The sequence below is a fragment of the Pseudomonas sp. DSV-1 genome (assembly GCF_035830915.1).
Taxonomy (GTDB): Bacteria; Pseudomonadota; Gammaproteobacteria; order Pseudomonadales; family Pseudomonadaceae; genus Aquipseudomonas.
In genome coordinates, this window is the sequence record NZ_JAYMYG010000001.1 from 3300692 (window position 1) to 3762064 (window position 461373).

Annotated in this window: 421 protein-coding genes, 5 tRNA genes, 3 rRNA genes and 15 pseudogenes (2 of these 444 only partly in view); 167 read left to right on the plus strand and 277 right to left on the minus strand. The window is 57.4% G+C overall.

Annotation, left to right across the window (positions count from 1 at the left end):
* Together VSQ83_RS15445 and aroC are read right to left on the minus strand one after the other, a co-directional pair.
* Window positions 1-277, minus strand: the 5' end (the start) of a protein-coding gene (locus VSQ83_RS15445; RefSeq protein WP_219261038.1) for an MFS transporter. It extends 872 nt beyond the left edge of the window; 277 of the gene's 1149 nt are visible here — the first part of the coding sequence; its start codon is at window positions 275-277; its stop codon lies beyond the left edge, outside the window.
* Between the two features lie 34 nt (window positions 278-311).
* A complete protein-coding gene (aroC, locus tag VSQ83_RS15450; protein ID WP_019826578.1) occupies window positions 312-1403 on the minus strand; it encodes a chorismate synthase in 1092 nt (363 codons plus the stop codon).
* A gap of 193 nt (window positions 1404-1596) precedes the next feature.
* Here aroC and VSQ83_RS15455 point away from each other — a divergent pair, with 193 nt between their 5' ends.
* On the plus strand, window positions 1597-2601 hold the full coding sequence (locus VSQ83_RS15455) for an alpha/beta hydrolase (protein ID WP_133076075.1): 1005 nt from the start codon (window positions 1597-1599) through the stop codon (window positions 2599-2601).
* 59 nt (window positions 2602-2660) lie between these two features.
* Window positions 2661-3452 carry a hypothetical protein gene (locus VSQ83_RS15460; RefSeq protein WP_326427167.1) on the plus strand — a complete coding sequence of 264 codons (792 nt, stop codon included), beginning with the start codon at window positions 2661-2663 and terminating at the stop codon, window positions 3450-3452.
* Window positions 3453-3508: 56 nt separating this feature from the next.
* On the opposite strand, the gene prmB is transcribed toward VSQ83_RS15460, so the two are convergent.
* Window positions 3509-4417 carry a 50S ribosomal protein L3 N(5)-glutamine methyltransferase gene (gene prmB, locus VSQ83_RS15465; protein ID WP_326427168.1) on the minus strand — a complete coding sequence of 303 codons (909 nt, stop codon included), beginning with the start codon at window positions 4415-4417 and terminating at the stop codon, window positions 3509-3511.
* Window positions 4418-4690: 273 nt separating this feature from the next.
* Between prmB and VSQ83_RS15470 the strand changes: the two genes are divergently transcribed.
* The 8 genes and pseudogenes from VSQ83_RS15470 (at window position 4691) to VSQ83_RS15505 (ending at window position 9020) form a co-directional block, all read left to right on the plus strand.
* The gene (locus tag VSQ83_RS15470) at window positions 4691-5281 is read left to right on the plus strand and encodes a cysteine hydrolase family protein (protein ID WP_133076072.1); all 591 of its coding nucleotides are present in this window, start codon (window positions 4691-4693) and stop codon (window positions 5279-5281) included.
* A gap of 146 nt (window positions 5282-5427) precedes the next feature.
* Window positions 5428-5748: a hypothetical protein gene (locus VSQ83_RS15475; RefSeq protein ID WP_219261037.1), complete on the plus strand. Its 321-nt coding sequence runs from the start codon at window positions 5428-5430 to the stop codon at window positions 5746-5748.
* 63 nt (window positions 5749-5811) lie between these two features.
* Window positions 5812-6369: a Smr/MutS family protein gene (locus VSQ83_RS15480; protein ID WP_133076070.1), complete on the plus strand. Its 558-nt coding sequence runs from the start codon at window positions 5812-5814 to the stop codon at window positions 6367-6369.
* A gap of 245 nt (window positions 6370-6614) precedes the next feature.
* Window positions 6615-7373, plus strand: a complete 759-nt coding sequence (locus VSQ83_RS15485; RefSeq protein WP_326397667.1) for a response regulator transcription factor — start codon at window positions 6615-6617, stop codon at window positions 7371-7373.
* 4 nt (window positions 7374-7377) lie between these two features.
* On the plus strand, window positions 7378-7638 hold the full coding sequence (locus tag VSQ83_RS15490) for a hypothetical protein (protein WP_133076068.1): 261 nt from the start codon (window positions 7378-7380) through the stop codon (window positions 7636-7638).
* Between the two features lie 123 nt (window positions 7639-7761).
* Window positions 7762-7980: pseudogene (locus tag VSQ83_RS15495) on the plus strand (site-specific integrase); the annotation flags it as partial.
* Window positions 7981-8002: 22 nt separating this feature from the next.
* Window positions 8003-8548 (plus strand): GTP cyclohydrolase I FolE, encoded by a 546-nt coding sequence (gene folE, locus VSQ83_RS15500; RefSeq protein WP_019826593.1) that lies wholly within the window; start codon window positions 8003-8005, stop codon window positions 8546-8548.
* A gap of 100 nt (window positions 8549-8648) precedes the next feature.
* Complete coding sequence (locus VSQ83_RS15505; protein ID WP_133076067.1) at window positions 8649-9020, plus strand: glutathione S-transferase N-terminal domain-containing protein; 372 nt, start codon at window positions 8649-8651, stop codon at window positions 9018-9020.
* A 65-nt stretch (window positions 9021-9085) separates the two neighbouring features.
* Here VSQ83_RS15505 and VSQ83_RS15510 read toward each other — a convergent pair whose 3' ends face one another.
* Window positions 9086-9688: a glutathione S-transferase family protein gene (locus tag VSQ83_RS15510; protein ID WP_133076066.1), complete on the minus strand. Its 603-nt coding sequence runs from the start codon at window positions 9686-9688 to the stop codon at window positions 9086-9088.
* A gap of 10 nt (window positions 9689-9698) precedes the next feature.
* On the minus strand, window positions 9699-10865 hold the full coding sequence (locus tag VSQ83_RS15515; RefSeq protein ID WP_133076065.1) for an aminotransferase-like domain-containing protein: 1167 nt from the start codon (window positions 10863-10865) through the stop codon (window positions 9699-9701).
* 82 nt (window positions 10866-10947) lie between these two features.
* On the opposite strand from VSQ83_RS15515, the gene VSQ83_RS15520 reads away from it, so the two are divergent.
* The 3 genes from VSQ83_RS15520 (at window position 10948) to VSQ83_RS15530 (ending at window position 13622) form a co-directional block, all read left to right on the plus strand.
* Window positions 10948-11388 carry a MarR family winged helix-turn-helix transcriptional regulator gene (locus VSQ83_RS15520; protein WP_019826601.1) on the plus strand — a complete coding sequence of 147 codons (441 nt, stop codon included), beginning with the start codon at window positions 10948-10950 and terminating at the stop codon, window positions 11386-11388.
* A 196-nt stretch (window positions 11389-11584) separates the two neighbouring features.
* Complete coding sequence (locus VSQ83_RS15525) at window positions 11585-12934, plus strand: NCS2 family permease (protein ID WP_219261035.1); 1350 nt, start codon at window positions 11585-11587, stop codon at window positions 12932-12934.
* 61 nt (window positions 12935-12995) lie between these two features.
* A complete protein-coding gene (locus VSQ83_RS15530; protein WP_326427169.1) occupies window positions 12996-13622 on the plus strand; it encodes a LysE family translocator in 627 nt (208 codons plus the stop codon).
* 175 nt (window positions 13623-13797) lie between these two features.
* Here VSQ83_RS15530 and uraH read toward each other — a convergent pair whose 3' ends face one another.
* The gene (gene uraH, locus VSQ83_RS15535) at window positions 13798-14151 is read right to left on the minus strand and encodes a hydroxyisourate hydrolase (protein ID WP_133076062.1); all 354 of its coding nucleotides are present in this window, start codon (window positions 14149-14151) and stop codon (window positions 13798-13800) included.
* A 374-nt stretch (window positions 14152-14525) separates the two neighbouring features.
* On the opposite strand from uraH, the gene puuE reads away from it, so the two are divergent.
* From puuE to VSQ83_RS15575, 8 genes are all read left to right on the plus strand, one after another.
* Window positions 14526-15455, plus strand: coding sequence for an allantoinase PuuE (gene puuE / locus VSQ83_RS15540; protein ID WP_133076061.1), 930 nt, complete (start codon window positions 14526-14528; stop codon window positions 15453-15455).
* Window positions 15452-15967: a 2-oxo-4-hydroxy-4-carboxy-5-ureidoimidazoline decarboxylase gene (gene uraD / locus VSQ83_RS15545; protein ID WP_133076060.1), complete on the plus strand. Its 516-nt coding sequence runs from the start codon at window positions 15452-15454 to the stop codon at window positions 15965-15967. The genes puuE and uraD overlap by 4 nt, the downstream gene beginning before the upstream one ends.
* Window positions 15968-16028: 61 nt before the next feature.
* The gene (alc, locus tag VSQ83_RS15550; RefSeq protein ID WP_019826615.1) at window positions 16029-17024 is read left to right on the plus strand and encodes an allantoicase; all 996 of its coding nucleotides are present in this window, start codon (window positions 16029-16031) and stop codon (window positions 17022-17024) included.
* Between the two features lie 130 nt (window positions 17025-17154).
* Entirely contained in the window at window positions 17155-17658 is a 504-nt protein-coding gene (locus VSQ83_RS15555; RefSeq protein ID WP_326427170.1) for an ureidoglycolate lyase, read from the plus strand.
* A gap of 48 nt (window positions 17659-17706) precedes the next feature.
* On the plus strand, window positions 17707-18996 hold the full coding sequence (locus VSQ83_RS15560) for a urate hydroxylase PuuD (RefSeq protein ID WP_133076058.1): 1290 nt from the start codon (window positions 17707-17709) through the stop codon (window positions 18994-18996).
* Window positions 18997-19081: 85 nt separating this feature from the next.
* On the plus strand, window positions 19082-20446 hold the full coding sequence (locus VSQ83_RS15565; protein WP_133076057.1) for a nucleobase:cation symporter-2 family protein: 1365 nt from the start codon (window positions 19082-19084) through the stop codon (window positions 20444-20446).
* A gap of 135 nt (window positions 20447-20581) precedes the next feature.
* A complete protein-coding gene (locus VSQ83_RS15570) occupies window positions 20582-21367 on the plus strand; it encodes an outer membrane protein OmpK (protein ID WP_133076056.1) in 786 nt (261 codons plus the stop codon).
* A 247-nt stretch (window positions 21368-21614) separates the two neighbouring features.
* Entirely contained in the window at window positions 21615-22400 is a 786-nt protein-coding gene (locus VSQ83_RS15575) for an outer membrane protein OmpK (protein WP_133076055.1), read from the plus strand.
* Window positions 22401-22419: 19 nt separating this feature from the next.
* Here the strand turns inward: VSQ83_RS15575 and VSQ83_RS15580 are convergent, their stop codons facing one another.
* On the minus strand, window positions 22420-23022 hold the full coding sequence (locus tag VSQ83_RS15580) for a TetR/AcrR family transcriptional regulator (protein WP_133076054.1): 603 nt from the start codon (window positions 23020-23022) through the stop codon (window positions 22420-22422).
* Window positions 23023-23254: 232 nt separating this feature from the next.
* Between VSQ83_RS15580 and VSQ83_RS15585 the strand changes: the two genes are divergently transcribed.
* Entirely contained in the window at window positions 23255-24457 is a 1203-nt protein-coding gene (locus VSQ83_RS15585) for an MFS transporter (RefSeq protein WP_133076053.1), read from the plus strand.
* Here VSQ83_RS15585 and VSQ83_RS15590 read toward each other — a convergent pair.
* A complete protein-coding gene (locus tag VSQ83_RS15590) occupies window positions 24454-25395 on the minus strand; it encodes a DUF808 domain-containing protein (protein WP_326427171.1) in 942 nt (313 codons plus the stop codon). The two genes, VSQ83_RS15585 and VSQ83_RS15590, sit on opposite strands and share 4 nt — an antisense overlap.
* 132 nt (window positions 25396-25527) lie before the next feature.
* Here VSQ83_RS15590 and VSQ83_RS15595 point away from each other — a divergent pair, with 132 nt between their 5' ends.
* Entirely contained in the window at window positions 25528-26133 is a 606-nt protein-coding gene (locus tag VSQ83_RS15595) for a TetR/AcrR family transcriptional regulator (protein WP_219261031.1), read from the plus strand.
* Between the two features lie 140 nt (window positions 26134-26273).
* On the opposite strand, the gene VSQ83_RS15600 is transcribed toward VSQ83_RS15595, so the two are convergent.
* Window positions 26274-26714 carry a GlcG/HbpS family heme-binding protein gene (locus VSQ83_RS15600; protein ID WP_048360808.1) on the minus strand — a complete coding sequence of 147 codons (441 nt, stop codon included), beginning with the start codon at window positions 26712-26714 and terminating at the stop codon, window positions 26274-26276.
* A gap of 267 nt (window positions 26715-26981) precedes the next feature.
* On the opposite strand from VSQ83_RS15600, the gene gcl reads away from it, so the two are divergent.
* From gcl to VSQ83_RS15635, 7 genes are all read left to right on the plus strand, one after another.
* Entirely contained in the window at window positions 26982-28757 is a 1776-nt protein-coding gene (gcl, locus tag VSQ83_RS15605; protein WP_326397663.1) for a glyoxylate carboligase, read from the plus strand.
* A gap of 53 nt (window positions 28758-28810) precedes the next feature.
* Window positions 28811-29593: a hydroxypyruvate isomerase gene (hyi, locus tag VSQ83_RS15610; protein ID WP_133076049.1), complete on the plus strand. Its 783-nt coding sequence runs from the start codon at window positions 28811-28813 to the stop codon at window positions 29591-29593.
* Between the two features lie 129 nt (window positions 29594-29722).
* Window positions 29723-30613 carry a 2-hydroxy-3-oxopropionate reductase gene (locus tag VSQ83_RS15615; RefSeq protein WP_219261028.1) on the plus strand — a complete coding sequence of 297 codons (891 nt, stop codon included), beginning with the start codon at window positions 29723-29725 and terminating at the stop codon, window positions 30611-30613.
* Between the two features lie 144 nt (window positions 30614-30757).
* On the plus strand, window positions 30758-31657 hold the full coding sequence (locus tag VSQ83_RS15620; protein WP_326397661.1) for an urea transporter: 900 nt from the start codon (window positions 30758-30760) through the stop codon (window positions 31655-31657).
* Window positions 31658-31696: 39 nt separating this feature from the next.
* Complete coding sequence (locus VSQ83_RS15625) at window positions 31697-32518, plus strand: ion transporter (protein ID WP_326427172.1); 822 nt, start codon at window positions 31697-31699, stop codon at window positions 32516-32518.
* Window positions 32519-32611: 93 nt separating this feature from the next.
* Window positions 32612-33619, plus strand: coding sequence for a sulfate ABC transporter substrate-binding protein (locus VSQ83_RS15630; RefSeq protein ID WP_133076045.1), 1008 nt, complete (start codon window positions 32612-32614; stop codon window positions 33617-33619).
* A gap of 141 nt (window positions 33620-33760) precedes the next feature.
* Window positions 33761-35698, plus strand: a complete 1938-nt coding sequence (locus VSQ83_RS15635) for a DNA topoisomerase III (RefSeq protein WP_326427173.1) — start codon at window positions 33761-33763, stop codon at window positions 35696-35698.
* 3 nt (window positions 35699-35701) lie between these two features.
* Here VSQ83_RS15635 and VSQ83_RS15640 read toward each other — a convergent pair whose 3' ends face one another.
* The 13 genes from VSQ83_RS15640 to ccmA all read right to left on the minus strand — a co-directional run bounded on the left by VSQ83_RS15640 (window position 35702) and on the right by ccmA (window position 46230).
* A complete protein-coding gene (locus VSQ83_RS15640; protein ID WP_133076043.1) occupies window positions 35702-36544 on the minus strand; it encodes a PhzF family phenazine biosynthesis protein in 843 nt (280 codons plus the stop codon).
* Window positions 36545-36688: 144 nt separating this feature from the next.
* Entirely contained in the window at window positions 36689-36820 is a 132-nt protein-coding gene (locus VSQ83_RS15645) for a putative transporter small subunit (RefSeq protein WP_326397658.1), read from the minus strand.
* Complete coding sequence (locus tag VSQ83_RS15650; RefSeq protein ID WP_133076042.1) at window positions 36802-38469, minus strand: sodium:solute symporter family protein; 1668 nt, start codon at window positions 38467-38469, stop codon at window positions 36802-36804. The genes VSQ83_RS15645 and VSQ83_RS15650 overlap by 19 nt, the downstream gene beginning before the upstream one ends.
* 371 nt (window positions 38470-38840) lie before the next feature.
* On the minus strand, window positions 38841-39236 hold the full coding sequence (locus tag VSQ83_RS15655) for a hypothetical protein (protein ID WP_133076041.1): 396 nt from the start codon (window positions 39234-39236) through the stop codon (window positions 38841-38843).
* An 87-nt stretch (window positions 39237-39323) separates the two neighbouring features.
* A complete protein-coding gene (ccmI, locus tag VSQ83_RS15660; RefSeq protein ID WP_326427174.1) occupies window positions 39324-40526 on the minus strand; it encodes a c-type cytochrome biogenesis protein CcmI in 1203 nt (400 codons plus the stop codon).
* A complete protein-coding gene (locus tag VSQ83_RS15665; protein ID WP_326427175.1) occupies window positions 40519-40995 on the minus strand; it encodes a cytochrome c-type biogenesis protein in 477 nt (158 codons plus the stop codon). Before VSQ83_RS15665 ends, ccmI begins: the two co-directional genes overlap by 8 nt.
* Window positions 40992-41528 (minus strand): DsbE family thiol:disulfide interchange protein, encoded by a 537-nt coding sequence (locus tag VSQ83_RS15670; protein WP_133076038.1) that lies wholly within the window; start codon window positions 41526-41528, stop codon window positions 40992-40994. Before VSQ83_RS15670 ends, VSQ83_RS15665 begins: the two co-directional genes overlap by 4 nt.
* Window positions 41525-43510 carry a heme lyase CcmF/NrfE family subunit gene (locus tag VSQ83_RS15675; protein WP_219261021.1) on the minus strand — a complete coding sequence of 662 codons (1986 nt, stop codon included), beginning with the start codon at window positions 43508-43510 and terminating at the stop codon, window positions 41525-41527. Before VSQ83_RS15675 ends, VSQ83_RS15670 begins: the two co-directional genes overlap by 4 nt.
* Window positions 43510-43971 carry a cytochrome c maturation protein CcmE gene (gene ccmE / locus VSQ83_RS15680; RefSeq protein WP_133076036.1) on the minus strand — a complete coding sequence of 154 codons (462 nt, stop codon included), beginning with the start codon at window positions 43969-43971 and terminating at the stop codon, window positions 43510-43512. Before ccmE ends, VSQ83_RS15675 begins: the two co-directional genes overlap by 1 nt.
* Window positions 43968-44144, minus strand: a complete 177-nt coding sequence (ccmD, locus tag VSQ83_RS15685) for a heme exporter protein CcmD (protein ID WP_133076035.1) — start codon at window positions 44142-44144, stop codon at window positions 43968-43970. Before ccmD ends, ccmE begins: the two co-directional genes overlap by 4 nt.
* On the minus strand, window positions 44141-44899 hold the full coding sequence (locus tag VSQ83_RS15690) for a heme ABC transporter permease (RefSeq protein ID WP_219261020.1): 759 nt from the start codon (window positions 44897-44899) through the stop codon (window positions 44141-44143). Before VSQ83_RS15690 ends, ccmD begins: the two co-directional genes overlap by 4 nt.
* A gap of 84 nt (window positions 44900-44983) precedes the next feature.
* Window positions 44984-45652, minus strand: a complete 669-nt coding sequence (gene ccmB / locus VSQ83_RS15695; protein ID WP_133076033.1) for a heme exporter protein CcmB — start codon at window positions 45650-45652, stop codon at window positions 44984-44986.
* Entirely contained in the window at window positions 45649-46230 is a 582-nt protein-coding gene (ccmA, locus tag VSQ83_RS15700; RefSeq protein ID WP_405046756.1) for a cytochrome c biogenesis heme-transporting ATPase CcmA, read from the minus strand. Before ccmA ends, ccmB begins: the two co-directional genes overlap by 4 nt.
* Before the next feature lie 245 nt (window positions 46231-46475).
* On the opposite strand from ccmA, the gene fliK reads away from it, so the two are divergent.
* Window positions 46476-48047, plus strand: a complete 1572-nt coding sequence (gene fliK / locus VSQ83_RS15705) for a flagellar hook-length control protein FliK (RefSeq protein WP_326427176.1) — start codon at window positions 46476-46478, stop codon at window positions 48045-48047.
* Window positions 48044-48358: an EscU/YscU/HrcU family type III secretion system export apparatus switch protein gene (locus VSQ83_RS15710; protein WP_326427177.1), complete on the plus strand. Its 315-nt coding sequence runs from the start codon at window positions 48044-48046 to the stop codon at window positions 48356-48358. The genes fliK and VSQ83_RS15710 overlap by 4 nt, the downstream gene beginning before the upstream one ends.
* Before the next feature lie 128 nt (window positions 48359-48486).
* Here the strand turns inward: VSQ83_RS15710 and VSQ83_RS15715 are convergent, their stop codons facing one another.
* Together VSQ83_RS15715 and VSQ83_RS15720 are read right to left on the minus strand one after the other, a co-directional pair.
* Window positions 48487-49764: an amidase gene (locus tag VSQ83_RS15715; protein ID WP_326427178.1), complete on the minus strand. Its 1278-nt coding sequence runs from the start codon at window positions 49762-49764 to the stop codon at window positions 48487-48489.
* A gap of 29 nt (window positions 49765-49793) precedes the next feature.
* Window positions 49794-50207 carry a VOC family protein gene (locus tag VSQ83_RS15720; protein WP_219261016.1) on the minus strand — a complete coding sequence of 138 codons (414 nt, stop codon included), beginning with the start codon at window positions 50205-50207 and terminating at the stop codon, window positions 49794-49796.
* A gap of 108 nt (window positions 50208-50315) precedes the next feature.
* Here VSQ83_RS15720 and VSQ83_RS15725 point away from each other — a divergent pair, with 108 nt between their 5' ends.
* Window positions 50316-51182: a LysR family transcriptional regulator gene (locus tag VSQ83_RS15725; protein WP_326427179.1), complete on the plus strand. Its 867-nt coding sequence runs from the start codon at window positions 50316-50318 to the stop codon at window positions 51180-51182.
* 26 nt (window positions 51183-51208) lie between these two features.
* Here VSQ83_RS15725 and VSQ83_RS15730 read toward each other — a convergent pair whose 3' ends face one another.
* The 58 genes and pseudogenes from VSQ83_RS15730 to VSQ83_RS16015 all read right to left on the minus strand — a co-directional run bounded on the left by VSQ83_RS15730 (window position 51209) and on the right by VSQ83_RS16015 (window position 108232).
* Window positions 51209-51601 (minus strand): DUF2802 domain-containing protein, encoded by a 393-nt coding sequence (locus tag VSQ83_RS15730; RefSeq protein WP_133076027.1) that lies wholly within the window; start codon window positions 51599-51601, stop codon window positions 51209-51211.
* Window positions 51602-52084 (minus strand): chemotaxis protein CheW, encoded by a 483-nt coding sequence (locus VSQ83_RS15735; protein ID WP_133076026.1) that lies wholly within the window; start codon window positions 52082-52084, stop codon window positions 51602-51604.
* A 38-nt stretch (window positions 52085-52122) separates the two neighbouring features.
* Window positions 52123-52845 carry a CheW domain-containing protein gene (locus tag VSQ83_RS15740; RefSeq protein ID WP_133076025.1) on the minus strand — a complete coding sequence of 241 codons (723 nt, stop codon included), beginning with the start codon at window positions 52843-52845 and terminating at the stop codon, window positions 52123-52125.
* Window positions 52846-52929: 84 nt separating this feature from the next.
* Window positions 52930-53718, minus strand: a complete 789-nt coding sequence (locus VSQ83_RS15745; RefSeq protein ID WP_133076024.1) for a ParA family protein — start codon at window positions 53716-53718, stop codon at window positions 52930-52932.
* A 38-nt stretch (window positions 53719-53756) separates the two neighbouring features.
* Complete coding sequence (gene motD / locus VSQ83_RS15750) at window positions 53757-54647, minus strand: flagellar motor protein MotD (protein ID WP_219261014.1); 891 nt, start codon at window positions 54645-54647, stop codon at window positions 53757-53759.
* Between the two features lie 2 nt (window positions 54648-54649).
* Window positions 54650-55390 (minus strand): flagellar motor protein, encoded by a 741-nt coding sequence (locus VSQ83_RS15755; protein WP_133076022.1) that lies wholly within the window; start codon window positions 55388-55390, stop codon window positions 54650-54652.
* Complete coding sequence (locus tag VSQ83_RS15760; RefSeq protein WP_326427180.1) at window positions 55390-56535, minus strand: protein-glutamate methylesterase/protein-glutamine glutaminase; 1146 nt, start codon at window positions 56533-56535, stop codon at window positions 55390-55392. The genes VSQ83_RS15755 and VSQ83_RS15760 overlap by 1 nt, the downstream gene beginning before the upstream one ends.
* A gap of 49 nt (window positions 56536-56584) precedes the next feature.
* Window positions 56585-58747, minus strand: coding sequence for a chemotaxis protein CheA (locus tag VSQ83_RS15765; RefSeq protein ID WP_326427181.1), 2163 nt, complete (start codon window positions 58745-58747; stop codon window positions 56585-56587).
* A 62-nt stretch (window positions 58748-58809) separates the two neighbouring features.
* Complete coding sequence (locus VSQ83_RS15770) at window positions 58810-59598, minus strand: protein phosphatase CheZ (RefSeq protein ID WP_133076019.1); 789 nt, start codon at window positions 59596-59598, stop codon at window positions 58810-58812.
* A gap of 20 nt (window positions 59599-59618) precedes the next feature.
* Window positions 59619-59990: a chemotaxis response regulator CheY gene (locus tag VSQ83_RS15775; protein WP_019828845.1), complete on the minus strand. Its 372-nt coding sequence runs from the start codon at window positions 59988-59990 to the stop codon at window positions 59619-59621.
* 202 nt (window positions 59991-60192) lie between these two features.
* Window positions 60193-60933, minus strand: a complete 741-nt coding sequence (fliA, locus tag VSQ83_RS15780) for an RNA polymerase sigma factor FliA (RefSeq protein WP_019828842.1) — start codon at window positions 60931-60933, stop codon at window positions 60193-60195.
* Window positions 60933-61760, minus strand: coding sequence for a flagellar synthesis regulator FleN (gene fleN / locus VSQ83_RS15785; protein ID WP_095028721.1), 828 nt, complete (start codon window positions 61758-61760; stop codon window positions 60933-60935). The genes fliA and fleN overlap by 1 nt, the downstream gene beginning before the upstream one ends.
* A 119-nt stretch (window positions 61761-61879) precedes the next feature.
* A complete protein-coding gene (flhF, locus tag VSQ83_RS15790) occupies window positions 61880-63196 on the minus strand; it encodes a flagellar biosynthesis protein FlhF (protein WP_095021423.1) in 1317 nt (438 codons plus the stop codon).
* A gap of 11 nt (window positions 63197-63207) precedes the next feature.
* On the minus strand, window positions 63208-65337 hold the full coding sequence (flhA, locus tag VSQ83_RS15795; protein ID WP_133076257.1) for a flagellar biosynthesis protein FlhA: 2130 nt from the start codon (window positions 65335-65337) through the stop codon (window positions 63208-63210).
* A 127-nt stretch (window positions 65338-65464) separates the two neighbouring features.
* The gene (locus VSQ83_RS15800; RefSeq protein ID WP_326427182.1) at window positions 65465-66409 is read right to left on the minus strand and encodes a fimbrial protein; all 945 of its coding nucleotides are present in this window, start codon (window positions 66407-66409) and stop codon (window positions 65465-65467) included.
* Window positions 66410-66520: 111 nt separating this feature from the next.
* Window positions 66521-66640: pseudogene (locus VSQ83_RS26775) on the minus strand (hypothetical protein); the annotation flags it as partial.
* Window positions 66641-66767: 127 nt separating this feature from the next.
* Entirely contained in the window at window positions 66768-67706 is a 939-nt protein-coding gene (locus VSQ83_RS15810) for a fimbrial protein (RefSeq protein WP_326427184.1), read from the minus strand.
* A gap of 43 nt (window positions 67707-67749) precedes the next feature.
* Complete coding sequence (locus VSQ83_RS15815; RefSeq protein WP_326427185.1) at window positions 67750-68304, minus strand: fimbrial protein; 555 nt, start codon at window positions 68302-68304, stop codon at window positions 67750-67752.
* Between the two features lie 13 nt (window positions 68305-68317).
* Window positions 68318-68797: a fimbrial protein gene (locus tag VSQ83_RS15820; RefSeq protein WP_133076016.1), complete on the minus strand. Its 480-nt coding sequence runs from the start codon at window positions 68795-68797 to the stop codon at window positions 68318-68320.
* 13 nt (window positions 68798-68810) lie between these two features.
* Window positions 68811-69305 (minus strand): fimbrial protein, encoded by a 495-nt coding sequence (locus VSQ83_RS15825; protein WP_326427186.1) that lies wholly within the window; start codon window positions 69303-69305, stop codon window positions 68811-68813.
* A 9-nt stretch (window positions 69306-69314) separates the two neighbouring features.
* Window positions 69315-69911 (minus strand): fimbrial protein, encoded by a 597-nt coding sequence (locus tag VSQ83_RS15830; protein WP_442800234.1) that lies wholly within the window; start codon window positions 69909-69911, stop codon window positions 69315-69317.
* The gene (locus VSQ83_RS15835; RefSeq protein ID WP_326397645.1) at window positions 69904-70665 is read right to left on the minus strand and encodes a fimbria/pilus periplasmic chaperone; all 762 of its coding nucleotides are present in this window, start codon (window positions 70663-70665) and stop codon (window positions 69904-69906) included. Before VSQ83_RS15835 ends, VSQ83_RS15830 begins: the two co-directional genes overlap by 8 nt.
* On the minus strand, window positions 70662-73223 hold the full coding sequence (locus tag VSQ83_RS15840; RefSeq protein WP_326427187.1) for an outer membrane usher protein: 2562 nt from the start codon (window positions 73221-73223) through the stop codon (window positions 70662-70664). Before VSQ83_RS15840 ends, VSQ83_RS15835 begins: the two co-directional genes overlap by 4 nt.
* A gap of 1 nt (window position 73224) precedes the next feature.
* A complete protein-coding gene (locus tag VSQ83_RS15845; RefSeq protein ID WP_326427188.1) occupies window positions 73225-73791 on the minus strand; it encodes a fimbrial protein in 567 nt (188 codons plus the stop codon).
* 57 nt (window positions 73792-73848) lie between these two features.
* Entirely contained in the window at window positions 73849-74382 is a 534-nt protein-coding gene (locus VSQ83_RS15850; RefSeq protein ID WP_219262986.1) for a fimbrial protein, read from the minus strand.
* A gap of 422 nt (window positions 74383-74804) precedes the next feature.
* On the minus strand, window positions 74805-75941 hold the full coding sequence (flhB, locus tag VSQ83_RS15855; RefSeq protein ID WP_133076011.1) for a flagellar biosynthesis protein FlhB: 1137 nt from the start codon (window positions 75939-75941) through the stop codon (window positions 74805-74807).
* Between the two features lie 6 nt (window positions 75942-75947).
* Window positions 75948-76730, minus strand: coding sequence for a flagellar biosynthetic protein FliR (gene fliR, locus VSQ83_RS15860; RefSeq protein WP_133076010.1), 783 nt, complete (start codon window positions 76728-76730; stop codon window positions 75948-75950).
* Entirely contained in the window at window positions 76731-77000 is a 270-nt protein-coding gene (fliQ, locus tag VSQ83_RS15865) for a flagellar biosynthesis protein FliQ (RefSeq protein WP_019828826.1), read from the minus strand.
* A 3-nt stretch (window positions 77001-77003) separates the two neighbouring features.
* Entirely contained in the window at window positions 77004-77747 is a 744-nt protein-coding gene (fliP, locus tag VSQ83_RS15870) for a flagellar type III secretion system pore protein FliP (protein ID WP_133076009.1), read from the minus strand.
* Window positions 77747-78181, minus strand: coding sequence for a flagellar biosynthetic protein FliO (gene fliO, locus VSQ83_RS15875; RefSeq protein ID WP_326427189.1), 435 nt, complete (start codon window positions 78179-78181; stop codon window positions 77747-77749). Before fliO ends, fliP begins: the two co-directional genes overlap by 1 nt.
* Entirely contained in the window at window positions 78182-78646 is a 465-nt protein-coding gene (fliN, locus tag VSQ83_RS15880; protein ID WP_133076007.1) for a flagellar motor switch protein FliN, read from the minus strand.
* Window positions 78647-78693: 47 nt separating this feature from the next.
* Window positions 78694-79662: a flagellar motor switch protein FliM gene (gene fliM / locus VSQ83_RS15885; RefSeq protein WP_019828822.1), complete on the minus strand. Its 969-nt coding sequence runs from the start codon at window positions 79660-79662 to the stop codon at window positions 78694-78696.
* A gap of 9 nt (window positions 79663-79671) precedes the next feature.
* Window positions 79672-80163, minus strand: a complete 492-nt coding sequence (gene fliL / locus VSQ83_RS15890) for a flagellar basal body-associated protein FliL (protein WP_133076006.1) — start codon at window positions 80161-80163, stop codon at window positions 79672-79674.
* Window positions 80164-80346: 183 nt separating this feature from the next.
* The gene (locus VSQ83_RS15895) at window positions 80347-81549 is read right to left on the minus strand and encodes a flagellar hook-length control protein FliK (RefSeq protein ID WP_326427190.1); all 1203 of its coding nucleotides are present in this window, start codon (window positions 81547-81549) and stop codon (window positions 80347-80349) included.
* 76 nt (window positions 81550-81625) lie between these two features.
* Window positions 81626-81988, minus strand: a complete 363-nt coding sequence (locus VSQ83_RS15900) for an Hpt domain-containing protein (RefSeq protein WP_133076004.1) — start codon at window positions 81986-81988, stop codon at window positions 81626-81628.
* A gap of 30 nt (window positions 81989-82018) precedes the next feature.
* A pseudogene (locus VSQ83_RS15905) lies at window positions 82019-83356 on the minus strand (ATP-binding SpoIIE family protein phosphatase); the annotation flags it as partial.
* Window positions 83357-83358: 2 nt separating this feature from the next.
* Window positions 83359-83664, minus strand: a complete 306-nt coding sequence (locus VSQ83_RS15910) for an STAS domain-containing protein (protein WP_133076002.1) — start codon at window positions 83662-83664, stop codon at window positions 83359-83361.
* Window positions 83665-83716: 52 nt separating this feature from the next.
* The gene (fliJ, locus tag VSQ83_RS15915; RefSeq protein ID WP_133076001.1) at window positions 83717-84169 is read right to left on the minus strand and encodes a flagellar export protein FliJ; all 453 of its coding nucleotides are present in this window, start codon (window positions 84167-84169) and stop codon (window positions 83717-83719) included.
* Window positions 84170-84175: 6 nt separating this feature from the next.
* Window positions 84176-85534 (minus strand): flagellar protein export ATPase FliI, encoded by a 1359-nt coding sequence (gene fliI, locus VSQ83_RS15920; RefSeq protein WP_133076000.1) that lies wholly within the window; start codon window positions 85532-85534, stop codon window positions 84176-84178.
* A complete protein-coding gene (gene fliH / locus VSQ83_RS15925) occupies window positions 85524-86282 on the minus strand; it encodes a flagellar assembly protein FliH (protein ID WP_326427191.1) in 759 nt (252 codons plus the stop codon). The genes fliI and fliH overlap by 11 nt, the downstream gene beginning before the upstream one ends.
* On the minus strand, window positions 86283-87305 hold the full coding sequence (fliG, locus tag VSQ83_RS15930; protein ID WP_133075998.1) for a flagellar motor switch protein FliG: 1023 nt from the start codon (window positions 87303-87305) through the stop codon (window positions 86283-86285).
* The gene (gene fliF / locus VSQ83_RS15935; RefSeq protein WP_133075997.1) at window positions 87298-89085 is read right to left on the minus strand and encodes a flagellar basal-body MS-ring/collar protein FliF; all 1788 of its coding nucleotides are present in this window, start codon (window positions 89083-89085) and stop codon (window positions 87298-87300) included. The genes fliG and fliF overlap by 8 nt, the downstream gene beginning before the upstream one ends.
* Window positions 89086-89100: 15 nt before the next feature.
* Complete coding sequence (gene fliE / locus VSQ83_RS15940; RefSeq protein ID WP_019828811.1) at window positions 89101-89433, minus strand: flagellar hook-basal body complex protein FliE; 333 nt, start codon at window positions 89431-89433, stop codon at window positions 89101-89103.
* Window positions 89434-89676: 243 nt separating this feature from the next.
* On the minus strand, window positions 89677-91050 hold the full coding sequence (locus VSQ83_RS15945) for a sigma-54-dependent transcriptional regulator (protein WP_326427727.1): 1374 nt from the start codon (window positions 91048-91050) through the stop codon (window positions 89677-89679).
* A gap of 5 nt (window positions 91051-91055) precedes the next feature.
* Window positions 91056-92174 (minus strand): sensor histidine kinase, encoded by a 1119-nt coding sequence (locus VSQ83_RS15950; protein ID WP_219262977.1) that lies wholly within the window; start codon window positions 92172-92174, stop codon window positions 91056-91058.
* 207 nt (window positions 92175-92381) lie between these two features.
* Window positions 92382-93863, minus strand: a complete 1482-nt coding sequence (locus tag VSQ83_RS15955) for a sigma-54 dependent transcriptional regulator (protein WP_133075994.1) — start codon at window positions 93861-93863, stop codon at window positions 92382-92384.
* Window positions 93864-94043: 180 nt separating this feature from the next.
* Window positions 94044-94337, minus strand: a complete 294-nt coding sequence (locus tag VSQ83_RS15960; protein ID WP_019828807.1) for a hypothetical protein — start codon at window positions 94335-94337, stop codon at window positions 94044-94046.
* 16 nt (window positions 94338-94353) lie between these two features.
* The gene (gene fliS, locus VSQ83_RS15965; protein ID WP_133075993.1) at window positions 94354-94743 is read right to left on the minus strand and encodes a flagellar export chaperone FliS; all 390 of its coding nucleotides are present in this window, start codon (window positions 94741-94743) and stop codon (window positions 94354-94356) included.
* A 96-nt stretch (window positions 94744-94839) separates the two neighbouring features.
* Window positions 94840-96201 carry a flagellar filament capping protein FliD gene (fliD, locus tag VSQ83_RS15970; RefSeq protein WP_326427192.1) on the minus strand — a complete coding sequence of 454 codons (1362 nt, stop codon included), beginning with the start codon at window positions 96199-96201 and terminating at the stop codon, window positions 94840-94842.
* 155 nt (window positions 96202-96356) lie between these two features.
* Window positions 96357-98213 carry a flagellin N-terminal helical domain-containing protein gene (locus VSQ83_RS15975; RefSeq protein ID WP_326427193.1) on the minus strand — a complete coding sequence of 619 codons (1857 nt, stop codon included), beginning with the start codon at window positions 98211-98213 and terminating at the stop codon, window positions 96357-96359.
* A 358-nt stretch (window positions 98214-98571) separates the two neighbouring features.
* Window positions 98572-99498: a ketoacyl-ACP synthase III gene (locus VSQ83_RS15980; RefSeq protein ID WP_326427194.1), complete on the minus strand. Its 927-nt coding sequence runs from the start codon at window positions 99496-99498 to the stop codon at window positions 98572-98574.
* A 418-nt stretch (window positions 99499-99916) separates the two neighbouring features.
* Complete coding sequence (locus tag VSQ83_RS15985; RefSeq protein WP_326427195.1) at window positions 99917-101500, minus strand: flagellar hook-associated protein 3; 1584 nt, start codon at window positions 101498-101500, stop codon at window positions 99917-99919.
* Window positions 101501-101514: 14 nt separating this feature from the next.
* Window positions 101515-103536 carry a flagellar hook-associated protein FlgK gene (gene flgK / locus VSQ83_RS15990; protein ID WP_326427196.1) on the minus strand — a complete coding sequence of 674 codons (2022 nt, stop codon included), beginning with the start codon at window positions 103534-103536 and terminating at the stop codon, window positions 101515-101517.
* A 10-nt stretch (window positions 103537-103546) separates the two neighbouring features.
* A complete protein-coding gene (flgJ, locus tag VSQ83_RS15995; RefSeq protein ID WP_326427197.1) occupies window positions 103547-104806 on the minus strand; it encodes a flagellar assembly peptidoglycan hydrolase FlgJ in 1260 nt (419 codons plus the stop codon).
* A gap of 10 nt (window positions 104807-104816) precedes the next feature.
* The gene (locus VSQ83_RS16000) at window positions 104817-105926 is read right to left on the minus strand and encodes a flagellar basal body P-ring protein FlgI (protein ID WP_133075988.1); all 1110 of its coding nucleotides are present in this window, start codon (window positions 105924-105926) and stop codon (window positions 104817-104819) included.
* Between the two features lie 14 nt (window positions 105927-105940).
* Entirely contained in the window at window positions 105941-106636 is a 696-nt protein-coding gene (gene flgH / locus VSQ83_RS16005) for a flagellar basal body L-ring protein FlgH (RefSeq protein ID WP_133075987.1), read from the minus strand.
* A 24-nt stretch (window positions 106637-106660) separates the two neighbouring features.
* Window positions 106661-107446 (minus strand): flagellar basal-body rod protein FlgG, encoded by a 786-nt coding sequence (gene flgG, locus VSQ83_RS16010; protein WP_133075986.1) that lies wholly within the window; start codon window positions 107444-107446, stop codon window positions 106661-106663.
* A gap of 45 nt (window positions 107447-107491) precedes the next feature.
* Window positions 107492-108232 carry a flagellar basal body rod protein FlgF gene (locus VSQ83_RS16015; RefSeq protein ID WP_019828794.1) on the minus strand — a complete coding sequence of 247 codons (741 nt, stop codon included), beginning with the start codon at window positions 108230-108232 and terminating at the stop codon, window positions 107492-107494.
* A gap of 646 nt (window positions 108233-108878) precedes the next feature.
* On the opposite strand from VSQ83_RS16015, the gene VSQ83_RS16020 reads away from it, so the two are divergent.
* Genes VSQ83_RS16020 through VSQ83_RS16030 form a run of 3 tightly spaced genes read left to right on the plus strand, consistent with a single transcriptional unit; the run spans window position 108879 to window position 112482 of the window.
* Complete coding sequence (locus VSQ83_RS16020; RefSeq protein WP_219262966.1) at window positions 108879-109400, plus strand: DUF3304 domain-containing protein; 522 nt, start codon at window positions 108879-108881, stop codon at window positions 109398-109400.
* A complete protein-coding gene (locus tag VSQ83_RS16025; protein ID WP_219262965.1) occupies window positions 109385-109918 on the plus strand; it encodes a DUF3304 domain-containing protein in 534 nt (177 codons plus the stop codon). Before VSQ83_RS16020 ends, VSQ83_RS16025 begins: the two co-directional genes overlap by 16 nt.
* The gene (locus VSQ83_RS16030) at window positions 109903-112482 is read left to right on the plus strand and encodes a T6SS phospholipase effector Tle1-like catalytic domain-containing protein (RefSeq protein ID WP_326427198.1); all 2580 of its coding nucleotides are present in this window, start codon (window positions 109903-109905) and stop codon (window positions 112480-112482) included. The genes VSQ83_RS16025 and VSQ83_RS16030 overlap by 16 nt, the downstream gene beginning before the upstream one ends.
* Before the next feature lie 34 nt (window positions 112483-112516).
* Here VSQ83_RS16030 and VSQ83_RS16035 read toward each other — a convergent pair whose 3' ends face one another.
* Complete coding sequence (locus VSQ83_RS16035; protein WP_133079024.1) at window positions 112517-114073, minus strand: sigma-54-dependent transcriptional regulator; 1557 nt, start codon at window positions 114071-114073, stop codon at window positions 112517-112519.
* 362 nt (window positions 114074-114435) lie between these two features.
* Between VSQ83_RS16035 and phhA the strand changes: the two genes are divergently transcribed.
* The 6 genes from phhA (at window position 114436) to VSQ83_RS16065 (ending at window position 118680) form a co-directional block, all read left to right on the plus strand.
* Window positions 114436-115227 (plus strand): phenylalanine 4-monooxygenase, encoded by a 792-nt coding sequence (gene phhA / locus VSQ83_RS16040; protein ID WP_133079023.1) that lies wholly within the window; start codon window positions 114436-114438, stop codon window positions 115225-115227.
* Window positions 115228-115272: 45 nt separating this feature from the next.
* Window positions 115273-115629 carry a 4a-hydroxytetrahydrobiopterin dehydratase gene (locus VSQ83_RS16045; protein ID WP_048360736.1) on the plus strand — a complete coding sequence of 119 codons (357 nt, stop codon included), beginning with the start codon at window positions 115273-115275 and terminating at the stop codon, window positions 115627-115629.
* Window positions 115629-116825: an amino acid aminotransferase gene (locus tag VSQ83_RS16050; protein ID WP_257623041.1), complete on the plus strand. Its 1197-nt coding sequence runs from the start codon at window positions 115629-115631 to the stop codon at window positions 116823-116825. Before VSQ83_RS16045 ends, VSQ83_RS16050 begins: the two co-directional genes overlap by 1 nt.
* A 239-nt stretch (window positions 116826-117064) precedes the next feature.
* Window positions 117065-117196 carry a hypothetical protein gene (locus tag VSQ83_RS16055; RefSeq protein ID WP_257623040.1) on the plus strand — a complete coding sequence of 44 codons (132 nt, stop codon included), beginning with the start codon at window positions 117065-117067 and terminating at the stop codon, window positions 117194-117196.
* Window positions 117197-117283: 87 nt separating this feature from the next.
* Entirely contained in the window at window positions 117284-117460 is a 177-nt protein-coding gene (locus VSQ83_RS16060) for a hypothetical protein (RefSeq protein ID WP_326427199.1), read from the plus strand.
* Window positions 117461-117495: 35 nt separating this feature from the next.
* Window positions 117496-118680 (plus strand): MFS transporter, encoded by a 1185-nt coding sequence (locus VSQ83_RS16065; RefSeq protein WP_326397625.1) that lies wholly within the window; start codon window positions 117496-117498, stop codon window positions 118678-118680.
* Between the two features lie 5 nt (window positions 118681-118685).
* On the opposite strand, the gene arfB is transcribed toward VSQ83_RS16065, so the two are convergent.
* The 8 genes from arfB to VSQ83_RS16105 all read right to left on the minus strand — a co-directional run bounded on the left by arfB (window position 118686) and on the right by VSQ83_RS16105 (window position 126154).
* Window positions 118686-119099, minus strand: a complete 414-nt coding sequence (gene arfB, locus VSQ83_RS16070; protein ID WP_019828782.1) for an alternative ribosome rescue aminoacyl-tRNA hydrolase ArfB — start codon at window positions 119097-119099, stop codon at window positions 118686-118688.
* Window positions 119100-119189: 90 nt separating this feature from the next.
* Window positions 119190-120608: an amino acid permease gene (locus VSQ83_RS16075; protein ID WP_133079020.1), complete on the minus strand. Its 1419-nt coding sequence runs from the start codon at window positions 120606-120608 to the stop codon at window positions 119190-119192.
* A gap of 561 nt (window positions 120609-121169) precedes the next feature.
* Window positions 121170-122366 carry a 23S rRNA pseudouridine(2605) synthase RluB gene (rluB, locus tag VSQ83_RS16080; protein WP_133079019.1) on the minus strand — a complete coding sequence of 399 codons (1197 nt, stop codon included), beginning with the start codon at window positions 122364-122366 and terminating at the stop codon, window positions 121170-121172.
* Window positions 122367-122510: 144 nt separating this feature from the next.
* Window positions 122511-122702: a DUF1289 domain-containing protein gene (locus VSQ83_RS16085; protein ID WP_133079018.1), complete on the minus strand. Its 192-nt coding sequence runs from the start codon at window positions 122700-122702 to the stop codon at window positions 122511-122513.
* Window positions 122703-122818: 116 nt separating this feature from the next.
* Entirely contained in the window at window positions 122819-123805 is a 987-nt protein-coding gene (gene scpB / locus VSQ83_RS16090) for an SMC-Scp complex subunit ScpB (protein ID WP_326427200.1), read from the minus strand.
* Window positions 123806-123817: 12 nt separating this feature from the next.
* Window positions 123818-124516: a segregation and condensation protein A gene (locus VSQ83_RS16095; protein WP_162207958.1), complete on the minus strand. Its 699-nt coding sequence runs from the start codon at window positions 124514-124516 to the stop codon at window positions 123818-123820.
* A gap of 128 nt (window positions 124517-124644) precedes the next feature.
* The gene (locus VSQ83_RS16100) at window positions 124645-125277 is read right to left on the minus strand and encodes an L-threonylcarbamoyladenylate synthase (RefSeq protein ID WP_133079015.1); all 633 of its coding nucleotides are present in this window, start codon (window positions 125275-125277) and stop codon (window positions 124645-124647) included.
* A 13-nt stretch (window positions 125278-125290) separates the two neighbouring features.
* A complete protein-coding gene (locus VSQ83_RS16105; protein ID WP_133079014.1) occupies window positions 125291-126154 on the minus strand; it encodes a PHP domain-containing protein in 864 nt (287 codons plus the stop codon).
* Between the two features lie 84 nt (window positions 126155-126238).
* Here VSQ83_RS16105 and VSQ83_RS16110 point away from each other — a divergent pair, with 84 nt between their 5' ends.
* The 5 genes from VSQ83_RS16110 (at window position 126239) to VSQ83_RS16130 (ending at window position 129872) form a co-directional block, all read left to right on the plus strand.
* Window positions 126239-126835 (plus strand): septation protein A, encoded by a 597-nt coding sequence (locus tag VSQ83_RS16110; RefSeq protein WP_133079013.1) that lies wholly within the window; start codon window positions 126239-126241, stop codon window positions 126833-126835.
* Between the two features lies 1 nt (window position 126836).
* On the plus strand, window positions 126837-127136 hold the full coding sequence (locus tag VSQ83_RS16115; RefSeq protein ID WP_326427201.1) for a YciI family protein: 300 nt from the start codon (window positions 126837-126839) through the stop codon (window positions 127134-127136).
* Between the two features lie 71 nt (window positions 127137-127207).
* Window positions 127208-127885 carry a response regulator transcription factor gene (locus tag VSQ83_RS16120; protein ID WP_133079011.1) on the plus strand — a complete coding sequence of 226 codons (678 nt, stop codon included), beginning with the start codon at window positions 127208-127210 and terminating at the stop codon, window positions 127883-127885.
* 142 nt (window positions 127886-128027) lie between these two features.
* On the plus strand, window positions 128028-128459 hold the full coding sequence (locus VSQ83_RS16125) for a Spy/CpxP family protein refolding chaperone (protein ID WP_133079010.1): 432 nt from the start codon (window positions 128028-128030) through the stop codon (window positions 128457-128459).
* A 78-nt stretch (window positions 128460-128537) separates the two neighbouring features.
* The gene (locus VSQ83_RS16130) at window positions 128538-129872 is read left to right on the plus strand and encodes a HAMP domain-containing sensor histidine kinase (protein ID WP_133079009.1); all 1335 of its coding nucleotides are present in this window, start codon (window positions 128538-128540) and stop codon (window positions 129870-129872) included.
* 130 nt (window positions 129873-130002) lie between these two features.
* Here VSQ83_RS16130 and VSQ83_RS16135 read toward each other — a convergent pair whose 3' ends face one another.
* The gene (locus tag VSQ83_RS16135) at window positions 130003-130566 is read right to left on the minus strand and encodes an NAD(P)H nitroreductase (protein ID WP_219262955.1); all 564 of its coding nucleotides are present in this window, start codon (window positions 130564-130566) and stop codon (window positions 130003-130005) included.
* Window positions 130567-130685: 119 nt separating this feature from the next.
* Here VSQ83_RS16135 and VSQ83_RS16140 point away from each other — a divergent pair, with 119 nt between their 5' ends.
* From VSQ83_RS16140 to VSQ83_RS16150, 3 genes are all read left to right on the plus strand, one after another.
* Window positions 130686-132140: a TrkH family potassium uptake protein gene (locus VSQ83_RS16140; protein ID WP_326397619.1), complete on the plus strand. Its 1455-nt coding sequence runs from the start codon at window positions 130686-130688 to the stop codon at window positions 132138-132140.
* Window positions 132141-132158: 18 nt separating this feature from the next.
* Entirely contained in the window at window positions 132159-132917 is a 759-nt protein-coding gene (locus tag VSQ83_RS16145; RefSeq protein ID WP_133079006.1) for a helix-turn-helix transcriptional regulator, read from the plus strand.
* Window positions 132918-132994: 77 nt separating this feature from the next.
* A complete protein-coding gene (locus tag VSQ83_RS16150; protein WP_133079005.1) occupies window positions 132995-133885 on the plus strand; it encodes a DMT family transporter in 891 nt (296 codons plus the stop codon).
* Here the strand turns inward: VSQ83_RS16150 and VSQ83_RS16155 are convergent.
* Complete coding sequence (locus VSQ83_RS16155) at window positions 133879-134166, minus strand: SelT/SelW/SelH family protein (protein ID WP_133079029.1); 288 nt, start codon at window positions 134164-134166, stop codon at window positions 133879-133881. The genes VSQ83_RS16150 and VSQ83_RS16155 overlap by 7 nt on opposite strands.
* 70 nt (window positions 134167-134236) lie before the next feature.
* Between VSQ83_RS16155 and VSQ83_RS16160 the strand changes: the two genes are divergently transcribed.
* Complete coding sequence (locus VSQ83_RS16160; protein WP_133079004.1) at window positions 134237-136420, plus strand: patatin-like phospholipase family protein; 2184 nt, start codon at window positions 134237-134239, stop codon at window positions 136418-136420.
* A 133-nt stretch (window positions 136421-136553) separates the two neighbouring features.
* On the opposite strand, the gene VSQ83_RS16165 is transcribed toward VSQ83_RS16160, so the two are convergent.
* Entirely contained in the window at window positions 136554-136988 is a 435-nt protein-coding gene (locus VSQ83_RS16165; protein ID WP_133079003.1) for a MarR family transcriptional regulator, read from the minus strand.
* A 119-nt stretch (window positions 136989-137107) separates the two neighbouring features.
* A complete protein-coding gene (recQ, locus tag VSQ83_RS16170; RefSeq protein WP_133079002.1) occupies window positions 137108-139237 on the minus strand; it encodes a DNA helicase RecQ in 2130 nt (709 codons plus the stop codon).
* Window positions 139238-139506: 269 nt separating this feature from the next.
* On the opposite strand from recQ, the gene VSQ83_RS16175 reads away from it, so the two are divergent.
* On the plus strand, window positions 139507-140094 hold the full coding sequence (locus tag VSQ83_RS16175) for a UPF0149 family protein (RefSeq protein WP_095002653.1): 588 nt from the start codon (window positions 139507-139509) through the stop codon (window positions 140092-140094).
* Between the two features lie 4 nt (window positions 140095-140098).
* Window positions 140099-140497 carry a YbaN family protein gene (locus tag VSQ83_RS16180; RefSeq protein WP_219262953.1) on the plus strand — a complete coding sequence of 133 codons (399 nt, stop codon included), beginning with the start codon at window positions 140099-140101 and terminating at the stop codon, window positions 140495-140497.
* Between the two features lie 95 nt (window positions 140498-140592).
* Here the strand turns inward: VSQ83_RS16180 and VSQ83_RS16185 are convergent, their stop codons facing one another.
* Complete coding sequence (locus tag VSQ83_RS16185) at window positions 140593-141198, minus strand: tRNA-uridine aminocarboxypropyltransferase (RefSeq protein ID WP_133079001.1); 606 nt, start codon at window positions 141196-141198, stop codon at window positions 140593-140595.
* A 17-nt stretch (window positions 141199-141215) separates the two neighbouring features.
* Window positions 141216-142109 (minus strand): LysR family transcriptional regulator, encoded by an 894-nt coding sequence (locus VSQ83_RS16190; RefSeq protein WP_219262951.1) that lies wholly within the window; start codon window positions 142107-142109, stop codon window positions 141216-141218.
* Between the two features lie 183 nt (window positions 142110-142292).
* Between VSQ83_RS16190 and speB the strand changes: the two genes are divergently transcribed.
* The 3 genes from speB (at window position 142293) to VSQ83_RS16205 (ending at window position 145403) form a co-directional block, all read left to right on the plus strand.
* Window positions 142293-143243 carry an agmatinase gene (gene speB, locus VSQ83_RS16195; RefSeq protein ID WP_219262950.1) on the plus strand — a complete coding sequence of 317 codons (951 nt, stop codon included), beginning with the start codon at window positions 142293-142295 and terminating at the stop codon, window positions 143241-143243.
* Between the two features lie 95 nt (window positions 143244-143338).
* Entirely contained in the window at window positions 143339-144718 is a 1380-nt protein-coding gene (locus VSQ83_RS16200; RefSeq protein ID WP_326427202.1) for a sodium:solute symporter, read from the plus strand.
* Between the two features lie 202 nt (window positions 144719-144920).
* Window positions 144921-145403, plus strand: a complete 483-nt coding sequence (locus VSQ83_RS16205) for a hypothetical protein (RefSeq protein ID WP_326427203.1) — start codon at window positions 144921-144923, stop codon at window positions 145401-145403.
* Window positions 145404-145525: 122 nt separating this feature from the next.
* Here the strand turns inward: VSQ83_RS16205 and VSQ83_RS16210 are convergent, their stop codons facing one another.
* Window positions 145526-145651, minus strand: a complete 126-nt coding sequence (locus tag VSQ83_RS16210; protein WP_019828748.1) for a PA1414 family protein — start codon at window positions 145649-145651, stop codon at window positions 145526-145528.
* Window positions 145652-145778: 127 nt separating this feature from the next.
* The gene (ptrR, locus tag VSQ83_RS16215) at window positions 145779-146681 is read right to left on the minus strand and encodes a putrescine utilization regulator PtrR (RefSeq protein WP_133078996.1); all 903 of its coding nucleotides are present in this window, start codon (window positions 146679-146681) and stop codon (window positions 145779-145781) included.
* 103 nt (window positions 146682-146784) lie between these two features.
* Here ptrR and VSQ83_RS16220 point away from each other — a divergent pair, with 103 nt between their 5' ends.
* Complete coding sequence (locus VSQ83_RS16220) at window positions 146785-147966, plus strand: MFS transporter (protein ID WP_326427204.1); 1182 nt, start codon at window positions 146785-146787, stop codon at window positions 147964-147966.
* Here VSQ83_RS16220 and VSQ83_RS16225 read toward each other — a convergent pair.
* The 3 genes from VSQ83_RS16225 to VSQ83_RS16235 all read right to left on the minus strand — a co-directional run bounded on the left by VSQ83_RS16225 (window position 147914) and on the right by VSQ83_RS16235 (window position 150180).
* Entirely contained in the window at window positions 147914-148843 is a 930-nt protein-coding gene (locus tag VSQ83_RS16225; RefSeq protein WP_133078994.1) for a DMT family transporter, read from the minus strand. The genes VSQ83_RS16220 and VSQ83_RS16225 overlap by 53 nt on opposite strands.
* Window positions 148844-148915: 72 nt before the next feature.
* Window positions 148916-149320 (minus strand): DUF2177 family protein, encoded by a 405-nt coding sequence (locus VSQ83_RS16230; protein WP_133078993.1) that lies wholly within the window; start codon window positions 149318-149320, stop codon window positions 148916-148918.
* A 23-nt stretch (window positions 149321-149343) separates the two neighbouring features.
* Window positions 149344-150180: a CvfB family protein gene (locus VSQ83_RS16235; RefSeq protein ID WP_219262941.1), complete on the minus strand. Its 837-nt coding sequence runs from the start codon at window positions 150178-150180 to the stop codon at window positions 149344-149346.
* A gap of 358 nt (window positions 150181-150538) precedes the next feature.
* Here VSQ83_RS16235 and VSQ83_RS16240 point away from each other — a divergent pair, with 358 nt between their 5' ends.
* Together VSQ83_RS16240 and VSQ83_RS16245 are read left to right on the plus strand one after the other, a co-directional pair.
* Window positions 150539-150718 carry a hypothetical protein gene (locus VSQ83_RS16240; protein ID WP_003441690.1) on the plus strand — a complete coding sequence of 60 codons (180 nt, stop codon included), beginning with the start codon at window positions 150539-150541 and terminating at the stop codon, window positions 150716-150718.
* Window positions 150719-150908: 190 nt separating this feature from the next.
* Entirely contained in the window at window positions 150909-151631 is a 723-nt protein-coding gene (locus VSQ83_RS16245; protein ID WP_219262940.1) for a TorF family putative porin, read from the plus strand.
* A gap of 129 nt (window positions 151632-151760) precedes the next feature.
* Here VSQ83_RS16245 and VSQ83_RS16250 read toward each other — a convergent pair whose 3' ends face one another.
* A complete protein-coding gene (locus tag VSQ83_RS16250; protein ID WP_133078990.1) occupies window positions 151761-153107 on the minus strand; it encodes a DEAD/DEAH box helicase in 1347 nt (448 codons plus the stop codon).
* 192 nt (window positions 153108-153299) lie between these two features.
* On the opposite strand from VSQ83_RS16250, the gene VSQ83_RS16255 reads away from it, so the two are divergent.
* Window positions 153300-154586, plus strand: coding sequence for a mechanosensitive ion channel family protein (locus VSQ83_RS16255; protein WP_133078989.1), 1287 nt, complete (start codon window positions 153300-153302; stop codon window positions 154584-154586).
* Between the two features lie 85 nt (window positions 154587-154671).
* Here VSQ83_RS16255 and VSQ83_RS16260 read toward each other — a convergent pair whose 3' ends face one another.
* The 3 genes from VSQ83_RS16260 to VSQ83_RS16270 all read right to left on the minus strand — a co-directional run bounded on the left by VSQ83_RS16260 (window position 154672) and on the right by VSQ83_RS16270 (window position 156995).
* A complete protein-coding gene (locus tag VSQ83_RS16260; protein ID WP_133078988.1) occupies window positions 154672-155232 on the minus strand; it encodes an RBBP9/YdeN family alpha/beta hydrolase in 561 nt (186 codons plus the stop codon).
* Between the two features lie 41 nt (window positions 155233-155273).
* Window positions 155274-156134, minus strand: coding sequence for a carboxylate/amino acid/amine transporter (locus VSQ83_RS16265; RefSeq protein WP_133079027.1), 861 nt, complete (start codon window positions 156132-156134; stop codon window positions 155274-155276).
* Window positions 156135-156395: 261 nt separating this feature from the next.
* Window positions 156396-156995: an FMN-dependent NADH-azoreductase gene (locus tag VSQ83_RS16270; RefSeq protein WP_133078987.1), complete on the minus strand. Its 600-nt coding sequence runs from the start codon at window positions 156993-156995 to the stop codon at window positions 156396-156398.
* Window positions 156996-157150: 155 nt separating this feature from the next.
* On the opposite strand from VSQ83_RS16270, the gene VSQ83_RS16275 reads away from it, so the two are divergent.
* The 4 genes from VSQ83_RS16275 to aqpZ all read left to right on the plus strand — a co-directional run bounded on the left by VSQ83_RS16275 (window position 157151) and on the right by aqpZ (window position 161664).
* A complete protein-coding gene (locus VSQ83_RS16275) occupies window positions 157151-158074 on the plus strand; it encodes a LysR family transcriptional regulator (RefSeq protein ID WP_133078986.1) in 924 nt (307 codons plus the stop codon).
* A gap of 162 nt (window positions 158075-158236) precedes the next feature.
* The gene (locus VSQ83_RS16280; RefSeq protein WP_019828735.1) at window positions 158237-158800 is read left to right on the plus strand and encodes a peptidylprolyl isomerase A; all 564 of its coding nucleotides are present in this window, start codon (window positions 158237-158239) and stop codon (window positions 158798-158800) included.
* Between the two features lie 129 nt (window positions 158801-158929).
* Window positions 158930-160762: an ABC transporter ATP-binding protein gene (locus tag VSQ83_RS16285; protein WP_133078985.1), complete on the plus strand. Its 1833-nt coding sequence runs from the start codon at window positions 158930-158932 to the stop codon at window positions 160760-160762.
* A 200-nt stretch (window positions 160763-160962) separates the two neighbouring features.
* Window positions 160963-161664: an aquaporin Z gene (aqpZ, locus tag VSQ83_RS16290; protein WP_133078984.1), complete on the plus strand. Its 702-nt coding sequence runs from the start codon at window positions 160963-160965 to the stop codon at window positions 161662-161664.
* A gap of 18 nt (window positions 161665-161682) precedes the next feature.
* Here the strand turns inward: aqpZ and VSQ83_RS16295 are convergent, their stop codons facing one another.
* Complete coding sequence (locus tag VSQ83_RS16295; protein ID WP_326427205.1) at window positions 161683-162807, minus strand: GNAT family N-acetyltransferase; 1125 nt, start codon at window positions 162805-162807, stop codon at window positions 161683-161685.
* A gap of 323 nt (window positions 162808-163130) precedes the next feature.
* On the opposite strand from VSQ83_RS16295, the gene VSQ83_RS16300 reads away from it, so the two are divergent.
* A complete protein-coding gene (locus VSQ83_RS16300; protein WP_219262936.1) occupies window positions 163131-164423 on the plus strand; it encodes a putative porin in 1293 nt (430 codons plus the stop codon).
* Window positions 164424-164544: 121 nt separating this feature from the next.
* Here VSQ83_RS16300 and VSQ83_RS16305 read toward each other — a convergent pair whose 3' ends face one another.
* From VSQ83_RS16305 to hrpA, 4 genes are all read right to left on the minus strand, one after another.
* Window positions 164545-164772, minus strand: coding sequence for an anti-sigma factor family protein (locus VSQ83_RS16305; protein WP_133078982.1), 228 nt, complete (start codon window positions 164770-164772; stop codon window positions 164545-164547).
* Window positions 164766-165377 carry an RNA polymerase sigma factor gene (locus VSQ83_RS16310; protein WP_133078981.1) on the minus strand — a complete coding sequence of 204 codons (612 nt, stop codon included), beginning with the start codon at window positions 165375-165377 and terminating at the stop codon, window positions 164766-164768. The genes VSQ83_RS16305 and VSQ83_RS16310 overlap by 7 nt, the downstream gene beginning before the upstream one ends.
* Before the next feature lie 30 nt (window positions 165378-165407).
* The gene (locus tag VSQ83_RS16315) at window positions 165408-166529 is read right to left on the minus strand and encodes a beta-ketoacyl-ACP synthase III (protein ID WP_133078980.1); all 1122 of its coding nucleotides are present in this window, start codon (window positions 166527-166529) and stop codon (window positions 165408-165410) included.
* A 159-nt stretch (window positions 166530-166688) separates the two neighbouring features.
* On the minus strand, window positions 166689-170600 hold the full coding sequence (gene hrpA / locus VSQ83_RS16320) for an ATP-dependent RNA helicase HrpA (protein ID WP_133078979.1): 3912 nt from the start codon (window positions 170598-170600) through the stop codon (window positions 166689-166691).
* A gap of 166 nt (window positions 170601-170766) precedes the next feature.
* Here hrpA and VSQ83_RS16325 point away from each other — a divergent pair, with 166 nt between their 5' ends.
* Entirely contained in the window at window positions 170767-171636 is an 870-nt protein-coding gene (locus VSQ83_RS16325) for a DMT family transporter (protein WP_257623075.1), read from the plus strand.
* A gap of 40 nt (window positions 171637-171676) precedes the next feature.
* Here VSQ83_RS16325 and VSQ83_RS16330 read toward each other — a convergent pair whose 3' ends face one another.
* The 3 genes from VSQ83_RS16330 to cysK form a co-directional block, all read right to left on the minus strand.
* The gene (locus VSQ83_RS16330) at window positions 171677-172540 is read right to left on the minus strand and encodes a DMT family transporter (protein ID WP_219263223.1); all 864 of its coding nucleotides are present in this window, start codon (window positions 172538-172540) and stop codon (window positions 171677-171679) included.
* Between the two features lie 976 nt (window positions 172541-173516).
* On the minus strand, window positions 173517-174455 hold the full coding sequence (locus VSQ83_RS16335) for an aspartyl/asparaginyl beta-hydroxylase domain-containing protein (protein WP_133078975.1): 939 nt from the start codon (window positions 174453-174455) through the stop codon (window positions 173517-173519).
* Window positions 174456-174679: 224 nt separating this feature from the next.
* Window positions 174680-175654, minus strand: coding sequence for a cysteine synthase A (cysK, locus tag VSQ83_RS16340; RefSeq protein ID WP_133078974.1), 975 nt, complete (start codon window positions 175652-175654; stop codon window positions 174680-174682).
* A 205-nt stretch (window positions 175655-175859) separates the two neighbouring features.
* Here cysK and VSQ83_RS16345 point away from each other — a divergent pair, with 205 nt between their 5' ends.
* Both VSQ83_RS16345 and VSQ83_RS16350 read left to right on the plus strand, forming a co-directional pair.
* Window positions 175860-176705 carry an AAA family ATPase gene (locus VSQ83_RS16345; RefSeq protein WP_095021285.1) on the plus strand — a complete coding sequence of 282 codons (846 nt, stop codon included), beginning with the start codon at window positions 175860-175862 and terminating at the stop codon, window positions 176703-176705.
* Window positions 176706-176726: 21 nt separating this feature from the next.
* On the plus strand, window positions 176727-177905 hold the full coding sequence (locus VSQ83_RS16350) for a vWA domain-containing protein (protein ID WP_133078973.1): 1179 nt from the start codon (window positions 176727-176729) through the stop codon (window positions 177903-177905).
* Window positions 177906-178011: 106 nt separating this feature from the next.
* Here VSQ83_RS16350 and VSQ83_RS16355 read toward each other — a convergent pair whose 3' ends face one another.
* From VSQ83_RS16355 to VSQ83_RS16380, 6 genes are all read right to left on the minus strand, one after another.
* Window positions 178012-178932 carry a biotin-dependent carboxyltransferase family protein gene (locus VSQ83_RS16355; protein ID WP_133078972.1) on the minus strand — a complete coding sequence of 307 codons (921 nt, stop codon included), beginning with the start codon at window positions 178930-178932 and terminating at the stop codon, window positions 178012-178014.
* Entirely contained in the window at window positions 178929-179633 is a 705-nt protein-coding gene (locus VSQ83_RS16360; protein WP_133078971.1) for a 5-oxoprolinase subunit B family protein, read from the minus strand. Before VSQ83_RS16360 ends, VSQ83_RS16355 begins: the two co-directional genes overlap by 4 nt.
* A complete protein-coding gene (locus VSQ83_RS16365; RefSeq protein ID WP_219263220.1) occupies window positions 179630-180382 on the minus strand; it encodes a 5-oxoprolinase subunit PxpA in 753 nt (250 codons plus the stop codon). Before VSQ83_RS16365 ends, VSQ83_RS16360 begins: the two co-directional genes overlap by 4 nt.
* Before the next feature lie 145 nt (window positions 180383-180527).
* The gene (locus VSQ83_RS16370; protein ID WP_133078969.1) at window positions 180528-181061 is read right to left on the minus strand and encodes a DUF2937 family protein; all 534 of its coding nucleotides are present in this window, start codon (window positions 181059-181061) and stop codon (window positions 180528-180530) included.
* Between the two features lie 12 nt (window positions 181062-181073).
* Window positions 181074-181850: a class II glutamine amidotransferase gene (locus tag VSQ83_RS16375; protein WP_133078968.1), complete on the minus strand. Its 777-nt coding sequence runs from the start codon at window positions 181848-181850 to the stop codon at window positions 181074-181076.
* A gap of 36 nt (window positions 181851-181886) precedes the next feature.
* Window positions 181887-182381, minus strand: coding sequence for an MFS transporter (locus VSQ83_RS16380; protein WP_133078967.1), 495 nt, complete (start codon window positions 182379-182381; stop codon window positions 181887-181889).
* Window positions 182382-182481: 100 nt separating this feature from the next.
* Here VSQ83_RS16380 and VSQ83_RS16385 point away from each other — a divergent pair, with 100 nt between their 5' ends.
* Window positions 182482-184530, plus strand: coding sequence for a S9 family peptidase (locus tag VSQ83_RS16385; protein ID WP_133078966.1), 2049 nt, complete (start codon window positions 182482-182484; stop codon window positions 184528-184530).
* Window positions 184531-184581: 51 nt separating this feature from the next.
* On the opposite strand, the gene VSQ83_RS16390 is transcribed toward VSQ83_RS16385, so the two are convergent.
* Window positions 184582-184875, minus strand: coding sequence for a hypothetical protein (locus VSQ83_RS16390; protein WP_133078965.1), 294 nt, complete (start codon window positions 184873-184875; stop codon window positions 184582-184584).
* An 82-nt stretch (window positions 184876-184957) separates the two neighbouring features.
* Between VSQ83_RS16390 and VSQ83_RS16395 the strand changes: the two genes are divergently transcribed.
* The 3 genes from VSQ83_RS16395 (at window position 184958) to VSQ83_RS16405 (ending at window position 186706) form a co-directional block, all read left to right on the plus strand.
* The gene (locus tag VSQ83_RS16395; RefSeq protein ID WP_010656469.1) at window positions 184958-185644 is read left to right on the plus strand and encodes a spermidine synthase; all 687 of its coding nucleotides are present in this window, start codon (window positions 184958-184960) and stop codon (window positions 185642-185644) included.
* Window positions 185645-185696: 52 nt separating this feature from the next.
* Entirely contained in the window at window positions 185697-186071 is a 375-nt protein-coding gene (locus VSQ83_RS16400) for a YajD family HNH nuclease (protein WP_019828707.1), read from the plus strand.
* Between the two features lie 164 nt (window positions 186072-186235).
* Window positions 186236-186706: an RNA methyltransferase gene (locus tag VSQ83_RS16405; protein WP_133078964.1), complete on the plus strand. Its 471-nt coding sequence runs from the start codon at window positions 186236-186238 to the stop codon at window positions 186704-186706.
* Here VSQ83_RS16405 and VSQ83_RS16410 read toward each other — a convergent pair.
* The 8 genes from VSQ83_RS16410 to VSQ83_RS16445 all read right to left on the minus strand — a co-directional run bounded on the left by VSQ83_RS16410 (window position 186703) and on the right by VSQ83_RS16445 (window position 192962).
* Window positions 186703-187752 (minus strand): AI-2E family transporter, encoded by a 1050-nt coding sequence (locus VSQ83_RS16410; protein ID WP_133078963.1) that lies wholly within the window; start codon window positions 187750-187752, stop codon window positions 186703-186705. The genes VSQ83_RS16405 and VSQ83_RS16410 overlap by 4 nt on opposite strands.
* A gap of 74 nt (window positions 187753-187826) precedes the next feature.
* Window positions 187827-188645, minus strand: a complete 819-nt coding sequence (locus VSQ83_RS16415; RefSeq protein ID WP_133078962.1) for a DUF4892 domain-containing protein — start codon at window positions 188643-188645, stop codon at window positions 187827-187829.
* Between the two features lie 145 nt (window positions 188646-188790).
* The gene (locus VSQ83_RS16420) at window positions 188791-189645 is read right to left on the minus strand and encodes an alpha/beta hydrolase (RefSeq protein ID WP_326427206.1); all 855 of its coding nucleotides are present in this window, start codon (window positions 189643-189645) and stop codon (window positions 188791-188793) included.
* A 12-nt stretch (window positions 189646-189657) separates the two neighbouring features.
* On the minus strand, window positions 189658-190458 hold the full coding sequence (locus VSQ83_RS16425) for an alpha/beta fold hydrolase (protein WP_133078960.1): 801 nt from the start codon (window positions 190456-190458) through the stop codon (window positions 189658-189660).
* 112 nt (window positions 190459-190570) lie between these two features.
* The gene (locus VSQ83_RS16430) at window positions 190571-191014 is read right to left on the minus strand and encodes a hotdog fold thioesterase (RefSeq protein ID WP_326397599.1); all 444 of its coding nucleotides are present in this window, start codon (window positions 191012-191014) and stop codon (window positions 190571-190573) included.
* 125 nt (window positions 191015-191139) lie between these two features.
* Window positions 191140-191589 (minus strand): phosphohistidine phosphatase SixA, encoded by a 450-nt coding sequence (gene sixA, locus VSQ83_RS16435; protein ID WP_133078958.1) that lies wholly within the window; start codon window positions 191587-191589, stop codon window positions 191140-191142.
* Complete coding sequence (locus VSQ83_RS16440; protein ID WP_133078957.1) at window positions 191586-191918, minus strand: DUF4389 domain-containing protein; 333 nt, start codon at window positions 191916-191918, stop codon at window positions 191586-191588. Before VSQ83_RS16440 ends, sixA begins: the two co-directional genes overlap by 4 nt.
* An 18-nt stretch (window positions 191919-191936) precedes the next feature.
* On the minus strand, window positions 191937-192962 hold the full coding sequence (locus VSQ83_RS16445; RefSeq protein WP_133078956.1) for an NAD(P)H-dependent glycerol-3-phosphate dehydrogenase: 1026 nt from the start codon (window positions 192960-192962) through the stop codon (window positions 191937-191939).
* A 251-nt stretch (window positions 192963-193213) separates the two neighbouring features.
* Between VSQ83_RS16445 and VSQ83_RS16450 the strand changes: the two genes are divergently transcribed.
* The 5 genes from VSQ83_RS16450 (at window position 193214) to VSQ83_RS16470 (ending at window position 198594) form a co-directional block, all read left to right on the plus strand.
* On the plus strand, window positions 193214-195112 hold the full coding sequence (locus VSQ83_RS16450; RefSeq protein ID WP_219263217.1) for an ATP-binding protein: 1899 nt from the start codon (window positions 193214-193216) through the stop codon (window positions 195110-195112).
* 249 nt (window positions 195113-195361) lie between these two features.
* On the plus strand, window positions 195362-195877 hold the full coding sequence (gene fabA / locus VSQ83_RS16455; protein WP_003210552.1) for a 3-hydroxyacyl-[acyl-carrier-protein] dehydratase FabA: 516 nt from the start codon (window positions 195362-195364) through the stop codon (window positions 195875-195877).
* 11 nt (window positions 195878-195888) lie between these two features.
* The gene (fabB, locus tag VSQ83_RS16460; protein WP_016781684.1) at window positions 195889-197109 is read left to right on the plus strand and encodes a beta-ketoacyl-ACP synthase I; all 1221 of its coding nucleotides are present in this window, start codon (window positions 195889-195891) and stop codon (window positions 197107-197109) included.
* Between the two features lie 134 nt (window positions 197110-197243).
* Window positions 197244-197660: an OsmC family protein gene (locus VSQ83_RS16465; RefSeq protein ID WP_133078954.1), complete on the plus strand. Its 417-nt coding sequence runs from the start codon at window positions 197244-197246 to the stop codon at window positions 197658-197660.
* Window positions 197661-197733: 73 nt separating this feature from the next.
* Window positions 197734-198594 (plus strand): pirin family protein, encoded by an 861-nt coding sequence (locus VSQ83_RS16470; RefSeq protein ID WP_133078953.1) that lies wholly within the window; start codon window positions 197734-197736, stop codon window positions 198592-198594.
* Between the two features lie 19 nt (window positions 198595-198613).
* On the opposite strand, the gene VSQ83_RS16475 is transcribed toward VSQ83_RS16470, so the two are convergent.
* Window positions 198614-199933: a Na+/H+ antiporter family protein gene (locus VSQ83_RS16475; RefSeq protein WP_133078952.1), complete on the minus strand. Its 1320-nt coding sequence runs from the start codon at window positions 199931-199933 to the stop codon at window positions 198614-198616.
* Between the two features lie 535 nt (window positions 199934-200468).
* Here VSQ83_RS16475 and VSQ83_RS26780 point away from each other — a divergent pair.
* Both VSQ83_RS26780 and VSQ83_RS26785 read left to right on the plus strand, forming a co-directional pair.
* Window positions 200469-201539: pseudogene (locus VSQ83_RS26780) on the plus strand (HAMP domain-containing protein); the annotation flags it as partial.
* 345 nt (window positions 201540-201884) lie between these two features.
* Window positions 201885-202397: pseudogene (locus VSQ83_RS26785) on the plus strand (methyl-accepting chemotaxis protein); the annotation flags it as partial.
* Between the two features lie 20 nt (window positions 202398-202417).
* On the opposite strand, the gene VSQ83_RS16485 reads toward VSQ83_RS26785, so the two are convergent.
* Genes VSQ83_RS16485 through VSQ83_RS16495 form a run of 3 tightly spaced genes read right to left on the minus strand, consistent with a single transcriptional unit; the run spans window position 202418 to window position 204731 of the window.
* Window positions 202418-203752, minus strand: a complete 1335-nt coding sequence (locus tag VSQ83_RS16485; RefSeq protein WP_326427208.1) for an ATP-binding protein — start codon at window positions 203750-203752, stop codon at window positions 202418-202420.
* Window positions 203749-204417, minus strand: coding sequence for a response regulator transcription factor (locus tag VSQ83_RS16490; protein ID WP_133078949.1), 669 nt, complete (start codon window positions 204415-204417; stop codon window positions 203749-203751). The genes VSQ83_RS16485 and VSQ83_RS16490 overlap by 4 nt, the downstream gene beginning before the upstream one ends.
* A complete protein-coding gene (locus VSQ83_RS16495; protein WP_133078948.1) occupies window positions 204417-204731 on the minus strand; it encodes a PepSY domain-containing protein in 315 nt (104 codons plus the stop codon). Before VSQ83_RS16495 ends, VSQ83_RS16490 begins: the two co-directional genes overlap by 1 nt.
* A gap of 205 nt (window positions 204732-204936) precedes the next feature.
* Here VSQ83_RS16495 and queD point away from each other — a divergent pair, with 205 nt between their 5' ends.
* The gene (gene queD, locus VSQ83_RS16500; RefSeq protein WP_019410510.1) at window positions 204937-205293 is read left to right on the plus strand and encodes a 6-carboxytetrahydropterin synthase QueD; all 357 of its coding nucleotides are present in this window, start codon (window positions 204937-204939) and stop codon (window positions 205291-205293) included.
* Between the two features lie 155 nt (window positions 205294-205448).
* On the opposite strand, the gene rrf is transcribed toward queD, so the two are convergent.
* The 3 genes from rrf to VSQ83_RS16515 form a co-directional block, all read right to left on the minus strand.
* Window positions 205449-205564 (minus strand): 5S ribosomal RNA (rrf, locus tag VSQ83_RS16505).
* 151 nt (window positions 205565-205715) lie between these two features.
* Window positions 205716-208607, minus strand: a 23S ribosomal RNA gene (locus tag VSQ83_RS16510).
* 325 nt (window positions 208608-208932) lie between these two features.
* Window positions 208933-210469, minus strand: a 16S ribosomal RNA gene (locus tag VSQ83_RS16515).
* The 16S, 23S and 5S rRNA genes sit together here, the layout of an rRNA operon.
* Window positions 210470-211066: 597 nt before the next feature.
* Here VSQ83_RS16515 and rhtA point away from each other — a divergent pair.
* Together rhtA and VSQ83_RS16525 are read left to right on the plus strand one after the other, a co-directional pair.
* The gene (gene rhtA, locus VSQ83_RS16520) at window positions 211067-211966 is read left to right on the plus strand and encodes a threonine/homoserine exporter RhtA (RefSeq protein ID WP_326427209.1); all 900 of its coding nucleotides are present in this window, start codon (window positions 211067-211069) and stop codon (window positions 211964-211966) included.
* Window positions 211967-212118: 152 nt separating this feature from the next.
* Window positions 212119-212400 carry a hypothetical protein gene (locus VSQ83_RS16525; protein ID WP_133077888.1) on the plus strand — a complete coding sequence of 94 codons (282 nt, stop codon included), beginning with the start codon at window positions 212119-212121 and terminating at the stop codon, window positions 212398-212400.
* Between the two features lie 49 nt (window positions 212401-212449).
* Here the strand turns inward: VSQ83_RS16525 and VSQ83_RS16530 are convergent, their stop codons facing one another.
* Window positions 212450-214270, minus strand: coding sequence for an aminopeptidase P family protein (locus VSQ83_RS16530; RefSeq protein WP_219262112.1), 1821 nt, complete (start codon window positions 214268-214270; stop codon window positions 212450-212452).
* 59 nt (window positions 214271-214329) lie between these two features.
* Window positions 214330-215499: a cysteine desulfurase family protein gene (locus tag VSQ83_RS16535; RefSeq protein WP_326427210.1), complete on the minus strand. Its 1170-nt coding sequence runs from the start codon at window positions 215497-215499 to the stop codon at window positions 214330-214332.
* A gap of 330 nt (window positions 215500-215829) precedes the next feature.
* On the opposite strand from VSQ83_RS16535, the gene VSQ83_RS16540 reads away from it, so the two are divergent.
* Together VSQ83_RS16540 and VSQ83_RS16545 are read left to right on the plus strand one after the other, a co-directional pair.
* Window positions 215830-216915: a sigma-54 interaction domain-containing protein gene (locus VSQ83_RS16540; RefSeq protein ID WP_219262111.1), complete on the plus strand. Its 1086-nt coding sequence runs from the start codon at window positions 215830-215832 to the stop codon at window positions 216913-216915.
* 199 nt (window positions 216916-217114) lie between these two features.
* Complete coding sequence (locus tag VSQ83_RS16545; protein WP_219262110.1) at window positions 217115-217894, plus strand: TSUP family transporter; 780 nt, start codon at window positions 217115-217117, stop codon at window positions 217892-217894.
* Here the strand turns inward: VSQ83_RS16545 and nudC are convergent.
* The 5 genes from nudC to gnd form a co-directional block, all read right to left on the minus strand.
* On the minus strand, window positions 217862-218692 hold the full coding sequence (gene nudC, locus VSQ83_RS16550) for an NAD(+) diphosphatase (protein ID WP_133077893.1): 831 nt from the start codon (window positions 218690-218692) through the stop codon (window positions 217862-217864). The two genes, VSQ83_RS16545 and nudC, sit on opposite strands and share 33 nt — an antisense overlap.
* Before the next feature lie 30 nt (window positions 218693-218722).
* The gene (locus tag VSQ83_RS16555; protein ID WP_326427211.1) at window positions 218723-219535 is read right to left on the minus strand and encodes a crotonase/enoyl-CoA hydratase family protein; all 813 of its coding nucleotides are present in this window, start codon (window positions 219533-219535) and stop codon (window positions 218723-218725) included.
* 124 nt (window positions 219536-219659) lie between these two features.
* Window positions 219660-220478, minus strand: coding sequence for an HAD family hydrolase (locus tag VSQ83_RS16560; protein ID WP_326427212.1), 819 nt, complete (start codon window positions 220476-220478; stop codon window positions 219660-219662).
* Window positions 220475-221998 (minus strand): glucose-6-phosphate dehydrogenase, encoded by a 1524-nt coding sequence (zwf, locus tag VSQ83_RS16565; protein WP_326427213.1) that lies wholly within the window; start codon window positions 221996-221998, stop codon window positions 220475-220477. The genes VSQ83_RS16560 and zwf overlap by 4 nt, the downstream gene beginning before the upstream one ends.
* Window positions 221995-222975 (minus strand): phosphogluconate dehydrogenase (NAD(+)-dependent, decarboxylating), encoded by a 981-nt coding sequence (gene gnd, locus VSQ83_RS16570; RefSeq protein ID WP_133077897.1) that lies wholly within the window; start codon window positions 222973-222975, stop codon window positions 221995-221997. The genes zwf and gnd overlap by 4 nt, the downstream gene beginning before the upstream one ends.
* 364 nt (window positions 222976-223339) lie before the next feature.
* On the opposite strand from gnd, the gene VSQ83_RS16575 reads away from it, so the two are divergent.
* Together VSQ83_RS16575 and VSQ83_RS16580 are read left to right on the plus strand one after the other, a co-directional pair.
* Complete coding sequence (locus VSQ83_RS16575; RefSeq protein WP_133077898.1) at window positions 223340-225082, plus strand: phosphoethanolamine transferase CptA; 1743 nt, start codon at window positions 223340-223342, stop codon at window positions 225080-225082.
* Between the two features lie 141 nt (window positions 225083-225223).
* Window positions 225224-227467 carry a TonB-dependent siderophore receptor gene (locus VSQ83_RS16580; RefSeq protein ID WP_326427214.1) on the plus strand — a complete coding sequence of 748 codons (2244 nt, stop codon included), beginning with the start codon at window positions 225224-225226 and terminating at the stop codon, window positions 227465-227467.
* A 130-nt stretch (window positions 227468-227597) separates the two neighbouring features.
* Here the strand turns inward: VSQ83_RS16580 and VSQ83_RS16585 are convergent, their stop codons facing one another.
* From VSQ83_RS16585 to VSQ83_RS16615, 7 genes are all read right to left on the minus strand, one after another.
* Complete coding sequence (locus tag VSQ83_RS16585; protein ID WP_133077989.1) at window positions 227598-228083, minus strand: GNAT family N-acetyltransferase; 486 nt, start codon at window positions 228081-228083, stop codon at window positions 227598-227600.
* Between the two features lie 86 nt (window positions 228084-228169).
* A complete protein-coding gene (locus VSQ83_RS16590; RefSeq protein ID WP_257622913.1) occupies window positions 228170-228517 on the minus strand; it encodes a hypothetical protein in 348 nt (115 codons plus the stop codon).
* Window positions 228510-231770, minus strand: a complete 3261-nt coding sequence (locus VSQ83_RS16595) for an ATP-binding protein (protein WP_326427215.1) — start codon at window positions 231768-231770, stop codon at window positions 228510-228512. The genes VSQ83_RS16590 and VSQ83_RS16595 overlap by 8 nt, the downstream gene beginning before the upstream one ends.
* Entirely contained in the window at window positions 231771-232394 is a 624-nt protein-coding gene (locus tag VSQ83_RS16600) for a response regulator transcription factor (RefSeq protein WP_133077901.1), read from the minus strand.
* Between the two features lie 330 nt (window positions 232395-232724).
* The gene (gene mgtA / locus VSQ83_RS16605) at window positions 232725-235487 is read right to left on the minus strand and encodes a magnesium-translocating P-type ATPase (RefSeq protein WP_326427216.1); all 2763 of its coding nucleotides are present in this window, start codon (window positions 235485-235487) and stop codon (window positions 232725-232727) included.
* A 165-nt stretch (window positions 235488-235652) separates the two neighbouring features.
* Window positions 235653-241130, minus strand: a complete 5478-nt coding sequence (locus tag VSQ83_RS16610) for a dermonecrotic toxin domain-containing protein (protein WP_326427217.1) — start codon at window positions 241128-241130, stop codon at window positions 235653-235655.
* Window positions 241131-241219: 89 nt separating this feature from the next.
* Window positions 241220-241699 (minus strand): sigma-70 family RNA polymerase sigma factor, encoded by a 480-nt coding sequence (locus tag VSQ83_RS16615; protein ID WP_219262102.1) that lies wholly within the window; start codon window positions 241697-241699, stop codon window positions 241220-241222.
* Window positions 241700-242002: 303 nt separating this feature from the next.
* Between VSQ83_RS16615 and VSQ83_RS16620 the strand changes: the two genes are divergently transcribed.
* Genes VSQ83_RS16620 through VSQ83_RS16630 form a run of 3 tightly spaced genes read left to right on the plus strand, consistent with a single transcriptional unit; the run spans window position 242003 to window position 246563 of the window.
* A complete protein-coding gene (locus VSQ83_RS16620) occupies window positions 242003-243169 on the plus strand; it encodes an efflux RND transporter periplasmic adaptor subunit (protein ID WP_326427218.1) in 1167 nt (388 codons plus the stop codon).
* Window positions 243170-245140: a MacB family efflux pump subunit gene (locus VSQ83_RS16625; RefSeq protein ID WP_133077907.1), complete on the plus strand. Its 1971-nt coding sequence runs from the start codon at window positions 243170-243172 to the stop codon at window positions 245138-245140.
* Window positions 245141-245147: 7 nt separating this feature from the next.
* A complete protein-coding gene (locus VSQ83_RS16630) occupies window positions 245148-246563 on the plus strand; it encodes an efflux transporter outer membrane subunit (protein ID WP_133077908.1) in 1416 nt (471 codons plus the stop codon).
* A 26-nt stretch (window positions 246564-246589) separates the two neighbouring features.
* Here the strand turns inward: VSQ83_RS16630 and zapE are convergent, their stop codons facing one another.
* The gene (gene zapE / locus VSQ83_RS16635; protein WP_219262098.1) at window positions 246590-247705 is read right to left on the minus strand and encodes a cell division protein ZapE; all 1116 of its coding nucleotides are present in this window, start codon (window positions 247703-247705) and stop codon (window positions 246590-246592) included.
* A 302-nt stretch (window positions 247706-248007) separates the two neighbouring features.
* Here zapE and VSQ83_RS16640 point away from each other — a divergent pair, with 302 nt between their 5' ends.
* The 3 genes from VSQ83_RS16640 (at window position 248008) to VSQ83_RS16650 (ending at window position 249478) form a co-directional block, all read left to right on the plus strand.
* Window positions 248008-248262: a DUF2790 domain-containing protein gene (locus VSQ83_RS16640; RefSeq protein ID WP_133077910.1), complete on the plus strand. Its 255-nt coding sequence runs from the start codon at window positions 248008-248010 to the stop codon at window positions 248260-248262.
* A gap of 289 nt (window positions 248263-248551) precedes the next feature.
* Window positions 248552-248809: a DUF2790 domain-containing protein gene (locus VSQ83_RS16645; RefSeq protein ID WP_133077911.1), complete on the plus strand. Its 258-nt coding sequence runs from the start codon at window positions 248552-248554 to the stop codon at window positions 248807-248809.
* A gap of 111 nt (window positions 248810-248920) precedes the next feature.
* A complete protein-coding gene (locus VSQ83_RS16650) occupies window positions 248921-249478 on the plus strand; it encodes a GNAT family N-acetyltransferase (protein WP_219262097.1) in 558 nt (185 codons plus the stop codon).
* Window positions 249479-249568: 90 nt separating this feature from the next.
* Here VSQ83_RS16650 and VSQ83_RS16655 read toward each other — a convergent pair whose 3' ends face one another.
* Complete coding sequence (locus VSQ83_RS16655) at window positions 249569-249844, minus strand: PepSY domain-containing protein (protein WP_016782369.1); 276 nt, start codon at window positions 249842-249844, stop codon at window positions 249569-249571.
* Between the two features lie 164 nt (window positions 249845-250008).
* On the opposite strand from VSQ83_RS16655, the gene VSQ83_RS16660 reads away from it, so the two are divergent.
* Entirely contained in the window at window positions 250009-251004 is a 996-nt protein-coding gene (locus VSQ83_RS16660) for a FecR family protein (RefSeq protein ID WP_326427219.1), read from the plus strand.
* A gap of 212 nt (window positions 251005-251216) precedes the next feature.
* A complete protein-coding gene (locus tag VSQ83_RS16665) occupies window positions 251217-251603 on the plus strand; it encodes a fe2+ zn2+ uptake regulation protein (RefSeq protein ID WP_326397578.1) in 387 nt (128 codons plus the stop codon).
* On the opposite strand, the gene VSQ83_RS16670 is transcribed toward VSQ83_RS16665, so the two are convergent.
* The gene (locus tag VSQ83_RS16670) at window positions 251600-251788 is read right to left on the minus strand and encodes a hypothetical protein (RefSeq protein ID WP_019828355.1); all 189 of its coding nucleotides are present in this window, start codon (window positions 251786-251788) and stop codon (window positions 251600-251602) included. The genes VSQ83_RS16665 and VSQ83_RS16670 overlap by 4 nt on opposite strands.
* Window positions 251789-251936: 148 nt before the next feature.
* On the opposite strand from VSQ83_RS16670, the gene VSQ83_RS16675 reads away from it, so the two are divergent.
* Entirely contained in the window at window positions 251937-252074 is a 138-nt protein-coding gene (locus VSQ83_RS16675) for a hypothetical protein (protein ID WP_219262096.1), read from the plus strand.
* A gap of 72 nt (window positions 252075-252146) precedes the next feature.
* Here the strand turns inward: VSQ83_RS16675 and VSQ83_RS16680 are convergent, their stop codons facing one another.
* The 3 genes from VSQ83_RS16680 to VSQ83_RS16690 all read right to left on the minus strand — a co-directional run bounded on the left by VSQ83_RS16680 (window position 252147) and on the right by VSQ83_RS16690 (window position 258260).
* On the minus strand, window positions 252147-255821 hold the full coding sequence (locus VSQ83_RS16680; RefSeq protein WP_326427220.1) for a translocation/assembly module TamB domain-containing protein: 3675 nt from the start codon (window positions 255819-255821) through the stop codon (window positions 252147-252149).
* Entirely contained in the window at window positions 255818-257545 is a 1728-nt protein-coding gene (locus VSQ83_RS16685) for an autotransporter assembly complex protein TamA (protein WP_133077916.1), read from the minus strand. The genes VSQ83_RS16680 and VSQ83_RS16685 overlap by 4 nt, the downstream gene beginning before the upstream one ends.
* Before the next feature lie 64 nt (window positions 257546-257609).
* Window positions 257610-258260, minus strand: coding sequence for a GNAT family N-acetyltransferase (locus VSQ83_RS16690; RefSeq protein WP_133077917.1), 651 nt, complete (start codon window positions 258258-258260; stop codon window positions 257610-257612).
* A 167-nt stretch (window positions 258261-258427) separates the two neighbouring features.
* Between VSQ83_RS16690 and xthA the strand changes: the two genes are divergently transcribed.
* Together xthA and VSQ83_RS16700 are read left to right on the plus strand one after the other, a co-directional pair.
* Window positions 258428-259240: an exodeoxyribonuclease III gene (xthA, locus tag VSQ83_RS16695; protein ID WP_219262094.1), complete on the plus strand. Its 813-nt coding sequence runs from the start codon at window positions 258428-258430 to the stop codon at window positions 259238-259240.
* Window positions 259241-259329: 89 nt separating this feature from the next.
* Window positions 259330-260637 (plus strand): substrate-binding domain-containing protein, encoded by a 1308-nt coding sequence (locus VSQ83_RS16700; RefSeq protein ID WP_442800235.1) that lies wholly within the window; start codon window positions 259330-259332, stop codon window positions 260635-260637.
* A gap of 26 nt (window positions 260638-260663) precedes the next feature.
* Here the strand turns inward: VSQ83_RS16700 and VSQ83_RS16705 are convergent, their stop codons facing one another.
* The gene (locus VSQ83_RS16705; protein ID WP_133077920.1) at window positions 260664-261863 is read right to left on the minus strand and encodes an acyl-CoA dehydrogenase; all 1200 of its coding nucleotides are present in this window, start codon (window positions 261861-261863) and stop codon (window positions 260664-260666) included.
* A 155-nt stretch (window positions 261864-262018) separates the two neighbouring features.
* Here VSQ83_RS16705 and VSQ83_RS16710 point away from each other — a divergent pair, with 155 nt between their 5' ends.
* The 3 genes from VSQ83_RS16710 (at window position 262019) to VSQ83_RS16720 (ending at window position 264421) form a co-directional block, all read left to right on the plus strand.
* Window positions 262019-262984 carry a LysR family transcriptional regulator gene (locus VSQ83_RS16710; protein WP_133077921.1) on the plus strand — a complete coding sequence of 322 codons (966 nt, stop codon included), beginning with the start codon at window positions 262019-262021 and terminating at the stop codon, window positions 262982-262984.
* 26 nt (window positions 262985-263010) lie between these two features.
* Window positions 263011-263409 (plus strand): MerR family transcriptional regulator, encoded by a 399-nt coding sequence (locus VSQ83_RS16715; protein WP_326427221.1) that lies wholly within the window; start codon window positions 263011-263013, stop codon window positions 263407-263409.
* A 115-nt stretch (window positions 263410-263524) separates the two neighbouring features.
* On the plus strand, window positions 263525-264421 hold the full coding sequence (locus VSQ83_RS16720) for a hydroxymethylglutaryl-CoA lyase (RefSeq protein WP_219262092.1): 897 nt from the start codon (window positions 263525-263527) through the stop codon (window positions 264419-264421).
* A gap of 613 nt (window positions 264422-265034) precedes the next feature.
* Here the strand turns inward: VSQ83_RS16720 and VSQ83_RS16725 are convergent.
* On the minus strand, window positions 265035-266720 hold the full coding sequence (locus tag VSQ83_RS16725; protein WP_326427222.1) for an AMP-binding protein: 1686 nt from the start codon (window positions 266718-266720) through the stop codon (window positions 265035-265037).
* Window positions 266721-266924: 204 nt separating this feature from the next.
* Here VSQ83_RS16725 and VSQ83_RS16730 point away from each other — a divergent pair, with 204 nt between their 5' ends.
* Genes VSQ83_RS16730 through VSQ83_RS16745 form a run of 4 tightly spaced genes read left to right on the plus strand, consistent with a single transcriptional unit; the run spans window position 266925 to window position 272488 of the window.
* Complete coding sequence (locus VSQ83_RS16730) at window positions 266925-268088, plus strand: isovaleryl-CoA dehydrogenase (protein WP_133077925.1); 1164 nt, start codon at window positions 266925-266927, stop codon at window positions 268086-268088.
* Window positions 268089-268099: 11 nt separating this feature from the next.
* Window positions 268100-269707, plus strand: a complete 1608-nt coding sequence (locus VSQ83_RS16735; RefSeq protein WP_133077926.1) for a carboxyl transferase domain-containing protein — start codon at window positions 268100-268102, stop codon at window positions 269705-269707.
* A 28-nt stretch (window positions 269708-269735) separates the two neighbouring features.
* Window positions 269736-270554, plus strand: a complete 819-nt coding sequence (locus tag VSQ83_RS16740) for a gamma-carboxygeranoyl-CoA hydratase (protein ID WP_133077927.1) — start codon at window positions 269736-269738, stop codon at window positions 270552-270554.
* Window positions 270551-272488 carry an acetyl/propionyl/methylcrotonyl-CoA carboxylase subunit alpha gene (locus VSQ83_RS16745; protein ID WP_133077928.1) on the plus strand — a complete coding sequence of 646 codons (1938 nt, stop codon included), beginning with the start codon at window positions 270551-270553 and terminating at the stop codon, window positions 272486-272488. Before VSQ83_RS16740 ends, VSQ83_RS16745 begins: the two co-directional genes overlap by 4 nt.
* Before the next feature lie 57 nt (window positions 272489-272545).
* Here the strand turns inward: VSQ83_RS16745 and VSQ83_RS16750 are convergent, their stop codons facing one another.
* The gene (locus tag VSQ83_RS16750; protein WP_133077929.1) at window positions 272546-273208 is read right to left on the minus strand and encodes a LexA family protein; all 663 of its coding nucleotides are present in this window, start codon (window positions 273206-273208) and stop codon (window positions 272546-272548) included.
* 266 nt (window positions 273209-273474) lie between these two features.
* Here VSQ83_RS16750 and VSQ83_RS16755 point away from each other — a divergent pair, with 266 nt between their 5' ends.
* Window positions 273475-273684 carry a DUF6124 family protein gene (locus VSQ83_RS16755; protein WP_326427223.1) on the plus strand — a complete coding sequence of 70 codons (210 nt, stop codon included), beginning with the start codon at window positions 273475-273477 and terminating at the stop codon, window positions 273682-273684.
* A 48-nt stretch (window positions 273685-273732) separates the two neighbouring features.
* Here the strand turns inward: VSQ83_RS16755 and VSQ83_RS16760 are convergent, their stop codons facing one another.
* A complete protein-coding gene (locus VSQ83_RS16760) occupies window positions 273733-274785 on the minus strand; it encodes a Glu/Leu/Phe/Val dehydrogenase dimerization domain-containing protein (RefSeq protein ID WP_133077931.1) in 1053 nt (350 codons plus the stop codon).
* 183 nt (window positions 274786-274968) lie between these two features.
* Between VSQ83_RS16760 and VSQ83_RS16765 the strand changes: the two genes are divergently transcribed.
* Both VSQ83_RS16765 and VSQ83_RS16770 read left to right on the plus strand, forming a co-directional pair.
* Complete coding sequence (locus VSQ83_RS16765) at window positions 274969-275442, plus strand: Lrp/AsnC family transcriptional regulator (protein WP_326427224.1); 474 nt, start codon at window positions 274969-274971, stop codon at window positions 275440-275442.
* A gap of 532 nt (window positions 275443-275974) precedes the next feature.
* On the plus strand, window positions 275975-277126 hold the full coding sequence (locus VSQ83_RS16770; RefSeq protein WP_326427226.1) for a M14 family metallopeptidase: 1152 nt from the start codon (window positions 275975-275977) through the stop codon (window positions 277124-277126).
* Here VSQ83_RS16770 and VSQ83_RS16775 read toward each other — a convergent pair.
* The 3 pseudogenes from VSQ83_RS16775 to VSQ83_RS16780 all read right to left on the minus strand — a co-directional run.
* A pseudogene (locus VSQ83_RS16775) lies at window positions 277123-277415 on the minus strand (hypothetical protein); the annotation flags it as partial. The gene VSQ83_RS16770 and the pseudogene VSQ83_RS16775 overlap by 4 nt on opposite strands.
* A 19-nt stretch (window positions 277416-277434) precedes the next feature.
* Window positions 277435-277581 (minus strand): annotated as a pseudogene (locus VSQ83_RS26790) (Csu type fimbrial protein); the annotation flags it as partial.
* Window positions 277568-277738 (minus strand): annotated as a pseudogene (locus VSQ83_RS16780) (spore coat protein U domain-containing protein); the annotation flags it as partial. The pseudogenes VSQ83_RS16780 and VSQ83_RS26790, both read right to left, overlap by 14 nt.
* 159 nt (window positions 277739-277897) lie before the next feature.
* Here VSQ83_RS16780 and VSQ83_RS16785 point away from each other — a divergent pair.
* Complete coding sequence (locus VSQ83_RS16785) at window positions 277898-279208, plus strand: protein kinase (protein ID WP_326427227.1); 1311 nt, start codon at window positions 277898-277900, stop codon at window positions 279206-279208.
* A 111-nt stretch (window positions 279209-279319) separates the two neighbouring features.
* Here the strand turns inward: VSQ83_RS16785 and VSQ83_RS16790 are convergent, their stop codons facing one another.
* Window positions 279320-280024 carry a YebC/PmpR family DNA-binding transcriptional regulator gene (locus tag VSQ83_RS16790; RefSeq protein WP_219262088.1) on the minus strand — a complete coding sequence of 235 codons (705 nt, stop codon included), beginning with the start codon at window positions 280022-280024 and terminating at the stop codon, window positions 279320-279322.
* Window positions 280025-280131: 107 nt separating this feature from the next.
* Complete coding sequence (locus VSQ83_RS16795) at window positions 280132-280992, minus strand: LysR substrate-binding domain-containing protein (RefSeq protein ID WP_133077936.1); 861 nt, start codon at window positions 280990-280992, stop codon at window positions 280132-280134.
* Between the two features lie 113 nt (window positions 280993-281105).
* On the opposite strand from VSQ83_RS16795, the gene VSQ83_RS16800 reads away from it, so the two are divergent.
* Both VSQ83_RS16800 and phnX read left to right on the plus strand, forming a co-directional pair.
* A complete protein-coding gene (locus VSQ83_RS16800) occupies window positions 281106-282215 on the plus strand; it encodes a 2-aminoethylphosphonate--pyruvate transaminase (protein WP_326427228.1) in 1110 nt (369 codons plus the stop codon).
* Between the two features lie 71 nt (window positions 282216-282286).
* Window positions 282287-283114, plus strand: a complete 828-nt coding sequence (gene phnX, locus VSQ83_RS16805) for a phosphonoacetaldehyde hydrolase (protein ID WP_326427229.1) — start codon at window positions 282287-282289, stop codon at window positions 283112-283114.
* 60 nt (window positions 283115-283174) lie between these two features.
* On the opposite strand, the gene VSQ83_RS16810 is transcribed toward phnX, so the two are convergent.
* Window positions 283175-283735 (minus strand): NADPH-dependent FMN reductase, encoded by a 561-nt coding sequence (locus VSQ83_RS16810; protein WP_133077939.1) that lies wholly within the window; start codon window positions 283733-283735, stop codon window positions 283175-283177.
* Window positions 283736-283931: 196 nt separating this feature from the next.
* Between VSQ83_RS16810 and VSQ83_RS16815 the strand changes: the two genes are divergently transcribed.
* Together VSQ83_RS16815 and VSQ83_RS16820 are read left to right on the plus strand one after the other, a co-directional pair.
* Window positions 283932-284153, plus strand: coding sequence for a hypothetical protein (locus tag VSQ83_RS16815; protein WP_133077940.1), 222 nt, complete (start codon window positions 283932-283934; stop codon window positions 284151-284153).
* A 95-nt stretch (window positions 284154-284248) separates the two neighbouring features.
* Window positions 284249-285160, plus strand: a complete 912-nt coding sequence (locus tag VSQ83_RS16820) for a LysR family transcriptional regulator (protein WP_219262085.1) — start codon at window positions 284249-284251, stop codon at window positions 285158-285160.
* Window positions 285161-285178: 18 nt separating this feature from the next.
* Here the strand turns inward: VSQ83_RS16820 and VSQ83_RS16825 are convergent, their stop codons facing one another.
* The 4 genes from VSQ83_RS16825 to VSQ83_RS16840 form a co-directional block, all read right to left on the minus strand.
* On the minus strand, window positions 285179-285760 hold the full coding sequence (locus tag VSQ83_RS16825) for a GNAT family N-acetyltransferase (protein WP_219262084.1): 582 nt from the start codon (window positions 285758-285760) through the stop codon (window positions 285179-285181).
* A gap of 92 nt (window positions 285761-285852) precedes the next feature.
* The gene (dnaQ, locus tag VSQ83_RS16830) at window positions 285853-286611 is read right to left on the minus strand and encodes a DNA polymerase III subunit epsilon (protein WP_133077943.1); all 759 of its coding nucleotides are present in this window, start codon (window positions 286609-286611) and stop codon (window positions 285853-285855) included.
* Window positions 286604-287056, minus strand: a complete 453-nt coding sequence (gene rnhA / locus VSQ83_RS16835; RefSeq protein ID WP_133077944.1) for a ribonuclease HI — start codon at window positions 287054-287056, stop codon at window positions 286604-286606. Before rnhA ends, dnaQ begins: the two co-directional genes overlap by 8 nt.
* Before the next feature lie 85 nt (window positions 287057-287141).
* Window positions 287142-287900 carry a class I SAM-dependent methyltransferase gene (locus tag VSQ83_RS16840; protein WP_133077945.1) on the minus strand — a complete coding sequence of 253 codons (759 nt, stop codon included), beginning with the start codon at window positions 287898-287900 and terminating at the stop codon, window positions 287142-287144.
* Window positions 287901-287973: 73 nt separating this feature from the next.
* On the opposite strand from VSQ83_RS16840, the gene gloB reads away from it, so the two are divergent.
* The 8 genes from gloB to fabI all read left to right on the plus strand — a co-directional run bounded on the left by gloB (window position 287974) and on the right by fabI (window position 298597).
* Window positions 287974-288753, plus strand: a complete 780-nt coding sequence (gloB, locus tag VSQ83_RS16845) for a hydroxyacylglutathione hydrolase (protein ID WP_326397566.1) — start codon at window positions 287974-287976, stop codon at window positions 288751-288753.
* A gap of 99 nt (window positions 288754-288852) precedes the next feature.
* Window positions 288853-290253, plus strand: coding sequence for a lytic transglycosylase domain-containing protein (locus VSQ83_RS16850; RefSeq protein WP_219262082.1), 1401 nt, complete (start codon window positions 288853-288855; stop codon window positions 290251-290253).
* Window positions 290254-290408: 155 nt separating this feature from the next.
* Entirely contained in the window at window positions 290409-292238 is a 1830-nt protein-coding gene (locus tag VSQ83_RS16855; protein ID WP_133077948.1) for an extracellular solute-binding protein, read from the plus strand.
* Window positions 292235-294076 carry an extracellular solute-binding protein gene (locus tag VSQ83_RS16860; RefSeq protein WP_133077949.1) on the plus strand — a complete coding sequence of 614 codons (1842 nt, stop codon included), beginning with the start codon at window positions 292235-292237 and terminating at the stop codon, window positions 294074-294076. The genes VSQ83_RS16855 and VSQ83_RS16860 overlap by 4 nt, the downstream gene beginning before the upstream one ends.
* Window positions 294077-295150, plus strand: coding sequence for a microcin C ABC transporter permease YejB (locus VSQ83_RS16865; protein ID WP_133077950.1), 1074 nt, complete (start codon window positions 294077-294079; stop codon window positions 295148-295150).
* A gap of 1 nt (window position 295151) precedes the next feature.
* Window positions 295152-296171: an ABC transporter permease gene (locus VSQ83_RS16870; RefSeq protein ID WP_133077951.1), complete on the plus strand. Its 1020-nt coding sequence runs from the start codon at window positions 295152-295154 to the stop codon at window positions 296169-296171.
* Window position 296172: 1 nt separating this feature from the next.
* Window positions 296173-297783: an ABC transporter ATP-binding protein gene (locus VSQ83_RS16875; RefSeq protein WP_133077952.1), complete on the plus strand. Its 1611-nt coding sequence runs from the start codon at window positions 296173-296175 to the stop codon at window positions 297781-297783.
* A gap of 19 nt (window positions 297784-297802) precedes the next feature.
* A complete protein-coding gene (gene fabI / locus VSQ83_RS16880) occupies window positions 297803-298597 on the plus strand; it encodes an enoyl-ACP reductase FabI (RefSeq protein ID WP_016782317.1) in 795 nt (264 codons plus the stop codon).
* A 224-nt stretch (window positions 298598-298821) separates the two neighbouring features.
* Here the strand turns inward: fabI and VSQ83_RS16885 are convergent, their stop codons facing one another.
* The 10 genes from VSQ83_RS16885 to VSQ83_RS16930 form a co-directional block, all read right to left on the minus strand.
* Window positions 298822-300693, minus strand: a complete 1872-nt coding sequence (locus tag VSQ83_RS16885; protein WP_326427230.1) for a SurA N-terminal domain-containing protein — start codon at window positions 300691-300693, stop codon at window positions 298822-298824.
* A gap of 229 nt (window positions 300694-300922) precedes the next feature.
* On the minus strand, window positions 300923-301195 hold the full coding sequence (locus tag VSQ83_RS16890; RefSeq protein WP_016782315.1) for an HU family DNA-binding protein: 273 nt from the start codon (window positions 301193-301195) through the stop codon (window positions 300923-300925).
* A 148-nt stretch (window positions 301196-301343) separates the two neighbouring features.
* Window positions 301344-303740 (minus strand): endopeptidase La, encoded by a 2397-nt coding sequence (gene lon / locus VSQ83_RS16895; protein ID WP_133077954.1) that lies wholly within the window; start codon window positions 303738-303740, stop codon window positions 301344-301346.
* Between the two features lie 163 nt (window positions 303741-303903).
* Window positions 303904-305187: an ATP-dependent Clp protease ATP-binding subunit ClpX gene (gene clpX, locus VSQ83_RS16900; RefSeq protein WP_046809721.1), complete on the minus strand. Its 1284-nt coding sequence runs from the start codon at window positions 305185-305187 to the stop codon at window positions 303904-303906.
* A gap of 106 nt (window positions 305188-305293) precedes the next feature.
* On the minus strand, window positions 305294-305935 hold the full coding sequence (gene clpP / locus VSQ83_RS16905) for an ATP-dependent Clp endopeptidase proteolytic subunit ClpP (protein WP_016782312.1): 642 nt from the start codon (window positions 305933-305935) through the stop codon (window positions 305294-305296).
* A 90-nt stretch (window positions 305936-306025) separates the two neighbouring features.
* The gene (tig, locus tag VSQ83_RS16910; RefSeq protein ID WP_326427231.1) at window positions 306026-307336 is read right to left on the minus strand and encodes a trigger factor; all 1311 of its coding nucleotides are present in this window, start codon (window positions 307334-307336) and stop codon (window positions 306026-306028) included.
* Window positions 307337-307695: 359 nt separating this feature from the next.
* Window positions 307696-307771, minus strand: a tRNA-His gene (locus tag VSQ83_RS16915).
* 87 nt (window positions 307772-307858) lie between these two features.
* Window positions 307859-307943: transfer RNA gene (locus VSQ83_RS16920), tRNA-Leu, on the minus strand.
* Between the two features lie 56 nt (window positions 307944-307999).
* A tRNA-His gene (locus tag VSQ83_RS16925) sits at window positions 308000-308075 on the minus strand.
* 40 nt (window positions 308076-308115) lie between these two features.
* Window positions 308116-308192, minus strand: a tRNA-Arg gene (locus tag VSQ83_RS16930).
* Between the two features lie 280 nt (window positions 308193-308472).
* Here VSQ83_RS16930 and folD point away from each other — a divergent pair.
* Complete coding sequence (gene folD, locus VSQ83_RS16935; RefSeq protein WP_235574359.1) at window positions 308473-309327, plus strand: bifunctional methylenetetrahydrofolate dehydrogenase/methenyltetrahydrofolate cyclohydrolase FolD; 855 nt, start codon at window positions 308473-308475, stop codon at window positions 309325-309327.
* 117 nt (window positions 309328-309444) lie between these two features.
* On the opposite strand, the gene cysS is transcribed toward folD, so the two are convergent.
* Window positions 309445-310827 (minus strand): cysteine--tRNA ligase, encoded by a 1383-nt coding sequence (gene cysS / locus VSQ83_RS16940; RefSeq protein WP_133077957.1) that lies wholly within the window; start codon window positions 310825-310827, stop codon window positions 309445-309447.
* A gap of 22 nt (window positions 310828-310849) precedes the next feature.
* Complete coding sequence (locus VSQ83_RS16945) at window positions 310850-312547, minus strand: glutamine--tRNA ligase/YqeY domain fusion protein (RefSeq protein ID WP_133077958.1); 1698 nt, start codon at window positions 312545-312547, stop codon at window positions 310850-310852.
* A 277-nt stretch (window positions 312548-312824) separates the two neighbouring features.
* On the opposite strand from VSQ83_RS16945, the gene VSQ83_RS16950 reads away from it, so the two are divergent.
* Together VSQ83_RS16950 and lpxH are read left to right on the plus strand one after the other, a co-directional pair.
* Window positions 312825-313328 (plus strand): peptidylprolyl isomerase, encoded by a 504-nt coding sequence (locus VSQ83_RS16950; RefSeq protein ID WP_019823171.1) that lies wholly within the window; start codon window positions 312825-312827, stop codon window positions 313326-313328.
* Window positions 313325-314053 carry a UDP-2,3-diacylglucosamine diphosphatase gene (gene lpxH, locus VSQ83_RS16955; RefSeq protein WP_133077959.1) on the plus strand — a complete coding sequence of 243 codons (729 nt, stop codon included), beginning with the start codon at window positions 313325-313327 and terminating at the stop codon, window positions 314051-314053. The genes VSQ83_RS16950 and lpxH overlap by 4 nt, the downstream gene beginning before the upstream one ends.
* 55 nt (window positions 314054-314108) lie before the next feature.
* Here lpxH and VSQ83_RS16960 read toward each other — a convergent pair whose 3' ends face one another.
* The 5 genes from VSQ83_RS16960 to VSQ83_RS16980 all read right to left on the minus strand — a co-directional run bounded on the left by VSQ83_RS16960 (window position 314109) and on the right by VSQ83_RS16980 (window position 319736).
* The gene (locus VSQ83_RS16960) at window positions 314109-315638 is read right to left on the minus strand and encodes a DHA2 family efflux MFS transporter permease subunit (protein WP_133077960.1); all 1530 of its coding nucleotides are present in this window, start codon (window positions 315636-315638) and stop codon (window positions 314109-314111) included.
* 63 nt (window positions 315639-315701) lie between these two features.
* Window positions 315702-316907, minus strand: coding sequence for an efflux RND transporter periplasmic adaptor subunit (locus tag VSQ83_RS16965; RefSeq protein WP_133077961.1), 1206 nt, complete (start codon window positions 316905-316907; stop codon window positions 315702-315704).
* Between the two features lie 9 nt (window positions 316908-316916).
* Window positions 316917-318392, minus strand: a complete 1476-nt coding sequence (locus VSQ83_RS16970; RefSeq protein WP_326427232.1) for an efflux transporter outer membrane subunit — start codon at window positions 318390-318392, stop codon at window positions 316917-316919.
* Window positions 318389-318862 (minus strand): MarR family winged helix-turn-helix transcriptional regulator, encoded by a 474-nt coding sequence (locus tag VSQ83_RS16975; protein WP_133077963.1) that lies wholly within the window; start codon window positions 318860-318862, stop codon window positions 318389-318391. The genes VSQ83_RS16970 and VSQ83_RS16975 overlap by 4 nt, the downstream gene beginning before the upstream one ends.
* 265 nt (window positions 318863-319127) lie before the next feature.
* Complete coding sequence (locus VSQ83_RS16980) at window positions 319128-319736, minus strand: tRNA-(ms[2]io[6]A)-hydroxylase (protein WP_133077964.1); 609 nt, start codon at window positions 319734-319736, stop codon at window positions 319128-319130.
* Window positions 319737-319956: 220 nt separating this feature from the next.
* Here VSQ83_RS16980 and VSQ83_RS16985 point away from each other — a divergent pair, with 220 nt between their 5' ends.
* Window positions 319957-320820, plus strand: coding sequence for a universal stress protein (locus VSQ83_RS16985; protein ID WP_133077965.1), 864 nt, complete (start codon window positions 319957-319959; stop codon window positions 320818-320820).
* Between the two features lie 12 nt (window positions 320821-320832).
* On the opposite strand, the gene VSQ83_RS16990 is transcribed toward VSQ83_RS16985, so the two are convergent.
* Window positions 320833-321303, minus strand: a complete 471-nt coding sequence (locus VSQ83_RS16990) for a DUF1289 domain-containing protein (protein WP_019823181.1) — start codon at window positions 321301-321303, stop codon at window positions 320833-320835.
* Window positions 321304-321710: 407 nt separating this feature from the next.
* Between VSQ83_RS16990 and acnB the strand changes: the two genes are divergently transcribed.
* Window positions 321711-324311 carry a bifunctional aconitate hydratase 2/2-methylisocitrate dehydratase gene (acnB, locus tag VSQ83_RS16995; protein WP_133077991.1) on the plus strand — a complete coding sequence of 867 codons (2601 nt, stop codon included), beginning with the start codon at window positions 321711-321713 and terminating at the stop codon, window positions 324309-324311.
* A gap of 73 nt (window positions 324312-324384) precedes the next feature.
* On the opposite strand, the gene VSQ83_RS17000 is transcribed toward acnB, so the two are convergent.
* A complete protein-coding gene (locus tag VSQ83_RS17000) occupies window positions 324385-325455 on the minus strand; it encodes an AI-2E family transporter (protein ID WP_133077966.1) in 1071 nt (356 codons plus the stop codon).
* 21 nt (window positions 325456-325476) lie between these two features.
* Window positions 325477-325716, minus strand: a complete 240-nt coding sequence (locus VSQ83_RS17005; protein WP_133077967.1) for a sulfurtransferase TusA family protein — start codon at window positions 325714-325716, stop codon at window positions 325477-325479.
* Between the two features lie 120 nt (window positions 325717-325836).
* On the opposite strand from VSQ83_RS17005, the gene VSQ83_RS17010 reads away from it, so the two are divergent.
* Entirely contained in the window at window positions 325837-327267 is a 1431-nt protein-coding gene (locus VSQ83_RS17010; RefSeq protein ID WP_133077968.1) for a M48 family metalloprotease, read from the plus strand.
* Window positions 327268-327388: 121 nt separating this feature from the next.
* On the opposite strand, the gene nadA is transcribed toward VSQ83_RS17010, so the two are convergent.
* From nadA to VSQ83_RS17075, 13 genes are all read right to left on the minus strand, one after another.
* Complete coding sequence (gene nadA / locus VSQ83_RS17015) at window positions 327389-328447, minus strand: quinolinate synthase NadA (protein WP_016782293.1); 1059 nt, start codon at window positions 328445-328447, stop codon at window positions 327389-327391.
* A gap of 223 nt (window positions 328448-328670) precedes the next feature.
* A complete protein-coding gene (locus VSQ83_RS17020; RefSeq protein ID WP_326427233.1) occupies window positions 328671-329633 on the minus strand; it encodes a type II secretion system F family protein in 963 nt (320 codons plus the stop codon).
* 27 nt (window positions 329634-329660) lie between these two features.
* Complete coding sequence (locus VSQ83_RS17025) at window positions 329661-330647, minus strand: type II secretion system F family protein (protein WP_133077970.1); 987 nt, start codon at window positions 330645-330647, stop codon at window positions 329661-329663.
* 2 nt (window positions 330648-330649) lie between these two features.
* A complete protein-coding gene (locus VSQ83_RS17030; protein ID WP_133077971.1) occupies window positions 330650-332083 on the minus strand; it encodes a CpaF family protein in 1434 nt (477 codons plus the stop codon).
* Between the two features lie 3 nt (window positions 332084-332086).
* Entirely contained in the window at window positions 332087-333304 is a 1218-nt protein-coding gene (locus VSQ83_RS17035; protein WP_219262075.1) for an AAA family ATPase, read from the minus strand.
* Window positions 333298-333801: a TadE/TadG family type IV pilus assembly protein gene (locus VSQ83_RS17040; protein WP_133077973.1), complete on the minus strand. Its 504-nt coding sequence runs from the start codon at window positions 333799-333801 to the stop codon at window positions 333298-333300. The genes VSQ83_RS17035 and VSQ83_RS17040 overlap by 7 nt, the downstream gene beginning before the upstream one ends.
* A complete protein-coding gene (locus tag VSQ83_RS17045; protein WP_133077974.1) occupies window positions 333801-334271 on the minus strand; it encodes a TadE/TadG family type IV pilus assembly protein in 471 nt (156 codons plus the stop codon). The genes VSQ83_RS17040 and VSQ83_RS17045 overlap by 1 nt, the downstream gene beginning before the upstream one ends.
* An 8-nt stretch (window positions 334272-334279) precedes the next feature.
* Window positions 334280-335620: a TadE/TadG family type IV pilus assembly protein gene (locus VSQ83_RS17050; protein ID WP_326427730.1), complete on the minus strand. Its 1341-nt coding sequence runs from the start codon at window positions 335618-335620 to the stop codon at window positions 334280-334282.
* Window positions 335621-335659: 39 nt separating this feature from the next.
* Window positions 335660-336466, minus strand: a complete 807-nt coding sequence (gene cpaB, locus VSQ83_RS17055; protein WP_219262074.1) for a Flp pilus assembly protein CpaB — start codon at window positions 336464-336466, stop codon at window positions 335660-335662.
* A 12-nt stretch (window positions 336467-336478) separates the two neighbouring features.
* The gene (locus tag VSQ83_RS17060) at window positions 336479-337801 is read right to left on the minus strand and encodes an AAA family ATPase (RefSeq protein ID WP_133077977.1); all 1323 of its coding nucleotides are present in this window, start codon (window positions 337799-337801) and stop codon (window positions 336479-336481) included.
* Window positions 337802-337815: 14 nt separating this feature from the next.
* Window positions 337816-338334 carry an A24 family peptidase gene (locus tag VSQ83_RS17065; protein WP_133077978.1) on the minus strand — a complete coding sequence of 173 codons (519 nt, stop codon included), beginning with the start codon at window positions 338332-338334 and terminating at the stop codon, window positions 337816-337818.
* Between the two features lie 27 nt (window positions 338335-338361).
* Entirely contained in the window at window positions 338362-338553 is a 192-nt protein-coding gene (locus VSQ83_RS17070; protein ID WP_133077979.1) for a Flp family type IVb pilin, read from the minus strand.
* A 413-nt stretch (window positions 338554-338966) separates the two neighbouring features.
* Complete coding sequence (locus VSQ83_RS17075) at window positions 338967-339158, minus strand: Flp family type IVb pilin (protein ID WP_133077980.1); 192 nt, start codon at window positions 339156-339158, stop codon at window positions 338967-338969.
* Window positions 339159-339399: 241 nt separating this feature from the next.
* Between VSQ83_RS17075 and VSQ83_RS17080 the strand changes: the two genes are divergently transcribed.
* Window positions 339400-340263 (plus strand): response regulator transcription factor, encoded by an 864-nt coding sequence (locus VSQ83_RS17080; protein ID WP_133077981.1) that lies wholly within the window; start codon window positions 339400-339402, stop codon window positions 340261-340263.
* A gap of 8 nt (window positions 340264-340271) precedes the next feature.
* Here the strand turns inward: VSQ83_RS17080 and VSQ83_RS17085 are convergent, their stop codons facing one another.
* Both VSQ83_RS17085 and VSQ83_RS17090 read right to left on the minus strand, forming a co-directional pair.
* Window positions 340272-340874: an FMN-dependent NADH-azoreductase gene (locus VSQ83_RS17085; protein WP_219262073.1), complete on the minus strand. Its 603-nt coding sequence runs from the start codon at window positions 340872-340874 to the stop codon at window positions 340272-340274.
* Window positions 340871-341314: a GNAT family N-acetyltransferase gene (locus VSQ83_RS17090; protein ID WP_133077983.1), complete on the minus strand. Its 444-nt coding sequence runs from the start codon at window positions 341312-341314 to the stop codon at window positions 340871-340873. Before VSQ83_RS17090 ends, VSQ83_RS17085 begins: the two co-directional genes overlap by 4 nt.
* A gap of 268 nt (window positions 341315-341582) precedes the next feature.
* On the opposite strand from VSQ83_RS17090, the gene VSQ83_RS17095 reads away from it, so the two are divergent.
* On the plus strand, window positions 341583-342089 hold the full coding sequence (locus tag VSQ83_RS17095; RefSeq protein ID WP_133077984.1) for a C40 family peptidase: 507 nt from the start codon (window positions 341583-341585) through the stop codon (window positions 342087-342089).
* Between the two features lie 108 nt (window positions 342090-342197).
* On the opposite strand, the gene VSQ83_RS17100 is transcribed toward VSQ83_RS17095, so the two are convergent.
* Window positions 342198-343517: an LLM class flavin-dependent oxidoreductase gene (locus tag VSQ83_RS17100; RefSeq protein WP_133077985.1), complete on the minus strand. Its 1320-nt coding sequence runs from the start codon at window positions 343515-343517 to the stop codon at window positions 342198-342200.
* Window positions 343518-343534: 17 nt separating this feature from the next.
* A complete protein-coding gene (locus tag VSQ83_RS17105) occupies window positions 343535-344458 on the minus strand; it encodes an ABC transporter substrate-binding protein (RefSeq protein WP_219262072.1) in 924 nt (307 codons plus the stop codon).
* A gap of 313 nt (window positions 344459-344771) precedes the next feature.
* Here VSQ83_RS17105 and VSQ83_RS17110 point away from each other — a divergent pair, with 313 nt between their 5' ends.
* Window positions 344772-346010, plus strand: coding sequence for an acyl-CoA dehydrogenase family protein (locus tag VSQ83_RS17110; RefSeq protein ID WP_133077987.1), 1239 nt, complete (start codon window positions 344772-344774; stop codon window positions 346008-346010).
* Between the two features lie 73 nt (window positions 346011-346083).
* Here VSQ83_RS17110 and VSQ83_RS17115 read toward each other — a convergent pair whose 3' ends face one another.
* Both VSQ83_RS17115 and VSQ83_RS17120 read right to left on the minus strand, forming a co-directional pair.
* The gene (locus VSQ83_RS17115; RefSeq protein ID WP_326427234.1) at window positions 346084-346533 is read right to left on the minus strand and encodes a hypothetical protein; all 450 of its coding nucleotides are present in this window, start codon (window positions 346531-346533) and stop codon (window positions 346084-346086) included.
* 295 nt (window positions 346534-346828) lie between these two features.
* A pseudogene (locus VSQ83_RS17120) lies at window positions 346829-347308 on the minus strand (zinc-binding dehydrogenase); the annotation flags it as partial.
* Window positions 347309-347361: 53 nt separating this feature from the next.
* On the opposite strand from VSQ83_RS17120, the pseudogene VSQ83_RS17125 reads away from it, so the two are divergent.
* A pseudogene (locus tag VSQ83_RS17125) lies at window positions 347362-347517 on the plus strand (LysR family transcriptional regulator); the annotation flags it as partial.
* A 174-nt stretch (window positions 347518-347691) separates the two neighbouring features.
* On the opposite strand, the pseudogene VSQ83_RS17130 reads toward VSQ83_RS17125, so the two are convergent.
* Window positions 347692-348654 (minus strand): annotated as a pseudogene (locus VSQ83_RS17130) (DUF4113 domain-containing protein); the annotation flags it as partial.
* A gap of 341 nt (window positions 348655-348995) precedes the next feature.
* The gene (locus VSQ83_RS17135; RefSeq protein WP_442800252.1) at window positions 348996-349535 is read right to left on the minus strand and encodes a helix-turn-helix domain-containing protein; all 540 of its coding nucleotides are present in this window, start codon (window positions 349533-349535) and stop codon (window positions 348996-348998) included.
* Between the two features lie 112 nt (window positions 349536-349647).
* Between VSQ83_RS17135 and VSQ83_RS17140 the strand changes: the two genes are divergently transcribed.
* The gene (locus VSQ83_RS17140; protein ID WP_326427235.1) at window positions 349648-350082 is read left to right on the plus strand and encodes a hypothetical protein; all 435 of its coding nucleotides are present in this window, start codon (window positions 349648-349650) and stop codon (window positions 350080-350082) included.
* A 909-nt stretch (window positions 350083-350991) separates the two neighbouring features.
* Window positions 350992-351290, plus strand: a pseudogene (locus tag VSQ83_RS17145) (transposase domain-containing protein); the annotation flags it as partial.
* 644 nt (window positions 351291-351934) lie between these two features.
* Here VSQ83_RS17145 and VSQ83_RS17150 read toward each other — a convergent pair.
* From VSQ83_RS17150 to VSQ83_RS17160, 3 genes are all read right to left on the minus strand, one after another.
* Window positions 351935-352378: a reverse transcriptase domain-containing protein gene (locus VSQ83_RS17150; protein WP_326427236.1), complete on the minus strand. Its 444-nt coding sequence runs from the start codon at window positions 352376-352378 to the stop codon at window positions 351935-351937.
* 306 nt (window positions 352379-352684) lie between these two features.
* Window positions 352685-353572, minus strand: a complete 888-nt coding sequence (locus tag VSQ83_RS17155; RefSeq protein ID WP_326427237.1) for a reverse transcriptase family protein — start codon at window positions 353570-353572, stop codon at window positions 352685-352687.
* Between the two features lie 568 nt (window positions 353573-354140).
* Complete coding sequence (locus VSQ83_RS17160; protein ID WP_326427238.1) at window positions 354141-354995, minus strand: phosphoribosyltransferase-like protein; 855 nt, start codon at window positions 354993-354995, stop codon at window positions 354141-354143.
* A 224-nt stretch (window positions 354996-355219) separates the two neighbouring features.
* On the opposite strand from VSQ83_RS17160, the pseudogene VSQ83_RS17165 reads away from it, so the two are divergent.
* Together VSQ83_RS17165 and VSQ83_RS17170 are read left to right on the plus strand one after the other, a co-directional pair.
* Window positions 355220-355980, plus strand: a pseudogene (locus VSQ83_RS17165) (IS630 family transposase); the annotation flags it as partial.
* 1121 nt (window positions 355981-357101) lie between these two features.
* The gene (locus VSQ83_RS17170) at window positions 357102-358355 is read left to right on the plus strand and encodes a reverse transcriptase domain-containing protein (protein WP_326427239.1); all 1254 of its coding nucleotides are present in this window, start codon (window positions 357102-357104) and stop codon (window positions 358353-358355) included.
* A gap of 356 nt (window positions 358356-358711) precedes the next feature.
* Here the strand turns inward: VSQ83_RS17170 and VSQ83_RS17175 are convergent, their stop codons facing one another.
* The 11 genes and pseudogenes from VSQ83_RS17175 to VSQ83_RS17225 all read right to left on the minus strand — a co-directional run bounded on the left by VSQ83_RS17175 (window position 358712) and on the right by VSQ83_RS17225 (window position 374259).
* Entirely contained in the window at window positions 358712-361477 is a 2766-nt protein-coding gene (locus VSQ83_RS17175) for an AAA family ATPase (protein ID WP_326427240.1), read from the minus strand.
* Window positions 361470-362039 (minus strand): hypothetical protein, encoded by a 570-nt coding sequence (locus tag VSQ83_RS17180; RefSeq protein WP_326427241.1) that lies wholly within the window; start codon window positions 362037-362039, stop codon window positions 361470-361472. Before VSQ83_RS17180 ends, VSQ83_RS17175 begins: the two co-directional genes overlap by 8 nt.
* Complete coding sequence (locus VSQ83_RS17185; protein ID WP_326427242.1) at window positions 362029-364413, minus strand: ABC-three component system protein; 2385 nt, start codon at window positions 364411-364413, stop codon at window positions 362029-362031. The genes VSQ83_RS17180 and VSQ83_RS17185 overlap by 11 nt, the downstream gene beginning before the upstream one ends.
* A 1309-nt stretch (window positions 364414-365722) precedes the next feature.
* Window positions 365723-367000: a Y-family DNA polymerase gene (locus VSQ83_RS17190; protein ID WP_326427243.1), complete on the minus strand. Its 1278-nt coding sequence runs from the start codon at window positions 366998-367000 to the stop codon at window positions 365723-365725.
* Window positions 366990-367418, minus strand: a complete 429-nt coding sequence (locus VSQ83_RS17195) for a LexA family protein (RefSeq protein ID WP_326427244.1) — start codon at window positions 367416-367418, stop codon at window positions 366990-366992. The genes VSQ83_RS17190 and VSQ83_RS17195 overlap by 11 nt, the downstream gene beginning before the upstream one ends.
* Window positions 367419-367620: 202 nt before the next feature.
* Window positions 367621-368067, minus strand: a complete 447-nt coding sequence (locus VSQ83_RS17200) for a hypothetical protein (protein ID WP_326427245.1) — start codon at window positions 368065-368067, stop codon at window positions 367621-367623.
* Entirely contained in the window at window positions 368057-370078 is a 2022-nt protein-coding gene (locus VSQ83_RS17205) for a hypothetical protein (RefSeq protein ID WP_326427246.1), read from the minus strand. Before VSQ83_RS17205 ends, VSQ83_RS17200 begins: the two co-directional genes overlap by 11 nt.
* Complete coding sequence (locus tag VSQ83_RS17210) at window positions 370075-371811, minus strand: site-specific integrase (protein ID WP_326427247.1); 1737 nt, start codon at window positions 371809-371811, stop codon at window positions 370075-370077. Before VSQ83_RS17210 ends, VSQ83_RS17205 begins: the two co-directional genes overlap by 4 nt.
* Complete coding sequence (locus VSQ83_RS17215; protein WP_326427248.1) at window positions 371804-373117, minus strand: site-specific integrase; 1314 nt, start codon at window positions 373115-373117, stop codon at window positions 371804-371806. The genes VSQ83_RS17210 and VSQ83_RS17215 overlap by 8 nt, the downstream gene beginning before the upstream one ends.
* 58 nt (window positions 373118-373175) lie before the next feature.
* Window positions 373176-373499, minus strand: a pseudogene (locus VSQ83_RS17220) (Y-family DNA polymerase); the annotation flags it as partial.
* Window positions 373500-373890: 391 nt separating this feature from the next.
* Entirely contained in the window at window positions 373891-374259 is a 369-nt protein-coding gene (locus tag VSQ83_RS17225) for a hypothetical protein (RefSeq protein ID WP_326427249.1), read from the minus strand.
* Window positions 374260-374837: 578 nt separating this feature from the next.
* Between VSQ83_RS17225 and VSQ83_RS17230 the strand changes: the two genes are divergently transcribed.
* Window positions 374838-376739 carry an acyltransferase family protein gene (locus VSQ83_RS17230; RefSeq protein WP_326399016.1) on the plus strand — a complete coding sequence of 634 codons (1902 nt, stop codon included), beginning with the start codon at window positions 374838-374840 and terminating at the stop codon, window positions 376737-376739.
* A gap of 642 nt (window positions 376740-377381) precedes the next feature.
* On the opposite strand, the gene VSQ83_RS17235 is transcribed toward VSQ83_RS17230, so the two are convergent.
* From VSQ83_RS17235 to VSQ83_RS17315, 17 genes are all read right to left on the minus strand, one after another.
* Window positions 377382-377457, minus strand: a tRNA-Lys gene (locus VSQ83_RS17235).
* Between the two features lie 74 nt (window positions 377458-377531).
* Entirely contained in the window at window positions 377532-378224 is a 693-nt protein-coding gene (queC, locus tag VSQ83_RS17240) for a 7-cyano-7-deazaguanine synthase QueC (RefSeq protein ID WP_133077402.1), read from the minus strand.
* 1 nt (window position 378225) lies between these two features.
* Window positions 378226-378873: a 7-carboxy-7-deazaguanine synthase QueE gene (gene queE, locus VSQ83_RS17245; RefSeq protein ID WP_133077401.1), complete on the minus strand. Its 648-nt coding sequence runs from the start codon at window positions 378871-378873 to the stop codon at window positions 378226-378228.
* A gap of 163 nt (window positions 378874-379036) precedes the next feature.
* On the minus strand, window positions 379037-379855 hold the full coding sequence (gene ybgF / locus VSQ83_RS17250; RefSeq protein WP_133077400.1) for a tol-pal system protein YbgF: 819 nt from the start codon (window positions 379853-379855) through the stop codon (window positions 379037-379039).
* Window positions 379856-379861: 6 nt separating this feature from the next.
* Window positions 379862-380362, minus strand: coding sequence for a peptidoglycan-associated lipoprotein Pal (pal, locus tag VSQ83_RS17255; protein ID WP_003441254.1), 501 nt, complete (start codon window positions 380360-380362; stop codon window positions 379862-379864).
* A gap of 51 nt (window positions 380363-380413) precedes the next feature.
* The gene (gene tolB / locus VSQ83_RS17260) at window positions 380414-381664 is read right to left on the minus strand and encodes a Tol-Pal system beta propeller repeat protein TolB (protein ID WP_016782234.1); all 1251 of its coding nucleotides are present in this window, start codon (window positions 381662-381664) and stop codon (window positions 380414-380416) included.
* A gap of 47 nt (window positions 381665-381711) precedes the next feature.
* Window positions 381712-382806 carry a cell envelope integrity protein TolA gene (tolA, locus tag VSQ83_RS17265; protein ID WP_133077399.1) on the minus strand — a complete coding sequence of 365 codons (1095 nt, stop codon included), beginning with the start codon at window positions 382804-382806 and terminating at the stop codon, window positions 381712-381714.
* Complete coding sequence (tolR, locus tag VSQ83_RS17270; RefSeq protein WP_162200692.1) at window positions 382806-383258, minus strand: protein TolR; 453 nt, start codon at window positions 383256-383258, stop codon at window positions 382806-382808. The genes tolA and tolR overlap by 1 nt, the downstream gene beginning before the upstream one ends.
* 23 nt (window positions 383259-383281) lie before the next feature.
* Window positions 383282-383977 (minus strand): protein TolQ, encoded by a 696-nt coding sequence (tolQ, locus tag VSQ83_RS17275; protein ID WP_016782231.1) that lies wholly within the window; start codon window positions 383975-383977, stop codon window positions 383282-383284.
* Window positions 383967-384434 carry a tol-pal system-associated acyl-CoA thioesterase gene (gene ybgC / locus VSQ83_RS17280; protein WP_133077398.1) on the minus strand — a complete coding sequence of 156 codons (468 nt, stop codon included), beginning with the start codon at window positions 384432-384434 and terminating at the stop codon, window positions 383967-383969. The genes tolQ and ybgC overlap by 11 nt, the downstream gene beginning before the upstream one ends.
* A gap of 137 nt (window positions 384435-384571) precedes the next feature.
* A complete protein-coding gene (ruvB, locus tag VSQ83_RS17285) occupies window positions 384572-385630 on the minus strand; it encodes a Holliday junction branch migration DNA helicase RuvB (RefSeq protein ID WP_019823257.1) in 1059 nt (352 codons plus the stop codon).
* Window positions 385631-386239 (minus strand): Holliday junction branch migration protein RuvA, encoded by a 609-nt coding sequence (gene ruvA, locus VSQ83_RS17290; RefSeq protein ID WP_133077397.1) that lies wholly within the window; start codon window positions 386237-386239, stop codon window positions 385631-385633.
* 111 nt (window positions 386240-386350) lie between these two features.
* A complete protein-coding gene (gene ruvC, locus VSQ83_RS17295) occupies window positions 386351-386875 on the minus strand; it encodes a crossover junction endodeoxyribonuclease RuvC (RefSeq protein ID WP_133077396.1) in 525 nt (174 codons plus the stop codon).
* A gap of 132 nt (window positions 386876-387007) precedes the next feature.
* Window positions 387008-387754 carry a YebC/PmpR family DNA-binding transcriptional regulator gene (locus VSQ83_RS17300; RefSeq protein ID WP_019823260.1) on the minus strand — a complete coding sequence of 249 codons (747 nt, stop codon included), beginning with the start codon at window positions 387752-387754 and terminating at the stop codon, window positions 387008-387010.
* A gap of 109 nt (window positions 387755-387863) precedes the next feature.
* Window positions 387864-389639 (minus strand): aspartate--tRNA ligase, encoded by a 1776-nt coding sequence (gene aspS, locus VSQ83_RS17305; RefSeq protein WP_019823262.1) that lies wholly within the window; start codon window positions 389637-389639, stop codon window positions 387864-387866.
* A gap of 109 nt (window positions 389640-389748) precedes the next feature.
* Complete coding sequence (locus VSQ83_RS17310; RefSeq protein WP_019823263.1) at window positions 389749-389970, minus strand: FmdB family zinc ribbon protein; 222 nt, start codon at window positions 389968-389970, stop codon at window positions 389749-389751.
* Between the two features lie 181 nt (window positions 389971-390151).
* Window positions 390152-390514 carry a ribbon-helix-helix domain-containing protein gene (locus VSQ83_RS17315; protein ID WP_133077395.1) on the minus strand — a complete coding sequence of 121 codons (363 nt, stop codon included), beginning with the start codon at window positions 390512-390514 and terminating at the stop codon, window positions 390152-390154.
* An 850-nt stretch (window positions 390515-391364) separates the two neighbouring features.
* On the opposite strand from VSQ83_RS17315, the gene VSQ83_RS17320 reads away from it, so the two are divergent.
* Window positions 391365-391967 (plus strand): cold-shock protein, encoded by a 603-nt coding sequence (locus tag VSQ83_RS17320; RefSeq protein WP_133077394.1) that lies wholly within the window; start codon window positions 391365-391367, stop codon window positions 391965-391967.
* A 66-nt stretch (window positions 391968-392033) separates the two neighbouring features.
* Here VSQ83_RS17320 and VSQ83_RS17325 read toward each other — a convergent pair whose 3' ends face one another.
* From VSQ83_RS17325 to VSQ83_RS17335, 3 genes are all read right to left on the minus strand, one after another.
* A complete protein-coding gene (locus VSQ83_RS17325; RefSeq protein WP_133077393.1) occupies window positions 392034-392240 on the minus strand; it encodes a SlyX family protein in 207 nt (68 codons plus the stop codon).
* A gap of 2 nt (window positions 392241-392242) precedes the next feature.
* A complete protein-coding gene (locus VSQ83_RS17330; RefSeq protein WP_219262066.1) occupies window positions 392243-392668 on the minus strand; it encodes an HIT family protein in 426 nt (141 codons plus the stop codon).
* A 374-nt stretch (window positions 392669-393042) separates the two neighbouring features.
* A complete protein-coding gene (locus tag VSQ83_RS17335) occupies window positions 393043-393180 on the minus strand; it encodes a hypothetical protein (protein ID WP_219262065.1) in 138 nt (45 codons plus the stop codon).
* A gap of 268 nt (window positions 393181-393448) precedes the next feature.
* On the opposite strand from VSQ83_RS17335, the gene VSQ83_RS17340 reads away from it, so the two are divergent.
* Window positions 393449-394732, plus strand: a complete 1284-nt coding sequence (locus VSQ83_RS17340; RefSeq protein WP_133077391.1) for an OprD family porin — start codon at window positions 393449-393451, stop codon at window positions 394730-394732.
* A 266-nt stretch (window positions 394733-394998) separates the two neighbouring features.
* Here VSQ83_RS17340 and VSQ83_RS17345 read toward each other — a convergent pair whose 3' ends face one another.
* Together VSQ83_RS17345 and VSQ83_RS17350 are read right to left on the minus strand one after the other, a co-directional pair.
* The gene (locus tag VSQ83_RS17345) at window positions 394999-395841 is read right to left on the minus strand and encodes a mechanosensitive ion channel family protein (protein WP_019823275.1); all 843 of its coding nucleotides are present in this window, start codon (window positions 395839-395841) and stop codon (window positions 394999-395001) included.
* Between the two features lie 138 nt (window positions 395842-395979).
* On the minus strand, window positions 395980-396465 hold the full coding sequence (locus tag VSQ83_RS17350) for a YajQ family cyclic di-GMP-binding protein (protein ID WP_019823277.1): 486 nt from the start codon (window positions 396463-396465) through the stop codon (window positions 395980-395982).
* Between the two features lie 116 nt (window positions 396466-396581).
* On the opposite strand from VSQ83_RS17350, the gene VSQ83_RS17355 reads away from it, so the two are divergent.
* The 3 genes from VSQ83_RS17355 to VSQ83_RS17365 are packed head-to-tail and all read left to right on the plus strand — an operon-like array spanning window position 396582 to window position 400214.
* Window positions 396582-397547, plus strand: a complete 966-nt coding sequence (locus VSQ83_RS17355) for a putative 2-dehydropantoate 2-reductase (RefSeq protein ID WP_326427250.1) — start codon at window positions 396582-396584, stop codon at window positions 397545-397547.
* A gap of 46 nt (window positions 397548-397593) precedes the next feature.
* Window positions 397594-399630, plus strand: coding sequence for a sensor histidine kinase (locus tag VSQ83_RS17360; protein ID WP_326427251.1), 2037 nt, complete (start codon window positions 397594-397596; stop codon window positions 399628-399630).
* A gap of 2 nt (window positions 399631-399632) precedes the next feature.
* Complete coding sequence (locus VSQ83_RS17365) at window positions 399633-400214, plus strand: cob(I)yrinic acid a,c-diamide adenosyltransferase (protein WP_133077388.1); 582 nt, start codon at window positions 399633-399635, stop codon at window positions 400212-400214.
* Window positions 400215-400277: 63 nt separating this feature from the next.
* On the opposite strand, the gene VSQ83_RS17370 is transcribed toward VSQ83_RS17365, so the two are convergent.
* The 4 genes from VSQ83_RS17370 to secA all read right to left on the minus strand — a co-directional run bounded on the left by VSQ83_RS17370 (window position 400278) and on the right by secA (window position 406030).
* Entirely contained in the window at window positions 400278-401222 is a 945-nt protein-coding gene (locus tag VSQ83_RS17370; protein WP_326427252.1) for a Nudix family hydrolase, read from the minus strand.
* Window positions 401219-401851: a glutathione S-transferase gene (locus VSQ83_RS17375; protein ID WP_133077386.1), complete on the minus strand. Its 633-nt coding sequence runs from the start codon at window positions 401849-401851 to the stop codon at window positions 401219-401221. Before VSQ83_RS17375 ends, VSQ83_RS17370 begins: the two co-directional genes overlap by 4 nt.
* Before the next feature lie 97 nt (window positions 401852-401948).
* Entirely contained in the window at window positions 401949-403166 is a 1218-nt protein-coding gene (argJ, locus tag VSQ83_RS17380; protein ID WP_133077385.1) for a bifunctional glutamate N-acetyltransferase/amino-acid acetyltransferase ArgJ, read from the minus strand.
* A gap of 116 nt (window positions 403167-403282) precedes the next feature.
* Entirely contained in the window at window positions 403283-406030 is a 2748-nt protein-coding gene (secA, locus tag VSQ83_RS17385; protein WP_133077384.1) for a preprotein translocase subunit SecA, read from the minus strand.
* Between the two features lie 308 nt (window positions 406031-406338).
* On the opposite strand from secA, the gene VSQ83_RS17390 reads away from it, so the two are divergent.
* Window positions 406339-406794, plus strand: coding sequence for a DUF721 domain-containing protein (locus tag VSQ83_RS17390; RefSeq protein WP_133077383.1), 456 nt, complete (start codon window positions 406339-406341; stop codon window positions 406792-406794).
* A 15-nt stretch (window positions 406795-406809) separates the two neighbouring features.
* On the opposite strand, the gene VSQ83_RS17395 is transcribed toward VSQ83_RS17390, so the two are convergent.
* On the minus strand, window positions 406810-408294 hold the full coding sequence (locus VSQ83_RS17395; protein ID WP_326427253.1) for a helicase HerA-like domain-containing protein: 1485 nt from the start codon (window positions 408292-408294) through the stop codon (window positions 406810-406812).
* 195 nt (window positions 408295-408489) lie between these two features.
* Here VSQ83_RS17395 and VSQ83_RS26795 point away from each other — a divergent pair.
* Window positions 408490-409521, plus strand: a pseudogene (locus VSQ83_RS26795) (HAMP domain-containing protein); the annotation flags it as partial.
* A gap of 93 nt (window positions 409522-409614) precedes the next feature.
* Window positions 409615-410379 carry a methyl-accepting chemotaxis protein gene (locus VSQ83_RS26800; RefSeq protein ID WP_374105705.1) on the plus strand — a complete coding sequence of 255 codons (765 nt, stop codon included), beginning with the start codon at window positions 409615-409617 and terminating at the stop codon, window positions 410377-410379.
* Here the strand turns inward: VSQ83_RS26800 and VSQ83_RS17405 are convergent.
* Both VSQ83_RS17405 and purU read right to left on the minus strand, forming a co-directional pair.
* The gene (locus VSQ83_RS17405; protein ID WP_133077380.1) at window positions 410302-410562 is read right to left on the minus strand and encodes a hypothetical protein; all 261 of its coding nucleotides are present in this window, start codon (window positions 410560-410562) and stop codon (window positions 410302-410304) included. The two genes, VSQ83_RS26800 and VSQ83_RS17405, sit on opposite strands and share 78 nt — an antisense overlap.
* Window positions 410563-410694: 132 nt before the next feature.
* Entirely contained in the window at window positions 410695-411543 is an 849-nt protein-coding gene (purU, locus tag VSQ83_RS17410; protein ID WP_016782207.1) for a formyltetrahydrofolate deformylase, read from the minus strand.
* A 351-nt stretch (window positions 411544-411894) separates the two neighbouring features.
* On the opposite strand from purU, the gene mvaT reads away from it, so the two are divergent.
* Window positions 411895-412272, plus strand: coding sequence for a histone-like nucleoid-structuring protein MvaT (gene mvaT, locus VSQ83_RS17415; RefSeq protein WP_133077379.1), 378 nt, complete (start codon window positions 411895-411897; stop codon window positions 412270-412272).
* A 76-nt stretch (window positions 412273-412348) separates the two neighbouring features.
* Here the strand turns inward: mvaT and sbcB are convergent, their stop codons facing one another.
* From sbcB to VSQ83_RS17430, 3 genes are all read right to left on the minus strand, one after another.
* Window positions 412349-413800, minus strand: coding sequence for an exodeoxyribonuclease I (gene sbcB / locus VSQ83_RS17420; protein ID WP_326427254.1), 1452 nt, complete (start codon window positions 413798-413800; stop codon window positions 412349-412351).
* A 67-nt stretch (window positions 413801-413867) separates the two neighbouring features.
* Window positions 413868-414227, minus strand: a complete 360-nt coding sequence (locus tag VSQ83_RS17425) for a PilZ domain-containing protein (RefSeq protein WP_133077377.1) — start codon at window positions 414225-414227, stop codon at window positions 413868-413870.
* A gap of 180 nt (window positions 414228-414407) precedes the next feature.
* Complete coding sequence (locus VSQ83_RS17430) at window positions 414408-414788, minus strand: tetratricopeptide repeat protein (RefSeq protein WP_133077376.1); 381 nt, start codon at window positions 414786-414788, stop codon at window positions 414408-414410.
* A gap of 161 nt (window positions 414789-414949) precedes the next feature.
* On the opposite strand from VSQ83_RS17430, the gene pyk reads away from it, so the two are divergent.
* Window positions 414950-416401 carry a pyruvate kinase gene (gene pyk / locus VSQ83_RS17435; protein WP_133077375.1) on the plus strand — a complete coding sequence of 484 codons (1452 nt, stop codon included), beginning with the start codon at window positions 414950-414952 and terminating at the stop codon, window positions 416399-416401.
* A 68-nt stretch (window positions 416402-416469) separates the two neighbouring features.
* Here pyk and VSQ83_RS17440 read toward each other — a convergent pair whose 3' ends face one another.
* Window positions 416470-417408, minus strand: a complete 939-nt coding sequence (locus tag VSQ83_RS17440; protein WP_133077374.1) for an iron-sulfur-binding ferredoxin reductase — start codon at window positions 417406-417408, stop codon at window positions 416470-416472.
* 333 nt (window positions 417409-417741) lie between these two features.
* On the opposite strand from VSQ83_RS17440, the gene VSQ83_RS17445 reads away from it, so the two are divergent.
* Window positions 417742-419265: a fumarate hydratase gene (locus tag VSQ83_RS17445; protein WP_133077373.1), complete on the plus strand. Its 1524-nt coding sequence runs from the start codon at window positions 417742-417744 to the stop codon at window positions 419263-419265.
* 75 nt (window positions 419266-419340) lie between these two features.
* Here the strand turns inward: VSQ83_RS17445 and yiaY are convergent, their stop codons facing one another.
* Window positions 419341-420489 (minus strand): L-threonine dehydrogenase, encoded by a 1149-nt coding sequence (gene yiaY, locus VSQ83_RS17450; RefSeq protein ID WP_133077372.1) that lies wholly within the window; start codon window positions 420487-420489, stop codon window positions 419341-419343.
* Window positions 420490-420627: 138 nt separating this feature from the next.
* On the opposite strand from yiaY, the gene VSQ83_RS17455 reads away from it, so the two are divergent.
* Window positions 420628-421653, plus strand: coding sequence for a DUF4917 family protein (locus tag VSQ83_RS17455; protein ID WP_326427255.1), 1026 nt, complete (start codon window positions 420628-420630; stop codon window positions 421651-421653).
* A gap of 15 nt (window positions 421654-421668) precedes the next feature.
* On the opposite strand, the gene VSQ83_RS17460 is transcribed toward VSQ83_RS17455, so the two are convergent.
* Window positions 421669-422001 carry a YegP family protein gene (locus VSQ83_RS17460; protein ID WP_133077370.1) on the minus strand — a complete coding sequence of 111 codons (333 nt, stop codon included), beginning with the start codon at window positions 421999-422001 and terminating at the stop codon, window positions 421669-421671.
* A gap of 172 nt (window positions 422002-422173) precedes the next feature.
* Between VSQ83_RS17460 and VSQ83_RS17465 the strand changes: the two genes are divergently transcribed.
* From VSQ83_RS17465 to VSQ83_RS17475, 3 genes are all read left to right on the plus strand, one after another.
* A complete protein-coding gene (locus tag VSQ83_RS17465) occupies window positions 422174-422713 on the plus strand; it encodes an RNA polymerase sigma factor (RefSeq protein WP_133077369.1) in 540 nt (179 codons plus the stop codon).
* A complete protein-coding gene (locus tag VSQ83_RS17470; RefSeq protein ID WP_219262060.1) occupies window positions 422710-423651 on the plus strand; it encodes a FecR family protein in 942 nt (313 codons plus the stop codon). The genes VSQ83_RS17465 and VSQ83_RS17470 overlap by 4 nt, the downstream gene beginning before the upstream one ends.
* A 120-nt stretch (window positions 423652-423771) precedes the next feature.
* Window positions 423772-426324: a TonB-dependent receptor gene (locus VSQ83_RS17475; protein ID WP_326427257.1), complete on the plus strand. Its 2553-nt coding sequence runs from the start codon at window positions 423772-423774 to the stop codon at window positions 426322-426324.
* Between the two features lie 138 nt (window positions 426325-426462).
* On the opposite strand, the gene VSQ83_RS17480 is transcribed toward VSQ83_RS17475, so the two are convergent.
* The 6 genes from VSQ83_RS17480 to VSQ83_RS17505 form a co-directional block, all read right to left on the minus strand.
* Window positions 426463-426783 carry a ribbon-helix-helix domain-containing protein gene (locus VSQ83_RS17480; protein WP_133077366.1) on the minus strand — a complete coding sequence of 107 codons (321 nt, stop codon included), beginning with the start codon at window positions 426781-426783 and terminating at the stop codon, window positions 426463-426465.
* Window positions 426784-426798: 15 nt separating this feature from the next.
* Window positions 426799-427380, minus strand: coding sequence for a DJ-1/PfpI family protein (locus VSQ83_RS17485; protein WP_133077365.1), 582 nt, complete (start codon window positions 427378-427380; stop codon window positions 426799-426801).
* A 116-nt stretch (window positions 427381-427496) separates the two neighbouring features.
* Window positions 427497-428714, minus strand: coding sequence for a class I SAM-dependent methyltransferase (locus tag VSQ83_RS17490; protein ID WP_326427258.1), 1218 nt, complete (start codon window positions 428712-428714; stop codon window positions 427497-427499).
* Window positions 428715-428820: 106 nt separating this feature from the next.
* Window positions 428821-429435: a TPM domain-containing protein gene (locus VSQ83_RS17495; RefSeq protein WP_326427259.1), complete on the minus strand. Its 615-nt coding sequence runs from the start codon at window positions 429433-429435 to the stop codon at window positions 428821-428823.
* A gap of 27 nt (window positions 429436-429462) precedes the next feature.
* Window positions 429463-430203, minus strand: a complete 741-nt coding sequence (locus tag VSQ83_RS17500) for a TPM domain-containing protein (protein WP_219262058.1) — start codon at window positions 430201-430203, stop codon at window positions 429463-429465.
* Window positions 430204-430340: 137 nt separating this feature from the next.
* A complete protein-coding gene (locus VSQ83_RS17505) occupies window positions 430341-430949 on the minus strand; it encodes a LemA family protein (RefSeq protein WP_326427260.1) in 609 nt (202 codons plus the stop codon).
* 242 nt (window positions 430950-431191) lie between these two features.
* Here VSQ83_RS17505 and bglX point away from each other — a divergent pair, with 242 nt between their 5' ends.
* From bglX to codA, 3 genes are all read left to right on the plus strand, one after another.
* Window positions 431192-433483 (plus strand): beta-glucosidase BglX, encoded by a 2292-nt coding sequence (bglX, locus tag VSQ83_RS17510; protein WP_326427261.1) that lies wholly within the window; start codon window positions 431192-431194, stop codon window positions 433481-433483.
* A gap of 693 nt (window positions 433484-434176) precedes the next feature.
* Window positions 434177-437050, plus strand: a complete 2874-nt coding sequence (locus VSQ83_RS17515) for a ribonucleoside-diphosphate reductase subunit alpha (RefSeq protein WP_326427262.1) — start codon at window positions 434177-434179, stop codon at window positions 437048-437050.
* Window positions 437051-437220: 170 nt separating this feature from the next.
* Window positions 437221-438456, plus strand: a complete 1236-nt coding sequence (gene codA, locus VSQ83_RS17520) for a cytosine deaminase (RefSeq protein WP_326427263.1) — start codon at window positions 437221-437223, stop codon at window positions 438454-438456.
* Between the two features lie 133 nt (window positions 438457-438589).
* Here codA and flgE read toward each other — a convergent pair whose 3' ends face one another.
* The 6 genes from flgE to VSQ83_RS17550 all read right to left on the minus strand — a co-directional run bounded on the left by flgE (window position 438590) and on the right by VSQ83_RS17550 (window position 443639).
* Entirely contained in the window at window positions 438590-439909 is a 1320-nt protein-coding gene (flgE, locus tag VSQ83_RS17525; RefSeq protein ID WP_133077357.1) for a flagellar hook protein FlgE, read from the minus strand.
* Window positions 439910-439938: 29 nt separating this feature from the next.
* Window positions 439939-440664, minus strand: a complete 726-nt coding sequence (locus VSQ83_RS17530) for a flagellar hook assembly protein FlgD (protein WP_219262054.1) — start codon at window positions 440662-440664, stop codon at window positions 439939-439941.
* A gap of 15 nt (window positions 440665-440679) precedes the next feature.
* Window positions 440680-441123 (minus strand): flagellar basal body rod protein FlgC, encoded by a 444-nt coding sequence (flgC, locus tag VSQ83_RS17535; RefSeq protein WP_133077355.1) that lies wholly within the window; start codon window positions 441121-441123, stop codon window positions 440680-440682.
* Window positions 441124-441126: 3 nt separating this feature from the next.
* On the minus strand, window positions 441127-441534 hold the full coding sequence (flgB, locus tag VSQ83_RS17540; RefSeq protein ID WP_133077354.1) for a flagellar basal body rod protein FlgB: 408 nt from the start codon (window positions 441532-441534) through the stop codon (window positions 441127-441129).
* A gap of 302 nt (window positions 441535-441836) precedes the next feature.
* Entirely contained in the window at window positions 441837-442664 is an 828-nt protein-coding gene (gene cheR / locus VSQ83_RS17545; RefSeq protein WP_219262053.1) for a protein-glutamate O-methyltransferase CheR, read from the minus strand.
* Between the two features lie 12 nt (window positions 442665-442676).
* Window positions 442677-443639, minus strand: coding sequence for a chemotaxis protein CheV (locus VSQ83_RS17550; protein WP_133077352.1), 963 nt, complete (start codon window positions 443637-443639; stop codon window positions 442677-442679).
* 78 nt (window positions 443640-443717) lie between these two features.
* Here VSQ83_RS17550 and flgA point away from each other — a divergent pair, with 78 nt between their 5' ends.
* The 4 genes from flgA (at window position 443718) to VSQ83_RS17570 (ending at window position 446322) form a co-directional block, all read left to right on the plus strand.
* A complete protein-coding gene (flgA, locus tag VSQ83_RS17555) occupies window positions 443718-444488 on the plus strand; it encodes a flagellar basal body P-ring formation chaperone FlgA (protein WP_326427264.1) in 771 nt (256 codons plus the stop codon).
* Between the two features lie 151 nt (window positions 444489-444639).
* Window positions 444640-444966, plus strand: a complete 327-nt coding sequence (gene flgM / locus VSQ83_RS17560; RefSeq protein ID WP_326397514.1) for a flagellar biosynthesis anti-sigma factor FlgM — start codon at window positions 444640-444642, stop codon at window positions 444964-444966.
* A 51-nt stretch (window positions 444967-445017) separates the two neighbouring features.
* Window positions 445018-445485 carry a flagella synthesis protein FlgN gene (locus VSQ83_RS17565; RefSeq protein ID WP_133077350.1) on the plus strand — a complete coding sequence of 156 codons (468 nt, stop codon included), beginning with the start codon at window positions 445018-445020 and terminating at the stop codon, window positions 445483-445485.
* A 96-nt stretch (window positions 445486-445581) separates the two neighbouring features.
* Complete coding sequence (locus VSQ83_RS17570; RefSeq protein ID WP_133077349.1) at window positions 445582-446322, plus strand: flagellar brake protein; 741 nt, start codon at window positions 445582-445584, stop codon at window positions 446320-446322.
* Between the two features lie 70 nt (window positions 446323-446392).
* Here VSQ83_RS17570 and VSQ83_RS17575 read toward each other — a convergent pair whose 3' ends face one another.
* On the minus strand, window positions 446393-447691 hold the full coding sequence (locus VSQ83_RS17575; RefSeq protein ID WP_326427265.1) for an MFS transporter: 1299 nt from the start codon (window positions 447689-447691) through the stop codon (window positions 446393-446395).
* A 64-nt stretch (window positions 447692-447755) separates the two neighbouring features.
* Window positions 447756-448997, minus strand: a complete 1242-nt coding sequence (locus tag VSQ83_RS17580) for a glutamine synthetase family protein (RefSeq protein ID WP_326427733.1) — start codon at window positions 448995-448997, stop codon at window positions 447756-447758.
* A 374-nt stretch (window positions 448998-449371) separates the two neighbouring features.
* Between VSQ83_RS17580 and VSQ83_RS17585 the strand changes: the two genes are divergently transcribed.
* Window positions 449372-450670 carry a histidine-type phosphatase gene (locus VSQ83_RS17585; protein ID WP_326427266.1) on the plus strand — a complete coding sequence of 433 codons (1299 nt, stop codon included), beginning with the start codon at window positions 449372-449374 and terminating at the stop codon, window positions 450668-450670.
* On the opposite strand, the gene VSQ83_RS17590 is transcribed toward VSQ83_RS17585, so the two are convergent.
* A complete protein-coding gene (locus tag VSQ83_RS17590; protein WP_326427267.1) occupies window positions 450625-451902 on the minus strand; it encodes an EAL domain-containing response regulator in 1278 nt (425 codons plus the stop codon). The two genes, VSQ83_RS17585 and VSQ83_RS17590, sit on opposite strands and share 46 nt — an antisense overlap.
* A 121-nt stretch (window positions 451903-452023) precedes the next feature.
* Entirely contained in the window at window positions 452024-452785 is a 762-nt protein-coding gene (locus VSQ83_RS17595; protein ID WP_326427268.1) for a FadR/GntR family transcriptional regulator, read from the minus strand.
* Window positions 452786-453026: 241 nt separating this feature from the next.
* On the opposite strand from VSQ83_RS17595, the gene VSQ83_RS17600 reads away from it, so the two are divergent.
* From VSQ83_RS17600 to VSQ83_RS17640, 9 genes are all read left to right on the plus strand, one after another.
* A complete protein-coding gene (locus tag VSQ83_RS17600) occupies window positions 453027-453767 on the plus strand; it encodes an SDR family oxidoreductase (protein ID WP_133077343.1) in 741 nt (246 codons plus the stop codon).
* A gap of 82 nt (window positions 453768-453849) precedes the next feature.
* Window positions 453850-454698, plus strand: coding sequence for a fumarylacetoacetate hydrolase family protein (locus VSQ83_RS17605; RefSeq protein WP_326427269.1), 849 nt, complete (start codon window positions 453850-453852; stop codon window positions 454696-454698).
* A gap of 14 nt (window positions 454699-454712) precedes the next feature.
* Complete coding sequence (locus VSQ83_RS17610) at window positions 454713-455990, plus strand: L-fuconate dehydratase (RefSeq protein WP_133077341.1); 1278 nt, start codon at window positions 454713-454715, stop codon at window positions 455988-455990.
* Between the two features lie 24 nt (window positions 455991-456014).
* Window positions 456015-456860, plus strand: a complete 846-nt coding sequence (locus VSQ83_RS17615; RefSeq protein WP_326427270.1) for an amidohydrolase family protein — start codon at window positions 456015-456017, stop codon at window positions 456858-456860.
* Window positions 456857-457633 (plus strand): SDR family oxidoreductase, encoded by a 777-nt coding sequence (locus VSQ83_RS17620; RefSeq protein ID WP_219262047.1) that lies wholly within the window; start codon window positions 456857-456859, stop codon window positions 457631-457633. The genes VSQ83_RS17615 and VSQ83_RS17620 overlap by 4 nt, the downstream gene beginning before the upstream one ends.
* Window positions 457630-457971, plus strand: coding sequence for an L-rhamnose mutarotase (locus VSQ83_RS17625; RefSeq protein WP_326427271.1), 342 nt, complete (start codon window positions 457630-457632; stop codon window positions 457969-457971). The genes VSQ83_RS17620 and VSQ83_RS17625 overlap by 4 nt, the downstream gene beginning before the upstream one ends.
* Before the next feature lie 56 nt (window positions 457972-458027).
* Window positions 458028-459263, plus strand: a complete 1236-nt coding sequence (gene fucP, locus VSQ83_RS17630) for an L-fucose:H+ symporter permease (protein WP_133077337.1) — start codon at window positions 458028-458030, stop codon at window positions 459261-459263.
* Window positions 459264-459303: 40 nt separating this feature from the next.
* Complete coding sequence (locus tag VSQ83_RS17635) at window positions 459304-460626, plus strand: MFS transporter (RefSeq protein WP_326427272.1); 1323 nt, start codon at window positions 459304-459306, stop codon at window positions 460624-460626.
* Window positions 460627-460721: 95 nt separating this feature from the next.
* Complete coding sequence (locus tag VSQ83_RS17640; RefSeq protein WP_133077335.1) at window positions 460722-460973, plus strand: hypothetical protein; 252 nt, start codon at window positions 460722-460724, stop codon at window positions 460971-460973.
* 120 nt (window positions 460974-461093) lie between these two features.
* Here VSQ83_RS17640 and VSQ83_RS17645 read toward each other — a convergent pair whose 3' ends face one another.
* On the minus strand, window positions 461094-461373 hold the final stretch of the coding sequence (locus VSQ83_RS17645; protein WP_133077334.1) for an MFS transporter. 989 nt of this gene lie beyond the right edge of the window; only the last 280 of its 1269 coding nucleotides appear in the window; its start codon lies off the right edge, out of view; it ends in the stop codon at window positions 461094-461096.

Here is a 461373-nt window from a genome sequence, read left to right on the forward strand (position 1 = left end):
AACTCTGGCTGACGAAAATCAGGGCAAAGCTGAGCAAGGTGCAGAGCGCGCCAAGCCGCACAATCAACAGCCGCTGGCCGGTGTAGTCGCCAAGCCAGCCCCACAGATTGGGGGCCACGCAGCGCATCAACATCGGGATGGCCACCAGTTCGCCTATGCGCGCACTGGAGAAGCCGAGGTGATGAAAGTACAGCGCCAGAAACGGCGCTGTCGCGCCGAGCAAGGCGAAATAGAAAAGATAGAACCCGGACAGGCGCCAGTAAGGAAGTGTCGCCACGGTCGTCAGACCGTGGCGCCCAGCAACCCTTGCATTACAGCTGGCCCAGCACAGGCGTGCTTACACGCACGTCGGCATTTTGCCCACGATGACGCAGCAGGTGGTCCATCAGCACGATGGCCATCATGGCTTCGGCAATCGGGGTGGCACGAATGCCTACACACGGGTCATGACGGCCCTTGGTGATCACGTCCACCGGATTGCCATGCACGTCGATCGAGCGGCCCGGGGTGGTGATGCTCGATGTTGGCTTGAGGGCCAAGTGTGCAACGATCGGCTGGCCGGACGAAATCCCGCCCAGAATGCCGCCCGCGTTGTTGCTGAGGAAGCCTTCGGGAGTCATCTCGTCGCGGTGCTCGGTGCCACGCTGGGCAACGCTGGCAAAGCCGGCGCCAATCTCGATGCCCTTGACCGCGTTGATGCTCATCAGCGCATGGGCCAATTCAGCGTCCAGGCGGTCGAAAATCGGCTCGCCCAGACCCGGAATCACACCTTCGGCGACCACGGTGATTTTGGCACCGACCGAGTCCTGATCACGACGCAGTTGATCCATGTAGGCCTCAAGCTCCGGCACTTTGTCTGGATCAGGGCTGAAAAAGGCGTTTTCTTCAACCGAGTCCCAGGTCTTGAACGGGATTTCGATCGGGCCCAGCTGGCTCATGTAGCCGCGAATCACAATGCCCTGGGTTGCCAGGTACTTTTTGGCAATGGCACCTGCGGCCACACGCATCGCCGTTTCACGGGCCGAACTGCGACCGCCACCGCGGTAATCCCGCTCGCCGTATTTGTGGTGGTAGGTGTAATCGGCGTGGGCCGGACGAAACAGATCCTTGATCGCCGAGTAGTCCTTGGACTTCTGGTCGGTGTTGCGGATCAATAGGCCGATGGCGCAACCGGTGGTGCGACCTTCAAACACCCCGGAAAGGATTTCGACTTCGTCGGCTTCCTGGCGCTGGGTGGTATGACGGCTGGTGCCGGGCTTGCGTCGATCCAGATCACGTTGCAGGTCTTCAAGGGACAGCTCCAGCCCTGGCGGGCAGCCATCAACAATGGCGACCAACGCCGGACCATGGCTTTCGCCAGCGGTGGTGACAGTGAACAGCTTGCCGTAGGTATTGCCGGACATGCAGGGCGCTCCGCGAAAATCAGCCGATAAAGTTCAGCCCGAAATCGGTTCAAGTTGTGTTGCAGCCACAACAGAAGTTGAACAGATCCCAGATAACCAAATGCGCCAGTATACGCAGGCTACCTCCGTAGTTCATCCTCGAACCTTACTCATCCGGGTTTGTCCAACCGGCACACTAGACAATGATGGCGCTATGATGCTGCGAATACTCTTCTTTGCACTGACCTTGCTTGGCTTTGGCTCCCAGGCCCTGGCAGCCCCCCCTTCCAATGTCTTGCTGCGGCCCATTGAGCTGGATACCGGCTCCGGCACGCTGTATGGCTCGCTGGTATTGCCCAAGAGCGACAAGCCCGTACCTGTGGTGCTGATCATTGCGGGTTCCGGCCCGACCGACCGCGACGGCAACAACCCCATGGGAGGGCGCAATGATGCCCTGAAAAAGCTGGCATGGCGCCTGGCCCAGAGCAATATCGCCAGCGTGCGTTTCGACAAGCGCGGCATTGCCCAAAGCCGGCCTGCCGGGCCTGATGAGCGACAGTTGAACCTGGATCAATATGTCACCGACGCGGTGGCCTGGGGCGAGAAGCTCAAAAGCGACCCGCGCTTTGGCAAGGTGTTTGTGCTCGGACACAGTGAAGGCGCATTGATCGCAAGCCTCGCAGCGCCCAGGATTGGCGCCGCCGGGGTGATTTCCATTGCCGGGACGGGACGTCCGGTGGGCGTCTTGTTGCGCGAACAATTGCAACGCAATCATCTGCCACCGGCACTGCTCAAACGCAGCTTCGAGCTGATCAGCACCCTCGAGGCCGGTCGCACCGACGATAACGTGCCTGACGACCTGCAACTGGTGTTCCGTCCCAGCGTGCAGCCTTACATGATCAGCCTTCTGCGCTACAACCCTGCTACCGCCTTTGCTGCGCTGAAAATGCCGGCGCTGATCATTCAGGGCACTCATGACATCCAGGTTGAGGTCAAGGATGCGCGCCTGCTCAAGGCAGCCAAGCCCGATGCCGTTCTGACGCTGATCAATGGCATGAACCACGTCATGCGGATCGTGCCAATGGACATGAAGCGCCAGATACAGTCCTACAACGACCCCAATCAGCGTCTGGCGGGAGAGCTGGGCGATCGAACTGTGCGCTTTATCACGAAAGTGAACGCCGGCCAGCCCTACAGTCCTGCGCATAACGGCCGATAAACCGGTGTCGGCCGCCTTTGCTTTGCTGACATTTCGGGCTAGCACAGGATTGAGCCGCTATGAGCGACACCCCATCACAACCCGCCGGGACTGAGGCACCGGCAGCGCCCGAGGCGCCGCCCCTGCCTTGGGCTGACGTGCAGCCCGAGCATTTCAGAATGCTGCGCCTCGCCCCTCTGCAGACAGACCGCAGCACCGGGGCACGCCCCCTGCGGTTTGTGCAGTTCGGGTATGCCGAACGCAACAGCAAGGAACTCAGCCTGCTGCGACTGGCTGTCTCCTTGCCTGGCCAGCGGATACGCGAGGAGCAAAATCATCTCGATGTGTGGGTCGACCACCTGACTCACCGCGTGCGCTTGAGCCCTGAGCGCGGCCTGCAGATTGAACCCCTGAACCGCGGAATAGGCCGCTTCTTACTGGCTCAAGCTGCAAAATGGGTGCAAAAAAGGTGGGCTCAGTACCGCATTGACGGGATCGATCTGCACAGCAGGGACGCCCTGAACGAAGACAGCCGCCTGCGCCGCGACCATTTTTTGCGCGTGCACGGGTTTGATGTGGTGTATGCCGATGCCCAGTTTCTGAAAGCACGGCTGGAAGACGTACAGGCAGGCGAATTACTGGACAGCTGGAACGTCGAGAAACTTCAGATCCTGGAGATTCTTGATGCCGCGCAAATGCTCCAGCAGGCTGAGCAGAACCTGCAGGAGCAAGATGTGAAGCTGCGGGACAAGGAAGAAAAACTCAGCAGGCACCGGCGCGAAGAGACCGGCTTGCGTTTTACCATCACCTGCCTGGTGGCCTTTTCAGTGTTCCAGGCAGGCTTGTTGATCTGGATTGCGACACACCGCTGAAGCAGGTCGCAATCCGTAGCAGCCTTCGTTCCTCGGCAGCTGCTACTCACCTGCCATCAAACCCGCGAAGCGAACAGCGCCTGATGCTCTCGGCACTGCTCGGCGGTCAGCATGAACACTCCGTGACCACCACGCTCGAAATCAAGCCAGGCAAAGTCGACTTCCGGGTACAGCGACTCGACGTGAACCTGGCTGTTGCCCACTTCAACAATCAGCAGGCCTTTTTCGGTCAGATGGTCAGCCGCCTCGGCCAGCATCCGGCGTACCAGGTTCAGACCATCATCGCCGCAAGCCAGGCCCAACTCCGGTTCATGCTGGTACTCGGCAGGCATGTCGGCAAAATCTTCAGCATCGACATACGGCGGGTTGGACACGATCAAGTCGAAGCGCTGCCCCGGCAAACCATCAAAGCCATCGCCTTGAACGGTGTATACGCGCTCGTCAACGCCGTGACGCTCAATATTCTGGTTAGCCACTTCAAGGGCTTCAAACGACAGGTCGGCCAGCACCACTTCGGCGTTCTGGAACTCATAGGCACACGCAATACCGATGCAGCCCGAACCGGTGCACAGATCTAGAATGCGCGCCGGCTCAGTCCCCAGCCACGGCTCAAAACGTTTTTCGATCAGCTCACCAATGGGTGAGCGCGGAATCAGTACGCGCTCATCAACAATAAACGACATCCCGCAGAACCACGCTTCGCCCAGCAGATAGGCTGTTGGTACCCGCTCTTCGATGCGGCGCTTGAGCAAATGCTGCAGGTTGACCAGTTCATCGTCTTCAAGGCGGCAATCGAGATAACTGTCCGCGATTTCCCACGGCAGGTTCAGTGCACCCAACACCAGTTGACGGGCTTCGTCCCAAGCGTTGTCGGTGCCATGACCAAAGAACAGCTCTTCCCCATGAAAGTGGCTAACGGCCCAGCGAATATGGTCGCGCAAAGTGCGCAGGCGGGAAGTGATCAATGGTCTTACTCCTCAAAATCGATTGGCGATTCTAACAGCCAAACCTCGACGCGCCAAAGGCAGGCCACCGGTCTACACACCCCGCTGTTTTAAAACGTCAGAACACGTCCATGAAAAACCTGAAATCGCTCCAATTTGTACATTTTTACCTTTCTGCGTTACTCCTTGACATCGCTACAGGCCAGCAACCACACCGCTTGCACGACAGGCCATTCACATAAACGCTCCGCCAGTGGAGAATGTCTCAAAAGCCCCATTCAAAGGAGCCCCCGAATGCCCGCTTTAAAGACGATGTTTCAACTCACTGGACGTGGTTATGCCGCGGCCAATCTGAGCAATGCCAGCCTGCTGATCATCGATGCGCAAAACGAATATCTGAACGGGCCCCTGGCCTTGTCCGGCATGGACGCTGCCACTGCCAACATCGCCCTTTTGCTGGAGGCTGCCCGCAAGGCCAAGCGCCCGGTGATCCATATCCGTCACCTGGGCACCGTTGGCGGCATGTTCGACCCGCAGGGCGAACGAGGCGCGTTCATCAAAGGCCTTGAACCCCAGGGCGATGAGCTGATTATCGAAAAACGCATGCCCAACGCCTTCAATGACACAGGCTTGCAAAAAGCACTGGAGAACCTGGGTTCCCTGGATGTGATCGTCTGCGGCTTCATGAGCCACTCCAGCGTCAGCACCACCGTACGCGCAGCCAAAGACTATGGCCTGCGCTGCACCTTGGTCGAAGATGCCTGCGCCACCCGAGACTTGCCTACCCCGGACGGCATTATCAGCGCAGAGCAGGTTCAGAAAGCCGAGATGGCGATCATGAACGACAACTTCGCCACCCTGACCCTGACTAAAAACCTGATTTGATCTGAATCGGCTTCTGACGGGCGGCCTGCGCAACCGCCCATCAATAAAGACCGTCCACCTGCACGCAGCTTCCTGTTTCCCCCCTCCCAGGAACAACCTGCCCAATTCCCTGTCGAAGGGCCGATACCCTTTAAGGAAAGATCGGAATGAAGATCTCCGATGGTTTTGATGCTCGACGCTTACGCCCCAAGGCACACCGTGACTGGCGCTCACGCCTGGTACTGGTGTTTGCCGCGCTGATTGCGCTTGTGGGCGCGCTGTTACTGGTGGCAGGTGCCGCCAGCCTGATTGGCCGCCCCGGCGCCCTGGGTGAGCTCAATGCCAGCCCGGCGGGTGCAACACTGGTACTGGTGCTTGGCATACTGGTCTGCTGGCTGGGCGTCTGGATGTGGCGTCGTCGCCGTCGCCTGATGCGCCAGCCACTGGGCCTGAACATGGCCCCGCACCTGATGAAAAAACAAGACTGACGCACATCCGCCGCCCGATTGTCGTCGACTTGGGTAAACTAGCCGCCCTTCACGGAGGCTGACATGCAAGACGACGATTTTTCCCTGTTCAAAAACGAGATTCGCGGCGTTAAACCGATCAAGCATGATCGGGCGGACACCGGCAAACCCAAAGCTGACCGTGCACAGCTGGCAAAACTGCGTCAGTCAGCCACTGTGCGCACCAATGCGACCATCATCGACGGCCTGTCAGACCAATTCGTGATCGATGTTGGCCCCGAAGATCAACTGAGCTGGGCCCGTGATGGCGTGCAAGAAAGCCAGATGCGCAAGCTCAAGCTGGGCCAGATCAGCTTCGAAGGCAGCCTTGATCTGCATGGCATGACCGTCGAAAAAGCCCGCGAAACCCTTTGGGAATTCCTCAGCGAAGCTACCCGGCTTGAAGTGCGCTGCGTGCGCGTCACCCACGGCAAGGCCGTACGCCTGGACGGCAAGCGTCCAATGATCAAGAGTCACGTCAATACCTGGCTGCGCCAGCACTCACAGGTACTGGGCTTCTGCTCCTGCCAGGCCAAACATGGCGGTGCCGGCGCGGTGTATGTGATGCTCAAGCGCACCATGATGGAAGGTCGAGACGAATAACACGCTCTGCAAGGATTTAAACCCGCTTGCCTCAGGCAAATCGGTCAAGTCGAGCAGTTATCCACTAACTGCTCAATAAATGCATACTTCATCCGCCCTCTCCAATCCTGACGACTCGCTAAACTTCGCCCCCCCATTAAACTATCTAACTATGCAAAAAGTATGGCTACCCTCGCCTATTAACCTGCTGGATAATACGGGGTAATCGGCGCTTATTTAGCCCTCCACAAATGGATAACCTTTTTGTGACCCCACACCCTCCCAAAACACGCATATTAGTTGTCGACGACCAACCGCTTATCGTTGAAGAGATGTGTGAATTTCTTGAGAGTAACGGGTTCACCTGCATTCCCAGTTACAGTAGCCGCCAGGCCATTGACCTATTCAACGAAGACCCGTCGATCGCCCTGGTGGTGTGCGACTTGCTGATGCCCGGTTTCGACGGCATAGAACTCATCCAGAGGCTCAAGCAATACTCCAAGAAGCATCGCGTCTTCGATGCCGTCCTGCTAAGCGCCCAGGGCGAAAAAAAGGATCTGGTCCGTGCTCTGCGCGAAGGTTTCTCCGACTACCACCAAAAGCCTGTCAACCCCGACTCGCTGCTTCAGACGCTGAAGAAACTCGAAGAAAAGCAAACAGACAGCGCAGCACACAATCAGAGCACCGAGGCCTTGAGCAGGCGTTTGCAAGGCCTGATAAATTCCATAAGCGACATACATTCAGATATTAGAAAAGCCCATCCGCCCCGTACAAGAAATACCAGCAGCCCATCGGACACCGAACAAACGGACTATAAGGAATTTTTATTCAGCAAGTTATCACCTCGCCAACTGCAAGCGGCACAACTTGTCAGCGAAGGTAAAACAAACTACGAAATCGCCAGCGACATGGGCATTACGCCAAATACAGTAAAACTCTATATTTCACAAATACTGAACTTGACGGGCGCCTCCAATAGAACACAGTTAGCGCTCGCTTTAAAATCACATGGATTGAGTCTATAAAGCGATGAACATACGCTACAGCAAAGGGGTTGGCTCCTTTATCACTATTTGTATGCCGGACGCGGTGAGGGTCGGTTTACACCGTCAACTGAATGCAATTAAGAGCGCCAGGAACAGCCTGCAGGTACGCCTGGCCAGTGAGCGCGCAGAGGGCTTTAGTGAAGCACTCAAGACCCTCGATGTATTAACCTGTGAAGATATGGCCAGTGTCTCCCAGGTGATACACGCCGTGGTTCAAGCCAGAACCCAGGCGCTGACACTGTAACCGGGCCATGCACCAAAAAACTCACGGGCCAGGCTGGCGGTGGTCACGATGATTGGTTGAGCGCGCGCCTGGTCGAGTCGGGCTTATTTTCAAGAAGCGCCATCAAATGTGGCCCTCAAAGTGCGCCGACAATACAACTGTCGCCATACCTACGCTACCATGTGCCTCATGGCAGGCATGAACCCTGCGTTTATCGCCAATCAGCTTGGCCACGGCGTGCAGATATTGCTCTCGACTTACGCTAGGTGGCTCAATTCCAGCACAGACTGGAGCGAGCTCGGGAAACTCGAAAACAGCATGATTGGTACAAAATTGGCACGACCCGACGAGGTGCCACTATGAAACCCGCATGGAATATAGCCCTGTGACATTGGAACAAAACTACACCGCGATCCTCGGTCAACTCGGCGAAGACGTTTCCCGTGAAGGCCTTCTGGATACGCCAAAGCGTGCAGCCAAAGCCATGCAGTACCTTTGCCGTGGCTATGAACAAACCCTGGAAGAAGTCACCAACGGTGCCTTGTTCAGCTCTGACAACAGCGAAATGGTGCTGGTTAAAGACATCGAGTTGTACTCGCTGTGCGAACACCACCTGCTGCCGTTTATCGGCAAAGCCCACGTGGCTTACATTCCGAGCGGCAAAGTGCTGGGCCTGTCTAAAGTGGCGCGAATTGTCGACATGTACGCCCGCCGCTTGCAGATCCAGGAAAACCTGAGCCGCCAGATCGCCGACGCAGTGATGCAAGTCACCGGCGCCCTGGGCGTTGCCGTGGTGATTGAAGCCAAGCACATGTGCATGATGATGCGCGGTGTCGAGAAGCAAAATTCGTCGATGATTACATCGGTGATGCTGGGTGAGTTCCGCGAAAACGCCGCCACCCGTAGCGAGTTTCTCAGCTTGATCAAGTAATTGGCGACCCGAAAAAGGCCGGCGTTTATCGCCGGTTTTTTTCGCCTGCCTGTTTTCAGGTAAGCTGCGCCCCTTCTTAGTTGCCCATGAGGCTTTTACTGTGTTTATCAAAGCGCTTCGCGTAGGCCTGGGTCAGCTCATCATCGCTGGCGATTTTGTTACCCGGCCCAGCAAAAAGCAGCGCCCGGCAGCCGCTCAGGCGCTGGTCGATCAAGCTGCAAAAAGCCTGACCCTGTACCAGTTCCACGCGTGCCCGTTCTGCGTGAAAACCCGCCGCACGTTGCGCCGCCTGAATGTGCCGGTAGCCCTGCGGGATGCGAAAAACAACGAGCAGGACCGTCAAACCCTGCTGGAGCAAGGCGGCAAGATCAAAGTGCCTTGCCTGCGCATTGAAGAAGACGGCAAGACCACCTGGATGTACGACTCCAAGGTGATCATTGAGTACCTGAACCAGCGCTTTGCCAACGTTTAAAGATCACGCCCCTCCCGCCCATAAAAAAACCGGCTCAAGGCCGGTTTTTTTTATGGGCGATCAGCTCAATCGAGCATCCCCACATGCCGCGGATGGCTGGCCACTCTTTGCAGCCAGGCCTGGATGCCAGGATAGCCGCTGAGATCAAAGCCGCCCTGATCGGCCACATGGGTGTAGGCGTACAACGTCACGTCAGCAATCGAATACTGCTCACCCACCAGGTACGGGGTGCGATTGAGCTGTTGCTCCATCACATCCAGCGCCTTGTAGCCGCGCTTTTGCAGTGTGCGGTACTCCTCCAGACGCTCTTGCGGCAACCCCAGGTAAAACTGGATAAACCTTGCCACCGCAATGTAAGGCTCATGGCTGTACTGTTCGAAAAACTGCCATTGAAGCACCTGGGTGCGCAAACGCGGCTCAGCTGGCAAAAACTCGCTGCCGTCGGCCAGGTAGTTGAGAATCGCGTTGGACTCCCACAGGCACGTGCCGTCTTCCAGCTCCAGCACTGGCACTTTGCCGTTCGGGTTTTTCGCCAGGAAATCCGGGGTTTGTGTTTCGCCCTTGAGGATATCCACCGCGAACCACTGATACTCAATGCCCAGCAAATGCAGCATCAGCTTGATCTTGTAGCAGTTGCCCGAATTGTAATCGCCATAAACCTTGAGCATCGTGCCTCCTTTAGGCCGCTTGAGCGGCCTGAGCCTGACGAATAACGTTAGCCAGGCGCTTGAGGCCTTCGTGCAGACGCGCCGGGTCGATGTGGCTGAAGTTCAGGCGCAGGCTGCCTACGTTCTGGTCCGGGTTGGCGAAGAACGGTTCACCCGGCATGAATGCCACGTTCTGCTCCAGCGCAGGCTTGAGCAACGTACGGGTGTCGAACGGCTGCTTTAGGGTCAACCAGAAGAACAGGCCGCCCTGTGGCACATGCCAGTCCGCCAGGTCCGAGAAGTGCTCTTCCAGCGCCAGCTGAAAACCGTCACGGCGTACGCGGTAGAAGTCACGCAACTCGGCCAGGTGGTTGGTCATTTTCTCGGTGCCGATCCACTGCAAAGCCTGCCATTGGCCAACACGGTTGGTGTGCAGGTCAGCCGATTGCTTGAGGCGCAGCAAATGGGGGAACAGATCAGGGCTGGCAATCAGGAAGCCAACGCGCAAGCCCGGCAACAGGGTCTTGGACACGGTGCCGGTGTAGATCCAGCTGGCTTTTTTCAGGCGGCTGACAATCGGCGTTGCACTGCCACCGTCAAAGTTCAGTTCGCGGTACGGCTCATCTTCAATCAGGGTGACGCCGAACTCGTCGAGCAAGGCCGCTACCGCGTCGCGCTTGGTTTCGCTGTAACGCACGGCAGACGGGTTCTGGAACGTCGGAATCAGGTAGATGAAGGCCGGGCTGTGTTTTTCCAGCTGCACACGCAAGGCGGCCAGGTCCGGGCCGTCGGCTTGCAGCGGGAACGTCAGGCACTCGGCACCGAACAGCTGGAAGATTTGCAGCGCCGCCAGATAGGTCGGCGCTTCGAGCATGATTTCAGTGCCTTTGTCGATGTACAGCTTGGCTGCCAGGTCCAGCGCCTGCTGCGAACCGCTAAGCACCATGACCTGGCTCGCATCGCAATCAACGCCCAATGCGCGGGCCTCTGCGGCCAGTACTTCACGCAGTGCCGGCTCGCCTTCACTCATGCCGTATTGACCCATCGAGGCCGGCATGTCGGTCCAGTCGACCTTGGGCAGCATGGCTTCAGCCGGTAGCCCGCCAGCGAAAGACATGACTTCCGGGCGTTGGGCCGCAGCCAGAATTTCACGAATCAAAGAGCTTTTCAGGCGGGAAACACGTTCGGAGAAGGCCATACAGATCACCGGTAGCGGAAGTAATTGGAAATAAGTCAAACTGGTTGACCGAAACTACGCCGCGAAGCCTAGATACGTCAATATGCTTGACCTTAAAAATCCGACCACTCAGCGTGCCGCCATGGAAGCCTTCTTCTTTGGCTATCAAGCGTTTACTGCCAAGGCAGACGAAATGCTGGCGCGCCGTGGGCTGAGCCGGGTGCATCAGCGCATCGTTTTTTTTATCGCCCACCATCCCGGTGTAAGCGTCAAGGAACTGCTGACGCTGCTGGGCGTAAGCAAACAAGCCCTCAATACGCCATTACGCCAGCTGATCGAAATGGATCTGGTGCGCAGCGTCGCGCCCGAGACCGACAAGCGCAAACGCCTGCTGGAGCTGACTGCTGACGGCGTCACCTTCGAGAAAAACCTGCGCCGCGAGCAGGTCAAACTGCTGCAACGGGTGTTCGCCCAGGCCGGTGACGACGCCGTCAATGGCTGGCTGGCAATCAATCATGCCCTGGGCCAAAGCCGCCAGCCCTAGCCTGGATACTGGAGCAGGGCTCCCACAACAAGCCCACTTCCACCCATCACTTTCGGCCACAATCCAGAAAACATTATTTGCTTTTTTTGTATACAAAAGCATAATTCATCTCGCCTGCATTCTTGACCAAAAAGTCAGAAAAATGCTGCGCGCCTCACCAGTGCCCTTAAAAACAATAAAAGCCTGAGGAAAAACCGTGGACAGCCAAAAGTCAGAAGTACCCGCCGTTGAACTTTCTCCCCCCTCCTCCCGCGGCTGGCTGGAGCGCCTGTTCAAACTGTCGCTGCATGGCACCACGGTCAGGACCGAGCTGATCGCCGGGCTGACCACCTTTATCACCATGGCCTACATCATCTTCGTCAACCCCAACATCATGGCCGACGCAGGCATTGATCACGGCGCAGCCTTTGTGGCGACCTGCATCGCCGCTGCCCTGGGCAGTCTGTTAATGGGGCTCTACGCCAACTGGCCAGTAGGCCTGGCGCCAGGCATGGGCCTGAATGCGTTCTTCACCTACACGGTGGTCGGGACGATGGGCTACAGCTGGGAGACCGCCCTGGGCGCGGTCTTTGTCTCTGGCGTACTGTTTCTGATTCTGACCCTGTCACGGGTGCGCGAATGGCTGCTCAACAGCATTCCTGCCAGCCTGCGTTATGCAATGGGTGCGGGGGTCGGTTTGTTTCTGGGGATCATCGGCCTGAAAACCTCGGGCATCATCGTCGATAGCCCGGCCACCCTGATCAAGCTCGGCTCCCTGCGCGACCCGGCGCCGCTGCTGGCCGCCGTGTGCTTTTTGATGATTGCGATTCTTAGCTACCACCGCGTGTTCGGCGCGATCCTGATCAGCATTATCGCCGTCACTCTCGCGGGCTGGGGCCTGGATCTGGTGCACTACAACGGCATCATGTCTGCGCCGCCAAGCCTGGCTCCGACCTGGATGGCGATGGACCTCAAGGGTGTGTTCAATATCAGCATGATCAGCGTGGTGCTGGCCTTCCTGTTTGTACACATGTTCGACACTGCCGGCACCTTGATGGGCGTGGCCCAGCGTGCCGGCCTGGTCAAGGCTGACGGCAAGATCGAAAACCTGTCCAGGGCACTCAAGGCTGACAGCGCCTCAAGCGTGTTCGGCGCCGTGGTTGGCGTGCCACCCGTGACCAGCTATGTCGAAAGCGCCGCAGGGGTCGCGGCAGGCGGTCGGACCGGGCTCACCGCCGTCACCGTGGGCGTGCTGTTTGTTGCCGCGATGTTCTTCGCCCCCCTGGCTGGCATGATCCCCGCTTATGCCACAGCAGGCGCCCTGATTTACGTCGCGATGCTGATGATGGGCGGCATGCAGCACATCAACTGGGACGAACCCACCGACTGCATCCCGGCCATTGTGACCATGATCATGATGCCAATGACCTTCTCGGTCGCCGACGGGATTGCCCTGGGCTTTATCAGCTATGTCGCACTCAAGGCAGGCACCGGTAAATACCGCGAAATTTCTGTCAGCCTGTGGGTGCTCTGCGCTATTTTCATCGCCAAGTTTATTTACCTGTAAACCGGGCGATATCAACCGGCCCCGCCAATGACGCGGGGTCTTTGTGCTATGGGAGGAAGTGATGAGTCTGGAAACCTGGCTGCTGTTCAGCAGCGCGGCATTGGTGGTAATCCTGATTCCGGGGCCTTTGTCGTTATTGATGATCAGCAACAGTTTGAACTACGGCTTGCGCCGTTCTTACCCGGCATTTCTGGGGGGTGTATTTGCCTCGATTTGCCTGCTCAGTGCTTCGGCACTGGGTTTGGGGGCTTTGTTGCTGGCCTCGGAAAAACTCTTCAGCGCCCTGAAAATCGTCGGCGCGCTGTATCTGTTTTATCTGGCCTGGCAAAGCTGGAAACAATCGCGCCAGCCGGCCACAGTCACCAACATGCCTGAAGCCGCACCAAAACCGCGCTTCAGCGCCCTGTTCGGGCGCGCGTTTGTACTGGGCGCCAGCAATCCGAAAGACATTTTGTTCTTTGCTGCCTTCCTTCCGCAGTTCCTCAACCCCGACCTGCCCTTCCTCAACCAGTTGCTGGTGATGATCGCCACCTGGACCGTACTCGACCTGCTGTGCAAGCTGGCCTACGGCCTTGGCGCCCATGGTGCGGCGGGTTATCTGCGCAGCGGCAAGGGCCAGAGCTGGTTCAACCGCATCAGCGCCGGGTTGTTTGGTGTAGCGGGAACGGCGTCACTGCTAAGCCGCTGATACAGCACCGCCTGTGTGGGAGCGGGCTTGCTCGCGATACAAGCGCCGCCGTGTTTCTGGATGAACGCGTCGATGCCATCGCGAGCAAGCCCGCCCCCACAAGTCATGTGTAGACAGGCAAAAAAAAGCCCGCAGTGTGAGCGGGCAAATAACCACATGCGCAGATCGATACCTTCTAGCTACCGCGATAGGTCGAGTAGCTGTACGGCGAAATCAGTAGCGGTACATGGTAGTGATCCTGCTCGGAACTGATCCCGAAACGCAGTACCACCACGTCCAGAAACGCCGGCTCCGGCAATTTCACACCCCGCGCGCGGTAGTAATCACCGGCACTGAACTGCACCTGGTAAACCCCCGAGCGGTACGTATCCCCCTCCAGCAACGGCGCGTCGCAGCGGCCATCGCTATTGGTCAGCGCTGTAGCGACCAACTCCAGCCCCGAACCTTCAACCCGATACAACTCGACCTTGATCGAGCTGCCCGGACAGCCATGTGCGGCATCCAAAACGTGCGTAGTCAAACGTCCCATAGATTGTGCGACCTCCCGAGTCGGTGAAAAAAATGGCCACTGCACCCCTTTGGCGCACCAAAAGCATCAGCGAGAACACGATTAAGACATTTATCAAAAAAATTGTACACAATTAAAAAGCACAATTTCAGCCAGCCCTTGAGCCGCACCGCCTGCACGGTATTTCCTGTCAAAGCCGCAGGGTTAGCAGACTTCTTATCCATAAGCTGACCAATCAGGCAGGTTTCTTGCAAGTACCTTTCAGGCGCGAAGCATGGTAGAAATAGAAAAAATCAGGGTTACAAATAGATTATAAAGTTGTATACAATCAAGCCATCGCAGTGACGCCAGGTCTGGCCAATCGACTGTTAACACAAACAATAAGGAAGACTGTAGTGAGCGCTGACTACCCACGCGACCTGATTGGTTACGGTCCAAACCCTCCGCACCCGCATTGGCCGGACAACGCCCGTATCGCCCTGTCTTTCGTACTCAACTACGAAGAAGGCGGCGAGCGCAACATTCTGCACGGCGACAAGGAATCTGAAGCGTTCCTGTCCGAAATGGTCTCGGCGCAGCCGTTGCAAGGCGAGCGCAACATGAGCATGGAGTCCTTGTACGAGTACGGCAGCCGCGCAGGCGTGTGGCGTGTACTCAAACTGTTTCGCGAGTTCGACATCCCGCTGACCATATTTGCCGTGGCGATGGCCGCCCAGCGCCACCCGGACGTGATCCGCGCCATGGTTGCTGCCGGGCATGAGATTTGCAGCCACGGGTATCGCTGGATCGACTACCAGTACATGGATGAAGCCCTTGAGCGTGAACACATGCTCGAAGCCATCCGCATCCTCACCGAAATCAGCGGTGAACGCCCCCTGGGCTGGTACACCGGCCGCACCGGCCCCAATACCCGGCGCCTGGTGATGGAAGAAGGCGGTTTCCTGTACGACTGCGACACCTATGACGACGACCTGCCCTACTGGGAGCCCAACAACCCTACCGGCAAGCCGCATCTGGTGATCCCTTACACCCTGGACACCAATGACATGCGCTTCACCCAGGTGCAGGGTTTCAATACCGGCGAGCAATTTTTCCAGTACCTCAAGGATGCTTTCGATGTGCTGTACGCCGAAGGCGCAGAGTCGCCGAAAATGCTATCCATCGGCCTGCATTGCCGCCTCATTGGCCGCCCTGCGCGTCTCGCCGCCCTCAAGCGTTTCATTGAATACGCCAAGGGTCATGAACAGGTCTGGTTCACCCGCCGCGTGGACATCGCCCGCCACTGGCACGCCACCCACCCTTTTGTTGCAGAGACCGCCAAATGAGCGCCTTCAAGACCCTCAAGCCTTCACAACTGAGCCGTGAAGCGTTCGTGGCAGCCTTTGCCGATATCTACGAGCACTCGCCCTGGGTCGCCGAAAAAGCCTGCGACCTGGGCCTGGACAGCAGCGTCGACACCATCGAAACCCTGCACCAGCGCATGAGTGACATTTTGTTGAGCGCCGATCACGCCAGCCAGCTGGCATTGATCAATGCTCACCCGGACCTGGCCGGCAAAGCAGCCGTCCAGGGCCAACTCACCGAAGCCAGCACCCATGAACAAGCTGGCGCCGGTATTCACCAATGCACGGCCGAAGAGTTTCAACGCTTCACCGAGCTGAACGAGGCCTATAAAGCCAAGTTCAAGTTTCCCTTCATCATGGCGGTAAAAGGCAGCGACCGGCACCAGATCCTCGCCGCGTTCGAGACCCGCATCCATAACCCGGCAGACGTCGAGTTCAAATGCGCGTTGGCAGAAATCAACAAGATTGCCCTGTTCCGATTACTCCAGCTCTAAGCCGAACCGGCACGTGCCGGTGACGCATCTCCAGCCACTTAATTAAAGGCAGACAAGAAGAATGAAAGCTTACGCCGTACCTTTCGAGAAGTTCGTCAACCTGGCCGATGCCCGCCTGGGCACCAAAATCGTTTCGGTCACCGATGACTGGTTCGCCGACGCCAACCGCCTGTTCCAGCCGACCCCGGCCGTATGGAAGGAGGGCGTTTTCGATGACAACGGCAAGTGGATGGACGGCTGGGAGTCCCGCCGCAAGCGCTTCGAAGGCTATGACAGCGCAGTGATCCGCCTGGGCGTTCCGGGCTCGATCAAGGGTGTGGACATCGACACCTCATTCTTCACCGGCAACTTTCCGCCGTCTGCCTCGCTGGAAGCCTGTTTCCTGGCCTCGGGCGAACCCAACGAAAACACCCAGTGGGTTGAAGTACTGTCGGCTGTCGAGCTGCAAGGCAACAGCCATCACTACCACGAAATCAGCAATGACCAGGCCTTCAGCCACCTGCGCTTCAACATCTACCCGGATGGCGGCGTAGCGCGTCTGCGCGTGTATGGCGTGCCGTTCCGTGACTGGTCGGCAGTGGGTGACAACGAGCAGATCGACCTGGCAGCCGCCCTCAACGGTGGCCGCGCCCTCGCCTGCTCCGACGAGCACTTCGGCCGCATGAGCAACATCCTCAACCCGGGCCGCGGCATCAACATGGGCGACGGTTGGGAAACCGCACGCCGCCGTACTCCGGGCAATGACTGGGTCATCGTGGCGCTGGGCCATGCAGGCGAGATTGAAAAAATCATCGTCGACACCCTGCACTTCAAAGGCAACTACCCCGACAGCTGCTCGATCCAGGGCGCGTTCGTCAAGGGCGGTACCGACAGCCAGATCGAAACCCAGTCGCTGTTCTGGCGTGAGCTGCTGCCGAGTCAAAAAATGGAAATGCACGCTGAGCACACCTACAGCGAGCAACTCAAAAACCTCGGCCCGATTACCCATATTCGCCTGAACCTGTTCCCGGACGGTGGTGTAAGCCGCATTCGCGTACTGGGCAAAGTAGCGAAGTAATGCTGAGCCTGTAGTCGCTGCCGCAGGCTGCGAAGGGTTGCGGAGCAACCCGTTATCTCACTCGCAGCCTGCGGCAGCGACAACAAAAGCAACACAATGACCTGACAGAAACCCGAATAAGAAGACCACCATGCGCACATTGATGATTGAACCGCTGACCAAAGAAGCCTTCGCCCCTTTCGGCGATGTGATTGAAAGCGATGGCAGCGACCACTTCATGATCAATAACGGTTCGACCATGCGCTTTCACCGTCTGGCAGAAGTCGAAACGGCTACGCCAGAAGACAAGGCGATCATCAGCATTTTCCGCGCCGAGGCGCAGGACATGCCATTTACCGTTCGCATGCTGGAGCGCCATCCGCTGGGCAGCCAGGCGTTTATACCGCTGCTCGGCAACCCCTTTCTGATCGTGGTCGCGCCACTTGGCGATGAACCTGTATCAGGCTTGGTCCGCGCCTTTGTCAGTAATGGCAGGCAGGGCATTAATTACCATCGCGGCGTTTGGCACCATCCGGTGCTGACGATCGAAAAGCGGGATGACTTCCTGGTGGTTGATCGCAGTGGCACAGGCAATAACTGCGATGAGCATTTCTTTAAAGAGGATCAGTTGCTGTTCCTCGCCCCCCACCAATAAGAGAAGGTCCAACACTCATAAAAGAGTGACGGGCAAGAGGTAAAGACTGTGGAAGCACATCTAATGGAATGGCTGAATCTGAGCGTGCGCTGGATTCATATGATCACTGGTGTGGCCTGGATCGGCGCATCGTTTTATTTCGTCTGGCTGGAGAACAATCTCAACCGTGCCAACCCCAAGGATGGCCTGGCAGGCGATCTATGGGCGATTCACGGCGGCGGCATTTACCACCTCGAAAAATACAAGCTGGCCCCACCCACCATGCCGGAAAACCTGCACTGGTTTAAATGGGAAGCCTATTTCACCTGGATGTCAGGCATCGCCCTGCTCTGCCTGGTCTTCTACTTCAACCCCGCGCTGTACCTGATTGCTCCCGGTAGCAGCCTGAGCGGTCCCGAAGCAGTGGCCATCGGGATCGGTTCGCTGATCGCCGGCTGGTTCGTTTACGACTTTCTCTGCGACTCCGCCCTGGGCAAGCGCCCGGCGTTGCTCGGTTTCGTCCTGTTTGTGTTGCTGGTTGCGGCAGCGTTCGGCCTGAGCAAGGTGTTCAGCGGGCGCGGTGCTTACCTGCATGTGGGCGCCATTATCGGCACCATCATGGTCGGTAACGTGTTCCGCACCATCATGCCCGCACAACGCGCTCTGGTAGCCGCGATCAAGGAAGGCCGCAGCCCCGATCCAGCCCTTCCGGCCAAAGGACTGCTGCGTTCGCGACACAACAACTACTTCACCTTGCCGGTGCTGTTCATCATGATCAGCAACCACTTCCCGAGCACCTATGGCAGCCAGTACAACTGGCTGATCCTGGCCGGGATTGCGGTGCTGGCGGTGTTGGTGCGTCATTACTTCAACACCCGTCACGACAGCCACAAATATGCCTGGACCTTGCCTGTGGCAGCGTTAGGCATGATCTGCCTGGCTTACGTCACCGGTCCAAAACCGGTATCGACCGCGCCCGAAACGGCCAAGGTCATCAAGTACCAGCCGCTTCCTGAAACCGCGCTGGGCGGCGTCAAAGCCGCGGATGCTCCGGCCCCGGTCACCGCACCCGCTGCCCCGGCAGCACCGGTGGCCACCGTCGATTTCGAGAAGGTCCATTCGGTGATCCAGGAACGCTGCACGGTCTGTCATTCCGCCACGCCTACCAGCCCGCTGTTCAGTGCAGCCCCGGCAGGCGTGATGTTCGACACCGCGCAGCAGATCAAGCTCATGGCTCCACGTATTCAGGCCCAGGCCGTCGCCACCCCGATCATGCCGCTGGGCAACATCACCCAGATGACCCAGCAGGAACGTGACCTGATTGGCGCCTGGATCAGTGCGGGAGCCCAGACCAACTGATGCACATACTTTGCGGGCGCAGCCTGGCTGAGCCCGCAAGTACACACCACTAGCTCACAACAATAAAAAATGACCGAGGTGTTGCATGTCCGATTTAACCGAACCGCGCATACCCGCCATAACCGCGCCGCCCCCGCTGGCGCGGCTACCCATGCTGCAACTGATCCTGGTCGGTTTGCAGCATGTGCTGCTGATGTATGGCGGCGCCGTGGCCGTGCCGCTGATCATCGGACAGGCCGCAGGCCTGAGTCGGGAAGAAATCGCCTTTTTGATCAACGCCGACCTGCTGGTGGCGGGTGTCGCCACCATCGTGCAATCGTTGGGGATCGGCCCCATGGGCATTCGCATGCCGGTCATGATGGGGGCCAGCTTTGCGGCCGTCGGCAGCATGGTGGCAATGGCCGGGATGCCGGGCATCGGCCTGACCGGGATCTTCGGCGCGACCATCGCCGCAGGCTTTTTCGGGATGATCATTGCGCCGTTCATGTCCAAGGTGGTTCGCTTCTTTCCACCCCTGGTCACCGGCACCGTGATTACATCGATCGGCCTGTCCCTGTTCCCCGTTGCGGTCAACTGGGCCGGTGGCGGCAGTGCTGCTGCGCAGTTCGGTTCCCCGACGTACCTGGCCATTGCGGCACTGGTGCTGGGAACCATCCTGCTGATCAACCGCTTCATGCGTGGCTTCTGGGTCAACATTTCGGTATTGATCGGCATGGCCCTGGGCTATGTCCTGTCAGGCGCCATTGGCATGGTCGACCTCTCCGGCCTGGACAACACCCCCTGGCTTCAGGTCGTCACGCCGCTGCACTTCGGCATGCCGGAATTTCATCTGGCCCCGATCCTCTCGATGTGCCTGGTGGTGGTGATCATTTTTGTCGAGTCCACCGGGATGTTCCTGGCACTGGGCAAAATCACCGACCAGGAAGTCACTCCACGCATGCTGCGTCGCGGCTTGCTGTGTGATGCCGGGGCGTCGTTCATTGCAGGTTTCTTCAACACCTTTACCCACTCCTCATTCGCCCAGAACATTGGTCTGGTACAGATGACCGGCGTGCGTTGCCGCTCGGTGACGATCATGGCCGGTGTCTTTCTGATCACCCTGAGCCTGCTGCCCAAGGCGGCGTATCTGGTGGCCTCGATTCCGCCTGCAGTTTTGGGTGGCGCCGCCATCGCCATGTTCGGCATGGTCGCGGCCACAGGCATCAAGATCCTCCAGGAAGCCGACATTGCCGACCGCCGCAATCAATTGCTGGTGGCCGTCAGCATCGGCATGGGCCTGATCCCGGTGGTACGCCCCGAGTTCTTCGCCCACCTGCCACTGTGGATGGACCCCATCACCCACAGCGGCATCGCCATGGCCGCCGTCAGCGCGGTATGCCTGAACCTGATGTTCAACGTACTGGGCGGCGCCGAGCGCGCAGCCATGAGCGGGCACGTGCATCAGCACTGACCTGTGGGAGCGGGCTTGCTCGCGATCGGATCACCGCGGTTTACCTGAACAACCGCAGTGCCTGAGTCGCGAGCAACCCCGCTCCCACAGATTTGCCAGCATCTGACACAAAACAATAATAAAAGGGAGTTATCCATGAACTGCAAACACTGGGGCGTCACGCTCGCGGGTGGGTTTCTGGCTGCCAGCCAGGCAATGGCGGGGGATCTGTTTCTGTGGCAAACCAACAGCCTGACTTACCTGTACGGCAAGAATTTCGCGATCAACCCTTCGATCCAGCAAACCGTCACTTTCGAACATGCCGACAAATGGAAATACGGCGACAACTTCCTGTTTGTCGACCGCATTTTCTACAACGGCAAGGATGACCCCAACAAAGGCCCGCACACCTACTACGGCGAGTTCAGCCCACGCCTGTCGTTCGGCAAGATCTTCGACCGCACGCTTGAGTACGGCCCGATCAAGGACGTGCTGCTGGCCATGACCTATGAGTACGGCGAAGGCGACAGCGAGGCGTATCTGATCGGCCCCGGCTTTGATCTGGCGGTGCCGGGCTTTAACTACTTCACCCTTAATTTCTATCGTCGTCATACCGAAGGGCCGCGCCCTGGTACCGGGGTTTGGCAGATCACCCCGTCGTTTTCCTACACCATCCCCATGGGCCGTTCCAACCTGCTGATCGACGGCTACATGGACTGGGTGGTGGACAATGACCAGAACTCACGCGGCACCTATCACGCCAACCTGCATTTCAACCCCCAGATCAAATATGACCTGGGCAAGGCCCTGAACCTGGGTGAAAAACAGCTGTATGTCGGTATTGAATACAGCTACTGGAAGGACAAGTACGGCATCGAAAGCAGCAGTCGCCTGGACACCAACCAGAACACCGCCAGCGCCCTGATCAAAGTCCACTTTTAAGTTAAAGACAGTGCACGCTCTGTTGTCCCTCACCCAGGGTGATAACAGAGCGCTTGAGTGCAAACGCCTGAGCCAGTATTCTCCGCGCCCGCTCGAACGCCAGTAATATTTAAAGTTGACTCAAGAGGCAACTTTAAACCTTTAAATCAAAGGCTTACTGACTGTTTTAAAGCACGGACCAAGGCGCCAATACAGAGCGCCACGTTCTCACTACTGCACGACTTTTTACTTTTTTGGAGCTAACCGAATGAAGCGCACTCTTACCAGCCTGATGCTTGCGGGGAGCATGTTGGGCGGGGCTCCGGCAGTCGCCGGCGACCTGCTGCAATGGCAAACCAACAGCCTGACTTACTTGTATGGCAAGGACTTCCAGGTCAATCCAAAGATTCAGCAAACCCTCACCTTCGAGCATGCTGACAGCTGGAAGTACGGCGATAACTTCTTCTTCCTCGACCGCATTTTCTACAACGGCAAAGAAGACGGTAACGTTGGCCCGAACACCTATTACGGCGAGTTCACGCCTCGTTTGTCGTTCGGCAAAATCTTCGACCAGAAGTTTGAATTTGGCCCGATCAAAGACGTGCTGCTGGCCATGACTTACGAGTTTGGCGAAGGCGACACCGAGGCCTACCTGATCGGCCCGGGTTTCGACCTGAACGTGCCGGGCTTTGACTACTTCCAGTTGAACTTCTACCAGCGCTTCCCTGAAGGCAACCGTGCTGGCAAAGGCGTCTGGCAGATCACCCCGGTGTGGTCCTACACCCTGCCCCTGGGCAATTCCGATGTGCTGATCGACGGCTACATGGACTGGGTGGTGGACAACGACCAGAACTCACGCGGCACCTACCACGCCAACCTGCACTTCAACCCGCAGATCAAATATGACCTGGGCAAGGCATTGAGCTGGGGCGCCAAGCAGTTGTACGTCGGCGTTGAATACGACTACTGGAAAAACAAGTACGGCATCGAAGACAGCGGTTCATTCAAAACCAACCAGGACACTGCGAGCCTGCTGGTCAAGTACCACTTCTGATGCGCGAGCCCTGGGCGCCTTATCGCGCCTGGGGCACCTGCAACAAACCCCGCAGCATAAGGTCCAGACTGTCCAGCGCAGCCGCCAGACGCTGCGGCGGGTTGTCGGCCTCGGCAATCCAGAACGACGCATCCATCAAGCCGCCCTGAATCAGGCGCGCCAACGCCTCGGGGTCGGTGCGTTGAATCACGTGTGTATCCATCAAGCCCTGCAGCATCGCCGCCATCGACAGACAGCACACTGACTGAGTGTTCTGCACGTATTGCGAGCCCAGCACCGAAGGCGCATCCCGCAACAAAATACGCTGCACTTCGATTTGCAGAGCCATCTCCAGATACAGCCGGCACTGATCCTGAAACCCTTGCCACTGGCTGTCGGCTTGCTCAAGAACTTGAGCCAGTTGCGCATCCAGCTCGGCATCGATTTGCTGGGCCACCGCCTGAAACAAACCCTTCTTGTCACCGAAATGGTGATACAGCGCGCCGCGCGTCAAGCCCACCGAAGCCGTCAACTCATCCATCGAGGTCTGGGCGTAGCCCACCGAACCAAAGGCCAGCCGTGCAGCTTCAAGCAGCTTGCCACGGGTTTCTTCGATCATTTGCGACCGCGCTTTGGGCGCCATGCCTGCCACCTTTAATTTTGGATACACGACGTATGTTAATTGACATACGCCATGTATGCGTATATTTCTACATACGCCGCGTATGTAGCATTCACGAAAATATGTAGTCGCTGCCGCAGGCTGCGAAGGGAGCCGCGGAGCGTTTTGGAAAACGGGTTGCAGAGCAACCCTTCGCAGCCTGCGGCAGCGACTACAGAATCAAAGTGTGTCCACCCAATGTTCCGGAGCTTGTATGGCTAACCCTTATCGCGAGATTTTCAGCGCCCCCGGCACCAAGGCTTTCAGCGGCGCGGGCCTGATCGCACGGATGCCGATATCCATGGTCGGCATCGGTATCATCACCATGCTTGCACAGTTGCAGGGCTCCTATTGGCTGGCCGGTGGCGTGGCCGCCACCTTTGCCCTGGCCACTGCCCTGCTGGCACCGCAGATCTCACGCTGGGTCGACCGCTACGGCCAGAGCCGTATCCTGCCAGGCGTCACCGCCATTGGCGTCAGCGGCCTGCTGGCCCTGCTGCTGTGCAGCCACTTTGGCGCGCCGGACTGGACGCTGTTTGTGTTCGCCGCACTGTCGGGCTGCATGCCCAGCATGTCGGCGATGGTCCGGGCACGCTGGACCGAGCTGTACCGCGGCTCGCCCAAATTGCACACCGCGTTTTCATTCGAGTCGGTACTCGATGAGGTCAGCTTCATTATCGGCCCGCCGATTTCCGTAGGCCTGAGCGTCGCCCTGTTCCCCCAGGCCGGGCCACTGGCGGCAGCCATCCTGCTGGCCATTGGCGTCAGCGTGTTTGTGCTGCAACGCAAAACCGAACCGCCGGTACATCCGCGCAGCAACGAACACGGTGGCAGCGTACTGCGCCAGGGCGCCGTGGTGATCCTGCTGCTGGCCTTGCTTGGGCTGGGGACGATTGTGGGCACAGTGGACGTGGTCAGCGTGGCCTTTGCCCAGCAACAGGGCCAGCCTGCGGCTGCCAGCATCGTACTGTCGATGTACGCCTTCGGTTCCTGTGTCGCCGGGCTGATCTTCGGCACGCTCAAACTGAACATGCCGCTGCCCAAACTGTTTGTGCTGGGGGCACTGGCCACATCGGTCACGATGGTGCCACTGATGTGGGTCGACAGCGTCGCCACGCTGGCCGTGGGGATGCTGGTCGCCGGGCTGTTTTTTGCGCCAACCCTGATCACCGCCATGGGCCTGGTGGAAAACATCGTACCGCCCGCCAAACTGACCGAGGGCCTGACCTGGATGATTACCGGCCTGGGCATGGGGGTTGCCCTTGGCGCCGTCCTGGGTGGCTGGGTGGTGGACGCTTACGGCGCCCAGGCGGGCTTTACCGTGTCCCTGGCTGCCGGTGGCGTGATGGTGCTGTTCGCCGTGCTCGGCTACCGCCTGCTGCAGGACAGCACCGTACCCCGCGCCATAGCGGCCTAGCCTTTGACCGTGCGCCAGACCTTGCTCACACCAGACACCACCGCCAGCACCACTGCGCCGGCAATAATGCCGGCCACGGCGTTGAGCAAGGTCGGCACGATTGCCGAGACCACGCCCAGCCATTGCGCGCTGCCTTGCGCCACGCCTTCAACCCAGTGATGCAGCGCCGGCACGCCATGGGTCAGGATGCCGCCGCCGACCATAAACATCGCCGCCGTGCCGATCACTGTCAGGCTTTTCATCATGTAAGGCGCAGCGCTCAACACGCCGCGGCCAAAACTGCGCTGGAACCGTGGCCATGCACCGTCGCCGGTTTTTTTGCTCAAGTACAAGCCACCATCGTCGAGCTTGACGATACCGCCCACCACGCCATAGACGCCGATCGTCATCACAATCGCGATCCCCGACAACACCACCACTTGCTGCATCAGCGGTGACTCGGAGACGATTCCCAGGGTGATGGCAATGATTTCGGCCGACAGAATGAAGTCCGTGCGCACTGCGCCCTTGACCTTGTCCTTTTCAAACGCCGCCAGGTCGACTTCAGCGCCGGCCATCGACTCTTGCAATGCCTGGCGCTGGTTTTGGGCGTCAGCCTTGCTGTGTGTGAGGCTATGGGCAACCTTCTCAAAACCCTCAAAACACAGATATGCACCGCCCACCATCAACAACGGTGTCACCGCCCACGGCGCAAATGCGCTGATGGCCAGTGCTGCGGGCACCAGGATCAGCTTATTGCGAAACGAGCCCTTGGCCACGGCCCACACCACCGGCAACTCCCGGTCGGCCCGCACGCCCGAGACCTGCTGGGCGTTGAGTGCCAGATCGTCGCCCAGCACCCCGGCGGTTTTTTTGGCGGCCACTTTAGTCATCAGTGCGACGTCATCGAGCACGGCGGCAATATCGTCGAGCAACATCAGCAAGCTACTGCCAGCCATAGAAAAACGTCCTTTGGGATTGAATGGCCACAAGCATAGCGCGTGACAGCCCGAAAGCTGCAATCTTGAGCCACTTACAAGCCCGGTGCTACCATGCCCGACCGCCCCAGAAGGCAAGGACATATCGGGTTTATGAGCAGTATCCGCGAGCGTAATAAAGAACTGATTTTGCGTGCCGCCAGCGAAGAGTTCGCTGACAAGGGTTTCGCCGCCAGCAAAACCAGCGACATCGCGGCCAAGGCAGGCGTGCCCAAGCCCAACGTCTACTACTACTTCAAATCCAAGGAAAACCTCTATCGCGAGGTACTTGAGAGCATTATCGACCCGATTCTGCGGGCTTCGACACCGTTCAATGCCGATGGCGAACCGAACGAAGTGCTGAGCAATTACATCCGCTCAAAAATCCTCATTTCCCGCGACTTGCCGTTTGCCTCCAAGGTGTTTGCCAGCGAGATCATGCACGGCGCCCCGCACCTGAGCGAAAAACAGGTCGAACAGCTCAACGTCCAGGCCAAGCACAACATCGACTGCATCCAGATCTGGATCGACCGTGGCCAGATAGCCCCGATCGACCCCCATCACCTGATGTTCAGCATCTGGGCGGCGACCCAGACCTACGCCGATTTTGACTGGCAGATCACCGCCATCACCGGCAAGGCCAAACTCGAAGACAGCGACTACGAAGCCGCGACCCAGACCATCATCCGGCTGGTGCTCAAGGGTTGTACTCCAGACTGAGCCCCTCTTAGAAACCTGTGGGAGCGGGCTTGCTCGCGATGGCATCACCGCGCACTCCTGAGGGACCGCGCCGTTTGCATCGCGAGCAAGCCCGCTCCCACAAGGCCCGCCCCGCCCCCCCCTCAATACGGTCTCTGCGTTTAGACCACCACCCCCGCATCCGCCCGCAAGCCCAGCGCTTCCACTGCACTGATCGCGCACTGCTCGTCGATATCCGAGGTGTCGCCGCTGATGCCGATCGCGCCGACCACTTGCCCCGATTGATCACGGATCAACACCCCACCAGGCGCCGGTACGACGTCGCTCTGCCCCATCCCGTTAAGGGCGGCATAAAACGCCGGGCGCTGCTGTGCGTCCAGCGCCAGCAAACGCGAACCCTTGCCCAGGGCAATCGCGCCCCAGGCTTTGCCAATCGCGATGCTGGGACGCAACAGGCTGGCGCCATCCTCGCGCTGCAGCGCCAACAGATGTCCGCCACTGTCGAGCACCGCCACCGTTAACGGTGCCGCGCTGATCTGGCGCCCCGTGCTCAAGGCCTGAGCAGTAAGGTCTAAAGCGACTTTCAAGGTTAAAGCACTCATGGTTGCCGTCCTTATCTTGTTATGGAAAGCCTTTCGCGCGCCGTTTCAAGGCGCATTCAATGCAGACAATAGAACACAATATAAAATTGTTTTGTATACAATTTTAATGAGCCATTCATTTAAAAAATACCGGCAGTGCCTGAATACAGGGACTGGGACTCATCAGTCACAGATTCAACAAAAGCCATTGACCTGCACCGCGGAGGATGAATACACTCGCTCAACAGCCACTTGTATACAATTACAAAACGTAAGAGGCACAAAACAATGAGCAAAATGAGAGCAATCGAAGCCGCCGTTCTGGTGATGCGTCGCGAAGGTGTCGATACCGCGTTCGGTATCCCGGGTGCCGCAATCAACCCGTTGTACTCGGCCCTGCAAAAGGTCGGTGGCATCGATCACGTCCTTGCTCGCCACGTGGAAGGCGCCTCGCACATGGCCGAGGGCTACACCCGTACCAAGGCCGGCAATATCGGCGTGTGCATCGGCACTTCGGGCCCGGCAGGCACCGACATGGTGACGGGCCTTTACAGCGCTTCGGCCGACTCGATCCCGATTCTGTGCATCACCGGCCAGGCACCACGGGCGCGGATGCATAAAGAAGACTTCCAGGCAGTCGATATCACCACCATCGTCAAACCCGTCACCAAGTGGTCGACCACCGTGATGGAACCTGGCCAGGTGCCTTACGCCTTCCAGAAAGCCTTTTACGAAATGCGCTCCGGGCGTCCAGGCCCGGTGCTGATCGACCTGCCGTTCGATGTACAAATGGCCGAGATCGAATTCGACATCGATGCCTACGAACCGCTGCCACTGGCCAAGCCGTCGGCGACCCGGTTGCAGGCTGAAAAAGTCCTGGCCCTGCTCGATCAGGCCGAACGCCCGCTGCTGGTCAGTGGCGGGGGCGTCATCAACGCCGACGCCAGTGAGTTGCTGGTGGAATTCGCCGAGTTGACCGGCATCCCGGTCATCCCGACCCTGATGGGCTGGGGCACGATTGCCGACGATCACCCGCTGATGGTGGGCATGGTCGGCCTGCAGACGTCCCACCGCTACGGCAACGCCACCCTGCTCAAGTCCGACGTGGTACTGGGCATCGGCAACCGTTGGGCCAACCGTCATACCGGTTCGGTTGACGTTTACACCGAGGGTCGCAAGTTCATACACGTTGATATCGAGCCAACTCAGATCGGCCGCGTGTTCAACCCGGATCTGGGCATCGTTTCCGACGCAGGTTCCGCGCTCAAGGTATTCCTCGAAGTGGCCCGCGAATGGAAGGCCGCCGGCAAGCTGAAAAACCGCAGCGCCTGGCTGCAAGACTGCCAGCAACGCAAGGCCACGCTGCACCGCAAGACTCACTTCGACAACGTGCCGGTCAAACCCCAGCGCGTGTACGAAGAGATGAACCAGGTATTCGGCAAAGACACGTGCTACGTCAGCACCATCGGTTTGTCGCAGATTGCCGGTGCGCAGTTCCTGCACGTTTACAAGCCGCGTCACTGGATCAACTGCGGTCAGGCCGGCCCTCTGGGCTGGACCATTCCTGCGGCGCTGGGCGTGGTCAAGGCCGACCCCGACCGTAATGTCGTGGCGCTGTCCGGCGACTATGACTTCCAGTTCATGATCGAAGAACTGGCCGTGGGCGCACAGTTCAACCTGCCGTATATCCACGTCGTGGTGAACAACTCCTACCTTGGGCTGATTCGTCAGGCGCAACGCGGGTTTGAAATGGACTACTGCGTTCAGTTGGCTTTCGACAACCTCAACGCACCCGAACTCAACGGCTATGGCGTTGACCACGTTGCCGTCGTTCAAGGTCTGGGCTGCAAGGCCTTGCGTGTGTTCGAACCGAGTGAAATCCAGCCTGCACTGCGCAAGGCCCAGGAGCTGATCAAGGAGTTCCGCGTACCCGTGATGGTGGAAATCATCCTGGAGCGCGTGACCAATATCTCGATGGGCACCGAAATCAACGCCGTGAACGAATTTGAAGACCTGGCGCTGGTGGGCAACGATGCACCGACCGCCATTTCGATGCTGGATTAATTGACGGCCCCTCTCTTTAAAGGAGAGGGGCCACCTATTTGCAGGAGTTCACCATGCCGCGTTTTGCCGCCAACCTGTCCATGCTGTTCACCGAACAGGATTTCCTTGTCCGTTTTCAAGCGGCTGCCAACGCTGGTTTTCATGGCGTTGAATACCTGTTCCCTTACGACTACAGCTCTGCCGAGATCAAGGCGCAGCTCGATGCCAACAAGCTGACCCAAGTGCTGTTCAACCTGCCGGCCGGTGACTGGGCCAAGGGTGAGCGCGGGATCGCCTGCCATCCGGATCGGGTCGAGGAGTTCCGTGCCGGGGTTGACCTGGCCATTGCTTACGCCCAGGTACTGGGCAACGACCAGATCAACTGCCTGGCGGGGATTCGCCCACAAGGCGCAGACGAAGCGCTGATCGAAAAAACCTTCGTCACCAACCTCAAATACGCGGCCGACAAGCTTCAGGCGGCGGGCATCAAGCTGGTCATGGAGTCGATCAACACCCTCGACATTCCGGGCTTTTACCTGAACAACACGAAACAGGCCCTGGCCATTCAGGAAAAGGTCGGCAGCACCAACCTGTTCCTGCAATACGACATCTACCACATGCAAATCATGGAGGGCGATCTGGCCCGCACCATGCAAACGCACCTGGGGCACATCAACCATATCCAGCTGGCCGATAACCCGGGCCGCCATGAGCCGGGCACTGGCGAAATCAACTACCGCTTCCTGTTCGATCACCTGGACCGCATTGGCTATCAGGGCTGGGTGGGTTGCGAATACAAGCCACTGACCAGCACCGAAGCCGGTCTGGTGTGGCTCAAGACCCATAACGCGGTGTAACCACAAAACACTGTAGCCGCTGCCGAAGGCTGCGATGGACTGCGCAGCAGTCCCCCTTGAAGGCCCTGCGGGCCTTATCGCAGCCTGCGGCAGCGACTACAAAGACCCTATAAAATAAGAGGATTTGTCATGGCTAAAATCGGATTTATCGGCACAGGCATCATGGGTTCGCCTATGGCCAGCAACCTGCAAAAGGCCGGGCATAGCCTGTTTCTGTCGACCCATCACGGCGCCGCACCGGCCGATCTGGTCGCCGCAGGCGCAATCGCCCTGGCCAGTCCGCGAGAAGTGGCCCAGGAAGCCGAATTCATTATTGTCATGGTGCCGGACACCCCTCAGGTCGAAGACGTGCTGTTCCGTGAAGACGGCATCGCCGCAGGCCTGAGCCCGAACAAGGTGGTGATCGACATGAGTTCGATCTCGCCGACGGCAACCAAAGCCTTCGCTGAAAAAATCAACGCCAAGGGCGCGCAGTACCTGGACGCCCCAGTGTCTGGCGGTGAAGTGGGCGCCAAGGCCGGCAGCCTGAGCATCATGGTCGGCGGCGACGAAAAAACCTTCGCCCGCGCCCTTCCCCTGCTCCAGAGCATGGGCAAAAACATCACCCTGGTCGGCGGCAACGGCGACGGTCAGACCGCCAAGGTGGCCAACCAGATCATCGTTGCCCTGAACATTCAGGCAGTGGCTGAAGCGTTGGTGTTTGCCGCCAGGAACGGTGCCGACCCGGCCAAGGTTCGCGAAGCCCTGATGGGTGGGTTTGCTTCGTCAAAAATCCTTGAAGTCCACGGCGAGCGCATGATCAAGGGCACCTTCGATCCGGGTTTCCGCATCAGCCTGCACCAGAAGGACCTCAACCTGGCCCTGGCAGGCGCCCGCGAACTGGGGATCAACCTGCCCAACACCGCCAACGCCCAACAAGTGTTCAGCACCTGCGCCGCCATCGGTGGCAGCAACTGGGACCACTCGGCGCTGATCAAAGGCCTGGAACACATGGCCAACTTCTCGATTCGCGACAAGTAACCCCGCCGGTCTGCCCTTTTTTGGGGAGACCGCACTACCTGTAGTCGCTGCCGAGGCACGAAGGCTGCGAGTTCTTGATCATGCAGGGAGCCAATCAAGAGCTCGCAGCCTTCGTGCCTCGGCAGCGACTACCAGGTAACAATCATGAGTTCACACCCCTGCCCCGACTGGGCGACTGCCCTGTGCGCCGGTTTCAGCCAAATCTTCCTCCAGCGCCATCCGCTGTGCGGAGTGATGTGCCTGCTGGCGATTCTGCTCAGTGCTCCCACCCTGCTCGGTGGCGCCTTGCTGGGCGGTGTTGCGGGGCTCTTGACCGCGCAACGTCGCGACTACCCCAAAGCCGAACGCCAGGCCGGGCTCTACAGTTACAACGGCATCTTGCTGGGGTTGCTGTTAAGCCACCAACTGGAGTGGTCCGCCCTGTTGCCCCTGCTGATTATTGCCAGTGCAGGATTGAGCACGATGCTCGTCCACCAGTGGCTAAAACGCGCCGCCCACGGGCAAAGCCTGTTGGCCTATACCGCGCCGTTTGTGGCACTTGGCTGGATCTTGCTGCACCTGAACAACACCCCTGCCCCTGCCCTGAACCCCGATCAGGCCGTCAACAGCCTGACGCTGGTACAGGCCGTGTTCAAAGGCGTGGCCCAAGTGATGCTGCTACAGCACCCCGTTGCCGGGCTGCTGATTGTGCTCGGCCTGTGCCTGAGCAGTCATCGGGCGGCGCTATGGGCCATTACGGGTTCGCTGGCGGGCCTGGCATTTGGGCTGTATCAACAGGACACGGCCGCCGCACTGGACGGGCTGGCAGGCTACAACCCGGTACTCGCCGCATTGGCCCTGAGCCAGCAGCGACGTCGGCCGTGGCTTCCATTAGTCGGCATCCTCGTCACCCTGTTGCTTACACCCGGGTTTATCGCCCTGGGGCTTGCGCCATTAACGGCGCCGTTTATTCTCAGTTGCTGGCTGGTACATGCCAGCGTACGGATACTCAGTCCCCAGGCACCCGATGCCGAAGAACAATGCAGGTTGCGCATTGAGCGTTAATACTCGAACCTTCTGACATTTGGGCATCGAGCAACCTGCATGGACAACAAGGATTGGCGCCAGCGTCTGTACATCATGGTCTTCCAGGCCGACACACCCGCAGGACGGCGCTTTGACACCGCACTGCTGCTGATCATCATGTGCAGCCTGGTGGTGGTGGTGCTCGACAGCATCAACAGCATTCACCGCGACTACGCCAACATGCTGGCCTATATCGAGTGGGGCTTTACCTTTGTCTTTGCCATCGAGTACGGCCTGCGCCTGTATTGTTCCCCCAAACCGCTGCGTTACGCCTTCAGCTTCTACGGGCTGGTGGATTTGCTGGCCATCGTGCCGGGGATCCTGGCGATCTATTACAGCGACGCGCAGTACCTGCTGATTATCCGCATCATCCGCATGCTGCGCATTTTTCGCATCCTCAAACTGCGACCCTACCTGAGCCAGGCCAACTACCTGCTCGCGGCCCTACGCGGCAGCAAGCAGAAAATCATCGTGTTCCTGGTCAGTGTCTCGACCCTGGTCACGGTGTTCGGCAGCCTGATGTACGTGGTCGAAGGCCCGGAAAACGGCTTTACCAGCATCCCGGTGAGCATTTACTGGGCCATCGTCACCCTGACGACCGTGGGCTTTGGCGACATCGTGCCCAAGACCGTGCTGGGCCAAGTGATCTCGGCCATGGTAATGATCACCGGCTACTCGATCATTGCCGTGCCCACCGGCATCTTCACCGCCGAGCTGGCCAATGCCATGCGCGGCGAACAGCTCAAGCACGACTGCCCCACCTGCAAGAAAAACACCCACGAACAATCGGCTTCTTTTTGTTCCCGTTGCGGCAATACACTCTTTGCTAAAAATGCATAACCACAGCACTTTTTAATCTTTTAAGGACTATGCGTCAGCCGTTATAGTTGCTGGCAAATTGCCCTTATTGCTCTCCATAACAAGGAATTCGCAGTGAAAAAACTCTTTAGTGCTTCAATTCTGGCCGTAGGCCTGGCCCTCGGCAGCGTCGCTCACGCAGCGACTCCTCCGCCGTTGCTGAACGTGTCCTACGACGTGATGCGTGACTTCTACAAGGACTACAACGCGGCCTTCCAGAAGCACTGGGCACAAGAGCACAACGGCGAAAAGCTCAACATACAAATGTCCTTCGGCGGCTCCAGCAAACAGGCCCGCTCAGTCATCGACGGCCTGCCGGCTGACGTGATCACCATGAACATGGCCACCGACATCAACGCCCTGGCCGACAACGGCCAGCTGGTCCCGCAAAACTGGGTCACACGCCTGCCCGACAACAGCGCGCCGTTCACCTCGGCCACTGTGTTTATCGTGCGCAAAGGCAACCCGAAAGCCCTGAACGACTGGCCTGACCTGCTCAAGGACGGCGTACAGGTGATCGTGCCCAACCCGAAAACCTCGGGCAACGGCCGCTACACCTTCCTCTCGGCCTGGGGTTATGTGCTGAAAAACGGCGGTGACGAAACCAAGGCCAAAGACTTTGTCGCCAAGCTGTTCAAGCAAGCGCCGGTACTCGACACCGGCGGCCGTGCAGCCACCACCACCTTCATGACCAACCAGATCGGCGACGTGCTGGTGACCTTCGAAAACGAGGCTGAAATGATTGCCCGTGAATTTGGCCGCGACCAGTTCGAAGTGATCTACCCGAGCGTATCGGCAGAAGCCGAGCCGCCAGTGAGCGTGGTTGACAAAGTGGTCGACAAAAAAGGCACCCGCGCAACCGCTGACGCCTATCTGAAGTACCTGTGGTCCCCTGAAGGCCAGGAAATCGCCGCCAACAACTACCTGCGTCCACGTGACAAGGCAGTACTGGCCAAATACAACGACCGCTTCCCGAAAGTCGACTTCCTGTCGGTTGAGAAAACCTTCGGTGACTGGCGCGACGTGCAGAAAAAGTACTTCAACGACGGTGGCGTGTTCGACCAGATTTATAACGGTCAATAATCCCACCAACCTCGGCAGCGACTACGGGAAGAGCATTACCCTCCCCGCAATAGCTGTACAAAAAACCAGTAAAAACACTTGCCCTCGCGCCCGTCTCTGCCCATGCTGTGCGTCTTCTGCGCACCCTGAATGAGTTGAGCGATGCGGTTGTTTTTGTGTGAAAAACCCTCCCAGGCCAAAGATATCGCCGCCGTACTCGGTGCCAGCCGACGCGGTGATGGCTGCTGGATCGGCCCCGCTGCCACCGTCACCTGGTGCATCGGCCACCTGCTCGAAACCGCCCCGCCCGACGCCTACGACGAGCGCTACAAGCGCTGGGTACTGGCCGACCTGCCGATCGTTCCCGAAAAATGGAAAATGCGCGTCAAGCCCAAGACCGCCAGCCAGTTCAAGGCCGTCAAGCGCCTGCTCGGGGAAGCCAGCGAACTGGTGATCGCCACCGACGCCGACCGTGAAGGCGAGATGATCGCCCGCGAACTGGTCGAGCACTGCCGCTATCGCGGCCCGATCCAGCGCCTGTGGCTGTCAGCCCTGGACGACGCCTCCATTCGCAAGGCCCTGGCCGCACTCAAACCGGGGGCCGAAACCTTCAACCTCTACCACTCGGCACTGGGACGCTCACGGGCCGACTGGTTGATCGGCATGAACATGAGCCGCCTGTTCACCCTGCTCGGTCGCCAGTCCGGCTATCAGGGCGTGTTGCCGGTGGGCCGGGTGCAAACCCCGACGCTGCGCCTGGTCGTCGACCGTGACCGCAGCATCAGCGACTTTATCCCCGTGGCCTACTGGGCCATTGATGTGCAACTCAAACACGACGGGCAGTTGTTCACCGCACAATGGCGCGCGGATCCCGACACGTGCGACGACCAGGACCGCTGCCTCAACCAGGCCCATGCACAGCAGGCCGCCGCCGCAATGAACAGCGCGAGCAGCGCCCGGGTGATCAAGCTGCGCACCGAGCGCATGCGTGAAGTGGCACCCTTGCCGTTCGACCTGGGCACGCTGCAAGAGGTGTGCTCAAAAAAACTCGGCCTGGGCGCCCAGGAAACCCTGGACGTCGCCCAGGCCCTGTACGAAACCTACAAAGTGATCACCTACCCGCGCAGCGACTGTGGCTACCTGCCGCAAAGCCAGCACGGTGAAGCACCGTCGATCCTGAGCGCCCTGCAGCACGCAGACCCGGCATTGGGGGCACTGGCCGCGTATCTGGACCCCCAGCGCCGTTCACGGGCCTGGAACGATGCCAAGGTCAGCGCCCACCACGGTATCATCCCCACGGCGGCCGCCAAAAACCTTGACCGCCTGAGCGGCAAACACCGCGCCGTGTATACGCTGATTCGCGCACGCTACCTGGCGCAATTTCTGCCCAACCACGAATACGACCGCACCCAGGCCGACTTCGATTGCGCAGGACAAAATGTGCGTGCCGTCGGCAAGCAAATCGTCGAGCCCGGCTGGAAGCGCGCACTGCCCGAAGCCCTGGCCCCGGCCAAGGGCCGCGAAGCCCCGGCACCACAACCGTTGCCTGTATTGCGCGAAGGCCTGGACTGCGCGATTGTCGGGGTCAACCTCAAAGACCTGTGGACCCAGCCACCCAAGCCCTTCACCGAAGGCGACCTGATCAAGGCGATGAAAAACGTCGCCAAGCTGGTGCAAGACCCACTGCTCAAGCAAAAACTCAAGGACACCACCGGCATCGGCACCGAAGCCACCCGGGCAGGCATCATCCAGGGCTTGCTGGACCGCGGTTACCTGATCAAAAACGGCAAGGCCCTGGCCGCCACGGCGCCCGCCTTCAGCCTGATCGACGCCGTGCCCCGCGCCATCGCCGACCCCGGCACCACGGCCATCTGGGAACAGGCGCTGGACATGGTGCAAAGCGGCGAAATGACCCTCGACGTATTCGTCGCCAAGCAGGCGGCCTGGATGAGCAAGCACATCGAGCGTTGCAGCGCCCTGACGCTGACCATCAGCGGCCCGGCCAGCCCGGCAGGTGCGGCACCTGCCTGGAAAAAGAAACGCAAGGCCGCAACCGGCAAGGCCAAGCCAAAACGGGCGGTGAAAGCCAAGGGAGCATGAATGCTAAAGCGAGAGTTGCCCCGAAATACAGGTCACTGCTGAGCCGCCCACCCAGATATCGTCGCCGATCTGCTCAATGGCTACGCGCCCTGCTCGCCCCATTGCCGTCCCTTGACTGGCCACATAGCGCGCCGGGGCCAGACCGTCGCCGATCAACCACTGGGCCAGCCCGGCATTCAGGCTGCCAGTGACCGGGTCTTCGGGCATGCCTTCACCGGCACAGAACGCACGTACTTCAAACTGCGCCTCATCGCCATCACGCCCGGCATTCCAGGGCGCGACCACCCCGATGGACAGGCCCATCAATTGTGCGTAATCAGGGTTTAAAGCCAGTACCTGCTCGCGATCGCGCAGCATCAGCGCCACCCAGCCGGGACCGTTGTCGACCCAACGCGCCAGCACCACCGCCTGCAACTCGATACCCAGGCCACCACAGATACGTTGCAGCAATTCACTCTCGACAGCGCCGGTACGCAACAGAGGCGGCGCCGTAAAGGCCAGTTGCCCGGCGTCGCGGCGGATTCTGATCAAGCCTGCGCTGCATTCCTGAATGATTTCTTCACCCTTGGGCGTGCCCCCGGCTTCCAGCCAGGCGTGACAACTGCCCAGCGTCGGGTGCCCGGCAAACGGCAGTTCTTTCAGAGTGGTAAAGATGCGCAAGCGGTAATCCGCTTCAGGATTTTGCGGTTTCAGCACGAAGGTGGTTTCACTGAGATTGGTCCAGCGCGCAAAGTCGGCCATCTGCCCGTCGGTCAGGCTGTCAGCGTTCAACACCACGGCAACCGGGTTGCCCTTGAGTGCAACCGTACTGAAGACATCAACTTGCTTGAATTCAAATGGGCTCATGGCCAGCTCCTGATAACGACCCGTAGCACCCTACACAATCAGGGGAAAAATGGCGCGATTTTGTCGCGGGTGCAGAAACACAAAAGCCGCGATCGGCTGTACATGCAGATCGCGGCCTTCTCGTCTTAACCCCTGTTACACGGGTTAAACCAGATCCGTACCGTCACGCCTGGCCTTGCGCATGTCGCGCCACAGGCTCACGCACAGTGTCAGCATCACCGCGGCCGCGATGGCCGGCCAGATCAATACATAAGCAGTCAAAGCGAAACTGGACATGGGGAGGCTCCGTTTTCAGTGTCAGGTTCAGGGTTGTGGTGAAAAGCCACCACCCGTTCGTTGATGCAGTCAAAATCAAATGTCTGGTTGGAACGCAAACTCACCAGCACACACACCACCGTACTGACGCCATAGGCCGTCAATGAGCTGAGCAGTACCGGGTAATCACGTAAAAAACCAAACGCAAAGGGCGCAAACACCATAAAGGCCAGCGCACCCAGCACAAACCCGGCGCGCTTACCCAAGAAGCCGAATGCCATCAGTCCGATCACCACCCCGCCACCTATCGAGGCGCAACATTCGAAAAACAGCGCCACCAAACCCTGCATCTCCAGCAACTCGAACCGCGCGACCAAAAACATCACAAAGCCTGCGATCGCCGCACTGGTAAACGCTGCATTGGTAATCCGTTCCCAATACAGGCTGGCGATGACAGGGAACACGATGGCACCCCACAGCGCACCGACAAAAATCAGCATGGTCAGAATATCGAGTTTCATGCTGGCGAAAATCATTGCCAGCATCGTTGCCAGCACCATGGTCAGGCGCCCCACAAACAACATGGTTTTGGGGTTTGGCTTGCCCTTGGCGATGTTCTTGCCATACACGTCGGTCATGACCAGTGCCGACAACGCGGACAGATCCGAGTCGGCAGTGGATGACAGCGAACCAATCACCATGATGAAAAACAGCCCCACCGCAAAAGGCGGCAAGTAGGTCGAAGCCATTTGCGGGATCAGGTTGTTGAGATCGCCGTCCAGCGGTTCGATACCGGCCAGCAATGCCATAAAACCCAGCATGCCAAGCCCGATCACGATTGAGGCATAACCGATGGTGGCCGTGACAAAGGTCGACTTCATCAAGTCCTCGCGCACGGCAAACAGGCGCTGGGCGATGGTCTGATTACCGATGGCGTAGGCCAGCACGGCGACGAAGTACGGTGCACCCTGCTCAAGAATCGCGGTTTTGGAATAGAAGCTGGCTTGCTCGGGCGTGATCTTCGGCATGCCCTGGGCAAAGAGTTCCGGGCCGCCCAGCTGAAAGAAAATAATCGGAATGATCACCACGGCAGCGAAGATCATGGCGAACAGCTGACCGAAATCTGTGAGCACCGACGAGCGAAATCCCGACCAGATGGTGTAGGTGAGAATACCCACGCCCGCAATCAGAACGCCGTGGGTAAAGCTAAGCGGCGAGAGCACCGCCACCAACGCCCCGGCGGCGGTGAAGTTGACCATCAGGCTGATGAGGCTTCCGACAATATTGGAACCCGCCAGAATCATCTGGCTGGAGCGCCCGTGCCGTGCATGCATGATTTCAGCGAGCGTGTGGGCCTTGGGTGCCAGTTGCCGAAATCGCCGGCCAAAGGGGTAAATGAACAAAATCATCAGCGCGCCCCAGAAGCCGTAGTGCAGCGCCCCCGAGATCCCGAATTTGTAACCCGCAGTGGCGGCGGCATAAAACGATGCCGCCCAGATCCAGGTGGCCGTCATGCTGGCGGCTGACATGCCAAAACCGATGGAGTTATTGGAAACCATATAACCATCGACATTTTCTTCCTTGCGACCCACACGCAAAGAAACCAGAAAAGTCAGGCCATAGAAACAAAACATAAGCAGCAACACAGTGAGGGTGGAAAGTTGAAACATTCCTTTCTCCTTTTTATGTGCGCGCAATCGCTACTGACGCAACGAAAGGCCAGGAATCGGCAAGCGCAACAACCCGGAATTCCTGACAGGCAGGCGATAGCGGACAGAGGTCCGTGGGTTGTCAGAGTGATGGCTGGCAAGTGACGGAACGCAAGTGGCGTCCCAGGTCAAAAGGCAAAGCGTGCGCTAGCACGTTGAGCCCGGTGCTTGCAGCAATGGCCGGCAGGTGCCGGGAGATAAGTCCTGCATCAGAAGCGTAAAGCCCTGACGCGGACGGATGTGAAGTATACAGATTCGAGTCAAATTGTGCTGGTTGGCACCCAACGTCCGACCACAAACAAAAACGGCGACCCGAAGGTCGCCGTTGAGCACTACTTGAATTGCCGACTCAACCCTGGCGGCACGCCGCTGATGTCAGTCTCTTCCCACGGCCCGTTGGGGCTCACCGAACGGCTCCAGCCATTGTCCCAACGGTAGTAGGCACGCTGGCGGTAGAAAATGTTGGTCTGGTTGTCCAGCACGTAAACGCCCATGCGCGCATCCCAGTGGCTGGGGCCACCCGGCGGCGGGGCGAAGGTGGCCGAGGTGCGTGGCAAGGGTTTCGGCGCCTTCGGGATCGGCATGTCCGGCAGCGGTTTGCCGGAGGGCTGGGGCGTCGGCGGCGGCATCGGCGTTGAGGGCGCCGTCGGCTCATAAGGCTGATGAACCGCACAGGCGCTCAGGCCAAGGACCAGGCTGAGCAGGGTGATGCGTGCAAATACGGCCATGGTGACTTCTCTTGTGAGTCATTATTTATTGTGCCGGCTAAACCTCTGTCTGCGGGAGCGGGCTTGCTCGCTCCCACAATCAGGAAATTACTTGTCCGGGCTGTCGATCGTCAGCTGTTGCAGCTCTTGAGTGCTGCTGGACAACGGCTGGCTACGCCCTACCCACTCGCCCGCCGTCGGCTGACCAGCACGGGAGATGCGTGCCATCAGTTGGACTTCAGGAAAGTTGGACAGTTTCAATTGCGGCATCATTGCGTCGACATCGCCCAGCTCAACCGTGATCGGCAGGTCCGCAACGGTCACGCGCTTGACCGCGAGCGGTGCCGGTGGGCCGGATACCGCACGGGCGAAAATGAATACGCTGTCGCCCGGCAAGGCACTGGCCTTGACCGCATCCGCCAGATCGACGCTCACCTTGATCGACGCCATCGCCTTGGCCACCGGCGCCGCCTCCACCTTGGCGCCGCTGGCCTGCAGCTGCTCGCGGGCTTTCGCGATACCGCCTTCGAGGGCAGAACGTGAAGCATCGCCTTCGGGCAGCTCATCCATCAAACGCTGCCAGTAGCCAATGGCCTCCTGGAAGCGCCGCTCTTCAAAGGCGGCAATGCCCAGCAGACCCAGGCTGGTGACTTCTTTCGGGTCGGCCTTGAGGGCTTCGTCGGTCAGTGCCTGGAGCGTGTCACTCCACTTTTTGTTGTCGGCGAAGTACTTCGCCTGGGCCCACTGGCCCAGCAACTCAGGCTGACGCCCGGCCAGGTTGGCAGCGCGCTCGAACACCTTGGCCGCCTCCGCCGGACGGTTTTGCGCCATATAGGCGCGACCCAGGAAGTACAGGCCTTCGGCCGAATCCGGTTGCGCAGCAGCGGCACGCTCCAGGCGCGCGACCATTTCTTCAAGGGATTGCGGCGGTTGCGAAAACTCGCGGGTCAGCTCGACTTTATCGCTGGAACCAAAGTGCAGGTACAGCCCCAAGCCCAGCACCGGCACCAGCACAGCCGCCAGCAACGGAATGGCCTTGCCCAGGCTGGAAACCCGACCCGGAGCAACGCCTTCGGTGTCAGCGAGCAATTCGCGGGCCGCTTCGGCGCGGCCGGTTTCAAATTGCTCGGGGGTCAACACGCCCTCTTCGCGCTGCTGCTGCAACTCGGCGACACGCTCCTGGTACAGCGCGACATTCAATGCGGTGCGGTCTTCTTCGCGCTGGGCGCGGCGGCCACGCAATACCGGGATCAATAAAAAGCTGAGGGCTATGAGTAGCAGCAGGCCTGCTGCGAGCCAGAAATCAATCATCTTTGGTTTTATCCAGCAAAGTGTCGAGGCGCTTGCGCTCCTCGACAGAAAGTGTGTCCGAGCTTTCGGTCTGCACCGTGCGACGACGGCGCCCCACGATGACGCCAATCACTACCAGCCCCCCCACCAGCAAGGCCAGCGGGCCAAACCAGAGCACTGCCGTCTTGCTGGTCAGGGCCGGTTTGTAGAGCACGAAATCGCCGTAGCGGGCGACCATGAAATCGAGGATCTGCTGGTTGTCCTTGCCCTCGCCCAGCATGCGGAAAATCTCGCGGCGCAGGTCGGTGGCAATCGGTGCGTTGGAATCGGCAATGTCCTGATTCTGGCACTTGGGGCAGCGCAGTTCCTTGGTCAGTTCGCGAAAACGCTCGCGCTCGGCGTCGTTGGCAAACTCGTAGGTGTCGATGGCGGCATGGGCAATACCCGTCAACGTCAACCCGAACACCACAGCGGCTAGCCAGCGCTTCATGGTTTGGCCTCGTCAACCAGTGCCTGATATTTGCCCGCAAGCTGCTCGCGCCACACGGTTTCGTCGATCACACCCACAAACTTGTGGCGAATGATGCCCTTGCTGTCGATCAGGAATGTCTCGGGCGCGCCGTACACGCCCAGGTTCAGGCCCAGGGTGCCGTCAGCATCGTCGATGTCCAGCTGGTACGGGTTGTGGAACTCCTTGAGCCACTTTTTCGCGTCCGCGTTGACGTCCTTGTAGTTCACGCCGTAGATCACCACGCCCTGCTCGGCCAGCTTGGTCAGCATCGGGTGTTCGACCCGGCATGAAATGCACCAGGTGGCCCACACGTTGACCAGCGCGGGCTTGCCCTTGAGGTCGGCCTCGGTCAGGACCTTGTCGCCCTCCACCGCAGGCAGGCTGAATGCCGGGAACGGCTTGTCGATCATCGCCGACGGCAACTCGGTCGGGTCCAGGTACAAGCCTCTGTAGAGAAACCACGCCATGCCCAAGAACACGGCCAGGGGGATCAGCATCAACCAGCGTCTCATGCCGTGGCTCCTGTCATGCCCAATGCTTCACGCACGCGGCTTTTAACCTTGACCCGGTAGCGACGGTCCATCGCTGCCAGCAATCCACCCAAACCTGTGAGCAGGCCGCCAAACCAGATCCAGCGGACAAACGGCTTCACATGCACCCGCACCGCCCAGGCGCCATCGCCCAAGGGCTCGCCCAGGGCGACGTAGAGATCACGGGTGAAACCGGCGTCGATCCCGGCCTCGGTCATCATCGAGTTCTGCACCGTGTACAGGCGTTTTTCCGGGTGCAGCACGCTGACTTCCTTGCCGTTACGGATCACACGCACGGTACCTTTGTCCGACGTGAAGTTCGGGCCCTGGAAGTGCTTGGCACCTTCAAAGATGAAGTGATAACCGCCCAGCTCCATCGACTCGCCCGGCGCCAGGCGCAAATCGCGCTCGGCACTGTTCTGGCTCGACAGCACCACACCCAGGGCGCACACGGCGATACCCAGGTGGGCGATCTGCATGCCCCAGTAGCTGCGGGTCAGGCAGCGTACGCCTTTGACCAGGCCTTTGTGACGGGTTTTGTCACCAATGTCGCGCACCCCGGCCAGCAGCACCCAGGACGCCAGCATAAAGGTGGTCAGCACGGCCCAGTTGAAATCGCCATAAGCCACGCCTGCAATCGCCGACAGCGCGGCGCTGCCCAGCAACACCGGGGTCAGCATGCCCAACAGCCATTTGACCGGGGTGTCTTTCCAGCGCACCAGCATGCCCACCGCCATCACCACCATCAGCAACCCCATCAGCGGGATGAACATGGCGTTGAAGTACGGCGGGCCCACCGACATCTTGGCGCCGCTGATGGCATCCACAATCAGCGGGTACAGGGTGCCGAGCAGAATCATCGACGCGGCCACCACCAGCACCAGGTTGTTGCCCAGCAGCAAGGTCTCCCGCGACCACAGCTTGAAGCTGACGTGGCTTTTGACCACTGGCGCACGCAACGCAAACAGGGTCAGCGAGCCGCCCACCACAAACAGCAGGAAGATCAGGATGAAAACGCCGCGCTCAGGGTCGGAGGCGAATGCATGCACCGAGGTCAGTACGCCGGAACGGACCAGGAAAGTTCCCAGCAGGCTCAGGGAAAACGCGGCAATGGCCAGCAGCACGGTCCAGCTTTTGAACACGCCACGTTTTTCGGTCACGGCCAGCGAGTGAATCAGGGCAGTGCCCACCAGCCACGGCATGAACGAGGCGTTCTCCACCGGGTCCCAGAACCACCAGCCGCCCCAGCCAAGTTCGTAGTACGCCCACCATGAGCCCAGGGTGATGCCGATACCGAGGAAGGCCCACGCCACGATGGTCCACGGGCGGGACCAGCGCGCCCATGCAGCGTCCAGTCGGCCGCCCAGCAAGGCGGCAATGGCGAAAGCAAAGGCCACCGAGAAACCGACATAACCCATGTACAGCATCGGCGGGTGAACAATCAGGCCGATGTCCTGCAGCAGCGGGTTAAGGTCATTACCGTCCGAAGGAATCTGCGGCAGCAAGCGTACGAAAGGATCCGAAGTCAGGATCAAAAACAGCAGGAAGCCCACGCTGATCATGCCCATGATCGCCAGCACCCGCGCCAGCATCACTTGCGGCAATTGCCGCGAGAAGATCGACACGGCGAAGGTCCAGCCGCCCAGAATCATGGCCCACAGCAGCAGCGAACCTTCGTGGGCGCCCCACACGGCACTGAACTTGTAGTACCACGGCAACGCACTGTTGGAGTTGCTCGCCACGTACGCCACCGAGAAATCATCGGCCATGAAGGCATACGTCAGGCAGCCGAACGAGAACAACAAGAAGGCAAACTGCCCCCAAGCGGCGGGTTGCGCCAGGCTCATCCACAATTTGTCGCCGCGCCAGGCTCCCAGCAGCGGCACGATGGCCTGCACAATGGCAAAGCACAGCGCCAGAATCATGGCCAGATGGCCCAATTCAGGAATATAGAGTCCAGACATCAGTACTTACCCTCACTCGCCGGCACAGGCGCGGACAGGCCGCTTTCATTCAACGCCTTGGTGACTTCAGGCGGCATGTATTTTTCGTCGTGCTTGGCCAGCACTTCATCGGCCACTACCACGCCCTGGGCATTGAGCTTGCCCAGCGCGACGATGCCCTGCCCTTCACGGAACAGATCCGGGAGGATGCCGCGGTAGGTGATGGTCACGGACTTGTTGAAATCGGTGACCACAAACTGTACGTCCAGCGAGTCGCCCGAACGCTTGAGCGATCCGGCTTCAACCATGCCACCGGCACGGATACGGGTGTCCAGTGGCGCTTCGCCATTGGCGATTTGGGTCGGGGTATAGAACAGGTTGATGTTCTGCTGCAAGGCGCTCAGGGCAAGGGCCACGGCAGCGCCCACACCCACCAGAATCGCCAGGATGATGATCAAACGTTTTTTACGCAGCGGATTCACTTCATATTCTCCCGACGCAAACGACGCGCCTCTTGTTGCAAATAACGTCGGCGCGCCATGATCGGCAGCGCCACGTTCAACGCCAGTACCGCCAGGCAAATGCCGTAGGCCGACCAGACATACACCCCGTGATGGCCCATGGCGATGAAGTCACCAAAAGAAGCAAAACTCATCGCGCGCCCTCCAGTGCCTTCAACACCTCAGCCTTGACCCAGCTGCTGCGGGCCTCGCGCTTGAGTACTTCCAGGCGCATGCGCAACAGCAGCACTGCGCCAAAGAAGCAATAAAAGCCCAGCACCGTGAGCAGCAGCGGCATCCACATTTCCATGGGCATGGCCGGTTTTTCTGTGAGGGTGAAGGTCGCGCCCTGATGCAGGGTGTTCCACCACTCCACCGAGTACTTGATGATCGGGATATTGATCACGCCCACAATCGCCAACACCGCGCAGGCCTTGGCCGCGCTGTCGCGGTTAGTGATGGCATTGCCCAGGGCAATCAGGCCGAAATACAGAAACAGCAGGATCAGCATCGAGGTCAGGCGCGCATCCCAGACCCACCACGAGCCCCAGGTCGGCTTGCCCCAGACGGCACCGGTGACCAGCGCCACGGCGGTCATCCAGGCACCGATGGGCGCGGCAGCCTGCAGCGCCACGTCGGCGATTTTCATCTTCCAGACCAGACCCACCACACCGCACACCGCCAGCATCACATAGCAGGACTGCGCCAGCATGGCGGCCGGAACATGGATATAAATGATCCGGAAACTGTTGCCCTGCTGGTAGTCCGGCGGCGCAAACGCCAGGCCCCAGACCACCCCGCAGGTGATCAGCAACACGGCAGCAATGCTTAACCACGGCAACAGCCGCCCACTAATGGCATAGAACCATTTGGGCGAGCCGAGTTTGTGAAACCAAGTCCAGTTCATCACGCTGTTTCCATCACGGTGCCGGTCACGACAGGTCGAGTGTCATGCCAGCCAGGGTCTTTACTGGTCCACGGGGACCAGACCTCATTATTCACCGACGCTGATTTTCAGGCCGGCAGCTATAGCAAAGGGTGTCAGGGTTACTGCCAGGGCGGTCAGGCTACCAAGCCACAGCAGATAACCGGTTGCGGGCATGCCCTGGAGTGCCGCCTGCAAGGCGCCACTGCCCAGGATCAGCACCGGGATATATAAAGGCAAAATCAGCAACGCCAGCAGCAGGCCTCCACGCTTGAGACCAACGGTCAGCGCAGCCCCCACGGCCCCGAGCAGGCTCAATACCGGCGTCCCGAGCAGCAACGACATCAGCAACACCGGCAGGCAGGCTACCGGCAGCCCCAGCATCAAGGCCAGCAGTGGCGACAGGATGACCAGCGCCAGGCCGGAGAACAGCCAGTGTGCCAGCACTTTGGCCAAGACCAGTAGTGGCAGGGGGTGCGACGAAAGGACCCACTGCTCAAGGGATCCGTCCTCAAAATCACTGCGAAAAAGCCCGTCCAGCGAGAGCAAAACCGCTAAAAGCGCCGCGACCCACAGCAGCCCCGGAGACAAGGTTTGCAACAATTGAGTCTCGGGTCCGACCGCCAAAGGGAACATGGCGATCACAATTGCAAAAAATACCAGGGGGTTGGCCAACTCGGCCGGACGGCGAAACAGCAAGCGCGCCTCACGTGTTACCAACGTTGCGAACACACTCATACAGCCCACTGTCCCAGGTCGATATTGCGATAACCGGCCGGCATCCGGCTCAACGTATGGTGTGTGGTAAGCACCACCATGCCGCCGCTTTCGCAGTGGCGGGCCAGGTGTTCTTCGAGTTGCGCCACGCCTTGTTTGTCGAGCGCGGTAAAGGGCTCGTCGAGAATCCACAACGGCGGGCTGTCCAGATACAAACGGGCCAGCGCCACACGCCGCTGCTGGCCGGCCGACAAGGTGTGGCACGGCACATCTTCAAAGCCCTTGAGCCCTACCGCCGCCAGTGCCGTCCAGATCGCTTCGCGGGTGGCCGGGCGGTGCAACGCACAGAGCCAGCCCAGGTTTTCTTCGGCGGTGAGCAAATCCTTGATCCCGGCGGCATGGCCGATCCACAGCAGGTTGATCGTCAGTTCATGGCGCTGACTGCTCAAGGCCTGACCGTTGAGGCGTACTTCCCCCGCCGTCGGCTGCATCAGGCCCGCCAACAATCGCAGCAGGCTGGTTTTGCCGCTGCCGTTGGGGCCGCTGATTTGCAACATGTCACCGCTGGCCAGACGCAATTCGAGGTTCTCGAACAACATCCGCCAGTCACGCTCACAGGCGAGCGATACGGCTTCTAAAAGAGGGCTGGTCACGTAATTGAGGCCTTCACGGTTCAAGTCGGCTCAGGCGCGGCCGTTAAAGTGATGCAGAATAAATGCATTTGCGGCCGGTTTCAGAGAGCTGGATCAAACAATTGCAATGTTTTCATGCCCTCTGAACGACGGGGCAGCATTATACATGCCATGTCCTACGCTAAAGAGGGCAATTTCGACAGGTTGTTACGATGAAAGGCGACATGAATATTCCACCTATCCCACAAACCACGCCCAGTAGTCTGCGCCCCGGTCTTGTGGGCGGTGAAGTGCTCAAGTTGTTACAGCCTGCCGAAGGCCTGATAAGACCCGGCCAAAGTGCCCAGGCAGAAGTGATATCGCTCAAGCAAAACGATCTGGCGTTCCAGTTGCTGCTCAAGCTGACCCTGGCCGGTGGCCGGGAAACCAACGTCCAGGCCAGCAGCAACTTTCCTTTGCCCGTGGGCACACAGTTGGCCGTGACCCAGCCTTCAGCAGGCAATCTTGCGATCAGCCTGCAACAGGCACTGAGTAGCAGCGTCGCCACCCTGACCCGCCTTGATACACAGCAAGTACCCGTGGGCACGCTGCTCCAGGGCAAAGTGCTGACCACCCAGGCATTGGCCCAACCCGCCGGGCAACCGGCAATCTATCGCTCGTTGGTCACACTGCTCAACAGCGCCTTGAGCGGCAGCACCCTGACCCTGGACAGCCCGCAGCCTTTGCGGATCGGCAGTTTGCTGAGCACCCGGGTGCACGATGCGCAAAGCCTGAACTTTGTCCCACTCAGTGGGCGCCAGGAGCAACTGGCCGTCACGCAGCAACTCGCAATTCAACAAAGCCGCCAAGGGTCACTGGAGGGACTGCTCAGCGCCCTGCAAAAACTGCCGCCCAACGCACAGATGCCTCCTGAACTACGTGCCTCTATCGACACGCTGTTGGCTCAATTGCCTACACCCTCGCAACTGAGCAGCCCCAAAGCACTGAGCAGTGCCTTGCTCAACAGCGGCGCATTCCTGGAAGCCAAGTTGCTCAGCGGTCAGGTACAAGCACTGGCTCCGGACATGAAGGCCACGTTGCTGCGACTGATTGCGCAGATTCTTCCCGGCGTACCGGCCAGTACCGGTTTCAATCCCGGCATGGCTGCCAGCACCCAGGCCCAGGCACTGCCGACCTTTGTGCGCAATGCCCTGGGCATGCTCGGCCAGGTCAGCGCCAAGCCGCAGCCGGGCGGTTTCCCCCTGCCCCAGCGTTCGGTGCAGAGCGGCGAACATGAAGACAGCCTGGAAAACTTGCTGAAACTGGCAGCGGCGGCCATTTCACGCCTGCAAAGTCATCAGTTGTCGAGTCTTGAGCAAAGCGGACGCACGGCCGATGGCGGCGTGCTGACCACATGGCAACTGGAAATCCCCATGCGCAATGCCCACGACATCGTGCCTTTGCAGGTCAAGTTTCAGCGAGAAGACCCGCCCGAAAAAGAGCCACAAGACACACCCGAGCCCCGGGAAATCAAGGACCCGCTGTGGCGGGTAGAACTGGCCTTCGACCTCGCGCCTCTGGGTCCGCTGCATGTGCAGGCGCAGCTGCTGCGCGGCAGCCTGTCGGGCCAGCTGTGGGCCGAACGGGCCTCTACGGCGCACTTGATCGAGAGCCAGCTGGGCGACTTGCGCCAGCGTTTGAACGACGCAGGGTTGAGCGTGACCGATCTGGACTGCCACCAGGGCACCCCGCCACAGAGCGGCCACACCCGACTGGAACAACGCTGGGTGGACGAAACCGCATGAACACAGAGTCCGCACCCCGCCAGGCGATAGCCCTCAAATACGACGGCAAACAGGCCCCTACCCTCACCGCCAAAGGCGACGATGAATTGGCGCAAGCCATCCTCATACTGGCCCGCGAGCATGGGGTGCCGATCTATGAAAATGCCGAGCTGGTCAAATTACTGGCGCGCATGGAATTGGGCGACAGCATCCCGCAGGAGTTGTACCGAACCCTGGCAGAAATCATTGCCTTTGCCTGGCAGCTCAAAGGCAAATTCCCGGCAGGGTTTGATCCGGACGCCGAGCCGCAAGAGCGGGATATCACCCCCTGACAGCCTCAGACCTTGTAGTCGCTGCCGAGGAACGAAGGCTGCGATCGACGGCACAGAGCGGTCAGTCAGTCAAACCGTGTCGACACCCTCGCGAGCAAGCCCGCTCCCGCGGGCATGGTTTGACACCCTCACGATCGCAAAGCCCCGTCCACCTGCTGCGCAGCCTCAAGCAGCACACTGTCCTGACGAAAACCACCAATCAGTTGCAACCCCACCGGCAGTTCACCCGGCTGCCTGGGTAAGGGAATGTTGATTTGAGGCAGCCCGAATGCCATCCAGCATTTGCAAAAGTCCGAAGGACCCGTCGTTTCCAGGCCCAGGGGCGCAACCATGCCGCAGGTGACGCTCAGCATCGCATCGTAGGGTGCAAAAATCGCCTGCAGTCTCGGTGCCTGCGCAGCCAGGCGAGCCTTGGCCGCTGACTCCTGCTCCCATGTCGTACCCCTGGCCCGTTCGATCATGGCCACCACTGACGGGCTCAGCAGTTCAGGGCTGGATTGCCACTCTTTGGACAGCGACCGTGCGCCCTCGCAGTCATTGATCAACAGGTGGTCGTCAAACACGTTCGCAAAATCATCCGGCAGGTCCACTGTGGTCACGGTGTGGCCTGCAGCCTTCAACCTCTGGACCGCCGCCAGTAAAGCGTCAGCCACCACCGGATCCACCTGGTCCCAGCGCGCAGTACGACAAAACCCGAACGTCCTGCTGCCGCTCTCCCGAGCCGATTGCGGCAAACCGGGCACCAGTACCTGAGCGACGAGAGCCAGGTCGCGAACCGACCGGCCATACCAGCCCAGCGTGTCGAAGCTGGGTGCCAGGGGCTTGATCCCTTCCAGCGAAACCAGCCCATAGGAAGGTTTAAACGCATACAGCCCGCAATAGGACGCAGGCTTGAGCAGCGAGCCCGCCGTTTGCGTGCCCAGCGCCACAGGAAAGAAACCCGCGGCCATGCCTGCAGCAGAACCGGCACTGGAGCTGCCTGGAGTCCGGTCCAGATCATGGGGATTGCGGGTCGGCCCGGTTTGCATATAGGCAAACTCGGTGGTGTGGGTCTTGCCCATGATCACCGCTCCCGCCTGTCGCAGCAGCGCAACCACATGGGCATCGCGAGACGGCCAGTTGTTGTCATAGATCGGGGAGTAAAAACCCGTGGGGTGGTCGCGGGTATCAATGATGTCCTTGACCCCAATCGGCACTCCGGCCAGCAAGCCGTTGATCCCGGGGCTGCTCAGCCCCTGTGCCTGTTTGCGCACCACCTGCGGGTCGAGGGCGACGAACGCCCGGATCGCAGACTCACGGGCGTTTGTCTGACTCAGGAAATGCTCGGCCACAATGCCGGGGCTCAGGTGCGCGGTGCGGACCTGCTCGGCAATCGAGTGGGCGTCCGCCGTGTCGAGAAAACTCATGCTGTATTCAACCTCTGCTCATGACTGCGTTACTGGGCATACACCGACGCCCACTCTGTAAAACCCTTGATCTCGATGGGGTTGCCCGAAGGATCGAGGAAAAACATCGTCGCCTGCTCCCCCGGGGTCCCGACAAAACGAAGGGTCGGCTCCAGCACAAACTCCACGCCGCGATCCATCAGACGCTCTTTCAAGGCCAGCCAGTCAGGCATGCTCAGCACCACCCCGAAATGCGGCATGGGCACCCAGTGATCGCCCACCTTGCCGGTGTTGCTGACGGCAAACGGCTCACCCAGGTGCAAGGACAATTGATGGCCGAAAAAATCGATGTCCAGCCACGTATCAGTGCTGCGACCTTCCGCGCAGCCCAGCACATCGCAGTAAAAGTGGCGCGCCGAGCCCAGATCGTGAACGTGATAAGCAAAATGAAAGAGTGATTGCACAGTAACCTCCTGAAACTTGAAATAGCCCAATGCCCCTGCAGGAAATCATGCAGTGCGCCATTCAAAAGAGATAACCTGTTATTTTTTCCATTAAAGAAAGAAATTCTAATGGATACGCGCTATCTCAGAAGCCTGATCGCCGTGGTGGAATGCGGGTCAATCGCCAAGGCGGCCCGCCTGGAAAACCTGACGGCTGCCGCGGTCAGCCAGCGTATTGTGGCGCTCGAACGGCAGTTGGGGCTCCAGCTTCTGGTGCGGGTCGGCCACGAGGCCAAGCCCAGCCTGGCCTGCATGGACTTGCTGCCCAGGGCCAGAGGCATCGTCGATGAAGTGGCGCTTCTGACAAGTGACGTCGACGCCCTGGGCCTGACCGGCCCCTTGCGCATCGGTGCGATTTCAACGGTACTCACGGGCCTTCTGCCCCAGGCCTTGCGCAGCCTGACCCGCTCAACTCCCCAGCTGAAGCCGGTGATCGTTCCAGGGACATCCCGTTCGCTGTATCAGGCGCTGGAGGCCAACGAACTGGATGCCGCGATAGTGGTCGCGCCGCCGTTCACGCTGGCCAAGACCTTCAATGGGGTATTGCTGCGCAAGGAACCCTTGGTGTTTATCTCCAATGAGCACTCAAGCCAAAGCATCGACGCGCGCCTGCAACACTGCCCGTATATTCAATATGACCCGGATGCGTGGGGGGGCCGGCATGCCGTCCAGTACCTGCAAGACCAGGGGCTGAAACCAGCCGCCCTGCTGGATCTGGATGCGCTGGAAACCATCGCCCTGCTGACTGCGCAGGGGTTGGGAGTCAGCCTGGTGCCTTGCTGGTCGGGGATTGAGCGCTGGACGGACAGTTGTGTCGTGGAGCCTGTGGGTGACGAACGCTATGACCGCAGGATTATGCTGATCAGTCATGCACAAGGGCCACGGGTGCGAATGGTTGAAGCGTTGAAACAGGCGCTGCAGGAGAAGACGCCATAACCTGATCTGTGGGATCAGGATCAGGTTCAGCCCTTGTGCATCTTGCTCATCAACTCGGCCTCGGCCTGAGTCAAACCACAGGCCTGGGTCAGTTCGTCGACGCTGGCGCCCATGCTGACCAGGCGCGCTGCCTGGTTGAACGACAGGCTGGTAGGGTCGCGCTGTTCCAGCTGGGTCAGCTTTTCGGGCAGCGGTGCGACCACCGCGCGCAGCTCGTGCAGGTCTTCACCCATTTGCACATTGCCGTTCTGGTAGGTGTCCAGCCGCCGCGCCAGTTCCCTGAGGCGCCGGTCACGCTGCTCATCGCCCGCAACCTGCTGCGCCGCGAGCACGCGCTGACGGCGCACATGGCTCACGAACAACCACAGGGTCACAGCCCACAACAGGCCCAGGACGATTACCGCCACCTCAAGGATCAATCAGATGTTCTCCAGATCCGACCATTCTTCTTCGGTCATCATTTTGTCCAGCTCAACCAGAATCAGCAGTTCGCCGTTCTTGTTGCATACGCCCTGGATAAACTTGGCCGACTCGTCGTTGCCCACATTAGGCGCCGTTTCGATTTCAGACTGACGCAGGTAAACCACCTCGGCCACGCTGTCGACCAGAATCCCGACCACTTGTTTGTCCGCTTCGATGATGACGATGCGCGAATTGTCGGTGATTTCTGCGTTGTAGAGGCCAAAACGCTGACGCGTATCGATGACCGTCACCACGTTGCCGCGCAGGTTGATAATGCCCAGCACGTAGGAAGGCGCACCGGGGACCGGGGCAATTTCGGTGTAACGCAGCACTTCCTGCACTTGCATCACATTGATGCCGTAGGTCTCGTTGTCCAGCTTGAAGGTCACCCATTGCAGGATCGGATCTTCACTACTTTGTTGTGCGGCTGACTGTTTCATACACCAAACCCTTGACTGAATACCGCTGATTTAAATAATTACTGCTTGCCCTTGGCAATCAACTCGGCCAATTGCGCCACGTCCAGCAATGCGCACATGTGTTCAATCACGGTGCCCGCCAGCCACGGCCGCTGCCCACGCTGGGAGCGCCATTTGATTTCGTTCGGATGCAGGCGCAATGAGCGGCTGACTTGATGCACCGCCAACCCCCACTCGTAGCCCTGCACGGAAATAACGTATTGCAGGCCCTCGCGAAAATCATCGCGATAGCGCTCGGGCATCACCCAGCGCGCGGTATCCAGCACGTTGAGCTTGCCGCTCTGGCTCGGCAGTATCCCCAGGAACCAGTCCGGCTGACCAAACAGCGGCGTCAGTTCACGACCGGCCAGCGAATAGATAGAACCCAGGCACACCAATGGCACCGCCAGGGTCAGTCCGGCCACGTCGAACAGCAGGCATTCGAAGGGTTCTGCGGCCCACGCGGGGCGGCCATCATCGGGTATCGGCAAATGCGCACCGGGCGCACTTGGCCGATGAACCTCGACCAACGGATGGGCCAGCGCCTCCGCGGGCACGCCCACTTGCGAGAGTTCCACCGGCATGGCCAGCGGCGCTTCAACAGGCGCGTCAGTGGCCGGTTCAAGTTCCGGCGCAGCGGGTTCAACCGACTCCAGCGCCTGGGTTGCATCAAACAGCAAGTCGTCCAGATACGACTGCAACGCCACTTGCGAGCGGTTGGAAAGTGCTATCGGCTGCGTCATAAAGTGCCCCACTCAACAGCCTCGCGACAGAGACTTGTAGACGTTATCGGCCACACGGGACCGATACTTGAATAACCGTCCACCTCAAGCCACCTGAGGGGCAAGCTGGCGGGTCAGTACGTGCTTGAGCAACGCACGATAGGCGATTACCCCCCGGGTCTTGTCATCGAACTGCGAAGGCGTCTGCCCTGCCCGGCTGGCATCACGCAAGCGGGTGTCGACCGGGATGAAGCCCTGCCACAGGGTGTCGGGATACACGTCGCGCAACACCCGCAAGGTGCTCATCGAGGCCTGGGTACGGCGGTCAAACAAGGTTGGCACGATACAAAACGGCAGTTCCTGCGCCCGCGAGCGATTGATCATGCGCAGGGTGTGGACCATGCGCTCCAGGCCCTTGAGCGCCAGATGCTCGGTCTGCACCGGAATGATCAATTGCTGGCTGGCCGCCAATGCGTTGACCATCAGCACACCCAGGATCGGCGGGCTGTCGATGATGGCGTAGTCATAGTCCTGCCACAGTTGCGCCAGGCTGCGCGCAATCACCAGGCCCAGGCCACTTTGCCCCGGCGCCTGACGCTCCAGGGTCGCCAGGGCGGTGGTCGCCGGCAGCAAGGCAATCTTCTCGTGGCTGGTGGGCAGCAGCAATTGCGCAGCCAGACCTTCCGGCACCTGGCCCTGATGCAGAAAGAGGTCATACACGCTGTGTTCCAGACCATCTGGGTCATACCCGAAATAACTGGTCATGGAGCCGTGCGGGTCGAGATCGACCACAACCACCCGCTTACCCGCTTCTGCCAGCAAACCGGCCAGAGCGATGGATGTGGTGGTCTTGCCGACCCCACCTTTTTGATTGGCTACTGCCCAGACTCTCATTCAGTTGTTCCTCCCGGCTGCATGCGTGCCGGCCGAGACTATAGGGTTGGTGACGGGGAATTGACGGCATTCCCTCTAACCAGTGGCTGTGTCTGTGGCGGTGCAGTTTGTGTGCCAGCACGCTTGAGGGCGGCATCCGGTGTCGCGTTGGCGGTTCCCGTACCGGTCAGGCTGCGACGCACCTCCAGGTTGCGCGACACCACCAGCACCACCCGGCGGTTGAGCGCACGCCCTTCCGGGGTTGCGTTATTGGCCACCGGCTGGAACTCGCCGTAACCCACCGACGCCATGCGCCCCGGGTTCACGCCCTGCATCGCCAGCATGCGCACGATGCTCGCCGAGCGTGCCGACGACAGTTCCCAGTTGGTGGGATATTGCGCGGTACGGATCGGCAGATCGTCCGTAAAGCCCTCGACGTGAATCGGGTTTTCGAACGGCTTCAGGATCGCTGCCACCTTGTCGATAATGGTGAACGCTGCATTGCTGGGCATCGCGTCGCCACTGCCGAACAGCAAGCTTGAGTTGAGTTCGATCTCGACCCACAACTCATTGCCGCGCACGGTCAATTGTTTGGACGCGATCAAGTCGCCAAACGCATGGGTGATGTCATTGGCAATGGTTTTAAGCGGGTCATCGGGGACTTGCCCAAGGCCCGCGTCGGTATGCTCACTGTCTTTGATCAAGGGCTCGGCAGGCGCGACCGTCAGCGGACGCTCCTGACCAATGGGCACCGGCTTGATGCTGCGCTCGGTGTCATTGAACACGCCCACCAGCGCCTGGGAGATCACCCGATACTTGCCTTCGTTGATCGAGGAAATCGAGTACATGACCACGAAGAAGGCAAACAGCAAGGTGATGAAGTCCGCGTAGGACACCAGCCAGCGCTCGTGATTGATGTGTTCATCCGCAGGGCGACGGCGACGGCTCATAGTTAACCCGTGAAACCTTGAAGCTTGAGTTCGATTGAGCGCGGATTCTCGCCTTCGGCAATCGACAGGATGCCTTCGAGCAGCATTTCGCGGTACAGCGACTGGCGCATGGCAATGGCCTTGAGCTTGCTGGCGATGGGCAGCAACACCAGGTTGGCACTGGCCACCCCATAAATGGTCGCCACAAACGCCACCGCAATTCCGCTGCCCAGTTGTCCCGGATCGGCCAGATTGCCCATCACATGAATCAGGCCCATGACCGCGCCGATAATGCCGATGGTCGGCGCATAACCGCCCATGCTTTCAAATACTTTGGCGGCTTCGATGTCGCGGCTTTCCTGGGTCATGTAATCGACCTCCAGCACGCTGCGAATGGTTTCTGGCTCAACCCCGTCAACCAGCAACTGCAGGCCCTTGCGCGAATAATTGTCGGGCTCGGTGTCGGCCACGCCTTCCAGGCCCAGCAAGCCTTCCTTGCGCGCCGTCAGGCTCCAGTTGACGACACGGTCAATGCCCCCCGCCATGTCGATACGCGGCGGAAACAAGATCCACACTACGGTCTGCATCGCCCGCTTGAATGCGCTCATGGGCGACTGCAACAGTGCCGCGCCCACCGTCCCGCCCAGCACGATCAGCGCTGCCGGACCATTGGCCAGGGCGCCGAGATGGCCGCCCTCCAGGTAGTTGCCGCCGATGATCGCGACAAACGCCATGATGATGCCAATCAGACTGAGCACATCCATCAGTGGCAGGCCTCCACCAGGTGTTTGCCGATGTCATCAAGGCTGTACACCGCGTCGGCCAGGTTGGCTTTGACGATGGCCATCGGCATGCCGTAAATCACGCAGCTGGCTTCGTCCTGTGCCCACACCTGACTGCCGCCCTGCTTGAGCATGCGCGCACCTTCACGGCCGTCCGCACCCATGCCGGTCAGGACCACCGCCAAAACTTTGTCACCAAAAGACTTGGCAGCCGAACCGAAGGTAATATCCACACACGGCTTGTAGTTCAAACGCTCGTCGCCCGGCAGGATGCGTACCGCGCCGCGACCGTCAATCATCATCTGCTTGCCGCCCGGTGCCAGCAGGGCCAGGCCGGGGCGCAGGATGTCGCCGTCTTCGGCTTCCTTGACGCTGATGCGGCACAGCTTGTCCAGGCGCTCGGCAAACGCCTTGGTAAACGCGGCCGGCATGTGCTGCACCAGCACAATCGGCGCCGGAAAATTGCCCGGCAACTGGGTCAACACCCGCTGCAAGGCCACCGGCCCGCCGGTCGAGGTGCCGATGGCGACCAGTTTGTAGGCCTTGCGCTTGGGTGTGCCCGACGTTGATGCAGGTGCAGGCGCGCCACGGCTGGCGATCGGCGTGGTGCGCGCAGGGGGCAACGAGGCGGTCGGCGCGGGTGACACAAAACCGCCAAGGGCAGGCCGAGGCACAGGCGCAGGGGCTGAGACCGCAGGCGCTGGCGCGCTGTAGCTGGACATTCGGCGGTTGCTGCGCGAGATGCTGTGAACCTTCTCGCACAGCATCTGCTTGACCTTCTCGGGGTTGCGCGAGATGTCTTCGAAGTTTTTCGGCAAAAAATCCACCGCCCCGGCATCCAGCGCATCGAGGGTCACGCGGGCGCCCTCGTGGGTCAGCGAGGAAAACATCAATACCGGGGTCGGACAGCGCTGCATGATATGACGCACGGCCGTGATGCCATCCATCAACGGCATCTCGTAATCCATCGTGATCACGTCCGGCTTGAGCGCCAGCGCCTGATCGATGGCTTCCTTGCCATTGGTGGCGGTGCCGATCACTTGAATCGTCGGGTCAGCCGACAGAATTTCCGAGACGCGGCGGCGGAAAAAACCGGAATCATCCACCACCAGGACCTTGACTACCATAAACACTCCGTTAGGCGGTGCGGGGCGCAAAAGCCCCGGCTCACCAGAATCAAATACGCCGTGATGCGTAGTGCTTGAGCATGCTCGGAACATCCAGAATCAAGGCAATACGACCATCACCGGTAATGGTGGCGCCCGACATGCCTGGCGTACCCTGGAGCATTTTGCCCAACGGCTTGATCACCACCTCTTCCTGGCCGACCAGTTGATCGACCACAAAACCGATGCGCTGGGTACCGACCGACAAAATCACCACATGCCCTTCGCGCTGTTCTTCATGGGCGGCAGACGCCACCAGCCAGCGCTTGAGGTAGAACAACGGCAGGGCCTTGTCGCGCACGATCACCACTTCCTGGCCGTCGACCACGTTGGTGCGCGACAGGTCGAGATGGAAAATCTCGTTGACGTTGACCAGCGGGAAGGCAAACGCCTGGTTGCCCAGCATCACCATCAGGGTCGGCATGATCGCCAGGGTCAACGGCACCTTGATGACGATTTTCGAGCCACGACCCAGCACCGACTCGATGCTCAGTGAGCCATTGAGCTGAGCGATCTTGGTTTTCACCACGTCCATGCCCACGCCACGTCCGGACACATCGCTGATCTCGGTCTTGGTGGAAAAGCCCGGCGCAAAAATCAGGTTATAGCAGTCGCTTTCGCTCAGGCGATCGGCTGCGTCCTTGTCCATCAGGCCTTTTTTCACCGCCAGGGAGCGCAGGAAATTGGCATCCATGCCTTTGCCGTCATCGGAGATCGACAGCAGGATATGGTCGCCTTCCTGCTCTGCCGACAGCACCACCCGACCGCAGCTTGGCTTGCCTGCAGCAGCACGCTCTTCCGGGGTTTCGCAACCATGGTCGACGGCGTTGCGCACCAAGTGGACCAGTGGATCGGCCAGGGCTTCGACGAGGTTTTTATCCAGGTCGGTCTCTTCGCCCACCAACTCCAGGCTGATTTCTTTCTTCAACTGACGCGCCAGATCCCGCACCAGCCGCGGGAAGCGACCGAAGACTTTCTTGATCGGCTGCATCCGGGTCTTCATCACTGCGGTTTGCAGGTCAGCTGTAACCACGTCGAGGTTGGACAGGGCCTTGGCCATGTCCTCGTCATGGCTGTTCAGGCCCAGGCGCACCAGACGGTTACGCACCAGTACCAGTTCGCCGACCATGTTCATGATGTCGTCCAGCCGTGCGGTATCGACCCGCACGGTGGTTTCTGCCTCAGAGGCAACCGGTTTTTCCGACGGTGCAGCTGCCGCCCGGGCCGGGGCAGCACGCGCAGCCGCAACCGGCCTGGCGGGCACAGCCGCAGCGACAACGGCTGCGGAGTCCGGACTGAACTTGCCTTTACCGTGCATCTCATCGAGCAGGGCTTCGAATTCGTGATCGCTGATCAGGTTCGGGTCGCCCGCTGGCTCCTCGGCCGGGGCAACAGGTTCGACGGCCGCAGCGCCCAGTGCGTCGGTGTTGAACGCACCCTTGCCATGCAATTGATCGAGCAAGGCCTCGAATTCATCGTCGGTGATTTCATTGCTGACTTCAGCTACGGCTGCCGGCGCTTCGTCGGGCACTGCGCCGACCACTGCGGCATCCGCAGAAAACTGGCCCTTGCCGTGCAACTGGTCAAGCAGCAACTCAAATTCGGCGTCGCTGATTTCGTCACCCGCCGAGATGTCTGCCGGGACAACCGGCTCGGGCTCGTGGGCAGCGGCCTTGACCGCATCGAGGGATTCCAGCAACTGTTCAAATTCGCTGTCGGTGATATCAGTCACCGGAGCTGCGACTACCGCCACCGGCACAGGTGCAGCAACCACGTGAGCGGCCGCAGGCTCTGCCAGACGCGCCAGCGCCGCCAGCAACTCGGGGGTCGCCGCGGTGATCGGGCTGCGCTCGCGCACTTCGCTGAACATGCCGTTGACCGCATCCAGGGCCTCAAGCACCACGTCCATCAACTCCGCGTCAACGCCTCGTTCACCCTTGCGCAGGATGTCGAAGACGTTCTCGGCGATGTGACAGCACTCCACCAATTCATGGAGCTGCAGGAAGCCGGCGCCCCCTTTGACCGTATGAAAACCGCGAAAAATGGCATTGAGCAGGTCCGCATCATCCGGTCGGCTTTCCAGCTCGACCAGTTGCTCGGACAGCAACTCCAGAATTTCGCCGGCTTCAACCAGGAAATCCTGAAGGATTTCTTCATCGGCGCCGAAGCTCATGTACGTGCTCCTTGAGAAAGGCCCGCGACGCCAGGCAACAGCGCCCGCACGTCTATCGAGTCCTAAAAACCTAAACTGGACAGCAAATCGTCTACATCATCCTGACCGGATACGACGTCATTACGTGTATCGGCATGAATCTGCGGACCTTCACCCTTGGCCTGGTTTTTTTGCGAATTATTTTCAGCGCGCAACGCATCACGGTCGTGTTCGATGCCAGCAAAGCGATCCACCTGACTGGCCATCAGCACCAGTTTGAGCAGATTGCTTTCAACGTCCGTGACCAGTTGCGTCACCCGCTTGATGACCTGACCGGTAAGGTCCTGGAAATCCTGGGCCAGCAAGATGTCGGTGAGGTTGGCGGACACGACCTGACTTTGCTCGTCGCTACGCGTCAAAAAACTGTCAACCCGACGCGCCAGCTCGCGAAACTCCTCGGCACCGATTTCACGGCGCATGAAGCGACCCCAGTCTGCACTCAGGGCCTTGGCTTCCTGCCCGAGGCCGTTGACCAGCGGCGTGCTGTTCTCCACCAGGTCCATGGTTCGATTGGCGGCCGCTTCCGTGAGCTTCACAACATAAGCCAGGCGTTCCGTGGCATCCGTGATCTGCGACACTTCTTCGGCTTGCGGCATGCTCGGATCAATATGGAAATTGACAATTGCACTGTGCAGTTCACGGGTCAGTTTGCCGACTTCGCGATACAACCCGCGATCACGGGTCTGGTTGAGTTCGTGAATCAGCTGCACTGCATCGCCAAACTGGCCTCTTTCAAGGCTTTCGACCAATTCGTGAGCATGTTTTTTCAGGGTCGACTCAAAATCGCCCTGTGTAGATTCTTTATGCTCCATAGCGCCCCCAAGGCAACCGATCAACCGATGCGATCAAAGATCTTCTCGATCTTGTCTTTGAGTGCGATAGCCGTGAACGGCTTGACCACATAGCCGTTAACACCGGCCTGGGCGGCTTCGATGATCTGCTCGCGCTTGGCTTCGGCGGTCACCATCAGCACCGGCAAGTGCTTGAGTTTTTCGTCGGCGCGCACGTGGCGCAGCAACTCGATACCGGTCATGCCCGGCATGTTCCAGTCGGTCACCAAAAAGTCGATGTGACCCAGATTGAGGATCGGCAACGCCGTGATGCCGTCGTCCGCCTCGACCGTGTTGGTGAACCCCAGGTCACGCAACAGGTTTTTAATGATCCGCCGCATCGTTGAAAAATCATCAACGATAAGGATTTTCATGTTCTTGTCCAATTCGACCTCCAAGCAGTCTTAAACGCGCCCGGTCTGGGGACACGCCATTCAATCAATTCGTTTTCAAACACCGCCAGAATCGACTGTGGGAGCGGGCTTGCTCGCGATGCTGGCGGCGCGGTTTTTCTGATTCACCGTGTCGATCCCATCGCGAGCAAGCCCGCTCCCACAATAAGTACGCGTGTTCCCGTCAGTGCGCTCGCCACTGGCTCAGGCGTGCACGCAGCCGCGCTGCGCACTGGCTGTGCAGCTGGCTCACACGGGACTCGCTGACCCCCAGCACTTCGCCGATTTCCTTGAGGTTCAGTTCCTCGTCGTAGTACAGCGCCAACACCAGCCGCTCACGCTCGGGCAGATGGGCAATCGCATCGGCCAGCGCGCCCTGGAAGCGTTCGTCTTCCAGATCGCGGGACGGCTCCGGGTGAGCACTTGCGCCATCCTCATGCAGCCCTTCGTGTTCGCCGTCCTGCAACAAGTCGTCGAAACTGAACAGGCGGCTGCCCAGGGTGTCATTCAAGATGGCGTAATAATCATCAAGGCTTAACTGGAGTTCGGCCGCAACTTCATGATCTTTAGCGTCACAACCGGTTTTTGCTTCAATTACCCGAATTGCATCGCTGACCATGCGCGTATTGCGGTGGACAGAGCGCGGGGCCCAGTCGCCTTTTCGCACTTCATCGAGCATGGCGCCACGAATGCGAATCCCGGCATAGGTCTCAAAACTCGCCCCCTTGGTGGCGTCGTATTTGCCCGACACCTCGAGCAGCCCGATCATCCCGGCCTGGATCAGGTCGTCCACCTGCACGCTGGCCGGCAAGCGCGCCAACAGGTGATAGGCGATGCGCTTGACCAAAGGGGCGTAGCGCTCGATCAGCTCGTACTGGCTGTCACGGGACGCCTTGCTGTACATGCGATAGCCACTGGCGGTCATTAAAAGCGCCCCCCTGCTTGCTGCACCAGACGCTCGACAAAGAACTCCAGATGCCCGCGGGGGTTGGCGGGCAGCGGCCAGGTGTCGACTTTCTGGGCGATGGCTTTAAACGCCAGGGAGCACTTGGAGCGCGGGAACGCTTCGTAGACGGCCCGCTGTTTTTGCACGGCCTTGCGCACGCATTCGTCATACGGAACGGCGCCCACGTATTGCAGGGCCACATCCAGAAAGCGGTCGGTGACTTTAGTCAATTTGGCGAACAGATTGCGCCCTTCCTGCGGGCTCTGGGCCATGTTCGCCAATACGCGAAAGCGGTTCATGCCGTAATCGCGATTGAGCAACTTGATCAGCGCATAGGCATCGGTGATCGATGTCGGCTCGTCGCAGACCACCAGCAGCACTTCCTGGGCGGCGCGCACAAAGCTGACCACCGACTCGCCAATCCCGGCAGCGGTGTCGATCACCAGCACATCCAGATTGTCGCCGAGGTCGCTGAAGGCCTGGATCAGACCGGCGTGTTGCGCCGGGCTCAGCTGCACCATGCTCTGGGTGCCCGAAGCCGCCGGCACGATACGAATCCCGCCAGGGCCTTGCAGCAAGACATCGCGCAGCTCGCAACGCCCCTCGACCACATCGGCCAGGGTGAATTTGGGGGTCAGGCCCAGCAGGACATCGACATTCGCCAGTCCAAGGTCCGCGTCCATCAACAGAACGCGCCTGCCCAGCTCGGCCAATGCGATGGACAAGTTGACTGAGACGTTAGTTTTACCGACGCCACCCTTGCCGCCGGTCACTGCGATCACCTGTACGGGATGCATGCTGCCCATGATCTTTTTTTACCTTGTCTTACTTAGACGCGGCTACATGCGTTGGCTGCCCGTTCCCCATTGGAACAAAACCTTCAGACCATCAGATGTAGGTACATTGCAACGTAATCTTGACTACCTCAGCCTACCCGCTTGGGAGGGCTGTGATAGATATCAGCGAACATATCGGCCATGGCTTCTTCGCTGGGTTCTTCCTGCATTTGCACACTCACTGCGCGACTCACCAACTGGTGACGGCGCGGCAGGTGAAGGTCATCCGGAATCCTTGGACCATCGGTGAGGTACGCCACCGGCAGCCCGTGACTGATCGCCAGGCTCAACACCTCGCCCAGGCTTGCCGTTTCATCCAGTTTGGTCAGGATGCAACCGGCCAGCCCGCAACGCTTGTAACTGAGGTACGCCGCCGTCAGCACCTGTTTCTGGCTGGTGGTGGCCAGTACCAGATAATTTCTGGCCTTGATGCCCCGCCCCGCGAGGCTTTCCAGCTGCAGGCGCAACGCCGGGTCGCTGGCTTGCAGCCCGGCAGTGTCCACCAGCACCACGCGCTTGCGCACCAGTGGCTCAAGGGTCTGGCCCAACGACTGACCGGGGGCCACGTGGGTCACCGGTACGTTGAGAATCCGGCCCAGGGTCTTGAGTTGCTCCTGGGCGCCAATACGAAAGCTGTCCATGCTCACCAGGGCAATGTTCTGCGCGCCGTACTTGAGCACATAACGCGCCGCCAGCTTGGCCAGCGTGGTGGTTTTACCCATCCCTGCGGGGCCGACCATCGCGATCACACCGCCCTCTTCCAGCGGTTCCAGCTCAGGCGTGGCAATCATGCGCGCCAGGTGCGCCAACAGCATCCGCCAGGCCTGACGCGGCTCCTCGATGCCGGCCACTTGCGCCAGCAGATCACGGGACAGCGGCCCGGACAGGCCGATACGCTGCAGGCGACGCCACAGATTGGCCTGGGCAGGCTTGGCATCCTGCAACTGGCTCCAGGCCAGCGAGCCGAGCTGCACTTCGAGCAACTCGCGCAAACCGTTGAGTTCATGACGCATGTTGTCGAATGCGCGCTGATCAATCGTCGGTGCGGCTGGCGCAGGCGCAGGGCGCGGCGGTTCTTCAAGGGTCGGCTCGATCAACGGTTCGGCGGCGGTCAGCGGCAGACCGGCAAACAACTGACGGTTGTCCCCCGCCTCGCCCTCACCGCGCAGGCTCAACTCGGCCTGGGCCGAGACAATCCGCGATTGGGTCTTGCGCAGCTCTTCTTCGAGCTCAATGTTCGGTACACGAGGTGCCAGCGCGGACAGCTTGTAGTCCAGGGCCGCGGTCAACTCAACGCCCCCGGCTATCCGGCGGTTGCCAATAATGGCGGCGTCAGCCCCCAGCTCATCACGAATCAGCTTCATGGCCTGACGCATATCGGCGGCGAAAAATCGCTTCACTTGCATAAACCAAACCCTCAGCCGTTAGGGCCTACTGTCGCAACGATCGTGACCTGCTTGTTGTCAGGGATTTCCTGGTAAGCCAGTACATGCAGGTTGGGCACCGCCAGACGGCCAAAACGCGAAAGCATCGCGCGTACCGGGCCTGCCACCAACAAAATCACCGGATTACCTTGCATCTCCTGACGCTGAGCAGCGTCGATCAACGAGCGCTGGAGCTTTTCTGCCATGCTTGGCTCCAGCAACACGCCCTCTTCCTGGCCTTGTCCGGCCTTCTGCAAACTATTGAGCAATATTTGTTCCAACCTTGGCTCCAAGGTGATCACAGGCAGCTCAGACTCAACGCCTACAATGCTTTGCACGATGGCGCGCGACAACCCGACCCGCACAGCGGCAACCAAAGCGGCAGTATCTTGACTCTTATGGGCATTGTTCGCGACGGCTTCGGCAATGCTGCGGATGTCGCGCACCGGCACCTGTTCAGCCAGCAGGGCCTGCAACACTTTGAGCAGTTGGGACAGGCTCAGGATGCCCGGCACCAGCTCTTCAGCCAGCTTGGGTGAAGACTTGGCCAACAGTTGCATCAACTGCTGCACTTCTTCATGACCGATCAGCTCATGGGAGTGTTTGTACAGAATCTGGTTAAGGTGGGTCGCCACTACCGTACTGGCGTCCACTACGGTATAGCCCAGCGATTGCGCCTGACTGCGCTGGCTGACCTCAATCCACACCGCTTCCAGACCAAAGGCCGGATCCTTGGTGGTAATGCCGTTGAGCGTGCCGAACACCTGCCCCGGATTGATCGCCATCTCGCGGTCCGGGTAGATCTCGGCCTCGGCCAGGATCACCCCCATCAGGGTCAGGCGATACGCACTGGGGGCCAGGTCGAGGTTGTCGCGGATATGCACGGTGGGCATCAGAAAGCCCAGGTCCTGGGACAGCTTTTTGCGCACGCCCTTGATCCGCGCCAGCAACTGGCCACCCTGATTGCGGTCAACCAGCGGAATCAGCCGATAGCCAACCTCCAGGCCGATCATGTCGATGGGCGTCACGTCATCCCAGCCCAGCTCCTTGGTCTCCTGGGCGCGGGCAGGCGATGGCAACAGCTCCTGTTGGCGCTTGACCTCCTGCAGGGCCTGGACCTTGACCACGTTCTGCTTCTTCCACATCAGGTACGCGACGCCACCGGCGACTGCGGCCAGGCTGAGAAAGGAAAAGTGCGGCATGCCCGGCACCATCCCCATCACAGCCATCAGGCCTGCCGACACCGCCAGCGCCTTGGGTGAGGCAAACATCTGGCGATTGATCTGCTTGCCCATGTCTTCGGAGCCCGAAGCACGGGTCACCATGATCGCGGCAGCGGTGGACAGCAGCAGGGACGGCAACTGCGCCACCAAACCGTCACCGATGGTCAGCAAGGCGTACACCTTGCCCGCTTCGCTGAAAGTCATGCCGTGCTGGAAGATACCGACGGCCATGCCGCCGATCAGGTTGATAAACAGAATCAGCAGACCGGCAATGGCGTCACCGCGCACGAACTTGCTGGCACCGTCCATCGAGCCGTAGAACTCGGCCTCCTGGGCCACTTCCTGACGGCGGGCCTTGGCCTGGTTCTGGTCGATCAGACCGGCGTTGAGGTCGGCATCGATTGCCATTTGCTTGCCGGGCATGGCGTCGAGGGTAAAGCGGGCGCTCACTTCGGAGATACGCCCGGCACCCTTGGTCACGACCACGAAGTTGATGATCATCAAAATCGCAAAAACCACGATACCGACGACGTAGTTGCCACCGATCACCACTTCACCGAAGGCCTGGATCACCTTGCCTGCGGCCGCGTGACCTTCATGACCGTGGAGCATCACCACCCGGGTCGAGGCCACGTTCAGGGCCAGCCGCATCAGGGTGGCGACCAGCAAAATGGTGGGGAACACCGCAAAATCCAGCGGCCGCAGGGCGTAGACGCACACCAGCAGCACCACAATCGACAGCGCGATGTTGAAGGTAAAAAACACGTCCAGCAGAAACGGCGGAACGGGCAACATCATCATTGCCAGCATCACCAGCAACAACAGCGGCACACCCAACTGTCCCCGACCCAGGCCGGCCAGACCGCTGCGTGCGGTGTTGATTAACTGAGAGCGATCCAGTGACATTGCGACAAACCTTTAGCAAACTTTTGACGCCATGTGCGCCGTAAAGCCTGCCTGTGCAAGAAACCTTCCAACTTTCGTCACTGGCCTCTAAAACAGTCGTTTGTACAAGCACCAGCCAGACTCAGGGCGCGCTCAATACCAGCGTGGCACTCCCCGTGAAAGGCCCTCCGGCAGGAAAGCTGCCGGGTTTGCGGATCAGTGAAAACGCTACCGAGTCCCTCCCTGAACTGTTGCTGATAGAGGTCCTGAAAGAGCCTCCTACAGGTACTACCGAAGTGCCCCGAGTCATGGTGGTAGCAAGATTGGCATTGCTGGTGGCCAGGGCACTTGAGTTGAACGAAGAGGCGGTCCCCCTCCACGAGACCTCTATGCCGGAAAAAATGCCTGGGGAAGGACATGTGTAATTGAGCGTGACAATTTTCAAGTTGGGTGAACTGTGCGGCGTTTCCCCTACCACAACGGGATCCACCGGACCAAAGTCCACATCCAGTGGGTTATTATTGTTAATCGTGCAGGTTGACGGGCTCAAGTTGAGAGAATTGCGGGCAAACACATTGACAATTGTACTGATCTCCCTCTCTGCCCCCCAAAACGTAAAGGGACGTATACCCAAAGTAATGGTCGCGATGAGTGTCCCTGAGTCGATCTTGATATAACTACCCGGCGTCGTGGCAATGTTTAAATATGGCCGACCCGGCACACTCATATAAGGCTCATTTCTCTGTACTGAAAGGAGAATACCGCCTCTCACAGGGATCGGATAATAAGCACTCCCGTTCACGCTCAACCCGCCCTCGAGACTGCTGTAATTCGGACTCAGCCTTACAGCTTCGGGATAGGTCACTACGTGTTGATAGGGACTTGAAGAGCTAGGCATTCCATGCCTGCAGTCCATCGTATAACCATCGAGCAAAATTTTCCCGAGACTGGTGTTCGCTGCCACCTCGACATAAACATTAAACCCATGACCCGCCGGATTAACCCACTCGCCGCCATTTACCCGGCACTCCGCTGCGCTGGCAATCTGAGCCAGCATGAATATCATCAGCCCAATCAAATACTTCATATCAATCTCTCCACTACAAAACAGCATTACATAAGTGGTGAACCTTTAAGGATAGGCCAAGGTAAAGATCGAAACAGCCGTAACGTTTCCAGCCGTTAGTGATCGATTGGCAAGAAACGGCGGAACGTGCAACATCATCATTGCCAGCAACAACAGCGGCACGCCCAACTGTCCCCGACCGAGACCGGCCAGACCGCTGCGTGCGGTGTTGATTAACTGAGAGCGATCCAGTGACATTGCGACAAACCTCTAGCAAACTTTTGACGCCATGTGCGCCGTAGAGCCTGCCTGCGCAAGAAACCTTCCAACTTTGGCTACTGACTACTGAAAGTGTCGTTTGCGCACTTGTCAGCCAGGTTCAAGGCACGCCCATTACCAGCGTGGCACTCCCCGTGAAAGGCCCTGCGCCAGGGAAGCTGCCGGGTTTGCGAAAAAGCGTAAATAACACCGTGTCGCTGCCTGAGCTGTTCGTTATGCGAGTCCTGAAAGAACCTCCCGGAGGGACCAATGCGCTGAGACGATGCATGCCAACGGCAAGATTAGGGTTAGTTGTGGCAAGGGATCTTGAGTTAAACGAAGAGGCGGCCCCAACCAGTTTGATATCTAAGGGTGAGTCAATACCCCTATCAGGGCATGAATAATTCAGAGTGACATCTTGTCTGTAAGGTGTGCCGGCAGGTATATCCCCCCCGACTGCAACAGGATCCACCGAACCAAAGTCCACATTAATTGGGTTATCATAATTAATCTTACAGGTTGAGGGATTTAAATTGATTGCAAATATCGAATACACATGGACTTGCGTAAAGACCTCCTTAATCTTCACCAAACCTCTAAAGACCTTTACCCACATACGAAACGTAAACACCTTTGCTCCCGCAGGTATTTCAATATAACCATTAGGTGGTGAAGCAACAACCAGGTAAGGGTGTCCTCTACTCACCACCAGTGTATTCCCAAGTGGCTGATCCCCTATAAGAATACTGCTCACAGGGGATGAGTAATAGCTACCATCCAGTTTTAAGCCAGTCTTGAAATGAGCATATCTCGGTTCCAATGCAACAGGATCGTAAGTAGTCCATATTTCGACCCTATCGCTGCCTAGCTGCCTACAGGCAACACCTAACATCGGCACAATTCTCCCGCCTTCAGCAGCGATAACACCACTCAAGAACAGAGCGTCAGCCCTAAGATCATTAACTTCAACATTCGTCCAGCCGGAACCACCCGCTTGACATTCTACAGCGCTGGCGACATTGACCAGCATCAACAACATCATTCCAATTAGATATTTCATATATATCTTCACTATAAAACAGCACTACAAAAGGGTGACACTTTCAAGGGTAATCCAACATAAATACAGAAGTGGCCGTAAAGTTTCCGGCCGTTATTGATCGATTTAAAATGGCCTGTGGCTCAGCTTTAATAAAGGCCTTAAAGGCAATTACATTGGCGCCATTACTTAATAGCTGCCTGTCACTGGCCACATTTAACGGCACCAGATTATCCCCGGGGGTTTCTATCCCGATGGCGACTCCCGCAGCTGTACTGCCACCGCCCAGTGCCAGCAAACCGGGCAGCGCAGGGTTCTCATTACCACTGAATCTGGTCGTGACAAAGCTGCTGATACTGGTGTCGCACCCTTCAAGGTGGATCTGGAAGAGCTTGCTGACCGTGCGGGCGTTCAGGTACAGGTATTGGCTCGAAGCTTCCAGCTGATCCAGTACGATCGCCTCATCGCCGGGCCTGAACGAGCACGCCTCGGCCACCAGCCCCCCGCTGAAACGCAGATTGTCCGCAGCCCTGGCGCTGGCGGGCAACGACAAGGGCACCCCCATCAGCAATGCCAATGCCAAGGGTTTCCAACCTTGGGTTTCTATCTGAATGTGCATGGAGTACCCGCCTCTACTCGTAGTAGGCCAGCAACGTTGCGGAGGCCGTAAACCCGCCCGAAGCGAGCGAGCCCCCAAGTCGTTTGACCGGGACCGCTTGCAGTACCGGAGGGCTCGAAGGGTTGATCGATATCGGTGTGTTGAGCGTGAAAGCCACACCATCTCGCAAGAGTCGAACCCCCATGTCTGCAGCGCTGGTCTGCACGGCGGCCGGGTCAAACGTCGTTGCCGTGCCCTGCACCGTCAACATCATCCGCCAGGGCAATGGGCTGGCAGCGCAGTTGATCGTATAACTCAAGGGCTGAAGGTAGTTCACACCGTCGACGGCATTGATGCCCACGTTGTTGAAGTTGACATCGATCGTGCTGCCGCTGCTGATGGTGCAGGGTGGCGGCTCTACCAGCGTGCCGCGGAACGAGAGGTTTGCCATTGCGTCGGGGCCAAGACCCAAAGCGCACAGGGTAAAAAAAGCAGAGAGTTGCCAACGTTTCATATGTGAATCCTTCTTATCGCAGGGCAACCACTAACGTAGCGGTGGCTGAAAACGCCCCGCCAGTCAGTGTGCGTCCAGGGTTTTTCACCAGCACCGCTTCCATTCTCGGCAAGATGGGGTATGTGAAATTCAGCGCACGATTGAGGGGCCAGGCAACACCGCTTACCAGAAGCTTGACCCCGAGATCATTCTTGCTGGTGCGCAGAACTGCACTGTCAAACCCGGCCCCACTGCCCAGCAAGGTCAACGTCATGTTGTTCGTTGGCTGTGGCCCGCACGTCACCGTATAGGGCACAGTTTTGCGGTAGTTCGAACCGTCAACCTGGTTCGTGACTACTTCGCTGCCGAAAGAGATATCAAGCGTGCTGCCACCGTTGACGACGCAAGGCACAGGCGCCATGACCACGCCACGGATAGACACACTGACATCTGCCCGAACCCCTTCGCAAAGGGCCAGCAGCAAACAACCACAGGCGAGCAGAACCCGCGAAACAGATGGCATGCTCATCGTTTTTCCTCACTCATACATAAGCCTGAAATCAACCGTGGCCCGAAAAGCACCATTGCTCAGTGCTGCCGATGTGCGGGTTGGCCGGACCTGCCACGTCAGAGCGTCATCGCCGCGCTCCAGAAACAAGGGTTCACTGCCCGACCCCAGGCGCACGTCCCGCCCAAGGACATCGGTCAGTCGCAGTCCCATGCCTGTAACACCCTGCACTTTGACCAGCCGCGGATCGTCCGCATCGGCTGGCGCCACAAAAGCCACGGACACCACAGGCTGATAGGCGCTCCACACCAGCTTGCCCGTGCGGGCATTGAGGATGCTCCCGGAAGCGCGCTGGCAATCGAGGAAGCGCAACTGAAAAGCCACGGGCGATGCCTGATCACCAGGGCGCATCAATTGACTACGGGGCACGCTGCCAAGGTCTATGGCCTGATCCGCCGAAGCCATGTCCAGCACACAGGGCGAATTGTGCAGTGAGCCCGATATATCCAGAATCCCGCTCATGCCTCCAACTTCGGCACGGCCCTGCACGGCATGCAATGTCAGCAACAAACAACTCAGCGCCGTTACCCTGCCGGGTGTGACGGGGCGTCTGCGCACGCTATTCATTGGTTGAAGACGCTTGCTGGTTCACCTTGCAGGTATCACCGGTACAACTGAACACCAGCGTCGGACGGCCACCGTAATCATTGACATACGTCAGCAAGGGCGCGGTACCCAATGCAGTCACCGTCGCCCCCAACTTCAATGAATCCTTTGGCGAGACCATGAGCGGCTCGAAGCCCGGGGCGGTTTCTGCGTCCTTGCCACGACGGGCATCGATCAGGGTGATGTAGTAGGGGGTGGGGTTATTGACCCGATAGTGATCACCCTCACGGGTAAGGGTCAGTTGCTGCTGCCAGGGGTCAGATTGCTCCTGCTGGCCAGGGACTATCGAAGCCGGGCGGTAAAACAGCTTGATACGGGTCTGCAAGGCAATTTGCAGGCTGTTGGCCTTGTCGCTACGGGGCGGGATTTCACGCAGATTGAAGTAATAGACAGTCTCACGGTCCTGGGGCAAGGATTTGACTGCCGGTAGCGACTGGACTTTCACCTGACTGCGCTTGCCGGGTTCCAGGCGCTGGACCGGCGGCAGCACGATCAGCGGCGAGGTGATCTTGTTGCCCTGCTCATCCTCGACCCAGCCCTGGGCCAGGTAGGGCAACTGGGTGTTGTTGTTGGTGATGCTCATGCTGACGGCATCTTTGTTGCCATCAAATACGACCCGGGTTCGATCAAGGCCTATGGCTGCATTCGCGTTGTTGAACAGACTCAACGTCAAAAGGGCCAGCGTCGCAGGCGCACAGCGCAAATTCAGAATCATGTGGACTTTTTCTCCGTATCGATAAGTGTGGTCAGCGGCGCTGGCGCAGGGTCGAGGATTTGGCAGGGCAGCTTCAGGGTCGTGGTCAGTCCGTCATCAGGCAGGCTTGAGGGCATGATCAGCGTGCAGCGTTCGGCCCCTCCCCAACTGACAGTCATCCGTTCCCCGGGGCGAATTCCGCTCAGGTAGACGCTGCCGCCGTCATTGACGATGCCGGTGTCCTGCTGTTTTTCATTCTTCACCGTGGCCCCGAATGGCGGGACGCTGCTGTCAGGCAGACTCAGCAGCACCATCGCTTTGTGGCCGGCAATCACATCCAGCGTGCGATAGCCGATGGCGCCTTCAGTCAGGGTCAGCTGGGTCACGGACTGCGTCGCTTCGACATTGGCGGGCAGGCTCTCCAGGTCAACACTGGCGCCCGTGCGCAAAAAGCTGCTGACATCGGCGATCACCGCCTTGCCAAACACATTGCTGCGGGTGGGCGTGCCATACCCCCGCACCGGCACATCGGGCACACCACTGGTGCCGATCAGCAACCGGGTGCCACCGGTGCCGGACGTTCTATGCCCTGCGCCGCCCCTGGACGTGAGCGTGGCACCGCCTCGGGCAGAAACGTTGAGGCTGGTGTAGTTGTTTTCTTGCTGGGCGACACTCGCAGAGATTTCAGCCTGATCACCGATATGGCTCAGATAACCGCTGACTGACGTATTACTGGCTGACAGTTGATAGCTGTTGCGCTCATCCAGCCGGTCACTGAAACGTGCGCCATAACTGTTTTTGCCCAGCGAGTTGCTGGCGGTGGTGGTCAGGGTGCCCGAGCGGCCCAGCGGCAGGCTGAGTGACAGGTACATTCCGTTGCTGTTGTTGGAGATGCCGTTGTGCTGGTTGCGTTCCTGATTTCTGAACACGTTAAGTGACAGGCTCATGTTCTTAACCGTGCCAGCACTGAAATAGCGGGCCAGCGACAGATTCCATCGCTCGCTGGCCGGGCGATCCCAATAGGACTGGTTGCTGTAATTCAAATAGACGGAAAGCCCTGCATCGCGAAACTGCTTGTTAAAAGTCGCGGTGTAGAGTGACTTGCTGCCCCCCACAGGCCCGCCGTAATGACGGGCGTTCAGGTATTCACTCATGCTCAGGTAGTTTTTTTCGGAAAAACGGTAACCGGCAAACGTGATCTGACTGTCGTATTGGTCGAATTTTTTCGAGTAGCTCAGGCGATAGGAGTCACCCGACAAGGCCTTGTCGTGAAGTGTGGCGCTGGCCCGTGTGACATCGAATGACATCGCACCGAAGGCCAGCAGATCGCGCCCTGCCCCGACAGAAAGTGCTGTGTAATTGTTATCACTGATGCCACCGCCATACAGGGACCAGCCGTTACTGACCCCCCAGGAAAACTCCCCCATCCCGAAGGTACGCCCCTGCCCGCCATCATGAAGGCTTGAGGGCTGGCCGGTAGCCAGCTTGTAGCGCACGGTGCCGGGCCGCGTGAGGTAGGGAATGCTGGCGGACTCAACCGTGAAGGTGGTGACGCTGCCGTCCTGCTCTTCGACCCGGACATCAAGCGTACCGGTGACGGCTTCATTGAGATCCTGAATGCGAAAGGGCCCCGCCGCGACCAGCGCCTCATAAAGCACCCGGCCTTGCTGACTGATGATGACCTTGGCATTGGTCTTGGCCACACCCACGACTTCGGGCGCGTAGCCGCGCAGGTTGGGCGGCAACTGGTTGTCATCCGAGCTGAGGGCAATGCCGTTGAAACGAAAGCTGTCGAACAGGTCCGAGTAGAGGTAGTTCTCCCCCAGCATCAGCCGCGACTGGATGGACGGCAACGAGCGATACGCATAAAAGCGGCTCCACTCAAGCCGTTGCTCACGGCTGACAGTTGCCTCTTCGATGCGACCTTGCCAGTCAGCGCGAAAGCGCCAAGGGCCTGCGTTGGCACCAAACGTACCGTTGCCCGTCAAGTTGGTGCGCCGGGCCGTGTCGCGCTGGTTAATGGACTGCGCCGTCAGGTTGTAATCGATCAACACACCGGGCACGCCGTCATCCCACCGCGAAGGCGGGTCCCAGTTCAAGGCGTTGTACTCCAGGTAAGCCTGGGGCAAGGAAATATAGAGAGTGGAAGTACTCAGGTCGCCGCTGACTTCCATCCCCGGCAGGCCGCTGATATCCAGGCACTCTGTACCCCTCCACCAATTGAGCCCGGCTTGTTTGTCGCTCTTGAGGCCCAGTTGTTCTACCAGATCAGGTGACAGGCAGGCCTGACTGCCTTTGGGGTCGTCGTCCGGAGGGTAAAAGGGAATGCGCTGCTCAGGCAGCAACTGCGTGTTGATCTGCACTTGCATTGGATAAGTACCCGGCAAGATAAATCCGCTACGCGAAAACTGTGATAAATCGATGTTGGTGCGATCGTTCAGATCGAGAATGTCGGTATTGAACTGAATGTCTTCAACGGCAAGCACCTTGCCTCCCATTGTCATCAGCCCGCTCAACACGCCCGTCCACAGAAGCGTTTTGGCAACTGAGTAGTCTCGCAAATCAAGCAGCCCGTACATGTCAGAAATACTCCAGCCTGAAACGCACCGCAGCACGATGAGATCCAACCGCCATAGGGCTTCCGTTGCCAACCATTTGAAGGGTGTAGCGCAATTCCTGATCTCCTCCGGAGAGAGACATCAGAGACATGGGTACGCCCGGTAAACTTTGCAGCCCTTGCCCGTCAGTAATGCGCAAGGCCAGACCTCTTGTAGAGCCCGCAGCGGCAAACAACTTGCCGCCACTGTCGGCCTGCCCATCAAAGGTCACCCTGACATGCTGCCAATCGGGCAGAAACGCACCCGGGCGACCAGGATCAGGCCGTACCAATGAACACTTGATTAAACGCAATATGAATGTACGCGGCGCACTTTCACCCAGCCGAATAAGTTGCCCCATGGGCAATGGATCAAATTCAATCACTTGATAAATACTGTTTGCATCCAGTGCGCACGCAGAATCAATAACTTGCCCAACCAACGTGACTCGACCACCACCCTGATACAGTTGCTGCGCACTGACCGTATCAAACGAAACAGCAAACAGAATAAACGCGCAGAAAACTTTCAGCCTCGAGAGTATTTTCACACCCAACTCCCACCTGTAGTTGCCCTGCTACCGGGTGAGCGGTAGCAGGGTAATCACTTACTGATAAGCCAAGGAGAAGTTGGTCACAGCAGTAAACACGCCCGGCGTGATATCGCCCGTGGCCTTGCCTTTCAAGTAGGCACCATAGGTCAGGGTATTCTCGCCCGGCTGAAGGAGTTGCGGCCTGGTCGGCGTGCCCAGAACGATCGGGGTGCCAGCACCATCGACCATCATGATGCCCGCGCCCTGGGCCGTGCCGGCAATACCCAATGCCCCTGTCACGTCTGTAGAAGCTGCACCCGTAAAGGTGGCCGTGACTGTTTTATCGGTGAGTGCCGTCAGCGCACATCCGGTCAGTTCGATTTGAAAGCTCTCAGGACTGGTAACACCCCCAGTACTCAGTTGCGACTTGGCAACCTGCCCCAATGGAATCGTCTGATCGACACTGGTTGGCACGATAGAGCACGCCGCTTCGAGGATTTCTCCCTCGAAACTGATCGTGCCTGTACCGGCACCTGCCGCATGAGCTCCCGACACAGAAGCCATCAGAATAGCCATGGATGCCACGACTGTTTTAAATACAACATTCATCAAAATGCCTCCCACACAAACACTGTTAAACCATATAAAACAAATATGGATTTGAGTTGTTTATTTGATTCAGAACACAGTCAAACTTTCTTGCTGTGATCGAGTGCAGCCCCATAAAAAGAGCGGAGGGAATTTAACAATCAAATCATTAAAAAATATGCAAGACATTGACTATCAGCACGCAGGAACTTTATTACCGGCACGCAGGACAACTTCATAAGATAGAAGGAAACTTCGAAAATAAACGTAGGAAACCAACAACAATTAAAAGCCTCTCAATCACCTACGCACTGAAGTAATAACTATATGTTTTTCACGAAACATATCGCAAGCACTTCAACTCCAACATATGTATTACTTAAGAATACTTATACGCACTTCATTCAAGCACTGTCTAATGCAATGAAAGAATTAACGGCTTCTCAATCATCGCGTTTCAAATCCGGCGGGATCGGCAGGTCCTTGAGCGCGTCCGGGTGCTTGCCCTTGCCCGCCTGGTGCTGGCGGATCTGGTACACGTAGGCCAGCACCTGGGCCACGGCCAGGTACAGCCCGGCAGGAATCTCTTGTTCCAGCTCGGTGGAGTGGTAGATCGAACGCGCCAGCGCAGGGGATTCAAGCAGCAGGATGTTGTGCTTTTCACCAATCTCGCGAATCTTCAGCGCCAGGAAGTCACTGCCCTTGGCCAGCAACATCGGCGCCGCGCCTTTCTCCGGGTCGTACTTGAGGGCCACGGCGTAATGGGTCGGGTTGGTGATGATGACATCCGCATCCGGGATCGCCGCCATCATCCGCCGTTGCGACATATCGCGCTGCAACTGGCGAATCCGCTGCTTGACCTCGGGCCGCCCCTCCTGGTCCTTGTGTTCGTCGCGCACTTCCTGCTTGGTCATCAGCAGTTTCTGATGGCTTTCCCACAGCTGCACCGGCACGTCCACGGCGGCAATCAGGATCAGCCCGCAGGCCATCCACAAGGCGCTCCAGGCCACCACTTGCAGACTATGGATCACCGCCAGTTCCAGCGGCTCATGGGCGATGCGCAGCAGGTCGTCGATATCGGACTTCAACACCAGCAAAGCCACGATCAGGATGATGAAGAACTTGGCCAGGGCCTTGAGCAACTCGACCAGCGCCTTGGCCGAGAACATGCGCTTGATCCCCGCTGCGGGGTTCATGCGGCTGAATTTAGGGGCCAGGCTGCCAGCGGCGAACAGCCAGCCTCCCAGGGAAATCGGCCCGACCAGAGCGGCGATCAGCAAGGTGACCAATACCGGCTGCAGGGCAAGCAGGGCTATTTTTCCCGAGTGGAGTAAAAACAGGCCCATGGAGTCAGGATTGAGCAGCACCTCGCGGCTCAGGCTGAAGTTGTAGCGCATCAACTCCATCATGTCCTGGGCCAGCGCACCACCAAAAATCAGCAGACCCGCCGAGCCGGCCAACATGATGGCCAAGGTATTCAGCTCTTTTGAGCGTGCGATCTCGCCCTTTTCCCTGGAGTCCTTTTTCCGTTTCTCCGTGGGGTCTTCTGTTTTATCGGCACCGCTTTCACTCTCTGCCATAGCGGTCTACTTCGCCTGTGCCAGTTCACGTAAAAACTGCAGGGCCTCGGAGGCCAGCGGTTGATACTGGTTGAGAATGTCCGCCATGCTGATCCACAGAATCACCATGCCCAGCACCAGGGTCAGCGGAAAGCCGATGGCAAAAATATTCAGTTGCGGCGCAGCCCGGGTCATCACGCCAAACGCGATGTTGACCACCAGCAACGCGGTGATGGCAGGCAGCACCAGCAGCAGCGCCGCCCCCAGCACCCAACCGAGCTTGTTGGCGATTTCCCAGTAGTGATGGCTCAGCAACCCGCCACCCACCGGCAAGGTGGTGAAGCTCTCGGTGAGCACCTCAAACACCACCAGATGGCCGTTCATGGACAAAAACAGCAAGGTCACGAGCATGGTGAAAAACTGCCCGATCACCGCCACGTTAACGCCGTTGGCCGGATCGACCATGGACGCAAAGCCCATGCCCATCTGAATCGCGACAATTTGCCCGGCCACCACGAACGCCTGGAAAAACAGCTGCAACGAAAACCCCAGTAATGCACCAATGATGATTTGCTCGGCAATCAGCATCAGGCCGCTGAGGTCCAGCGGGTTGACGACGGGTAGCGGCGGCAGGCTGGGCATGATCGCCAGGGTGATCGCCAATGACAGAAACAGCTTGATCCGCTTGGGCACCAGGGTCGTGCCGATGATCGGCATGGTGGTCAGCAGTGCGCCCACCCGAAACAGTGGCAGCATAAAGCTGGCGACCCAGGTACTGATCTGCGCGTCCGTCAGGGCCAGAAGCGACATTTAACCGATCAACTGCGGAATGCTGCCGTACAACTGCAGGATGTATTCCATAAAGGTCTGCACCAGCCAGGGCCCTGCCACGATCAGGGTGATCAGCATCACCAGCAGTCGCGGGAGAAAGCTGAGGGTTTGTTCGTTGATCTGGGTCGCCGCCTGAAACATGGCCACCAGCAAACCGACCAGCAAGCTGGGGATCACCAGCACGGCGACCATCAGGGTGGTCAGCCACAGCGCACTGCGAAACAGGTCAACCGCAACTTCTGGGGTCATGACTCACACTCCGCCAAAACTGCTGGCCAGGGTGCCGATAATCAACGCCCAGCCATCCACCAGCACAAACAGCATGATTTTGAACGGCAGCGAAATGATCAACGGCGAGAGCATCATCATGCCCATGGCCATCAGCACACTGGCAACCACCAGGTCGATGATCAAAAACGGGATAAAAATCATGAACCCGATCTGGAATGCGGTTTTGAGTTCCGAGGTGACAAACGCGGGTACCAGGATGGTCAGGGGAGCGGCATCCGGAGTGGCGATGTCGGTGCGCTTGGACAGGCGCATAAACAGCTCCAGATCACTGGTCCGGGTCTGGGCCAGCATGAAGTCCTTGATCGGCACTTCAGCCTTGAGAATCGCATCCTGGGCCGAGAGCTTTTCGGCAAGATAAGGCTGCAGGGCGTCGTTGTTCACCCGGTCGAATACCGGGGCCATGATGAACATCGTCAGAAACAACGCCATGCCCGTGAGGATCTGGTTGGACGGTGTCTGCTGCAGGCCCAGGGCCTGACGCAGGATCGAGAACACGATGATGATCCGCGTAAAGCTGGTCATCAGCATGACGAACGCCGGAATGAAACTCAGCGCGGTCATGATCAGCAGAATTTGCAGACTGACTGAATATTCCTGCTGGCCATTGGCCCCGGTGCCCAGGGTTATCGCCGGAATCGACAGCGGGTCAGCCCCTGACGCCAACGGCGCGACAAGCGCCAACAACAGCGCGACAACTAAACGCATTACGGCTTGTCCTTTTGCTGACCCAGTATTTCCATCAGGCGCCTGGCAAATTCGGGGGTTGCAGGTTGCGCTGTGCCGGGCACTTGCACCGGCTCCTTGAGCACGTGCAGCGGGGTGATACGGCCCGGCGTCAGGCCCAGCAGGATCTGTTCATTGCCGACCTGCACCAGTACCAGCCGATCCCGCGCGCCCAGGGCACGGGTACTGATCAGCTCGATCACCTGCCCCTGACGCGGGCCCGCCTGCTGGACACGGCGCAGCAGCCAGGCCAGGGCAAATATCACCCCCAGCACCAGCAGCAGGCCGAGCACCAATTGCGTCAATTGCCCGCCAATACTGGTGCCCACCACCGGAGCCGCGACAGCCGTGGCCACAGGTTCGGCCGCCAGCACGCTAAAGGGCAAGGCCACTAAACCGCCGAGTAACCGCTTCACTTAACGCAGCTTCTTGATGCGTTCGCTGGGGCTGATCACGTCAGTCAGGCGGATGCCGAACTTTTCGTTGACCACCACCACTTCGCCGTGAGCAATCAGGGTGCCGTTCACCAGCACGTCCAGCGGTTCGCCAGCCAGGCGATCCAGCTCGATCACCGACCCCTGGTTGAGTTGCAGCAGGTTGCGGATATTGATGTCGGTGCTGCCCACTTCCATGGAAATCGACACCGGGATATCCAGAATCACGTCCAGGTTGGGCCCATCCAGCGTCACCGGCTGGTTGTTGCGCGGCATACTGCCGAATTCTTCCATTGCCAGACGGTTGGGGGCCGGTTTGGTGACTGCATCAGCCGCCAGCAAAGCATCGATATCTGCCTGGCCAACATCGCCGGTTTCTTCCAGCGCCGCAGCCCATTCATCAGCCAGCGCCTGGTCTGCAGCAGTTGTATCGTGTTCGTTAGCCATGGGGTGTCCTCGGCGGGCAGTCAATCATTGGATGGGTGTGGAGCGGCTTATCGCCGCCCGATGGGCTCAACCACTTGCAAGGCAAGATTGCCTTTGTGGGAGCCCAGTTTGACCTTGAACGAAGGCACGCCATTGGCGCGCATTACCAATTCATCTTCCAGTTCGATGGGGATCACATCGCCGGGCTGCATGTGCAAGATGTCCCGCAGGCGCAATTGACGGCGGGCCACGGTGGCACTGAGCGGCACGCTGACGTCGAGTACGTCTTCGCGCAGGGCCTTGCTCCAGCGTTCGTCCTGGTCGTCGAGGTCGGACTGGAATCCGGCATCGAGCATTTCGCGCACTGGCTCGATCATCGAGTACGGCATGGTCACGTGCAGGTCGCCGCCACCGCCGTCGAGCTCGATATGGAAAGTGGACACCACAATGGCCTCGCTGGGGCCGACGATATTGGCCATGGCCGGGTTAACTTCTGAGTTGATGTACTCGAAATTGACCTCCATGATCGCCTGCCAGGCCTCCTTCAAATCAATGAAGGCCTGCTCCAGCACCATGCGCACCACGCGCAATTCGGTAGGGGTGAATTCCCGGCCTTCGATCTTGGCGTGACGGCCGTCGCCGCCAAAGAAATTGTCCACCAGCTTGAACACCAGTTTGGCGTCGAGGATGAACAGTGCCGTGCCGCGCAACGGCTTGATCTTGACCAGGTTCAGGCTGGTAGGCACGTAAAGCGAGTGCACGTACTCGCCGAATTTCATGACCTGCACCCCGCCCACCGCCACGTCCGCCGAGCGGCGCAGCAGGTTGAACATGCTGATACGGGTGTAGCGGGCGAAACGCTCGTTGATCATTTCCAGGGTCGGCATGCGCCCCCGGACAATACGGTCCTGACTGGTCAGGTCATAGCTTTTGACACTGCCGGGCTCGGCAGCTGTTTCGGCCTGTACCAGACCGTCATCGACGCCATGCAACAGCGCGTCAATCTCATCCTGGGACAGCAGGTCTTGCACGGCCATGTCGTGATCCTACTGCAATACAAAGTTAGTAAAGAGCACCTGGTCGATAACCACTTTTCCGAGTTCTTTCTGTGCTACGTCCTGCACGCTGGCAGTCGTTTTCTGACGCAGAATTTCCTGGCCCACCGGTGTTGCGAGGTCGTCAAAGGACTGACCGGAAAACAGCATCACCAGGTTGTTGCGAATCACCGGCATATGCACCATGAGCGCCTTCAGATCGGCGGGGTCGCGGGCCTGCAAGGTCACACTCACTTGCATGTAGCGCTGGCGGCCATTGGCGTTGTAATTGACCACGAAGGCCGGGGCCATGGGCTCATAGAGGGCGGCCGGTTTGACGTTGCTGTCCACTTGCGGCACAGGCTCGCTCTTGGGGCTGTGCATGAAATACCAGGTGGCGCCTACAGAAAGACCAATCGCCAGCAGTACAGCCACGACGATCAGGATAATCAGCTTGAGTTTGCCTTTGCCGGCCGGTTCATCTACCGCGTCGCTCGTCGCCATGCCAATAATCCGTCACTATTTGGTTTTCACAGATGCCGGGGTAGGCACAGCAAGTGTTATGCCAGAAGCAGGACGGTGGGTGACTTTGTGGACGCGGGCTTGCTCGCGATACAGGCTATGGGGCACCGCCGTTACAGCGCGCCGAAGCCATCGCGAACAAGCCCGCTCCCACAGGATTTTTACTCAGGCGTAGTAATCCACTGCACTGGAGCCCAGTACTACGCTTGGCGCGACCGCCGCGACGTCCACTGGCTCGTCATCCATGACACTGTCCAGCCGCTGACCACCGCTTCCGCTGCGGGCCTGTTGCTCCTGGCCCTGCTGCCCTTGCCAGTTGCGCGGCTGGTCGGAGACGTTGACGTCCACCTGCCCCATCCCCTGTTGTGCCAGCATGTCGCGCAAGCGGTGCATCTGGCTGTCCAGCGCTTCGCGCACGCCAGCATGACCACTGACAAAGTTCACCTGCGCCGACTGGTCAGCGGCAATGTTGACCCGAATATCCAGGCGCCCCAGCTCCGCTGGCTCCAGCTGGATGTCGGCAGATTTGAGATTGGCGCTGGACAGGTACATCACCCGATTGACGACCTCTTCAGACCAGCCGCCCTGATGCATGGCCAGGGGCTGATTGACCGGCAGCGTGTTCACGGTCTTGGGCACTGCAGCCTGGGTTAGGGCCGCAAGGCGATTGGCGAAGTCATCGACCCGCGTATCGCTGGACGTACTTTTCAGATCCTTGAGACCGTCATCGAGCAAGCCCTTGAAAGCCTTCTCGCCGCCCTCACCGGTCGCTGACTCGCCAGCATTCCCATCGATCAGCATGGCGATGCTGCTGGCCTGCCCCTGAACCGTGGCCAGTGGGGTTTCGTTCGACGGGATCTTGACCGGGCTCTGGCTGCTGGCCGATACATGCCCGCCCTGCTCCATCGCCAGGCGCACGGCCGGCATCGCGTCGAGAGGATCCGCTTCGGGGTCGAAGGTGTCTTCGGCTACCGGTTGCAGTGGTGGCTGAACCTGAGCTTGAGCCACCCGTGGCTGTGCCGCTTGGGCCTGTGCAGCTACCGGCACCTCTGGTGTCTCGGGTACCGCCTCGACAACCGCCGCGGGAGGTGCCGTCACAGGCAGCAGCATGAGTGGATCGACAACGGCCAAGTCGTCGCCCGACTGGCCAGCGCTGTCATCCTGATCAGTCATGGCTGCATCCCTGGTCTTGCCGCCAGGCAATGGGTTGCCGCTATCGGCAACGGCTGGCGCCGGCTCAGACGCGCTGGCATACACCGCGGCAAAGGGTTGTGCCGGGGACGTGGCAGGTTGCGCAGGGCTGCCCGCCGCTGCTTTTGGCGCAGCAACGGCAGGTATCTGAAGCAAGGGTTGGGCGGCAACGGGCATTAACGGGTCTCCGCTGTACGGCAGGCATAGGTACAGGTCAGAGAGTCAGAGCAAGGTTCGGGCCAGCTTTGCGCAATCAGCTGATCACAAAATACGGAGGCCCTGAGCGATGGCGCTCGGCACGATAAAGTCGCCGAACCATCTGGTATTCATCGTCGATCTTGATCACCAGCTCCTGGATACCGGCCAGTTGCTTCTTTTGCGCACGCTCTTCGAGCAGGCCGCACAAGTGCGCCAAACGAATGGCACCCATGTTGCTGCTGCTGCCTTTAAAGCTGTGGGCAACCAGTGTCAGGTCGTCGGCTTCGCGGGTGTTGTGCAATTGCCCCATGCGCTCTTCGGAGTCAGAGAGGAAGGTATCGAGCAGGTCTGCAAAACCGCCCTCCATCACGTCTCGCAACGCATCGACCACTTTCGGATCCATATGAATGTCAGACACTTGTTCACTCCTTGATCAAGAATGGCCGGATTATGCCAGACCCCCCCATGAAAACTCTACGGTCGCACTGCGGCCATCAGGTGCCCAGCGGGCCGCAGGGCACAGTTGCCGGACCAAACTCACGCCACGCCCCGACAGACGGTCTGAATCAAGGGGTCTGGACATGACTTTGTCGACATCAAAGCCGGCACCACTGTCTTCAACCTGGATAAACAGGCGTCCGCTCTCCCCGATCGGCTCGACCTGCAACGACACCCGCACAAATCCGCTTTTGAGGGTCGCCAAGCGCTCCCTGCGCTGCTGGTAATAATGGGCAAACCCTTCTGTATCGCGCTTGAGCCGAGAGTCGAGGCCCAGCACCCCGTGTTCCAGGGCATTACTGTAAAGCTCGGACAGCACCGCATGGATCACCGGCCCCTGGGCACGCAATCCGTGGACCTCCATCAGCAATTGCAGCAAGAAAGGCAGTGGATTGAACTGTTGCAGGGTTCGCGCCCGAAACTCGAAACGGGACGACCAGTCCCGCGGGCTGCATTGGCCGCTGTCTGAATAGACGATGGCTGGCACACCCAGAAACTGCGGCAATTGTGAGGTGATATGCACCATGCTCACGTCATCCCGGGCCCGCCCCTGAAAATCGCGCAACGCCTGTTCGACCTCGGCAATCAGTTGCAGCGGATGGCGATTGGCATCGAGCACCCGCTCCAGACGTTCAACCCCGAACAGTTGCTGATCCGGGCCACAGGTATCGATCACGCCGTCGGTCAACAAAAACACCTGATCACCGGGCAGCATCGCAAAGACTTGAGTGGCATGGTCAAACACTTCAGCGCGCAACACCCCCAGCGGCAGGTGTTGCGACGTCAATGCCGTACGCTCACCACCGGACTGCAAGTAACCGTCGGGCATCCCGCCATTCCAGACCTCGACACAACGGCGCTGGGCGCTGACACACAGCAACGTGGCGCAGCAGAACATGTCGACGGGCAGGATGCGCTTAAGCTTGGCGTTCATTTCACGGAGGATTTCGGCCAGGCCATAGCCTTTGGCCGTCATGCTGTAGAACACCTCGGCCAGTGGCATTGCGCCAATGGCCGCAGGAAGACCGTGGCCGGTGAAATCAGCGAGCAGCAGGTGGGTATCCCCGGCGGGGGTGTAGGCCGCCAATAACAGATCACCATTGAACAAGGCATAGGGCGATTGCAAGAAGCGGATATTGGGGGCATCCAGACACCCTGAATGCGCCACCCGATCAAATACCGCCTTGGCTACCCGCTGCTCGTTGAGCAGGTAATCGTTGTGCTCGGCTATCAAGTCACGCTGCTGCAGCACGGTTTGCTGCAAGCGCCGCAGGCGCTCCATTGAGCGGCTCAATTGATATCGAACAGCTTGTCAAAGTTGGAAATACCGAGAATCTTGCGCACATCCGGACTGCTGTTGACCACCCGGATATCCGACTCATCGCCACCGGCGTGCTCGCGTAACAGCAACAACATGCCCAGCGCCGAACTGTCGAGGTAGGTCGCGTCTTTCAAATCCACTACCACGCAAGCGGGCTTGGGGTTCAATTCCTCATAGGCGCTGCGAAATTCCTGATGTTTGGCAAAGTCGAACCGGCCCTTGATTGCGATTGTCAGCTTGCTGCCATCTTCGGAGACTTCAGATATCACTGCCATGTGGATGCTCCCGAGGTTGTCCCAGCAACTATAGACGCTTTGTGTAGAGGGGTCAGTACACGTCTTTTCGCGGCAATCGCTGGGACAACTCGTCCATCAATTTTTGCTCGCGCTTGTCTTCCAGCTGGCGGGCTTCGTCGGCGTAACGCTGAACCAGCTTGCGCAGCCCCTCGACGCGGGCATAGGCCGTCTGCCACGTCTCACGGGCCTTGTCGAGGTTGTTCTGATGCCACACCAGACTCTGGCGCTGCTGGCCGACGGCGGTTTCCAGCTGGCCAAGGAAGTATTGATAGTTGCGCAGCCATTGGCCCGACACGCCCTGGCTGCCGCGATCAACCCACTGCGCCTGGTACTCGCCACGGAAGTTTTCCAGGTCCCCCAGCTTGCTGTTCGCCAGGTTGACCTGCCCTTGAAAGTGCCCCAATCGCTGGGCCGCCGCCTTCTCGGTCTTTTCGGCCATATCGACCACTGGCGCCAGGCGCACTGCCCTTGAATCACCGGCCATCGTCGATTAACCACCCTCTGCCGGGGCGAAGATGCTGCCCAGATGCCCGCCGCTCTCGGCCAGGCTGATGTTGTCGTTCAGCCCTTGGCGCAGGTACGCCACCATTGCCGGTTGCAAGGCAATGGCGGTATCGGTTTCACGGTCGCCACCCGGCACATAGGCGCCCACGCTGATCAGGTCGCGTGCTTGCTGGAAGCGGGACCACAGCTGTTTGAACTGCTGCGCACGACGCATGTGTTCTGGCGTGACCACCGACGGCATGACCCGGCTGATGGACGCTTCAATATCGATGGCCGGGTAATGCCCCTCTTCGGCCAGGCGCCGGGACAACACGATATGGCCGTCGAGCACGCCCCGCGCCGAGTCGGCGATGGGGTCCTGCTGGTCATCGCCTTCAGAGAGCACGGTATAGAACGCCGTGATCGAACCGCCACCGGCCTCGGCATTACCGGCCCGCTCCACCAGCTTGGGCAGTTTGGCGAACACCGAAGGCGGATAGCCCTTGGTCGCTGGCGGCTCGCCAATGGCCAGGGCGATTTCCCGCTGGGCCTGGGCGAATCGGGTCAGGGAATCCATCAGCAACAGGACATTCTTGCCCTTGTCGCGAAAATATTCGGCGATTCGCGTGCAGTACATGGCTGCACGCAAACGCATCAGCGGGGCGTCATCGGCAGGCGATGCCACGACCACCGAGCGCTTGAGACCTTCGGTGCCGAGGATATGCTCGATAAATTCCTTTACCTCACGACCCCGCTCACCGATCAGGCCAACCACGATAATGTCGGCCTCGGTAAAACGGGTCATCATCCCCAGCAGCACACTCTTGCCCACGCCCGTACCGGCAAACAGGCCCAGGCGCTGGCCGCGCCCGACCGTCAATAAACCGTTGATGCTGCGAATGCCCACGTCCAGCGGCACGCTGATCGGGTCACGCTTGAGGGGGTTGATGGCAGGCCCGTCCATCGGTACCCAGTCTTCGGCCTTCATCGGCCCTTTGCCATCCAGTGCACGCCCGGCGCCGTCAAGCACCCGACCGAGCATGCTCATGCCCATCGGCAGGCGGCCATTATCGGCCAGGGGCACCACACGGGCGCCCGGCGCGATCCCGGCGACGCTGCCCACGGGCATCAGGAAGATTTTGCCACCGGAGAAGCCCATCACCTCGGCTTCGACTTCCACCGGGTGAAAACTGTCGTCGTTGATCACCAGGCAACGGCTGCCCATGGCGGCGCGCAGGCCTTCGGCCTCAAGGGTCAGGCCAACCATGCGCAGCAATCGGCCTTCAACCACCGGCTGCGCGGGCAAAGACACGGCCGGGGCATAGGTGCTCAGGCGCTTGGCAAAGCTGGTGCGCTTAAGGTGCATCGAGGTCGATGTCGATGTCAGGCGCCGCCGGATGCAGCGACTGCTCGTGGAGCTGGTCGAGCAACTGGTTCATGGCCTGTTTGATACGGGTTTCGATGCTGGCATCGATGCGGCTGTGCTCGGTTTCAATTCGGCAACCGCCGGGCTGCAGGGTGTCGTCTTCGACAATCCGCCAGTGTTCGTCGTGGCGCTCGCGCAAGGCCTTGATCTGATCGAAATCCTGCGGATTGATGAACAGCCGAATGTTCTCGGCACCCATCGGCAACAGCTTCAAACCCTCGCGCAGCACTTTCTCGATCTGGGTCGAATCGGTTTTGAGCTCACGCTGGATCACTTGCCGGGTCATGTGCTCGACCAGCCCGACCATGGCTTTTTCAAGTTGCTGGTCCTGCTCGGCAAGCGGCGCCAGCAAGCTGTTCATCAAGCGTTCAAGGCTGGCCACCCTGGCGTTCAGGGCAACCTCGGCTTCCTGGCGAACCTTGAGCTGAGTGCTGTGAAAACCTTCTTTTTCGCCCGTGGCAAAGCCTTCGTTCCAGGCCTCCTGGCGAATGCTTTCGAGTTCTTCGAGGGTCAGTGGCTGGACTTCATCCAGCGGCACTTCTTCGCTTTCCACCGGCAGCTCTTCGACCGGCTCGGGCTCAGGCTCTTCGGGCTCGCGCCAAGGGTCAAAGCTGGGCAGGCCCCATACATCGAAGGCACCCACATCCTTGGCCCGGATCACATCTCCGGGGGAGTCACCGCTGCTCACTTAGATCATCTCTTCGCCGCCCTTCCCGCCGAGAACAATGTCTCCGGCTTCGGCCATACGGCGGGCGATGGTGAGGATTTCTTTCTGCGCAGTTTCAACATCACTGACACGTACCGGGCCCTTGGCTTCCAGGTCGTCACGCAACAGTTCGGCCGCGCGCTTGGACATGTTCTTGAAGATTTTTTCCTGCACGTTCTCGTCGGAGCCCTTGAGCGCCAGCACCAGCACGTCCGAGGACACCTCGCGCAGCAACGCCTGGATCCCCCGGTCGTCTACGTCGGCCAGGTTGTTGAACACGAACATCAGGTCTTCGATCTGACCCGACAGGTCTTCATCGATATCGCGGATCGAATCCATCAACTGGGATTCCATCGAGCTGTCGAGGAAGTTCATGATGTCGGCCGCCCGCTTGACGCCGCCCAGAGAGGTGCGCGCCGCATTGGAGTTGCCGGAGAACTGTTTTTCGAGGATCTGGTTCAGCTCTTTGAGCGCCGCCGGCTGCACGGTATTGAGCGACGAAACCCGCAGGATGATGTCCAGGCGCGCCTTCTGGTCGAAGTGACCCAGCACTTCACCCGCCTGGTCCGGGTCCAGATACGCCACCACAATGGCCTGGATTTGCGGGTGCTCGAAGCGGATCACGTCGGCCACGGCACGCGGTTCCATCCACTTCAGGCTGTCGAGGCCACTGGTGTTGCCACCCAGCAGGATGCGGTCGATCAGGCCGTTGGCCTTGTCTTCGCCCAGGGCCGAGGTGAGCATTTTGCGAATGTAGCTGTCCGACCCCACGCCAAGGCTGGTCTGGTCGCCGACGATCTCGACGAACTCGCTCATCACCTGCTCGACCTGCTCACGGTGAACGTTGCGCATTTGCGCCATCGCCACCCCCACCCGCTGGACCTCTTTGGGGCCCATGTGGCGCAGCACCTGGGCCGCGTCGGATTCGCCCAGGGACAGCAGCAAAATGGCGGCCTTGTCGACCCGGGTCAACTTGGCGTTGGCGCCCGCACGGTTATCACTCATCGGCATTGATCCACTCTTTTACTACCTGGGCCACACGGCCCGGATCTTCTGCGACCAGACTCTTGATTGCGTTCAACTGAGCGTCATAGCCTTCGCTCGGGCTTGGCAACATGATGCTCTGCGGACCGCTGAGGCTGACACGGTCGTTGGCCAACTCACGATCCAGTCCGCCCGGGCCGCCCATCTCGGCATCGCTGCCAATGCCTGCCACTTGCTTGTTGCGTCCGTTGCCGGTGATGTTGTTGAGCACCGGGCGCAACACACCAAACACCAGCACCAGAATAAACAGCACACCCAGTACTTGTTTGACCACATCCCAGAACCAGGGCTGCGAATAAAACGGGATGTCGGCGATCACTTCGGCGCGCTCGGTGGAGAACGGCACGTTGATCACACTGACACTGTCGCCACGGCTGGCATCAAAACCCACGGCGTCCTGCACCAGGCGGGTAAAGCGTGCCAGTTGATCGGTACTCCACGGTACCTGGGTGATTTCACCGTTGGCCGGGTTGACGCTGATCTTGTCGTCGATCACCACCGCCACCGACAGGCGATTGACCCTGCCCTGCTGCTGCTTGGTGTGGCTGATGGAGCGGTCCAGCTCGAAGTTGCGGGTCGATTGCGAGCGCTTGTCTGCCGGGTACGGTGCCAGCATCGGCTGGCCGGTGCCCGGGTCCATGATTTGCTGACCGTTGGCATCGAGCAAAGGCTGACCCGGCTGGATCATGCCCGCTGCGGCGGCGCCCTGGCCGGTTTGCTGAGGGGCGGTGGCCGGGCTCGGCGGCTGATTGCTCAAGGCACCGGGCACGCCTTGGGGGCCATTGCTGGCGGTGCGCTGCTCGCTGGTCGATTGCTCGCTGCGCAGCGCCGGTTGATCGGGGTTGAACTGCTCGGAGGTGGACTCGACGGCACTGAAATCCACATCGGCCGACACTTCTGCCTTGTAACGGTCATTGCCCAGCACCGGCTGCAGGATGTTGTGCACGCGCTGAGTCAACATGCCTTCCATGCGGCGGCTGTAGTCGAACTGCTTGCCGGCCATGGTCAGTTCGGAGTTTTCACCCTGATCCGAAAGCAGATTGCCTTTCTGGTCGACCACGGTGATCTGGGACTTGCTCAATTCAGGCACGCTGGTGGCGACCAGATTGACGATCGCCAGCACCTGGCCCGGCTCCAGCGAGCGGCCCGCGTAGAGTTCAACCAGGACCGACGCACTGGGCCTGCGCTCATCGCGCACGAACACCGAGCTTTTGGGAATCGCCAGGTGAACCCGTGCACCCTTGACGTTATTGAGGCTGGAAATGGTGCGCGCCAACTCGCCTTCCAGACCACGACGATAACGCGTGGCCTCCATGAACTGGCTGGTGCCCAGGCCCTGGTCCTTGTCGAGGATTTCGAAACCGATATTGCTGTCGGTCGGCGTGACGCCTGCGGCCGCCAGTTTCAGGCGGGCACGGGCAATGTCGTCGGCCTTGACCAGCAAGGCGCCCGAGTTGGGCTCAACGGTGTAGGCAATGTCGGCGGAGGCCAGGGTTTCCATGACCTGCTTGGCATCCATACCGGCCAGGCTGCCATACAGCGGCCGGTAATCAGGTTGCTGGGACCACAACACAACGGCAAAACCAATGGCCACGCTCGCCGCCAGACCGACCATCAGGCCGACCTGACGCAGCATGGTCATATCGGCCAGGTTGTCCAGAAAAGACAGGCCAAACAGCGGCGGCTTGCCGCCGGCTGGACCTGTTTGGGCCGGAACGTTATCCGGGAGTGCATCTGCCATGACTTGATATCGCCCTTAAACCGGCATCTGCATGATGTCTTGGTATGCCTGAACCAGCTTGTTACGGACTTGGGTCAACGCCTGGAAAGAAACACTGGCCTTCTGGGAAGCAATCATCACATCCGTCAGGTCTACGCCGGTCTTGCCGATTTCGAATGCGTTCGACAACTGGCTCGATGCCTGCTGTGTGTCGCTGACCTTGTTGATCGCATTGCCGAGCATGTCGGAAAAGCTGCTGGCACCGGCTTCGGGAACCGCCTGCACAGCCGATTTTGGCTGAGCCATGGCGTCCATCTGCATGGCCCGCATGTCCAACATCAATCGATTAAATTCAATACCCTGGCTCATGGACAACTGCCTCCGGCGACCCGCAATTTTTTGACACTTTCACAGCGCTTACCGAGGTATAGCAACAAGGGTGCCAGCTCTTTGTCGTTTTATAACAATTACCGTTACAAAACGTCGCAGACGAGGATCACACCTAACCTGTGGGAGCGGGCTTGCCCGCGATGGCATCACCGCGCAACGTCTGATGCACCGCGCCGATCAAATCGCGAGCAAGCCCGCTCCCACGCTGGTTTAGTGGCGCTCTCAGGTTGCGGCAAACAGATAAGCCTCAACATCCATCCCCGCATCGCGCATCTGCGCCAGCTTGTAGCGCAAGGTCCGCGGGCTGATGCCCAGGCGCTCGGAAGCTTCCTTGCGTCGCCCCCGCTCGGCACGCAAGGTGTCGATAATCAGCTGGAATTCACGTCGGCGCAGATCATCACCCAGCGCCCCCGCCGACTCCACAACCTCGACCGGCGAAGCCAGTGGCGGCAAGGGCGCGCAGGCCACAGGCCCCGCCAGGCAAAAATCTGCCGCTTCGATCTGGCCGCCCTGCTGCAAAATCAACGCCCGCTGAATCGCGTTATCCAGCTCGCGCACATTACCGGGCCAGGGGTATGCGCCCAGGCACGCCCGGGCATCCGGCGAAAACCCGACTGCCGTGTGCTTCATTTTGCCGATGTACTTGGCCAGCAGCCGCTCAGCCAACGGCAGGATGTCGGCAGTACGCTCGCGCAGCGGGGTCCAGGCCAGCGGAAACACTGAAAGGCGATAGAACAGATCCTCGCGAAACCGTCCCGCAGCCACTTCGCCCGCCAGATCACGGTTGGTGGTGGCGACCACGCGGATATCCAGCACAATCGGCTTGCGCCCGCCTACCCGCTCCACTTCGCGCTCTTGCAGCACCCGCAGCAGTTTTGCCTGCAGGCCCAGAGGCATTTCGGAAATTTCATCGAGCAGCAAGGTGCCGCCATCCGCCTGCTCAAACTTGCCGGCCTGGGCCGCAATGGCGCCGGTAAAGGCACCTTTCTCATGACCAAACAGAGTGGCTTCGAGCATGTTGTCGGGGATGGCCGCGCAGTTGATCGCCACAAACGGCTGATCAACCCGACGGGAGTGCTGGTGGATATAACGCGCCAGCACTTCTTTACCCGTACCCGACTCGCCCGAGATCAGCACCGTCGCATCACTGCGCGCCACCCGCGCCGCCAACTCCAACAGCTGGACACTGGCCGGCTCAACCGCCACCGGACCTTCAGTGTCCGCCACCCCCAGACTGCCCAGGGCATGGCGAGCCACCAGATCGAGCAAGGCCTTGGGTTCAAACGGTTTGACCAGATAGTCCACCGCCCCCTGGCGCATAGCATCCACTGCACGCTCCACGGCGCCATGAGCCGTCATCAGCAACACCGGCAATTGGGGCTGACAGGCACGCAGGCGAGCGAGCAACTGATGGCCATCCATGCCCGGCATGTTGACGTCACTGACCACCAGGCTGAACGCCTGCGAAGTGACCGCCGCCAGGGCTTCTTCCCCCGAGCTGACCGCCTTAAAGCCGTGACCGGCCAGCAATAGCGTGTCCGCCAGCGCTTCGCGCAACGCGTGATCGTCTTCGACCAACAGCACGTTAATTCGCATCACCATCAGTTTGCCTCCGCCACACCGGGAATCAGCGGCAAGCTGAGCAAGGCGCAGGTACCACGCCCCAGCCGCGAACGTAACTGCAAGTGGCCCTGATGCGCCCGTACCACCGCGTTGACCACCGCCAACCCGAGACCGGTGCCGGTCGCCTTGGTGGTGAAAAACGGTTCGCCCAAACGCGCCAGGACTCGGGGTTCAATGCCACTGCCACTGTCGCTCACGCACAGCCTCAGGCAGTTATCACGGCGGTATAAATGGACTTTAAGCCGCACCTGCACAGCACCCGTTTGCAGGGCGTTTTCGATCAGGTTCAGCAGCGCGCCCACCAGGGTGTCGCGATTGCACAGCAGCTGCCCCGTATAGGCATCGCACTGCCAGCGTATCGACACGCCCTGAACATGGGTTTGCGCGGCGGCCTGCAGGGTTTGCATCAGGACCTTGGGGCTGACCCGATCTGTCAGCGGCAATTCGCCCCGGGCAAAGACCAGCATGTCGCGTACTTGATGCTCAAGCTCGTGCAGACGCTCCTTGAGGCGCCCGGCAAAGCGCTGCTGGGTTTCCAGCGGCAGCGCCTGCTCGGTCAAATGACTGGCGTAGATCAGCGCTGCCGACAGTGGCGTACGAATCTGGTGGGCCAGGGAGGCAACCATCCGCCCCAAAGACGACAAACGCTCATGGCGGGCGAGTTGATCTTGCAGGCGCCGGGTTTCTGTCAGGTCATTGAGCAAGACCAGTTGCCCCGGCTCGGCATCCAGCGAACGGGTGGCAATCGACAGGCGCCGACCGTCCTTGAGGGAGACTTCGTGACCATCGTCTTCGCGGGGTGCAAAACAGCGGGCAATCACATGGCGCCACAGCTCGCCCTCAAGGGGCAGGCCCAGCAGCTCGCAGGCCGCAGGGTTGGCCTCGCGCACCCGTCCGCGATCATCGATGACGATGACCCCGCCCGGCAGCAGATCAAGCAGGTGTTGCAGGCGATTGGCCAGTCGCTCTTTTTCCGCCAGCTCAGCCATGCGCTGCTCGCTGACCACCGCCAGCTCCCCCGTAAGCTCCGAAACACGGGCTTGGAGCAGGCTATAGGGATCAGGAACGGAAGAAAGCTGGACGGCGGCTTGAGGCATGGTGCGTGCTCGCTTGGCTGACCGTCATAAAACGGTTCGTTGAACCAAGCGAAGCAATACCCGTGCCTGAATAGATAACACTAGCGAACCGCAATGCCGGTCCCGACTTATGTGGGAGCGGGCTTGCTCGCGATTTGGGAGCCTCGCAGTGTCAGGAATAATGCGGTGATGCTATCGCGAGCAAGCCCGCTCCCACAGAGACAGGTGTCAATCGTCTGCCTGTTCTTCGCCTTCACGACGGCTCATGCCGTACTTGCGCATTTTTTCCACCAGGGTGGTGCGACGAATCCGCAGGCGTTCTGCCGCGCGGGCGACGATGCCATTGGCGTCGTCGAGCGCCTGCTGGATCAGCCCCTGCTCCAGCCCACCCAGGTAGTCCTTGAGGTCCAGGCCTTCGGGCGGCAGCATCGCATTGGCGCTGGCGACGAAATCGGTAGTAGCGCTGTTGATGGCCACGCGCTCCTCCATGTCGCTGCGCAGGCTGTCGACCATCTGCTCGTCTTCGTCATCCACGTAGCGGAATTTTTTCGGCAGCTCAACCACGCCAATCACACCATAGGGATGCATGATCGCCATGCGCTCCACCAGATTGGCCAGCTCACGGACGTTGCCCGGCCATGCATGACGGCACAACGACATGATCGCGGCAGAATTGAAGCGGATCGAGCCACGCTTTTCGTGCTCCATGCGCGAAATCAGCTCGTTCATCAACAGCGGAATATCTTCGACCCGCTCGCGCAGGGGCGCCATTTCGATCGGGAATACGTTGAGGCGGTAGTACAAGTCTTCGCGGAAGGCGCCGACTTCAATCATGCTTTCGAGGTTTTTGTGGGTCGCGGCAATGATCCGCACATCGGCGCACTGGGTCTTGTTGCTGCCCACGCGTTCAAAGGTACGTTCCTGCAACACGCGCAGCAGCTTGACCTGCATCGGCAGCGGCATATCGCCGATTTCATCGAGAAACAGCGTGCCGCCATTGGCCAGCTCGAAACGCCCGGCACGGCTGGTGATTGCTCCGGTGAAGGCGCCCTTCTCATGCCCGAACAGCTCGCTTTCGAGCAGCTCGGCAGGAATCGCCCCACAGTTGACGGGTACAAACGGCGCGTCACGGCGCTTGGAGTGGTAATGCAGGTTACGTGCAACCACCTCCTTGCCGGTCCCGGACTCGCCGAGGATCAAGACGCTGGCATCGGTGTCGGCCACTTGCTGCATCATCTGGCGCACATGCTGAATCGCACGGCTGGTACCGACCAGACTGCGAAACAGGTTGGGCTCACGATGACGACCGCGCTCGCGGGCCTGGTCGTACATCTCGCGATAGACCTGGGCACGGTGCAGGGAATCAAGCAATTTGCTGTAGCTGGGGGGCATTTCAAGACTGGACAACACCCGGCGGCGCTGGTCTTCAGGCAAATCGACTGAAGAAACTTCACCTAAAAGCATGATCGGCAGGAACTCATCCCACACAGCCAGTGTCTTAAGCAAGCTTGAAAGACCACCCGCAGTACTCACCGTGCCTACAAGCACGCAGAGTACTTCACGACTGGACGGCAAGACTTTGACGGCTTGCTCCCATTCGTGGCTAGGACTGGCTAAATTTTCTTCGCCAAGAAAATTCAGAATCACCGCCAGGTCGCGGCGGCGGACGCTATCGTCATCGATCAACAGAATTTTGGTTTCACGCCACATGCAATAGCAACTTCCCTAGTCAACTCAATGCCCCGGATGGCAGGGCATATGTAGACGCCCTAACCCTGTTGGATATCTAAGACGACTGAATACAGAATAACGAGCTAGTTAAGTCAAAAAACTGTGCATAGTCAAATTTATGGCGGTTTAAAACGCGATTAACCACATATTCTTTAGGCCTTAACCGAATAGATGGTAAACCTTTGACGCATTTTTTGCTTGATTGATCTGCCCCATTTGCTCAACGACTGACTGACGCTCATCGGTCGCGGCTTCCAGCAGCATGCGATACACCACCAACAGCCCTTCCAGATTCTCGCGCAACACCGCCTCATCCAGCGGCGCCTCATCCAGAACACTCTCGACACACACCCGACAAGCCGAGTCCAGCTCGCCGATGGCATCCCAATTGCGCTCGGCCAGAGCGTCAATCAGGGCTACACGGGTTTCTTGAATTCGTTGCAGTTGGCTCATGGCGCACTCCTCGGGCTTATTGCGGGGCAATGGCATCCCAACCACTTTTTACAGTGATCAGCAGGCGAGCCACTTCATCGATGATTTCAGGGTCGTTCTTGGCATTGGCCTGGGTCAAACGCACCGCCATGAATTCATACAGGCTGTCCAGCTGCTGCAACGCAGCCTTGTCATCGGTCTTGTCTTCATCCAGGCCCTGACGCAGGCCGGTGATGATGTCGATGGCCTTGGTGATCAACATGGCCTTCTGCGGGATATCACCACGGCTCATTGCGCCTTTGGCCTGGGCCATGCGATCCAGACCGCCTTCCATCAGCATTTGAATCAAGCGATGGGGGCTGGCTTCGGAGATTTGAGCGTGGGAATTAACCTTCTGGTACTGACGAAGGGCGCGCATCGGGTTCATGTTTCGACCTCATAACGGTGAATGGCAAAAATCGCGGGTTCTTGATCTTTTTATCGACAGAAGCGGCCAAAGCTTTAGTGCCAGGGCCGGGCAAAATCAGTCGGATTTAGGGTTATTCAAGGAGTTGAGCGTGGTCATGATGCTGGAGCTGCTGGCGTTGATTTTGGCGATCAGACCGTCCATGGCCGTGTATTTGGCGGTCAGGGTGCTTTTCATGGATTCCATGCGCCGGTCCAGGTCTGCTTGCTGAGTGGTCAGCGTAGTCAGCTTGGTGTTCAGATCCGTGGCCCGCGCTGCCAGCAAGCCGCTGCTGCCGACATAGCTTTCGGTCGCCTTGGTCATACGGGTTATCAGGCCGGTATCGCCGGTAAACACCTTGGCAATCTCGATTGCACCGTTGGGTGTGGCAACCGCGGCTTTCCACTTGGTGTCATCCAGGGTCAGCAGCCCGGTTTTCTGATCGGTACTGATGCCCATCTGGGACAGGTTGCCGACACTCGACGTACCCGAGTTTTGCAGCAGCTCGCCGCGCAAACCGTTGACCAGCTGACGCATCGACGCGTCACCGGTCAAGGCACCTGCAGTGGTGGTTGCCGCATCACCGGTAGCGGTGACTTTGGTCTGGGTGTTGATGCTGGTCAGCAGCGCGTTATAGGCGCTGACAAACGACTGAACCGAGGTTTTCAGGGTGTCAGTGTTCGAAGCCACAGTAATGGTGGACGCCTTGGTATCGAGCAACTCAAGGGTCACGCCACTGATGGCCGAGGTGATCTTGTTGCTCGACGACTCCATGGCGATGTCATCGATGGTGTACTCGGCATTCATCGGCGGTTTACCGGCGTCATACCCGGTGGCCAGCTCCGAATCACCGCTGACGGTAATATCGGTGCCCTTGCCCGTGGTCTGCGAGCCGATCACCAGACGCGAGCCGTTGGCATCGGTCAGAACGTTGGCGCTGATACCCTTGGACTGCAGCTGCGTGTTGATCGCGTCCCGGGTCTGCTGCATGGTCGCGCCAGCCGCGATCTTGACGTCATAGCTGTCACCGGACTGGGAGATGGTCAGGGTCTGGTCTTGCTCGCTCGAGTTGACCGACGCCGATGCGCCCCCTTCAAACACCTTGCTGGTGATTTTTGATGCGGTCGCCAACTGAGTGACGTTCAACGCGTATTTGCCGCTGGACGCCTTGTCATCGATGGTGACTTTAGAAATTTTTTCGTCATTGGACGAAGCGGTCAAACCGTTGAAACTGGAGACACTGTTGAGTTTGGCAATGGCTGCGCGATAGGTTTCGAGCGAAGCTTTGACCGTGCCCACAGCGGACAGCTGAATCGTGGTGTCTTTTTGTTGCGCAGTAATCTGGCTTTGCTTGGGCGCTTTTTCAGCATCCACCAAGGCTTTCACAATCCCGATGGTGTCAAAACCCGAGCCGACACCGGTAATCGTTGAACTGGCCATCTGTATTCTCCTTGTACGGTGGCTATCGCTTTATTGACGAAGCAAGTGCCAAGGCTGCAGGCAGCTTCACATTTCGTGCCACCTTCAAGCAGTAAATGCTGAAAAAACAAAAGGGCACGTAAACGCGCCCTTTTGTTCTCAACCCAGCGCTGAAATTACTGAAGCAATTTCATGACAGCGGAAGGCAGCTGGTTAGCCTGGGACAGGATCGCGGTGGAAGCCTGTTGCAGGGTTTGCTGCTTGGTCAGCTCGGCGGCTTCGGAAGCGAAGTCAGTATCCTGAACACGACCCAGTGCAGCGGTGGAGTTCTCGGAAATGCTCTGCAGGTTGGCCACGGTGCTGGTGAAACGGTTTTGTACGGCACCCAGGGCGGAACGTTGGGTATCGATCTGCTGGATCGCGTCAGCCAGCGCCTGGACGGTACGCTGGGAGTCAGCGGCGGACAGGATGCTCAGGTCGGATACCGTGGTTTCTACGGTGGTGGCCTTAGTTGTAGGTGCAGAAGAGGCACCAGTCAGACCAAGCGCCTTCAAGCCCGAACCTGCCGCACCATCCTTGATAGAAATATCTTTGGTGGAGAACAACTTCAAAGTGCCGTCATCGTTTTTACTGGCGGTCACGCCGGTGCTAGCACTGTTAATCGACGAAACAATGGTATCAGCGGAGTCTCCCTTCTTGAACTTGACTTCAACACCGTTAAGCTCAATCGAGGTATCAGCAGACAGTTTTGCTTGAGATGTACCTGCCGAGAGACCCAACTGATCCAAGGAGCCACCCTTAGTATTAGCAAGCTTGACATCTTTACCATCGCTTGTGGTTAAAGTAACTCGTCCATTCTCAAAAGTGGCCTTGGAATCGTCACCGGCAGCTGTGCTCAACTTGCCCATGACGACTTCCATTGAGTCATCTGTGCCCCACGTAACTGCTGTACCATTGACAGTGACACCACCAATTGCGGTCATCTTGGTTGTCAATGCTGGCTGCACTTGAGCAGTAGTTACTGTGTCCAAGCCAAGGTTTTCCAAGCCTTTGTTAGGAGCGGCATCTTTTGCATCAACTGCCTCAACTGCCTCAACTGCCTCAACTGCCTCAACTGGAGCGACGTAGTCTGCATCACCCACAGCCCCAACTCCAAGAACAGCGTCTACAGCTGCTACAGCTGCTACAGCTTCTACAGCTTTTACAGCAGGATCCATCACTGCCTCAAGTTTAATGGCACTCTTGGACGTCAGAACCAACTTGCCATCCGCAACACTGGCGGTAACACCGGTTTTATCCGTTTTAAGGTTGATGGCCTCAATTGCAGCATCCGGAGCAGTAGCCGCATCTGCTACTCCGAATGAAATTACTTCACCATTGATTTTAATTTTATCGTCTGCAGTGGTGGCTTTAGGAACAACACCTGCTGTGACTACGGTTTTTGCATTCAATGTCGCACCAACAGTAGATGCACTCAAACCCGTCAGCGCTCCCCCGCTTGTGCTTGCTTCACTGTACGACCCCTTCAACGCAGTAGCACTGATATCGCTCATACCAAACGAAATGGTCTGGTTGGCATCAGCACCTACCTGGAACGCCTGGTTCTGGAACGAACCGTCCAGGATGTTACGACCACCGTAGGTGGTGGTTTGTGCGATACGGGTCAGTTCACCGGTTTTCGCAGTAAATTCTTGTTGCAGGGACGCACGGTCGGCGTCGCTTTTATCACCGTTCGCGGACTGCAGGGCCAGTTCACGCAAACGTTGCAGAATGTTGGTCGACTCTTGCATCGCGCCTTCAGCGGTCTGCGCGATCGAGGTACCGTTGTTGGCGTTGGCGATGGCAACGGTCATGCCTTTGGTCTGAGAGGTCAGACGGTTGGCCATCTGCATGCCAGCAGCATCGTCTTTGGCGCTGTTGATTTTCAGGCCGGAAGACAGACGAGTCATCGAGGTGCTCAGTGCATCGCCGGCTTTGTTCAGGTTCTTCTGAACGGTCTGGGACGTGATGTTAGTGTTTACTGATAAAGCCATGACGAAATCCTCATTGGATGAATACTGCGGCTTCCGGCCCTGGCAACCGCCGGGTGTGGCCTAGAGAACCTTCGTAATAGTTATCGTCGTCAAAGCGGGTTGCTTGAGGGGTTTTTTGAATTTTTTTACTGGCAGGAGGCCATCCCTTGTATTTCAGGGGGTTAGCGAGGGATGACCTGCCAGGCATCCCCTGGTGTGGGAGCGGGCTTGCTCGCGATTCGGGCGGCGCGGTACTTCAGGGAAACCGGGCTGATGCCATCGCGAGCAAGCCCGCTCCCACAGATGGCATCCCCCCTGTCAGAACGCAAAACGCCCGTGGCTTTTTGGGCCACGGGCGTTTTGTGTGTAGGCTTGAAGCTTATGGGCGATAGATGATCGCCGAGCCCCACGACAGGCCCACGCCAAAACCGCTCAGCGCTACGCGCCTCCAACTGGCTTCCATGACGTGTTTTTCCAGCAGCAGAGGAATGCTCGACGACACGGTGTTGCCCGTCTCGACCATGTCCTTGATGAACTTCTCCGGCTCGCCTTCAAAACGGCGGGCCACGGCGTCGACAATGGCCGCACTGCCCTGATGGATGCAGAAGGCGTCGATGTCCTGGGAGGTCAGTTCAGACTCTTCCAGCAGCTCGTTCAGGTGCGCAGGCACTTTGAGCAGCGCGAAGTTGAAGACCTGGCGGCCGTTCATGAAGAACACGCCATCACTGACTTTCAGGTGCGGAGCGCCGGAACCGTCGGTGCCGAACTTGGCCTTGCCCAGCTGCCAGGGAGCGTCTTCGCCCATCCAGGTGGCGGTGGCCGCGTCGCCGAAGAGCATGGTGGTGTTGCGGTCTTCAGGGTCGACGATTTTCGAATACGGGTCTGCGGTGATCAGCAGGCCGTTTTTCAGGCCCGTGGCTTCCATAAAGCCTTTCATCGCGTAGATGCCGTAGACATAGCCCGAGCACCCCAGGGAAATGTCAAAGGCAGCCACGTGGGTCGGCAGACCAAGTTTGTCCTGAACGATGGCGGCCGTGTGCGGCAGGCCTTCGGCGTCGCCGTTCTGGGTGACGACGATCAGCGCGTCGATGGATTCGCGCTTGAGCTGCGGATTGTTGGCGAACAGCGCGTTGACCGCTTCGACACACAGGTCCGAGGTTTCCTGGTCGGCGTCTTTGCGCGGAAGAAAGGCCGAACCGATCTTGCCCAGAATGAATTCTTCGTCCTTGGAGAACTTCGCGCCTTGCGCGTAGTTGTCTACACCGCTTGCTGGCACGTAACTGGCGATGCTTTTAATGCCAATCATTGTGGCTTCCCAATACTGAATAGCTGGAGATCACCCGCTCGCACAATCGAGGGGCGCTGACAATAAAAGGGCTTTATCGCGCAGGAATGCGGCGAATGTGGGTGCATAAAAATAGACAAAACAGCCTGAAAAAGGCCCGGCACCCGCCCGTACGTTTCACACGATACAGTGAAGATGCCCGTTATGACTCATAGGTCACGCTATTTTGTGTGGTTTTATACAAAACATTACGAGAGCACAGAACCAGGCCTGTAGTCGCTGACGAGGAACGAAGGCTGCGATCGAGGGCGAAGCACTCGTAATCCATTCACCCTCGATGCATCAGAAACACTGCGAGAACCGGGCTTGCGAAGACTGCGTATTCGATCGCAGCCTTCGTTCCTCGTCAGCGACTACAGGTCAGGTATGCCGTCGTCAATCAAAGCTGGTTAAACAGGCTCAGCTGGGAGATTTTGACGAACGCCAGTTGCGAGGCTTCGAGCATGGCTTTCTGGAATGCCAGTTCGATGGATGCCCCCGCCATGTCGGTGTTGCCAATGGCCGCCGTGGTGGAGTCGTTGGCCAGGCCCAGGCTGATGTTTTCGTCAGCCTGGATGTCCACCGTCTTCAAGCGCGCACCAATCGAACCCCGGGCGCTGTCGACGCCGGCACTGGCGTTTTTCAGGTTGCCGATCGCGGAGTTGATCGCGTCCTTTTGCGTTTGCTGGGCCAGCGGGTCTTTGTCGCTCGGGATCACCAGCGCCTTGCGCAGTTGGCTGATGGTGTCCAGCGCACTTTGGCTCTGGTGGTTGTTGCGGTTGATCGCAAACTGGTCGCCCGCTTGCGCCGTACCGGTAAAGTCGAACTTGATCCCCAGCGCACCGTCAGTCACGTTGCCTTGGGCAATCGACTTGCTGTCGGCCGTCAGCGGCTGGGCATAGACCTCATACTCCGTGGCGCTGGTGAATTTGATCACCGCGCCATTGCTCGGAAAGCTATCGCCGTTGACCCCGGGGTCGGTCACTGTCGATTGGCTGATCTGCGCAGTCGAACCGTTGCCCGGCGTGCGCGAGGCGTTGAACGAGTCCGCCTTGGCCTCAAGCGTAAAGCTGCGCCCCGCCACCAACGCATCCCGTTCAGCCGCTGGGACGTCCTTGAGATTGGGGGTGATATCGAAGGATACGCCATGCAGGCTGATGCTCTGCGAGCCTTCCTTGGTCGGGTCGAATACGCCATTTCCCGGAATTTGCGAGGTAATGTCCTCGTCATCCGGGCTTTTAGTCAGTTTGAACTGGGTGCTGCTGATAAAAGTCAGTTTGTACGGCTGGCCTTCGGCAAAGCTTTTGTTGAACACCGGGCTTGAAGTGACCAGGCCAGCCGAGACGGAAAGCTTGCCATCATTGACCGATGCCACGCCGTCAGCGTCCAGCACCGGTACGAAAGTCGCCTGGGTGCGCCCGGTATTGACCGAACCTTCCATAAAGCTTTTGGCCGTGTCGCTGCTGGCCAGGGTCAGGGTGTCCGAGACTTTCAGGTTGAGCTGGGTGTCGTCGCCCTGATAGCTGTAGGTGCCATCGTTGTTACGGGTGTAGGGCGCAGTATCGGTCTTGGAGCCCGAGAACATGTAGTTGCCTGCGGAGTCCTTGCTGTTGAGCAGGCTGAACACCTGCTCTTCAATGCTGCCCAGTTCGTTGGCGATGGCCGTGCGATCCGCGTCGCTTTTCCCGCTGCCAGCCCCAAGCGCCAGTTCACCGGCCTTTTGCAAGGCGGTGTTGATGCTGTCGAGCACCGATTCCTGAGCCCCCAGGGAAGACTTGATGCTGTTCATGTTGGTGGAATACTGGCCCAGCATGTCTTTTTGCTGTTGCAATTGCAGCAGGCGCGCGGCGCCCACTGGGTCATCTGCGGCAGTCTGGATACGCACGCCGGAATCGATCTGGCCCTGGGTCTTGATCACCGACGAGAAGTTGTTCTGGTAGGTGGCACTGGTCGATTCAAAAAACTGCGAAGTAGAAATACGCATCGTCGCGGGCTCCCTTAAAGACTGTTGATCAGCGTGCTGAAGGTTGCTTGCGCCGCTTTGATGATCTGCGACGAGGCCGTGTAGTACTGCTGGAACTTGACCAGGTTGGACGCTTCTTCGTCCAGGTTGACCTGGGACACCGAGCTGCGCACTTCCTTGGCGTACGCCAGCGCCGCGCCGTTGGCAGTGCCGTCGACGGCGGCCTGACTGGCCTTGCCGCCCACCTTGGACACCAACTGGCTGTAGGAGGTGGCCATGCTCACGCCGCCATTGCCCTGGCTGTCCGCCCCCACCGTCGCTTTGGTCTGCAGGCCCAGCAGTTCGTTGGCGTTGCGGTTGTCGGCCTTGCCGTCCTTGTTGAACTGGATATCGAAGCTGTCGCCCTTGCCCGGCGAGCCGCTGAGGGTGGCATCGAAGCTGACATCGGTCACGCTGCCGTCAGCGTTGGTGACTGGCACCTTGATAGTGACCGCGTTGTCCTGGCCCGGCACATAGGTACCGTCGCTGATTTTTTCGCCTTTTTCGTTCAGCACCCGGTAAGCATGGGCGCCATCGCCATTCACGCCATCAAAGACAATGCGCACCGGCATCGCGGCTTCGATCTGGGACTGGCCCAGGTTTGTGCCGCTGTAAATATCCAGCGCCGATGACAGGTTCAGACCGCCCACCGCCCCAGTACCGGTGTTGGAGCCGCCTGCCCCCGCCACCAAGGGCCCGGCGAACGCCAACTTATTGGCATCGGTCATTTGCACACCGATATTGTTCGCGCCGCTGCGGGTGGGGCTGACTTTGAAAGTGTCGCCCGCTGCGACCGCACCGTCCTTCGGGAGCTGAAGGGTAAAACCGTCAATCACCTGCTTGTCACCGAGCTTGAACGGGCCCTTGGCATCCTGGCCGTCAGAACGCTGGATCGTGTATTCGGTGGCACTGGTGAAGGTCACCTTGTAGTCGTAAGCCGTCAGCTGGCTGCTGTCGCTGATGCTCACGTTCAGGTTGCTTGAGCCGACGCTGTTGCCCGTCGCCGCCAGGCTGTGCTGGGTGATCGCCTTTTCGCTGTTGATGTTAGTGAACAGCGACGAACCAAACTCGCCGTTGGCATCCAGGCCCTGGCCCAACTGTTGGTTGATGGCATCGGCCACCACTATTGCCGTGCGCCCCAAATCGTTGATCGCCGGTGCAAGCACATCGTCGCGATAGCGCAGCAGGCCGCCGATCTTGCCGCCACTGAGCACCGAGGTCACATCGGAGCTGGACTGCTGGTAATTGATCTGGATGCTGTACTGGCTTTTATCGACCTGGCCCGGCACCGCCGAAAGGGTATTGGAGGTGGAGCCTTGCACCAGCGCCTGCCCGGTGCCCAGGGTAATGTCGTAAACGTTGTCGTGTTCCTGAACCGTAACGCCCACCAGCTCGTTGAGCGTGCGCACCGCTTCGTTGCGCGCATCCAGCAGGTTGTTCGGCGTATTGCCACCGGTGGTGGCCTGGGCGATCTGCTTGTTCAGCGAAGCAATGGTTGCCGTGTGCTGGTTGACCATCGAGGTCAGGGTGTCCAGCTGGCTGTTGATGCCTTCGTTCTGCTGATTGAGCTGGGACGAAATCGAGTTGAAACGGTTGCTCAGGGTTTGCGCGCTGGTCAGCAGCAACTGGCGCGCGGACACATCACCGGGGGCCGCCGCGGAGGTTTGCAGCGAGCTGAAAAAGCTGCTGAGTGCGGCCGAAACCCCGGTGTTTTTATCCGACAGCAGCTTGTCGACCGTGCCGATCTGATCCAGATACGCCTGGGCATCGCCATTGAGCGAGGTGGTGGTTTGCAACTGGGCGTCGAGGTAGGCGTTGTACACGCGGCGCACGTCGGCCAGGGTGGTGCCGGTGCCGATAAACACCCCGCCCACCTGTTGCGAGGCGCCACTGCCCTGGACAATTTGCTGACGCGAATAGCCCGAGGTATTGGCGTTGGCAATGTTGTTGCCCACGGTGGCCAATGCGCCCTGGCTGGCGTTCAGCCCCGACATCCCGATGTTGATCAAACTCGCCATGGTTCAAACCTTATAAATTCGTGAGAGAACCCGTCGAGGCGTAGCTCTGGTAGGTTTTCATTTGCTTGGCTATCTGAGAAATCTTGCTCGCGTATTCAGGGTCGGTTGCGTAACCGGCCTTCTGCAACTCACGTACAAACTGCTCCGGTTTATCGGCCGCATTGAGCACTTCTTTATAACGATTGTTGCTCTGCAACAGCGTGACCAGATCGTGGAAGCTGTCCTGATAGGAATCGTAGGAGCGGAAGTCCGCCGTCTCCTTGACCATCTGCCCGCCCTTGAACTCACTGGTGATGGCCCGCGCTTGCGCACCCTGCCAGTTGCCGGTGGCCTTGATGCCGAACAGGTTATGGCTGCTGCTGCCGTCCTGCTGGCGCATCACCGACTTGCCCCAGCCGGTTTCCAGTGCCGCTTGCGCCACCAGATACAGCGGATCGACACCAATACGGTCGGCGGCCTGCTGCGCCATCGGCAGCATCGTCGCGACGAACGCATCGGGGGAGCTGAACGCCTGCTTGGCCGGGGCCAGTGGCGGCTGCGCCACGGCACGCCCGTAAATCTGCATCCGCCCTTGTGCGCCACTGGCGCTGAGCATCGGCTGGCGACCGCCCTTGAGCACCGCGTCCAGCCCCGGCGAAGTGCGGCCCGGCACGGCGCCCGTATTGAGGGTTGAGCGCGCAGGGTCGGCCGAAGGTACGATCCCGGCCAACAAGCGGTCGGTCAGCTTGGTGGGCAACGCCAGGCGCCGCTGATTGAGCATGACCATGTCATTTTTGTGCCCGCCGGCTGCCGCATCCGGCGCGAGGGTGACCCGCGAAACCCACAACGGACGCTGGCCACTGCTACGAACAAACGGGCTGTCGCCGGTGGCGGTGCCCGTCGGGGTTTTGACTTCGGCGGTCAGTGCCGTGGTCGCCGCAGCCTCCCCCGGCACGGCGGATTTGTTTTTCGACATCTGGCGCATCAACACGTCAGCCAGACCGATACCGCCGCCCTGGCGGGACAAGGTCACCGACAGTTGCTGGTCGTACATTTCCTGATACTGCTTGGCCGCTGGGGTATTGAGCGGGTTGTCCTTGCCCAGCACTTCATTGGCCGAGCGCATGGACTTGAGCATTTCATTCAGGAACAGCGACTCGAATTCCTGCGCCACCTTGCGCATGTTGGCATCGCTTTCACGGTCGCCGACCTTCAGGTTGTTCAGCCGATTAAGGTCGGTAAACGCTCCCGAATCGCTGCCACTGACCACTCCGCTCTTACGCATGTCCATGATGTCGGCCTCAGATCACGATCAGGTCGGCTTGCAAGGCGCCGGCCTGTTTCAGTGCTTCGAGAATCGCCATCAAGTCCCCTGGGGCCGCGCCGACCTGGTTCACCGCCCGTACGATCTCGTCCAGGGTGGTGCCCGGGCCGAACTTGAACATCGGCTTGGCTTCCTGCTGGGCATTGAGGCGCGAGCGCGGCACCACAGCGGTTTCGCCGTTGGACAGCGGCCCGGGCTGGCTGACAATCGGGTCTTCGGTAATGGTGACGGTCAGGCTGCCGTGGGTCACGGCGGCAGGCGATACCTTGACGTTCTGGCCGATCACGATAGTGCCGGTGCGCGAGTTGATGATGACCTTGGCCACCGCCTGCCCCGGATCGACTTCGAGGTTTTCCAGGATCGACAGGTAATCAACCCGCTGGCTTGGGTCCAGCGGCGCGGTAACACGGATCGAGCCGCCATCAATCGCCTGCGCCACACCCGGGCCGAGCAGGTCGTTGATTTTGTCCACTACGCGCTTGGCCGTGGTGAAGTCCGAACGGTTGAGGTTCAGGGTCAGGCTGTTGCCCTGGTTGAAGCCACTGGGCACCGCACGCTCCACCGAGGCCCCGCCCGGAATGCGCCCGGCCGACGGAACGTTGACGGTGATCTTCGAGCCGTCACGGCCTTCTGCATCAAAACCGCCCACCACCAGGTTGCCCTGGGCGACCGCATACACGTTGCCATCAATCCCCTTGAGCGGCGTCAGCAACAGCGTACCGCCGCGCAGGCTTTTGGAGTTGCCGATGGATGAAACGGTGATGTCGATCACCTGCCCCGGCTTGGCAAATGCTGGCAAGTCGGCACTGATGGACACCGCTGCAACGTTTTTAAGCTGCACATTGCCCGAGCCTGGCGGCACCTTGATGCCGAACTGGGACAGCATGTTGTTGAAGGTTTGCAGGGTGAACGGGGTTTGCGTGGTCTGGTCGCCCGTGCCATTCAACCCGACCACCAGGCCGTAACCAATCAATTGGTTGGAGCGCACGCCAGAAATGCTGGCGATGTCTTTCAACCGCTCGGCGTGTACGCCCAGGGAGGTCGACAACAGCAACACGGCTGCCAGCAGATGCTTGAGGTTGGGCATGGTGAAGTTCATCACTAAAAGGGAAACAGCGGGCTAAGGAAGAATCGGTCAAACCAGCCTGGCTGACTCGCATCGGCAAACGAGCCGGTCCCCGAATAGGTAATGCGCGCATCGGCCACGCGGGTCGAAGACACGGTGTTGTCGGTGGAGATGTCATCGGCGCGCACCAGGCCAGCAATGCGCACCAGTTCGTCACCCGTGTTCAGAGTCATCCACTTCTCGCCGCGCACGGCGATGATGCCGTTGGGCAATACGTCGGCCACGGTCACAGTGACGGAGCCGGTGAGGCTGTTGCCCTGCCCGGCCTTGCTGTCGCCCTTGGTGGCACGGCTGCCGCTGTAACCGGCATTGAGGCTCAGATCACCACTGCCCAGGGGGTTGTTGGTGGTCAGGCCGCTGCCAAACAACGAAGTCAGGCCAATACTGGTGTTGCTGTTTTTGCCGATGGCCGAGTTGGCGTTTTTGCTCGCCTGCGTCCGCTCGTTCAGGGTGATGGTAATGATGTCGCCAATGCGGAACGCCTTGCGGTCGCTGTACAGGTTCTGCTCGAAGCCAGCCTGGTAAATCGAACCGTTATTGGCCGCAGCCGGCAGCGGCGTGCGCGGCAGGACCGGCGCGTAGTACGGATCATTGGCCCGCGGCGGCGGACTGACGCAACCGGCCACAAAGGTAATGGCGCCCAGTGCCAGAACAGAAAACAAGCGCTTCATGAGCTCTCCCGCTATTTCACGTAATTACAGGTTTTGCGTGACGAACGACAACATCTGGTCAGCCGTGGAGATCACTTTCGAGTTCATCTCGTAGGCGCGCTGGGTAGTGATCATGTTGACCATCTCTTCCACGGTGCTGACGTTCGAAGTCTCAAGCATGCTCTGCATGGTCAAACCAAAGCCGTTGAGGCCGGGGGTACCAATTTGCGGCGCGCCGCTGGACGCGGTTTCCAGGAACAGATTGCCGCCCTGGGACTGCAAACCGGCCGGGTTGATAAAGTCGGCGGTCTGCACGTTGCCGATCACCTGGGCGGCCGGGTTGCCGGCGATGGTCACCGACACGGTGCCGTCCTGGCCGACGGTGAAGGTCTGGGCATCGGCGGGCACCACAATCGCCGGTTCCAGGGCAAAGCCGCTGGCGGTGACGATCTGGCCGTTGGCATCCAGGTGGAAAGTACCGTCGCGGCTATAGGCCGTGGTCCCGTCGGGCTGCATGATCTGGAAGAAACCACGGCCATTGATTGCCATGTCCAGCGGCTGGTCGGTGGTCTGTAGGCTACCGGCGGAGAAGTTCTTCTGTGTGCCTACGATGCGCACCCCGGTCCCCACTTGCAGCCCCGACGGCAGTTCGCTGTCCTGGGTCGACTGGGCACCTGGCTGGCGCTTGATCTGGTAGAGCAAGTCCTGGAACTCGGCGCGATCACGTTTGAAACCGGTGGTCGATACGTTGGCCAGGTTGTTGGAAATGGTGGTCAGGTTGGTGTCTTGTGCAGCCAAACCTGTTTTTGCAACCCACAGTGCCGGAAGCATGGTGCTCTCCTCGCGCGCCGGTTTTTCGGCGCTGCGTTCAAGTAATTAGCTGATGGACAAGACCCGAGTCATGGCCTGGTCGTCTTCTTTGGCGGTGTTCATCATTTTGATGTGCAGTTCGAACTGCTTGGACAGAGCCAGCACCGAGGTCATTTCATCGACCGCATTGACGTTGCTCGCCTCCAGAAACCCCGAGACCACCTGCACGTTGGCATCGGCTGGCGCCGGTTGGCCGTCGTTGGTGTGGATAAGGCCGTCCAGGCCCTTGCTCATGGTTTTCAGGTCTGGCTGGACCAGCTTGATGCGGTCCACTTGCGCCATCACCCGTGGGCCTTCGCCCTGGGCACGAATGCTGATGGTGCCGTCCTGGCCGACTTCGATCTGTTGCTGGGGCGGCACCGCGATCGGCCCGCCGTTGCCCATGATCGGCATCCCGTTGCCAGCACGCAGAATGCCCAGGGCATCCACATTCATGCTCGCGGTACGCACATAGGCCTCACTGCCGTCGGGTGCCTGCACGGCCAGCCAGCCATCGCCGGACACGGCCACATCCAGATCCCGCCCTGTTTCAACCAGAGCGCCGGGAGTGAAGTCGGTCGCAGGGCGTTCGCTCAAGGCAAAGGCACGCGCAGGAAAGCTGTCACCGAACACCGGCATCGAACGGGCCTGTTCCAGGTCACGCTGAAAACCGTTGGTCGAGATGTTCGCCAAATTGTTGGCATGGGCCTTTTGCGCCAGAGCGTTCTGACTGGCGCCGGTCATTGCCACATATAGGTACTTGTCCACAGTCTTTCCTCTGTCTGACGGACGCTTGCCGCCCACCGCTGTACTGCCGTGGTTAAAGCAATTTGCGCACCAACTATTTTTTGACGCCGTGCGGCGCGGGTTTGCGAGGGGATGGGGTGCGGTGCGGGGCAAGATCAGCGGGATGAAAACGGCGGGGTTATGCCGGTTGCGGCAATGCATGGCCAGAAACGTGTCGCTGACGAGGCAAAACCCGCAAAACCTTGCGCATCCCTTGCCCCCAACCTGCCTCTGACAATCCTGGCGCCGACAATTCACGCAAATGCTCGGTATTAACCAGTGCGCAAGAAGTTGCACACTTATTACAAGAACAAACTGACGAACAGTTATCTGCCGACTAAAACACAAGAAACCGAACAGTACTGCGCAACTTCTTGCGCACTTTTATAAGTTTCGTTTATTTGTTTAAACACTTCACCCCCCTGCATTGGCAAACTTATATCAACAACCCAAAGAGCATTGATTTTATCGACATCAGACTTGATAGTTACAAGACGCCCGAACTTCAGCCGCGCTCGCGGGCATCTTAATAATCTCACTGATACTTCAAAGACACTTGGCAAACACCCACTGGCATTGCACTGGGCGCTGTTCTTTCAATAAGCCTGACAAGAGACAAGACCCACTCATGAACCGCTTGCATCTTTTGATATCAATCAGCGCCCTCTTGCTACAGGGCTGTGCCGACGCCTTGCCTGACCGACTGGGCGCGCCAATCGAGGGCTATAGCCATACCTCGGCGGCGATCAACCGGTTTTCCGTGAATGGCAATGGCGGACCCAACATCAGCCCCTATGGCGGCGGCGCCAAACAGAACTGCTGCGCCACGCTTCCCGTGAAATGGCACCCCGGCTTGACCGTGGTGGTCGAGTGGGAGAAAGACCCTGATCCGCATGCGTATGCCGACTGGCCCAAGCCCCGGTATTCCGATGCCTGGTCCAAGGCCGCTCAAGAGCACGAAGCTCAATACACACGCCATCGCGCCGTTGTAGCAGTGGCGCCGTATGAAGAGTTGGGGCTTGTAAACGTGCATTTCTTACCATGTAACCAAGTTGCGGTATCAGCTGGAGCGACCTATCCCGGCCGGCCGGATTATCCGTTTCATTACCCTCAAAAAATGCAGGAGCCTGCCACATGTCCGAAACCATGACTCGCTCACTGCTGGTGATGTTTATCGCCGGGATTGCGCTACAGGGCTGTGCCGACTCCCTGCCTGACCGACTGGGCGCGCCAATCGAGGGTTATAGCCATACCTCGGCGGCGATTAACCGGTTTTCGGTCAATGGCAATGGCGGGCCCAACATCAGCCCCTATGGCGGCGGCGGCAAACAGAACTGCTGCGCCACGCTTCCCGTGAAATGGCACCCCGGCTTGACCGTAGTGGTCGAGTGGGAAAAAGACCCTGATCCGTATGCCTACGGAAGATGGCCTGAGCCGATGTTTTCTGATGGGTGGCGAAAACGTATGGATGAGCACGAAACCCACTACACCCGCCATCGCGCTGTTGCCGCTGTTGCGCCGTATGAAGATCTGGGACTTGTGAACGTGCATTTCTTGCCGTGTAACCAGGTCGCGGTATCGGCTGGAGCGACCTATCCCGGCCTGCCGGATTATCCGTTTCATTACCCTCAAAAAATGCAGGAGCCTGCCACATGTCCGAAACCATGACGCCGCGCCCTAAAAGATCCACTGGCGAATTTCTCAGCCTGACCCCCGACTTCAAAATGGGCGGGCTTTTACCCCAAACACCGGGAGATGTGCTTTTCAATTATCGAAAGCAACAGCAAGCCTTCGACCCGTTCGAACAACAAGCAATGGACGCTGCTCATGCAGCCGGATGGGCTTACGCGGGCCGGCCCTGTATGCAAATCGTGACGATCACCCTTTGCTTTGACGGCACCAACAACCATGAACCAACAGACAGCCTGGCTTTGCCTTCGACCACTACCAATGTGGCACGCCTGTATCACGCAAGTTTAGGCAGGGATGACAAGGAAACGTCTGAGAATGAAGGCTTCTATGCCTATTACATGCAAGGCGTTGGCACCGAGTTCAAGGAAATAGGCGAATTCAAACCAGATAGCCAAGGTTTGACGATGTCGACAGGCGGAGAGAACCGGATCAACTGGGGGCTGACCCGTTTGATAGATGCGCTGAAAAAAGCGTGCCATCAAAAGCCGCCGACCATGTCGGAAAGCTACGCTCTGGTACAAAAAATGGGCACCAGTCTCACCGAAGATATGCTCGCAGCTTCGGTCTTCAAAAACAGCTATACCCGCCGCCAAGAAGTACTGGCCCAGCCCCTGGCCGAACTCAAAGCCCAGATCGACGCCGCCCATGCCGGCAAGACCATCCCGACCATCAAGGCTGTACGCCTGTTCGTGTACGGGTTTTCACGGGGCGCCGCCCAGGCGCGGGCATTTGCCAACTGGCTGGAAGCCCTGACCAAGGTCGAAGTGGAAGGCACCACCTGCTACCTGTTTGCCGGGCTGCCGATCAAGATTGTGTTCATGGGGCTGTTCGACACCGTGGCCTCAGTGGGTATCCCCTATCTGGCGCCATTTGCCGCAGGCCACATGGGCTGGGCCGACGGCACCCTGCGCCTGTCCGACTCCGAAGAATTTCTGGAGCGCTGCGTGCATATGGTGGCAGCCCACGAGCAGCGCAGTTGCTTTCCCCTGGACTCGATCCGGCGCCAGGCCGATCCGGATGACCCGAACTGCCTGTCCACCTATCGCAGCGGCACCAGGGAATATATCTACCCCGGCATGCACTCCGACGTTGGCGGAGGTTATCCGCCCGGCGATCAAGGCAAAGCTGCAGCAGGTGGAAAAGAGGTGCTATCGCAAATTGCCCTGCACCATATGTATGACGAGGCCTACAAGGCTGGCGCTCCGTTGCAGGCACCCAAAGATGCTCTCGGAACCGAATTGGAAAGGCGATGGCCATGGCGTGTGATGGATGGCGCGACGGCGGTTGAATTTCAAGTCGACCCCACCTTGATCGAACGTTTCAACACCTGGCTCGACAATATGGACAACGGCCCGCTGGAAGAGGTCATGGCCCGCGAGGCCGGGGTGATTACCGGTTGGCGCATCAGCCGTTACGCCATGAACTGGATCAAGTGGACGTGTCTCAATCGGCGGGTGCTGCAAAACGGCCCCGCGAGCGATATGAACGGCGACGAAGTCGACGCGTTCGAGGCCCTGCACGCCATGCAGCTCGAAGAAGATGCCGCCATGCGCGCCGGCTCTAAAGCGCCGGTCTGGTCCGAAGCCGAACTGGCGTCGCAAAAAAAACATCAAGCCACAAAAGAGGCTTATGAAAAGCGCACCGGCACCCAACCTGCCGCCTCGTTCAACACCAGCAAAGTGTTCGAGCCCAACCTGGATTATCGCCAGTTGCGCAACGCCATGGCCGACTTTCGGCGCGACTACGTGCCGGAGTGGAACCTGACCTTGAGCGAGATGATCAGCTTTGGCACCCTCGCCAACACCCTGGTGGGCGGGCTGGTGTATATGACCAATGGCCAGGATGAGGCCGAGCACTATGCCAAACTGCGCCAGGCCGGTGAAGAAAATTACGCCCTGCTGTTCGGCGCCAACGGCAAGCCGGTGAACGACAAAGCGTGGGCGATCGTGGGCCTGTTTGACGAGCATGTGCATGATTCCCGCGCCTGGTTCATGAACGCGGCCTTGAACGAGCGGGAGGTGTTCAGCGACTACTTTCGGTACCGCGGGATCTTCTTCGACACTCAATCCAACAACGAACTGTCGCTGCTGGTGAACGTTGGGCGCGTGGTGGGCGTGGCCCTGGCGGTGGCCAGTGTCGGCCTGACGATCAGGCGTCAGAACCCGCGTTATCTGGTGGGGCTGATTCTGCCAAGCCTGGGCACCCCGGTGCTTCGCGGCAAGGTGGAGTTCCCGTTTATCAATGCATTTGACACCGTGACCCGCCTGTCACTGCCGATGATCGAAAACATAGAAACCGTATGCGCCTTTACCAAAAACACCGGCGACGCGGTGAAAGCGGCCCAGGCGCTGCCCGTGCCACCTGCATTGACCGAAAAAACCGCCACTACGGATAATTTGATTTCGATCCTCAAGGCCGCGCAAGCACTTGAAGCCAACAACCTGCTGGAACACGCGCTGCAAACACAAACGCCCCAGGCTGAGCCAACCAGGGGCTGGCTGGATCAGGCAAAGGGCGTGGCGGGAAGCTTCAAGGGCTAGTTGCCGAGCACTCCCCAGGGCGACACCTCACACGCTAGCCCGGCTTGATGATGTCGTACTCACGCAGCTTGTTGGCGATGGTGGTGTGGGAAACCCCCAGTCGCTTGCCCAGCAATCGGCTGCTGGGGTGCTCGGAATACAGTTGCTCCAGCACCGCCTTTTCGAAACGGCCGACAATGTGGTCCAACCCGCCTTCCAGCGAGAACTCGCCCAGCGGCTGGCGCACGCCGTAGTCCGGCAGGCGAATATGCTCGGCCTTGACTACGCCGCCATCACACAGCGAAACCGCCTGGAACAGCACGTTCTCCAGTTGCCGCACATTGCCGGGCCAGTGGTAGTGGCTCAAGCGGTCCATTGCGGCAGGCGCCAGACGCGGCAGCGAACAACCGATCTGCCGGCTGGCCTGATCCAGGAAGTGCTCGACCAGAGGCTCCAGCCCGTCAAGGCAATCGCGCAGCGGCGGAATATGCAGGGACAGCACGTTGAGCCGATGGTAGAGGTCCTGGCGAAACTCCCCGCGGGCGCACAGCTCGGACAGGTCGACCTGGGTGGCGCACATTACCCGCACATCCAGATACACCTCTTCATCACTGCCCACACGCCGAAAGCAGCCATCCTGCAAAAAGCGCAGCAGTTTGACCTGCAAGCGCGGACTCATTTCGCCTACACCATCAAGAAACAACGTACCGCCTGCTGTCAGCTCAAGCAGGCCGAGCTTGCCTTCGGCCCGTGCGCCTTCAAATGCCCCCGGCCCATACCCGAACAGCTCGGTTTCAGCCATCGACTCGGGCAGCCCGGCACAGTTGAGCGCCATCAGTGGCGACTGCCCACGGGGGCTGGCCAGGTGGCAGGCGCGCGCCAGCAGCTCTTTGCCGGTGCCGGTTTCGCCTTCTATTAAGAGAGGCGCGTCCAGTGGCGCCATGCGCCGGGCTTCACGCACCACGGCAGCCATGACTTTGGAGCTTTGGAAAATACTGTCGAAGCCTCGCAACTCCTGTTTGCGCACGTTGTAGATTTGCTCGCCCACGCGGTCGGCACGGTGCAGGGTCAAGACGGCACCGGCCATCGCTTCGCTTTCATCGTGCTCCAGTTGCAAGGGCGCAATGTCAGCCAGGTATACAAGCCCCTTGATCTTGACCCGCAAGCCGTTGATCCGCGACTTGTTGACCCGCACCAGCTCGGGCAGGTCGAAGTCTTCGGCATAACGGGACAGGGAAATGCCCGGCACCTCGTCGACCCGTACCCCCAGCAACTGCGCAGCCGCACGGTTGGCGGCGACGATGCAGCCTCCCATGTCAATGGACAGCACCGGAAACTCCAGGGCCCCGAGCAAGGCATTGAGCTCCATATGCCTGCGCTCACTGGGCATCAAACCTACGCGCTTGACTCCGAACACTCCGGCGATGGTTTCAAACTTCGGACGCAGAGCCTGGAACTGCAGGTTGATCAGATTGGGGCAGTACAGATAAATCGCGTTGCCCTGATCGCCCCCGACCTCCCCCCGCTTCACGTTGATGCCGTAGGCGACCAACAGGTTAAGGATGTCGCGAAGGATGCCAATCCGGTTTTGGCAGTGGACTTTGATACGCATGGGGATGGCTCGGCAGTTCCTGAAAATGAAGATCAAAGGTGGGAGCGGGCTTGCTCGCGATTCAGGCACCGCGATCTGGCGGGTACACCTCATGGCTGCAATCGCGAACAAGCCCGCTCCCACATTTGGGGATATTTAATGCGCTGGCAGGCATTTCATCGTCACGATTTTGTGACAGTTGCGCTGTTTAAAACTGAGCAATGACAGCCAAACCCTCACATCGTAACGAATACTTTACGAATAATCGCCATCATCCCAGCATTACTGGCTTTAGGCTAGCTGCACGGAGCAATCACTTGGGGTATCACTAAGGCATCGCAACAACACCGAATAATAAAAACGATTTCCTTGCGGAGAGCCCCATGAAGCAAACGAAATACGTCGCCCGTGAGCCGGATGCCAATGGCTTTATCGACTACACACCTGCCGAACACGCGGTGTGGAATACGCTGATCACCCGTCAGCTCAAACTGCTGGAAGGCCGCGCCTGCCCAGAGTACATGCAAGGCATCGAAAAGCTGGGCCTGCCCCACGATCGCATCCCGCAACTGAGCGAAATCAATCAGGTACTGGGTGCCACCACTGGCTGGCAAGTTGCCCGCGTTCCCGCACTGATCCCCTTCCAGACCTTCTTTGAATTGCTGGCCAATAAGCAGTTCCCGGTAGCGACCTTCATTCGCACCCCTGAAGAGCTGGATTACCTGCAAGAGCCAGACATTTTCCACGAGATTTTCGGCCACTGCCCGCTGCTCACCAACCCGTGGTTTGCCGAATTCACCCACACCTACGGCAAGCTGGGGCTGCAAGCGAGCAAGGAACAACGGGTGTATCTGGCCCGCCTGTACTGGATGACCATCGAGTTTGGCCTGGTGGACACCCCGGAAGGCAAACGCATTTATGGCGGCGGGATTCTTTCGTCGCCCAAAGAAACGGTTTACAGCCTGTCGTCAGAACCGGAACATCAGGCCTTCGATCCGCTGGAAGCCATGCGCACGCCGTATCGCATCGATATTTTGCAGCCGCTGTATTTTGTCCTGCCGGACTTGAAGCGTCTGTTTGATCTGGCCCACGAAGACATCATGGGCATGGTCGAAAAAGGCATGACAATGGGCCTGCATGCGCCCAAATTTGCGCCTAAACCGAAAGCGGCATAACACGTCTTTTTACATATCAATAAAAACTGAATTCAGGAATCCACCATGAACGCACTGAACCAAGCCCACTGCGAAGCCTGCCGCGCCGATGCTCCACAGGTCAGCGACGAAGAACTGCCGGTACTGATCAAGCAAATTCCGGATTGGAACATCGAAGTTCGCGACGGCATCATGCAGCTGGAAAAGGTCTTTCTGTTCAAGAACTTCAAGTTCGCACTGGCCTTCACCAATGCCGTGGGCGAAATCGCAGAAGCCGAAGGCCATCACCCTGGCCTGCTGACCGAGTGGGGCTCGGTGACCGTGACCTGGTGGAGCCACTCGATCAAGGGCCTGCACCGCAACGATTTCATCATGGCCGCACGCACTGACGAAGTCGCCAAAACCGCTGAAGGCCGCAAATAATGCACTTCGACGCCATAGGTCGGGTACCGGGCGACCCGATTCTCGGTTTGATGGACGCCTATAAGCAAGACAGCAACCCGGACAAGTTCGACCTGGGCGTGGGCGTCTACAAGGACGCCAATGGCCTGACGCCGATCTTGCAGTCGGTCAAGAAAGCCGAACAGCGCCTGGTCGACCAGCAACTGACCAAAACCTATATCGGCGGTCATGGCGACAGCCGTTTTGGGCAATTGATCAGCGAGCTGGTACTGGGTGAGGGTTCGCCGCTGCTGGCGGGCAAACGTGCGGGAGCCACCCAAACCCCGGGCGGCACCGGCGCGCTGCGCCTGAGCGCCGACTTTATCGCGCAATGCCTGCCGGGCCGGGGCATCTGGCTGAGCGATCCGACATGGCCGATCCATGAAACCATCTTTGCCGCTGCCGGGCTGAAGATCAGCCACTACCCGTATGTGGGCCGCGACAACAAGCTCAACGTCGCGGCGATGCTTCAGGCACTGGAACACGCGCCAAAAGGCGATGTGGTTCTGCTTCACGCCTGCTGCCACAACCCGACCGGTTTCGACCTGTCCCAGGCTGACTGGCTGCAGGTGCTGGAGGTGGTACGCCGTCGCGAACTGCTGCCGCTGATCGACTTCGCTTACCAGGGCTTCGGTGACGGCCTGCAGGAAGATGCCTGGTCAACTCGCCTGTTCGTCAGCGAATTGCCGGAAGTGCTGATCACCAGTTCATGCTCGAAGAACTTCGGCCTGTACCGCGAGCGGGTTGGCGCCTTGATCGTGTGTGCCAATGATGCCGAAAAGCTGACGGATATCCGCAGCCAGCTGGCCTACCTGGCGCGCAACCTGTGGTCCAACCCGCCGGATCATGGTGCGGCGGTGGTCGCAACCATCCTCGGCGATGCAGCGCTTAAAAACCTGTGGATCGACGAAGTGGAAGCCATGCGCAGCCGCATCGCGCACTTGCGCAGCGGGCTTGTGGAAGCACTGGCGCCATTCGGGCTGGCCGAACACTTCGCTCACATCAATGAGCAACGCGGAATGTTTTCCTACACCGGCCTGACTCAGGAACAAGTCCAGTTGTTGCGCGAGAAACACAGCGTCTACATGGTCGGTTCTGGCCGCGCCAACATGGCCGGCGTCGACGGCACCCGCCTGAGCCTGCTGGCCAAGGCGATTGCGCAGGTTTGTACCCGTTGATTTTGTACTGATCCTGTACCTGTAGTCGCTGCCGAAGGCTGCGAAGGGTTGCGGAGCAACCCGTTGTCTCGAGCTCACCGCAGCCTTCACGCAGCCTTCGGCAGCGACTACAGGGTTCTTACGCCGCCAGATGAAATTTCAATACAATTCCCCCCAGACGCAATAAAAAGACAAATTGTCACACTCTGTCCTGTATCCTTAGCAAGCTACTTAAAACACACCTTGCGAGGAGCGCGACGATGCACGAGATCCCAAACCTCCCCTTCCCAAGCCTGCACGAAACCGAGCAGCCAGTCCCGCAACACACCAGTGGCGAAATAAGCGCTCTGGATGAGGCCTCAGAAAGCCTCCAGGCCGACAGCGAAGACTGACGGCTCACAATCAGACGGTGCGAAAAGCATCTTGTTTTTCATACCGTCTGACACAATCGCTCCACCCCCCCTATTCCGGATTCAAGCGTGACTGACACTTTCAGCGAAACCCAAGCCAGCGTCCTGATCGGCACCGCCGAAAAAATGATCGACCTCTGGGAGCGTCTCAGCCCCGAGAAGCAAGCAACCTTGCTCAAGCGTTTCGGCACCCAGGAAAACGCCTTGGCCGCTTTAATCGCGACACAATTGGTTCGACCATTGTAATCTGCGTCAACCGCACCCCGCAGGACCCCTACCCCATGCCCGAAACACAGCGTCCTATGGCGATCACTCTGCAAGTGGTCTCCATCGTTCTGTTCACCTTTATTGGCTATTTGAATATCGGCATTCCGCTGGCCGTGCTGCCCGGATACGTACACAACCACCTGGGCTATGGCACCGTCATCGCCGGGCTGGTGATCAGTGTGCAATATCTGGCCACGTTGCTGAGCCGCCCCTACGCCAGCCGCATCATCGACAACCTGGGCAGCAAGCGCGCCGTGATGTACGGCCTGGCGGGCTGCGGCCTGAGCGGCGTCTTTATGCTGGCTTCCAGCTGGCTGACCGCGATGCCGGCGCTTAGCCTTGCCAGCCTGCTGGTCGGACGCCTGGTATTGGGCAGCGCCGAAAGCTTGGTGGGCTCAGGCTCCATCGGCTGGGGCATTGGCCGGGTCGGCGCGGCCAACACCGCCAAGGTGATTTCCTGGAACGGCATCGCCAGTTACGGGGCCATTGCCATTGGCGCGCCATTAGGCGTGGTGATGGTCGGGCACTTGGGCATGTGGAGCATGGGCGTAAGCATTATATTGCTGGCGCTGGTGGGCTTGCTGCTGGCATGGCCCAAGCGCGCTGCGCCCATCGTCAGCGGTGTGCGCCTGCCGTTCCTGCATGTCCTGGGGCGCGTATTCCCTCACGGGGCCGGGCTGGCACTCGGCTCGATCGGCTTTGGCACCATTGCGACCTTCATCACCCTTTACTACGCGACCAACAACTGGGAAAACGCGGTGCTGTGCCTGAGCCTGTTCGGTGCCAGCTTTATCGGTGCACGCCTGGTGTTCGGCAATTTTATCAACAGGATCGGCGGTTTTCGGGTGGCGATTGCCTGCCTGGGCGTCGAGACCCTGGGCCTGCTGTTGCTGTGGCTGGCACCGAACCCGCAACTGGCACTGGCGGGCGCGGCCCTGAGCGGTTTCGGCTTCTCGCTGGTGTTCCCGGCGCTGGGGGTTGAAGCCGTCAACCTGGTGCCCGCCTCCAGCCGTGGTGCGGCCGTGGGCGCGTACTCGCTGTTCATCGATCTGTCACTGGGCATTACCGGCCCGCTGGTGGGCGCTGTGGCGGCAGGTTTTGGCTTTGCTTCGATCTTCTTGTTCGCGGCACTGGCAGCGTTCAGTGGATTGCTGCTGAGTGTTTATCTGTATCGCCAGGCTCAGAGAGCCCGAGCCTGACCCCTTCAGAAATCTACCTTGCCCCGCCCTGCCTTGATGCTGCCACGCTTGGTCTTTGATTCCAGGCGACGCTTCTTCGAACCCAGGGTCGGCTTGGTCGGACGGCGCTTTTTCTCCACCTTGGTCGCACTGACGATCAACTCCACCAGACGCTCCAGCGCATCCGCCCGGTTTTGCTCCTGGGTGCGGTATTGCTGAGCCTTGATGATCAGCACGCCATCACTGGTGATCCGACTGTCGCGCAGCGCCAGCAGCCGCTCCTTGTAAAACGGCGGCAACGACGAGTTGGGTATATCGAAGCGCAAATGCATGGCGCTCGACACCTTGTTGACGTTCTGCCCGCCCGCACCCTGGGCGCGGATTGCCGTCAGCTCGATCTCGGCATCGGGGATGTGCACGTTATTGGAAATCACCAGCATCAAAAATGGGTCCGTCTTCGGGGCGTGCAGGATACCCCACAAACAACAAACCCGGCGCAATGGCCGGGCTTGTTGGATTAACCGCTCAGCTTATTTGGCAGAGCTGTAAGCCGCAGCCGATGCCTGCACCGCGCGCTTGTTTTTGATCAGGTAGCACACCCACATAAAGACCACCCACACCGGAATCGCATACACCGACACGCGAATCCCCGGGATCAACAACATGATCACCAGAATGAACGCTACAAATGCCAGGCAGATGTAGTTGCCGTAGGGATACCACAAGGCCTTGAACAGCGGGACTTGCGCCGTTTTATCCATGTGCTGGCGGAACTTGACATGGGAGAAGCTGATCATCGCCCAGTTGATTACCAGGGTGGCCACTACCAGGGACATCAGCAGTTCCAGCGCATCGTGTGGCATCAGGTAGTTGAGCAGGACCGCAATCACCGTGACGGCAGCCGAAGCCAGGATCGAGTTGACCGGCACACCGCGCTTGTCGATTTTGGCCAGCACTTTGGGTGCGTCACCCTGCTGCGCCATGCCCAACAGCATGCGGCTGTTGCAGTAGGTGCCGCTGTTGTACACCGACAACGCTGCGGTCAGGACCACAAAGTTAAGGATATGGGCCGCCGTGTTGCTGCCCAGCATCGAGAACACTTGCACGAACGGGCTGCTGCTGTAGCTGTCGCCACCGGCGTTGAGGGTTTCAAGCAACGAGTCCCACGGGGTCAACGACAGCAGAACCACCAGGGCACCGATGTAGAAAATCAGGATGCGGTAGATCACCTGATTGATCGCCTTGGGGATCACGGTGCGCGGCTTGTCGGCTTCTGCTGCGGTGAAACCGAGCATTTCCAGACCGCCAAAGGAGAACATGATAAAGGCCATGGCCATGATCAGACCGGTCGTCCCGTTCGGGAAAAAGCCGCCGTGCTCCCACAAGTTGCTGACCGATGCCTGAGGACCGCCGCTGCCGCTGACCAGCAGGTAGCTGCCAAGGGCGATCATGCCGACGATCGCCACGACCTTGATGATCGCGAACCAGAACTCGGCCTCGCCAAACACTTTGACGTTGGTCAGGTTGATGAGGTTGATCAGGACGAAGAAGGCTGCTGCCGAGGCCCAGGTCGGGATTTCCGGCCACCAGTAGTGCACGTACTTGCCGACGGCGGTCAGTTCCGACATGCCCACCAGAATGTAGAGCACCCAGCAGTTCCAGCCCGACATGAAGCCGGCAAAACCACCCCAGTACTTATGGGCAAAGTGACTGAAAGAACCGGCGACCGGTTCTTCGACGATCATTTCGCCGAGCTGGCGCATGATCATGAAGGCAATGAAGCCGCAGATCGCATAGCCCAGAATCATCGATGGACCGGCTGACTTCAGCACCCCGGCCGAACCGAGGAACAGGCCAGTACCAATCGCGCCACCGAGGGCGATCAGCTGAATATGACGATTTTTCAGGCCGCGTTTAAGCTCGCCCGAATGCGAGGTATTTCCACTCATTGAAAAGGTCCCACACAAGGTTTGATGTGATTCAGTGCGTTGTAGCTTGAGCACCAGAGGCAGTGATCGAAGGGTCTACAACACAAATCAAACCCCAGCGCAGGCGCCAGGAATCCAAGGTTGTTTCACGAGTCATGCGTCACCTGTTTGTTTTTATCTGTGACGGAATCGAACCCGCAACGCTTGTGGCATTGCGGAATTTTCAAGGCGTGCAGCCTTGGCAAAATGCGCGGGTACGCAATTGAGTCACAGTTAAAACGCGGCGCATTGTACACCCGCACGTAGGCAAGATCCCATCACACAGCCGATAGCAAGACGAAACAAGCCGCAATCTATGTAGGAAGTGTCCTAATTCTATAAAACTCGGCAAATTTTCATTACAGCGAAGTGATTTCAGCGGTTTAATGGCGGTAAGTGGCTGAATTCGTATGAATTTGTTGACGAGCTGTAACGATTATTTTCCACCTAATTTATTGCCTGCTGCACCTGCCGAAGGCGTTTTTCAGGCATAAAAAAACGCCAACCCCGAAGGGCTGGCGTTTTTTGTACAGCGCTTAACGCTTACTGCGGCTTGCGACGGCCAAAGCCTGGACGCTGGCCGGAACCGGCCGGAGCGCCACGACGCTTGCCCGACGGTGCATCGTCAACCAGCTTGGGGCCTGAACGGCTTGGCTTGGTTGGACGCTTGTTGACTTCGCTCGGACGCTCGGCAACCGGCGCACCACGACCCGCAGGTACGCGGTCAGTGCGACCTGCCGGCTTGCGTGCCGGACGAGCAGCCTCATCGCGGGCAGGACGCGCCGGGCGCTCGCCTTCGATGTGTGGCTGACGGGCTGGACGCGGAGCCAACGGGGCACCTTCGGCCGGACGCAGAACGCGGGCAACACGATCACCACGAGCCACAGGGCGCGAGGATTTACGCTGCATACGCTCCAGCTTGTCTTTGCTCTTGGCGTTCATCTGCGGCATGGCAACCGGCGTGAGGCCAACTTCAGCACTGAGGATATCAACCTCAAACTGGCTCATTTCGCGCCAGCGACCCATCGGCAGGTCGGAGTTGAGGAACACCGGACCGAAACGCACGCGCTTCAGGCGGCTGACCACCAGGCCCTGGGATTCCCACAGGCGACGTACTTCACGGTTACGGCCTTCCATCACTACGCAGTGGTACCAATGGTTGAAACCTTCGCCGCCCGGAGCCTGCTTGATGTCGGTGAAACGCGCAGGGCCGTCTTCCAGCACAACGCCAGCCTTGAGGCGCTCGATCATCTCGTCATCCACTTCGCCACGTACACGTACCGCGTATTCACGGTCCATTTCGTAGGAAGGATGCATCAGGCGGTTGGCCAGCTCACCGTCGGTGGTGAACATCAGCAAGCCGGTGGTGTTGATGTCCAGGCGGCCGATGTTGATCCAGCGGCCTTCTTTTGGACGCGGCAGTTTGTCGAACACGGTCGGACGGCCTTCAGGGTCGTCACGGGTGCAGATTTCGCCGTCGGGTTTGTTGTACATGATCACGCGGCGAACCGATTCGGCTGCCTCTTCACGCTTGATCACCTTGCCATCGATGGAGATGGCGTCGTGCAGGTCTACGCGCAGACCCAGGGTTGCATCCTTGCCATTGACCTTGATACGGCCCTGGCTGATCCAACTCTCTACGTCGCGACGCGAGCCAACGCCAATACGGGCGAGGACTTTTTGCAGTTTTTCGCCTGCTGGGCCAATTTCCTGGCTGTCTTTAGGGTCTAGATCACTCATCTGGGCACCTCCCGGTGTGTCAATTCAGGCGAACGCCTGAAGTGTTAAAAATGGGCCTTGGGGCTCTATCGAGCGCCAAAGGGTCGCGAATCATACGCTGATGTTGGCCATTGCGCATCAAAGGCTAGTCACGAAGTGGCCGACTTACTTCTTTTTCCGCCGACCGGTGGCCTCAAACGCCAGCAAACGCAGCGCCGACTCCGCCAGCACTGCACGCTTTTCGTCTTTGCCGAGTTTCTTCCAGGCCTTGATTTCACGCTTGGTGCGCCCGCAACCGATGCAGATGTCATCGGTAAATTTGCAGACGCCGATGCAGGGGTCTTTGGGTGAAGTCATTACTGCCCTCCCACTTATGTGTAGTCGCTGCCGAAGGCTGCCGCAGTACCTTCGTTTTAAAAAGCACGACCCCTGCGGGCTCGATCGCAGCCTTCGGCAGCGACTACAAAGATTTGTCAATCTTGCTGCTCGCGGCGCTCCTGCTCGATGGCTTCAGCCAGTGCCTGAGCCTCACGCTCTTCATCGCTCAAGGCCGAACGCTGCTCAAGGGCCGCAACGGCAGCGCGCAATCGCTCGCGGGCCAGCTCGGCCGCAGAGGGTTGCGCCGGTTGTGGTTGCACCTCTACCTCTACCTCTACCTCTACCTCTACCTCTACCTCTACCTCTACCTCTACTTCGACCTCTACCGCTACCTCTGCTTCCGGCTCCGGAACATCGACGGGCACAGCGTCGCGCAGCAAATCGTCAAAGTCGGTCTTGAGACCTTCTTCCATCGAGTCCAGTTCCGTCAGCAGGGTACGGAAGCTGGTTTCATCCTTGGGCTCTTCCGGCTCGGCGCTTTCGTCGGCCAGGGCCTGAAGGTGCGCAGGCACCGGAGCGTCGTCGAAATCGAGGATCGGATCAGGCTCAAGCTCGCGCAACTCGGCCAGCGGCGGCAGTTCGTCGAGGCTCTTGAGGTTGAAGTGATCGAGAAAACCCTTGGTGGTTGCGAACATCGCAGGCTTGCCCGGCACGTCGCGATAGCCCACCACGCGGATCCACTCTCGCTCAAGCAGGGTTTTGACGATGTGGCTGTTAACCGCCACACCTCGCACGTCTTCAATCTCGCCCCGCGTGATGGGCTGGCGATAGGCAATCAGCGCCATGGTTTCAAGCATGGCTCGCGAGTAGCGCTGCGGGCGCTCTTCCCACAAACGCCCGACCCACGGCGAGTACTTTTCTCGAATCTGCAGGCGATAGCCCGAGGCAACTTCCTTGAGTTCAAACGCTCGGCCATCGCAGGATTTGCGCAGCAGTTCCAGGGCCTTCCTAAATACAGGCGGTTCCGGACGCTCACCTTCTTCAAACAGTTCAAACAGGCGCTCAAGGCTTTGCGGCTTTCCCGAGGCCAACAGAAAGGCCTCAAGCAAGGAGGCAAGCTCGCGGGGTTCAGTCAAATTCATGGTTTCAGCTCTTTATTCGGCTCTTGCCCGCACATGGATCGGCGCGAAGGGTTCATTTTGCACCAGCTCGACCAGCGACTCCTTGACCAGTTCAAGCACGGCCATAAACGTCACGACCACGCCCAACTTGCCTTCTTCGGCAGTAAACAGCTCGACAAAAGGCACAAAGCCGCCGCCCTTGAGGCGTTCGAGCACGTCGCTCATGCGTTCGCGGGTCGACAGGGCCTCACGGCTGACCTGATGGCTTTCAAACATGTCGGTTCGGCGCAACACTTCAGCCATGGACATCAGCAACTCTTCCAGCGCCACATCCGGCACCAGCTTGCGGGCCCGGGCTTCAGGGGCATCGAGTTTGGGCACAAACACCTCGCGCCCTACCCGGCTCAACCCTTCAATCCCTTCAGCGGCAGCCTTGAAACGCTCGTATTGCTGCAAGCGGCGAATCAGTTCGGCACGGGGGTCGCCCTCGTCCTCTTCGATTTCGACCGAGCGAGGCAACAGCATGCGGGACTTGATCTCGGCCAGCATGGCGGCCATCACCAGGTACTCGGCGGCCAACTCCAGGCGCACGGTTTTCATCAGCTCGACATAACCCATGTACTGGCGGGTGATTTCAGCCACCGGAATGTCGAGGATATCGATGTTTTGCTTGCGGATCAGGTACAGCAGCAGGTCGAGCGGGCCTTCAAAGGCATCGAGGAACACCTCCAGCGCATCCGGAGGGATGTACAGGTCTTGCGGCATTTCGATGACCGCCTGGCCATAGACCATAGCGAGCGACAGTTCTTGCTGGACACCGGCCTGGGCCTCTACCGCCTCAGGAGCTTGAACGTCAGACATCAGGCCTCGACCATAAACGGTTCAGGATCGCCGCAACCCACACGGACAATCTCGGGATCACCGCTGTCGACCAGGCTGATCACGGTCGAGGCCTTGTTGCCGCCAAAACCGCCATCGATAATCAGGTCGACCTGTTTTTCCAGGGCATTGCGAATCTCGTACGGATCTTCCATCGGCTCGCTTTCGCCCGGCAAAATCAGCGTCACGCTCATCAGCGGCTCGCCCAGCTCTTCAAGCAGCGCCAGCGCAATCGGGTGGCTCGGTACGCGCAGGCCGATAGTACGGCGCTTGGGATGCAGCAGCAGGCGCGGCACTTCGCGGGTGGCGTTGAGAATGAAGGTGTAAGGTCCCGGCGTGTGAGCCTTGAGCAAACGGAACGTGCCGGTATCGACCTTGGCGAAAAGCCCCAGCTGGGAAAGATCGCAGCACATCAGGGTGAAGTTGTGCTTGTCGTCCAGGTTACGCAGGCGCTTGATCCGCTCGATCGCACCCTTGTCGCCCATCTGGCAACCCACGGCATAGGACGAATCGGTGGGATAAATCACCACCCCACCCTTTTTGATGATCTCGACGGCCTGCTTGATCAGGCGCGCTTGAGGGTTTTCCGGATGAATCTGGAAAAATTGACTCACAGTGTTTACCTGTTCAGACGTTAGCAGTGGGCTGTTCATATTTGAATCGACACCACAATGGCGGCAGATCTTCCGGGACCGGGCGGTACTCGCCAATCTCGGACCAACCTCCCGGACCATGAAAATCACTGCCGGCACTGACCAGCAGACCGAACTCACGCGCAAGGATCGCCAGGCTGCCTACCTGATCGGCTGGCTGATACCCGTTGACCACTTCAATAGCGTGACCCCCAGCTTGAATATAGTCGCCAATCAGACGTCGGCGCTTGCTGCGGGTGAAATCGTAGTGCGACGGGTGCGCCAGGCTTACCCAGGCCCCGGCTGCACGCAGGGTGGCGACCGTGTCTTCAAGGGTCGGCCAATGCAGTTTGACGTCGCCCAGCTTGCCCGCCCCCAGCCACTTGCGAAAGGCTTCAGCGCGATCCTTGACGTACCCGGCCTCGACCAGAAAATCGGCAAAGTGCGGACGGGCCGGGGCATTACCGCTGTCACCCAGCCCTTGCTGGATGGCCCGCGCGCCTTCAAGTGCGCCGGGCATGCCCTTGAGCGCCAGTTTGCGACTGATCTCCTCGGCCCGCAGCCAGCGGCCCTCATGCAGTTTGGCAATGGCCTCGACCAACGCCGGGGCATTGACATCAAAACCGTAGCCGAGCACATGAATCGTGGCCCCGCCCCAGGTACACGACAATTCGACGCCGTTGATCAAGGTCATGTTCAGCGCCTGCGCCGCTGTGCGGGCTTCGTCCAGACCTTCAAGTGTGTCGTGATCGGTCAGGGCCAGGACTCGCACACCTTTCTCGAACGCACGCGCGACCAGTACCGCAGGCGCCAGGGCGCCATCGGAAGCTGTGCTATGGCAATGCAAGTCAATTTCCACGGGGATTTAATAACCTCTAGCTGACACTTTCGCTGTCATTGATGTTTGTTATTATGCCGCCACATCCTGCTTCTGGCTGCCACTGTGAAACAATTCATCGACTTCATCCCGCTGCTACTGTTTTTCATCGTTTACAAAACCGACCCACGCATCATCGAAATCGGCGGGCACAGCCTGTCGGTCGGGGGTATCTACAGCGCTACGGCGATGCTGATTGCCAGTTCGCTGGTGGTGTACGGCATTCTGTTTTTTAAACAGCGCAAACTTGAAAAAAGCCAATGGCTGACCCTGATAGCCTGCCTCGTGTTCGGCAGCCTGACCCTCGCCTTCCACAGCGAAACCTTCCTCAAGTGGAAAGCGCCGGTGGTGAACTGGCTATTTGCACTGGTGTTTGCCGGTAGCCATTTTATCGGCGACAAACTGCTGATCAAACGCATGATGGGTCATGTACTGACCCTGCCCGACGCGGTATGGACACGCCTGAACCTGGCCTGGATCGCATTCTTCCTGTTTTGCGGCGCGGCCAACCTCTACGTTGCGTTCACCTATCAAAGCTTCTGGGTCGACTTTAAAGTGTTCGGCAGCCTGGGCATGACCGTGCTGTTCCTGATCGGCCAAGGCATCTACCTGTCGCGCCATCTGCATGACACCGATCCAACCACCCCCAAGACCAAGGACTGACATGCTCTACGCCATCATTGCAACAGACGTCGCCAACTCGCTTGAAACTCGCCTGGCTGCCCGCCCTGCGCACCTTGAGCGCTTGCAACAGCTTAACGCGCAAGGTCGCATGGTGCTGGCCGGCCCTCATCCGGCCATCGACAGCAATGATCCGGGCGCTGCCGGCTTCAGCGGCAGCCTGATCGTGGCCGAGTTCGAATCCCTGACCATCGCCCAGGCCTGGGCCGAGGCTGATCCCTTCGTTGCTGCTGGCGTGTATGCCAGTGTCATCGTCAAGCCGTTCAAGCAAGTCCTGCCGTAACCCGCCTCCCTGGGGTATCTTTGCCGGTAGCCGACGTAGACAACGTCGGCACTGGTTAAATCGAGTAAGTCATGAGCGACCTGTTACTGATAGATGATGACGAGGAGCTGTGTGAGCTTCTCGTCAGTTGGCTGAGCCAGGAAGGCTTCCAGGTTCGCGCTTGCCATGACGGTTCAAGCGCCCGCAAGGCGTTGAACGAGTCCAGCCCCGATGCCGTGGTGCTGGATGTCATGCTTCCAGATGGCAGCGGCCTTGAGCTGCTCAAACAACTGCGCAGCGATCATCCGGACTTGCCGGTGCTGATGCTGTCAGCCCGTGGCGAACCCCTGGACCGCATTCTGGGGCTCGAACTGGGCGCCGATGACTACCTGGCCAAACCCTGCGACCCCCGGGAACTGACTGCCCGCCTGCGCGCTGTATTGCGCCGCAGCCATCCGGCAGCGGTATCCAGCCAGATGGAGCTGGGGGATTTGTGCTTCAGCCCCATGCGCGGCGTGGTCACGATCGACCAGCGCGACATCACGCTGACCGTGTCTGAAAGCCGGATTCTTGAAGCCCTGCTGCGTCAACCGGGCGAGCCGCTGGACAAGCAGGAACTGGCGCAGATTGCCCTGGGCCGCAAACTGACCCTGTACGACCGCAGCCTGGACATGCACATCAGCAACCTGCGCAAGAAGATTGGCCCCCACCCCGACGGCAGCCCCCGTATTGTGGCGCTGCGCAGCCGTGGTTACTTTTACAGCGCATAACCCCTTTTTGCCGGGAGCGTATGTAAATACCCCGCAAAACCGTCTTTACCAAAGCTTTACGCAGGGCTGACAGCGCTTGACCTTGATCTCCCTAAACTGGGCGCATCCGGATTCACCGGAACGTAATCGAAGGAGACACACCATGCGTAAGACTCTAATTGCTTTGATGTTTGCTGCAGCACTGCCAACCGTCGCAATGGCCATGCCTGGTGGCGACGGCTCAATGGGCCCACGTCACGGTGGCGAGCACCACGGTCGCGGCGAAGCCCCTTACAGCCAACTGGACCTGAGCCGCGAACAACGCCAGCAGATTGGCAAGTTGATGGGCGAGCAAATGCATGACCGCAAGCAGTTGGTCGAGAAGTACCTGGAAAAACTTCCAGCCGCTGATCAAAAAGCACTGAAAGACGAGATAAAGGCCAAGCACGACAAGACCCAGAGCGATATCCGTGCCTTGCTCAAGCCTGATCAGCAAAAACGCTTCGACGAGATGCAACAGAAACGCACCGAGCGCCAGGCTGAGTGGAAGCAGTTCAAGGAATGGAAAGCACAGCAAGCTCCTAAAGCGCAATAATCCACGCGCACATGAAGCCCAACGGCCTTTGGCCGTTGGGCTTTACTCGTTTTAACCCATTACCCGCGAGGAATTACCGTGCGATCACTGTTTTGGCGCATTCTTGCCAGCTTTTGGCTGGCGATTGCCTTGGTCGCAGGGCTTTCGATCCTGATGGGGCACATGCTCAATCAGGACGCGTGGATTCTTTCCCGCCACCCAGGGATCGCCAACCTGGCGCAACAATGGACTGAGCGCTACGAAACCCAGGGCGCCGACGCCGCCCAAGACTTCCTCGAAAAGCGTAAACGTCGCTATCACATCGACGTGCAGGTACTTAACGAAAGTGGCGACCCCGTGGTTCGCGGCACGTTCCCTCGCCGGGCAGCGGCCTGGGAAGCTCGCCAGCATCCGGGCGAAGAGCAGTTGCCCTGGCGCCGCCTGACGGTCGAATACACCAGCCCAAAAACCGCCGAAACCTACCTGCTGATTTATCGCATTCCACACCCGGAACTGGATGCCTGGCATCGCCAGAGCCTGATCTGGCCGCTGAGTGCCCTGGGGATTGCCCTGGTGGTACTGACCCTGTTCAGCCTGATGGTCACCCTCTCTATCACCCGGCCGCTGAGCCGCCTGCGAGTTGCAGTGCATGATCTGGGGCAAACCACCTACCAGCAGAACAGCCTGGCGCGACTGGCCTCGCGCCGCGATGAGTTTGGCGTACTGGCCACCGACTTCAACCGCATGGGCGCCCGCCTGCAAAGTTTGATCGGCAGTCAGCGCCAGTTGCTGCGCGACGTGTCCCACGAGCTGCGCTCGCCACTGGCCCGCCTTAAAATCGCCCTGGCACTGGCCGAGCGCGCCGGACCTGAGGAGCGGGAAAAACTGTGGCCACGGCTGACCCGCGAATGCGATCGGCTTGAATCGTTGATCAGTGAGATTCTCACCCTGGCCCGGGTTGATGCCGACCAGGCCAGCGCAGAGCACGTGGAGCTCAATGCCCTGCTCGGCGCGGTGCAAAAGGATGCGTCGATGGCGGCCCCCGAGCAAGCGGTGCAATTGCTTGCCGAGCCGGATTTGAGCCTCAATGGCTGGCCAACCATGATCGAGCGGGCGGTGGATAACCTGCTGCGCAATGCGCAACGTTTCAACCCGCCCGGTCAGCCGATCGAGTTGAGTGCGGCGCGCGAGGGCGAGCACATCACTATCAAGGTACGCGACCACGGGCCCGGTGTCGCCGAGGAGCACTTGGCACAACTGGGCGAACCGTTCTTCCGCGCGCCTGGCCAGACGGCCGCCGGGCACGGGCTGGGACTGGCCATTGCACGCCGTGCTGCGGAACGTCATGGCGGGCGCCTGGTGCTGGGCAATCATCCGGATGGCGGGTTTATTGCCACGCTGGAGTTGCCGCTGGAGCCCAACGGCAATCTGTAAATCTGATGCGGCGTTTGCGCTGCTGTTGCGGGAGCGGGCTTGCTCGCGATGCAGGCGACGCGGTTTGTCTGGATGACCGCGGTGATGCCCTCGCGAGCAAGCCCGCTCCCACAGGTTTCGAGATCCGGGATTACTTGACCGGCCACGCCTTCACGAACTCGGCGCTATCCACTTTCGGCGCGGTACGCAGTTCGTTCTGCGCGGTCCCCAGATACAAGAACGCGACCACTTCCTCGCCCTCGCCCAGCCCCAGTCCCTTGGCCACATGTGGCGCATAGGACAATTCACCGGTACGCCATACCGCACCAATGCCCTGGGCAAAGGCTGCCAGTTCAATGGCATGGGCTGCACAGCCTGCCGTAATCAGTTGCTCGGATTTCGGTACTTTGAAGTGATCCTGCAAACGGGCAATCACCACAACGACCAACGGTGCGCGCAAAGGCATGGCGCGAGCCTTGTCCAATGCCGCTTGTGTCACCTCGCCGCCCTGGGCCTGCACGGCCTCGGCAAGTATTTCACCCAGCTGGTTGCGCGCTTCGCCTTCAACCGTCAAAAAACGGTAAGGACGCAACTGGCCGTGGTCCGGCGCACGCAAGGCGGCCGCAAACAGTACTTCACGTTGCTCGGCCGTCGGCGCCGGATCAAGCAAGCGCGGGGCAGAAACACGGTTGAGCAAAGCGTCGAGAGCCTCCATTGGCCACCTCCTGAAGAAAATGTGCGGCTATTCTAACGGTATCTCCCGAGGGCCTGGCAGTTTACATAGCCCAGACCACAGGTAGAATGGCGCCCCTCTTTCATCCCCGAGCTGACTTCATGGCGTTGCCGACCTTACGCATCATCGGTTTTATTATCGGCATCTTCCTGATTACGCTCGCGATCAGCATGGCTGTGCCCATGTTGACCCTGGTGATTTACGACCACCTGGGCGACTTGCCATCTTTCCTGTGGGCCAGCCTGATTACCTTTATTGCAGGTTTGGCGCTGGTGATACCCGGGCGCCCCGAGCAGGTTCACCTGCGTCCACGGGACATGTACCTGCTGACGGTGTCCAGCTGGGTCATCGTGTGCATCTTCGCCGCACTGCCATTTTTGCTGACGCAGCACATCAGCTACACCGACTCATTTTTCGAAAGCATGTCCGGCATTACCGCCACCGGCTCCACGGTCCTGAGCGGGCTGGACACCATGTCCCCCGGCATTTTGATGTGGCGCTCAATGCTCCACTGGCTGGGTGGCATTGGCTTTATCGGCATGGCGGTAGCGATTTTGCCCCTGCTGCGAATCGGTGGCATGCGCCTGTTCCAGACCGAATCTTCTGACCGATCCGAAAAGGTCATGCCCCGCTCGCATATGGTGGCGCGACTGATTGTGGCCGCTTATGTCGGCATCACCATCATCGGCAGCCTGGCGTTCTGGTGGGCAGGCATGAGTGTGTTTGACGCGATCAACCACGCCATGTCGGCCATTTCCACCGGAGGGTTCTCAACCTCCGACCAGTCGCTGGCCAAGTGGTCACAACCGGCAGTGCACTGGGTGGCCATCGCCGTGATGATCATGGGCAGCTTGCCGTTTACCCTGTATGTCGCCACCTTGCGCGGCCATCGCAAGGCGCTGATCAAGGACCAGCAGGTTCAAGGTTTGCTGGGCCTGCTGCTGGTGACCTGGATCGTACTCAGCGCCTGGCTGTGGTGGACCACCAACATGCCTTACTGGGACGCCTTCCGCCATGTGGCGCTCAACGTGACGTCGGTTGTTACAACCACTGGTTTCGCTCTGGGCGACTACAGCCTGTGGGGCAATTTCTCGCTTATGCTGTTCTTCTATCTGGGCTTTATTGGAGGATGTTCGGGCTCGACTGCTGGCGGAATCAAGATTTTCCGTTTTCAAGTCGCCTACATCCTGCTCAAGGCCAACCTTAATCAGCTGATCCACCCTCGTGCAGTGATCAAGCAGAAGTACAACGGCCACCGCCTCGACGAAGAAATCGTACGCTCGATTTTGACCTTTTCGTTCTTCTTTGCCATCACCATTTGTGTGATCGCCCTGGCCCTTTCGCTGCTGGGGCTGGACTGGATGACCGCCCTCACCGGCGCTGCCAGCACAGTGTCCGGCGTTGGACCGGGGCTGGGCGAAACCATTGGCCCCTCCGGCAACTTCGCCAGCCTGCCGGATGCAGCCAAGTGGATTCTGTCCCTGGGCATGTTGCTAGGTCGCCTGGAGATCATTACCGTGTTCGTACTGTGCATCCCGGCATTCTGGCGGCACTGATCCACACATGAGGTCGCCATGGACCAAATCCTGTCACTGCGTCATTACCGCCAAGAGGTGATTGCTCACAGCCATGAGCACGCGCAGGTGGTGATCAGTCTGTCCGGCAAACTCGATTTCGAAGTGGACGGACGCGCCAGCCTGTTACGTCAGCAGCATCTGATCATTATTCCCGCAGGCGCTCACCACACCTGCGGCAGCCCGCAAGGTAGCCACTGCCTGGTGCTCGACGTTCCGGGGCAAAACTGGCTCGGGCAAACCCTGGGCGAGCACGCCGATGCCAGCCGTCGCCTTCTCGACACGACCGGTCACCTGGTCCTGGACCCCAGGCAACACCAATTGGTGAGCTGGCTGGCCAGCAGTCCTGTGAGTGACCCTCTGATTGCCCGCCAAGGTGCGATTCTGCTGCTGGCCAGCTTGAACCCGCTCGCGCCTGAACAGACACAAGCCCGACGCCTGCCCTACGCCGCCATGGATGCCTACATCGCACAAAATGCCGCCTACCCACTTCAGGTTGCAGATCTGGCGCAGATTGCCGGTCTTTCCTGCGCCCGCTTGCACAGTCGCTTTGTCAGCGAGAGCGGGCAAACGCCCATGGACTACATTCGCCAACGCCGTCTGTACAGCGGCTTGACGCTATTACGCCACAGCACCCTGCCCATTGGCGAAGTCGCCAGCCGCGTCGGTTACAGTTCACAGAGCGCTTTTGCAGCCGCCATGCTCCGGGAATTCGGAGCCTCGCCTTCGGTACTGCGCCGCGAGTCTGGCGACAACTGACGCCAGTCTCACGACAGACAGCTCCCCGCCCCGCCCCTTAGACTGCACGCCTTGCCTGTATTGATTTAAGGATTGCAATGACTCCGCGTACCGCTTTGGGTGCCCTGCACATCGGTGCCTTGCTGTTTGGCCTGACGGGCGTATTCGGCAAGCTGGCGGCCGCTTCGGCTGCAATCATCGTCTTTGGCCGCGCCGCCTTTGCGGTTCTGGCCCTTGTCTGCTTCGCCGGTCTGGCCAAACGCAGCTGGTACACGCTGACCCTGCGCGATGCCCGCAACCTGCTGTTGAGCGGCTTACTGCTGGCCGGGCACTGGGTGAGTTTTTTTATCTCGGTCAAGATCGCCGGGGTGGCGATTGCAACCCTGGGCTTTGCCAGTTTCCCGGCATTCACGGTGATTCTCGAAGGGCTGATTTTTCGCGAACGCATTCGGCTCAACGAAATCATTCTGGTGGTACTGGTCAGCGTCGGACTGATCCTCGTCACCCCGAGTTTTGATCTGGCCAGCCAGGCGACCGAAGGGCTGCTGTGGTCGATCGCCTCGGGCCTGCTGTTCTCCCTGCTGTCACTGAACAACCGGGCCAACTCGGGCCGGGTACCCGCCGTGCAGGCGGCAATGTGGCAAAACGCGGTGGTCGCCTTGTGCCTGCTGCCATTTGCCGCCCCGCAGCTAAGCGATGTCCGACCGCTGGACTGGCTGTGGATCTGCCTGCTGGGCGTGCTGTGCACGGGCGTGGCTCACAGCCTGTTCGTCGCCAGCCTCGCCGTGATCAAGGCGCGCACTGCGGCCGTGGTCTTTGCCCTGGAACCGGTCTACGGAATCACCCTGGCCTGGCTGTTGTTCCACGAAACACCTTCGCTGCGCATGCTACTGGGCGGGCTGCTGATTATTGTCGCGATCGTGGTGTCGAGCCGCATGGCCGGCGGCCCCGCTCCAGGCAAGCCCGCGCTGGATGCCGCGGCTCACTGAACCCGGTCGTTGTGCCCAAGGTCGCGCTGCGGGTCGATCTGGTCGCGAACCCGCTGCTTGAGCACCTTGGCCTCGGGAAAGCCGCCATCGGCCTTGCGCTCCCAGATTTGCACGCCGTCGCAGGTGATGCGAAACACCCCGCCAGTACCAGGCTCCAGCGCGACCCGGCCAAGGTCTTCGGCAAAAGTACTGAGCAACTCTTGAGCCAGCCAGGCAGCACGCAGCAGCCACTGGCATTGGGTGCAGTAGGTGATGACAATTTCGGGTTTGTTCGACGGCATGATTTCAAAGGCTCTTGTAGGAAAGGCGCCGCTATAATAGCCGCCTTTGTCGCTTGCCCAGAGATTCATGATGCGCCGCCTGCTGAGCTGTTTACTCCTGTGTTTATGTCCCCTGGTGCTGTTTGCCGCCGAAGCGGGCAAGCCCAAAATCGGCCTGGTGCTGTCCGGAGGGGCGGCCCGCGGTCTGGCCCACGTCGGCGTACTCAAGGCCCTTGAAGAGCAAGGCATCCAGATCGATGCCATCGCGGGGACCAGCATGGGAGCGGTGATCGGCGGCCTGTATGCCTCGGGCTACAAGATCGATGAGCTGGAAAAGCTCGCGCTGGGTATCGACTGGCAAGAAGCCCTGTCAGATGCCCCGGCCCGCGAAGACGTACCGTTCCGGCGCAAGCAGGACGACCGTGACTTTCTGGTCAAACAGCAACTCAGTTTCCGTGATGATGGCAGTCTGGGTCTGCCATTGGGCGTGATTCAGGGCCAGAACCTGGCGTTACTGCTCGAAAGCCTGCTGGCCCACAGCAGCGACATCCGTGATTTCGACAAGCTGCCGATCCCGTTCCGCGCCGTCGCCACTGATATCGTCAATGGTGAAAAGGTGGTGTTTCGCAAAGGCCATCTACCCCAGGTGATCCGCGCCAGCATGTCGATCCCGGCGGTGTTCGCCCCGGTTGAGATCAACGGTCAACTGCTGGTTGACGGTGGCATGGTCGACAATATTCCCGTGGATGTGGCCCGCGAGATGGGCGTGGACATGGTCATCGTGGTGGATATCGGCACCCCCCTTCGCGGGCGCAAACAACTCAATACCGTGTTCGACATCCTCAATCAGTCCATCACCCTGATGACCCGCAGCAACTCCGAGATACAGCTTGCGTCACTCAAGCCCGATGACATCCTGATCCAGCCCGCACTGGCCAGTTATGGCGCCACTGATTTTGGTCGCTCTCAAGACATCATCAACGCCGGCTACCGCGCCACACAGATTCTCGAAAAACGCCTGGCCAGCTTGCGCCATGACTCCAGCACCCAGTTGGCCGAGGCCCGCTCCCCCGAAGAGCGCACCCCGGTCATTACCGCGATCAGGATCGAAAACGACTCTAAAATCGGCGACTCGGTGATCCGCTATTACATTCGCCAACCCATTGGCGAACCGCTGGACCTGGGCCGCCTGCAACGGGACATGGGCACGCTGTACGGGCTGGACTACTTCGATCAGGTGCAATACCGCGTGGTGCACAAGGGCAAGGATCGCACCCTGGTGATCAGCGCCCGCGGCAAACGCAGCGGCACCGACTATCTGCGCCTGGGACTGAACCTGTCTGACGATATGCGCGGCGACAGCGCATTCAATATCGGCGCCAGTTACCGCATCAACGGCATCAATACCCTGGGCGCAGAGTGGCTGACGCGGGTGCAGATTGGCGACAAGCAAGAGCTGTACAGCGAGTTTTACCAGCCGCTGGATGCGGGATCGCGCTACTTCGTTGCGCCCTACATCAACGCCCAGTCACAAAACGTGGAAGCCATCCTCGACAACGACCCCATTGCCGAATACCGACTTGAGCGTTACGGTTTTGGCCTCAATTTTGGTCGTCAAATCGGCAACAGCGGCGAGATCCGTCTGGGAGTGGGCGAGGCATGGGGCAAGGCCGACGTGCGAATTGGGGAACGTGACTTGCCAAGTACCAGCTTCAACGAAGGCTTCTACGACCTGAAATACTCCTTCGACTCTCTGGATAACGTGTACTTCCCCCATTCGGGTGAAGACATCAGCCTGAGCGTGCGCCAATTCGAACCGGGGCTTGGCTCGGATGAGCGTTATCGTCAGTGGGAGTTCAATCTGGACAAGGCCCTGAGTTCAGGGCCCGACACCTGGATTCTGGGCGGGCGCTACGGGCGCACGCTGGACAAGGCCAATGTGGTGACCTCCAGCTTCCTGCTGGGCGGAGCACGGCAATTGTCCGGGTTCAGGGAGGACGGGATCTCTGGGCAGAACATCAGCCTGATGCGGGCCGTGTACTATCGTCGCCTCACACCGCGCTCGTATTTGCCGTTTGATTTCCCGCTGTATGCCGGTGCCTCGCTGGAGCGCGGGCGCGCCTGGAACAACGACAACGAGTTCGACAGCGGCTATATCAATGCGGCGAGTATTTTTATCGGCTTCGACACACCGCTGGGCCCGCTGAACTTCAGCTATGGCTTTAACGATGATGACCAAAAGGCGTTGTATCTGAACCTGGGGCAGACGTTCTGAAAGCCCGCCCACAGAGAGCTGTAAACAGCACAGAACTTGTGGAAGCCGGGCTTGCCCGCGATTGCATCGACGCGGCCACCCGGATGCACCACGCCGCCTGCATCGCGAGCAAGCCCGCTCCCACAGGTCTACATCAGTTCTTCTCGAGGTTATCCAGAATGCGCTTGTGGACGCGCAGGCAAATGCGCTGCTCTTCTTCATCGATACCCACAAACAGCTCCTGGCGCAACGCCGTGGCGATGGCTTCGATCTGCTCGATCAACGGACGGGCAGAATCACTCAGGACGATTTTCTTGGCGCGACGGTCTTCAACCACCGAGTGACGCTGAACCAAGCCCTGGGCTTCAAGGCTGTCGAGCAAACGAGCAAGGGTCGGACCTTCAACGCCAACACTTTGGGCCAGTTCGCGCTGAGTCGGCGCTTCGTCAAAGCGGGCCAGATGCAAGAGCACCAGCCAACGCGCCTGGGACAACCCCAGACCGGCAAGACGACGATCCAGCTCGGCACGCCAGCCACGAGACATTTGGGCCAGTTGCATACCAAAACGGTGCTGATCGGTTAACGGCATAAAAAACTCGATGATTAGACTGAAAATAGAGTGAAGCTAATTATTAGTCAGCTAAGCATGCCGCTTGCTCATAGGCAAGAGGTGCAAGTCAATCAATCGTTACAAAATCAGCAACATGGTCACATTTCAAACTCAGATTGCAGCGCTGCACGTACGCAATACAGCACACCTTCCGGTACACGGCCCTTGAACTGCTCGGCGATGCTGGCCACGCTCGGCAATTCACCTTCACCATCCAGGAACGCATCCTGCACTTCTTCCATCAGGTCTTCAGGCAAGTCCAGCGCCTGTTCCAGCGAAAGCTCCTGACGACCAATGGCCTCGGCCAACATTGTGTAAACATTCTTTTCAGAACACTGCAATTGCCCGCTGATCTGCAACGGAGTCATGCCGGCCCGGGCCAGGCTGATCAGCTCGTGACGGATATCGGCCACCACTTTTGGCGTTTCGGCCTGCCCGCCCAGCACTTCGAGGAACGCCTCGCCGTAACGCTCCAGCTTGCGCGCGCCCACACCGCTGACCGTTGCCATCTCGGACAAGGAAGTCGGCTGGCTGCGCAACATTTCGAGCAGGGTTGAGTCGGGGAAGATGACGTAAGGCGGCACGCCGTGTTCTTCGGCCAACTTGCGCCGCAACGCACGCAGGGCTTCCCACTGCTCGCGCTCTTCGCCGCGCACCAATTGACTGGCCGGGCTGGCAGAACTGCTCTTGACCGAAGTTTGCGGCTTGAGCTCGCGACGCAGTTCCAGGGTCACTTCGCCACGCAGCAACGGGCGACAGGTGTCGCTCAACCGCAAGCCGCCATAGCCTTCAATATCAATGTCGGCCAGGCCACGGGCTACCAGCTGGCGGAACAGCGTGCGCCATTCGCCTTCGCTGCGGTCTTTGCCAACACCGAATACGGACAGGTGTTGATGACCCATGCTGCGGGTTTTTTCGTTTTCTCGACCCAGCAACACGTCGATCAAGTGCCCGGTGCCATAACGCTGGCCCGTACGATAAATCGTCGAAAGTGCCTGACGTGCAGGCTCGGTGGCATCCCAGGTTTGAACGCCATCCACGCAGTTATCGCAATGCCCGCAAGGCTGCGGCATGTCTTCATCAAAATACGCGAGCAGGGTCTGACGACGGCAGCGGGTTTCTTCGCACAACGACAGCATGGCATCGAGCTTGTGGTGCTCCAGACGCTTGTGTCGCTCATCGCCCTCGGAGTTTTGCAGCATTTGCTTGAGCATCACCACGTCTTGCAGACCGTAGGCCATCCAGGCATCAGCCGGCAGGCCATCACGCCCTGCCCGACCGGTTTCCTGGTAATAAGCTTCAAGGGACTTGGGCAAATCGAGGTGCGCGACAAAACGTACGTTGGATTTATCGATCCCCATGCCAAACGCGATGGTCGCCACCATGATCAGCCCCTCCTCGTTGAGGAAGCGCTTCTGGTTGGCGGCCCGGGTATCACTCGGCAAACCGGCGTGATACGGCAAGGCCGGGAAGCCCTGCTCGCACAGAAACTTCGCCACTTCATCGACCTTTTTGCGCGACAGGCAATACACGATGCCCGCGTCGCTGCGTCGCTCCGAGAGGAACGCCAGCAACTGCTTGCGCGGCTGCTCTTTAGGCACGATGCGATAAAAAATGTTGGGGCGGTCAAAACTCGACAGAAAGCGTTCGGCGTTCTGCAAATGCAGACGGGTAACGATTTCTTCGCGGGTGCGTTTGTCTGCCGTGGCGGTCAGGGCGATACGCGGCACATTGGGGAACACTTCGGCCAGCTGGCCCAGTTGCAGGTATTCCGGACGGAAATCGTGGCCCCACTGCGATACGCAGTGGGCTTCGTCAATGGCAAACAGGGCGATGTCCAGGCTCTGCAAAAACGCCATCATGCGCGGCTGTACCAGACGCTCGGGCGCCAGGTAGAGCATTTTGACCTCACCGCGCTTGATGCGGTTGGCCAGATCACGCTGCTGTTCGGCGCTGAGGGTCGAGTTCAGGGCCGCAGCCGCCACCCCGAGTTCTTCAAGGGTTGCCACCTGATCGTCCATCAGGGCGATCAACGGCGAAACCACCACGGCCAGGCCATCGCGCAACAATGCCGGTACCTGGAAGCACAGGGATTTGCCGCCGCCGGTAGGCATCAGCACCAAGGCGTCACCGCCACTGGCCACGCGCTCAATGATGTCACCCTGACGGCCACGGAAACTGTCGTAGCCGAAGATGTCTTTGAGTACGCGTTGAGCCTGTTCGAGCATAGAAACTCCAGAAATCGCCGAAACACCCCTGCGCCAGCGCGATCCGGCACGGCCGCAAACCTTGAAAAGGTTCGGGCACTGGCCACCGGTGCGCTACATTTGACGCAGGGCATCACAAAACGCGGCAGTATACCCGAGCACTCCCCCGCTGCGGGTTGTGTAATTGCAACACCGATAACCGGGAACTGATGGCAAATGTGCCCTGCGACTGGCTTGGAAGCTCAAGAAAGCCTAGAATTCACTATCGTTTATTTACTAGGTAGCACTTAATGTCCTTCGCTGAGCAACTAACCCGCCTGCAAGCCTTCCTCGACGCCGACGAGCTGCATGACGAGGCGCTGGACTACGTGGCCACCCACGGCTATCTGACTGCCCTGTCCATTTGCTCCGAAGAAGTTCCTGAGCGTGAGTGGATCGACGCAATCTTCTCCGAAGCCCCGCATTACAAAGACGACGCCCAGCGCGCCGAAATCGAAGGCACGCTGATCCAGCTCAAGGCTCACATCGCCCGCCAACTGGCGTCCGATGAAGAGTTCGAACTGCCATGCGACCTGGACCTGGGCGACGAGCCGGATGATTCCGACCTGCGCGGCTGGTGTGTAGGCTTCATGGAGGGCGTATTCATGCGCGAAGCCGCCTGGTTCGAAACCGCTGAAGAAGAAGTCAGCGAAATGCTGCTGCCAATCATGGTGGGTTCGGGCCTGTTCGATGATCAGCCTGAGTTCGAAGACATCGCCAAGGATGCCAACCTGATGGACGACATGATCGTCCAGATCCCGGAAGCGCTGACTGCCCTGTACCTGCTGTGCCAGGCGCCGGACGAAAAGCCTGCGATCCTCAAGCCACGTCACCACTGATTCAGTGACACCTCCCGATTTCGGCAACCGTTCGCGGTTGCTGCGCCACGTTCTGTTTGCCATCGGCTGGCTGAGCGTGGCATTGGGAGTGATCGGCATCTTCCTCCCTGTCCTGCCCACAACGCCCTTTCTGCTACTGGCTGCCGCGTGCTTTGCCCGCAGCTCGCCGCGCTTTTATCACTGGCTGGTCGAACACCCTCGACTCGGACCGTGGATCCGCGACTACCTTGATGGCAACGGCATCCCGCTCAAAGGCAAGGTCTACGCCATCGGCCTGATGTGGTTGAGTATCGGCGTGTCGTGTTATCTGGTGCCTTTACCCTGGGCACGGGGGTTCATGCTGACCAGCGCGGTGCTGGTGAGCATTTACATCCTGCGTCAAAAAACCCTCGAAAAACCCTGAAACCTTTGTGGGAGCGGGCTTGCTCGCGATCGCATCAACCCTGCCTCCCTGACATACCCCGCCGCCTGCATCGCGAGCAAGCCCGCTCCCACACGTTACGACTTGTCCCCGTGATTTTTCAGATAGGTTTCAGCGCCCATTGCTTCGATCTGCCCTTCGATCAACACCTCGAACGGGCGCAGCAACGACACAAACGACATGGGCGGCTCCAGGATCTCCAGCGCCTGCACGATGGCTTCCAGGGTCGACAAGGCGCCCGGCCCCGGCGCTTTGCGCAGTCGGTAGCGCGACACCGCACCTTCGGGCAGCGTGACCCGTGGCAACTGTGCCAGCAGAGGGTTGAGGTGCAACAACTTGCGGGCCTTGCGCCACGTTCCGTCCGGCACTACCAGCAGTAATGGCAGGCTTTCGCCTGGCGCAGTGCTCGCCTGGAGCAACTGTGCATCATCCCCCGGGAACAACAACCGCGCCTGATACCCCGGCGGGTTGAGCAACCTGTCCAGATCCTCAAACACTTCGCCCACCAGCAACTCGGCATTGATCAAACCCAGCGCCGCCAGCCGTGCAGTGTTCAGCGCATGATTGACCTCGCTCGGATGCTGTAACAGCAACACACGGGTGCGACTGTCGAGGTGTGGAATCAAGTCGCACAAACAGTGCGACTGCGGGCGCAAGCAGCGAGGGCATTGGGCGCGTGACATGGGAATAAAGCTCTCGTTCAAGGTTGATTAAGCTGTGCTTTAAGCAGGTCGCGGAAGGTTTGAATCAGCGGCTCTCGGCTGCGACCACGGCGCACGATCATCGAAAACGGCGCCTGATAGCCAAAGGTCGCGGGGAGCAGCACCCGCAAGTCGCCCTTCTCCACCCAGGGCTCTGCGTAGTGCTCGGGCAAATAACCAATGTAAGCCCCCGAAAGCACCAGGATCAGCTGTGCTTCCATGCTGTCGACCGTCGCCGCGCTGTGCTTGAAGCCGTGACGCGCCAGTTCGGCCTGACTCCAATAGCCGCGCCCCACCATCCTCTGCTGAGTAATCACCGGCTCGGGAATGCGCCGCTCGCTGAACAGGGGGTGCCGTGTGCTGCAGTACAACCAGTGCTGCTCACGATAAAGGGGCTGGTAGACAAGCCCGCTCATGCGCGTCGAAAACGCACCGATGGCCAGATCAAGGCGGTTATCTTGCACGCCAAGCTGCAATTCGTAGGGGCTCATCACCGACAAATGCAGATGCACCGCCGGGTGCTCCTGGCTATAGGCGCCAATGGCCTCGGCAAAGGGCAAGGCCTTGTCGCTGACCGTGGAGTCGATAACCCCCAGGTTCAAAGTGCCGCGCAACTCACCCTTGAGTGCTGCGGCGTACTGTTCAAAACCTTCCAGCTCACCCAACAGGCGCAGAGTTTCCTGGTGAAACAGCTCGCCCTTGCTGGTAAGGCTGAACCCGCCGCGCCCGCGATGGCACAGCACAAGGCCCAGACTGGCTTCGAGCTGGCTCATATAGGTGCTGATGGCCGAGGTCGAGAGGTTTAGCGCCTGTTGCGCATTGGCAAACCCCTGGTGCCTGACCACGCTGGCAAATATTCGTAATAGTTTCAGATCGGGTAACGCGCTGGCCATCAATCACTCACTTGCCACGTTGGGAGCGGGCTTGCTCACCATACAGGCGACGTTGAGAGCCAGAGTCTACCGCCATTAGTTTAGAAAAACCTGAACTAAGTATTTGCCCACAGCGATTCTTCCCGCCTCGCGCCTTTCGCAGAATCGAACGCCATAACCACAACAAACGACGAGGCCTTACCCGTGGACAAAATTCTTCATCAACCACTGGGCGGCAATGAAATGCCGCGCTTCGCCGGCATCGCCACCATGCTGCGCCTGCCCCACCTGCCATCGGCCAAGGGCCTGGACGCGGCCTTTGTCGGCGTGCCCCTGGATATCGGCACCTCGCTGCGCCCCGGCACCCGTTTCGGTCCTCGGGAAATCCGCGCCGAATCGGTGATGATCCGCCCTTACAACATGGCCACCGGCGCCGCGCCGTTCGACTCGCTGTCCGTGGCCGATATTGGCGATGTGGCGATCAACACCTTCAATCTGCTGGATGCGGTGCGCATCATCGAAGCGTCCTACGACGAAATCCTTGAGCACGATGTCATCCCCCTGACCCTGGGTGGCGACCACACCATTACCCTGCCGATTTTGCGGGCGATGCACAAAAAACACGGCAAGGTCGGGCTGGTGCATATCGATGCCCACGCCGATGTGAACGACCATATGTTCGGCGAGAAAATCGCCCACGGCACGACCTTCCGTCGCGCCGTTGAAGAAGGCCTGCTGGACTGTGACCGCGTGGTTCAGATCGGCCTGCGCGCCCAGGGCTATACCGCCGAAGACTTCAACTGGAGCCGCAACCAGGGCTTTCGCGTCGTGCAGGCCGAAGAGTGCTGGCACAAGTCCCTGGAGCCCCTGATGGCACAGGTGCGCGAAAAAGTCGGCAACGGCCCGGTCTACCTCAGCTTTGATATCGACGGCATCGACCCGGCCTGGGCTCCCGGCACCGGCACTCCGGAAATCGGCGGCCTGACCACCATTCAGGCGATTGAAATCATCCGCGGCTGCCAAGGCCTCGACCTGGTCGGCTGCGACCTGGTAGAAGTCTCGCCGCCCTACGACACCACCGGCAACACCTCGTTACTGGGCGCCAACCTGCTGTACGAAATGCTCTGCGTGCTGCCCGGCGTTGTACATCGATAAGGACATCCTTGCGGTGCCATCAAGCCTTGCGCTTTACGGCACCAAGCCACCGTGCCTGCTGCATCCATAAAAAAAATAATCGGAGATTCGCCATCATGGCTTTAGATCTACTGGTCGTCCTTATCTACGCTGCGGCAATGCTGGTGCTGGGTTACTACGGCATGCGCAAGGCCAAGACCCACGAAGACTATCTGGTCGCAGGCCGCAACCTGGGCCCGACCCTCTACATGGGCACCATGGCCGCGACGGTACTGGGCGGGGCTTCTACCGTCGGCACCGTGCGCCTGGGGTATGTGCACGGGATTTCAGGCTTCTGGCTGTGTGCCGCACTGGGTTGCGGGATCATCGCGCTGAACCTGTTCCTGGCCAAGCCGTTGCTCAAGCTGAAAATATTCACCGTGACCCAGGTACTGGAGAAGCGCTACAACCCGATGGCCCGCCAGGCCAGCGCGGTGATCATGCTGGCCTACGCGCTGATGATTGGCGTGACCTCGATTCTGGCCATAGGCACCGTACTGGAAGTCCTGTTCGATCTTCCTTTCTGGATTTCCGTACTGCTGGGCGGCGGCGTGGTGGTGATTTACTCGACCATTGGCGGCATGTGGTCGCTGACCCTGACAGATATCGTGCAATTTGCGATCAAGACCATCGGCCTGATGTTCGTGCTGCTGCCGATCTGCCTGTACCGCGTCGGCGGCTGGGACGAACTGGTCAGCAAGCTGCCCGTACCGAACTTCAGCTTCACCAGCATCGGCTGGGACACGATCATCACTTACTTCATGATCTACTTCTTCGGCATCCTGATCGGCCAGGACATCTGGCAGCGTGTGTTTACCGCCAAAACGGCCCGGGTGGCGAAGTACGCAGGGACATTCGCAGGCCTGTATTGCATCCTCTACGGCCTGACGTGCGCGCTGATCGGCATGGCCGCACACGTGCTGCTACCGGACCTGGACAACGTCAACAACGCTTTCGCCGCCATCGTGAAAGTCTCGCTGCCAGACGGTATTCGCGGCCTGGTGATCGCTGCGGCCCTGGCGGCCATGATGTCGACCGCCAGCGCTGGCTTGCTGGCAGCCTCCACAGTACTGACCGAGGATCTGCTGCCAAGGCTGCGTGGCGGCAAGCAATCGAGCCTCAATATCAACCGCTTGTTTACCTTGCTGACAGGCTTTGCCGTACTGGGCATCGCCCTGGTGGTCTCTGATGTCATCAGCGCCCTCACCCTGGCTTACAACCTGCTGGTCGGCGGCATGCTGGTGCCATTGATCGGGGCGATTTTCTGGAAGCGGGCCACCACTGCGGGCGCCATCACCAGCATGAGCCTGGGGTTTGTCACGGCACTGGGGTTCATGCTCAAGGATGGCCTGGAAGCCAACACGCCCATTTATTACAGCCTGGGCGTGGCGCTGATCAGCTTTGTTGTGGTTAGCCTGATGGATCGACGCCCTGCTTCGGTGGTGAGCGCCGCCTGATAAACCCTTTGTTCGACGGGTACGACGTGACAGGTCGTACCCGTTTTCCTCTTTCATACACCCCCGAATACCAATACCCCGCCCATACATCGCCTTATCTCTGCCAGCCCATCAATGAGTCCAACTACACTTGAAAAGCGGCCACATGGGATGTCGCCGCACACCTTCAAGCAACGTGCAACTCACTAAATGGACTTAACACATGACCCACTCAAACAACTCTCTGGCCACCGCTGTCATGGCTTGCACCCTGGCGCTAACCGGCGTCAACGCTCAAGCCGACGTCACCACATTGACATTCGAAGTCGTCAATAACACTTCGGGAGCACTCAAGCTCAACCGTTCAAGCTGGGAGCTTTCACTGGCCGCCCCCGGCTTCTTTGATGTGGACCCGTATGGCGAGCATTCCTTTGAAGCGAACTATCAGACCAACTTCGGGTACCCGCGAAAAACCCCTGCAACACTGCGCGAAGTCATTTCATATGCCAATGGCAATCGGGAATGCACCTTTACCACGGCGCTGAGAGTTACCCAGTCATTCGGCGTATTCAAGCCGACACTGAGCGCTACGCGGTCAGCCAGCGCAACCTCTACAGGCATGGACGATGTGAAATGTGAAGCGCGGGTAACGGAGAAAACAGACGAAGCGCCGCTCAATTACAGCGTGCGCTTCACCATGGGCTGAAAAACCCTGGAGGGAGGGGGCAGCTCACACTGCCCTTTTGTTTTTTGCAGCACACAACTCTTTCGCCGATCAAGGACCGAAAGAAACACGACCAGCGCGCTGGTCTAACGTGCAATCAGGCCTTAGCGGCGACGTTGTGGACGGCGACGCGTGTCATCGACAGGAATCGGCACAGGCTGCAGTGGCGGCTCGATCAGGCCAAGCGCAACACCAACGTCATGAAGCCAGGTTTGCAGTTTGTCTTTCATATATCCCCCTTGGGGTCACTCTGGCGACGGGAATTCTGTGGTCGCTTCACACAGATAATAGTCCTAAGTCCTACTCAATGCTTGCCTAAGGTCAATGAACTTTAGGCTAATTTCCTACATATCTGACTCAAGGCAGCACCTTGAGTTGCGGCGACACAGCCCCATTTGGCAACGGCGCCGTCTGCTGCAGCTCAATCCACGCATTCAAGTTGGCGCCCATCATGCCTTTTCGCCACATCAACCATGTTGTGGCGCTGGCAAAAGGTTGTTTCAAGGGATGTATCCTGACATTTTCTCGCCCCGGCAAGCTGGCCAGCATCGACGCCGGCATCAGCGCCACCCCTGAACCCGCCGCCACACACGCCAGCATCCCTTGATAGGACTCGATCTCCATCACCCGCCCCAAGGAGGCACGGTCGCTGGCGTACCAGGCTTCAAGCCGGGCGCGATACGAACAACCCTGACGAAAGGTAAAGACTTCCCTGCCTTGTACGTCCCGGGCACGGCCAATCGGCGGATGGTCCAGATCGCTGATAAGCACCAGGCTCTCCTCGCAGAACTCCACACCGTCCAGCCCGGCCAACTCCAGCGGGCCATCCACCAGCGCGGCATCCAGACGCCCCGTCAACAGCCCTTCGAGTAACTCGCCGCTGGGGCCCGACTGAACGTGCAAACTCACTGCCGGATACGTGCGGTGATAGTGCGCCAGCAGACCCGGCAAGTGGATCGCCGCCGTGCTGTACATCGTCCCCAGCGTGAACTTGCCCGAAGGCACGCCCCCCTGAACGGCGCTCAGGGCTTCATCGTGAAGGGCAAATAGCCGTGCCGTGTAGTCCAGCAACACTTGCCCCGCAGGAGACAACTGCAGGCGCTGGCGCTCACGTACGAACAGCTCGACGCCCATCTGTTCCTCAAGCTGTTTGAGCCGAGTCGACAGATTTGAAGGCACTCGATGCAGGCGCTCAGCCGCACGAGTGATCGATCCTTCCTGGGCCACAGCCTGAAAAATCCGTAGCTGGCTGAATTCCACACCACTCTCCAAAACTGAATAAGTCACTCACTATTATTCATTTTTAAGGAAAGTCAAACAGCACTAGCCTGACGGTCATTGCCTTCACCCAGGAACCTGCAGCATGTCGCCCCTGATCCGCTTACTCGCCAGTTTTATCGCGCTCATGATGGCCATGGGCATTGGACGCTTCTCCCTGACCCCGCAACTCCCTCACTTGATTGGTGAAGGGCAGATCGACCTGACCGGCGCCGGGCTGATTGCTGCCGCCAACTACCTTGGCTATCTGCTCGGGGCACTGGATGCCATGCGCGCCCGGCGTCCGGAGCAGGTGCGCGGCCGTTTGCACACAGGCCTGTGGCTGTGTGTCCTGCTGACTCTGGTTTCGTACTGGGCCTACGGTTTTTGGCCGCACCTGCTCTTGCGGTTTGGTTCCGGTATCGCCAGTGCCTGGGTGATGGTCATGATTACCGCGCTTAGTCAGCACATAGCTCTCACTGAGAATCGGCCACGCCTGGGCGCCCTGGTGTTTGCCGGGCCCGGTCTTGGCGTGATGCTTACCGGCTTGTTGGCACTGGCAGCCAATGTAACCGGGCAAAACTCGGCCACCCTCTGGATGATCTATGCCGTGGCGGCGCTGCTGATGCTGCTGGTGATTTGGCCCGCCCTGCCACAACCGGCTTCGACTGCCGCACAAACCCACACCTCAGCACCTGACAGCCGCCAACCCGGAATCGCACGACTGGGGGCGATTTATGGGCTGTATGGCCTGGGGTACATCATTCCTGCGACGTTTTTGTCACAGATGGCAAACGCACGGTTTCACGGCCAATGGCAAGCCGATCTGTTCTGGCCTGCCTTCGGGCTATGCGCCGCGATTGGCGTGGTACTGATCAGTTTTCGTCGTCATCGCCCTGCCACCACCCGTTATTGGCTGATGGGCGCGCTGTGGGTTCAGGCCTTTGGCGTACTTGCGTGCCTGATACCGAGCAGCGCAGGCCTGGCCCTGGGTGTGATCCTGTGCGGCACGCCGTTTCTGGCCTGCATGTCGCTGGTCATGCAGCGCTCACGGGATCTGGCGCCCCGCGCCACCGCCCGAAACGCAGCCCTGTTGACCGCCTGCTTTGCCGTGGGCCAGCTGTCCGGGCCATTGCTGGCAGCCCTCAGCAGCCATTTCAGCGGTGGACTGCAACCGGCGCTGATCATTGCCGCCAGCGGGCTGTTGCTTGCTGGTGTGCTTGCCCGGAAGTCGATCAGTGCCCCAGCAGAGCGCGCACTTTGCGGCGCACCCACTGCTCAGCGCTGACAAACGTGATGCCGCACAGCACCAGAATCGCGCCCACCACAAAGTTGACGCTCAGGGGCTCGTGAAGCACCAGCACACCGAAGGTCACGCCAAACAGGGGCGTCATGAATGAGAACACCGCCAGATTGGAAGCCATATAGCGCTTGAGCAGCCAGAACCACACCAGGTAGCTGAAGAACGACACAACCAAACCCTGAAACAGCACGCTGGCCACCGCGACGGTGGTCAGGCTGACATGGGTGATCTGGCCGCTGGCCGCTGCAATTACCAACAATCCGAAAAAACCTACGACAAGCTGGTAGAACAGGGTCAGGGTGACTGGCGCTTCCGACAACCGGGAGCCGCGCACCACCACCGTGGTCGCCCCCCAGGCCATGCCTGCCAGAATCCCGTAGACATCGCCCAGCAGCATGTTGCGGTCCATGTCGGCAAACGAAATCCCCCCGGCAAAAGAAAAGGCTATCCCGGCAAACGCGAGAATGATCCCCAGCCATTGCAACGGTCGTAAACGCTCGCTGGGCAACAGCCAGTTGATTCCGAGGGCGGTAAAAATGGGCGCGGTATAGAGGAATACCGACATATGCGCAGCACTGGTCAGTTGCAGCCCTTCGGCAATGAAGAAGAACTCAAGGCCGAAGAGGCTACCGGCCAGCAAGCCGCCACGCCAGGTGGCGGGCACCTGGCTCCAGCCACCCTTCCAGCAGATCAACAGACCCACCAGCAGCGCTGAAATACCTGAGCGCAAGGCCGCTTGCATCACGGGGGCGATGTCGGGTGCGGCAATTTTGATGATGACCTGCTGCACGCCCCAGATCAGGCATAAGCCCAGCATGACCTGCAGTGCGAATGCATCCGTTGCACGCCGCGTAACACTCATAGTCCACCCGAAAAAAAGCCACGTCCGCACAAATGCAGAACAGCACAGTGTTTAACGTGCAAGAAAATAGAGTCAGGACGCCAGCTTGCGGGCCGTCCAGTAACCCGACAATGAAGCAAGACAGGTCAACAACCCGCCCCACGCCATGTCCATCAAAGCCAACTGGGCAGACCAGCCTTGCAGCGTCGCCCAGTTGGTCATGTCGTAAGTGCCATAGGCGACCAGCCCGAAGAACGCGCCGGCCAATGCAGCTCTGCGCGCACTGGCCCGGGCAAGGGCCGGCAGCACGACAAAGAACACCACGCCCAGCACGTACATCAGATAGAACACGATGGCTGGGCCCCACTTGGGCTGCGCCAGCATCAACGAGCCCAGCAGCTCTTTATAGGTAGAGCTCATGAGCACGCCGAGCCACAGGCCGTCGAGCACCAGAAAAGCCAGTAACGCACCGATATACGCCCACACTGCCTTGCTCATCTCGCCAGCCTCCCTGCGTCAGTTCAGATCAATTCGATGCGGTCCGGGTGGATCGCAATCTTGCCTTCCTTGTACAGCGCGCCAATGGCTTTTTTGAAGTTGCCCTTGCTGACGCCAAAATGGTTGCTGATCACTTCAGGAGCACTTTTGTCGCTGACTGCCAGCACACCGTTATTGTCGCGCAACTTGCTGAGGATCTTTGAGTTCAGGCTGCTGGCTGCTTCCTGGCCGACCGGTTGCAGGCTCAGGCTGATTTTGCCGTCAGCGCGGATTTCCTTGATGAAACCTTTCTCTTGCTTGCCCGCACGCATGAACTTGAAGATTTCATTCTTGTGGATCAAACCCCAGTGCTTGTTGTTGATCACGGCTTTGAAACCCATGTCCGTGGCCTCAGCCACCAACAGATCAACTTCCTGGCCTACCTGATAGTTGGCCGGGGTTTTGTCCAGATAACGGTCCAGACGGGCAGTCGCGGTGATACGGCGTGTGTGCTTGTCGAGGTAGACATGCACCACGACATATTCGCCGGCGGTCATCTGGCGTTTTTCTTCGGAATACGGCAGCAGCAAATCTTTTGGCAGACCCCAATCGAGGAATACACCAATGCTGTTAACTTCAACCACTTTAAGACTGGCGAACTCACCGACCTGAACTTTTGGTTTTTCAGTGGTGGCAATTAACTTGTCAGCGCTGTCCAAATAAACAAATACGTTGAGCCAGTCTTCATCTTCACTGGGAATATCTTTGGGAATATAACGATTCGGCAACAGGATTTCGCCGTCTGCCCCGCCATCGAGATACAAACCAAAACTTGTATGTTTAACCACTTGCAAACTGTTGTAGCGACCGATTAAAGCCATGTCCAATACCCTCATTACGTAGGCGGCATTCTACCCGAGTTTAGGGGGGCAAATTGGAGCGCCGCGACCCGGTATTCAAAAAATCTGTGAAAGGTTTGATTTATCAGGATTTTCTAACGCTGTCAGGCTGCCACTCGTCAGCCTGCAGGAGGCCACCCTCCCGTCCGGCAGCACCTGAACATGTTTAAAATCCCTCCACTGTTATGAATTAAAACAGCGAGTTAGCAGGCAATTAGACACTTGCTTATGTCTTCGCCGACACCACCTCTATTATTTTACGAAGATATTTAACAAGCAATTGTCAAGTATTTCTGGTACTATCGCTGGCCAAGTTATTTTCTAAAGGTCAATAGCCGCCATGCGCGTTAAAGCATCTGCCAGCAAAGCAAAGCCAGCTCCCGCTGTAGAAACCAGTGATTCCATCAATGCTCAAATCGAAGCATTCTTGAAATCCGGCGGCGAGATCCAGCAAATCAACAAAGGCGTCAGCGGCCAAACTTTTGGCCCGTCCAAGCAAATCACGCTCGGCAAGAAGTAATACCCCCTCGCGTCATCTGGTCCTCTTGCGCTTTGCCTTCCAAGGCGCTAGGACTATCGATTTATCCCACCCTTGCGCCACATCCCTGATTCGAATCGATAAATCGACGAACGGCACTTTATTGCCGATATTCCTGCGTATGCTCCAAAGGCTCTGAATCAAGCCTTTGAGCCCATATAGGGAGCCGATTATGCTCACACGGGCGGTACTGCTGACCGGCACGTTGCTGGCCAGCACGATTGTGGATGCACAGGTCTTTTCCCGCGAACTGGGCAACTTCGACCTCAAACTGGCCACACAGCCCAGCCGCAGCATGGCTCAGGGCCTGGTCAAGCCTACAAGCCCCGGCTCGACCTTTCATGGCGGCCTGGACCTGACCCATGACAGTGGCTGGTACGCTGGCCAATGGGCACCCACCATGGGCATCAAGCCTGGCAGCAATCTGGAAGTTGATTCCTACCTGGGCTACAAACACCCCTTCGACCAAACCCTGAGCTACGAGCTGGGGGTAATCCACTACAGCTACCCCAAACTCGACTCACTGGACAGTCAGCAGATTTTTGCCGGCCTGACCGTGCTGGGTACGCGCTTTGGCGCCGCTTTCAGCAACGACCCGGACCGACGCGACAGCACGCTGTTTGCCGACCTGGGGGTCAACCAGCCCTTCGGTATCGGAGTGAGCATGAAATACACCACCCACCAATTGGGCTCCCCCGTATCCATTGCCGATGGTGGCCGCGTGAGCGCTTTCAATGACTGGTCGATAAAATTTTCCCGCCCCTGGATGGGCATCGACCTGGATCTGATCTACAGCGACTCCAGCCTGGACGGCACAGACTGTTCAGCGTATTCGGGGCAAAACGCCCAGTGTGATGGCTTGCTGACATTCAAGGCCGAGCGAACTTTTTACTGAGCCCTGATTTATTGTGGGAGCGGGCTTTCCCACGACGTCGATCTACCTGACAAACAGCAACGCCTACAGCCTTTTCAGACAACAAAAAACCCGGCACAGGCCGGGTTTTTTGTAGGTTACACCTGCGCTTTATTCAGCAGCCGGTGCTTCTGGCTTGCGGCGCTTGAGCGGAGCCATGCCGTCCTTGCTGACCAGCGACAGTGCATCAGTCTTCGGGCGGTTGGCAATTTTGCGCTTGGTCGGAGCCTTGGCGCCCGACTTCTTCTTGACACCCTTGGCGTCGGTTTTTTTCTTCTTCACACCAACAGCTTTGCCCGAGGCCTTGACGTTTTTCGGACCGCCGTAAACGCCTTTGACTTCCTTGATGGTGCGGCGCTCGAAGCTCTGCTTCAGGTAGCGCTCGACGCTGGACATCAGGTTCCAGTCGCCGTGGCAGATCAACGAGATGGCCAGGCCATCGTTACCCGCACGACCCGTACGACCAATACGGTGCACGTATTCGTCGCCGCTGCGTGGCATATCGAAGTTGATCACCAGATCCAGGCCTTCAACGTCCAGGCCACGGGCCGCCACGTCGGTAGCTACCAGAATCTTGACGCCGCCCTGCTTCAGGCGGTCGATGGCCAGCTTGCGGTCCTTCTGGTCTTTTTCACCGTGCAAGACAAACGCTTTGTAGTCCTGAGCCACCAGACGACCGTAGATACGGTCTGCCATAGCGCGGGTATTGGTGAAAACGATCGCTTTTTGGTACGTCTCGTTTGCCAGCAGCCAGTTAACAATCTGCTCTTTGTGCTGGTTGTGGTCAGCGGTGATGATTTGCTGACGCGTGGTAGCGTTCAGCTGGCTGACCTGATTGAGCTGCAAGTGCTCGGCATTGTTCAACACCTTGCCGATCATCTCGCGCAGACCCGAACCACCGGTGGTGGCCGAGAACAGCATGGTCTGCTGGCGATTAGGGCACTCGTCGACCAGACGCTGGACGTCTTCGGAGAAGCCCATGTCGAGCATGCGGTCGGCTTCGTCGAGTACCAGCACTTCAACTTCTTTCAAGTCGAGGTTGCCGGCATTCAGTTGCTCCAGCAAACGACCCGGGGTGCCGATCAGGATATCCGGCACCTTGCGCAGCATGGCGGCCTGGACCTTGAAGTCTTCACCGCCGGTGATCAGGCCGGACTTGATGAACGTGAACTGCGAAAAACGCTCAACTTCCTTGAGCGTTTGTTGTGCCAGCTCGCGGGTCGGCAGCAGAATCAACGCTTTGATACTTACGCGGATTTTGGCTGGACCAATCAGACGATTCAGAATCGGCAGTACGAAAGCGGCAGTTTTACCACTCCCGGTTTGAGCTGTAACCCGCAGGTCACGCCCTTCGAGCGCGAGCGGGATGGCCGCTGCTTGCACAGGCGTAGGCTCGACAAATTTAAGCTCGGCCACAGCTTTAAGCAGGCGTTCGTGCAGGGCGAAATCGGAAAACACGGGTGCTACCTCGAAGAAATACAAAAAATCAGCGGCATAGAGTAACGGTTTCGAGCGCCAAGGCCGAGTTACTTTGCACGAACGGCATGAAACAAATGGTTTTTTAGGGTCTTTAGTCCAACCTGAGCCCATAAATTGCTCTGAAGTGCTCTAATCCCATGGCCATTTATTACTGGGATATCGTTTTAGCTTATGGAAACTCAACCACTCTGGACCCAAATCCAGACCCTTTGGGCAAACCTGGATCAACATCCCTGGGTCAGTGCCATGCTGGGTCTGATCGTTCTGGTGGGCATTGCCCTGCTGGCCGGTCACATTGCACGCATCCTGGTGTTGCGCGTGACCAAAATACTGGGCCGTCAGCCGGCCCTGCACTGGATCAACGATTTACGCGAACACAAGGTGTTCCATCGCCTGGCGCAATTGACCCCCTCCCTGATGGTGCAGTTCGGACGCAACCTGGTGCCGGACATGAGCGACAACGGTCGCCACTTCCTTGGCAACCTGGCGCTGGCCATAACCATTTTTGTGCTCACGCGGGTGATCAGCTCACTGCTGGATGCCTTGCTCGATATCTATTCGCGCACCAATTATGCAAAGACCCGGCCGATCAAGGGCTACATTCAGCTGACTAAAATGCTGCTGTATGTGTTCTCCGCAATCATCATTGTCGCAACCCTGATCGACCGCTCGCCAATGCTGCTGCTCTCCGGCCTTGGCGCAATGTCTGCTGTCATTCTGCTGGTCTACAAGGACACGCTGTTGTCGTTTGTGGCCAGCGTGCAGTTGACCAGCAATGATTTGCTGCGCGTAGGCGACTGGATCGAGATGCCGCAGGTCGGTGCCGATGGCGATGTAATCGACATCACCCTGCACACCGTCAAAGTACAGAACTTCGACAAAACCATTGTCTCGATTCCGACCTGGCGTTTGATGTCCGAATCGTTCAAAAACTGGCGTGGCATGCAGCAGTCCGGCGGACGCCGGATCAAGCGCAGCCTGTATATTGACGCCGCCGACATTGCTTTTTTGACCGATGAGCAGGAGCAGCGCCTGGAACAGGTACGCCTGTTGAGCGATTACCTGCATCGCAAGAAAGCAGAGCTCAAAAGCTGGAACGAAGCCCAGGGCAATGTCGCGGCCATGTCTGCCAACCGACGGCGCATGACCAACATAGGCACTTTCCGCGCCTATGCCCTGGCCTACCTGAAAAGCCATACCGACATTCAGCCGAACATGACCTGCATGGTCCGCCAGATGCAAGCCACGCCACAGGGTGTACCCCTTGAGGTGTATTGCTTTACCCGGACCACGGTGTGGAGCGAATACGAGCAAATCCAGGGCGATATTTTCGACTATCTGTTGTCAGTGCTGCCCGAATTCGGGCTCAGCATGTATCAGCAACCGAGCGGCAATGACCTGCGCAAAGGATTGCTGAGCAAGCTGAATACTCCGCTGGAACTGTCCAAAGACGATTGAACCCTGTGGGAGCGGGCTTGCTCGCGATTCGGGTGATGCCATCGCGTGCAAGCCCGCTCCCACAGTTCCATCACCCATAATGCGCTCAGGCTTGCTTGAACTGTGGATCGCCTGTGAGCTTGAACAACAACTCGATCCCTTGGGGCCAGTTGCCATAGCCCCCCTCACCATTGATGTGCCCGGCATTTTCCAGCCATACCAGTTCGCTGCCCCAGGCATCGCTGAATGCGCTGGCCCGCTCCTGGGTGACATAGGGGTCGTTGGTACTGGCGACGGTAATTGCGTCAAAAGGCAGGGTATTGAGCGGCATCGGGCTGAAACCCGTTGTGCCTGGCGGATAACTGTCGGCTTCGGTATCGCTGGGCGCGACCAGCAGTGCCCCACGCACACGCCGCGCCTCTTTGGGGTGCTGCTGCGCCCAACGGGCAATCAGCGTGCAGGCAAGGCTGTGGCCCACCAGCACCACAGGACGCTCGCTCTTGGTGATCTTTTTCTGCAGGTTCTGCACCCAATCCGTACAAACGGGGGTTTCCCAGTTCTCCTGCTTGACCCGGTGCAGCCCGCTGTAGCGCTGTTCCCAGTGAGATTGCCAATGCTCTGTTCCCGAATTGAACAGGCCCGGCAAGATCAACACCCTGACTGTCATTCCGACTCTCCCTTTAGGCGATAGATGGACTGTGGTTGACCTTAGACCGTCACAGCCCTGCGGTCTAGCCGGCTGATCCACACGGCAAATGCAATCACCAGCCCGCCGATGAACAGTCGCCCCAGCGGCTCGTGCTGGTTCCAGATCAGCAAACTGATCAACAGGCCGACCGGCACATGCAAAATGTTCATCACAGCCAACGTGCCAACCCTGACCATGCACGCGCCTTTGTTCCACCAGTACAGGCCCAGGGCCGTAGAAATCAGCCCCAGAAATACCAGAACACCCCACTGCAAGGGAGCCTCAGGCAGGAAGTTGGCCTTGCCAAATAGCAGGAAGGCCGGCAACACCACTGCCAAAGCCCCCAGATAAAAGAAACCAAACCGCTGGTAATGCGGCACGTCGCTCGGGTAACGCGCCACCAGGCGCTTGTACAACACCTGCCCGGCGGCATAGGTGAAATTGCCCAATTGCAGCAACAGGAAGCCTCCTAAGAAGTCCGGGCTGATGCTGTCAAAGCGAATGACCGCCGCCCCCGCCACAGCTACAAGTGCCGCCACCAGCGCCCACGGGTTGAAACGGCGATTAAGGGCATCTTCGATCAGGGTCACATGCAGCGGAGTGAGGATGGTGAACAACAGCACCTCCGGCACTGTAAGCACCCGAAAACTCAAGTACAGACAGACGTAAGTGATGCCGAACTGCAGGGCACCGATCAGCAGCATGCCACGCATAAAGCCAGGCTCTACCTGACGCCAGCGCGTCAGGGGGATGAATACCAGCCCCGCCAGCACCACACGCACCAGCACCGCAAAGTAGCTGTCGACATGTCCAGCCAGATACTCGCCAATCAGGCTGAAGGAGAATGCTTGAATCAAGGTGACAATTAACAGATAGCCCATGAATCTCTCGCCCAGGAAATCGAAACGGCTCACCGGCCAAAACACCCGCGAGCGCATCAGAAGGTCCGCGACCTTAGCGGTTTTCCATCAACCTTTACCATCACCCTGCAAAACCCGGACAAAAAAAACCCGATCCGGCGCTATGGCTGATCGGGTACGAGCACTCAAAAAAGTGCAAAGGGAGGTTCGATGCGCGAACCGCATGCTTGAAGGAGCAATGAAGCGATTAAGCCATTCAGCGATTATCTGTCGATTAACAGCCTATGAGATTGCAGACAGCCTGGCCTTGGCCTGGTTTAAACCTTTTTCCTGGAAGTCACCGCCCAGGTTCATGCCTTCGGCATGGATAAAGGTCACATCGTGAATTCCGATAAAGGCCATGACCTGACGCAAATAGGGTTCCTGATGGTCCGAGGTGCTACCCGCGTATAGCCCGCCGCGCGCAGTCAAAACGTATGCTTTCTTGCCGACCAGCAGTCCTTGCGGACCGGTTTCGGTGTACTTGAACGTCACGCCAGCCCGCAATACGTGGTCAAGCCAGGCCTTGAGAGTGCTCGGAATCGCAAAGTTGTACATCGGGGCCGCGAGCACCAGTACATCCGCTGCCAGCAGCTCATCGGTGAGCTCATTGGAGCGCTGCAGGGAAACATGCTCGTCAGCGCTGCGTTGTGCTTCGGGCTTCATCCAGCCACCCAACAGGTTGGCATCAAGATGCGGCACCGGGTTCAGGGCCAGGTCACGAACGGTCACTTGATCAGCTGGATGTGCCGCTTGCCACTGGCTGACGAACTGCCGGGTCAACTGTCGGGAGAATGAGTCCTGCTGGCGTGCGCTGCTTTCAATGATCAGAACGTTGGACATGGCGGATAAGCTCCATCTGTAAATACGGTAAGGCGATGGCGCAGAGAATAGAGAGCATTGGTTCGATTAAAAAGCGCATTTATTTGCTACAACCTATCTATAAACCTGTTTATTTAGCGGTATCCTGTCAGCACTCCCATTCAGAGGTAATCATCGTGAAAGCGCCCCGCGTGACCCTTGATCAATGGCGCACCCTGCAAGCGGTGGTCGATCACGGCGGCTTTGCTCAAGCCGCCGAAGTCCTCCATCGCTCGCAGTCGTCTGTCAGCTACACCGTGGCACGCATGCAGGATCAACTCGGCGTGCCGCTGCTGCGGATCGACGGACGCAAGGCGGTGCTCACCGAGGCGGGCGGCGTGCTGCTGCGCCGCTCCCGGCAACTGGTCAAGCAGGCCAGCCAGCTCGAAGACCTCGCCCATCACATGGAGCAAGGCTGGGAAGCCGAGGTCCGCCTGGTGGTCGACGCGGCCTACCCCAATGCACGGCTGGTGCGTGCCCTGACCGCCTTCATGCCGCAAAGCCGTGGTTGCCGCGTGCGCCTGCGCGAAGAGGTGCTGTCCGGCGTCGAAGAAGTCCTGCTCGAAGGCGTGGCTGACCTGGCCATCAGCAGCTTCAATATTCCCGGTTACCTGGGCACCGAGTTGAGCACCGTGGAATTTGTTGCCGTGGCTCACCCCGACCACCCCCTGCATCGCCTGCAACGGGAACTGCATTTCCAGGATCTGGAAAGCCAGCTGCAAGTCGTGATTCGTGACTCCGGGCGCCAACAGCCCCGTGACGTGGGCTGGCTCGGCTCCGAACAGCGCTGGACCGTCGGCAGCCTGGCCACGGCGGCCGCCTTCGTGGGCAGCGGGCTGGGCTTTGCCTGGTTGCCGCGGCACATGATCGAGCGCGAACTCAAGGAAGGTGTGCTCAAACCGTTGCCGCTCAATCAGGGCGGCAAGCGTCACCCGGTATTTTTCCTGTACGCCAACAAGGACAAGCCTCTGGGCCCTGCCACACAAATCCTGGTTGAACTGCTGCAAACTTTTGACACGGCCCCGCTGGATGCGCCGTTTGCAGCACCGCAGCAAGCGTGAAGATCAGTGGGCAGGAACCCGATTCGAGAATATCCTGTCCAACACCCGCCGCCCGTGAACATCTGCCATTACCGGATGTAGCACGGGCATTGGTTCAAACCACAGGGCGCCACTGCCTGCGTGGCATTGAACAGTCACCCCACTTTCCAGGATCACTGAACCATGCTTAAAAAAATTGCACTTGCCGCTGGCGCCATGCTGTTTGCTGCCAACCTGATGGCTGCCGATACATCCAAGGCACCTCATGTCGTTCTGGATACCAGCTTCGGCAAGATCGAAATCGAACTGGATCCGGTCAAGGCTCCGATCAGCACTGACAACTTTCTCAAGTATGTGGACAGCGGCTTCTACAACAACACCATTTTTCACCGTGTGATCCCGGGCTTTATGGTGCAGGGCGGAGGTTTCACCTCGCAGATGGCGCAAAAGCCGACCCGCGACCCGATCAAGAACGAAGCCAGCAACGGCCTGCATAACGTGCGCGGCACCCTGTCGATGGCTCGCACCTCCAACCCGAACTCTGCCACCAGCCAGTTCTTCATCAACGTGGCAGACAACGCGTTCCTGGATCCGGGCCGTGACGCCGGGTACGCCGTATTTGCCAAGGTCGTGAATGGCATGGATGTGGTTGACCAGATCGTCAACTCGCAAACCACCACCAAACAAGGCATGCAGAATGTGCCGATCGACCCGGTGCTGATCAAGTCGGCCAAGCGTATCGACTGACAGGCTGCACACAGCAGGGAGCTTTGACCTGTGCCCCGTAGCAGCTGCCGAAGGAACGAGGCTGCGTTAGCTGCTACGGGATGGGTAACGTCAACTAAAGGAGAGCCCGCGCTGCGGGCGTCAGTGCCCATGCTTTATCGCCGCTTCGAACAACTGATCGATATCTTCCGCGAAGCCCCTACCGCAGCCCCTCCCAGCACTGTCTGGGCGTTTTATCTCTACTACCTGCGCCAGGTCTGGCCCATGTTTGTCGCCTTGCTGGTGATCGGGCTGATAGCGGCACTGATCGAAGTCTCGCTGTTCAGCTACCTGAGCACGCTGATCGATCTGACCCAGGGCACGCCCAATACCGAATTCTTCAAGGTCCATAGCAGCGAACTGATCTGGATGGCCGTGGTGGCCCTGATCATCCGCCCGGTGTTCTTCGGCCTGCATGACCTGCTGGTGCACCAGACCCTGAGCCCGAGCATGACCAGCATGATCCGCTGGCAAAATCACAGCTATGTGCTCAAGCAAAGCCTCAACTTCTTCCAGAACGACTTTGCCGGCCGCATTGCCCAGCGCATCATGCAAACCGGCAACTCGCTGCGTGACTCGGCCGTTCAGGCGGTCGACGCCCTGTGGCACGTGCTGATCTACGCCATCAGCTCACTGGTATTGTTTGCCGAAGCCGACTGGCGCCTGATGATTCCGCTGCTGATCTGGATCGCCTGCTACATCGGTGCCCTGTACTACTTCGTCCCCCGGGTCAAAGAGCGCTCCGTGGTGTCCTCCGATGCGCGCTCAAAACTGATGGGGCGTATCGTCGACGGCTACACCAACATCACCACCCTGAAGCTGTTTGCCCATACCAATTTCGAGCAACAGTACGCTCGCGAGGCCATTATCGAGCAAACCGAAAAAACCCGGCTGGCCAGCCGCGTGGTCACCAGCATGGACGTCACGATCACCACCATGAACGGCTTGTTGATCGTCAGCACAAGCGGCCTGGCGCTGTGGCTGTGGAGCCAGTCGCTGATCAGCGTCGGTGCCATCGCCCTGGCCACCGGCCTGGTGATCCGCATCGTCAACATGTCCGGCTGGATCATGTGGGTGGTCAACGGTATTTTTGAAAACATCGGCATGGTGCAGGACGGTCTGCAAACCATTGCACAACCCATTGCCGTCACTGACCGTGAACAGGCACCACGCCTTACTGTCAGTCGCGGTGAAGTGCGCTTTGAGCACGTCGACTTCCATTACGGCAAACGCAGCGGCATTATCAGCGACCTCAACCTGGTGATAAAACCCGGCGAAAAAATCGGCCTGATCGGACCTTCCGGCGCGGGCAAGTCGACCCTGGTCAACCTCTTGCTGCGCCTGTACGACCTGCAAGGCGGTCGCATCCTTATCGACGATCAGAACATCGCCGAAGTAACCCAGGAAAGCCTGCGCGAACAGATCGGCATGATTACCCAGGACACTTCGCTGTTGCACCGCTCGATTCGTGACAACTTGCTGTACGGCAAACCTGACGCTACCGACGAAGAACTGTGGGCAGCCGTGCGAAAAGCCCGGGCCGATGAGTTTATCCCGCTTCTGTCCGACGCTCAGGGCCGCACCGGTTTTGACGCCCACGTGGGCGAGCGCGGCGTCAAGCTGTCCGGCGGTCAACGCCAGCGGATTGCCATTGCACGGGTACTGCTCAAGAACGCACCGATCCTGATCATGGACGAAGCCACCTCGGCACTGGACTCCGAAGTCGAGTCCGCGATCCAGGAAAGCCTCGAAACCCTGATGCAGGGCAAAACCGTCATTGCCATCGCCCACCGCCTTTCAACCATCGCCCGCATGGACCGTCTGGTGGTGCTGGAAAACGGCCATATCGCACAAACCGGAACCCACAGTGAACTGCTCGCACGGGGAGGTCTGTACTCACGGCTTTGGCAACATCAAACGGGTGGTTTTGTAGGCATAGACTGAGACCGTAAACACGCAACTGTAAAGCCCGTGAAACACCACGCCAGCGCCCGGTTTCAAAGGGCTCTGGCGTTTTTTATGGCACTGGAAAAAACCCGGGCGAGTGCTGTACTTAAACCAGGATTCGGGAGAGTTCTGTAGTTAACCGCAGGACGCGACGCAGCTTCAATTGCTCGATAGATTTATCTATCCGGGACCTTCAAATGACCTTGCTCAAACGTTCGGCAACTGAGTTGGTAGGCACTTTCTGGTTGGTTCTTGGCGGCTGTGGCAGCGCAGTACTCGCTGCAGCCTTCCCCAACGTGGGTATCGGGCTGCTAGGGGTCGCACTGGCTTTTGGCCTTACCGTACTGACCATGGCATTCGCTATCGGGCATATTTCAGGCTGTCATCTGAACCCCGCCGTGTCCTTCGGGCTGTGGGTGGGTGGCCGATTCCCTGCAAAAGAGCTACCCGCTTACATCGTGGCCCAGGTTCTGGGAGGCATCATCGCCGCCGCACTGCTGTACTTCATTGCCAGCGGCAAACCCGGGTTTGATCTGGCTGCAAGCGGGCTGGCAGCCAATGGCTATGGCGACCATTCTCCCGGTGGCTACTCGATGATCTCGGGACTGGTATGCGAAGTGGTGATGACGGCCATGTTCATCCTCATCATCATGGGTGCCACTGACACGCGAGTCCCTGCAGGCTTCGCTCCGATCGCCATAGGTTTGGCGCTGACGCTGATCCACCTGATCTCGATCCCGGTCACCAACACCTCGGTCAACCCGGCACGCAGCACAGGCCCGGCCTTGATCGTGGGCGGCTGGGCGCTTCAACAACTGTGGATGTTCTGGCTGGCGCCACTGGTGGGCGCAGCGATTGGCGCACTGACCTATCGATGGCTGGGCAAACAGGACAGCTGAGCATCGAGGCGGCGAGGTTCAGGCCTGCCGGTAGGGCAGCGCCGACCTCGCCTCTTCTGCATACGCCAGCACCCCTGCCCGCTCACGCTGCAGAAAGTCACTGACAGCCGATTTCAGCCCCTGATGACGCAGGTAATGCCATGAGTGAGTGATCACCGGCTCAAAGCCGCGGATCAGCTTGTGCTCGCCTTGGGCACCGGCATCAAAACGCTTGATACCCTGAGCAATGGCGTAATCCATACCCTGGTAGAAACATGTCTCGAAATGCAGGCGATCAAACTCGGCCAGGCACCCCCAGTAACGACCATACAAACTGTCACCACCGATCAGGCTGAACGCCATCGCTACCGGGGTCGAGCCCTGCCTGGCCAGCACAACGCGAATGGATTCGGGCATACGCTCGGCCAGCAGACTGAAAAACGCCCGCGTCAGGTAAGGTGTTTGTCGCCGTACTGCGTAGGTATTGGCGTAACAGGCGTAGACAAAATCCCATTGCGCCTCGCTGACCTGTTGACCCTCCAGCCATTCGAACTCAAACCCTTGAGCGGCCACTTGCTCGCGCTCTTTGCGCATCTGCTTGCGCTTGCGGGAGCTCAGGGCATCAAGAAAGTCCTGAAAATCGCGGTACTCGCGGTTCTGCCAATGAAACTGGCAACCGAGCCGCTGCATCCAGCCGGGCTGTTGCGCCAGGGCCGTATCGGCCAGCGTATCGGTGAAATTGATATGGGCATTCGAGAGACCCTCAATCTCAAGATAACCGGGCAAAGCCGCCAGCAACTCCATCCCGTCCTCGGCACTGGCGGCCAACAATCGAGGACCACTGACCGGGCTGAACGGTATGGCCGTCAACAGCTTGGGGTAGTACTCGATGCCCGCCCGCTCGCAGGCCTGCGCCCATTCGTGATCGAACACATATTCGCCGTAGGAGTGCCACTTGCGGTAGCTGGGTAACGCTGCTTGCAACTGCCCGTTTTCGTAGTGCAGCAAGTGCTCGGGCTGCCAGCCGGAATGCGGACCCAGGCAGCCGCTGTCTTCAAGCGTGCTGAGAAAGGCGTGCCGCAAGAACGGCTGCTCCACCGGCACCAGCCCATCCCATTCCTGAGCGGTGATGGCGGACAGGCTGTCCAGTCGTTGTAACGGCATTGAGAATCCCCGGGCGCGACATGTGAGCCGCGATGGTAGCACCGCAACCGAGGTGGGCGCTGATGTCACGCAGTGATGCCTGCGCGGGCAAGCTCGGCTCCTGCAGGTTTGGCGACCGCCGCGAGTGTCACTGACTTGCTATCAGACTGCCACTTTTCTGTCATATCCAGCCGCGATACTGGCGCCGCTTCTTAGATCACGAGGTTATGAGTGACCTGTTTGCCAACACGCTCATGACACACCCAAGCCTCGTTAACGTGAGCCCGTATAGGGCCGATTTTTCTTGAGGTGGCCAAGGCCACCTCTGCACTGGGAGATTCACAATGCGTCTTGTTTCTACACGGGTTGCGGCTGGACTGTGTGGTGGCCTGGTACTGGCCATGAGCGTTCCGGCCAGCGCAGCAGTCGATGCCAGACTGCTCGAAATGCTGAAAGCCAACGGTTCCATTTCGCCAGCTCAGTACTCCGAGCTGCAAACTGAACTCGCCAGTGAGAATCAAGCCAAGCAAGAAGCTGCGGCCAATCAGGTCAAAAAATCCGACCTCACCGCCTTCGAACAAAAAGTCGCCTGGGCAGCTAAAACCGAACTCAAGGGGGATGTCCGGGTTCGTCACGAAAACATCAAGATTGATGGCGAGTCCGATGGCAAGAACAAGGACCGTCAGCGCATTCGTGCCCGTCTGGGTGCCTACACCGAAATCAACCCGCAAGTGAACACCGGTATTCGTATCGCCACTGGCGGCGGCGACGATGCGCGCTCCACCAACCAGGATCTGGATAACTACTTCGACAAGAAGCAGTTGTGGCTGGACATGGCGTTCATCGACTATCACCCGACTGCCGTCAAGGACCTGCACCTGATCGCCGGCAAGATGGCTCAGCCCTGGGTCAGCATGGGTGATGTGATTTGGGATAGCGATATCAACCCCGAAGGCCTGGCTGCCACTTACAAGCACAACCTGGGGAACAGCGGCGTCGAGATGTTCGGTAGCGCCGGTTACTACACCCTCAAGGACAACGTCGACGGCGACGGCGTGCAATTCCGTCATGACTTGCGTCTGTACGCAGGTCAGCTGGGTGCAAAATTCGCCCCCACGGACAGCCTGAAAGTGACCTTGGGCGGTAGCGTTTACAGCTACGACAATGACAAGGACAGTGCCTGCCCTACCACCGGGACCAAGACAACCCCTTGCGCCCTGGCCGTTAACGGCAACAGCACCAGCGAGTTCCGCCTGTACGAAGGCTTCGGCCAGGTCGATATCGCCAACCTGCCGCTGCCTCTGTCCCTTTACGGCCAGTACGTACACAACGCCGCCACCGACAGCGATCAGGACGACGCCTGGCTGGTGGGTTTCAAAAGCAAGCTCAATGCCTTCAGCCTGGACTACAACTACCGCGACATTCAGCGTAACGCCGTGGTCGGCGCCTTCACCGACTCCGACTTTGCCAACGGTACTACCGGTTCACGCGGTCACAAGTTCAAAGTGGGTTACGAAATCGACAAGAACTTTGGTGTTGGCCTGACGTACTTCCTGACCAAGGCTGACTACGTAACGTCCACCCAGAAAGATGCCAAGGCCAACACCTTGCAACTGGACCTGGAAGCCAAGTTCTAAAAGCGTCCCGTCATCAACAAAACCCCGAACCCGTTCGGCGTTTTGTGTCAGAACAGCAGAGCGAGGCTGGCGTCGGCCCCCCATCACATCCTCCGACGACACCCTCGCCCATGCTTCTTCTTTAGCGCGATTGCTCGCGCATCATTCGCTCAACCGTTTGCTCAAGGTCCGGGGGCAACGGTTCGGGAAGTCTTTTCAACGTGGCGCTCATCAAACGCATTTGCTTGATGAAACGTCGGCAGTTAGGACAAAACATCAGATGATGGCGCACCAGCAACCGCTCACGAACGCTCAGCTGGCCATCCAGATAGTCGCTTGAGCGCGCTACTTGCTGTTTGCAGCTCAACATTCGCCGGTTTCCTCGAAGTGTTCCACAGTCGCAAAGACTTTTAGTCGGGCTCGATGCACCAGCACCCGCACATTAGAGAGCGACAGTTCGAGAATATTACAGATCTCTTCAAGTTCAAGTCCCTGACGCTCGCGCAACACCAGCACACTGCTCTGCAGCTGCGGCAGGCCGAGAAGGGTTTGCTCAAGGCATTCGCGCAACTCGTCTTCCGTGAGCAAGGCTTCGGGGGTGTCCTGGTGCCAGGCAAACGGGGCCAGCAACCAGTGGCCATCACTGCTGAACCGGTCATCGTCTATGGTGCCGTGAGGCGAAGGCAAATCGTCGAGCAGCACTTCACGGCGATTTTGCTTGTAGCGGTTTTTTGCGGAATTGGCCGTGATGGTCAATAGCCAGGTTTTCAGGCTGGAACGGCCCTCAAACCCGGACAGATTGCGCACTACGGACAGCCATGCGTCTTGTACCACCTCGTCGGCATGTCGATTGCCGACGATCGCATAGGCCACGGCACGCATCGCGCTTTGATAGGTGCTAACCAGATCGCGAAAAGCCCGCTGCTCACCACTCAACAGCCGTTTGAGCAGTTCTGAGTCATCAGCAGCGGTCATGGATACCTCGTCTGATCGAGCACTGCGCGATTAACGTTTACGCAAAATCACACTGCCAATCGAATAACCGGCACCGAACGAACTCAGTACCGCCAATGCACCGCTTGGCAGATCGTCCTGATACGTATGGAAGGCAATGACCGAACCGGCCGAACTGGTGTTGGCGTAGGTATCGAGAATGACCGGAGCTTCTTCGATGGAAGCTTCGCGCCCCAACAATTTGCGCACGATCAAGTGGTTCATGCTCAGGTTGGCCTGGTGCAGCCAGAAGCGCTTCACCTGCTCAACGTCCAGCTGGTTCTCTTGCAGATGCTGACCGATCAGCTCAGCCACCATCGGGCATACGTCACGGAACACCTTGCGGCCTTCTTGTACGAACAGTTTGTCCGGGCTGTCAGCAGGCTCGTCAGAAGCACGGTTAAGGAAGCCGAAGTTGTTGCGGATATTGTTCGAGAACGTGGTCAGCAATTTGGTGCTGACGATATCGAACTGATACTCGGACGTTGCCAGGTCTGCACGCTCGACAACCACCGCCGTCGCCGCATCACCAAAGATAAAGTGGCTGTCACGGTCACGGAAGTTCAAGTGGCCGGTGCACACTTCAGGGCTGATCAGCAGCACTGCGCGGGCCTGCCCCAACTGGACGCTGTTGCTGGCGGTCTGAATGCCGAAGGTCGCCGAAGAACAGGCCACGTTCATGTCAAAACCAAAACCCTGAATGCCCAGCGCGTGTTGCACCTCGATGGCAATCGCAGGATACGGGCGTTGCAGGTTGGAGCACGCCACAATCACGCCGTCGATATCGGCAGCTGTTTTGCCCGCTCGTTCCAGCGCCTGTTTGGCGGCGCCAACGGCCATTTCGCAGAGCACCGACATTTCGTCGTTGCTACGGGCCGGCAAGTGCGGGCGCATGCGTTGCGGGTCAAGAATGCCGTCCTTGTCCATCACAAAGCGGCTTTTGATGCCCGATGCCTTTTCGATAAATGCAGCGCTCGATTCGGCCAGAGGCTGGACATCACCGGCCTCGATAGCCTCGGCGTTGTCCGCGTTGAACTGTTGCACATAGGTATTGAAAGACTGCACCAGCTCTTCGTTGGAGATGCTGTTGGCCGGGGTATACAGGCCGGTGCCGCTAATGACGACGTTATGCACGGTCGTTCCTCTATATGTATTCAGCTGTCGATAGCCGCGAAGTTTGCCATAAATGCCAGCATTTGGCGTTATTTGCGGATGTTACGGTCAATGTCCCGTGGGAGCGGGCTGGCTCGCGATTGCATCGAGAGCCAGCCCGCTCCCACAGGTCACAGGGGTTCAAGCGTCCACCGCACTCCATTGCTTGCCCAGGCGCTTGTCCGAAATCGGCACCTTGGTACCCAGTTGCTGGCCGAACAACGACACGCGGTATTCCTCCAGCCACCAGCGGTACAACTCAAGCTGCGGGTCGCGCTTGCCTTCCTGGGCGTGCTTGGTGGCACGCGCTTGATACTGCGCCCAAAGCCCGCTCAGCTCACCGCTCCAGACCCGGTCTTTTTGAACCTGCCCCGGCAGTTTCTCAAGACGCATTTCTATCGCCTTGAGGTAACGCGGCAGCTCCTTGAGCCATATGGCCGGGGTTTCGCGGACAAAACCTGGATACACCAGATGACTCAACTGCTGCTTGATGTCATTCAGGGCAACCGCCTGGGCCAGATCGATCTTACCTTTGAAGCGTTTTTGCAGACCGTGCCAGAGCTTGAGAATATCCAGCGTCAGCCTGGCCAGCTTTTCGGCATGCTCGGTCCAGGCTCCGCGCTTGCGCTCGGCCAGTGAGGCCAGCCCGGCACCATCACGAGGCAATACCGCTTCGCCTTCAAGGATGCAGCTGTCGAGGCTTGCCAGCAGAATGTCTTCGACCAGACTTTCGACCCGGCCAAGCTCACGGTACAACAAGCCCAGTTCGGTCAGCCCCGGCAGCTTGCCGCGCAAGAACTTCGCGGGCTCCGCCAGTTGTTGCATCAACAAGCGCTGCAAGGCTCGGCGATGCTGGTATTCAGCCTCGGCCGGAGTCGAGAAACGCCCCTCCTTGACCGTATTGCCCTCTTCCACCAACGCCGGGTAAACCGTCATCGACAGGCCCGCGATCTTTTGCTGGGTCTTCTCGGCAACCGGGGCGAACACCTTGGCCTCCACCGGCTGCTGATTTTTCGCCGTTTGCGGTACGGCCAGTGCCGCCTGGCTGGCCTGGGCGAAACGCGCCGTCAACTCGGCCAGATCACGTCCCTCACCCAGGAACTTACCATCAGCGTCGACCACCTCGATGTTCATCTTCAGATGATTTTCGACCTGCTGCGCGGCCTCTGCCCACGCCTCTTCACTTACCCGTGCACCGGTCATGCGCAGCAGTTCGCGGCCCAGGGTCTGTGGCAGTGAACCTTGGGCAAACTCCATGCGCTCCAATGCCGCCTTGATGAAGTCAGGCACCGGTACAAAGTTTTTGCGCAACGCCTTGGGCAAACTGCGCACCAGAGCGATGCACTTGGCTTCGATCATGCCGGGCACCAGCCATTCCAGCCGCTCAGGCGGCAATACCGGCAGCAACGGCGCAGGCACCTTGACCGTCACACCATCACGGGGGTGGTTGGGTTCAAAGTGATAACTCAGCTCAAGGGTCAGATCACCCAAGTGCAGCGTGTCCGGGTAATGCCGGGCGGTGATTTCGGTGGCTTCACGGGCCAGCACGTCTTCTTCGCGCATGATCAACAGCTGCGGGTCTTTCTGGCTGTTGACCCGGTACCAGCTGTCAAAGGTCGCGGTCTGATGAATCTCGGCGGGCAGGCGGGCGTCATAGAACGCATACAGGGTTTCTTCGTCGGCCAGGATGTCCCGGCGCCGGGCCTTGGCTTCCAGCTCGTCGAGCTGCTCCAGCAACTGCGCATTGGCGGTCAGGCACTTGGCACGGGACTGAATCTCGCCACGCACCAGCCCTTCACGGATAAACAACTCACGGGACAGTACCGGGTCAATCGGCCCGTAGTGCACGGCACGGCGACCGACCACGATCAGGCCGAACAAGGTGATTTGCTCGTAAGCCACCACTTGCCCGCGCTTCTTCTCCCAATGGGGCTCGAAATAGTTCTTTTTGATCAAATGCCCGGCCAGCGGTTCGATCCAGTCCGGCTCGATCTTGGCCACCATGCGCGCATACAGCTTGGTGGTCTCTACCAGTTCGGCGGTCATCAACCACTGCGGGCGCTTTTTGCCCAGACCCGACGAGGGATGAATCCAGAACCGGCGCTGACGCGCGCCCAGGTAATCGCCGTCTTCGGTTTTTTGACCGATCTGGCTCAGCAAACCGGACAGCACCGCCTTGTGCAATTTCGGGTAGTCGGCGGGCTCTTGATTGACCGTGAGCTGCATATCGCGACAGATCAGGCTCAATTGCCGATGGGAATCACGCCACTCGCGCAACCGCAGGTAGTTGAGGAAGTTTTTGCGGCACCAGTTACGCAACGGGCTGGCCGTCAACGCCTGGCGCTGCTCTTCAAAGCCGCGCCATACGTTGATCAGACCGGCGAAGTCAGAGTCGACATCTTTCCATTGAGCGTGGGCCTGATCCGCCGCTTGTTGACGCTCCGGCGGTCGCTCACGCGGGTCTTGCACCGACATCGCACTGGCGACAATCAATACTTCCTGCAAGCTGCCGAGCTTGGCGGCTTCGAGCAACATACGGCCCATGCGCGGGTCCACCGGCAAACGTGCCAACTGGCGCCCCAGCGGGGTGAGCTGATTCTCGCGGTTAACCGCCGACAACTCTTGCAGCAGGTTGAAACCGTCGGTGATCGCCTTGCCATCCGGCGGCTCAATAAACGGAAATGCGGTAATTTCGCCCAGACGCAGGTGCAGCATCTGCAGGATTACTGCCGCAAGGTTGGTACGCAAAATCTCGGGATCGGTAAACTCCGGGCGGCCGTTAAAGTCTTCTTCGGCATACAGCCGCACACAGATACCCGGTTCGACCCGGCCGCAACGCCCCTTGCGCTGGTTGGCGCTGGCCTGGGAAATCGCCTCGATCGGCAGGCGCTGTACCTTGGCCCGGTAGCTGTAACGACTGATACGGGCCGTACCACTGTCGATCACATAGCGAATGCCCGGAACCGTGAGCGAAGTCTCCGCCACGTTGGTCGCCAGAACCACACGACGGCCCGGGTGCGACTGGAAAATCCGCTGCTGTTCGGCAGGCGACAGCCGCGCGTACAACGGCAAAATTTCAGTGTGCTTGAGCTGCGCCTTGCGCAACATGTCGGCGGCATCCCGAATTTCGCGTTCACCGGGCAAAAACACCAGCACGTCGCCGGGGCTTTTGCGCTCACTGCGCTCAAAGGCCGCAATTTCGTCCAGCGTGGCAATGATGGCCTGATCGACACTCAGGTCTTCTTCGACATTGTTGCCCTCTTCGTCCTGCTCGGAGGTCAACGGGCGATACCAGGTCTCGACCGGGAAGGTACGGCCCGACACCTCGACAATTGGCGCGTCATTGAAGTGCTTGGAGAAGCGCTCCAGATCGATGGTCGCCGACGTGATGATGACTTTCAGGTCCGGACGGCGCGGCAGCAGAATCTTCAGATAACCCAGCAGGAAATCGATGTTCAGACTGCGTTCGTGAGCTTCATCGACGATGATCGTGTCATAGCGCTCGAGATAGCGGTCGTGCTGGGTTTCGGCCAGCAGGATGCCATCGGTCATCAACTTGACCAGGGTATTGGAATCGCTCTGATCTTCAAACCGCACCTGATAGCCGACCAATGCGCCCAGTGGCGTGCCCAGCTCTTCGGCTACCCGGCTGGCAACGCTGCGCGCAGCGATCCGGCGCGGCTGAGTGTGGCCGATCAGACCGTGTTGTCCACGGCCGATTTCAAGGCAGATTTTCGGCAACTGGGTGGTTTTGCCCGAGCCGGTCTCACCCGCCAGAATCAACACCTGATGCTTGAGCAGCGCCGCCTTGATCTCATCGCGTTTGGCGGCAATCGGCAGATTTTCGTCATAGCGAATCAACGGCACACTGGCCGCCCGTGCTGTCACCTGCGCACAGGATGCCTGGACCCGCTCGGCCCAGACGGCCAGCTTGGCCTCGTCAGGCTTTTTGCGCAGCTCATGCAGTTGCCGACGCAGCTTGTGGCGATCGGCGATCATGGCTTGATCAAGGTTTTTCAACAGTTGGTCGATAGCAGGCGATTCGTCAGTCATCAGGTGCGCAAAATCTTCGTAAATGCAGGGGGCGGATTGTCGCAGATTTAGGCGCTCATGCACGAATCTGTAGGAATTAGCGCGTTGTCTTGTCCGTAGCATCACCTACACTGCGCGGCTTAAACCTTTTAAGGAAAATCCCGTGAGACTTGTCGATTTGGTGCGCATGCTGTCGTTAGCAGGCATTTGGGGGGCCAGCTTTCTATTTATGCGGATCATCGCACCAGTGCTTGGGACCATTCCTACTGCATTCTTTCGGGTATCCATCGCCGCTACGGGCCTGGTGGTGATCTTGGCGCTGATGCGCGTGCGCTGGGATTTCGGCGGCAAGCTCAAGGTCATTTTGATTCTGGGGGTCATCAACTCCGGCGTTCCGGCCACACTGTATTCGGTGGCGGCCCAGGTATTGCCTGCCGGTTACTCATCCATTTTCAACGCCACCACCCCGTTGATGGGCGTGTTGATTGGCGGTCTGTTTTTCAGCGAAAAACTGACCCTGACCAAAATGGCCGGGGTGTTTCTGGGATTACTCGGAGTAGGGATCTTGACCCGGGCCGGGCCGGTTGCTTTCAATCTGGACTTGCTGATGGGCGCCCTCGCCTGCCTGCTGGCCACCACCTTTTATGGCTTTGCCGGCTTTCTGGCCCGCCGCTGGCTGGACCAGCAAGGCGGTCTTGACCCACGGCTTTCGGCCCTGGGCAGCATGCTTGGGGCAACCCTGTTCCTGTTGCCCCTGTTTGGCCTGAGTGTGATTAATCAGCCACCCGTGAGCTGGGGTGGAATGAGTGTGTGGTTATCGTTGCTGGGACTGGGGCTGGTGTGCACAGCATTTGCCTACATCCTGTACTTCCGCTTACTGACAAGCATTGGACCGGTCAAATCCATGACCGTAACGTTCATGATCCCGCCGTTTGGCGTGCTGTGGGGCGCGCTGTTTCTGGGTGAGCCGCTGTCAATGGCGCACCTGTATGGCGGGCTGCTGATCGCCGTGGCGCTGTGGCTGGTGCTCAAGCCCGGAGCGTTGGCCAAAACCTGAATCTGTAGCCGCTGCCGCAGCGGCTACACAAGCAGTATCCTCAGGTGGTCTTACGGAACACAAACATCAACCCGATGATAATCATGGCCATCCCGAGCACACTCAACGCTGCCAGCTTGTTGCCGAAAATCAGGTAGTCCATGACCGCAGTCACGGCGGGCACCAGATAGAACAGGCTGGTGACGTTGACCAGGTTGCCTCGGGCAATCATCCGGTACAGCAGCAAGGTTGCCATCACCGAAACCACCAGCCCCATCCACAACACCGGCACCACAAAGCCCGCGCCGTGTTCGAAGTGAAATGGCTGGAACGGCACAAACACCGCGCACACCAGCAGACCTGCAAGGTATTGCAACGGCAGTGTGCCGAGAGGATTCCGGGTGATGCGTTTTTGCATCAAGGTCCCTGCCGTCATGCTGGCAAGGGCCAACAGGGCAAACAACATCCCGGCCCACGACAAACCCGCCAGACCGATGTTCTGGTACACCACCAGAACCAGCCCGGCCAGCCCCAGCAGCAACCCGAGGGAGCGGCTCAAGGAGTGTTTACGCTCCATGATCACGGCAGTGAGAATCGGCTGCACACCCATCACCGTGGCCATGACACCGGGCGTCACTTTCAGGTCCAGGGCCAACAGATAAAAAATCTGATACGCCGCCAGCAACACCACACCCGTTGCCATCGCATAACTGATCGCCCTGGCGCCACGGGGCATCTGAAACTTCATCAGCGGGATGATCAGCACCAAAGCCATCAAGGCAATAGCAAAACGGATCAACAAAAAGGCAAACGGCGAGGCGTGAGCCAGCCCCCATTTGGAGAAAATCGCACCGCTGCTCCACAGCAGTACAAACAGGCACGTGGAAGCAGCCGCCAGCGCGGACTCTTTAGTCATATAAAACATGGATAACACCTGTCATCAGGCAAAAAAGCAGACTCAGCCGAAACTGAAGTTCAATGGTTTTTTAGACGGGTACGGGCAGCCGAGCGATCAGCTCAGCCCGCAACAACACCCGGTGGCGATACGACGACGTACACCACAGTGCGACTGACCGGAGGTGGGTAGTGACTGATCTGCGCAGGCTGCTGGTTTGCACACGGCACGACGCCAGCAGTGACTGCTGAAACGACAACGCTATGTGGAAAGGAAACCGGCATGGGCTGATCTTTTTGAAGAGAGGATATCGAGCGTCGACTATAACCAGCGCCCGACATTAAATGCAACGACTCAACTGATTAAGAATGGGCGAGAGTCGAGTAAAACGAAGAGCTATACATTCGCTCAGACAGCTCTATGCCAAAACCCAGAACCCGGCTCAAGCACCAGCTTTTTAAATCACAGGCCAGGACAGCAGCTTGCTCAATACTGGCCAACGCACTGCCAACACAGTCCGGTGAAGCCATAGTGTTCAGACCCATCGACGCCCTGGCACTTGACGCATTCAATGGGTGGGGGGATGGCGTTCACTTTTCATGGGAAGAAGTACCCCTCTGGAAGGCCAGGGAACCCTGGTCATTCGACTTATCCATCTGGTGCGGCTCAGAGCTCTGCGGACTGTGTTTCGCCACCCCCAACCAGAGCCGGTTGCGAAGCTTGTTATAGACCTGAAGAAGGACTAGCGTCATTTGCGCTGTACAATAAACAACCAAAATGGTGGCGATATGCCGGTCATGACCCCAACACCCGCCTCACCAAAGACCAAGCCCCACAGTGAGAGTAAACCCCGAGGTGCGGCCACTTCAGCCACTCAGCAGCGTTTTTTACGCGTTGCAGTCAATGGCAGCAAAGCAGATGAACCTTCAGGTGTTTTAGCAGGCAGCCCGCTTTAATAATCCAAAAAAAACCGCTCACTCATGAGCGGTTTTTTTATGTTGTGAAATCAGCCAAACAACCAACGCCACAGCAGTACCAGCACCAGCACTGCCAATATCGGGCGGGCTATGCGATACAACTTGGGATTGCGGCGCTTCCATTGCTTGACCACGCCGCTGAAGCGATCGCTGAAGGTTTTGCTCCAGGCGTACGCCTTGTTGATGCCGCCTACGCGCTCATCATCGAGGTTCTGCGGCGCAGTGGCTTTACCCAGTTGCGCGCTGACCCAGCGGTTGATACGGGTCATGAAGGGACTGGTAAGCGGGCGTTCGATATCGCAAAACAGGATGACGCGAGTCATGTCGGTCTCATTCTTGACCCAATGCACGTAGGTCTCGTCGAACATCACGTCTTCACCATCACGCCACGCGTATTCCTCGCCATCGACGAAGATACGGCAGGCATCGGAGTTGGGGGTCGACAGCCCCAGGTGATATCGCAGCGATCCGGCAAACGGATCACGGTGCGGGTTGAGGTGGCTACCGCCCGGCAGCAAGGCAAACATCGCGCCTTTGACATTGGGGATGCTGTTGACCAGCTCAACGGTTTTCGGGCACAGCAACTCGGCCGATGGCAACGCCTTGTCGTACCACTTGAGGTAAAAACGCTTCCAGCCTTTCTTGAAGAACGAGCCAAAGCCGGCGTCGTTGTTTTTTTCTGCGGCGCGAATGTAGCCCTCGTCGAACAGGTGCATGGCTTCTTCGCGGATCGCTTGCCAGTTGTCCTTGAGGACATCCAGCTCAGGGAACTTGCTGCGGTCCAGGTACGGTTTGGACGGTACGCCGGAGAACAAGTACATCAGGGCGTTGTAGGGCGCAAAGAACGCTGAGTGGTTGACGAACTGGCGTAACACCGGCAGCCGTGCCTTACCGCGAAAATGCACGTAAAGGATGCTGCCGACAAACAGCAGTATGAGCCCTGCCTTGATGGCGAAGGATAAGGTCATGCAACAACTCCTCGAAAATACCGTGCGGCACCAATAGCCCGACGTGGCAGCCGGCCATGATAAACACTAGCGACGTAGGACAAAACCCATCGAAACCAATATTCGGAGCAATGTACTACGCGAAGGATAATGATTATGCATGTTGAGGAGCAAATCGCTTTGACGTGGGTCAGCAACAACCGTAGCCGCTGGCGCAGGCTGCGCCGGCGGCTACAGGCCCGTGTTTACTGGTGCAGCTCCTGCTCACTGAACATGTCGCTGAACAGGAAGCTCGACAGGTAGCGCTCACCCGAATCCGGAAGGATCACGACAATGGTCTTGCCTTGCATTTCCGGGGTTTCTGCCAGGCGCACCGCCACGGCCATCGCAGCCCCGCAGGAGATCCCGCACAAGATGCCTTCTTCCTGCATCAGGCGCAGGGCCATGGCCTTGGATTCGTCATCGCTGACCAGCTCGACCTTGTCGACAATCGACAGATCAAGGTTTTTCGGTACGAAACCGGCGCCGATACCCTGGATCTTGTGCGGCGAAGGCTTGATTTCTTCCCCCGCCAGCGCCTGGGTAATCACCGGCGAAGTGATGGGCTCAACTGCCACCGACAAAATCGGCTTGCCCTGGGTGTGCTTGATATAGCGCGAAACCCCGGTAATCGTACCGCCGGTACCGACGCCAGAAACCAGCACGTCAACGCCGCCATCGGTGTCGTTCCAGATTTCCGGACCCGTGGTTTTTTCATGAATCGCCGGGTTGGCCGGATTTTCAAACTGCTGCGGCATGAAGTACCGCGCCGGGTCGCTGGCCTGGATTTCTGCGGCCTTGTCGATAGCGCCCTTCATGCCCTTGGCCGGCTCGGTCAACACCAGCTCGGCCCCCAGCGCCTTTAGCACCTTGCGCCGTTCGATGCTCATCGATGACGGCATGGTCAACGTCAATTTATAACCGCGCGCTGCTGCGACAAACGCCAGGCCGATCCCCGTGTTCCCCGACGTAGGCTCGATGATGGTCATGCCCGGCTTGAGCACGCCGCGGCTTTCGGCATCCCAGATCATGTTGGCGCCAATTCGGCATTTGACCGAATAACCGGGGTTACGGCCTTCGATCTTGGCCAGGATTGTCACGCCACGGGGTGCAATGCTGTTGATCTGCACTAAAGGCGTGTTGCCGATGGATTGGGCGTTGTCTGCAAAAATGCGGCTCATGGCGGGGTCCTTGTGCACCTTTTGGGAAGATCCCAAGGGTAGGCCTCACGCCGACATGCGTCCAGTCATGACGTGACGCTTCATTCAGAGACTGAATGGTGCGTCTGCGTTCATGTTCGGCGGGCGGCGCGTTATAGTCGGACATACTTTTAGTTCCCCCGCCCTGCCCCATGCAGGGCCCGGGTCATGGTTTGAGGAATAACAGATGAAGTTCGAAGGCACTCGCGCCTATGTGGCCACCGATGACCTGAAGCTGGCGGTCAACGCAGCAATCACCCTGGAGCGCCCGCTGCTGGTCAAGGGCGAGCCCGGCACCGGCAAGACCATGCTGGCCGAGCAACTGGCCGAGTCCTTTGGCTGCAAGCTGATCACCTGGCATATCAAGTCCACGACCAAGGCCCACCAGGGCCTGTACGAGTACGACGCCGTCAGCCGCCTGCGTGACTCGCAACTGGGTGTCGACAAGGTGCACGATGTTCGCAACTACCTGAAAAAGGGCAAGTTGTGGGAAGCCTTCGAGGCTGAAGAACGGGTCATCCTGCTGATCGACGAAATCGACAAGGCCGACATCGAGTTCCCCAACGACCTGTTGCAAGAACTCGACAAGATGGAGTTCTACGTTTACGAGACCGATGAGACGATCAAGGCCAAGGTCCGCCCGATCATCATCATTACCTCCAATAACGAGAAAGAGTTGCCGGACGCCTTCCTGCGCCGCTGCTTCTTCCACTACATCAGTTTCCCGGACCGCACCACGCTGCAGAAAATCGTTGATGTTCACTTCCCGAACATCAAGAAAGAGCTGGTCAGCGAAGCCCTTGACGTCTTTTTCGACGTGCGCAAAGTGCCTGGCCTGAAGAAAAAACCTTCGACCTCCGAGCTGGTGGATTGGCTCAAGCTACTGATGGCCGACAATATCGGCGAAGCGGTATTGCGCGAACGCGATCCGACCAAGGCCATCCCGCCACTGGCCGGTGCGCTGGTGAAAAACGAGCAGGACGTGCAATTGCTTGAGCGCCTGGCGTTTATGAGCCGTCGCCCCAATCGCTGATTTTTCAAGAAGGCGATAAGCATGCTGCTTAATCTGTTCAATGAAATGCGTGCGGCCAAGGTGCCGGTTTCAGTGCGTGAACTGCTGGACCTGATCAACGCCCTGAAACACCGCGTGACCTTCGCCGACATGGACGAATTTTATTACCTGGCGCGCACGATTCTGGTGAAGGACGAACGTCATTTCGACAAGTTCGACCGAGCCTTTGGCGCCTACTTCAATGGCTTGCAAAACCTCAACGAACACCTTGAGGCCCTGATTCCCGAAGACTGGCTGCGCAAGGAATTCGAGCGTTCCCTGAGCGACGAGGATCGTGCGCAACTCCAGTCCCTGGGCGGTCTGGACAAGCTGATCGAGGCATTCAAGCAACGTCTTGAGGAGCAAAAGGAGCGCCATGCCGGTGGCAACAAATGGATCGGCACGGGCGGCACCAGCCCGTTCGGCTCGGGTGGCTATCACCCCGAAGGCATTCGTGTGGGCGATGCGGGCGCGCGCCAGGGCAAGGCTGCCAAGGTCTGGGAGCAGCGCGAGTACAAAAATCTCGACGACCAGGTCGAACTGGGTACGCGCAATATCAAGGTCGCATTACGCCGCCTGCGCAAATTCGCCCGCCAGGGAGCGGCGGATGAGCTGGATATTGACGGCACCATCGATCACACCGCCCGCGATGCCGGCCTGCTGAACATTCAGATGCGTCCCGAACGGCGCAATAACATCAAGCTGCTGTTGCTGTTCGACATCGGCGGTTCGATGGACTCCCATGTGAAAACCTGCGAGGAATTGTTTTCGGCCTGCAAGACCGAGTTCAAGCATCTGGAGTACTACTACTTTCACAACTTCATCTATGAATCGGTGTGGAAGAACAACCAGCGCCGCCAGGTTGAGCGCATTTCAACCCAGGACCTGCTGAACAAGTACGGAGCCGATTACAAAGTGATTTTTATCGGCGACGCGGCGATGGGGCCGTATGAAATCACCCATGCGGGGGGGAGTGTCGAACACTGGAACGAAGAGCCGGGTTACAAGTGGATGCAGCGCTTTATGGAGAAGTACAAAAAGCTCATCTGGATTAACCCGTACCCCAAGGACACCTGGAACTACACGGCGTCCATCGGGATCGTGCGCGATCTGATCGAAGACCGCATGTACCCGCTGAACCTTGAGGGGCTGGAAGAAGGGATGCGGTTTTTGGCCAAGTAGTACCGCGCTTACCGTGTGGGAGCGGGCTTGCTCGCGATGGCATCAACGCGACATGCCTGATGCACCGGGTTGACTGAAATCGCGAGCAACCCCGCTCCTGCAAGATTTACTGCACGAACCGCTGCATGAACCCGACCATCTGACGCTGCGCAGTCTCTTGCGTGGTCGGGCGCATAGTCACCCCCTCCCCTGGCAAGCACTGGGCCAGTCGCGCCAGTGCCAATGGCGTCAATGCCCCCAGTCGCGGGTAGCCACCGATGGTTTGACGGTCATTGAGCAGCACGATCGGCTGACCATCGGGCGGTACCTGAATCGCCCCCAACGGTATCCCTTCTGAAATCATCGGTGCGCCCTGATAGACCAGAGCCGGCCCCAGTAAACGGATGCCCATTCGATCGGCACGGGTGTCCAGGGTCCAAGGGCTGTTGAAGGCATCGAACGTGCTTTGGCCGCTGAAGGCACCGATTTGCGCACCTAATACCACGTCCAGCGCGGGGTTGGAGCTGAACACGGGTTGCAGCTCACGGGCCAGTTCGCGCAACGGCTGCCCATGCCCGGCATACTTCAGTTCAGCGCCTGCCGCCAGCCCGCGTCCAAAACCATCCGGCCCGCCCAGTTGTTCGCGGGCCACGGTGGCGCAACTGCCCAATACTTGGGGCGCCTCAAATCCCCCAGGAGCGGCCAGGTAAGCCCGAGCACCGAGCAGCGGCTGGGCAAGGGTCAGGGTCTGGCCTTTTTTCAGGGCAAAACTGCGCCAAGGCTTGAGTACCTGCCCGTCCACTGCGCCAGCAAGGTCAGCGCCCGCCAGTGCCAGGGTGCAATCGTCTTGCGCAACCAGGGTCAAGCCGCCAAGGGTGATTTCGATAACAACCGCATCCGGCGAATTACCCAATAACCAATTTGCCCACGCCATCGACAACCAGTCCGCTGCCCCGCCCTGGGTCACGCCCAGATGCCGCACGCCAAAGCGCCCGCGGTCTTGCAACAGGCACAATGGGGTGCTGGCCTGAATCAATAAACGGCTCATGCCAGTGCCTCCTGAGGAGTATCGTCGCCACCCAGACGGATGAATTCGGCGCGGGAAACAGGTTCGAACCGAACCGTATCGCCGGGTTGCATCAGGCTGTAGCCATCCCGTTCACGGTCGAACAGCGCGCTCGGTGTACGCCCGACAAGGTTCCAGCCGCCGGGTGATTGCGCCGGGTAAGCAGCGGTCTGGCGCTCGGCGATGCCGACGCTTCCGCTGGCCACGCGTTTTCGCGGAGTCGCCAGGCGCGGTGCGGCCAGGGCTTCTTCCACCAGCCCCATAAAGGCAAAACCGGGGGCAAACCCCAAGGCAAACACCTGATACTCATGGTCGCTGTGACGGCGAATAACCTCACTGACCGGGCAACTTGCGCGCTGGGCCAGCAACGTAAGCTCCGGGCCAACGCTCACGTCGTACCACACCGGCAGAACATGGCATTGCCCAAGGTTTTGGGTCTCAGGGCGCAGGTCAGTCAGCGCCAGGGCAATCAACTCACGGGCCTGGGCCGGGCTCAGCGCCAAGCCATCGTAATGCACCATCATGGTGGTGTAAGACGGCACCAGATCGATCAGGTACCCGGCAAAGCTGGCTCGCAGCCGCTCGCTGAGCGCCAGCATCCAGGGCATGTTGGTTTCGGCAATCTCATCGAACAAACGCAGCATCAGGCAATCGATAGCCACCACTTCGATACGCGGCTTCATGCCTGCGCCTGCTGATTCAGGGCATCGCGAATCTGCTGCACTGCAGCCACTGAACTGGCGTTATCGCCATGCACACACAGGGTATTGGCGTGCAGATGCAAGGCGCTGCCATCACTGGCAATCAGCGCCTTGCCCGCTGCGATGGTCAGGGCCTGTTGCACGATGACATCCGCCTCGTGATGCACGGCACCCGGCAACTGTCGGGAGACCAGGCGCCCGGCACTGTCGTAAGCGCGGTCGGCAAAGGCTTCGAACCACAGGGTCACGCCGAACTCATCACCAATGGCCTGCGCAGCGCTGTTGTCACGTGTGGCCATCAGCATCAGCGGCAGGCTTGAATCATAAGCGGCCAGGGCCTGGATCACTGCCCGCAGTTGCGCGGGATTGGCCATCATGTCGTTGTACATCGCGCCGTGAGGCTTGACGTAGCTGACCCGTGTGCCCTGGGCGCGGCAAATACCGTCCAGCGCACCGATCTGATAATGCAGCAGGTCTTGCAGCTCTTGCGCCGAGTAGGCCATCGAGCGGCGACCGAAGCCCGCCAGGTCCTGATACGCCGGATGGGCACCGATTGTCACGTCATGCGCCACGGCCAGTGCCACGGTTTTGCGCATGATGCCCGGGTCTCCCGCGTGGAAGCCGCAGGCGATGTTGGCGCAATCGATAAACGCCATGACGTCGGCATCCAGGCCCATGGTCCAGCTGCCGAAACTCTCACCCATGTCGCAATTCAATAACAGGCGGCTCACGATGATGCTCCTGTGGTCTTTTTATAGTTTAAGTGCGGGCCATTTTTCGACAGGTGCACGCCGTTCGTCCAACTAATAAAAGCCGGACTCGGACATAAGAAAAATTTGATTGCTTAACACGCTCTGCCCCTGGAACAGGGTGAGCTTAGTAACTGCGCTCGCGACGGGCCAGGCGTTCACGCTGGCGCTTGCCGCCCAGCACGACCCAATCCACCAGCCGCAAGAATCCTTCAATGACGAAGGAGAACAGCAAGGCCCCCGCCATCGCCCAGCCGATTGCCCCCGGCGACAGCAACACCTGGTAGGTGTAGGCGTTCAGGGTTTCTTCGCGGATGGCCGGGTCGGCCGCATAGGCCACTTGCAGGGCGCGCATGTACCACGGGCCCTGCATGGCCTGGAACTGATCATCGAGCAGGCGCTGACGGTTCAGCAAGGTGCCCAGGCTTGTGGCATCACTGCGAAACACCGGGTCGTCGCTGGCCTGGTAATGCGCCACCAACGCTTGCAGGTCGCCCTTGAAAAACTGGTTGGCGGTGTTCTGGAAACCCGCCAGCCCGGTCTGGGCTTCGATCAGATGAGCTTCGACGCGATTGGCATAATCATTGATGAACCCTGGCACTTGCACACCCATCAACAAACCAATGGTAAACAACACCAACCGCAGGTAGCTCAAGAACATGTCCGCCCATCCTTATTCGGTTGTGCCCTGGCTGACGCATTCGCCGCGTCGCCACAGGCTCCATTGGCCCGGCTCATAGCGCGTCCAGGTTTCGTTTTCGGTCAAAGGCTCGGTGGCGATCACGGTGACCACATCGTTGGGCGTTGTTTCGGCCTGAAAATCGACGATCACGTCGACATCTTTCAGGCGCGCCGGACCAAACGGGGCGCGGCGGGTAATTTGCGCCAGTTTGGTCGAGCAGTAGCAGAACAACCAGTCTCCGTCGCTGAGCAGGCAGTTGAAGACGCCTTTGCTGCGAAACTCGGCGCAGGCCTCTACCAGCACCGGCAGGATGCTTTCGACGTCAACCGGCTCGGGGAATTTCTCGCGCACCCGATTGAGCAAGTCACAAAACGCCGCTTCGCTGTCGGTGTCGCCAATGGGGCGGTAAAAGCGGGTGCTCGGCGACAAATCGGCCAATTGGCCATTGTGCGCAAAACACCAGTTGCGCCCCCACAGTTCACGGACAAACGGATGCGTGTTCGACAGGCATACCTTGCCCACGTTGGCCTGTCGGATATGCCCGATGACCACTTCGCTCTTGATCGGGTAACGCTGAACCAGCAACGCGACTTCGGAGTCGCAACTGGCGGCCGGGTCCTGGAACAGGCGCAGACCACGCCCCTCATAAAAGGCAATACCCCAGCCATCACGGTGCGGGCCGGTACGCCCGCCACGCTGCATCAGGCCGGTGAAACTGAACACAATATCGGTCGGGACGTTGGCGCTCATGCCCAATAATTCACACACGCTCGCACACTCGCATTCAGGCTCGACGAAATAGGATTACAACCGCGGCTCGACCCGGGACGGGGCCGATGCACGCGACGCGCCAGGTGGCACATAACGATCATTGCCAGCCGAGCCAAAAGGCTGGTCGTCTTCAGGATCGTGTTTAGCCGCTTGTGCCGACGCGTCGGCCTGTGCCTTGCGAGCCTTGCTGGCGCGCTCGATGGGCCAGCGGATCAACGCAAATACGGCGTACACACAAAACGCGATAATGGTGTACATCAGCAAGTCAGAGACGGCGCGCCAAACGTTGTTGCCGACTTTGAAGGCCAGGTCCAGGGCGGTGATCGCCACTGCCGGTGCAAACTGCTCCTTGACCGGGTCAATGATGGTCGGGCTAAACAGCAACACAGCCATTAACACACGCAGCGGCTCGCGCAACCAGCGCCACATGAAGCGGGTCATTCGGCACCATACGAGCAGGCAGCCCGCAGCAGCAAAGGCGTAAAGGCCCCATGCGATCAGATAGTCGTTCTCGGTCATGGTATCCATGGTCGGCAGGCAATGAGACGCTATGATAACGGCTTTTAGACAGTGCGGCTGCAACGCCGTCAGCTCCACTTCTTTTCATGCAGGTTTCAGAGAACACTCAATGACCGAATCAGCCTACGCAAATAGCGCCCCTATCGCACATAAAGTCGAGGGTTCAGACCCCTACTCGTGGTTACAAAATCGCGATAGCGATGAGGTTCTGGACTACCTGAAAGCCGAAAACAGCTATCAGGAGGAGCAACTGGCCGACCAGGCCCAATTGCGTGAGACGCTGTTTCAAGAGATCAAGGGCCGAATTCGCGAGACCGATCTGTCGCTGCCCTCGCCCTGGGGGCCGTATCTGTATTACACGCGCACCAACGCCGGTGATGAGTATGCTCGCCATTACCGCTGCCCGCGCCCGGCCGATGACAGCCAGCAGGTCGACGAAAACGCAGAGCACTTGCTGCTGGACCCGAACGCCTTGGCCGCGGGCGGCTTTATTTCTCTGGGCGCCTTCAGCATCAGCCCGGATCACCAGCGCCTTGCCTATAGCCTGGACACCAGCGGCGAAGAGGTCTATCGCCTGTTTGTCAAAGAGCTGAGCACCGGCGCAGTCACCGAGCTGCCGTTTGAAGAGTGTGATGGCAGCATGACGTGGGCCAATGACAGCCAGACGTTGTTTTTTGCCGAACTGGACGACACCCATCGCCCACACAAACTATTGCGTCATACCTTGGGCGAGACAGACGCCCACGAGGTATTTCATGAGCCGGACGGACGCTTTTTCCTGCATTGCTATCGTTCGAGTTCCGAGCGCCAGCTGATTCTGCTGCTCAACAGCAAAACCACCAGTGAAAGCTGGGTGCTGGACGCCAATCAGCCGCGCCAGGCCTTTAGCTGCCTGGCGGCACGGGTTGAAGGGCACGACTACACGGTCGATCACGGCCTGCACGAGGGGCAATGGGCGTGGTTTATCCGCACCAACCAGGACGGGATCAACTTTGCGCTGTATTACGCCTTTGGCGAGGTGCCGACACGCAATGACTGGCAGCTTCTGATCGCCCATCACGACAGCGTAATGCTGGAAGGCTTGAGCCTGAACGCCCAAGCCTTGTGCCTGAGCCTGCGCGAAGGTGGGTTGCCGATCATCGAAGTCCGCCCCAACGGTTTGCCGTCGTATCGCGTGCAATTACCGGACGCCGCCTACAGCTTGTATGTTCAGGACAGCCTGGAATTTGATAGCGCACACATCCGCCTGCGCTATGAGGCGCTGAATCGCCCTGCGCAAGTACGGCAACTGACGCTCAATACCGGCGAGCAAGTCGTACTCAAGGAAACACCGGTGCTGGGACCCTTCAATGCCGATGATTATGTAAGCCATCGCCTGTGGGCCACCGCTCCAGACGGCACCCAGGTGCCGATCAGCCTGGTGGTCAAGCGCGACGTGGTGGGCCAGCCTGTGCCGCTCTACCTGTATGGCTACGGCGCCTACGGCGAGAGTCTCGACCCGTGGTTTTCCCACGCCCGCCTGAGCCTGCTGGATCGCGGCGTAGCCTTTGCCATTGCCCACGTGCGCGGGGGCGGCGAACTGGGTGAGGCCTGGTACCGCGCAGGCAAGCAGGAACACAAGCACAACACGTTCAGCGACTTCATCGCCTGTGCCGAACACCTGATCGATCAGGGCCTGACCCGAAGCGAACAGTTGGTCATCAGTGGTGGCAGTGCGGGCGGCCTGCTGATTGGCGCAGTGCTCAATCAACGCCCCGAGCTGTTCAAGGCGGCGATTGCCGAAGTGCCATTTGTGGACGTGCTCAACACCATGCTCGACCCGGACTTGCCGCTGACCGTCACCGAGTATGACGAATGGGGCAACCCGCAAGAGCCTGAGGTATACGACCGGATCAAAGCCTACGCACCGTACGAAAACGTCACGGCACAAGCGTATCCGGCGATGCTGGTGATTGCCGGGTACAACGACAGCCGCGTCCAGTATTGGGAAGCGGCCAAGTGGGTGGCCAAGCTTCGCGCCACCAAGACTGACGACAATCTGCTTGTGCTCAAGACCGAACTGGAAGCAGGACACGGCGGGATGAGCGGTCGCTATCAGGGTTTGCGCGACGTGGCACTGGAATACGCATTTGTGTTCAAGGTGCTGGGGATTAGCTGAGCACACCTGTGGCCGCTTCGCTCGTCAGCGGCTACAGGTTTTTGTCAGCGGTCAGTCTTGCAGTGCCTTACCCTTCCCGTCCTTGAGTTCAAGCCCCGGCAGCGGCTGGTCTTTGGGCGGTTGCGGCAGATCAATCGGGGGCAGCGGGATCAGGCTGCCACTCCCGGCAACCGGCTTGGGCACGGCGCGCGGGGTGACTTGCGGGTACGGGGTTGGCGTGGCAGTGCCCGGTGAACCCGGCGCGGCGGTCACGGGGGCACTCGGGACAGTCGTCAATTCCGTTGCCTGGACTGCACTTATCAAGAGCGCGCTCCCTGCAATGGCCGTTAGAATAGTGCGTTTCATCAATCACTCCGTTGCCAGACCGGCTTGTCTGCCCTCAGGCTACTCGTAACCTGCGGTTTTTGCCCCCCTCAATGAGATTTCCATGAAACGTTTTGTTTTGCTCGACACCACTCCGATCCCCGAAAACGGCGGCGCCTTGTGCCTGTTCGAGTATGGCGAAGACTTCGTGATCAAGATTCAGGGCGGCGACGGCGGCCAACTGATGAACACGCGCATGCACGGCTCCGAAGACGCGCTGGCCGAGATCCCTTGCCGCAAAGTCGCTGGCCGCCCGCAGTCGCGGGTACTGATCGGCGGTCTGGGCATGGGGTTCACTTTGGCTTCGGCACTCAAGCATTTGGGCAAGACTGCCGAAGTGGTGGTCGCCGAACTCGTGCCAGGCGTAGTGGAGTGGAATCGCGGACCGTTGGGCGAAAAATCGGGCAACCCCCTGCAAGACCCGCGTACCGTGATCCGCATGGAAGACGTGGCCAAGGTGCTGCAAGCCGAGCCCAACGGGTTTGATGCGATCATGCTCGACGTCGACAACGGCCCCGAAGGCCTGACTCAAAAAGCCAATAGCTGGCTGTATTCGGCGGGTGGCCTGAGTGCTTGCGCCAAGGCCTTGCGCCCAAAAGGCGTCCTGGCGGTATGGTCTGCCAGTGCCGACAAACAGTTTTCGGACAAGCTGCGCAAAGCCGGTTTCAAGGCTGAAGAAGTCCAGGTGTTTGCCCACGGCAACAAGGGCACCCGACACACCATCTGGATTGCAGAAAAAATCAAAGGCTGATCAACAGCTAAACTTAACGACATAACCGTCATTTGTCTTACAAGGTGAACCCATGAGTTCGGTGAATCCACCCTCCCACACCGCCAAGCTGGACCGCATTCTGGCTGATGCCCAGCGTGACCGTGAAATGGGCTATCGCGACAAGGCCCTGAAAATGTACCCCCACGTGTGCGGCCGTTGCACCCGTGAATTTGCCGGCAAGCGCTTGAGCGAGCTGACCGTTCACCACCGCGACCACAACCACGACAATAACCCGCAAGACGGCTCCAACTGGGAGTTGCTGTGCCTGTACTGCCATGACAACGAGCACTCGCGCTACACCGACCAGCAGTACTTTGCGGAAGGCTCCACCAGCAGCCCGAAAATTGCCAAGGCCACCCACAACCCGTTCGCCGCACTGGCCGGTTTGATGAAGAAAGACGAATAGCCTTGTGCTGTAGTCGCTGCCGCAGGCTGCGAAGGGTTGCGGAGCAACCCGTTTTCTTGGAGTCCCCACAGATCCCTTCGCAGCCTGGGGCAGCGACTACAGATAGCAGCCCCCCTGTACCAATGCCGTATACTCGCGTCTTTTTTTCGCAAGGGCTCGGGCAAGTGGCAAACAAACGGTACAGCTGCATTGGTTTGTATAACCCCAAATCGCCAGAAAACGTCGGCTCGGTGATGCGTGCGGCTGGTTGCTACAGCGTTGCCTCGGTGTTTTACACCGGCAAGCGTTACGAACGTGCTCGCGACTTTGTCACCGATACCAAGAAAATCCATCAGGACATCCCGCTGATCGGCATCGACGACCTGAAAAAGATCATCCCGCTGGGCTGCATTCCGGTCGCGGTAGAAATGGTCGAGGGCGCACGTTCCTTGCCTGAATACACCCATCCGGACCGGGCGATCTATATTTTCGGCCCCGAGGACGGCTCACTGGGCAAAGACGTGCTGGAATGGTGCGAAGACGTGATTTACATCCCGACCACTGGCTGCATGAACCTCGCAGCCACGGTCAATGTGGTGCTTTACGACCGACTGGCCAAGGGCAACAACACCCGTTCCGGACCCAAGTTCGGCTAGACCTTGCCTTTGTTCTGCTGGCTGGAGCTCCAGTCCACCAGCAGGCTGTAGGCAATGGCAAGCAAGGTCGGACCGATAAACAAGCCGATAAAGCCGAAGGCTATCAACCCGCCAAACACACCGAGCAGTACGATCACCAGCGGCAGGTTGCCGCCGCGACTGATCAGGTAAGGCTTGAGCACGTTGTCGACACCACTGATGATCACGGTGCCCCAGATACCGAGGAAGACCGCCATCCCGTACTCGCCTTTCCAGGCCAGCCAGGCTGTGGCGGGAACCCAGATCAGCGGCGGCCCCATCGGGATCAGGCTGAGCAGGAACGTTGCCAGCCCCAGCACCAGTGCGCCGGGGACGCCCGCGATCAGGAAGCCGATCAGCGCCAGCAACGCCTGGGCTGCAGCGGTACCAATCACACCATTGACCACACGCTGTACGGTGCCCGCCACCAGTTCCTGGTAGTAGTCGGCACGGTCGCCAATCAGTCGCTCAAGCAGACCATGGACGAAGCTCGCCAGCCGCGGCCCGTCACGGTAGAAAAAGAACACAAAGACAATGCTCAACGTCAGCTCAAGAATGCCGCCGCCAATCTGTGCACTTCGGGCCAGGAACCAGTTGCCCACCTGCCCCAGGTAAGGTTTGACTGCCAGGAGCAGCGCAGCGCCCTGCTCGTCAATGGTGTTCCAGATGCCGACCAGGCGCTCGCCCACGATGGGAATACCGCCCAGCCAGCTCGGAGCGTCGGGCAAGCCTTCGAGCTGAACATCCTTGACGAAGGTTGTGGCATCGCGCACATGGTCTGCCAGGTTGAGCCCCAGCCACACCAGCGGCGCGGCCACCAACAACATCCAGCCCAGGGTCAGGATGCCCGCAGCCAGCGACTCGCGCCCTCCGAGCAAACGTGTCAGCAGGCGCATCAGGGGCCAGCTGGCAAACGCCAGCACCGCGCCCCAGAACAAGGCCGACCAGAATGGCGCCATCACCCACAGGCTGGCACCGAACAACACCAGGAGCAGAATCTGCACCAGCAGGCGATCGTTATTGAGCATGTGTGTTCCACAGAAAATTCAGAAATCAAAGAAGGACGACGACTACCCAGAGTGTAGCCGTCGTTTACAAGGGTCTAGCGCAGTAACTCGATACGCAGCCCTTTGGCATCGCTGTCGCCAAGCTCCATTCGGGCAGCCCGTACACCGTTGTTGATCAACGCATCGCGCCAGGCGGAAGCCTTGGCACCGGTCAAACTGACTCGGGAAGTTGAATCAAGGTTCAATGCCCTGGAGATTAATGTCAGCCACTGTGCATCCGGCTCGCCTGCAAGCTTGGGAAAGTCCAGCTCACCCGTGCTTTTCAACTGGCGCTGCAAGGTAGCCGAAGTAGGCAACAGTTCACCCAGATCGGCGCTCGCCTGAAGTTGCTCGACATGCAGGTAGCCTTTGCGACTGCCGCGATTGATCCCGTACAAGGCAACCAGCTGGTTCTGCTGGGGAGCTGCGCGACGTAACAACAAGTAGGATTGCTGCTCATCGGAACCGACCAGTTTGGAGTTACCGAAAACCTCATTGGCCCACAAGCTGCTTTCGCCACAGTCACGGGCCTGGCACCAGAACAACAGTTCGGCGCCCTGTTCCTGCAACGCCTCACGGGCAGCGGTAAAGGCTTCAGTGGCCGAGTGCTCTGCAGGCAGCTCGTAGGTGATGGCCGTGGTCAGGCCACGGGTATTGACCTGCCCCTCAAAACGCAGGCGACCGCTGATCTTGCGGATCGAGCCCATCGGGTAAATGCGTTCGATGTCAGGCTTGACGGAATAATCGACAATTTGTGCATCCGCGAGACGCGGTACGTCAGGCAAATCCTGGCTACCGGGCACATCGCTGGCCCAGACTAACGGGCTCAGACAACTCAGGCTCAAGGCCAGGATAAAACGATTGGGTATTTTCATCGGCATACTTCACCGAGAGCTAGCGTGTGGCTCAGCATCCTCACGATAGAGACCGGATGGCCTTTCGGGGTCGCAGCGGTGTAGAGATCTATCATGGTCGTCTCCCATTTCAACCCGCCAAGCCTCGACAGTTGGTAGCCGCAAGTCAAGGAACGGCGAAGAACCGATTGAAACAGTCTGCAACAAGGATCGCCCCCGCTTCGTCATTCAGGTGCAAATGATGGCCACCCGGCAACCGTTCCAGGTTGAAGGGTAGTCGATCCAGCAGCTCGGAATGGCTGGCCAGCATGCCCTGCTCGGCCACCACCAGCATCGCCGGGCAACTCACACGCCGAATAAAGGACATGGCCTGTTCGTCATTCATGCGCAATGGTGTGGGCAATGTCAGGCGGTTGTCGCTACGCCAGCTATAACCTCCGGGGACCGGCATCAAACCGCGCTGGGCCAGCAACTCTGCAGCTTCCCGGCTGACGGCGACCAGGCCTTTCATCCGCGCTTCAACGGCGCGATCGAGGGTCGGGTGCACCGACTTGCGCTTGTGCTCCAGGCCGAGTTGCGCCTGCAGCGCCTGCCCCATGCGCTCAGCCACGTCCCCTTCGGGGCCACTGCGCGCCACAATGCCATCAATCAGCGCCAGTCGGGTCACGCGCTGCGGAAACGATCCGGCGAAAACCACCGAGACAATCGCCCCCAGCGAATGCCCCAGCAGTGCAAATCGCTCCCAGCCTAATTGCTCGGCCACACACAGCACATCAAAGGCGTAGTCCGCCAACCCATACCCTGCCCCGCGCGGGCGATGATCCGAATGGCCATGCCCGGCAAGATCCAGCGCCACGATGCGCAGGCCCGAAAGCTTTGGCGCCAGCCGGGCGAAGCTATTGGCGTTGTCCAGCCAACCATGCAGGGCAATCACGGGCACGCCATCCTCGGGGCCAAAAATGTGCGCAGCCAACTCGATATGCGGCAGGCTCAGACGAATTTCTTCAACCACAGGACTCATGCAAAGTGCTCTTCAAAGGCCGGAATGACGAAGTTCCCAGCGGGCAAAAATCTGTTTGAGCAGGCGGGCGGTGTCCTGCGGTTGCTCCAGCGGAAACATGTGTCCGCCCGGTACGCTTAGCGACTCGCCATTGGGCATGCGCGAAACGGCTTTGGCATGATGATTCATGACCACTCGACTGTCGCGCCCTCGCACCACCGTCAGCGGGACCTGCAACTGAAAGGCCCTGCCGGGACTGGTGTCAGGGACGCTGCGATAGATATCGATTTCGGTCGCCGGGTCGAAGCTCAACCGCAAGCGGTCATCAACAGGTTGCAACCCGTGCTCCAGGTAAGCCTCGAAGCAGTCCGGGTCAAAGCTGCGGAACAGTGACTTACCCGCAAAGTAGGCTCGCGCCGTCTCACGGTCGGCAAACTCTTCGCGCCGCCCCAGAGTGCGGCCGGCAGGGGTCAGGCGATCGATCAGGCCAAAACGCTTGGCCGCACGAATCACCCACTGATCGGTGCGCGTCAGCACGGGCGAATCCAGCATGACCACGCCCTTGTACAGATGCGGGCAACGGATAGCGGCATGCAGGTGCAGCATACCGCCCAGAGAATGACCCACACCCAGCACGGGTTCTGCTTGTTGTTGCAGGTGGTAAATCAGTTCATCGACGAGGTTGTGCCAATTGTTGTCCACCGGATAACGCGGGTCATGCCCGTGCTGTGACAGGTGAACCACGCTGAAATCCGGCGCAAGGGCACTGAACAACTTGCCATACGTGGCCGAAGGGAAGCCGTTGGCATGGGCGAAAAAAATCTGCCGAGACATACAAGGCGTCCAAATGTAGGAAGTACGCCTTATTGTCTGTAGGAAAATTCTTCATATCAATGACCGTATGCGCCATGAGTGACGACAATACGGCCATTATCTGGCCGTTTGATCACCGCGCGGGCGGGTTTTCACCCAGGGGTACAACGGCGATGGTCAGGCGGGAAATGCAACTGAGTTTGCCGCTGTCGTCGCTCAGGCGGATATCCCAGACGTGGGTTGTGCGGCCCATGTGTACCGGGCGTGCGACTGCGCTCACCCGGCCGCTGCGCACGCCACGCAGGTGATTGGCGTTGACCTCAAGGCCCACGCAATAGAATTTCTGGGTATCGATACACATAAAACTGGCCATCGAACCCAGGGTTTCCGCCAGAACCACCGATGCGCCGCCATGCAACAGGCCAAAAGGTTGGTGAGTTCGGTGATCGACCACCATGCTTGCAGTGATGGAGTCGTCATCGAAGGCATCGAAGGTGATGTCCAGCACGTCGCAAATGGTGTTTTTGCGCAATTCATTAAGGCGCGCCAGGTCAGGCGGAGTCGTCCACGAAATCATGCAGTCATTCCTTGGTCAGTGAGTAGGGGCGGCGGCGTGATTGACGCTCAACACAGCCACCAAAATGCCATTCATCCGCCCCAACTATCTTTCACTACGACCAAAATGTGCAACCGCTGCAATGATCAGGGGTGATGAACACCGATCAAGGTCATGCTGCCAGCCAGCGGCCATTCACCCTCAAGCTCCACCAGGCTGGCCGTCTGCATCGGCTGGGGCTGACGCAAATGACCATGCAGCAACAGGCTGATCAAGTCGCCCACAAATGGCTGATGACTGACCAGCAGTACATTGCCACTGTCCGGCAGCTTGCTGACCGCAAACTTGGGCTCACTTTCAGGTGTCAGCCACGGCACGGTAATGAGGTCGCAGGTAAAACCAAGGGCCTTGCGCACCAACTCAGCGGTTTGCTGCGCCCGCACATAAGGGCTGACCAGGATGCTGTCCAGTGGCTGGCCAATCAGCAAGGCTGCACTGTGCAGCACCTGTTCACGACCATGGGCCGTGAGTTCGCGTTCGGCATCGCGCCGGGCGTGAGGCTCGGCTTCGCCGTGACGCAAGATCCAGATCTTCATGGCTTGGTCTCTTCGCCCTTGGCGGCCTGCGCGTAAGGTGCTTCACCTTCCGGGGCACGAGGGGCTGGCCAATCGGCAAAAGGCCAAGGTTTTTGCTCGGTGTGAAAGCTGCCAAACCGACCAATCTGCGCAAGATAAAGGCTCAGGCTGTCGCCAAAATTCATCAGGCCGCCGTTGGGTGCGCCGTAGATCAGACGGTAAATCAGCTGCACCAGCACCAGCCCGCCAAGCACCAGTTGCGCGACTTGCCAGACCAGCAAAAAAACCAGCATCCAGAGCACGCGCAAAACGAGTGACTCGTATTTGGGTGCGTTTTTAGTGTCGTTCATGTGCTGCTCCCTTGGTGCTTAGTTGAAACCGCTGGTGGAGATAAAATCGACATCCGTCTTGGGTTCGCCGCGCATCAACTGCCCGATGACCTGATCCAGGGTGTAACCCTCGAACAGAATCGCGTGCAGGCCAGCAACCAAGGGCATGTAGACGTTCAGTTCCTGTGCCTTGACCTTGAGCACCTTGAGGGTATTCACCCCTTCGGCCACTTCGCCCAGTCGAGTGACGGCATCTTCCAGGCTGAGGCCCTGACCCAGGGCAAACCCGACCTGATAATTGCGGCTCTTGGGGGATGAGCAGGTGACGATCAAATCGCCTACACCCGCCAAGCCGAGGAAAGTCATGGGATTGGCACCCTGGCTAACGGCAAATCGGGTCATCTCGGCCAAGGCACGGGTAATCAGCATGCTCTTGGTGTTCTCCCCCATACCCAGCGCCACGGCCATGCCGGCGATGATTGCGTAAACGTTTTTCAACGCCCCGCCCAACTCCACCCCAAAACGGTCGGCACTGGCATAGACGCGAAATGTTCGGCCATGCAATGCCGCCTGCACGCGGTTGCACAGGTCTTCATCGGCACTGGCGACCACGGTGGCAGTCAACGCATGCTCGGCAACTTCACGGGCAAGGTTGGGCCCGGACAGAACGCCGATACGTGCCTGCGGGGCGATTTCTTCAAGGATCTCGCTCATCAGTTTGAAACTGTGCGCTTCAATGCCCTTGGTCAGGCTGACCAGCATTTTTCCGCTCAAACGCTCTGCGTGTTCGGCCAGCACACTGCGCAAGGCGCTGGACGGCAAGGCCACAAAACACAGCTCGCAGGCATCGAGCGTCGCCTTGAGATCAGTAACCGGCTCCACCCCGGGATGGATCTTGATGCCCTTGAGGTAACGCGGGTTTTCGCGATTCAGGCGAATGGCCTCGGCCTGCTCCGGATCGCGCATCCACTGATACACACGATGACCGTTTTCTGCCAGCAAGTTGCCCACGGCGGTGCCAAAGCTTCCGCCTCCCAAGACCGCAATAGCGTGCTGTTCAGTCATATGCAATCCCGTTTTCCATCTAGCGTGGCAATGGCGGCATTATACGGAGCACATGCCCCGCGACCAGCCCCATAGCATATAGATGGCTTTGACTGAAAAAGTGCAAGACCTCGGTTAACATGCCGCTCAGGTACTCACCTTCAAGAGGCAGCTTTGCTGCACTTCAACATGAACGACTGCAGGTCAAGGACGACAACGTATATGGGAGAGGTATTTGCTGGCTGCAAGGTGACTGTCGGAGACACCCTGCCATGATGGCTCGCAGTCGGTGGGATATTCACACCCGCACGCAGATGATGAGCCTGGGCCCGGCGTTGTTATTGACCTTGTTGTTGATCAGTTTTTTTACGTTCGTACGAATCCAGGATTTGCGCCAGGAGCTCAAGCACACAGGCCAGTTGATCGCCAACCAATTGGCGCCTGCCACCGAGTACGGGCTCATGACGGGGAACACCCACGTTCTGGAAACCCTGATCAACGCTTCGTTGAACATCCCCCACGTACAGTTTGTGCAGGTACAGAACCGTACAAACGAGGTGCTGGCACAGGCAGAGCACTCCCCGCCCGGCGCTGATCAAGGCTCGCAGGTTGAAGTGTTCCAGGCGTCAGTGCGATTGCAGAAGAGCCCTTCGGGCGAATATTTTTTGCTCAGTCATAACCAGACACCAGCACCGGTAGAAGACTATCTGGGCCGGGTACTGGTTGGCATGTCCGGAGAGGCGTTCAGCACCCGTCAACAAGAAATCCTGCTCAAGGCCGTGATCCTTGCCTTGTTTGCCCTGGGCTTCACCTACCTGTTGGCCAGGCGCCTGGCGTCCAACCTGTCCAAGCCCATCAGTGACATGAGCAAAGCGGTCAAGGCCATCCAGCAGGGCGACTACTCCACGCCCTTGCCAGTCGTCGACGATGGCGAACTGGGCAGTCTGGCCCAGCACATCAACAATCTGGCCGATGGGCTTGAGCAAGCCAGCCGAGAGCAACATGCCGCCATTGCTCAGCTGATTCAGACCCGCGAAGAAGCCGAACGGGCCAACCGGGCCAAAACCGACTTTTTGGCCATGATGAGCCACGAGCTTCGCACGCCGATGAATGGCGTACTGGGAATGCTGCAACTGCTGGAAACCACGCAGATGACAGAGGAACAGGCTGAATATGCCGCCCTGGCGTCAGAGTCCACCGAGCACTTGCTCAAGGTCATTAACGACATCCTCGACTTCTCACGAATCGAACGGTCAGCGCTTGAACTGGAGCGCATCCCCTTCAACCTCGCAGAACTGGTCAGCAATTGCGCTCAGGCTTTCCAGCACAGCGCCGCACAGCGCGGCCTGCACTTGCAGCTGACCCTCTCAGAAGGCTTGCAGGATTTGCACGTACTGGGGGATCCGACGCGGATCAGGCAAATCCTGGTCAACCTCATCGGCAATGCGCTGAAATTTACCGAACACGGGCAGATCAGTATCGAACCGCTTTGGCAGCGTCTGGATCACGAATTGATCTGGTTTACCTGTGTCGTACGCGACAGCGGTATTGGCATCAACAGCGAAAAACTGGACTCCATGTTCACCGCTTTCCAGCAGGCCGACAGCTCGATTTCGCGGCGCTATGGTGGCACAGGGCTGGGCCTGCCCATCGCCCGCACGTTGGCTGAACGCATGGGTGGCACGCTGCACGCCACCAGTGAAGAGACCCGCGGCTCAGTGTTCACCCTGGAAATCCCGCTGGAGCTGCACCAGCCCGTAGAGCACAGCCAAAGGCCTGAACTTGAGCCGGAAGCGACGTGTGCGCCCGGGCGTAAAATCTTGCTGGTGGAAGATAACCAGGTCAATCAGACCGTCATTGAAGCCATGCTGAGCAGCCTGGGATACGAAGTGAGCATGGTCAGTGATGGCGCGCAGGCCATTCATTTCGCCAACACCGAGCGCTTTGCCGCGATCCTGATGGACTGTCGCCTGCCGATCATCAATGGCTACGAAGCTACCCGGCAAATCCGCCAACTGCCCGGGTGCATGACCCTGCCCATCATTGCCCTGACCGCCAATGCCTTGCAGGGTGATCGGGAAACCTGCCTGCAGGCCGGAATGAACGATTACCTTGCCAAGCCGTTCAAACGAGCTGATCTGGAGCAAATTCTGCTGCGCTGGGTCCAGTAACTTATGGCTAAAAGGCCACCTGCGACTGGCGTTAAACACAAAAGTGCGGCAGTCTTAGGCACCCGAATGGGCCACTGAACCGGCCCGATTTAAATTTTCAGTGCACAAGTGTACATTCTTGCCCTTTGCGCTGTGACTTTCACTACAACGCAATAGTCTATGTGTAGGCTGGCGAACTGGAACTCGTATGTTTCAGTTGGTCGGGAAGATTTGCCCCACCCTGCCGCATGGGATTATTGAGGAGCTCGCATGACCAAACAAAACGCCTTTACTCGGGAAGATTTGCTGCGCTGTAGCCGCGGCGAGCTATTCGGCCCAGGTAACGCGCAACTGCCCGCCCCTAACATGCTGATGGTGGATCGCATCACCCATATCAGCGAAGAGGGTGGCAAGTACGGCAAAGGTGAATTGGTCGCCGAGCTGGATATCACCCCGGACCTGTGGTTTTTCGCCTGCCATTTCGAAGGCGATCCGGTGATGCCAGGTTGCCTGGGCCTCGACGCCATGTGGCAGTTGGTCGGCTTCTATCTGGGCTGGCAAGGTCTGCCGGGCCGCGGGCGTGCCCTGGGTTCGGGCGAAGTGAAGTTCTTCGGCCAGGTCTTGCCGACCGCCAAGAAAGTCACCTATAACATTCAAATCAAGCGCGTCCTCAAGGGCAAGCTGAACCTGGCCATTGCCGATGGTTCGGTCACTGTCGACGGTCGCGAGATTTATACTGCCGAAGGCCTTCGGGTCGGCGTATTTACTTCCACTGACAACTTTTAAGGGTTATCCGCATGCGCCGCGTCGTTATCACTGGTCTGGGCATCGTTTCGTGCCTGGGCAATGACAAAGAGACCGTCTCCGCTAACCTGCGTGCAAGTCGCCCTGGCATCCGATTCAACCCGGAATATGCCGAAATGGGTCTGCGTAGCCAGGTTTCCGGCTCCATTGACCTGCCTCTCGAAGAGCTGATCGATCGCAAGATCTATCGCTTCGTCGGCCACGCAGCGGCTTACGCCTACCTGGCCATGAAAGACGCCATCACTGATTCGGGCCTGACCGAGGAGCAAGTCTCCAACCCGCGTACCGGCCTTATCGCCGGCTCGGGTGGCGCGTCGACCCTGAACCAGATGGAGGCGCTGGACATCCTGCGCGAAAAAGGCGTCAAGCGCGTTGGCCCGTACCGCGTTACGCGGACCATGGGCAGCACCGTTTCTGCCTGCCTGGCCACCCCCTTCAAGATTAAGGGCGTGAACTACTCGATCTCCTCTGCCTGCGCCACCAGTGCTCATTGCATCGGTACTGCGGTTGAGCAGATCCAGCTGGGCAAGCAGGACATCGTTTTCGCGGGCGGTGGCGAAGAAGAACACTGGAGCCAATCGTTCCTGTTCGACGCCATGGGCGCGCTGTCCACTCAATACAACGACACGCCTGAAAAAGCGTCCCGTGCCTACGACAAAAACCGTGATGGCTTCGTCATCGCCGGTGGTGGTGGCATGGTTGTTGTTGAAGAACTGGAACACGCCCTGGCGCGTGGTGCCAAGATCTACGCCGAAATCGTCGGCTACGGAGCGACATCCGACGGCTACGACATGGTTGCCCCAAGCGGCGAAGGCGCCATCCGCTGCATGCAGATGGCCATGTCTACCGTTGACGGCCCGATCGACTACCTCAACACCCACGGCACCTCTACTCCGGTAGGCGACGTCAAGGAAATGGAAGGTGTTCGCGCGGTATTCGGCGACAAGGCTCCGGCCATCAGCTCGACCAAAAGCCTGTCGGGTCACTCACTGGGCGCCGCAGGCGTTCACGAAGCGATCTACTGCTTGCTGATGATGGAAGGCAACTTCATCGCCGGCTCTGCAAACATCGAGGAACTGGACCCGACTGTCGCTGACATGCCGATCCTGACCAAGACCCGCGAGAACGTCACGTTGAACAATGTGATGAGCAACAGCTTCGGCTTCGGTGGCACAAACGCCACTCTGGTACTGAAGCGCTGGGCTGGCAAATAAGCCCTCCCCTCGCGAAATAAAAATGCCCCGGCTGGTTTTCCAGTCCGGGGCATTTTTTTGCATGATGGAACGCATGGCTCCCGGGATGCTCTATAAAGATCAGGACCGTTATCTCTGCCACTACGAGGTTTGCCATGACTGTTACCGTTAATACCGTATCCCACGAGGGTTTTCGTCACAGCATCAAAATCGACGATCACGAAGTCTTCACCGATTTGCCAACATCCCTGGGCGGCGACGGTTCTGCTCCCTCTCCCCATGATTACTTCGATGCCGCCCTCGGTGCGTGCAAGGCGCTGACACTCAAGCTCTATGCGCAAAAAAAGGAGATCCCGCTGACCGGGGTCACGGTCGAAGTCAAACACGACGCCAGCGAAGAACAGAAAGGGAAATACGCCCTGCACGTCAAACTGACGCTAAAAGGCGTGCTGACCGATGCCCAGCGCGATGAGTTGCACAACGTGGCCGACAAGTGCCCGGTGCATAAATTGATGACTACCGCCGAGATCACCATCGAGACCCATCTATCTGAAGGTGCTTTCAGCCAGTAACGCACAGGTTCTACCTGCAGGCCCGGGAAGCGTTGGGTTATGCTCAACGCTTCTCCCCCGCTGGCACCTTCAAATGCACACATTGACCATAATTCGGCCACGGGCCGAAGATGTCGAAGGCCAACCGATCTTGCGCCCTCTGCCCTCGGCCAAGTGCCGCAGCGTCGGGCCTTTTGTATTCTTCGACCACATGCTGCCTACCCACTATCCACCCGGCCACGGGATGAATATCCGACAGCATCCGCACATCGGCCTGTCCACTTTGACCTATCTGTTTGAAGGCCAACTGCAGCATAAGGACAGCCTGGGCTCCGACCAGCAGGTTGGCCCCGGCGAAGTCAGCTGGATGACCGCGGGCGCGGCCATTGCTCACGTTGAACGAACACCCGCCTCAATACTGGCGCAAGGCTCAAGCCTGCATGGGCTGCAAGTGTGGCTGGCTTCTCCCAGGGAACACGAACAAGGCGCAAGCCACTACAGCCATCATGATGCCAATAGCTTGCCCGTCAGTGAGACCCTGGGAGTAATGATTCGCCTGATTGCAGGCACCGGGTTTTGCTTGAGCTCGCCGGTGCCGGTGCTCTCACCGACCCTGTACGCCGAAGTGCAGATGCAAACGGCCACAACGCTGCTTGTTCCGGCGGAACACCCGGAGCGTGCGCTGTATGTGCTGGAAGGTGAAGTGCAGCTGGAGGGCCAGACCATCGAACCACGCTGCCTGGTGCTACTGCCTGCCGGAGAAGCCATGACCCTGTGCGCGATGAGTGACAGTCATATGGTGTTGATCGGCGGAGCGGCCCTCGATGGTCCGCGCCGCATGAACTGGAACTTCGTCGCCAGCGATCCAGCCCTGATCGAACAGGCTAGAACCCGGTGGGCCACAGGGCATTGGCCGACAGTACCCGGTGAAACCGGTCGCATCGAACTGCCTTGAAGCCCGGCCCGCAGAGGCCTTACAAAACCATTGCCGCCACCCAGCCAAAGGCCAGCAGCGGCAAATTGTAATGCAGGAAAGTAGGCACTACGGTGTCCCAGATATGGTGATGCTGGCCGTCAATATTCAGGCCGGAAGTGGGCCCAAGGGTGGAGTCCGATGCCGGAGAACCTGCATCGCCCAAGGCGCCCGCTGTGCCGACGATGCAAACAATGGCCATTGGACTGAAACCCAGCTGAACGCACAGCGGCACAAAAATAGCCGCCAGGATCGGCACAGTGGAAAATGACGAACCGATACCCATGGTGACCAGCAATCCAACCAGCAACATCAGCAGAGCGCCCACGCCCTTGCTGTTATTGATCCAGCCGGCAGAAGCTTCAACCAGTGATTTGACCTCGCCGGTGGCTTTCAGGACTTCGGCAAAACCGGAGGCTGCGATCATGATGAAGCCAATCATGGCCATCATCTTCATGCCTTCGGTAAACAAATCATCCGTCTCGCGCCAACGCACGATCCCCGAAGCCGAAAAAATCAGAAAACCTGCCAGCGCGCCAATAATCATGGAGCCCAGCCACAGCTGAATGATAAACGCCGCCGCAATGGCCGCACCTGCCACCAGCAAGGTGCGCGGGTTATAGCTGACGGCAACCTGTTCAACCTGTTCGATTTTGGCCAGGTCATATTCGCGTTTTTTGCGGTAACTGATGAAAACCGCCACCAACAACCCAAACAACATCCCTAAAGCCGGGATTGCCATCGCATGGGTGACATTGACCCCGCTGATATCAACGCCACTTTTGCTGACGTTGGCGAGCAAAATCTGATTGAGAAAGATATTGCCAAAACCCACCGGCAAGAACATGTACGGCGTGATCAAGCCAAAGGTCATGACACAGGCAATCAATCGGCGGTCAATGTTCAGCTTGGTCAGTACATACAACAGGGGCGGAACCAGCAAAGGAATGAACGCGATATGGATCGGCAGAATATTCTGGGAAGAAACAGCCACGACCAGCAGCAAGCCAATCAACAGCCATTTGACGCGATTGCCACCGGCCGCATGCTGCCTGTTGACCATCATCAGCGCTTTGTCTGCCAGGGCATGGGCCATGCCCGACTTGGCTATCGCCACTGCAAAAGCACCCAGCATGGCATAGGACAAAGCCACCTGAGCACCACCGCCCAACCCGCCATTGAAAGCATTGAGTGTTGCCTCGATACCCAGCCCACCTACGAGACCGCCAACAACGGCACCCACAATCAGTGCGATGACCACGTGCACACGGGACAAACTGAGCACCAGCATGATGCCGACCGCGGCAATTACTGCATTCATTATTACAACCTCATAGCGCGCACCACGATAAAACACCGTAAAGCGGAAAATTTCGGGCAAAAGACGACTGTTCCAATCGCCGGATCTGGAAGGGTGGACCTTTTTGGGGGCGCACACTTTGCAGCACCTCCAGCGCCTTGTCAAAGCGCAGGCCAAAGGCATCCGGACAATCCACCCTGACAGGCCTTAACCCTAGTATTTAAAGGGCTAAATCGGTGTTTTCAAGACCGGGTAAAACGCTAATAAGTCGGGTTTTGGCGTAAAGAAAAACATCCTGCGGCCGCTAACAGTGAAAGCCTCTTTTTAGGATGCATCCATGTCGCTCAGACAGCTTTCCATCCAATGGAAAATCACCCTCCTCGCCGGACTCAGCCTGATCGGCGTAGTCACCCTGCTGGTGGGACTTTCTCTTTATCGCATGGATCACACTGCCGATCTGGTAGAGGCCTCAAGTTCACGAATGCTGAACGAGTCTGCGCAAGCCCGTATCGAGGCTCAAGGTGAAGCCCAGGCACTGGCAATCAGTCGCCAGTTTATGGATGCCTACCAGTACGGTAATGGATTCGCCCGACAAGTCCTTTTCTTGCGTGAGCAATCTGAAAAGCGCTTTCTGGATGCCTTTGACTTGCGTGAAGACCTGACGCGCCAGGTTAAAGCGGCCTTGCAGGCCAATCCGGACTTGCTGGGGCTGTCGCTGGTATTTGAAGCCAACGCGCTGGATGGCAAGGACTCACTGTTCGACCATCAAAAAGAACTGGGCAGCAATGACAAAGGACGCTTTGCCCTTTACTGGTCGCAACCGACACCGGGCAAGCTGAGCTCGATGGCGCTGCCCGAATCAGACATGGTCGATACCAGCACCGGGCCCAGCGGCCAGGCCAACAACACATGGTTCACCTGCCCGCGCACTACGCGCAAACCGTGCATCATCGAGCCCTATTTCTATGAGATCGACGGGCAAAACGTATTACTGACCAGCATCGTTTTCCCCCTGATTGTTGACGGAAAAGTCATTGCTTCACTGTCGGTTGATATCAATCTCAACAGCTTGCAAGCCATTAGCCTGCAAGCCAGCCAAAAACTGTACGACGGCGAAACCCGCGTTGGCATTATCAGCTCGGCCGGGATACTCGCCGGCTTCAGTGCTGATGCCAGCAAACTTGCCCAGCGTCTCGATCAGGTAGACACCAGTGATGGCGCTGAATTGATCCGCATGATGGCCAAAGGTGATCAGGTACAAAGCATTCGCAGCGAGCAACGCCTGAAAGTCCTGATTCCCTTCCTGCCGATCCCGGGCAGCAAATCCTGGGGCGTATTGCTCGACGTGCCTGAAGCTGTCCTGGTCGGACCGGCACAGGCCCTGCAAGCAGAACTGGACGAGCGCAACAGGGCCGGAGCCTTGACCGAGCTGGCGTGGGGGTCTCTGGCAGCCATCATCGGGCTTCTGCTGGTGTGGTTGCTGGCCCGTAGCGTCACACGTCCGATCCTTGGCGTGGCCAACATGCTTGAAGATATTGCGAGCGGAGAAGGCGACCTGACCCGTCGCTTGGCATACGACAAAAAAGACGAACTTGGACAGCTCGCCAGCTGGTTCAACCGCTTCCTCGACAAACTGCAACCGACCATTGCCGAAGTCAAACGCTCGGTACAGGACGCGCGCAGCACCGCCGATCAGTCGGCGGCCATTGCCACCCAGACCAGCGCTGGTATGGAGCAGCAGTACCGTCAGGTCGACCAGGCGGCCACGGCCTCCCATGAAATGAGCGCAACGGCGCAGGATGTCGCACGCAGCGCGGCACAGGCGGCTCAGGCCGCTCGTGATGCCGATCAGGCGACCAGACAAGGGCTGACGATCATTGACCGCACCACGACCAGCATCGACCATCTGGCTGCAGATATGAGCGCGGCCATGACGCAAGTTGAAGGGCTGGCTGCCAATAGTGAAAAAATCGGTTCAGTACTGGAGGTCATTCGCGCCATTGCCGAACAGACCAACCTCCTCGCCTTGAATGCTGCCATTGAAGCGGCGCGGGCAGGCGAAGCCGGGCGCGGATTTGCCGTGGTGGCCGACGAGGTCCGCAACCTGGCACGCCGGACTCAGGAATCCGTTGAGGAAACCCGGCAGGTCATCGAACAACTGCAAGCCGGGACTCAGGAAGTAGTGAGTTCCATGAATAACAGCCATCGCCAGGCTCAGGGCAGTGTGGAGCAGGTAGGACAGGCGGTGACGGCCTTGCAGCAAATCGGTGATGCCGTCACCGTGATTACCGACATGAACTTGCAGATTGCCAGCGCGGCTGAAGAACAGAGTGCCGTTGCAGAGGAAATCAACAACAACGTTTCCACTATTCGGGATGTAACGGAGTCTTTGTCTGAACAGGCCAATGAGTCGGCCCGGGTCAGTCAGGCGCTGAACTCACTGGCCAACCAGCAGCAAAAATTGATGGATCAATTTCGCGTCTGATCCGTCGTGCGATGACGGTTTTAAGCCGTCGTCGCCTTTTTCGTTCCTCCTGGGAGCTTGATTCTAACCATCAGGCCGCCCATCTCAGCTGTCTCAAGCTGCATAACTCCCCCCCACGCTTCAACGATGTCCCGAACGATTCCAAGGCCCAGACCGTGACCACTGGCTTGCTCGTCAAGCCGCGTACCGCGACTGAACACCTGATCACGTTCGGCCTCAGGAATGCCCGGCCCATCATCCTGGACTTCAATCACAAACCCGTCCACGGTCTGGCCAATACTCAGTTCGACTTGGGCGTCCGCCCATTTGCAGGCGTTATCCAATAGATTACCGAGCAATTCGAGCATGTCTTCCCGATCCCAAGGCAAATGCAGCCCCGGCGCAACCTTGTGCGTCAATTGCAGATGCTCGCCGTGAATCATGCCAAGGGTCGACAGGAGCCCTGGCAACTCCGTATCAGCATCAAATTGCGCACCCGGCAAGGCATCGCCCGCAAGACGCGCACGGTTGAGCTCGCGGCTCATGCGCTGCTGTATCTGGTCCAACTGCTCTCGCAATGTAGTTTGTATCTGCGGATAAGCTGCAAGCCGCGGATCGTTGGCCAGGCTGATCAATACCGCCAATGGGGTTTTAAGTGCATGGCCCAGGTTGCCCAACGCATTGCGCGAGCGCTTGAGGTTGTCTTCGGTATGGGCCAGCAAGTGGTTTATTTGCGTGACCAGGGGTTCAAGCTCAAGGGGGACCAGCGAATCAAGCTGCGAGCGCTGACCTGACTGCAACTGAGCGATTTGTTTACGTGCAGTTTCCAATGGCCGTAGAGCGCGGCGAACGGTAATACGCTGCAACAGCAAAATAACAATCAGGGCCATGACGCCCACCCCCAGACCGATCCGCTGAACCTGCCTGAAACTTTCACGTATGGGTGTGTAGTCCTGGGCAACGCTGATGGAGACCGCCTGGCCAAGGCGCTGGTAATCACTGCGCATGACCAGCAGCATCTGCCCCTCTGGGCCAGGCTGTAACTCGCTGCTCAGCCCAGGCTCTCTGGGACGCGGTAGTTGAGCGTCCCAAAGCGAACGCGAGCGCCAGTGAGTATCACCGAACTCGATACTGAAATAGTGTCCAGAAAATGGCCGCTGATAAGCAGATGACAACCGTCGTTCATCCAACTGCAAGCCTTGGGGGCCACGGCTCAAAGCTATCAGCAGGTTCTCACTGTCGTTCTTCAGGCCTGACTCCAGATAACGCTGGAGGCCACTTTCAAATAGCCAGAGACTGACTTGACCTACGACCAGACCTGCAACCAGCAGAACGCTGACCAAACCCAGACTCAAACGCCTCTGAATGGACTTCACTGGCCGACAGCGCCGAAAATGTAGCCCTGACCACGACGGGTTTCGACCACTTCACGCCCGAGCTTGCGACGTAAATGGTTCACGTGGACCTCTAAAACATTGGAATCACGTTCAGTCTCACCGTCGTAGAGATGCTCGGCCAAGTGGCTTTTAGAGAGGATCTGTTGCGGATGCAACATGAAATACCGCAGAAGACGGAACTCGGCAGCGGTCAATTGCACCTCGGCCCCATCTTTGAGTACGCATTGACGCGCCTCATCCAACTGCAGCCCTGCGGATTTCAATAACGGCTGATTCGGTTGACCGTGAGAGCGACGCAAGAGTGCCTGCACCCGCAGTTGCAGCTCTTCAGGATGAAAAGGTTTGGTTACATAATCATCGGCACCGGCTTTAAGGCCATCAATGCGCTCGGACCAGGAGCTGCGTGCCGTCAAAATCAGAACAGGCGTGGCCAGCCCTTGTGTGCGCCACTGCTTGAGCACATCAATGCCGGACATCCCCGGTAAACCCAGATCAAGAATAATCAGGTCATAGGGTTCACTCTGCCCTTGATAAAGAGCATCACGCCCATCGGCCAGCCAATCAACTGCATAGCCAAGGCGAGTTAACCCGGCCATCAGTTCGTCAGCCAATGGAACGTGATCTTCTACCAGCAGCAACCGCATTAATCATCTACCTCGTCTTTGAGCAATTGACCATTACTGGCGTTCAGTTTGATCTCGCGCACAACGCCACTGGTCGTAAGCAACTCGACCTCGTAAACATAAACGTCGTCATCCTCCTCCAGCTCTACCTCCAGCAATTTTGCACCCGGGTGGCGCTCAAGGGCTTTTTGAAGCAGTAGCTCTAGCGGCTGGATCAGGCCTTGCTCACGTAAACGCAGCGCCTCGTCCTGCCCCAGGTCCCGCGCAATGGCCAAAGAACAGAACGCAGAGAACACCAACACGATAAATCCGCCAACTCGTAGGTTCACTGTCATCACTCGCCTCTGCGGCCTCCGTTCAATGTCATTTGTGCGATATCAAAAACATGGAGCATAAATGTATTGGCTTAATTGAAGCTGAATCAACTGCCCCACCCCCCGGATTGCGGGAGGTATGCACCTGCGCTGGGCGTTAACTGCTAAACTGCCGCCCTGTATTCATCGCTCAGGCGATAGTCACCTTTCAAGAGCTATAAATATTGTGGAAATTTTCAAAGAGTTTACCTTCGAATCTGCGCATCGCTTGCCTTACGTGCCTGAAGGCCACAAATGCGGCCGCTTGCATGGTCACTCATTCAAGGTGGCAATCCATTTAAGCGGTGATATCGATCCGGCCACCGGCTGGATTCGCGATTTCTCAGAGATCAAAGCGATTTTCAAACCACTTTATGAGCTGCTTGATCACAACTACCTGAACGATATTCCGGGTCTGGAAAATCCAACGAGCGAAGTGCTGGCAAAGTGGATCTGGCAACAGCTCAAGCCTTTGCTACCAGAATTATCTGCGATACGAATTCATGAAACCTGCACCAGTGGTTGCATCTACTACGGTGATTGAATAAATCGCTCCAAAAAAACCACCTCTCAAGGTGGTTTTTTTGCTTTTACAGAAGGTAAAAGCGTGCCGATCACTGTTTAAAACTTACCACCACTTTTCTCGGCCCAAAAACAAACCCCCTGTCTGCGTTAGCAGACAGGGGGTTTGGAATTTAATCTTGACGATGACCTACTCTCACATGGGGAAACCCCACACTACCATCGGCGATGCATCGTTTCACTTCTGAGTTCGGGATGGGATCAGGTGGTTCCAATGCTCTATGGTCGTCAAGAAATTCGGTAGCCAGGTCGTTTACCTTTCGGTTTACGCTCCAGCGAATGGGTATGTAATAGTTTGGTGTTTTGTGAGTCGCAAACTTTCGGTTTGTATCGTCTTCACACACCGCAATCTGGTCTCTTCGACGCAAATTGCTTGGGTGTTATATGGTCAAGCCTCACGGGCAATTAGTATTGGTTAGCTCAACGCCTCACAGCGCTTACACACCCAACCTATCAACGTCGTAGTCTTCGACGGCCCTTTAGGGAACTCAAGGTTCCAGTGAGATCTCATCTTGAGGCAAGTTTCCCGCTTAGATGCTTTCAGCGGTTATCTTTCCCGAACATAGCTACCCGGCAATGCCACTGGCGTGACAACCGGAACACCAGAGGTTCGTCCACTCCGGTCCTCTCGTACTAGGAGCAGCCCCTCTCAAATCTCAAACGTCCACGGCAGATAGGGACCGAACTGTCTCACGACGTTCTAAACCCAGCTCGCGTACCACTTTAAATGGCGAACAGCCATACCCTTGGGACCGGCTTCAGCCCCAGGATGTGATGAGCCGACATCGAGGTGCCAAACACCGCCGTCGATATGAACTCTTGGGCGGTATCAGCCTGTTATCCCCGGAGTACCTTTTATCCGTTGAGCGATGGCCCTTCCATACAGAACCACCGGATCACTAAGACCTACTTTCGTACCTGCTCGACGTGTCTGTCTCGCAGTCAAGCGCGCTTTTGCCTTTATACTCTACGACCGATTTCCGACCGGTCTGAGCGCACCTTCGTACTCCTCCGTTACTCTTTAGGAGGAGACCGCCCCAGTCAAACTACCCACCATACACTGTCCTCGATCCGGATAACGGACCTGAGTTAGAACCTCAAAGTTGCCAGGGTGGTATTTCAAGGTTGGCTCCATGCAGACTGGCGTCCACACTTCAAAGCCTCCCACCTATCCTACACAAGCAAATTCAAAGTCCAGTGCAAAGCTATAGTAAAGGTTCACGGGGTCTTTCCGTCTAGCCGCGGATACACTGCATCTTCACAGCGATTTCAATTTCACTGAGTCTCGGGTGGAGACAGCGCCGCCATCGTTACGCCATTCGTGCAGGTCGGAACTTACCCGACAAGGAATTTCGCTACCTTAGGACCGTTATAGTTACGGCCGCCGTTTACCGGGGCTTCGATCAAGAGCTTCGCGTTAGCTAACCCCATCAATTAACCTTCCGGCACCGGGCAGGCGTCACACCCTATACGTCCACTTTCGTGTTTGCAGAGTGCTGTGTTTTTAATAAACAGTCGCAGCGGCCTGGTATCTTCGACCGGCATGGGCTTACGCAGTAAATGCTTCACCCTCACCGGCGCACCTTCTCCCGAAGTTACGGTGCCATTTTGCCTAGTTCCTTCACCCGAGTTCTCTCAAGCGCCTTGGTATTCTCTACCCAACCACCTGTGTCGGTTTGGGGTACGGTTCCTGGTTACCTGAAGCTTAGAAGCTTTTCTTGGAAGCATGGCATCAACCACTTCGTTGTCTAAAAGACAACTCGTCATCAGCTCTCGGCCTTAGAATCCCGGATTTACCTAAGATTCCAGCCTACCACCTTAAACTTGGACAACCAACGCCAAGCTGGCCTAGCCTTCTCCGTCCCTCCATCGCAATAACCAGAAGTACAGGAATATTAACCTGTTTTCCATCGACTACGCTTTTCAGCCTCGCCTTAGGGACCGACTAACCCTGCGTCGATTAACGTTGCGCAGGAAACCTTGGTCTTTCGGCGTGGGTGTTTTTCACACCCATTATCGTTACTCATGTCAGCATTCGCACTTCTGATACCTCCAGCAAGCTTCTCAACTCACCTTCACAGGCTTACAGAACGCTCCTCTACCGCATCACCTAAGTGATACCCGTAGCTTCGGTGTATGGTTTGAGCCCCGTTAAATCTTCCGCGCAGGCCGACTCGACTAGTGAGCTATTACGCTTTCTTTAAAGGGTGGCTGCTTCTAAGCCAACCTCCTAGCTGTCTAAGCCTTCCCACATCGTTTCCCACTTAACCATAACTTTGGGACCTTAGCTGACGGTCTGGGTTGTTTCCCTTTTCACGACGGACGTTAGCACCCGCCGTGTGTCTCCCATGCTCGGCACTTGTAGGTATTCGGAGTTTGCATCGGTTTGGTAAGCCGGGATGGCCCCCTAGCCGAAACAGTGCTCTACCCCCTACAGTGATACATGAGGCGCTACCTAAATAGCTTTCGAGGAGAACCAGCTATCTCCGAGCTTGATTAGCCTTTCACTCCGATCCACAGGTCATCCGCTAACTTTTCAACGGTAGTCGGTTCGGTCCTCCAGTTAGTGTTACCCAACCTTCAACCTGCCCATGGATAGATCGCCCGGTTTCGGGTCTATTCCCAGCGACTAGACGCCCTATTAAGACTCGCTTTCGCTACGCCTCCCCTATTCGGTTAAGCTTGCCACTGAAAATAAGTCGCTGACCCATTATACAAAAGGTACGCAGTCACCCAACAAAGTGGGCTCCCACTGCTTGTACGCATACGGTTTCAGGATCTATTTCACTCCCCTCTCCGGGGTTCTTTTCGCCTTTCCCTCACGGTACTAGTTCACTATCGGTCAGTCAGTAGTATTTAGCCTTGGAGGATGGTCCCCCCATATTCAGACAAAGTTTCTCGTGCTCCGTCCTACTCGATTTCACTGCAAAGATGTTTTCGCGTACAGGGCTATCACCCACTATGGCCGCACTTTCCAGAGCGTTCCGCTAACATCAATACAGCTTAAGGGCTGGTCCCCGTTCGCTCGCCACTACTAAGGGAATCTCGGTTGATTTCTTTTCCTCAGGGTACTTAGATGTTTCAGTTCCCCTGGTTCGCTTCTTAAGCCTATGTATTCAGCTTAAGATACCTAACTTATGTTAGGTGGGTTCCCCCATTCAGACATCTCCGGATCAAAGTCTGTTTGCCGACTCCCCGAAGCTTTTCGCAGGCTACCACGTCTTTCATCGCCTCTGACTGCCAAGGCATCCACCGTATGCGCTTCTTCACTTGACCATATAACCCCAAGCAATCTGGTTATACTATGAAGACGACATTCGCCGAAAATTCGCATGTTCAATTAAGAACGTTCACAAATTTTACCTTAGCCTGAATAAACACCAGTGAAAGTGTTATCCAGTCTAACTTTCTATTACATACCCAAATTTTTAAAGAACGATCTAATCAAAAAGATCAGAAATCAACATTCACCATCGTTTGATGGAATGCTCATTTCTAAGCTTTACGACAGAAAAACCACAGAGCGACTCTGCAGTTATCGTCTTCTACAATGAATCAAGCAATTCGTGTGGGAACTTATGGAGCAGCTGATGTCGTCGATTAAGGAGGTGATCCAGCCGCAGGTTCCCCTACGGCTACCTTGTTACGACTTCACCCCAGTCATGAATCACACCGTGGTAACCGTCCTCCCGAAGGTTAGACTAGCTACTTCTGGTGCAACCCACTCCCATGGTGTGACGGGCGGTGTGTACAAGGCCCGGGAACGTATTCACCGTGACATTCTGATTCACGATTACTAGCGATTCCGACTTCACGCAGTCGAGTTGCAGACTGCGATCCGGACTACGATCGGTTTTATGGGATTAGCTCCACCTCGCGGCTTGGCAACCCTTTGTACCGACCATTGTAGCACGTGTGTAGCCCAGGCCGTAAGGGCCATGATGACTTGACGTCATCCCCACCTTCCTCCGGTTTGTCACCGGCAGTCTCCTTAGAGTGCCCACCATTACGTGCTGGTAACTAAGGACAAGGGTTGCGCTCGTTACGGGACTTAACCCAACATCTCACGACACGAGCTGACGACAGCCATGCAGCACCTGTCTCAATGTTCCCGAAGGCACCAATCTATCTCTAGAAAGTTCATTGGATGTCAAGGCCTGGTAAGGTTCTTCGCGTTGCTTCGAATTAAACCACATGCTCCACCGCTTGTGCGGGCCCCCGTCAATTCATTTGAGTTTTAACCTTGCGGCCGTACTCCCCAGGCGGTCAACTTAATGCGTTAGCTGCGCCACTAAGAGTTCAAGACTCCCAACGGCTAGTTGACATCGTTTACGGCGTGGACTACCAGGGTATCTAATCCTGTTTGCTCCCCACGCTTTCGCACCTCAGTGTCAGTATCAGTCCAGGTAGTCGCCTTCGCCACTGGTGTTCCTTCCTATATCTACGCATTTCACCGCTACACAGGAAATTCCACTACCCTCTACCATACTCTAGCTTGCCAGTTTTGGATGCAGTTCCCAGGTTGAGCCCGGGGATTTCACATTCAACTTAACAAACCACCTACGCGCGCTTTACGCCCAGTAATTCCGATTAACGCTTGCACCCTCTGTATTACCGCGGCTGCTGGCACAGAGTTAGCCGGTGCTTATTCTGTCGGTAACGTCAAAACACTAACGTATTAGGTTAATGCCCTTCCTCCCAACTTAAAGTGCTTTACAATCCGAAGACCTTCTTCACACACGCGGCATGGCTGGATCAGGCTTTCGCCCATTGTCCAATATTCCCCACTGCTGCCTCCCGTAGGAGTCTGGACCGTGTCTCAGTTCCAGTGTGACTGATCATCCTCTCAGACCAGTTACGGATCGTAGCCTTGGTGAGCCATTACCTCACCAACTAGCTAATCCGACCTAGGCTCATCTGATAGCGCAAGGCCCGAAGGTCCCCTGCTTTCTCCCGTAGGACGTATGCGGTATTAGCGTCCGTTTCCGAACGTTATCCCCCACTATCAGGCAGATTCCTAGGTATTACTCACCCGTCCGCCGCTCTCAAGAGAAGCAAGCTTCTCTCTACCGCTCGACTTGCATGTGTTAGGCCTGCCGCCAGCGTTCAATCTGAGCCATGATCAAACTCTTCAGTTCAAACATCTTTGGGTTTTTAAGAAACCCTAAACTTGGCTCAGCAATCGTTGGTTACATCTTTGATTTCTCGCGGAGTAACTTGTGATGCTGATAATCTTGTTGACTATCAGCCTGACTCCACAAGCACCCACACGAATTGCTTGATTCAGTTGTTAAAGAGCGGTTGGTTTAGCTTTCGCTGAACCGAGGCGCGCATTCTACAGCAGCCTCTGTTGCTGTCAAGCGGTTATTTTAAGATGTTTTCAAAGTTTCCTCTGTAACATCAACCACTTGCGCTTTCGATCTCTCGTTAGCGGGAGGCGAATTCTACAGCGTTACACGCTGCTGTCAACACCTCATTTCCTGCTTCGATGACTTGAAGCTGACACTGCCGAAAACCAATCCAACTCATTGAAACTCAAGGAGTTTTCCGTTTCGACTGCGCCGGAAGTGGGCGCATTATAGGCCGCTGTAAATCTGAGTCAAGCATTAATCCAAACTATCGACCTTACGAGCTTCATAGGTAGAAAACCCACATTGAATGCGCACTATATTGCACATCCAGAATTACCCAAGCATCATGCCTGTCTTTAAACCTTCTGCCAGGCACACCTATCAATGATAAAGCCCCCCCATAGCTTCGTAGCAACGCTATTCCCTGTTGGCTTGCTACTCATTGCCATGGCCTCGATCCAATCCGGCGCCTCGCTGGCAAAAAGCATGTTCCCTATTATCGGCGCACAAGGAACAACCAGCCTGCGCCTGACATTCGCCAGCCTCATCATGTTCCTGATACTGCGACCATGGAGAGCCAAGTTCACCACCAAGTCCTTGAAGACCGTGATCGTTTACGGGATCGCCCTGGGAGGAATGAATTTCCTCTTCTATATGTCACTGCGCACTGTTCCGCTGGGTATTGCAGTTGCTCTGGAGTTTACGGGTCCTTTGGCAGTGGCTATTTATAGCTCCCGCAGACCTATCGACTTTATATGGATCGGCCTGGCCATCACGGGACTCCTACTGCTCATACCCATTGGTGAAAGTGTTCAAGGCATTGATCCAACGGGCGCTGGCTACGCGCTAGGTGCCGGGGTCTGCTGGGCGCTGTACATCCTCTATGGACAGCGGGCCGGTGCGGACAATGGCGTTCAGACCGCAGCATTGGGCGTCATTATTGCGGCTCTGTTTTTCGCACCTATCGGGGTTTACCACGCAGGGGCGGCATTGCTGACCCCTGGCCTGATCCCAATAGCCATTGGTGTAGCACTCTTATCGACAGCACTGCCTTACACGCTTGAGATGATTGCTCTTACACGCATGCCCACCCGAACATTCGGCACTTTAATGAGCATAGAGCCTGCCTTTGGGGCACTTTCAGGGCTGCTGTTCCTGAATGAGGTCTTGTCGTTCACACAGTGGATGGCCATCTCTTGCATCATAATGGCCTCAATCGGTGCGACCTTAACGATGCGCAACCACTCAAAACCGATCGTCACCGACAATAAGCACGCCATTTAACTCTGCTCTGGTAATTAACTCTCATTTAAGGGATGTTTGTCCCTTGAGAATCACATGAACCGATTCCGGATAAGGATATCCACTAAAACCATGGGGAGATGGTCGCCGATTCTCGCATCCCGTAAATCCGACGCAAACGCTTAAGGACAGGAATGAAACGAATTTTGGTAGCTTTAGCCGTACTCGTTGTAACCGGCTGCGCAGCAACCTCGGAAACTGCCGTCAAGCATGGAAAACGAGGATTGCATATCAATTGCTCTGGATTGTCCTCATCGTGGAACAAGTGCTACGCCGAAGCCGTCAAATCCTGTGGAAGCAAGGGATACCGGGTGGTAGCCAAATCGGGCGATACCGCAGAAGAACCAGGGGACTATCCATTCGGCCTGAACCCAGCCGGCTATACCAGCCGCAGCATGATTGTTATCTGCAAGTAACGCCCCGCCCAGCCATGCCGTCGAGCGAGCCGACAGCATGGCAAGGAGATCAGGCAGTTATCGTAAGTGGTGCCGTACGCTCCAGCAGCCACTCAAGCGCAGACCCGACAAGGTACGGGCTCAAACGCTCGCGAACCAGCGCATGATAGGCGTCAAACCATTCGCGCTCTTCCAGGGTCAGCAATGATGGCTCCAGACAGCGCGTGTCGATTGGGCACAGCGTCAGGGTTTCAAACTTCAAGAATGCCCCAAACTCCGAAGTTCCCGCCTCACGATTCAACACCAGATTCTCGATTCGCACTCCCCAACGACCCGGGCGGTATGTTCCAGGCTCAATCGAGGTAATCATCCCTGGCTGCATCGCAGTATGTGGTGCCGGCGCAGCCTGATACGCAATAACTTGAGGCCCTTCATGCACATTCAGGAAGTAGCCGACCCCATGACCTGTCCCGTGCCCGTAATCGACGTGCTCAGCCCAAATCGGCGCCCTTGCGATCGAGTCCAGCAAAGGTGACAGGATCCCTTTTGGAAATTGAGCCCTGGACAAGGCGATCACACCTTTAAGCACACGGGTACAATCGTGTTTCTGCTCGCGGGTTGGCGTACCAACAGGGACCATACGCGTGATATCGGTTGTGCCTCCCAGGTACTGCCCACCCGAGTCGATCAACAACAAGCCATCACCTTCAATCACAGCATGCTCTTGCTCCGTTGCGTGGTAATGCGGCATTGCGCCATTGGCATTAAAAGCCGCAATGGTGTTGAAGCTTAACGATACAAAGCCGGGGCGGCGGGCACGAGCAGCGGTCAACTGCTCATCAATAGTCAACTCGGTAATGCGCTCACGCCCAAGGGCTGTCTCCAGCCATGCAAAGAACTCACAGAGCGCAGCACCATCCTGCTCCATAGCCTGACGGATATGGACCGCGTCCTCGAGGCTCTTCTGAGACTTGGCCAAGGTAGTTGGATTCAAGCCTTCAACCAGTTTCACCTCAGCCTGTAAATGACCGAGCAGCCCGCAGGTCACACGGGCAGGGTCCACCAATAGACGAGTTGAACCCGGCAAAGACGCCAGAGCCGCATTGATCTCAACGTAATCACGCAGCTCAACGCCATCAGCCTCAAGTGTCTCGCGCAGTTCGACACTGATTTTATTCAAGTCCAGAAACAAGGTAGCCCGCGAGGCCTCGACCAATGCAAACGAAACGAACACTGGGTTGAAGGAGACATCCGAGCCTCGCAGATTAAACAACCAGGCGATGTCATCCAGAGTCGCAATAAAATGTGCATCCGCCTGGCGCTGCTTGAGTGTTTCTCGCAACTGCGCCAGTTTTACAGCCCGACTGACCGTCGCTTGCGGCGGCAGATGCTCATAAACCGGCTGTACCGGCAGTATTGGACGGTCATCCCAAACCTGGCCAAGCAGATCGATATCCGTACGTAAAACGGCACCACGCTCTTTAAGCTTGCTCTCGAGTGTGCGTGCAGATGCCAGGGCGAGCACTGCGCCATCAACGGAAACCGTTGCACCTTCAGGTGTCTGCTCGGCCAGCCACTCCAGAGGACCCGATTGCCCGGGTAACAGCTTGACCAGCTCAATGGTACTGCCCTTCAGCTCTTTGGCCGCCTGCTCCCAGTAACGACTATCAGCCCACACTCCGGCAAAGGTTGGCGTCACAATCAATGTTCCAACCGAACCGTAAAAACCCGACAGCCATTGGCGTCCTTGCCAATACGCAGGCAAGTACTCTGAAAGATGGGGGTCAGCCGAGGGCACCAGCAGCGCATATATACCGTTCTGGCTCATCAACGCCCGGGTACGCGCCAAACGCTCCACAACCGGTACTGGATTCAACGACTGAGTACTCATTCTGTCTCCTGCTTATCACTGGGGATTATTATTGGTCGCTAGTGATCATGGATCAGCCACTACCGTTGGGCAACCGCCCAAAACGGTGCCGGCGCGGCGACAGAAGCTTTAATCGCCTTCACTGCGGCATCTATATCCTGCTCGCTGGTGAAGCGCCCAAGACTCAGGCGGATTGTTCGGCTGGCTTTATCGGCATCATGCCCCAGGGCCAGCAGCACGTGGGACGGTGCATTACTCGCCGAGTTGCACGCTGAAGTTGCCGAGTACGCGAGGGAAGCACTCAGGATTGCGCTGTTGAAGTGCCCTTCGCTGAAGGTCAGGCTCAAGGTATGGGGAATTCGCTCTGTCGGACAGCCATTACATTGCAGCCCTTGCACATCGACCAACTGCTCAAGCAAGCGCTGGCGAAGTCCGCGAATGTGAGCCAGCTCCTGAGCAAATGACTCACTGGCCACTGCAAATGCAGCGCCCATGCCTGCAATTTGATGAGTCGCCAGGGTTCCTGAGCGCAAACCGGACTCATGCCCGCCACCATGAATCTGTGCCTGTAGCCGATCCTGCGCACGCGGCCCCACATACAAGGCGCCGATACCTTTGGGACCATAGATCTTGTGCCCCGAGAACGACATCAAGTCTACCGCCCACTCATCCAGGTCGATGGCAACCTTGCCCGCTCCCTGCGCGGCATCGACGTGGAACAGCGCACCATGCTCGCGGACCCGGCGCCCGATACCCGGAATATCGTTGACCGTGCCCAGTTCATTGTTGACCAGCATCAACGACACCAGCAGTGTGTCGTCGCGCAGAGCAGCATCTACCTGATCGGCACTTACGAGCCCATTGGCATCAGGGGCCAGATACGTCACCTCAAAACCCGCCTCTTGTAAAAAGCGTGCAGTGTCCAACACCGCCTTGTGCTCGATCTGACTGGTGATGATATGCCCGCGGGACTGACCACCCGCCTGGGCCACACCTTTTAGCGCCAGGTTATTGGACTCGGTCGCACCCGAGGTCCAGATAATCTGCTCAGGCCTGGCATTGATCAGTTTCGCGACCTGTTCACGGGCCAGTTCTACCGTCTGCCGGGCTTGCTGACCAAAGACATGGGAGCCAGAGGCCGGATTGCCAAAGTTGCCTTCAAAACCCAGGCAATCGACCATCACCTGAATGACACGAGCGTCCACGGGAGTGGTGGCCGCGTAATCGAAATAAATAGGTCGCTTGTTCATTGTTCAAATCCACTGAGCGCATTCCGGAAACAGGCAGTGCCTGGTACCGGAGAGTGAAGCCACGAGAAAATGCGGCCGTTAGAGATAACCGATTGAGCCAGGTGAAAAAAGGTGCATTCGACAGGAAGGCCGTAGGATATGTCTCAAATCTGGGCTATCTGGAAAGCAGGAGCTTATAAAGCGCTAAAAGCAGGTCATCACGCAAGTCCGATATGCAATATCGATATATAAATATGGAATTAGGTTAGTTTACGGAATAACAAAATGACTTTATAAAGCAGCCTTCGGCTTTCCTTTTGTGGGCAGAGCCCCTGTTAAAAGGAGCTGTCAATGCAGCTTTTAACATTACCTGCCACCCCGGCACTGGCCACGTCCATACGCGCCACGGCACAAGTGTTTGAAGACCCCGCGTCCAAAGCCCTGTTGGCACACTTGCAACAGATAGCGCCCAGTGACGCCAGCGTACTGATCATTGGTGAAACCGGCACCGGCAAAGAACTGGTCGCCCGGCATATCCACCAACTCAGCCACCGTCACAACCAGCCATTTGTGGCCGTCAATTGCGGCGCCTTTGCCGAGTCATTGGTGGAAGCTGAACTGTTTGGCCATGAAAAGGGGGCTTTTACAGGCGCGCTGACTGCAAAAGCCGGATGGTTTGAAGAGGCCGATGGCGGCACATTATTTCTGGATGAGATCGGAGACTTGCCGCTGACCATCCAGGTAAAGCTGCTACGCGTCCTGCAAGAGCAGGAGGTCGTGCGGTTGGGCTCGCGTAAAAGCACACCGATCAACGTGCGCGTACTGGCTGCCACAAACGTCAATCTGGAACAGGCCATAGACGCCGGGCATTTTCGAGAAGATCTGTACTACCGCCTCAATGTCGTCAGCCTTGCGCTGCTCCCGTTACGTGAGCGCCCCGGGGATATCCTTCCGTTAGCCAGACACTTCCTTAAATCCTATCGCCAACGGCTGCCTCATGGACCAACGGCACTCAGTGAATGTGCCGAACACGTACTGATCCACCATCCTTGGCAGGGCAATATTCGCGAGCTTGAAAATGTCGTGCATCACAGCCTGCTCCTGTGCCGCAATCAGACCATTACGGTACAAGACCTGCGCCTGTCCCAATCACGCAGCAGACGCCAGGACTTCGCGCTGCAACAACCCGCCACGCATACCACCCGGGACTTGTTACAACGCGCCTTTCGGAAACTGTTCGAAGAAGAGCCGGGCGCCCTGCATGAAGCCGTTGAAGATACCCTGCTGCGTACGGCCTATGAGTTTTGCCATCACAATCAGGTACACACTGCAAAATTGCTGGGTTTGAGTCGCAACGTCACTCGAACACGCCTGATCAAGCTCGGAGCACTTTCAGTCAATGTTCGTCGCACGGAGCCCGACGCCCTCGCCTATTGAAAGCCTGCCCCCATCGCAGTTGCCTGACGATACCTCGGAACGTTTGGCAACATCGCTCGATGCCGGGTTGGGCGACCCACGCGGGTTCAGTGGGTCCGATCAACCACAAAAGGCCTATCGCCGCTATTCACGCTTATCGGTAAGATGACGTCCTTCCTGCGCGTTTGCGCTGTACGTCCCGCCGAATTAAGTCGATCCCATGCCTTTTGAACTCAGCGTAGATTTGACCACCCTCGCCATTCTGGCCGCCGTTGCCTTTGTTGCCGGATTCATCGACGCCATTGCCGGGGGCGGGGGGCTGCTCACCACCCCTGCCCTGCTCACCGCAGGCTTGCCGCCACATCTGGTGCTGGGCACCAACAAGCTCAGCTCGACATTCGGCGCAGCCACCGCGAGCCTTACCTTCTACCGACGCAAACTGTTCCATCCTCGCGAATGGAAGCTGGCCATTTTCGGAACCCTCGCCGGTGCACTGATCGGCGCAGTTGTCGCCCACTACATGCCCGCCGAATGGCTCAACAAAATGCTGCCGGTGATTGTTTTCGGTTGCGGACTCTACTTGCTGTTTGGCGGCACTCCCAAAACGCCTGTCGACAACGACGCGCCGATCAAAAAGAAATGGCAACTGCCCCAGGGCCTGGGCCTGGGATTTTATGATGGCGTAGCCGGGCCGGGTACGGGCGCGTTCTGGACCGTCAGCACCATGCTGATGTACCCGGTCGATCTGGTGAAGGCCAGCGGTGTGGCGCGCAGCATGAATTTCGTCAGCAACATTGCAGCGCTGTCGGTGTTCATATTCTCCGGCCATGTGGACTGGGTGATCGGTCTGACCATGGGCTTTGCAGTCATGGTCGGCGCCTTCTTCGGCGCCCGCAGCGCAATCAGCGGCGGGGCCAAATTCATTCGCCCGGTGTTTATCACCGTGGTATTGGGTTTGACCGTGCGCCTAGCCTGGCAGCACTGGTTCGGCATGGCCTAAACGACGGGCTACATACAAGTCGATGAGATAACGCGCAATTGAGCGCGACGCCGGCAACGGCGGCAGCCGGTGCACATTGAACCACTGCGCATCTTCTATCTCGTCGGCCTGAGGCACGATATCGCCTCCCGCGTACTCGGCGTGAAAACCCAGCATCATGGAGTGCGGGAACGGCCAGCACTGGCTGCCCACATACTGGATGTTCCTGACCTCCACCTGCACTTCTTCGCGCACTTCGCGAATCAGGCAATCCTCGGCCGACTCCCCCGGCTCGGCGAATCCCGCCAGAGTGCTGTAGACCCCCGGTACAAAGCGCGGTGAACGGGCCAGAAGCACTTCATCGCCCCGGGTAATCAATACAATCATGCTGGGCGAGATACGTGGATAACTGCGCAAATCGCAGGCCGCGCAATACATCGCACGCTCCCTCGGCACCTGCGTCATGGCCTGCCCGCAGCTACCACAAAAGCGATGCTCACGAGCCCAGGTGCCAATTTGCGCGGCATAACCCAGCACCTTGTACAGCGTGTGGTCATCGCCCAGCATGAAGGCACGCAAGCCCTGCCAATCACAGCCCTCGACCTGGGCCGCACTTGCAAGCTCGAGCAGGTACACCGGCTCGCCGTCCAGGTGTCCGATGCCATGCTCCGCCAGCACAGCAAGGTCCTGGCGCTTGAGCCACTCCCGGGAAAAGAGCGGGCCATTGTGATTGATCAAGAACCCGTCGGGGCCGCGCGCCACGGCCCAGCCTCCAGTCAGGTCTGTATCCAGTACTGCCGTGATCCAACGCGGTGTCATTAAATGATCCTTGTTCAGGTTACAAAGACGTCAATCCAGAAACTCGGGTTTTTGCTTGGTCATGTGCGCCGTCATCGCCAGCCGCAAGTCGCTGGACTGAAGCATCGCCGCGTTCCAGGTCGCAACATATTCCAAACCATCGTCCACACGGTGATCGCGCATATAGCTGATCATCTGCTTGGTGCCGGCAATGGCGATGGGGGATTTGCTGGCGATTTCCAGGGCAATTGCCATTACCCCGTCCAGCAACGCCTGATGATCGCTGTAGACGCGGTTGACCAGGCCGATAGCTCGGGCCTCATCCGCCGCGACCATCCGCCCGGTGTAAGCCAGTTCGCGGAGCATGCCATCACCGATGATGCGCGGCAAACGTTGCAAAGTCCCCACGTCAGCGGCCATGCCCATGTCGATTTCCTTGATCGAGAACTGCGCATCCTCGGCGGCGTAGCGCATATCACAGGCCGCGATCAGGTCAATCGCCCCGCCCAGGCAATAGCCCTGAACAGCCGCCAAAACGGGCTTGCGACAATGATCCACGGCATTGAACGAGGCCTGCATTTGCAGAATCTTGCGCCGTAGCATGCGGGCATTACGGCCCACATCCTTGCCCATCTCATTGGCTAACGATGCCAGCAGCATCAAGTCGATACCGGCTGAAAAGTGCTTGCCTGCACCACTGAGCACGACAACCCGTACGGCATCGGTTTCATCAATCCACTGGAAGATCTCGATGATCTCGGTCCAGAACGCCGCGTTCATCGCATTGACCTTTTCAGGCCGGTTGATCTGAACGTGGGCAATGTTGCCGTTTAACTCAACCTGAAAAGCCTGGTAGTCGGACATAACCTGAATCCTTTATGGGGCGCTGTCGCCGCTCAATGAGCGGCGGACTATAACAAGCCTGACCGGCCCCAGGCAGGCCGCGATTGCGCCAAACTACGGACAAAATGACCTGCCTGAATAGCCCTCAACGCTGCAGGATAAAACGCTCTATCACCTGGGCAACGCCGTCTTCGACATTGCTGCCAGTGACCTGCATCGCCTGCTCGCGAACCTGCGCTTCGGCCTGCCCCATGGCGATCGACAGCCCGGCACGATGGAACATCGCAGGGTCATTGCCGCCGTCGCCGATCGCTACCGTACGCTCAAGGGGCACACCCAAATGCTCGGCCAGCGCTGCAAGGGCATCGCCTTTGTTGGCCTTGAGTGCAGTGATGTCCAGATAACGGGCCTGCGACCGGCTGGCCGATGCCTCCCCGCTCAACACCTGCTGCAGACTCTGTTCAAGCTCCACCAGCAGTGGCGCATTGCTGGTAGTGGCCACGATCTTGTCCACTCGATGCAAATAAGGTTCAAAGCTCTCTACCACTAAGGGCGCATAACCCAGCCCCTGTTGTTCGTGGGCAACCATCGGGCCCAACGGATCGCGCAACAGCCACTCATCGTCAGCAAACACCCAGATTTCAACGTCATGTCCGGACAACCGGGCCAGCGCCTTCAACACCGCCTCGTACGGCACATGATGGGACTGCAAATAGCTGCCATCGGCGTTTACCAGCACTCCGCCGTTGAATCCTGCAGTGGGCAATTCAATACCCAACTGCCGGATATACTCGCGCATGGCCCTGGGCGGGCGGCCGGTAGCCAGGGTGAAATGAATGCCTGCAGCCTGCAACGCCTTGACCGCAGCCAGGTTGCGCGGGCTGATGGTGTGGTCGGGCAACAGCAAGGTGCCATCCATGTCGCACAGCACCAATTCAACGGAGTCCAGCTTCACGTCACTCATCCTATGTTGAGCCAGACGCGACCATCGCGAGCCAGCAACTCTTTGGCCGCCTCCGGGCCGTCTTCCCCGGCCTTGTAAGGCTGAACGTCAGTGTGTTCACGCCACGCATCCAAAAAAGGCTGCACACCACGCCAGCCGTTTTCAATATTGTCGGCACGCTGGAACAAGGTCTGGTCACCGGTGAGGCAGTCGTAAATCAACGTCTCGTAGCCTGTGGAAGGCTGCATTTCGAAGAAGTCCTTGTACGCAAAACCCAACTCGATATTGGCCATTTTCAGCCCGGGGCCCGGGCGCTTGGCTTGAAGGTCAAACCACATGCCTTCGTTGGGCTGGATCTGGATACGTAAATAGTTGGGCTGTAAACGTTCAACTTCGGTGTCGCGGAACTGTGCATAAGGCGCAGGCTTGAAACAGATGGCGATTTCAGTGTCGCGCGCACTCATGCGTTTGCCGGTGCGCAGGTAGAACGGCACACCGACCCAGCGCCAGTTGTCGATCATCACCTTGAGCGCCACAAAGGTTTCAGTGCTGCTGTCAGCAGCCACGTTGTTCTCTTCGCGGTATCCCACGACCGGCTTGCCGCCGGACTCACCCTGGGTGTACTGCCCGCGTACAGAATTTTTCAACGCATCTTCTTTCGACCAGGGGCGGATTGCTCCAATCACCTTGGCTTTTTCACCGCGCACTGCATCGGCCCCAAAGGCTGCGGGGGGCTCCATCGCCACCATCGCCAGCAGTTGAAACAAATGGTTGGGCAACATGTCGCGCAAGGCGCCGGTGTGTTCGTAAAAACTGCCACGTGTCTCGACCCCGACGGTTTCAGCCGCAGTGATCTGCACATGGTCAATGTAATGATTGTTCCAGAAGGCTTCGAAAAGCCCGTTGGAGAAACGGCTGACCAAAATATTCTGGACGGTTTCCTTGCCCAGGTAATGGTCAATCCGGTAGATCTGCTTCTCGCTCATGACATTGAGCAGGCACTCATTCAATGCTTGAGCTGTCTGCACGTCAGAGCCAAAAGGTTTTTCAATGACGACCCGGCGAAATGCATCGGGGGTTTCCTTGAGCAACCCGCTGGCACCCAGCCGCTGCACGACTTCGCTGAAAAAGCGTGGTGCAGTGGCCAGGTAGAACACCGCATTGCCAGTGCCGCTGGCGATGATTTTCTGCTCCAGCGCCCCGTAGGTGCTGTCATCCAGAAAATCGCCCTGCACGTAGCTGATGTTCTTCGCCAACGAGGCCCACAAATCGGCATTCAAGCCTTGCCCGTCAGGATGATCCACCTTGCTGGACGCTTCATTGCGAATGAAGTCCTCCAGCTTTTTGGCAAAACCCTCATCACTGATCCCATTGTGGTCAACGCCCACAATGCGCAGGCCACCGTCCAGTAAACCGTCACGACTCAAGTTGTACAGCGCAGGCATCAGCAAGCGCTTTACCAGATCACCGTGGGCACCAAACAAGAACAGAGTGGTGGGCGGCGCGGGCTTGGCGTCAGGTTTACTGGACAGATCAATCATTTTTTAGACGTCTCCACATGGCCACCGAAACCAAAGCGCATGGCCGATAGCATTTTGTCGCCATAGAGGCTTTGCTGGCGCGAACTGTAGCGGGCAAACAGGGCTTGCGACAACACCGGAACCGGCGTCGACTGCTCCATTGCAGCTTCGATGGTCCAGCGGCCTTCACCGCTATCTGCCACGGCGCCTGAGTAGCCATCCAGCGGCTCATCAGTGGCCAGGGCATCGGCAGTCAAATCCAGCAGCCAGGACGAAACAACGCTACCACGACGCCATACTTCGGCAATATCGCCCAGGTTCAGGTCAAAGCGCTGCTCTTCAGGCAGGTTCTCACCGCCCTTCATCTTCATCAGGTTGAAGCCTTCGGCGTAAGCCTGCATCAAACCGTATTCAATACCGTTGTGCACCATCTTCACGAAATGACCAGCACCTGCCGGGCCCGCATGGATATAACCACGCTCGGCACGATCGTCGTCAGATACACGGTCCTTGGTGCGCGGGATGTCACCCATGCCCGGGGCCAGCGCTGCAAACAGCGGGTCCAGGTGCTTCACGACAGCGCTGTCTCCACCGATCATCATGCAATAACCGCGCTCCAGGCCCCACACGCCGCCCGAGGTACCGACGTCAACGTACTGGATGCCCTTTTCGGCCAGAGACTGCGAACGACGCATGTCATCTTTATAGAAGGTGTTACCGCCATCGATGATGATGTCATCGGCGTCCAGCAGCTGGCTCAGGGTCTCGATGGTGTCTTCGGTCGGCGCACCTGAAGGCAGCATGACCCAGACAGCACGGGGTTTGGCCAGGCCTGCGACCAGCGCTGGCAAATCGGCAACGCCGGTGGCGCCTTCCTGTTCCAGAGCGCTGACAAAGTCGGTATTGCGGTCAAAAACCACGGTTGTATGCCCATTGAGCATCAGACGCCGTGCGATATTCCCGCCCATACGGCCCAATCCAATAATTCCCAACTGCATGTACTGTTGCTCCCAACGACAAATAAATAGGTGTACAGCACCTTAGTGCAACATTGCCCAAGGTGCCCGGTCAGGATCAGTCCTGACACATGGTGCATAGTTTCGCACAAGGTGAAGGGCAGATTCCCGATTCAATACACTCAACAGACGGACGAAGCAGCAAAGATTGCAAAACCAATACCCCTCAAGGTCGCCGAATGCGCCGACACACCCCCCGCAAGCGCAGCTATTGGCGACAAAGTTTTCACATGCACTTGGAGATACTTGAACACTTTGTGGCTGCTCTTTCGTGAGGCAGCCCCCATGTGTTGTGCCTGATTAATAGGCAACAACCATTCAAGTCAGTTATCAGCTGGAGCGCTGTATGGGGATGTTTAAACGCAGCAACACGTCTGCGAAAGGATTTGACTGGGCCGGCCTGGGTTGGCTGTTCCTGTTCTTCTGGTATTTTTCCGGCATCACCCAGCTACTGATCCAGCTGACCGGCACCTCCGGCTTCTCGGGGTTCCGCCAGGCCTTTGTGATGAGTGCCGTCTGGTTGGCCCCTATGCTGATGTTTCCCAAGCACACCCGCGTAATGGCTGCCGTGATTGGCGTCGTGCTGTGGGCCTGCTCGATGGCAAGCCTGGGCTACTTCTTTATCTATCAGCAAGAATTCTCGCAAAGCGTCATCTTCATCATGTTCGAATCGAACATCTCCGAAGCTGGCGAATACATGACCCAGTATTTTGCCTGGTGGATGGTGCTGGCATTCGTGGCCCATACCGCTTTCGCCGTGTTCCTGTGGTCACGCTTGCGCCCGGTGTACCTGCCCCGCGTGCAGGCCTGGGCTGCAGCGGTTGCCATACTGGTGGCGGTTATCGGTTACCCGCTGATCAAACAGACAATGAAGCACGACTCTATGGCCTCCGCCATGGAAAGCTTCGAAAGCCGTGTCGAACCTGCAGTGCCGTGGCAGATGGTAGTGGCGTATCGCCGTTATCTGGAGCAACTGGATAACATGCAAGGCATGCTGGCCAGCGTCAGCAAGATTCCGCCCCTGACCAACCTCAAGGACAACGAAGCCGGCAAGCCAACCACCCTGGTGCTGGTCATAGGCGAATCGACCAATCGCCAGCGCATGAGCCTCTATGGCTACCCGCGCGAGACAACGCCAAACCTCGATAAATTGCGCGATCAACTGGCGATTTTCGACAACGTCGTCACTCCACGGCCCTACACCATTGAAGCCCTGCAACAAGTGCTGACGTTCGCTGACGAAGAAAACCCGGATCTGTATCTCAGTACTCCGTCACTGGTCAGTGTCATGAAGCAAGCGGGCTACAAGACTTTCTGGGTCACCAACCAGCAGACCATGACCAAGCGCAACACCATGCTCACCACCTTCTCCGAGCAGGCTGATGAACAGGTCTACCTCAACAACAACCGCAACCAGAACGCTCGCCAGTACGACGGCGATGTCATTGAGCCGTTCAACAAGATCCTGGCCGACAGCGCCCCGCGCAAACTGATCGTGATCCACCTGCTCGGCACCCACATGAGCTACCAGTACCGTTACCCGCCGACCTTCGACAAGTTCGTGGACCGTACCGGTGTGCCAGCCGGACTGACCGACGACCAGGTACCGACTTACAACAGCTACGACAATGCCGTGTTGTATAACGATTTCGTGGTGTCGAGCCTGATCAAGGACTTCGCCAAGACCGACCCCAACGGCTTCCTGTTGTATCTGTCCGACCACGGCGAAGATGTATTCGATTCGGTCGGTCACAACACCCTGGGCCGTAACGAAGCCAAGCCGACAGCACCGATGTACACCATTCCGTTCATGGCCTGGGCATCGCCAAAATGGCGTGAAAACCACACCTGGAATTTCGCCAGTGACCTCAGCCGTCCTTACAGCAGCTCGCAGTTCATCCATACCTGGACTGATCTGGCCGGCCTGAGTGCCGATGAACTGGACGACAAGAAAAGCCTGGTCAGCGATCAGTTTGTCGCCCGCCCGCAACTGATTGGCGATCCGTACTCGCGCCCGCAGAAAGCCTTGATCGACTTCAGCCTGATCAAGCCTAAACCTCCGGCTGCAGGCAATGTAGCCAAGCAATAAATAACCTGCAGGGCGCCAATGGCGCCCTGCTCGTTTTCAGGCACACACATCACAAATAATTCTCATTACCCCTAAACCTTCTCCTTGTCATTCGTTTGAAGCACTAGACAACTTCATAACAACGACAAGGAGTCGGCAGCGATGTTCGCGCCATTTACCCGTTCCATGACCCTGACACTCGGGCTTATCGGCACTACCGTCAGCCCGCAATTGTTGGCCGACACCGAGCAGGATGACGTAGAGAAAACCTCCCGTTCACTGGAACTGGGCAGTACCAGTGTCACCGCCCAAGGCCTGGGCGCCAGCACCGAAAATACCGGTTCCTACACCACGGGCTCGACCAGCACCGCGACCAAACTCAACCTGAGTATTCGCGAAACTCCGCAGTCGATCTCAGTCGTCACCCGTCAGGAGATGGATGACTTCAACCTCAACACCCTGACCGAGGCCATGCGCCATACCACGGGGATTGTGGTGCAGCACAACGACTCCGACCGGGTCAGTTATTCATCACGCGGCTACACCATCTCCAATTTCCAGATTGACGGGATGCTCAATACGTTCAGTTTTATGAAGACTGATGCCGACACCATCATCTACGACCGAATTGAAGTGGTGCGCGGCGCCACCGGCCTCACAACCGGCGCGGGCGATCCGTCGGGCACCATCAACATGATCCGCAAACGCCCCACCCACCAATTGCAGGCCAAGGCCGGGGCAACAGGCGGCAGTTACGATGACTATTACAGCTATGTCGACGTGGGCGGCCCGCTGGCTTTCGACGGTCGTTTGCGCGGGCGCACCGTGTTGTCTTATCGCGACAGCAAGTCGTTTCGCGATATCTATGCACTCAAGCGTGAAGTGGCCTACGGCATTCTGGAAGCAGACCTGACCGACACCACCCTCCTGGCAGTGGGTTACGACTACCAGGACAAACAGGTAAAAGGGTCGTCCTGGGGGACCACTCCCTATTGGACCGGTTCGGGCGAGAAAGCCAAATTTGGCCGCTCAACCAACCTGGCCACCTCCTGGAGTTCATGGCCGATGAAGGACAAGACCGCCTTCGCCACCCTGGACCAGCAACTGTCCAATGACTGGCACCTCAAAGCGGCCTATACCCATCGCACCAGTGACGCCGAAGGCAAGGTCTACTACGCCGGGGGCGGTTTCCCCAATGCCGATGGCACAGGTATGTCGGCCTATAACAGCCATTTTATCGGCGAAGAAAAAATGACCGCCGTCGACGTCAATATCTCAGGCACTTACCCCTTGTTCGGGCGTGACCACGAGTTGATGGTGGGTTACGGCCAGGCCAAAAACGACAACACGTCACCCTTGATGATTAACCTCAACCCAGAGACCTACGACACCATTCCAAACTGGCAGGACATGAGTTCGATTCCCAAGTATCAGGACTTTAATACCGGCATTGAGGGCAGCCAAAACATCGTCAAACAAAAGTCCGGTTACCTGGCTACACGCTTCAACCTGACGGATGAATGGCATGCCGTACTCGGCACCCGTTATGGCAGCTGGAAAAGCTCCAACGCCAACACCGTGTTTGTTGAGAACAATTCAGGCCCTCTCAAGCACACAAAAGTCAGCCAGACACAAAACGACATCATCACGCCTTACGCGGGCTTGCTGTATGACTTCACCGAGGAGTTGACGGTCTACGCGAGCTACACCGATATTTTCAAACCTGCAACCAACAAGGGCGTAGGCGATGCTTATCTTGAACCGGTGGTGGGTAGCAATTATGAACTGGGCTTGAAGGGCAGCTTCTTGCAAGAACGCCTCAACCTGTCGACAGCCGTGTTCTGGAGCAAGCAGGACAACGTACCGGAAATCGACGACTCAGTGCCTCGCGGCCCCAAGGGCGAGGAATATTACAAATCCGGTGGCAAGGGCAACAAGATCAATGGCTTTGAGGTCGAACTGGCCGGTGAGGTCATGCAGGACTGGAACATGGTCGCCGGTTACACCTACACCCATTCACGCAACGCCGCAGGCCAACGCATGAATACCGCGTCGCCATTGAATCTGGTCAAAATTTCGAGCACCTACCGCCTGCCAGGTGAGTGGAATGCCATGACCGTGGGCGCCGCCGTCAACTGGCAAAGCGATATCTATCGCGCTGCCAACCGTCCTACCGGACAGAAAAATGCAGCGGGTTATCCGATCACCTTTAAAGAAGACATCACCCAAAAGTCCTACACCCTCGTCGACCTGATGGCCCGCTACACATTCGACGAACACGTCTCGGCATCATTGAACGTCAAGAACCTGCTCGATCAGAAGTATTACGAAAACGTCGGCTTCTATAACGGCGTGTTCTGGGGCGAACCGCGAACGGTGAGTGTTGGCCTGGAGTGGACGCTCTAAACCGGAGCTTTATCAAGCACAGCGGGAGCAGGCTTGCTCGCGATGCAATCGCCGCGGCAAGCCTGAAACACCGCCCCACCTGCATGACGGGCAAGCACCGTTCCCGCAGGACGTGTGAAACCCGCCGCGCTTACAAATATTTGTTCCAGAACATCATGCGCCCGTGAGCAGGGTCGAGCTGACCATCGCTGAAACCAAACTTGCGATAGGAACCTTGAGCCACGGGGTTGCCCTCAAGCACTTCCAGGGTGATCTTGCAGCAGCCTCGCTCACGGGCAATGTCTTCGACCTTGAGCAACATTTTCTGACTCAGGCCCAGACCGCGAAACGTATCCACCACTGACACATCATGTACGTTGACTAACGGTTTGCCAGCAAACGTCGAAAAACCTTCAAAACAGTTCACCAGACCTGCCGCCTCGCCGTTGACGAACGCCAGCACGCTAAACGCATGAGGGCGTCTGGCAAGCTCTGCCGGCAATTGCGCCAACACGTCCTGCGACAACTCTTCACCTCCACCCATGGGGTCTTTGGCGTAGTGGTTCAACACGTCTCTCAGCGCTTGAGCATGAACCGGGTTTGTATAATCAGCTTGAACTACCACGACATCCGACATTACGGGCATTCCTCGACCAATCCTGGTTCTGTTTATGAGAACACCAGACCTTAGCGCGGCCCCTGTGAAGCACACAAGTATCCGTCTCAGGGCAAGTGCGTGGAATCAAGCATCGACATCCGGGTGGCGAGCTGATTTGAAAAACTCTCAGCATCCGTATAAATCAGTACATGGCGAAACTGCGAATTTTCCTTGTGGAATTGAGCTTCATCCGCAATGCCCCCTCCTGCCATTTTCTGGCTGATCAGCAGCACGTCATACTCATTGGTCCGGGCTGCTCTCAAGCTCACCAAGGCCTCAGGGTTGTACAAAGGCGCGATCCGGTAATAGCCCAGAAGGTTAAGAGCCCTTTCCATTTTCAGCGCTTGTACTGGATCATCATCGGCAATCAATATTCGTAATGTTTTTGTTGGCATTTTGGCCTCGTCATTCATGAGACTCATCGGCTTGAGCATAACGGTCCAGCTCGTCGGCCAGTTGCTCCATGCTGTAGTGCAGTGCATCGACAGCACCAGCAAGACCTTGTGGTTCCGCCATCCTGCAAATCTCTTCCAGTTGCTCGCAACACTCAATCAGCTTCGTGGCTTGAATGAGCTTGCCTCCTCCTTTGACACCATGTGCCAGAGCACTCAATCCCTCATAATCATCTTTCACAAACAGCTCGATCAGTGCACCGAGGTCCTGGCGATTACTGATGGCCAGTTCAGCGAGCAGTTTGTGGACCACCCCATCATCACCTTGGCTCAACTGTTTAAGATAAGTCAGATCAATCTGCCCGTCAGACTCATCGGCACTCTTGCCTGATGGCCCCTGCGGTACCCCAGACGCCAGGCAGGCACTCAAGTCCTTCAAACTGATGGGCTTGAACAAGCATTGATCCATTCCAGCTTCCCGGCAACGCACAGCTTCCTCTGGTTGTGCGTTGGCCGTAAAACCAAAAATCTGGCAGGGCGCTCGCCCCAACGCGACCTCCTCTGACCGCACTGCCCGTGCCAGCTCATAGCCATCCATGACCGGCATGGAACAATCAGTGATGACCACGTCAAACTGCCCCATCCGCCATGCCTTCAGACCCAGCGCACCATTTTCGGCGTCGGCCACGCGGTGCCCCAGGTAGCTGAGTTGTTGGGCCAGCAGCATCCGATTCGCCGGATAATCATCCACCACCAATACATTCAGCGAGCGTGTGCTCCCGACTTCTTGCTGCGCCTCGTCGACGGCGATTTCTTCAGGTTCAAGCAATGGCACCACCATCGTGATCTCAACCTGAGTTCCGGTCCCCTGCACGCTACTGAGGTGCAACTGCCCGCCCATCATTTCGCAGAGTTCACGGCTAATCACCAAGCCCAACCCTGAGCCACTACGCGCAGACTGGGTGTTGTTGCTGGCCTGAACAAATGGACTGAACAGTCGAGACTGGTCTTCGTCAGAAATACCGACGCCCGTATCCTCAACGCGCAAACACACCGACACCTGCTGCCCATCGTGAGCAGGCTCTACGTTCAGTTTCAGCCGAACTGCGCCCACATTCGTGAACTTGATGGCATTGCTCAACATGTTGGAGACGACTTGTTTAAAACGCATCGGATCGATCATGACATCTGTGTCCGACGCAGGGCTCAATTCGCATATCAGGCTCAAGTGCTTCTGGCGTGCAAGCCCATCGAACATCCGTGCCACGGCCTCTACCAGGGACTTGAGATTGGAGCGCTTGGGGGTCAATGACAAATAACCGGATTCAATACGCGCGATATCCAGAATATCGCCAATCAAGTCGAGTAACTCGCGGGCCGAGACGGATGCCACTTCGATTGCAAACCGATCCATGACACCCTGGTCGGCTTTTTTCATGGCCAGTTCAAGCATGCCGATTACCGCATTCATGGGTGTGCGTATTTCATGACTCATGGTCGCCAGGAATGTTGTCTTCGCCCGATTAGCCTCATCGGCACTTTGTTTGGCGACGTTCAACTCGTTCATTAGCTGCTGGCGCCTGGCAATCACTCGCTGCAAGTAAGTAATCCAGGCAACCGCCACCAAGAGCAGGGCCGCCGCAATGGCGAACCCTTGAATAATTGCCGCACGATTACGTAGCCAATAGCTTTCAACGACGGGTATGTCAGTGCGCCAACGGCCGGTCAGCTCACTCATTTCTCCTGGGGTAATGCTCATGAGCGCCTTGCCCAGAATGGAGTTCAGCTGCGGATCATTGCTGGCTGTGGCAAAGCCGATCTGCTCGGGTTGTGTACCTACCGTGCTGGTGATTTGCAGCTGTTTACTAAATCGCCTCGAGACCAGATAGCGTGCACTGACCAGCGCACTGACCGCCGCATCAGCTGCGCCTTCTGCCACCATGCTCAGGGCCGCAGGAGGGTTGTCAGCCTCCACCACCTGAATGCCGGGGTAGTTCTGCTCAATAAACTCGCGCAACACGTTGCCCCGCACCAATGCCACCCGCCGGCCCGACATTTCATCCAGGGTTTCAGGCACATCAGAACCAATACGGGTGGTCAGCACAAAAGGCGTTGTGAGGTAAGGTCTGGTAAAGCGCAGTTGATTCTCTCGGGCAGTACCGCTCGTGATCCCTCCCAGCATGTGTGCCTTGCCCGAACTGACCAGCTTAACCCCCTCAGCCACCGTGCTCTCGCGCACGGCTTCGAACTCAAGTCCTGTGTGTGCACTGATCTTGGTTAACAGATCAGCAATCAAACCCTTGAACGTGCCCTGCTCATCAAAGAATGACAACGGTACAAACTGATCATTGATCGCCACCTTTATCCTGGGGTGCATAGCCATCCATCGTTGCTCGCCAGGGCTGGGGTTAAAGCGCCAGGGGTTAGTGATTTGAGGCCCGTCGGAGCTCCAGCGCCGCAGGATCGTCATGCGCGCACTGGGCGGAATCACCGCCAGCGCCGCATTAACAACGCGCAGTAATCTGGGGTTATCGCGGCGTACCGCAAAAGAGAACGGGTTGTCTTCCAGCCGGGAAAAGTCAGCCAGTTGCACGTTGTTCAAGTAGTTTTTGTTGATCAGGTAATTGGCACTGATGTAATCCCCGAGGTAGACGTCGGCCTGGCCAAACGCTACGGCGCCGATCGCCGTCAGGGTTGAGGGATACAACTGCAAGGTAGACTTGGGGTAAAAATCCTTGACCTTTTGGGGCGGTAAATAGTGATCAAGCATGGCCACACGCAACCCTGCCAGATCGACGGGTGGACGCTCACGATTACTGATGCGCGTCACCAGCGCAGGCGAATCGTCTGCGTAGGCAAGGCTTAGCACCAACTGGGGATCTTGTGCCTCGAAACCATTGGAGCTGCTTAATAAGTCCAGCTCGCCCTGCTTGAGTGCTTCTATCGCCAACGGCCTCGAGGGATACCGTTTGACCTCAATATCGATGTGCAGCAACTGTGACAGCAACTGCGCATAATCGGCGGTCAAGCCTTCGAAGTCCTGGCCATTGACGGCCAGGTCAAACGGACCGTAATCGGGGGCCGAGATGCCAAGACGCAAGGGGCCCTGTTGTTTGAGCCATTGCACTTCGGAAGGCTCAAGTACCACGCTGTACTCTTCAACACTCGAACGTCCCAACAGGCGCAATGTCTGCACCGATGTTTCAGCGGCTGCGACGTACTGACCAAGGACAAGCAGCAGCCCAGCAAGTCCCAGACATGCAAGAGTTTTCAATTAAATCAAATCATTGCGCTTGGCAAAATCTGCCAAATAAACGACCGACTTTATATTCAACTTCTCAATCAACCTCGCCTTGTAAGTACTGATGGTCTTACTGCTCAATATCATGTCTTCAGCAATCTTCTTGTTACTCAAGCCACGGGCGAGCTGTTGCAATATGTACAACTCCCGGGCCGACAAGTGCTGAATCAACTCAACGTCGCTCATGTTTGCATCACTGTTGCGTACCGAACTGGCCGCCAGGTACGGAAAAAACGTGTAACCATCCATGATTATTTTCACGGCCCTCAACAACTCGGTGAGATCCTGGCTTTTACTGATGAACCCTGCCGCCCCGGCTTTCATGCACCGTTGGGAATAAAACAGGGGGGACTGAGACGTCAGCACCAGAATACGGGTGTCCAGCCCTGCGACCCTGATTCGATTGATCACCTCCAGGCCATCAAGGCCGGGCATGGTGATATCCAGGACAATCAGGTCAACATGATGCAAACGCGCCAATTGAACAGTGTCAGTGCCATTGGCCGCCTCAGCCACGACTTCATAACCCTGGCTTTCCAGCAGTACTTTCATGGCTGACCGAATAAGTGAATGATCATCCGCAATCAACACTTTCATACATTTAATCCTCCGCTAGCTAGCCGAGCATCAGCGTATATCAGGCACAAACATATCGTTTTGAATAGGTACGGCAAGCCAAAGCCTGGAAAAAACGACCTGATGAATGACACTGAAAGTATAGGACAGTTCTTACGAACATAATCTCCAAAGTCCACAATATCTATGCGCAACATACCGTACCCCGTTCGAAATCGAGCCGGGGATGATCGCTAATCGGAGACGATCTACGAGAAGGGAAAACACCATCAGATTTGTAGGTTTTTTCCCAAGATATGGATCCAAAAGCCGAATAACGATTCGGCTCCCTTTAGATGTCAAAGTTAATTCTTATTGCCATCCAAACTTGCGAATGTAGAACCCTTTTACCGCCTGGGTCAGCGCCATGTAGGCCAGCAAAATCATTGGCAAGAACACAAAGTACAACCCCGGCAACGCCTGCAACTTGAAGTAGCCTGCCAAAGGCCCCATTGGCAGGAAAATGCCAACGGCCATGATTATCCCCGTCATGACCATCAACGGCATTGCCGCGCGGCTTTGAAGGAACGGGATTTTCGGTGTACGTATCATGTGGACGATCAGGGTTTGGGTCAGCAAACCGACCACAAACCAGCCTGACTGAAACAGGGTCTGGTGTTCGGGTGTGTTGGCTTTGAAGACGTACCACATCAGCCCAAAAGTCAGGATGTCGAAGACCGAGCTGATCGGCCCAAAGAACAACATGAAACGCCCGACATCAGCAGGCTGCCAGCGCTGCGGTTTTTTCAGCATTTCCTCATCGACGTTATCGAACGGGATGGCAATTTGTGACACGTCGTAAAGCAGGTTCTGCACCAGCAAGTGCATCGGCAACATTGGCAGAAACGGAATAAACGCACTGGCGACCAACACCGAGAACACATTGCCGAAGTTCGAGCTGGCAGTCATTTTGATGTACTTGAGCATGTTGGCAAAGGTGCGGCGCCCTTCCAGCACACCCTCCTCCAGCACCATGAGGCTTTTTTCCAACAGAATGATGTCAGCTGCCTCCTTGGCGATGTCTACTGCACTGTCCACCGAAATCCCGATATCTGCCGTGCGCAACGCCGGGGCATCGTTGATCCCGTCGCCCATAAAGCCGACCACATGACCATTGGCCTTGAGCAAACGCACGATACGTTCCTTGTGCGTGGGGGTAAGCCGGGCAAATACATTGGTGGTTTCCACTGCCTCCGCCAACTGGGCATCACTCATGCGCTCAATGTCGTTGCCCATCAGCAGGCCCTGTTGCTCCAGGCCGACCTCCCGACAGATTTTGGCCGTAACCAATTCGTTATCGCCGGTCAGCACTTTTACGGCAACGCCATGCTCGGCCAACGCCTTGAGCGCCGGGGCGGTGCTCTCCTTGGGAGGGTCCAGGAACGCCACATAGCCAATCAGCGTCAGTTCCTGTTCATCCGCCAGGCTGTAAGTGTCCCGCCCCCCGGTCATTGGCCGCGCAGCCACGGCCACAACCCGCAAGCCTTCCTCGTTGAATTCGGCGGTCACCTGGCGAATACGCGCCAGCAACGGGTCACTCAGGGCTTCTTCCTGATCGCCATGGCGCACGGTGTTACACACGGACAGCACTTCTTCGACAGCCCCCTTGCAGATCAGCAGATGAGGCTGATCCTGCTCGGCCACCACCACCGACATGCGTCGGCGGGTAAAGTCGAACGGGATTTCATCCACCTTGCTGAAAGCCGTGCCCACGTTCAGCTCACGGTGAACCTCAACATGCTCCAGCACCGCCACGTCCAGCAGGTTCTTCAAGCCGGTCTGGTAGTAGCTATTGAGATAGGCCATTTCCAGCACATCGTCAGACTCTTGTCCCCACACATCAACGTGTCGGGCCAGAAAAATCTTGTCCTGGGTCAGGGTGCCGGTCTTGTCGGTGCACAGCACATCCATCGCGCCAAAGTTCTGAATCGCATCCAGGCGTTTGACGATGACTTTTTTACGGGACAAAAACACCGCGCCCTTGGCCAGGGTCGAGGTCACAATCATCGGCAACATTTCCGGGGTCAGCCCCACGGCCACCGACAACGCGAACAGCAAGGCTTCGGTCCAGTTCCCCTTGGTAAAACCATTGATAAAGAGCACCAGCGGCGCCATCACAAACATGAAGCGGATGAGTAGCCAACTGATGTTGTTGACCCCGGTCTGAAACGAAGTCGGGCCACGATCGGTCGCACCCACCCGTTGGGCCAGCGCGCCAAAATAGGTGTTATTACCCGTGGTCAGTACCACCGCCGTCGCCGCACCGGAGACCACGTTGGTGCCCATGAACAAGATATTTTCCAGCTCCAGCGGGTTGCTGGTCTGGTTGTCAGACTGACGGGAAAACTTCTCCACCGGCATGGACTCACCGGTCATCGCCGCCTGGCTGACAAACAAGTCCTTGGCACTGAGCACCCGGCAATCGGCCGGAATCATGTCGCCTGCCGACAACACAATCAGATCACCCGGCACCAGTTGCTTGATCGGCAATTCGATACGCTGCGCGCCCCTGATTTGCCGAGCGGCTCCCGAAAACCGGCCAAACATCGGCGAAGTGTCAGCACCAAAGTCTCGGCGCATCACCGTGGCGGTGTTGCTCACCATTTCCTTGAGCGCGTCAGCCGCCTTGTTGGACTTTGCCTCCTGCCAAAAACGCAGCACGGTCGACAGCACCACCATGGTGCTGATCACCACGGCCGCCTGTACGTCATCGGTGGCCAGCGACACACCTGCGAGCAAGGTCAGCAGCAGGTTGAACGGGTTTTTGTAGCAGTGCCACAAATGCACCCAGCGACTGAGCGGCTGTTCGTGCTCAACCTCATTGAGCCCGTGTTGCTGACGCAACGCATCGACCTCGGCATCACTCAACCCGTCGGTGTGGGTGCCCAGGTTGTCGATCAATAACGCGCTGTCGCTGTTGGCAGCGACCACCAGGGTTTGCGCCAGAGTCGGTGGTACTTCCCGACTGACCGTGGTGTTGGTCAGGCTGTCGAGCAAGGCCAGGCGCCGAAAGTGCCGGCCGAAATGGCGAGTACGCAAAAAGCCTGCGAAGAATTCTTTCAGGGCGAGTTTCATGGTGCTACTCCTGCGACGCGAGCGCACATGCCACTGAGGGACTTCGCTCATGATCAAAACGCCGGTAGCTGATGCCCGGCGTTTTAAAGAGTAAGCCGTAAGAAGGATGACGTTTTATCTATCAGAATATTCTTCAGGATCGGTTCAGCCCGGGATGGGCCCGGACTAAATGTCCCCTGGGGCCAGTAGCCTGAAAATCATCACCTGGCCATCCCGCGTCACCCCGGCCAACAGTTTGAACAACCGGTGGCGCTCATGGGCTTCGCGCAAGGCTTTGACCACAGAGTTGTCAGGTAACTCCCATATCTGATTGGCAATCACAGAATCGATCCAGGCATCAGAAAAGTGCAAACCACGTCGCGACTCATTCAGCACCACTGGCTTCAACCCGACGCCCGTCCTGCGAGGTGGCAGGAACTTTGTCGTCATCACATACAAGTCTCCATTAGGGCTTTTGAATATCTGGCTGAACAAACCTCGTCTAAACAGTGCTTCGTTCCCGCGGCCTAATGACACATAGCCTTTACGCCTCAGCACACTGCGCAAAAATTGATTCATTGGCATTTGCGTCGACAACATTATGTTTGTTCGACTGTTCAGTAAGGTGCTCAGGTCGGCCAATAGCGCAGACTCTTCGGTGGACAGGGGCAAGATGCTCAGGAAATCACCCAAAACCATAGCCTCATGGATATAGAGGGTATTGCGCGTAGACAAGGACAAGGGCGCCAGGCCCTGTAGCTCATCGTAAACCGGTAAACCCTCTGGCACGGGCAAACCATTGATTTGCGCCTCGAAGATCCGGATCAGCGTTTCAATCGGCAAGCCGTGGCGATAGGTATGCTGCCTGGCCAATCGCTCCAGCTCCGGCACACTGCGGGCCAGGAGCAGCTCAGGCACCGTGGATTTGATCAGTTGATGCCCATAGCGCGAAACATATCGGGCGACTTGCTGATCAGTCGCCGGTAACGGCATTAACTGGCGTGCCAGTGCGTCAAGCCGGGCGGAGAGATCCAGCTGCGCCACCGGGGACTGCAGCAATTGCCATTCGCCCATCCGCCGAAAGATCCCTTGGGGCTCCACCACCAGCATATGCCCCACCCTTCCACCGGACTTGTTGATGGTGAGTCGATTGAGGTTCTCATTGAAGTGCGCCTCGTAAAAATGCCCATCAATCGAGATGTAATCCATTTCAACAGGTACTTCGAGGTGGTAGACACCTTCTGGAGAGAGACGCCCGCAGACCTGCAGTTGCCCGGCATCAAGGGGATTGGGTTGATACAACGGGTAAAAACCATCCGCATCTGTGCCTTGGGCAACAAACAGATCATGGTCACCTATTACAACCCGATCCATCGACAGCTCGCTGCTGGCTATGGTCTGGGTGACACGGGGCGTCACAACATAGTCTTCCAGCCCCGGGGTGACCGGTCGGCTTGTCGCTGGACGATGGGAGGGGCCGGCCATGGGCTCTGCACTGACGGCACGGAATTTGTTGGCCCACTCGGGCCTGATACCGTCTCGCTGCACGCTCATGGCAAACAAATGCTCCAGCCCTGAGTTGGCCGGAAAGTCGTAATCGGCCAATAATCCCTGGGCCACCTCCAGCGACATGCCGCAATTCATCAAGATGGTTTCTGCCTCTTTCACCCCACCCGGCAACCCATAGCCTGAAGCAAAGTGCCATTCACCCGACTCGGCCAGCCGGACAGGCGGCCCCAGGCGCTGAGTCTGCGGATTTTGCAAATGCAGGGTTTGGGCATTTTTTGGGCGTGTCACGCGGTAGCTTTTGCCCTTTTGAACAATAAATTGCACGCCATCCTTGCGATAACTGCCCAGATCGTATTGTCCGGTCAGTGCACAGGCGTCCTGCGGGGCCAGAGAGATTTCATAGCCGCCGAAGTCAGGCATCACAAAGGGTTGGGGCTCAGGCGCAATGGCCCGTGCCGCCCAGCCCTCACGCGCCAGGGTTTGTCGCGTCTTGAAAGGCTGCATTAACAATCGGGGCGGTACAGGATCATGGGTGACAACGCTTTGCCACTTGCTCGGTTGCGGGCTTTCCAGGCCCAGCATCGCGAAAGTGAGGATCATATCAACCAGGCACATTCCTATTTGCAGCACCTGCTGTGCTGCTTCATAAGCGGAATTGGCATTGCGCAATGCCTTGAATCCCTGGTCGATGAAATAAATATCGGATAACAGGTTCAATCCCGGAATAAACCCGATCAACGCAAAAAAGTTCGCGAACCATTGCTGACGATTGCGCTCCTCGCGCAAGAGATCGCGCTTGGCAGTGGACCGGGACGTCAATCGCAGCACCTTGATCATGCGTTCAGGACGATCAGTACTCAGGCTCCAGCCCATATCAACCTCGCCCTTGAACTCGGCAGCGATCCAGTCCTGCGGTGCCTGGTTCGCGGCTTCGGCCAGGCGGCCTTGAATCTGCGCCGCGTCCTCACCGGGTTCCGTGCGTTGCGCAAGGTAAGCCAACAACTCCGGGCTTTTGCCCATGCTCGCCAATGCCGCGTTGGCCAACTCCAGGCTGGGATACATGACCAGGCTATTGCCGTGAGCGGTGCCGGGCATATAGATCAGTGTCATATCCGACAGGGTGTCGCGAATGACGCGCCCCCCCTCCACCGAGCTCATGGCATAGCGTTCGACATCGCTGCTGTAAGTGACATGGCCAACGCTGATGTCCATCCCCGCGACTTTAAGATCCGCTGACGTTCGCGCCCTGATGGTGTGAGCGAACAGCGCCTGGGCGGTTGCATCCATGCCCTGAAGTCGGGCCTGCCATAGCACCATCTCCAGTGTCTGCCGGTACGGCCGGGCCATGAGCTGAATCTGCACGTCGCTGCCCGGCGCTTGCAAGAAATGGTTTTGCTCAATCACCGCCCGGCCATAAAACGCCAGATTGATCTGCTGCTCGTAGGCACCTCCGATATCCAGAGCAGGCATGATCCGGCTCAGGTACTCAACGGTCAGGCGCGAGCTCCACTCGGGTTTCAACACCTGCAAATACTTGAGGCGCAGTGCTATCTGCGGGTCGTCCGGGTCGAAGTTCTCCAGGGCCAGCTGCACCAGGTTGTAGGTGCGCATCCCCAGAGGCCGTTGCGCCAGCTCGACGCTCGGCACGACGTTGGTGGGGGTCGGCAAATTGGGAGTGCCCAGCGTCTTGATGACCTGTACCTGATCCGGGATGCTGAACATATCCTCAAACGGGTCCAGATCCTCCTCAAAACCATCGTGCTTGAACTGCTCACGCAATTTTTGCGTGGCGAACTCCGTGACAGAAGGCAAGCGCCTGAACAAATACTCTTCAACCGCCAGCTGATTTTCGTTGATCTGCCTGGACCGCCGCGCATAGTCAGCCTGGACCTCATTGGGCGCTGCCAGTAACCAGGGCCCAAGCCGCTGCTGGAGTGCCATGGCCTGGCGCTGCATCACCACATGAGCAAGTGCCACCTCACGGGCCGCATGCCCGGGCACTTGCAATTGCATCGCACTGGTCTGAGCCAGCAGGCGCAGCGCGGTCTGCCGATCTGCGCCGATAATCACCAGCAAGAACTTGTTGATGGCCTGCAGGGTTTTCTTGTGGGCCTTGATTTGCGCTTTGACGCTGTACTCGACAATTCCGAGGGTAATTTCGCTCAATTGCAGTTCAACCTGCGAGCGCAAAGGCACCGCGCCGACCCAGGCCCGCGCTGGCGCCTGCTCCTCCAGCGCCACTGTCAGCCACAGCGAACAGTCAGCACGGCGGGACAGGGTTTTACCCACGTGCTCGCGCAACTGCGCCAATGAATCGAATCTGAGCAAACCACCGTCCTGACCGGGTACAAACAGCAAGGTCGACGCTTGAAGCGATGGCGTGAGCAACCCTTGGCGCGAAGTGATCACAAAGCAGCCGACCAAGGGGTAGGACAGTTGTTCAGTACCCAGTGCAATGGCCACCAGACGCAACTCGGTGGCGGTGTCATGGCCTGCGAGATTGAGTTTCAGCGCCTGGGTCAGCAAGGCAAAATCCGCAGCGGTCAGTTGCTTTTGCAACACTTGCAACTGGCCTTCAAGCAGCAGTGCCAGATTGCGACTGGCGATCAACCGGCTCTGGGGCGAACCCTGCCCGCCATCAAGCGTCAACACGTCGGCATTTTCAAGATTTGCCTCGCTGGCCAATTCCTTCAAACAGGCCAACGACCATTCGCGCTCGTTGTTCAAGGCTTGTTGGTGGGTCAGAAATTCATTGAACTGCGGAGTGTCTTGACCCACCTGACCCGGTTTCAACATCTGCAAAATGCTGTGTTCGTGCAGTTCGATTTTTTCCTTGCGAATACGCAATGCCAACTCAGGTGCCAGGCTGCCAAAAGAAATATCCTGCTCATGCCAGCGTGCGTCACGGCGGATAAATTCAGTCACCACGGCTCTCAACTCTGACGACAAACCTTTGCCTGCCACCTCCAGGCGCCATTGCTCGGTGGTTTGCGCATAACTCAAGGCCACACCACTGGCATCAATCGGCTCCAGGGTCGCTTCGCCGGTTACCATCGCCGGACTGACCATAACGGCACAAAGCAACTCATTGGCGTGCTGTGTGTACACACTGGCCGTGGCGCTGTGCTCAAAAATATTGTCCGCTACCGCGCGGTAATCGAGGTCGGCCAATGGCCGTCTGTTACCCGACTCATACAGCACCGAACGGCTGTGATAGGGCAACAGTTGCCATAACAACCAGCCTGGCCCCGCATCGCTGTCGATCCAGCGCACCATCTGTGCCAGTAACTCCGTACGCGAAGAGAACTCAAACAGTTCGGTATCCATACCCGGCACAAACAATAGCTCGCGGGCGTTTTGCCCGGCGTCACGCCCGTGGATCACAAACGCCCCTTTGAACACCACCCCGTTACCATTTCCATGACCATTGGCCCAGGCGATTTCACTGACCTGCAGATCGCCAGATTCCCCCCCTGCCTCCAGGCGTTGCTGATCAGTCGGGGCATCCACCACCTGCAACCACATGCCAAGGCCATCATTGCTCAATTGCCCCGCAGCATGAGCCAGCAGCGCCCGGGTTTTAATCAGCTGGCGGCGCAACACACCCACATACTCGCAACAACTAACGCTTTGACCTTGGGCAATGCCCTGCCAGTAATCGCGCACAGCCTTGTTGTAGCGGCCTTTCAAATTCAGTGAATTCAGCTGGTTCAATACCTGCTCGGGGATGAGCATAACTGGCTGGCCCGTAGTGCCTTCATCACCGACCAGACTGACTCGCTGATTGAGATCAGCTTCGGCAAAATCGTCGCGCAGGCTCTCGACCGCAACTTGAGTCAAGGTCAACGTGACCGGCGCATCAGGCCGCATCGCGCTGGTCCATGACAGGTTATCGGGGTCGACCCCCAGAGCCTGGAGCACCTGGCCATGCACCACCTGATACAGAGTCGGCGCCGCACTGAACAAAGCCTGTACCTCGCCCAGCGCATGCTGGTTCACGGTCACTGCAGCCTGTAATCGATTAAGCAGTTCGCTGGGGTACGCAGCCTCCTCAATCGCGCGGCTCAATTCGATCACGAACCGCTCGCGGCGAGTCAAGGTACTGGGCAAGTCTGGGCGGGGAGGTGCAGCAGAAGGCGTTTGGGAGTCAGTCATGGCGCTCACTTTCTAAGGAAAAGAGCACCCAGTAAAACAGCGGGGATTGGCGCAGGAGTGTTACTTATCTAAGCCCAAAAACGGACGATTCAGGCGTTGTCCCACTGCCGGATTCGAACCCGGCAATGCTTCATGGCGTTGACGATGTGCTTCTCCACCACGCTGCGCGATACGCCGAGGCGCTCGGCAATTTCGGGGTGTGACAAGCCTTCGATCTTGCGCAGCAAAAAACACTCGCGACACGCTGCAGGCAGCTCGGCGAGCGCCTTCTGGATCATGTCCAGCCGCTGGCCCTGATCCAGCAGTACCTGGGGTGAGGGGCTGAAAAAACGTTCCTCACCATCGAGCACTTCCAGCGGCTCGGACTGGCGCAAGGTGCTGCGTCGATGGCCATCAATCACCAGGTTGAGTGCCGTGCGGTACAGAAAGGCACGGGGCTGCTCTATCGGCTCGCCCCGTGTACGTTCCAGCACCCGCACATAAGCGTCATGCACCACATCTTCGGCCGCCTGGGCATTACCCAGCCTGGCACTCAAAAAACCCACCAGTTCTCGATAGTAGTTTTCCAACAGGACTCCAGGCCGCGACGGCAGCGGCAACACTCCATGAGCGCAGAAACAGATCTAATGGGATAGCGGCGTGATGATGGCATTTTTGCGGATGTAATTTATAGTAATTCTCATATAGATTTAAACCCCGCACGCTTAAACATTGTCGAAACATCCAGTAACAGACGCATCATCCAATACCTAAATCCCCCGCCAAATCATTCGTTTACTCAACAGCTCCCCGTATCTGTTGCCAGGGCGACAGCGTTTGCCTAGCCCCTTCAGGCATGACGACGGGCCGATTTTCACTGGCTGGATCCCCCCATGAAACGCCCTCGACAGACCCGCCGTGCGCTGCTTGTCACCCTGTGTTTATTACTGGTCGCAGCCGTTTTAGTCTGGCTATTACTGAGCCCGGGACGGGACGCGTATGACACCGTGCCCGTCACCCGGGGCGATATCGAAAGCAGCGTGACCGCACTGGGCACTCTGCAGCCCCGGCAATACGTCGATGTGGGCGCGCAGGCATCAGGGCAAATTCAAAACATTCACGTGGACGTCGGCACTGAAGTCAAAGAAGGCCAGCTGCTGGTCGAAATCGACCCCTCCACCCAGACCGCCAAGCTCGATGCCAGCCGCTTTGCCATTGAAAACCTCAAGGCCCAGTTGCAGGAGCAACGTGCCCTGCATGACCTGGCAAAACAGAAGTTCCAGCGCCAGCAACATCTGGCCAAAGGCGGCGCCACCCGGGAAGAGGACGTTCAGGCCGCACGGGCTGAAGTACGAACCACCCAGGCCCGGATCAACATGTTCGAGGCCCAGATCAATCAGGCCAGGGCCAGTTTGCGCAGTGATGAGGCCGAGCTGGGTTACACCCGCATCTATGCGCCCATGTCCGGCACCGTGGTAGCACTGGATGCCCGCGAGGGTCAGACCCTCAATGCCCAACAGCAAACGCCGCTGATTCTGCGCATTGCCAAACTCTCGCCCATGACGGTGTGGGCCGAAGTGTCGGAAGCTGATATCGGCCATGTCAAACCCGGCATGCACGCCTGGTTCACGACTTTGAGTGGCGGCAACAGGCGCTGGAACAGCACGGTGCGCCAAGTCCTGCCCGTACCGCCCAAACCCCTCAACGAGACCAGTCAGGGCGGCGGCAGCCCCGCCAGCAAAAGCGGCAGCGCCCGGGTTGTGCTGTACACCGTGCTGCTGGATGTCGACAACACCGATCAGGCACTGATGCCCGAGATGACCACCCAGGTATTCTTCGTCGCCGACCAGGCCCGGGACGTACTGCTGGCCCCGATCATCGCGCTGCAGGGCACCACGCAGGACAACCGCCAGACCGCCTACGTCGTGACTGAATACGGCAAGGTCGAGCCCCGCGAGATCCGCACCGGCATCAGCGACCGTCTACGCCTCGAGATCATCGACGGCTTGAATGAAGGCGATCACCTGCTGATCGGCCCCGCTACCGGCAGCGGAGGTTAAATGCCCACTCCCTTGATCGACCTGCAGGCTATTCGAAAGGTCTACGGCGGCATCGATACTCCCGAAGTTCACGTGCTCAAGGGCATCAGCCTGTCGATTCATGCCGGGGAATTTGTCGCCATCGTCGGCGCTTCGGGCTCGGGCAAGTCAACCCTGATGAACATCCTTGGCTGCCTCGACCGCCCAACGTCAGGCCGCTATCTGTTTGCTGGCGAAGACGTCGCCCACCTCGACAGTGACGAACTGGCCTGGCTGCGCCGCGAAGCCTTTGGTTTCGTGTTCCAGGGCTACCACTTGATTCCCTCGGCCTCGGCCCAGGAGAACGTCGAAATGCCGGCCATCTATGCTGGCACCCCGGCCGCTGAACGCCATGCACGCGCCGCCGCCCTGCTCGACCGCCTGGGGCTGGCCGAGCGCACTGCCAATCGCCCGCACCAATTGTCCGGAGGCCAGCAACAGCGGGTGTCCATCGCGCGTGCCTTGATGAACGGCGGGCATATCATTCTCGCCGACGAACCCACCGGCGCCCTCGACAGCCACAGCGGTGCCGAGGTCATGACCTTGCTCGACGAACTGGCGAGCCAGGGGCACGTCGTCATCTTGATCACCCATGATCGTGAAGTCGCAGCACGGGCCAACCGGATCATCGAGGTGCGCGATGGTGAAGTGATCAGCGACAGTGCCAACGGCAAGCAACCCCCCACGACCGACAACCCCGACGCCTTGCAGGCCATCGACCTGCGCAAGCGCCTGAGCGAAGGCAGCGAAGCGCGGGGCGCCTGGAAAGGCGAGCTGGTCGATGCGGTTCATGCCGCCTGGCGGGTGATGTGGATCAACCGTTTCCGCACCGCACTGACGCTGCTCGGCATCGTCATCGGGGTGGCTTCTGTCGTGGTCATGCTGGCGGTGGGTGAAGGCAGCAAGCGCCAGGTGATGGCCGAAATGGGCGCCTTTGGCTCAAACATTATTTACCTCAGCGGCATGCCACCCAGACCAAGGGCGCCGTTGGGCATCATCACCCTCAATGACGTGGCGGCCCTGTCGACCTTGCCCCAGGTCAAAATGATCATGCCGGTCAATGGCGCCGAAATCGGCGTGCGTTTCGGCAATGTCGACCACACGATGTACACCGGCGGCAACGGCATCGACTTCTCGGCCATCTTCAATTGGCCGGTGGTGCAAGGCAGCTTCTTCACCCAGGCCGACGAAAACGCCGCGGCCGCCGTGGCGGTGATTGGCAAGAAGGTGCGCGATAAAGTCCTCAAGGATGTGCCCAACCCGATCGGCCAGTACATCCTGCTGGAAAACGTGCCGTTTCGCGTGGTCGGCGTCCTGGCCGAAAAAGGCGCCAGCTCCGGTGACTCGGACAGCGACACGCGCATCGTGGTGCCCTACTCCGCTGCCAGCGTGCGCCTGTTCGGTAGCCACAATCCGGAATACGTGGTCATCGCGGCTGCGGATGCCAGCAGGGTCCAGCAAACCGAAAAGGCCATTGAGCAACTGATGCTCAAGCTGCACCACGGTACACGGGACTTCGAAATCACCAACAACGCGGCGATGATCCAGGCCGAAGCCAAAACCCGTAACACCCTGTCGCTGATGCTCGGTTCGATTGCCGCCATCTCGCTGCTGGTAGGTGGCATCGGGGTGATGAACATCATGCTGATGACCGTGCGCGAGCGCACCCGCGAAATCGGCATCCGCATGGCCACCGGCGCTCGTCAGCGGGACATTCTGCGCCAGTTTTTGACCGAGGCCCTGATGCTGTCGGTGGTTGGCGGCGTCGCCGGCATCACCCTGGCCTTTATGGTCGGCGGGGTGCTGTTGCTGTGCGATGTTGCCGTTGCGTTCTCCCTGGCCGCAGTCCTCGGCGCCTTTGGTTGCGCGCTGGTAACCGGCGTCATATTCGGCTTTATGCCGGCCCGCAAAGCTGCCCGGCTCGACCCGGTCACGGCCCTAACCAGTGAATGATCTATCGATGAAGCCGTCCTTGAGCCTGTTGACCCTGTGCCTGCTACTGAGCGCATGCAGCCATTCCCCGCCTGACGACCACAACGACGTCATCGCGCCAGCAACCTGGCAGTCGGCACAGGTCCAGACCCGCCATCAGGTCAATCAACAATGGTGGCAACAGTTTGGCAGCTCCGACCTGGATCATCTGATCAACCAGGCGCGGCTTGCCAGCTACGACTTGGCCGCGGCAATGGCGCGGGTGCAGCAAGCCCGGGCCTCTGCCGTGATTGCCGGAGCACCGTTGCTGCCCGAGGTAAAAGTGGGCAGCACCGCCAATCGTGAAAAACTGCTGCGCGGCAGCGGCTACAGCCAGCTGGATACCGGCGACGACAACAAGGCGGTGGACTATTTCGATGCCCGCCTGAGCGCCAGTTATGAGGTCGATTTCTGGGGTGGCAAAGCGGCGGCCCACGACAGCGCGCTGCAGGCACTCAAGGCCAGCGAATTTGATCGGGATACCGTTGAGCTGACGCTGCTCAGCGGCGTCGCCAACAGTTACGTCCAGACCCTGGCACTGGATGAACAACTGCGCATTGCCCGACTCAATCTGGCCAATGCGCAAAGCGTGCTGCAGGTCGTACAGACCCGTCATCACGCAGGTTCAGCAACCGCCCTGGAACTGGCCCAGCAACAAAGCCTGGTTGCCAGTCAGCAACGCCAGGTCCCGCGGGTGGAGCAACAGGCCCGAGAGGCCCGAATCACCCTCGCCGTCCTGCTCGGCCAGCCCGTTCAGAACCTGAGAGTGGGCGATACGCCTTTCGCAAGTCTGCATTGGCCTGCCATTGGCGCCGGGCTGCCCAGTGAGTTACTGAATCGACGCCCTGATATCGCAAGCGCCGAAGCCAGGCTTGTCGCCGCCCGGGCCGATATCACTGTCGCCCGCGCCGCCATGTTGCCCAGTCTGACCCTGAGCGCCAGCCTGGGCTCGGGGGCAGATCGATTCAGCGATATCCTGCGCAGCCCGTTCTACACCCTCACCGCCGGGCTGGCGGCGCCGATTTTCAACAATGGCCGTCTCGGCGCCGAACGCGACAAAGCCACCGCCCGCCAGCAAGAACTGCTGCAAACCTATCGGGCAAGCATCATCAGCGCTTTTGCCGACGTCGAAAAAGCCCTCAACAGCGCCAGCGGCCTGGACCAGCAACGTCAATGGCAGGATGAAGAGCTCAAGCAGGCGCAACTGGCCTTCGATATCGCGCAAAACCGCTACAGGGCCGGTGCCGAGATGCTGCTGACGGTGCTGGAAACCCAGCGCACGCTTTATCAGGCCCAGGACCAGCACGTACAGCTGCGCCTGGCGAGGCTGCAAGCCAGTATTGCGTTGTACAAGGCAATGGGGGGCGGCTGGGGCGCTACTGCACTGGACCACGGGCACCCATAAACAACTGCACCCGTAGCAGAGGGTGTTTAGAGACCAAACCGCTGCAATTGCATTTCCTGCAGCCGGCTCAAGGTCCGGCGAAAGGCGAACTCCAGATAACCCTGGGTGTAGAGCTGATCCATCGGCACTTGGGCTTCGATGCACACAGGTACTTTTCGGTCGTAGCACTCGTCGATCAGCGCAATGAAACGTCGCACGCTGTCATCGTATTTGGACAACTGCGGCAGTTCACGATCACCGGCCTCGACTTTCACCGCGCCGTCTTCCGTACCTCGGGCAATTTTGCCCTCGCGCTGTTCGGCACTCAGGCAGGGCACGCCGCTGAGCAACATCACCTTGTAACGGTCACAGATTTCCATGAACTCCGTAGCGGCCAGCGGCTGTTCGCACAGTTCGTGAAAGTTGCACCACAACACTGCATCGCTGGCCTGCACCACATTCAACGAACGATGGCCCACGGCAATGGGCTGGCCTGACACCGCCTGCCCTTGGGTCAACTCCTTGAACACCGGTTCAATCGCACTCGGCTGCCCCGTATCAGTCACCCAATAACGTTGATGAGCAATGCCGGGGTGCAGGCGATGGTCCTCAATCCCGTTCACCGAAACGACGTCCATATGCTTGAGAATGGCAGTGATCCCGGGTGCAAAGCGATCCCGGTTGAAACCATGACCGTAGAGGTCTTCAGGTGGCTGGTTAGAGGTGCAGACCAGCACCACGCCTTCGTCGAACATGACCTGAAACAAGCGCCCAAGGATGATCGCATCGGCAATGTCATTGACGAACAGTTCGTCAAAACACAGCACTTTCACTTCCGCACCCAGGCCTTTGGCCAAGGCTTTGAGCGGATCTGCGGTCCCGGTCAGCTGGAACAGGCGCTGATGCACCCATTGCATGAAATGATGGAAATGCTGGCGCCGGGCCGGCACCTGCAGGCTTTGGTAGAAGCGATCCATCAACCAGGTTTTACCCCGCCCCACCGGCCCCCACAGATACACGCCATTAACCGGCTGCGCCCCTGAGTGCAGGGTCTCATGGCAGCGTTGCAGCGCTTGGACTGCAACCCACTGGGCAGGGTCATGGACAAACCCCTGCAGCTCGATGGCCTGTTGATACGCACTGAGGGGCGACTCGATATTCATACGGATGACTGACTCCTGAATCAGAGGTGCCAGTATGCCAGCAAGGAGACGCACGGAGCACTTGAAAAAAGCCACACCACCACCACATTGTTACCCGAGCGGTAACAGAGCGTTTTGCCATCCACTCTTTTTCCTTGGGTGGATCAGCGTAACATTGCTTACATGCTTCAAACATTGATTGACACCGATACACGGTACTTCGTACGCAGATGATAACTTTGACAGGTGCCGTAACTTCTTCCCGCCTCACCGGCAAATGAAGTCAGTCAGTTTTAACGCTTGATTACTTTAGAGGCCTTACTATGAAAACTTTAATTGCACTTTTTCTTGCTGGCTTTGCAACGCTGGCCGTTGCAGGTGAAACTTCCACCGTCCAGCCTTCAACTGTCGAATCGTACAGCTACGGCACAAAACTGGATATTGCACGGGTCATCAGCCTGTCGACCATTCCCGATGTGTGTGAAGTCGTACCGGCAACCATGATCTATGAAGACTCCCAGGGCCAGCGTCACACCCTTGAATACAAGGCTATGGGCGACGGTTGCAGTTCGCACTGATCTTCAGTGGCTGCACCCACGGATGCGACCCCAGCCCCCTCTTCAGAGGGGGCTTTTTATTGGGCGTCGAAAAAACAATGAAGATTGTTACTGATCTGGAAAGACTGCTTGGCGATCTTGTGACTTTAATAACGGTGCAAGGGGCGTATTCTATGTTCATCCCTCAACGCAACATTGAAACAGGGCACGGTACTTCGTATTGCGTCACGCTCCCCCGATGACGTAATAACTTCTCCCGCCAAACCGGCAATTGAAGTCAGTGATTCGTGATTGTTTTAAGGCCTCGATAATGAAACGTTTGATTGTTCTTGCTCTCCTTGCTTTTTCAACACTGGCGGCGGCTGAAGACGTTAAAGTTGCGCCACAACAACCGGCTGTTGAACATTACACTTACGCCACCGACCTTGATATTGCCACTGTCATCAGCGTGACCCCCATCGCGGATGTCTGCGAAGTTGTACCGGCGCAAATGACTTACGAAGACCATCAGGGTCAGCGTCATATTCTCGAGTACCGTGTGATGGGTAATGGTTGCAGCAACGGCTAATACCCGCTCCCGAGGTAACGATCTACCAGGCCTCCGTTTAACGGGGGCTTTTTTATGGGTGCCATTGGGCGGTACTCTCGACTCAAACCATTGGCAAGGAGCCATCCCCCCATGCAGACCTCACCCACACTGCAGACCCAGCGACTCATACTGCAGCCACTGCAACTGAGTGACGCTCCCGCGGTCCAGAAACACTTTGCCCAGTGGGAGGTCGTGCGCTACTTGAATGCACTCGTGCCCTGGCCCTATCCAGCCCATGGAGCAATGGACTATTTGCGCGATGTCGCGCTACCGGCCATTGCACGCGGCGAAGAGTGGCACTGGACGATTCGCCTGTTGTCGCAGCCTGACGAATTGATTGGCTGTATCAGTTTGATGGATGCCGTCGACAACAATCGTGGATTCTGGCTGGCACCGCAGTGGCAAGGCCAGGGCCTGATGAGCGAAGCGTGCGGGACAGTCGACCGCTTTTGGTTCGAGACCTTGGGGCGCGAACGTATGCGGGTGCCAAAAGCCGCCCCCAATGTGGCGTCGCGACGAATTTCCGAACGGGGCGGAATGCATTGGGTCAGCAGCGAAGAAAAGGATTTTGTCAGCGGCAGGTTTACCTGCGACCTATGGGAAATGACCCGGGAACACTGGTTGTCGCGGCACAAGCGCAACAATTAAAGCGGGGGTAAAAACACCCGGCCCTGTCAAAGGTTACGATCAGGGCCGGGTTAAAACGCTCAGCGGGCGATTCGTCTCAGGTGAAGAGAATCAGTCTTTCTTCTCGGAAATCACCTTGCCGGTCGAATCGAAGATAATTTCATATTCCAGGCCATCGACCTTCTTGATCCCTTCTGCTTTCCAGATGCCGGCGGCAGGATCCTGAGCTTCGATTTTCTTGATGACGGTGTAGCCGTTCTTGTTCTTGAGCACTTCTACCAGTTCTTTGGAGAATGCCCAGTTGGGGTCAACAGGCTGAGCCATCGCTGCACCGGCACTCAACAAAGCAGCAGTAGTGATCACAGCAGCAAAGGTTTTCTTCAACATTGTCTTAACTCCATTAATTGATGTTGCGTCTGGTACTCAATGTGACTGGAACAACCGTAGCAGAGAAAATCCCGGCCATAGGGCTAATTGACATGCTTTTGACCTGGCTCATGTTCTCGTTACCTCCAGTGCGGGGTTAGAATGCGCAAAACCTGGAAAATTCAATGAGTGAAGCACGCCCCACAGAAGCCGAAAACGATGCCATCACTGAAGCTGCGGCTCAGTGGTGCATGCGTTTGCACGAGCCCGATTGCACAAACCAGGAACGTGAAGCTTTTGCTGCGTGGCTAAATGCCGATCCCCGGCACGCCGTTGAATATGAAGCGATGCTGGACATCTGGGATGTCAGTGAGCACCTGACGCGCTCCGCGCCTGCCGAGGCCCGGGTGGTTGCATTGCCCAGCGCGCCACGTCGAAGCGCCTGGCAGCGTGTTGCCGTGGCCGCGGCCATCACTCTGCTCGCCGCCCCGGTAGCGGCTTACAGCGGCTGGCTGCTGGGCTGGATTCCCAATGCCCATGAACGCTTTGCGGCCGATACCAGCGCGAAGACGGTGACACTGCCCGATGGCAGTCAAGTCGAGCTCAATCTGGGTACACACCTGACGTTCAGCAACTTCAAGGATGAACGCCGGGTGATCCTGAGCAAGGGCGAAGCGTTTTTCAAGGTCAGCCATGATGCCTCGCACCCGTTCCTGGTCCGGGCCGCAGAGGGACAGGTTCGGGTCACAGGCACCCAGTTCAATGTGTGGATGTACGAGGATCAGGTACGGGTCACGCTGCTGGAGGGCTCCGTGCTGGTGACCAGCAACAAGAGTCTGAGTGGCGACGGCTTGCGTCTGGAGCCGGGGATGCAGGCGCGCTACAAGGCGGGAGACTACGCAGCGCAAATCAGCCAGACCCCAGCCGGCACGCCGGATCTGGCGTGGCGTAACGGCAAGCTGGTACTCGACAACCTGTCACTGGCCGATGCCTTGCCCCTGATCAACCGCTACCTGGATCGCCCTCTTTCCGTGGCCGACAGCGCCACGGGCAAGCTGCGTATCGGCGGGGTGTTCAATACTCGCGAAATCGATCACTTGGTCACGTCCCTGCCCAAGGTCTTGCCGGTGTACCTGAGTATCAATGCGCAAGGCTCGCCGGTGCTGAACGCCCGGCCCTGAAAACTCAGCGTGCCTGTGAAAGACCGCACAGATTAAAAAAATTTAATAATCAGTCCAAACCCCCGTCCACACTGGACGCGTACGCGTTTGAGATGAATTCACGACAAAATTTCTACATTCCAATATTCATGATTTCAGCCGCTCATTCGTCTAGTTAACCAAGAGCGCTTTTTTATTTTTTCCTGATCAGGCTCTGAAAAGGAGTTTTTTGCATGCACAACCAGCACATACCAACGGATGGTAGCCACCAGCATCGCGACGCAGCTTTCCAGCCCGACTCGGGGTTGTTGCAAACGCTGACTCCCTTGCAGGGCAACGAACGGATTCGCCACTTACTCAAGTGCTTCGGGCTGCGTACCAGCCTGGTGCGCCTCAAGGTCATTGACGCACTGCTCACGGCTGCCGGCAATGATCGCAGGCTGGGGGTGCGGGGCATGCACAGCCATTTGCAGGCACTGGATATTCCACTGTCATTTCTGAGTGTGCGCGAGGTACTCAAGCGCTTGTGCAGCGAAGGGGTGGTGGTGCTCAACAGCGACAAGAGCTACAGCCTGCATCCGCAGGCTGAAGCCGTTTTGACAGGGAAGATCGAAGCTTAAATCTTGGTCTTGCGGCGCATCACGCCATTGATCACGACCACGATCACGGCCACGCCGATAGCGACGTACTGGAACATTTTTTCAGTGATCATGCCGGCGTTTTGCATGTACGAAAGACCAAACATGATTCCCAGAACCACCAGTGAAATCAAAATCGAGTATTTCAAGCGCTGCGAAGGGGTCATAACCTGTTCCTGAAAGTAAGTCTGAAAGCGAAAACCGGGACCTGACAAATATGTTCGGTTTTCGATAATAAATTGAAACATTCGAGGTCTCATCTTACAGCCAGAACAGTTTTTTAGCTGCTATGGCTCTAACCATGAGGATCCACACATGTTACGTCGAGTCACCAGGCTGGTTCCGTTGTTGCTCATCCTGGCCATGAGCGGATGCGTGATTTTTCCAGGCCATGGATGGCATGACGGTCACCGTCATCATGATGGCGGTCCAGGCTATTACAACCGTTACTGAAACGCCTCCTGCCCTTGTGGGAGCGGGCTTGCCCGCTTTCACACAGGGTGGGGAGTCACATTTCACAGCAGGTCAGAAGTCCCGCTTGTAGAAGATATCCAGCGAGCTTGCAAAGCCGCTCGCCACTTCGACATACACCCGCTTGCTCAACTTGTAACGCAGGGCAATGGTGCTGGCAGGTTCAAACACACCCACCCCGTAACGCACGCTCAGGCGCTCGTTGATCTTGCCACTGGCCACCACAGACGTGTTGTTGCCACTGCCTTCGGTGTCGAGTTCAAACTCCTTGATCCCCAAATGATTCGCCAAACTGGTGGTGATCCCCGAGCTGCCCAACAACCCCAGGCCCAGAGCCGCTTGTGCCAGCAGGTTTTCATCTTCACCGGTGCCTGTCAGCGGACGCCCCAGAATCAGGTACGACAACGCCTGCTCCTGGCTCATGGCCGGTTCCGAGAATATTTGCGTGGTTGGCTGTTCGGCGCTGCCCGTCAGACGGATACCCGCGATCACGTCGTCAGTCTGGCGAATCGCTTCGATATCCAGATACGGCTGGTCGATCGGCCCTGCAAACAACAGACGCGCCCGGCGAATGGTCAGCTTCTGGCCATAGGCGCGGTAGCGACCATTGTTCAGGCGCAACTCGCCGCGGGTATCCAGGTTGTTGCCGATATGGACCTGCCCCGCCAGATCGGCGCTCAGACCAAAGCCCGAGAACGTCAGCAGTTCCTGGCCCACTACCACGGTGATATCCATGTCGACCTGCATCGGCGACGCCTCATCAGCGGCCTGCTGGCCTACGATGACCGTGTCATCCGAAACCTTCACCGTCGAAGGCGGCAATTCGCGAACTACGATTTCACCTTTGGGAACATTGACCCGACCCGCGATCAACAACGTGTTGTCGGGACTGAGGGTGATTTTCAGATCCGGAGCGACTTCCAGCTTGGCGTAGGGCTCGACCGTTACCGGCAGGCTGTTGCCCTTGACCAGGACGTTGACCGCCATGTTCTGGCCCCACGCCACATTACCGCTGACGCTGCCCTGTCCTTTCTCGCCGCTGGTCCAGCCGCCATTGAGCAGAGCTGTCTCGCCATTGATAGCCACCGAAAGCTGCACATTTTCGAAGTTGGTCGGCAACTGCGGTCCAGAGATTTCACCCTCACTGAGGGCCACATTACCGATGACATGGGGCGCCAGCAAAGCCCCCGAAATGGTGCCCGTACCGTTCAACTGACCGGTGAGCTTTTCTACCATCGGCGCAAACGGACGGATCATCGAGATGTCCAGCCCGGTCAGGCGGAACTCCCCGCTGATCGGTTTGCTTTTAGGCAGCGGATTGATTCGCGCCGACAGCATCAGTTGCCCCAGCTTGCCACCGTCGAAATCCAGGCGGGAATCGACACGGTTAGGGGTCAGGTTGCTGGTCAGCTTGAACGCCTGGTACGGGAAGTCGACCCACTGCCCCTTGTCCTTGAAGAGCAGCGTGCCACCGCTGGCATCGACCACGATCTGACCTTTGGGCCCGCTGGCAGGCAGGTCCAGGATCAAATCGGCATTGAGGTCGCCCTGCCATTGAAAGTCCTTGGGCAGCCACTCGGCCAGGCTGTCGAGGGGGAACTGCTTGAGGTGCAGACGCAGTTTTGGATCAGGCATCAAACGCTGTTCTTCGCTGCACAAACTGGCCGGGCCTGAAATCCAGCACTGCGAGCCCAGATTGACTCGGCCATCGGCCAGACGCTCCAGCCTTGCCGGATTTTGCAGCACCCAGGCCTGCCCACCGGCCTTGACGTCACCGCTGGCCAATCGACCGCGCCAATTGTCCTTGTCCAGGCCGCCATCCAGTGCCAGGGCCAGTTGCAGCATCGGCCCTTGCACACCCAGCTTGAGCTGCTGGCGCTTGATATCGCCACTGGCGTTGGCGGTCAGCACACCGAGCTGAGTGTCCCCGACCTGAATCCCGCTGCCCTTGAGGTCAAGGCGGCCACGCTGATTTCGATCGAGGTTGGCATCCAGGGTCAGGTTTTGCAGCTGATTATCGGCGAAAGCCAACTGCTGGCCATTAAGCTTCACCGTGCCTTGGGGCGCTTTCAGGGTGCCCCCAGCATCGACACGACCCTTGAGCTGGCCACGCAGTTGCGGCCAGAGCTGCCCCAGGCGCGGCAGGTTGAGATCCAGTTGGGCCTTGAGTTGCTGCTGCAACGTGGCGGTGCCATTGATCCGGTTGTCACCCAAGCGAATATCCAGCGCACTGAGCGTCCAGGCTTCTCCCGCACCGTTGGCCTTGGCCTGCAACACTGCTGGCAAGCCGCGTAAACGGCCTTTGAGATCAAGGTTGGCATCCAGCTCAAGACGCTCATTTTTGAACGAACCTTTGCTGCGCAGCGGGCCTGCCAGCGTACCCGGCAATTCGGCCACCCAATACGCAGGGTTGATGGCACTCAAGTCCAGTGCCATGTCCCAGGCCACACCCTCGGCGAACTGCACATTGACGTGCCCCTCGGCCTTGCCCTGCCCGGCGACCAGTTTCAGCTGTGGCAAAAATATCTTGCCCAGATCGCCGCTGAACGGGCTGCCGAGGCTGAACTTGCCTGCTGGGCCATCGAGATCGGCCTGGAAGTTGCCCAGATATTTGCCATCGCGATAGGAGACTTCGCCGACAAACTTGCGCAAATCCACATCGGGCTTGTCGATCACCGGGTACAGGTTGTGCCACGGGAATTCCAGCCAGTCGATTTTCGCCTCGGCACTCAAGCCCTCCTGCCAGTCCACTTGCCCTGACAGCTTCAAGCGCTGCAGCGGACTGGCGGTCAAGTCCAGCGCTGCGATTTGCGCGCCCTTGGCATCTACCCGACCTTTGAGCAGCAGATTCACCGGCTCTTTTTCAGCGGGCAATGTGGCGCTGCCATTGAGTTCATAACCGTCTTTAAGATCGCCCTTGGCTGTCAGCAACAGCTGGTTGAGCACCAGGGTATCCGGCAGATCGGGACTGGCCTTGAACGGCTCGGCGGTGATTTTCAACTGCGCCGGCAGATTGTCCGCCAACGGCTGGATCTCCCCCGTCAGGTGTGCAGTGAGATACCCGCTGGTGTCGGCCAAAAGGTTGAGGGTGGTGCGCAGATTGCCTTCAACCTTGAGCACCACCTCCAGCGTCTTGTCGTCCGGTGCAGGCAGGCTGATAGTGCCTTGCAGGGTCAACGGCCAATCGCCATAGGGTTGTAGCAACCCGGACAATTCAACGTTCAGGTCTTCACGCTCGACCTGTACCGACTCGATTTCCAGGCCCTTGGCTGTCCATTGCGCCGACATCTGCATGCCTTTGAGCTGTTCGATGCCGTTGAACAGCACATTGCCGACTTTGACCACCCCCACCTCAATCGCCAGGGGCAGTTTCAGTTCCGGCAGACTGACCGGACCGCTGCTGCTGTCTTCACTGGGCGGGAATTGCAGGCTGATAGTCTCGGCCTGCAACTGATCGATACACAGGGTCATACGGGCCAGGCAACCCGGCGACCAGGCAAATATGGGCCTGCTGACCTCTACCCGACTGGTGCCTTGCTCCCACAGCAGGTGATCGGCACCCCACTGACCGCCCAGGCGCCCGGCAAAATTTTCAACCTGCAAGCCTGGCACCTGACCCAGCACCCAGCGGCTGCCCGCCTGCGTACCGAGAATCACGCCCACGCTCACCACCACCAGCAGAACCAACGCCAACAGCACCAGACCCGCTATTTTCAAACCACGAATCACAGTTCTGGCCCCATCGAGAAGTGCAAACGAACACCGCCATCGTCATCCAGCGCATGGGCCAGATCCAGACGAATCGGGCCTACCGGCGAGATCCAGCGAATACCCACGCCGACCCCGGTTTTCAGACTCGGGAAGTCCAGCGTATTGAACGCATTGCCCTGATCGACAAAGGTCGCCCAACGCCATTTTTCGGCGAACTGATACTGATATTCGAGACTGCCGGCCAGCATGTAGCGCCCGCCGATACGATCACCTTCTGCGTTTCTCGGTGACAGGCTCTGGTAGTCATAGCCACGCACGCTTTGATCACCACCTGCGAAAAAGCGCAGGGACGGCGGAATCGACTTGTAGCCGTTGGTGGCGCTGCCGCCAAACTGAATTCGCCCCAAAAAGCGGTGCTTGTCCCACAACGTGGTCAATGCCTTGAATTTCACATCGCCGTGAAACAGATTGGTGTCAGACAACAGCCCCTCCTTGGCCACTTGCATCTCCGTGACCACGCTGTAGCCGTGGCTGGGATCGATACGGTTGTCACTGCGCAATACCGAATAGCTGACACCCGGCATCAACAGGGTGCTAAGACCCGAGTCGTCGCCCAGACGGTATTCTTCGTGCTGCCATTTGAGCGACACGATTCGCGTCCAGCCATTGTCCAGTTTGCTGTGCCACTCGGGGCCGACCGTGAGCAGTTTGCTCAGGGTATCGGTGTTGGCGATTTCTTCGTTTTGATAGCCCGCGGCAAGACGCAGCTTGTCGGTCAGCGGCGGATCCAGCGGAATGTCATACCAGGCGCCGACGTTTTGCTTGGGCTGGGAAATTTCGGATTCAAAGCCGTAACTGTCGCCCCGGGGATTGCCCCAATGGCGCATCCAGCTGGCTTTGCCACGGGCTCCGGTGTCGGTCGAATAGCCAAGGCCCAGGGTCATGGTGCGCGGCTTGCGGGTTTCCAGATCAACATCAATCGGAATCACTTGCCCCACTGCGGTACTGGGCGCGGCATCGACGCGCACGACTTCAAAATACCCACTGCTTTGCAGATTCTGATTGAGTTCGGCGACCAGTTCAGAGTCGTAAGGGGTGTCCGGCTTGAAAGGCACCATGCGGTCCAGCAGGGTTTGGTCAAAAGGTGCATCGCCCGCAAAAGTGACTTTGCCAAGCAAAAAACGCGGCCCGCTTTCGTAGACCAGATTGATATCCGCAAACCCGCCCTTGGGATCGACCAGAAGTTCGTGCTGAGTAAATTTGCCGTTGAAAAAACCGTAACGCAGGGCACGGTTTTGAATCATTCGCTTGGCGTCTTCGTAATTCCCCTGATTGAGCACCGCACCCGGTTTCAGATCATCACTGGCCGGAATTTGAAAGGCTTTAAGAGCGGCTGCCGGGCCTTCGACGCGCACGTTGACGTTGCGCAGATGCACCGGCTCGCCGGGATCAATGCTCAACACCAGACGCGGCGGATCGCCGGGTTTGACCTCGGCTTCTATAGAGGGATGGTAGTAGCCCAAGGCCTGGGAAGCTTTGAGGGCCTGCTCCTGAGCGCCACGTTGAAAGCGCAATAACGCTTTCTCGTCACGATCACCGAGACTGCCTATGTAGCCTTCCACGTTGGCCTTGAGGGCATCGTTTGCCGGTTTGACTCTGACCACCAACTCGCTTTGGGCAGACACCGCAAAGCTGCTGAGCAGCAGGACAACACCACTGGTAAATCTTCCTGAGAACTTCATAGGCGCGGATGCTATCACGGGCTGGGGGGCTCATAGAGCGCGCCAACGGGCAAAAATTTCGTCTTCAGGCCGTTGCTGTATGCGACACCTGCGGATTGGCATGGAAGAACACATGTTCTACAACGGGCCCAATGGCAACTTCACCGATTTCCACATAGCCCTGGCGTTTGTAGAACTCCAGGTAATGCGGGTTGCCGGTGTCGAGTACCACGCCTTCGGAATGCTCATCCTCGGCGCACCAGTTATGCACCGCTTCAAGCAACTGTTCACCGTAGTGCTTACCCTGGAACTCGGGGTGAATCCCCACCAACGGCAGCATATGCACCGCATCCCCCGGAACGCAGGCCTGCACCGCCTCGTGATAGGCCAGATAGCGCCTCGTACAGTTCAAGCCGGTACTGAGCACCATACGCAACTGCCACGCCCAGCTTTCAGTGATACCCAGGCGCCGTTGCGGTGGGGCAATCAGGGCAATGCCCAACAGACGGTCGTCCACCAGCAACCCCAGCGCTGGCAAATCCTGCAGAAAATGCTGTTTGACCAACTCCCGTACCGTAGCCCGAACCCGCTGCTCGTAACCACTGCGCTCGGCGTTGAACAGAAAGCGAAACGTCGGCTCATGGCGATAAGCCTGATACAGCAAGGAACGCGCTTCTCTTGAATAACCACTGTCGAGCAACTGAATCTGACTGGTGGCGTTCGACGTTTGCGTCATGCGATCAACCTCCCCGGCGCGGCCTCAATAGCGGCGCTTCCAATGGGTACGAACCCCCGAGGGCCACAACAGTTCAATCATGGCCAAGTGCATCCTACGTTAGCAGTGCATTTGCCCTACTGCACGCTGGCAGCTAGCATCGCAGTTTTGCTCAGGACTGCCCGCCCATGAAAATCGTTTCATTCAACATCAATGGCCTGCGCGCTCGGCCGCATCAGCTGGCAGCGCTGATCGAGAAACATCAGCCTGACGTGATCGGCCTGCAAGAAACCAAAGTCCATGACGACCAGTTCCCCCTCGCCGACATCGAAGCGCTGGGCTACCACGTTCACTACCATGGCCAAAAAGGCCATTACGGCGTGGCCCTGCTCTCGCGTCAGGCGCCCCTGGAATTGCACAAAGGCTTTGCCAGCGATGAAGAAGACGCACAGCGGCGTTTTATCTGGGGCACTTTCGCTGACGAAAACGGCCAACCTGTCACCATCATGAATGGTTACTTCCCACAGGGCGAAAGCCGCGATCACCCTACCAAGTTCCCGGCCAAACAGCGTTTCTACAGCGACCTGCAGCAGTTGCTCGAAAGCCGGTTCAGCAACGAACAACCGTTGGTGGTGATGGGCGACATCAATATTTCGCCACAAGACTGTGATATCGGCATTGGCCCGGACAACGCCAAGCGCTGGCTGAAAACCGGCAAGTGCAGCTTTTTGCCGGAAGAGCGCGAATGGCTGGAGCGCCTCAAGGGTTGGGGATTGGTAGACAGCTTCCGCTACCTGCATCCGGATGTGGCCGACCGTTTCAGCTGGTTTGACTACCGCAGCCGCGGCTTTGAAGACGAGCCCAAGCGTGGCCTGCGCATTGACGTGATCCTTGCCTCCCAGGGGCTGGTGCCACGAATCAAGGCAGCAGGCGTCGACTACGACCTGCGCGGCATGGAAAAACCGTCAGACCATGCGCCGATCTGGCTGGAATTGAGCTGACCCACAATCCCGGAACTTTGTGTCATCGGCTTGAAACGTTCCTGACTTAAATTGCAGACATTTCTATGGCTCCAGGAAGGTGCCCCTCAATGCTGCGCTTTATGTCGTTGACCCTGTTATGCACGATGGCCACCCTGGCCATCGCTGCAGACTTGCGGATCCAGGGCTCCAACACTATCGGTGCCAACCTCGGGCCATCACTGGTGGCAGCCATGCTGGCCGAGCAAGGTCTGCACGACATCCACAGCGTCCCGGTCATGCCTCCCAACGAGCACAGCATTGTCGGCACCAACGCCCAGGGTCAGCAGATTCGTGTGGATGTCGCAGCTCACGGTTCTGGCACCGGCTTCACTGCCCTTGCAGCCGGCCAAGCGGATCTGGTGGCCTCATCTCGGCCCATCAAGGACCGTGAACTGGTCGACCTCGAACGCCTCGGGGACTTGAAAAGCCCGGACGCCGAGCAAGTCATCGCCATCGACGGCCTGGCGATTATTCTTCACCCGCGCAACCCGCTGAATCAGCTCAATACCGAACAACTGGCACAGGTTTTCAGCGGCCAGATCAACCGCTGGGAACAAGTGGGCGGTGTCGGCGGCACGATCCACCTGTATGCCCGGGATGAACAGTCCGGCACCTGGGACACGTTTAAAGAGTTGGTACTGAACCGCAACAGGCTCGCCCTGAGCCGTACCGCACACCGCTTCGAATCCAGCGAGCAGCTATCGGATGCCGTGAGCCACGACCCCCAGGCCATCGGTTTCATCGGCCTGCCTTATATCCGCCAAGCCAAAGCCGTCGCCATCGTCGACGGTGCATCCCAGCCCATGTTGCCGCTCTCCAGCCTGATCGCCAGCGAGGACTACCCCTTGTCGCGACGACTGTTCTTTTACTTGCCGCCCTCCTCCAGCAACCCTTGGGCCAGGGCACTGGTGACGTTCACCCAAAGCCCTCAGGGTCAGACCATCGTCGCGCAGAACGGCTTAGTCGCCCAAAGCGTGCAGGCCGCACGTGTTCTGCCCGGTGCCCATATGCCCGCGCAGTACCAGACGCTGACCAGGCAGGCCCAGCGCCTGACGGTCAACTTTCGCTTTGAAGAAGGCAGTGCATCACTGGACAACAAGGCGCGCCAGGACTTGCTGCGAGTCATCGACTACTTGAAGACCCACGAGAAGATGATCAATCAGGTGACGCTGGTGGGTTTTGGCGATGCCAAGGACGATCCCGAGCGGGCACAACTGCTGTCAAAATTGCGGGCAATGGCCGTGCGCCGCGAGCTGGTTAAAAGCGGCGTGATACTGCGCGAAATTCGTGGTTACGGTCAGCAAATGCCCGTGGCGGCCAACACCGAAGATGAGGGCCGCATCAAGAATCGTCGGGTTGAGGTGTGGGTATATTGACCAGACTCCCTCCGGCAGAAACCTGATTACCACTTGTCCAGCTCAAATTTGCCCACCGCCGCACGGTGTACCTCATCCGGGCCATCGGCCAGGCGTAACGTGCGCTGCATGGCGTACATGTAGGCCAGGGGGAAATCTCCCGACACCCCGGCCCCGCCATGAATCTGAATCGCCCGGTCGATGACGTTCAAGGCAACATTCGGGGCGATAACCTTGATCTGGGCGATTTCGCTTTTCGCCACCTTGTTGCCCACGGTGTCCATCATGTAGGCGGCCTTGAGCGTCAACAGCCGCGCCATATCGATTTCCATGCGCGAGTCGGCGATTTTATCGATATTGGCCCCCAGGCGTGCCAGCGGTTTGCCAAACGCCGTGCGCTTCAGGGCGCGTTTGCACATCAACTCCAATGCCCGCTCGGCCATGCCGATGGAGCGCATGCAGTGATGAATACGTCCGGGGCCGAGACGACCCTGAGCAATTTCAAAACCCCGGCCCTCACCCAGCAAGACGTTTTCGCAGGGCACTCGCACGTTTTCAAACAACACTTCAGCGTGCCCGTGGGGTGCATCGTCGTAACCGAACACCGGCAGTGGCCGCACGATGTTCACTCCGGGTGTGTCAACGGGCACCAGGATCATCGAGTGCTGCTGATGACGCGGGTTCTCAGGATTGCTCAAGCCCATGAAGATCATGATTTTGCAGCGTGGGTCACAGGCGCCGGAAGTCCACCATTTGCGGCCATTGATCACCCACTCGTCACCCTCGCGCACAGCGCGGGCTGCCATGTTGGTTGCATCCGATGACGCCACGTCCGGCTCGGTCATGGCGAACGCCGAGCGAATTTCGCCACGTAGCAACGGGTCCAGCCACTGTTTTTTTTGTGCATCACTGGCATAGCGCACCAGCACTTCCATGTTGCCGGTATCAGGCGCCGAGCAATTGAACGGCTCAGAACCCAGCATCGAGCGGCCCATGATTTCAGCCAAGGGGGCGTATTCCAGGTTGGTCAAACCGGCGCCCCGCTCGGACTCGGGCAGAAACAGATTCCACAGGCCTTCGGCACGGGCCTTGAGTTTCAACTCTTCCATGATCGCGGTCGGCTGCCAGCGGTCACCTGCAGCCACCTGCTGCTCGAAAATCGCCTCCGCCGGGTAGACATGGGCGTCCATAAACGCTGTCACACGCTCGCGCAGTGCCTGAACTTTCGGGGAATAAGCGAAATCCATAGGTGGCTACCTTCTACCGGGAATGTCGAAAAGTGATACCCGATGCTAGAACAGCCACCCTTTATTTGCGCCACCTATTAGCAGCGTGTATTACCATTCATAAGCAATATATGATTCGCCCGTGTCACCGCCCCTGACAATAAGAGCCAAGCGCCATGAATCTGAACAAGGTTGATCTCAATCTGTTTGTCGTCTTCGACGCCATCTACACCGAAGCCAACCTGACCCGCGCCGGGCAAATCATCGGTATCACTCAGCCTGCCGTGTCCAACGCGCTGGCGCGATTGCGCGAGAGTTTCAACGACCCGCTGTTCGTACGCACGGCCCAAGGCATGGTGCCAACGCCGATGGCGCAGAACATCATCAGCCCGGTGCGCAGTGCCTTGGCGCTTTTGCGCGTGTCAGTGCAAGAAAGCCGCACCTTCAACCCCCTGCAAGCCAACAAGACCTACCGCATCAGCATGACGGACCTGACCGAGGCGGTCATTTTGCCGCCACTGTTTCAGCGTCTGCGGCGTCAGGCACCCTCGGTGGTGATCGAGAGTTTTCTGTCCCATCGACGAGAGACCACTAGCGATCTTGCTGCCGGACGTCTGGATTTTGCGGTGGATGCACCGCTCAATACCGATCCCCAGGTGCGCCACGTCAAGTTGATGGAAGACCGGTACGTGTGCGCCATGCGTCAAGGCCATCCGTTAGCCAGTCAGACCACCCTGTCCCTGGATGACTATCTGGCCATGTCCCATATTCATATCTCGACCCGTCGCAATGGCCTGGGTGAGGTGGACCTGGCGCTGGGCAAAATGGGCCTGCAACGCAAAGTCACCTTGCGCTCCCAGCATTACCTGATGGCTTCCAATGTGCTGCAACAGACCGACATGGTGATGACCGTGCCCGAACGCTTTGCCCGCCGCCATGCCTTGCACTTTGTGCCCTTGCCACTCAATGAACTCCCCAACGTGGAAACCCATTTGTACTGGCACGAAAGCACCGAACAAGACCCGGCAAATCGCTGGATGCGCGAGCAACTGATCGAACTGTGCCAGCAGCAGGCAACCCTGGAAAAGAAATCCTGCGCTGCCAGCTTGCTTGACGTAAACGTCAACCAGCCATTAGTTTAAGAATACGAATTTTCCAGAGCCCGCCCATGAGCAGCCAGACGTACAGTATTTCCGACCTTGCCCGCGAGCTCGACATCACCACCCGTGCCATTCGTTTTTATGAAGAACAAGGGCTGCTCGCCCCTGAGCGACGCGGTCAGGAGCGGGTGTACAGCGCTCGGGACAAAGTCAGCCTGAAATTGATCCTGCGCGGCAAGCGCATTGGTTTTTCCCTGGCCGAATGCCGAGAGCTGATTGAGCTTTACGACCCCACCAGCGGCAACCAAAAGCAACTCAACAGCATGCTGGCCAAGATTGCCGAACGCCACGAGCAGCTTGAACAACAGTTACTGGATATCCAGCAGATGCAACTGGAGCTAGATACCGCTGAAGAACGGTGTCTCCAGGCGCTGGAACAGACGCTGCAAAGCCAGATACCCCATTAGACGCTGATACCTTCAGTGGAAGCGGGCGACGCGGTACATCATCCGGACTGCAGCGATGCCATCGCGAACAGGCCCGCTCCCACTGAAGGGTAACTACTCGCAGAAGGTGACCCCCATGACACTTCCAACCCATGTGCGCCTGATCGAAGTTGGCCCGCGCGACGGTTTGCAAAATGAAGCCCTGCCCATCAGCGTCGCTGACAAGGTGCAACTGGTTGACGCCCTGACTGATGCCGGGTTGGGCTATATCGAAGTCGGCAGTTTTGTGTCGCCCAAGTGGGTGCCGCAAATGGCCGGATCGGCCGAAGTCTTTGCGCAAATCCGCCGCAAGGCGGGCGTGGTCTACGGAGCACTGGCGCCCAACATGCGCGGGTTTGAAGATGCCGTGGCAGCAGGCGTAAAAGAAGTGGCGGTATTTGCAGCCGCTTCCGAGGCGTTCTCGCAGCGCAACATCAATTGCTCGATCAGCGAAAGCCTGGCGCGCTTTATCCCCATTATCGAGGCCGCCCGACAGCACGGCATCAGCGTGCGCGGCTATGTATCCTGCGTGCTCGGGTGCCCCTATGAAGGTCAGGTCAGCGCGCAACAGGTGGCACAGGTGGCCAACGAGTTGTACGCCATGGGCTGCTACGAGGTGTCGCTGGGCGACACCATCGGCACCGGAACACCAACGGCCACGCGCACCCTGTTTGAAGCTGTAACGGCTTACGTACCACGGGAAAAACTCGCCGGGCATTTTCACGACACCTACGGTCAGGCGCTGGTGAATATCTACGCCAGCCTGCAAGAAGGCATTGCCGTGTTCGACAGTTCCATCGCCGGGCTCGGCGGTTGTCCTTACGCCAAGGGCGCCAGCGGTAACGTGGCCACGGAAGATGTGCTGTACATGCTCAATGGCATGGGCATCGAAACCGGAGTCGACATGGACAAGCTGCTCCTGGCAGGCGAGCACATCTGCAACGTGCTGGGACGTGTTACCGGGTCACGGGTAGCAAAGGCCCGCCAGGGCTAAAAAGTGTTCCATGGTGTTACCTCACCTCCCCACAAACGAGTAACACGGAAACAAACCGGCCATCCCACTGGCCGGTTTTTTATTGCCAAGAAATACAAACCTTTGATTTATAAGGATTTTTAAAAGTTGGCACGGCTCCTGCTATCTCTATGGCATAACAAGAATAAAAACCGCAGCAACATAATAAAAACAATACGAAACGACTCTGACATAACAAAAACAACACGGCAGAGACGCAGCTAACAGATTTTTTTGGAGAAGGTTTACTTTTCCGAGGCGCCTAAAAACCACCTCGCAACCGGGCAGAGAATAATAAAACTACCTTCAGGTAGCACCCGCACAGGTTGGATCACAGGTTTGATAGCCCGTGATAAAAGTGGATCAGCGCTCAAAAAAATACGTTTGCTCTTGATCCCGGATGGGGATCGCAAAAAAACGCAGTAAAGGGTGAGTTCCAAAAACAACAATAAACCGCCCTTCAATAATAAAAAAAGAGCATGCACGACATATTAAAGGGGAGCCCAGGCTCCCCTTTGTGTTGTCCGGGATTCGAGATTTTTCCTGTCTCTGTGGCGCGGGCTTGCTCGCGATGCACGCCCGCTCCCACTGGGTTTCAGTTTTGGGACACGCATTCCAGAATGCTGATCTCGCGCATTTTGAACTTCTGGATCTTGCCGGTCACGGTCATCGGGAATGCATCAACAAATTTGAAGTAACGCGGCGTTTTAAAGTGGGCAATACGGGACTTGCACCAGGTTTGCAGCTCAAGCTCATTGGCCGTGTGGCCAGGGTGAAACTTGATCCAGGCCACGATTTCCTCGCCATACCTGGCGTCCGGAATACCCACCACCTGCACATCCGCCACTGCCGGATGGGTAAAAAAGAACTCCTCCAGCTCCCGCGGGTAAATGTTCTCGCCACCACGAATGATCATGTCCTTGTTGCGCCCCACAATGCGCACGTACCCCTGCTCATCCATCTGCGCCAGATCACCGGTGTGCATCCAGCCCTCGCTGTCGATGGCATCACGGGTCGCCTGCGGGTTGTTCCAGTAACCCAGCATCACGCTGTAACCACGAGTACACAATTCGCCAATCTCACCGCGTTCAACGGTGTTTCCCTCGGCGTCGATCAGCTTGCTCTCCAGTTGCGGCTGGGTACGCCCCACAGTGGTAACACGTAATTCAAGTTCGTCTGCCGGACCTGTCTGAATCGAGACCGGGCTGGTTTCAGTCATGCCATAGGCAATTTGTACTTCCCCCATATGCATTTCGCTGATGACGCGACGCATCACCTCGATCGGGCACGTGGCGCCCGCCATGATCCCCGTGCGCAGGCTCGACAGATCGAACCCGGCACGTTGCGGATGATCCAACATCGCGATAAACATGGTCGGTACGCCGTACAGCGCAGTGGCCCGCTCATCTGTCACCGCTTGCAGAGTCAGGCCCGGGTCAAAGGCTTCACCGGGATAGATCATTGTCGTCCCGTGAGTCACACACCCCAGGTTGCCCATGACCATGCCAAAGCAGTGGTACAGCGGTACCGGGATTACCAGCCGGTCATTGGCCGTCAAACCCAGGCTTTCGCCAACCATATAGCCGTTGTTGAGAATATTGTGATGACTAAGGGTCGCGCCCTTGGGAAACCCTGTCGTACCTGAGGTGTACTGGATGTTGACCGGCTGATCGAAGTGCAGGCTGTCTTGGCGGGCATGGAGTTGATCAGCCGTAACCTCACCCCCCAATTCGGCAAGTCGCGACCACGGCAAAAACCCTGCAGGCGGCTCAGGCGCGAGGCTGATGACCCCGCGCAGATCGGCAAAGCGCGCACATCCCAGTGACCCTACCGATTGCCCGGCCAGCTCCGGGATCAGTTCCTGGAGCATTGCGTGATAATTGGATGTCTTGAACGCACCCGCGCACACCAGCCACTGACACGCCGATTGCTTGAGTACGTACTCCAGCTCCGAGAGCCGATACGCAGGGTTGATATTGACCAGAATCACGCCGATCTTGGCGCTGGCAAACTGGCTGATAAACCATTCGGCGCCATTGGGAGCCCACACGCCCAGCCGGTCCCCCACCTTCAAACCCAAAGCCAGTAACGCCCTGGCATGCAGATCAACGGCCCGGGCCAATTGCGCCCAGTTGTAGCGCTGCTGTTGATGGCGCACCACCAGCGCTTCTCCCTCGGGATAAAGCGCAGCTGTCTGATCGAAGGCCTGACCTATGGTCATCGCCAGCAGTGACTTGTCCAGCGCACCCTGGCTGTAACTGGGGACGGATTGCTGCTTCATGACAACTCCTCTTGTGATTGTTCTGGGAGCATGAGCAAGGCGCACGTGCGCGCCCGCTCATTTGAAGAATTGCAATTACTCTGGCCTAAGTTGACGTTAACGTAAAGGTCATTGACAGCGTTAAGCCCCAAGTTTACGTTAACGTCAAGGCTATCAATGGCGACGCAGTAAACGCCTCCATAAGAACAACGATCAAGGTGCCACATGAGCTACCCGACTTTGAACTTCGCCCTGGGCGAAACCATCGACATGCTGCGCGATCAGGTGCAGAACTTCGTCGCCGCCGAACTGGCGCCACGGGCGGCGCAAATCGACAAGGACAACCTGTTCCCGGTAGACATGTGGCGCAAGTTCGGTGACATGGGCTTGCTCGGCATCACAGTCCCTGAAGAGTACGGCGGCACCGGCCTGAGCTATCTGGCCCACGTGGTGGCGATGGAAGAAATCAGCCGCGGTTCGGCCTCGGTCGCCCTATCCTACGGCGCCCACTCCAATCTGTGCGTCAATCAAATCAACCGCAACGGCACCCACGAACAAAAACTCAAGTACCTGCCCAAACTGATCAGCGGCGAGCACGTCGGTGCACTGGCCATGAGCGAACCGAACGCCGGTTCCGACGTGGTATCGATGAAACTGCGCGCCGACAAGCGCGGCGACCACTTTGTGCTGAACGGTAGCAAAACCTGGATCACCAATGGTCCGGATGCCAGTACCTACGTGATCTATGCCAAGACCGATCTGGAAAAAGGCGCACACGGCATCAGTGCATTTATCGTCGAGCGTGACTGGAAAGGCTTCAGCCGAAGCAGCCATTTCGACAAGCTCGGCATGCGCGGTTCCAACACCAGCGAACTTTTTTTCGACGACGTTGAAGTGCCGGAAGAAAACCTGCTGGGTACGCTCAATGCCGGGGTCAAGGTATTGATGAGCGGTCTGGACTACGAGCGCGTGGTGCTCTCGGGCGGCCCCACCGGGATCATGCAGGCGTGCATGGATCTGATCGTGCCGTACATCCACGACCGTAAACAGTTCGGCCAGAGCATCGGCGAGTTTCAACTGATCCAGGGCAAGGTTGCCGACATGTACACCCAGCTCAATGCCAGCCGCGCCTACCTGTATGCCGTCGCAGCCGCATGCGAACGGGGTGAAACTACGCGCAAGGACGCCGCCGGGGTGATTCTGTACAGCGCCGAACGCGCCACACAAATGGCCCTCGATGCGATCCAGATTCTGGGCGGTAACGGTTACATCAACGAATTCCCGGCCGGCCGCCTGCTGCGTGACGCCAAGCTGTATGAGATCGGCGCCGGCACCAGCGAAATCCGCCGCATGCTGATCGGGCGTGAACTCTTCAACGAAACTCGCTAAGGAGCGTAGGCATGTCCATCTTGCATACGACGATCAACCCGCGCTCGGCCGAGTTCAGCCTCAACCGTGATGCCATGCTCAAACAGGTTGATGCCCTGCATGCCCTGCTTGAGCAGGTGCAACAGGGTGGCGGGGCCAAGGCCCAGGAGCGTCACACTTCACGGGGCAAGTTGCTGCCTCGCGAGCGCATTGATCGCCTGCTGGACAGCGGTTCGCCCTTCCTTGAGCTGAGTCAGTTGGCGGCATACAACGTGTACGGCGAAGACGTTCCAGCTGCCGGAATAATCGCCGGCATTGGCCGGGTCGAAGGCGTGGAATGCATGATTGTGGCCAACGATGCCACCGTCAAAGGCGGCTCGTACTACCCGCTGACGGTCAAAAAACACCTGCGGGCGCAAACCATCGCCGAACAGAACCGCCTGCCGTGCATCTACCTGGTGGATTCCGGTGGCGCCAACCTGCCACGCCAGGATGAAGTGTTCCCTGATCGCGAGCACTTTGGGCGCATCTTCTTCAATCAGGCGAACATGAGTGCCGCGGGCATTCCGCAAATTGCCGTGGTCATGGGGTCATGCACCGCTGGCGGCGCCTATGTGCCCGCCATGGCCGACGAAGCCATCATGGTTCGCCAGCAGGCCACGATTTTTCTGGCTGGCCCGCCACTGGTCAAGGCTGCCACGGGTGAAGTCGTCAGCGCCGAGGACTTGGGCGGCGCCGATGTGCACTGCAAGATTTCAGGGGTGGCCGACCACTACGCTGACAATGACGAACACGCGCTGGCACTGGCCCGGCGCAGCGTTGCCAATCTTAACTGGCGCAAGCTGGGCCAGTTGCAACTGCGTACGCCGCTGGCACCGTTGTATGGCCGCGAAGAGCTGTACGGCATCGTCCCGGCTGATGCCAAGCAGCCTTTTGATGTGCGTGAAGTCATTGCCCGGCTGGTGGACGGCTCAGTGTTCGATGAGTTCAAGGCCTTGTTCGGCACCACGCTGGTGTGCGGCTTTGCCCATTTACACGGCTACCCGGTAGCGATTCTGGCCAATAACGGGATTCTGTTTGCAGAGGCCGCACAAAAAGGCGCGCACTTTATCGAGTTGGCGTGCCAGCGCGGTATTCCCCTGGTCTTTCTGCAGAACATCACGGGGTTTATGGTCGGTCAAAAGTACGAAGCCGGTGGCATTGCCAAGCACGGGGCCAAATTGGTGACGGCCGTGGCGTGCGCCAAAGTACCGAAGTTCACCGTCATCATCGGCGGCAGCTTTGGTGCCGGTAACTACGGGATGTGCGGCCGCGCCTACGATCCCCGCTTTCTGTGGATGTGGCCAAACGCCCGAATTGGCGTGATGGGTGCCGAACAGGCGGCCGGGGTGCTGGTGCAGGTCAAGCGTGAACAGGCTGAACGCAATGGCGAGGCGTTCTCGGCACGGGAAGAAGCCGAGATCAAGCAGCCGATTCTCGATCAGTACGAACACCAGGGCCACCCCTACTACTCCAGCGCGCGCTTGTGGGATGACGGCGTGATCGACCCGGCGCAAACCCGCGACGTATTGGCCCTGGGCCTGTCGGCGGCACTCAATGCCCCGATCGACGCCACGCGCTTTGGCGTGTTCCGGATGTAACTCCCACAGCCATTAAGGACTGACGGACATGATTGATTTCAACACCCTCGAACTGCACACCGATCCCCGGGGTTTCGCCACCCTGTGGTTGAGCCGCGAGCAGAAGAACAACGCTTTCAACGCCGAGATGATCCGCGAGCTGATTCTTGCTCTGGACGCTGTGCAGTCTGATCCTGCCCTGCGCTTTTTGGTGCTGCGCGGGCGCGGGAAACATTTCAGCGCCGGTGCCGATCTGGCCTGGATGCAGCAATCGGCCGAACTCGACTACCACACCAATCTCGACGACGCCCGCCATCTGGCTGAATTGATGTACAACCTGGCCAAGCTGAAAATGCCAACCCTGGCCGTTGTGCAAGGTGCAGCCTACGGCGGTGCGCTGGGCCTGATCAGTGCCTGCGACATGGCCATCGGCGCGGATGACGCGCAGTTCTGCCTGTCTGAAGTGCGCATCGGCCTGGCACCTGCCGTGATCAGTCCCTTCGTGGTGCAAGCCATCGGTGAGCGTGCGGCGCGGCGCTACGCCCTGACCGCTGAGCGCTTCAGCGGCCAACGTGCCCGCGAGCTGGGCTTGCTGTCAGAATGCTACCCCATCGCCGAGCTTGAGCAGCAAATCGACCACTGGACCGAAAACCTGCTGCTCAACAGTCCGCACGCGATGCGTTCGTGCAAAGACCTGCTGCGGGAAGTCAGTCATGGTGCACCGACTCTGGCCATTCGCCGCTATTGCGAAAACGCCATTGCAAGGATTCGTGTCAGCCCTGAAGGTCAGGAAGGCTTGCGTGCCTTTCTGCAAAAACGCGCTCCCAGCTGGCAAGCCGATCCATCGACCCAGGAGTCGCGCCCATGACTGCCGGTCTAACCTCTGTGCTGGTCGCCAACCGTGGCGAAATTGCCTGTCGGGTCATGCGTACCGCCAAAGCCCTGGGTCTCACAACCGTCGCCGTTCACAGCTCGACCGACCGCGATGCACGGCATTGCCGTGAAGCTGATATCTGTGTGGACCTGGGAGGCAGCAAGGCCGCCGACAGCTACCTGAAAATCGACAAGATCATCGCAGCAGCGAAGGCCAGCGGTGCTCAGGCCATTCATCCCGGCTACGGTTTTCTGTCGGAGAACGCAGGCTTTGCCCGCGCCATCGAAGCCGCAGGGCTGATTTTTCTCGGACCGCCCGCCAGCGCCATTGATGCAATGGGCAGCAAGTCCGCGGCCAAGGCCTTGATGGAAGTGGCGGGTGTACCTTTGGTGCCGGGCTATCACGGCGAAGACCAGGACCTGGAGACCTTTCGCCTGGCCGCCGAGCGCATCGGTTATCCGGTGCTGCTCAAAGCCACGGCGGGCGGTGGTGGCAAAGGCATGAAAGTCGTCGAAGAGGTCAGTCAGCTGGCTGAGGCACTGGCTTCGGCCCAGCGTGAAGCCCTGTCATCGTTTGGCGATGGGCGGATGCTGGTTGAAAAGTACGTGCTCAAACCACGTCATGTGGAAATCCAGATTTTTGCCGACCAACACGGTAACTGCCTGTACCTCAATGAACGTGACTGCTCGATCCAGCGTCGCCACCAGAAGGTCGTGGAGGAAGCGCCAGCACCCGGCCTGAGCGTTGAACAACGTCAGGCCATGGGCGAGTCTGCCGTGCGGGCGGCTCAGGCCATCGGTTATGTAGGTGCAGGGACCGTAGAGTTTTTACTGGATGCGCGAGGCGAGTTCTTCTTTATGGAGATGAACACGCGCTTGCAGGTTGAGCATCCGGTCACAGAAGCCATCACCGGGCTGGATCTTGTAGCCTGGCAAATCCGCGTGGCACGGGGTGAAGCCTTGCCCATGACCCAGGCACAAGTGCCATTACACGGCCACGCCATCGAAGTGCGCCTGTACGCTGAAGACCCGGGCAATGATTTTCTCCCGCAAACCGGACGGCTTGAGGTGTATCGCGAGTCCGCTGCAGGTCCGGGCAGGCGCGTGGACAGTGGCGTCAGTGAGGGTGACGAGATCTCACCGTTTTACGATCCGATGCTGGGCAAGCTGATTGCCTGGGGAGAAGACCGGGAGCAGGCTCGCTTGCGTTTGTTGGCGATGCTCGATGAATTTGCCATCGGCGGCCTGAAAACCAACCTGAGCTTTTTGCGCCGTATCATTGGTCATCCCGTCTTCGCAGCAGCCGAACTCGATACCGGGTTTATCCCGCGCTACGAGGCACAATTGCTGCCTGCCGTGGAGTCCCTGCCTGCAACATTCTGGTCTGCGGCCGCCGAAGCATTCGATCAAAGTCAGGCCCCACGCGTGCGCGACGATGATCCGGCGTCACCCTGGTCGGCAAACAACGGTTTTCGTAGCGGCCTGCCTGCCCGAACCTTGCTGGCATTGGCCTGCAATGGCGAGCAACAGGTCATCCACCTGAGTGGCAGTTCAGCCATTTGGCGCAATGAACAGCTCGTCATCGAACAGGACGGGGTACGGCGCCAGCACTTGGCCATTCGCCGGGCGGATGCGCTGTACTTGCGCTGGGACGGTGAGCTGCACTGCGTGCGCCTGCACGATCCGATCAGTGCCGTGGATGCCAGTCATACCGCCCAGGGCGGCCTGACAGCGCCCATGAATGGCAGCGTTGTGCGGGTGCTGGTTGAAGTCGGACAAACTGTTGAAGAAGGCGCTCAATTGGTGGTTCTTGAAGCCATGAAGATGGAACACAGCCTGCGGGCGCCCCATGGGGGCGTAGTGAAAGCCTTGTTCTTCCAGGAAGGCGAGATGGTCAGTGAAGGCTCTGCACTGGTCGAACTGGAATGAAAAAAGGCGGATACCGCAATCGGTATCCGCCTTTGCCGGGGCATTTGAAATGCGCCTCTAGAACTTGACTGTCGCCTGAACCACTACCCCGATAATCCGGCAGTTTTGATCAAACAGGGTTTTAGGATAAGTCGGGTTAAGTGGCTTCAGGTAACGTTGACCGCTTTCTTCGATCAACTGCCGAAATGTCGTCGCCTCTGACTCAGGGGTAAGGGCAATCACCATTTTGCCTGGCGTGGCCTCAATATCCGGATCGACCAGAATCATCATCCCTTGCGCGATGCTGACCCCCACCGGTGCGGTCATGGCATCCCCCGTCACCTGTAACCAAAACGCAGCCCCTTTGGCGTAATGATCACTGACCTCGAATATCGTACCGGGCGGGACAGGATAGCCCGGCAGCACCTTTTCGCTAACCTGACCTGCCGTAATCCAGTCTCTCACCGGATAACGGAATGCCGAGGTGATCTCATAGGTGTATTCGTCAGCGCCAGGCGTGTCGCCTGCGTGGCTACGCTCGCGAATCACCAGAGCGACTTCAAGGTGCTCAAGCCCGAGGGCATGCAGCACGTTGTTCATCGTCGGCAAGTCGGGTTGACGGCGTTTATTGAGCCAATGGCCGACTCCGCCCTGGGAAGCCCCGACGCGTTCGGCTAGTTTCTCTTGCGTGAGTTTGAGCTCGCGCAATTTGGTTCTGACTAAAGCGATCCATTTATCCATCTGCCGAACAATACGGATTGATTTCGACGCAACAATACACACATTGTATTATTTATTTTTAATCAATTAATACTCACTGTACTAACCTTGCCTGGCTGATTCGATTAACTCCTGAAACGCAGGTAAATCATGACTTCACTTACAAAAAGCCCGCAGAAAAACGAGTCCGATTCTGAGCTTGATTCCCTTAAGGACACCGTCGCGACACAACGTGCGCTCGACTATTATTTGAAACCATCTGTTTCCCAGCACACGATGGAAAAAAAGTGTTCCAGGTGAGCAGTGACGTCAGTCAGGAAGAAGCCTTGCTCCATGCATCAGATTATCTGCGATGTGGAATTGCCAGCGCTCATGGTGCGGCCGAGCATCTGCATGGCCCTCAACGGGACTTGCTGCTGAGCCTCGCGTTCTTCATGGAGTCATCCAAGCAACTGGTGGACAGAGCCATTGATGTACAGCCGCTGTCTGCCCATTGATGCCAGAAAAGGCGCCGGTGGCCGATCAGGACACCCGCGCCCCTCTCATCAAGCGTTAAGACGTTCTTGAGCAAGGCTATCGGCGATGCGCGTGGTGTTTTTATCCTGAGCTTTGGCCCTTAGAAAGATCTGACGCAAAGTCTCTCCAATACCTTCAACGTGCTGACGAACTTGTTCGGGCGTGCCACCGTTGTACTCGTAGGACACGTCAATAATGCCGCCCGCGTTGATCGCGTAATCCGGTGCATGCAGGCAACCCCGTCGCCACAGTTCATCAGCATGGGAGGTTTTGGCCAACTGATTGTTGGCAGCACCTGCAATCACTGGCGCACGCAGTAACTGCAAGGTGTCATCGTTGATGATTGCCCCCATCGCGCAAGGCGAAAATACATCGACGTCAAGCCCGTAGATGTCTTGGGCACTCACTGGATGAGCCCCCAGTTCGTCGATTGCGCGACGCACGTTGGCCTCCTGGATATCGTGGACCCACAGCTCAGCGCCCGCCTCTTTCAATTGTCTGGCGAGGTTGAAGCCCACCTGACCAAGGCCCTGAATGGCCACCCGCAGCCCCGCCAGGTCACTACGACCCAGGCGCTGCAAGACCGCTTCGCGCAGACCGATAAACACTCCAAGCGCCGTTGCCGGAGACGGATCACCACTGCGGGTGCCGCCGCCCAGTTGCTCACGCGTACCAGCCCCCACCACATGACGGGTGCGCTGGCCCATGAGAGCCATTTCAGTGACGCCGGTGCCGGAATCCGCAGCCGTGATGTAACGCCCACCCAGGCTCTCGACAAAGCCACCCATCGCCTGGAACAGCGCTTCGCTCTTGTCCTTGCGCGGATCGCCAATAATCACCGCCTTGCCACCGCCCAACGGCAAACCGGCCAGCGCCGACTTGTAAGTCATGCCACGGGACAGGCGCAGCACATCGTTCAAGGCTTGCTCTTCATCGGCATAGGGCCACATGCGGCAGCCCCCGAGAGCCGGGCCAAGACGCGTGTTGTGCACCGCAATAATGGCTTTGAGACCCGTGGCTTTGTCATGGCAAAACTGGACGTGTTCGTGGTGATCGAATTCGGGATGAGTAAAAATCGGCATTGCGTTCTCTCTCTTGTTTTTAGCCCGAGAAGCGAGTCAGACCGATAAGTCAGTATCTGACCCGAAGCAGGGTGCGAAGCAAAAGAGTGAAGGTTTTACCTAGGAATTTTCTTTCTATTTTGTAGGAATTGTTCTGCTAATCTGCATGCATCATTCAAAAAAAATAAGAAAACAGATCAGTTCATGCAGATTAAATTAAGCGCTATCGACCGCAAGATTCTTCGCCTGCTGCAACACAATGCCGACCTGTCTGCCGCCGAAGTGGCAGAGCACGTGGAGTTGTCGCAATCGCCCTGTTGGCGCCGCATCCATCGATTGCAAGAAGAAGGCGTCATCGAGCGCAAGGTCGCCCTGCTCAATCCGAAAAAGCTCGGGCTCAATGTGGTGGTGTTCGTCAATGTGCGGTTATCAGGCCACGGGCGACGCCATCTGACCGAGTTTGAAGAAGCGATCACCGATTACCCCGAAGTGATCGAGTGCTACACGATGGCGGGCGATATGGACTACCTGCTGAAGGTGATGACCCATGACATCGACAGTTATGAACGCTTTCTACGCGATCACTTGTTGCAGAAGCCGCACGTTCAGGAAGCCCACTCGAATATCGCCATGAGCGAAGTCAAACGCACCACGGAGTTGCTGCTGGCATCGGGATAAAGGCCGCGTAATAGAGCCTTGGGGTGAGGAGTGGAAATTTAATTTCCAAAAAGCGTGGGAAAAAACTTGCTTTGCAAATGATAATGATTACTATTGCATGCAGCTGGTCGCGAGATCAGTCGATAATTCAAGGGACCTTAGGTCGGTCTTTTGAATTACCTCCTCATCAGGCTAATCACGGTTATTTGACCCGGCTTCTAGCCGGGTCTTTTTTTTGCGGCCAGTTATCTGGCTCTGCGTGCTTCAGGCTAATGAAGTCTTGTGTGCGGCCGGTTTTTTTCGGTGACCGCTACGATGCCGACGATGATAGCAAAAGAACATCGGGAAACGGAAGCCTGAAGTCCTGGACTATGGCCGTAATGGCAATCTAGCACTTGAGAATCACTCGCAAAAACCCTACACTTGCGCAGCGTCAAGGACGACGCCCCCCCTTCGTTTTTCCCTCCATCTTATTGTCCAAAATTCCGTATTGGCCTAATGCCATTGCACTGTACAGTAACGCCCACAACTATCAGATTTCGGGATTTTGACGATGACTGTGGCGCCCTCTTCACTTCATATCAGCAGTGACTTCGACAGCGGCAATGTCCAGGTGCTGGATGCCAGTAATCCGCTGCAGGTAAAACTGGCCATCAAACCAGATACCAAAAGCCCGCATTTTCAGTGGTTCCACTTCAAGGCCGATGGCCTGACACCGGGACACACGCACCATTTCCAACTAAGCAACGCCGGCCAGTCTTCCTATAACAAAGCGTGGGATGGTTATCAGGCGGTGGCTTCGTACGACCATGAAAACTGGTTCCGCGTACCGAGCGATTTCGACGGTACCTCGTTGAACGTTCACCTTGCCGCCGAGCAGCCTCAGGCCTGGTTCGCCTACTTCGAACCTTACAGCCGCGAACGCCACGATCAGTTGATCAAGAACGCCCTGCAGTGGTCAGGCTGCCAGTTGCTGGCCACCGGTAAAAGTGCCGAGGGGCGGGATATCCAGTTGTTGCGCAAAGGCAACGGCGCCAGCCACAAACGCAAGATCTGGATCATCGCCCAGCAGCACCCGGGCGAACACATGGCCGAATGGTTTATGGAAGGCATTTTCGAACGCCTGGAACAGGGCAGCGATCCCCAAATGCGCAAGCTGATGGACTTTGCCGACCTGTACCTGATCCCGAACATGAACCCGGACGGCGCGTTTCACGGGCACTTGCGCACCAATGCCAATGGCCAGGACTTGAACCGCGCCTGGCAAAACACCAGCCCCCAGGTCAGCCCTGAAGTGTTCTTCGCCCTGGAGCAAATGACCCACTACGGTGTCGATCTGTTCCTGGATATCCACGGCGACGAAGAAATCCCCTATGTGTTCACGGCGGGCTGTGAAGGCAATCCTGGCTACACCCCTCGCCTGGCGACCCTGGAAGAACGTTTTCGCAGCCACCTCAGCGGCCTGACCAAAGACTTTCAGACTGCCCATGGCTACACCCGCGACGAGCCGGGCCAAGCCAACATGACCCTGGCCTGCAACAGCGTCGGCCAGCGCTTCGACTGCCTGTCGCTGACGCTGGAAATGCCGTTCAAGGACAACAACGATGCGCCGAACCCGCAGACCGGCTGGGATGGAAAACGCTCGAAGCAATTGGCCAAGGACGTGCTGACCACCCTGTCGACCATGGTCAGGGAACTGCGTTAAAAGCCCACATCCAGCACCACGTTGTCGGTATAGCTACCCGCTGGCGGCGTGGTCTGGTCGGTGTAGATTTTGGCGTTGTAGTTGAAAATCTGACTGCCATTGCCCAACCCGTTACCGGGAAAAACCTCGGCCGACGAACTCGCCCGTCGAGCGGTGCCCACACTGACGGGGCGTGCGCCATCGCCCAACCCTACCGGGTGCAGTTGACACTGATGGTCTGGCTGACCGTTGAAAACGCGCTGACCACCGGTGCGGGTGCGCTGCCAAAACTGATCGAAGGTGCGCTGATGCGTGCATTGCAGCGTCACCCCACCCGCCAGCGCCACAGTCACTGCTGCGGTGGACAACGCCGAATACGTCCCGAAATTCAGGCTGCCATAAAGCTCTCCGGTCCTGTTTACCAGGCAGCCCGCCACGATGCTCGCGCTGACTGGCAATGTTGCTGACAGGCGCATTGACCGGCAACGGTATTTGACGGGCCGGGTCACGAAACAGTCGAAAAGGGATGGGAGGGCTACCCGGCCCCAGGGCCAAATAGCGAACATCAGCGGTGCCGCCATGCTGGCCGCCATCGATCTGAATTTGATAGGTGGTGTCAGGGTTGCACTCAAGGGAGACGACGGCCCGTCCAGCTACGTAAGAAATTAAGCAAAGTTATGCTAAGTACAACTTTTAGCTTACGCCAACGGGTGCAAATACTCGGCCACAGGTCGAATAGTCGTTATTATGCGCGACACTTTTTGCGCCACCCACGAGTAACCGACCCTGCTTATGGATACCCTCGCTAAACTGCGCGCCGGCCAATTGGCGGGCCTCAAACGTCTTGATCTGTCGTGCGGACTTACCGAGTTTCCGGACGAAATTTTCCAGCTTGCCGACTCACTGGAAATTCTCAACCTCAGCGGTAACGCCCTGAGCAGCTTGCCCGACGACCTGCATCGCCTGAGCCATTTGCGCATCCTGTTTTGCTCGGACAATCAGTTCACCGAGCTGCCAGCATGCCTGGGGCAGTGCGCACAGTTGAGCATGATTGGCTTCAAGGCCAACCGCATCGAAAGCGTACCCGGCACCGCGCTGCCGCCTTTGCTGCGCTGGCTGATCCTGACCGACAACTGCATCGAACAATTACCCGAAGAACTGGGCCAGCGACCCCTGCTGCAAAAGCTGATGCTGGCCGGTAATCGCCTGCAGCAATTGCCCAGCAGCCTGGCCAGTTGTGAGCGCCTGGAATTGATCCGCTTGGCTGCCAACCAATTCAGCGAGCTGCCCGACAGGCTGCTGGCACTGCCGAGCCTGAGCTGGCTGGCCTACGCCGGCAATCCGTTGCGTGAAGATGCCAGCGCTCATCGCCCGCCTGACGACACGCCGAATATTGATTGGTCGCACCTTGAGCTTGAGCACAAGTTGGGCGAAGGCGCTTCAGGAATCATTTATCAAGCCCGATGGACTGCCCCCGGTCAGGCGGACCAGTCAGTTGCCGTCAAGCTGTACAAGGGCAGCATCACCAGCGACGGCTCGCCCCTCAATGAAATGAATGCCTGCATCGCTGCGGGGCAACACCCCAACCTGATCAAGGTATTGGGCCGTGTGGCGGGGCATCCTGACAACCAGGCCGGTCTGGTCATGGAGCTGATCGACCCGTCATTCATCAACCTTGCGGCCCTGCCCAGTTTTGATACCTGTAGCCGCGACGTGTATGCCAACAGCACCCGGTTTACCGGCGAAAGTGCCTTGCGCATCGCTCGCGGCATAGCCTCGGCGGCAGGCCATTTGCACGCGCAGGGCATCTGTCATGGCGATTTGTACGGGCACAATATTCTGTTCAATGCCCAAGGCGAATGCCTGCTGGGGGATTTTGGCGCCGCGTGCTTCCACGCCATTGACGACAGTTCGCACAGCCGTGCGCTGCAACGCATTGAAGTGCGAGCATTCGGGATTTTATTGGGGGAATTGCTGGAGCGTATCGACTCGGGCCTGAGCGATCAGCAGCGCAGTGACCTGCAAGGCCTGCAACAGCGTTGCATCCAGCCTGACGTGTTGGCACGGCCGGGGTTTGTTCAAATCAGTCAGGAACTGGCATGAAAACCTGTAGCCGATGACGAGGTACGAGGCTGCGATAAGGGCTGAAAGAGGTTCAACCCATCGCAGCCTCGCTACGCTCCTCAGCGACTACAGAAGAACGTTGCTTCAGACTCAGGCCAACGCCACAAACATGTCCTGCACGTCGTCCTGCTCTTCCAGCTTGGCCAGGAACTCCTGGACTTCTGCCATTTGCTCGTCAGTCAGACCACTGACCGGGTTTTTCGGCTGGTAGCCCAACTTGGCCGACAACACGGTGAAGCCCTGCTCAGGCAGTGCTTTTTGTACGGTGTCCAGGTCAGTCGGTTCAGTGATGAACAAGGTAGTGCCTTCTTCTTCACCTTCTTCGAAGTCCTGAGCGCCCGCTTCGATTGCGGCCATTTCAGGATCTGCGTCCGGGGTATCAGGCTTGGCTTCGATCATGCCAACGTGGTTGAAGTCCCACGCCACCGAACCCGAAGCACCCAGCTGCCCCTTGCGGAAGGCAACACGGATTTCAGCCACGGTACGGTTGATGTTGTCCGTCAGGCACTCAATGATCAGCGGTACCTGGTGAGGTGCAAAACCTTCATAGGTGACACGATGGTATTGCACGGCTTCAGTACCGATACCGGCACCTTTATTGATCGCGCGCTTGATGGTGTCAGCTGGCATCGAGGCTTTCTTGGCCTGTTCATAAACCAGACGCAAGTGCGAGTTCATGTCCGGATCGGCGCCGTTGCGCGCAGCAACCGTCAGTTCCTTGGCCAACTTGCCAAAAATCTTGCCACGGCTGTTGGCGGCGTCCGCTTTATGTTTAACCTTCCACTGTGCGCCCATTACTCACTCTCTCAATCGGGTGTGTCGCGGCATATCGGCCGTCGAATGGGCGCAAGTTTATACGCCCACAAGTCGGCAATCGACCAAAAAATCCAATCGCTGCCCGCTTAAGCCTTGCCCAGCTCCATAAACGCCTTGATCAGCCGCAACTCGGCGCGCCGTTCCATGCAACCCAGCATATGCAGGTTGACGAGCCCCGCACCGTTGATCGGCACCGCACACACTCGAGGGTCATGGCTGACTTCTACCGACGACACAATGCCCACACCGAGCTGTGCTGCCACGGCCTCGGTAACGGCTTCACGACTGTCCAGCTCCAGCAACACCCGCGGGGTGACCCCGGCCTGAGCACAGGCGCTGTCAAAGGTGCGACGGGTAATCGACGTCGGTTCGCGCAACACCATGATCACCTGGTCCAATTGTGAAATAGCGATGCCATCCGGCAAAGCCTGCCATGGGTGATTGGCCGGCACCAAGGCGCATATCCGCGACTCATCCAACGGACGCAAAGTCAGGCCTTTGCGCGGTTCTACTTCCGTCAGCACGGCTACATCGACATGTTCCGACAACAACGCCGCCAAGGTTTCCTGGGCATTGCCCAAACGCAAGTTCACGGTTATTCCCGGATAACGCGCCCGCAGGCCAGCCAGCATCGGCATCACCAGATGCGGGCCGTCGGCCGCTACCTCAAGCCGCCCGGTGAGCAGTTGGCGATTGGCCTCCAGCATGACCTGTGCCTCATCCACCAAACCAAACATGGCTCGCGTGATGGCCGCCAGCCTGGTGCCTTCTTCAGTCAGCTCCACACGCCTGGCCGTACGTCGCAGCAAGGTGATCTGGTAGTGCTCCTCAAGCGCCTTGATGTGCCCCGTAACGGCTGGCTGGCTGATAAAAAGTCGGGCCGCAGCCCGGGTAAAACTGCCTTCTCGGGCCACCGCGTCAAAGGCACGAAGCTGAAATAAATTCATGCATAACCCTCACTGATGGCTGGCATAACAACAAACAATTTGATTGATATCAACTCAAACTGCAATTTATGCCCTGTAACCAGTAGCCATCCAATGCTTGCGAGAATTTCAGAATGAGTACTGCCGCGCCGATCCTGCTGACCCCTGGCCCACTGACGACGTCGGCGCGAACCCGCCGGGCGATGATGGTCGATTGGGGTTCCTGGGATGACAGTTTCAACCAGCTGACTGCCAGCCTCTGCGAGCAACTGCTGGCCATTATCAACGGCGGGATCAGCCATCACTGTGTGCCTCTGCAAGGCAGCGGCACCTTCGCCGTCGAGGCCGCCATCGGTACCCTGGTGCCACGAGATGGCAATGTGCTCGTACTGATCAACGGTGCCTACGGCAAGCGACTGGCCAGGATCTGCGAAGTGCTGGGGCGTCGTTTCAGCACCTTTGAAACGGCTGAAGACCAGCCCACCACCGCTGCCGACGTAGACCGCCTTCTGCGTGCCGACCCGAGCATCACCCATGTGGCCCTGATTCACTGCGAAACCAGTACCGGGATTCTTAATCCGCTGCCCGAAATTGCAGCGGTCATTGCTCAACAAGGTAAACGTCTGATCATCGACGCCATGAGTTCTTTCGGCGCCCTGCCCATCGATGCACAGCAAGTCCCTTTCGACGCGCTGATCGCAGCGTCCGGCAAATGCCTGGAGGGGGTGCCGGGCATGGGGTTTGTCTTCGCCCGCAAAGAGGCGCTGCAGAACGCATCGGGCAACAGTCACTCACTGGCGATGGACCTGTTTGATCAGCACGCCTATATGACCAAAACAGGCCAATGGCGCTTCACTCCACCCACACACGTGGTCGCGGCCTTGCACGAAGCCCTGCTGCAGTACAACGAAGAAGGCGGTTTACCAGCACGCCACCAGCGTTATGCCGACAACTGCCAGACGCTACTCGACGGCATGGCCACCCTGGGTATTCGCAGCTTCCTGCCCGAGGCCATTCAGGCTCCGGTTATCGTCACCTTCCATGCGCCCAAAGATCCTCGTTACCAGTTCAAGGAGTTCTACGAACGCGTGAAAGCCAAGGGTTTCATCTTGTACCCGGGTAAATTGACCCAGGTCGAAACCTTCCGTGTGGGCTGCATAGGCCACGTCAATCAGGCCGAGATCCAGGCTGCGGTGAATGCCATAGGCCAAGTGCTACATGAGATGGAAGTCTTCGACATTTGATGGTGTGGGACAGGCTAGAACAACCCAAATTACTTCGTGCGGCCCTGCCCGCTCTTACAGGATTGACTGACATGAACTACACCAACCCAAGCAAGCTGCAAGCCGCCATTCTCGACTGGGCAGGCACGGTGGTCGATTTTGGCTCATTCGCCCCTACGCAAATTTTCGTCGAAGCCTTTGCCGAGTTCGACGTACAGGTCTCCATCGAAGAGGCACGCGGCCCGATGGGCATGGGCAAGTGGGATCATATTCGTACCCTGTGCGACCAGCCACAGATCACCGAGCGCTACAAAAAAGTATTTGGCCGCGCGCCAACTGACGAAGACGTGACCGCGATCTACCAACGCTTCATGCCACTGCAGATCGAAAAAATTGCCGAACACTCGGCGCTGATTCCCGGCGCACTGGAAACCATCGCCAAACTGCGTGATGAGGGGATCAAGATCGGTTCATGCTCGGGCTACCCGGCGCAAGTAATGGCCAAAGTCGTTGAGCTGGCTGCCACCAATGGCTACGTCGCCGATCACGTAGTGGCCACTGACGAAGTGCCAAATGGCCGCCCCTGGCCTGCTCAGGCACTGGCCAACGTGATCGCGCTGGGCATTGATGATGTGGGCGCCTGCGTAAAAATCGACGACACCGTGCCGGGCATCCTTGAAGGTCGCCGTGCAGGCATGTGGACGGTCGCACTGGTGTGTTCCGGAAACGCCCTGGGCCTGACCTACGAGCAGTACAAGGCGCTGGATGCCGCCACGCTGGACAGTGAGCGCTCCCGCATCCACGCCCTGTTCGCGGGCTCGCGCCCCCACTACCTGATCGACACCATCAGTGACCTGCCGCACGTCATTGCAGACATCAACCAGCGTCTGGCCAATGGCGAAATGCCACAAAGCAGCTGAGTGAAATAAAAAAACGCGGCAGCCCTGAGTCAGGCCTGCCGCGTTTTTGATGAGAAAGACTCAGAGCTTGTGTTGCTGCTCGACCCATTTGGCAAAGTCGTCGATGAATTTTTGCAAAAACGGTCGGGTTTTTTCTGACAGCTTGCCAGACGCATCAAATGCATCCCCCGCACCACCCAGGTACGCCTCAGGCTGTTGCATGCACGGAACATTGAGGAAAACCAGCGACTGGCGCAAATGCTGGTTTGCCCCAAAGCCACCAATGGCCCCCGGCGAAACACTGATCACCGCACCCGGTTTGCCGCTGAACACACTTTGGCCATAGGGACGCGAACCGACATCTATCGCGTTTTTCAACACGCCGGGCACCGAGCGATTGTATTCAGGGGTCACGAACAGCACGGCATCGGCAGGGCGTATCTGATCGCGAAACGTGCTGTAAGGCGCAGGAGGCGGCGTGACATCAATGTCTTCGTTATAGAGGGCCAGTTCGCCGATTTCGACAATATTCAGTTTCAAATTTGCCGGAGACAGTTCTGCCAGAGCAAGGGCGACTTTTCGATTGAGGGAGTCTTTCCTCAGACTGCCGACCAACACCGCAACGTTGTAGACCTTGCTCATAGAAAACCCCGAGTCTGTGGCTATAGGAAGAGTAGTTATAGATGATCGGACGCCTTTCTTGCACCCCAGTTCACCCTATCTGCCTGCAAGCCTGTAAAGTAGCAGGACTATTTTTTTCACATTGCTAAACTTCCCCTACTGATCAACGGTCTACAGAACCGCAAATTGGGTGTTTATCTCCAGAGGTTCTCTACAAATGGCGGCAGTTCTCGTTGGGCAATTTCATGCAAGGGATGCGGAAGGACGCGTCTATTCCGTGCATGAATTTGAAGATACACAAGCGACAGGCGAGCAACCGGTAAAAACGTACAAGCTGGCCATTGGCGATCGCGTCAAAAAGAACGATGACAACACCTTCGAGCTCGTACAGTCGGGCGTCGTACTGGTTCGAGATCCTTCTCCGGTTGTCGCAGCCTGACCTGCAGCCCACGGCATATCGCGGAAGTCAAAGGATGAGACTTGGGTCAGGCTTCGTCACGCTGAAACCTCATCTGCCGGACATGGACTTCACGCATGCGTTTACGCCACATCGAAGTGATACAAGCGATCTTGCAAACCGGCAACCTCGGCCATGCTGCCGAGTTGCTGCAATTGCCCGCGGCCACCCTCAGCGCCACGCTGCAAGAGGCCGAGCAGCAATTGGGCTTCATGCTGTTTGCCAGTGTTCGCGGGCGGCTTCAAGCCACCCGCGACACCCTTGTGCTCCAGCCCCACATCAACCAGCTGTATCAGGCACTTGAGCCGCTGCGCCAGCTTGGCAACGACTTGCGCCAGCATCAGGAGCCAGCCTTGCGTGTGGCCTGCAGCGAAACCCTGGCACACCCCCTTCTGCCTTACTGCATAGGTGCCCTCAGGCGCCGCTTCCCCGATACGCCAACCACCTTGAGCAGCCAGCCTTGCGCCGAAATTGTGCGCCGCCTGTTGATGGACGAGTGCGATCTTGGCCTGAGCCTGCAGTCATCGGAACAACCCGGGATCGACTGCCAGCCTCTGGTTCAAGGCAAAGTACAGTTTTTGGCCCCTCACGGCTGGTTGTCCCCCAAGCACAAATACATCGCGCTGCAAGAATTGGCCGGCCAGGCAATGATTGGCCTGCAGCAGCACGACCCTTTGAGCCGCCTGCTCGACGGCAAACTGCAAGCCTTGCGCCCGATGCCTGTGGTGCAGATTCAGGTTCAGAGTTACCAGATGATGCGCAGCCTGGTGGAAGCCGGGGAAGGATTGGCTTTGGTCGACCCGTTCACGGCCGTAGGCGCCAAGACCAGCGGTCTGGATGTGTGCCCCGTGTCACCGGCTATCCCGGTGACACTCTATGGGCTGACACGCAAAGACGCGCAACCCGGACCTGCGCTCAAGGCATTGCTCGATATCGTGCGCCATAAAGCCGAGGCATTACTGGCTGATCAGGGGTTGGTGGTGCTTTAACACCCGCCAGATTGGCGTTCAGGGCAGTGAGTCGCGGTTCTCAAAAATCAGATACCAGAAAATCGCCACTTCGCTGGTGTGCGGATCAATACCGCGATAACGCAGATAATCGATGCCTCCCACCTGATACCCGCAACGCTCATACAACCGGCAAGCGCCGAGGTTGTTGTTTTGGGTCTCCAGCATGATCCCCGGCAGATTTTTTTTGCGGCTCCAGAACTTGACCACATCCAGCAATGATTTGGCCACGCCATGGCGGCGGGCGCCGGCAACCACGGCCAGCTCATCCACGTGGGCAAAGCCATTCCAGTTGGTGCTCACCACCACATGCCCGACCGGCTGATTGTCCAGATAGGCCATGAAAATGTCACTGTCCTTGCCCCCGCGATAGCTGGCAAATTCATCAGGGTCGATGCCGTAGCACTTGCGATAAGGCGTGATCAGGTCCAGTGGCCAGTGCTCGACTTTTTTATTGCGGTCGGCACGGGCGTAGGCGCGAACCTCAAAGCTGAAATCGTTGCACCACACATACGGCGCAAAGCCTTCATCAGCCAAACGTACTGAGACTTGAGGGTCTTTGGGGTTCATAACCAGGTGCATGAAAAATCCTTCTTTCTTGTCGTCGATGCTGACAATGGGCTGCTGCGCACCCCATCGCCCGCCTGCGCCAGCGACTACAAGGTCGGCGAAGGCTATTGCAGCGTCTGTCCCTTGGCGTCGAGGAGTTGGGTCCACAACGAAGGGGCGCCAGCCGATTTGGCAATGGCTTCAAGACGAGCCGCATGCTCGGCCAAGTCGCTTTCACTTGCACGAATAATCCGACCCGGATGACGGTCTGCCGACAAGCGGCGAATTTCACTGGCCTGATTGCCCGAGCCTTCGCCCGAACCATTGCCGTCAGAAGCATTGCCCGCCAGTGACAGGCTGGTTTGACCACCGGTCATGGTCAGATAAACGTCTGCCAGGATCTCGGAGTCGAGCAACGCGCCGTGTAATTCACGACCCGAGTTATCGACGCCATAGCGTTTGCACAAGGCATCAAGGCTGTTGCGCTGCCCCGGGTGACGGGCCCGCGCCATCGCCAGGGTATCGAGGATTGTGCAGTGGCGAGTGAGATCGGCCCGATCCGTCTGCCCGATCAGGGCAAACTCGTTATTCAAAAAGCCCACGTCAAACGCGGCGTTATGAATGATCAACTGAGCGCCCTTGATGAATTCAAAAAACTCATCGGCCACTTCAGCAAAACGGGGCTTGCCCACCAGAAACTCATTGGTAATGCCGTGGACGCCAATGGCGCCCTCGTCACTTTCGCGGTCGGGCTGCAGGTACACGTGAAAATGCCTGCCGGTCAAGCGACGTCCCATCAACTCGACGCAACCGATCTCGATCACGCGGTGGCCGTCGGTGACCGGCATACCGGTGGTTTCGGTATCCAGTACAACACTACGCATGCTTGATTCCCCGCACCTGATCTACCCCACGGTTGGCCAACTGGTCAGCGCGCTCGTTGCCAGGATGACCAATGTGTCCGCGTACCCATTGCCACTTCACGGTATGACGGTTGACCTGCTCATCGAGCAACTTCCACAGATCGGCGTTCTTCACCGGTTCCTTGGAAGCCGTTTTCCATCCGCGTTTTTTCCAGTTGACCATCCATTCGGTGATGCCTTTCATCACGTACTGGGAGTCGGTCACCAGCAACACTTCACACGGACGCTTGAGCTCTTCAAGCCCACGAATGGCGGCCATCAGTTCCATGCGGTTATTGGTGGTATTGGCTTCGCCGCCCCAGAGCTCTTTTTCAACGCCCTGGCAGACCAGCAAGGCACCCCAGCCACCCGGGCCAGGATTACCCTTGCAGGCACCATCGGTGAACATTTCAACGCTATCGATCATTACAAACTATCCAGAAAAGGCTGCTTATGGCCTGACCATCAGCAATGGTCAGTACCTGAGCCGGGCTAACCCGGCCCAACATAAATTAAGATTCGGTGTGGGGCCGATTAACCTTGGCCATCTGCAGGGGAATCAGCTTGCCCATCGGTTCCCGACGCAAAGGATTGACCGGGCGCAAGCCCACCACCATTTTGCGTGCGACCAGTACATAGAAGCCGCCACCGGCCAATTGCCAGCTGCCAGCCTTGCGCTCCCAGCCTGAAAAACGGCTCTGCCACGCTTTGGATGCAAGCGGCGGACGATAGCATCCGAAGCGGCGTTTCTCCAGCGCAAAGCCCAGTAGATTCAGCCAGTCGGCGACGCGTGAAGGTGAAATGCAACGCGCCTTGCGCAGGGCATCCTTGGCGAACACATGGCGTAATCCCCAACTGCTCCAGGGGTTGATCCCGACAATCAACAAATGTCCGCCGGGTCGCACGCTGCTGGCTGCTTCGCGCAACAAACCATGGGGCGAGAGGCAAAAATCCAGGCCGTGCTGCAACACCACCACATCCGCTGCATGCTCACACAACGGCCAGGCCTGCTCTTCACAAATGATTTCAACCCCCGGCAGAGGCGCTCCAAGACGCACACTGCGGCGCACTTGCGCAGCCTGGGGCGGGGATTCGGCGCCAGGGCCGTAATGCACCAGATAGCCGCCGAAAAAGCGCCCCAGCTCGTCCTCAAGCACACGTTGCTCATCTTCGAGCAACAACTGCCCAAGGGGCCCGGACAGCCATTCGCGCGCAGAACTGATCAGCGCCAGCCACTCAGGGTCTGCCTGAGCCAATGCTTTATCGATCATCGCTCCTCCAACTCGCCATCTACCTATCACAAGTCCTAAGATGCGCCATTGTTTCGCACTTGGGAATTGCACCATGTTACAGATCGACGCCCTGCCCGCCTTCAACGACAACTACATCTGGCTGCTACAGGACACCATACAAAAGCGCTGCGCCGTGGTCGATCCGGGTGATGCCGCGCCTGTTATGGACTGGCTGGCCCGGCACCCGGACTGGGTACTGAGCGACATTCTGGTCACCCATCACCACTTCGATCATGTGGGGGGTGTTGCGCAATTGCATGAGCACACTGGTGCCAAGGTCTGGGGCCCGGCACTTGAGACCATCCCGGCCCGACAAGTGGCACTCAACGACGGCGACCGTATCGACGTGCTGGGCCTTGAGTTCCTGGTATCGCTGGTACCCGGCCACACGCTCGGGCACATCGCCTACTATCACGGCGACCCGGCCGGACCCGTGCTGTTTTGCGGCGACACCCTGTTCGCCGCCGGATGTGGCCGACTGTTTGAAGGCACTCCCGAACAAATGCACCACTCCTTGAGCCGCCTGGCTGCGCTGCCTGCTCACACCGCCGTGTATTGCACCCACGAATACACCCTGAGCAATTTACGCTTCGCCCAAGCGGTCGAACCCGCCAATGCGGATATTGCCGCGCGAGTCGCACAAGTCACGCAATGGCGTGCCGAAGGTCGCATCAGCTTGCCATCATCCATAGGCCTCGAATTACTCACAAATCCCTTTTTAAGGGTTAATGAAACATCTGTTAAAGAAAAAGCTGACGAGTGGAACTCCCTCGACAACGACTCGCCCAGTGCTGTCTTTGCCAGTCTGCGCAGCTGGAAAGACACGTTCTAAAACGGGCTGCGGTTGGCACAAAAATTCTGAACAGTTGACCGCACCCCCCCTGCTTTCTAGAATCCCCCGACATTTTTTCCTGAAACTATCCCTCAGCCAATGTCGTCATTTAAAGGTTACTCCATCAATTCAGACGCATTGACGCGCTTGGTTAAAGCCATCGCGGTGGCTGTGTCCGCCACTCTCGCGGGCTGCCAATCCATGGATCATTCGGCGCAAACCACCGAACGGGCCAGCCTTAAAATCGCCAAACGCATCCCTCAAGAGCCGCTCTGGCTCAGCGAAAAGCCTAGCCCCGTTGCCCCGCAAGATGTCTGGGAGCGGATGCGCCAGGGCTTCAAGTTGCAGGACGGCCAGAACGTTAACCCCCGCATTGAACAGCAGCGCTTGTGGTTCGCCAGCAACCCGTCATTCCTCGAAAACGCGGGTGAGCGCGGCAGCCTTTATATCCACTACATCGTGGAACGCCTCGAAGAGCGCAACATGCCGCTGGAACTGGCCCTGTTGCCAGCCATCGAAAGCGCCTACAACCCAATGGCGTATTCCCACGCCAATGCGGTCGGCCTCTGGCAATTTATTCCTTCGACAGGCCGCTATTTCAATTTGCGTCAAACCCGTGCCTACGATGGCCGCCGTGACATCACCGCTTCGACCCTGGCAGCCCTGAACTACCTGAACCGCCTGCACGACATGTTCAACGGTGACTGGCTGCTGGCGCTGGCGGCTTATAACGCCGGCGAAGGCACCGTAAGCCGGGCCATTGAGCGCAATGAAAAGCTCGGTTTGCCGACCGACTACTGGAACCTGCCACTGCCGCAGGAAACCAAAGACTACGTCCCGAAACTGCTGGCCCTGTCCCAGGTGGTGCTGGCCCCTGAAGCCTACGGCATCAACCTGAACCCGATCGCCAACGAACCCTACTTCGAAATGGTCGAAATCAAACAGTCCATGGATTTGTCCCGCGTGGCAGCCCTGGCCGAGATCGACGAAGACGAGATGTTCCAGCTGAACCCGGCTTATAAGCAGCGTGCCACCACCGACGGACCGCAACACCTGCTTGTACCCACCTCCAAAGCGCAATTGCTGACCGCCAGCCTTTCCAACCTCAAGCCTGAAGAACTCGTTAGCCTGCGCCCTAAAAAACCTGTATTTGACACCATTGCGAGCACCAAGCCCGCACAGCTGAACCGCAAGTACCGGGTTAAAAGTGGCGACAACCTGACGTTGATCGCCAAGGCCAACAAGGTTGATGTCAAAGACTTGCAGCACTGGAACAAACTGAGCGGCAACAACCTCAAGGCCGGCCAGATCCTGGTCATGCAGGACTCACGCAAACCTTCTGGCAGAAAACCTACACAATACAAGGTCCAGAAAGGCGATTCGCTGTACATGGTTGCCAAGCGTTTCAACGTTGAAATGCAACATCTCAAGCGCTGGAATCCAAACAGCGCTAAAGCCCTCAAACCCGGGCAGATGCTGACAGTCTCCAAACCGCGTTAAGCACAAGGCTGACCCTGTTGCGGGCAAGTTGTTTCCTACACAAAAGTAGGGCACAACTTGCCCGCAGTGCTTTCCAGAGTGGCCTTTTTCCTACAGATACAAGCTGTTACTGTACGGAAACCTAAGCCCAATGCCTGGATCGGATCTCTGACTTGATGCGTCCCCTCCTCACGCTATTTATGAGCCTGGCCTTGAGCTCCCCCGCAAGCGCATCCCTGAGCGAAAGCCACGGTTATGCGCAGTTCGGCACACTCAAGTACCCGGCCACGTTCACCCACTTCGATTGGGTAAACCCTGACGCGCCTAAAGGCGGGACCTTGAAGGTCATGGCCTTCGGCACCTTTGACACCCTCAACCCCTATACCTTCAAAGGCACCAGCCCGGTATCGACGCCTAATTTTTTGCAATACGGGGTCAACGAGCTCAACGAAACCCTGATGGCCGGCACTGGCCAGTACGCGCCATCCGGCGATGAGCCAACATCCAGTTATGGCTTGATCGCACAATCAGTGGAATACAACGAAGACCGCAGCTGGGTCGTATTTAACCTACGACCAGAAGCCCGTTTTCACGATGGAAAGCCGATCACTGCCTACGACGTTGCGTTCTCTTACAACCTGTTGCTCAAAGAGGGCCATCCGCAGTACCGGACCAATCTCCAGGAAGTCCAGCGGGTCGACATCCTGGGGCCCAAACGCATTCGCTTTGTGTTCAAGCGCGCGAACAACCCCTTGCTGATTTTGCGTCTGGGCGAGTTGCCAGTCCTGCCCCAACACTACTGGGCAAAGCGCGATTTCAAAGCCACGACCTTTGAACCACCTCTGGGCAGCGGACCCTATCGCATCACCACAGTTACCCCCGGTCGGCAACTGGTCTTCGAGCATGTGAAAAACTGGTGGGGGGCCAACTTGCCGGTCAATCGCGGCAAATACAATTTCGACCGGGTTGAAGTGGAGTTCTACCGCGACAGCGACGTCGCTTTCGAAGCCTTCAAAGCCCGTGAATTCGACATCTATATCGAACACCAGGCCAAGAACTGGGCCAATGGCTATAACTTCCCCGCGGTCCGCCGGGGAGATGTAGTCAAGGCTGAAATCACTCACCAGATTCCGACTCAAACCCAGGGGCTGTTCATGAACAGCCGCCGCGCCAGCTTTGAGCAGGACAAAGTTCGTGAAGCCCTGGGGTTGATGTTCGACTTTGAATGGACCAATCGAACGCTGTTCAACGGTGCCTACAAGCGCGCGTCGAGTTTTTATCCCAACAGCGAGTTTTCGGCCAGTGGCATTCCCCAAGGGCATGAATGGCTGATGCTTTCGCCCTGGCGTAATCAACTGCCGCCCGAACTGTTCAGCCAGGCCTTTGCCCTGCCTCAAACCGACGGCCGCGGCATCCCCCGTGAAACCATGCGCCAGGCGCTGGGTTTACTGGCCGAAAGCGGCTGGAAGCTGTCCGGGCAACGCCTGCTCAACAGCGAAGGCAAGCCGCTGCGCTTCGAGATATTGCTGGTCAACCCCAACCTTGAGCGCATCCTGCAACCCTATGTGGAAAACCTCGCCAGCATCGGCATCGACGCCCGACTGCGCACGGTAGATCGCGCGCAATACAAACAACGGCTGGATCAGTTCGACTTCGACATGATCCTGATGACCCTCGACCAGACCCTTAGCCCAGGCCTTGAGCAGTGGCAGTACTTCCACTCCAGTCAGGTCAACGTCAAGGGCAGCAAAAACTATGCAGGCGTTGCCAGCCCGATAGTGGATCAATTGCTCGAACGCTTGCTGGCCGCCCAAAACCGTGACGAGCAATTGTCGGCCGGGCGAGCGCTTGACCGCGTACTGCTGTGGCAGCACTACATCATTCCTAACTGGTATCTGAACTATCACCGCCTGGCGTACCGCAACCGGTTCGCCTTTGTGACTACGCCGCCCTACACCCTGGGCCTTAGCGCGTGGTGGCTTAAGCCTACGGAGAAAAAACAATGATGCCTTTGCGTACGTTGCTCAACCCCATCGCTGGCTTACTGTTGACCGGCTTTGCCTGCGTGGCGCTGGCAGCCCCTCAACACGCGTTGACCCTCTATGACGAGCCGCCGAAATACCCGGCCAATTTCAAGCATGTCGATTACGTCAACCCGGACGCGCCCAAGGGCGGGACGTTTCGCAAATCCTCGCTTGGCAGCTTTGACAGCCTCAACCCTTTTATCAATAAAGGCGTTCCGGCCGACGATATAGATCTGACCTTCGATACCCTGGCCCGGCAGACCCTGGATGAACCCTTCACTTCCTACGGCCTGATCGCCGAGAAAATCGAAAAAGCCCCCGACAACAGCTGGGTGCGCTTTTACCTGCGACCCCAGGCAAAATTCAGTGATGGTCATCCGATTCGTGCCGAAGACGTTGTGTTCAGCTTCGATACCCTGATGAAAAACGGCTCACCGCTGTACAAGGGCTATTACAGCGATGTCGACCAGGCCATCGCGGAAAACCCGCTGCAGGTGAAATTCACCTTCAAGCACAACAAAAATCGCGAGCTGCCACTCATTCTTGGCCAACTCCCGGTTCTGCCCAAGCATTGGTGGGAAACACGAGAATTCGGCAAGGGCAATCTGGAAGTACCTCCCGGGAGCGGGCCTTACACCATCACCGAAATCAAGCCCGGGCGCTCAATCCGTTACGAACGCAACAAGGACTATTGGGGCAAGGACCTGCCGATCAACAAGGGCCTGTACAACTTCGACACCATTACCGTCGATTACTTTCGTGACAACAGCGTAGCGTTCGAAGCGCTCAAGGCCGGGCAATTTGATTACTGGCTGGAAATCAGCGCCAAGAACTGGGCCGGTGCCTACAACGCTCCCGCGTTCACCCAGGGCCGCTTGAAAAAAGAAGAAATCCGCAATCACAACCCGACAGGCATGCAGGGTTTTATCTTCAACCTGCGTAAGCCCATGTTCCAGGATGTTCGGGTGCGCGAAGCCATAAGCCTGCTGTTTGACTTCGAGTGGGCCAACAAGCAACTGTTCAGCGGCGCTTATGCACGCACCGGCAGTTATTTCGAAAACTCGGAAATGGCCGCCAAAGCACCGCCCACCGAAGAAGAACTGGCCATTCTGGAGCCTTTGCGCGGCAAGGTTCCTGACCAGGTGTTCACTGAAGTTTTCAAGCCCAATGTCACTGACGCCAGCGGCATGATTCGCGAGCAGCAACGCCGCGCGTATCAGCTGCTGCAAGAAGCAGGCTGGCGCATCGTCGACGACAAGATGGTCGATGCACAGGGCAAGCCGGTCACAATCGAGTTTCTGCTGGCACAGACCGAATTCGAGCGCATTCTCCTGCCTTTCAAGCGCAACCTCAGCGACCTGGGTATCGACTTGCAGATCCGCCGGGTTGATACCTCCCAGTACCTGAACCGTCTGCGCTCGCGGGATTACGACATGATTGTGGGCAGCTTTCCCCAGTCCAGCTCACCTGGTAGCGAACAGCGCGAATACTGGGAATCGCTCAGTATCGATAAGCCCGGCAGCCGTAACTTCATAGGCCTCAAAGACCCGGCCATCGATCAACTGACCGAGGGCCTGATCAATGCCGAGTCCCGCCAAAGCCTGATCAACCATGCCCGGGCCCTGGATCGTGTCTTGCAATGGGGCTACTACGTCATCCCGAACTGGCACATCAAAACCTGGCGCGTTGCGTACTCAAGTCATATCGGCCACCCCGAAGTGACGCCAAAATATGACATTGGCACGGCAACCTGGTGGGCAAAACCTGACACCAAACCTGCAACTGCGACTAAACCTACAAGCGCGAGCCTGGAGCCTTAAATGCTGGCTTATATATTCAGGCGACTGCTGCTGATTATTCCGACGCTATTCGGAATCCTGCTGATTAACTTCGTCATCATCCAGGCCGCGCCCGGCGGCCCGGTTGAACAGATGATCGCCAAGCTGGAAGGTTTTGATGGCGCCACCAGCCGTATTGCGGGAGGTGGCTCGGAGGTGTCGGTGGCCGGCTCCAACTATCGTGGCGCCCAAGGGCTGGACCCGGAGCTGATCAAGGAAATCGAAAAGATGTACGGCTTCGACAAGTCGGCGCCGGAACGCTTGTGGATCATGATCAAGAACTACGCACAACTGGACTTCGGCGAGAGCTTTTTCCGAGACGCCAAGGTCATTGACCTGATCAAGGAGAAGATGCCTGTTTCAATCTCGCTGGGGTTATGGAGCACCCTGATCATGTATCTGGTGTCGATTCCGTTGGGGATCGCCAAGGCTACGCGGCATGGAAGTCATTTCGACGTCTGGACCAGCTCATTAATCATTGTGGGCTATGCGATTCCCGCCTTTCTGTTTGCCATCCTGCTGATCGTGCTGTTTGCCGGGGGCAGCTACTTTGACTGGTTCCCGTTACGCGGCCTGACCTCCAACAACTTCGATGAGCTGAGCGTGGGCGCCAAGATCCTCGATTACTTCTGGCACCTGGCGTTGCCGGTCACCGCGCTGGTGATTGGCAACTTTGCCACCATGACCTTACTGACCAAAAACAGCTTTCTCGATGAGATAAACAAGCAGTACGTGGTCACCGCCAAAGCCAAGGGTCTGACGAACCATCGAGTGCTCTATGGTCATGTGTTCCGCAATGCCATGCTGCTGGTGATCGCAGGTTTCCCGTCGGCGTTTATCGGGATTTTCTTTACCGGCGCCTTGCTGGTTGAAGTGATTTTCTCCCTGGATGGCCTGGGCCTGATGAGCTTCGAGGCGGCCATCAATCGCGATTACCCCGTGGTCTTCGGCACCCTGTTTATTTTCACGCTGGTCGGGCTGGTGGTGAAGCTGATCGGTGACCTCTCATACACCCTGGTTGATCCGCGTATCGACTTTGAAAGCAGGGAGCATTGAGATGAAATTATCGCCTCTGAATCGACGCCGCTTTGCGCGCTTCAAAGCCAATAAACGTGGCTGGTGGTCACTGTGGGTTTTTCTGGTGCTGTTCGGGCTCAGCCTGAACGCCGAATTGATCGCCAATGACAAACCACTGGTTATCAATTACGACGGGGAACTGTATTTCCCGGCGCTCAAGCGCTACCCGGAGACTGACTTTGGCGGTGAGTTCCCCCTCGAGGCCAATTACAAAAGCCCGTATATCCGTGAACTGCTGGCCAAGAAAGACGCCTGGGTGCTGTGGCCGCTCATACCGTACAGCTATCAGAGCATTAACTACGACCTGAAAGTGCCCGCTCCAGCGCCGCCTTCAGCGGAAAACTGGCTAGGCACCGATGACCAGGGGCGCGATGTACTGGCCCGAGTGATTTACGGCTTTCGGATATCGGTGCTGTTCGCTCTGACCCTGACCGTCTTGAGCTCAATCATCGGCGTGATCGCCGGAGCACTTCAGGGCTTTTATGGCGGCTGGGTCGACCTTGCCGGTCAGCGCTTTCTGGAAATATGGTCAGGCTTGCCCGTGCTATACCTGCTGATCATTCTCGCAAGCTTTGTGCAGCCCAACTTCTGGTGGTTGCTGGGAATCATGCTCCTGTTCTCCTGGATGAGCCTGGTCGACGTAGTACGCGCCGAATTCCTCCGAGGGCGGAATCTGGAATATGTGCGCGCCGCACGCGCGCTCGGCATGCAGGACATGGCCATCATGTACCGCCACATTCTGCCCAACGCCATGGTCTCCACCATGACGTTCATGCCGTTTATCCTGACCGGCGCCATTGGCACCCTCACCGCGCTGGACTTTTTGGGTTTCGGCCTGCCGCCAGGCGCTCCGTCACTCGGCGAACTGGTCGCTCAGGGCAAATCCAACCTGCAAGCACCCTGGCTGGGCATCAGTGCATTCGCGGTGCTGGCCATTATGCTCAGCCTGCTGGTGTTTATCGGCGAGTCCGCTCGCGATGCCTTCGACCCGAGGAAATGAGATGACACAAGACAATCTGATCGAAGTGCGCGATCTCTCCGTCGAGTTCATCGCCGGTGAAACACCGCAGCGTGTGGTGCAAGGCATCAACTTTGATATCAAGCGCGGGGAAACCCTGGCCCTGGTCGGTGAGAGCGGGTCCGGGAAGTCAGTGACCGCGCATTCGATCCTCAGGTTATTGCCCTACCCGCTCGCCCGTCACCCAAGCGGCAGCATTGCCTATGGCGGGCAGGACTTGCTGAGCCTGGACGAGAAAAAGCTGCGCCATATTCGTGGCAATCGCATTGCGATGATTTTTCAGGAGCCCATGACCTCACTGAACCCGCTGCACAGTATTGAAAAACAAATCAATGAGGTGCTGGGCATTCACAAAGGGCTTACCGGAAAGGCGGCCACACAGCGCACTCTGGAGCTCCTGGATCTGGTTGGTATCCCAGAGCCTCACAAGCGCCTGAAGGCCCTCCCACACGAGCTCTCAGGCGGCCAGAGACAGCGTGTAATGATTGCAATGGCCCTGGCCAATGAGCCAGAGCTGTTGATTGCCGATGAACCCACCACGGCGCTGGACGTCACGGTACAGCTTAAAATTCTCGATTTGCTCAAGGATCTGCAAGCCCGCCTGGGCATGTCGCTGTTACTGATCAGTCACGATTTGAACCTTGTTCGACGAATTGCGCACCGAGTATGTGTCATGCAGCGCGGTTTAATCGTCGAACAAGCATCGTGCGAGCAGCTGTTCCGTTCGCCGCAACATCCATACACCCGGGAACTGCTCAGTGCAGAACCCAGTGGAGGCCCGGCCAACACGGTTGCGGGCCCGCCATTGCTGCAAGTCGAGGACCTGAAAGTCTGGTTCCCGATCAAAAAAGGGCTGTTGCGCAAGACCGTCGATCACGTCAAAGCAGTGGACGGAATCAACTTCAGCCTGCCACAGGGCCAGACCCTGGGCATTGTGGGTGAAAGTGGATCGGGCAAGTCGACCCTGGGTCTGGCGATTTTGCGTTTGATTGCCAGCAAGGGTTCGATCCGTTTTGAGGGCAAACGGCTAGACTGTTTGTCGCAGAAAGAAGTCCGGCCGCTGCGACGGGAAATGCAGGTGGTGTTCCAGGATCCGTTTGGCAGTCTCAGCCCGCGCATGAGCGTCAGCGAGATTGTCGGCGAAGGGTTGCGCATTCACCGCATGGGCACCGATGCAGAGCAGGAAATTGCAATTATTGAAGCCTTGCGAGAAGTAGGTCTGGATCCGGAAACCCGGCACCGTTACCCTCACGAGTTTTCAGGCGGACAACGGCAACGAATCGCCATTGCCCGCGCCCTGGTTTTGAAGCCGGAGTTGATTTTACTGGACGAACCAACCTCAGCGCTGGATCGGACAGTACAACGCCAGGTCGTGGAGCTGCTGCGATCACTTCAAACCAGGCACAACCTGACGTATTTGTTTATCAGCCATGACCTGGCTGTCGTCAAAGCGCTGAGCCACCAGTTGATGGTGGTCAAGCATGGCCAAGTGGTCGAACAGGGTGATGCGCAAAGTATCTTTGCCTCACCGCAACATCCATATACACAACAGCTGCTGGAAGCCGCCTTTTTGGCACCAGTGGCTGTCGATTAACCTGATAGAGGAACAACACATGGGTTTTCTCACCGGTAAGCGCGTACTGATCGTTGGTGTCGCTAGCAAATTGTCCATCGCTTCTGGCATTGCTGCCGCCATGCATCGTGAAGGCGCCGAACTGGCTTTCACTTATCAGAACGAAAAGCTGAAAGGTCGTGTTGAAGAATTCGCAGCTGGTTGGGGTTCAAACCCTGAACTGTGCTTCCCTTGCGACGTTGCCAGCGACGAAGAAATCGCCAAGGTCTTCGAAGACCTGAGCAAGAAGTGGGACGGTCTGGACTGCATCGTTCACTCCGTAGGTTTCGCTCCTGGCGACCAGCTGGATGGCGACTTCACTGACGCTACCACCCGTGAAGGCTTCCGCATCGCTCACGACATCAGCGCCTACAGCTTCGTGGCCCTGGCCAAAGCCGGTCGTCCGATGATGAAAGGCCGCAACGGCAGCCTGCTGACCCTGTCTTACCTGGGTGCAGAACGCACCATGCCTAACTACAACGTGATGGGCATGGCCAAGGCCAGCCTGGAAGCGGGCGTACGTTACCTGGCAGGCAGCCTGGGCCCTGAGGGCACTCGCGTTAACTGCGTATCGGCAGGCCCGATCCGCACCCTGGCAGCGTCGGGCATCAAGAACTTCCGCAAAATGCTGGCGGCCAACGAAGCGCAGACTCCTCTGCGTCGTAACGTCACCATCGACGAGGTCGGCAATGCCGGCGCCTTCCTGTGCTCCGACCTGGCGTCGGGCATCAGCGGTGAAATCATGTACGTAGACGGCGGCTTCAACACCACCGCTATGGGCAGCCTCGAAGAGTAAACCCTTCGCTGTAGCCGCCAATCAAAACGCCCGGTGCATTGAATGCACCGGGCGTTTTTTTGCACTGCGATTGCCTTTGGGAGCGGGCTTGCTCGCGATAGCATCAACACAGTCTACCTGATAAATCGCGCCGCCTGATCGCGAGCAACCCGCTCTCCCACTGAAAACTGGCAAAAAAAATGGCCGCTCAATGAGCGGCCATTTTCAGTGAAGCGGGAGAACCCTTAGTAGCGCTCAACCTTGGCTTCGTTTTCCAACTGCTTGCGGTAGGCAGCAAAGTCCTGCTGGCCAACACGTGAAGCGAGGAAGCGACGGTACGAGGCCTTCTCTTCTTCCCTCGGCGCTACCGCGTCGTTGACGCCATTCAGGCGCAATACAACGACACTGCCATCAGCCAAGGTCACACTGCCAAATGTCGGCTTGTCCTTGGATACAGGCTTGGGCATGCGGAACACAGCTTGCAGCACGGCCGGATCAATACCTTCCTGACCACGGGCAACTGCTTCCTGGACCTTCCACGACTGACCATCAATTGGCTGATTCAACGGCAGTTTGCCATCGCGCAGTTCCTTGATGATTTCTTCAGCGCGGGTTTTGGCCGCTGCACTTGCGTGCTCTTTGACCAGTTGTGCCCGGATGCTCGAGGCAACAGCTTCCAGCGGCAACTGCTCTGGCTTGCGGTGCTCCTTGACGCGCAACACGACTACGGTCTCAGGATCGAGCTCGATAGCTGTGCTGTTAGCACCTTCATCCATCACTTCGGTGCTGAATGCGGCTTGAATCACAGCGCGGTTGGCTGCGATACCTTCACCACCCTCACGACCAAATGGCGCAGAGGTATGCACGGTCAGTTTCAGCTCTTGAGCAGGCTGAACCAGATCGGACGCTTCAAATGCAGAGTCTTCCAACTGCTTGGTTGCATCCACAAAGCGGCGTTCGACCTGCTGGGTTTTCAGGTCATGGGTCAGCTTGTCTTTCAGGCTGGCAAAGCTCGGCACTTCAGGCGCTTCGACGCCCAGCAACTTGATCAGGTGGTAACCGTAGGTGGTCCGCACCGGCTCCGAAACCTGGTCCTGCTTCAACGCATAGACTGCAGTTTCGAACACAGGATCGTAGACACCCTGCCCTGCAAAGCCCAAGTCACCACCATTGGCAGCCGAGCCCGGATCCTGGGAAAACTCTTTGGCCAGAGCCTCGAAGCTTTCACCTTTGGCCAGACGCTGCTGAATCTCGGCGATCTTGGCTTTGGCCTGCTCGTCGCTGACCTTGTCGTTGACTTCAATCAGGATATGCGCAGCCCGGCGTTGTTCAGCCAGGTTAGCGATTTCCTTTTGATACAAGGCTTGCAGTTCGTCGTCTTTCACGGCCACCTGGTCAAAGAAAGAAGATTTCTTCAACTCGATATAGTCGATCACGACCTGATCAGGAGTCATGAATTCCTTGGCGTGCTCGTCGTAGTAAGCCTTGACTTCGTCATCGCTCAGCTTCACCGCAGCCGGGTCGGCCTTGATGTTCACAGAAGCGAAATCGCGGGTCTGCTTTTCGAGGCGGGCAAAAGCATTCACCTGCTCATCGGTCACAAATCCACTGCCTGCCAAACCGGCACGCAACTGACCAATCAACATTTCCTGGCCCAGCATGTCGCGGAACTGAAGGCGGCCGTAACCCAGTTGACGAATCACCTGATCGAAACGCTCAGGGCTGAATTTGCCATCTTCCTGAAATTCAGGGGTTTGCAGAATGACTTGATCCAGAGCGGCCTCAGAGAACGAAAACTTCGCGTCTTTAGCGCCTTGCAGCAACAGCTTGCGATCAATCAACCCTTTGAGGGCCGCTTCACGCAGCATTTTTTCATCCAGCAACGAAGAGTCAAAATCCTTGCCCAGCTGCTGCAGCAACTGACGACGTTGCATGTCGACGGCCTGGCTCAGCTCAACTTGAGTGACTTCTTCACCGTTAACCTTGGCGGCATCCTGGCTGGTAGAGGTGGCTTGAAAAATGGCATCGAAACCGGTCAACGCCATTAACGCGACGATGACACCGATGATGGTCTTGGCAATCCAGCCTTGTGAATTGTCCCTGATATTTTGCAGCATGCTTCCCCCAGAAACGGTCTTGCATAATGAGCAACCGTGGAGCGTGGGTAGAGTCCGGATAGAAGAAAGGCGCATCCGAGGATGCGCCTTCTCGTAACTGGCGGAGCGGACCGGGCTCGAACCCGCGACCCCCGGCGTGACACGACGATGTAGCCACCGACTGCACTACCGCTCCGCTGCCAAGCCTGGCGTGCGCCTGACCCGGTTGGGTAAAAAGTGTTACAGAAACTTAGTTAACCGCTTCTTTCAGTGCTTTACCGGCTTTGAAGCCTGGTTTTTTAGCAGCAGGAATTTCCAGCGTTTTACCGGTCTGTGGGTTACGACCAATACGAGCAGGACGATCGGTTACAGAGAAAGTACCAAAACCAACCAGTACCACAGAGTCGCCAGCCTTAAGAGCGCCAGTGACGGATTCGATTACTGCGTCCAGCGCACGGCCAGCTGCAGCTTTCGGGATATCAGCAGATGCAGCGATAGCATCAATCAGTTCCGACTTGTTCACTCTAAGTCCCCTTATATCTATCTGAGTATGTTTCTAAAGTTTTTTGGTAAAAGCAAAACGACTGCTGAAGCACTTACGGACACTTATAGAGCCGCTTTATAACAAGGGCTCTAAAAAGCGTCAAGAAAGCCCATCAGGCGAATCCGTATTAATGCGTGCTAATTCTTTCCTTAGAGTCAGACTCTCGCTTCTCATCCTTGGCAACAATCTCGGGAGCCACATCCGGCAAGGGCTCCGGGGCGTATTGCAGCGCAATTTGCAGGACCTCGTCAATCCATTTAACGGGTTTGATCTGAAGATCCTGTTTGATGTTGTCAGGAATTTCCTTCAAATCACGAACGTTTTCTTCAGGGATAATTACAGTTTTGATGCCACCACGGTGTGCAGCAAGTAATTTTTCCTTCAGACCACCAATCGCGAGTACCTGACCACGAAGGGTAATTTCACCGGTCATGGCAACATCGGCGCGTACCGGAATCAGGGTCAATGCCGAGACCAGAGCAGTACACATCCCCACACCTGCACTAGGGCCATCCTTAGGCGTCGCGCCTTCCGGCATGTGAATGTGAATATCGCGTTTCTCGTGGAAATCCAACGGGATACCCAGGCTCTTGGCACGGCTTCGGACCACCGTCAACGCAGCGGTGATTGACTCTACCATCACGTCACCCAGCGAACCGGTCTTGATCAACTGGCCCTTTCCGGGCACTACGGCCGCTTCAATGGTCAGCAATTCGCCACCCACTTGAGTCCATGCCAGACCGGTCACTTGACCGATTTGATCCTGAACCTCGGCCAAGCCGTAGCTGAATTTTCTTACACCTAAAAAGTGCTCAAGCAGCTCTGGGGTGACGGTAACAGCAAAGCGTTTTTCCATCGCATGCTCTTTGACCGCCTTGCGGCAAATCTTCGCAATCTGGCGCTCAAGGCCACGTACACCGGCTTCGCGGGTGTAGTAACGGATGATGTCCCGGATTGCTTCGTTGTCAAATGCCAGCTCGCCCTTCTTCAAGCCATTGGCTTCGATTTGCTTTGGAGCCAGGTATTTGACAGCGATATTGATTTTTTCGTCTTCGGTGTAGCCAGGCAGACGAATGACTTCCATCCTGTCCAGCAACGCTGGCGGGATGTTCATCGAGTTGGAGGTGCACAGGAACATCACATCGGACAGGTCGTAGTCGACCTCGAGGTAATGGTCATTGAAATTGTGGTTCTGCTCGGGATCAAGTACTTCAAGCAATGCCGAAGCCGGATCGCCGCGCATGTCACTGCCCATCTTGTCGATTTCATCGAGAAGGAACAGCGGGTTGCGCACGCCAACCTTGGTCATCTTTTGAATCAATCTTCCTGGCATCGAGCCTATGTAAGTACGACGATGACCACGAATTTCTGCTTCATCTCGCACGCCACCCAAGGCCATACGTACGAATTTACGGTTTGTTGCGTGGGCAATGGACTCGGCGAGCGAGGTTTTACCAACGCCCGGAGGACCGACCAGGCACAGAACTGGGCCACGAATTTTCTTCACGCGCTTTTGCACGGCGAGATATTCGAGGATCCGCTCTTTGACTTCATCCAGACCGTAGTGGTCTGCGTCCAGAATGTCTTCAGCGCGCTTGAGATCCAGACGCACCTTGCTCTGCGCCTTCCACGGCACCTGCACCAGCCAGTCGATGTAGGAGCGCACTACAGTGGCTTCTGCAGACATTGGCGACATTTGCTTGAGCTTGTTCAGCTCTGCCTGGGCCTTGGCCATTGCGTCTTTAGGCAAGCCCGCAGCGTCGATGCGTTTTTTCAGCTCTTCGATTTCGTTGTGACCTTCGTCACCATCGCCCAGTTCCTTCTGAATGGCCTTCATCTGCTCATTCAGGTAGTACTCGCGTTGGCTGCGCTCCATTTGCTTTTTGACACGGCCACGAATGCGTTTTTCCACTTGCAGCAGGTCAATCTCGGCATCCAGCAGTGCCAGAACGTGCTCAACCCGGGCCTGCAAGTCGATGATTTCGAGAATTTCCTGCTTCTGCTCGATTTTCAGCGCCATGTGCGCGGCCATCGTATCGACCAGGCGGCTTGGCTCATCAATGCTGTTAAGCGAAGACAGAACCTCGGCCGGGACTTTTTTGCCCAGCTGCACGTATTGCTCGAACTGCGAAAGCAGACTGCGAACGAAGACCTCGGATTCACGATCCGGGGCAGCCACTTCGTCAATCAAGGAGACTTCGGCACTCAGATAACCATCTGCCTGGCCAAAACGCTCAACTGCACCGCGCTGCTCACCCTCGACCAGCACTTTGACCGTACCGTCCGGGAGCTTGAGCAGTTGCAGGACAGTTGCAATGGTGCCGACGCGATAGAGCGCATCTTCGCCCGGATCGTCGTCAGCCGGATTCTTTTGAGCCAACAGCAGAATCTGTTTGTCGCCCGTCATCGCAGCCTCAAGGGCCTCGATCGACTTCTCGCGTCCCACGAACAGTGGGATCACCATGTGCGGATATACAACAACATCACGCAACGGCAGGAGAGGCAATTCGATGGTTGTCTTCATGATTTCGCCTCTACGGCGGCCAAAAGGCCGTAATCAGATGGATGTAAGCTTGAAGCCAAGATGGGGGCAGTCTTGAAAAAAAACAAGCGTTGAACGACAGGAAAAACAAAGGGGCCCGAAGGCCCCTTCTTTAACACGCAATGTGTAATGCCCGGCATTACGTTTACGCGTCAGGTGCAACCTTGGCAGTCGCTTCGTTGTTTTCATAGATCAACAACGGCTTGGACTTGCCTTCTATAACGCTTTCGTCGATCACAACTTTACTCACCTCGGATTGCGAGGGGATTTCGTACATTGTGTCGAGCAGCACGCCTTCAAGAATCGAACGCAGGCCACGAGCGCCAGTTTTACGCTCCAGAGCACGCTTGGCTACGGCCTTCAATGCGTCAGCACGGAACTCGAGATCAACACCTTCCATCTCGAACAGCTTCGCGTACTGCTTGGTCAACGCATTTTTAGGCTCGGTCAAAATCTGCATCAAAGCAGTTTCGTCCAGCTCATCAAGCGTTGCCAGAACAGGCAGACGACCCACGAACTCCGGGATCAGACCAAACTTGACCAAATCATCAGGTTCGACTTCACGCAGGGATTCGCCAACCTTCTTGCCCTCTTCCTTGCTGCGCACTTCAGCACTGAAGCCGATGCCGCCGCGAGTCGAGCGGGCCTGCACAACCTTCTCCAGGCCCGAGAACGCACCGCCACAGATAAACAGGATGTTGCGGGTATCAACCTGCAAGAACTCCTGCTGTGGGTGCTTGCGACCACCTTGGGGCGGAACGGAAGCCACGGTGCCCTCGATAAGCTTGAGCAAAGCCTGCTGCACACCTTCACCGGAAACATCACGGGTAATCGAAGGGTTGTCAGATTTGCGCGAAATCTTGTCGATTTCATCGATGTAGACAATACCCATCTGGGCTTTCTCTACGTCGTAATCGCATTTCTGCAGCAGCTTCTGAATGATGTTCTCAACGTCTTCACCCACGTAACCAGCTTCAGTCAGCGTGGTCGCGTCAGCAATAGTGAAAGGCACATTCAGCAGACGAGCCAAGGTTTCTGCCAGCAAGGTCTTACCCGAGCCGGTTGGGCCGATCAGCAAAATATTGCTCTTGCCGAGTTCGACGTCGTCGTTCTTTTTGTCACGCTGGTTAAGGCGCTTGTAGTGGTTGTACACCGCTACAGCCAAAACCTTTTTGGCACGTTCCTGACCAATGACGTATTGATCAAGGATGCCGCTGATTTCTTTTGGCGAAGGTAATTTATGCGCGCTGCTCTCGGCCTGGGCTTCCTGCACCTCCTCACGGATGATGTCATTGCACAGGTCAACGCATTCGTCGCAGATAAAGACCGAGGGGCCGGCAATCAATTTGCGCACTTCATGCTGGCTTTTGCCACAGAAGGAGCAATAGAGCAATTTGCCGTTGTCCTCGCCGTTGCGGGTGTCAGTCATTCGATCGATCCAAATCCGATAGGCTTGCAACACAAGATGAAGGCAACTGCGGGCTTTTTCAAGCCCGCAGGTGGTCGGTTAACCCAACCACCCACATTTGAGCTGCTTAAGCGGGCATTTGACGCTTGCTGAACACAGAGTCGATCAAACCGTATTCGGTTGCACGCTCGGCGCTCATGAAGTTGTCACGCTCAGTGTCACGCTCGATGGTTTCGAGAGTCTGGCCCGTGTGGTGAGCCAGCAGCGAGTTCAAACGATGACGGATGTTGAGGATTTCCTTGGCATGAATGTCGATATCCGACGCCTGCCCCTGGAAACCGCCCAGTGGCTGGTGAATCATCATGCGCGAGTTAGGCAGGCAGTGACGCTTGCCCGGTGCGCCACCGGCCAACAGGAAGGCACCCATGCTGCACGCCTGACCAATGCAGATGGTCGACACGTCAGGCTTGATGAATTGCATGGTGTCGTAGATCGACATGCCTGCAGTCACCGAACCGCCTGGGGAGTTGATGTAAAGATGGATGTCCTTGTCCGGGTTCTCGGCTTCAAGGAAAAGCAGCTGCGCCGCAACTAGGTTGGCCATGTAATCTTCTACAGGGCCGACCAGGAAGATGATTCGTTCCTTGAGCAGGCGCGAGTAGATGTCATAGGCGCGCTCGCCACGGGCGGACTGCTCGACAACCATCGGGACCAGGCCGCCAGCGGCGTGGATATCAGAGTTCTGCTGAATATAAGAATTGCGGGACATGTCCGGCAGTCACTCCCAAATAGTCTTGTCTGGATACGCATAAGCCAGCTCGAGGCTGGCTTATGGTTGTGTTTTCTAACGAGTCAGAAATCAGTCGGCTTGTGGAGCTTCCACCGGCTTGACAGCTTCTTCGTAAGAGACCGCTTTATCGGTCACCTTAGCCTTCTGCAGAACAGTATCCACAACTTGCTCTTCCAGCACAACCGAACGAACCTCGTTCAATTGAGCGTCGTTTTTGTAGTACCAAGCTACAACCTGCTCTGGCTCCTGGTATGCGGAAGCCATTTCCTGAATCATTTCGCGAACGCGATCTTCGTCAGGCTTGAGGTCGAACTGCTTGACCACTTCAGCTACGATCAGACCCAGAACTACGCGACGGCTGGCTTGCTCTTCGAACAGCTCAGCTGGCAGTTGATCAGGCTTGATGTTGCCGCCGAACTGCTGAACAGCCTGCACACGCAGACGATCAACTTCGTTGGACAGCAGGGATTTAGGCACTTCGATCGGGTTGGCAGCCAACAGACCGTCCATTACCTGATTCTTGACCTTGGACTTGATAGCCTGACGCAATTCACGCTCCATGTTCTTGCGAACTTCGGCACGGAAACCTTCCAGACCCGTTTCCTTGATACCGAATTGAGCGAAGAACTCTTCGTTCAGCTCAGGCAGCTTAGGCTTGGAAACAGTGTTCACAGTCACGGTGAACTCAGCTTCTTTGCCGGCCAGGTCCAGATTCTGGTAGTCAGCAGGGAAAGTCAGCTTCAGAACGCGCTCTTCGCCAGCTTTAGCGCCAACCAGGCCTTCTTCGAAGCCAGGAATCATGCGGCCCGAACCCAGAACCAACTGAGTACCAGTAGCGGAACCGCCAGCGAATACTTCGCCATCAACCTTGCCAACGAAATCGATGTTCAGCTGGTCATCGTTCTGGGCAGCACGGTCAGTCACTTCAAAACGGGTGTTCTGCTTGCGCAGCACGTCCAGCATTTTGTCCAGGTCGGCATCAGCCACTTCGGCGCTCAGGCGCTCGATAGCGATAGTGTCCAGACCGGTTACTTCGAATTCAGGGAACACTTCGAAAGTAGCAACGTATTCCAGATCCTTGCCTTTTTCGAAGACTTTAGGCTCAACCGAAGGTGCGCCAGCCGGGTTCAGCTTCTGCTCAACCACTGCTTCGTAGAAGGAAGCCTGAATCACATTGCCCAGAGCTTCTTGACGCGCATCAGCTTCGTAACGCTGACGGATCACGCTCATTGGCACCTTGCCTGGACGGAAGCCCGGGATCTTGGCCTTTTGGGCAGTCTGTTGCAGACGCTTGTTGACTTCAGCCTCAATACGCTCTGATGGCACGCCAATGGTCATGCGACGCTCAAGAGCGGAAGTATTTTCAACAGAAACTTGCATGGATATTCCTCGTTGCACAGACATTAGCCGGCCGTTTCCGACCCCATAATCAAGGGCAAGCATTCTAGTGGGTCAAACTCAAGAAGTCACCCTACCGCAAACACCCTGAGAAACGGCCGACAGAATTTAAGTAAAAGCAGCCATTCGCCTCGCCTTCTATATAGATAGAAGCGTGTACCGATTATTTGGCGATAACAGGTAGCCTTTGGAGCCACCCAATCTGCGCGCATTGTCACACAAATCGTAAAGGACGCTAAGCATGCGACAAATGAGGCGCCGAGAGACACCCATATGTCCGTTTTTTCAAACTGCAGATACAAAAAAACGCCAGACTATTAATCTGGCGTTTTTTTTAAATATGGGGTGGACGAAGGGGATCGAACCCTCGACAACGGGAGTCACAATCCCGTGCTCTACCAACTGAGCTACGCCCACCATAGTGCGCTTAAAACCCTGCTTGCCTGATGCAACAAACAGTTAAAACAAAAGAAAAAAGCCGCTACAAGCGGCTTTGTTCAAATTTGGTGCGGACGGAGAGACTCGAACTCTCACACCTTGCGGCGCTGGAACCTAAATCCAGTGTGTCTACCAATTCCACCACATCCGCAATTCAAACTTTTGAAGCAAAGACGCCAGACTATTAATCTGGCGGCCTTCTAAATATGGGGTGGACGAAGGGGATCGAACCCTCGACAACGGGAGTCACAATCCCGTGCTCTACCAACTGAGCTACGCCCACCATATTGCCTGTACCGCTTACTTGTGCCAAAGCTGCCTAATGGCGCACCCGGCAGGACTCGAACCTGCGACCATCCGCTTAGAAGGCGGATGCTCTATCCAGCTGAGCTACGGGCGCCTTGTTAGCCTGTATTCTTTGACGACTACAAACCAAGTGCTTTCAGTATCACCAAGCTGGACAACAACTTCGCTCTACCTTCTTAACCAGTGCTAGGCTGTGCCCGACAAGTGCGACGAATGTTATAGGTGAGCCTTAAAGTCGTCAACTCTTTTTTGAAAAAAGTTTAGAAATATAAAGGAGTTAGGGCAATAAACAGACCAGGCGCCTTTGCCCTCGCGCCACGGCATGCGAGAATGCACGTCCTTTTTCCACCCTTTACGATGGTTAATCACGCGTAATGACTGCACAACTAATCGACGGTAAAGCGATTGCCGCCAGCCTGCGCCAGCAGATTGCCAAACGTGTCGCCGAGCGTCACGAGCAAGGCCTGCGCACCCCTGGTCTGGCAGTGATTCTGGTCGGCAGCGATCCTGCTTCCCAGGTTTATGTTTCGCACAAGCGTAAAGACTGCGAAGAGGTAGGCTTTCTTTCCCAAGCCTATGATCTGCCTTCTGACACCACCCAGCAGGACTTGACCGACCTGATCGATCGTCTCAATGACGACGCGAACATCGACGGCATCCTGCTGCAACTGCCTCTGCCTGCCCACCTGGATGCCTCCAAACTACTGGAACGCATTCGCCCGGACAAAGACGTCGACGGTTTCCACCCTTATAACGTCGGCCGCCTGGCCCAACGCATCCCGCTGCTGCGCCCATGCACGCCGAAAGGCATCATGGCCCTGCTGGAAAGCACCGGCCAGGATCTGTACGGAATGGACGCAGTGATTGTCGGAGCCTCGAACATCGTTGGCAGGCCAATGGCCATGGAGCTGCTGCTGGCTGGCTGCACCGTGACCGTGACCCACCGCTTTACCAAGGATCTGGCCGGCCATGTTGGCCGTGCCGACCTGGTGGTCGTGGCTGCTGGCAAGCCAGGCCTGGTCAAAGGCGAGTGGATCAAGGAAGGCGCTATCGTGATCGACGTTGGCATCAACCGTCAGGCTGATGGCAAGCTGGTCGGCGACGTGGTGTACGAGACCGCCCTGCCCCGCGCCGGCTGGATCACTCCAGTTCCAGGCGGCGTAGGCCCGATGACTCGTGCCTGCCTGCTTGAAAACACCCTGTACGCAGCTGAAACATTGCACGGCTAAACGTTCAAGCTGCTACAAACACAACGGCACCTTCGGGTGCCGTTGTTATTGGCGCCGCCAAAAGCAGGACAAACAAAAGCCCGCACTTGGCGGGCCTTTATTCATACAACGAGCAACCTAGTCAGCCAAGCGCCAGGTCGTCCCACCCTTACCGTCTTCCAGCACAACACCCATCGCGGCGAGCTGATCACGAATTCGATCAGACTCTGCCCAGTCCTTGCCGGCACGGGCCGCCAGACGCGCTTCGATCAACGCATCTACCTGAGCCGCATCGATCTTGCCTTCAGCACCCGCCTGCAGAAAGTCATCCGCCTCAAGCTGCAACACACCCAACACATCGGCCAGTTGCTTGAGTCGCGCCGCCAGACCGGCAGCTGCCTGCAGGTCGGTTTCGCGCAAACGGTTGATCTCACGAACCATCTCGAACAGCACCGCACAGGCTTCAGGCGTACCGAAGTCGTCGTTCATGACCTGGGTAAAACGCTCAACAAACGCCTCACCACCGACCGGAGCAACCTTGGGCAGGCCTTTAAGTGCGTTATAGAAGCGATCCAGGGCCGCTTTCGCATCCTTGAGATTGTCTTCGGAGTAGTTGATCGAGCTACGGTAATGGCTTGAGACCAACAGGTAACGCACAACTTCTGGATGATATTTCTCCAGAACGTCGCGAATGGTGAAGAAGTTGTTCAAGGACTTGGACATCTTCTCGCCATTGATGCGAATCATCCCGCAGTGCATCCAGGCATTGGCGTAGGTCTTGCCGGTTGCCGCTTCGCTTTGGGCGATTTCGTTTTCATGGTGCGGAAACTCAAGATCGCTCCCGCCACCATGAATATCGAAGGTCTCACCCAGGCAGCAGGTAGACATCACCGAGCACTCGATGTGCCACCCCGGACGACCAGGACCCCACGGTGACTCCCAACTCGGCTCTCCTGGCTTGACGCCTTTCCAGAGCACGAAGTCCAGCGGATCATCCTTGGCCTCGTCGACTTCGATGCGAGCGCCAATGCGCAGATCTTCGATCTTTTTGCGCGACAGCTTGCCGTAGCCCATGAACTTGGCAACACGGTAGTACACGTCACCATTGCCCGGAGCATAGGCGTAGCCCTTGTCGATCAAGGTCTGGATCATTGCGTGCATGCCAGGGATATGGTCCGTGGCACGAGGCTCCATATCCGGCTTGAGGATATTGAGCCGCGCTTCGTCTTCATGCATCGCCGCGATCATGCGCTCGGTCAGCGCCTCGAAAGGCTCGCCGTTCTCCCGGGCACGATTGATGATCTTGTCTTCGATGTCCGTGATGTTTCGCACGTAGGTTAGGTTGTAGCCGCTGAAACGCAACCAGCGGGTCACCAGATCGAACGCAATCATGCTGCGGCCATGACCAATGTGGCAGTAGTCGTACACGGTCATGCCGCACACGTACATGCGCACATTGTTACCGTCCAGCGGCTTGAATACTTCTTTGCTCTTGGTGAGCGTGTTGTAGATCGTAAGCACGGCTTTTTCCTTCAAAACTTGATCACTGGCCCCACGAATCACGCAAGGTCACGGTACGGTTGAATACCGGGTGACCGGGTTTCGAGTCCTTGATATCCGCGCAGAAGTAACCTTCGCGCTCGAACTGGAAACGGTCTTCCGGCTGTGCATTACCCAGCGAGGGCTCAGCACGACAACCGGTAAGAACCTGCAGCGAGTCAGGGTTGATGTTTTCCAGGAAACCGGCGCCATCCTCGGCCTTTTCAGGGTTCGGCGAGCGGAAAAGACGGTCATACAAACGCACTTCGCATTCGACGCTGGCAGCAGCCGGCACCCAATGCACAACACCTTTGACCTTGCGACCTTCAGGGTTTTTACCCAGGGTTTCAGGATCGTACGAGCAATGCAGTTCGACGATGTTGCCATCGGCGTCCTTGATCGCTTCGTCAGCACGAATCACATAGCTGCCGCGCAAACGCACCTCGCCCGCAGGCTCAAGACGCTTGTAGCCTTTTGGCGGCTCTTCCATGAAGTCGTCACGGTCGATGTAGATTTCACGGGCGAACGGCAATACCCGCACCCCCATGTCTTCTTTCGGGTGACAAGGCAGTTCAAGGTTTTCGACCTTGTCTTGCGGGTAGTTGGTGATGATGACTTTCAGCGGGCGCAGTACGCACATGGCACGGGGTGCGCTGTGGTCCAGATCGTCACGAATGCTGAATTCCAGCATGCCGAAGTCAACCACACCGTCAGAACGGTTGGTGCCGACCATGTCGCAGAAGTTACGGATCGACTTGGGCGTGTAGCCACGGCGACGGAAACCCGACAGCGTGGACATGCGCGGGTCATCCCAGCCATTGACGTGTTTTTCGTCAACCAATTGCTTGAGCTTGCGCTTGCTGGTGATGGTGTAGTTCAGGTTAAGACGGCTGAATTCGTACTGACGCGGGCGCGCAGGCACTGGCAGGCTGTCGAGGAACCACTCATACAACGGGCGATGGCTTTCGAATTCCAGGGTGCATATCGAATGGGTGATCCCTTCGATGGCGTCCGACTGACCGTGCGTGAAGTCATAGTTCGGGTAGATGCACCACTTGTCACCGGTCTGGTGATGGTGGGCATGGCGGATGCGGTACATGATCGGGTCGCGCAGGTTCATGTTCGGCGAGGCCATGTCGATCTTGGCCCGCAGTACGCACTTGCCGTCCTCGAATTCACCGGCCGTCATGCGAGCGAACAGATCAAGGTTCTCTTCGACACTGCGGTCGCGGAACGGGCTGTTCTTGCCAGGCTCAGTCAGGCTGCCGCGGTATTCCTTGGCCTGCTCGGGTGTCAGATCGCAAACGTAGGCCTTACCCTCTTTGATCAGGTAAATCGCCCACTCGTGCAACTGGTCGAAATACTGGGAGGCATAACGCACTTCGCCAGACCACTCAAAGCCCAGCCATTTGACGTCGCTTTCAATGGCGTCGATGTATTCCTGGTCTTCCTTGGCCGGGTTGGTGTCGTCAAAACGCAAATGCGTAACGCCACCGAACTCCTGAGCCAACCCAAAGTTCACACAAATGGATTTGGCGTGACCGATGTGCAGATAGCCATTTGGCTCTGGCGGGAAGCGGGTCACGATCTGTGTGCATTTACCCGAGTCAAGGTCCGCCTGAACGATTGGACGCAGGAAATTGGCCGGGACAGCAGGGCCAGCCTTTGGATTCAGAGTGGGGTCGACAGTGGGCTTGCTCATAGGATCCTTGAACGTAACAGGGTGCGCGGCCTGGGTCGGCCGACTAAATCAAAGCGCCTATCATAGCCGATGCCGCCAAGTCACTGACAGAGCAGGTGCTCAATCAAAGCGATTGAAATGCCGGCTTTTAGTCCCCATATGGGAAAAACACCATCGAAATGCCGTGCGGGCACGCTAAACTCCGCCCGCGGCTGTATCTACCCAGCCAGCCTGGGGGATTGAGGTGCGTGTCACCGCGCCCAGGCCCGACGAATTCTCTGATAGAGCGATAACGACCATGACCAAAGTAAAACTGAGCACCAACCACGGCGACATCGTGATCGAACTGAACGCTGAAAAAGCACCGATCACCGTTGCCAACTTCATCGAATACGTTAAAGCCGGCCACTACGAAAACACCGTTTTCCACCGTGTAATCGGCAACTTCATGGTCCAGGGCGGCGGTTTCGAGCCAGGCATGAAAGAAAAGAAAGACAAGCGCCCAAGCATCCAGAACGAAGCTGACAACGGCCTGCCAAACGAGAAGTACACCGTGGCCATGGCTCGCACCATGGAGCCGCATTCGGCTTCCGCCCAGTTCTTCATCAACGTGGCTGACAACAGCTTCCTGAACCACAGCGGCAAAACCGCTCAAGGTTGGGGCTATGCCGTATTCGGTAAAGTCGTTGAAGGCCAGGATGTTGTAGACAAGATCAAAGGTGTTGCCACGACTTCCAAAGCCGGTCACCAGGACGTGCCTAAAGAAGACGTGATCGTCGAGAAAGCAGAGATCATTGAGTGATACTGCTGATTTCAGATTTGCATCTGGAAGAGGAGCGCCCGGACATAACCCGGGCGTTTCTGGATTTCCTGACCGGGCGTGCCCGCTCGGCTCAGGCGCTCTACATCTTGGGTGATTTTTTCGAAGCCTGGATTGGCGACGATGCGATGACGCCCTACCAGCGCTCGATCTGTGAAGCGCTACGAACACTGAGCGATACCGGCACCAAGATTTTTCTGATGCACGGCAACCGCGATTTCTTGCTTGGCCAGGCCTTTTGTAAAGCGGCTGGCTGCACCCTGATCAAAGACCCCAGTGTTGCGGACTTTTATGGCGAGCCGGTTTTGTTGATGCACGGCGACAGCCTGTGCACTCGCGACGAAGCCTACATGCGCCTGCGACGCTACCTGCGCAACCCCATCACTTTGTGGATTCTGCGCCACCTGCCCTTGGGCACGCGGCATAAATTGGCGCGCAAACTGCGCAGTGAAAGCCGTGTCCAGACCCGTATGAAAGCCAATGACATCGTCGACGTGACTCCCGAGGAAGTGCCCCGGATCATGGCTGACTTTGGCGTACACACCTTGATTCACGGCCATACCCACCGTCCCGCGATCCACAAACTGCTGGTTGCAGATCACGCCGCCAAACGCATTGTGCTCGGCGACTGGGACCGTCAAGGCTGGGTACTGCAAGTGGATGAGCACGGCATGCAACTGATGCCGTTTGATTTCACGCCAGCCTAGATTCAAGAGCCCCTCACCCTGGCCCTCTCCCGGAGGGAGAGGGTAAAAGCCCACATCAATGCCCGCTGGTCGCCGGCCCCGCTTTGGCGGCAAACGGTGGCTTGGCCAGCCATACCAACAAAATCAACCCCATAAACAGCCAGCCCATCATGGTGAAGTAGTCCACGGTGGAAAACATATACGCCTGACTGGTCAGAATCTTATCCATCTGAGCGTAGGCAGGCGTACTGGCACCCCCCAGGCTTTCCAAGGTATGGCGTGTCACCGGGTCATAGGCGCTGATGCTTTCACTCATGTAGGCATGATGCTGATCCGCCCTGCGAATCCAGATCCATGTGGTCAAGGAGGCCGCAAAACTCCCCCCCAGGGTCCGCAAGAACGTTGCGAGCCCAGCGCCATCGGCGATCTGATGCGGCGGTAAATCCGACATCAAAATGGTCAGCGTCGGCATAAAGAACAAGGCCACGCCAATCCCCATAAACAGCTGCACCATCGCGATATGCTGGAAATCCACCTCATTGGTGAAGTCTGCACGCATAAAGCAACTCAGGCCGATAGCCAGAAACGCCAGGCCAGCCAGCAAGCGCAAATCGAATTTATGCGCGTACTTGCCCACAAACGGCGACATCAACACCGGCAAGATCCCGATCGGTGCCACAGCCAAACCCGCCCAGGTCGCGGTGTAGCCCATCTGCGTCTGCAGCCATTGCGGCAAAATCAAATTGATGCCGAAGAACCCGGCATACCCCAACACCAGCACAATGGTGCCGATGCGAAAGTTACGGTGGGCAAACAGGCGCAAGTTGACGATCGGATGCTTGTCGGTCATTTCCCAAATGATGAAAGCCGCCAGTGCTACTACCGACAATGCGCTGCCCAAAAGGATGAAGTTGGACTCGAACCAGTCCAGATCATTGCCCTTGTCGAGTACGATCTGCAGCGCGCCTACACCAATGATCAGGGTAATCAACCCCACATAGTCCATCGGCTGACGGGTGATCACCACGGGGCGGGACTTCAGTTGCTGGCGAACCACCATCACCGCGAAGATACCGATCGGGATATTGATGAAGAAGATCCAGGGCCAGCTGTAACTGTCTGTGATCCAGCCACCCAGAATGGGACCCGCAATGGGCGCAACCACCGTGACCATCGCCAGCAATGCCAATGCCATCCCCCGTTTCGCAGGTGGGTACACCGCAATCAACAGGGTTTGCGTCATGGGATACAGCGGCCCGGCCACCAACCCTTGCAGCACCCGAAACCCGACCAGTTCAGGCATCGAGGTCGAAATACCGCACAAGAACGAGGCCAGCACGAACAGGATAGTGGCCCACAAAAACAGCTTCACTTCGCCAAAACGGCGACTCAGCCAGCCTGTCAGGGGCAAGGCAATCGCGTTACTGACCGCAAATGAAGTAATCACCCACGTGCCCTGCTCAGAACTCACCCCAAGGTTGCCGGAGATGGTGGGCAAGGCGACGTTGGCGATGGTCGTATCGAGCACCTGCATAAAGGTTGCAAGCGACAGACCAATAGTGGCCATTACCAAGCTGGGAGGGGTAAAAGACGCGTTTGTACTCATCGCAAATCCTTTAAAGCCGGGGATGCAGCCTCGCCGGTGCGGCGAGGCTCATGGATTGGCGAATCAGCGTTGGGCGGCCATATCGCCTGTTGCAGCGCTGTTGCTGTCAATCAAACGCGTGATCAGGGCTTCGGCCTCGGCCAATTGCTGCGCATAGACATGGGTGGTGAACGAGGCTTTTTGCGGCGGTTGCTGGGCCAGCACCGGGCCGCTCTGGTCACGCAGGTTCACATCAACCGTTGTCGACAAACCAACACGCAGCGGATGTGCAGCCAGCTCATCGGCATTGATGTGGATACGCACCGGCACACGCTGCACGATCTTGATCCAGTTACCCGTGGCATTTTGCGCAGGCAGCAGGGCAAATGCGCTGCCCGTCCCGGCACCGATGCTGTCGATGGTGCCGCTGTATTTCACGCTGCTGCCATAGATATCCGATTCAATGTCCACCGGCTGACCGATGCGCATCTTGTGCAACTGGGTTTCCTTGAAGTTGGCATCAATCCACAGCTGATTCAGCGGAATGACCGCCATCAACGCGGTGCCCGGCTGAACCCGCTGACCCAACTGAACAGTGCGCTTGGCCACATACCCGGTGACCGGAGCAATCAGGGTGGAACGGGCGTTTGCCAGGTAAGCCTGACGCAACTGAGCTGCAGCAGCTTTCACATCCGGGTGGTTGGCCACCGAGGTGTTATCGACCAGCGCACGGGTGGTATCGAGTTTTTGTTCGGCATTGCGCAGGGCGCTTTGCGCTGAAGACAGGTCATCCCGGGCATGGGACAGCTCTTCTTGGGAAATTGCCCCGCCAGCCGCCAGACTTTTCCGGCGGTTGTAGTTGTCCTGGTTCTTTTGCACTTCGACCTTCTGCGCAGCCACCTGGGCCTTCATGCCCTTCACGTCACTGAACAGACCACGAACCTGGCGCACGGTACGCGCCAGGTTGGCCTCGGCGCTTTGCAGGCCCACCTGCGCATCGCTCGGATCGAAATTAAGCAGCACCTGGCCCTCATGAACCAGATCGCCATCATCCGCACCAATACTCACCACCGTACCGGTGACAAGAGGCGTGATTTCAACCACGTTGCCATTTACATAGGCATCGTCGGTGCTTTCATTCCAGCGACCATAAAATTCTTCCCAGCCCCAGACACCCAGGCCTGCCAGGATGACCAGAATCGCCAGGCCACTGAGCAAGAGCTTGCGCTTGCGCTGATTACCCGCGTCCTGGGTGTTTTGCGTTTCATTCGGTGTTTGCACAGTAGCCATGACGAGTACCTAAATAATTCTGCCAACAAGGACTTGAGAGGGAACGGCCTCGGCCGTATTGCCGGGCTCAAATCCACCGCCCAGGGCTTGCATCAGTTGTATCGAAAGGTCGATCTGCTCGGCATTCAGGTCCGCCAGCTGACGCTGAGCCAGAAGCAGTTGCTGCTCAATGCTGAGCACGTCCAGGTAGTTACCGACACCGGAGCCATAGCGCTGCAACACGGTATTGAACGAATCCTGAGCGATATCGGTTGCCCGCTGCTGGGCGTTGATTTGCTGCCCCACGGCACTCAGTTGAGCCAGGGTGTTACTGACATCGCCCAAGGCGCCCACGAGTATCTTGTTGTACTGCGCGACAGCCAGATCGTAATTGGCATCCTCGGCATCCAGACCGGCGCGCAAACGCCCGCCATCAAAGATCGGCAGCGAAATGGCCGGGGCAATATTGAGAAAGCGACTGGCAGACCCGAACAACGCATCCCCCAACAGCGACTGAGTGCCTGCCGCCGCACTCAAGTTGAGATTGGGATAAAAGCGCGTCTTGGCCGCCGCAATATTTTTGCTTGCCGCCTCTACTCGCCAGCGCGCCGCCACCAGATCCGGGCGACGACCCAACAGCTCAGCCGGCAGGGTGCTCGGCAACGCCACGGCGCTCGGCGCCAGAATCTTCGGACGAGCAATATCAACTCCGCGATCCGGCCCCTTGCCCAGCAATACCGCAAGCGCGATGCGTGCACTTTTGAGTTGTTTTTCAGCGCTGATCAACTGCTCCTGAGAACTGGCCTCAAGGCTTTCGGTTTGCTGAAACTGGTAGTGGCTGTCGATGCCGGCTTGCAGACGACGCTTGCTCAGGTCGAGCAATTTGCCGGTACGCTCCAGGTCATCCTTGGCCAGATCACGGACGACAAAGGCATGCCCGAGGCTGCTGTAACCCCGCGCCACATCAGCGGCCAGGGTCAGGCTTGCGGCCTGACTGTCGACTTCGGCCGCGCGGGCTTCGCCCAACGCTGCCTCCCAGGCATCACGCTGGCCGCCCCACAGATCGAACGTGTAATTAAACGTCAGACTGGCATCGCGCAAGGTGTCGTATCGACCACCCTGCCCGGTCGGATCTTGAGAACGCGACAAGCGCGAACGAGAGACATCGGCTTCGGCATCCAGGGTCGGCATCCGTGCGGCATTGGCCGCACCGGCCGCAGCAGTCGCCTGATGCGCACGAGCACTGGCTATTTGCATGTCCGGGCTGTCGCGCAAGGCTTCTTGAATCAGGCCGTCCAGCTGCCCGTCCCCCAAACGCTTCCACCAGTCTTTTTCTGGCCAGGATGCGGGTGTAACCGCAATGCCGTTGAGCGACTGGGCGGCCTTGAGGTTTTTCGCCTCCTGGCTCACGCCCACGGTGTTCAGACCGCTATAGCTGGCGCAACCCGCCAGTACCATCGACGTAAAAACCAGGCTCAGGCCTGTACGCAGCGTTATATGGCTCATTTTTCACCTAAACGCATGACAGTGATCGGATCACCCGCTGCCAGCAGTATTTTCTTGAGGATCTGTTCCAGGCTTTGCAACTCTTGCGGGCTAATGGCGCTTGCCAGCTGATTCATCGCGTCAGCGCCAATCTGCGGCAATTGGCTGGCCAGCGCCTGCCCGTCGTCGGTCAACACCAGCCGCACCTGCCGCCGATCGGCTTCGGAACGCTGGCGCATCAACAGATTTTTTTGCTCGAGACGGTCAAGCATGCGGGTCATCGAGCCACTGTCCAGAGACAGGTGGCGGCAGAGTTCGGCCGGGGTATCGACGTCGTACTGGGCCATGATGATCAGAACCTTGAACTGCGCCGCCGTGATGCCGTAAGGCTCCATATGGCGGTCGATGATCCGGTCCTTGAGCATGGCCGTGCGCCCCAGGAGCATGCCCAGGGTGCAATTTTGGAAGTTATCGGGATGGAAATGCTTCATCAGGGCACCAGGAAGCTGCCTAGGCAGTAATGTTTCTAAATATTACTGTCTAGGCAGCTAATGTCAAGCCGATAATTAGGCAGCTATCTATCTGGCTGTAAGCATTCACCTTTTCTGTAGTCGCTGCCGAGGAACGAGGCTGCGATCGGCGACGCAGCCGTCGAAAAACCTGAAATCGCGGTCTTTCTGTTAAATCGCGGATTCAGGCTTTTCGATTTCTTCGCAATCGATCGCAGCCGTCGTTCCTCGGCAGCGACTACAGGACTCATGCTTGGGTTGGCACACCACTGTGGAAGCGGAATTCAACATCCGGGGACTCGATCAACTCCTGCTCCGCCGCCCTCACCCGCTCGATGACCTGGGCAATATCCTTGGCGTCGCCATACTGATAGGCCAGTTTCAGATAGCCCTGAAAATGCCGGGCCTCGCTCTTGAGCAAACCAAAATAGAACTTGCCGAGTTCTTCGTCCAAATGAGGCACCAATGCTTCGAAACGCTCGCAACTGCGGGCTTCGATAAACGCGCCCACGACCAGCGTATCCACCAGCTTGACCGGCTCATGGTTGCGCACCACTTTGCGCAACCCCGAGGCATAGCGCCCGGCCGACAGCTGACGCAGCTCGATCTTGCGCCTTTTCATCAGGCGCATGACTTGCTCGTGATGCACCAGCTCTTCACGGGCCAGACGCGACATCATGTTGATCAGGTCGACATGGGAGTGGTACTTGGCAATCAGACTAAGGGCCGTGCTGGCAGCCTTGAACTCACAGTTTTTGTGATCGATCAGCAAGGTTTCCTGATCGGCCAATGCCGCTGCGATCCAGCCGTCAGGCGTGCGGCAGCCCAGGAACTCATGAATTTCAGGAAGAATCACGCGCACGCTCCCGACCAATGGGGATTGCACAGCTGACGGGCAGTGTTTTGAAAAATCGCTGACATGAGGCTCACAAAGACTGGATTGAGGCGAGCTGGGGATTATACGGGCCACGGAGCGCAGCACCAACGGCACAACTTGATATGCATCAACACAGGTACAACGACTGAACAACTATAGTGATTAAACGCCGCTTTTATTACTTGTGGAGTTACCGGTCATGCACAGCATCAACAGCCTGTTGGTCGTCATCGAGCCCCATCTGATGGAAAGTCTCGCCCTCAAGCGCGCCAAACACATCGCCAGCCACACAAAAGCGCATTTGCACCTGTTGATCTGCGATAAAAAGCATGACCACTCAGCCCTGCTGAGCGTGCTTGAAAGCAGCCTGAAAAGTGAGGCCTACAGCGTCACCAGCGAGCAGGCCTGGCATGAAAGCCAGCACGCCACCATCATCAAGGTGCAGCAAGCCCACAACTGCGGGCTGGTGATCAAGCAACACGTACCCGACAACCCGCTGAAAAAAGTGCTGCTGACCCCCGAAGACTGGAAACTGCTGCGCTATTGCCCAAGCCCGGTATTGTTGGCCAAGACCGCTGAATCCTGGGAACACGGGGTCATATTGGCCGCCGTCGACGTGGGCAACAACGACCCTGAGCACATGGCCCTGCACTCAAGCATCGTTGACCACGGTTTTCGGATCGCCAGCATGGCCCATGCACAATTTCATGTCGTCAGCGCGCACCCCGCCCCTATGCTCGCCGCTGTCGACGCAGCCTACCCATTGGACACGCAACTGCAAGAAACCTACCGGGCAGAGTGCCGGGTGTTTCAGCAACAGTGTGAAATTGACGACAGCCGCCTGCATATCGAGGAAGGCCCGGCAGACGTGATCATCCCACGGGTCGCCAAGGCCCTGGGTGCAGTGGTAACGGTCATGGGCACAGTGGCGCGCACCGGGTTCTCAGGGGCATTGATCGGCAATACGGCCGAGGTGGTGATCGACAAGCTGGAAAGCGACATTCTGGTGCTCAAGCCCGAGGACATGATCGAGCACCTGGAAGAACTGGCGAATAAAGGCTGATCGGCTGGCGACCTATTCGCCAAACGCCTCTTTCAGAAACCCGGGAGCTATATAGCGCTGATAATGCGCTTCGGACAGGAGGAAAAATTCCCGATCAATGGCGTCACGCAACTCGGGCAGCGCCCAGCCACGAAACTCCGGCAGCAGCACCATGCCATAGAGCTCCAGCTGATTGATCACCCGCGCACCGCGGGCAATCAGCTGGTAGGCCCAGCAGTATTCGGACTGGTTGGGTACAAAGCGGATCTTGCGTGCCACCAGTTGGTCACGCAGCGTAGCCCGGTCGAATACCTCGACCTTGCCGGCCATCACCTGCACCAAAAGCTGCTCAAGACGACGCCACACAGCACGTTTTTCTTCCTCGTTGTAACCGTTCCAATTGATCACTTCATGGTGAAAACGCTTGCAACCACGGCACACGAGGTCGCCGTAGACCGTTGAGCAAAGGCCTATGCAGGGGGTCTTGATGGTTTGATTGGACATGGCGAAATAGAGCACTGCAGAACGAAACAGGTGGCCATGTTAGCCCTTTGTCTAACGCAGATCACCCCTCAACCTTCAGGGGCTAACTTACCTTTAACAAGTTTTTACCGTAGAATCGGTCTGCCTTTTAAGGCGCCAATGTCCGTTAGAAGCTGTTTTCAAAGCGTCACGAGCACAGTTGATCCCGAAGAACGGTGTTGGTGAAGGGTATTTGCACTGCAGATACCCGCACCAACATTCATCATCTCCCCCCGTTCGGAAGGCGTAAAACTTTGAAAACAGCTTCTGTTGGGAATCCTTGCAACTCTGGCTAAGCGGCTCAAAAAGCCCCCATGCGCATGAGTGCTCGGCATTCCTGGATGAGCGTCCCGGACACCCATTTGGGACCAATGATGAGGGTAATAACTGTGCTTGAAGCCTACCGCAAACATATCGAAGAGCGCGCAGCACTGGGTATCGTTCCCCAGCCGCTAAACGCCGAACAAACCGCATCTCTGGTTGAGCTGCTGAAAAACCCGCCAGCTGGTGAAGAAGAATTCCTCGTTGACCTGATCACCAACCGCATTCCGCCGGGTGTTGATGAAGCGGCCTATGTAAAAGCAGGCTTCCTGTCCGCCATCGCCAAAGGTGAAGCGACTTCCCCACTGATCAGCAAAAAGCGCGCTGTAGAACTGCTTGGCACCATGCAAGGCGGCTACAACATCGTGACGCTGGTCGAGATGCTGGATGACGCAGAGCTGGCACCGGTTGCCGCCGAGCAACTCAAGCACACCCTGCTGATGTTTGACGCCTTCCACGACGTCGCTGAAAAAGCCAAAAACGGCAATGTCCACGCTAAAGCCGTGGTGCAATCCTGGGCTGACGGCGAGTGGTTCAAGAACCGCCCTGTACTGGCTGACAAAATCAGCCTGCGCGTGTTCAAGGTCACTGGCGAAACCAACACCGACGACCTGTCGCCTGCACCGGACGCCTGGTCGCGCCCTGACATCCCGCTGCACGCCCTGGCCATGCTGAAAATGGCTCGCGACGGCATCGTGCCGGACGTTCAAGGCTCCATCGGTCCGATGAAGCAAATCGAAGAAATGCGCAACGCAGGCTTCCCTATTGCCTACGTCGGCGACGTGGTCGGTACCGGTTCGTCGCGTAAATCGGCCACCAACTCCGTACTGTGGTTCTTCGGCGACGACGTTCCTTACGTACCGAACAAGCGTGCCGGTGGTTTCTGCTTCGGCAGCAAAATCGCTCCGATCTTCTACAACACCATGGAAGATGCTGGCGCACTGCCAATCGAGTTCGATGTTTCCAACATCAACATGGGCGACGTGATCGACCTGTACCCGCACGCTGGCAAAGTCTGCAAGCACGGTACCGACGAAGTCATCACTACCTTCGAAATGAAGACCCCGGTTCTGTTGGACGAAGTTCGCGCTGGCGGCCGTATCCCCCTGATCATTGGCCGCGGCCTGACCGAGAAGGCTCGCGCTGAACTGGGCCTGGCTCCATCCGACCTGTTCAAAAAGCCTGAAGCACCTATTGAAAGCACCAAGGGTTTCACCCTGGCGCAGAAAATGGTCGGCAAGGCTTGCGGCGTGACCGGCGTTCGTCCGGGCACTTACTGCGAACCGAAGATGACCACCGTAGGTTCTCAGGACACCACCGGTCCAATGACCCGTGACGAACTGAAAGACCTGGCGTGCCTGGGCTTCTCCGCTGATCTGGTAATGCAGTCGTTCTGCCATACCGCGGCCTATCCAAAGCCGATCGACGTCACCACCCACCACACCCTGCCTGATTTCATCATGACCCGCGGCGGTGTTTCCCTGCGTCCGGGCGACGGCATTATCCACAGCTGGCTGAACCGCATGCTGCTGCCGGATACCGTCGGCACAGGTGGTGACTCCCACACCCGCTTCCCGATGGGCATCTCGTTCCCGGCCGGTTCCGGCCTGGTAGCGTTCGCCGCAGCCACTGGCGTAATGCCACTGGACATGCCGGAGTCGGTTCTGGTTCGCTTCAAAGGCGAAATGCAACCGGGCATCACCTTGCGTGACCTGGTACACGCCATCCCTTACGTCGCCATCCAGAAAGGCCTGCTGACGGTAGAGAAGAAAGGCAAGATCAACGAATTCTCGGGTCGCATCCTGGAAATCGAAGGTCTGGACAACCTGAGCATCGAGCAGGCATTCGAACTGTCCGACGCCTCGGCAGAGCGTTCGGCTGCTGGCTGCACCATCAAGCTGTCCAAAGAGTCCATCACCGAATACCTGAACTCCAACATCACCCTGCTGCGCTGGATGATCGGTGAAGGTTACGGCGACGCTCGTACCCTTGAGCGTCGTGCTCAAGCGATGGAAGCCTGGGTAGCCAACCCTGAGCTGATGGAAGCCGATGCTGACGCCGAATACGCGCACATCATCGAAATCGATCTGGCTGACATCAAAGAGCCTGTGCTCTGCGCGCCAAATGACCCGGATGACGCCCGCCTGCTGTCCACCGTTGCCGGTGAGAAGATCGACGAAGTGTTCATCGGTTCGTGCATGACCAACATCGGCCACTTCCGCGCTGCGGGCAAGTTGCTGGACAAGGTCAAAGGTCAGCTGCCAACTCGTCTGTGGCTGTCGCCGCCGACCAAGATGGACGCTCACCAGCTGACCGAAGAAGGCTACTACGGCATCTACGGCAAAGCTGGCGCACGCATGGAAATGCCGGGCTGCTCCCTGTGCATGGGTAACCAGGCACGTGTAGAGCCGAACTCGACTGTTGTGTCGACTTCGACCCGTAACTTCCCGAACCGTCTGGGTGACGGCGCGAACGTTTACCTGGCTTCGGCCGAGTTGGCGTCGGTTGCCTCGATCCTGGGTCGCCTGCCTTCCGTTGAGGAATACATGGCCTACGCGGCAGAGATCAACACCATGGCAGCGGACGTATACCGCTACCTGAGCTTTGATCAGATCGCCGAATTCCGTGAAGCGGCTGCAAATGCCAACATTCCGGTTATTCAAGCGTAAGCTGATGCAGTAACGAAAAAGCCCCGACTCTCACTGCAGAGCCGGGGCTTTTTCATGTCCGCGATTCAGGTGTTTACAGCAGTGGAGCCACAACTTGCTGCTCCCGTGGCCAGGCATCCAGCACCGCCTTGAACAGCGTCGCCAGCGGGATTGCAAAAAACACCCCCCAGAAACCCCACAACCCGCCAAACAACAGCACCGCACAAATGATTGCCACCGGGTGCAGACTCACAGCCTCGGAGAACAGCAGCGGTACCAGCACGTTGCCGTCCAGGGTCTGGATGATCCCGTAGACAGCCATCAGATAGATAAACTGATCACTCCAGCCCCACTGGAACAACGCGATCAACAGCACCGGCACCGTCACCACCACGGCCCCCACATAGGGCACCACCACCGAAATCCCCACCAGCAACGCCAGCAAGGCCGAATAATTAAGGCCCATGGTGACAAATGCGATGTAAGTCACGCCACCGCAAATAATGATCTCGATGACCTTGCCGCGAATGTAGTTCGCGATCTGGCGGTTCATTTCTTGCGCCACACGGGTAATCAACGCCCGCTCGCGAGGCAGATAACCACGCACCCAACGGCCGATCAGCGCCCGGTCCTTGAGGAAGAAAAACACCAGGATCGGCACCAGCACCAGATAAATCATGATGTTGACCAACAGCGGCAGACTGGACAGTGAAAAGGTCAGCGCCAGTTGCCCGAACTTGCCGATTTCACCCCGGGCCACTTCGATGGCTTGCAGCACCTGCTCATCCGAAACCAGATGCGGATAGCGCTCGGGCAACAGCAACAACAGCGATTGCCATTTTGCGAGCATGCCCGGCAGCTCATTGAACAGCGTGATCAGTTGATGCCAAAGCAAAGGCACCACCACCACAAGAAACACCAGCAACAACCCCATGAACAATGCAAACACCAGCCCGACCGCTGCGGCGGCGGGCACTCTCAGGCGCTCCAGAGCAACCACCAGGCCCTGCATCAGATACGCCAGCACCATGCCCGCCAACACGGGCGCCAACATGCCGCCCAATGTCAGCACAGCGGTAAATGCCAGCACCAGCAAGACCGCCAGTACAACCGCTTCCTCATCAGAGAAATAGCGCTGAACCCAACCACGTAGAACCTTGAACATCAATATTCCTTAGACCGGGACTCAGGCCTTGCGTAGCCAGTAGCGATAGGTACCCGCATTTTCTTCTTCACGCAGCAGTTCATGCCCTGCCAAGCGCGCGAAGGTACGAAAGTCACGCTGTGAACCCCCATCCGTGGCGATGACCTTAAGGACCTGACCACTGCTCATTTTGTTCAACGCCATCTTGGCCTTGAGCAATGGCAACGGACAATCAAGGCCCGCTGCGTCCAGTTCGGCATCATGGGCCAACGCATCAGTCATTACGTACTTCTCCAGATAGGGCGTTTTTTATGCCGGCTAGAATACCCCAAGCAGAGCCGCCACTGGTCGCCAGCCGAGTGTCCAGCTACAGTAAGCGCTTTACCGACCAGAGCTCTGTGCATGACTTTTCTGCGCCCTACCCTGTTGACGCTCGCTTGCCTGCTCGCCTCGCCGAGCTTCGCCGACGATTTACCGTCTCTGGGTGACGCCAGTTCATCGATCGTCTCGCCACAACAAGAGTACCAACTGGGCCGTGCCTGGTTGAGCATGCTGCGCGGACAGGTGTCGCAGCTCAATGATCCGCAACTCAAGGATTACGTCGAAACCAGCGTCTACAAACTGGTTGAAACCAGCCAGGTACAGGATCGCCGGCTGGAATTCATTCTGATCAACAGCCCGCAGCTCAACGCCTTCGCCGCTCCCGGCGGGATCATCGGGGTCAACGGCGGCCTGTTCCTCAACGCCCAGACCGAAGGTGAGTACGCCTCGGTAATGGCCCACGAACTTGCTCACTTGTCACAGCGTCACTTCGCTCGCGGCGTAGAGGCCCAGCAGCGCATGCAGTTGCCGATGATGGCTGCGCTGCTCGCCGGGATCATCGTTGCGGCCTCGGGCGCGGGCGACGCGGGCATTGCCGCCATCGCCGGGACACAGGCTGCGGCCATGCAGGAACAGCGGCGCTTCTCGCGACAGAATGAGCAGGAGGCTGACCGGATCGGCATTCTCAACCTGGAGAAAGCAGGCTACGACCCGCGCTCAATGCCTACCATGTTCGAACGCCTGATGCGCCAATACCGCTTTGACGGCAGGCCACCCGAGTTTTTGCTGACTCACCCGGTCACCGAGTCGCGTATCGCCGACACCCGCAACCGCGCCGAACAGGCCAGAGTGGGCGGCACCGAAGACAGCTTGCGCTATCAACTGATCCGCGCCCGGGTGCAACTCAACTACGAAGAAACCCCGGGTCTGGCAGCCAAACGCTTTCGCCAGCAACTGGATGAGAACCCGAAAAACGACGTAGCCCGCTATGGCCTGGCCATTGCCTACATCAAGGGCAGCCAGTTCAACGAAGCCCGCGATACGCTCAAACCGCTACTGGAAAAGTCGCCGAACGACATCACCTACAACCTGGCGCAAATCGAGCTGGACATGGACAGCAATCGCCTGGCCGAAGCCCAGCAGCGAATCGACAGAATGCGCACCCTGTATCCGGGCAACTACCCGCTCAATCAGGCGCGTGTTGATCTGTTGCTCAAGCAAAATAACCCCAAGGAAGCCGACAAAGCCCTTGAAGCCTTGCTCAAAAGCCGCCCCGATGACCCGGATGTCTGGTACTCGGTTGCAGAAACTCGAGGCTTGTCAGGCAACATCATCGGCCTGCATCAGGCCCGTGCGGAATACTTTGCGCTGGTGGGGGATTTCCGACAGGCCATCCAGCAACTGGACTTTGCCCAGAAGCTCACCAACAACTTCCAGCTGTCGGCCCGCCTGGATGCCCGCAAGCGGGAACTGATGGATCAGGAGCGGGCGCTCAAAGATATGATGAACTGACAAAAGCCTCACTGACTCTGTGGGAGCGGGCTTGCTCGCGATAGCCTCGACGCGGCAAGCCCGCATAACGAGCAAGTGAAATCGCCGCACCGCCACTCCCACAGATAGTAGGGCTAGCTACTCAGGCATTCCCCGCCAGTTTCAAGCGCGCAGCCTGGGTGAAGTCCAGCATGCGCTTGAGCGGGCGAATGGCATGGGGCACCAGTGCCGGGTCGACAAAAATCTCGTTGGTACCCTGCTGCAAACACTCCAGGGTGCGTTCCAGGGTATTCATGGCCATCCACGGACAATGTGCGCAACTGCGGCACGCCGCACCGTTACCTGCAGTGGGTGCCTCGATAAAGACCTTGTCCGGGCACAGCTGCTGCATCTTGTAAAAAATGCCGCGGTCGGTGGCCACGATAAAGGTCTTGTTGGGCAGGTTCTGCGCCGCAGCAATCAGTTGACTGGTGGAGCCCACGGCATCCGCCAGATCGATCACCGACTCCGGCGACTCCGGGTGAACCAGAATTGCCGCGTCCGGATACAACGCCTTCATGTCTTCGAGCTGCTTGGACTTGAACTCTTCGTGAACGATGCACGCACCGTCCCACAGCAGCATGTCGGCACCGGTCTGGCGCTGGATGTAGCGGCCCAGATGCTTGTCCGGCCCCCAGATAATGGTTTCGCCGTTATCCATCAGGCTTTCGACGATTTCCAGCGCGCAGCTTGATGTCACCACCCAGTCAGCCCGGGCCTTGACCGCCGCGGACGTGTTGGCATACACCACCACCGTGCGCTCGGGATGCTTGTCGCAAAAGGCCGAGAACTCTTCAACCGGGCAGCCCAGGTCAAGAGAACACGTGGCCTCCAGCGTTGGCATCAACACGCGTTTTTCAGGGGTCAGGATTTTCGCCGTCTCGCCCATGAAGCGCACACCGGCCACCAGAATGGTTTTGGCCGGGTGGGCCGCACCAAAGCGGGCCATCTCCAGGGAGTCGGACACACAGCCGCCGGTTTCTTCGGCCAGGGCCTGAATCACCGGATCACAGTAGAAATGCGCCACCAGCACCGCGTCGCGGGCTTTAAGCTCAGCCGCGATCTGCGCACGAAGGCTGAGGGCTTGTGCCTCAGTCAGCGGTTTTGGCTGCTTGGCATCAAGGTGGGCTTGAACCAGAAGTCGTTCAGAAATTTGCGTCATGTTCGCAAGACCTGCAAGCGCGTTGCGCGAAAGTCGAGTGTACCACCAGCTCCGGACCGTCAAGTCCCGCTGGGAGAATGTGTGTATCAGGCACGGACAAGCACTGAAGCGCGATAAGGCTACAGAATATCCTTGGGATTCAAAAGTTTAATGTTGCACGGGCGACGGCGGGCAAGTGATCGAGCGTTTTTTCGGAAAAAGGAGCGCTGCGCGCGCCCCTCCCTTAGATCTTTCCGAAAACCTTGAACACGCTAATGATCGCAGGCCCGATGGCAACCAGAAAAAAGCTGGGCCACAGGCAAAAGATCAGCGGAAAGACCAGTTTTGTACCGACCTTGGCAGCTTTTTCCTCAGCCAGTTGCGTACGCCGATCGCGAAATTCTTCGGCATATATCCGCAAGGTGGTCCCCACACTGGTGCCGAAGCGGATGCTCTGCGCCAGCAAGCTCACCAGCCCGCGAATGTCTTCCAGCCCGGTACGCTCGGCCAGGTGCTTGAGGGCCTCAGTGCTTGGAACACCCGCACGCACTTCGGCGTTGACCAGTGCCAGCTCAAGGGCAAGATCGGGCTGGCTGACGGCCATTTCCTCGGAGACCCGCTCGATTGCCTGGGGCATGGCGAGCCCCGACTCCACGCACACCACCATAAGGTCCAGCGCATCCGGGAAAGCAATCAGCAGCCGCGACATGCGTGCCTGCTTGCGTGCGCCCACATAGACCGCCGGAACCAGCCACCCCACGCCAAGTGCCAACATCAACAGGCCAACGCCCAGTAGCAGCGACATATTGGTAATAAACGGCAACGCCACAAGCGTAATACCTGTCAGCAGCAAGGGCAGCAGCAGCCGAATCGCCCAGTACACTTGCACCGCCGACGGCGAGCGATAACCGGCATGGGTCAACAGGGTGCGGGTGGCCGATGAGCGCCGGGTCTCACCGGCACTGAAGCGCTGCCCCACCTGCTCAAGCATCATTTGCAGATTGCTCGGTGGCGCCCGATTGTCTGCGCCATGACCCCGCTTGATCAACATCAAGCGGCGCTGCACCGGGCTTTGCAGCCCCCTGACCAGCATCACCAGTGTCGCCACCACCAGCACCACACTCAGCCCGATAAGCCCGGCGAACAACAGCCGGGTCAGTTGCTCGTCACCCACCAGCCGGTTGATCAGTTCCAGTAAATAGTTCATGCCCATGCCCTCCGGGATACCCCGTATTCACACCTGGATCCGGATGATTTTGCGGATCCAGAAAATCCCGATCAGCATGGCCACAAACGCCCCCATGATCAGCTTCTGCCCCAGGGGTTCCTTGAACAGCAAGGGCATGTAGGTCGGGCTCGAAATCAAGATGGCCAGCGCCAGGACAAAGGGCATCGATACCAGTATCCAGCCGGACATCCGCCCTTCGGCCGAGAGTGTCTTGACCTTGCGATGGAAGCGAAAACGCCCGCGAATCAGGCTGCTCAAACGGGTCAGTACTTCGGTCAGGTTGCCACCGGTTTCACGGTGGATCAGTACCGTGGTCACCAGCATCATCACCGTCATGCTGGGCACACGCTCCAGCAGGCCCAGCATGGCCCGACGCACATCATTGCCATAGTTGATATCGGCAAAAGCCAGACCAAACTCGTAAGCCACCGGCCCGTGATGTTCATCAGCAACCAGTTGCAGGGTTTCGTTGAACGGATGGCCGGCACGCAGGGCGCGGCACATGGCATCCAGGGCATCGGGCAAACCCTCCTCGAACTGGGCAAAACGTTTGGTACGGTCGTGGGATATTTTCCATATTGGCAACCAGAAACTGACCAGCGCAGCCGGTACCGCCACCCACCACAGCTGTAGAAACGACCACAGCACAAGCCCCACCGCTGTCGCCAGCACCAGCCCCAGCAACAGGACCCGATAAGCCCGATACTCATGACCGGCCTGCTCGATCATCTGGGCCAGGGTTTCCATCATCGGCAACTGCTCCAGGCGAGCCTCGAGGGGCGGCAGGCGACGCAGGTATTTCTGGCGCAGTATCGACTGCATGTTGGGCAAGTTATTGGCCCGCTCCAGCAAGTTAAGACGGCCACGAATGCGCTTGCGCACCTGGTTGGCCTCACCGAACACCGGAATCGTCAGCCCCTGACTGAGCAGGAACATGGCAGAGAACACCATGCCCAGAAACGCCAGGATAAATTCACCAGGAATCTGGTTCATCACTACCCCTCCATCCAGTCCGGCCGGAACAGGCTGAGCGGCAGCTCAATGCCCCGTTTGGCCAGCACATCACGAAATGCCGGCACCATCCCGGTTGAGCGAAACTCGCCCAAAACCTCCCCTTTCTCGCCCATGCCGCTGCGCACAAAGGCGAAGATCTCGGTCATGGTGATGACATCACCTTCCATGCCATTGATTTCCTGCACGCTGACCAGACGTCGCGTACCGTCCTCCTGACGTTCCAGCTGGATGACCACGCCGATGGCCGAAGCGATCTGCTGACGCATGGCCTTGATCGGAAAAGTGGCTCCGCTCATGGACACCATATTCTCGATCCGCCCCAATGCATCGCGGGCAGTGTTGGCGTGAATGGTGGTCAACGATCCATCGTGCCCCGTGTTCATCGCCGTCAACATATCTAGGGCCTCGGCGCCACGCACTTCACCAATAACGATCCGGTCCGGGCGCATCCGCAGACTGTTACGCACCAATTCACGCTGGCCCACTTCACCACGGCCCTCGATATTCGATGGACGGGTTTCCAGACGCACCACATGGGGTTGCTGCAGTTGCAACTCGGCAGAGTCTTCGATGGTGACGATCCGCTCGTTGTGCGGGATAAAACTGGACAGCACATTGAGCATGGTGGTCTTGCCGCTACCGGTGCCCCCGGAGATCAATACATTGAGCCGCCCGCGCACGATCGCCTTGAGCATCAGGGCGATCGCTGGCGTCAGGGTGCCCATTTGCACCAGGCTCTGGGTATTGAGCAAATCCACGGCAAAGCGACGGATCGACATGCTCGGCCCGTCGATGGCCAGCGGCGGGATGATCGCGTTGACCCGCGAGCCGTCCTTGAGCCGCGCGTCCACCAGCGGCGAGGACTCATCAATGCGTCGCCCCAAACTGGACACGATACGGTCGATGATATTGAGCAGATGCTGGTCGTCGCGAAAGCGCACATCGGTTCTCTGCAACTTGCCAAAGCGCTCGACATATACCGAGTTGAATCCATTGACCAGAATGTCGGACACGCTGTTGTCACCGAGCAACGGTTCAAGCGGCCCGAGCCCCAGTACCTCATCGGTGATTTGCTTGATAATCAACTGGCGGCTGCTGGCACTGACCGGCGCCGAGTACTCGTCCAGCAGGCGCAGACTGATTTCACGGATCTGGCGTCCGGCGTCGGCCAGCTCCAGGGTATCGAGCAAGGACAGGTCCATGACCTTGAGCAACTGCTGGTAGATTTTCTCCCGCCACTCGGCTTCCATCGAGCTGAGTTTGGTGCGGGTTTCGTACACCACATCCGGTGCACTGGCCTCCCAGGCCATCAATACACTGGCGCAGTCGGCACCCTCGATGGGTATCACCACAGTATCTACCGGAGCCAGCTTGCCAGCTCGCTGACGCAGGCGGTTACGAAAGTCGCTGAGCATGGCTTATCCTCCGAACAGACGGTTGAACGTACGTTTTAGCAAGCCCGCTTCATTGGCCTCGACCCCGATCAGGTTGTGGCTCAACTCGCGCAGGCTCGAAGTGATACCGGCACGCGGCGCATGCAGTTCCAGTGGCACCCCGGTGTTCTGGCTTTCACTGACCACCGCATAGTCATTGGGCAATTTTTGCAGGTCAGCGCAACGCAACGCATCGCTGATGTCCTTGGGTTTGAACGGCGAAGCCTTGTCAAAGCGATTGATCACCACGTGCAGGCGATTGCTCTGCACGCCCAGATCGTCGCGCAGGATGCGCACAAGGCGATTGGCGTCCTGCAGATGGCTCAGGCTCTGTTGCAGCACGATATAGACCCGATCCGACTGTTCCAGAGTGATGCCGGTGAGGTGATCGATATGGCGCGGCAAATCCACCACCACCCAGTCGTAGGTGTTGCGCGCCAGCCGCAACAGACTGTCCAGTTGCTCCAGGGGTATATCCTGGGACAGGCACAGTTCATCGGCGCGCCCGCCCAGCACATGCAAGGCAGGGCTGAAATGGCTGCAAAAACCGCGCAATGCGACGCTATCCAGGGTATCGATCTGTTGCAGCACATCGGTATGACTGTGGGTCGGCAGCACATCGAGGCTATGGGCCAGGCTGCCGAACTGCAGGTCCAGGTCCAGCAACAGGGTTCTGCCGCCGTGAACGCTCAGTTGATGAGCCAGATTACAGGCCAGCATCGAGGCCCCCGATCCGCCCTTGGCATTCATCACCGCCACCAGTTTGCCCTTGGCCCCACGATCGGAGTGCAGTTCCATTTGCATGCGGTCGAGTGCCGACTGCAAATCCTCTGCTGACACAGGCTCAGGCAAAAAATCACGGGCTCCGGCCTGCATGGCCAGACGCATGCCTTCGTGCTCTTCCAGAGGCCCGCACACCAGCAGAGGCGGACGCTCTTTGAGCGGGTGCTGCAACAGCGCCGCCAACTCCTCACGCCATAAATGGCTGACGCGCAACAGCAGGAAATCAGGCATCTGCTCCAGCCCGTACAACGGATCGGTATGGCCATTGCTCACCAACCGGATGTTCACCTGCAGGTTGGGTATGCCCTGGCTCAAGGCTTTGAGATGGTTCAACGCCGCCCCGTCTCGCCCACTGATCAACAAGCGCATTGCCTGGCGATCTGTCGACGCAGCCGCCGTCACTTCTCGCACGCTCAACATGGCGTAATCCCCGGTGTAACCGTTGCATCAGGTTGACGACCAAGACTCTCGCGAGGTGCCGTCGACCTGAACGTGGGCAGAATGAACACCCCTCTGAATCCGGGGATCAACAGATTGAAACTGAAATTGGTGACCTGTAGCTGTACATAACGAATGGCCGCAAAGCCGGTGGCACTCACCAGATCATTGGGGCTGGCGATCACAGCACCGTTGGCATCCATATAGATCAAGTTCAGGTTGGCCGTGCTCAAGCTGGCAATCAGGCTGCTCGGCCCGGCATTGGTGGCGGTGTTGAACATCGCGCGACGCAGGATGACCGGGTCCTGGATATTGCACACCGCCGCCAGACGCGCACCACGACGCACCGACTCACTGAGCACGTTGACCGTGAAATACAACCGGCCCATTTCCAGCGCGCCAAACAGCAAGGTGAACAACACCAGAGCCGTGATGGCGAACTCGACGATGTACACGCCGCCCATGCGCTTGCTGTTCATCACAAGGCCCTCATGACAACCGTTGAAGTCAGCAGCAGGCCCAGCGGCACGCTGCTGCCATACAGGGCCGGGATTGAGCTGCCGATCACCGGGACAAAGGTGTAGGCAATGCTGACCCGGACATGGTCAGTGCCCACCGCACTCACCGTGACATTGCCCGTGGTGAGGCCCGGTGCTACCGCCGGGTAGCCATTGGGGTTGGCCGGTATGCCATAGACGGCAACATTCTGGGTCTGGGTGATCAGCGCGGCACTCAGCTGGACCGTACCCAGGGTTGAATTCCATGCCTGGCTGGCCACATACCGCCCGGCATCACGACTGGCCTGCTGCAAGCTGTTGTACTGGAACAGCATGCGACCGAACTCGGCGAAGGTGAGCATCAGTAAAACCAGCAGCGGCAGCGTCAGCGCCAACTCGACCATTGCCAGGCCACGTTGAGCACGTACCGACTTGAATCCACAGCGTCCCATGAGACCTCCTAGGAGTCGGTGCTCGGCGTCTGGTTATTGTCGATATAGGTTTTGTACAACTGAATGATCTGTGGACCGACGCTACCCGCCGGATTTGGCCCGGGTACGTTGTCGCCTTCGCACACACTGACGAACTGGCCAAAAATCTGCGCCGAATTGCCTTGTTGGGCTTCGGGCTGCAGCACGAAATAGCAACCAAAGCCCAGTACCGGTATCGATGACGCGCCGTCGTTCTTGCCAGAGCAATCGCCGATCACGATTTTGATGATGCGCCGTTCAAATACGCCATTGCTCTGACAATTACCCCCGCCGCCCACACAGGCAGCCGAGTCCTGTGCCCAATTGTTGTAGTCGTACAAGGCACCACTGGAAGTGGACAGGTTGCCGTTGCTGGAAGTGACCGTCTGACCGTTGTACTGAATCGGCGCGGGGGAGCCGGCGTAGGTAAACGACTTGGAATTGACGGTAGTGACCAGGTCCGGCGGGTAATCCGAGGCGCTCAGCCCCCCTTTGTATTCGTTAAATCGCGTATTGAGACCCTGCGCCGAAGGCCCAACGGTGTTGCCGGGTTTGGTCTGGACTGTCGAACCGACGACATTGCACTGATTGATTCCGCCCGCCAATCCCTCCCTGACCGTCTTGCCACCCGAGCCAAAATCCAGCAGTTGAAAGTTGCCCGGGCCAATGGCAGAGCTGTTATTGGCTGCGGTTTTGAGCACTTGCAAATCACCGAACCTGAAGCCCCAGAACATTCCCGCAGTCGGGTTGTTTTGCGCCGGATCGCCGCATACCAGCAGCGGCGTCAGATCGCACGGAGCGCTGGTCGGGCTGGGGCCGGCGGTGGCAACCGCCGCGACTGCCTTGCTGGTGGCGTTGCCATTATCCAGGGCCTGAAACACACCCCAGAAAAAACTGCTCAGGGGGTAATTGGTCACCGTGACCCGGACAAAAGTCGCATTGGCAGGGCCAGGAAAAGAAAACGGTCCATAAACGGTGGTTGCCAGCTCCACCTTGGCAAAGCCTGCTGCATTGGCTGCAATCGCCGTGGCCAGTTCCTGGTTGCCCGCCGCATTGGCGTTCAGGGTCAGGGTGTTGAGTGCAGCGGTTTGAGTCAGGCTCGCAGACCCGGTCGCACCTACCACCATGCTCAGCGTTTTGGCCCCGCTCAGTGCTGCGGCATCCACTGCATTTTGCAGGCGAGTCTTGTTCAGCAGCATATGGCTGCCGTCCAGTGCCAGGGCACCCATCAGCAAGAGCGAAGCCATGGCAATCACGACCAGAACAAGCATGGCTCCACGCTGTTGTTGTGCAAACGCGATGCGAGGCTGTTGGATACACGCGTTCATGATGTTCCACCTTCACATTTTCACCGGGCCGCAGGCCGACCCCTACAGCGCTTTTTCTACTGTTGCTGTGACGCCGCGAATCACGATCACGCTGGCGTTGTTGGCAGGTACACGACGACGTACCACCGGCTTGGAAATCACGCTCGGCAGCGCGGGTGCTGCCACTGCAACGGGCTCGGCCATGACCGGTTCCTTGTGGTTGTCCAGCGGATTGCGCAAGGCCAATTGCACCTTGCCTGCCGCCATCCCCTTGACCAGCACTTCCGCCTGGTCAGGCGTCACTTCCACGGTGACCGCACGCACCACCACCGGTTGGGTCTTGTCGGTACTGGCTGTCTGGTCCACCGCCAGAACCCGCAGATCTTCCAGAATGGTCTTGGACTCGGCATCACCCGCGTTACCTGTCTGCCTGGTGGCCAGCACATCGACCCGATTTCCCGGCAACAGGAACCCACCGACGCCAACCACATCATCGACACGTACCGATATGGCACGCTTGCTGGGTTCGATCAGTGACGCCAGGGTGCTGCCGCCCATGTGCTCGGCCAGACGTGCACCACGCAGGATGTCGCCACGCAGCAGGGAGAAAGTGGCGATCTTGCCAACTACTTTTTCAGTCGAATCGAATGCGTCATCCGGTGCGGCATCCTTGGGCATACGCACCACTGTCACCTGCTGCGGCTCGATCATTTGCCCGAAAGCAATTTCTACCGTGGCGATCACCACGTTTTGCTGGTTATCGTCGGGGCTGGTATTGAGCCTTGCTGTCAGCCAGTTGTTGGCCATCCATGTCGCGCCCAGCCCCAGAATCACGGACAGGACAATCAAAGTAAGCGTGCGCGAGTTCATGACAATGACTCCTTACCCAAGAAAATCGAGTTGGACGAAATAGTTGTGCCACGCCCACTCAAGTTCCTGAGCAGTCAGTGGTCCTGACCCTTCCAGATAACGCTGGCGATCACACGCCATATTCAAGAGATCCCGTGGATGGCAAGGCACCAGGGGCATGTTTTCGGCGCCATAGAGTTCGCGCAGCACATAACTGAGCAACACAGGGTCATGAGCAATGCCCAGCCGTTGCGTTTCTTGAACCCAGATACGTTCGTATTCGCCAGGCTTGAGGTAGCCAAATTGCAGCTTGTAGCCAATACGCCGCAAAAACGCCTCATCGGCCAGCTCCAGCGGGTTGAGGTTGGTGGAAAACACCAGGATCAGGTCAAACGGCAGTTCGCAGTGACGCCCCCCCCCCAGGTTGAGGAAATCGCGGCGCTCCTCCATCGGCACAATCCAGCGATTCAACAACACGTCCGGCGTCATGCGCTGGCGCCCAAGATCGTCGATGATCAGCAAGCCGTTGCTGGCCTTCAGTTGCAACGGTGCCTGGTACTGGCGGGCAAACGGGTCGTAGCGAACGTCCAGTTGCTCCATCGTCAGCTCGCCACCGGTGATGACAATCGGCCGTTCACAACGCAGCAGCCGACGATCGATGCCTTCACTGAGCATCAAGGTGTTGGGTTGTTCGTCATCGTCCAGGCGCTTGTGCACCTGAGGGTCGAAAATCTCGATCACCGCTTCGTTGATAGCGATTGCATGGGGCACCCATATCGCCTCGGCAAACAGCCGTATCAAACGGCTGCTGACATAGGTCTTGCCGGTGCCCGCAGGTCCGTAAATCATGATGGCGCGCCCGGAATTCAGGGCAACGCCCAATTGATCGAGCATGCTTTGCGCGAGCACCATCGAACCGAAGCAGTGATGCATGTCATGGGCACTGATACGACCGTGATGAATGGTCTGCAACTTGAGCAGTGTTCGATAAGCGCTCACCGGATAAGGCGCAGCACCTATATAGCCACTGCGGGCCAGGGCATCGCGGGCACTGTTGCGACCGCGTTCGGTCAAGCCGTAGCGCAGGGTCTGCCCCCCTGCCTGGCCGAGCACTTCGACACGGCGATCCTTGCGCAGGAATGTCAGGACTTCTTCCAGAACTGCACCGGTCAGGGCCAGACGTACCGTCAGTTGCACCATGTCCAGCACCCCGGCATCGTGCAAGTGCTTGCACACCAGATCACCGAGAAAGTTGTCCGCCAGTCCGGTCTCAAGGATCGTGCGTGGCTGTGGCGCCAGTTGCTGTACCGCTTCGCGCTCAGCGAGAGAAACACGGTTGCTGCTGATGGCGTACATGGTGTTCTCCTGAACTAATGGCTTAAAGGCAGCCAGAAGACGCTGATCAAGGTGCCCAGCAAAACGGCGATCGAATAGGGGAAGGGCTTGCCAGCCACTTCGTCATCGGCTGGCGGAAAGTAGGCTCTGGCCCTGAGCATCAGCCAATATCGACCCAGGGTTTGCAGCGCCTGGCCACGCACAAGCACCAGCAGCAGGCCGCATGCCCCCCCTGCAATCAGGCTGAAAAACGCAGCCCAAAGGGCGTCATGCGGGGTGAGAAAGGCGCCGGCCATCGCCATCAGCTTTACATCCCCGGCGGCCATACCCCCGACCATATACATGGGCAGAAAAATTGCGAAACCGACCAGCAGGCCCAGCAGTGCATGGCCCAGACCGATCAAGCCAAAGGCATAGGTCTGGCCGACAACCCCCAGCACCAACCCCAGCAAAACAAGAAGGTTGGGAATGCGGTGATTGCGCAGATCGCTAACCACCGCAATTCCCAGCAGCCCTGACAGCAACGCAACAGCAACACTCTGTAACTCGCTCATGGCTGCACCCTCACAGGGATCATCGTGCTAGCAGGTTTTGCCCTGTACGGCGCATCCCAGGCTGGTAATGGCGGTTTTCACATTGGTGCCCAAGGTGATAAACGCCGCGACAGCGCCCAGGGTTATCAGACCACCGGCCACTGCGTATTCGACAATGGTCAGGCCATCTTCATCGTTGATGAACTTCAGCACTGAAGTCTTAACTGATTGCAGTTTCATTTTGCCCACCTCACTCAATGTTTAATATTCACCAGCAGGGCTATATGCACTGCTTAATTAAAATCTTAGTCAGCGCACATACTGATGGGTTAGGAGTTTTTTGCTGACTGCTAGGACTTTATTGCCAACACGCCAGACATATTAATTACGAACCCCCTGACCAAAATAAATCGACCGCGTGCAATAGTTCATATGCTGACCGTACTACTACCACACCATTCGCAACCTGCATTTTTCCGCCACCTGCAGCACTCAATACAATAAAAAAACCGGCTCAGAACAGTTGGCTAGAGGGGACGCATAGCGCAACTGACTAAGCCGGGTGATTCATATCAGGATTCAATCTTCCCGCCGCCAAGCCACCCACAACACGTGTATAAAGGTCGCCCTGACAGGCCCCGCACAATGCTGAATCAACAGGTTTTACCCTGTACCGCGCACCCCAGACTGGTAATGGCCGTGCTGACGTTACCTCCCAAGGTTATAAAAGCTGCAACCGCCCCCAGGGTAATCAACCCACCGGCTACGGCATACTCGACAATCGTCAGGCCGTCTTCATCCTTGATAAAGGCATGTATATAATTCCTGATTGACTGCACGTTCATTCTACTCACCTCACTTGAGTGGTTTACCCAAAGCGATTACTTAATAAACCGCCTGATTGAAGGCTAGTCAGTGGCCATCAGGGCCGTTAGGAGTTTATTGTCGAAGGACAGGATTTTTTTGCATTTTTTTTCACAAAACAACCACACTTACAGGCGCACCCTAAAGAACACTGAAGCGCAGCAGGCACTGATAAAGACTCGAAAAAGCAGACAGCACAAGGCACAAGACAGGATTAATCAAATGACATCCGACGCTGTCATAAAGCCTCATCTCTTATGGTTCGATCTGACGCGCAATCAATCGACTGAAGAACTGCTCCTGCTCTTTCGCCCGGCCTGCACCTGCCAGCTGGAACAACCCCTGGCATGGCTGCAAAGACGTTGCGAACCGGTGCCGGACATGATTTGCATGCACTTTGACTGCCCCGACCTGCCCGGGCTGAGTTTGTTGCAGGAGATCAAACTCAAGTCTCCCTCCACGCCCATCACCATGTTTACCGTCCAGCACAGTGAAGAACTGGCCGTCTGGGCCATGCGCTCACGGGTCTGGGAATATGTGGTGTTGCCCTTGTGCGCCAGCGAGGTCAGCCGCTACCTGCACGCCCTTGAACAGCTCTGTGAGCTGCGCCACAACCGAATCGGCGCCAGCAAGGCACAGGCAATCGAACATGGCCCCACCCTGCCGGACAGCATTCGGCTGACGACTGACCATCAAAAGCACAAGGCACTGCACAATGCGTTGCAGTACATCGATCAGCATTACCACGAAAGCATCGACCAAAAGGCCCTGGCCAAGCGTTGCGGCATGACCGCCTTTCGCTTCAGCCGCCTGTTCAAGGAAGTCTACGGACTGGGTTTTATGGATTACGTATTGGGCAAACGTATGGACAACGCCAAAGACCTGCTCGACAACAGCCAGATGCCCATCACCAGCATCGGCTATGAAGTGGGATTCAAGGACCCCTCCTACTTCGCCCGTGCATTCAAGCATTACGCCGGCTGCACACCCAGCGAGTATCGCCAGGCACGACGCAATAAAGTGCCGGTGCCCAATGACGTACTCACGCAAGTAATCGAGAGCCTGGCCCACAGTGCCGAGGGTTGAAGGAAGGGCTATTGGTCGGCCAAGCGTGCAAGTTGCTCACGGGCATCCTTGAGTGCTGCTGCCACTGCCGCCTCGCCAAACACAAGGCCCTGCAAATAGACAAAGTGAATGTCAAACAGCCCAAGCGTGTTCAGGGCATAACGCAGGTAGTCCGTCAGAAAATCCGGTTGCCGCGCCCTTTCCCCCTGATGAAAACCACCCGAGCCCACCAGCACGTACACCGGACGATCGGCAAGTAACCCGGTTTTGCCCTCGGGGCCTGCGCTGAACGTGCGATGAATGCGCAACACGTAATCGATCCACAGCTTGAGAGCTGCCGGGACGGTGAAGTTGTGCATGGGCGTGGCGATCACCAGCATGTCGCTGGTTTCCAGCTCACGAATCAGCGCCTCGGACACATCGAACACCGGGGCCTCGAACGGTGTGGGTGTCGCCAGCGCGGCGCCGTAATCGATGCCCAGCGGCGGCAACGGTTGCTCGCTGAAGTCACGCCCCACCCATGCAAGATCAGGATAACGTTGGCGCAGGGATGCCAAAAATTCGCGAGCCAGCCGACTGGCATGGGAAAAGTGCCCGTGGGGGCTGGCGTTGATCAGCAATGCATTGTTCATGGTTGCTCCCCGGTGAGGGTCTGGGTGAAGTGCATGCCATGCGCCAGCAGGCCCTGGCGGAAATAGAAACGCTGAGCCAGCGCCATGTGCAGCCCCGTGTCCAGTACCAGATGATCGCACTGGCGCCGCATCGCTTCTTCGCGAACGCGGCTCAACAGGCGACTCCCCACACCTGAACGCTGTAAATCGGGGCTCACCACCAGATCATCGACATAAATAAAGCGCGAATAGATCAGGTTTTCCATCTCGCGGTACCCCGCCAGCCCGACCAGAGTATGCCCCTGCCAGGCAGCGAGCAGACGGTAGCCCTGAGCCACCTGTCGCAGAAGTTGCGTTGAATAGGTTGCGGGATCTCGCAGATGTGGGCGCAAGACGCGCATCAGGTCAAAACTGACACGCAGTGCCGGCTCGTCCTCAAGATGTTGCAGTGTGAAATTCATGATGGTCAGCCATTAGGAAAGTGGCTCCACTTTAGAGCGGTAACGGCATACCACCCAGAGCCACAAAGTGACTAAATGACCAGGCCATGATTATCACTGAGCGCCCTGCCCCAGCGCGGATATGCCCCCCTGAAACGCTTTTCTCAATACAACTAGTACTGTTCGTCGGACTCGGAAATTTCCGCCAATATGCGTAGGAATTTTCCCGTTTCTGCGTAGTACTGACGAATTTAGACTTCAAGTACCCCCATCAAATAGAAGGTTACTTGTGTCCAGATTCATTTCTTTGTTCTTGTTTTTTACATTCGCCGGCTCCAGCATTGCGTCCGCCACCGATCTTTACAAAACGTATTCCTGGGCCATTCAACAATCGGTTAAAAAAGAAAGTTCTTCACCACTGCACGTCAAAAAGGTCATCGACAGCGCCCACTCCTTGCTGGGCATCCCTTACCTGTGGGGCGGCATGTCGCGGGAAAAGGGCTTCGATTGCAGCGGCATGCTGGTCTACCTGTTCAAAAACGAAGCCAATATCCATATACCCAGAACCACTTCGGCCATGCTGAATGCAGACTTGCAAAAGGTCGCCCGACATCAACTCAAACCTGGCGATGCCGTTTTTTTCCGTACCCAAGGGGGGACGCGAAGCAATCACGTCGGCCTGTACATCGGCGATAACCGTTTTATTCATGCACCGCGCACGGGCAAGACGATTCGTATCGACTCGATGGACAATTCGTACTGGAAGAAAAACTACACCACCGCTCGCCGCTTCTAAGGCCGCACACAAGGATTCAACCGCTCACAGAAGCGGACGTATTGATGGCTCTACCGAGTAGTAAGTTATCTGCGAGGGGTTTAGGGGTAAGCCCCTCGCTTTGTAACCTCAGCCAAAATTCTTCAAGCCCAGATGACCGCGCAACGTCGGGTGTTCATACGCCGTGCGCAGATAACCGCGACGTTGCAGGATCGGCACCACCGACTCGGTGAATTCCGTGAAAGTACCTGGCAGGTAGGCAGGCGATACCACATAGCCGTCGCAAGCACCCTGCTCCAACCAGTCAATCAGTTGCTGCGCCACGCTTTCGGCGGTGCCCGCCAATTGCGGTACGCGAATACTGGCGGCCATGATGGCACCGTACTCGCCAAGGGTGATGTCGCGCTCCAGACGCAGTTTTTGCGCAATCACGTCCGGCGTCGCCGAGTGCCTGGCGATGTCCAGCAGGCGGGTGTCCAGCGGGAACCGGGTGAAGTCGAAATTGGACTGGGTCGACAGGGTGATCACCCCCAGTTCAGGGTTGGCCAATGCATTGTGTTCATCGCGCTTTTTGATCGCTTCGGCTTCAGTGCCGCCAATGAATGGCATGACCGCCGTGAGAATTTTGCAGTCATCGGGGTTGCGGCCAATGGCGCGCATTTGCTGGTGGATGTCCTGACGGAATTCGAGCATGCGCTCTACCCGACTGTTGATGCTGAAAATGACCTCTGCCCAGCGCGAACCAAACTGCCGACCACGGCCCGACGCCCCGGCCTGAATCAATACGGGCTGGCCCTGGGGTACACGCGGGATATTCAGCGGCCCCTCACACTCAAAGAAAGTACCGCGGTGCTTGAAGGCATCGATTTTGTCCGGGTCCGCGAGAATGCCGCGAACCTTGTCCAGCACCAGCGCATCAGGCTGCCAGCTGTTCCACAACTTGAGCACCAGTTCGACAAACTCATCGGCACGGGCGTAACGCTGGTCATGGGCCAGATGCTGCGCATGACCAAACAGACGCGCTTCGCTGTCGTTCATGGACGTGACGATGTTCCACGCACTTCGCCCTTTGGAAATGTGATCGAGGGAGGCAATCGCCCGCGCTACATGGGGTGGTTGGTAGTAGGTGGTGGAACGCGTCAGCCCCAGGCCGATATGCCTGGTGTGACCGGCCAGCAGGCTAAGAATCGGCAACGGGTCCAGCCGCGCAGCATCCTGGGCACCCAGCTCAAAAGAGCGCGCACGTGATTGCCCGGCCTGATCGCCAACCGCCAGGCGATCGGCAAAAAACAACAGGTCAAAGCAGCCGTCTTCGAGGGTTTTGGCAATTTCGATGTAGTAGTCGGGGTCGAGAAAGTGGCTATGGGTCTGCGGGTGACGCCACACCGCGTGACTATGTACCACGGGGCCCGAAAGCATGAACCCCGCCAATGCCATTTGCTTGGCCATAAGGTTTTCCTCGGTGATCAGAGTGCGCGGTCAAACATGGGAGTGACGTCGTAGGGCTTTTTCAGCAGCTTGGCGTCGTAGAGAAAATCAGAGGTGGCCTGGGCTTCGCTGACGATGGTGGGCGAGATGGGCAATACGGTAATGGCATCACGCTTGAACCAGGCCTTGGCGATTTCCGGGGAAGACTGGTTGGCCTTGGACCAGGCAGCCGCGTATTCGTCGACATGGCTCTGGCTCCATACCCGGGCACGGGTCAGACGCTCAACAAAGTCCTTGATGATCTCGCCCTTTTGCGCCAGCACCGGCTCATACGCAACTACATAGGTCGGTGCGCTCATCAGCCCCTTGGCATTGCGGATCAGTGTGCTGCCCTCTTTCTCCTGCAAGGAAACATAGGGTTCCCAGGTACCAAAAGCGTCAATGTCACCCTGGCTCAAGGCCATGCTCGCTTCAGCGGGCAACAGGAACTTGTAGTTCACGCTGTCACGCGGGACTCCGGCTTCATCCAGCGCCTTGAACATCATCTGCTGGCTCCACGAGCCGTTCCAGATCGCGACGGTTTTGCCTTTGAGGTCCGCCACCGACTTAATACCCGGGCGGGCCACGATCCCTACGCCGTTGAGGCTGGTCTGGGTACTGGCCACCACTTTGACCGGAGCTCCGTTGGCCGCCAGGCTGATCACCGGGGTGTCGCCCACCACGCCAATATCCAGCGCGCCGCTGGCGACTGCCGAAGCCACGGGAGAGCCGGTATTGAAGCGTTTGAAGTCGATGGTGTAAGGCAAGTCTTTGAGCTCACCCGAGAGCTCCAGAACAATGCGATTGGAGAAGAACTGATCCCCCACGACCAGGGTCTGCGGTGCAGCAGCATAAGTGGGTGCGCCCTGCAGCGCCAGCGAGGCCAGACCCAGCAGGGTTAGCAATTTTCGACGTGTTGTCATTAAAGATTCCTACAGAGTTAACGGATAACTCAACCATCTGTAGGCATGCAGTCTGGCATTGAGAAAAGAGGCTTTATGGATCACCAAGCGTGGCGTTTTTAGAAGCTAGCGCAATAAAGACATAAGCATCTAATACTTTTAAGGCATATACATAGAACCCTGTCCGGGTATTTGGTTAGCTGTTTTTGGTATTAAGCATTTAACCCATCCAGGATTAAGGTGACCTCACCAGACCACTGGGCCCAATCGCATTTACTTCACTCATTCCAGCGCCAGCGCGCCTTTGAGCGCAGGCCCGGCAAGGTCAGATTGCATGCCTAATCCTGAATTGAACCTATGGGGCACCGCCCCGACCGATCGTTACGAACAATTGGCAGCCCCCTTTCGCCCGCTGTTTGAACACATCAGTGCGCAAGCCGCAGAGGCTGACGGGTCACGCAGCAGCCTTGCCACTGTGATCCAGCAATTGAATGCACTGGGCTTGCCGCGCTGGCGCTTGCCCGCCACTTATGGCGGGCAGGACGCCACGCTGGTTGAGCTGCTCACCCTGTTGACCGAACTGTCTGCAGCAGACTCGAACATCACCCAGGCCCTGCGCGGGCATTTTGGTTTTTGCGAGGAAGTGCTGGTTTCAAAGAGTCCCGAGTGGCAGGCAAAGTGGCTCGACACGCTCAGCCAAGGCGCGCTGCTCTCGCCAGGCAGTACCGAAGTGGGCACACAGACCCGTGGCGAGTTTGAAACACGCATCCATCGCTCTGACGACGGCTCGCTGCGTATCAGCGGGAAAAAGTTCTACACCACCGGGGCGCTTTACAGCGACCTGATCAACACGATCGGCACCGGTGACGACGGGACGCTGTACAGCGTAGTGGTCAACCTTAAAGCGCCGGGAGTACAGGTCATTGACGACTGGAACGGTTTTGGCCAACGCCTGACGGCCAGCGGCACCTGCATCTTTGATAACGTGCGACTGGATGATGAACCGCGCCCCACTGACCAGCGTTTTGCCTATGGGCAATCGTTCTTTCAGATTTATCACCTGAGCACCCTCGCCGGCATCGCCCGCCGCGCAACCTTGAGTGGCGCCGATGAGCTGAGCAAACGATCCAGAACCTTTTCCACCGGCAATGCCGATGTCGCCGCGCAAGATGTGCAACTGCTGCAAGTGATCGGCGAAGTGGCAAGCCAGGCCTACGCGGCACATGCCATTACCCGGCAGGCTGCGCAGCGTCTGGAGCAAACCGCGCAGTACACGATAGCCAGTGACCAGCCGTTGGCCCACGACGACCCGCAGGTCGCACTGGCCGAGCTTGAAGTGTGCCTGGCAGTCAATCCCGTGGTGGATGCCACGCTCGCAGCGACCACAGCGTTGTTCGATGCCCTGGGTGCCAGCGCTACCGCCAGCAACAAGGCGCTGGATCGACTCTGGCGCAACGCACGCACCCTGGCCAACCACAACCCCCGCGTGTACAAGTCGCGCATCGTGGGCAACTACCTGGTCAACGGCCTGGTACCGCCCTCGCAGTGGCGGGTGGGTGTAGCCAAGGGCTGAGTACCCGGCTACCCGCTCAGCCTGCCCTACAGACAGGCTGAGCGGGTAGCCGGTGAAGGTTCAACTGGAAAGATCAAGCATTGGCAATGCTTGCCAGCGCCGCCTTGAGCTCCCGTCCTCCTTTCGCCACAACGATCTGATCATTGCTGGCTACCTGGAACTCCTTAGGGATCGAGTACACGCAGGTCACAGTGATCGCTGCACTACGCCCATTGGTGAAAACCACTTGCACATCTTCGTAGTTGGCGATGGCACTCTGAACCGAAAATGTCTCCGTGATTATGCTCGGCAGCGTCATGAGCAGGGCCGAAACATCACGGGCCATTTCGTTCAGGAATTTGGCTTCCTGGTGTTCCTGATGTTGTTTCGCCTCTGGGGTTACCCCCCTCGAACCACAGGTACAACTGTAAGAAGCAAACATGCCGCTGGTATGGTCACAATACATTTTGTCACACCAGCAATTCGTAACCGTGCCGAACGCACTGGCCTCATTCCCGCAACTGGGGCACGTGATAGTACTCATCTTTATCCTCTGAACTTATGGAGACCGGTTTGTTGCCATTGCGTACTTGTCGAGTAGCACATAACAAGTACGGTGGCGGCCTGTAAAACTGGCACTGAACACCCCCCTACGCAAATCAGGTAAGCGATACCGAACCAATCAAGACCAAACCTTCTAATTCATACGAAATCTCCTACAGCTTTTCTTCCGTAAACAACAACTTATGGCGTGACCTGCTAAAACGCCCCGCGTGCTTTCGCACACAGGGCGGCAAGGCCGGATGACCTGAAACTCAACCTCTCACCCGACCGTACAATCAGGAAATCTTGATCACGACCTTTCCGAAGGCGCCCCTCGCCAAGTGCTCGTAGGCTTGTCGCGCTTCTTCAAACGAATAGACCTTATCGATTACGGGACTGATCTCGTTTTCGTTGAGAAAGGCATTCATTCGATCAAACGAAGAGCGTGGCGCGACCGCGATGCCGCGTATGGTCGTCTGCCGGAAGATCAGCGGCATCAGGCTCAGCGCGGTGGTCTGCCCCTTCAGGAAGCCGATTTGAGCGATCTTGCCTGCGGCTTTGGTTGCAGCAATTGACTGGTTCAGGCCATTGCCACCCGCAACGTCCAAAAGCAGGTCAACGCCTTTGCCGTCCGTGAGGCCCAGAACTTCATTTTCCCACTTGGGATTAGCCCGGTAGTTAACGCCAGCTACTGCGCCAAGCTTGATTGCAGCTTCCAGATTCCGGTCGCTGCTCGACGTCACAATGACTTTTGCACCGAGGGCGGTGGCCAGTTGAATCGAAATGACTTTAGGCGTGACCGACCGAACAGTCGATTTGGTCGCCGAAGGGATCTTTGGTGCAAGTGCTCGAAAAATATCGGTCACGCCCACGCCCGGTATCCGTGCTGTATCCGAGCAGATCCCACCTCGCTCCGCAGGCTCACGCTTTTGTTGACTGGGTGAATCAGCGGTTTGCCCTCCTTTATCACTCCTGGCTGGAGTAAAAGAGAGCCAGGATTCAATCCTGATTGTTTGCAGGCTGAGTCTGATTTGCTCGCAGGCTGCGCAGACATCGGCCGGGGGGCCATTTTACAGCCTCAAATCGACTTAAAACTTGTATGAGGCGAACACTGAACTGTTACCACCCGGACCAGCAGGCCACGACAGTTTTTCACCCATTAACACGAAACCCGCCACAACTGATCCAGCCTCGTCGTAAAGCTTTGGCTCATCATCTCCCGACGCATGCTCCAATCCGGCTTGCTCGGCACACTGGCGGCACGTAACGTCCCCCTGCCCCAACGCCCGTTGATCTGATCCAGAACCGCCATCACCCTGGATGCTTCTGCGGGCTGATTCATCGCAAACAGATCATCGGAAAACTCCCCGGGCTGGCGAAGATCCAGCAGCAGCACCTCGGCCTTGCTGTACTTGAAGCCGGGCTGAAAAACATGCTCCAACGCATCAACGGCCGCCTTGGTCAGCAGCCGCACATCATCCGTAGGGTATGGCAGGGTCACGACGACGCCTTTCGCGTATTTCGCTTCGTCCGGGTTAAACATGCCTGTGCGGATGCTGACCCGGACTTTCTTGCAGTAAGATTTTTGCGCTCGCAGTTTTTCCGAGGCACGCATCATGTACGTGGCCACGGCCTCTTTGATCGGTGCCAGCTCGGTCAGCCGTTTGCCAAACATTCGACTGCAACAGATCTCCTGCTTCGGTGGATCAGGCTCGTCCAACTCCAGGCATGACGTGCCCGACAGCTCACGTGCCGTTTTCTCGATCACAACGCTGAACTTTTTACGAAGTGACCAGGGGTCAGCCTTGGCCAGGTCCATCGCAGTCTTGATGCCCATGCTTTCAAGGTGAGCGGTCATACGGCGCCCTACCCCCCACACTTCAGACACGGCCGTATTACGCAGCACCCAGTCGCGTTCAAGATCACCGCACAGATTCACCACACCACCGGTGCGTGTCTGGAGGCGTTTGGCCGTATGGTTGGCGAGCTTGGCCAGGGTTTTGGTGTGGCCAATACCAACACCCACGGGTATGCCGGTGCACTTGAGGATTCTGGCTCGCAACTGCCTGCCCAGGGCGATGACGTCTGCGATACCGGTCAGGTCAGCAAACGACTCATCTACGTAAAGGAAAGGTTTCAAGCTATGGACATGGTTCCGCACCATGTTGCGCGGTGTCTCAGCTCTCTATTCAAATGTCCATAGTGATAAGACATTTTCGGTCGATCCTGCTTTGTTATGTCCATAGCATGTAGCCCTAGAGTAGCAAGACTGCTGGACACTTAAGCGTCCACTAACCCTGTAACGGTGCCGATGGGCAGTCCATTTAAGACTTGGATCCGCCTACGAAACTAGGGGCGATTCAGGGCTTGTTCACCGCTCGACGTTTGAAACTATGCTTAATCGTCGCCTCGACGCCCCATTCGGTGCAATCTGAACAGGGCGCCAAGTCAAAGTCACCAACATCACTGAGGCTGATTGACTGAAAGCTTCCAGTAACGATTAACGGTTGATCTGGATAGGCCTAGCTCTCTTGAGATCTCTGCTTGGTTGAGGCCACGCGCACGAAGTCTCATTACAGATGCCAAATTGACACTGTTAGTTGGCTTACCAGGTTTTCTCGGAAGAATTTTTCCACCGCTTAACTGAGATCGCAGCTGTTCCATTCCTTCTTGGGTCGCGAACGCAACCAGCATCGAAGAAGCGCGCTGAAGTATTTGTTCAGGCTCAACGTCTTCTCGCAAGGCCACACATAGGGCAACCAAGGCTACGAAATCGAAGTCCAGCGCGCTGGCAAGGTCATCTAGCTTGCCGATAGAGATATTGACTTGAGCTTGTTCTAGGGAACTGATAGTACGTCGTACAGTAACGTCGGCGAGGTCTTCATATGCGAGACCTTTCATCCTCCGTATAGTCCTGATAGCTGCCGCGATCTCGTGATTGAGCACCCAATCATCCTCAAATATGAGGATAGAGCCACATTGCGACCATTCCGATAAACGCACTATAATGATCATATTGGAACATTCATGCATTTTGGCACCGACAGGCCCCCCGGAAGTCGACCTGCAGACTCGTTTTTACAGGCCGAGCTGTAGGTGCCACTCAGGAAAAATTATGTTTAGAACGATGCGTGAAGCTGAATTGATGCCCAATTTGTTTAGAGCGGCAAGCGGGTTTCAGTTCTGGTCTCTTGTGGAGTTAGAAACCATGTGGCCATGGTTTCACGTAGAGACCATCGACTGTAGTGGTAATGATATTCATAGAGGGATTGTTCTCGCCGCCAGCGTTCCGCTTTTGGTGGATTTGATCGGAGGAGAAAGCAAAACAGCTAGGGTCAGCCAAGTCCAAGTTGTCACCCCCGGTGATATCAATGGTACCGGCAGTTGGAAAATGGAGGCGCTGATAAACCTTCATGAGCTAGTTGATAGCGCAGGGCAGGTCGTAGGACATGCATATCAAGTCGCGGCAGGAACAGAGTATTCAACTGTTGCAAACTACGATCAGCACAGGCGTAATTTAATATATGCGCCTAAAGCATCAGATCGCTGACGCTCTTGAGAGCGATTAACCCTAGCCATTTCAAAAAATCGATCTAGAGATCCTCCTATGGGCCTTGATCAAAAGCACTGAGCAAGCCATCTATCCGATGTAGCCAAGTTTACGAGGCTTGCCGCAACTACTTTGTATTAACTGAATATCATGAGGTATGACAATGCGATGAAAGGCCGACAAAAAGTAAAAACCCGCAAGTGGTATACAAAATCAATAGCAGAAGCCGAAGCCCGAGAGCAACTCCAAAATCGGTCTGAAAATCTGGGAAGGCTTCTCGACATTGCGGCGAAAAATGATAGCAAGCTGGAACCTATTGGACGACTTTCCGGCTGAAAAAATCTAAGCTCATCTTTAAAGCATCTCGATCATTGAAAAATCGCTCAACATACCTGGATCATATCGGACGCTCTTAAAAGGCGTGAGAATTGATACCTTAGCTTCTAGAAACTTCGCGACCTCATTGAGCACTACAGTACTTCCGCTTGATCGCGGATATTGGGCCGGTGCGCTCGCTGACCGTGACCTTCTCTTTCCCTCCCTTTGGCGTGCTGTGGGGTGTGATGTTCCTTGGTGAACGTCTTTCGGTCACGCACTTGTACGACGGCGGGCTTATCTGTTTAGCTGTGCGGTTCGTTCTCAGCAAGAGCACGCCGAAGCAAGAACCCTCACCAGCTTCGGATTGATCCAACAACTTAACTGCCCTCAGCGATTTCTCATCTGATTGGCTGGTGGCCACTTAAGTGAATACCTTGCATTGGTCTCGCGGCGCCAGGTAGATGACTTGGCCGGACGGATACTCTGGAACGTCAGAGAGATGTATCCGTACGGCTAGACACCTCACAGCGGCGCGGGATGGCGGTAACCGTCCGGCCAAGTCATCTACTCATCAGCAAAGCACTCGATTAAAGCCTGAAACGCTGGGCAGCGCTGTCGCGCTACCTCAATAACGAGGCCATACCCTTAGACAACAATTGGTCCGAAAACCAATTAGCCCATGGGCGCTTGGACGCAAAAACTGGCTCTTCGCAGGGTCGTTGCGCAGCGGAAAACGGGCTGCGGCAATCATGAGCCTGATTCAGTCGGCACGCATGAACGGGCATGACCCGTATGGCTATCTCAAGGATGTGCTTACGCGGTTGCCGGCACAGATGGCCATTGAAATTGGACAGTTGCTGCCGCAGCAGTGGGTAGCTCCATCGCATTGATCAAATGGGCGTAACCCACTAGATTTCCCATTTTTTCCCTGTCGTTGGCTAGATTTTCTTAACCGCGCCAAGATTTTCTTAAAATGTGCGCCGAACACTCAGAAAATATTAACCGAAAATGGCCGAGCAACCACTATTTTGGGCTTTCCGCTTATTGGCGGGTCGCGGTAGGGACGGCACTTACCTGCCGCCCCCCGCACAGATCCGTACGTGCGGAACTACCGCATACGGCTCCTGCCTCGGGTATGTGACGCTAAGCGATCCTCAGGGTAAGGATGTGCATTTCTAGGTCTAGGTATGTAGAGGTGTCCGTAGCGTGACCTTTGAAGCCTATTACGCTGGCTGCGACGTTTGAGGGCTTGCCGCCATTGACGGCAGACCGCTGAACGAAAACCACCAAGACGCATCAGGTTTCCCGGCACCGCGTGGTAATTGAAGTAGCCCCTGACCACCCGAGTAAGCCATTGCCCTTGAGCCCGGATGGGCTCATGACGTCGACGCTTCAGCTCATCCCGAATAGCCAGCAGCGTCGCACGCATTCGCTTCTTGACCGTCAGTCGCAGTATTTGAAAACCACCGCTTCTGTTGGTACTGCAACAGTGCCTGAAGCCCAGGAGGTCGAACGTCTCCGGTGTACCTGACCCTCACTTCCTTCGATTTCTCGCAGCAAAACGACCAAGCTCAATCAGCCGTGTCTTCGAGGCGTTGAGGGATAAACCGAATCTGGCCAAGCGCTCCTGCAACTGCACCAGAAACTGCTGAGCCTGCCATTGCGTCCTGAAACCCACCACTCTGTCGTCCGCGTAGCGCACAACAATCACATAGCCATGCGCATGCCGCTGGCGCCACTGCTTTGCCCACAGATCCAGCACGTAGTGAAGATAGATATTCGCCAACAATGGCGATATCACTGCGCCTTGAGGCGTCCCCTTGGTCGCAGCCACCCTACGGCCATCCTCTATAACACCCGCTTGGAGCCATTTGCAGATAAACCCGAGCAGGCGCCGATCTGCAATCCGGTGTCCCAGAAACATCAGCATCCATTCATGGTCGATCTCATCAAAGAACGACGTGATATCCGAATCCAATATCCAGTTGACCTTCTAGCCCTTCAGCGCGACCGTCAACGCAGGTAAGCAGAAGAACGTTAGGTTATGGGAATCAATCGAGGCGCTTCTAGAAAAGTTTCCAGGTGCATCAGCAGATCAAATATCAACGTTGGCAGGTTGTGGTGTCGCAACAGTCTATCGGGTAAAAAAAGAACTTTAAAATAAGGTGCAAAAGGTATGAAATCTAAAAGCTTGAAAGCATTAGCAAAAGCGATCTAAAGCATAATTTCAATTGCGCGATACAACAGATAACAGCCGAATACTATTTTTATAGCTCAAGCGAAACTACACAAACGCACTGATAATCTGTTCATCTACAAGTCCGAGAAAATCTTGATGGCATTTACTCAGGTAAGCTTTCTTCAACTTCGCATAATTGTTTTCAGGTTCGATTTGGAGAAGATAATTAATTCGACCTATTAAACGCTCATAAATTAACGGATCAAAATCTGGCAGCCGCGCTAGACTACCAATATTTTTCTCCAACTCATAAATTTGAGCCCTGAGCTTTCTCTTAAATGATTTCGGAGCCCTAACTTGGCCAGAAGATATTGAGACGCCCGTTACAATCTTTTTCCTACCAGCCAACTTTAACTGCGTTTTTCTATGATTTAGATAGAAGTCATACTCCAATAAAATCTCACCTACCAATGACGCCAAATCCCTAGGTATAAACTCCCCTGAAAATGCTAGATCGTCTGCATAACGAGAATATTTTAAACCAAAAAAATTTGCCAGCCCGGTAAGTCTGACATCTATCGGGCTGAACACTAAATTACTAAGTGCGGGACTTGTACATGCGCCCTGTGGAAGGCCATTATCCAAAATACAAATAAGCGAAGTATAAAAACACACATCAGCTTTAGCCCCATTTCTCTGAAGAGCCTCGAAGACCATTTGCCTAGAAATACTAGGGAAAAAGTCCTTTATATCAAGCTTCAATAACTCCCTACCATTAACATGAATACGAGCATGATCAATCGCGCTCTTACCCTTCACATATGCATAGGCAGAGGAATTAGCCTCAAAAGGAAAAAACAAATTATTCAGAATATTACTCTGTATAATCGCTAAGGAAGGGTATGGAGAACTTATTGTCCTAGTTCCACCACTTTTTTTTGGAATTTTGAATTCTCTATAGAAGCTCGATGGGCTTGCTATAATACGTGACAATACAGAAAGCTCCTCCTCAGTGGAAATACCAAGGAGCATATGTACGTGCGAATCTATCTGCATAGAAAACCTAAGTAGTGTTGAAGGCCGACCCTACCAGCTTGCTCTTTTCACTTGAAATTCATTCACGTAGTGAATGAATTTAACTCTATCGAGGAGCGAGCGAAGCGAGTGGAGCGATAGAGTTGAATTCACTCGTGGCTAAAATCAGCCTGAATGATAAAGGCGGATACACCTTCGATTACTAGAGCCGACCCCAACGCACGCATTATACATAACGATGCGCTCCGGTCAAGGTTTTAGGAGTGTACTCATCCAACACACTAGGCCGTTGAGTTTTACGGAGCCTGTTTAGCAACGCGATCTTAGCATTAGATAGATCTGGTGAAAGTCTAACGCTTCGACCCTCCCTAACAATTAAATCATTACGGATCATAAAATCCATGACTTCTATAATTAGCAGAGGAGAGACGCCATACTGAAAGTGAAAATCATAAATTTCGTGCCACTTCCGATCAGAAATAAATTCAATAAACTCTTTAAGCGCTGTTCTTTTTGAGCTCATTGATCAGCCCGCCCGCCTCAAGAGGGTTCTAAAGCTACCCCCACTTTTCAACTTTGCCCACCAAAACACAGGGAAGACATTGTTAGGGCAATTATCATTTGCTACGCAGTACAGCGCTTCACTTTGGGAAAACCCAAAGCTGTAGTCTTTTAATTTTTTCTTTTTATAGTTTTCGTGCAGTTTCTGCTCCAACCCAAGCATAAGCAGCTTATATTCATCAGCCACTTTAGGCTCATACTTGTCTGAAATAGCTCGATCTAGAGATATTGCTGTAAATACTTCGCATCCGGTTTCATCCGCAATTCGATCGCATCCAAACCGCATACCTGCTACAGACATATAATAAAGGGTAAAATCTTCAACTCCTTTTTCCGAAAGTTTTTTGGTCAGCCATTTTGCCTTTGTGATTAGCTTTCCACCGCTACCAATGAAGTCATCAAAAAGCACGACGAGGTCACCGTTCTGTATGTGCTCCACCCCACTAGGAATGCTAGGTAACATCCGAAGGTGCCAATCATCATAAGGATCTAACTTATTTTTAAGCTTTTGCATGGCTGCTACAGAGCCATCAATTTCCTTATCGTTACAGGCTGCAACTATCCACGTGGTTTCTGGACTCAACCCCCAAGCTGTGATTTTAGCACTGAGATCTCTGTATGCCTTTCGCTCTTTTTCCGAGTCCAGGATCACAAATTCTTTTATCAGCTCTTTCAAAAATACTTGTTCGCTTCGATGATCACAGATATTCCACAGATCTGTAAATTCATCTAAATACGCTCTGACCCAAGTCTGAGCCTCAACTATTTCAAACATGTCATATAATACATCCGCTGAGACTTTTGTTGCGACCAAGCTCAAAGAAAGCTCCTTGCAAAATAAATATTTGCCTGAGGATTAAACGCTAAAATCACACTATAAAAATCTACTCCCGCCTTCACGTCAAGCATAATTCAAAGACAATTTGATATCAACAACAATGAACCACCTTTGAAAGTTTTATACTGGTGTAGTGAGCGGTTAGTTTATTTTCTAACGTACAACGCTATACCGTGCCCCCCCCTCGCCCCGAGATGGTTCCAGGCATGCCTCGTCCAATTGTTCCCTTTGCACTGCAGCCCGCCGACGTTCTTACACTTCAAGGTTGGCTGCGCATGAGTACGCTGGAGCAGAGCCTTGCTCAGCGGGCGCGGATACTGCTTTTGCTCAATGAAGGGGTGACGCCCATTGCCATCTGTGGGCAGTTACTGATCACGACACCGACTGTGTTCAAGTGGCGAAAGCGTTATCTGGAGTCGGGCATCGACGGCCTGAACGACCTGCCGCGTAGCGGTCAGCCTTTGAAGCTGGGTGCTGAGAAAGTTAAAGAAATCCTGACCCTGACAACGCACCAGGTTCCCAAGGAAGCAACGCACTGGAGCGTGTGGTTGATGGCCAAGTACGCTCGCGTTACCACTTGGTAAGTCCGGCAGATATGGGCTGCGTCGGATCTCAAGTCGCACCGACTGAAGACATTCAAGATCAGCAACGATCCGCACTTCGCTGAGAAGGTCATCGATGTGGTCGGGCTGTACCTGAGCCCTCCGGACAACGCCATGGTGCTGTCGCTTGACGAGAAAACTCAGATCCAGGCGCGGGATCGTACTCAGCCAATGCTGCAACTTCGGCCTGGGCAGATCGAGCGACGAACCCATGATTACAAGCGCCATGGCACGGCGAGCTTGTAATCCGCGTTCGACATCATGACTGGTGAGTAATGGGCCGGATTATCCAGCGGCACCGGGCCAAGGAGTTCCTGGATTTCCTCCGGCAGATTGATAAGAACACGCCTGCCGAGTTGGATCTCTGAATCGCACCTAATTTTGTGGTGTATGGAATGACCGCTTGCGGCCTAGGCTGTGTATAAACGTTTTTCAGTGCAACAGTTACTCAAAATCAGACTGGAAACCGCGCATCTGCGCAAAATCCACATCTACTGATGTACCGATAAATTTTAAATTTAACGTAGAAGCGCGCACTTCGATTTTGGCGACGCGTTTTTACACACTCTAGGCCAAAAACAGACACTCGATACGGTTCTGTTTTCGCCCGATCCTTATGGTATTTGAGCTTGCACTATAAATGGCTATTGCTTCCGTTAGAGTCTGGCATCTGATTGGGGGAATTCACTTTCCCGATTTTTTAAGCGAGCAATCTTGTGCACCCAATCCTCGTCCTATCGCTTTACAATAAACGAGCCGCCAAATAGGTGGCTTTTGGCCGCGTAGCTGATTAACATCGGGATACCTCGCCTGCTTGCTGGTGCAGCCGCCTCACAGCACTGAACCAAGTTTGACAGACGCCAGCCATCTCTCTTCGGAGGTTGCTGTCCGGGTCGCGACCAAGATCGCCGTTAAGGCTTCGCGGTCTCCCGAAGGTAAAGAACACCACTCGACTGCTGCGTCAATAACCGTAACTCTGTCTGTACGTTGGGGTCACCAGACGGTTAGCAGCTTTATTTTCAGCGCGGTGTTCGATGTTCAGCCGCACGGCGCGCGCTTGACCGCGAACCCCAAAAAGGTACGATTTGCACCTTGGCGGGGGCTTCGGAGGACAATATGCGGTCGTGCAAAAACGTGCCAACCTGGCGCATGGCGCGAGCTTAACCGCGAGGCCCAAAAAGCTGCGATTTATCGTATTTTGACGGAATCTTTGGGGGTAATCATGCGTTTATGCAAAAACGTGCCAGCTTGGCGCTCGCCGCATCACGGGGTTTCGTGACTGCGATCAGCCTCGCCTGCTTGCTGGTGCAGCCGCCTCACAGCACTGAACCAAGTTTGACAGACGCCAGCCATCTCTCTTCGGAGGTTGCTGTCCGGGTCGCGACCAAGATCGCCGTTAAGGCTTCGCGGTCTCCCGAAGGTTGGAGGTCCTCTGTAGCAGTTGGGTGAGAGTTCACTGGTGTCTCCCAACAAACAAGGAGTTTTTATGGCCTCGGCGTTTTACCGTAGGATTTACAGCGGGGATTCGTTGTATTCGGCCTGGAGGAAGGTCAAGGAAAGCGCCTTTTCTTCATCATCCGAAACTATCCGAAACGAAGCCAAGGATTTCGAGAGTCGACTCCCCAAGTCGCTTTCCGAGATTCAACGCGCGCTATCCAAGAAGACCTTTACCTTCCAAAAGCAGACCGGCGTGGCAAAAACCAAAGCCAACGGAAATTCTCGCCCGATTGTGCTTTCACCTATACCGAACCGGATCGTCCAGCGGGCTCTACTCGACGCCTTGTCCCGTATTAAGTTCGTGAAAGAAACGCTGGCTACCCCTACGAGCTATGGAGGCATAAAAAACAAACGAGTCTCGATGGCGATAGCCGACGCGAAAGCAGCTATTGCAAAAGGAGCCACCTTCCATATCAGGTCAGATATTGCCGAGTTCTTCACTAGAATTGATAAGGCTCATGTGATGAGACTTTTGGCTCCTCACATCAAATGCCCAGATACAGTTGCTTTATTTCAAGCAGCTATTACCACAGAACTTGCAAATATTGACGTGCTTAGGCGACAGGGGCTCGATGAGATTTTCCCCATTGGGGTGGAGGGTGTAGCCCAGGGATCTCCCCTATCACCACTCATAGCCAATTTGTATCTCCATGATTTTGATAAAACCATCAACGATGGTGAGGTCACCTGTCTTCGGTACATCGATGACTTCCTTATCCTCGGAAAAGATATGGGCTGTGTGGACCGTGCTTTTAGCAAAGCACAGACTGAGCTCAAAAAGCTCTCACTAGAAGCATACCGGCCCTCAGCCGCAAGCGACAAAGCCTCAAGGGGCACCACAGCTAAAGGATTTGATTTCCTGGGCTGCTTTGTTTCGGCAGGATTGGTTCAGCCGTCTGCAGGCACGAGGGAGCGATTCAAGAAACGGATCAAGTCCGATTTAGACGCATCGATACGCATGATGAGATTCAGTGGTGACGCTGGGGATATATTCCCAAAAGGGACCTACTCTGGCGCGCTACAGAATCTCGATCGAGTAATTCTGGGTTGGGGAAAAGCATTTTCCTTCTGCAGCAATGGCCATTGGATAAAGAGCTTGGATGACTACATCACAGGTACATTGGCACAGTACGAAATAGAGAAAGCAAGTCTCTTTCAAAAAACAAATGGCACGGCTCAGCGTAGGATGTTGGGGGTAAGGCTGCTTGCAGCGGTCCACTCGGAACCCAGAGAAACGGAGTGACCGCTTCTGGCCGATTCTGTTGAAAAAGTCGGCCATGGTTTCCACGGCAGAAAAGTACGCGACTGAGATTTAAATCTTTACTTTGAACAGGTGGTTCCGGGCTCACATTTCGCGTAGCTGCGCGCAAAAAATGCATTTTAAGCAGTCAGTACGTGCGCAGCCTGAAAGAACCGAATTTTTCAACACAACCGGGCATTTTCTGCCTCTCGCTACGGGCAGAAAACGTCTAGAAACGGACTTTACTCGACCTATACTGGGCTTCGACGTATCTACTAAATCATGAGCGATTCAGCGCATTTTGATTAAGTTGAAGCTGAGGGATGGGCTCGGCATGCCGCTCACCACCTCATAACATCCTAGACGGGTTGGCTGGATAACATTGCATTGCGCTGAACCGTCATCTTGACTCCAGTCCGTGGGTTCCCCTCCAAATGAATCATGTTCAACAAGTGCTTGTCCGTGATGCTCGAAAACTTTTGAGCCATGTGCCGTGCCAGCGAATCACTGGCAGTAGTCAAAATCAGGCTCATGGACGGCATTGAGGTCGCCACCAGTCGGAAAATATCCAACATAGCCACTCGATTAAGGTCATCCAAATGCGCTATAGGCTCATCGAGGAAGAAGCTTCCTCCAGTATTCCGAGCTCTGGCTAGGTACAGCGACAATGCCAGATCCTGGCGCTGCCCTTGGCTCAGCTTCCCTTCTGCGTCCAACGCAGGCTCATGGCCTTCGGCGAAGACTGTCCACTTCAACGCATCTTCGCCTTCTGAGACGCCCAGGCCCTTGTAGACTTCGTTGGCGTGCATTCTAGAAAACAGCTCAGCTGCGGGACTAAGCAGTGGCTTGAGGCTAGAGGCAGTGAAATCTTTTACATGCAAGGCATACTGCTCAATCGCTAGATCTGCTTCAGCAATGTAGTTTGTGCCAATTTTCAGCTTGTTGGTCAACTCACCCAGTTCCTGCTCAAGCTTCTTCAGCTTTACCGAGTCGGTATCAATACTCACAACAGCTTCGCATTGGTCGAGCATGCTGGAGTATTTCGTTAACTCATTTCCTCGCTGGCCTAGATGTTGACGCATGAGGTCGTAAGATTGAACCAAAACGGGTTGATCACCAAAAAGCTCGCGCCAATGGGAATCAAAGCTACTGGTGATTCCTATTGCCGCTGCGAGACTCGTATTAAGGCCCGCGATCTCGTTCGCCTTAGACTGAACGGCTTGTATAAGTCCCTGCACAACAAGAACAAGGCGAGCTCTAGCCGGCTCGTATTGATCGAATTGATCCTGAAAATGTTTCTTGTAGCCGCCCAAGCGTTCGACGGCGCTCGACACCCGTATTGACGCACCGTTTGCAGGAATAATGCCGAAGAATGTCTCTACCTCTGCAAGCTTTGTAAAAATTCTGCTTAGCTGTGTTGCGGCAGTCACCCTACTATTCAAGTTAGCAAGGCCATCCAAATGCATTTCAGAGAAGTCCTGAACGCCCATGACTTCTAAATACTTAGTCCTTATTGCAAAGGACTGCAACTCATGGCCAACGGAGTTATACCGAGCCAAATAAGCGTCATACGCTGACTTCTGGGACGCAGCTAGCGCCAGGGCTTTAGTGGCCTCTAGCTCATTTTGACGAGCCAGCTTGAGTGCACTTGCGGCAGCTTCAAGGGCCGGCGCAAGTACTTCCATATTCGAGGATATTTCTTTACGAAGTTTATCCGTGGTGCGCCAATCATAATTACAGAGCGGACAGTGGGCATCATCATGAGTATGGGCAACGTCACTACCCATAGCCTTTAGTTTTCCTAAAACGTTAGAGAACGCGTCAAAGTGCGCTTCTGCCCGAACACGCACATTTTTTGCCGCATCGGCCAGTCGAACCCTCTCCTCATAATCGATCGCAGGCGCTACTGGATTGGCAGACATACCACTTTTCTGACGCTCCAACTCCATAATCTTTTGGAAGTTTGCGGACAGCAAAGCAGTCGCCTCTTTCCACTGTTCTTGCCGATCAGAACTCCACCCCAGCTCCACAAACGCTGCCGTGAGCTCGGCCTGGCTTTGATCAGCTTTTTGAAAGTACTCTCCCACACCCTGAGCAACAGAAACTGATTGCCAGCCCTGAAGGTTCAGCAGGCTGTCATCAGCCCATTTAATTGATCGCTCAGCGTCAGAGACTTTCTGTTGGGCTTCAGACAACTCTGATGCTCGACCCACCTGATCTTCGCTTGCCTTTTTTTGCTCCTGCGTCAGGGCATCAACTGACTGACGAAGAGTCCCAATCTGCTGTAAAGAACTGTGGTACGGCGCCCACTGTTGATACACGGTGTTCAGCACCGCCATCTCTCGCTGCTGCTTTTGACTGGACGATTTAACACGTAGCTGAGCTGCACTTAGCCGCTCAGAAATGCTTCCCTCTACTGCTGGCGGTAACGCTGTGAAAATAGCGTCTAGGTTACTTTGCGAGGCGTCTTTGGCAGGAGAGCTGATGGTCAGGGATGCTTTAAGCGTTTCAATTTCAGTATTTACGCTAGAAACTTTGTCCGCTAGCCCCTTTGTATTGGGAAGTGCTTTCCTGTAATCGCGTAAATCTCGCAAGGTGCTGGTGAGATGACCAAAACCGAGAATGTCTGCAAAAATTTGTTGACGCTCGTCCGCCTTATTATTATCAATCAACAAGGCTAGGGAGTTTGAATAAAGCCACCGGCTATTGCGCAACCACCCACGTTTCGCCTTTCGCAATGCGATCGTGCTTTTTCCTGAAATCGACGCAGGCGTGAGCATCTCCAACAGAACCTCATCGTTAATTTTTTTCTTTTTCTCGCCTTCTAAGGTCATCCACAATGAGCTATTGGTTCGGGTTAGTACGTGAAGCTTCCCGTCAATCAAGCACTTTGCCGAGACTGTAGTAGTGCCCTTCCCCCACTGGCATTCCAATACCGCTCCGTTCAGATCATCGACCTTGCCGGTGATCAACCATTCCAAAGCATAACAAATGGTGCTTTTACCTGTGCCGTTGGCCGCATGGATAACGGTTAGCGGTGCATCCAACGGCACCACCAACTCATCTGGAATACCCCGAAAATTCTGGATGGTAACGGCAAGGAACTTGATAGGCAGGTTATTCATTGAGATTCCATTCTTTACCGTGAATTTGGGCAAGCTCTTGACTGTCTACCTCCGCCAGTAGCTCTACAAGCTGGAGGTAGTCGGTATTCTCGGAAGAAAAGACTACCGCGCCCCCTTGATCTTCAATACGCTCCAGACCTAATGGTGTGATTCGCTCATAGCGCTCCCAACCATCAGCACCCCGGGTAACAACATGTTTCCTGACAAATCTGATATCTCTCTCGACATCCAGAATAAACGCTTTGAACTGATCATTGACCTCGGTAGAGGCGATCACAAGATAGCCGTCAATAACGAGACCTGAGCGCTCGCGCTGGACAATCGCAGCATCTAAGAACGTCTCCGCAATCTTGGCCTGACGCATCGCATCGGCACCGGTATCAGTGGTGATATTGACCAATAAAATAGAGGCGAAGGACGACTCCCAATACCCGAGCTGATTCCCTATCGCACCATCCTGCCAGTTTTGATTCGCGTCCGATAAGTACTGCTGAGTGGAGGTTCTGGAGAAGCCAGCATCCTCAGCTCGACGCCCTATGATTTCAATTAACTCATTGAGCATCTAACTTCCCCTTTCGGACAAAAATATCTTCCATGAATTGATTGGGCGACAGAGCTAACGGATCGTCATACACCGATTCGATATCGTCCAAACTGAACATATAAACGTTTCTCGCAATCGCGGGCTCAGTGATTGATCCCTTGGGAGTAGGCGGACTGGTGTAATCGTAGCGCCCATCGCCGGGCTTCTTGTCCGCGACGCTCCCTCTCCCCTGTGCGAAGACGATCAGGCTGGGATGCTCAATCGGCTGTCGAGCCCAGTCGAAAAGATCACCTTCCATCTGTCTGACGGGATAGTTCCTGTTTGACCAGGCCATAAGGTTGACCTCCCCATGCACAGGGTCGTCATGCCGAATATGCCCTTGTAGGTCGGGAGAACAGACCCACTGGCTGGCTGGCGGTACCTTGAGGTAGCTCAGCGCCTGAACTGTTCTCATAACGCATTCACCAGATGCGCAGAGCGCTTCCAGTGGAAAATTTTCTCCCGCTTTGACACCGAACCATGTTCGGTAGGTGAACCCCGAGTAATCAGGTAGGCCCGCGCCTTGCACCAAGGTATTGAGTAGATCCAGCTCTGTTTTCACTGCAGGGAGGTAGCCAGGAAATGGAGGATAGCGATTGAAGAGCTCATGAAATTCAAGCGACATCGGTTGCATATCGTCTGCAACAGCACCCGCAACCAAGCGATGGGCCTTTACAGCAGCCAGGGTCGGATCTGCATTCCAGTCGAGTGTGAACGTGAGAGCACCGCTGGTGCTTCGACGCATAACACGTCCAGGCGGATTAACGGTTGCCGGGGTAGGTCGAGTCGCGAACTCGACATCAATCGCGGGAAAAATGCCTGTAGCACTGTACAGTTCGGTAGGACACGCCCCGACACGGTTGCTATTGGCAATCGCCGTGGTAATCGTCGAGTGTATGCGCTGACCAAAGTGATCTGACACCGAGGTCAATACTTTTTCGAGGCTGGTGACGCTAATAGAGGCGATGACAAGATTAGGCCGCTTCGAACTGTCCTCTTTCTGGCTAGCCATGATTCGTCGTAGAGGAGATCTGCCATTTGAAATCGGGTTTGTAAAATCATTACCCAAGGTCGGCCAGACAACAACATCTTCAAATGCTAGGCGAAGCGACACTTCGCCGTGCCCGTGCCCCGCCTCGCCTGTCTCGTTTTCTACGAGCACATAGCAGTTGAAAATACCCTGCGAAGGATCTTTAACCCAACACCAACCTGCTCTGTAATTCTGCAGCGGAGCCGGATCCCACTCTGGATCAATCCAAATCATGTCATCTGAATTTTTCCAGACAGCAAGCTGAGCCCCAGTCACGCCGCCACAGCCTACGAACACAACTGCCTGGCTATCATATGTTTCAACGAGCTGGTGAAGTTCTGCCCAATCACCCGGATCCGCTGCCTCGGCTCCGCCTGTAAAAATCACAGGAAGCGAGCCGAAATTATTGAACAGCGTTCCGGTCTTGGGCAGGAGCATGGTTCGCATGAAAGGCAGAAGATCTGCACCTTGCAAGAGTCCGAGATTGAAACGCTGATTGCGACCGAGTTTTAACTTGATGTATTCAGTCCGGATTCCGGAGATAAGCCCCTCGTCCTCCTTACTGACCATAAGATTGCGTAATTGAAGAAACGCTTTCAGCTCACCTACGATTTGTGCTGAGTCGGACTCAAGCTTGAAGTAGGTGGACTTGATGTGGGGATAGGCACCAACCATCCGTGAGAGGTCGTCTTTTTTGTGAAGGGCGGTATGTAGATTGTCGATCCTAGCCCAGATCAAATCACACAGTTGGTCCTGGTTCAGATTTTTCAGGGCTGCATGCTTTCTGAGAGTAGCGGATGCTTTGCGTGCAACTAGCGCTTTTTCCTCGAATTCTGCTCTAAGGACTTCGAAGCGTTGCCTGCCGCGCCCTTCCATGAACTCGAAGAGCTTACCAGCCGCTCGATCTGAAACTGCCACGTAATAGTGGAACGGCTCACCTGGTGCTGATGCAATGCCGGGCTTGATGGTCGCGTAGAGGAAGAATTTGCAAATTTCCTGAATGATCATTGGAAGAGAAACGATGCCGTTGTAGCGCTTGCACTGAATCACACCAACAGGATTGCCATCATCGAGCAAGATGACATCACGCCCTTGATCAGCCCCATCATTTAGTCGTCGGGCTTTGTCATACCAGTCCGCCGATCCATCCTCTGCTCGCGCAGCGTAGAGGTCTGCGAGGAGCAGCTCAAAATGGGCATCCCCCATCCGTTCGAAGGGCAGTTGGCCGCAGTCAAAAGCGAAGAGCTCAGGGGTTTCAGGGTTCTCTTCTCGCAGCTCGCGGTCTTCTTCATCGCTGCGAAATTGAACATTTATAGTCGTCAATCGCTTGCTCCTTGACTTGACTCGACCATACCGGAATAGCCGCTGCATAACGCAGCAGCGCTGCTAGCGGTGATTTCGCGAACACAATGTCAGTGGGATCTAATTCATCCCGAAAGAAAGCCTAATCGCTTCTAAAGGAAATGCCCGATGCCGGCATTCTAGGCGCCTAAACCATCCGTTTCAGCGGAGGTTAGCACTCCATTGCTTAGCGGCAAAATGCTATCATACTAGTGGCAACTTTTATCAAGCGCAGGCACATAGCGGGAAGATTAACTTAATGGTCAACTCATTTCCCAAAGGGATATGTTGGGGAAAGTGGACAAATTTACCTTTGTATCACTGTCCGCTTATGGCCGATACTTCGCGCGCTGAACAGGTTCACCATACGTCAGGCAGTGCTTGTGTCGTGCAAGGTCAACTAGGAGCGGGTAGTAGGCTGATACCATTATGATATCTATCAAGGTTACATTTTCGTACAAGGGGATACTGGGGTGGGCATGAGTGATTCTCGTTTAAGGGCGCGAATCGTAACCATCGGCGAACTCACCTACCTTATCCCAGTCATGATGGCTACTCGGTAAGTGAGTTCCCCATCCGCTAACCGTCATACAGCCTCAACGCTTGGTACACGGGTCGCGTAAGGGAAGCATTTCTTTCCTTTAACAGTGTTTTAAGTCATTAACGGAAAGATTTCTTTTCCTTGCGGCCAGATTAATTTTTGAATTGTGGAGCCGGCGCGCCAACACCAGCGATTCAAGAATAGCTAGAGCATATTCGCACCTATTTCACCTAAAAATTCAGAAAAAGTACTGTAAGCGGACGCTCAACACACCTTACACATCTCTGTGGCGCGATTGCGGCTGGTGTTGAAGTGCATGGTGCGGTCGACCACTACTGCCGCTATGCCCGCCAAATGAACGCAGACACTTTACCTCCCCATAGCTTAGGCTAGCGGCAGCTATTGACCATTCGCTATCGATCGTCACTCGGTGGGTGCTGGTCAAATCGAATGCAATTGACTGGTCAGTGGTAATGCAAATGGTAGTCACGTCAGTGTAGTTACCCGCCAAGGCGGCGAATTGGCTACCATCGCTAGTTCTACCAAAACTCGGTATCGATATGGTAGGAAAAAGGACTCGACATTTTTGCTGTGGCCAGAAGCTGCATGGCTCGTTGGTGGCCACTCGAACTACTGAGTATTTACCTGGTGAAAATGGCTAACGTTTCCATCTGAAAATCCCAGCTTCAGAACTGGTTTCATGGCACTGTGAATTTTACGGCAGTGAGAATCCCTCGCCCGCTGACACGTCTAATCGCAGCGCACAATCCAAAGTTCGTCCAGCTTGGTCGTATAAGATCGGCTCATCATTTCACGGCGCATTCCCCAGTCAGGTGATACTGGAACACTGGCAGCCCGCAGTGTGCCCCGGCCCCATCTTCCGTTGATATTGTCCATGACCTGCATCAGCCGAACGCTTTCTAAAGATTGCTTGGGGGCAAACAGATCTTCGGTGAATTCACCTGGCTGCCTCAGATCCATCAAAAGCACCTCAGCTTTGCTGTAACGGAAGCCCGGACGAAAGATTTCAGCCACTACGTCGGTAGCCATTCGAGTCATGAGCAGGGTGTCACATGTCGGGTAAGGCAGTTCTACCATCACTCCTTGGGCGTAATGGGCCTCGTCAGGATTGAACATACCAGTGCGGATGCTCACTCGCATGCGCTTGCACATCGAACCTTGAGCTCGGAGTTTTTCCGCTGCACGCCCAACGTAAGTGGCCACTGCCTGCTTGATCGGCTCAATCTCTGTGAGGCGTTTGCCGAATGCCCGACTGCAGCAGATTTCTTGCTTTGGCTGCTCAACCTCTTCAACGTCCAAGCATGATATGCCCGCCAGTTCACGGGCGGTCTTCTCCACCACCACGCTGAATTTTTGCCGCAGCATCTTGGGATCAGCCATTGCCAAGTCCATAGCCCTCAGGATGCCCATAGATTCTAGGTGCGCTGTCATTCGGCTACCAATTCCCCAGACTTCCCTTACCGCGGTGTTACGCAAAACCCAGTCTCGCTTGAAAGGATCACGGATATCTACAACGCCTCCAGTTTGAGTCTGCAAGCGCTTAGCGGTGTGGTTGGCCAACTTGGCAAGGGTTTTAGTGGATGCTATTCCAACACCGACCGGGATGCTCGTGCACCGTAATACGCGGGACCGAAGATCACGGCCGAACGCCTCAAGGTTACCGGGCATACCGCCCATGCTTAGCCAAATTTCATCGATTGAGTACCGCTCCCAGGAGTCGACGGTAGATTCCAGAATGGTCATGATGCGTTCGGACATGTCGCCATACAGGGCATAATTACTGGAAAACGGCACGATTCCGTGCTGCCTCAGTTTGTCTCGAATCTGGAAATATGGTTCGCCCATTTTTACGAACGGTTTTGCATCGTAGGATCGAGCTATCACACACCCATCGTTGTTGCTGAGTACTACGATTGGGGTCTTGGCCAGATCTGGTCTAAAGACGCGCTCACAGCTCGCATAGAATGAGTTGCAATCGACCAGCGCAAACACTTTTTCACTGTGCATGATCGCGCACACTGAAGCGAACCACTCCCCGAACTAGAAAGTCGTCACTTTCGAGAATGTATCTGGCGGGATAATCTGGGCTTTCCGACTTGAGGATTACCAGCCCGTCCCGGCGATGCAACCGCTTGCATACCGGCTCATTGTTCACTGCGGTAATGATGATATCGCCCTGCTCAGCGTTACGGCCTCGACCCACGATGACGACGTCACCCGAGAAAATGCCGGCACCCTGCATGCTGTCGCCTTCCACTTTGACCAAATAGACATGGGGGGCTCGCAGATCGAACAGCTCATCAAGAGAGATAAATTTCTCTAAGTTCTCGGGTGCCGAGGATGGAAAGCCGGCCGACACGCGAAAGGAGTAAGAAGGAACCCTTGTAGCGCCGCCCGTCGGCGTGCCTAAGAAGGTGATGGTCATAATGTAAAGCCCAGAGAAAACTGTATATACATACAGTTAACCCTTGATTTGTCGGCCGGTCAATCCCGGCCAATGGCAATTCCGTCGGGTGGAATCAAAGTTTTCTGCGGCCCCGCAGATCTATAGATAGGACAATTGAGGCAGGCAATTGCCGCTCCAGATCGGCAATGCCCAAGCGACTAGCTGCATGCGCGCTGTTATCTCAAAGCTTTCTCGGCCCGCGCGGATCCAACGAAATTAAATTTGACGCAGGCAACCGCCGCTCAAACTCAGCGATACGGTCATACAACTCAATGATTTTCGCATCCGCTTCGCTCAATAAGCTTGCGAGTTGGTCGCGCTGCCGGGCAACTTGCTCCATCCGATCACGCAGGGCGCGGCTTTTCTGGCGGGCGAGAAGATTTACCTTGTTCAACGAAGGAGGTCGCTCCTCCGCATGTTGTTCCACGTAGGTTTTTATCTCTGCAATGAGACTCGGGAAACGAGATTTCTTAAGTGCCGAAGGATCGCTCCCGGCCTCTTTGGCCACGTTGTTCTGAGTGACCAGTGTCCCCTTCGGTAGAAGCTGTGGCCTATTGAGTTTCAGGCGCTCAAAAGCATCACGATATTGATCAGCCGCGCTGCGGCGAGCAGGGAATTCAACGTCCATTTGCGCTCCCTAAAACACGACGGAAGCTCTCTACGCTTCGCTGTTGAGCCATCAACGATTCCATTAGCGGACTCTCATTCTGAGCAGTAGCAAGCCGCTCTTTGAGTACATGTTCAAGATCATCTACTACACCCAATCGTTCTGAGTCATACAGCACATCAGGGCAAGGTTTTGCATCCTCTGAATCACCGCCCCCGCAATGGGCAATGTTGTCAATTCCGCCGTATGGACAAGGTTCGCGACTCGAACAAACGCCAAGAATTATCGGACGACAGGCGATCGCGCCTTTCTTTGCCAAACCAATCATCTTCTTCGCATCCTCTGGCGAAATCAGCCGAACGATCTCAGCCTTTCGTTTGTCTCCATGAGGACTGACAAAACGCTCACTCGTAAGCTGCTGTAACTCACTTCCAAGCGCCTCGTACATTGTGCGAACGTACAGAGTGTGAGCTTTCTCCTCTAGACGCAGCCGCGAGTGATTTTGTCCGTAGTAAAGGCTCATCGCTCGAGTGATGTGCTTAAGCTGGTACTGAAGCGAAGCAACACTTACGAGCCCGGAAACTTGCATGTTCACTGCCCCAGTTCTACGCAATTGATGCCACGCCAACGGCCAGACTGCCCCCACTTGATACTCCTCCGGCAGTGTAGGGGTAGCTAGCCGAGCCAACTTCAAATCCTCATTTGTGATACGCAAATGCTCTAAGTCAAAGAGCTTCCCGTACTGCGCCAAGAGGTCGGAATATGGCGGAATGCTCGGTCTCAGTGAGTGATCACCTTTATTGCGCAATGAGCTCCAGGGCTCGTGATAAGAATCGTTCAAATAACGCCCAGCAAGACCACTTACTTCTGAGTGAGATGCATGTAGTGAGCGAAACAGAGAGATCACCTCCATCGCCCTCACAGCGACCGCCACAGATGGGGATGTGACCCAAAGGGCGTCACTATCAGAGATGGTTTTTGTCGTCTGCCCACGTAACAAATAAATGTCGCCCAAGCTCTTGTCGTGCTCGACGTCAAGGCACCCGGCTCGAAGATTCCATGCTTCCTCGACCCGCATGAGACTGAAGTTAAGGATGTAAGCTAATCCCGCGCGGCTGACCAGTTTCAGATAGCTAGTCAACGAGTTTACTTGCAAGTTTCTACCTCGACCCACCCAACGTTCAAGTAGCTCAAAGATGCCGAAGCGTTTCGCGATATCTGGAAACGCGCCGAAAAAGCGAAGCCCAGTTTCAGAACCTGATAAATCCCTGTTATGGCCACAAAAAGGTGGGGCGTTTACGCACGCCGTTCTCTCTGAAACCCTCTGATTATGTTCGTAAGCCGCGAAGCAGAATCGGTAACAAGCTTCAACCTGTTCTCGATGGGATAGAAAGTCATCAAGGCACTCTCGCAGCCTAGTAACTTGATAGCGCCAAATACGTGGAGGGATGTACGGTGTTTGGGCTGTGTGATGAGCTGGAAAAAGCGCAGCCAGACGGGTTAGCGAGCTTGGATCCAGCAACGTAAACCCTACAGCATCTCTTGACGCGTAAAGCTCATGCATTAACGTCAGAAACTCGGTTTTTCTTGAAGTATTAAGAAAGGAAGGGATCCGTTCGCATACGCGTGGATAGTGGTTTAACTCGCTGGCAAGTATTCCTGCCTCCTCGCAAAGAGCAAACAGCCGCCGCATCTGATCGAAACGCGTTTTAATGGATCTGTAGCCACGAGCGCCGTAAGGCCCGTATAGCCACCAGCCAGTAATGACTCGAAGTAAGTTTGCGTTCTTTGAACTAATTGGCGTCGTTGATTTTTTAACTGGCCCATCACCAAAGTTCAGCGTCACTGCCTTCTTGGCCCATGGATCAAGCCTCCAAACTGGATCGCCCCAACGGCTTATTACTTTGCCCTGTTCATCAATTACGACCGGCCAATCAGGTGGCGGAGGCCAGCTCTCTGGACGGTAATTCGATGCCCCAGGAACAGCGAGAGGTGACTCGATAGAAAGCCCTAACGTCGTGAGCATGTTCATAGAGAAGGCCCCGCTGTAACTTCCGCAAGCCGAATAAATCCGTCCCAAGCTGGGTGATAGTCCTCCTCAGCTATGCGGGCCAGTGCCTCATCCACCCAAAGCCGACGCACCTCGCTACTTTCTTGAAAAAACCGTAACTTCGCACTCAGACGCTCGATTGCGAGCATCGCTGGATGGTCAGCCTCGTCAGATCTATCCTTGCAAGCTGGGCGATATCTAATTAGCTCCAAGCTCTTGAGCACTCGCAAACTACTCAGAGACCAGACGTGATCCTCGCTTTCAATATCCCGATGATTGACGCAGAAAAGGCAACCCGCTGCGTTAATACAATCGGGTTCAGGAGCATTAGTCGGAGCATACACGACCGATTCTGGTATCGGCGCGACACAAGTACCTGGAGCAGGTGAGCAAACTACGGGATCTGCTTGCCGATGAAATCGTGTGATTTCAATCATCGCAATTTGCGGATTGGGTTCGGCGTACACACGGATCAAAGTTTCAGCAGTATGCTGTGCGATTTCGGCCACCAGTTCGGGGCGTTGCGACTCACGTAACAGCCAATTAATACGCGCACCCCGGAGCTTACGAGGTCGAACGAATCGAACCTTTGAATCGGTGCAAACGCGCGCAGTAGCCGTGAACTGGGGAGCTTCTAAAATGAGACGCCCCCCAGGACGGACGAGAGGGAAAAGAAGTCCATTTAGATCGTCTGGAAACCACGTGTTTCGCCACTCAATGTAGCGTTCGAACCACTGCTTATAGCTTGAGAAAACGTCAAACAGCACTTCACCCTGACGGCGATTTTTGTAAGACCGCACTTGGTAACCATCGAGATGACTCGTGTAATGGTATTGGTCAATTCGAAGCTGATGCGCTTGGGATAAATTCATGCCGGTTTGTGCGATGAACATCAGCAACTCGGCTTCGATTCGTAGATTCACCGCCGGGTATCGAGTCTCGATTGAAACGTCAGCGTTCCGAAGTTCGCGGTTTCGAAGGATGTCCGCAATCTGGAATTTGGTTTGAGGTCGGCTCCGTCGTGACGCTGCCTTCTCTGTATCGCGCAAGCCGCACCAGATAGATAGCGACGAACCCGACCGCAATTCTACATGGATGGGAAGCGGCCCCGTCGTAGCTTCATAGGTAAGGGACGTACAGACGTCGGCAATTAATTGCCCAAATGAAAAGCTCTCTTCTAAACTTTGCTTATCAGCGCCCCCATTACTGGCCTTTCCGTTGCCTCTAGGCTTGCGAATTCGGGTGCTGTACAGAAGCGTCGAGCTTCGGCCTAGAACTTGGTCGAGCATCGTCGCGGTTAAACTTGCCACGTCATATAACGATCCGGCAGTTAAATATCCTTCCACGCGATGACGCTGTAAAAGATGTTCAGCCCACCCCAGGTATTCCTCCGTGACCGTATCAATGCTCAACGGACGCTCGCACTGATCCACCCACTGGAAAAACTTCCTCAACGCACCAATCTTGTTTTTTGCCGAAAAGCGGCTCCCCCCGCCGACAAGATCGTCGGTCAAACCGTCATGAAGCTCCTTCACAAGCTCTACCCGTTCCAGCAAAAGATCACCTAAAACACCTGATGTGATTTCACTGCGCACGGTCTTCACTTTTGCCCCAGCACCACCGCTGTATAAAAGCGGTGCCAAATCCCATGGCGTCTCGGTTTTCCCGTACTCAAGCATTGGAAACGTCAGGTCTAAAGACGTCGGGTTACTCATTGCTTGCTCCCTGCCTTGAAGCAATTCCTGTAAACGCAGTCATGAAGCTGTTCGCAAGGGCCTGCTTAGCTGGTGCGGCCTGCACAAACTTAATGTATTTGAAGGTGGTGGCCTCCGAATTTCGACCGTGCAGCAATGCATTGCTGACCATCGCAATCACTATCGCCACATCAGTGCAATTTGCTAAAGCGAGCATAGCTAGCTCAGTTCCGAAGGTGCACCGGGATTGGTGAAAACGAAACTTCCTGAGCGCTTTGATGCCCGACGCGATGCCTAATTTTCTAAGCGATGACATCTCAACGTTTATGGCCGAGGATTGATCACTGTTGCGACGTCCGAAAGGGTTTCCGAAACGTGTCAAGAACACTAAGTCTTGATGCTCGCCAGCAGCAGATGCCTCGCGAGTCAACCTGCGAAGACCCTTGGCGTACTCCAAGACTTCTGAACACAACGCTTCGGGAATCCATACCTGGCCAGTTACACCAAATTTGGTGTGCACGGGCGGCGACACACCTGGCCCTACGGATATTAGAAGCAGACCTTTAGCAGACGGATCATGTAGGGCACGCTCCAACGTATCGATACGAAGGTCACAGATCGTTCCTAGTCGCATACCCGTAAAGAAACCTAGAGCCAACATCAGATAAAGCTCGGGTGAGGCGTTCTGTTTAACGAAATCAAGAATGGTGTCTCGATCAACCGCAGACACAGGAAGTAGCCCACCTTCCAAAGTGATCCCAATGCGTTGTCGGTTTGGAATACCCAGATCGGTGGTGGTGCCAGCTAGCGTTCGCTCGAAGCCGACCTGGTCAAAGTATTTGAGGAAATAGCGCTTGTCTTTCCACAGCGGCAATAGTGGATTTAGAAGGCCACGCCTCCTAACCCACCTGTAGAAACTGATGCAGTTACGCATGTACTCGGAAGCCGTGGCAGGACTGATATTACCAGCATCACGAGCCTTGATAAGCGCCCCGCGGTACTGAACAAGACATCGATCAGCCTTTCGAGACGGAAACTCGAACCACTGAAGCCTGCGACTCTCCAAAAACTTCGCGTAGTTCAACAGCCCGTTCAGGTTGCTAGAAACGGTCTTAAGGAGTGCCTCACCATTGGTGACTCTTTCCATAGCCCAGAGATTGGCTTCTCTCCAGGGCAAGCCGTCTTCCCAGAATATTTGTGGTAATCCTTCGATCACTGCACGGGAGCTATTCAGCGAATAGGTAATCATGCGGTCTTTGACAGAAAGGTCATGCGGACTGAAGTGAATGTGTTCGACGGTAGGCAAGGGAAATCTCTGTAAGAACAAGCATCAATGTCCATGGGGACAAAAATTAACTTTAGACGTCCATAGTATGCAACTTATTCTTATCGATGCTGTAGACCTCCACTGCCGGCACTATGGATTCGATCAGGCTCATGACCCGCTCGCTCATGTCACCGTACAGCGCATAGTTCGATGAGAACGCAACGATCCCCTCCTGCTGGAGGCGCTGCTTGATCTGGAAATAAGGCTCACCCATTTTCACAAAGGGCTTGGCCTCGTAACTGCGAGCGATGACGCAGCCATCATTGTTGCTCAGCACCACAATGGGAACTTTCGCCAGGTCCGGTCGGAATACCCGCTCGCAACTGGCATAAAAGCTGTTGCAGTCAATCAATGCAAAAACCGGCCTGGGCTTAGTGACCATGGCGGCGCACGCTGTGAGTAACCACCCCCCCGTTCGAGCAAGCGTCAGCAGCCGGTAACGGGAAAACTGCAGACATCTTGAACGCGTGAAGGGGTAAACGGACGCCGCCTTCAGCCTGAAGGCCCAAGAGTGTAAAGCTCATGACGCACGCCTTTAATTAACTGTATGAATATACAGTTAACGCTGTAGGACGTGTCTGGTCAATATTTCTGTCAGGGTTTTCTGACGGGAGGAGGCCGGGGTTTGTCGCAGGTGAGCACTCTCAATCTTCGTCACAGATAAGTGCCGAGGATATCCAGGCCCGAGTTGACGCTCATGTCACCGGCCCGGTGACAGCGTCTACAGGGGCCAGCAAATCAAGCATCGGCTCACCGCAATCGATGGTGGCCGATTAATCTTCTGCGCCACGAAACGTGACAGCGCGGTTGGTAAAAATCGTCTGCAAACTGGCTGGCTCATTAGCTGAATCTGTCTTTCGCCTTATCTCTTCAAGCCCTAACTCAATACGGTAATCACAGAGGTGATCGAACAGCTTGTCTTGTGAGACCGTGATGGCCTCGCCTCCACTCTTGGAGCACAAGATATGCAGCACAGCGGCGAACGGGAGAGACAGTGCCTCCTCGACATCGCGCTCAAAGTACGCCTCCAACTGCGCAGCCAACAGCTCCAGCCACTTGTCATTCAAGTTGCAGGACAAAGTGGATTCAAGTCCTTTGCGAAGCACCTCGTCACGAAACGAAACCATCAAATCCTTAGCCATGACATACCCCTCAGTAGTGAGGCTGCTATTAAACTACTGTCAAAAGACCATGGCTCTGGCTGCGATCGCGGGAAATTTCCTAATTTCAGGTGAATCAATTCCTACTTCACATTTACCCTGCCTAACTACCTTGCTTAAGTACAAGTTCCGCGGCTACACGTTCAACTCAACAGAAAATATGCGCCGCCACGGGTACCTGACGGGGAGTCATTACTTATGAAGTCACACTCATACGAAGATAAACTTTCAACTACCACCCTCCGAACAGCGCATTATATTTCTTATATACCGCTTAAATTCTTGTCAACTTACAAGCATTCACCACAGAGATGAACCCACCAAATAAAGCGCGCGCACCCGCTCTATCACAAGCACTCAAACCACTTCAGCACACCCTGCACAGCCAAAAAAATCACTACAAATCTTTCTTTAAGTAATCACTACTCCGGATACTAGCGAGCGGAAAAGCTCGACATGTGATATCTCTTGTAGTTTGGAATACAGCGCTTTTGGGCTCTAACATGCTATGATGGCCACTATAATGCCATATTATTAAAACTGTGATCATGGACACACAAATGCACTTCCGAAAAAACATAAACTCGCTTCGAGCACTTGCGGTTATTTCCGTCGTGCTGTTTCACTTCAAGATTGGAGGATTCGACGGCGGGTTTTCAGGGGTCGATATTTTCTTCGTTATATCCGGCTTCTTGATGACAGGGATCATCGTCAGCGGGCTCCAGAAGCAAAATTTCTCTCTATTAGCGTTTTACGCATCCAGAGCACGGCGAATTGTCCCGGCGCTGCTGACACTGTGTGCGGCGCTGCTGATCTTCGGTTTTATCTATTTCCCCCTTGATGACTACCGGGAACTGATCAGAGCAATCAAAAGCAGCCTGCTCTTCAGCTCCAACTTCATGTTCGCCAAAAGCGGAGGCTATTTCGACGCACCGCTGCACGAGAACTGGCTGTTGCACACTTGGTCGTTGTCGGTCGAGTGGCAGTTCTACATGCTCTACCCCGTGCTGCTGATGGCACTCTACAAGTTCCTGGGCATACACAAGACCAAAACGGCGCTTGTATTGCTCGCGCTAGGGTCGCTGGGCGCATCGGTCTATCTGACCAATACCAATCCGGTTTTTGCGTTCTACATGCTGCCTACCCGCGCCTGGGAACTGATCGTCGGCGGGCTGGTATTCCTGTTCCCGCTGCAACTGAGTAAACGAATCAGCTACACACTTGAAGGGCTCGGGCTAGGCGCAATCCTGCTAAGTATTTTCTGTTTCTCCGAGCAGGACCTCTGGCCGGGATACCTGGCCCTGTTGCCCGTACTAGGCACCGCGCTGGTAATCATCGCAAATACTCAGTCGGCCTTCAGTAATAGCCGCGCCTTGCAGTTCTCTGGAACCATCTCGTACTCCGTGTATCTATGGCACTGGCCGCTAGTCGTGTTCCTCTTTACATGCGGGCTGCTAAACAGCTGGCCGCATGTACTGGCGGCGATCGTGATGTCTTTCGTGCTCGGAGCCCTTTCGTTCTACCTGATTGAATCGAAGACAAGAAAAATCATCACGGCACCCCGGACGATCTTCAAATATGCATCCTTTGTCGTGTTGATGGTCGGCTTCGCGGCCATCATCTCCTCCGTCGCCAAGGACCATCCTGGCATTCGGTTTGCTTATGTAGACCTCGGCCAACCCGAATACACCAGCAGCCTCTACACACAAGAGTGCATCTCCAATCCCTATAATGCCGCCGAATGCAAACTGGGCTCAGGCGACGTGTCTGTCATTTTATTCGGTGACAGTCACGCCCAATCGACTGCTGCGGCTGTCCAGGTTGAAAATGGCCAGGCAGCCTTATCCTGGGCCCGCGGGGGCTGCCCAACCCTGCAGAACTTTGCAATGCATGACAAAGATCTGGAGAGCAAATGCCACGGATTCAACAGCGAAAAGCTTCTGGCACTGAAAAACTCACACCAGGGTGTACCCGTCGTTCTGTTCAGTAGAGCGGCCATGTACACCGATACAAGCAGAGGCAATAGTTACCGCGTGTACTTCCCGGGCCAGGAGCACCTGACGGGTCAGTCATTTGCCGATGCATACGCCGCCGAGTACACCAAGGTTGTGTGTGCTATCGCAGAAAATCGTCCTGTGTATATCGTCAAACCGATCCCGGAAATGCCGTTCAATATCTACAAAGGCTTGAACCTGCACAAACGCATTTTCCAGTCCTCATCGGACATCACTGTTTCACTGCAGGACTACGAGCAACGTAATCGCATAGCCAACCACGCCATTGAAGTCGCGGCAAAGCAGTGCAATGCCAAGGTTATTGACCCAACCCCATACCTTTGCCCAAACGGACAATGCATGGGTTCAAGGGACGGTGTACCTCTGTACTACGATGACAACCATCTAGTAGATGCTGGCAATGAGCAGCTGAAAGGGTTGTTCAATGGAGTCATTGAAAAGATTTAAATCTTTCTCATCCTCGATTGAACTGGCACTGGATAGCGACTCATCCGGGCCGTTTTGGGGATCCGGTAGTTGCCCTCCATAAAAAAGGTCCGCCAACACAGGTTGATTGCGGGCCAACCGGCTTGAACCCCTTGAGCATGAGTTGCGTCCAGTTGACCGCCATGAAGCGACCATAAAACTGGTCGCTTTGCCTTTGGGGTGTCATGCACACGAGTGCCAAGCCTCAGAACAAGCATCGATACCGAGCTCGCCCTCGCACTCACGCAAGGCCGTCCACACCAAACCCGCACCATGCTGCTCGCCAGCCTCTCCATGCCCACCAACAGCCTGAGAACCACCGCCAACAAGGATTCACTCGATGCACCTCTGACGCGGTCGGCCAAGCCTGATAAGCCCACCGGATGCAGTGGACGAGGAACAGGCGATCATGATCGAGGACCGTATCGAGATGATCAACCTCAGGTTTCAGTCACTGAGCAAGCCACTGGCGACAGAGCCGCAAGTGATTACCCCCTCACAACTGTCGCGTTATCACACCCGCCCCTGCCTGGAGGAATACGCATTTTCTTGCCTTACCAAATCCCGGACACAAAAAAGCCGGTTAATCCTGAGGATTAGACCGGCTGTTTTGGTGTAGCGATATGGTGGGTCGTGTGGGATTCGAACCTACGACCAATTGGTTAAAAGCCAACTGCTCTACCAACTGAGCTAACGACCCGCTTCGTTGTGGGACGTATAATACTGATTTCTAACGAGAATTCAACACCTTGTTCGAAATAAATTCGAAATAATTCAAAAATAACGGGTTGGGTCAATAATTCCGGCTGCTGCGAAGCCTTCCGCACGCAGGCGGCAGCTATCACACTTGCCACAAGCTTGGCCTTGGGCGTCCGCCTGGTAGCAAGAAACTGTCAACGCGTAATCCACACCCAGCTTTGTACCCGCTTGCACAATTTGAGCCTTGCTCATGTTTTGCAAAGGCGCCTGGATTCGAAAACCCTGCCCCTCTACACCGGCCTTTGTTGCCAGGTTCGCCATGACTTCAAATGCTTCAACAAACTCCGGGCGGCAATCCGGGTAGCCGGAGTAATCCACAGCATTGACGCCGATAAAGATATCTCGCGCCTGAAGCACTTCAGCCCAACCCAACGCCAAAGAAAGGAACACCGTGTTGCGTGCAGGTACGTAGGTAACCGGAATGCCTTCACTTGGAGCTTCTGGCACGTCAATCGAAGTGTCGGTCAGTGCCGAGCCGCCAATACCGTCCAGGTTCAGGCCAATGACTTTATGCTCAACCGCCCCCAGATCCCGTGCAACACGCGCTGCGGCATCGAGTTCGGCACGGTGACGCTGACCATAATCAAAGCTCATGGTGTAGCAGCTATAGCCTTCAGCACGAGCCATGGCCACGACCGTTGCTGAGTCGAGGCCGCCAGACAGCAAGATCACGGCTCTTTTTTCGGTGACAACAGTTTGTTCGGTCATTTCAGCGCCCCGGCTCGTCATTCCACAGATATTTGTGCAGCTGCATTTGCAAACGTACAGGCAGGTTATCCGCCACGATCCAGTCAGCCAGATCACGGGCCGGCAAGTCATGGTGACTCGGCGAAAACAGCACTTCGCCCGCCCGTCGATCCAGACCATACTCAATCAGCTTGGATACCGCCCAGTCGTAGTCTTCCCGCGAACAGATCACGAACTTGACCTGATCATTAGGCGTCAACAAAGCGATGTTTTCGTAGAGGTTGCGATGGGACTCTTTGGAGCCCGGCGTTTTCAAGTCAAGAACGCGGCTAACGCGCGGGTCGACTGCCGAGATGTCCAGCGCACCGCTGGTCTCGATCGAGACTTCGTAGCCAGCATCACAGAGTTGCTTGAGCAGAGGAATGGCATTGGGCTGAGCCAGCGGCTCGCCACCTGTCACACATACGTAACGCGGACGAAAGTCGGCAACTTGCTGGAGGATGTCGTCCAGAGGGCGCACAGTCCCGCCACTGAAGGCGTAAGCGCTGTCACAGTAACCGCAGCGCAAAGGGCAACCGGTCAGGCGTACAAAAACGGTGGGCAGGCCAGCCGTTCGCGTTTCACCCTGCAACGAGTAAAAAACTTCGGTAATTCTCAATGTGTCTTGCATATTCGCCACGGGCGTAACAGCTAAACAGGCTGTCCGCCTCCGTCAGGCACTCCAAAGAATCTGCTCACGCAGGATTAAGAGGAGCGTATTTCATAAAAGGGCGTGGATTCTAACGAAAAAACCCGCGATAGGCGCGGGTTTCTCGATTTAAGCCGGTTAATGCTTACATGCGCTGCAGATCGCGCTGAGCCAGCTGAGCAGCCGAAGTACCCGGATACTGGGCCACTACCTGCTGCAAGATGCCTTTAACCTTGTCTGTGTGACCCAGGCGGCGCTCTACATCAGCAAGCTTATAGAGTGAATCCGGTACTTTCGCATGCTTGGGATACAGCTGACTGACTTTGGCAAATGCCTGGCCAGCGGCCTGCAAATCGCCTTTGGCCAAGTTCACTTCACCCAGCCAGTATTGGGCATTGCCCGCATATTGGCTGTTTGGGTATTTGCGCAGAAAGGCCGTAAATGCCTGGCTGGCCTTGTCGAAATCCTTGGCTTTGATCAAGTCGAAAGCAGCATCGTAATAGAGCTTTTCTTTCGCAGGATCACCTGGTTCCGAACTGGCAGCAGCCTGAGTAGCAGGCGCTGCTGTATTACCGGCGGCGTTAGCACCACCGGCAGAAGAATTATCAGGAGTGGCAGCAGGAGCAATGCCAGCACCAATGCGCCGATCAAGTTCCTGGTATCGCTCCAGGCTTTCTTGTTTCATGCGCGAAACATCATTTTGCAGAACTTCAATCACACCTTGTTGGCGTGCAATCTGCTCCTGCATTTGTTGCAACTGGTTGAACAGCTCGCCCTGTGCCGAGACAGGGGCCGAAACCCCTCCCCCGGCATAGGCGCCGCTCGCACCATAACCCGGTGATGGATAACTCCCCCCGCTATTGTTATAGCCAGAGTTGTCATCGACCACAGGAACCGCAGCCCATGCCGCTAGCGGCATGAGGCTGAGAGTCAGAATAGTTACAGCACGGCGGCACGTTCGCATGACGAATTACTTACGCAGTTCGACGCGACGGTTTTGAGCCCACGACTGTTCGTCGTTGCCAGTAGCGATTGGACGCTCTTTACCGTAGGACACCAGCTCCAGCTGTGCTGGAGAAACGCCTTGCAGTACCAGGTAGCGTTGAACGGCTTTCGCACGACGCTCGCCCAGTGCCATGTTGTACTCACGAGTACCACGGGCGTCAGTGTTACCTTCCAGAACAACGCGAGCGCCGTTAGCTTTCAGGTCTTTAGCATGAACGTCCAGAGCGCGCATTGCTTCTGGTTTCAGGTCCGAAGAATCGTATTCGAAGTAGAAAACAGTGATAGCGCGCAGAGCAGCTTCTTCGCTCAGGGAACCATCAACAGCGCCAGTGTTTGCGCCGTAACCAGCGTTTGGATCAACAGCAGCGCCTTCACCGGCATTGTCGCCGCCTTTGGACGAGCAACCTACAGCTACAGCCATGGCCAGTGCCAGCGCAGCAAATTTACCAAACTTCAGCATTTCCATCGTAAAACTCCTAATGAACCCCAAGTGTTATGTGAAACGTACAGCACCACGTCAGTTCAGGTAAGGGGACCAGGAAGGTTCTCTGACTTCGCCTTGAGCGGTAGGAAGAGGGAGCCTTACGCGTCCATTGATAGACACGAGCATCAAGACTCCCCGGCCCTGCTGGCGGGTGGCGTAGATTACCATGGTGCCGTTGGGTGCAACAGTAGCAGACTCATCAAGGTTGGTATCTGTGAGGATTTTCACGCTTCCACGTTGCAAATCTTGCGCCGCAACACGGAAATTGGTGAAACCGTCCTGACGATGGATCATTACCAGGGTCTTTTCGTCAGCCGAAAGCTTGGGACTGGCGTTGTAGTTCCCGATAAACGTCACGCGCTCTGCGTTACCGCTGCCTACATTGGTTTTGTAAATCTGCGGTTTGCCGCCACGGTCAGAGGTGAAGTAGATGGTAGAACCATCTTTACCCCAGAACGGTTCGGTATCGATTGCCGGGTTGTTGGTGACGCGAGTCAACCCACGGGAAGCCAGATCCATCACGTAGATCTCGGCATTGCCGTCTTTGGACAATACGAACGCCAGCTTGGAGCCATCCGGCGACCATGCAGGCGCACCGTTCAAACCTTCAAAGTTGGTGATTTGCTCGCGACGACCAGTATCAATGTTCTGCACAAAGATACGAGGACGTTTCTGCTCGAACGATACATAAGCGATGCGCTTGCCATCCGGTGCAAAACGCGGCGACAGGATCGGCTCGCGCGACTGCAGCAAAGTAACGGCACGGGCACCATCGTAGTCCGAGCGCTGCAAGGTGTAACGGGTGTTGGTTGCACTTGCACGTTCTGCTGTTACATAAAGCAGGCGAGTTGAGAATGCACCTTTGATGCCCGTCAGCTTTTCAAACGACTGGTCGGAGATGTAATGCGCCATGTCCCGCAATTGTTCAGCCGTTCCCGACACACTGCCAGTCAATACTGGCTGCTCGGTGGCAACGTTGAACAAAGCATATTGCACCTGCAGGCGGCCGCCCGCTGGCACGATATTACCGACCATTACGTATTGGGCACCCAGGGCTTTCCAGTCGCGAAAAATGACTTCGCTGGCCTGAGTCGGCAAGCCGATCATGTTCTGCTTTGGAATCGGCGCGTAATAACCCGAGTTGCGCAGGTCATTGCCGATGATTTCAGCCATGTCATCCGGCAATACGGTGCCGCCCTGCCAGCCAAAAGGCACTACGGCAATAGGCGTCGCCCGGTCGCTACCGCTGGTGACCAGAATGTTCTTTTCATCTGCTACAGCCATCCCTGCCAAGCAGCAGACGACGACCAGCAGTCCTCGAAAAAGTTTAATCACAAGGCTAGATCCTCAGGTGTGAATGTCATCTTGAATGATCGATAAGGATTAAAATCGCTGGGTTTCATACCCTGCATTTCCGTTAAACGGCCAATGTTCTTGACCGCTGCCACAGCCGAGCTATCGAACGGCCCGTCACCACTGGATTTGGCAACCGTCACAGACGTCACCGTGCCATCTGGCAACATGCCAATTTGCAGCACCACTGTCATGTTCTTGCGCGCCGACGGCGGACGAGCCCACCCTTCTGCTGCACGAGCACGAATCAGGTCATCGAAACTGCCGGCGACCTCATCACCTTGCTCATCTGCCAGAGCTTGCTGGCGTTGCGGCGTGTCGGAAAGCAAATCAGCCAAGGCTTGCGCCTTTTTCTCTTCGGTCGATTTACGTGCTGCTTCTACGGCCTTTTTCTTGGCTGCATCGGCAGCGGCCTTTTTCTTCGCATCTTCGGCGGTTTTCTTCTTCGCCTCGTCTGCTACGGCCTTTTTCTTGGCGTCTTCAGCTGCTTTTTTCTTCGCATCTTCAGCCGCTTTTTTCTTGGCGTCTTCTGCGGCCTTTTTCTTGGCCTCTTCTTCCGCGGCCTTCTTGGCCTCTTCCTCGGATTTTTTCTTGGCTATGTCAGCCAGTTTTTTCTCTTCGGCTTTCTTAGCTTCCGTAGCCTTTTTAGCATCGTCGGCTTTCTTGGCTTCATCAGCCTTCTTGGCCTCGTCTGCCTTTTTAGCTTCGCTCGCCTTGGCTTCGTCAGCTTTCTTGGCTTCTGCAGCTTTTTCGGCAGCCTCTTCTTTCTTTTGTTCCGCGGCCTTTACAGCTTCCTGCTCAACCTTCTTCTGTTCCATCTGCTCGACTTCGGTCTGACGCGCGGCGGATTTCTTCGCCTCACCCGCAATCTTTTGATTGGTCTGAGTGGTCGCCTGACTTTTTGACTTCAGTTGATACAGGGTTGCCTGAACAATCGGTTTTGAAGGCGGCAGATCCGGGGTCATGGCAAAACTGACAAACAGCATGCCAAAAATCAGAACGTGCAGCCCTATCGCCCAGACTGTAGGCCAAAAATAATTTTCAGAGGCGGACGGCTCCCGCTGTTCGCGCATCAGGGAGCCTCGGTTATCAAGCCAACGTTACCGACCCCGGCCTTCTGAAGGCCACCCATAGCACCCATTACCGCGCCGTAATCAACGGTTTTGTCACCGCGAATGAAGACCTGGGTGTGTTTGCCGCCTTCATTGCCTGCGCGAATGATCTTAGTTACAGCGTCAGTCATCTGAGGCAAGGTCATTGCCTTGTCCATCTGCTTATCGGTATCAACTTCACTGCCAAGATTCCAGAAATAGGTCTTGTCAGCCTTGATCGAAATAGTCAGAACCTGAGTGTTGTTGTCTTGCGGCAAAGCCTCGCTGGAGACCTTGGGCAAATCAACCTTCACACCCTGATTGAGCATCGGAGCGGTCACCATGAAGATAACCAGCAGTACCAGCATCACGTCGATGTAAGGCACCACGTTCATCTCGGCAACCGGCTTGCGCTTCTTGCGAGCTCGAGCGATTAAAGCCATTGGAAATTACCTGCTTATTCTTCGCTGGTGTGCACTTTGCGGTGCAGGATCGCCTGGAACTCGTCGGCGAAGGTGTAGTAGCGGCTGATCAGGGTTTCACTGCGAGCTGCAAAACGGTTGTAAGCGATAACCGCCGGGATAGCAGCGAACAAGCCGATGGCCGTTGCAATCAATGCTTCGGCAATACCTGGCGCTACGGTAGCCAGTGTTGCTTGCTGGGCAGTTGCCAGGCCACGGAAGGAGTTCATGATGCCCCATACGGTACCGAACAGACCGATATACGGGCTCACGGAACCTACAGTGGCCAGGAACGGCAAGCTTTGCTCAAGCTTTTCTTCTTCGCGGGAGATGGCGACTCGCATGGCACGTGCAACACCTTCCATCACCGCTTCAGGATCAACGCCCGGCTGCTGACGCAGACGCGAGAACTCTTTGAAACCGGCACGGAAGATTTGTTCAACGCCAGAGTCCGGATCAGGATTGCTGCCTGCCTGACGATACAGCTTCGACAGGTCGATACCCGACCAGAAACGCTCTTCAAAGCTTTCCAGGGCACGTCGACCGGCGCGCAGCATTGTGCTGCGCTGAAAAATCATGACCCACGAGGTAACCGATGCGGCCAGCAGGGTCAACATTACCAACTGCACAACAATGCTGGCATTGCTAACCAAGCTCCACATGGAGGAATGGTCGACGACGTTAGCTTCCACGCTTTATCTCCTGCTCTAAATGTTTACCCGCGCCGCTCACGTCGGCAAAGGCCGTACGTAAAGCTTCGGGAATGGCCCGGGGTTTGAAACTATCGGCGCGCACACAGGCCACCAAAAATTGCCCTTCACAGAGCAACGTTGCATCTGCAGCCCGCCAGACCTGTTGCTTGAAACGCAGACTGGCACGGTTGAGCTCTGTTACTTGCGCACTTACCAACAGTTCGTCGTCCAGTCGCGCCGGTGCGTGGTAACGCGCCTCGCTGGAATGCACGACAAATAACAGGTTCTCACCCACAAGCTCGGACTGGGCAAAGCCCATCTCCCGTAGCCTTTCGGTTCGAGCCCGCTCCATAAATTTTAGATAATTTACGTAATACACGACGCCACCCGCATCGGTGTCCTCGTAATAAACGCGACAGCGATGTGCGAATGGCTCTAGCCTGTTTTGCGCGCGCATACTCTAGTGCTTACTCCTCAGGTTGCCAATCCGCCAGACGACTGTTTTTTACGCTTCTTGAGCTTTATGACCCAAGATTTTCAACGCCAGCCCTTGAGACAGCAAAAACCTTAAAAAAATCGGCCGCCAAGGGCTTATTAATCGTCCAGGGCATTCAAAAATTCGTCTACCACAGGCATGTCACCCAGACGGGATGGAATATTCAAACCGAAGTGCAGATACGCATGACGGGTCACAACGCGCCCGCGCGGCGTGCGCATGATGTAGCCCTGCTGGATCAGATACGGCTCCAGCACATCTTCAATTGTATGACGCTCTTCGCTGATCGCAGCGGCCAGACTGTCTACACCTACCGGCCCACCATCGAACTTCTCGATCATGGTCAGCAGCAAACGTCGGTCTTGATGATCAAAACCATGCTCATCAACGTCCAACAGGTTCAACGCCAGATCTGCCACCGGCTTGGTGATGTGCCCTTTGGCCCGTACCTCGGCAAAATCTCGCACACGACGCAACAAACGGTTGGCAATCCGCGGTGTACCGCGAGCCCGCCGGGCAATTTCGTAAGCCCCCTCAGGATCGAGTGGCAGACCAAAAATCCCCGCGGAGCGACTGACAATCGTCGCCAGGTCGTCAGTACTATAGAACTCCAGTCGCTGAACAATCCCGAAACGATCGCGCAAAGGGTTGGTCAGCATCCCGGCGCGAGTCGTCGCACCCACCAGGGTAAAAGGCGGCAGGTCTAGCTTGATGGAGCGCGCTGCTGGCCCTTCGCCAATCATGATATCGAGCTGAAAGTCTTCCATTGCCGGGTAGAGCACTTCTTCGACGATGGGTGACAGACGATGGATTTCATCGATAAACAGCACGTCATGGGGCTCAAGATTGGTCAGCAAGGCCGCCAAATCGCCCGGGCGCTCCAACACAGGACCTGACGTGCTTTTAATGGACACCCCCATTTCCTGGGCAATGATATTGGCCAGCGTGGTCTTGCCCAGTCCCGGCGGCCCGAAAATCAGCGTGTGGTCCAACGACTCCGAACGCCCGCGTGCAGCCTGGATAAACAGCTCCATTTGCTCACGTACGGTTGGCTGACCAATATAGTCGGCCAGGCTCAAAGGACGAATTGCCCGGTCCTGAACCTCTTCCCGGTCTCGTCCGCCTGAGGCCGTTATCAAACGATCAGCTTCAATCACTTAAATCATCCCCTTAAGGGCGCGACGAATCATATCTTCACTGCTCAACGTTTTGTCCTTGATTGCCGAAACAGCCTTGCTCGCTTCCTGGGGCTTGTAACCCAGGGAAATCAAGGCACTGACCGCATCACTTTCAGCACTGGCCACCTGTATCGGGGCATCAGGCTGGTTAGGCACCAGGGCGAACATGCTTGGCACCTGCTCCCATGCCTTGAAGCGATCCTTCAATTCGACCAGCAATCGCTCGGCTGTCTTTTTCCCGACACCCGGGACCTTGGTCAAGGCGGACGTATCCTGAGCCTGCACACAACGAACAAGCTCATCGACTTCAAGGCTGGACATTAAAGCCAGGGCCAGCTTTGGACCGACACCGTTGAGCCGGATCAGCTCACGAAAGAAATCGCGCTCGCGCTTGCCTATGAAACCATAGAGCAACTGGGCGTCTTCGCGAACTACCAGATGGGTATGCAGGGTCAGAGGCTCGCCGATGGACGGCAACCGATAGAGCGTGGTCATGGGCACTTCCAGCTCGTAACCCAGGCCATTTACATCAAGAATCAGGTGCGGCGGCTGTTTTTCAGCCAGAGTCCCGCGCAAGCGTCCAATCACGTTTCAGATCCTTTTCTCTGGCCAGATCAATGGCTGACAAGTAGAACGACAGGGACGCATCATTACAGATGACACCCTGCCAGCAAGCATAATCAGGTTAAACATCACGTCTCAGAGCCGCAAACGCCCACCACGGCTTCGCGCCGCACCCAAACCGTGGGGCAACAGACTCGAGCGAGTGTGGGCATGACACAAGGCAATTGCCAGCGCATCGGATGCATCGACTTGCGGCTTAGTGGTCAGTTTGAGCAGGTGCATGACCATCATCATCACTTGCTCCTTATTGGCACCACCAGTACCGGCCACAGCCTGCTTGACCTGAGTTGCCGAATATTCGGCGATCTCCAGACTTTCCTCGGCCCCGGCAACAATCGCCGCACCCCTGGCCTGACCCAGCTTGAGTGCCGAGTCGGCATTGCGCGCCATGAACACCTTTTCGATGCCCATAGTAACGGGGCCATACGTCTGAATAACTTCACGCACCCCACGATAGACAATCAGCAACCGCTCATGCAGCTCGCCGCTACCCGTACGAATGCACCCTGAAGCCACGTACACACAGCCACGCCCAGTGTCTCGCACTACGCCATAACCGGTGATTCGCGAACCAGGATCGATACCAAGAATAAGAGTCATAACGCCTACAGCTTATGAAGTGACGCCTACCGGCCTATACCCGGACAGCTTAAAGGCAGAAGCCGGAGGTGCCCAGCGCCGCTATCGTCGCGACGGAGCACCTCCGGCCTCTTGATTGACGCAGCCAGTATGTCAGGCAAGCTGTTCCAGGACAGCGTCAGGGATCTCGGCATTGGAATACACGTTCTGCACATCATCCAGATCTTCAAGCATGTCGATCAGCTTGAGCACCTTTTCAGCACCCTCCAGGTCCAGTTCGGCACTGGTGGTGGGTAGCATCACGATCTCTGCGTCAGTCGGAGCAAAGCCTGCAGCTTCCAGAGCGTTGCGAACCGCGTAAAAGCTTGAGAACGAAGTGAACACGTCAATGGAGCCATCTTCGTTGGTGACTACGTCGTCAGCATCAGCCTCCATCGCCGCTTCCATCAGCGCATCTTCATCAACGCCAGCCACATAGGAAATCTGCCCCTTGCGCTCAAACAGGTACGCAACCGAACCGTCAGTGCCCAGGTTTCCGCCGCATTTGCTGAACGCATGCCTTACAGCTGCAGCGGTGCGATTGCGGTTGTCGGTCATGCACTCGACCATCACTGCAACGCCGCCAGGACCGTAGCCTTCGTAGCTCAGCTCGACCATATCGTCGGTATCAGCTGCGCCAGCACCACGGGCAACCGCACGATCAATGATGTCGCGGCTCATGTTCGCACCAAGTGCCTTGTCCAGCGCCAGACGTAGGCGCGGGTTGGAGCCCGGATCACCGCCACCCTGACGGGCAGCAACGGTTAGCTCACGTATCCACTTGGTGAAAATCTTGCCTTTTTTGGCATCCTGACGCTCTTTGCGGTGCTTGATATTCGCCCACTTAGAATGACCTGCCATAACGCACTCCGAATCCTTTATGAAACATTGCCCGGTCTTGGCCAGGCAATAAAAATTCTCGACCCAAATGACAAAGGCGCATCCGGAGATGCGCCTTTGAGGGCCAGCTTTACTCAGCCTTTGGCTGTTCGCGCAAACGAATATGCAGCTCGCTCAACGCCTTGTTATCAACGACGCCAGGAGCCTGAGTCATGACACAGGCGGCACTCTGGGTTTTCGGGAAGGCAATCACTTCACGAATCGACTGAGCACCGGTCATCAGCATCACCAGACGGTCCAGGCCGAAGGCCAAACCACCGTGGGGCGGCGCGCCGTATTTCAGAGCATCGAGCAGGAAGCCAAATTTCTCTTCCTGTTCTGCTTCATTGATACCCAACAGGCGGAAGACCGCTTGTTGCATTTCCTTGCGGTGGATACGGATCGAACCACCACCCAACTCAGTACCGTTCAACACCATGTCATAGGCACGGGACAACGCGGTAGCCGGGTTGGCCTCGAGCTCTTCAGGCGAGCACTTAGGCGCCGTGAACGGGTGATGCAGGGCGCTGAAGCTGCCGTCTGTGTTCTCTTCGAACATAGGGAAGTCAACAACCCACATCGGTGCCCACTCGCACGTCAGCAGGTTCAGATCGTTACCGACCTTGATACGCAGCGCACCCAGGGCTTCGCTAACGATCTTGGCCTTGTCGGCACCGAAGAACACGATGTCGCCATCAACGGCGCCAACGCGATCCAGGATCACATTGAGGTTGGCTTCAGGGATGTTCTTGACGATCGGCGACTGCAGACCCTCAACACCCTTGGCACGCTCGTTGACCTTGATGTAAGCCAGGCCACGTGCACCGTAGATGCCAACAAACTTGGTGTATTCGTCGATCTTGCTACGCGGCATGCTCGCGCCGCCAGGAACGCGCAAGGCAGCAACGCGACTTTTCGGGTCATTGGCCGGGCCGCTGAACACCTTGAATTCCACTTCCTTGAGCTGATCGGCAACATCAACCAGTTCCAGCGGGTTACGCAGGTCAGGTTTGTCGGAGCCGTAACGGCGCATGGCCTCTTCCCAGGTCATGTGCGGGAACTCACCGAATTCCAGACCCAGCACTTCCTTGAACAGGTTGCGGATCATTTCTTCGGTCAGGCCCATGATCTCGGCTTCGTTCATGAAGCTGGTCTCGATGTCGATCTGAGTGAACTCAGGCTGACGGTCGGCACGCAGGTCTTCGTCACGGAAGCACTTGGCGATCTGGTAGTAACGGTCAAAACCGGCAACCATCAACAGCTGCTTGAACAGCTGTGGCGATTGCGGCAAGGCAAAGAAGGAACCTGCGTGAGTACGGCTTGGCACCAGATAGTCACGTGCGCCTTCTGGCGTGGCACGGGTCAGAATTGGCGTTTCGACGTCCAGGAAGCCGTTCTCGTCCAGGAAGCGACGGATGCTGGTGGTCATGCGCGAGCGCAGACGCAGCTTCTCGAGCATTTCAGGGCGACGCAGGTCGATGAAGCGATAACGCAGACGAGTTTCTTCGCCAACGTCGGAGAATTCGTTGAGCGGGAACGGCGGGGTTTCGGCTTCGTTCAGAACTTCCAACTCGTATCCCAATACTTCGATCATGCCCGACGCCATGTTGGCGTTGCCGGCACCGGCAGGACGCAGGCGCACCTTGCCAGTGACCTTTACCACGTACTCACTGCGCACACGATCGGCGGCAGCGAAGGTCTCGGCGCGGTCCGGGTCAAACACCACCTGGGCCAGACCATCACGATCACGGATATCGAGGAAAATCACCCCACCGTGGTCACGGCGACGATGGACCCATCCGCAAAGGGTAATTTCCTGGCCTTCCAGGCTTTCGTTCAGTTGGCCGCAATAATGGCTGCGCATCATGGTAGTGGTTTCACTTCTCGTAATTCGAAATTCGGTGGAGGTCTTGCGCACCGTCGGTGCTGGTAACCATGCAAGAGCCCGCTTGTGTTCTGACTGCTTTCGCTCAGTCTCAGTCGGATTTATCGCCGCCTGCCAGATTCTTTTTCGAGCCTGTCTTGAAGTCTGTTTCATACCAGCCTGTACCGCTGAGGCGAAAACCTGGCATGGACAGCATTTTTTTCAATTCAGGGGCCTGACAGGCTGGACAATCAACCAGCGGCGAAGCGCTGATCTTTTGAATGGCTTCCAGCTGATGACCACAGGAAGCGCACTGGTAATCGTACATGGGCATTGGCGTGTCTCGACAATCCGTTAGCGGCAACCCTTAAAGAGGGCCACACAGCAAAGGGCGAGATTATATCTGGTAAATCGAGCCATTGCAGCCGCATGAGCAGCCAGAAGCCCCTAAATGCATCATAAATATCGAGCGATTACAAGACACCGAACGTCCTCCCCCAGCCGACCACCCTGCCTCACCCCATGACCACCTGGTTTTGCACTCCCTCACGGGAGTCGCGCGCCCTCTTCAATAAATGCATCACACAGACAACTCGAATGAGCCCGCTGAAATTTCTTACCCCCCCATAACGCAAATGCACTTCGCGGTCGATATACGACAACAACGTATTTACCGAGCAGTCATTAAGTCGCGAAATATCAGATAGCACCTCCCAATATACTTCCTCAAGTCGCAAACAGGTGGCAAAACCATTTAACCTGACCGACCGTGAAAGTGGCTGAGCCAACGTCATGCCAAAATCAAGTATCACGGGATCAACCCCAACTCTCTGCAGTAGTTTTCCCCTGACGCTTTCTTGCCGAATCAATCGCCTCATATCCAGAGCACTCCATTGCGAAACACTAGAATTAATGAAAGATTTTGTGCAGAACACACTCCATCAAACGATATGTAAAAATCCTTATCCAGCGGACCAGACCCTCAAGCCTGTAGGAGCGCTCTCGGTCCGAGCGGCGAATACGAGCAGCCTCAAGCCTTGAGCCAACGACGCGGGCGTCGTGATTACGCAGAGATGTGCACCTGAAACCAAATAGCAGAACCCGGACAGAGTACACAACTTCCAAACCCACTAATGTTCTTGGCCGCTCCCCTCTATGCATACTCGCCAACAGACACGGGAATATGCCTAAAGCCTGATCAGGCACCACACCAACTTGCACTTCCATTAGTGTGTCAACCACCGAGATTTCCACTTCCACCTCGACTTACAAATACCCCTGCATATAACCGTACACATCCAGCCCACCTAAACCGCACGCGAACAGAAATACCCGCACCATGAACATTAGCGACTGCAAAAAGCACAAAAAATTAACGACCAACGGTCACCAACACAACGCCCCGGACAATAGCGGTCTCAACAACCTTCTGAGAGCACCACTGCGGTCACACGCAGAAAGAGGACTACATGCGTCTAGGACAAGGTTTTCGCTAAAAACAGATTTTGCCTAGGCATCCTCCAGTAACCTCGCTCACAGATAGCTCCATACGCTTAATTTGAGTAGGCCCAAGCTTTACTGTTAAATTGGCAGCGTGTCGCCCTCTTCCAGCCTCTATCGAGGGCGCATAGGCTGATGTGTACACGTGTCCGGCGCCTCCACTTTTTTTGAAGCGAACCGTGTGCAATCAGCTCTTCCTTGCGATCCATCTTAATGTGAGTCATTGAAATGTTGAAAATCGTCCACCTGCTAACGGGTGCAGCGGCTTTGCTGCTGTCCTTTATTCCCAGCCTGCAATCCGAAGCGCTACCTTACCTCCAACACCCTGATGCCCTTTACCTGGCTTTTCTTGGCCTGCTGAACCTGACACTGGCTCCAGTCATTCCATTCTGGAACAAAGGCCCGCGTCACCAACTGCAGAATCTGGTCAGCGCCCTGCTGGTGCTGTCCGTTGTCCTGCAAACACTGACTCTGTTCGGCCTTCTGCTGCCGATCGGTGATCAACCTGCAGTATTGCTTGGCCTGACTCCTGCAGTCATTGCCGTGCTGCTTCATCTGACCGTCAGCTTCTATAAATCATCACCGTCATCCTCCTCACAAAGCTATGACATGACCAACCGTGATACAGGGACGGTCAAGTGGTTCAATACCTCGAAAGGTTTTGGCTTTATCTCCCGAGATTCCGGGGATGATATTTTTGTGCACTTTCGCGCCATCCGCGGCGAAGGCCACCGTGTTCTGGTGGAAGGGCAGCGCGTTGAGTTCTCTGTCATGAACCGCGACAAGGGCCTGCAAGCTGAAGATGTGATCGCAGCACTGCCGCGACGTTGATTCAAGCGTAAAAAAACCGCGATCAGCCAAGCTGTATCGCGGTTTTTTTTGCCTGCACAAAATGACTTAATAGTGCGGCGGCGGGGCTTCCTCTTCGAACGACTCGAACTGCCCGCCCATTTCTTCCTGGCGCTTGAGCAAGGCAGCCATTTGCATTTGCAAACGATCTACCGCGTTTTGCTGCATTACCAGTACATCATTCAATGCCTGAATGGTGTCATCCTGAAAAGCCAAACGACTCTCAAGGTCCATCACTCGCGATTCAAGCGTCATAATCAACCCTCCGAAAAAGTAAAGCCTGCATCAAGAACCGACGCCAGCCTGCCCCGGACAGCATTTACATCAGCCTGCGTATAGGGTTTGGCAGGATGCTTGCCCCACACCGGCCCCGGCCATGCCACGTCAGTCTGATAACGAACAATCACGTGCATGTGCAATTGACTCACCACGTTACCCAGCGTGGCGACATTCATTTTGTCCGCACCAAACAACCCTTTCAGTACTCGCGCCAGAGCGGTCGTCTCAGCCCACATCATCTGCTGCTCAGAGTCATCCAGTTGAAACAATTCGGTTATACCCTCGCGCCGTGGCACCAGAATAAACCAGGGGTAATTCGAATCGTTGGACAGCAGCAAGCGGCACAAGGGGAAATCCCCTATGAGCCAGGTATCCTCATGAAGGCGTGTATCCAAAGCGAACACTGGGAGCTCTCCTCTTTACCGTTCTTTTAAACTCAGCGTGCGATGAGACTCAGCGCCAGCCAGGTGACAGGCGCGAAGGATACCCTTGATCGACTCCTGCATCACGCCGACATCCGCGGATGCGCACACGAAAAGAGAGCAATGGACGCTCAATCAACAGCACACGGACACTTGTGCACCAAAACTGCACAAAACGAATGCTTTTAGTGCGCCAAAACGTCACTTACCACCCCATTAGGTGTTAACCGGTAACGTTTTAAGCGCGTTTTTTTAGCAGGAACGCCTTCTTGCGACGAAAAAGAACACGCCAAGGGCGCTCTTATCGCCGTTCGACCCAAGCAAGATCAGGCCTCATAGCTCGAAAACGAACAAAATTATTTATTTTTCATCACCACTGCTTTTTGAGCATGCTTGTTGCATAGAGCATTTACATAGTCGATAGGCTTCAGCCGGAATGCAGTAGCCTGACGATAAATAACAATAGCTGGTCCGTAGGAAATTGGAGTTTTCATTGTAGGCAGCCTGGATTCACCCATATGCCAAACGCTGAAAACAACACTGATTTAGATGCTGAAACACGGCATAACGCTGCGCGCTTGCGACATGTAGGGTGCTATTTGCGACATGCCTGTAAAGAAGCTGAAAGCTTATGAGAGCAAGTATCGCCAACATTGTCGGCGTGATATAAGTTTGCGCCGACACAAAAAGAAAGAGCCGCCCAGATAATAATTTCAGGTGGGACGGCAGTACTCTTCCTAAAAACCAAAGGAGCAAATCACGATGCGCGTGATGAAGTGGAGCATAATCGCCCTGGCTGTTTCAGCCGGTACTACTCAGTTCGCAATGGCCTCCTCCCAGGACGACGCCAAAGGTTTCATCGAAGACAGCACTCTGACTTCTAAAACCCGCATGCTGTACATGAACCGTGATTTCCGTAACGGCGCTGGCAACATCGCCAAGCCAACCGGCGGCTTCAAAAGCGGCTACCGCGAAGATTGGGGCCTGAGCGAACTGCTTAACTACCAGTCCGGCTTCACCCAGGGCACCATCGGTGTCGGTGTTGACGCTTTCGCCATGGGCACAGCACGCCTGGACGGCGGCGCTGGCCGTCAAGGCAACGGCCTGTTCGCCACCAAGAGCGACGGTTCTCCGGAAGATACCCAGTCGAAAATCGGCGGGGCTGTCAAATTCCGCGTTTCCGACACTGAACTGAAATACGGCAACCAATTCGTAGCCAGCCCGGTTTTCTCCACCGACGATAGCCGTCTGCTGCCAGAGGTTGCTACCGGCACCCTGATCACCAGCAAGGAAATCAAAGGCCTGGAGCTGAGCGCAGGTCGCTTCACCGCGCTGAGCTCGCAGACTGGCATGGCACGCGACAGCATCAATGGCAAAGGCCAGCCAGGCCTGACCGCTGCCAACATTGCCGGCGCAACCTACCAATTCACTGACAACTTTGTTGGTGGCGTGGCAGCATCCGACGTTGAAGACTACTTCAAGAAGCAGTACATCAACCTGAACTACACCCTGCCTATCGCAGAGTCTCAGGCCCTGAACTTCGACTTCAACGGCTATAAAACAACCAGCGATGGCAAGGAACTGCTGGGCAACGTGGACAACAAGATCTGGAGCTTGGCGGCTGCTTACAGCCTCGGCGCTCACAAGTTCACCATTGCTCACCAGCGCTCCACCGGTGACAGCGCTTACAACTACGGCATCGACGGCGGCGGCAGTATCTTCCTCGCCAACTCCGTACAGTACTCCGACTTCAACCAGCGCGACGAACGCTCCTGGCAGGGTCGCTACGACCTGAACATGACCAGCTACGGCGTTCCAGGCCTGAGCTTCATGGCTCGCTACGTTAAAGGCGATAACATCTCCACGACTGACGGCGAAGGCAAAGAGCACGAATTTGACTTCGAAACCAAGTACGTATTGCAAGAAGGCCCGGCCAAAGACTTGTCTTTCCGTCTGCGTAGCGCGATCTATCGCACCACCAGCAACAACGGCAACGATGTCAACGACTTCCGCCTGATTGCTGAGTACCCGCTGAACATCTTGTAATCATGGCCTTCGGGCGATAGTTACATATACCGTGTTTAGTGAAAGCCACGCTCCTGTCTCAGGGCGTGGCTTTTTATTTGCCTGAATAAAAGTTCAGTTATATAGCAAGCTAACTAATAACTATAAATGCAACTAATTATCAATCGCCAAATTGACCGCCGAACATCTGCAACTACCTTCACAAGGTACAAAAACAATTAAAGGGGCATTTAGCCCCTTTAATGTTTACTCACACCCGACTCGATTGTCAGGTGCCATCTCTGACCTTACTGCGCAGCGACTTCCTGAACCACACGAACCACTCGTTGCGGAAAAGGAATATCCACGCCCTGAGCCTTCAAGCGATCGCGGGAATGTTCGTTGAGCATAAACAGGACATCCCAATAATCCGGGGTATTGACCCATACACGCAACGACATGGTGATCGCACTATCACCCAAGGCCGTGACCACAACAACTGGAGCCGGTTCTTTCAGGACGCGAGGGTCATCGGCCAGCGCCAGCAACACTTCACGGACCTTTTGAAGATCCGCCTCGTAGTCCACACCCACATCAAATACCACTTTGCGCGTCGGTTGACGGTTGTAGTTGGTGATGATGCCGTTGGACAGGTTGCCGTTTGGCACGATGACAGTTTTGTTGTCACCGGTGCGCAACACGGTGTGGAAGATCTGAATACTGTCCACAGTACCGCTTACGCCTTGCGCTTCGATCCAGTCACCGATCTTGAACGGACGGAACAGCAGAATCAGTACCCCACCCGCAAAGTTCGCCAGACTGCCCTGCAACGCCAGACCAATGGCCAGACCTGCCGCACCAATGGCCGCGACAAACGACGTGGTCTGGATACCGATCATTGACGCGACACTGACAACCAGCAGTATCTTGAGAATGATATTGGCGAGGTTGCTGATAAAGCCCTGCAACGCCAGGTCTGCCTTTCTCAGCGCCAGCAACTGGCCAATCTTGGTAGTCAAACGGTTGATCAGCCACCAGCCCACCGCCAGCGTAACCACTGCCAGCAGCACACGGCTGCCGTATTCCATGATCATGGGGATCCAGGCCTGGGAGGCCTTGATCAACTGATCCACTTCAGTGTTCAAATCCATTTACATCTCCTCGCGACAAAACTCGACGCCGTCATTTATTCAGCAAAACGATAAGGCAACCGTGGTCGCCAAACCGCTTGCGCCGCGCCCAGGAAATTTCGGACGGCAATGCGCGTCATTGGTTCCCTGGGTCCGTGATCAGTCGCGAAAATTGTTGAACTGCAGTGGCATGTCGAACGTCTTGGCACGCAGCGCTGCAATCGCATCCTGCAAGTCATCGCGTTTCTTGCCGGTGATGCGTACTTGCTCGCCCTGAATGGCAGCCTGAACCTTGAGCTTGGCATCCTTGACGTGAGCAACGATTTTCTTCGCCAGCTCTTTATCAATGCCTTCCTTGAGCACCGCTTCCTGCTTCATCAATTTGCCCGAAGCATAGGCATCCTTGACCTCAAGGCATTGAACGTCGATCTTGCGCTTGACCAGTGCCAGCTTGAGGATCTCGATCATTGCTTCCAGCTGGAAGTCGGCTTCAGCGGTCAGATTGACCGTCAGATCCTTCTCCTTGAACTCAAAAGTGCCTTTACCCTTGAGGTCATAACGACGATCCAGTTCCTTGACGGCGTTCTCGACGGCGTTGGTGACTTCGTGCTTGTCCAGTTCGGATACCACGTCGAACGACGGCATGTAATTTTCTCCAATAATAAAGGGCGCGCTCAACACAGATGGAGCACGCCTGACCTGACAGTTAAAATGCGCGGGCATTATAGCGGTTCTTCGACTTCATTCACTTGCGAGCTCACATGCGAAATTCGGCCCTGCCACACACCCACTCCGACGTGCCTACCCGGGCGAGTACCACCTGGCACGTTCTCGGCGCAGGAAGCATGGGCATGCTGTGGGCTACTCGACTGGCACGGGCCGGCTTGCCAGTGAAGCTCATCGTGCGCAACTGCGAACGCCTGCAAGCGTACAAAGCAGCCCGGGGTTTGACTCTGATTGAAGGCGAAGAGTCGCAAAAATGGAACATCCGCGCGCAAATTCCTGAAAACGGCGAGCCGATTCAGCGCCTGCTGGTCACCTGCAAAGCCTATGACGCGCAACAGGCCGTCGCGCAAATTGCCGCTCGGCTTACCCCGGACGCAGAAATAATCCTGCTGCAAAACGGCCTCGGCAGCCAACAGGCCGTCGCGGCCCTTGTGCCACACATTCGCTGCATCTTCGCCTCCAGCACCGAAGGCGCCTTTCGTGATGGTGATTGGCGCGTGGTATTTGCCGGCCGGGGTCACACGTGGCTGGGTGATGCCGATCAAGGCACCATCGCGCAATGGCTTGATGAACTTCAGCGCAGCGGCATTGATCACGAATGGAGCCCGAACATCCTGAGCCGCTTGTGGCGCAAGCTGGCACTTAACTGTGCAATCAATCCCCTGACGGTTCTCTACGACTGCCGTAATGGCGGGCTGCAAGCACACAGCGCCGAAGTGCACACCCTCTGCGCAGAGCTCAGCGCTCTGCTTGAGCACTGCGGTCAAGCCAGTGCCGCGGTCGGCTTGGCCACTGAAGTGGATCGCGTTATCCGGGCCACTGCCAACAACTACTCCTCCATGCACCAGGATGTTGCCCACGGCCGCCGTACCGAAATCAGCTACCTGCTCGGATATGCCTGCGAAGCAGCCCGCAGCAGCCAGTTCGCCGTCCCACACCTGCAGCACCTGCACCAGCGATTGACTGAACACCTGCAGCAGCGCGGATTGCCCTGTAACTGAGGGGCGCGCTACCCTGCCAGCATCTTCTTATCTAAGCGGCCACCCCATGCCCTTGCGCCAGCGCCTTGAAAACCTACCGGTAGGCCAGAAGTTGCTGGCCGCCCTGCTCGTCTTGCTGGCTGCCGTCATGCTGGTTGCCAATTTGACGTTCATCAGTGTCGCGTACTGGATTTCCCACGAAAGTACCGCCCCGCAAGCCCTGCAAACACTGGGGCAACTGACTTCAAATCCTGACCTGATCGCTCATGCGCTGGATTCACCGCAGAGCGCAAAATCCCTGCTCAATGAAATCGGCAGCTACGCCCCCCTTCGCGCTGCCGCGATTTATGACAGTTCAGGAAACCTGCTGGTGCAGTTGCAACACGGTGAACACCTCCCGCTCCCCGAGCACTATCGCCAGATTGAAGCCTGGAGCCTCACCGAACTGCGAAGCCATCAAGTCACACGCCTGCATCACGGTGACCAACCACCCGGGCACCTGCTGTTGATCGCCAGCAGCGAGCTGCCCATGGCCTTCTACACCGGCACGCTGACGGCCAGCCTGGGCATTCTGGTGTTCAGCATTTTGCTGTGGTTCGTGGTGGCACGCCAGATCAAGCGCCTGATCACCCAGCCCATCCACCGCCTTGAAGAGCTGTCGCGCCAGGTCAGCCGCGAAGAAAACTACGCATTGCGCGCAGCACCAGGCAACAACGACGAAATCGGCAGCCTGGCCAGAGCATTCAACACCATGCTCTCGCGCATTGAAGTGCGTGACCAGGAACTCAAGCGCGCCAGAGACGAAGCCCGTGAAGCCTACGACCAAGCTCAGGCACTGGCCGAAGAAACCCGTCATGCCAATCGCAAGCTGGAGCTCGAAGTACAAGTTCGTAGCAAAATAGAGAAAAAACTCACCGGATTTCAGAACTACCTCAATTGCATCATCGACTCCATGCCTTCGGCCCTGATCGCGTTGGACGAAGAACTCTATGTCACCCAATGGAATCAGGAAGCCAGCGCCCTGTCCGGCACGCCATTGGACGATGCCATGAGCAAGCCCATTTACCTGGCCTTCGAACCCTTGAAACCCTTCCTGCCGCAGCTCAAGGACACGATTGAGCACCACCGGGTAACAAAAATTGAACGCGTCACCTGGGGACAGGGCGAAGACGCTCGCCACTACGCCTTGACCTTTTACCCGCTCATGGGCGGTGCCGGACGCGGCGTCGTGATCCGCATCGATGACATTACCCAGCGACTGTCACTGGAAGACATGATGGTGCAGTCGGAGAAGATGCTCTCCGTAGGCGGACTCGCTGCCGGCATGGCCCATGAGATCAACAACCCCTTGGGCGCTATCCTGCATAACGTGCAGAACATTCGCAGACGCCTGTCGAGCGACCTGCCAAGGAATATCGAGCAAGCCGAGCAGACCGGCATTGACCTGGACGTGGTCAATCACTACCTGCAGGCACGAGAGATCCCGCAGTTGCTTGACGGCATCCAGCAGGCCGGGGCCCGCGCAGCCAAAATCGTGACCCACATGCTCAGCTTCAGCCGCCGCAGCAACCGGCAAATGAGCCCCTGCGATTTATCGGCACTCATTGATCAAGCCCTGGACATTGCCAGCAATGATTTTGACCTGGCCATTGGCTTTGACTTCAAGGGCCAGGCCATCATCCGCCAGTTCGACCCGCAGCTCGGCCCGGTACCCGGCATCCCCAACGAGCTGGAGCAGGTGCTGCTCAATTTGTTGAAAAATGCCGCCCAGGCCATTCATCAACGTACCGACAAGAGCGAGCCAGGGCGTATCATTCTGCGCACCAGACTGAATCCGCCATGGGCCGAGATTCAGATTGAAGACAATGGTATCGGGATGCCGGAGCCTGTGCGCAAACGAATTTTCGAGCCGTTTTTCACCACCAAGGAAGTTGGCCAGGGCACGGGGCTGGGCCTGTCCGTGTCGTACTTCATCATTACCAACAACCACAAGGGCCAAATGGAAGTGCACTCAACCCAGGGGCAAGGCACTTGCTTTACCCTGCGCCTGCCTTTAACCGGCAACCCGATGACCTACCCCGAATCAACCAAGGTGGAACTGTAAACATGGGCTTTCGCTTATCGAAAATTTACACCCGCACCGGCGACAAGGGCGAAACAGGGCTCGGCGATGGCCGCCGCGTACCCAAGGATCACCCCCGCATAGAAGCCATCGGCGAGGTCGACACGCTGAACAGTCAGGTGGGCCTGCTCCTGGCCGGGCTCATCGAGCACAGCGAACAGACCCCTGGCCTCATCGAGTTGATCGAAGTACTTGAACCCTGCCAGCATCGATTGTTTGACCTGGGAGGGGAATTGGCGATGCCCGAGTATCAGGCTCTCGACAAGGTCGAAATCGAGCGGCTTGAAGCCGCGATTGATCGCTGGAACGAAGAGCTGGGCCCGCTTGAGAACTTCATTTTGCCTGGTGGTTCGAGTCTGATCGCCCAAGCCCATGTTTGCCGCAGCCTGGCACGCAGCGCCGAACGCCGCTGCCAACAGCTCAATGCGCTGGAGCCCCTGGCGGGCGTTGGATTGGCTTATATCAATCGTTTGTCTGACGTGCTGTTTGTTGCGGCACGCTTGATTGCCAAGCGTCAGGGAATTGCAGAGATCCTCTGGCAAGCGGCAGCAAAGCCGGGGGTTTGACAGTCGAGTTCAGCACGTGTGGGAGCGGCGGTACGCCGCTCCCACAAGAGCTTGCGCAATTATTTAGACCTGTGGCCAGAACGCCCGAATTCCGGCAACGCCCTGTGCACCGATAGCCCACACCTGCTGACGATCATCAGGTCCCAGCCCGCCCAGCAAAAACACCGGCTTACTGAAATTGGCGATCAATTGTTGCGCCTGCTCCCAGCCCAGCGGTGGCGTATCAGGGTGAGTCTGCGTCGGCAGAACCGGCGACAGGGTCACGAAGTCCACATCCATCTGCTCGGCCAGCATCAACTCTTCAGCGTTATGGCATGAGGCTGCCAACCAGCGGTCTTTAGGCAACGGCCTACCCTTGGCGGCGTACTTGCGCAATTGCGCAGCGGTCAGATGCCAGCCCGCCGAAGGAAAGTCTCCCAACCACTCCAGCGGCCCCTTGAGCATCAGTTGCGCCTTGCCTGCACACAAACCGGTCGCATCTACCGCCAAATCCCGGTACTTGGGGTCATATCCATTGGGCGCACGCAGCGAAACCAATTTAATGCCACCGGCAATTGCCTTCTGGATACCGCGCAACAGCTCAGGGGTTTCAAGACCATCTGGAGTGATCAGGTATTGATCGGGCAAACGGGCAGCCGTAACAATCGGCTGGTTAGCCTCAGGGAACGCGTATTGCGCCAACTCGCGCGGGCTTACCCAAGCCAATGGCTGGCCTTCTGCACCATGAGGTTCACCGGTGAAAGCTGAAACCTCCCACACATCCAGCAGAACATGCTTATCCGGGTAATCATGTTGAACCTTGATCAAAGGCCGAGCAGCCTGAACCACAATGCCCAACTCTTCCTTCAACTCACGACCCAGTGCAGCCTCGACCGACTCCCCAGCCTCAACCTTGCCGCCTGGAAACTCCCACAGACCGCCTTGATGCTGAGAATCAGCGCGACGAGCGATCAAAATCTTCCCGTCAGTGCCCCGGATAACGGCCGCAGCCACATGAACTCGTTTCACCCTTGTACTTCCTCTAATCCGGCCTGTTGCCAGGCTTTGAACGCGGGCCATTGGTAAATGGCGTCGATATAAGCTTCATCTTCAGCTGACAGCGCAACGCGGTAAGTTCGCAGGCGAACAGCCACCGGAGCAAAAAAAGCATCGGCCACACTGGATCGACCGAACAGATAAGGCCCGCTTTCGGTCGCCACTGCGCGGCACTCTGCCCACAGCGCGCTCATCCTGTCGATATCGGCCTGGGCCTCGGCAGGCATGGAGAGCAGCGCCTGATCACGACTCAAATCAAATGGCAGATTGCTCCGCAAACCAAAAAATCCGCTGTGCATTTGCGCGCACGCCGATCTGGCCTGAGCCCGCGCAGCGACATCTTCCGGCCACAGTCGAGCGGCCGGAAAACACTCATTCAGGTATTCCGCGATAGCCAGCGAATCAGCGATGGTGCCGTGTACGGTCTTCAGCAGCGGTACTTTTCCCGTTGCCGAGTGTTGGAGAATAAGTGCCCGGGTATCAGGCTGGCCCAGCTTGATCAGCGTCTCGGTGTACGGGGCACCCGCCAGATCCAGCGCCAGCGCGGCGCGCAGGGACCACGATGAATGCAACTTGTCGCCAATGATCAGGTGAAAGCTCATAGATAGGCACCTTGAGAAAAGGGAGAGCTGATAAAGCGGGGGTATTACGGGCCCATCAGCGCCGAGGCGACTGACAGGCCCGCAATGTCGAGACGACTCAGGTACGGTATTCGGCGTTGATTTTCACGTATTCGTGGGACAAGTCCGTCGTCCAGATGGTCTCGCTGCAAGCACCACGCCCCAATTCGATACGGATGGTGATTTCTTCACGGGCCATCACTGCAGAACCCTGCTCTTCGGTGTAAGTGGCCGAACGTGCGCCACCACTGGCAATGCACACCTCACCCAGGAACACATCAATCTTGCTCACGTCCAGATCCGGCACGCCAGCACGGCCCACAGCGGCCAGGATGCGGCCCCAGTTAGGATCGGAAGCAAACAACGCGGTCTTGATCAGCGGCGAATGGGCAACGGTGTAGCCGACGTCCAGGCATTCCTGATGATTACCGCCGCCATTCACTTCAACAGTGACAAACTTGGTTGCGCCTTCGCCATCGCGCACGATGGCCTGCGCCACGTCCATGCAGACTTCCAGCACTGCCTGTTTCAACGCAGCAAACAGTGGGCCGCTGGCCTCGGTGATTTCAGGCAAAGCCGCTTTACCCGTAGCAATCAACATGCAGCAGTCGTTGGTCGATGTATCACCATCGATCGTAATGCGGTTGAACGACTTGTTCGCGCCGTCGAGCAGCAGGTTTTGCAGCACATCGCGGGCAACCTTGGCGTCGGTTGCGATGTAGCCCAGCATGGTGGCCATATTGGGACGAATCATCCCTGCACCTTTGCTGATGCCCGTAACGGTGATGGTTACGCCTTCGTGTTCGAACTGACGGCTGGCACCTTTGGGCAAGGTGTCAGTGGTCATGATGCCGGTTGCAGCCTGCGCCCAATTATTTTCGGACAGATCGTCCAGAGCGGCTTGCAATGCACCTTCGATTTTCTCAACCGGCAGCGGCTCACCGATCACACCGGTGGAGTACGGAAGCACGGCACTGGCGGGCACGCCCGTCAGCTCGGCCAGTTTGTCGCAGGTACGGGTTGCCGCAATCAGCCCTGGCTCACCTGTGCCCGCATTGGCATTGCCCGTGTTGGTCAGCAAGTACCGCACCGGGCCTTGCACACGCTGCTTGGCCAGGATGACAGGCGCGGCGCAGAACGCATTCAGGGTGAATACACCCGCCACGCTTGAGCCTTCAGCGCAGCGCATAACCACCACATCCTTGCGCCCTGGACGCTTGATACCGGCTGAAGCTATACCCAGTTCAAAACCGGCCACCGGGTGCAAAGTAGGCAAAGGACCAAGACCAACAGCCATGACGCGCTCCTAAATAAGTGTTGTGCGCCGCCGCAAAGGGACGGGAATTCAATGGTAAAACGCCGCGACGGCTAATGCCGGTCGCGGCGCAGGTGTTTCAGCAGTTGAAGCGGGCTTTAGTTGATTTGCCCGTGACAGTGCTTGTATTTCTTGCCCGAGCCGCAGTAGCAGAGTTCGTTGCGACCCAGCTTTGGCTCGTTACGAGCAGGCTCGGCAACCACGTCAGCCACATCGGCGCCTTCCAGCACCTTGGCCAATGCGTCTGGCTGATCAAGGCCCGGCGCTTCGGCATGCTGGAACTGCAAACGCGAAGCTAGGTCTTCAGCTTCCTGGCGCAGGCGTGCTTCTTCGGCTTCAGGGTCTTCGCGACGAACCTGTACATGTGACAACACACGAATCGAATCGCGCTTGATCGAATCAAGCAGCTCGGAGAACAGGTTGAACGACTCCCGCTTGTACTCCTGCTTCGGGTTCTTCTGTGCATAACCGCGCAAGTGGATACCGTGACGCAGGTGATCCATGGTCGACAGGTGGTCTTTCCACAGGTCATCCAGTACGCGCAGAACAATTTGTTTCTCGAACGTGCGCAGCGCTTCAGCACCGGCCTGATCTTCTTTTTCGCTGTAGGCAGCAATCAGCTCGTTCAGCAGCTTCTCGCGCAGGGTTTCTTCGTACAGGTGATCATCTTCGTCGAGCCATTGCTGGATCGGCAATTTCACGCCAAAGCCGCTTTCGATGGCAGCTTCCAGGCCTTTGACGTCCCACTGCTCCGGCAACGATTGCGGCGGAATGTGAGCGCTGATGGTGCTGTCGAGAACGTCCTTGCGGAAGTCTGCGATGGTTTCACCGATGTTGTCGGCTGCCAGCAACGTGTTACGCATGTGATAAATCACTTTACGCTGTTCGTTGTTGACGTCATCGAACTCCAGCAATTGCTTACGAATGTCGAAGTTGCGACCTTCAACCTTGCGCTGCGCCTTTTCGATCGCGTTGGTCACCATGCGGTGCTCAATCGCTTCGCCAGACTGCATGCCCAGGGCTTTCATGAAGTTCTTCACCCGATCAGAGGCAAAGATGCGCATCAGGCTGTCTTCAAGCGACAGGTAGAAACGGCTGGAACCTGCGTCACCCTGACGACCGGCGCGACCACGCAACTGGTTGTCGATACGGCGCGATTCGTGACGCTCGGAAGCGATCACATGCAGGCCACCCGACTCCAGCACTTGCTGGTGACGCTTTTGCCAATCGGCCTTGATCTGTGCGATCTGCTCAGGCGTCGGATCTTCCAGGGAGGCGACTTCCACTTCCCAGTTGCCGCCCAACAGGATGTCAGTACCACGACCCGCCATGTTGGTAGCGATGGTCAGCGCACCCGGACGACCGGCCTGGGCAATGATCTCGGCTTCTTTTTCGTGGAACTTGGCGTTCAGAACCTTGTGCTCAATACCTTCCTTGTTCAGAAGGTTGGACATGTGCTCGGAGGTTTCGATGGTCGCTGTACCCACCAGCACTGGACGGCCTTTGGCCATGCAGTCCTTGATGTCAGCCACAATCGCCGCGTACTTCTCATCGGCGGTGAGGAACACCAGGTCGTTGAAGTCCTTGCGCGCCAGTGGCTTGTTCGGCGGGATAACCATCACCGACAGACCATAGATCTGGTGGAATTCAAACGCTTCGGTGTCCGCAGTACCGGTCATGCCCGACAGCTTGTTGTACAGACGGAAGTAGTTCTGGAAGGTGGTCGTAGCCAGGGTCTGGCTCTCTGCCTGAATATTCAGGCCTTCCTTCGCTTCGATAGCCTGGTGCAGGCCTTCGGACAAACGACGACCCGGCATGGTACGGCCAGTGTGTTCGTCGACCAGCAATACCTGACCGTCTTCAACGATGTATTCAATGTTGCGATTGAACAGCTTGTGAGCACGCAGCGCGGCGTACACATGGGTCAACAGGCCCAGGTTGTGTGCCGAATACAGGCTCTCGCCTTCTGCGAGCAAGCCGATCTGGGTCAGCATGTCTTCAACAAACTGGTGACCGGCTTCGTTCAGTTCTACCTGGCGAGTCTTTTCATCAATGGTGAAATGACCTGCCTTGGTAACTTCACCTTCGACTTCCTCGACGTGCATCTCAAGGCGCGGGATCAGTTTGTTGATTTCGGTGTACAGTTTGGAACTGTCTTCGGCCTGACCGGAGATGATCAGCGGAGTTCGGGCTTCATCGATCAGGATGGAGTCGACTTCGTCGATCACGGCGAAATTAAGCTCGCGCTGGAATTTTTCTTCCATGCTGAAAGCCATGTTGTCGCGCAGGTAATCGAAGCCAAACTCGTTGTTGGTACCGTACGTGATGTCGGCGGCGTAGGCTTCACGCTTTTCTTGAGGCGGCTGGAACGGCGTTACAACACCGACTGTCAGGCCCAGGAATTCGTAAAGAGGACGCATCCAGTTGGCATCGCGGCGAGCCAGATAGTCGTTCACGGTGATGACGTGAACGCCTTTACCCGACAGCGCGTTGAGGTAAACCCCAAGGGTCGCGACCAAGGTCTTGCCTTCACCAGTACGCATTTCAGCGATCTTGCCTTCGTGCAAGGTCATGCCGCCGATCAACTGAACGTCGAAGTGGCGCATGCCCATGACACGCTTGCCTGCCTCACGGCATACCGCGAAAGCTTCCGGCAACAGTTGGTCGAGGGTCTCACCTTTGGCTATGCGGGCCTTGAACTCTTGGGTCTTGGCGCGCAATTGCTCATCGGTCAGGGCAACCATCTGCTCTTCGAAGGAATTGACGACCTGTACTGTCTTGAGCATGCGTTTAACTTCGCGCTCGTTCTTGCTTCCAAAAAGTTTCTTTAACAAAGGCGCAAACATATCGGCAGGATCTTCCACACATAGGGATGGAGGGCGGCCCCGAGAGTCGCCCGAGCAGCCCTGATGGCCGCATGCGAACGAGCATTCTACCCGGAAACGGCGGTGAGGAAAGTGGCGTTATTCCACGATACTGGTACAGCGTTGTGAAGGGGCTTATATAAAATAAGGGCTTTTTGCTGAACTTCAAGGCATAAGAACAAGAAGTTACTCATTGATTTCATGAATAAATGTTCATGAACCTTGATCAGAGCGAGTGAAACCGGCGGTTTCTGCTAAGATTGCGGCTCTGCTTTCTCAGGTGTTTGAACATGGCATTTCGCCCACATCCAGCACGGGCACCCTCCGTTCTGCTCCGCGAGGCCAAGCCCCTAAAAGCCATTTTTGGTCATGCAAAGCGTCTGGCGCACCTGCAGCGCTTGCTTGAAAGCCAGCTCCAGCCAGCCGCACGCGAGCATTGCCACGTCGCTTCGTGGCGCGAAGGCAACCTGTTGCTAATCGTGACTGACGGCCACTGGGCCACTCGCCTGCGCTATCAGCAAAAACGCCTGCTGCGCCAACTGCAGGCATTTGACGAGTTCGCCAGCCTGACCCGGATTCTCTTCAAAGTGCAGCCACCCACAGTGCAGGCCAAGGTTGCGGGGCATACGCTGGATTTATCCGAGGATGCCGCCCAGACCATCCAGGCAACGGCCGACGGCATTACCGACCCGGCCTTGCGCGCCGCCCTTGAGCGCCTGGCGAGTCACGCACGACCTAAACCCTGACCAGCTCCCACCGTTTTACTTGCGCTTGCTGCTGCCCAACAACGACCCCAGCAGCCCCCGAACCAACTGGCGCCCCATCTGGCTGGCCGCCTGGCGCGCCATCGACTGCAGCGCCTTGCCTGCGGTCGAACCCAGAAAGTCTCCCGCCTGATCCAGAAACCCCGGCTCGTGCGGCGCAGCCTGTGTCTGCGCCTGATCTTGCGGCGCCACGCCCTTGCGGGCCATGAGAATCTCGTACGCCGACTCCCGATCCACAGGCTTGTCGTATCGCCCCTGCAGCGCAGAACCGCGAATCAAGGCCTCGCGCTCGGCTTCAGTCAACGGACCAATACGCGATTGCGGTGGCGCAATCAGTACGCGCTGGACCATGGCTGGCGTGCCTTTTTCTTCAAGCATGCCCACCAGCGCCTCCCCTGTACCCAGCTCTGTCAGTACCGCCAACGCATTAAACGCCGGATTCGGACGAAATCCGTCAGCCACGGCCTTCAGGGACTTCTGCTCCTTGGCCGTAAAGGCCCGCAGGCCATGCTGGATACGCAGCCCCAACTGCGCGAGCACCGTATCCGGCAAGTCCGCAGGCGATTGAGTGACAAAATACACCCCGACACCCTTGGAACGGATCAGGCGTACGACTTGTTCCAAGCGATCCTGCAACGCTTTTGGCATCCCGGCAAACAGCAGGTGCGCCTCGTCAAAAAACAGCGCCAGCAGGGGTTTGTCCGCGTCGCCGCGCTCGGGCAGTTGCTCGAAAAGCTCCGCCAACAGCCACAGCAGAAAGGTTGCGTACACCTTTGGCGCTTCATGAACCAAGCGACTGGCATCAAGCAGATGAATCTGCCCGCGACCGTCACTGGCAGGCTGCAAAATATCTTCGAGTTGCAGTGCCGGCTCCCCGAACAGGGCTTCAGCACCCTGCTGTTCGAGGGTTGCCAGACGCCGCAACAGGGCCTGACTTGAGCCGGTGGTCATCAGGGCGGCGTCATCGCCCAATATTTGAGGGTTATCACGCAGATGATTGAGGAGCGCCTTCAGGTCTTTGAGGTCGAGCAACAACAACCCTTCACGATCCGCCACCTTGAAGGCTGCATAGAGCGCCGACTGCTGGCTATCGGTCAGCTCCAGCAGGCTGCCTAACAGCAACGGTCCCATTTCACTCAAGGTTGTACGCAACGGATGACCGGTCTTGCCCTGGATATCCCACAAGGTCACCGGATACGCCTTGGGCTGGTAATTGAGCCACGGCATTCCCGCAATCCGCTCCGCGATTTTCCCCTGGGGGTTGCCGGCCGCGCCCAAACCGCACAGATCGCCCTTGATGTCAGCGGCAAAGACTGCAACTCCGGCATCGCTGAACTGTTCGGCCAAACGTTGGAGAGTCACGGTTTTACCCGTCCCCGTGGCACCCGCCACCAGCCCGTGCCGGTTGGCAAGGCGCAAGGACTGAGCGATGGGCTGACCCGAAAGGTCGGCACCGAGTACTAGAGCAGAAGAGTCAGGCATTTTGCCACCTTTGATTAATCTTTCGCGATCGCGGGTCGATACACCTTGAATGCTAGACCAGAAAAAACCGGATTTAGCGTCGTAAAGCGCCTTGATGAACACTCAACCTGCCCGGTTAAGGCGGTGATGTGTAGCACGCGCGTTTTACCAGAGTGTATGCCTCACACTTTTAGACCTTAGCGGACCCTTCAAGCCATGAATAAAAACCTGCGTTTCAGCCATAAAATCCTGCTTGCCGCGTCCCTGATCGTAATAGCCGCCTTTTCGCTATTTACGCTGTACAACGACTACTTGCAACGCAATGCCATCCGCCACAACCTGGACAGCTACCTGCACGAAATGGGCAGCGTCACGGCCAACAACATACAGACATGGCTGGGAGGCCGGATTCTGCTGGCGCAAAACCTCGCCGAATCCATCGCCCTCACTCCAGAGCCCGCCCAGGTGGCGAACCTGCTGGAGCAAAAAACCCTGAGCAGTACGTTTATGGCCGTTTATTTTGGTGACAGCCAGGGCGGCTTTACCATTCGCCCTGACAGCAAAATGCCTGACGGCTACGACCCGCGTACCCGCCCCTGGTACAAGGATGCGCTGAACAGCGCCTCCTCAAGCCTGACTGAACCCTATATAGATGCAGCCACCGGCCAGATGGTTATTTCCATCGGTGCCCCGGTTAGAGAATCCGGGCAAACCCTGGGCGTCGTCGGCGCCGACCTGACGCTGCAAACCATTACCGACAGCATCAATGCCCTGAACTTCAATGGCATGGGCTACGCCTTTCTGATCAGTGCCGACGGCAAGATCCTGGTCCACCCGGACAAAACCCTGGTGACGAAAAACCTGAAGGATGTCTATCCCCAGGACACGCCTTCGATCAACGCCGGGTTCAGCGAGATCCAGGTCGACGGCAAAACCCGTATCGTGACCTTTGCGCCGGTCAAAGGCCTGGGTTCGGTCAACTGGTACATCGGCCTGTCCGTTGACAAGGAACAAGCGTTCGCAGCGCTCAGCGAGTTCCGAACGTCGGCCATCATTGCCACCGTGATTGCAGTGGTTTCGATCATTGCCCTCCTCGGCCTGCTGATTCGCCTGCTGATGCAGCCACTGCACGTCATGACCCGTGCCATGCAGAACATTGCCGAAGGTGAAGGCGACCTGACGCGCCGCCTGGTGGTTGAGTCCCAGGATGAGTTCGGCATGCTGGGCAGTGCGTTCAACCGTTTTGTCGAACGCATTCACTCGTCGATCAGCGAAGTGGCCTCGGCGACTGAACAGGTCAACGAAGTGGCCCTGCGTGTCGTCAGCGCATCCAACTCATCGATGCTCAACTCGGACGAGCAAGCAAGTCGCACCAACAGCGTTGCAGCTGCGATCAACGAATTGGGTGCCGCGGCGCAAGAGATCGCGCGCAATGCGGCCCAGGCATCACACCAGGCCAGCGATGCACGCGGCCTGGCCGAAGAAGGCCAGCAAGTGGTGGAACGCAGCATCAACTCGATGCAGAAACTGTCGCAAATGCTCGGCACATCCAGCGGTCATATCGAGTCGTTGAACGACAAGACCGTGAACATCGGACAGATCCTTGAAGTGATCACCAGCATTTCTCAGCAAACCAACCTGCTGGCGCTTAACGCTGCCATTGAAGCGGCTCGTGCTGGCGAGGCCGGGCGCGGTTTTGCCGTGGTGGCCGATGAAGTTCGCAACCTGGCACACCGTACCCAGGAGTCGGCGCAGCAAGTACAAAAGATGATCGAGGAGTTGCAGGTCAGCGCCCGCGGTTCAGTGAGCACCATGGAAGAAAGTCAGCGTCACAGCCAGGACAGCGTAGAAATCGCCAACCGCGCAGGCGAGCGCCTGATCAGCGTGACCGAACGCATTGGCGAGATCGACGGGATGAACCAGTCCGTCGCCACGGCAACCGAAGAGCAAACCTCGGTGGTCGAGTCGATCAACATGGACATTACCGAAATCAATACGCTCAACCAGGAAGGGGTTGAAAATCTTCAGTCAACGCTTCGGGCCTGTTCCGACCTTGAACAGCAGGCTGCCCGCTTGAAGCAACTGGTGGGTAGTTTCCGCATCTGAGTGACAGTCAGCCGCTTCAAGCCTGTCGCTTGAAGCTTGCTGCAACTGCTCCCAAAGCCTGGCGGCATCGGCAAAATCGGTGCCGTCCTCCGGGCTCAGCGCATCCGGGTCATAACGACTCAAACAGCCTTCACCCACAGTGGCGGGTGCACGGGATGTAGCGTTGTCGAGTGGATCACTCATGTCACCTCCCCTGCACTGCTGCAAACCTTTGGGAGCTGGCTGCCTGCAATACAGGCAACCCGGCTCATATGAAACACCGAGGCGATACCATCGCGAGCAAGCCCGCTCCCGCACGTGTTGTGCAGTGAATACTTAGAACACAACCGTCTTGTTGCCATGAACCAGCACGCGGTCTTCAAGGTGATAACGCAGGCCACGGGCCAGCACCATCTTCTCGACGTCACGACCGAAACGAACCATATCTTCAATACTGTCGCTGTGGCTGACGCGCACCACGTCCTGCTCGATGATGGGGCCGGCGTCCAGTTCTTCAGTCACGTAATGGCACGTTGCGCCGATCAGTTTCACGCCACGCATTGATGCCTGGTGATAAGGCTTGGCGCCTACAAACGATGGCAGGAAGCTGTGGTGAATGTTGATGACCTGGCCTGCATATTCACGGCACAGATCAGGTGGCAGGATTTGCATGTAGCGCGCCAGCACCACCACTTCAGCATCATGATGCTTGACTAGACGCGAGACCTCGGCAAATGCCGGCTCTTTGTTCTTCGGGTCAACCGGGACGTGATAGAACGGGATGCCATGCCACTCGACCATGCTGCGCAAGTCATCGTGGTTGGAAATCACGCACGAAATATCGCAGTCCAGTTCATCGCTATGCCAGCGGTGCAGCAGATCTGCCAAACAGTGGGATTCGCGACTCGCCATCAACACCACGCGTTTTTTCTGCGCCGTATCGGTAATACGCCACTCCATCGAGAACTCTTCGGCGATCGGGGCAAATGCCTCACGAAATGCCTCGAGACCGAAAGGCAGGGAATCGGCACGAATCTCGTGACGCATAAAGAACCAACCGCTCTGGTCGTCCGAGTGATGGCTCGCTTCAGTGATCCAGCCATTGTGGGAGGCAAGGAAATTGCTGACCTTGGCGACAATGCCGACGCCGTCGGGGCACGCAATCACCAACCGAAAAGTGCGCATGAGGGAAAAACTCCAAAAACTTTACTAAGGCCGCCATTCTAGCGAGTGCGCGGCAAAACTACAGTATTCGTTACGCCCTGCTGCCTGCGCCACGGCGTCGCGCTGCCTGTTCCACACGCCAGCACCGACGTGGCCTGCACTGTAATTGGCGTGTAACTGGCAGGCCTTATTAATCACCGTTATTAAGGCTGCTGTACCGCTCATTATTTAATGAGCGCGCATATAGAGACGGTGAAGTTAATGAATAAAATTTTAAATTAATCACCTGTTACAGGTTTACTTGCAGTTACTGTCTGACTACTATTGCGCCACTGTCTCCCTGTTACCCCTTTTCAACATAAGGTTATCCTCATGTCCTTGATCAACGAATACCGTGCAACAGAAGAAGCTATCAAAGAACTGCAAGCTCGCCTGAAGAACCTGTCCGAAGACGACAAACTTCAAACCGAGCTGGAATTTGAAGGCAAACTGCGCACGCTGATGGGCGAATACCAGAAATCGCTACGCGATATCATCGCGCTTCTGGACCCAGAGTCCAAAGTAAGCAAAGCACCACGCGGTGTTGTTAAAACCACCGGCACCAAACGTGCCCGCAAGGTTAAACAATACAAAAACCCGCACAACGGTGAAGTGATTGAAACCAAAGGCGGCAACCACAAAACTCTGAAAGAGTGGAAAGCCAAGTGGGGCAGCGACGAGGTTGAAGGTTGGGCTACTTTGCTCGACTAAGTGATACCCCGCGCGCACACTTTTTGCGCCGCTAATAAAAAACGCCAGCTTGCTGGCGTTTTTTATTGCCTGTTTTTTAATCCGTACTCTCCGTGCACGCATCCAGCCCAACGCGACGGCTCAACTCCCGTGCATAACGCTGCCATTCGCCCAGCAGCTTTAGCTGAGCCGCCGTGGCGCTGCGGGACAGCTCGTCCGCTGCCTGCATGAAGTTATCCAGGGTCATGGGGGCTCCCATGGCAGGATCAGTCAAACGTTGTTGGCAGAACAGATGCCAGCGTTCAACTTCTTCAGCACTCAAGGTATGAGGAAAGTTTCGGGCCCGGTAGCGGAATAATAATTCGGGTAACCGTTCATCATCAAAAGCCCATGTATCGTTGGCCAACTGCTCCGGGTCACTGAGTCTGACTTGCTCACACAAGCGACGATCGCGATCACCGAAAAAGCCGTCATACAATTGCTGCTCCGGATCTTCACTGGGGGCAAAGTCTTCGCGGGCATAAATGGCCGACAACTTATCCTTCCAAACTTCCTGTGCCTCGCTCAGGCGAGCGGCTCGTGCTTGATAGAGCGGCATATCCAATTGCAAGCGCTCTTGATCCTGTGCACGCACTACATTCAAGGGCGCCACCACCGGACAACGATTAATCTGAATCAGCTTTAGCGGAACCGGCAATTGACCTTCGGGCAAATCTTCACGACGGGTGTAAAGCATTGTGCGCAAAGTGTCGGCATCCATGTCCAGTAATGGCTGAGGATCAAAGTGCAGATCGCACACAATCAGCGCATTGCGATTCTTCGGATGCCAGGCCAGCGGCAATACCACGCCCACATAATGTCTGGCCGCAGAAAAGCGTCCCGAAATATGCACCATCGGTTGCAACAGACGAACTTGATCAAGCACGCGCTGCTTACTGCGCAACTGGAATAACCAGTCATATAACTTGGGTTGTTTGTCACGGATCAGCCGAGCCAGTGCGATGGTTGCCCGCACATCGGACAACGCATCGTGGGCCTGACCATGATCAATCCCGTTGGCGGCCGTCAAACGCTCCAGCTTGAGCGTCACCCGCCCGTCTTCCTGAGGCCAGACGATCCCTTCAGGACGCAGGGCGTAGGCTGTACGCACGACATCGATCAAGTCCCAGCGACTGTTGCCGCCCTGCCATTCACGGGCATAAGGATCGAAAAAGTTTCGATACAGACTGTAGCGCGTTACCTCGTCATCAAAGCGCAGCGAGTTGTAGCCCGCGCCACAGGTACCGGGTTGCGCCAGCTGGGCATGCGTGCGGGTCATGAACTCCGCCTCGCCCAAGCCTTTGTCTTCAAGGCGGCTAGGGGTGATGCCCGTGATCAGGCAGGCCATCGGATGAGGAAGAATGTCGTCGCTGGGCTGGCAGTAGAGATTGACCGGCTGATCAATCTCGTTGAGTTCCAGGTCGGTGCGGATACCGGCCACTTGCACGGCTCGATCGCAGCGCGGATTAATGCCGGTCGTTTCGTAGTCGTACCAAAAAATAGAGGTCACGGGGTGTTCCTGAGCAGTAGACCTCAACAGTCTAGGCGCTCAAACCCGGGCAAGACCAGCCTTGGAGCTAGGCAGAGGCCTGCAAGGGCTGAAAACTGAAGTAGCGCTGCAGGGATGTAATCAATGCCGCGTATTCGGCAGGCGGCTGATACAGGACAAAGCCGGAGTCGTAATAATGAGGCGTTACATCCTCATGACACCACATGCAACGCGCCGTCAGATCAATAAACTGCGGGTATCCTTCGGTATCGGGAAGCTTGAGCCGAAACTCGAAGTTGGCGTCCACCAGCATCGGTAGTTGACTGATCAGCATCAGGCCACCCTCGGACACATTACCCAAAAAACCAATGGGCTTGTCCGTGAACCGATTGAACACTTTTAGGAAAAACGTCAGTTGATGCCGCTGGATAAGCCGCTCGATAACCATGATCACTATCACTTTAAAAGGCCATTCAGCATGGCCGCGCTAGCGCCTCGAAACACCCTGCCCGCCTGAGGCACAGCCCCCAGGCACTACACCTTATTGGATACGCACAAATACATGACAAGCTCAAACGAGTTGAATATTAGTCAACCGACTCCAAATGACCAGTTTAAATTTCGTACATCATGGAATGACTGCAGGTAGCGCCTGAGCCGTTGTCCCGGGCCCCGGGATGAATTTGAGAATGCGCAGGGTCTCAATCCGCGCCTTGGCCCGATAGGCGTACTCGCTCTTGGGAAATTCATTGATGATGTACTGATAGGTCTGGGCCGCATCCAGGTAAAACTTCGTACGTTCCAGACACAACCCACGGAGCATAGCTGTTTGTGGCCAGATATACGGACGACTGCGACTGTCGCGGTCAACCTCGGACAACTCAAGCATCACCGCTTCGCAGTTGCCGCGGTCATAAGCACGGTAGGCATTGTTCAAATGGTGATTCATCGACCAACGGGTACAGCCGGCCACACTGGCAACCAACACTAAAATGAGCACAATTCGCATGGGGATCTCCTGTTCACCACAGTGTATCGACCCCACGGTCAAATTCTTCAGGCAACAGATCCGATGCACCACAACTTAAGCAGAAAGTAGTGCAGAGGAACAATGACTACAGCTAAAGACCATAGTAGCCTTTGGCAGCGCTTGAACTCAGGAGTCTTTGCATGTCTGTTCGTCGAACCAAAATTGTTGCCACACTTGGCCCTGCCAGCAATTCACCAGAAATGCTGGAGCAGCTGATCCTCGCTGGCCTGGACGTTGCCCGTCTGAACTTCTCCCACGGCACTCCCGATGAGCACAAGGCTCGCGCCAAGCTGGTCCGTGAGATCGCGGCCAAGCATGGTCGTTTCGTCGCCCTGCTGGGTGACCTGCAAGGCCCGAAAATCCGTATCGCCAAATTCGCCAACAAAAAGATCGAGCTGAAGATCGGTGACAAGTTCACCTTCTCCACCAGCCATCCGTTGACCGAAGGCAACCAGCAAGTGGTCGGTATCGACTACCCCGACCTGGTTAAAGACTGCGGCGTGGGCGACGAGCTGCTGCTCGACGACGGCCGTGTCGTCATGCGTGTAGACACTGCCACCGACGACGCCCTGCACTGCTCCGTGCTGATCGGCGGCCCGCTGTCCGACCATAAAGGCATCAACCGTCGCGGCGGCGGTCTGACCGCTCCAGCCCTGACTGAAAAAGACAAGGCTGACATCAAGCTGGCTGCCGAAATGGAAGTCGACTACCTGGCCGTATCCTTCCCTCGGGACGCTGCGGACATGGAATACGCCCGTCAACTGCGTGACGAGGCTGGCGGTACTGCCTGGCTGGTCGCGAAGATTGAACGCGCTGAAGCCGTGGCTGACGACGAAACCCTCGACGGCCTGATCAAGGCCAGCGACGCGGTAATGGTTGCCCGTGGCGACCTGGGCGTTGAAATCGGTGATGCAGAGCTGGTGGGCATCCAGAAGAAAATCATTCTGCACGCACGTCGCCACAATAAAGCGGTGATCGTAGCGACCCAGATGATGGAGTCGATGATCCAGAACCCGATGCCAACTCGCGCCGAAGTGTCCGACGTTGCCAACGCTGTTCTCGACTACACCGACGCCGTAATGCTCTCGGCCGAAAGTGCTGCCGGTGCCTATCCACTGGAAGCCGTACAAGCTATGGCACGTATTTGCGTCGGCGCTGAAAAGCATCCGACCAGCAAGACCTCCAGCCACCGCATCGGTAAAACCTTCGAAAGCTGCGATCAAAGCATTGCACTGGCGGCCATGTACACCGCCAACCACTTCCCGGGTGTCAAAGCGATCATCGCCCTGACCGAAAGCGGGTACACGCCGTTGATCATGTCGCGCATCCGTTCTTCGGTGCCGATCTACGCGTTCTCCCCGCACCGTGAAACCCAGGCCCGCGCCGCGATGTTCCGTGGTGTGTACACCGTACCGTTCGACCCGGCTTCGCTGCCGCCAGAACAGGTCAGCCAGGCTGCCATCGACGAGCTGCTCAAGCTGGGCGCTGTTAAAAATGGCGACTGGGTCATCCTGACCAAGGGCGACAGCTACCACACCATCGGTGGCACCAACGGCATGAAGATTCTGCATGTCGGCGACAAAATGGTTTAAGCCCTACAAGGCTCTAGCCCAAAGCCCCGCCTGAGTGATCAGGCGGGGCTTTTTTATGGCTGCCAGACTTAGCTGCGCGTCAAGAAAGCATCCGCCAGCAGTTGATTACGAGGCAGTCCGGCCAGAAACAGACGCTTGGCAAACCCATCGACACTGTCGGGATGCCCACAGACCAGCGCGTGGGTCTGGCGCGAGACAATGCGCATCTCAAGCAAGTACTCCGGCAACTGATGACGCTCCAGGTGCTCGACTACAAGGTTGGGGCAAGTGCCCGCCAAGGCGGACAATGAGTCCTTGAGGTAATACTCGCTTTCATCACGCGCCACATGCACCAGCAAAATCGGCCCTTGATGGTCCTGACGCAACGCCTCGCGCAACACGCCATACAGCGGCCCCAAACCGGTACCCGACGCCAGTAGCCAGAGCGGCTGCTCCTGCCAGTCCGGGTCGTAACGCAGCGCGCCACCGCGCAACTCACCCAGCCGCACACCCTCCCCGACCTTGAAATGACGGGCAGCGCTGGCGAACTCACCGGGGTGAGCGCAATCGAGGTGAAACTCCAGAAAGCGGTCTTCTTCGGGCAGACTGGCCAGCGAGTAAGGACGAGCGATACCACTGGCGGTCCACAGCACCACATGCTGGCCTGCGCGATAACGCAAAGGGCGCTGCGGCAAAAGACGCAGACGCAATACCGTCGGGCTCAGCCAGTCGAGCGCCGCCACCTCGGCAGGCAAGCCGTCGCGCACGGGATCAAACGCTTCAACCTCCAGATCTTCGACCACCTGGCACTGACACGCCAGGCGCCAGCCCTGCTCACGTTGCGCCCGGACCAAAGCGTCGGGCTTGAGATCCACAGGCTCACCCCTCACGCAACGCACCAGACACGCATGGCAACTGCCCGCCCGGCAGCTGTAGGGCACAGCCACACCGGCCTGATTCAAGGCGTCGAGCAGATTGGTGCCATCGGCAACCGACCAATGCCGGTCGGCAACGTGTAATTCGGGCACTCAGGCCTCCGCAGGATAATTCTGTGGGAGCGGGCTTGCTCGCGATTGCATCACCGCGGTGTACCAAGTTCACCGTGCAGCCTGCATCGCGAGCAAGCCCGCTCCCACATGGGGTATGGGTTGATTGATAGATCTTTATCGCAGCCTTCGCCAGCGGCTACAAGTTTTGCCCGTGCGGGTGTATCAAGGAGTGTACCGGGTTATACTGCCGCGCCGTTTTTGTACCGGTCATGCGTGCCCGGTATGCCTAGCAAAGATGTTTTCGACAGACCGATACACCAAGGTCGCAAACACCTTAATTGAATGTTCCCGTCTTATAGAGGAGCGCGACCCATGACCGTGATCAAGCAAGACGACCTGATTCAGAGCGTTGCTGACGCCCTGCAATTCATTTCCTACTACCACCCCGTGGACTTCATCCAGGCGATGCACGAGGCCTACCTGCGCGAAGAATCGCCAGCGGCCCGTGACTCGATGGCGCAAATCCTGATCAACTCGCGCATGTGTGCCACTGGCCACCGCCCGATTTGCCAGGACACCGGCATCGTCACCGTTTTCGTGCGCGTAGGCATGGATGTACGCTGGACCGGCGCCACCATGGGCCTGGACGACATGATCAACGAAGGCGTGCGTCGCGCTTATAACTTGCCGGAAAACGTCCTGCGCGCTTCGATCCTGGCCGACCCGGCAGGCGCCCGTCGCAACACCAAGGACAACACCCCTGCGGTCATCCACTACTCCATCGTTCCGGGTAACACCGTGGAAGTGGACGTAGCGGCCAAGGGCGGCGGTTCCGAGAACAAGTCGAAAATGGCCATGCTCAACCCGTCCGACTCGATCGTTGACTGGGTGCTCAAGACTGTTCCGACCATGGGCGCGGGCTGGTGCCCACCGGGCATGCTCGGCATCGGCATCGGCGGCACCGCTGAAAAAGCGGCCGTGATGGCCAAGGAAGTGTTGATGGAGTCCATCGACATTCACGACCTGATCAAGCGTGGCCCGTCCAGCCGTATCGAAGAGATGCGCATCGAGCTGTTCGAGAAGGTCAACCAACTGGGTATCGGCGCCCAGGGCCTGGGCGGCCTGACCACTGTTCTTGACGTGAAAATCATGGACTACCCGACCCACGCAGCGTCCCTGCCGGTGTGCATGATCCCGAACTGCGCGGCCACCCGTCACGCCCACTTCGTACTGGACGGCTCCGGCCCTGCAGCACTCGAAGCGCCACCGCTGGACGCCTACCCGGAAATCGTTTGGGAAGCAGGCCCGTCGGCCCGCCGTGTCAACCTCGACACCCTGACCCCGGAAGACGTGCAGAGCTGGAAGCCGGGCGAAACCGTCCTGCTGAACGGCAAAATGCTGACCGGTCGTGACGCTGCGCACAAGCGCATGGTTGAAATGCTGAACAAGGGTGAAACCTTGCCGGTAGACCTCAAGGGTCGCTTCATCTACTACGTGGGCCCGGTTGATCCGGTGCGCGACGAAGTGGTTGGCCCTGCCGGTCCGACCACCGCCACGCGGATGGACAAGTTCACCCGTCAGATCCTCGATCAAACCGGCCTGCTGGGCATGATCGGCAAATCCGAGCGCGGTCCTACCGCCATCGAAGCCATCAAGGAACACAAAGCCGTGTACCTGATGGCCGTCGGCGGTGCTGCGTACCTGGTAGCCCAGGCGATCAAGAAATCGCGCGTGGTGGCATTTGCCGAACTGGGTATGGAAGCGATCTACGAGTTCGACGTCAAAGACATGCCCGTCACTGTGGCAGTCGACAGCAACGGCGAGTCGGTCCACATCACCGGCCCGGCGATCTGGCAGAAAAAAATCAGCGACAGCCTGGCCGTAGAAGTGCAATAAGCGCTTTTAAAGCCAGACATAAAAACGGCCGGGTTAATAACCCGGCCGTTTTTTTATGCCCTCAAACCAGCCCGCTTAAAACGCGTTACGGAAGATTTCCTCAATCTGCCCCTGATCTGCCTTGCGCGGATTGGTCAAACCACACGCATCTTTCAAGGCATTGGTGGCCAGGATCGGGATGTCATCCAGCTTGGCCCCCAGATCACGCAGCCCCGCCGGAATCTCGACGTCCCTGGCCAGCGTACGAATCGCCGCAATGGCCGCCTGGGCGCCCTCTTCCGGGCTCAGGCCGCGCACATCGGCACCCAGTGCATGGGCCACGTCGGTCAAACGAGCCGCGCACACACTGGCGTTAAAGGTTTGCACATGGGGCAGCAATACTGCGTTGCACACACCATGGGGCAAGTCATAGAACCCGCCCAACTGGTGGGCCATCGCATGCACAAAGCCCAGGGATGCGTTGTTAAAGGCCATACCGGCCATGAACTGCGCGTAAGCCATGTTTTCGCGCGCCGTCAGGTCCTTGCCGTCATTCACCGCCTGGCGCAGGTTCTGACTGATCAGCTCCATTGCCTTGATCGCGCAGGCATCGGTAATCGGGTTGGCTGCGGTCGACACATAAGCCTCAATGGCATGGGTCAGCGCATCCATGCCCGTGGCTGCCGTCAGGCCTTTAGGCATCGCGACCATCAACTCAGGGTCGTTGACCGACAGCAGCGGCGTGACGTTGCGGTCGACAATGGCCATTTTTACGTGGCGCTCTTCGTCTGTGATGATGCAAAAACGCGTCATTTCACTGGCCGTACCAGCCGTGGTGTTGATCGAAACCAGCGGCATTTGCGGCTTGGCCGAGCGATCGACACCTTCGTAATCACGGATATGCCCGCCATTGGTCGCGCACAGCGCAATGCCCTTGGCGCAGTCATGGGGCGAACCGCCGCCCAGCGACACGATAAAGTCGCAGTGCTGCGCCTTGAGCACCAGCAGTCCCGCCTCTACGTTGGCAATGCTCGGGTTAGGTTTGGCACCGTCAAAAATCACCGAATCAATGTCTTGCAGCGCGAGCTTTTCAGCGATCAAGGTCGCAACCCCCGCCTTGGCCAGCCCCGCGTCGGTCACAATCAATGCCTTGCGAAAGCCATAGTTGCGGATCGCAGTCATGGCCTCGTCCAGACAACCATTACCCATGATGTTGACGGCGGGAATAAAAAAAGTACTGGTCATGTCGAGTCCTCTTGACGGGTCATTGGCTAAATCGGTTCTTTACAGCTTCGCCCAATCACAATGCAGCAATGTTGATCTGGCTCAACACTTGAGCGTGATAAAGTCCGCTACCGCCCACGCCTTGAGACGATATTTGCGATGACACCCTTCCAGGAATTTGATGCCGAACTAGAAGACTGGAACCAGTTACGCACCAGCACGCCGTGCAGCGGTCTGCTGATCGGTAACGGCGCGAGCATGGCCGTGTGGCATGACTTCTATTACGACTCACTGTTTGATAAAGCCAAGAGCGTAGCCGAAAAACCGCTGAGCCAGACCGAACTCAGCGTGTTCGAAGCCCTTGGCACCCGCAATTTCGAACATGTACTGAGCGCCCTCAAGACCGCGAGCAAGGTCAACAAGGCACTGGCCATCAACTCGGCCTCACCGCGCAAACGCTATTACGCCATCAAGGAAGCCCTGATCAACTGCACTCAGGACATCCACATCCCCTGGCGCCTGATGCAGCCCGACACCCTGGCTTGCTGGCACGAGGAACTGGCGCGCTATGCCACCGTGTATTGTTCCAACTACGACCTGCTGGCGCCCTGGGCTGTCATGCAGGCACCCAAGCAGTTCAATGACCTGTTCAATGCATCCGGTTCGACCTTTGAATTGAGTGCGAGCGCCGCCAAGGGCAAAACCACCCGCATGCTCTACCTGCACGGAGCGTTGCACCTGGTCAGGAATCAGGAAGGCAAGGCCCGGAAAATCACGGCCAGCGAGCCCACCTTGTTGAGCAACTTCGCCATTAACCACTCGATCAGCGCACTGGACGATGTACCGTTATTTGTCAGCGAAACCAGCAGTGACGACAAGCGCAAATCCATTCGCCAGTCCGATTACCTGTCTTTTTGCCATGAGCAGCTAATGGCTCATAAAGACGCGCTGTGCATTTTTGGCCATAGCTTGAGCGAGCAGGACCAACACCTGATCGACGCCTTGCGCCTGGCGCCGCTCAAAACCCTGTGCATCGCCATCTACCCGCGCAGCGAGGCGTTTATCCGTTTCCAGAAAAACCATTACACCGCGCTGTTTGCCGAAAAGAAACTGGCACTTCGCTTCTTCAATTCAAAGACTCACCCGCTGGGCCTCAGCCGACACTCCGTGCCGGTAGAGGCTTGACCCACACCACGTCCCTCAGAGCTTCTCTTTGATCACCGTCGTCGGGCCGTTGTGTTTGACACTGGCAATGCCTTTGTCACGCGCGGCCTCTGAGCTGTACAACTCACTGGTACCAATGACCTGGTGATTGGCCGCCTTCAGATTGAAGTAGGGCTTGCCATCCTTGGCCGCTTTTTTCTCGTAGCGCTCATCCAGCGGGCTGTTGGCCTGAACCGAGGCAATCCCGGCCTTGGCCGCCGCGAGCGTGGTGTACTGCTCACTGACCAATATCGTTTCGGCATTCGCCGCTTTCAATACAAAACGAAACTGCCCGCTGCTGGTCTTGCTCAATTCGTACCAACCCGACATAGCCTTTCTCCTGAAAATAAGGGTGCCTGCGCTTATTCAGTAAAGACCCCACAGGCTATTTATCCATTTATCGACAGGAATGAACGGGACACGCATTTTCAACGAGACAAATAGCAATGGTTATCGATACCATTCGCGACTTATTTGCATCGCTGTGTTCACAAGGATCTTCATGTCAGGCCTTAAACCCGACCCGCCCGCGGCCGATCACTTTCGCGAGTTCTATACGCAAATTCTGCACTTTCTGCGCAAGCGCACCGACAACACCAGCGATGCAGCCGACATGACCCAGGATGTTTTCACCCAATGGCTGGGTTATCAGGACCGGGCCAAGGTCGAGCAGCCACGGGCTTTTTTATTTCAGATGGCGCGCAATCTGTTGCGCGACCACTGGCGGCGCCAGCAAGTACGACAAGCCGTGCACGGCGAGCACGCCGAGAGTGAAGCCGAACCCTTAAGTGATGAGAGGGATGACCCGATGGCCGCGGCCCAGCGTCAGCAGCGCCTTGAGCAGCTCAAAAGCGTGCTTGCAGAACTCTCGCCCAGGCGCCGCGAAGCCCTTATGCTGCACCGTTTTGAAGGCTTGAGTCAGGCACAGATTGCCGCACGCATGGGGATTTCCGTGAGCATGGTCGAAAAGCACATTGCCCTGGCCTTACTGCACTGCAAGCAACATCTACAACGGGACAGCGGCAAGGAGCAGCCAAAATGAGTCCTTTTCAAGAAGCCGGGCACGAGAGCATCGATGAACAGGCGGCCCATTGGTTTTCGCGCAATCGTAACGAGCGCGACCCATCCAGCCGAGAGCAATTCAACAGGTGGCATGCCAACCCGGCCCATGCACAGGCCTATGCCGAATTCCAATCCCTGTGGGCTGATCTGGGCGAACTTGAACGGGTAAACCGTCCCGTAACGCTTCCCGTGCGCCCCCGGCGATTCAACGCAGCGCTGGCCACCGCGGCCGCCGTCCTGTGCGCCGTCTTTGCGCTGAACCTGGGCGCCCCAGTGGCCCTGCACCAGCTGCACGTGAGCACCTCGGCCCAAGGGGGGCGCACGGTATCACTGCCTGACGGCAGCACCTTGAATGTCAATGCCAACACCCGGGTACGCCTCGAATTCAGCGCACAACAGCGCGATATATATCTGGATCAGGGCCAGTTTTATATCGACGTAGCGGCCAATAAAGAGCAACCACTGGTGGTGCATGCTGGCGATGCGCGCATCCGGGTAGTCGGCACCGGATTCGATGTCCGGCGCAGCTCACGCCAATTGGTGGTCAGTGTCGCCCATGGCCAGGTTGCGTTTACCCCTGATGCCACCTCTTCAACCCTGCTTGGCGCTCAGCAACGCGCCACCTACGACTACGCCAGGCACTCACTGCAAGAGCAAAACCTGGGCCCTGATGAAGTGGCGGACTGGCGCAGCGGGCACCTGTCCTTTCGCAATCGCGAACTGGCCAGCCTGGTGGACGAGCTGGACCTGTACCGCCCCGGCGTCATCCAGCTTGCCGATGGCCCCCTCGCTCGCTACAAGGTCTCCGGCAACCTGGACACCCGCGATCCACTGGCACTGGTCAAGGCCCTTCCCGCGTTGATCCCGGTAAAAAACGTGCTGCTGGACAACGGAATCATCCGCATCGAACCTCGCTAAAAAAACATATGCGAATATTTTGCATTCGCATATGTGGTTTTTTCAGGCTGTCGCGTCTTCCTCCGGTCTGCGTTGCCAACGCATGTCTTTTTGGCCTTTGTTGCCACACCGGGGGATTTCATGTTTCGCACACCACATCACTTCTCGCACGTTTACGCGCGCCCGACACTGGCGGCGGCTTGCCTGGCGATCAGCCTGCAAGCCCATGCCCAGTCGTTCCAGTTGCAGTTGCAGTTGCCGGCACAATCGCTGGCCAGCTCACTGAGTGAGGTGGCACAGCAAGCGAAAATCCAGCTGCTGTTTGACGAAGCCCTGCTACGCAACATAAAAGCCCCCGCGCTCAAAGGCGACTTCACACCACAACAGGCCATCCAGCTACTGCTCAAGGGCACCGACTTCAGCTTGATCCAGGTCGACCGCACCTACGTTGTCCGGCCTCGGGAAGACGGCACCACCACCAGCAACAGCCTTGAACTCGGCGCAGTCAGCGTCGTGGGTAATGGTAACGAGGTCGACTCCAGCAGCGTCGGCAAATCGACCATGACCCAAACCCAGATCAATCAGTATCAGGCCAACAACATCCCCAGCCTGCTGGCCACACTGCCGGGCATCAACCTCGGCGGATCGCTCAAGCCTGGCGGTCAGACCATCAATATCTGGGGCATGGGCGAAGCCGAAGACGTTCAAATGACGGTGGATGGCGCGACCAAAAGCGGCTTTGAACGCTACAAACAGGGCACGATTTTTATCGAGCCCGAGCTGATCAAGCGCCTTGAAGTAGAAAAAGGCCCCCATGACATACACACCGGCAATGGTGGTTTTGCCGGCGTCGTACACATGGAAACCAAAGATGCCCCGGACTTGCTCGAAGACGGCAAAGACGTTGGCGCCATGCTCAAGTACGGCTACAGCAGCAATGATCATCAACAGGTTTACAGCGGTGCCGCGTACGGCCGCACCGAAGATGGCCGCGCCGATGCACTGGTGTACTACACCAAACGCGACGGCGACAACATGAAGCTGGCCGACACGATGCCCGATCCGAAAAACCTGTACCCGGTCAATCCCAAGCGCCTGCCCAACACCGCCCAGGATCTGGACGCGCAACTGCTCAAGCTCAACCTGAGACTCAATGACGAACACCGCGTCGGCATGTCTTACTCACGGGCGAACAATGACCTGTGGGTGCCCTTCTCGGCTGTCAGCTATCCGGAGCCACCCAGCAAGGCCAACATTGCCAAATATGGCTATGACATTGCCTCCCGACGATACCTGTCCAACCGCTCAACCATCGACACCACCTGGTCGACCAAATACAAATACGAGCCTCTGGACAACCCCCTGGTAGACCTTGAGGTCAAGTACTCCCACTCCAACACCGAACAAACCGACAAGCGCAGCGAACAGGCCCACACCCAGCCCACCACCGGCGGGCGCAAGATGGAAACCGGCTACACCGATGACATGCTGCAGATCGAAAACATCAGCCTGTTTGCCACCGGCCCGCTGGACCATGCCGTGACCACCGGCGTGCAATTTCGCAGACATCAGCGTGATGTGGACATGTGGATGCCAGGCGGGAATTACGAAACAGAGAAGTACAATTACGGCCACTACCAGCCCAACTTCATGCCACGGGGCAAGGTCAATACCAACAGCATCTACCTTCAGGACGCCATCACTTGGGGCGACTTCACCTTGACCCCGTCCATGCGTTACGACCATGTGCGCAATCGCGGTCAGGAAAACGACGCGCCCTTTTACAACCATCCGGAACTGGGTCACGACTACAGCGACAAAACCTACACTGGCTGGTCGCCTCGCCTGTCGGCCTTCTGGACAATTACCCCGAAAACAGCCTTGTTCGTTAACTACAGCAAGACCTGGCGCGCCCCGGTGATCGACGAGCAATACGAAGTCCAGGGCACTGGCAGCCGCACCTCCAGCAGCCGGAGCCTGGATCCCGAGCGCATCACCGGCTGGCGCGGGGGAAACATCACCACGTTTGATCAGATTTTCGGCGACAGCGACCACGCCCTGGTGCGCACCACCCTGTTCCACAACACCGTCGACGACGAGATTTTCAAAGCCACAGGTGTGGGCTGTGCCGCACAAACAGTCGATGTCAGCATGAGCACAGCCTGCGGCCCCAATATGCCCAACTACCGCAATATTGGCAGTGTGACGATCAAAGGGTTTGAGGTTGAGAGCTTTTACGAGTCCACCTACGTGTTCGGCTCACTGTCGTACGCATGGATGACGGGTAAACACGAAGGCGCCTACACCAACCCGTGGGGCCCCAACGTCTGGGCCCGAGACGTGCCTGCACCAAAATGGATTGCCGTACTGGGCACCAAAATACCGAGCCTGGATGCTCGCGTTGGCTGGAAGGGAGAATGGGTGCGTAAAACAGACCGCAGACCGAGCGACGATTACTACAGCAGCCCGATCAGCGTTCTGGGTGACCGTTACTGGGATCACTACAACAACGACGGCTACAACGTGCAGGGCCTGTTTGCCAACTGGAAGCCGCAACAGCCGTACCTCAAGGGCACCGAGGTCAACTTCACCCTGGACAATATGTTCAATAACAGCTTTCGCCCGATGCTCAGCGGCGATAACGCCTACAGCCAGGGCCGCAATGCCAAGGTCAGCGTAACGCGGTTCTTCTGAGTTGGCTGATCCGGCAAACCCTCTGTGGGAGCGGGCTTGCTCGCGATTCGGCCTGCACGGTGTATCTGGCCCACCGCGTCGACGCCATCGCGGGCAAGCCCGGCTCCCACAGGTGTGTGCCGCTCACACCCGCAAGCGCTATTGCGGGAGAGAGCGGTTACTGTGACGTGCTACCACACTCAACTCCGGCGCCTGCACCCGGCGCTGGCTCAAGTAGCGGGTGCAACTCACGCGCAGGAACGAGGCAAAGTTGACCACTTCGCCGCGATAATCCATGACCTCTTCATACAGCTTGGCCACCAATTGGTTGGTGGTCATGCCGTCTGCTTCGGCGATTTCACTGAGAATGTCCCAGAACTGGTTTTCCAGGCGCAACGTCGTGACCACGCCGCAAATACGCAATGAGCGCGAACGTGACTCGTAAAGAATCGGATCGGCTTTTACATACAGTTCACACATGGTCACGCCTCCTTCCTACAAAGTGATCTTGGTGCCCAACAAGCCCAGAAACGCCGCAAGCCATGCAGGATGTGCCGGCCAGGCAGGAGCGGTAGCCAGGTTGCCCTGTACATGGGCCTTGGTCACGTCGATGTCGATATACGTACCGCCCGCCAGACGCACTTCCGGTGCACACGCCGGATAAGCACTGCATTCACGTCCTTCAAGCGTGCCCGCCGCCGCCAGCAGTTGCGCGCCATGGCACACCGCCGCAATCGGCTTGCCCGCCGTGTCGAAATCACGAACCAGTTCAAGAACCTTTTCGTTCAAGCGCAGGTATTCCGGTGCACGACCACCCGGCACGAGCAGAGCGTCGTAATCGCTGGCTTTAACCTTGTCGAAATCGAAATTCAGGGCAAACAGATGGCCGGGTTTTTCGCTGTAGGTCTGGTCGCCCTCGAAGTCGTGGATGGCGGTACGCACGGTTTGGCCAGAGGTCTTGCCCGGGCACACGGCGTGCACGTGATGACCGACCATCAACAGCGCCTGAAACGGCACCATCACTTCGTAGTCTTCGACGTAATCGCCGACCAGCATCAGAATTTTTTTCGCTGCCATGGTGCGTGCTCCTGTGGGGTAAGACCTTGGGCCAGTAAGAGTAGCCAAAGTAACCCCTCAGCGCCCAAGCGGGTAATAGCCAAGTACTACGTACCCGCCAGACGCAACTTACAGGCTTATTTCAGCAAGCCATCGGCCTGCAGCAGCGTTTCAAGACAGTGTTCCTGGATGTTGTAGAACGCCTTGAGCTCCTGGATTTTCACCAACAGCTGAGCCGGATCAAGCGGCTCGGCGCGCTTGACCGCGAGGATCATCTTGTTTTTGTTGGTGTGCTCCAGGGAGATGAACTCAAACACCTTGGTTTCATAACCGCAGGCTTCCAGGAACAGTGCGCGCAAGCTGTCAGTGACCATTTCGGCCTGCTGGCCCAGGTGCAGGCCGTATTGCAGCATCGGCTTGAGCAATGCCGGGCTCTGGATTTGCAGGCGGATCTGCTTATGGCAGCACGGCGAACACATGATGATCGCAGCCCCGGAGCGAATCCCCATATGGATGGCGTAGTCGGTGGCAATGTCGCAGGCATGCAGCGCGATCATTACGTCGATCGGGGTCGGCGCAAAACTGCGCACATCACCGTGCTGGAACGTCAGGCCCGGATGTTCGAGGCGCTGAGCGGCGTTGTTGCACAGCGTGACCATGTCTTCGCGCAACTCAACCCCGGTCACCAGGCCTTCGGCTTGCAGGCTGTGGCGCAGGTAATCGTGGATGGCAAACGTCAGGTAGCCCTTGCCCGAACCAAAATCCACCACCTTGACCGGCTGATCCAGCTTGAGGGGCGAGTTACTCAGGGCGTGGGAAAACACCTCGATAAACTTGTTGATCTGCTTCCACTTGCGCGACATCGCCGGGATCAGCTCTTGCTGCTTGTTGGTCACGCCCAGATCCGCCAGAAACGGCCGAGTCAGATCCACAAAGCGGTTCTTTTCACGGTTGTGCTCGGCCGACGGCACTTCCCGCTCTTGCTGGCTTTTGCCTTTGAACAGCGAGCTTTTGCCTTTTTTGCTGTACTCCAGCTGCACTTCGTCGGTCAGGGTCAACAAATGTGCGTTCTTGAACGCGTCCGGCAGCAGCTCGGCAATGTTGGCCACGCCCTCTTGCAGCGGGAAGTTCTTGGTGATGTCACGGGTTTTGTAGCGATACACAAACGACAGGCAGGCCTGATCCTTGACCGTGACCTGCTTGATGATGATCCGCTGCAGCTCGGCTTCAGCACCCACGTACTTGGCCAGGACCAGCTTGATAAAGGAGTTCTGGGCCAGGCCGGTTTCCAGCAGGCTCAAAAATTGCGCACGATGATCCGGCACAGACGCGGCGGTGGTAGCAGTCACTGACATTGAAAAAGGTGCCTCGGGGGTGCAGGAGGGGAAATCAAAAAACGAATGGCGGCCATTTTAGGCGTGTTGGCCGCCGGGGGCACGGAGTTATTTCAGACAGCGGCAATTACAACATCACCAACCGATTCGGTAATTGATTACGTGCCTGCGTCTTGGGCACATGCTGTTTGAGCACTTCGGCACAGGCATCGATGCAGGTAATAAAGCCCTCTGCCGTATGCCCCAGCGCCACGCGCCGCACGAAGTCGTTAACGATGGTGCCCCAGTCGCTGTTGTCCAGATGACGCGAGATGCCTTCGTCTACCAGGATTTCGACATAACGCTCAGCCTCACTGACAAAAATCAGCACGCCGGTGCGCCCCGCCGTGTGATGCAGTTTCTGTTCGAGAAACTGGCGTCGGGCCAGGTTACTCGCGCGCCAGTGCCGCACACGGGGCGGAATGAGCCGGGTGGTGATGGCCGGGAGGCGAAAGATCAGGCTAAGGAAGACAAAGCTGGCCCACTGCAGCATCAGCAGCGTGTAAGTCGTCAGCCCGCTGTTTAAAAAGTGCACCACAGCGGGCACCACCAGGGCGATGAGGCTGGCCCACAGCAAGGGGATGTAGCTGTAGTCGTCGGCACGGGGAGCCAGCACGGTGACGATTTCGGCGTCGGTGTGCAATTCGGCACGGGTGACGGCTTCTTCGACCTGCCGCTGTTGCTCTGGAGTTAATAAAGCCATAAGTCTCGATACTCGTTGAAAAATGAATTACCAGCCGCCTGAGGCCCCGCCGCCGCCAAAGCTGCCACCGCCGCCGCGAAAACCTCCGCCACCGCCTCCTCCGAACCCGCCACCCCCAAAGCCGCCCGAGCGCGAACCACCGCCACCGCCCGAGTGGCAGATGCCCAGGAACTGGCAGGCAGCGACAATCAGCACAAACAGTATAAATAGCAGCACAACCACGCCCGGGTGCTCAGCCATGAAATCATTGCTGCCGCCCTGCCCGGTGGCGTAGGCCGGTTCGGCCAAGGGAGCACCGCCCAATACCTGCAGGATGGCGCCGACACCGTCGCTGATCCCCTGGTTGTAGTTCCCTGCCTTGAAGGCCGGAGTGATGACCTGATTGATGATCACCGAGGACTGGGCGTCAGTGAGCCGATCTTCCAGGCCATAGCCGACCTCGATGCGCAACTTGCGGTCGTCACGGGCCACGATCAGCAAGGCGCCGTTGTTTTTGTCCTTTTGGCCGATGCCCCAGGCGCGACCCAACTGGTAGCCGAAGTCTTCAATCGGGGTGCCTTGCAGGTCGGGCACCGTGACCACCACCACTTGCTCGCCGGTGGCTTTTTCGTGGGCTTGCAGGGTTTGCGTCAATTGCTGGCGAGTGGCGGGATCAAGCATTTGCCCGTCATCCACCACCCGCCCGCTGAGCGCGGGAAAGGTCAGCGCCTGGGCCGTGGCGATAAAGAGCCACAGCAACAGGCCAAGCCCCGGTCTTGATAAGCGCATCGCTACCTCGATATTAAAGCCCGGACTCTTGTAGTCGCTGCCGCAGGCTGCGAAGGGGTTCGCAGGGTCTTTGAGGAAACGGTTTGCTCCGCAAACCTTCGCAGCCTGCGGCAGCGACTACAACATCACACAAGCAATTAGAACTTCACTTCAGGCGCTTTGTCGGCGTCCGGGGTGGTGGCCTCAAAGGTCGAGCGTACTGGCAGGTCGCTGTACATCACCGCATGCCACAAACGCCCCGGAAAGGTGCGGATTTCGGTGTTGTAGCGCTCTACCGCAAGGATAAAGTCGCGACGGGCCACGCTGATGCGGTTTTCCGTGCCTTCAAGTTGTGACTGCAGCGAGAGGAAGTTCTGGTTCGACTTGAGGTCCGGGTAACGCTCGGACACCACCATCAATCGACTCAAGGCTCCCGTGAGCTGGTTCTGCGCTTCCTGGAACTGCTTGAGTTTTTCGGGATTGTTCAGGGTGCTGGCGTCGACCTGGATCGAGGTCGCCTTGGCCCGCGCCTCAATCACCGCCGTCAAGGTGGCTTGCTCCTGCTTGGCCGCGCCCTTGACCGTTTCGACCAGGTTGGGGATCAGGTCCGAGCGACGCTGATACTGGTTCTGCACTTGCGACCAAGCCGCCTTGACCTGCTCGTCCAGGGTCGGAATGGTGTTGATCCCGCACCCCGCCAGCAGGCTGCTCAAGGTCAGCAGGGCGATCACTTTCCAGCCCACAACTCTAACGTTTTGTATTCCCATGCTTGTGACGCTCCGAAATAACGACATTTGGTTATTGACCACACACCACGCCTAAAAACTCCCTGCAATACTGGATTGCACGCGACGAATCAGCTAAAAGACTGCCTACCATTCAGGAATACTCCGTTCTAAAGGTAGGTCAATTCTTTAATTCGAGCACTCCTGATACCTCCCCAGAACAATATCGCTGCACAAGCGTGGGCTTCCCTCGCTTCAAGTGAGCGGCTGCGCAGAAGAATCCAATGAGAAAAATGTGTTTGCTGGGCATTGTCATCAGCCTGGCCAGTCACACCGTGTGGGCTCAAACCCCTGCGGCCCCGCTCCCGCCTAAAGACGTGTTCGTCGCTGACCTGCTGAAGAAAATGACCGTCGATGAAAAGATCGGCCAATTACGCCTGATCAGCATCGGCCCGGAAATGCCCCGCGAGATGATCCGCAAGGAAATCGCCGCAGGCCGTATCGGTGGCACCTTCAACTCCATCAGCCGTGACGAAAACCGCCCGATGCAAGACGCTGCCATGCGCAGCCGTCTGAAGATCCCGATGTTTTTTGCGTACGACGTGATCCATGGCCATCGCACTATTTTCCCGATCAGCCTGGCCCTGGCCTCCAGCTGGGACATGGATGCCATCGGCCTGAGCGGTCGCGTGGCCGCCAAGGAAGCCAGCGCCGACAGTATCGACCTGACCTTCGCACCCATGGTGGATATCGCCCGCGACCCGCGCTGGGGCCGTACCTCCGAGGGCTTTGGTGAAGACACTTACCTGGTCTCGCGCATCGCCAGGGTCATGGTGCAGGCCTATCAGGGCGCGTCACCGGCCCTGCCCGGCAACATCATGGCCAGCGTCAAACACTTCGCCCTGTATGGCGCAGTGGAAGGCGGCCGGGACTACAACACGGTGGACATGAGCCCGACACGCATGTTCCAGGACTATCTGCCGCCCTACCATGCAGCGATTGAAGCCGGCGCCGGCAGCGTGATGGTGGCCCTGAACTCGATCAATGGCATACCGGCCACCTCGAACATGTGGCTGATGCAGGATTTGCTGCGCAAGGACTGGGGCTTTAAAGGCGTTGCTGTCAGCGACCACGGCGCAATCATCGAGTTGATCAAGCATGGTGTGGCCAAGGACAGCCGGGAGGCCGCCAAGCTGGCGATCAAGGCCGGTATCGACATGAGCATGAACGACAAGGCCTACGGTGAGGAGTTGCCCGGCCTGCTCAAGTCCGGCGAAGTGCCGCAAAGCGATCTGGATAACGCGGTGCGTGAGGTGCTTGGCGCCAAATACGACATGGGCCTGTTTGGCGACCCGTACCTGCGGATCGGCAAGGCTGAAGACGATCCGGTCGATACCAAGGCCGACAGTCGCCTGCATCGCAGCGAAGCTCGTGAAGTGGCGCGCAAGAGCCTGGTGCTGCTGAAAAACCAGTCTGAAACCCTGCCGCTGAAAAAAGAGGCGCGCATCGCGCTGGTTGGCCCGCTGGCCAAGGCCCCGATTGACATCATGGGCAGTTGGGCGGCGGCCGGTCAGCCAGCACAATCTGTCACCGTATACGACGGCATGCGCAACGCACTCGGCGAACAGGGCAACTTGATCTATGCCCGTGGCGCCAACATCACTGACGACCAGAAAATCGTCGACTACCTCAACTTCCTCAACTTCGATGCACCCGAAGTGGTCAATGATCCGCGCCCGGCGCAGGTGATGATTGACGAAGCGGTCAAGGCAGCACAGCAGGCAGATGTGGTGGTTGCCGTGGTGGGCGAGTCGCGGGGCATGTCCCACGAATCATCAAGCCGCACCAACCTCGACATTCCTGCCAGCCAGCGCGCCCTGATTACAGCGCTCAAGGCTACGGGCAAGCCGTTGGTGCTGGTGTTGATGAACGGCCGGCCGCTGTCGATTGATGTACAACAGCAACAGGCCGACGCAGTGCTGGAAACCTGGTTCAGCGGCACCGAAGGCGGTAATGCAATCGCTGACGTGCTGTTCGGCGACTACAACCCGTCCGGCAAATTGCCGATTACCTTCCCGCGCTCGGTTGGTCAGGTTCCGACTTACTACAGCCACCTGAGCATTGGCCGACCGTTCACGCCGGGCAAGCCGGGCAACTACACCTCGCAGTATTTCGATGAGCCCAACAGCCCGCTGTACCCGTTTGGCTATGGCCTGAGCTACACCGACTTCAGCCTGTCGGATGTCAGCCTGTCGGCCAAGACCTTGAAGCCGGGTGCCACCCTGACGGCCAGCGTGACCGTCAAAAACACCGGCAAGCGTGCTGGCGAAACAGTGGTTCAGCTGTATATCCAGGACGTCACCGCGTCCATGAGCCGTCCGCTCAAGGAACTGAAAAACTTCCAGAAGATCATGCTCCAGCCTGGCGAGGAAAAGGTGGTGCAGTTCAACATCGACGAGAACGACTTGAAGTTCTATAACGCACAATTGAAGTACGCCGCAGAACCGGGTGAATTCAACGTGCAGATCGGCCTCGATTCGCAAAACGTCCAGCAAAACAGCTTCCAATTGCTGTAATTTCGCTCAATGACCGGGAAGGTCTGCCCTGACCTTCCCGGTGCTTCTTCGTAGCAATATCCCCTTGACCTTTCCTATCTTTGCACCCGCCTGAAAATGCGTTCGGACAGCGCTGTTTTTTATGGTAGGGTTCGCGCCCTCAAAATTCAGCACGCACAGTTTAATCCGGTAAAAATTGGTGACAAACGGTCTGATGCAGAGCCTGTGGGGCCTACGCCGTTTTTTATACTTTCATACACAAATCGAGCATGGATTCAAGCCAAGATCCTACGTTGCAGAGACTCGGCAAAACGCATATCTTGTATCTATCCAGCCAAAAAACCCCATATGTAGGGTTTTAAGCAAAAAGACCAAGCACAACTCAGACGAGAATTTCAAGCCCTTTTCTCGCGCCTGCCTGGTGAACCAAACACGATTTTAAAGACCAAACCGCTCATGCGGATGGCAACCGCTTTCCAACGTAAATGTCGGAAAGCGGCCCGGGTGTTGCAGTAAAAATACTGTCATCCAACAGGAATACGGTTTCACGCGGTCTGCGTGAATCAAGACTTCGGCACGGAAGCGGCTCAACCCCCCTTCTGTACGTCCCGAAGTTGTTATGCCCGGCTCATTGCTGGTTGTAGTGCTTCAGGACGTAACGGTGGGCACCCAAAAGGCGCCCAAACAAACATAGAGAATGTGGAGACACCCCCCATGCAAACCGATACAACTCGCGAGAACTCGCAGGGTTCCGATTCAAATCTGGATCTGTCTGCGACCGCGCCAGGCCAACTGCGCGTGATCAAACGTAACGGGGCTGTGGTTCCTTACACCGATGACAAGATCACCGTTGCCATCACCAAGGCGTTTCTCGCAGTTGAGGGCGGCAACGCTGCCGCTTCGTCCCGCATTCACGACACTGTTGCGCGCCTGACCGAACAAGTCACCGCGACCTTCAAGCGTCGCATGCCATCGGGTGGCACCATCCACATCGAAGAAATCCAGGACCAGGTTGAACTGGCCCTGATGCGCGCCGGCGAGCAAAAAGTGGCTCGCGACTATGTGATCTACCGTGACGCCCGCTCCAAGGAACGCGCCATCCGCGCTCCGGCCCAAGACGCCGTGAATGCTCACCCGTCGATCCGCATCACCCTTGCCGACGGTACTTTTGCACCCCTGGACATGGGCCGCCTGAACACCATCGTCACCGAGGCCTGCGAAGGTCTGGAAGAAGTTGACGGCGACCTGATCCAGCGCGAAACCCTGAAAAACCTCTACGACGGCGTAGCGCTGAGCGACGTCAACACCGCCCTGGTGATGACCGCCCGCACCCTGGTAGAGCGTGAGCCCAACTACTCGTTCGTGACCGCTCGCCTGCTGATGGACACCCTGCGTGCCGAAGGCCTGAGCTTCCTGAAAGTAGCTGACAGCGCCACCCACCACGAGATGGCTGACCTGTACGCCAAGGCCCTGCCTGCCTACATCGCCAAGGGTATCGAGTTCGACCTGCTGAACCCTGTGCTGGCCACCTTCGACCTGGAAAAACTGGGCAAGGCGATCAACCACGAGCGCGATCAGCAGTTCACCTACCTGGGCCTGCAAACCCTGTACGACCGTTACTTCATCCACCACGATGGCGTGCGTTTCGAACTGCCGCAGATCTTCTTCATGCGCGTGGCCATGGGCCTGGCAATCGAAGAGAAGCAAAAAGAAGACCGCGCCATCGAGTTCTACAACTTGCTGTCGTCCTTCGACTACATGTCGTCGACTCCGACCCTGTTCAACGCCGGTACCCAGCGTCCGCAGCTGTCCAGCTGCTACCTGACCACCGTGCCGGATGACCTGTCGGGCATTTACCACGCGATTCACGACAACGCCATGTTGTCCAAATTCGCCGGTGGCCTGGGCAACGACTGGACGCCAGTACGTGCACTGGGTTCGTGGATCAAGGGCACCAACGGCAAATCCCAGGGCGTGGTTCCGTTCCTCAAGGTCGTGAACGACACCGCTGTGGCCGTTAACCAGGGTGGCAAGCGCAAGGGCGCTGTATGTGCCTACCTGGAAACCTGGCACATGGACATCGAAGAGTTCATCGAGCTGCGCAAGAACACCGGTGATGATCGTCGTCGTACCCACGACATGAACACCGCCAACTGGATCCCTGACCTGTTCATGAAGCGTGTCTTCGATGACGGCCCGTGGACCCTGTTCTCGCCATCCGAAGTACCGGACCTGCACGACCTGACCGGCAAGGCCTTCGAAGAGCGTTACGAGTACTACGAAGCGCTGTCCCAGTACCCGGGCAAGATCAAGCTGTTCAAGACCATCCAGGCCAAAGACCTGTGGCGCAAAATGCTGTCCATGCTGTTTGAAACCGGCCACCCGTGGCTGACGTTCAAAGACCCGTGCAACCTGCGCAGCCCGCAGCAGCACGTGGGCGTGGTCCACAGCTCGAACCTGTGCACCGAGATCACCTTGAACACCAACAAGGACGAAATCGCCGTTTGCAACCTGGGCTCGATCAACCTGCCGAACCACATCGTCAACGGCAAGCTGGACACCGACAAGCTCAAGCGCACCATCGACGTAGCCGTTCGCATGCTCGATAACGTGATCGACATCAACTACTACTCGGTGCCGCAAGCACGCAACTCGAACCTCAAGCACCGTCCAGTGGGTCTGGGGATCATGGGCTTCCAGGACGCTCTGTACCTGCAGCACATTCCGTACGCTTCGCAAGCAGCCGTGGAATTTGCAGACAAGTCGATGGAAGCGGTCAGCTACTACGCAATCCAGGCTTCTTGCGACCTGGCAGACGAGCGCGGCGCCTACGAGACGTTCCAGGGTTCGCTGTGGTCCAAAGGCATCCTGCCCCTGGACTCGCAACAGATCCTGATCGAGCAGCGTGGCCAGAAGTACATCGACGTTGACCTGAACGAATCCCTGGACTGGGCACCGGTTCGTGCCCGTGTACAAAAAGGCATTCGTAACTCCAACATCATGGCCATCGCACCGACCGCCACCATCGCCAACATCACTGGCGTATCGCAGTCGATCGAACCGACCTACCAGAACCTCTACGTGAAATCGAACCTCTCGGGCGAATTCACCGTGATCAACCCGTACCTGGTTCGCGACCTCAAGGCGCGCGATCTGTGGGACTCGGTCATGATCAACGACCTGAAGTACTACGACGGTTCCGTGCAGCAGATCGAACGCATCCCGCAAGAGCTCAAAGAGCTGTATGCCACTGCGTTTGAAGTCGACACCAAGTGGATCGTTGACGCCGCCAGCCGCCGTCAGAAGTGGATCGACCAGGCTCAGTCGCTGAACCTGTACATCGCTGGCGCTTCGGGCAAGAAGCTGGACGTGACCTACCGCATGGCCTGGTACCGTGGCCTGAAAACCACTTACTACCTCCGTGCCCTGGCCGCGACCAGCACCGAGAAGTCCACCGTCAACACGGGCAAGCTCAACGCCGTGTCGAACGGCAACAACAGCGAAGACGTCACTGCAGCCCCTGCCGGTCCAGCACCGGTACCAAAGGCTTGCGCGATTGACGAGCCGGATTGCGAAGCTTGCCAATAACCTGAGCGGGCAGGCGGGTCAAACCGCCTGACCAAAAACCCCCGTTAAACCCTGGTAACAGTTGGGTTTAACGGGGGTTTTGTTTTTTGCGCGATTAAACGACGGGAGCCCCCTGCCTGCCTCGTCAGCGACTACATTGCAGGTTGCAGAATTCAACAACAGGACGCCCCATGAACATCATCAATGCCACGTTGCGTAAAACACCCGGCCTGTTCACGGTCAGTTGCGAAGGCGAGCGCATCGGCGCCATCACGTTGCAGCAAGGCACTGTGCCCGTGCAAAACGGTGATATCGATGCCCGCGGCCAACTGGTAATCGCCCCTCTGGTTGAACCCCATATCCATCTGGATGCAGCCCTGACCGCGGGCCAGCCCGAGTGGAATGTGAGCGGCACCCTGTTCGAAGGCATCGAGCGCTGGGCACAGCGCAAGGAAACCATCACCCACGAAGATACCAAGCAGCGTGCCCACACCACTCTGCGCATGCTGGCCGAGCATGGCATTCAGCACGTGCGCACCCATGTCGATGTGACCGATCCAACCCTGGCCGCACTGCGGGCGATGATTGAAGTGCGCGAAGAAGCCCGGCATCTGGTTGACCTGCAAATCGTTGCGTTTCCGCAGGAAGGTATCGAGTCATACGCCGCAGGGCGCGAGCTGATGACCCAGGCCGTGGAATTGGGCGCTGATGTGGTCGGCGGCATTCCGCACTTTGAAAACACCCGGGAGCAAGGGGTCAGTTCAATCAAATTCTTGATGGACCTGGCCGAGCGCACCGGCTGCCTGGTGGATGTGCACTGCGACGAAACCGACGACCCCCATTCGCGCTTTCTTGAAGTGCTGGCCGAAGAGGCCCGCGTACGCGGTATGGGCAGCCGGGTAACCGCCAGCCACACCACGGCCATGGGCTCTTACGACAACGCCTACTGCTCGAAACTGTTCCGCCTGCTCAAGGCGTCGGGCATCAACTTCGTCTCGTGCCCGACCGAAAGCATCCACTTGCAGGGCCGCTTCGACAGCTTCCCTAAACGTCGCGGCGTGACACGGGTTGGCGAACTGGATCGGGCCGGGATGAACGTGTGCTTCGGCCAGGACTCGATCAAGGACCCTTGGTATCCATTGGGCAACGGCAACATCCTGCGGGTGCTGGATGCCGGTTTGCATATCTGCCACATGATGGGCTTTGAAGACCTGGCGCGCTGCCTGGATCTGGTCACTGACAACAGCGCACGCACCCTCGACCTGGGCGAGCGGTACGGCATTGCGGTGGGCCGTCCGGCAAATCTGCTGGTGCTGGATGCCGAGAACGACTACGAAGCGGTGCGCCGCCAGGCCAAGGCGCGGGTCTCGATTCGTGGAGGCAAGGTACTGATGACCCGAGTGCCGGAGCGGGTTGAGTTCACCTGAACCTGCGCGCTTTGGGTAGGAGCTGGCTTGCCTGCGATGCTGACAACGCGGTCACTTGCCAGACCGCGCTGCTGCTATCGCGAGCAAGCCCGCTCCCACAATGGTGACGGGCATACCCTCCCGCGACCCGCCATTACGTCATCTGAATAATGGTCTGCATGATGGTGCTTTGGGTCGAGATGGTTTTGGCGTTGGCCTGGTAGTTGCTCTGCGCCTTGATCAGGTCCACCAGTTCGCTGGTCAGGTTGACGTTGGAGTCTTCCAGGGAGTTGGACTGGATGGCGCCCAGGCTGCCAATTTTCGGCGCGTCGTAACCGGCCACACCCGAGGAGTAGGTTTCTTTCCAGGCGGTGCCACCCACCGGCTGCAAGCCTTGCTCGTTGGTAAAGCTGGCCAGGGAAATCTGGCCGATGGCGCGGCTCTGGTTGTTGCTGAAGTTGGCGAACATCACGCCCGAACCATCGATGGTCAGGTTGTTGATCTGGCCGGTGGCATAGCCGTCCTGGGTGGGCGGGTTACGGGAAGTATCGGTGTTGTACTGGGTGGTTTTGGCCATGTTGATCACGATGCCACCCGCTTTGGACGCCGCACCGTTGTCTTTCCATTCGCCATTGATCATGGCGCCCGGCTTCCAGCCACTGACAACCAGGGTGTTTTCAGCCTGGTCATCAGCCGCGCCTGGCTGCGTCACCTTGGTCAACGCACCGGCCGAATCAAACGCCATGGTTGAAGGCACTGGTGCCGTGGCATTCTCGCCTGTTGGCAAGGTGCCATCCGGGTTGCGACCATCGATCAGGGTATAGACGCTCCAGTTGTTGCCACCGGTCTTGACCATGTACTGGTCCATCGGGTGCGCGTTGCCCTGGGTGTCATAGACCGTGGTGCTGAATTTTTTGGTGTAGCTGGTGGAGACGGTCGGATCGAACGGGACCTTGGCCTGATCGATCGCATCGGCGCTGGAGTTCAGGTTGATCTCGGACGTGACCGAGCCTGTAGGCTTGGGCGCCAGGTTCGAGGTGTCGATACGCAGGTCGGTCAGCACGCCATTGACGATATTGCCGTTGGCATCCACGCCATAACCCTGCAAGCGCGCAGTGCCATCAGAGCTGGTCACATAACCGTCTTTATCGGACTTGAACGTACCGGCACGGGTGTAGCTCAAGGAGCCGTTGTCGCTCAGCACGAAGAAGCCGCTGCCCTGAATCCCCATGTCCAGAAGGTTGCCGGTGTTGTTGACTGCACCTTGACCAAAGTTTTGCGAAACCGCTGCCAGGTTCACGCCACTGCCGATGGTCTTGCTGCCGATCCCCAGCTTGTTGGCCGAGTAGATGTCGGCAAACTCTGCCCGCGAAGATTTGAAGCCGGTGGTCGCAGCGTTGGCGATGTTGTTGCCGGTCACGTCGAGCTGCTTGTTCGCCGCATAGAGGCCGCTAAGGCCGATATTGAATGACATGTTTCTCTCCTTGAGGCGTATGAGTCGGCTTAGAGGCCAATGGTCTGGACTTTGGATATGCCAATGCTGCCCAGGCCTGCGAGGTTGAGCATGATTTCGCCACCGGTCTTGCTCAGGGTCACGCTGTTAACCGTGGCTGGCAGGTAGGTGGTGAGCGCCGTCGTGCCGGTGTCGGTTTTGCTTGATGCGGTGAAGGTGTACGAGCCCTTGTCCAGCAGCACGCCCTCGTCGTCCTTGCCATCCCAGGTAAAGCCCGCGTTACCGGCCTTCTGGGTGCCCATGTCGATCGTGCGGACCACTTCACCGTCCGCATTGGTAATGCTGATCACGGGATTGGAGTTGGCGTCCTGGACCACCACGGTGCCGTTGAATGGCTTTTCGCTGGCGGGGTCCACATAGGCCTCACCGGTTTGCACAATCACCGAGCGCCCCACCAGCGACGAGGCCTGCAAGGCTTGCGAAGACTGGAAGTTGCCCGAGAGCGAAGTGACCGTATCGTTGAGCGTGGTGATGCCTTCCAGGCTGCTGAACTGGGCCAGTTGCGCGACGAACGCAGTGTTGTCCTGCGGGTCCAGCGGGTTCTGGTTTTTCAGTTGGGTAACCAGCAGTTGCAGGAACGCATCCTTGCCCAGCGCAGTGTTCCCGGACGCAGCCTTCGAGGCCGCCGCCAGACTGGTATCGGTGGTCTTGGCCTGGGCGGAGTTGGCAAGCACCTGGTTAAGGGTCATGCCGCTGGTGGAATCGGTCACACTCATTTGCGTCGCCCCTTATCACTGACCGAGGGTCAGGACCTTCTGCATCATGGTTTTGGCGGTATTCATCAGCTCGGCGTTGGTCTGAAACGAACGGCTGGCAGAAATCATGTCAGCCATTTCTTCAACCACATTGACGTTGGGGTAGTACACATAGCCCTTGGCGTCTGCAGAAGGATGGTTAGGTTCGTAACGGGCCTGAAGCTCGCTTTGGTCCTCAACCACGCCCAGCACCTGCACACCTTGGCCTGCACCGTCCTGATTCTGGAACAGCGAGTCGCCGGTGGTGCTTTGCGCGCCCTGAAACATAGTGGCAAATACCGGGTGACGAGCACGGTAGGTCTGGTCGATGCTCGAAGACACGGTGTCGGCGTTGGCGATGTTGCTGGCCACGGTGTTCAGGCGCGTGGTCTGGGCGCTCATGCCACTACCGGCAATATTGAAAACACTGGATAGAGACATGGATTACTCCCCACGCAGGGCCGACATCAGCCCTTTGAATTTGCTGTTGAGCAGGGTGAAGCTGGCCTGGAAGTTGACCGCATTCTCTGCATAGTTCGATTGCTCCAACTGAGCATCCACGGTGTTCTGGTCGATCGAGGGCTGCATCGGGGTGCGGTACAGCAGCGACTCGTCGCCACTGCTCAGGCCCTGGGCTTCGATATGGCGAGTGTTGGTCTTGTTCAACGCAAAGGCGCCGTTCTGGTTTTTGTCGCTCTGTGCCGCGAGCACAGAGGCAAAGTCCAGATCCCGAGCCTTGTAGTTCGGGGTGTCGGCGTTGGCGATGTTGTTGGCCAGTACCTCGGCACGCTGAGCGCGAAAGCCCAGGGCTTGCTCATGGATACCGAGCGCTTTATCGAAGCTGATGCTCATGTCGGAAAACCTTTGTGGGCTGACCTGAGAATGTGATTCAGGTTTTACATGACAGGGATAGAGCAAACCCCGTGCCAGTTTTTACAGCCCCGTATTTCAAGGGTTTGCCGGGTTGCGGACAGCGGCAATGCCAGAAAAGCGGCAACGGTTGACCGCTGACTGCCGCTTTTCTGCCGCTTGGAGCAGGTTTTTTGTAGTCGCTGCCGAAGGCTGCGATAAGGGCCGCAGGCCCTTGAAAAGGTTTTGCACCGATCTCGGGAAACGGGTTGCTGCGCAACCCTTCGCAGCCTGCGGATAGAGGTCTATTTGGCCTGGTAGATGATTCCCGGGCTGCATTGGACCATCTGGTAGTGATCCGGCAAGCCGTTGAGGGCTTCAGAGGCGCCCAAAAACAAATAGCCACCCGGTTTCAAGGTGCTGTGGATACGCAGCAGAATGTCTTTTTTCACTTCTGCCGAGAAGTAGATCAACACGTTGCGGCAAAACACGATGTCGAATTTGCCAAACCCTGCGTAACTGTCCAGCAGGTTGAAGGAGCGGAACTCGACCCGATTCTTGATCGGCGTCTTGAGCACCCAGCGCCCCGGCCCCTTGGGATCGAAATAGCGCTGCAAGCGTTCTGGCGACAGGCCCCGGCCAATCGCAAGGTTGTCGTATTCGCCGGTTTTACAGGTATTGAGCATCTGGGCCGACAGGTCGGTGGCAAAAATCTGCACCCCCGCTTTCAACTGCCCAAGGTTGCTGCGCTCAAACTCGTCAATGGCCATCGACAACGAGTACGGCTCCTGCCCCGAAGAACAGGCCGCCGACCAGATTCGCAAACGCTGGCCAGGACTGGCCTTGATTTGCTCGGGCAGCACCTTGTTCTTCAATACTTCGAAGGGGTAGGTGTCGCGAAACCACAAGGTTTCGTTGGTGGTCATCGCATCGACCACCAGTTCGCGCAGCCCGCTGCGCGGCTGGCTCTGGATACGCTGAATCAGCTCGCCCAGGGACTTGATACCTTGCTGCTCCATCAGCTTGTTAAGCCGGCTGGAGACGAGGTACTGCTTGTTTTCACCCAGCAAAATGCCACAGGCTTTTTCCAGGAAGACCCGGAACTGTTCAAAATCCAAATTAGCCGTCGACAAATGTCCTGCCTCTTAAATCGATTTGACCGCCAGGGGTGAGCCCTGGCTATGGTCTGCTGCTTTTATCCGGTCAACTACCCGGGATGCCAGGTCATCAGGTCGGAACTTGGCCAAAAAGTCATCGGCACCGACCTTTTTCACCATAGCCTGATTGAATACCCCGGATAACGAAGTATGCAGAATGATGTGCAGCTTTTGCATCCGCGGATCGTTACGGATTTCAGCAGTCAGGGTGTAGCCGTCCATTTCCGGCATCTCGATATCCGAGATCATCATCAGAAATTCTTCAGACGGGTCCTTGCCCTCCTCCACCAGCTTGCGCAGGTAGTCCAGCGCCTGACGGCCATCATTCAACGACACCACTTCAACGCCTACCGTTTGCAGGCAACGGGCTACCTGCTTGCGTGCCACCGACGAATCGTCGACGGTCAGCACCCGCAATGACAGTGCCTTGCTCCGGGTTTCGACATCCACTACACCGTGGGTGATGGTTTCAGGTGATGGCGAGACTTCTGCCAGTACCTTCTCGACATCGATGATTTCGACCAGTTGATCGTCCAGCCGGGTGACGGCCGTCAAGTAATGGTCGTTACCCGTGCCCTTGGGCGGCGGATGGATCTCTTCCCAGTTCATGTTCACGATGCGTTCAACCGAGCGAACCAGAAAGCCCTGAGTCTTGGTGTTGTACTCGGTGATGATCACAAACGGGCTGCTTTGATCTTTCAGGGCCCCCGCCCCGGTGGCCATGGCCAGATCGAGAATCGGGATGGTCGCGCCTCGAATGCTCGCCACACCACATACCACGGGATGAGACTTGGGAATCAAGGTCAGCTTCGGGCATTGCAGCACCTCCCTGACCTTGAACACATTGATCCCGTAAAGCTGTGGTCCATCCAGACGAAACAACAACAGCTCCAGGCGATTTTGCCCGACCAGCTGAGTGCGCTGGTTAACCGCATCCATCATCCCGGCCATTCTCAGCTCCTCTTAAAAACTTCAAGTTTCATCACGCACTTCCCGGTAAACGGCACGGGGCTTGCTTTTTTATCGGCCATGAACGCAAAAACGACAATTTCCTGCCACCGGCCCTTCCTCCAGACCCTGCGCCGCAGCTGTCTGAGCGTCCTGGCGGCTGGCACCCTGCTTGGCCTGGGCACTCATACCCAGGCTGATGCGTTTACATCGCCTGATCAGCTTATCGGCGTGACCCAGGGCTTTCTTGAATTCACCGTTGAAGACTACCTGGCAACCAGCCAGACCGAGGGGCGATATCAGATCCAGGTCAACAACCTTGACCCCCGTCTGCGACTGGCTCATTGCGACAAGGAATTGACAGCAACCCTGGAAAGTCCGGCACAACCCATGGGCCGGGTGATCGTGCGCGTGCGCTGCGAAGGGGGCTCGCCCTGGACTATCTTCGTTCCAGCCCAGGTCAAACTGTTCCGTGACGTGGTCATCGTCAATCACCCGCTCAAGCGCGGCATGGTGATCGACTATGCCGATGTCACCTTGCGCGAGCGGGATATCAGCCTGATCAATCAGGGCTACCTGACGGCGACTGAACTGGCAGTGGGTCAAAAGCTGCTGCGGCCCATGATCACCGATCAGGTACTGACCCTCACGCACCTGGAACAGGTTGCCACCGTGCGCAAGGGCGACCATGTGGTCATCAGCGCCCGTAGCGGTACGTTAAGTGTCAAAATGCCCGGCGAAGCCCTGTCAGACGGAGGCCTCAGCGAGCAGATACGAGTCAAGAACCTGAACTCCAAACGTGTGATCCGGGCCCGAGTGACAGCACCCGGTCAAGTTGAGGTGGCATTGTAGGAAAGTTGGCATCAGTCTCCGGACTTTCCTACACTGTGGTTTGACGCAGATCAGTACAGTTCTGTGTGAAGCTATGATTAATCGAGCCTAAAGTTTTTCCGGGTATGGCCGAAAACATGGCAAGCGTCCAAATACCCAGAGGTTTATCGTTATGGTCATCGACTTCAGTCGTCTTGGCAGCGCGCCGCCCTTAACCGGCAGTACGCGCAGCAATGCAAATCAGGAAGCAGGCAGCGCCACGCAAGCGGCCCCGGCTAAAGGCCCTGAGCAAACCAGCGCCAGCGCCCCCAGCGGGGAATCTGTACACCTCAGCCAAGAGGCTCAGCAGTTGCAGAAGATCAGCGACTCGTTGCGTGACCAACCTGTTGTCGACAAAAATCGGGTGGCCGAGCTTAAACAGGCCATCGCCGAGGGCAGCTACAAAGTCGACAGCAACCGGGTCGCCAGCAAACTGCTCAACATGGAAGCCCAGCGCTAGGCCCACATGGCCTGTGCCAGGCTTTTGGACGCTTAACTCCCAGAGCCCGTTATGCACGACGAAAATTTACTGCAACTGATCAATGATGACCTGGCCCCCGCTGAACAACTGCTCGGCCTGCTGCAAGACGAGTCCATTGCCCTGAAAGGCCGCGACATGCAGGTGCTGGAAAACATTCTGGCGCGCAAACAGTCGTTGATCATTTTGCTGGAGCAACATGGCCGCAAGCGCAGCGAGATTCTCGCGGCCCTTGGCCTGGCCACCAACCGCAGCGGCCTCGAAAGCCTTGCCAGCCACTCAAGCGTAGGCGCGCAACTGCTCAGCCAAAGCGATGTGCTGAACCAGTTACTGGCCCAATGCCAGGCTGCGAACCTGCTCAATGGACAGTCGATCCAGACCCAGCAGGCAATCACCGCCAACCAGCTGCGCATTCTTCATGGCGGCGAAGCCCCCTCGTTGTATGACGCCCGCGGCACCACTTCGATGCTCAACAAGCATCGCGCCTACAGCCAGGCTTGAGCCTGCGCATCCGCAGCCTGTAGCGAGACACGCACCATAATGGCAGAATGCCTCTTTTTTGCGTGTCGCTGTATTTTGTCTGGAGATTGATCAACCGTGTTCGACGCCCAAGATGCTCCGCAACCGCCAAAGGTGCTGACTACCCCTTTGGAAATTGCCTCCAACCTGCGGATGCTGCAAGAGAGCCATGACCCGCTGATCATCACTTTCCAGGATCGCACCCAGCGCTTCCAAAGCTATGTGGTGGATATAGACCGTGAGCGCAACACCATGGCGCTGGACGAAATGATCCCCCGTGACGGCGAGCGCTTTCTTGAGGCTGGCATACCGTTTCGGGTTGAGGGTTTCCACGATGGCGTGCGCATTGCCTGGGAGTGCACCACACCGCTGACCCTTGATGACAGCAAGGATCACCGCTGCTATCGCGGTGCGCTACCCCGCGAAGTGGTTTACCACCAGCGGCGCAACGCCTTTCGTGCGGCCCTGCGGCTGGCCAATCTGGTCAGCGTGGAGGTCGCGGGTGAAAAACTCAAAACCCCGATCAAAGGCAAGTTGCTGGACGTTTCTGCAACGGGCTGCAAATTGCGTTTTGAGGGTGATATCGGCCAGGGCATGCAACTGGGTCAGGTGTATGAGCGCTTCAGCGCCGACCTGCCGTTTGGCCTGATGTCCACCCCGGTCGAGTTGCGTTACCTGCACTTTGAAGAGCGGCTGAACATTACCTTTGCCGGCATGCGCTTTCACAACATCAGCGGCGCCGTACAGCGTCAGGTCGAACGTTTTGTGTATCAACTGCAACGCGAAGCGCGCCAGTTTGATAAAGACGACGATTACTGAACGTGAGTAAACCCTGCACATCCTGTGGGAGCTGCCTTCGCGAGCAAGCCCGCTCCCACAGGGAAAGTGTCTAGGGCTTGGGTTCCGGTTCCGGTTCCGGCTCCACGTTATCCACCATCTGCTCCTGCACCACCTGCTCATCCACCCGCGGGTCAAGCGCCGCTACCAGCGGTGAACTGGACATGCTGTCAGGCATTGCCACGTGATGCAGCGGCGCATCATCGACCTGGTGCAGGTTGGTCACTGCATTCGGGCGAATTCGCCACACCAGGATCAAACCCGCCACGCTGAAAAAGGCGTAGAGCATGTGGCTGCCAAGCACCTTCATCAGAACCCCCGCCACCAGCGGTCCCACACTCGCCCCAATGCCGTAGGTCACCAGTAACATGGCGGTCAGCGACACTCGACGCTCCGGCTCAATGTGGTCATTGGCAAATGCCACGGCCAGCGGATAGATGCAAAACTGCATCAACGCCGCCATGCCACCGGCCACAAACAGCACCTCCAGCGGTACCGACGGCAGGATCGCCAGCGGCAATGCGGCCAGCGCCAGCAAGAAGGCGAAGATGCGGATCAGCAACGGCCGGTCATAGCGGTCGGACAACCAGCCCAATGGCCACTGCACCAGCAACCCGGCAAAAATACAGCTACCCATGTACAGACCGACCAGCTCGGTCGACAGCCCCTGCTGCGAGGCATAAAGCGGCGCCAGACCGTAGAACGAACCCACCAGCAGGCCCGCGCCCATCACCGCGATCAACGACTGGGGTACACGCTTGATAAAAAACTTGGGGTCCATCGGTGCGGGGTGCAGGGGCGCCGGGTGAATACGTCGGGTCATGGCCACGGGCACCAGGCACAGGGCAAAGCACAACGCCACAACCATCAGCAACTCGAGCCCCAGGGCCGGATGGATCACCAGGATCAATTGGCCGAGCACCAGGCCCAGATAGGAAGCGATCATGTACAGGCTGAACACCACGCCTCGCTGCTTGGCATCGGCCTGCTCATTGAGCCAGCTTTCGATGACCATGTACTGGCACATCATGCCCAGACCGACGATCACCCGCAGCAGCAACCATACCGGCAACCAGTCCGTCAGCCCGTGACACAGCACCGCCGCACCGACAATACCGGCGCAGGTGGCGTAGGCACGGATATGCCCGACCCGGGCAATCAGCCGGTGGCCGATCTTGCCGCCCAGGACCAGGCCAAAATAGTTGGCCGCCATCAACGCGCCGACCCACAGGCCGTCAACGTTGTCGGCCGCCAGGCGCAGCGCCAGATAGGTACTCAAGAGGCCAGAGCCGATCAACATCATCAGCGAGGCAAAGTACAACGCTCGAAAAGACTTCCAGATTTGGTGCATTGGCTTTCCGTGCGGCTCCTTGTATCTGCAGCCGGGCAAGGCCCGGTGCCACAGATTTAAACAGTTAAGCCTGAGCCGCCAGAACGCGACGCTCCCAGGGAGTTATTTCGTCATGGAAGCTGGTAAGTTCCAGCGTCTTGGACGCAACGTAACCTTCGATGAACTCCACCCCGAACAGTTCAATCGCCAACTGACTGCGCTTGAGGCGATCAAGGGCTGCATGCAAGGTACAGGGCAATGACAGCGCCGGGGGCACTTCGAATTCGCCCTGAATCGCAGCGCTCGGTTCCAGCTCATGCTCAATGCCATATAACCCTGCCGCAAGGCTGGCGGCAATGGCCAGATACGGATTGGCGTCAGCGCCCGGCAAACGGTTTTCAACCCGCCGCGCCACGGGTGAGCTGGCCGGGATCCGAAGGCCTGCAGCACGGTTATCGTGGGACCAGCACGCATTGTTCGGCGAGGCATAGGGGTGGAACAGACGCTGATAGGAATTGACGTTGGGCGCAAACAGCGCCGTGAAGTCAGCCATGCCTGCCTGCTGCCCACCGATAAAGTGGCGAAAGGCGGCCGTCGACTGCCCCGCCTCGTCGCTGAACACATTACGACCGCTGCCCAGCTCCACCACGCTCTGGTGAATGTGCATCGAGCTGCCGGCGGTGTGGGCCAGTGGCTTGGCCATGCACACAACGGTCAGTCCATGCTTGAGGGCGACTTCCTTGAGTAAATGCTTAAACAAAAACGTCTGGTCGGCGAGCAGCAGCGGATCCCCGTGCAGCAGGTTTATTTCAAACTGACTGACGCCCATCTCGTGCATAAAGGTGTCGCGCGGCAAGCCCAGTGCCGCCATGCATGCGTAGACCTCGCTGAAAAAAGGCCGCAAGCCGTTATTGGAGCTGATGCTGAACGCAGAAAAACCTTCTTCAGGACGACCATCGAGCCCCACAGGCGGACGGAATGGCTGAGTCGGATCGGTGTTGGGCGCAAACACAAAGAACTCAAGCTCAGTCGCCACCACCGGCGCCAGACCGCGGGCCGCGTAACGGGCAATAACCGCCTTCAACTGACCTCGCGTCGACAACGCCGAGCTTTCACCGCTGAACTCATCGGCGTCACAAATGGCCAGGGCACGGGGCTGCTGACTCCAGGGCAAGCGATGGAGTTGGGCAAGGTCTGGCACCAGGGCCAGGTCGCCATCGTCGCTGCCATAGAAACGCGACTCGGGGTAGCCGCCCATGATGCATTGCAACAGCACGCCACGGGCCATCTGCAAGCGCCGACCTTCGAGAAATCCCGCAGCGGTCATCACCTTGCCACGGGGTACGCCATTGAGATCGGGCGTGACGCACTCAACCTCATCAATACCCGCCAATCGCTGTGCGAGTGAGCCCTGGCCATCGCTCGTCATGACACGTTCCTTGTTGTGCAGGCCACTGAGGGCAATGGGTACAAAATACGCACCTGCTCCAGATTTGTGTAGTCGCTGATGATGGACCGTATCGGCATTGTGGGAGCGGGCTTGCTCGCGATTCAGGCGGCGCGGTCCACCAGGTACACCGCGTCGATACTATCGCGAGCAAGCCCGCTCCCACAGAGCCAATACGCCAGGTTGTGCGGTGTTTACCCGATAACTGTCTAAGCTCTTTGCCCACCGTGTCAGGAAGACCAAAAGGAAAAACGATGAAGCCGTTGCCCCCTCTTTTTACCAGCCTGCTGCTGGCCAGCCTGCTCAGCCCTGCAGCCTTCGCCCAAACCCCCACAAGCGATGGCTATGTGCTGGATAAAGTCGTGCAAGTCAGCCGTCATGGCGTGCGACCTCCCACCCAATCCAATGAAAAACTGCTGACCTCCGTCACTCAGCGCCAATGGCCAACCTGGCTTGTGCCCTTGGGCAACTTGACCGGCCACGGCTATACCGGTGCTGTCGAAATGGGCCGCTACCGCGGGGAGGTACTGCGCACCGCCGGACTGATCCCCAAGGGTTGCCCGGATGCCAGCCAGTTGCTGGTACACGCCAGCCCCCTGCAGCGCACCAAGGCCACCGCACAGGCCCTGCTCGATGGCATGTTCCCCGGCTGCGGGCTGCAACCGACCTATGTCAGCGGCAATCAGGACGCCTTGTTCCAGGCCAATGAAATGCCCTTTGCCGCCCTTGACCCGGTGAAAGCCAAAGCCGAAATCCTCAAAGCCTTGGGTGGCAGCGTCGAAGCGGCACAGGCGCGCTACCAACCCTTTGAAGAAAAACTCAGGGAAGTCGCCTGCCTGCCCGGGGCTGACTGCCCCTATGGCAAACAAGCCTGGACCCTTGAACAAAACGCCAAGGGCCGCTTCTCGATCAAGGGCCTGAGCGCGGGCGCCAACATGGGCGAAGTGTTCCGCCTGGAATACAGCCAGGGCTTGCCACTGGATAAAGTCGCGTTCGGCAACGGTCGTACCGCAGCCCAAGTGTCCAGCCTGATGGTGCTGACCAAAGCCAAGTACGACTACCTCAATGACATCCCTTATATCGCCAGTCGCGGTGCGTCAGAGCTGATGAACCAGATTTCGCTGGAACTCAAGCAAGGCACCCCGCTGGCCCAAAAAGACGGGCAAAGCATCCCGCCTGATGTGCCGCTGATGCTGCTCGTGGCCCACGACACCAATATCGCCTACCTGCGCACCATGCTCGGCTTCGGCTGGAAGCTGGGGGACTACATCGAGAACAATATCCCGCCCGTCGGTACGCTGCAGTTTGAACGCTACAAGGAAGTCAAAACCGGCGAGTACTTTCTGCGCATTGCCTTTGAGGCGCAGTCAATGGATCAGATCCGCAACCTGACGCAGCTGACCGGCGCCCAAAAACCGCTCAAGCGTGATTTCAACAGCGCCGGGGACTGCCGTAAAACCAGCGTCGGCCTGCTTTGCCCGCTCAAGGATGCGATGGCCACCGTGGATCAGAACATCGACCCGACTGCACTGACGCCGTACTCATTCGAGTGATCCGGCGCCGTTGAAACCTCAGCGCCAGGACTGGCTTCACGTTGTTGCAACCAGTGCAGCAAGTCCTGTCCGCTCATGGGTCGTGCAAACCAGTAGCCCTGCCCTTCAACGCACCCCATTGTCAGCAAACGCTGAAACTGGGCCTCGGTTTCGATCCCTTCAATGACCACCGACATGCCCAGGGTTTTACCCAGGGCCAGGGTGTTGGCGATCACCGCTTCGCAGCGCGGTTCATGCTCCAGGTGGCGAACAAACCCGGCGTCGAGCTTGATTTCATTAAATGGCAACTGACACAGCCGTTGCAGCGAGGAAAACCCGGTTCCAAAGTCGTCGATCGATAACCGGCAGCCCATCATTCGCAGGCGTACCAGGTTCTCCAGGCTGGCGGCCGGCGCTTGCAGCAGTCCGTTCTCGGTCAGTTCGAAGGTCAGTTCGAAGGTCAGCCTGGAGCCTGGCGTCACATGCCGGGTCAGGATGCCCTTGAGGGTGTAAGTCAGCTGGTTATTGGCCAATTGCGCGGTTTGCAGGTTGAACGCCATGTTCAAGGGAAAGCCCTGAATCCTGGCTTGCTCTTGCAGTCTCAACGCCTGATCCAGTTGGGCAAACAACATGTCGTCCATCAACCCGCAGCGCTCCAGCACCGGGATAAACATGGCCGGGGGCAGCACCCCTTTACTCGGGTGCTGCCAGCGACACAGCACCTCAACACCACACACCTCGCCGGTCTGCAGGTTGAACTTGGGTTGGTACCAGGCCTGCAGTTGCTGCAGGGCCAGGGCCTGGCGCACCTCGTCTTCACAGGCCAGTTGCACCTTACTGCCGGGCGTTTTCTCGGTGGTGCAGGCGCCCTGATACTTTGCCAGCAGAGGCCCAAGCACTTCGGCGTGCAGCGGCTTGCCGACATCACCCAGCAACTCCAACCCCAAAAGGGTAACGATCTGACGCGCCGTGCGGCGCAAGTCAGCCGACAGGGCACTGCTGATGATGATGGCTTTGACTTGCCCCGACTTGCCCACCCGGCGCAAAAAGGCCAGACCGTCCATGCCTTCCATCTGCAAATCGCAGACGGCGATATCCACCGCACCTGCCTGCTCAAGAACCGCCAGCGCCTCACTGCCATCACTGGCCTCAAACACTTCATGACAGCCCAGCGAGCGAAACAGGCTCACCGCTACGGCGCGCTGGAAGTCGTCATCTTCCAAAATCAGGATACGCAGTGAATGACCAGACATCAGGTTGACCCATCGAAAAACGGTGTAGGTCAATTGTCCCGGAGACAACAGGATAGTTACCTAGGAAATTTCCCCTTAAGCGTAGGAATTATCCCAAGCCGACCCGGCTGTCGATTGAGCGTCAGCGAGCACTGCGGGTGAAGATGCGGATCACCTCATCCAGGTGCTCGGCCATGGCCTGACGCGCAGCGTCCGGGTCGTGCTGCTCCAGCGCTTGCAGCACGCGCCGGTGTTCATTTTCCGAACGATGAATCATGTCGTCCGGGGTGTAATGGCTTTGCAAACGCTGGAACATGCTGCCGTAACGGTGCCCCAGCAAATGCTGGATCATCAGCGCATAGGCCGGGTTGTCCGAGGCCTGGGCGATGCGGATATGGAACAGGCGGTCGCCCGGGTGGGTATGGGAGTCTTCGCGATTGTCCTGCACGTTGCGTTCGAACGCCTCGCGGATGCCCGCCAATTCTTCGTCACTGGCATTCACCGCCGCCAGTGCAGCGGCCTCGGGCTCGATCAGGCGCCGGGCCTGAAGCAAGGCGAACGGCGGGATTTCAGCGCTGAAATCAACTTCGATGCCCAGTTCGGGGTCCAGTTCTTTCCACTGATTGCGGGTGGCCTGGGCCATCACCGGCTCATCGGACACCGCCTGCACCGGAGGCTCACAGACCAGCACTCCGTTACCCACGCGCACATCCACCAGGCCGATGACTTCCAGCGCAATCATCGCCTCGCGCACCGAAGCGCGACTCACGCCCAGCAACTTGGCCAACTCCCGCTCAGCCGGCAAGCGGCTGCCCGGCGGAAATTCACCGCTGTCGATCAAGGCCCGTAGCTGATCAGCGATTTGCCGATAAAGCCTTTGATTATCAATAACTTGAAATGGCATCAGGAAATAAGCTCTGGTAAGGACAGCCTTCGACAAGCTCGTTTGGCAAAAAAAGGCGCTTGTTGAAGCTTGAGGTGCATGCTACAAAAGGACCAATGGCCTGACCATTGGACGGATAACGTAAAGCGATCATAGCAAACCTTATCCACACACTTGCGTCGTTTTGCCATTTGTTACGCCTGCAATGGCCTGACCATTAGGCCTATAACTACAAAAACAACAACATCGCAATGGAGCACCCATGGATCTTTCCGGCAAACGCGTGCTGATCACTGCGGCCGCTCAGGGTATTGGCCAGGCCAGTGTCCAGGCGTATCTCGCCGCTGGCGCCGAAGTCTTCGCCGCCGACATCAATGCCGCCGCCCTCGACGCCCTTGAAGGCGCGCACACTCATCTTCTGGACGTCACCGACGCCGCTGCCATCGAGCGCCTGGCCAAAACACTTGGCCCGCTGGATGTGCTGTTCAACTGCGCGGGCGTGGTTCACAGCGGCAATATTCTGGAATGCAGCGAAAAGGACTGGAGCTTCGCCCTGGACCTCAACGTGACCGCCATGTACCGCATGATCCGCGCTTTCTTGCCGGGCATGCTGGGCAACGGCGGCGGTTCGATCATCAACATGGCCTCGGTGGCCTCCAGCGTCAAAGGCGTGCCCAACCGCTTTGCCTACTGCGCCAGCAAAGGCGCGGTCATTGGCCTGACCCGTTCAGTGGCGGCTGATTTTGTGAGCCAGAACATCCGTTGCAACGCCATCTGCCCCGGCACCGTCGACTCCCCTTCCCTGCGCCAGCGCATCAGCGAACAGGCTCTGCGCGAAGGCCGCAGTGTCGACGAGGTGTACGCCGCCTTTGCTGCGCGCCAGCCCATGGGCCGCATCGGCACCGCCGAAGAAATCGCCCAGTTGGCGCTGTACCTGGGATCGAGTGCCAGCGGCTTCACCACCGGCACGGCACAAATCATTGATGGCGGCTGGAGCAACTGACGCCATAGCTTTTGACTTTGCTCTCGTGGGAGCGGGCTTGCTCGCTTCCACAGGGCCCTGCCCCTTCCAAAAAGGATTGTTTATGAAACTGCTGCGCTACGGTAACAAAGGTCAGGAACGCCCTGCCCTGCTCGACAACAACGGTCAACTGCGCGACTTGTCCGCAGTGGTCGCAGACATCGCAGGCCAAACCCTGAGCCCCGAAAGCATTGCCCGCCTGCAAGATATCGACCCCTCGACCCTGCCACTGGTTGAGGGCTCCCCACGTATCGGCGCCTGCGTTGGTCAGGTCGGCAAATTTATCTGCATCGGCCTCAACTACGCCGACCATGCTGCCGAAACCGGCGCCGCCATCCCCGCCGAGCCTGTGGTGTTCAGCAAATGGACCAGCGCCATTGTCGGCCCCAACGACAACGTTGAAATCCCGCGCAACTCGCGCAAAACCGACTGGGAAGTCGAACTGGGCGTGGTCATCGGCAAAGGCGGTCGCTACATCAGCGAAAGCGATGCCCTTGAGCATGTGGCTGGATATTGCGTGATCAACGACGTGTCCGAGCGTGAGTTCCAGCTGGAGCTGGGCGGCACCTGGGACAAAGGCAAGGGCTGCGACACCTTCGGCCCGCTTGGGCCGTGGCTGGTGACCCGTGATGAAATCGCCGACCCGCACCAGCTCGACCTGTGGCTGGAAGTGGACGGCAAGCGCTACCAGAACGGCAACACGCGGACGATGATTTTCCAGATCCCGAAAATCATCAGCTACCTCAGCCAGTTCATGAGCCTGCAACCGGGCGACGTGATTTCCACCGGCACCCCGCCAGGTGTCGGCCTGGGCATCAAGCCCGAACCCGTGTACCTGCGCGCAGGCCAGACCATGCGCCTGGGTATCAGCGGGCTGGGCGAACAACAGCAACGCACCGTGAATGCCGACTGACAGGGAGCTGCACCATGACCACGATTACTGCCGTACGGGTTGAAGACATCCGCTTCCCCACCTCGCAATCGCTCGACGGTTCTGACGCGATGAACCCGGACCCGGACTACTCGGCGGCCTATGTCATCCTCGAAACCGACACCCCGGGCCTTGAAGGCCATGGCCTGACCTTCACCATCGGCCGTGGCAATGAAATCTGCTGCGCCTCGATCAAGGCCCTGTCCAGCCTGCTGGTGGGGTTGAAGCTGGAATGGATCGCCGAAGACATGGGCCGCTTCTGGCGCCACGTCACCAGCGATAGCCAACTGCGCTGGATCGGCCCGGACAAGGGCGCCATTCACCTGGCCACTGGCGCGGTGGTCAATGCCGCCTGGGACCTGTGGGCCAAGGCAGAAGGCAAACCCGTGTGGCGCCTGGTGGCCGACATGAGCCCCGAAGAACTGGTGCGCTGCATTGATTTTCGCTACATCACCGACTGCATAACCCCGGCACAAGCCCTCACGTTGTTGCGCGAACGCGCCCAGGGCAAGGCCGAGCGCCTGGCTTCGCTCGAAGCTGACGGCTACCCCTGCTACACCACCTCGGCCGGGTGGCTCGGTTATGCCGATGACAAACTGCGCAGGCTGTGCCAGGAGGCGGTGGATGCAGGCTTCAGCCACGTCAAACTGAAGGTCGGCCATGACCTGCAGGACGACATCCGCCGCGTGCGTATCGCACGCGAGGTGTTGGGGCCGGATCGCCAGTTGATGATCGACGCCAATCAGGTATGGGAAGTGGACGAGGCCATTGACTGGGTGCGCGAGCTGTCATTTGCCAACCCGTGGTTTATCGAAGAACCCACCAGCCCGGACGACGTGGAAGGTCATCGCAAGATCCGCCTGGGCGTTACCCCGGTCAAGGTCGCAACCGGTGAGATGTGCCAGAACCGTATCGTGTTCAAGCAACTGATCATGCGCGAAGCCATTGATGTGGTGCAGATCGACGCCTGCCGTCTCGGCGGGGTCAATGAAGTGCTGGCCGTGATGCTGATGGCCGCCAAATACAACCTGCCCGTGTGCCCCCATGCGGGTGGCGTAGGTTTGTGCGAGTACGTGCAGCACCTGTCGATGATCGATTACCTGTGCATCGCCGGGACTCACGAAGGCCGGGTGGTGGAGTTTGTCGACCATCTGCATGAGCACTTTGAAGACCCGTGCGTGATTCGCAACGCGGCCTATATGCCACCCCAGGCGCCGGGCTTCTCGATCCAGATGAAAGCAGCGTCCCGCGAGCAGTATCGGTACCGGGGCTGAACCCACGGGCGGAGCACAATAATAATGTCGTCCTCACACTCACTACGGCTCGATGCCCACCAGCACTTCTGGCGCTATGACCCGGCCAGCTATCCCTGGATAGGTCACGGCATGGACGCTTTGCGCCGCAACTTTGAGCCTGAAGACCTGCGCCCGCTGCTGGATGCGGCCGGGCTTGACGGCTGCATTGCCGTGCAGGCCCGGGCCTGTACCGGCGAAACCGATCAATTGTTGCTGTTGGCTGAGCGTTACCCGTGGATTCGCGCCGTGGTGGGTTGGGTCGACCTGTGCGCGGGGGATCTTGAACAGTCCCTGGAGCGCTGGGCGCAGGCACCGGCATTGCGTGGTTTTCGGCATCAACTGCAAGACGAAGACTCACCGGCCGGGTTCATGCAGAACCCGGCGTTCAACCGGGGGCTGAGCACCTTGCAGCGCCAGGGCCTGGTCTATGAAGTGCTGATCAAGGCCCAGGATCTGGGGGCTGCAACGGCACTGTGCCGACAACACGATCAGCATCATCTGGTGCTCGACCACCTGGGCAAACCCGATGTGCAGGCCAACCATTTAAAGGCCTGGGCCAAACAGCTCGCGCCGCTGGCTGCCTTGCCCCACGTCAGTTGCAAGCTGTCGGGGCTGATCACCGAAGCCCATTGGCAAGACTGGCACAGCGGGCAACTGACGCCTTATTTGCACACCGCACTGGAACTGTTCGGCCCCGACCGCTTGATGTTCGGCTCCGACTGGCCGGTGTGCCTGCTGGCCAGCGAATACGCACACACCTGCGACGTGCTCGCCAGCGTGTCGCAAGACGCGGCCATTTGGGGTGGCACGGCGTGCCGCGTCTACAACATAGAGGGATCGACTCCATGAATCTGTATCTGCAAGACAAGGTTTTTATCGTCACTGGCGGCGGTTCGGGGATTGGCGCGGCCATCTCCCTGGGGCTGGCCGACGAAGGCGCGATACCGGTGATTTTCGGTCACAGCCCACTGTCCGATGAACTGGCACGGCAACTGGATCTACGCGGCACGCCGAGCCTGTTCATCCAGGTCGAACTGCGTGACGAAGACGCCTGCCGCGCAGCGGTCGCGACGGTGCTGCAACGCTTTGGACGCATCGACGGGCTGGTCAACAACGCCGGGGTCAACGACAGTGTGGGCCTTGAGGCCGGGCGCTCGGCCTTTGTCGATTCCCTGGAAAAGAACCTCATCCATTACTACGTGATGACCCACTTGTGCGTGGACGCGCTCAAGGCCACTCGCGGGGCCATCGTCAACATCAGCTCCAAGACGGCCCTCACCGGGCAAGGCGGCACCAGCGGTTATACCGCGGCCAAGGGCGCGCAACTGTCGTTGACCCGCGAATGGGCCACTTCGTTGCTGGCCGACGGGATTCGGGTCAATGCGGTGATCCCGGCAGAAGTCATGACCCCACTGTATGAGCGCTGGATCGACACGTTCGCCGACCCGAAGGCCAAGCTTTCGAGCATCGTCGAAAAAATCCCCTTCGGCCAACGCATGACCACGGCCTCGGAGATCGCCGACAGCGTGCTGTTTCTGCTGTCCTCGCGTGCCTCCCACACCACCGGGCAATGGCTGGTGGTGGACGGTGGCTACACCCACCTGGACCGGGCGCTGACATGACTCGCCAGTGCCTGGCGCTGGACCTCAAGGACGACCCGGCATTGATCGCCGAGTACGAGCGCCTGCACCGGCACATCTGGCCGCAGATCAGCGCCCACCTGCGCCAGCACGGCGTGCTGGACATGCAGATCTGGCGCCTGGGCACCCGGTTGTTCATGGTCATGGACACCGCCCCCGGCTTCAGCACTGAAGCTTTTGAACGGGCCAGCGCCAGCGACCCCAGGGTGCAGGAATGGGAGGCACTGATGTGGTGCTTCCAACAGCCCACACCCTGGACCTTGCCCCATGAAAAATGGGCGCCAATGAGCCGGATATTCAGTTTGAAGCACTCATCCTGACCCGCTTCCACACAGAACCATGCAAGTCGCACACAACAATAAAAAGGAGATGCGTCATGTCACTCAAGCACTCGAACGTCGCAGAGCCGTCCTTTACCCGGGCGGTTACGTCCTATCGCTGGGCACTGATTCTGGTGACCTGCCTGTTTTTCCTGTGGGGGCTGTCCTATGGCCTGCTCGATGTACTGAACAAACACTTTCAGGAAACCCTGCACGTCAGCAAGGCCCAGTCGGGCCTGCTGCAAAGCGCGTACTTCGGGGCGTACTTTCTGATCGCCCTGCCTGCCGGCTTCATCATGGACCGATACGGCTACAAGGCCGGTATTTTGCTGGGCCTGTGCCTCTACGCCACCGGCGCCCTGCTGTTCATGCCAGCCGCTGCCGCACAGAGCTTTCAGTTCTTTCTGTTCGCCTTGTTTGTAATCGCCTGCGGCCTGGGTTGCCTGGAAACCGCCGCCAACCCGTATGCCACGGTATTGGGTGAGCCCGCCGGTGCCGAGCGACGCTTGAACCTGGCACAGTCATTCAACGGCCTGGGGCAGTTCTTCGGACCGTTGATTGGCGGCGCACTGTTCTTCAGTGGCGCCAACAGCACCGACACCACCCAATCGCTGCAAATGACCTACCTGGTGATTGCCGCACTGGTGTTGCTGGTGGCGGTGCTGATCGCCCGCACCCCGTTGCCCGACCTGCGCGAGCAGGAAGTGCAAGCCGGGCAGCACGACCACAAAACCCTGTGGCAGCACCGCGAGTTCGTCACAGGGGTGATCACCCAGTTTTTCTATGTGGGCGCCCAGGTCGGCGTGGGTGCTTTTTTCATCAACTACGTCACCGAACACTGGGCACACATGAGCAGCCAGCAAGCCGCGTATTTGCTCTCGGTGGCGATGCTCAGCTTCATGTTTGGCAGGTTCTTCAGCACCTGGCTGATGGGCCGCGTCAACGCCCAGCGTCTGCTGCTGATCTACGCATTGATCAACGTCGGGCTGTGCGCGGTGGTGGTGACGGGGATTGAAGGCCTGTCGGTGGTGGCGCTGGTGGCGACGTTCTTCTTCATGTCGATCATGTTCCCGACGCTGTTTGCCATGGGCGTGAAAAACCTCGGGCCGCATACCAAGCGCGGCAGCTCATTCATGATCATGGCCATTGTCGGCGGCGCGCTGCTGCCCTACGTGATGGGCCTGGTGGCCGACCACACCTCCACGGCCGTGGCCTACCTGCTGCCGATGGGTTGCTTTGTGATCGTTGCGGCTTATGCCCGTGGCGCTCTCAGAGGCAAGCCAGCCCTTTAAATGCCGTTGTACTCCACAAAAAAAAGAATCGGAGCACCTCATGTCCAACCCCGTCCTGCAACAGGCGCTGAGTAAAATTCGCTGGCGCATCCTGCCCTTTGTCGCGTTGATGTTCGCGATGGCCATCATCGACCGTTCCAACATCGGCTTTGCCAAACACGCCTTTCAGGCGGACACCGGCCTGAGCAACGCAGCGTTTGCGTTGGGCGCGGGGATTTTCTTTATTGGCTACGCGGTGTTCGAAGTCCCCAGCAACCTGATGCTGCACAAGATCGGCGCCCGCATCTGGCTGAGCCGGATCATGGTCACCTGGGGGCTGGTGTCGGCGGCGATGATGTTTGCCCACGACGAAACCAGCTTTTACATCCTGCGTTTTTTGCTGGGCGTGGCCGAAGCGGGTCTGTCGCCGGGGGTGGTGCTGTACCTGACCTACTGGTTCCCGCAGAACCAGCGCGGCTCGGCCTACGGCATCTACTATTTCGGCGTACCGGTGTCGCTGATGGTGGGCGGGCCCGTGTCGGGCTGGTTGCTGGAAACCGCGCAATTCGGCCTCACCGGCTGGCAATGGATGTTTGTGACCGAAGGCCTCGCGGCTTCGATCATCGGCGTGTTTGCGTTCTTCTACCTGACCGACAAACCCCGCGACGCCAAGTGGCTGAGCCCTGAAGAAAAGGCAGTCATCGAACACGAACTGGAAAAAGAACACCTGCTCAAGGCCAACAAGGGCCCTTCGTCGTGGCGCGCGGCACTGATCAACCCGGTGGTGCTGTACTTCACCCTGATCTATTTCACGATACAGGTCAGCGTCTATGGGGTGCTGTTCTACCTGCCGACGCGGATCGCCGAGTTGCTGGGCACCGGCATTGGCTTGAAAGTCGGCGCACTGACTTCAATTCCGTGGATTGCCACCGTGTGCATGCTGTACCTCGTGACTCGCCATGCCGACCGCACAGGTCAGCAAACCCGCTTCGCCGCGCTGATGCTGGCATTGGCGGCAGTGGGCATGGTGGGATCGACATTGAGTGGCAGCCTGCCACTGGTGATTTTGGCGTTCTGCGTGGCAGCCGCCGGTTTTATTACCGTGCAACCGTTGTTCTGGACACTGCCTACCCGCTTTTTGGGCGGCGCGGCGGCGGCCAGCGGGATTGCGGTGATTGGTGCGCTGGGCAACCTGGGTGGTTTCCTGGCACCCACGGTCAAAACCTGGGCCGAGGGCTACTTCAACAACCCCCATGCAGGCATGTACTTTTTGGCCGGGACGGCGTTGCTGGGCGCGCTGATGTTGATCCGCTGTGCAAGAACCGGACAAGAACCCGGCATCCAGGTTGATTCACCGTCCGTGACAGCACCTGCGACACGCTGACCGCAGCGGCGGGTATTAACACGGGTCACATGTGAGCTACATTGGGAAACAGTTGGAATCAAAACAACAGCCCGAAATCTCACAAAGGGTGACCCGTGAATACCAATCAAAAACTGAGAACTTTCGACCTGATTCGCGAAGCGGTACTGCCCGAGTACCGCGACCGGGTGAACGAGTACCTGAGCCTTTATGAAGAGGCGCTCCAAAGCGAAAGCACCCGCACTGCCGATAGACACGCCAGCGCCCATCAACTGCGGGGCTACCTGCGCGGCCTGAACACCACCCGGGTGCTGGGCATGGCTGACTGGGAAGAGCTGGACCGACGCATTACCGAGTCGTGGTTGTAACGGTAAACACCTATCCCCCCTGTGGGAGCGGGCTTGCTCGCGATGATATCGACGCGGTAGTTCAGATACACCGTGTCGCCCGAATCGCGAGCAAGCCCGCTCCCACAAACCCTCTCTCAGTCAGGCGGGGACAAACGCAGCCTGCGGTGCCTGCGGGGCTTTCGGCTCCTTGAGCAGCGCAAAGTAGGCGAAAGCCGAACACGCAGCCACCACCGCACTGATCACGAATGCCGAAGAAAACGAGCCGCTCTGCTGAACGCTGAACCCCGTCAGGATCGGGGCTATGGAGCCCGCCAGATAACCGCCAAAGTTCTGGATCGAACCAAACGAAGCGACACGCTCCGACGGCACGATGGTGTTGACGATCATCCACGCCGTGGCGCTGGAGATGTTGATGAAG

What these genes read in the sequence shown, in the direction of transcription:
- aroC (WP_019826578.1), bottom strand. Translation starts at nt 1,403, where the DNA reads ATGTCCGGCAATACCTACGGCAAGCTGTTCACTGTCACCACCGCTGGC.
- VSQ83_RS15455 (WP_133076075.1), top strand. Translation starts at nt 1,597, where the DNA reads ATGATGCTGCGAATACTCTTCTTTGCACTGACCTTGCTTGGCTTTGGC.
- VSQ83_RS15460 (WP_326427167.1), top strand. Translation starts at nt 2,661, where the DNA reads ATGAGCGACACCCCATCACAACCCGCCGGGACTGAGGCACCGGCAGCG.
- VSQ83_RS15470 (WP_133076072.1), top strand. Translation starts at nt 4,691, where the DNA reads ATGCCCGCTTTAAAGACGATGTTTCAACTCACTGGACGTGGTTATGCC.
- VSQ83_RS15475 (WP_219261037.1), top strand. Translation starts at nt 5,428, where the DNA reads ATGAAGATCTCCGATGGTTTTGATGCTCGACGCTTACGCCCCAAGGCA.
- VSQ83_RS15480 (WP_133076070.1), top strand. Translation starts at nt 5,812, where the DNA reads ATGCAAGACGACGATTTTTCCCTGTTCAAAAACGAGATTCGCGGCGTT.
- VSQ83_RS15490 (WP_133076068.1), top strand. Translation starts at nt 7,378, where the DNA reads ATGAACATACGCTACAGCAAAGGGGTTGGCTCCTTTATCACTATTTGT.
- VSQ83_RS15510 (WP_133076066.1), bottom strand. Translation starts at nt 9,688, where the DNA reads ATGCTCAAGGTTTATGGCGATTACAATTCGGGCAACTGCTACAAGATC.
- VSQ83_RS15515 (WP_133076065.1), bottom strand. Translation starts at nt 10,865, where the DNA reads ATGGCCTTCTCCGAACGTGTTTCCCGCCTGAAAAGCTCTTTGATTCGT.
- VSQ83_RS15520 (WP_019826601.1), top strand. Translation starts at nt 10,948, where the DNA reads ATGCTTGACCTTAAAAATCCGACCACTCAGCGTGCCGCCATGGAAGCC.
- VSQ83_RS15530 (WP_326427169.1), top strand. Translation starts at nt 12,996, where the DNA reads ATGAGTCTGGAAACCTGGCTGCTGTTCAGCAGCGCGGCATTGGTGGTA.
- uraH (WP_133076062.1), bottom strand. Translation starts at nt 14,151, where the DNA reads ATGGGACGTTTGACTACGCACGTTTTGGATGCCGCACATGGCTGTCCG.
- uraD (WP_133076060.1), top strand. Translation starts at nt 15,452, where the DNA reads ATGAGCGCCTTCAAGACCCTCAAGCCTTCACAACTGAGCCGTGAAGCG.
- alc (WP_019826615.1), top strand. Translation starts at nt 16,029, where the DNA reads ATGAAAGCTTACGCCGTACCTTTCGAGAAGTTCGTCAACCTGGCCGAT.
- VSQ83_RS15555 (WP_326427170.1), top strand. Translation starts at nt 17,155, where the DNA reads ATGCGCACATTGATGATTGAACCGCTGACCAAAGAAGCCTTCGCCCCT.
- VSQ83_RS15565 (WP_133076057.1), top strand. Translation starts at nt 19,082, where the DNA reads ATGTCCGATTTAACCGAACCGCGCATACCCGCCATAACCGCGCCGCCC.
- VSQ83_RS15570 (WP_133076056.1), top strand. Translation starts at nt 20,582, where the DNA reads ATGAACTGCAAACACTGGGGCGTCACGCTCGCGGGTGGGTTTCTGGCT.
- VSQ83_RS15575 (WP_133076055.1), top strand. Translation starts at nt 21,615, where the DNA reads ATGAAGCGCACTCTTACCAGCCTGATGCTTGCGGGGAGCATGTTGGGC.
- VSQ83_RS15580 (WP_133076054.1), bottom strand. Translation starts at nt 23,022, where the DNA reads ATGGCGCCCAAAGCGCGGTCGCAAATGATCGAAGAAACCCGTGGCAAG.
- VSQ83_RS15585 (WP_133076053.1), top strand. Translation starts at nt 23,255, where the DNA reads ATGGCTAACCCTTATCGCGAGATTTTCAGCGCCCCCGGCACCAAGGCT.
- VSQ83_RS15590 (WP_326427171.1), bottom strand. Translation starts at nt 25,395, where the DNA reads ATGGCTGGCAGTAGCTTGCTGATGTTGCTCGACGATATTGCCGCCGTG.
- VSQ83_RS15595 (WP_219261031.1), top strand. Translation starts at nt 25,528, where the DNA reads ATGAGCAGTATCCGCGAGCGTAATAAAGAACTGATTTTGCGTGCCGCC.
- VSQ83_RS15600 (WP_048360808.1), bottom strand. Translation starts at nt 26,714, where the DNA reads ATGAGTGCTTTAACCTTGAAAGTCGCTTTAGACCTTACTGCTCAGGCC.
- gcl (WP_326397663.1), top strand. Translation starts at nt 26,982, where the DNA reads ATGAGCAAAATGAGAGCAATCGAAGCCGCCGTTCTGGTGATGCGTCGC.
- hyi (WP_133076049.1), top strand. Translation starts at nt 28,811, where the DNA reads ATGCCGCGTTTTGCCGCCAACCTGTCCATGCTGTTCACCGAACAGGAT.
- VSQ83_RS15615 (WP_219261028.1), top strand. Translation starts at nt 29,723, where the DNA reads ATGGCTAAAATCGGATTTATCGGCACAGGCATCATGGGTTCGCCTATG.
- VSQ83_RS15620 (WP_326397661.1), top strand. Translation starts at nt 30,758, where the DNA reads ATGAGTTCACACCCCTGCCCCGACTGGGCGACTGCCCTGTGCGCCGGT.
- VSQ83_RS15625 (WP_326427172.1), top strand. Translation starts at nt 31,697, where the DNA reads ATGGACAACAAGGATTGGCGCCAGCGTCTGTACATCATGGTCTTCCAG.
- VSQ83_RS15635 (WP_326427173.1), top strand. Translation starts at nt 33,761, where the DNA reads ATGCGGTTGTTTTTGTGTGAAAAACCCTCCCAGGCCAAAGATATCGCC.
- VSQ83_RS15640 (WP_133076043.1), bottom strand. Translation starts at nt 36,544, where the DNA reads ATGAGCCCATTTGAATTCAAGCAAGTTGATGTCTTCAGTACGGTTGCA.
- VSQ83_RS15645 (WP_326397658.1), bottom strand. Translation starts at nt 36,820, where the DNA reads ATGTCCAGTTTCGCTTTGACTGCTTATGTATTGATCTGGCCGGCCATC.
- VSQ83_RS15650 (WP_133076042.1), bottom strand. Translation starts at nt 38,469, where the DNA reads ATGTTTCAACTTTCCACCCTCACTGTGTTGCTGCTTATGTTTTGTTTC.
- VSQ83_RS15655 (WP_133076041.1), bottom strand. Translation starts at nt 39,236, where the DNA reads ATGGCCGTATTTGCACGCATCACCCTGCTCAGCCTGGTCCTTGGCCTG.
- ccmI (WP_326427174.1), bottom strand. Translation starts at nt 40,526, where the DNA reads ATGATTGATTTCTGGCTCGCAGCAGGCCTGCTGCTACTCATAGCCCTC.
- VSQ83_RS15665 (WP_326427175.1), bottom strand. Translation starts at nt 40,995, where the DNA reads ATGAAGCGCTGGCTAGCCGCTGTGGTGTTCGGGTTGACGTTGACGGGT.
- VSQ83_RS15670 (WP_133076038.1), bottom strand. Translation starts at nt 41,528, where the DNA reads ATGAGACGCTGGTTGATGCTGATCCCCCTGGCCGTGTTCTTGGGCATG.
- VSQ83_RS15675 (WP_219261021.1), bottom strand. Translation starts at nt 43,510, where the DNA reads ATGTCTGGACTCTATATTCCTGAATTGGGCCATCTGGCCATGATTCTG.
- ccmD (WP_133076035.1), bottom strand. Translation starts at nt 44,144, where the DNA reads ATGAGTTTTGCTTCTTTTGGTGACTTCATCGCCATGGGCCATCACGGG.
- ccmB (WP_133076033.1), bottom strand. Translation starts at nt 45,652, where the DNA reads ATGAGTGTGTTCGCAACGTTGGTAACACGTGAGGCGCGCTTGCTGTTT.
- ccmA (WP_405046756.1), bottom strand. Translation starts at nt 46,230, where the DNA reads ATGTTGTTCGAGAACCTCGAATTGCGTCTGGCCAGCGGTGACATGTTG.
- fliK (WP_326427176.1), top strand. Translation starts at nt 46,476, where the DNA reads ATGAAAGGCGACATGAATATTCCACCTATCCCACAAACCACGCCCAGT.
- VSQ83_RS15710 (WP_326427177.1), top strand. Translation starts at nt 48,044, where the DNA reads ATGAACACAGAGTCCGCACCCCGCCAGGCGATAGCCCTCAAATACGAC.
- VSQ83_RS15715 (WP_326427178.1), bottom strand. Translation starts at nt 49,764, where the DNA reads ATGAGTTTTCTCGACACGGCGGACGCCCACTCGATTGCCGAGCAGGTC.
- VSQ83_RS15725 (WP_326427179.1), top strand. Translation starts at nt 50,316, where the DNA reads ATGGATACGCGCTATCTCAGAAGCCTGATCGCCGTGGTGGAATGCGGG.
- VSQ83_RS15735 (WP_133076026.1), bottom strand. Translation starts at nt 52,084, where the DNA reads ATGAAACAGTCAGCCGCACAACAAAGTAGTGAAGATCCGATCCTGCAA.
- VSQ83_RS15740 (WP_133076025.1), bottom strand. Translation starts at nt 52,845, where the DNA reads ATGACGCAGCCGATAGCACTTTCCAACCGCTCGCAAGTGGCGTTGCAG.
- VSQ83_RS15745 (WP_133076024.1), bottom strand. Translation starts at nt 53,718, where the DNA reads ATGAGAGTCTGGGCAGTAGCCAATCAAAAAGGTGGGGTCGGCAAGACC.
- motD (WP_219261014.1), bottom strand. Translation starts at nt 54,647, where the DNA reads ATGAGCCGTCGCCGTCGCCCTGCGGATGAACACATCAATCACGAGCGC.
- VSQ83_RS15755 (WP_133076022.1), bottom strand. Translation starts at nt 55,390, where the DNA reads ATGGATGTGCTCAGTCTGATTGGCATCATCATGGCGTTTGTCGCGATC.
- VSQ83_RS15760 (WP_326427180.1), bottom strand. Translation starts at nt 56,535, where the DNA reads ATGGTAGTCAAGGTCCTGGTGGTGGATGATTCCGGTTTTTTCCGCCGC.
- VSQ83_RS15765 (WP_326427181.1), bottom strand. Translation starts at nt 58,747, where the DNA reads ATGAGCTTCGGCGCCGATGAAGAAATCCTTCAGGATTTCCTGGTTGAA.
- VSQ83_RS15770 (WP_133076019.1), bottom strand. Translation starts at nt 59,598, where the DNA reads ATGGAGCATAAAGAATCTACACAGGGCGATTTTGAGTCGACCCTGAAA.
- VSQ83_RS15775 (WP_019828845.1), bottom strand. Translation starts at nt 59,990, where the DNA reads ATGAAAATCCTTATCGTTGATGATTTTTCAACGATGCGGCGGATCATT.
- fliA (WP_019828842.1), bottom strand. Translation starts at nt 60,933, where the DNA reads ATGACCGCCAGTGGCTATCGCATGTACAGCAAGGCGTCCCGTGACAGC.
- fleN (WP_095028721.1), bottom strand. Translation starts at nt 61,760, where the DNA reads ATGGGCAGCATGCATCCCGTACAGGTGATCGCAGTGACCGGCGGCAAG.
- flhF (WP_095021423.1), bottom strand. Translation starts at nt 63,196, where the DNA reads ATGCAAGTGAAGCGATTTTTCGCCGCCGATATGCGTCAGGCCATGAAG.
- VSQ83_RS15800 (WP_326427182.1), bottom strand. Translation starts at nt 66,409, where the DNA reads ATGAAGTATTTGATTGGGCTGATGATATTCATGCTGGCTCAGATTGCC.
- VSQ83_RS15810 (WP_326427184.1), bottom strand. Translation starts at nt 67,706, where the DNA reads ATGAAATATCTAATTGGAATGATGTTGTTGATGCTGGTCAATGTCGCC.
- VSQ83_RS15815 (WP_326427185.1), bottom strand. Translation starts at nt 68,304, where the DNA reads ATGCACATTCAGATAGAAACCCAAGGTTGGAAACCCTTGGCATTGGCA.
- VSQ83_RS15820 (WP_133076016.1), bottom strand. Translation starts at nt 68,797, where the DNA reads ATGAAACGTTGGCAACTCTCTGCTTTTTTTACCCTGTGCGCTTTGGGT.
- VSQ83_RS15825 (WP_326427186.1), bottom strand. Translation starts at nt 69,305, where the DNA reads ATGAGCATGCCATCTGTTTCGCGGGTTCTGCTCGCCTGTGGTTGTTTG.
- VSQ83_RS15830 (WP_442800234.1), bottom strand. Translation starts at nt 69,911, where the DNA reads ATGAATAGCGTGCGCAGACGCCCCGTCACACCCGGCAGGGTAACGGCG.
- VSQ83_RS15835 (WP_326397645.1), bottom strand. Translation starts at nt 70,665, where the DNA reads ATGATTCTGAATTTGCGCTGTGCGCCTGCGACGCTGGCCCTTTTGACG.
- VSQ83_RS15840 (WP_326427187.1), bottom strand. Translation starts at nt 73,223, where the DNA reads ATGTACGGGCTGCTTGATTTGCGAGACTACTCAGTTGCCAAAACGCTT.
- VSQ83_RS15850 (WP_219262986.1), bottom strand. Translation starts at nt 74,382, where the DNA reads ATGAATGTTGTATTTAAAACAGTCGTGGCATCCATGGCTATTCTGATG.
- flhB (WP_133076011.1), bottom strand. Translation starts at nt 75,941, where the DNA reads ATGGCAGAGAGTGAAAGCGGTGCCGATAAAACAGAAGACCCCACGGAG.
- fliR (WP_133076010.1), bottom strand. Translation starts at nt 76,730, where the DNA reads ATGTCGCTTCTGGCCCTGACGGACGCGCAGATCAGTACCTGGGTCGCC.
- fliQ (WP_019828826.1), bottom strand. Translation starts at nt 77,000, where the DNA reads ATGACCCCAGAAGTTGCGGTTGACCTGTTTCGCAGTGCGCTGTGGCTG.
- fliP (WP_133076009.1), bottom strand. Translation starts at nt 77,747, where the DNA reads ATGCGTTTAGTTGTCGCGCTGTTGTTGGCGCTTGTCGCGCCGTTGGCG.
- fliN (WP_133076007.1), bottom strand. Translation starts at nt 78,646, where the DNA reads ATGGCTAACGAACACGATACAACTGCTGCAGACCAGGCGCTGGCTGAT.
- fliM (WP_019828822.1), bottom strand. Translation starts at nt 79,662, where the DNA reads ATGGCCGTGCAAGACCTGCTGTCCCAGGATGAGATTGACGCGCTGTTG.
- fliL (WP_133076006.1), bottom strand. Translation starts at nt 80,163, where the DNA reads ATGGCGACGAGCGACGCGGTAGATGAACCGGCCGGCAAAGGCAAACTC.
- VSQ83_RS15895 (WP_326427190.1), bottom strand. Translation starts at nt 81,549, where the DNA reads ATGCCCGTTGCCGCCCAACCCTTGCTTCAGATACCTGCCGTTGCTGCG.
- VSQ83_RS15910 (WP_133076002.1), bottom strand. Translation starts at nt 83,664, where the DNA reads ATGGCAGTGATATCTGAAGTCTCCGAAGATGGCAGCAAGCTGACAATC.
- fliJ (WP_133076001.1), bottom strand. Translation starts at nt 84,169, where the DNA reads ATGGCCGGTGATTCAAGGGCAGTGCGCCTGGCGCCAGTGGTCGATATG.
- fliI (WP_133076000.1), bottom strand. Translation starts at nt 85,534, where the DNA reads ATGCACCTTAAGCGCACCAGCTTTGCCAAGCGCCTGAGCACCTATGCC.
- fliG (WP_133075998.1), bottom strand. Translation starts at nt 87,305, where the DNA reads ATGAGTGATAACCGTGCGGGCGCCAACGCCAAGTTGACCCGGGTCGAC.
- fliF (WP_133075997.1), bottom strand. Translation starts at nt 89,085, where the DNA reads ATGGCAGATGCACTCCCGGATAACGTTCCGGCCCAAACAGGTCCAGCC.
- fliE (WP_019828811.1), bottom strand. Translation starts at nt 89,433, where the DNA reads ATGAGCCAGGGTATTGAATTTAATCGATTGATGTTGGACATGCGGGCC.
- VSQ83_RS15945 (WP_326427727.1), bottom strand. Translation starts at nt 91,050, where the DNA reads ATGCGAATTAACGTGCTGTTGGTCGAAGACGATCACGCGTTGCGCGAA.
- VSQ83_RS15950 (WP_219262977.1), bottom strand. Translation starts at nt 92,174, where the DNA reads ATGCCTCAAGCCGCCGTCCAGCTTTCTTCCGTTCCTGATCCCTATAGC.
- VSQ83_RS15955 (WP_133075994.1), bottom strand. Translation starts at nt 93,863, where the DNA reads ATGTGGCGTGAAACCAAAATTCTGTTGATCGATGACGATAGCGTCCGC.
- VSQ83_RS15960 (WP_019828807.1), bottom strand. Translation starts at nt 94,337, where the DNA reads ATGAGCCAACTGCAACGAATTCAAGAAACCCGTGTAGCCCTGATTGAC.
- fliS (WP_133075993.1), bottom strand. Translation starts at nt 94,743, where the DNA reads ATGAACCCGATGCGCGCCCTTCGTCAGTACCAGAAGGTTAATTCCCAC.
- fliD (WP_326427192.1), bottom strand. Translation starts at nt 96,201, where the DNA reads ATGGCCAGTTCAACGATTACCGGTGTCGGCTCGGGTTTTGACACCATC.
- VSQ83_RS15975 (WP_326427193.1), bottom strand. Translation starts at nt 98,213, where the DNA reads ATGGCTTTATCAGTAAACACTAACATCACGTCCCAGACCGTTCAGAAG.
- VSQ83_RS15980 (WP_326427194.1), bottom strand. Translation starts at nt 99,498, where the DNA reads ATGATTGGCATTAAAAGCATCGCCAGTTACGTGCCAGCAAGCGGTGTA.
- VSQ83_RS15985 (WP_326427195.1), bottom strand. Translation starts at nt 101,500, where the DNA reads ATGCGTATTTCTACTTCGCAGTTTTTTGAATCGACCAGTGCCACCTAC.
- flgK (WP_326427196.1), bottom strand. Translation starts at nt 103,536, where the DNA reads ATGGCGAGTTTGATCAACATCGGGATGTCGGGGCTGAACGCCAGCCAG.
- flgJ (WP_326427197.1), bottom strand. Translation starts at nt 104,806, where the DNA reads ATGGACATGCGTAAGAGCGGAGTGGTCAGTGGCAGCGATTCGGGAGCG.
- VSQ83_RS16000 (WP_133075988.1), bottom strand. Translation starts at nt 105,926, where the DNA reads ATGCCCAACCTCAAGCATCTGCTGGCAGCCGTGTTGCTGTTGTCGACC.
- flgH (WP_133075987.1), bottom strand. Translation starts at nt 106,636, where the DNA reads ATGAAGCGCTTGTTTTCTGTTCTGGCACTGGGCGCCATTACCTTTGTG.
- flgG (WP_133075986.1), bottom strand. Translation starts at nt 107,446, where the DNA reads ATGCTTCCGGCACTGTGGGTTGCAAAAACAGGTTTGGCTGCACAAGAC.
- VSQ83_RS16020 (WP_219262966.1), top strand. Translation starts at nt 108,879, where the DNA reads ATGAACCGCTTGCATCTTTTGATATCAATCAGCGCCCTCTTGCTACAG.
- VSQ83_RS16025 (WP_219262965.1), top strand. Translation starts at nt 109,385, where the DNA reads ATGTCCGAAACCATGACTCGCTCACTGCTGGTGATGTTTATCGCCGGG.
- VSQ83_RS16030 (WP_326427198.1), top strand. Translation starts at nt 109,903, where the DNA reads ATGTCCGAAACCATGACGCCGCGCCCTAAAAGATCCACTGGCGAATTT.
- VSQ83_RS16035 (WP_133079024.1), bottom strand. Translation starts at nt 114,073, where the DNA reads ATGCGTATCAAAGTCCACTGCCAAAACCGGATTGGCATCCTTCGCGAC.
- phhA (WP_133079023.1), top strand. Translation starts at nt 114,436, where the DNA reads ATGAAGCAAACGAAATACGTCGCCCGTGAGCCGGATGCCAATGGCTTT.
- VSQ83_RS16045 (WP_048360736.1), top strand. Translation starts at nt 115,273, where the DNA reads ATGAACGCACTGAACCAAGCCCACTGCGAAGCCTGCCGCGCCGATGCT.
- VSQ83_RS16050 (WP_257623041.1), top strand. Translation starts at nt 115,629, where the DNA reads ATGCACTTCGACGCCATAGGTCGGGTACCGGGCGACCCGATTCTCGGT.
- VSQ83_RS16055 (WP_257623040.1), top strand. Translation starts at nt 117,065, where the DNA reads ATGCACGAGATCCCAAACCTCCCCTTCCCAAGCCTGCACGAAACCGAG.
- VSQ83_RS16065 (WP_326397625.1), top strand. Translation starts at nt 117,496, where the DNA reads ATGCCCGAAACACAGCGTCCTATGGCGATCACTCTGCAAGTGGTCTCC.
- arfB (WP_019828782.1), bottom strand. Translation starts at nt 119,099, where the DNA reads ATGCTGGTGATTTCCAATAACGTGCACATCCCCGATGCCGAGATCGAG.
- VSQ83_RS16075 (WP_133079020.1), bottom strand. Translation starts at nt 120,608, where the DNA reads ATGAGTGGAAATACCTCGCATTCGGGCGAGCTTAAACGCGGCCTGAAA.
- rluB (WP_133079019.1), bottom strand. Translation starts at nt 122,366, where the DNA reads ATGAGTGATCTAGACCCTAAAGACAGCCAGGAAATTGGCCCAGCAGGC.
- VSQ83_RS16085 (WP_133079018.1), bottom strand. Translation starts at nt 122,702, where the DNA reads ATGACTTCACCCAAAGACCCCTGCATCGGCGTCTGCAAATTTACCGAT.
- scpB (WP_326427200.1), bottom strand. Translation starts at nt 123,805, where the DNA reads ATGAATTTGACTGAACCCCGCGAGCTTGCCTCCTTGCTTGAGGCCTTT.
- VSQ83_RS16115 (WP_326427201.1), top strand. Translation starts at nt 126,837, where the DNA reads ATGCTCTACGCCATCATTGCAACAGACGTCGCCAACTCGCTTGAAACT.
- VSQ83_RS16120 (WP_133079011.1), top strand. Translation starts at nt 127,208, where the DNA reads ATGAGCGACCTGTTACTGATAGATGATGACGAGGAGCTGTGTGAGCTT.
- VSQ83_RS16125 (WP_133079010.1), top strand. Translation starts at nt 128,028, where the DNA reads ATGCGTAAGACTCTAATTGCTTTGATGTTTGCTGCAGCACTGCCAACC.
- VSQ83_RS16135 (WP_219262955.1), bottom strand. Translation starts at nt 130,566, where the DNA reads ATGGAGGCTCTCGACGCTTTGCTCAACCGTGTTTCTGCCCCGCGCTTG.
- VSQ83_RS16140 (WP_326397619.1), top strand. Translation starts at nt 130,686, where the DNA reads ATGGCGTTGCCGACCTTACGCATCATCGGTTTTATTATCGGCATCTTC.
- VSQ83_RS16145 (WP_133079006.1), top strand. Translation starts at nt 132,159, where the DNA reads ATGGACCAAATCCTGTCACTGCGTCATTACCGCCAAGAGGTGATTGCT.
- VSQ83_RS16150 (WP_133079005.1), top strand. Translation starts at nt 132,995, where the DNA reads ATGACTCCGCGTACCGCTTTGGGTGCCCTGCACATCGGTGCCTTGCTG.
- VSQ83_RS16155 (WP_133079029.1), bottom strand. Translation starts at nt 134,166, where the DNA reads ATGCCGTCGAACAAACCCGAAATTGTCATCACCTACTGCACCCAATGC.
- VSQ83_RS16160 (WP_133079004.1), top strand. Translation starts at nt 134,237, where the DNA reads ATGCGCCGCCTGCTGAGCTGTTTACTCCTGTGTTTATGTCCCCTGGTG.
- VSQ83_RS16165 (WP_133079003.1), bottom strand. Translation starts at nt 136,988, where the DNA reads ATGCCGTTAACCGATCAGCACCGTTTTGGTATGCAACTGGCCCAAATG.
- recQ (WP_133079002.1), bottom strand. Translation starts at nt 139,237, where the DNA reads ATGCTCGAACAGGCTCAACGCGTACTCAAAGACATCTTCGGCTACGAC.
- VSQ83_RS16175 (WP_095002653.1), top strand. Translation starts at nt 139,507, where the DNA reads ATGTCCTTCGCTGAGCAACTAACCCGCCTGCAAGCCTTCCTCGACGCC.
- VSQ83_RS16185 (WP_133079001.1), bottom strand. Translation starts at nt 141,198, where the DNA reads ATGTCACGCGCCCAATGCCCTCGCTGCTTGCGCCCGCAGTCGCACTGT.
- VSQ83_RS16190 (WP_219262951.1), bottom strand. Translation starts at nt 142,109, where the DNA reads ATGGCCAGCGCGTTACCCGATCTGAAACTATTACGAATATTTGCCAGC.
- VSQ83_RS16200 (WP_326427202.1), top strand. Translation starts at nt 143,339, where the DNA reads ATGGCTTTAGATCTACTGGTCGTCCTTATCTACGCTGCGGCAATGCTG.
- VSQ83_RS16205 (WP_326427203.1), top strand. Translation starts at nt 144,921, where the DNA reads ATGACCCACTCAAACAACTCTCTGGCCACCGCTGTCATGGCTTGCACC.
- VSQ83_RS16210 (WP_019828748.1), bottom strand. Translation starts at nt 145,651, where the DNA reads ATGAAAGACAAACTGCAAACCTGGCTTCATGACGTTGGTGTTGCGCTT.
- VSQ83_RS16220 (WP_326427204.1), top strand. Translation starts at nt 146,785, where the DNA reads ATGTCGCCCCTGATCCGCTTACTCGCCAGTTTTATCGCGCTCATGATG.
- VSQ83_RS16225 (WP_133078994.1), bottom strand. Translation starts at nt 148,843, where the DNA reads ATGAGTGTTACGCGGCGTGCAACGGATGCATTCGCACTGCAGGTCATG.
- VSQ83_RS16230 (WP_133078993.1), bottom strand. Translation starts at nt 149,320, where the DNA reads ATGAGCAAGGCAGTGTGGGCGTATATCGGTGCGTTACTGGCTTTTCTG.
- VSQ83_RS16235 (WP_219262941.1), bottom strand. Translation starts at nt 150,180, where the DNA reads ATGGCTTTAATCGGTCGCTACAACAGTTTGCAAGTGGTTAAACATACA.
- VSQ83_RS16240 (WP_003441690.1), top strand. Translation starts at nt 150,539, where the DNA reads ATGCGCGTTAAAGCATCTGCCAGCAAAGCAAAGCCAGCTCCCGCTGTA.
- VSQ83_RS16245 (WP_219262940.1), top strand. Translation starts at nt 150,909, where the DNA reads ATGCTCACACGGGCGGTACTGCTGACCGGCACGTTGCTGGCCAGCACG.
- VSQ83_RS16255 (WP_133078989.1), top strand. Translation starts at nt 153,300, where the DNA reads ATGGAAACTCAACCACTCTGGACCCAAATCCAGACCCTTTGGGCAAAC.
- VSQ83_RS16260 (WP_133078988.1), bottom strand. Translation starts at nt 155,232, where the DNA reads ATGACAGTCAGGGTGTTGATCTTGCCGGGCCTGTTCAATTCGGGAACA.
- VSQ83_RS16265 (WP_133079027.1), bottom strand. Translation starts at nt 156,134, where the DNA reads ATGGGCTATCTGTTAATTGTCACCTTGATTCAAGCATTCTCCTTCAGC.
- VSQ83_RS16270 (WP_133078987.1), bottom strand. Translation starts at nt 156,995, where the DNA reads ATGTCCAACGTTCTGATCATTGAAAGCAGCGCACGCCAGCAGGACTCA.
- VSQ83_RS16280 (WP_019828735.1), top strand. Translation starts at nt 158,237, where the DNA reads ATGCTTAAAAAAATTGCACTTGCCGCTGGCGCCATGCTGTTTGCTGCC.
- VSQ83_RS16285 (WP_133078985.1), top strand. Translation starts at nt 158,930, where the DNA reads ATGCTTTATCGCCGCTTCGAACAACTGATCGATATCTTCCGCGAAGCC.
- aqpZ (WP_133078984.1), top strand. Translation starts at nt 160,963, where the DNA reads ATGACCTTGCTCAAACGTTCGGCAACTGAGTTGGTAGGCACTTTCTGG.
- VSQ83_RS16295 (WP_326427205.1), bottom strand. Translation starts at nt 162,807, where the DNA reads ATGCCGTTACAACGACTGGACAGCCTGTCCGCCATCACCGCTCAGGAA.
- VSQ83_RS16300 (WP_219262936.1), top strand. Translation starts at nt 163,131, where the DNA reads ATGCGTCTTGTTTCTACACGGGTTGCGGCTGGACTGTGTGGTGGCCTG.
- VSQ83_RS16305 (WP_133078982.1), bottom strand. Translation starts at nt 164,772, where the DNA reads ATGTTGAGCTGCAAACAGCAAGTAGCGCGCTCAAGCGACTATCTGGAT.
- VSQ83_RS16310 (WP_133078981.1), bottom strand. Translation starts at nt 165,377, where the DNA reads ATGACCGCTGCTGATGACTCAGAACTGCTCAAACGGCTGTTGAGTGGT.
- hrpA (WP_133078979.1), bottom strand. Translation starts at nt 170,600, where the DNA reads ATGACTGACGAATCGCCTGCTATCGACCAACTGTTGAAAAACCTTGAT.
- VSQ83_RS16325 (WP_257623075.1), top strand. Translation starts at nt 170,767, where the DNA reads ATGCTGTCGTTAGCAGGCATTTGGGGGGCCAGCTTTCTATTTATGCGG.
- VSQ83_RS16330 (WP_219263223.1), bottom strand. Translation starts at nt 172,540, where the DNA reads ATGTTTTATATGACTAAAGAGTCCGCGCTGGCGGCTGCTTCCACGTGC.
- VSQ83_RS16335 (WP_133078975.1), bottom strand. Translation starts at nt 174,455, where the DNA reads ATGACCTTATCCTTCGCCATCAAGGCAGGGCTCATACTGCTGTTTGTC.
- cysK (WP_133078974.1), bottom strand. Translation starts at nt 175,654, where the DNA reads ATGAGCCGCATTTTTGCAGACAACGCCCAATCCATCGGCAACACGCCT.
- VSQ83_RS16345 (WP_095021285.1), top strand. Translation starts at nt 175,860, where the DNA reads ATGAAGTTCGAAGGCACTCGCGCCTATGTGGCCACCGATGACCTGAAG.
- VSQ83_RS16350 (WP_133078973.1), top strand. Translation starts at nt 176,727, where the DNA reads ATGCTGCTTAATCTGTTCAATGAAATGCGTGCGGCCAAGGTGCCGGTT.
- VSQ83_RS16355 (WP_133078972.1), bottom strand. Translation starts at nt 178,932, where the DNA reads ATGAGCCGTTTATTGATTCAGGCCAGCACCCCATTGTGCCTGTTGCAA.
- VSQ83_RS16360 (WP_133078971.1), bottom strand. Translation starts at nt 179,633, where the DNA reads ATGAAGCCGCGTATCGAAGTGGTGGCTATCGATTGCCTGATGCTGCGT.
- VSQ83_RS16370 (WP_133078969.1), bottom strand. Translation starts at nt 181,061, where the DNA reads ATGTTCTTGAGCTACCTGCGGTTGGTGTTGTTTACCATTGGTTTGTTG.
- VSQ83_RS16380 (WP_133078967.1), bottom strand. Translation starts at nt 182,381, where the DNA reads ATGGATACCATGACCGAGAACGACTATCTGATCGCATGGGGCCTTTAC.
- VSQ83_RS16385 (WP_133078966.1), top strand. Translation starts at nt 182,482, where the DNA reads ATGACCGAATCAGCCTACGCAAATAGCGCCCCTATCGCACATAAAGTC.
- VSQ83_RS16390 (WP_133078965.1), bottom strand. Translation starts at nt 184,875, where the DNA reads ATGAAACGCACTATTCTAACGGCCATTGCAGGGAGCGCGCTCTTGATA.
- VSQ83_RS16395 (WP_010656469.1), top strand. Translation starts at nt 184,958, where the DNA reads ATGAAACGTTTTGTTTTGCTCGACACCACTCCGATCCCCGAAAACGGC.
- VSQ83_RS16400 (WP_019828707.1), top strand. Translation starts at nt 185,697, where the DNA reads ATGAGTTCGGTGAATCCACCCTCCCACACCGCCAAGCTGGACCGCATT.
- VSQ83_RS16410 (WP_133078963.1), bottom strand. Translation starts at nt 187,752, where the DNA reads ATGCTCAATAACGATCGCCTGCTGGTGCAGATTCTGCTCCTGGTGTTG.
- VSQ83_RS16415 (WP_133078962.1), bottom strand. Translation starts at nt 188,645, where the DNA reads ATGAAAATACCCAATCGTTTTATCCTGGCCTTGAGCCTGAGTTGTCTG.
- VSQ83_RS16420 (WP_326427206.1), bottom strand. Translation starts at nt 189,645, where the DNA reads ATGAGTCCTGTGGTTGAAGAAATTCGTCTGAGCCTGCCGCATATCGAG.
- VSQ83_RS16425 (WP_133078960.1), bottom strand. Translation starts at nt 190,458, where the DNA reads ATGTCTCGGCAGATTTTTTTCGCCCATGCCAACGGCTTCCCTTCGGCC.
- VSQ83_RS16430 (WP_326397599.1), bottom strand. Translation starts at nt 191,014, where the DNA reads ATGATTTCGTGGACGACTCCGCCTGACCTGGCGCGCCTTAATGAATTG.
- sixA (WP_133078958.1), bottom strand. Translation starts at nt 191,589, where the DNA reads ATGAAGATCTGGATCTTGCGTCACGGCGAAGCCGAGCCTCACGCCCGG.
- VSQ83_RS16440 (WP_133078957.1), bottom strand. Translation starts at nt 191,918, where the DNA reads ATGAACGACACTAAAAACGCACCCAAATACGAGTCACTCGTTTTGCGC.
- VSQ83_RS16445 (WP_133078956.1), bottom strand. Translation starts at nt 192,962, where the DNA reads ATGACTGAACAGCACGCTATTGCGGTCTTGGGAGGCGGAAGCTTTGGC.
- VSQ83_RS16450 (WP_219263217.1), top strand. Translation starts at nt 193,214, where the DNA reads ATGATGGCTCGCAGTCGGTGGGATATTCACACCCGCACGCAGATGATG.
- fabA (WP_003210552.1), top strand. Translation starts at nt 195,362, where the DNA reads ATGACCAAACAAAACGCCTTTACTCGGGAAGATTTGCTGCGCTGTAGC.
- fabB (WP_016781684.1), top strand. Translation starts at nt 195,889, where the DNA reads ATGCGCCGCGTCGTTATCACTGGTCTGGGCATCGTTTCGTGCCTGGGC.
- VSQ83_RS16465 (WP_133078954.1), top strand. Translation starts at nt 197,244, where the DNA reads ATGACTGTTACCGTTAATACCGTATCCCACGAGGGTTTTCGTCACAGC.
- VSQ83_RS16470 (WP_133078953.1), top strand. Translation starts at nt 197,734, where the DNA reads ATGCACACATTGACCATAATTCGGCCACGGGCCGAAGATGTCGAAGGC.
- VSQ83_RS16475 (WP_133078952.1), bottom strand. Translation starts at nt 199,933, where the DNA reads ATGAATGCAGTAATTGCCGCGGTCGGCATCATGCTGGTGCTCAGTTTG.
- VSQ83_RS16490 (WP_133078949.1), bottom strand. Translation starts at nt 204,417, where the DNA reads ATGCGGTTGCTGCTGGTAGAAGATCACGTTCCATTGGCTGACGAACTG.
- VSQ83_RS16495 (WP_133078948.1), bottom strand. Translation starts at nt 204,731, where the DNA reads ATGACAGTGAACCTACGAGTTGGCGGATTTATCGTGTTGGTGTTCTCT.
- rhtA (WP_326427209.1), top strand. Translation starts at nt 211,067, where the DNA reads ATGATAAAGCCCCCCCATAGCTTCGTAGCAACGCTATTCCCTGTTGGC.
- VSQ83_RS16525 (WP_133077888.1), top strand. Translation starts at nt 212,119, where the DNA reads ATGAAACGAATTTTGGTAGCTTTAGCCGTACTCGTTGTAACCGGCTGC.
- VSQ83_RS16530 (WP_219262112.1), bottom strand. Translation starts at nt 214,270, where the DNA reads ATGAGTACTCAGTCGTTGAATCCAGTACCGGTTGTGGAGCGTTTGGCG.
- VSQ83_RS16535 (WP_326427210.1), bottom strand. Translation starts at nt 215,499, where the DNA reads ATGAACAAGCGACCTATTTATTTCGATTACGCGGCCACCACTCCCGTG.
- VSQ83_RS16540 (WP_219262111.1), top strand. Translation starts at nt 215,830, where the DNA reads ATGCAGCTTTTAACATTACCTGCCACCCCGGCACTGGCCACGTCCATA.
- VSQ83_RS16545 (WP_219262110.1), top strand. Translation starts at nt 217,115, where the DNA reads ATGCCTTTTGAACTCAGCGTAGATTTGACCACCCTCGCCATTCTGGCC.
- nudC (WP_133077893.1), bottom strand. Translation starts at nt 218,692, where the DNA reads ATGACACCGCGTTGGATCACGGCAGTACTGGATACAGACCTGACTGGA.
- VSQ83_RS16555 (WP_326427211.1), bottom strand. Translation starts at nt 219,535, where the DNA reads ATGTCCGACTACCAGGCTTTTCAGGTTGAGTTAAACGGCAACATTGCC.
- VSQ83_RS16560 (WP_326427212.1), bottom strand. Translation starts at nt 220,478, where the DNA reads ATGAGTGACGTGAAGCTGGACTCCGTTGAATTGGTGCTGTGCGACATG.
- zwf (WP_326427213.1), bottom strand. Translation starts at nt 221,998, where the DNA reads ATGATTGATCTGTCCAGTAAACCTGACGCCAAGCCCGCGCCGCCCACC.
- gnd (WP_133077897.1), bottom strand. Translation starts at nt 222,975, where the DNA reads ATGCAGTTGGGAATTATTGGATTGGGCCGTATGGGCGGGAATATCGCA.
- VSQ83_RS16575 (WP_133077898.1), top strand. Translation starts at nt 223,340, where the DNA reads ATGGGGATGTTTAAACGCAGCAACACGTCTGCGAAAGGATTTGACTGG.
- VSQ83_RS16580 (WP_326427214.1), top strand. Translation starts at nt 225,224, where the DNA reads ATGTTCGCGCCATTTACCCGTTCCATGACCCTGACACTCGGGCTTATC.
- VSQ83_RS16585 (WP_133077989.1), bottom strand. Translation starts at nt 228,083, where the DNA reads ATGTCGGATGTCGTGGTAGTTCAAGCTGATTATACAAACCCGGTTCAT.
- VSQ83_RS16590 (WP_257622913.1), bottom strand. Translation starts at nt 228,517, where the DNA reads ATGAATGACGAGGCCAAAATGCCAACAAAAACATTACGAATATTGATT.
- VSQ83_RS16600 (WP_133077901.1), bottom strand. Translation starts at nt 232,394, where the DNA reads ATGAAAGTGTTGATTGCGGATGATCATTCACTTATTCGGTCAGCCATG.
- mgtA (WP_326427216.1), bottom strand. Translation starts at nt 235,487, where the DNA reads ATGAAACTCGCCCTGAAAGAATTCTTCGCAGGCTTTTTGCGTACTCGC.
- VSQ83_RS16610 (WP_326427217.1), bottom strand. Translation starts at nt 241,130, where the DNA reads ATGACTGACTCCCAAACGCCTTCTGCTGCACCTCCCCGCCCAGACTTG.
- VSQ83_RS16620 (WP_326427218.1), top strand. Translation starts at nt 242,003, where the DNA reads ATGAAACGCCCTCGACAGACCCGCCGTGCGCTGCTTGTCACCCTGTGT.
- VSQ83_RS16625 (WP_133077907.1), top strand. Translation starts at nt 243,170, where the DNA reads ATGCCCACTCCCTTGATCGACCTGCAGGCTATTCGAAAGGTCTACGGC.
- VSQ83_RS16630 (WP_133077908.1), top strand. Translation starts at nt 245,148, where the DNA reads ATGAAGCCGTCCTTGAGCCTGTTGACCCTGTGCCTGCTACTGAGCGCA.
- zapE (WP_219262098.1), bottom strand. Translation starts at nt 247,705, where the DNA reads ATGAATATCGAGTCGCCCCTCAGTGCGTATCAACAGGCCATCGAGCTG.
- VSQ83_RS16640 (WP_133077910.1), top strand. Translation starts at nt 248,008, where the DNA reads ATGAAAACTTTAATTGCACTTTTTCTTGCTGGCTTTGCAACGCTGGCC.
- VSQ83_RS16645 (WP_133077911.1), top strand. Translation starts at nt 248,552, where the DNA reads ATGAAACGTTTGATTGTTCTTGCTCTCCTTGCTTTTTCAACACTGGCG.
- VSQ83_RS16650 (WP_219262097.1), top strand. Translation starts at nt 248,921, where the DNA reads ATGCAGACCTCACCCACACTGCAGACCCAGCGACTCATACTGCAGCCA.
- VSQ83_RS16655 (WP_016782369.1), bottom strand. Translation starts at nt 249,844, where the DNA reads ATGTTGAAGAAAACCTTTGCTGCTGTGATCACTACTGCTGCTTTGTTG.
- VSQ83_RS16660 (WP_326427219.1), top strand. Translation starts at nt 250,009, where the DNA reads ATGAGTGAAGCACGCCCCACAGAAGCCGAAAACGATGCCATCACTGAA.
- VSQ83_RS16665 (WP_326397578.1), top strand. Translation starts at nt 251,217, where the DNA reads ATGCACAACCAGCACATACCAACGGATGGTAGCCACCAGCATCGCGAC.
- VSQ83_RS16670 (WP_019828355.1), bottom strand. Translation starts at nt 251,788, where the DNA reads ATGACCCCTTCGCAGCGCTTGAAATACTCGATTTTGATTTCACTGGTG.
- VSQ83_RS16675 (WP_219262096.1), top strand. Translation starts at nt 251,937, where the DNA reads ATGTTACGTCGAGTCACCAGGCTGGTTCCGTTGTTGCTCATCCTGGCC.
- VSQ83_RS16685 (WP_133077916.1), bottom strand. Translation starts at nt 257,545, where the DNA reads ATGAAGTTCTCAGGAAGATTTACCAGTGGTGTTGTCCTGCTGCTCAGC.
- VSQ83_RS16690 (WP_133077917.1), bottom strand. Translation starts at nt 258,260, where the DNA reads ATGACGCAAACGTCGAACGCCACCAGTCAGATTCAGTTGCTCGACAGT.
- xthA (WP_219262094.1), top strand. Translation starts at nt 258,428, where the DNA reads ATGAAAATCGTTTCATTCAACATCAATGGCCTGCGCGCTCGGCCGCAT.
- VSQ83_RS16700 (WP_442800235.1), top strand. Translation starts at nt 259,330, where the DNA reads ATGCTGCGCTTTATGTCGTTGACCCTGTTATGCACGATGGCCACCCTG.
- VSQ83_RS16705 (WP_133077920.1), bottom strand. Translation starts at nt 261,863, where the DNA reads ATGGATTTCGCTTATTCCCCGAAAGTTCAGGCACTGCGCGAGCGTGTG.
- VSQ83_RS16710 (WP_133077921.1), top strand. Translation starts at nt 262,019, where the DNA reads ATGAATCTGAACAAGGTTGATCTCAATCTGTTTGTCGTCTTCGACGCC.
- VSQ83_RS16715 (WP_326427221.1), top strand. Translation starts at nt 263,011, where the DNA reads ATGAGCAGCCAGACGTACAGTATTTCCGACCTTGCCCGCGAGCTCGAC.
- VSQ83_RS16720 (WP_219262092.1), top strand. Translation starts at nt 263,525, where the DNA reads ATGACACTTCCAACCCATGTGCGCCTGATCGAAGTTGGCCCGCGCGAC.
- VSQ83_RS16725 (WP_326427222.1), bottom strand. Translation starts at nt 266,720, where the DNA reads ATGAAGCAGCAATCCGTCCCCAGTTACAGCCAGGGTGCGCTGGACAAG.
- VSQ83_RS16730 (WP_133077925.1), top strand. Translation starts at nt 266,925, where the DNA reads ATGAGCTACCCGACTTTGAACTTCGCCCTGGGCGAAACCATCGACATG.
- VSQ83_RS16735 (WP_133077926.1), top strand. Translation starts at nt 268,100, where the DNA reads ATGTCCATCTTGCATACGACGATCAACCCGCGCTCGGCCGAGTTCAGC.
- VSQ83_RS16740 (WP_133077927.1), top strand. Translation starts at nt 269,736, where the DNA reads ATGATTGATTTCAACACCCTCGAACTGCACACCGATCCCCGGGGTTTC.
- VSQ83_RS16745 (WP_133077928.1), top strand. Translation starts at nt 270,551, where the DNA reads ATGACTGCCGGTCTAACCTCTGTGCTGGTCGCCAACCGTGGCGAAATT.
- VSQ83_RS16750 (WP_133077929.1), bottom strand. Translation starts at nt 273,208, where the DNA reads ATGGATAAATGGATCGCTTTAGTCAGAACCAAATTGCGCGAGCTCAAA.
- VSQ83_RS16760 (WP_133077931.1), bottom strand. Translation starts at nt 274,785, where the DNA reads ATGCCGATTTTTACTCATCCCGAATTCGATCACCACGAACACGTCCAG.
- VSQ83_RS16765 (WP_326427224.1), top strand. Translation starts at nt 274,969, where the DNA reads ATGCAGATTAAATTAAGCGCTATCGACCGCAAGATTCTTCGCCTGCTG.
- VSQ83_RS16770 (WP_326427226.1), top strand. Translation starts at nt 275,975, where the DNA reads ATGACTGTGGCGCCCTCTTCACTTCATATCAGCAGTGACTTCGACAGC.
- VSQ83_RS16785 (WP_326427227.1), top strand. Translation starts at nt 277,898, where the DNA reads ATGGATACCCTCGCTAAACTGCGCGCCGGCCAATTGGCGGGCCTCAAA.
- VSQ83_RS16790 (WP_219262088.1), bottom strand. Translation starts at nt 280,024, where the DNA reads ATGGGCGCACAGTGGAAGGTTAAACATAAAGCGGACGCCGCCAACAGC.
- VSQ83_RS16795 (WP_133077936.1), bottom strand. Translation starts at nt 280,992, where the DNA reads ATGAATTTATTTCAGCTTCGTGCCTTTGACGCGGTGGCCCGAGAAGGC.
- VSQ83_RS16800 (WP_326427228.1), top strand. Translation starts at nt 281,106, where the DNA reads ATGAGTACTGCCGCGCCGATCCTGCTGACCCCTGGCCCACTGACGACG.
- phnX (WP_326427229.1), top strand. Translation starts at nt 282,287, where the DNA reads ATGAACTACACCAACCCAAGCAAGCTGCAAGCCGCCATTCTCGACTGG.
- VSQ83_RS16810 (WP_133077939.1), bottom strand. Translation starts at nt 283,735, where the DNA reads ATGAGCAAGGTCTACAACGTTGCGGTGTTGGTCGGCAGTCTGAGGAAA.
- VSQ83_RS16815 (WP_133077940.1), top strand. Translation starts at nt 283,932, where the DNA reads ATGGCGGCAGTTCTCGTTGGGCAATTTCATGCAAGGGATGCGGAAGGA.
- VSQ83_RS16820 (WP_219262085.1), top strand. Translation starts at nt 284,249, where the DNA reads ATGCGTTTACGCCACATCGAAGTGATACAAGCGATCTTGCAAACCGGC.
- VSQ83_RS16825 (WP_219262084.1), bottom strand. Translation starts at nt 285,760, where the DNA reads ATGCACCTGGTTATGAACCCCAAAGACCCTCAAGTCTCAGTACGTTTG.
- dnaQ (WP_133077943.1), bottom strand. Translation starts at nt 286,611, where the DNA reads ATGCGTAGTGTTGTACTGGATACCGAAACCACCGGTATGCCGGTCACC.
- rnhA (WP_133077944.1), bottom strand. Translation starts at nt 287,056, where the DNA reads ATGATCGATAGCGTTGAAATGTTCACCGATGGTGCCTGCAAGGGTAAT.
- VSQ83_RS16840 (WP_133077945.1), bottom strand. Translation starts at nt 287,900, where the DNA reads ATGATCGATAAAGCATTGGCTCAGGCAGACCCTGAGTGGCTGGCGCTG.
- gloB (WP_326397566.1), top strand. Translation starts at nt 287,974, where the DNA reads ATGTTACAGATCGACGCCCTGCCCGCCTTCAACGACAACTACATCTGG.
- VSQ83_RS16850 (WP_219262082.1), top strand. Translation starts at nt 288,853, where the DNA reads ATGTCGTCATTTAAAGGTTACTCCATCAATTCAGACGCATTGACGCGC.
- VSQ83_RS16855 (WP_133077948.1), top strand. Translation starts at nt 290,409, where the DNA reads ATGCGTCCCCTCCTCACGCTATTTATGAGCCTGGCCTTGAGCTCCCCC.
- VSQ83_RS16860 (WP_133077949.1), top strand. Translation starts at nt 292,235, where the DNA reads ATGATGCCTTTGCGTACGTTGCTCAACCCCATCGCTGGCTTACTGTTG.
- VSQ83_RS16865 (WP_133077950.1), top strand. Translation starts at nt 294,077, where the DNA reads ATGCTGGCTTATATATTCAGGCGACTGCTGCTGATTATTCCGACGCTA.
- VSQ83_RS16870 (WP_133077951.1), top strand. Translation starts at nt 295,152, where the DNA reads ATGAAATTATCGCCTCTGAATCGACGCCGCTTTGCGCGCTTCAAAGCC.
- VSQ83_RS16875 (WP_133077952.1), top strand. Translation starts at nt 296,173, where the DNA reads ATGACACAAGACAATCTGATCGAAGTGCGCGATCTCTCCGTCGAGTTC.
- fabI (WP_016782317.1), top strand. Translation starts at nt 297,803, where the DNA reads ATGGGTTTTCTCACCGGTAAGCGCGTACTGATCGTTGGTGTCGCTAGC.
- VSQ83_RS16885 (WP_326427230.1), bottom strand. Translation starts at nt 300,693, where the DNA reads ATGCTGCAAAATATCAGGGACAATTCACAAGGCTGGATTGCCAAGACC.
- lon (WP_133077954.1), bottom strand. Translation starts at nt 303,740, where the DNA reads ATGAAGACAACCATCGAATTGCCTCTCCTGCCGTTGCGTGATGTTGTT.
- clpX (WP_046809721.1), bottom strand. Translation starts at nt 305,187, where the DNA reads ATGACTGACACCCGCAACGGCGAGGACAACGGCAAATTGCTCTATTGC.
- clpP (WP_016782312.1), bottom strand. Translation starts at nt 305,935, where the DNA reads ATGTCCCGCAATTCTTATATTCAGCAGAACTCTGATATCCACGCCGCT.
- tig (WP_326427231.1), bottom strand. Translation starts at nt 307,336, where the DNA reads ATGCAAGTTTCTGTTGAAAATACTTCCGCTCTTGAGCGTCGCATGACC.
- folD (WP_235574359.1), top strand. Translation starts at nt 308,473, where the DNA reads ATGACTGCACAACTAATCGACGGTAAAGCGATTGCCGCCAGCCTGCGC.
- VSQ83_RS16945 (WP_133077958.1), bottom strand. Translation starts at nt 312,547, where the DNA reads ATGAGCAAGCCCACTGTCGACCCCACTCTGAATCCAAAGGCTGGCCCT.
- VSQ83_RS16950 (WP_019823171.1), top strand. Translation starts at nt 312,825, where the DNA reads ATGACCAAAGTAAAACTGAGCACCAACCACGGCGACATCGTGATCGAA.
- VSQ83_RS16960 (WP_133077960.1), bottom strand. Translation starts at nt 315,638, where the DNA reads ATGAGTACAAACGCGTCTTTTACCCCTCCCAGCTTGGTAATGGCCACT.
- VSQ83_RS16965 (WP_133077961.1), bottom strand. Translation starts at nt 316,907, where the DNA reads ATGGCTACTGTGCAAACACCGAATGAAACGCAAAACACCCAGGACGCG.
- VSQ83_RS16970 (WP_326427232.1), bottom strand. Translation starts at nt 318,392, where the DNA reads ATGAGCCATATAACGCTGCGTACAGGCCTGAGCCTGGTTTTTACGTCG.
- VSQ83_RS16975 (WP_133077963.1), bottom strand. Translation starts at nt 318,862, where the DNA reads ATGAAGCATTTCCATCCCGATAACTTCCAAAATTGCACCCTGGGCATG.
- VSQ83_RS16985 (WP_133077965.1), top strand. Translation starts at nt 319,957, where the DNA reads ATGCACAGCATCAACAGCCTGTTGGTCGTCATCGAGCCCCATCTGATG.
- VSQ83_RS16990 (WP_019823181.1), bottom strand. Translation starts at nt 321,303, where the DNA reads ATGTCCAATCAAACCATCAAGACCCCCTGCATAGGCCTTTGCTCAACG.
- VSQ83_RS17000 (WP_133077966.1), bottom strand. Translation starts at nt 325,455, where the DNA reads ATGTTCAAGGTTCTACGTGGTTGGGTTCAGCGCTATTTCTCTGATGAG.
- VSQ83_RS17005 (WP_133077967.1), bottom strand. Translation starts at nt 325,716, where the DNA reads ATGACTGATGCGTTGGCCCATGATGCCGAACTGGACGCAGCGGGCCTT.
- VSQ83_RS17010 (WP_133077968.1), top strand. Translation starts at nt 325,837, where the DNA reads ATGACTTTTCTGCGCCCTACCCTGTTGACGCTCGCTTGCCTGCTCGCC.
- nadA (WP_016782293.1), bottom strand. Translation starts at nt 328,447, where the DNA reads ATGACGCAAATTTCTGAACGACTTCTGGTTCAAGCCCACCTTGATGCC.
- VSQ83_RS17020 (WP_326427233.1), bottom strand. Translation starts at nt 329,633, where the DNA reads ATGAACTATTTACTGGAACTGATCAACCGGCTGGTGGGTGACGAGCAA.
- VSQ83_RS17025 (WP_133077970.1), bottom strand. Translation starts at nt 330,647, where the DNA reads ATGAACCAGATTCCTGGTGAATTTATCCTGGCGTTTCTGGGCATGGTG.
- VSQ83_RS17030 (WP_133077971.1), bottom strand. Translation starts at nt 332,083, where the DNA reads ATGCTCAGCGACTTTCGTAACCGCCTGCGTCAGCGAGCTGGCAAGCTG.
- VSQ83_RS17035 (WP_219262075.1), bottom strand. Translation starts at nt 333,304, where the DNA reads ATGTTGAGCGTGCGAGAAGTGACGGCGGCTGCGTCGACAGATCGCCAG.
- VSQ83_RS17040 (WP_133077973.1), bottom strand. Translation starts at nt 333,801, where the DNA reads ATGAACAGCAAGCGCATGGGCGGCGTGTACATCGTCGAGTTCGCCATC.
- VSQ83_RS17045 (WP_133077974.1), bottom strand. Translation starts at nt 334,271, where the DNA reads ATGGGACGCTGTGGATTCAAGTCGGTACGTGCTCAACGTGGCCTGGCA.
- cpaB (WP_219262074.1), bottom strand. Translation starts at nt 336,466, where the DNA reads ATGAACTCGCGCACGCTTACTTTGATTGTCCTGTCCGTGATTCTGGGG.
- VSQ83_RS17060 (WP_133077977.1), bottom strand. Translation starts at nt 337,801, where the DNA reads ATGTACGCCATCAGCAGCAACCGTGTTTCTCTCGCTGAGCGCGAAGCG.
- VSQ83_RS17065 (WP_133077978.1), bottom strand. Translation starts at nt 338,334, where the DNA reads ATGAGCGAGTTACAGAGTGTTGCTGTTGCGTTGCTGTCAGGGCTGCTG.
- VSQ83_RS17070 (WP_133077979.1), bottom strand. Translation starts at nt 338,553, where the DNA reads ATGAAACTGCAATCAGTTAAGACTTCAGTGCTGAAGTTCATCAACGAT.
- VSQ83_RS17075 (WP_133077980.1), bottom strand. Translation starts at nt 339,158, where the DNA reads ATGAACGTGCAGTCAATCAGGAATTATATACATGCCTTTATCAAGGAT.
- VSQ83_RS17080 (WP_133077981.1), top strand. Translation starts at nt 339,400, where the DNA reads ATGACATCCGACGCTGTCATAAAGCCTCATCTCTTATGGTTCGATCTG.
- VSQ83_RS17085 (WP_219262073.1), bottom strand. Translation starts at nt 340,874, where the DNA reads ATGAACAATGCATTGCTGATCAACGCCAGCCCCCACGGGCACTTTTCC.
- VSQ83_RS17090 (WP_133077983.1), bottom strand. Translation starts at nt 341,314, where the DNA reads ATGAATTTCACACTGCAACATCTTGAGGACGAGCCGGCACTGCGTGTC.
- VSQ83_RS17100 (WP_133077985.1), bottom strand. Translation starts at nt 343,517, where the DNA reads ATGGCCAAGCAAATGGCATTGGCGGGGTTCATGCTTTCGGGCCCCGTG.
- VSQ83_RS17105 (WP_219262072.1), bottom strand. Translation starts at nt 344,458, where the DNA reads ATGACAACACGTCGAAAATTGCTAACCCTGCTGGGTCTGGCCTCGCTG.
- VSQ83_RS17110 (WP_133077987.1), top strand. Translation starts at nt 344,772, where the DNA reads ATGCCTAATCCTGAATTGAACCTATGGGGCACCGCCCCGACCGATCGT.
- VSQ83_RS17115 (WP_326427234.1), bottom strand. Translation starts at nt 346,533, where the DNA reads ATGAGTACTATCACGTGCCCCAGTTGCGGGAATGAGGCCAGTGCGTTC.
- VSQ83_RS17140 (WP_326427235.1), top strand. Translation starts at nt 349,648, where the DNA reads ATGTTTAGAACGATGCGTGAAGCTGAATTGATGCCCAATTTGTTTAGA.
- VSQ83_RS17170 (WP_326427239.1), top strand. Translation starts at nt 357,102, where the DNA reads ATGGCCTCGGCGTTTTACCGTAGGATTTACAGCGGGGATTCGTTGTAT.
- VSQ83_RS17175 (WP_326427240.1), bottom strand. Translation starts at nt 361,477, where the DNA reads ATGAATAACCTGCCTATCAAGTTCCTTGCCGTTACCATCCAGAATTTT.
- VSQ83_RS17180 (WP_326427241.1), bottom strand. Translation starts at nt 362,039, where the DNA reads ATGCTCAATGAGTTAATTGAAATCATAGGGCGTCGAGCTGAGGATGCT.
- VSQ83_RS17190 (WP_326427243.1), bottom strand. Translation starts at nt 367,000, where the DNA reads ATGCACAGTGAAAAAGTGTTTGCGCTGGTCGATTGCAACTCATTCTAT.
- VSQ83_RS17195 (WP_326427244.1), bottom strand. Translation starts at nt 367,418, where the DNA reads ATGACCATCACCTTCTTAGGCACGCCGACGGGCGGCGCTACAAGGGTT.
- VSQ83_RS17200 (WP_326427245.1), bottom strand. Translation starts at nt 368,067, where the DNA reads ATGGACGTTGAATTCCCTGCTCGCCGCAGCGCGGCTGATCAATATCGT.
- VSQ83_RS17205 (WP_326427246.1), bottom strand. Translation starts at nt 370,078, where the DNA reads ATGAACATGCTCACGACGTTAGGGCTTTCTATCGAGTCACCTCTCGCT.
- VSQ83_RS17210 (WP_326427247.1), bottom strand. Translation starts at nt 371,811, where the DNA reads ATGAGTAACCCGACGTCTTTAGACCTGACGTTTCCAATGCTTGAGTAC.
- VSQ83_RS17225 (WP_326427249.1), bottom strand. Translation starts at nt 374,259, where the DNA reads ATGGCTAAGGATTTGATGGTTTCGTTTCGTGACGAGGTGCTTCGCAAA.
- VSQ83_RS17230 (WP_326399016.1), top strand. Translation starts at nt 374,838, where the DNA reads ATGCACTTCCGAAAAAACATAAACTCGCTTCGAGCACTTGCGGTTATT.
- queC (WP_133077402.1), bottom strand. Translation starts at nt 378,224, where the DNA reads ATGACCGAACAAACTGTTGTCACCGAAAAAAGAGCCGTGATCTTGCTG.
- queE (WP_133077401.1), bottom strand. Translation starts at nt 378,873, where the DNA reads ATGCAAGACACATTGAGAATTACCGAAGTTTTTTACTCGTTGCAGGGT.
- ybgF (WP_133077400.1), bottom strand. Translation starts at nt 379,855, where the DNA reads ATGCGAACGTGCCGCCGTGCTGTAACTATTCTGACTCTCAGCCTCATG.
- pal (WP_003441254.1), bottom strand. Translation starts at nt 380,362, where the DNA reads ATGGAAATGCTGAAGTTTGGTAAATTTGCTGCGCTGGCACTGGCCATG.
- tolB (WP_016782234.1), bottom strand. Translation starts at nt 381,664, where the DNA reads ATGGCTGTAGCAGATGAAAAGAACATTCTGGTCACCAGCGGTAGCGAC.
- tolA (WP_133077399.1), bottom strand. Translation starts at nt 382,806, where the DNA reads ATGCGCGAACAGCGGGAGCCGTCCGCCTCTGAAAATTATTTTTGGCCT.
- ybgC (WP_133077398.1), bottom strand. Translation starts at nt 384,434, where the DNA reads ATGCGCGCGCAAAACAGGCTAGAGCCATTCGCACATCGCTGTCGCGTT.
- ruvC (WP_133077396.1), bottom strand. Translation starts at nt 386,875, where the DNA reads ATGACTCTTATTCTTGGTATCGATCCTGGTTCGCGAATCACCGGTTAT.
- VSQ83_RS17300 (WP_019823260.1), bottom strand. Translation starts at nt 387,754, where the DNA reads ATGGCAGGTCATTCTAAGTGGGCGAATATCAAGCACCGCAAAGAGCGT.
- aspS (WP_019823262.1), bottom strand. Translation starts at nt 389,639, where the DNA reads ATGATGCGCAGCCATTATTGCGGCCAACTGAACGAAAGCCTGGAAGGC.
- VSQ83_RS17310 (WP_019823263.1), bottom strand. Translation starts at nt 389,970, where the DNA reads ATGCCCATGTACGATTACCAGTGCGCTTCCTGTGGTCATCAGCTGGAA.
- VSQ83_RS17315 (WP_133077395.1), bottom strand. Translation starts at nt 390,514, where the DNA reads ATGAGGCGATTGATTCGGCAAGAAAGCGTCAGGGGAAAACTACTGCAG.
- VSQ83_RS17320 (WP_133077394.1), top strand. Translation starts at nt 391,365, where the DNA reads ATGTTGAAAATCGTCCACCTGCTAACGGGTGCAGCGGCTTTGCTGCTG.
- VSQ83_RS17325 (WP_133077393.1), bottom strand. Translation starts at nt 392,240, where the DNA reads ATGACGCTTGAATCGCGAGTGATGGACCTTGAGAGTCGTTTGGCTTTT.
- VSQ83_RS17335 (WP_219262065.1), bottom strand. Translation starts at nt 393,180, where the DNA reads ATGAAAACTCCAATTTCCTACGGACCAGCTATTGTTATTTATCGTCAG.
- VSQ83_RS17340 (WP_133077391.1), top strand. Translation starts at nt 393,449, where the DNA reads ATGCGCGTGATGAAGTGGAGCATAATCGCCCTGGCTGTTTCAGCCGGT.
- VSQ83_RS17345 (WP_019823275.1), bottom strand. Translation starts at nt 395,841, where the DNA reads ATGGATTTGAACACTGAAGTGGATCAGTTGATCAAGGCCTCCCAGGCC.
- VSQ83_RS17350 (WP_019823277.1), bottom strand. Translation starts at nt 396,465, where the DNA reads ATGCCGTCGTTCGACGTGGTATCCGAACTGGACAAGCACGAAGTCACC.
- VSQ83_RS17355 (WP_326427250.1), top strand. Translation starts at nt 396,582, where the DNA reads ATGCGAAATTCGGCCCTGCCACACACCCACTCCGACGTGCCTACCCGG.
- VSQ83_RS17360 (WP_326427251.1), top strand. Translation starts at nt 397,594, where the DNA reads ATGCCCTTGCGCCAGCGCCTTGAAAACCTACCGGTAGGCCAGAAGTTG.
- VSQ83_RS17365 (WP_133077388.1), top strand. Translation starts at nt 399,633, where the DNA reads ATGGGCTTTCGCTTATCGAAAATTTACACCCGCACCGGCGACAAGGGC.
- VSQ83_RS17375 (WP_133077386.1), bottom strand. Translation starts at nt 401,851, where the DNA reads ATGAGCTTTCACCTGATCATTGGCGACAAGTTGCATTCATCGTGGTCC.
- argJ (WP_133077385.1), bottom strand. Translation starts at nt 403,166, where the DNA reads ATGGCTGTTGGTCTTGGTCCTTTGCCTACTTTGCACCCGGTGGCCGGT.
- secA (WP_133077384.1), bottom strand. Translation starts at nt 406,030, where the DNA reads ATGTTTGCGCCTTTGTTAAAGAAACTTTTTGGAAGCAAGAACGAGCGC.
- VSQ83_RS17390 (WP_133077383.1), top strand. Translation starts at nt 406,339, where the DNA reads ATGGCATTTCGCCCACATCCAGCACGGGCACCCTCCGTTCTGCTCCGC.
- VSQ83_RS17395 (WP_326427253.1), bottom strand. Translation starts at nt 408,294, where the DNA reads ATGCCTGACTCTTCTGCTCTAGTACTCGGTGCCGACCTTTCGGGTCAG.
- VSQ83_RS26800 (WP_374105705.1), top strand. Translation starts at nt 409,615, where the DNA reads ATGCTCAACTCGGACGAGCAAGCAAGTCGCACCAACAGCGTTGCAGCT.
- VSQ83_RS17405 (WP_133077380.1), bottom strand. Translation starts at nt 410,562, where the DNA reads ATGAGTGATCCACTCGACAACGCTACATCCCGTGCACCCGCCACTGTG.
- purU (WP_016782207.1), bottom strand. Translation starts at nt 411,543, where the DNA reads ATGCGCACTTTTCGGTTGGTGATTGCGTGCCCCGACGGCGTCGGCATT.
- mvaT (WP_133077379.1), top strand. Translation starts at nt 411,895, where the DNA reads ATGTCCTTGATCAACGAATACCGTGCAACAGAAGAAGCTATCAAAGAA.
- VSQ83_RS17425 (WP_133077377.1), bottom strand. Translation starts at nt 414,227, where the DNA reads ATGGTTATCGAGCGGCTTATCCAGCGGCATCAACTGACGTTTTTCCTA.
- VSQ83_RS17430 (WP_133077376.1), bottom strand. Translation starts at nt 414,788, where the DNA reads ATGCGAATTGTGCTCATTTTAGTGTTGGTTGCCAGTGTGGCCGGCTGT.
- pyk (WP_133077375.1), top strand. Translation starts at nt 414,950, where the DNA reads ATGTCTGTTCGTCGAACCAAAATTGTTGCCACACTTGGCCCTGCCAGC.
- VSQ83_RS17445 (WP_133077373.1), top strand. Translation starts at nt 417,742, where the DNA reads ATGACCGTGATCAAGCAAGACGACCTGATTCAGAGCGTTGCTGACGCC.
- yiaY (WP_133077372.1), bottom strand. Translation starts at nt 420,489, where the DNA reads ATGACCAGTACTTTTTTTATTCCCGCCGTCAACATCATGGGTAATGGT.
- VSQ83_RS17455 (WP_326427255.1), top strand. Translation starts at nt 420,628, where the DNA reads ATGACACCCTTCCAGGAATTTGATGCCGAACTAGAAGACTGGAACCAG.
- VSQ83_RS17460 (WP_133077370.1), bottom strand. Translation starts at nt 422,001, where the DNA reads ATGTCGGGTTGGTACGAATTGAGCAAGACCAGCAGCGGGCAGTTTCGT.
- VSQ83_RS17465 (WP_133077369.1), top strand. Translation starts at nt 422,174, where the DNA reads ATGTCAGGCCTTAAACCCGACCCGCCCGCGGCCGATCACTTTCGCGAG.
- VSQ83_RS17470 (WP_219262060.1), top strand. Translation starts at nt 422,710, where the DNA reads ATGAGTCCTTTTCAAGAAGCCGGGCACGAGAGCATCGATGAACAGGCG.
- VSQ83_RS17475 (WP_326427257.1), top strand. Translation starts at nt 423,772, where the DNA reads ATGTTTCGCACACCACATCACTTCTCGCACGTTTACGCGCGCCCGACA.
- VSQ83_RS17480 (WP_133077366.1), bottom strand. Translation starts at nt 426,783, where the DNA reads ATGTGTGAACTGTATGTAAAAGCCGATCCGATTCTTTACGAGTCACGT.
- VSQ83_RS17485 (WP_133077365.1), bottom strand. Translation starts at nt 427,380, where the DNA reads ATGGCAGCGAAAAAAATTCTGATGCTGGTCGGCGATTACGTCGAAGAC.
- VSQ83_RS17490 (WP_326427258.1), bottom strand. Translation starts at nt 428,714, where the DNA reads ATGTCAGTGACTGCTACCACCGCCGCGTCTGTGCCGGATCATCGTGCG.
- VSQ83_RS17495 (WP_326427259.1), bottom strand. Translation starts at nt 429,435, where the DNA reads ATGGCTTTATTAACTCCAGAGCAACAGCGGCAGGTCGAAGAAGCCGTC.
- VSQ83_RS17500 (WP_219262058.1), bottom strand. Translation starts at nt 430,203, where the DNA reads ATGCGCTTATCAAGACCGGGGCTTGGCCTGTTGCTGTGGCTCTTTATC.
- VSQ83_RS17505 (WP_326427260.1), bottom strand. Translation starts at nt 430,949, where the DNA reads ATGGGAATACAAAACGTTAGAGTTGTGGGCTGGAAAGTGATCGCCCTG.
- bglX (WP_326427261.1), top strand. Translation starts at nt 431,192, where the DNA reads ATGAGAAAAATGTGTTTGCTGGGCATTGTCATCAGCCTGGCCAGTCAC.
- VSQ83_RS17515 (WP_326427262.1), top strand. Translation starts at nt 434,177, where the DNA reads ATGCAAACCGATACAACTCGCGAGAACTCGCAGGGTTCCGATTCAAAT.
- codA (WP_326427263.1), top strand. Translation starts at nt 437,221, where the DNA reads ATGAACATCATCAATGCCACGTTGCGTAAAACACCCGGCCTGTTCACG.
- flgE (WP_133077357.1), bottom strand. Translation starts at nt 439,909, where the DNA reads ATGTCATTCAATATCGGCCTTAGCGGCCTCTATGCGGCGAACAAGCAG.
- VSQ83_RS17530 (WP_219262054.1), bottom strand. Translation starts at nt 440,664, where the DNA reads ATGAGTGTGACCGATTCCACCAGCGGCATGACCCTTAACCAGGTGCTT.
- flgC (WP_133077355.1), bottom strand. Translation starts at nt 441,123, where the DNA reads ATGTCTCTATCCAGTGTTTTCAATATTGCCGGTAGTGGCATGAGCGCC.
- flgB (WP_133077354.1), bottom strand. Translation starts at nt 441,534, where the DNA reads ATGAGCATCAGCTTCGATAAAGCGCTCGGTATCCATGAGCAAGCCCTG.
- VSQ83_RS17550 (WP_133077352.1), bottom strand. Translation starts at nt 443,639, where the DNA reads ATGGCCGGGATGATGGATGCGGTTAACCAGCGCACTCAGCTGGTCGGG.
- flgA (WP_326427264.1), top strand. Translation starts at nt 443,718, where the DNA reads ATGAACGCAAAAACGACAATTTCCTGCCACCGGCCCTTCCTCCAGACC.
- flgM (WP_326397514.1), top strand. Translation starts at nt 444,640, where the DNA reads ATGGTCATCGACTTCAGTCGTCTTGGCAGCGCGCCGCCCTTAACCGGC.
- VSQ83_RS17565 (WP_133077350.1), top strand. Translation starts at nt 445,018, where the DNA reads ATGCACGACGAAAATTTACTGCAACTGATCAATGATGACCTGGCCCCC.
- VSQ83_RS17575 (WP_326427265.1), bottom strand. Translation starts at nt 447,691, where the DNA reads ATGCACCAAATCTGGAAGTCTTTTCGAGCGTTGTACTTTGCCTCGCTG.
- VSQ83_RS17580 (WP_326427733.1), bottom strand. Translation starts at nt 448,997, where the DNA reads ATGACCGCTGCGGGATTTCTCGAAGGTCGGCGCTTGCAGATGGCCCGT.
- VSQ83_RS17585 (WP_326427266.1), top strand. Translation starts at nt 449,372, where the DNA reads ATGAAGCCGTTGCCCCCTCTTTTTACCAGCCTGCTGCTGGCCAGCCTG.
- VSQ83_RS17590 (WP_326427267.1), bottom strand. Translation starts at nt 451,902, where the DNA reads ATGTCTGGTCATTCACTGCGTATCCTGATTTTGGAAGATGACGACTTC.
- VSQ83_RS17595 (WP_326427268.1), bottom strand. Translation starts at nt 452,785, where the DNA reads ATGCCATTTCAAGTTATTGATAATCAAAGGCTTTATCGGCAAATCGCT.
- VSQ83_RS17600 (WP_133077343.1), top strand. Translation starts at nt 453,027, where the DNA reads ATGGATCTTTCCGGCAAACGCGTGCTGATCACTGCGGCCGCTCAGGGT.
- VSQ83_RS17605 (WP_326427269.1), top strand. Translation starts at nt 453,850, where the DNA reads ATGAAACTGCTGCGCTACGGTAACAAAGGTCAGGAACGCCCTGCCCTG.
- VSQ83_RS17610 (WP_133077341.1), top strand. Translation starts at nt 454,713, where the DNA reads ATGACCACGATTACTGCCGTACGGGTTGAAGACATCCGCTTCCCCACC.
- VSQ83_RS17615 (WP_326427270.1), top strand. Translation starts at nt 456,015, where the DNA reads ATGTCGTCCTCACACTCACTACGGCTCGATGCCCACCAGCACTTCTGG.
- VSQ83_RS17620 (WP_219262047.1), top strand. Translation starts at nt 456,857, where the DNA reads ATGAATCTGTATCTGCAAGACAAGGTTTTTATCGTCACTGGCGGCGGT.
- VSQ83_RS17625 (WP_326427271.1), top strand. Translation starts at nt 457,630, where the DNA reads ATGACTCGCCAGTGCCTGGCGCTGGACCTCAAGGACGACCCGGCATTG.
- fucP (WP_133077337.1), top strand. Translation starts at nt 458,028, where the DNA reads ATGTCACTCAAGCACTCGAACGTCGCAGAGCCGTCCTTTACCCGGGCG.
- VSQ83_RS17635 (WP_326427272.1), top strand. Translation starts at nt 459,304, where the DNA reads ATGTCCAACCCCGTCCTGCAACAGGCGCTGAGTAAAATTCGCTGGCGC.